The organism is Rhizobium terricola (genome assembly GCF_012927355.1).
Lineage (GTDB): Bacteria > Pseudomonadota > Alphaproteobacteria > Rhizobiales > Rhizobiaceae > Allorhizobium > Allorhizobium terricola.
Genome location: NZ_JABBGK010000001.1, coordinates 454,257 through 862,550, shown reverse-complemented (window position 1 = coordinate 862,550; position 408,294 = coordinate 454,257). Strand labels below are relative to the sequence as shown.

Sequence of the window (408,294 nt, the reverse complement as noted above, 5' to 3'; positions counted from 1 at the left end):
GGCGGATGACCGCTTCGTCGAGGTTACGAAGATCACCTCGCTTGACGTTCTTGACGGCGTCGACTTCGAAACACGATTCCGCCTCGAAGAGTGCGGGATATTCGACGTCCAGAACCTGGCCACTTACAACCCTATCCTCCTGCATGTCGAAACACCTTACGGTATCTATCAATGCATCGACTGGATTGGGCAGGCGCAACTGTGCCATATCGTCGGGCTGGAGCGTTTCATGCTGCTGCGCGAGATCAACATCCGAACGATCTTCGATCTTGAGCGGGCGATCGACAGCATCTACTCACCACCGCAATTCGATGACATCTATATCAGCATCCTGATGGCGCCGACGGACAACCTCCGTCGGATCGCCGATGCGGGAAAGACACAATTTCTGATGCGGGACAAGCAAGGCAGCCGGCAGGTATCGGTGGACGAGTACTGCAAGTGGGCAAGGGAACTCATAAGCACCAATCCGGAACTCCTCTCGGACGCTGCCGAGCACCTGATGTGTTGGATCACGGACGATCTTCACGTCAGGCGGTTGCGGAGGCTATGGACGGACATTTCCGACAGCCTTGAACCGGGTTCCAACTACTTCGAAGATTCGAGGCGCCACCCACGCAATGCAGCGCTTTATGGAAACAGACGGCAGAACACACCCGCCACCGGGCTTGTTGCGGGAGACGGTATCTAGCCCCACGAATCAACCAAACTCTCGGCATCTTCGACCACAGGTTTCGCATGCCAGCCTTTTCCTAATCACCACAATGCTCTAATCCTGCCGTCTCGAACGCACATGGCAGGAGACATAAGGCATGGCAAAGGTCGCATTCATCGGTTTGGGCGTCATGGGTTACCCGATGGCCGGGCATCTGAAGACGAAGGGCGGGCACGACGTGACCGTTTACAATCGCACCGCCGCCAAGGCCGAGAAATGGGTTGGCCAGTTCGGCGGCAAGGCCGCCCCGACGCCGACCCAAGCCGCTGCCGATGCGGATTTCGTCTTCACCTGCGTCGGTAACGACGATGACCTGCGCTCCGTCACGATCGGCGAAAACGGCGTGCTTTCGGGCATGAAGCCGGGCGCGATCCTGATCGACAACACCACTGCCTCGGCAGAAGTCGCCCGTGAACTTGCCGAAGCTGCGGCTGCGCGGGGTCTCGGCTTCATCGACGCGCCGGTCTCCGGCGGCCAGGCCGGCGCGGAAAACGGCGTGCTCACCGTGATGTGCGGCGGCGACCCGGCGACCTTCGACCGGGCGAAACCGGTGATCGACGCCTTCGCCCGCATGGTCGGCCTGATGGGTCCGGTCGGCGCCGGCCAGCTCACCAAGATGATCAACCAGATCTGCATCGCAGGCCTGGTCCAGGGCCTCGCCGAGGGGATTCATTTTGGCAAGAAAGCCGGCTTGGACATTGAAAAGGTTGTGGAAGTCATCTCCAAGGGGGCAGCCGGCTCCTGGCAGATGGAAAACCGCCACAAGACGATGAACGAGAGCCGCTACGAATTCGGCTTTGCCGTCGACTGGATGCGCAAGGATCTCGACATCGTGCTGACAGAAGCCCGCCGCAACGGTGCAAGCCTGCCGGTGACCGCCCTTGTCGACCAATTCTACGGCGAGGTCCAGAAGCTCGGCGGCAATCGCTGGGATACGTCCTCGCTCCTGGCGCGTCTGGAAAAATGACCTTTACGCCCGCCTCCTCTGTCGAAGAGATTGTTGCCTTCCTGCGCACCCAGCGCAACGAGGCCAACATCGCCGGCATGGGCCGATATGGCATCGTCACCGACACGGCGATCGGCATCGGCAATCCGGTGCTGCAGAAGCTGGCGAAGGAAGCGGGCGTCGACCACCGGCGCGCCAAGGCGCTCTGGGACACCGGGATCCGCGAGGCCCGGATGCTCGCCATCTGGACCTTCGATCCCAGGGCACTGACGAGGGACGAAGTAAGGCGCCTCGCCGACGACTTCAATTCCTGGGAGATCGTCGATACCGCGGCCGACCTGCTGACGGACACGGAATTCTGGCAGGAGCTCATTGCGGAGTTTGCCGCCGATGAACGGGAATTCGTCCGGCGCACCGCCTTTGCGATGATTGCCGGCGCCTCCGTCCATCGCAAGAAGGAACCGGATGCGACCCTCATTGCCTACCTGCCGCTGATCGAAACCCATGCGACCGATCCGCGCAACTTTGTCCGCAAGGCCGTCAACTGGGCCTTGCGCAACATCGGCAAGCGCAACAGGACGTGTCACGCCCCGGCCCTCGCGCTCGCCGAGAAACTGGCGGGAAGTACCGACAAGACGGCGCGCTGGATCGGCAAGGACGCCGTCCGCGAACTGACCAGCGAAAAGATCCTCAAGCGCCTGAAGCCCTGAGGATCGCTGACGCTCAGTCTTCCTGAGACTTCTGGTTGTCGAGGAGCATGTAGTCGAGCGGAAGCTCGGTCGTGTACTTGATCTGCTCCATGGCGAAGGCCGAGGAGACGTCGCGGATCTCGATCTTGGCGATCATCCGCTTGTAGAAGGCGTCATAGGCCTGAATGTCCGGTACGACGACGCGCAGCAGATAATCGACGTCGCCACTCATGCGGTAGAATTCGACGACTTCCGGGAATTCCGCCACCACTTCGGAAAACCGCTTCAGCCACTCGATCGAATGGCTCGACGTGCGGATCGAAACGAAGACGGTGACCTTGGTGTTGACTTTGACCGGATCGAGCAGCGCCACCCGGCGGCGGATCACGCCGTCCTCCTCCATCTTCTGGATACGGCGCCAGCACGGCGTGGTCGAAAGCCCGACCTTCTTGGCAAGGTCGGCCACGGCAAGCGTGGAGTCTTCCTGAAGAATGCGGAGTATTTTTCGGTCGAGTCGATCCATGCCACTGCCTTTCGAATATTTTTCCACATATAAAGCAGAATAACTTAAAGCAAAGAAAATCGTTTCAGGCGCAGAGCGTTTTCACCTCCTTTTTCAGGATCGGCAGAACCTCCGCCTCGAACCAGGGATTGCGTTTCAGCCAGCCCGTGTTGCGCCAGCTCGGATGTGGAAGCGGCAGCACCTTGGGCCCCTCCACATTGGCCTGCCAGTAGTCACGCCAATGCTCGACCGTCTCGGTCATCGTCCGGCGCCGGCGGCTTCCGAGGTGCCAGGCCTGCGCATACTGGCCAATCGCCAATACGAGCTCCACCTGCGGCATGGCCGCCATCACCGTCGTGCGCCACTCGGGCGCGCATTCCCGCCGGGGCGGAAGGTCGTGGCCATTTGCGTCATAGCCGGGAAAACAGAAACCCATGGGCACGATGGCAAAGCGGTTTCGATCATAGAAGGTTTCCCGATCGACCCCGAGCCACTGGCGCAGCCTGTCGCCGGAGGCATCGTTGAATGGCAGCCCCGTCTGATGAACCTTGAGCCCTGGCGCCTGGCCGGCGATCAGGATGCGGGCGCGGGTGGAAATGATGGCGACCGGACGCGGCTCGTGGGGAAGACGTCTCTCCTCTCCGCCAGCCGGACAGTCCCGACAGATTCGGCAGGCGCCGATCGCCCGCCTGAGGTCGTCCAGCTCATCGTCCGGCCTTTCATCCGTGTCGTTCGCCCGAGGCATCACGCTTCCCGTGCGCCCGGATCACAGTGCCGCGCTCGGCCGGGCCTGGACGTCCCTGAACCAGCGCCAAACATGGGCAAACTCCTCCGGACAGGTGATCCGCGCCGGCTTCATGAACTCGAAGGCGATCATCGCGGTGATGTCGGCGATCGTGTAGCGCGGCCCGGCGACGAAGGCCCGACCCGCCAGTTCCTGATCGAGGAATTTCAGGAACTCCAGCGCCTTCGGCTTGTTCGCCTCGCCCCAGGCCGGCACCTGCGGCACCTCCCATTCGGCCATCGCCGGATGAAGGTGGCGAAAGGCCGCCGCGACCGGCGCGAAGAAGTGAAGCTCGGCGCGCCGGTTCCACATCTCGACGATCGCCTTGTCGGTCGCATCGATTCCAAACAGCGACGGCTCGGGCTGGATCTCCTCGAAATAGCGGCAGATCGCCACCGACTCGCAGATCACGGTGCCGTCATCGAGTTCGAGGACCGGCAATCGCTGCAACGGGTTCTTCGCGGCGATCTCCGCCGACTTGTGCCCGAGTTTCCCCATGTCCACCGGCACGGTTTCGACCGTGATCCCCTTTTCCTTGAGGAACACCGTCACCCGGCGCGGATTGGGCGCGCGTCCACCATCATAAAGCTTCATGAAACCTCCCTCGTTTCCCTCAGTTGATACCAAGCCAGCGACGGAGCAAAGCGAAAAGACCTGAGGCATGTTCGGTTTCCTCCATTCCGGCGCGATGAATACGCCGCCAGTCCGACGGGCGGTCGAAGGGTCCGGACCAGATGCCGAGCCCTTCCTCGCGCGCCGCCGCCTCCTCGCCACCATAATCGCCATAGGCGACGGCAAGACCCTCGCGGACCATCGCCCTGTTGACGTCGAGACCATCGGCGACGCAACGCACCAGTTGCCGTCCATATCGGTCAACGCCGCCGCCGCTGCAGGAAAACGAAGGCTCGGAGACGAAGGCAGCCAGTCGCGCCCGAGCAGAAGAACCGCAAGGATCGACAGCAGGTTCCACGCCGCAGGTCTGAGCGATCTCCGGCGCATCGATCCCCTCGAGACGGAAGCGCTGGTTCCCCTGCGCCAGCGTATCGCCGTCCACCGCGACGAACCGCCCCGTCAGGCGAATGCGGTTGTCCTGGTCGAGCTTGGAGGCGATGACAAGGGCAAGAAGAACTGCGGACACAGCGACCACGCCGTCGCGCAGAAGACGGAGACTACGATTCACAATTTGGCCCATTTTGAAAATGAAAGCTTTGCGATCATGGCAAACAAAACCTTGTTCGGGAGTATCTTCTTAACAAATGGTCGCTAGTCTCGTCTGATCAGCGGCAAGCGATCTTCCGGGACATGAGTAACGGCGTAACCACCTCGACAGACAAGAACATCGTCGACCTTTCCCGCGGCCATCGCAACAAGGCCGTGGCGAAAGCCGTTCGCACGACGCGTGAACGCCTGCAGTCGAATCAGTCCGGTTCCCTGCTTTTCGAAAGCGAAATACTCGGCATGCATCTCGGTGCCACGCTGCAGGGCGCCGCGGTGATGCCGATCATCATCCTCATGGTCAGCGGATTCGGCGCCTACATCAATCCCGACCCGACACTGCTACTGTGGACACTTGCCACACTCACCATCCACGCGCTGAACATCATCCTGGTCAAACGCGCGTCGCGGGCGGACCTTGTCGCGGCAAACCTCATCAGATGGCGCCGGCTTTTGTTGATCGGACAGGTCAGCATGGGCGCCTGCTGGGCGTTCTTCTCCCTGCAATCCTGCAATCCCTGCGGCGACACCTTCGTGTTCTACAAGGGCGCGGTACTGCTGATCGTGCTTTCGGTCACCGCCATGTCGAACATGCTGCTGCGCCAGGCGGTGCTCTTCGGCTTCCTGCCGACGGTCGGCGCCCTGCTCTTTACTGCGATATCCAGCCGCCACATACTCGACATCGGCGTCACCGCGCTCTTCACGACCGCCTTGGTCTTCTTCATCTACATCACCAGCCGGCTGCACCAGGCCAATCTCAAGCTGCTCTCCTTCCAGAGCGAGAAGGATGACCTGATCGCCGAGCTCGAGGTTGCAAAATCCCTGTCGGACGAAGCCCGTCGCCGCGCGGAAGAGGCCAATCTGGCGAAATCCCGCTTCCTTGCCTCGATGTCGCACGAGCTGCGTACGCCACTGAACGCCATTCTCGGCTTCTCCGAAGTGATGGCGACCGAGGTGCTCGGACCTCTCAACAATCCGCTCTACAAAGAATATTCCGGAGACATCCACCGCTCCGGCCAGCACCTGCTCGACCTCATCAACGAGATCCTCGACCTCTCCCGCATCGAGGCCGGCAAGTACGAGCTGAACGAGGAAGTCGTTTCGCTTCTCGATCTCGCCGAGGATTGCATCGGCATGGTCCAGCTGCGCGCCAAGGCGAAGAACATCTCGATATCCGAACAGTTCGAAGCAAACCTGCCTTCCGTCTGGGCCGACGAAAAGGCCATGCGCCAGGTCATCCTCAACCTGCTTTCCAACGCCGTGAAGTTCACGCCCCAGGGCGGCGAAGTGGCCGTCAAGGTCGGCTGGACGGCGGGCGGCGGCCAGTACGTCTCGATCCGCGACAACGGTCCGGGCATTCCCGAAAACGAAATCCCGGTGGTTCTTTCCGCCTTCGGCCAGGGCTCCATCGCCATCAAGAGCGCCGAACAGGGCACCGGCCTTGGCCTGCCGATCGTCCAGGCGATCCTGGCCAAGCACGGCGGCGAGTTCAAGCTGAAGTCCAAGCTGCGCGAAGGCACCGAAGTGATCGCCATCCTGCCGGCGCGCCGCGTTCTCGAAAGCCTGCCCGCGGTCACGGAAACCCACGCCGTCGAGCCGCGCAAGCGCCAGTTTGCCTGACCTCGGCGCCGCGTCGCCTTTTCTTTCGTGCGTCTGTCATCGAACCCGCATATCGTCGGCGAAAATCGACGGATTCGGGATCATCGTCATGACAAAGCATCTGGGCGCCCTGCTCATCTCCACCTCGCTCGTCGCCACACCGGCGATGGCAGCCGGTGCCGCGACCGAACTCACCGTGATGAGCTACAACATCTGGGGCGGCGGCGTGAACGAGGAGAAGGACGTCTCGGAGACGGCAGAGGTGATCCGCAAGGCCGGCGCCGACATTATCGGCATCCAGGAAACCAAGCCGGAGCCCGACGTCTGCGACGCGGACGACTGCGTGCCGACCGGTCCGAGCGTGGCGAAGGATCTCGCCAAGGCGCTCGGCTTCTTCTACTACGAGCAGGAAAAGACCAATCCAGCGCTCTGGGCCAATGCCATCCTCAGCCGTTATCCGATCGGCAAGCCGACGGCGAACGACCTGGGCGTCGAGATCGACGTCAAGGGCCGCAAGGTCTTCGCCTTCAACGTCCACCTGACCGACTTCCCCTACCAGCCCTACCAGCTGCTCGGCATAGACTACGGCCCCGCCCCCTTCCTGAAGACGGCGGATGAGGCCGTCCAGGCTGCGGCAAAGGCCCGCGGTCCGGCGCTCGACCTGCTGATGAAGGATGTGAAGCAGGCGGAGAATGCCGATGCCGTCTTTCTGTTCGGCGACTTCAACGAGCCGTCCTGGCGCGACTGGACCGAAGCCGCGGTCAAGGCCGGACGTCAGCCGATGGCGGTGAAATATCCCTCCGCCCTGCGGATCGAGCAGGAAGCGGGCATGACAGACCTCCTGCGCGCCGCCTATCCGGACCCGGTCGCAAAGCCGGCCTTCACCTGGACCCCGACATCGGAACCGACGGCCAAGGACGACCATCACGACCGTATCGACTACGTCTTCGGCCGGGCAACGAAGCTTGAGACGCTCAGCGTCTCGATCGTCGGCGAAAAGGCGCCGGAAGCCGATATCGTCGTGACGCCCTGGCCTTCCGACCACCGGGCCGTCACGGCCCGCGTGCGTTTCTGACGGCTCAGAAGAAGACCACGGAGCCGGCGTAAAGCCCGTTTGCCACCAGCAGGCAGAAGACCGCGAAGGAACCGAGGTCCTTCGCGTTGCGGCCGACGGTGGAAATCTCCGGCGAGATGCGGTCGACCAGCTCTTCTATGGCGGTGTTGAGTGCCTCGACACAGAACAGCACCAGCATCAGCACGACAAATCCGAGATACTCGGCGAGGCTCGCCCCGACGAAGGCGAACAGCGCCAGCCCTGCGGCGAGCGCCAGCAGTTCGTGACGGAAGGCGGATTCGCCGATCAGTCGCCGGAAGCCCTGGAAGGAATAGCGGCCGGCCGCGAAGAAATGGGCGACACCCGTCTTCTTCTCGATCACGGAAGCCGCCTCCTGGACCGTCTTTTCGCGCGGATGATCAGTCATCGGTCTTGTTGCTAACCCCGGCGCTTTCGAAGGTCGCCATGCCGGAATGGCAGGCGGCGGCGGCCTTGACGATGCCAGCGGCAAGGGCGGCACCCGTGCCTTCGCCGAGCCGCATGCCAAGTGCCAGAAGCGGCGTCTTGCCGAGCCGCTCGATCGCCCGCAGGTGGCCGGGCTCCCCGGAGACATGGCCGATCAGGCAGTGGTCGAGCGCCGACGGATTGGCGGCCTTCAGGATCGCGGCGGCGGACGTTGCCACATAGCCGTCGATCAGCACCGGGATCTTCTGCATCCGGCAGGCGAGGATCGCGCCGGCCATCGCCGCGATTTCGCGGCCGCCGAGGCGGCGCAGCACTTCCAGCGGATCGTCGAGATGGTCCTTGTGGAACTCGACGGCCGTCTTCACGGCATTGATCTTGCGCTGGAGGACGTCGCCTTCCGAGCCGGTGCCGGGCCCGACCCACTCCTCGGCCGTGCCGCCATAGAGCGCCAGGTTGATGGCCGCCGCGATCGTCGTGTTGCCGATGCCCATCTCGCCGATGCAGAGCAGGTCCGTGCCGCCGGCAATCGCTTCCATGCCGAACGCCATCGTCGCGGCGCAGTCGCGCTCCGAAAGGGCGGCCTCGCAGGTGATGTCGCCGGTCGGATAGTCGAGCGCGAGGTCGAAGATCTTCAGGCCGAGGTCGTAGGTCGCACAGATCTGGTTGATCGCAGCACCGCCGGCGGCGAAGTTGTCGACCATCTGCCGCGTCACCGACGACGGAAAGGGCGTGATGCCGTGCTTGGTCACGCCGTGATTGCCGGCGAAGATCGCGACCAGCGGACGCGTCACGGCCGGCGGCCGGCCGGTCCAGGCGGCTAGCCACATGGCGATCTCTTCGAGGCGGCCGAGCGCGCCCGGCGGCTTGGTCAGCTGCTGGTCGCGCGCACGCGCCGCCACCAGCGCCGCGGAATCCGGACCGGGCAGGTCGCGCAACAGGGCGCGGAAATCATCGAATGGCAGGCCGGTCACGGTCATGAGCAAGGCTTCCTTGTAATCTGCGTCGAAATCGGGCTTTGATGGCTCCTCTAATACTGACCGCGCCCGACCGCAACAACCCAAAAAGCGGTGCGGCCCGTCGTCTTTGAACCGGCCGCCTTTGAACCGGTCGTCTTTGAAATGGAGTGACTGATCCGATGGATTGGCGCGAATACCTGAACGATACCGCGCGCGCCGTATCGTTCCTCAGCCGCATTGCGGTTCCTGCCCGCTTTTTCGAAGGCCATGACGGCAGCCTCTCCCGCGGTGTCCGGGCCTTCCCACTTGCCGGCGCGCTCGTGGCGCTGCCGGCGGCAGCGACCCTTTGCCTCATGCTCCTCCTAGACGCGAGCCCTCCTCTGGCGGCTTTCGCCGCGCTTGCGGTCCAGGCCGTCGTCACCGGTGCACTGCATGAGGATGGCCTCTCCGATGCCGCCGACGGCCTCGGTGGTGGTCGCAACAAGGACCATATGCTCGAGATCATGAAGGACAGCCGGATCGGCTCGTTTGGCGCGGCGGCCCTGATCCTCGGTTACGGCCTGAGGGCCGCGGCGATCGCCGAGGTTGCCGGCAACCTCCCCCCAATCGAGGCAGCACTCTGCCTTCCGGCGATCGCGGCCCTCAGCCGCGCCCTGATGATCTGGCACTGGTCGGCTCTTCCGCCGGCCCGCAGCGGCGGCGTCGCCGCTTCGGCCGGCGTTCCGCTGCGCGCCTCGCTGCATGTGGCGCTGGTTTCGGGGATCGCGATCACGGCGGCCCTCGTCGCCCCCTCGGCGTCGCTCTTCGCCTTCTTCATCGTCGTGCTCGCCGCCGCCCTTTCCTGTGCCGCCTTCACCGCCCACGTCCGCCGCAAACTGGAGGGCCATACCGGCGACACGATCGGCGCAACGCAACAGGTGGTGGAGATCGTCGCGCTTGCCGCCCTTGCCATGGCGTCGTGACCAACCGATATAGAAGGCAGTCAACAAGGTTCGCCTGATGGAATCGCCCTGCATCCTCGTCTGCTCGATCGACATGAAGACCGGTTACTGTTTCGGCTGCGGCCGTACGCGCGACGAAATCGGCGCCTGGACAACCTATACCGATCAGGAACGGCGCAGCATCATGCAGAGCCTGCCGGAGCGGCTCGAAACCGTTGAACGCAAGCCCCGTCGGGAAACCCGCCGTACCCGCATGGCGCGGGAGCGCGAGACCGGCTGATGCGCCTCCTCATCGTCCTTGCGATCCTGGGCTTCGGCCTCGCGGTTCTGGTGGTCAACCACGACACCGGGCGCAGCTTCGGCATGGCGAACGACGAATTCGGCAGCCTGGTGAGCCTCCTGCCCTTTGCCGCCATGCTGGCCGTGGGTCTCATTGCCTCGCGCCGCTCGCTCGGCCAGAGCGCCCGTCAGCTTGCCGTCTGGCTGCTCATCATCCTCGCCCTCGTCACCGGCTACCTCTATCGCTTCGAGATGCAGTCGATCGGCGATCGGCTGCTGGCCGGCTTGGTCCCCGGCCGCGCCGTCGTCGTGACGACATCGGAAGGCACGGCGGAGGTCATCCTCCACAAGGCGCTCGGCGGCCACTTCGAGACCACCGTCGACATCGATGCGGTGCCGGTTTCCGTGCTGATCGATACCGGCGCGAGTTCGGTCGCGCTGAGCTATCGGGACGCGATGCGGATCGGCATCGATCCGGCCGGCCTTGCCTTTACGCAAACCATCATGACAGCCAACGGCCGTGCCATGGCGGCCCCCGTCCGGTTGAAGCAGATCGCCCTCGGGCCGATCCTGCGCGAAGACGTTCAGGCTGCCGTCATCGAGGACGGCAAGCTCGACCAGAGCCTGCTTGGCATGAGCTTCCTGTCGACCCTCGGTTCGTTGCAGATGCAGAGCGACGAGCTCAGGCTCAGGGACTGAGACCGAACCCGCTCAAGGGCGCAGCTTGTAACCCGTGCGGAAGACGAAGGTGAGAAAGCCGAGGCAGATCGCCAGGAACAGCCCGATCATGCCGAGGCTGATCAGCGGATGCACGTCCGACACCTCGAAGAAGCTCCAGCGGAAGCCGCTAACCAGATAGAGAACCGGATTGAAATGGCTGACCGTCTGCCAGAACGGCGGCAGCACGCTCACCGAATAGAAGGTCCCGCCGAGGAAGGTGAGCGGCGGGACGACCAGCATCGGCACCATGCTGAGCTGCTCGAAGTTCTTCGCCCATATACCGATGATGAACCCTGCCATGCTGAAGGTGATCGAGGTCAGCAGCATGAAGAAGAACATCATCAACGGATGGTCGATCCGCAGGTCGACGAAGAAGGCGGCCGTCGCCAGGATGATCAGGCCGATCATCATGCCCTTGGTCGCCGCCGCCCCGACATAGCCGATCAGGATTTCTGCCATCGCGACCGGCGCCGACAGGATCTCGTAGATCGTGCCGGTGAATTTCGGGAAATAGATGCCGCTCGATCCGTTCGAGATGCACTGGGTGATGAGCGTCAGCATGATCAGGCCGGGCGTGATGAAGCCGCCGTAGCTCACGCCCTCAATCTCCTGCATGCGCGGCCCGACGGCCGCCCCGAAGACGATGAAATAGAGCGCGGTCGACATGACCGGAGAGATGACGCTCTGCAGCAGCGTGCGGCGGGTCCGCGCCATCTCGTAGTAGTAGATCGCCTTGATCGCTTCGAAATTCATCTGCCTTCTCCGATCAGTGAAACGAAGATGTCCTCAAGCGAGGTCTGGCGCGTCGATATGTCGGCAAAGCCGATGCCTGCCGCCTCGATCGCCGCCAGGAGCCGCGGAATGCCGCCGTGGTTGCTCTCCTCGTCATAGTCATAGATCAGCTGCTCGCCGCTCTCGCTGAGCGTCAGCGCCCACGGAGCCAGAGATTCCGGCACGGACTGCAACCGCTCCCGCAACTCGATGATCAGTTGCTTGCCGCCGAGCTTGCGCATCAGCGCATCCTTCTCCTCGACGAGCATCAGCCTGCCCCGGTCGATGATGCCGATGCGATCGGCGATCTCCTGCGCTTCCTCGATATAGTGGGTGGTCAGGATGACGGTCACGCCCCCTGCCCTCAGCCGCTCGACGAGCTGCCACATGTCCTTGCGCAGCGCGACGTCGACGCCCGCCGTCGGCTCGTCGAGGAACAGGATCCGCGGTTCGTGCGACAGCGCCTTGGCGATCAGCACCCGCCGCTTCATGCCGCCCGACAGCTCCCGCAGCGCATTGTTGCGCTTGTCGAACAGCGTCAGTTCTCTCAGCACGCTTTCGATATAGCCGGGCGCCGGCTTCTTGCCGTTCAGGCCACGCGAAAAGCTGACCGTGTTGACGACCGTCTCGAACATGTCGGTCGTCAGTTCCTGGGGGACCAGACCGATCATCCCGCGGGTCTTGCGGAAATCGCGGACGACGTCGTGACCATCCACGGTCACAGTCCCCTCGCTCGGATTGGCGATGCCGCAAATGATCGAGATCAGCGTCGTCTTGCCGGCGCCGTTCGGCCCGAGCAGCGCGATGATCTCACCCTCTTCGATGTCGAGGGAAACGTTGTCGAGCGCCTTGAAGCCGTTTGCATAGGTCTTCGAAAGGCCGCGTACGGAAATGATGGGGGCCATGGCCGGGAAACTCCGGATGGAAGGAGGTTGCCAAGCCAATATAGGAAGCGGCCAGCCATTTGCCAGCCGCAAGCCTCACAAGATCATGGCCGCAACGACGGGCCGACGTGCGTCGTCAGCTGGCGGCCGCCGCGAGCGTCAGAAGCGTGTTGTCGGAATAGACCCGGTTGCGGCCATAGCGCTTGGCCAGATAGAGGAACTGGTCGGCGGCGTTCAGGTAGTTGCTGAAATTCTCGATCCCGCCGACCTCGGCCACGCCGATCGACGCGGTGACCGTGAGATCGGTGTCGTCGAGGGCCACATGCAGCTCTGCAATGCTCTGGCGGACCTGCTCGCAAAACCGGCTCGCCGCCTCGCTGTCCAGCCCCGCCAGCAGGATCCCGAACTCCTCGCCGCCCAGGCGGGCAAGCAGGTGATCGGTGTCCTCGATCATATGCGAGAGCCGGGTCGCCACCGCCTTGAGCACGCGGTCGCCGATCTCGTGGCCATAGGTATCGTTGAGCTTCTTGAAATGGTCGATGTCGAGCATCGCCATGCTGCAGGCCTCGCCATGCTCAAGGCAGCTCGCCACCCGCGCCGGCCCTTCGTCGAAGAAGTGGCGACGATTGCGCAGGCCCGTCAGATAGTCGCTGAAGGCCGCAAGGCGCAGCTGCCGGAGCTGCGTCAGCGTCTCGATGTTGTGGCCGATGCGGCATTGCAGTTCCTCGACCACGAAGGGTCGATAGACGAAGTCGTTCGCCCCCGCCTTGAGGAAGCTCGCAGACAACAGCCGGTCGGCCGAAGACGAAATGCCGATGATGCGCAGCTTGTCCGACGTGTGCTCGCGACGTATGCGCCGCGTGAGTTCGTAGCCGTCCATGTCGGGCATGTGGTAGTCAGTGATCACCAGATCGATCCCCGGGTGTTTCACCAGCATGTCGAGCGCCTCGCTGCCGGTCGTCGCCTCGAAGACCTGGAACTGCTGCACCTGCAGCATGTCGACCAGCATCTTGCGCGCCGAGGTCACGTCGTCGACGAGGAGAACCCGCACATGACGATTGGCGAGGATCCGGTCGACGGTCTGGACCACCATGTCGACGGCACGCTCGTTATTCTTGATCACATAGTCCGCGACGCCCCTTTCGACGACGCGTTCACGCATCCGGCGATTGAAGTCGGCGGTGAAGACCACGGCCGGGATTCCCAGGGCAGCCACCTCGTCGAGCACCTGGCCATCGGGCGAGTCCGGCAGGTTCAGGTCGACGACCGCGATATCGAAGGGCTGATCGGCACGCGCCACGGCCTCGCGGAACGCCCTGGTCGACGCGCAGTGGGTCGCACGAAGCCCATGTTCCTTTTCGAAGCGGTGGCAGAGCAGCGATGAGAACGTTCGGGAATCTTCGATCACCAGCACATGCGCCCGCTTGCGAGACGACGGGTTTTCCATCGGTTGCGGTTCACTCAGCACTGACATGGCAATTGCCTTCGGATGTTAAAGAGAATTTGAAAAAGTCTGGGCGAAAAAAAGCGACCGGAAGCAGGCTCCCGGTCGGCATTGCGTGTATTCGTCGGATGCCGCCGGCTACTTTCGCGGCTTCGCCGCCTTGATCTGCACGAGGGTGTCCAGGTTCTGGTTCACACGGCAGTAGAATTCCTCGTCGATGAACGGACGCAGCATGAAGTCGTTGCCGCCGACCTTGAGGAACCGCGCCGACAGCAGACGGTTCGTCGACGACGAGACCCCGATGATGCGCAGCTCGTGGGAACCGCGCGCGCCGCGGATGCGTCGCGTCAGTTCGAAGCCGTCGATGTCGGGCATGTTGTAGTCCGTGACCACCAGGCCGATGTCCGCATTCGCCTTGAGGATCTCCAGAGCCTTGGCGCCGCTGTCGGCCGTGCTGACCCGGAAATTGTAGCGCTTGAGACGACTGGACAGCAGAGCGCGCGCCGTCGGGCTATCGTCAACGATAAGCACGTGGTGCTGATGATTGGTGAGGAACCGGTAAACCGATTCCGCGAGCATCTCCACGGCGAAGATGTTGTCCTTCAGGATGTAGTCGACGATGTCCTTGGCGAGCAGCTTTTCACGGGTCTCGTCCTGGAAGGTCCCGGTGAAGACGACGGTCGGGATGTTCAGGTCGACCAGGTATTCCAACGCCTCGCCGTTTTCGGCGCCCGGGAGGTTGATATTGGAGATTGCCAGCGTCACCGGCTCGTCGGAAAGTTCGTTTGCCGCCTGCAAGTCTTCGAAGGTCCGGCAGATTTCGACATCGATCTTGAACAGCTCCTTCATGCGGGTACTGATCATCGATGTGAAGACGTTCGAATCCTCTGCAACAATAATACGAACATCGGGAAATGTTTCCCCGGAATACTGCATCCCGGAAACGCCTAAAAATGCCATGACACGCCCTTAACCTGAGATAACTATTAGCATTTTAATCAAGATGACTTGCAGATCCGTTAATTGGCAGCGGGCGGATCGAAGCATGCAGATGTTAATCGCCACTGAAGGCCGAGCAGTCATATCTGCCCCTTTTTGACAGATGCTTCTTCTGTGGCGCGATACCTGCGAAAAATCTGTCTACCAAGCAGAACCCGCCCTTTGCCGCACGGCAAAAAAGCAAAAGCGCCCGGCCAAACCGAGCGCTTCACGAAAAGCAGGAAGGGTAGACTGCCGCTTACTTGATCGTCGCGACGCCGTCCTTGATCTCGACGGTTTCACCACCCTCGAGCCCGATGCGGTCGCCGTTGGGGAGCGTCACGAAGCAGCCCGAAGGGCATATCGTCTCCGATGCGCCGGCGTCGAGCGCCACTTCCATGCGGTTGCCGTCTTCGACCACCACCAGCACGACCGCCGAGGATCCGCCGTTGGAAACGGATGCTGCCAGGGCGCCGGTCGCGGCACCGAGAACCAGGATTGTCGCTGCCAGAAGCTTCTTCATGTGAATGCGGCGCCGATTGCGCCGTCCTCTTGTTGCGCCCTCCCCGTCGACCTGTTCCGGTCGATCGGCTCAAGCATGCCCCTCTTCTAATATGCCCCTGCTGAACCGGGGCTGAACATGTCGTTCATGGCAGGATCTTGTCATCATCCGGCTCGTCGCGCAAATCCGCCTTGTGCGTTCGCCCGCGCTCTGCGTCCTTCCCCCCAAAGATCCGTCGCGCATCTTCGTCGAGGTGGAGATGCACCTCCTGGTGCGGATAGGGCATCTGGATGCCTTCCGAACGGAACCGCTCGAGGATCGTCACGCGCAGGTCGTTCTTGACGGGCAGGCCGCCCAACACGTCGCCGATGAAGCCGCGAAGCTCGAAATCCAGGGAGGACACGCCGAAGCCGTTGAACATCACCACCGGCTCCGGATTGCGTAGCAGGCCAGGATGCGCAAGCGCGATCTCCATCAGGAGCTCCATCACCCGGCGCGGGTCGCTGTCATAGGACACGCTGACCGGAACCTCGATGCGGCCGAGCTTGTTGCGGTGGGTCCAGTTGCCGACCGGGGCATTGATGAGCTCGGAGTTCGGCACGATGATCGACTGACGCTGGAAGGTCTCGATCTCGGTCGCGCGAACCGAAATCCGCCGCACGAAGCCCTCGGTCGTGCCGGTCGCCACCCAGTCGCCGACCTTGAAGGGCCGCTCGGCGAGTAGGATCAGGCCGGAGACGAAGTTCGACACGATGTTCTGCAGGCCGAAACCGATGCCGAGCGAAAGGGCACCGGCAACCAGCGCAAGGCTGGACAGGTCGATCCCCGCCGCCGAGATGCCGATCAGGCCCGCGATGCCCGTTCCGAGATAGCCGATACCGGTCTTGACCGAGTTGCGCACGCCGGCATCCACCTGCGAGCGGGCCATGACATTGCCGTCCAGCCACTTCTGGAACCAGCGCGTCACCACCAGTCCCAGGCTGAACAGCAGGATGCCGCCGAGGATGCCGAAAATCGAGATCCGGATGCTGCCGATATTGATCTCGGTGAAGATGTTGATCAGCCAGAGCTCGAGATCGCGCGGCTGGAATCCCCAGGAAATCAGGATCAGCGGAATGCCGATGACGAGCGCGAAGGCATAGATGAAGAGGCCCGCCGCCATGCCGGACTGGTCGAGCGCCACCGGGGTGAGGTTGAACCGCTTTTCCAGCAGCTTGCCGACCAGCGTCTCGCCGAAACGGTTGGGCGCAGAGATCGCCTTGCCGGACAGGATGCCGATATACATCGTCGCGACCACGGCGCCGGTCAGGATGATCTGCGTCGCAAGGAACCGCGCCAGGCCGACATAGCCGATGGCGCTGAGCAGGATAAGCCCGACACCCGTCAGCCGGAGCAGGATGGCAAACGCCTTCGGCCAGGCCTTGCCGCGCTCCGTCGGATCGCCGCCAGCACTCAGGACCGGATGAAGGAAGGACACGACGAAGATCGTCAGGCCGACGACCACCGAGGAAACGAAGCTCTTCATCACCGTGAGCACGACGGGCGAACTCAGCGTCTCGCTGACCGCCCCGAGCACATAATCAAGCCCGTTCACCACCGCCATGGTCATGACGGCGAAGTTGAGGTCGCGCGCGCCCTTGTTCGACAGCCGCACCAGCCGCCAGCTCGGCGCCTTCGGCGCCAGAACGGCCCGCGCCAGCATCGACACGAAGAAGACGAGACCGGCAAAGCCGAACAGGGCGGAGGCGATCGGCGCAATATCGGGGCGCAACACGTTGAACGTGTCGAGGAAGAAGAAACTCGTGATGAGGAAGGCGCCAAGGGCGAGCGCCGGCAGGATGGTCGACCAGAAGGCGACGGAAAAGCGGCTCATATAGGCCGGATCGCGATTGGCCGGATCGCGCCGGATGAGCGAACCGAACAGCCGGTATTCGGCGTAAAGCAGGACCAGCGCCATCGCCAGCGACAACATCACTGCCGTGCCGAGCGGAACGCGCTTGAACTTCCAGATGAAGGAGAACCAGCTGCCGAGCGTGCGCTGGAACTTCTCGACCTCCGCGGAAAGCGAATCGAACGCATCGTCGATGACGTCGCCGGAAATCTCGGTGTGTTCGAACAGTTGTTCGGTGAACAGCTGCCGCCGGAGGCCGGTGATATCGTCGGACAGGTCGGAGGCACGGATCGAGAGGTCTTCCGCCTGCCCCGTCAGCGTATTGATCTCGAGCCGCGTCGCATTGAGGCGCGCCCGCTCCTCCGCAATTGCCGGCGCCTCCTCGGGCTGCCCTTCCGCGGGCTTCTCGCCGAGCTGCGAAAGCCGGGTCTTCACGTCGTTGAAGCGCGGCCTGAGGTCGACGGAAATCTTCAGGAGATCCCGGATCAACTGGTCGGTCTTGACCTTGATGTCGATCAACGCCGCATCGTCGGACTTCCGGTCCTCTACCCCCTTCTGGAGCTGCTCGAATCGCTTCTGCGCGTCGGCGATATCCTGGGAGGCCTTTTCGACCACCTCATCGCGCGGTGGCGCCACTTCCTGGGCCTGTGCGAAGGCCGTCACGCCCCCGGTCACGGCAGGCGAAAATGCCAGAAGCGAAAGGACGATAGAGGCGAAGAATCGGCGGGTGCGAAGCAAGATCTGTCCCTGCAATGTTTGAAATCGCGCGGACAATAGTGGCTGTTCTGGTCAAAAGAAAGAACGGCGGAGCGACCCGACCGGTCAAAACACATCGGCCGCATCCCGCGGGACACGGCCGAACCATTCTCAAGGCAAAGGCGAACTCAGGCGTTGGCCAGTTTCGACCGCAGCGCCTCGAAGCGCGCCAGCTGGTCGGACAGAAGCGCCTTTTCGGCATCGCGCCGAACGAAGACCTTGAACATCGCCCGGCCGTCAGCGTTCATGAACCAGACGGAACAGGACCGGCGTCCGTGAAAACCCCGGTCGACGAAGGCGATCTGCGTGCAGCGTTCCTTTCGTATGTGACCGCCGATTGGGCTGTCGCCGTGGATGTTGAACCATCCATGACCTTCGCTACCCGACGGCAGCGCGCCTTCGACCTCGAGCACGATGTCCTCCGTGTGGACGATCATCAGAATGTCGCCCCAGGACGACATGTCGTCCCAGATCGGCAGGAACTGGTCGGCCGGCACGACAACCGCAGCCCCCTCCGGCAGGATCGAAAGGATCTCCGCCGGCGTCACATCCGCCTTGGCCGCGATCGCCTCGACGACGCCATCCGGCTTTTCGGCCAGCGCCGCGCGTGCCCGCTCGATCCGCTCGCTGCTGTTTGCCACAAGAGTGTCCGTCACCACACGTTCCTCAGGCTGCTTCGTCGACGCGCTTGCCGTCGCGATCTTCGTGGATGATGACCTCGAAGCCCTCGAAATGCGGTCCCGAGAGATACTTGACCGTCGACTGGCCCGCGCGGGCATGGGCGGCGCGGAACTGTTCAGACTTGGTCCAGGCCTCGAAATGCTCCTTGGTCTCCCAGACCGCATGCGATGCGTAGAGCTGGTGATCTTCTGCCTTGGGGCCCTTCAGCATGTGGAATTCCACATAGCCCGGCACCTCGGCGAGACGGCCCTGGCGGTTGGCCCACATCGCCTCGAAGGCTTCTTCATGACCCGGCAGGACACGAAATCGGTTCATCGCAATAAACATCGGAAATTCCTCTTCTTTCGATTGGCGGACCGGACCACCGACCTGTCCCGGCACCCTTGCGTCCCATCGACAGCCCCTTGATGGACGGCACGACGTGTTGCCTTCGTAATTAAACTTGTGCATTATAGTCAAGTTAATTGTCGCTCTGACGGGTGGCAGGACATCCGGAATTCTGCCGGCCGCGAATTGCACGCGCGCCGGCGTCTTCAATTTGAACAACAGGATAATCGACGCATGGATCTTCTGAGATCGCTGGGCACAACCGCCCGCCATTTTGCCGCCCCGCTGCTGATCGCCGCCCTGACCGGCGGCGCAGCATTCGCCCAGTCTCCGGCAACGGATGCCAAACGGATCGTTTCCGTCGGCGGCACGGTCACCGAAGTCCTCTACGCGCTCGGCCAGGACCCGCGCATCGCTGCCGTCGACACCACCTCCGTCTTTCCGGCGGCAACGGCAAACAAGCCGAATGTCGGCTATATCCGGCAACTGTCCGCCGAGGGTGTGCTGTCGCAGAAACCTGACCTCATCATTGCCGAAGCAGGCGCCGGCCCCGCCGATGCGCTCGCTATCTTGAAAGCCAGCGGCGTTCCCTTCGTGACGATTCCGACACCACCTCAGGCCGAAGCCGTGCCTGACAAGATTCGCGCTGTGGGTGCCGCCGTCGGTAAGGCGGAGGAAGCCGAAACGCTCGCCCGCGCGGTCGACGGGGAACTCGCTGCCGTAAAGGCCAGGATCGCGGCCCTCACGGTCCCGAAGAAGCGCGTGCTTTTCGCCCTTTCGCTCGCCAATGGCCGCGTCATGGCCGCGGGTGCGGATACCTCCGCCGACGCCATCATCCGCCTGGCCGGCGGCGTCAACGCCGCCGCATCGGTATCCGGCTACAAGCCACTGAGCGACGAAGCCGTCATCGCCGCCGCTCCCGAGGTGGTCCTCGTGATGAACGGCGGTGCCATGCACATGACCGCCGAACAGGCCTTCGCGCTGCCCGCTCTGCAGGCGAGCCCCGCCGGCAAGGCCAAGGCCTTCATCGCCATGGACGGCCTCTACCTGCTGGGGCTCGGCCCGCGCACGGCCAGGGCCGCCCTCGACCTTGCGGCCCAGCTTTATCCGGATGCCGTCAAGCCATGAACACGGTCGCCTTGCTCCTGGGGCGCGGTTCGGTAGCCGGGGATCGTTCGGGCCTCGGCTTTGCCGTCCTCCTGCTGCTCTCTCTCCTGCTGGCCGCAGCCGCCCTTGTTTCGCTGATCAGCGGCCCGACCGGCGTCGGGCTTGGTGACCTCGTCGCCTATCTTCGCGGCAACGGCGCGAGCCTTGCGGCTCAGGATCTGGTCATCCTCGAGGCTGTCCGACTGCCGCGCACCGCGCTTGGCCTTCTGGTCGGCGCCGGGCTCGGCGTCTCCGGCGCAATGATGCAGGGATTGTTCCGCAATCCGCTTGCCGACCCCGGTATCGTCGGCGTTACCTCGGGCGCCGCCTTCGCCGCCGTCTGCGCGATCGTGCTCGGTGGTACGGTCCTTGCCCCCGTCGCGGCGCTCTTCGGCAACCAGTTCCTGCCGGTCATGGCCTTTGCCGGCGGCCTGCTCAACACCCTGCTGCTCTATGCCATCGCCACGCGCAACGGCCAGACCTCGACGACGGCCCTCATCCTCTCGGGGATCGCCATCGGGGCGATGAGCGCGGCAGCGACCGGCCTGCTGATCTTCATCGCCGACGACCGCGCCCTGCGCGACATCACCTTCTGGTCGCTCGGCTCGCTCGGCGGTGCGACCTACGAGAAGACCCTGGCGATCCTCCCGTTCATCCTCGCCGTCACGCTCATCATTCCCTTCGTCGCGCGCGGCCTCGATGCCCTCGTCCTCGGCGATGCCGCCGCCTTTCACATGGGCATCCCGGTCCAGCGGCTGAAACGCATGACCATCGTCGCCGTAGCCGCCGCCTGCGGCGCGACGGTCGCGGTCGCCGGCTCGATCTCCTTCGTCGGCATCGTCGTCCCGCACCTGCTTCGTCTCGCGATCGGCCCCTCGCATCGCTTCCTGCTGCCGGCTTCCGCGCTCGGCGGCGCCGCACTGCTGCTCCTCGCCGACAGCATCGCCCGCACGGTTGCCGCCCCCGCCGAACTGCCGATCGGCATCATCACCGCCATCCTCGGCGCGCCCGTCTTCCTGATGCTGCTGATCGGCCGCAACGGTCGTGCCGCGATGGAGGGTCTCTGATGATTACCGCAAGCCAGGTCACCGTGATCCGGGGCGGCCGCCCCCTGATCTCCGAGATAGACATAAGCCTGCGGCCCGGCCGCTTCACCGTCATCATAGGACCGAACGGCGCCGGCAAGTCGACGCTTCTGAAGGTCCTGTCGGGGGAGATTGTTCCTGATGATGGAGAGGTGAGCTGCCATGGCAAGCCGCTCCGGCAGTTGTCGGCGCTCCAGCTTGCAGCCGATCGGGCAGTGCTTCCGCAGTCGACCGCCCTTTCCTTTCCGTTCACCGCGCTCGAGGTCGTGCGCATGGGCGCGATCGCCCATGGCAGCCTCGATCCGACACGCGCCGCACGCCAGGCCCTTGTCCGGGTCGGCCTCGAAGGCTTCGAGGCGCGGCCCTACAGCGCGCTCTCCGGCGGAGAGCAGCAGCGTGTCCAGTTCGCCCGCGCGCTCGCCCAGGTTCCGGTTGCGGTGGATCAGGGACGTGCCCGCGCGCTGTTCCTCGACGAGCCCACATCGAGCCTCGACATCGGCCACCAGATCGGCGTGCTGGAGATCGCCCGCGAGTTTTCAAGGCGCGGTGGGGCGGTTCTGGCGATCCTGCACGACCTCAACCTGGCCGCCGAATTTGCTGATCATCTGGTGGTGATGGACCGCGGCCGCATCGTCTCGGCGGGAAGCCCGGCCGCGACGATCAACGACGAGGTGATCGGCGAAGTCTACGGCATTCGCGGCGCCGTCGGTCGCCTGCCGGCGGCGCACGTTCCTTACGTCCTGCCGCAGGCGCGGCTCTCGAGCGAGGCGAAAGCCGGCTAACGAGTTTATCCACAGGTTTCCACAGCCTGTGGACGGCTCACAGGGCGAAAAAACAGGAACACCGGGGGAACATTCGTCCAAAGTCGATGGAACAAAAGAAAAACATACGACAGGATTGCACCAATCTGGTGCTCCTGCCTGCATTTCACCGCGCAAATCTTGCTCAATTGTGCGTTTGATAGGCAATTCCGAGAAATAATGACGGGCCGCCCAGCCGGCTGGCCGGGCGACCCGTGCAGAACGTGACCCGATTGCTCGTGGCCCGCTTATTCGTGGCCCACTTATTCGTGGATCGTGTAGGAACCCATTTCGCAGAGGTTCTGGGTGTCTTCCGTCGTGTCGAGGTTGGAACCTTCTTCAAACTCGAAGCGCATGTCGTATTCGCACTGGGTGCGACCGTCGGCGATCGTCAGCTTCACGGATTCGCCCGGCTGCAGGACGTGTTCGCCGAAGACATCGTCTTCCCAGTCATCGACGCCGACCGGCGAGGTGAAGAAACGCGTCAGGACGGAACCCGTGCCGTTGGTGAGCGTGAAGACCAGGTCTTCGGCCTGCGCGGCAGTGGTGAAGAATGTGGCGGCCAGAAGGCCGGCGGCGGAAAGAATATGTTTCATCGAAATGCTGAGCTCCCTCACCCGATATTGGGCGGTTGCTTGATATCCGGCAGACCCGCGCGATGACAATATCGCCAGTGCGAAATTTCGCACGCGTGCCACAAAACGCCCACAACCGCAAACTGTCGGAGTTCGAATACCGGAGATGAGTGAAAGACAAGCAAAGAAGCGCCGCATCACTTGCCACGCTACATCAACATATTGCCGTATGAGATTGAAATGGTGGGTGATGTAGGGCTCGAACCTACGACCCGCTGATTAAGAGTCAGCTGCTCTACCAACTGAGCTAATCACCCGTTACAGCGCCGTCTGGCGGTGTGACCGGGCGTATAAACAGGAACTCGGAGGTTGTCCAGCGCCGCGGCCAAAAAACTTTGCTTCATTTTCAAAAAAAATTCGCGAAAGCCAAAAAATCGTTTGTTTTCAAAGGTCCAGAATTCCGGAGGCGACGCGCACCGCCTGGCCGCCAATTCTTGCCCTGCTGATCTCCCCATCCTTGGCGTCGACATGCAGGTGAATATAGGACGGACGCCCCATCTCGACGCCCTGCTCCACCATCATCGGATGATGCCCGTCCGGCAGTCCGTCGAAATGATGGACCGCGCCGGAAAGCGCCGCGACCGCCGATCCCGTCGCCGGATCCTCGGTAATGCCCATGTCGGGCGAAAACATCCGCGCATGGAACTTCGCGGAATGATGCACGCCGCCGCGGCAGTAGACATAGGCGGACGTCAGGCTGCCCTCGCAGAGCGGCGCCGTCCGCTCCCAGAGCTGCGGATCGAAATCGATGCTCTCGACTGCATTCAGATTGTGAAGTGGCACGATGAGAAACGGAACGCCGGCGCCCCAGACGGAGGGCACGTGATTCTCGAAACCGATGTCGGTGACCTTCAGCGAAAGCGCGTCGGCAATCCCCTGCCTGTCGAGAGCGTAATCATAGCGCACCGACTTTTTCGGCAGATCGAACTCGGCAAAGCCCGCCTCCCCGTCGCGCAGCCGGACGGCACAGCGGACCGGCCCGACATTTTCCTCGAGCACCGAGACGAGATCGAGCCCGCCGCTTTCGGTGCCGTAGGTCCGTTCCGCAAGCGCGACCGCGGTGCCGACCGTCGGATGGCCCGCGAACGGCAGCTCACGCGCCGGGGTGAAGATGCGGATCCTGGCCGAATGGGCCGGATTGGACGCACCTTGCACGAAAACCGTCTCCGACAGATTGATCTCCGCGGCGATTGCCTGCATCGCCTCGCTGGTCAGCCCTTCGCCGTCGAAGATCACCGCCAGGGGATTGCCGGCAAGCTTGCGCTCGGTGAATACGTCGTAGATCGAGTAGTTTCGCGCCAAAGATCCCTCCGCCGGCATGTGGCTTTCGGCCGCAGACTGCCCGACCTTAAGCAATCGCGCAAGCAAGCGATATCAGTCGGCGTCCGCGAAGAACCACTCCAGCAGCGGCAGCATGGGACGACCGTAAGGATGGGCCGACGGATCGGCAGAGCGGATGGCGACCGCCCCCGCGATCTCCTTTTCCTCGTCGACCGCCATGTGCGCGCGAATGCGGGCGAGCAGCGCATCCGCATCGAGATCGAAGTGGAAACGCCGCGCGACCGTCAGACGACCGCCGTCATAGCTGGCAAACAGTCGCCCATCGGCCCGGGCCTCACCGAGATCGAGACCGGTTTCTTCGCGGACCTCGCGCATCATGTTGCCGGCGAGATCGCAATAGCCGTCGACGACGTCGTTCTGGTCGAGCGATCCGGCCGCGCAATAGACCTGGCCGGGATTGGCGGTATGCGCGCCCATCTTCACGGCGATCAGCGCTCCGTCCGCCGAGACGATGACGGGATATCCGAAGACATGGAAACCACCGACCCTGCGGTTCTGCTTGCGCCACCACATGAAGGTCGAGAACGGCATCATGAAGCCTTCCCCCTCGACGACGCCGTCACGGAAGGCCAGCCTGTGCTGGAACACCATGCGCCCGTCGAAGAGTGCTGGATTGGCGGCGATCTCCGCTTCCCAGTTGGCTGCAGCTTTCGCACGGTGCTCGACATGCAGTGGATGGTCTCCCTCCAGCACCCGCAGCCTCACCGCGTCGACAGGAAACATGCGGCGCTCGACGGTCAGGCCTTCGGGTCGGGGATCGGAAAACTCGGACATCAAAGCTCCAGCGTCATGACCACGGGGCAATGGTCCGAGGCTTTCGGCCGGTCCCAACCGATCCGCGGATAGCTCTCCACCGCCTGCCCCGGCGGAAATGGGGTGCGGAACGGCTGGCCGTTCCTGACGATTTCCGGTGCCCGACCCGCATTGCGCCTGGCGAGGGCCGGAGAAAGCCACACATAGTCCAGCTGGCAGAGATGCTGCTCTTCCGGGCCGCGTGAGTGATAGAGCGTCCAGCGGTCGAGCGGATCGCGGCGGCGCATGACATTCTCCGCAAAGCCGTCGGCCGAGAAGACGTCGAGGGCGCTTGGAAGCCCGTCGCGATGGACGAAGGAATAGCCATCCCGCCGATCGCCGATCACGTCGACACGTTCCTGATAGTCGTTCAGGTCGCCGCAGATGGCGAAATTCTTGTCCGCCGTCTGCCCCTTGCCGAAACGCGCCTCGATGATGTGGCGCACCGCCTTCGTCTCCGCTTCGCGCACCGGCATCGTGAAGCTGCGGCCATCGATCCCGTCGCGACCGTTGGTCATCGACTTGAGATGCAGGACATAGAGCGTTAGGGGACGCCCGCCGATCTTCAGGTCCAGTTCGAGGCAGTCGCGCTTGAAGATTTTGTCATCCGGCTTGTTCGTCGTAGAAAGCGCCGGCGTGAAGAGGTCGAGGTCGCGATAGGTGAGCGCCGCATGGCTCTTGATGTCGACGATCTCGATCTTCTCGCCGTCCCGGGTTTCGTCGCGCATCATCACGCCGACGTCGATCCCGCGGCTGTCATTGCCCTCGACCAGGTATTTGTGACGATAGCCGGCCCCGACCATGCGGAAGAGATAACCGTATTCGAAGGCCTTGAGCGCCTCCATGTTGTCGATTTCCTGCAGGCACAGGATGTCTGCCGCTGCATCGGCGATCGCCAGCGCCGAAAGCTGGCGGGTGTCGTCGGTCGAGGAAACGATCCGGGCGGCTTCGAGCCGCTGGTAGTCCTGCTCGTTGCGCACGTCGAACAGCTGCATCACCCGGTCCTGCCGCAACTGGTTGCGGTAGCCGGTGAAATCGAACCGGGTCATCAGGTTCTCGATATTGAAGGTTCCAAGCCTAAGCGCCATGATTCTCTTCCTTGGTTCGTCGCCCCCCGAGACTAGCGACGCCACACCTCACGTCAAAGTCCGGCGAAAAGCGGAGCCTGCCCGACACCCAAAAATCGTCCTTCCCTAATGCTCGGTCGCCAGCCTATGGTCGCCGCAGAAACAGCATGACGGGGAACAACATATCCATGCGCCGCAGACCTTCCATTCTTGCCTCCATCGCCATCGTCCTTGCCACGCTTGCTCCGGCCGCCGCCTCGGCCGACAGCTTCGGCGCAATCGCCTACTCCCCGGCCACCGGCGCGACCGGCTGGGCACATTCCTTCCCCAACCGCAGCGGCGCCGAACGCATGGCGCTCGGCGGCTGCTCGAAAAGCGCCCGCGACTGCCGCGTCGCCATCTGGTTCAAGAATGCCTGCGGCGCCGTTGCGCGTGGTTCGGACGGCTGGGGCTCCGGTTGGGGCAATGACCGCCGCCGGGCGGAACTCGAGGCGATCGGATCCTGCAACCAGTACACCGGCGGCTGCCGCGTCATTCGCTGGCAGTGCTCCGGCGCCCGATAGGCTGCATCAAAGCCGCCAGCCGGCCGTGATCGTGATCGAAAGGGTGTCGCCGGGCGAACAGGGTGCCCGGCTATATGCACGCAGTATCTGGCCGTCGGCAATTGCCAGCCGGAGCGCATAGCGTTCTCCCTCGTAGAGCACACCCTCGACCTTTGCCGCGATCCCCTCGCCGCCGAGCACGACGTCCTGGGGCCTGACCAGCACGTCCATTCTCGGTTCGGCCCCGGATGGGGTGGGAGAGCCGGCGAGCATCGCCCGCAAGTCGTCCCACCCGAGCACACGGTCCGGGCTCTCCTTGGCCGGCAGCGACAATATCGCCCCCTGCCCGATCAGCCCGCCAACCAGCCGCCCCTCGGGTCGCGCATAGATTTCGGCCGGCGGCGCCACCTGCAGCAGCCGCCCCTCCGACATCACCGCGACGTCGGTGGCGAGCGCCATCGCCTCTGCCTGGTCATGGGTCACGTAGATCATCGTCGCCCCCGACCGCTGGTGGAATTCGCGGAACGTCTCTTCCATCTCCTGCCGGAGATGCCGGTCGAGATTGGCGAGCGGCTCGTCGAGCAGCACGACGTCCGGCGAGGTCACCAGGCAGCGCGCCAGGGCGACGCGCTGGCGCTGGCCACCGGAAAGATCCGCGGGGCGCCGCTCCGCATAGCTCTCCAGCCGCACCGCCTTGAGCGCCTCGACCACCTTTTCCCGGTAGCGCTCAACGGTGATCCCGCGGACCTTCAGCGGATAGCCGACATTGTCGGCAACCGACATGTGCGGCCACAGCGCATAGGACTGGAACACCATCGCCATGTTGCGGCGCTCGGGCGGCACCACGCGTTCCGCATCGGCCAGCACCCGCTCGCCGAGCAGGATGGAGCCGTCGCTCGGCGTTTCGAAGCCGGCCACCATGCGCAGCACCGTCGTCTTGCCGCAGCCGGACGGGCCGAGCAGGGCGAGAAAGCCCCCTTCGCGGATCGTCAGCGACACGTCGCTGACCGCCGGCCGTCCGGTCCCGTAATCCTTGGAGAGCTTGTGAAGGATCAGTTTCGCCACGGGACCACCCCTTTCGGCAGGCGCGCCGCCATCAGTTCGAGCAGCAGCATCAGGACCACCACCATCACCACCACCAGCACCGAGAGCGCCGAGGCGAGATCGTAGGAACCGCTGTCGTCGAGATTGTAGATCGCAACGCCGAGCGTCTGCGTGCCCGCCGACCAGAGCAGGGCCGACACCGTCAGTTCGTTGCAGGAGATGAGGAAGACCAGGATCATCGCCGCCCCGGCCGCCGGCGCGATCAGTGGCACGATGATGTCGAACAGCCGCCGGTAAAAGCCCGCGCCGGAAAGCCGTGCCGCCTCCTCGAGCGCCGGGTCGAGCTGGCGAAGCGCACTGACGATCGGTTTCAGCCCGACGGCGAAGAAGCTCGACAGATAGGCGACGAGGATGATCCAGATCGTCCCGTAGATCGTCACCCCGAGCAACGGGATGGGCGCGGCAAACACCAGCACGAAGGCGACCGAGATCACGATCCCCGGCAGGGCGTAAGGGATCTCGATCATCGCCGAGAGCCAGGCGGCGACGCGGCGCGATCCGCGGGTCAGCGCATAGCCGGTCAACACGCCGATCATGAGCAGGCCGATCGCCGTCGTCCCGGCAAGGAAGATCGAATTGCCGAAGGCCGTGCGCGTCGCCGTCTGGCGGAACAGCACTTCCTCGTAGGCCGAAAACGAAGCCGTCTTCAACGAGAGCACCACCCCGTAGGCCGGCACCAGCGAGGCCGATACGAGCGCGACGAAGGGGGCGATCAGCATGACGAAGAGAAGCGCCCACAGAAGAAGTTCGAGCGGCGCCCGAAGCCGTCCGAGCCGGAAGGTCGCGGCCGCCCCGGATAGACCGATGACCCGGTAGTCCCGGCCCCTCAGCGCCAGTTCCTGGATCTGCAGCCCGGCGACCGCCATCACGCCGATCATCGCCGATAGAACCGCGATGTCGCCGAAGGTACCGCCGCCGAAGCTCGCCAACCGCGAATAGATCAGCGTCGGCAGCGTGTAGATCTGCGCCGGCAGGCCGAGGATGGCCGGAATGCCGAAATTGCCGACGCCGGACACGAAGGCGATGGCCGCACCGGCGATGATGCCCGGCAGCGACAGAGGCAGGATGATGTCCTTCAGCACCCGCCACGGCGAGGCACCGGCGAGTTTCGCCGCCTCGATGCCGTCACGCGGCAGCGAAAGCAGGCCGGCGCGCAGCGACAGGTAGACCAGCGGGGAATGCTGGACGCCGTAAAGCAGTGCGATGCCGCCGATCGAATAGAGCGGCTGGGCGCTGCCGATCGGCGGTGCGAGCCCAAGCGCCTTGAGCAAGGGGCTCGACGGTCCCGACATCCCGACCCAGGCGAGCGCCTGGACCTGCGGCGGGATCATCGTCGGCAGCATGAAGAGGAAGCTCAGAACCCATTTGCCCCGGACATCGGCGAGCGTCAAGGCGAGCGCGAACAGGCCGCCGATCGCGACGGCGACGATCATGCCGAGGAACGAGGTGGTGAGCGTGTTATAGGCCGCCGTCCAGACCGCGGGCTCGCCGAGCAGAGCGAGCGCCCTTCCCGACAGCACGGAGGAGAAGCCGGCCACAAGCAGGCGCAGCAGCGGCAGCACGCAGAGGCAGGCGACGGTGACGACGATAAAGGGAAACAGCCAGCGGGGCTGGCTGTTTCCTTTCGCAGAGTGATAGGCCATGAACCGGTCGATCAGTTCGTGCCGAAAATGCCCGAGAAGGTCTTCAGATCGTCTTCGGTCGCCTTGAGCGCGGCAGCGGCGTCGATCGGCAGGACCTTGATGGTGTCGCGAGCCGGGAAGCCTTCCGGAACCGGCATGCCGTTGCGGGCCGGAATGTAGCCGAGCTTGAGGAAGCCTTCCTGACCCTTTTCCGACAGCACGTAGTCGACGAACTTCTTCGCGGCTTCGGCATTCTTCGAGGTCGACAAGATGGCGACCGGCTCGGTGACGGCCGAAACGCCCTCGGTCGGGAAGACGAACTCGACCGGCGCACCCTTGGCCTTCTCGCGGATCGGCATGTAGTCGACGACCACGCCATAGGCCTTTTCGCCCGAAGCGACCGACTTCAGCACGGCACCGTTGCCGCCGGCGGCAACAGCGCCATTGGCCTGCAGGGCCTTGTAGTAGTCCCAGCCGAGGCTCGGCACGCCGGCCAGCGTCTGGGCGTGGATGAGGGCGGCACCCGAGGTCAGCGGGCTCGGCATGGCGACGAGGCCTTTGGCTTCCGGCTTGGCAAGATCGGCCCAGCTGGTCGGCTTCATCGCCGCCGCCGTGTTGTACATGATGCCGGTGGTGATCAGCTTCGTCGAATAATAGGCGCCGTCGGCGTCATAGAGGCTGGCATCGTAGTTTGCCGCTTCCGGCGACCTGTAGGCCATCAGCTGGCCGGCTTCCTTCATCCGCTGAAGGGTGACCGTGTCGGCGATGAGAAGCAGGTCGGCGGCCGGATTGCCGGCCTCGATCTCGGCCATCAGCTTGGCCATGATCTTCGGCGTACCGTCGCGCACCCAGTCGACCTTGATGTCGGGGTTGGCGGCCATGAAGCCGTCGACGGTCGCCTGCGCGTCCTCGTTCGGCTGGCTGGTGTAGAGCACCAGGTTCGCGGCGTCGGCCGAGGTCACCATCAGGCCGACGGCCACGAGTGCGGAAAAGGCGGAAATCAGGTTTTTCATGAGTAAAGTCCTCGTCTTTCAAATGAGGACCGATCCATAACCACATGCCGTTGACAGTCATGTGACAGCAGGGCGCCGCAACTTCGGGATGGAAAAGGCGGCCGACCGCTCACGCCTGTGTTGCGCAGCCACGGAAAAACGACTGGAAATGCTGACTTTTATGGGACGCCCCCGCATTTGGTTCCGCAAGATTCATTGAAAATCCACGGATTTCCTGCAAATGCGAGTTCACATCATTTTCAAAGACGAAGCGAAGAGCATCAAGATGAAGACAACCGAAAATTGGCGCGCCCGGCTGCGCTACGAGTTCGACAAGAGCATGGCGGGCGGCGCGGTTGCCCTGATCGGCTGGCTGGCGCTGATCTCGCTCGTGGTCATCTCGCTTGCCGGTGCCTTCCTGGCGATCACCGGCATCGCACCGGAGGGCGGCGAACCGGTGAGCTTCATCGAAGGCACATGGGAATCCCTGATGCGCACCTTCGACGCCGGCACCATGGGCGGCGACCAGGGCTGGGGCTTCCGCCTCGTCGCGCTGGTGGTCACGCTCGCCGGCATCTTCGTCTTCTCCGCCTTGATCGGTGTCATCAGTTCGGGCCTGGAAAACAAGCTCGATGAACTGCGCAAGGGCCGCTCGCGTGTCCTCGAATCCGATCACACCATCATCCTCAACTGGTCGGCATCGATCTTCGATGTGATCTCCGAACTGGTGATCGCCAACCAGAGCCGCAAGCGTCCGCGCATCGTCATCATGGCGAACAAGGACAAGGTGGAGATGGAAGACGAGATCGCCACCAAGGTCGCGAACCTCAAGAACACCAAGATCATCTGCCGCAGCGGCGACCCGACGGACCTCTACGACCTCAACATCGTCAATCCGCACTCCTCGCGGTCGATCATCGTGCTTTCGCCCGAAGACGAGGACCCGGATTCGCAGGTGATCAAGTCGGTTCTGGCGCTGGTCAACGACCCCAACCGTCGCCCGCAACCCTACATGATCGCCGCCGAGATCCGCGACACGCAGAACACCGAAGTTGCCCGCATCGTCGGCGGCAAGGAAATGCAGCTGATCCTGGCAGACGACCTGATCTCCCGCATCGTCGTCCACACCAGCCGTCAGTCCGGTCTGTCGGCCGTCTATTCCGAACTGCTCGATTTCGACGGCTGCGAGATCTATACGCTGGAACAGCCGGCCCTCGAGGGCAAGCCGTTTGCCGCCGGTGTCATGGCCTACGAGAACTGCACGCTGATCGGTCTCTGCGACCGCGCCGGCAAGGTTCATCTCAACCCGCCGCCGAACCGCATCATCGAACAGGGCGAACGCGCCGTCATCATCGCCGAGGACGACGACTCGATCAAACCGTGGGCGGGCGACACGCAACTTACCAAGGAAGCAATCCTGCCGCCGACCAAGCGCACGCTCGGTGCGGAGCGCACCCTCATCCTCGGCTGGAACCGCCGCGGAACGATCATTGCCACCGAACTCGCACGCTATGTTGCACCCGGATCGCTGCTGACCATCGCGGCGAGCACGCCGGAATTCGAGGACGAGATTGCCGGTCTCGTCCTTCCGAACGGCAACATGACCGTCAAGCACCACGTCATCGACACGTCGAGCCGTGCGGCGCTCGATGCACTCAACATCCCCGCCTACGACCACGTGCTCGTGCTCGGCTACAGCGACCACATGACCATGCAGTCGGCCGACACCCGCACGCTGATCACGCTGCTCCATCTGCGGCGCATCGCCGAGGGTGCGGGCCTGCACATCAACGTGGTCAGCGAGATGACCGACGTCCGCAACCGCGAACTGGCCGAAGTGACCCGCGCCGACGACTTCGTGGTCAGCAACAAGCTTGTGAGCTTGATGCTCGCCCAGGCGTCCGAAAACGAGTTCATGGCCCAGATCTTCGACGAACTGCTCGACGAGGAAGGTTCAGAAATCTACATGCGCCCGGTCAGCGACTATGTCTCGATCGACCGGCCGGTGAACTTCTTCACCATCGCGCTTGCCGCCCTCCGTCGCGGAGAGATCGCCATCGGCTATCGCCGCCAGCGCCAGGACGACGCGGACGACCGCAATCTCGGCGGCGTCACCGTCAACCCGTCGCGTTCCGACATGCTGACCTACAGCGAGAAGGACATGGTCATCGTTCTGGCGCAGGAATGAGATGCTGATCTGAAGGACGTCCCTGGAATCCAGACAGAAAGGCCCGCCTAGACGCGGGCCTTTCTCGTTTCTGACGCCCGGCCTTGCTACCCGGCCCCTCGATGACTAGATTGGGGTCGATCTCGTCTCTCACAGGATGTGTGCCGCCATGGATTTCCTCCCGAACGCAAAGCCCGCCCGCATTTGCCTCCGGAGACCCGATATCCATGTCCGCCACCATCACGCTTTCCCATCTCGCCTGGTCCACGCCTGACGGGCGCGCCCTCCTTTCCGACTGCAATCTCAGCTTCACCGCCGAACGCGCCGGCCTCGTCGGTCGCAACGGTGTGGGCAAGACCACGCTCCTGAGGCTGATTGCACAGGACCTCGTCCCTCACACCGGAACCGTCGCCGTCGGCGGTACCGTCGGTTGGCTCAGGCAATCGCTCGCGGTCGGCCCTGAAGAAACCGTGGCCGACCTTTTTCGCGCCCGGGAAGCCCTCGACCTCCTTCGACGTGCCGATGCCGGGAACGCCACCGCCGACGAACTGGCCGGAGCAGACTGGACACTCGAAACCCGCATCGAAACGGCCCTCGGCGGAATGGGGCTCGATGCCGAACCTCGGACACCGCTTACCGCGCTGTCCGGCGGTCAGCAGACCCGCGCCGCCCTCGCCGCCCTCGTATTCGATGAGCCCGACTTCATCCTCCTCGACGAGCCGACCAACAATCTCGACGGCGAAGGGCGCAAGCGGGTGATCGACCTTCTCGCGAGCTGGCCCAAAGGCGCCATCGTCGTCAGCCATGACCGTGATCTGCTCGACACGATGGACGCGATCATCGAACTGACGTCGCTCGGCGTGACACGCTACGGGGGCAACTGGAGCCTCTACCGCGAGAGAAAGGCCCTCGAGCTCGCCGCATCGAGAAAGGACCTCGACGAGGCGGAGCGGCGGCTCGACGACCTCGCCCGCAGCGCCCGGCAGACGGCGGAACGCAAGGCCCGCAAGGATCGCGTCGGAAGGAAAAAGGCGCTGAAGGGGGATATGCCCCGCATCCTGGCCGGCGGCCTGAAGATGCGCAGCGAGGCAACAAGCGGCAACAACGCCCGGCTGGCGGAAGACCGGCAATCCGAGGCTCGGATCGCCGCCGACGCGGCCCGCGCCCGCATCGAAGTGCTCGCGCCGCTGTCGGTGACGCTCGCATCGACCGGCCTCCCCGCCGGCCGCACCGTTCTCGAGGTCTCCGAGATAAGCGCCGGCTACGCGGCCGATGCCCCGATCCTGAAGAACCTCTCCTTCTCCGTCACCGGCCCCGAACGCATCGCGATCTGCGGACCGAACGGCGTGGGCAAGACAACGCTTCTCGGCCTGATCACCGGCCGGCTGGCGCCGTTGTCCGGCCATGTGAGCGTCAGGGTCGGCTTCGCCATGCTCGACCAGCAGGTCGGGCTGCTAGATACCTCGGCGTCGATCCTCGCCAACTTCCGACGCCTCAACCCGGGCGCCGACGACAACACCTGCCGGGCGGCTTTGGCGCGCTTCATGTTCCGGGCCGACGCCGCCCTACAAACGGTCTCGGATCTCTCGGGCGGTCAGCGCCTGCGCGCCGGCCTCGCCTGCGTCGTCGGCGGAATGTCGCCGCCGCCACTGCTGATCCTCGACGAACCGACGAACCACCTCGACATCGACTCGATCGAAGCTGTCGAGGCGGGGCTGCGGGCCTATGACGGCGCGTTGTTGGTGGTGAGCCACGACACGGCCTTCCTGCAGGCGATCGGCATCACGCGGCACCTGAACCTGCCGTTCGAAGGCGATCCGGCCTCTTAAGTCATAGGCAGGACCGCCGCTCCCCGCAGGCCGTCCCCGGCGGCTCGATAACCGCCGGTGATGGGTGTCCGGCGCGCCATGCCCTGTTCAGGCCGCCGCCATCGCACCTACCCCGCCGACCAGCCGGCCGAGGCGCTTGATGCCTTCGTCGATCATCTGCTCGTTGGCGCAGGAGAACGACAGTCTCAGCGTATTGGCGCCCGAGCGGTCGGCGAAGAAGGCCTGGCCCGGCACGAAAGCGACCTTCTCGGTTTCGACCGAACGGGCGAGAAGCTCGGCGCCGTCGATCCCCTCCGGTAGCGTCACCCAGATGAACATGCCGCCCTCCGGCCGCGTCCAGACGGTGCCGGCGGGCATGTAGCGTTCGAGGGCCGCAAGCATGGCGTTCCGCCGCGCACTGTAGGCCTTGCGGATCTTCGCCACCTGCGCATCGAAATGACGCTCGGCGACATGGGCGATGGCGATCTGGTTGATCGACGACGAATGCAGGTCCGCCGCCTGCTTCATCAGCACCAGCTTGCGGATGACCGGCGTCGCGGCGACGACGAAGCCGACCCTCAGCCCCGGCGCGAGCGTCTTCGAAAAACTCCCGCAATAGATCGTCCGCGTCTCCTCGATCGAGCCCTTCTCGGCGATTTCGAGCGCCAGAATCGGCGGCACCGGCTCGCCGTCGTAACGCAGCGACTGGTAGGCGGCATCCTCGATGATCGCGATGTCGAGCTCCTCGGCCAGCTTGAGCAGCCGCTCGCGCCCTGCCCGGTCGACCGTCTCGCCGGTCGGATTGGCGAAATCCGCCGACAGATAGGCGAATTTCACCGCGCCGCCGAGCTTCTCGGCCGCCGTCCGGTAGCTCTCGGGCGTCCGGTTGCCCAGCGTCAGCTGATCATAGTTCGGCTCGTAGGCGTTGAATGCCTGCAAGGCGCCGAGATAGGTCGGCCAGTTGACCAGCGCCGTGTCGCGCGGTGACAGGAAGAGCTTGCCCAGATAGTCGAGCGCCTGCTGCGATCCGGAGGTGATGAAGATGTTGTCCGCGCTGCACGGCACGCCGATCTTGGCCATCTCGCACTGCAGCCATTCGCGCAGCGGCTTGTAGCCTTCGCTCACCGAATATTGCAGCGCCGCCTTGCCCTGCTCGCCTCCGAAGATGTCGGCATAGGCCGCCTTGAATTCCTCGTCGGGAAAGAGCGCCGGGTCCGGAATGCCGCCGGCGAACGAAATGATGTCCGGACGGTCGAGCAGCTTCAGCAGCTCGCGGATTTCGGAAGCCCGCATCCGGCTCGAACGCGTGGCGAAGATATGGTCCCAATTCAGCATCGGCATTTCCTCGAATGGTCTTTTTGGATGCGTGAAGCTGACCACAGGGCACTCGATATGTCAACATTACTGACCTATCGTGACGCGCAACAAATTCCATGACGAGAAACCCATCCGCGCAAGATCAGTTCAAAAGGAAGCAACAAAACGAATACTTCGGTCGCATGTGTCAAAAATGGTCAGATTTCACCTGTGATTTTCTGACGCACACCCTTAAATCGGAGGAATTTGTTTAGAAATGCGCAATAAACAAAGGGCAACACAAGAGACCAATGACGCGATCTTATGTCAGCACCGCAAAATCCATTTCTGCAATCCCTGATTGGCCGCGAATACGGCGCCGATCACTATTGCTGGTCTGTGCTCGATGATCTTTTCGAGATTTGGCCGCATGTCATGGCCGCCGTGGCTATACTGCTGACGATCTTCAACACCTATCTCATGGGTCCGCCGGCCTATCTCGCCGGCTCCGTCCTCGCCCTCGCACTCCAGCTCCTGTCGCGCTACGTCCTTTATCGCGCCTATGTCCGTCGCGGTCCGAACGCCTCGCTCGACCGTTGGCTTTCGATCTTCTGGGTGGCGGCGGCAAGCTCAGGCTTCCTGTGGGGCCTGTGCCTCAGCCTGCTGCTCGTCGACGCGTCGCCCGAGGCGCGCGTGACGATCCTGACCGTTGGCTGCGTCATGATCCAGTCGGCCAGCTCACGCGCCTACATGGCGCCGCTGCCGGCGCTCTCCCAGTCCGGTCTAATGCTGTCGATGCTGCTCGGCATGACGGTCGCCCAGGGCGACTACCTGATGGTGCCGATCGCCGTAATGTTCGTGCTCTTCCAGCTCGCCTATCTCCGCCGCCTGATCGGCCTGCGTCTCGGCCAGATGGAAGCCGACATGGAACGCACCCAGCTTCTTGGGCAGCTCGAAAAGACCAATACCGAGCTTCGCAACGCCAACGAACGTCTCGCCCGTCACGCCCTGACGGACGGCCTGACCGGCCTGCCGAACCGCCGCCATCTCGACCGCAGCTTCGCCGAGCTTCTCGCCAACGCCAACGGGAGCGGCCAGCCCTTCTCGATCGTGCTGATCGACGTCGATCACTTCAAACGCTTCAACGACACTTACGGCCATCTCGCCGGCGACGCCTGCCTGACGGCGGTCGGCAAGGCGATGATCGAAAGCGGTGTGCGCGCGACAGACGTCATTGCCCGCTACGGCGGCGAGGAATTCGCCCTGCTGCTGCCGAACACCGATGCCCGCACGGCGAGACTGGTCGCCGAGCGCATGCGCATCCTCATCGGCACGATCAATCTTTCGCATCTGCCTGGCAAGCCCGCTGCGATTACCGCGAGCCTCGGCATCGCCAGCAAGAAACACGACGAGGTCGCGACGGAGCAAGGCCTGCTGTCGCTGGCCGACGCTGCCCTCTACGCCGCCAAGGCCGAGGGCCGCGACCGCGTCCGCCATGCAGACGATGTAGACCTCAAGGACCGCGCTGGCCGTCGCCGCGCCTGAACGGACGCGAGGCGCCAGCACCGCATCAGGGCGTCGAAACGGTCGCGCGTTGGGACTGGTGCCGGCAAATGCCATTCTGCTAGTGTTCCGCAGATCTCGTGAACGCCAGGGCCCCGCCATGCACAAGCTGCTCCTCTGCGGCCTCCTCCTTCTCACTTCCGGCGGCCCGTCGCTTGCCGGCTGCTTCGACGTTAGCAAGGGCGAGCCCGAACGCCTGACGGGGCTTCTCACCCACCGTATCTTTGCCGGCGCTCCGAACTTCGAGGACGTCCAGAAGGGCGATACGCCCGAACCGGGTTATGTCCTGACCCTCGACGAAGACATCTGCCTGACCGGGGACGCCGACTTCGCCGATCCCTCCTATCGCTTTGACGAAGTGCAGCTTGTCGAGACGGAAGAGACCTCCAGGGACATGCAGGCGCTGCGCGATGAACGCGTGACCGTCAGCCTGCGCGATCCGACGCCCGCCATGACCGGCCACCACCACCGGCCCCTCGTCGCCTGGGTGACCGCGATCGAGCCAGACGATGAGACTGCGGATCCGACGGCCGGCTACGGCACCGCTCAAACCGTGGTCGAGGCCTTCTACCGTGCGCTGGAAACCGGTGACGGCAAGCTCGCCGCCGGATTTGTCATCCCGGAAAAGACGCGGACCGGCCCCTTCTCTCCCGAAGCGCTTCGCCGGTTCTACGGAAGCCTCCCCGAACCGCTGCGCCTGCAGTCTGTGAAGGCGCTTGGGGCCGATCGGTTCGCCGTGCGTTACACCTTCACCAGCACCGCCGGTCGATGCGACGGCCGGGCGACGGTTAGAACGACCGAACGCGACGGCCGCAACTTCATCCAGTCGATCCGGGCCGAAAGCGGCTGCTAGGGAATAACGGGCCGAGGCGGAAAATTCGGTCGCCTGCCTGGCGGTCCGCTCGATGTCACGTCTCGTTGCCACGTCCGGTGAACAGGCGTCACGGGATCGGCACCTTCGCTCGGGGCCGAGTGGATCCCTGCCCTGCGCGGCTTACGAAGGTGTGGGGGTCACTCCGACCTTGCGCTGAGGACGCCCGCCAGCAGCGTCCTTGCCGCCCACAGCGTGACCTCTTCGGCCTCGGCGTCGTCCAGCGAGCAGACGTCCTTCAGCACCACGAGGGTTTCGATGCCGGTCATCAGCGAAAGCCCGTAGACCAGCCGCTGGAAATCGGCCGCCGGTATCTCGGCACGCAGCGGATCGAGCGCCTCGGAAAGCCAGCCGAGACGGCGGGCGCCGCGTTTCACCTGGCTTCGGCCGGTCACCGTGCCGGCCAGGAAGGCCCGAAACGTCGTCTCGTTGTCCCGGAGCATGGCGAAGACACGGCCGACAAGGGCCTGCAGCCGTTGATCGACCGGCATGGGCGTGGTGTCGGGACCGGCATCTTCCAGACGGATGCTATTGGCCACCGCATCCAGCACCGCCTCGCGGATCATCTCGTCGGGTGTCGAGAAGTATCGATAGGCGGTGGCACGCGAGATACCGGCATGGTCGGCAACCTCGGCCACCGATGGCGACCCGCCTTTTTCGGTCAGTTCGCGGGCTGCACGCAGCAGCTCCGCCCGCGTTCTCCTCTTCTGGTTGATTCGCTCGAAACTTTTCTCTTGACTGCTCATACGCACCTCATTATGAGACAACAATCTCATTACGAGCTAAGTGTATCAAACACTCAAGGAGAAGCAACATGAATGAAGGAGCATCGACAGCCGGGGCGAACCACGCCGATCAACCCCGGACCCTGCATTTTCTCGGCAGCCTCCTGACTTTCCGGGCGCGTGCCGCCGAAACCGCCGGCAGCTTTACGATCGTCGAGTGCCTGACCGCATCGGGCGCCGGCGCTCCGCCGCACCGCCAGGACGACGCCGAGGCCTTCCTGGTCACCGAAGGGCAATTCGATTTCCTGCTCGGGGACACCTGGCGCCGCTGCCAACCCGGCGAATTTGCCTATGTCGAACCCGGTCAGGTGCATGCCTTCCGCAATCCGGCAGAAACACCCTCGAAGATGCTGATCATCAACCTGCCGGGCGGGTTCCACGAAAACTTCTTCCTGGCGATTGGCGAGCCGGTCGCGTCCGGAACGACCGTTTTCCCGCCTATGGGTCAGCCCGATGTGGCGCTGTTGACCGAGACCGCACGCCGCTACGGCATCGAGATGCTGCCGCCCGCCGGCCACTGATCGCCCGCTGGCATGACCCGCAGTGAAAACCGCCGCGGGTCCCTTCCGAGCGGATTCGCTTCGCCCCGCAGACGACGCTCTCGTCCAGAGGACCGTTATGCGAATTCAGACAGGTATTTAGGAAATCGCCTAACGTTTAAATACGAACCAGGAAAGTTAGACCCATGCGCGGAATGGCATATTTCTGTTTTCTATCGGCCACCATCTATGCGCTCGCCGGAATGGCGATGGGCATCTTCATGGCCGCATCGCACGACCACTCGCTGTTGACGGTCCACGCCCATCTCAACTTGGTCGGCTGGGTATCGATGGCGATCTATGGTCTCTTTTACCATGGCGTGCCGACCGTCGCTGCAACGCGGCTGGCCAGGACCCACGTTGCTGTCGCCACGACCGGCCTTTGGATCTTCATCCCCGGCATTGCCTTGGCCGTCCTCGACATCACCGAGGGCCCGGCGATCCTCGGTTCGCTGCTCACCATCCTCGGAATGCTGCTGTTTACCGTCCGCGTCGCCACGGCGAGACTGAAGCCCGCCTGACGCGACCATCCACCGCCGGCAACAAGAAATCCCCGGCCTTTGGGCCGGGGATTTCTTTTCGTATTGCCATGTCGCTCGACAGCCTGCCGGGCGAGCCTTGCCCCCGGAGTTCTTCCCGATCCCCCGCGTCGCCGCAGGCACGCATCAAGAAGATGCCTGGATCGGCAAGCCATGACCTTAGTTGCGAGCCTTGTCGACCGGCTTGTTCTTGCCGATCCCGTGACGCCGAAGGCGCACAGACCCGGATGACCGGGATCGGCAAGCCGCAATTAGTTGCGAGCCTTGTCGACCAGCTTGTTCTTACCGATCCAGGGCATCATGGCGCGGAGCTTCGTGCCGACTTCCTCGATCTGGTGGCTGTCGTTCATGCGGCGGATACCCTTGAAGCGGGCCGCACCGGCGCGGTATTCCTGCATCCAGTCCGAGGTGAACTTGCCGGTCTGGATGTCGTGCAGGACGCGCTTCATCTCGGCCTTGGTCTCGGCGGTGATGATGCGCGGGCCGGTGACGTATTCGCCCCATTCTGCAGTGTTCGAGATCGAGTAGTTCATGTTGGCGATACCGCCTTCATAGATCAGGTCGACGATCAGTTTCACTTCGTGCAGGCATTCGAAATAGGCCATTTCCGGAGCGTAACCGGCTTCGGTCAGGGTTTCGAAACCGGCGCGGATCAGTTCGACCAGGCCGCCGCAGAGAACGACCTGCTCGCCGAACAGGTCGGTTTCGCATTCTTCGCGGAAGTTGGTCTCGATGATGCCCGAACGGCCGCCACCGACGCCGCAGGCGTAGGAGAGCGCGAGTTCCAGCGCGTTGCCCGAAGCGTTCTGGTGAACGGCAACGAGGCAGGGAACGCCGCCGCCCTTCTGGTATTCGCCGCGAACGGTGTGGCCCGGGCCCTTCGGCGCGATCATGACGACGTCGAGGGTCGCCTTCGGCTCGATCAGGCCGAAGTGAACGTTGAGGCCGTGGGCGAACGCAATCGCTGCGCCGTCACGGATGTTGCCGGCGATATCGGCCTTGTAGATGTCGGCCTGCAGTTCGTCCGGGGTGGCCATCATGATGAGGTCGCCCCACTTGGCGGCGTCGGCAACCGTCATGACCTTGAAGCCGTCGGCTTCGGCCTTCTTGATGGTCGGCGAACCGGCCTTCAGCGCGATCGCGACGTTCTGCGCGCCCGAATCCTTGAGGTTGAGCGCATGGGCGCGGCCCTGGGAGCCGTAGCCGACGATGACGACGTTCTTGGACTTGATGAGATTGAGATCGGCATCACGATCGTAATAGACGCGCATTGTATGTTCCTTCCCTATGCTTGTCGGTTGTGGTGAATGTCGTTTGCCGGCGAGCCGGAACGGGTCGTCCCGTCGCGGCCGGCCAGAACTTTTTCCGTGCCGTGGAGGATCAGGAAGGCGTTGACCGCCTTCTCCGCCCGGGCAGAGAAACTCTTCGTCTGCGGCTTGTCGCCGAGCAGCATGCGCACATGCATGTCCGAGACGATCAGGCCGTAGAGGGTCCGATAGGCGTCCTCGCCATCGGAAAAACGCAGCAGTCCGTCGCGCTGGCCGGCATCGAGCAGGGCACGCGCACGACGATCGATCTGCCGGCGGCCGCGCTCCAGAAGCAGCGTGCCGAGCTTCGAGCCGTCGCGATTGGTCTGGCCGATCGCCAGCCGGTTGAGCGCCAGCGACACATCGCCGGCCAGGACCTCCAGCAGGTCATGGGCGAAAACTTCGAGATGTTCGGTGAGGCTCGGCGCGGTGAGCCGCTCGCCCGCCCGTTCGACGGTGCGCACCTTGCTCGCCTGGTAGGAGATCATCGCCGACAGCAGGCCGTCGCGATCGCCGAACCACTTGTAGAGACTTTCCTTGGAGCAATTGGCCGCGCGCGCAAGGCCCGCCGTCGTCAACGCCTTGTCACCGCCCTCGACGAGAAGCCTCAGGGCTTCGGCGAGTACGGCGCTCTGGCGCGGCGTGAATTCGGCGGTGGCGGTTTCGGTCTGCACGATTGACATCTCTCAAGTACCGTACGGTACGGTTCTGTTTAATGGTCGAACCTCGTCGCGTCAAGCGGTTTTCACCGGTTTCGATGACAGACCGTTCACCCCCCCCCGAACCCGCATCACGTTTTATTGAAAGTAGTGATTCATAACTTTTTTCGGCGTCGGATACACGCAGATGAATACTTCATATCACATTGAATTATATAGTTTTTTGTAGCGCGTAATGGCTCGAGACAAGATTGCAAGTGGTCGAACCATACAGTTCGATTGCGCGCAATTAGCTCTTGCATTCTCATTCGAAAGGGACCAAATACAGATCATCGAACCGCACAGTTCGATTGCAGACAACTGAAAATGCTGAAGGACTTTTGAAATGAAGATCGCCGTCATTGCAGCGATGGCAACCCTCGCAGCTGCCCCCGCCGCTTTCGCTCTCCAGCCGATTCCGGGCTCTATTACCTACAACGGCCATCAGGCCAAGCTCGAAAAGGCGCCCGTCGGCTCGAACTTCTTCCACACTTTCTACGGCCCGAACGGCGAGGAAGTGCGTGAAGTCTACCAGGTCAAATCGGACCGAACCGTAGAGCTAGTGTCGCGGGTATCCGTCGACAAGTAGCCGCCGCATACCCAGCAGGATGAATTCACCCTGCAAACACAACCCTAAGATGAATTGATGCGCACCCAGCCATCATAGAACGCAAGAAAATCCAGGAGACATACCATGAAGACCATCATCGCAACCACCGCAGTCGTCGCCGCCCTCGCCTCGTCCGCCTTCGCTGGCGAGCCGACCAATGGCCCCGACACCCGCAGCCAGTCGTCCTACGGCTACGTCGACAACACGACCGTCGGCTCGATTTCGGCCAACGGCTCGCACAAGTACGACGGCAAGAACCTCAATGCCATCTACGGCTTCGACAACGACCGTAGCGTCAACGTCGGCACGCGTTCCAGCCAGGAATAACCTGATCACACCGGCGGGCAGGCGCTGCCTGCCCTGCCCCCAACCTGATTGAAAAGGATACACCATCATGAAGACCATCATCGCAGCAACCGCCGTCGTCGCCGCTCTCGCTTCGTCCGCCTTCGCAGGCGAGCCGACCAACGGCCCCGATCTCCGCGCCCAGTCCTCCTACGGCTACGTCGACAACACCATCGTCGGCTCCATCTCGGCCAACGGTGCACGCAGCTACGACGGCAAGAACCTCAACGCCATCTACGGCTTCGACGGCGACCACGGCGTCTCGGTCGGCACGCGTTCCAGCCAGGAATAACCTGATCACACCTGCGGGCAGGCATAACCTGCCCCGCACCCCAACTGGATTATAAAGGACAACACATCATGAAGACCATCATTGCAGCAACCGCCGTCCTCGCATCGCTCGCCGGCGCCTCGTCCGCCTTCGCGATCCAGCCGATCCCGGGCTCGATCACCTATGGCGGCCATCAGGCCCAGCTCGAAAAGTCCCCGGTCGGCTCCAACTTCTTCCACACCTTCTACGGTCCGAACGGTGAGGAAGTGCGCGAGATCTACAAGGTCAACGCCGATCACACGGTTGAACTTGTTTCGCGTGCCGTCGCGACCGACAAGTAATCGGTTACGATCTCTGCCAAAGGCCCCGAAGCGCAAGCTCCGGGGCTTTAATTTTGCGCAACGGGCCGTTGTGCCACTTTTGGCGTTTGGCCGCCGCGCGGTTCGGCGTTATGCATGGGCGACAAACGCCTATGGGGATCAACCACATGCAGCCGCTCCGCCTTGCCATCGCCCTCAGCCTCTCGCTTCTGGTCGCCCCGCAGCTTTCCTTCGCCAAGGAAAACCGCTGCGGCTGGATCCAGAATCCGACCCCCGGCAACTACTGGCTGGACGACAGCGAAGGCATGTGGGTCCTGATGACCCAAGGCTCCGACGAGGAGCCGCTCGGCATGGAGAACTTCCCCGACATCTCGACCGGCGACTATGTCGCCTCGAACGGCAATTACGGCTACACCTGCGGCTGCATCCAGGCCGAAACCGAGCGCAATGCCGACCCGCAGGACAGCGCCGCCGGCCGCATCACCGCCATCTACGGCGTCAAGCTCCTGCCGCTCAAGAAGTGCCTGGCCGACGGGTCCCTTCCCAAGCCCGAGTAGACCTCAGACCGCATAGTCGACCGGCACCGCTTGCCCGGACTTCAGCGTCTCCATCGAGATGAAGGCCGAGACGTCGAACAGTTCGATCCGTTTCACCAGGCGGCGGTAGACGACGTCGTAATGCTCGACGCGCGGCAGAACGATCTTCAGCAGGTAGTCGTAGGAACCGGTCAACCGATGTGCCTCGACGATCTCGGGCAGATCGCTGATCGCTCGACGGAAGCTCTCGATCCATTCGTCGGAGTGATGCGCCGTCTTGACGAGGGCGAAGACCGTGGTGGGCACACCGACCCGCTCCCGGTCCAGCACGACGATCCGCCGTTCGATATATCCGGCCTCTTCCAGCCGCTGGATACGCCGCGAGCAGGCGGAAGCCGACAGCGCCACGTTTTCCGCCAGCACGGCGACCGGCACCGACGCGTCGCGTTGCAGCGCATCCAGAATCTTCCGATCGCGATCATCCAGCATTTCAGCCCCACTTAAAATAACTCTGACGCGCCATGGATGCACAATTTATCATTTTTGCGCAATTCGGCAGCGCGATTGTTGGGGCGAATTCCGAAAAACGCCGACCGATTGTCCGGTGGCTCGGCCATAATCCTCGCATTCGCAAGGGGAACAGAGATGAAGACAATCGGCCTGATCGGCGGCATGAGCTTTGAAAGCACCGCAGTCTATTATCGCATGATCAATGAGATGGTCCGTTCGGAACTCGGCGGCATCGCCTCGGCGGAAGTGCTGCTGCATTCGGTGAATTTCGCCGAGATCGTCGATCTGCAGAAGGCCGGCCGCTGGGATCTGGCGGAAAAGCGCCTCGCCGATTGCGCCCTCGGCCTGCAGAGGTCCGGCGCCGACTGCATCCTGATCTGCACCAATACCATGCACCTCGTCGCCGATGGCGTGGCCGCTCCCCTGTCGATCCCGCTTCTCAACATCATCGACGAAACGGCAGCCGCGATCAAAGGTGCCGGTTTCCGTCGTCCCCTGCTGCTCGCCACCCGCTACACGATGGAACACGGCTTCTACACCGACCGCATGCGCGCCCTCGGCCTCGAACCGCTGGTCCCGGATGCCGATGACCGCACCATCGTCCACGACGTCATCTTCGACGAACTCTGCGCCGGCAAGGTCACCGAAACCGCCCGGGCCGCATACCTCGCCATCATCGACAAGGCCAGAGCGGCCGGCGCCGATTGCGTGATCCTTGGCTGCACCGAAATCTGCCTTCTCCTCGACCCCGATGCGCTGGCCCTGCCCGGTTTTGATTCCACCGCGATCCATGCTCGCGCCGCCGTCGATTTCGCGCTGAAAGCCGAGCCGATGCGGATTGCAGTATAGTTGACTTAGTCAACTATATAATTGCGGAAAGCCACTTCTCGTGCTAGGAACGGACCAATCAGGAGGTCCGTCCATGCTCGAAACCGTCGATCTTCCAACCATCGAAGCCATGCGCGCCTTCAACCGGTTCTACACCGACCGGATCGGTGTGCTGGACCGCGCCTACCTGAAGGGTGATTACACGCTGACCGAGGCCCGCGTCGTCTACGAGGTCGGCGCCCGCGGAAAGGTCGCCGCCGTCGACCTCGTCCGCGACCTCCATCTCGATCCGGCCTATCTCAGCCGCATCCTCCGGAAATTCCGCGAACGGGGCCTCGTCGAGGTCGAACCCGATCCGTCCGATCGGCGCAGCCAGCGGCTCGCCCTGACTGCCGCCGGACGGACTGAATTCGAAGCCCTGGGCGAGCTTTCCCGCGACCAGTTGCGCGACATGGTCGCCGCGCTCGGGCCGGCGGAGCGCGCAAGCCTGGTCGAAGCGATGGCGACGATCACCCGGCTGATCAGCCCCTCCTCCGCCAATGCGACGCCACTCCTCAGGCCGCATCGCCCCGGCGATCTCGGCTGGATCATCCAGTCCCAGACGGAGTTCTATGCCAATGTGCTCGGCTGGACTGGCAAGTTCGAAGCCCTGGTCAGCGATGTCGCGGCCCGTTTCCTGGAAAACTTCGACGCCCGGCGCGATCACTGCTGGATCGCCGAACGCCACGGCGTCCGCATCGGCTCGGTGCTGGTCATGGATGGCGGCGATGGCGTCGCCAAGCTGCGCATGCTTTACGTCGATGAAGCCGCCCGGGGCCTTGGCCTCGGCAGGCTCCTGGTCGAGCAGTGCATCCGCTTCGCCCGCAATGCCGGCTATCGCCAGCTGACGCTGTGGACCAACGACGTCCTCGACGCCGCCCGCCACATCTACGTCTCCGCCGGCTTTCGCCTCGTCGCGGAGGAACGGCACAGGATGTTCGGACCGGAGCTGAACGGCCAGACCTGGACGCTGGATCTCTGAGCGTGAAACCTCAGCCGTTGCGTTCGTCGAAGCTCCGGCGGGCCTCCTTCACGGCGATGTAATTCGCCTCGGCCCAGTCGAGCAGTCCGCACAGTGCCTTGAACAGCGACTGGCCGAGATCGGTCAGCCGATATTCCACGCTCGGCGGTTTGGTCGGAAACACCGTCCTGAGCACATAGCCGTCGCGTTCCAGATCGCGCAGCGTCTGCGTCAGCATGCGCTGCGAAATATCCGGCACGAGCCGGCGCAACTCCCCGAAACGATAGGGCTTTTCCGAAAGCGCCAGGAGGATCAGCGTGGACCATTTTCCGCCGATATGGTCGATGACCGTGCGCACCGGGCAGTTTTCCAGCGACGGTCCGTCACCCCCATAGGCGGAGATCTTGGCGACAAATCCGGTGATGGCGACGGTCATGGCAGTTCCCGATTGATAAGGTAGGCACCAAAAACTGCCTTCTTTACAGCGCTGCGTCAATTCCCATTTTAGCGCTACTCTCATTTTGAGAGCACGTATTTATTCGGCGGCACCTCCCGCCCCATCGCTGAAGGGAAGTAACATGAGCAAGATCCTCGTCACCGGCGCTTCCGGCCATCTCGGCCGCCTCGTCATCCAGAGCCTTCTGGAGGACCAGAAGGTCAGCCCCTCCGACATCGTCGCCGCCAGCCGCGATACCGCCAAGCTTGCCGACCTCGCAGCGAAAGGCGTCGAAACCCGCCGCGCCGATTTTGACGATGCCTCTAGCCTCGCCAGCGCGTTTGCCGGCATCGACCGGCTGCTGATCATCTCCACTGACGCCCTCGACCGCCCGGGACGCCGCCTCGAACAGCACAGCGTGGCTGTTGCCGCCGCCAAGGCCACCGGTGTCGGCCGCATCTTCTACACCTCGCTGCCGAAGGTCGAGACGAGCCTCGTCAGCTTCGCACCCGATCACGCCGGAACCGAGCAGGCGATCAAGGACAGCGGCATCCCCTACACCTTCTTCCGCAACGGCTGGTACATGGAGAACCTGTTCATGAGCGTGCCGCAGGCGCTTGGCTCCGGCCACTGGTACTCGTCGGCGGCAGACGGTCGCAACGCCTATGTCGCCCGCGCTGACATCGCCGCAGCAATCGCCGGCGGTCTCGTGAAGCAGGAAGCCGGAAACGCCGTCTACACGCTGACCGGGACCGTCGCGTTGACGACCGAGGAAATCGCCGCCCTCGTCAGCCAGGTCTCCGGAAAGCCCCTCTCCGTGGTGCATCTCAACGACGAACAGCTCGCCGGCGGCATGAAGGGCGCAGGCGTGCCGGAATTCCTGATCCCGATGCTGATCTCCTTCGAAGCCAATGCGCGCGCCGGCGGCTTCGATGCGGTCACCGATGACGTGAAATCCCTTTCGGGCAAGACACCGCGTGACCTGAAGAGCTTCCTCGAAGCCAACAAGGCCGCCCTCGGCTGAGATATAAGCGAAGATCGTCCGGCGCGGCTCGCGGCGCCGGACGTCCGTCAGACCGCCTGCCCGCAGGCCCGGCGGAAGCGGCGCACCGTCTCGGCCATGCCGAATTCCAGCGCATCGGCCGTCAGGCCGTGCCCGATAGACACTTCCGCAAGGTTCGGGATGCGCTTCATCAATGCCGGCAGATTGGCGACCGTCAGGTCATGGCCGGCATTGACCGCGAGCCCGACCGCAAAGGCGGCATCCGCCGTCCGTCCGAGCCGGTCGATCTCCACCTTGGCCCGTTCCGGATCGTCGTAGCAGCCGCCATAGGGACCGGTATAGAGCTCGACCCGGTCGGCGCCCGTCTCGCGCGCCGCGTGCATCGCCTCCGCATTGCCGTCACCGTCGGCAAACAGCGAGACCCGCATGCCCTTGGCCTTCAGTCGCGAAACCACGTCGGTGAGAAAAGACCGGTTGCCGGCAAAATCCCAGCCGTGGTCCGACGTCGCCTGGGTCGGATCGTCGGGCACCAGCGTCACCTGTTCAGGCTCGGCCGCCTCGCACAGTTGCAGAAACTCCTCGGTCGGATAGCCCTCAATGTTGAACTCGGCCTGCGGAAACGAATCGTCGATCAACGCTCTGAGCACCGGCAGGTCGGTAAAGCGGATATGCCGCTGGTCCGGGCGCGGATGAACCGTAAGGCCGCTGGCACCCGCTTCGAGCGCGATCCGACCGAACTGCGCGACGTCCGGCCAGGGAAGTTCGCGACGATTGCGCAGCATGGCGATGGCATTGAGATTGACGGAAAGCTTGGCGGGCATCGACGGTCTTCCATGGGTGGGCAACAGGTCAGACCCTTCATTTAGGCGATCGCCGCCGCGAAGGCCAACGAGAATCGCGCATGATCCCATTGACGTCCTTGATGGATCGGCCGCGATGCCGTCCGCTGGCAATCGCCCTCCTGAAATTGAGGGGATTGCTACAGATCTTGTGTGACTTTCACAACTTTTCGTTTGTGAGATCCGTCACGCTCGCTAGAGTGCGCCATCCGAACCGATGCGCCGCCAGATCCGCGCTGCCGATGAACGGCCGGGCCGACTGGCCGGCCGGCCTCCCGCACTGGTCGCAGCAGAGCCGAATGGAGTTGCAATGTCCGACGTCAGGCGCATTGAAGGCGACAGGGTCAGGCTGGCGCTCGCGCGCATCCTCGAAAGCCAGACCTTCGCGCGGTCCGAGCGGCTGCGCGCCTTTCTGAAGTTCGTCGTGGAGATGGAACAGCTCGGGCTCGCGAGCCAGCTCAAGGGCTACACGATCGGCGTCGATGTCTTCAGCCGAGATGGCAGCTTCGATCCGGGCGTCGATCCGCTGGTCAGGGTTCAGGCAGGCAAGCTCCGCCGCCTCATCAACATGTATTACGCAGACGAAGGCCGCAACGAGACACTGCGCATCCGCATCCCGCTCGGAAGCTATGTACCCGTCTATGAGACCGTTTCCGCCGTCCGGCGCCCGGCCGATTCGGCCGGTGCGGCGCGGACGTGGACGAAGCCGGCCGCGCTTGCCGAACCGATCCATCTCGAATTCGACACGCAGTCGGCTCCCGAACTGGCAACGTCGGGCGCTTACGGACCGGACAAGGATTTGAACGGCCTGCCGCGCATCCAGATCGAACGCGCGGGCGAAGGCGACTGGCGCGCCAGGATCTTCGAAAATGCCATCCGGCTTGCGTTCGAACAGCTGCCCGGCTTCACGATCGCCCCCGCTCAATCGAAGGGCCGCGGCTCCAATCCGCACCTTGATTTCCATCTGACCGTCGATGCCGGCAACACCGGCCGGCCGCTTGGCGCAACGCTCATGCATGCGGCGACAGGACAGCTCGTCTTTCACCGCACCCGTCCGGCGGGAACCGAGGGAAGCCGCCACATCGCGGGGTTTGCGCATCAGTTCATTGCCGAAACCATGACCCTGAATGGAGAGGTCTACGCATTCTGCCGTTGCCGAGGTTTGTCGTCCGTCCTGATGGACTGCCTGGAAGCGACCTACCTGTACAAGCTGGAAAACTCGCATGACGCGTATCTCGAAGCGAGCCGGCATCAGCAGCGGCTTGCCCACCCCCGCAGGCTACCGGTCTTCATCACCGACCTGTCGGACCTTCTCGCCCTGACAACACGGGCTTTCTGATCGAAAACCTTAGACCAACGGTGATTTGCCAAACGCGGATAAGACGACTAGTCTGGCTCCAAGAATAAGCACAAGCGCAACTTCAAATGGCGCATGCAGCAAGAAGGGACGAGGCAGGAGCCGCAAAGGGGATGGCTTCAGGCTTCGAGGGGACGACAGCACAGGGCCACAAGGAAGGGACCGACAGACTCGCAGACCTGAAGACACGCTGGACAAGGGGAGGTCATGGCGGACGGATCGAAATATCTGCAGAGCGACGGCAATCCGGTCGACGGCATGCATGCCGCGGCCTTGTACCTGCCCGACATTCCCCTGCCCCGCGACCTGCCGGACGAGCCCATCGCGATCGCCGAAATGGCAGATCTCTTCGGCGTCACCCACCGCACCCTGCATTTCTATGAGGAGAAGGGCCTGATCGCGGCGAGACGCATCGGCCTGATGCGCGTCTACACCCATGCCGACATCACCCGAATGGCGCTTGTGAACGCCTGCCGCGAGATCGGCATGCCGGTCGCGGTGATCCAGGAGCTGATGGAAACGCTGAAATCGGCACTCTCGCCCCAGGAGGCCGAAGACATCTTCGAGACGGCCCTGCTGGCGCGGCGCCGCGAACTGACAGCCGGCCTATCCACCATCCATCGTCAATTGCAGCAGATCACCACGCTGCTCGCGCATGACATGCAGGACGATGACGCCGACGGCCGTGCAAGCCCGCGCCATCGAACCAATCTGACGAGCGACGAAAAAAGATGCCTGGAACTGATGGCAGAGGGCTACACGCCCCTGCGTCTCGCCCGCGCCCTGTCGATGACCAGTACGGAAGTCGCCGATCTCGAGGCCGACATTATCGGCAAGCTCGAGGCTCATAACCGCTTCCAGGCGGTGGCCAAGGCGGTGTTGCTCGGGATCGTGGCGTCGTGACGTTCCGGCAACTTGAACTCTGTCAAAGATGACGGAGATTTAACGGGACTTTGCCCGGTTGCGGATCTAGCTGTGGGACGAACGCAACAAGCAAAGATAGTCCTCCCGATGCCTTCCTTCCTCTCCCGCTATGCCACCCCCTTCACCACGGGTCTTTTTCTCGTTTCACTGATCTCCGGTATTGCCCTCTTCTTCCATGTCGGCACGGCCGCATTCCGCGAAATGCACGAATGGCTGAGCCTGGTCCTCGTGTTGCCCTTCGTGCTGCATGTCTGGAAGAACTGGCGTCCGTTCCTGATGTATTTCAAGCGTCTGCCGATGGCGATCGCCCTTGCGGTGTCTCTGGTCGCCGGCCTCGTCTTCGCCTGGCCTGCCCTGACCGGCGCCGGCGCCGGCGGAAACCCGCAAATGGCAATGATCTCGCTTGTGACGCACGCAACGCCCGCAACCGCCGCGCCACTCTTCGGGCAAACGGAAGAAGTGTTCATCGCCGCGTTGAAGGAAAAAGGTCTGACCGCCGCAGAGCCGGGCAAGTCGCTGGTCGACATTGCGACCGCCTCCGGCAAAGGTGAGCGTGACGTCGTCATGGCACTGATCACCCTGAAGCCGTAAGCCGCCTCGGAGCAACGGACGCTCACCGCACGATGGTGAGCGTCTCCGCCGCGCGGGTCACCGCCGTATAAAGCCACCGTTCGCGGGTGTCGCGAAACGCCCAGCTCTCGTCGAACAGCACGACGTCGTTCCACTGCGAACCTTGGGCCTTGTGCACGGTGAGTGCATAGCCGTAGTCGAATTCGTCGTAACGCTTGCGCGTCGACCACGGGATTTCCGTCTCGACATCCTCGAAGGCAGCCTTCAGCAGCTTGATCTTGGCCGCGCCGCGATCCATGTCGTCGTCTTCCGGCTTGATCAAGAGGTTGATCCCCGGCTTCACCGTCTCGCGCGACGAGGTCATCACCTGCCAGAGCGAGCCGTTGAGCAGCCCCTTCACCTGATCGTTCCGGAGGCACACCAGTTTGTCGCCGGCCTGCGGGTAGTCGACCGTGAAGCCCTTCAGTTCCCTGAGGCGCTTGTTGTAGCGCCGGCGCGTCTTGTTGGTCCCGACCAGCACTTGGTCCGCTCCCAGAACCAGATCCTGCGTCACCTCGTTCTTGGAGATCACCTTGGCGGTTCCGTAATCGCCATACATGATCTCCTTGCCCTCACGCACATGCATGGCGAGCTGGATGATCGGGTTGTCGCGCGCCTGCCGGTGGATGTCCGTCAGCAGGTAGTCCGGTTCCTGGTCGGTGAAGAAACCGCCGCCCGACACCGGCGGCAGCTGCCCCGGATCGCCGAGCACGAGGATCGGCGTCCCGAAGCTCATCAGGTCACGGCCGAGCTGTTCGTCGACCATAGAGCATTCGTCGATGACGATCAGCGCCGCCTTGGCCACCGGGCTTTGCCGGTTAATGGAAAACATCGGGGCGATCGAGGTCTTGCCGGTCTCCTCGTCCTCGACGGCTTCCTCGCCACGCGGCCGATAGATCAGCGAATGAATGGTCTTGGCGTTGGATGCGCCGCGTGAGCGCAAGACCTGCGCCGCCTTGCCGGTGAAGGCGGCAAACAGCACGTCGCCGTCGACATGCTCGGCAAAATGCTTCGCAAGCGTCGTCTTGCCCGTTCCGGCGTAACCGAACAGGCGAAAAACCGGCTGCTTGCCCTCCTTCAGCCATGTCGAAACGGCCTTCAGGGCTTCGTCCTGCTGGGGTGCGAATTGCATGCATCGGTGCTTGGCAGGATTCCCGCGCCTTGGCAAGGCGACGGCCGGATCTTGGGCGGGGAGAAATTTTCCGCGATGCAGGGAATAAACCGGCACCCTTCGGTGTCTAAGCTGCAGGCAGGATCGAGACGATGCCTGCCGCAACCCGGAGGAATATTCCCATGAGAACCCGCCTCGTCCTTTCGTCCGCCCTGGTAGCGCTCGCCGCTCTTGCCGGCACCGCCTTTGCCGCCCCGGTCAAGACCGTCGACAGCGCCAAGGGCAAGGTCATCGCCGCCGACAACGGCATGACCCTCTATACCTTCAAGAACGACAAGAAGGGCATGTCGAACTGCTACGACGCCTGCGCCCAGAACTGGCCGCCCTTCATCGCCACTTCCGGTGCCAAGGCGGACGGTGCATATTCGCTGGTGGACCGCAAGGACGGATCCAAGCAATGGGCTCTGAACGGCATGCCGCTCTACTTCTGGATCAACGACAAGAAGATGGGCGACGCGACCGGCGACGGCGTGAAAGGTGTCTGGCATGCCGCAAGGCCCTGAGGACAAGGACCGCATGTCGGGCGCATCTGCGCCCGGCGGCGGCCCGTTCGAACGGGACATGCTCTCGCTGCTTCCGGCCCTGAGGCGCTATTCGCTCAGCCTTACCCGCTCGCGAGCCGAAAGCGACGACCTGCTCCAGGATTGCGTGGAAACCGCGCTTGCCCGCCAGGCGAGCTGGCGCGGCGTCAATCTGAAGGCCTGGATCTACACGATCATGACCAATCTTCACCGCAACCGCGCCGGCCGGCAGCGGCGCCATCCCGTCGTCGATCTGGACGAGGCGGCCGACATCCCGTCATCGGCGCCCTCGGACGACCCGCTCGAACGCGACCGCCTGCGCGCCGCCCTCGACGGCCTGCCCGACGAGCACCGCGCCGTGCTGATGCTGGTCGTCGTCGAAGGCTATGCCTATCAGGAGGTCGCCGACATGCTCGGCGTGCCGATCGGCACCGTCATGTCGCGCCTTTCCCGCGCTCGCGGGCGCCTGCGCGACGTGCTCGCCGAAAAGAACATCGTTGCCCTGCGGAGACCGAAATGACCGAGACCATGAAGACCGTCGACGAGAACGACCTGCACGCCTATGCCGACGACCGGCTGGACGCGGCACGCCGCGCCGAGGTCGAGGCCTGGCTCGCCGCGCATCCGGAAGACAGGGCTCGCGTCGCCGACTGGCAGGCCCAGAATGCCGCCATCCGCTCGCTTTTTCCCGGCGACGAGACCGTAAGCGAAGCCGATTTGGCACTCCTCTCCGGCGCCCGCCGTCCGGCACGGCCGCGCCGTTTCCTCGCCGGCCCGCTTGCCCGCACCGCCGCCGCCATCCTTCTCTTCGTCGGCGGGATCGGCGTTGGCCGGTTCGCCCCTCCGCTCCTCGATACGGACCGGGCACAACTCACCGAAGCGACGCTTTCCGACCAGTCGCATTCGGCCTTCCTCATCTACGCGAGCGACATCCGTCACCCGGTCGAGGTCGGCGCCGACCAGCAGGATCATCTTGCCACATGGCTCGGCAAGCGCCTCGATCACCCGATGCGCATTCCGGATCTGTCGAACCTCGGCATGAAACTCGTCGGCGGCCGCCTGGTCCCCGTCAGCGGCCGGCCGGGCGCCCTGCTGATGTACGAGGATACCGCCGGGGAAAGGATAACGGTGCTGGTCGGCCGCAACGACGAGAACCGCGAAACCAGTTTCCGCTATGCGAGCGATGACGGGCTGGAGACCTTCTACTGGATCGACGGAGCGGTCGGTTACGCAGTCACCGGGGAAATCTCGCGCGACCGGATGCAGCAGGTCGCCGATGAGTGCTATCGTCAGTTCGATATGTGACCGGCCGATACCGGACCCGCGACGGAGAACAGACGATGACCCTCAGGCTCTATTACCATCCGCTCGCGTCCTTCTGCTGGAAGGTCCTGATCGCGCTTTACGAAAACGCCATCCCCTTCGAGCCCGTGCTCGTCGACCTCGGCGACGAGACGTCCCGGGAAGACTTCCGCAAGGTCTGGCCGCCGATGAAGTTTCCGGTCCTCGTCGACACCGAGCGAAACGCCACCATCGCCGAATCGGCCGCCGTCATCGACTATCTGGAAGCCTTTGCCGGTCCTGTCGCCCCGCTCGTTCCGAAGGATCCCGATCTCGCCTGGCAGTCCCGCATGTGGGACCGGCTGTTCGACGACATGCTCCAGCTCCCCATGCAGAAGATCGTGCTCGACGTCTTCCGCCCCGCCGACGGCCATGACGCGATCGGCGTCGTCCAGGCCCGCACCGACATCGCCGCCGCCTATGCCTTCATGGAAACGCGCCTGCCGCCCGACGGCTGGGCCGTGGGCAAGGCCTTCGGGCTGGCCGACTGCGCTGCCGCACCCGCACTCTTCTACGCCGACACCGTCTGCCCGCTCGACGACACCACACCGAAGCTAAAGGACTATCTCGGCCGCCTCAAGGAGAGGCCGTCCTTTGCCCGGGTGCTCCGCGAGGCGGAGCCCTATTTCAAGATGTTCCCGCTTGATCCCAAACCGCGGATCTGAGCGTCAGCGCAGCGGGTCGTTATCGAGCACGATCGGGCTGCCATGCGGCGTCGCCTCGGCGGCCCGCTTCCAGCTTTCCTGCAGGGCAAGCACCGTTTCCGGATCGGCGAGCCCCTTGACCGCGAGCAGCGTGGTGAGCGCCGCGACCCAGCCGTCGAAATAGTCGGAACCGTCTTCGGCGCGCTCCGGCTTGTGCAGCTCGCCCGAAAGCGTTTCCGCCCATTCGCTCCAGCTGAACAGCCCGCGTTCATGCAGGTGCACCGTCATCGCGAAGGCCTGGGCCTGCCAGGGCTCACCGAACACCGGATCGCCCTCGGCCGACTTCGGCAGCCCGGGCGAAGCGGCCAGCGGCGAGGAAACCTCACACGCGCTCAAGATAACTCTCCCAGGCGTCGATCGACACGGTCAGCGTCGGATCGGCGCCCTCGCCCCAGATCTCGGCCGCGTCGAAGACCACCGTATAGACCCATTGGGGATTTTCGCCCCGCCCATGGGCGTTGTCGTCGGGAAAGACGAAGCTGCCCTGCACCGCCTCGACCACGCCCCGCTTGGCGCGGGCGTAACGCGGCAGCCGCGTATGGGTCTCGGGGTGGAAGTTCTTCGTTCTCACCACGTCTCCCGCGGCAAACATCGGCTCGGTGTGGAGCGGTCGGTCGCAGGGTCCGCCGCGCGCCAGCACGCCCGCCACCATGTCCGCCTTCAGCACCCGCTTCGGCTCCGCACTCGGATGCATGGGGCGACCGGTTTCCATCTCCTCGCGGGTGGCAAACCGGTGCCGTTCCAGAAGCGTCTCGAGTGCCCGGATCCAGATCTCGTAATAGCTTGCCGACAGATACTGCGCCGGCGGAATGTTTTCCCGCGCGTGGCGGCTCTCGTCGATGTTCCAGGCCCCGAAGGCACCGCAGGAGAGCGTCAGCCCGAGCGCTCGCTTTTCCCATTCGGCATGAAACAGCGGCTCGTCGATTTCGGGCGCCACCGGCCCGAACCCCATCTGTCCGCCGAGGTCGTGCGGCCCGTTCACTGGCCGTCCCCCACGGCAAGCGCCAGCCCCGTGCCGATCATCGAATCGCGCGTGACGAGTGCCGCAAGGGCAGCCTCGTCCCAGCCCTCGGTGCCGGCAGGCCGTTCCGGAACCACGAGATAACGCAGTTCGGCCGTCGAATCCCACACCCGGATCTGCGTTTCCGGGCTCAGCGTCACGCCGAATTCGGAAAGCACCGCCCGCGGATTGATGACCGCACGCGAACGATAGGCGGGTGCCTTGTACCAGACGGGCGGCAGCCCGAGCACGGACCACGGATAGCAGGAGCACAGCGTGCAGACGACCATGTTGTGGGTGCCGGGCGTGTTGAACACCGCCCGCATGTGCTCGCCCTGCCGGCCGGTATAGCCGAGGCTCTCGATCGCCGCCGTCGCATCGACGCGCAGCCATTCGGCGAAGGCGGGATTGGTCCAGGCCTTCGCCACGACATGCGCGCCGTTTCTCGGCCCAACCTTGGTCTCGTAGGTCTCGACGATCGCGTCGATCGCCGCCGGGTCGATCAGGCCCTTTTCCGTCAAAAGGGTTTCGAGCGCGCGGACCCGGGCCTGCATGTCGGAATAGTGGTTGTCGTGATGGTGCTCATGGTCATGGCTGTGGTCATGCTCATGGTCATGACGGCCGTGGTCATGGTGATCGTGGCGATGCTCGGGCAATTCACTCTTCCTCGTCGTTGCCGCATAGTCTTATGCACGCCCCGCCGCTTAGCAATAGTGGAGAATTGACCTATTTCAGCATTGGCCACAGGCTGGCGACGAGCAGCACAGCCATCGTGATGTTGAACCATTTCAGCCGCACCGGCACGGACAGCCAGTCGCGCAGCACGGAGCCGAAGCCGGCCCAGGTCGACACGCTCGGCAGGTTGACCGCGGCAAACACCAGCCCGACGACCACGACGCTCCACAGGTAATGCGTCGGATCGACATAGACCGCCATGGCCGTCACCGCCATCACCCAGGCCTTGGGATTGACCCACTGAAAGGCGGCCGCGCCGAGGAAGGTCATCGGCCGTCCGCTGGTCTTGCCTTCGCCGAGCGTCCGGGACGATCCGATCTTCCAGGCGATGTAGAGAAGATAGAGCCCGCCGGCGATCTTCAGTGTCGTGTAGATGACCGGCACGGTCGCCAGCAGCGCGCCGAGCCCGAGCCCGACGCCGATCAGCAGCGACAGGAAACCGACGCCGATGCCGAACATGTGCGGGATGGTCCGGCGGAAGCCGAAATTCACCCCGGATGCGAACAGCATCATGTTGTTGGGTCCAGGCGTGATCGAGGTCGCAAACGCGAAGGTCACGAGGGCGGAAAGGGTCGCGGTGTCCAAAAGCCTCACTCCAGAAATTCGGCGCCAACATAGGGGCGACGCCGCGCTTCGGCCACCGGAGTTTTGTCACCATGGCAATCGTCAAAGGATTGAAACCTAAGGCGGCTCGGCTAAGCTTGGAAACCAGCACCGACAAGGAGCCATGATGCACGATCCGATACCGACCGTCACCCTGCCGAACGGCATCGCCGTCCCCGCGCTCGGCCTTGGAACCTGGCAGATGGGCGAAACCCGGGCCCGCGCCAACGAGGAGATCGACAGCATAAGGCTCGGCCTCGATCTCGGCATGACGCTGGTCGACACGGCGGAAATGTATGCGGAAGGCGGAGCGGAACTGATCGTCGGCAAGGCGCTCGAAGACCGCCGCGACGAGGTCTTCCTCGTCAGCAAGGTCTATCCGTGGAATGCCAGCCGCACCGGAACGATCGCCGCCTGCGAGGCCAGCCTCAAGCGGCTCGGCACGGATCGTCTCGATCTCTACCTTCTCCACTGGCGTGGCGACCATCCGCTCGCCGACACCGTCGCCGCCTTCGAGGAGCTGCGCGCCGCCGGCAAGATCGGCGCCTGGGGCGTCTCCAATTTCGACACGGCCGACATGGAGGAGCTCTTCGCCCTGCCCGGCGGCGAAAACTGCGCGGCCAACCAGGTGCTCTACAACCTCTCGCGCCGGGGCGTCGAATACGACCTTCTCCCCTGGTGCCAGTCGCATGGCGTCGCCCTCATGGCCTATTCCCCGATCGAACAGGGTCGCCTCGTCCACCATCCCGAGCTGATCCGCATCGCCAAGGCCTATCAGGCGACCCCCGCCCAGGTCGCGCTCGCCTTCCTCCTCGAACGCGACGGCGTCATCGCCATCCCCAAATCGGCGAACCTCAGGCGCGTCCGCGAAAACCGCGACGCCGCGGACCTCGAGATTTCCGAGGAGGATTGGGCAACCCTCGACGCCACCTTCCCGCCGCCGGACCACAAGGTCCCCCTTGAAATGATCTGAGCCGCGGCGACGACCGCTTCGCCACCAGGGACAGGCGTTCCCAGCACAGGATAAAAGACGACATGACCATTCTGGTTCTCGGGGCCACGGGCTTCATCGGGCAGGTCGTCGCCCAGACCTTGAGCGACGAGGGCCACGCCGTCACCGGTCTTGGACGAGACATTGACCGCGCGAGCGCCCGCATGCCCGCCGTCGCATGGACAAGCCGCGATCTCGCACGTCTGCGCACCGTCGCCGACTGGCAGCCGCTGCTCGACGGCGTGACCGCCGTCGTCAACTGCGCCGGCGCATTGCAGGACGGCCTGCGCGACGATCTCGCCGCCGTCCAGCGCGACGCGATGCTGGCGCTGCAGGCCGCGTGCGTTGCGCAGGCCACCCCACCCATGATCGTCCAGATCTCCGCGCCGGAAAACCTCGCCGCCGCCGGAACCCGCTTCATCGCCACGAAGCTCGAGGCCGATGCCGCCCTTTCGCGCTCCGGCCTGCCGCATGTGATCCTGCGCCCGACGGTGGTCGTCGGGCGCAACGCCTATGGCGGCACGGCCCTGTTGCGCGCGATCGCCTCGATGCCCCTCGTCCTGCCGCTCGTCGATGCCGACAGCCCCTTGAACGCGGTTCATGTGTCGGACCTCGCCGCCGCGGTGTCGGATGCGATCGCCGGACGCATCCCGAGCGGCAGCGATCTCGTCGTCGCCGGCAGGCCGACACGCCGGCTGGAGGAAATGGCCCGCTTCTACCGCGAATGGCTCGGGCTTCGGCCGGCGCCGGTGCTTCGCCTTCCGGCCGTTGCGGCACGCCCGCTGTCCGCCATCGCGGACCTTGCCGGCCGTCTCGGCTGGCGCTCGCCGCTGCGGTCGACGGCAACCGTCATCAGCGGCTTCGGCGTCTCCCCGGCGGATGGCAGGCAAACGCTCTGGACACCGGATCCCCTGCCCCGGCTGCGCCGCGAACCGGCCGCCGCGCAGGATCTGTGGTTCTCCCGTCTCTATCTCCTGAAGCCCCTGGTGATCGTCACTTTGGCAGCCTTCTGGATCGCATCCGGTGCCATCCCGCTCCTGAACCCCATGCCGGCCGCCGGCATGTTCGGCGAAGATGTGCCGCCCGTGCTCGCGCTCACCGTCACCCTGTTCACCTCCGTGCTGGACATCGCGCTCGGGCTGGCCGTCCTCGTCCAGCCCTATGCCCGCCGCGCCATGCTTGCGATGCTCGCGGTCTCGGTGGCCTATCTGGTCGGCGGTACCGTCATCCAGCCCGGTCTGTGGCTCGATCCCCTGGGGCCCCTGGTCAAGATCTTCCCGTCGCTCCTGCTGACGCTCTGTGCGCTCGCCATCCTGGAGGACCGCTGACATGCTGGACGACCTGCTGCGGCTCGCCCATGTGATCGGCGCGGCGGTGCTGTTCGGCACCGGCGCCGGCATCGCCTTCTTCATGGTCCTGGCCGACCGGACCCGTGACCCGCGGCTGATCGCCCATGTCGCCGGCACGGTAGTCATCGCCGACACGCTCTTCACCGCGACCGCGGCCGTTCTCCAGCCGTTGACCGGCGCCTGGCTGGCCCACCGGATCGGCTGGCCACTGACGACCGGCTGGATCGCCCTCTCGCTCGTCCTCTATGGCGTGGTCGGCCTCTTCTGGCTGCCGGTCGTGTGGATACAGATCCAGCTGCGCAACCTCGCCCGCAATGCCGCGGATGCGAATCTTCCGCTGCCGCCGCGCTATCACCGGCTCTATAGCATCTGGTTCGCCTTCGGTTTTCCCGCGTTCCTGTCGATGATCGGCATCCTGTATTTGATGTTGATCCGTCCCGATCCCGTCTTCTAGCCCGTTGACAGAAAAGCGCTTCGCAGCCATTTAGGCAAAACCCTAATTACCTTTTTAAACGGATGAGGAATTAGGGAGATAGCTAATTAGAGAGTTTGCGCATCGCGCCCGATGCGGCAATCGGACCAGGACGTTAAAAGTGAAGAAAAGCCGCCAGCCCAAGGCCCCGCGGATCGATATGACGCGCGCGACACAGCAGGTCTTTCATGCCCTGGCGGCCCCACCCCGCCGCGAGATCCTCAAGCATCTTGCCGCATCGGGCCTGACCGCCGGCGAGATTTCGTCGCGCTTCGACATGGCCAAACCCTCCATCTCGCAGCATCTGACCATTCTCGAAACCGCCGGCCTGATCAGCCGCGAGAAGCGCGGCCAGTTCGTCCACTATGCCCTCGTCCGGCAGACGCTCGCGGATGTGCTGACCGGCTTCATGGGTGACGTCGGCGCCCTGCCCCCTGCCCCCGAACTGGCGCCCGCCCCGGACGATGCCTCTTCAGAACCAGCGAAACCCACGCGCAAAGCAAAAGCCGCAACGACTGCCGACCCCGACGAAGCACCCGAGGAAAAGCCGCTGCCGACCCAGATGTCGATGTTCTGACAAAACTGGACCGGTCGCCGGGACCGACCCCGGTCCCGCAAACGAAAACGGGCGGCCCCATGAGCCGCCCGTTTGTTTTTCACACCATCGGTGATGGTATCACATGCCCTGCGAACCGCGGTTCATCGCGGCGATACCGGTGCGGCAGATCTCGTTGAGGCCGAGCGGCTTCAGGATCGCCACGAACTGGTCGATCTTCGACGACTTGCCGGTGATCTCGAAGATGAAGTGCTCGACGGTCGCGTCGACCACCTTGGCCTGGAAGGCGTCGGCAAGGCGAAGCGTCTCGGCCCGCGTCTCGCCCGACGATACCACTTTGATGAGAGCGACTTCCCGCTCGATCGGACGCTCCTGGCCGAGATCGCGGGCCCGCACCGTGAGATCGACCACCCGGTGGACCGGAATGATCCGCTCGAGCTGCGCCTTGATCTGTTCGAGCACGCTCGGCGTGCCGCGCGTGACGATGGTGATGCGCGACAGATGCGCCTCGTGCTCGGTTTCCGAGACGGTGAGGCTTTCGATGTTGTAGCCGCGCCCGGAAAACAGGCCGATGACGCGGGCTAGGACACCCGGTTCGTTGTCGACGAGGACCGATAGCGTGTGGCTTTCGACGGCAGCGGTTTCCTTCGCGATGAAATAGGCGGAACCGGTGGGCTGCTGATGTGCGTTCATGTGTCTCTTCCTGTTCCTGTCATCAAACCAGCTGGCGGCCCTTGGCGTCGATGGCGGTTGCGACCGCCTCGTCCGTGGCCTCGTCCGGCAGCAGCATTTCGTTGTGCGCCTTGCCCGACGGGATCATCGGGAAGCAGTTGGCCAGATTGGCGACGCGGCAGTCGAAGATCACCGGCTTCTTGACGTTGATCATCTCCATGATGGCATCGTCGAGATCGTCCGGCTTTTCGCAACGCAGGCCGACGGCACCATAGGCATCCGCCAGCTTGACGAAGTCCGGCAGCGCCTCGGTGTAGGAATGCGACAGCCGGTTGCCGTGCAGCAGCTGCTGCCACTGGCGCACCATCCCCATGTACTGGTTGTTGAGGATGAAGATTTTGACCGGCGCATTGTACTGCACCGCGCAGGACATTTCCTGGATGCACATCTGGATCGAGGCGTCGCCGGCGATGTCGATGACGAGGCTTTCCGGATGGGCGATCTGCACGCCGATCGCCGCCGGGAAGCCGTAGCCCATGGTGCCGAGGCCGCCCGAGGTCATCCAGCGGTTCGGCTGTTCGAAACCGAAATACTGTGCCGCCCACATCTGGTGCTGGCCGACTTCCGTGGTGATGTAGGTGTCGCGGCCCTGCGTCAGCGCCGACAGGCGCTCGATCGCATATTGCGGCATGATGACGTCCTTCGACGGCGTGTAGCCGAAGGAGTTGCGCGCGCGCCACCTGGTGATGCTTTCCTTCCACTCGGCGGTCTGGCCGGCCTCGGGCTTGTTGGGCTGTGCCCGCCACAGGCGGACCATGTCTTCCAGCACGTGACCGACGTCGCCGGTGATCGGAATGTCGACGCGGACGTTCTTGTTGATCGACGACGGATCGATGTCGATATGGATCTTCTTCGAGTTCGGCGAAAACGCGTTGAGGCGGCCGGTGATGCGGTCGTCGAAGCGCGCGCCGATGCAGACCATGACGTCGCAGTCATGCATCGCCATGTTGGCCTCGTAGGAACCGTGCATGCCCAGCATGCCGAGCCAGTTCTTGCCGGATGCCGGATAGGCGCCGAGGCCCATCAGCGTGGAGGTGATCGGGAAATCGGTGAGCTCGACCAGCTCGCGCAGCAGCTTGGAGGCTTCCAGCCCCGAATTGACCACGCCGCCACCCGAATAGATGATCGGACGGCGGGCATTCGCCATCAGCTCGACGGCGGCCCGGATCGCGTTGATGTCGCCCTGGACCTTCGGCTGGTAGCTCTTCTGGATCGCGTGGTTTTCCGGCGGGGTATAGGTGCCGGTGGCAAACTGGACATCCTTCGGCACGTCGACCAGAACGGGACCCGGGCGACCGGACTGGGCGATACGGAAGGCTTCATGGATGGTACGGGCGAGATCGTTGACGTCCTTGACCAGCCAGTTGTGCTTGGTGCAGGGCCGCGTGATGCCGACCGTGTCGCATTCCTGGAAGGCATCCGAACCGATCAGCGGGGTCGGGACCTGGCCGGAAATGCAGACGAGCGGAATGGAGTCCATAAGCGCATCCTGCAGCGGGGTCACCGCATTGGTGGCGCCGGGGCCGGAGGTGACGAGGACGACGCCGACCTTGCCGGTCGAGCGGGCATAGCCTTCGGCGGCGTGGCCGGCGCCCTGCTCATGGCGGACGAGGATGTGCTGGATTTCTTCCTGCTGGAAGATTTCGTCATAGATCGGCAGGACCGCACCGCCGGGATAGCCGAAAATGTGCTCGACCCCGTTGTCCTTCAACGCCTTCAGGACGATCTCGGCGCCCGTCATCTGATTGTCTTTGCCCGTCATGCTGTTTTCCATCTGCCTTTTGGATCGTGTTCAGGCTGCTCGCCCGGTTTTGGCCATAAAAAAAGGCTCCTTTGAGGAGCCTGTCATCTAGCGCATGGGTGGCTATCGCCGGATGGTTACACCATCCTGCCCATGCGCTTTCCCACCACAATAAGAACGATCGAATTTTTCATGGGGAGAATTGATAGACACAAATAAGGCAGGCGTCAACGCGCTCCTGTCCAAAAAACGGGCGATCTGCCCCGCCCGGATCAACAAGCGTCGCAAAATTCACGTCGCGGCTATACCTCCTGTTAAAACCTGCCCGGTTAAACTGTCGCAGACACAAGGAGTGTGTTTTGGCCGAACATGATCTTCAGCCCACCGTCAGCGCGGGCGAACAGGAACGCCGCGACCGGATGGCCGCGGGCAATCGCTTCCTCGGACGCGTCGTTGCCTGCAATGGCGCACGCGCCACGATTGCGGCTATCGCTGAAGGCGGTGGCACGGATCTGACCGAACTCTGGTCGGTCGGCCGGCTGATTTCGATCAGCGTCGGCGAAAACCGCGTCGTCGCGCTTGCCTACTCCATGCAGACCGGTTCGAAAAACTGGGGCGAACACGAGGACAACCGCATCCTCATCGAGGTCGAGCTGCTCGGCGAGGTCCACAAGGATCTCGACGGCTCGGAACGCTTCTCGACCGGCATCTCGCGCTATCCCTATCTCGGCGCCATCGCCCACCGCATCCGGGCGGCCGACCTGCTGCGCATCTATGACATCCGCAAGGGCGACACCGCGGTCATCGGCAAGCTGACGCAGGACGAGTCGATCGACGCGACCATCCACGTTCCCTCGATGCTGTCCAAGCATTTCGCCGTGGTCGGCTCGACCGGCGTCGGCAAGTCGACCGCCGTTTCGCTGCTGCTGCGCAAGGCGATCGAAAGCGACCCGAACCTCCGCGTCCTGATCCTCGACCCGCACAACGAATTCGCTGCCGCCTTCCCCGAGCACGCCGTCGTCATCGACACCGACACGCTCGACCTGCCCTTCTGGCTGATGCGGCTAGAGGAATTCGCCGAGGTGCTATTCCGCGGGCGTCCGCCGATCGCGGACGAACTCGACATCCTGCGCGACCTGATGCCGGAGGCCAAGCGCGCCTTCCGCGGCAACGAAAGCGCGCTGATGCGCCGCTCCGGCGACAAGAGCTCGATCACCGCCGATACCCCGGTGCCCTATCGCATGGCCGATCTTCTGGCGCTCATCGACGAACGCATCGGCCGCCTCGAGGGGCGCGGCGAAAAGCCGATCCTGCGGGCGCTGAAGATGCGCATCCTGTCGGCGATCAACGACCCGCGCTACCACTTCATGTTCTCCAACAACACGATCAGCGACACGATCATGGAGACGATCGCCCATATCTTCCGCATTCCGGGAGAAGATCGCCCCATCTCGACCTTCCAGCTGGCCGGCATCCCGTCGGAAGTGGTGAACTCGGTCGCCTCGGTTCTCTGCCGCATGGCCTTCGAACTGGCGCTGTGGTCGAACGGCGCAATCCACATGCTGGTCGTCTGCGAGGAAGCGCACCGCTACGTTCCCTCCGACCCCAATCTCGGCTTCTTCCCGACCCGCCAGGCGATCGCCCGCATCGCCAAGGAAGGCCGTAAATACGGGGTCTCGCTCGGCATCATCACCCAGCGTCCGGGCGAACTCGACCAGACCATCCTGTCGCAGTGCTCGACGCTGTTCGCCATGCGGCTCGCCAACGACCGCGACCAGGAAATCATCCGTTCCGCCATCCCGGATTCGTCGATCTCCACCACAAGCTTCATCTCCTCGATCGGCAACGGCGAGGCGATCGCATTCGGCGAGGCAATCGCCGTCCCGATGCGCATGCGCTTCGCCCGCGTCGAGGCCCACCAGCTCCCGAAGGCCAACAGCGCGGCGGTCAAGGCTTCCGAGGAAAGTCCGGACACGGTCGACCTGCGTACCATCGTCAATCGCATGCGCGCCATTGCCGGTCCCGACATCTCGGCCTTCCAGCAAAGCTTCGAGAACGCGCAGCGCATGGACGGCAACGACCCGCACGACGAGTTTCCCGACGACGGGACCGGCGACGATGAGGCCTATTTCGAAGCCGACGCGACGCCGCCCGCAGTCCACAACGCCATCGAAGCCGATCGACGCCAGCCGGCCGAACCGTGGCGCACGACGCCACCGCCCGCGCGCCAGCCGCTCGATCCGGAACCCTCAGCCCCGACCGCCCGTCAGTCCTTCACCCAGGACCTCACGCCGCCGATCGAACCCTATCGCCCGGACATGCTGCCGCGCTCGTCAGGTCTTCCGGAAGACCCCCGCTACGGCCGCCGTTTCGGCGATCGCACCGAAACCCCGCCGACCTCTTACGAACCGCGCCCTCAGCCACAGCCGAGCTTCGCCGGCCAGGACCAGCCAGGTTCGATCCGTCGCGAACCGGGCTCGTCGCTCCGCGAGAGCATCCTGAGAAAGCCACTGTCGAGCCTCTACCGGAAGGACTGAGGGCGGCAGCTAGCCGATCCGCTCCCAGCTTTCGTCCATCTGGTTGCGAAACCAGGTCATCTGCCGCTTGGCATATTGCCGGGTCGCCGCCGATGCCTGCTCGATCACCGCCTCGGGCGTCATCTCGCCCTTGAGCATCGCCGCAATCTGCGACACCCCGATCGCCTTCATCGCCGGCATGTCCGGGGCAAGCTTGAGCGCCAGCAGGGCCTCGACCTCCGCGACCGCCCCTTCGTCGAACATCGTCTCGAAACGCCGGTTGATCCGCGCATGAAGAAGCGCCCGGTCGGGCAGCACGACGATCTTGCGTGCCCGATGCGGATCGACGATCACCGGCCCGCCGCGCCCCTGGAATGCGGAAATCGACCGCCCGGTCGCCTCCAACACCTCCAGCGCACGAACGATGCGTTGCCCGTCCTGCGGGCCGAGTCGTTCGGCCATGGCAGGATCGCGCGCTTCCAATTCCCGATAAAGCCCTTCCGGCCCTTCGGCGGTCAGCCGGTCCCGGAGCCGCTGGCGGATTTCGGCCGGCACGGCCGGCATGTCGTCGAGGCCGCCGGTCAGCGCCTTGAAATAGAGGCCCGTCCCGCCGACGACGACCGGCATCACGCCGCGCCGCTTCATGTCGGCGATCACGTCGTCGGCCTGCCGCAGCCAGTCACCGGTCGAATAGGCGGTTCCCGCCGGCACATGTCCGTAGAGGTGATGCGGCACGCCCTCCATCTCCTCCGCCGACGGGCGTGCGGTCAGGACCCTCAGCGTGTCGTAGACCTGCATGCTGTCGGCATTGACCACCTCGCCGCCGTGGCGCCGTGCAAGCTCGAGCGCCAGAGCGGACTTGCCGCTGGCGGTCGGCCCGGTTATCAGGATCGCGTCGATCTCGTTTCCAGGATTTTCCATCATGGCCTTCGTTGCCACGCTTCTCGCCAATCCGTCAAATCCGATCCTCCGCCCGGCGCTTGCCGAGCGCGCCACCGAGACCCTCGGCGCTTCCGGCCTCTACTGGCTGGCCGATGGGATCGCCTGCGACATCGCCTTGCGGGATGGAACTGACGCAGCGGAAGCCGATGCGGTGCTGCGCGCCCTCGTCGCCGGGGAAAAGATTGACGTCGCCGTGCAGGACGCCGACAGCCGGCGAAAGAAATTCCTCATCGCCGACATGGATTCGACCATGATCGGCCAGGAATGCATCGACGAACTGGCCGCCGAAGTCGGCCTCAAGGACAAGGTGTCCGAAATCACCGCCCGGGCGATGAACGGCGAGATCGCCTTCGAGCCTGCCCTGCGCGAACGCGTCGCCCTTTTGAAAGGCCTGCCGATCAGCGTCGTCGGCGAGGTGATCGCCAAGCGCATCACGCTGACCTCCGGCGGTCCGGAACTGATCGCCACGATGAAGGCGAAAGGCCACTACACGGCCCTGGTATCCGGCGGCTTCACCGTCTTCACTGCCCCGATCGCCGCCCGTCTCGGCTTCCACGAGAATCGCGCCAACATCCTCCTCGAAAAGAACGGCCTTCTCACCGGCGAGGTCGCCGAACCCATCCTCGGCAAGCAGGCCAAGGTGGATGCGCTGGTCGACATCACCGCCCGGCTCGGCATCGACGTCGATGACGTCATCGCCGTGGGCGACGGCGCCAACGACCTCGGCATGCTGGAGCTCGCCGGTTCAGGCGTGGCGCTTCACGCGAAACCATCCGTTGCCGCCCAGGCCCGGATCCGCATCGACCATTCCGACCTGACCGCCCTTCTCTACCTCCAGGGCTATCGCAAGACGGACTTCGTCACTCCCTGAAAAGGCACCGGGCGCCATGGTCACGATCCTCGAAACGCCCCGGCTGACCTTGCGCAACTGGCGCGACGACGATCGCGATCTCTTCCGCGAGATCAACCGCGATGCGAAGGTGATGGAGTTCTTTCCGTTCCGCCGCTCCCATGAGGAAGCGGATCTGCTGCTCGACAAGGTCCGCCGCATGATCGACGAGACCGGCCTCGGTTTCTACGCGCTGGAATTGAAGGAGACGGCCGAACCCATCGGCTTCTGCGGCCTCTCCCTTGCCGGGCTGGCCCCGCTGTTTCCGCCGGATACGGTGGAGATCGGCTGGCGCCTTGCGACGCGCTTCTGGGGCAAGGGCTACGTGACCGAGGCGGCTACCGCCCTCCTCGCCCACGGCTTCAAGATCTTCCAGCTCGACGAGATCGTCGCCTTTGCGGTCGAGGGAAACAGACGATCGATCGCGGTGATGGAGCGGATCGGCATGCACCGCGAACCGGACGGTGATTTCGACCACCCTCGCGTGCCCGACAGCCATCCCCACCTCAAGCGCCATGTACTCTACCGCATCGCTGCGGAAGTGCGTCAGCGCTGAATGAACAGCAACCGCATCCAGATCGTCGCGCGGTTGCAATCCACGACAGTTACGTCGCGGATTTTCCGTGAAAATTCCGCATCTTGTTGGTTCATGCAACAAAAGCCGATCTTCGGATTCATTGGCCCTTAAGTTCCTTCGACTATTCTAATACGCATGAAAACCAGTCTCTCCCGGCCCTTTGACATGCTTCGTTCCGCGGGCGTCGCCTTCCTACGCCTCGGCGAGGCGGGACAGACGGAGTTCGAGGCGGGACGAATTCGCGCCGTGCGGCTCGCAGCCGTTCTGCGCAACACCCCCTGGATGATGGCCGCAAACCTCGCCAATGCGGCGGTTGCAATCGTCGCCCTCGTCGACAATCCGATGCATGTCTGGGTTCTCGTCTGGGCCGCCATGGTCACGGCAATCGCTCTCCTGACCGGCCTCCGCTGGTGGCAGAACAGGGATCGCCCGGAACGCGAGACAGCCTCCCTACGCGGTACCCGCCGCGCCGTGGTCTTCGCCGTCGTCACCAGCGGATTATGGGCCTGCCTGTCCGCGCTCTTCTACTATTATGCGACCGAACACCAGCGCCTCGTAATCATCGCCATCACGGTCGGCATGACCGGCGGCGGCGGGTTTGCGCTCGCGACGGTTCCTCCCGCGGCCATCGCCTTCAGCGCCATCATGGGCATCGGCTCGGCCTTCGCCATTGCCGAGGCAGGCGAGTTGATCGGGATGAATCTCTTCGCCCTTTACGTCGTCTACGCCGCCATCATCATCCGCTCGTCCTTCGCACTCTGCGACAGCCTGACGATCCGTGTCCGCGCCCAGTTGGCCGCCGACGAACAGCGCGACGTGATCGGCCTGCTGCTCAACGACTTCGAGGAAAATGCCGCGGACTGGCTATGGGGCCTCGACCGCAACCTCCTGCTCCGGCGCGCGTCGCCACGCTTCTTCGAAGAGGTCGCAACGGGCGAAGATAAGGTCTATGGCCGTCCTCTCTGGGAAGTCATGCCCTTCATGGACAACGGCCGCCGCTTCCTCACAGATGTCCACGGATCCGATGAACTGCGCCGGATATTGCATGATCACGCACCTTTCCGCGATTTCGAGATCTGCGTGGTGCGCGACGGCGAGCTCGGCGTGTGGTCACTGAGTGCCAAGCCGGTCTTCGACGGCAATGGTGCGTTCGTCGGCTTCCGCGGCGTCGGCCGCGACGTGACCCAGGCGCGCGAGGCGCGCGGTCGCATCGAATACATGGCGCGTCACGACAGCCTGACGGACGTCGGCAACCGGGTCCTGCTCAACGAGGATCTCGGCCGCGCCCTTTCCCGTCTGGAGCGTTTCAACGAGGGCTTTGCCGTCCTCCTGCTCGATCTCGATCGCTTCAAGCAAGTCAACGACACCCATGGTCACGGCGCCGGCGATGAGTTGCTGCGCGAGGTGGCCACGACCTTGAAGGCACTCTGCGGCGAAGGCGACACAATCGCCCGCCTCGGCGGCGACGAGTTCGCCATCATCCGGGCCGTCAGGGATGATCCTCGCGCCGCAGCCGAACTCGCCGACCGCGTCGTCAACGCTCTTTCCCAACCCTTCGTTCTCGCCTCGGGCACCGCGCGCATCGGCGTCAGCGTCGGCATCGCCTGCGCCCCGATCGACGGCCGGAACGCCGACACGCTCATTCGTCATGCCGACCTTGCGCTCTACCGGGCGAAGGGCGACGGGCGCAACCGTTACCGGTTCTTCGATACCTCGCTGGATGCGGCCGCCCGCCGTCGCAACGCGCTTGAGCAGGAACTGCGCGCCGCCGTTGCCGCCGACGCCCTTTCGCTTCACTTCCAGCCTCTGGTCGACAGCCGCTCCGGCGAGATCGTCTGCGCCGAGGCCTTGCTCCGCTGGAACCATCCCTCGCTGGGGTCCGTCAGCCCGGCCGAGTTCATCCCGATTGCCGAGGATATCGGTCTGATCGGCAGGATCGGCACCTGGGTCATCCGCAAGGGCTGCGAGACCGCCACTGCCTGGCCAGAGACCGTACGGCTCGCCGTCAACCTGTCGCCGCGCCAGTTCGGCACGCCGGGCCTCTTCACGATGATCGAATCCACCTTGCGCGAATGCGGATTGCCGCCGCGCCGGCTCGAACTCGAAGTCACCGAATCCCTGCTGCTCAACTCGGACAGCGCAGTCGAATCCACCCTCGCCGCCATCAAGGGGCTAGGCGTGCGCATCGCACTCGATGATTTCGGCACCGGTTACTCGTCGCTGAGCTACCTGCGACGCTACCGTTTCGACAAGCTCAAGATCGACCAGTCCTTCATCTCGGACATCGAGACCAATGCCGACAGCAGGGCAATCGTCGATGCCGTCATCCGGCTCGGCCGCGATCTCGGCGTCTCCCTGGCGGCGGAGGGAGTTGAAACCTCGGGTCAATATGAACTGCTGCGCCGCCTCGGCTGCGGAGAAATCCAGGGTTACCTTGTCGGCAAGCCCATGCCGGCTGCAGAACTGGAACGGCTGATGGATTCCCACCAGGCATGGGACGACGACCGCATCACCGCCTGATCGGCACGCATCCTATTCGAGGGGGATCGCCACGTGGCGCAGGTTGCCCTCGGCATCGGCGATCATCACATGCGCGCTGCGGCGCCCCTGGCTTTTCAGTGACGCGATGGTCTCACCGACATCTTCCGGCGCTTCCATGAACTCCTGCGCCACCTCGACGATCACCTGACCGGGCTTCAGGCCCTTCTCCGCCGCCGCCGACCCCGGCTTCACCGAGGTGATCACCACGCCCTCGACGCTCTCGGCAATCGAATAGGTCTTGCGGGCGGCATCATCGAGCACGCCGATGCCCAGACCAACCGCTTCGACGGCCCGAACCCCTTCCTGCGGATCGACCGGCGACTGCTGCTCGCCACCGTCATCCTCGGGAACCGCTTCCTCGCCGTCCTCGGGCGGCAGTACGTCGCTGCCCTCGCTTGCCGCGACCTCGGCAGCCTTGTCGTCCTCGAGCCGGCCGAGCTTGACCTTGACCGTCTCTTCCTTGCCGTCGCGCAGGATCTTGACCTCGACCTCCGAGCCGACCGCGCTCTCGGCGACCACGCGCATCAGATCGCGAGTCTCGTGGACCGCCTTGCCGTCGAAGGTGACGATGACGTCGCCGACCTTGATCGGCCCGTTCTCAACGGGACCGCCCTTGACGATGCCGCTCACCAGCGCCCCGCGCGCCTTGCCGATCTTGAGCCCGCCGGCCACCTCGTCGGTCACCGGCTGGATGCGCACGCCGAGCCAGCCCCGGCGCGTCTCGCCGAACTCGATCAGCTGCTTGATGACGTTTTCGGCGAGTTCCGTCGGCACGGAGAAACCGATGCCGATCGAGCCGCCGCTCGGCGAGATGATGGCCGTGTTGATGCCGATCACCTCACCCTTCATGTTGAACAGCGGACCGCCGGAATTGCCCTTGTTGATCGCGGCATCGGTCTGGATGAAATTGTCGTACGGGCCGGCATTGATGTTGCGGCCGCTCGCCGAGATGATGCCGACGGTCACCGAACCGCCAAGACCGAACGGGTTGCCGATCGCCATGACCCAGTCGCCGATGCGCATCTTGCGGGAATCGCCGAATTTCACCGCCGTGAGCGGCGCCGGCGGCTCGACCTTGAGCACCGAAAGGTCGGTCTTGGGATCCGTGCCGATCAGCTTCGCCTTCAGCTTCGAGCCGTCCGGAAAGATCGCCTCGATGTCGTCGGCATTCTCGATCACGTGATTGTTGGTGACGATGAAACCCTTCGGGTCGATGACGAAGCCCGAACCCAGCGAGTTGACCTTGTTGTTGCCGCCGTCGTCGCCGCGGTTCTTGAAGAAGTCTTCGAACAGCTCCTGGAAGGGCGATCCCTCCGGCACCTTCGGCACCGGCCCTTCGCCTTCTTCCTTGACGCTCTGCGAGGTGGAAATGTTGACCACGGCGCCGAGCAGGCCCTGCGCGAGATCGGCGACCGATTCGGGTCCCTGCGCCAGAGCGGGCACCGGCTGCGCCAGTGTTCCGAATGCCAGGGCCGTGCCGATCAGAAGCGCTGGAAGGAGCCTGCGGGACTGGGCGGTGGTCAGGGTCATGCGGTCTTCCTCTCGCGAACAGGCATGCTTTTTCGCCGAAGCATAAGGCGGAATGATGAAAGCGGAAATCAATTTCGCAGGAGCAGCAAGCCGGAAATCAGCCGCGCACCAGCCAGAACAGCCCGACGCCGAAGGTAACCGCGACGAGCCCCACAAGACGCAGCTGTTCCGGCGGAATGCCGGGCAGAAGCCGCGCCATCTGGACAAGAAAACGAGGGGCCAGTGCATAGACCAGCCCCTCGATGATCAGGAAGACGGCAAAACCTGCGAGCAGATCCGCCATGTCGCGCGTCAGTTCCCGGTTGCCGGAGCAACCGGTGCGGTGGCCGGCGGTGCGCCTTCGGCGTTCTTGAAGAAGCGGAAGAATTCCGAGTCCGGCGAGAGAACCATGGTGGTCCCCTTCTCGCTCAGCGCGCCCGTATAGGCCCGCATGGAGCGGTAGAACTCGAAGAAGGCTTCGTCCCGGGCAAAGGCCTCGCCGAAGATGCGGTTGCGTTCGGCGTCGCCCTGACCGCGCAGGATTTCCGAATCGCGCTGCGCTTCCGCCTGCAGCTCGACGACCTGGCGGTCGGCGATCGCCCGGCGGCGCTGGCCTTCTTCGTTACCGCGTGCGCGGATCAGTTCGGCTTCTGCCAGACGCTCGGCCTTCATGCGGTCGAAGGTCTGCTGCGAGACTTCCTGCGTCAGGTCGGTCCGGCGGATGCGGACGTCCGAGATGGTGATGCCGAGCGATTCCGCGTCGGTGCGCAGATCGTCGCGGACCTCCTGCATCATCGAAGCGCGGGCATCCGAAAGCGCGGCCTCGAAGCCACGCAGACCGTAGACCCGGCGCAGCGATGCATCGAGACGGGTGGTGAGACGCGCTTCCGCGGAATCCCGGTCACCCGAAACGGTCTCGCGGAACTTGCGGGCGTCGGTGATGCGGTAGACCACGAAGGCGTCGACCTCGTAGAACTTGCCGCCCGAGACCTGGACGCGGATGTTGTCGAGGTCGAAGCGAAGCGCCTGGTCCTCGACATACTGGACGCGGTCTGCATCGGCAAAGGCGAACGGCAGCTTGAAGTAGAGGCCGGGTTCGGTGTGGACCGCCTGGATCTGGCCGAAGCGCACGACGATCGCCTGCTGGCGCTCGTTGACGACGAAGATCGAGGAGTAGATCAGCAGCAGCAGCGCGGCAAAGCCGATCAGGGAAGCAGCGAGACGGTTCGACATGGTCAGTTGCCTCCCTGCTGGGTCTGGCCCATGCGGCCGATCTCATTCAGCGGGAGATAGGGCACGACGCCCTGCTTCTCGTCGATGATGACCTTGTTCGAATTCTTCAGGACCTGCTCCATGGTTTCGAGATAGAGGCGCTTGCGGGTCACGTCCGGCGCCTTGCTGTACTGGTCGTAGATGCTGATGAAGCGCTGCGCCTCACCTTCGGCCTCCTTGACGACACGATCCTTGTAGGCGGCTGCCTCTTCGCGGATCTGCGCCGCCTGGCCTCGAGCCTGACCGAGCTGCTGGTTGGCGTATTTGTTGGCTTCCTCGACGAAACGGTCCTCGTCCTGCTCGGCGCGCTGGACCTCGTCGAAGGCGTCGGCCACTTCGCGCGGCGGTGCGGCATCCTCGATGGCGACCGCATTGATCGAGATGCCGGCGCCGTATGCGTCCATGGTGCCCTGGATGATACCCTTCACGTCCGCCGCGATCTGCTGGCGGGCGTCACGGAAGATGTCCTGGGCAGGACGGCGGCCGACCACTTCGCGCATGGCGCTTTCGGCGACCTGCTGCAGGGTGAGCTGCGGCGACTCGATGTTGAACAGGAAGGCCTTCGGGTCGCTGACCGTGAAGAGCACCGAGAACTGCACATTGACGATGTTCTGGTCGCCCGAAAGCATCAGGCCGGCGCTCGACGACGACGACGCCTTGGCGCCGACATTCTGCTGCTGTTCCGTCACCTTGACGATCTCGACGGTTTCGAGCGGCCACAGGTGGAAATGCAGGCCCGGCAGCGAGACCTCGTCCTTCGGCTTGCCGAAGCGCAGCTCGACGCCGCGTTCGTCCGGTTGGACGGTGTAGATGGCCTGGATGGCCCAGAAGCCGACGAGCACGATCGCAAGCAGCGCGATCACGCCGCCGTTGAAGCCGCCGGGAACGATGTTCTTCAGCCGGTCCTGTCCGCGACGGATCAGGTCCTCGAGATCGGGGGGCGTGTTGCCGCCACCGCCGCCGCGCGGCCGGTTCGGCCCCTGCCCCCAGGGGCCCTGATTATTTCCACCGCCGCCGCCGCCCCATGGGCCGCCGCCGTTCTGATTGCTCCAGGGCATTCATACCTCTTTGACTGTTGTCTCTCCCGATCCGTTTGCAATGCCGGCAAGGGCCCTGCCCGGACGTCTGATCCGTTATAGGTATCGGCAGAAGGGCTTTCAACGGAAAGCACTTAACTTCTTCGAGAGTTCTGGGAAATAATACGTTATGTCGCGGCGCGGCGGCGATAGATCGCGTAGCGGGTCGGATAATTGTCCTTCTCGCCGGCGGGGACCGCCGTCTCCTCGACCTTTTCGAACACCGCCGGGTCGATTTCCGGAAAAACCGTGTCACCCTCGGGCTCTGCCTCGACATGCGTGACGTAGAGCGTGTCGGCGAAGGCCATCGCCTGACGGTAGATCTCGCCGCCGCCGGCGACGCAGACTTCGCCGACATTGAGCTCTCTGGCGATCGCTCTGGCGCGCTCGAGACCCGCCTCGAGGCTGTCGACCACTTCGACGCCCTCGGCCTCGATCTTTGCACTGCGACTGACGATCACATGCGGCCGTCCCGGCAGGGGCTTGCCGCCGACCGACTCGAAGGTCTTGCGGCCCATGACGAGCGGCTTGCCGAGCGTCAGCGCCTTGAACCGCTTGAGATCGGTGGAGAGCTTCCACGGCATGTCGCCGTCCCGGCCGATGACCCGGTTCGCCGCCATGGCGACGACGATGACGATTTTCGGATCGGCCATGCCTGCTCTTCCCCCTGCCCCGTCGCCTCAGACCGCGATCGGCGCCTTGATGCTCGCATCCGCCTCGTAGCCTTCGAGGCTAAAGTCCTCGAAAGTAAAGGCGAACAGGTCCTTGACCTCGGGATTGAGCCGCATCACCGGAAGCACCTTCGGGCTGCGCGACAGCTGCAGCTCGGCCTGCTCGAAGTGGTTGGCATAGAGATGCGCGTCGCCCAGCGTGTGGATAAAGTCGCCGGGCTTCAACCCCGTCACCTGCGCCACCATCAGCGTCAGCAGGGCATAGGAGGCGATGTTGAACGGCACGCCAAGGAAGATGTCGGCCGAACGTTGGTAGAGCTGGCACGACAGCCGGCCGTCCGCCACGTAGAACTGGAACAGGCAGTGGCAGGGCGGCAGCGCCATCTCGTCGACTTCCGCCGGGTTCCAGGCGGATACGATGTGGCGGCGCGAATTCGGGTTCTTGGTGATGCTCTCGATGAGCTTGGCGATCTGGTCGATATGGCCGCCCTTGCCGTCCGGCCAGGACCGCCATTGCGCACCGTAGACCGGCCCGAGATCGCCGTTCTCGTCTGCCCATTCGTCCCAGATGGTCACGCCGTTCTGCTTGAGATAGGCGATGTTGGTCTCGCCCTTCAGGAACCACAACAGCTCGTGGATGATCGACTTGAGATGCAGCTTCTTGGTCGTGGTGACCGGAAACCCTTGCGAAAGGTCGAAGCGCATCTGGTAGCCGAAGATCGAGCGCGTCCCCGTCCCGGTGCGATCGCCCCGGTCCGAGCCCGTCTCCATCACGTGACGCAAGAGGTCGAGATATTGCTTCATGAAGGTGCCGCCGATTCCTGTTCGGCGGCAATGTAGCGTCCCGGGACGGCAGAACCAAGCCGCCCGGGTGGTTTTCCAAGGTGGCGTCAGAGGTCGCCGAGCTTGCCGAGCTCCTTGGCCACGAGATAATAGAAGGTCACGCGCGACTTGCTCTTGTCAGCCTTCATCGCGGCGCAGACCGCATCGACGGCCTTGTCGGCCGCCTCGCCGGTCACGCCGAGCTTCTTGCCGCACCATTTTTCCTTGACGCGGTCGAGTTCCGCCGGATCTGAGGCAGAAACCAGGGAGGAATCCCGGTTGCGAAGGGCGATGCCCAGGTGACGCACGATCTTGTTGACCACCGCCTCGTCGGCGCCGGCATCGTAAAGCTTCACATCTGCGAGATAGTCCGTCATGGCCTGTCCTTTCGCTCGGTTACGGGCGTCTCATGCGCGCCCGCTTGATAAGCAGAATGTGAGAGGCCGCCGGGACCGTCAAGCGGCAGGGATCACGCGGAAAGACCTGCGGGCGAGAAAATACCGTCGCCAATTGCCTTTTCGCAAGGGACCGGAGAAGAAAGTGGGATGCCGGACCGTCCGGCGTCCGGCCCGAACGCGGAAGACAGTCGAAATGGCCTCCAGATGGATGATGTCGGCGTTCGTGATGACGCTGCTGATGATGGCGCTTCCCGAAGCCCGCGCGCAATCGCCCGCCCCGGCCCATCTCCTCGGGACTTGGCGCCAGGCCGGAGACGGCCAGGAGACCGCCTGCCGCGTGGAACTCGAAGGCGTCTCCCGCGCCGGCCTCTTCGCCGCACGGGCGGCAAGGTGCCACGGCCCTCTGGCGACCGTGCGCGGTTGGGCGCCCGACCGCAATGGCTTCGTGCTGTTCGACGGCGCCGGCCGACCGGTCGTCAGCCTCACACCCGCCCGCGGCCTGATGGCGGGCCGGCTGGCGGACGGCTCTCTCCTCGTCATGCGGCGGTCGGATTTGGGCAAGAACGGAGCGACGAAATCTCTTCGATGACGGAACGATGACACCCCTTTTCATCGCGATACGAAACACCTATATGTCTCTTGCCGGTCTTCGGGTCGGCTATGGCAATAAATGGTCGGTGTAATAAACCTATTGGACCCGGGGGCGGTACCCGGCGCCTCCACCAAAAACCGGTCGGTCTCGGAAGGCCGGCTTTTGATGGGGGCGAAATAGGATCGACAAGGGCGTAAAGATCGTACTTTTGCTCGGCATGATACCGCCGTTATCGGGTCACAAGTGTAGTTGCAAACGACAACAACGCTAAGGGTTATGCTCTCGCTGCCTAATGGCGGTGCGGGAAATCCGAACCAAGTCCTCTAGGTTAGCCCCTTGAGGCGGGGTCCGAAGGCACCTGGCAACAGAAGCCTTCACCTTCCCTCCTTTGCCTACCCACCTATCTGAAAATCATGTAATATGCCGGTCATGACTCGTGGCCGGGGGGCTTTCCCCGTGTCGGTCGCCATGGCATATAGCCGCGGCAAGACATGAAGCAAGAGAAAGACAGGATCATATGGGGCAGGACCATATTCGCTACGACATTCTGGCTCAGGACGCGCTGCGCGGTGTTATCCGCAAGGTTTTGACCGAAGTCGCTGCCACCGGTCGTCTTCCGGGTGAACACCACTTCTTCATCACCTTCCTGACCGGCGCGCCGGGCGTGCGCATCTCGCAGCACCTCAAGGCCAAGTATGCCGAGCAGATGACCATCGTCATCCAGCACCAGTTCTGGGACCTCAAGATCACCGACAGCCAGTTCGAGATCGGCCTTTCCTTCTCCGACACCCCGGAAAAGCTGGTCATCCCGTTCAACGCCATCCGCGGCTTCTACGATCCGTCCGTCAATTTCGAGCTGGAATTCGACGTTCCGCTGGCGGACGAGGACGAGGAAGGTGCCGAGATCACCGCCTACCCGGTTTCGGCCGTCGAGCGCGGCGAGGAACAGACAGAAGCCAAGGCCGGCGACGAGGAAAAGAAGCCGGGCTCGGTGGTTTCGCTCGACGCATTCCGCAAGAAGCACTGATCCCGGACTTTTCGCGCGCCGCCATCGGCGCGCCTCCGGGTATCGGGGGAGACAGGCATCGAGGACAAGGCCATGAGCGCAGACGTCGTCAATCTCCGCCAGTTCCGCAAGTCGAAGGCCCGCTCGGAAAAGGAAAAGCAGGCCGATCAGAATCGCATCACCTTCGGCCGCACCAAGGCGGAGAAGGAATTGACGCGCGCACTCAACGAAAAGGCTGAGAAGTCGCTCGACCAGGGACGCCTCGACAAGCCCGAGGGCGAATGACCGGACGGGCAAAAGCGATTCCCGATCAAGGATCTGCAGGCGTTTTCGGAATCAGTTTGGCAGGAACCCGGTTCGCTTCTTGAAAGCGGAGCTTCACGATGATCCGAAAGCATTCGATCACGCTGCATGGCCACCGCACCAGCTTCTCGCTGGAGGAGCCCTTCTGGCAGGAACTGACCGTCATCGCAGCGGCCCGCACGATGCCGCTCGCCGCCCTCGTCACCGAAGTCGACGAAGCACGCGATCCCCGCACCAACCTCTCTTCCGCCATTCGCCTTTACGTCCTGGCGCACCTCAAGGCAGCCGCCAAAAGCTGACCCGAAACATGACGGACGCAATCAATTATTAACGGATTAGGCAGTACGCTACAGATGCCGGACGATAATTGTTTCGATGTCCATCTTTTAATTGAGGCGATGTAGCGCGTAACTGCCCTTCGAAACGCGCGCCTTGGCACGAAAAGCTCTTTTTATAGGGATCCTGTTATGGTCAGCGCAGTTTCATCCACCTCTTCCACGACTTCGATCGACACGTCTTCGAGCGGGTCAAGCATTGCCGCTCTCAAGTCTTCCGTCGCCAAGCTCGAAAAGCAGATCTCCACCAAGGAAGAATCGCTCTCCAGCGCCGAAACCGCCGACGAGAAGAGTGAAATCTCCGAGGAATTGACCTCGCTTCGCGCCGAACTCGCCAAGGCCCAGGCCGCTCTTACCGAGGCCCAGGCCGCAGAAAAGGCATCCGGAAAGTCCGAGACGCCGGAAGAGGGTGCGGCCGCCCTGTTGTCCGGCGAAAGCGAAACCATCGGCACCGGCAAGTTCGACGAGGAAACACCCTTCGGCGAGCGCTACGCCTACGTCTGATCGCCGGATCGTCTTCTTGATGCCAGGGGCGGCCGGAAACGGCCGCTTTTCTTATGCGCGTTCGGCAGACCCGTCTCAGTTGACGCCCGGCACGCCTTCGAACGTCAACGGCGGCAGGGCCTCGCCGCGCGTCACACCTTCGGACGGCGAGACGGGAAGAAGTGGCGTCGCCGGGATGCTGTCGGTGGTGGTGGCCCGTTCCTCGGGCGTCTCGGGCGCCGGCTGCCCAGCATCCTCGGCGGCTCTCGCCCGCGCCGCCGCCTCTGCCTCGGCCTTCCGCCGGGCCTCCTCTTCCGCCGCGCGGCGCAAGGCTTCCGCCCTCAGCCGTTCTTCTTCGGCGCGCGCCGCCCTCTCCTGTGCCGCAGCAATGGCCCGCTGCTCGGCATTGAACCGGTAGAGCGCCGCCTCCCGCCTGAGCCGCTGCTTTTCCAGAACGTTGGACTGCAGGGTCTCGACGCGCCGGCGCTCCCGTTCGAAGGCCCGGAGCGAAAGGAAATTGGTGAGATCGCCGACATCGAGCCTGCGCTCGGGCGCGCCGACATCGCCGGACAGCAGGATGCGCATGGCCGGATCGGCTCCGGCCAGTGCCTCGTCGCCCGCCTTGAAACCGACGCGGATCTCGCCATCGGTCGCGCGCTTGCCGAGATCGACACGCAGCGCACCGTCGAGCTTGGCGGCGTCATTGGCCGCCGAAACATTGGTTGCGCGGAGCAGTCCGTCGGTGATGTTGAACGGCAGCTCCACATTGGTGAACGTGCTCGGCGCTTCGGCCAGCAGGGTTTCGACGAGTTCCTCGACGCGGGCGCCGGTGATCTCGCCCTTGATCTCGTCCGCCTTGGCGATCAGCCGCGGCAGGAGCCCGGTGTCGAACTGGTTGACCGCAAGCGCCCCGATCTTGATCGTGCCGGAACCGTTGGTGCCCTTGAGAAGCTCCGCAACGCTCGCCCCGCTGGCCTCTGCCACCAGGTCCGCGTCGAAGGCGCCCGAGAGCGCCGGCAGTCGCGCGGTGTCGCCGAGCTGCTTGGCTGTCGTTGCCAGATCCGCCTGACGCAACGCGAGCCGGCCCTGATAGAACCCGTTGCCGTCAGTGTTGGCAAACATCAGGCGCCCGCTCATCTGTCCGCCCAGCCACTTGCCAGCCATGTCCTCGAAGGTCAGCTGCCCGCCCGCGCCGTTCAGCCGCGTCGTGAAGTCGGCAATCGAGCCGAGCGCACCCGGCGAGAAACTGCGCACGGTAAGCGCCACGTCGAGATCGAAGTCACTGCCGCGTTTCGGCAACGGCGAAGCGGACAACGAACCCGTCGCCGGATCGCTGACAGGCCCAAGAACGTTCTCGGCGAGCCAGGCAAGTTCGGCATGATCCATCGACAGCTGGCCGCCGAACTTCGGCACCACACCCGTCCAGGTCAGCGAGAGCGCACCCGCCATGTGGTTTCCGGCAGCCTCCGCGTCGATCCCCGAGAGATCCGCCTTGCCGTCGCCGACCGTGAGGTCGCCCGAAAGCTTGGCGGGAAGACCGGTGCCGCCCTGAGGCAGAACGATCCCGGTCATCACCAGATAAGGCTCGAGATCCGCGCTTTCGAGCTTGATCGCGCCACTGCCCTTGGGGAAGGTCCCAGCCGCAAGGTCGATCTTGCCGCGCGCCGAAAAGGACGTCTGGCCGGCCGCGAAATTGACGACGGTATCCGCCGGCGCCGCACCGGCGGTATTCACGCTGAGCTGGATGCGTCCCGGCTCGCCGCTGCCGATCGGCAGCGGATCGAGGCCCGCCTGGCCGAGCAGGATCTGCGAATCCGGATTTTCCAGTGTCGCCGAAAGCGTCATCTTTGCGTCGTCGCGCTTGGCGAGATTGCTGATGCCGTAGTCGAGACTGACCCGGCTGCCGTTCGCCGTGCCGGCGACCTTGGCTGCCATGCCGCCGCCCGCCGCCTCGCCGAAGACAAGGCTGGTGGTGAGGTTGCTGTCGCGATACCAGGAGGCGCTGTTGACGAAACGCGCGATCAGCGGATGCTTCGGCAAACGCTCGGCGAGCATGGCGAGGAAGGGTACCGGATCGGTCGCCGACAGCGCCACCTGCGCCTTGCCGGAGAGCGCCGGCAGTGCTCCCTTGACGGTGCCGCTCGCCTTGAGCGCCGTACCCGCGAGGTTCGCCACGTTCAGCCGGTCGACGACGAACCCGCCCTCGTCGAAGGTGAAGATGGTCTCGACCCCGCGCGCCTCCATGCCGTAACCGGTCAGCTTCTCGACCTTGAGCCGCGTCGCAATGCGCTGGGCAAGCATCGCCTGTGCGGTATCCTCGCCGGCCACCAGCCCGGCAATCGCGCGCGCCGCGTCGAGGTCGATCTCGTTGCCGGAAAGATCGATCGACAGCGCCGCAGCCTTTTCATCGATCTGCTGGCGCTCGAGGCGCCCGTTGAGCTGCGCCGGGCCGATCGCCATTTCCAGCTTCTCGAACCGCTGGATCTGCCGGGTCAGGTTGACGGAAGCGGAAAAGCCCATCGACTTCAGCTGGCGGATCGCCGGATCGACACTGCCTGAAATCCATGTGGAGAGCCCCGACGGCTGCGTCGAGGCGACCAGCAGGTCGCCGCTGAAGGACGGCGCTTCGGTCAGCACCAGACGTCCCTTCGCCTCGACCTGCGTGCGGCCCGGCAACACGACGACCGCGCGATCGACCTTCCAGGCGCCGCCATCGGGACGAACGTCGAGCGTAATATCGCGCAGCACGGTGTCGCCGGCCACCACCGCGGGGAGCCTCAGTGTCGCGAGCCCTGGTACGTTGGGGATCGGGATCTCGGCCGCCATCGCGATCAGCAGGTCGAGCCGCTGGCGCACCGACCCGGCCGCATTGCGCCCGGTCTTGCCCTGCTGGGTGTTGTTGGCGAGCCGGTTGACGTCGACCTGCTGGCCTTCGGCGGTCAGCAGGAATTCCGGATTGGCGCCGGTGTCCAGCTTGGCCTCGCCAGTCACCACGTAAGGGTCGGCAACCTCGCCGAGTTCGAACCGGTAGGACTTCACCCCGATCCGCTCGTTGGTCAGCTGGAACTCACCCTTGGCGCGCGGCGGCGGCGTCTTGGCGGCCTCGCCCTTCGCCGGCTTGGGGCTCTTCCACAGCGCGCTGAAATGGCCGTCATAGCTCGGCCGGCCGTCCTTGAGTGCAAGTGTACCGTCGAGTTCCACCTCGAACGGGCGCTTTTCCGGCAGCAGCCGCAGCCTCAGCGGAATGCCCTTGCGCCCGTCTTCCGGCTGCAGGCTGTTGAGGCCGAAACGTCCGGCCTCCCCGTCGAGCACCGCGCGGCCGTCGACGGCCCAGGGTCCGGCCAGCGACCGCGCCGACATGTCGGCGTCGAGGCCGGTGATCTTGCGCTCCCGGCCGGTCTGCTCGTCGATGAACTCGATCTCGCCGCCGATCACGCTGACCTTTTCCAGCACGACGGTGCGCGCCGGGATCTCGGCGCTGCTGCCGCGCAGCCAGTCGAGCGTCCCGTCCTTGAGCAGCCGGATCCGCGCCCTCGGCTCCTCCAGCCGCATGTCGAAGATGCGCGCCTCGCCGGAAAGGAAGGGAGCAAGCTCGACATCCATCGAGAAGCGGGCGACCCTGACCAGCGGCTGGCCGTCCTTGTCGGTGCCGACGGTGACGTCATGCAGGGTGACGGAGGGGAACGGCAGGAGCCGCGCATTGACCGCGCCCTGCACGGTCACCTTCTTGCCGAGGATACGGCTCGCCTGACTTTCGAAATCCTTGCGGAAGTCGGTCCAGTCGACGAAAAGCGGCGCCAGCAGCGCCCCGAACAGCGCTACGACGATGAGCCCGCCGAGGAAAACCAGTATGCGTCCGAGCACGTCCTGCGACTCCGTTCACTTCCGCCGCAAAGGTAATGCAATTCCCGGCGGGGGCAAGCCGCCGGTTGAGCGGTTCACAGGCGGAAGATCTTGCCGGGGTTGAAGATATTGTCCGGATCGAGGCTTTTTTTGATCGACCGCATCACCGGCAGCGCAGATCCCAGTTCCTGCTCGAGATAGCTCATCTTGCCCTGCCCCACCCCGTGCTCCCCGGTGCAGGTCCCTTCCATGGCGAGAGCCCGGGCATTGAGCCGCGCCATGAAGGCCTCGGTGCGGGCGATCTCGGCGGGGTCCTTGTCGTTGAAGAGAAGCAGGACGTGGAAATTGCCGTCGCCGGCATGGCCGACGATCGTCGCCAGGATACCGCTGTCGCGGATGTCTGCCTGTGTTTCGGCCACGCATTCGGCAAGCCGCGAGATCGGCACGCAGACGTCGGTCGACAGGCCGTTCAGCTCGGGTGCCAACGCCCGGCCGGCCCAATAGGCATTGTGGCGCGCCTTCCACAGCTGCGCCCGCTCCTCGGCATTGGCGGTATACTGGAATTCGTCCGCGCCGAATTCGGCGGCGATCTCCTTGAACTGCTCGGCCTGCAGCGCCACCGTCTCCTCGGTGCCGTGAAATTCGACGAACAGCGTCGGCTTTTCCGCATAGGAGAGCTGCGAATAGGCGTTGACCGCCTTCATCTGCATCTCGTCGAGCAGTTCGATGCGCGCCACCGGAATGCCGAGCTGGATGGTCATGATGACCGCGTCGCAGGCCGCCTTGAGGCTCGGAAAGGCGCAGACGCCGCTGCCGATCTTCGCCGGGATACCCTGCAGCCGCAGCGTCACCGAGGTGATGATGCCGAGCGTGCCCTCCGCACCGACGAACAGTCGGGTGAGATCGTAGCCGGCCGACGACTTGCGCGCCCGCTGCGCCGTGCGGATCTCCTCGCCGTCCGCCGTCACCACCGTCAGCGCCAGCACATTGTCCTTCATCGTCCCGTAGCGCACCGCATTGGTGCCGGACGCCCGCGTCGAGGCCATGCCGCCGATCGAGGCATTGGCGCCGGGATCGATCGGGAAGAACAGGCCGGTGTCGCGCAGATAGGTGTTGAGGTCCTCGCGGGTGACGCCCGGCTCCACCGTGCAGTCGAGGTCCTCGGCATTGACCGAGATCACCTTGTTCATCCGGCTGAAATCGAGCGAGATGCCGCCGGACGGCGCGTTGACATGGCCCTCCAGCGACGAGCCGGTGCCGAACGGGATCATCGGCACCCTGTGCGCCGCGCAGACCTTGACCACCGCCTTCACGTCCTCCGCCGTCTCGACGAAGACCACGCCGTCCGGCAGTTGCGCCGGAAGATACGAGGTCGTGTGGCTATGCTGCTCGCGGAAGGACTGGCCGGTCTGGAAACGTTCGCCGAATCTCTGCTTGAGGATGCCGACAACGGCCGCGATCCCCTCTTCGTTGCGGGTACCCGCAACCACATCCTTCAAGGCCATTCAACCAGTCTCCATGCAGTCCAAAATGCAGTCCAAAATGCCGTGCGAAATCGCGTCCCGGCTGACGGCCGGCCCGCTTCGGGTGGAAGCTATGAGATATGGTTCGGGCTTTGTCCAGTACGAGACCTGACATGGCAACGGGCACCCCCGCCCCTCAGTCGGCCTTCAGCGTTTCGGCCAGGAACGTCGTCAGCCGGCGCCAGTGCCGCTCGGCCCCGGCCTCGTCGTAAACGCTGTGATCCGGCACGCACCAGCCATGTGCCATGCCGACATAATTCTCCAGAACGAAGTCGACCTCCGCCTTGCGGAAGGCCTCGACGAAGCGGGCCGACTGCTCCGGCGGGAAAGATCCGTCCTGCCCCGCCGTGCCGACATACACCTTTGCCTTGATCGACCCGGCTTTCAGATGCGGGCTGTCCGGCTGGTCGCTTGCGAGATTGCCGCCGTGAAAGCTCGCCGCCGCGACAATCCGGTCGCTATAGGCCGCCGCCGCATTGAGCGCGCGGGCACCGCCCATGCAGTAGCCGACCACGCCGATCGATCGCCTGACGCCGATCTCGTCCAGCGTGGCGATGAAGGCGGCCCCGTCCTTCGCGGTCATTGCCTGCGTCGTCCCGGTCATCATCGCCCGCAACTGCTTGGCGGAGGCATCGACCTTGAAGGCGGTGGGCGCATCGAAGGGGCCATAGGGGGCAAAGCGATAGAAGAGGTCGGGCAGCAACACGGCATAGCCCTCCGCGGCGAGCCGCGCGGCCATGCCCTCGAGCGCCGGCCGCGGCCCGAAGGCATCCATGTAGAGGATGACGCCGGGAAGCTTGTCCTTCGCCCCGGCCTGCGGGGTGAAAAGGCCGGCTTCGGCGGAACCGTCCGGCATCTCGATCCTGATGTCGCGCCTTGTCGTGGTCATCGTCCGCCTCCCTGCCTCGCCCCTTCGGGAACAAGCCATTATTCGCCCGCTTCGATGGCCGCCGCAACCTCCATTTCCTTCTGCAGCCGCGCCTCTTCGTCCGCATGCGGCTTGGCGAAGCGCGCCAGCCCCAGATAGGCGAGCGGCGTCACATAAAGCGTCACCACGGTCGCAAAGCCGAGGCCGCCGACGATCACCCAGCCGAGCGCGATGCGGGCCTCCGCACCGGCACCATGCGCCAGCACCAGCGGCACGCCGCCGAGAATGGTGGCGATCATCGTCATCATCACCGGCCGAAGACGCAGGTTCGCGGCATTCTCGATCGCCTCGCGCACGCCCTGACCGCGATCGCGCAATTGGTTGGCGAACTCGACGATCAGGATGCCGTTCTTCGCCATGATCCCGACCAGCATGACCAGCCCGATCTGGCTGTAGACGTTGAGGCTGGTGCCGGTCAACAGCAGCGCGAAGACCGCGCAGGCAAGGCCGAGCGGCACGGTCGCCATGATGATGATCGACGACAGCACGCTTTCGAACTGGGCCGCCAGCACGAGGAAGATGATCACGATCGCAAAACCGAAGGTCGACCCCATGCCGCTGCTGTTCTCGTTGAGCGTCGCGGCCTCGGCAAGCGGCAGCAGCCGGGCGCCGGCCGGCAGATGCGGGCCGGCGATCGCGTTCGCCTTTTCCAGCGCCGAACCGAGCGAAAGCCCCGGCCCGAGCCCGGCCGTGATCTGCACCGCGGCGAGCTGCTGTTCGCGGCCGAGCGACGGCGCGACCGCCTTTTCTTCGAGCCGCGCGATCACCGACATCGGCACGGTCTTGCCGTCGGTTGTCTTGAGGAAGGTGTTTTCGAGATCGGTCGGGTCATCGATCGGCCGGGTGGTCGAGGTGAGTTTGACCGGATAGGCCTCGCCGTCGACAAAGACGTCGCCGATCGAGCGCCCGTCGAGCAGCGACTGGAGCGCCTGGGCAAGACCGGTGATGTCGATCCCGAGATCGGCTGCCCGCTCGCGGTCGATCGAGACCCCGAGCTGCGCCTGGCTGATGTCGTTCGACAGCCGCGGATTGTCGAAGCTGCCGTCGGCTTCAAGATCGGCCACGACCTTGATCGCGGCTTCCGTCAGCTGCTCGTGGCTTGCCCCGACGAGCGCGAACTGCAGGCCGCTGCCGCCGCCGCGGATACGCAGGCTGTTCGGCTGCATGGCAGTCGCGTTGACGCCGGGGATGCCCTGCGTGATGCGGCTGACGTCCTGCACGATCTGGTCCTGGCTGCGTTCCCGTTCGCCCCAGGGGGCGAGCGTCAGGACCATGAAGCCGCTGTTCTTGTTGCTGCCGAAGCCGGAGATCGAGAACAGGTTTGCCACCTCGCCGCTGTCGCGCAGCGGCTGCATGGCCTCCTCGATCCGGCGCATCTGGTCCTGCATGTAGTCGAGGCTGACCCCCTGGGGCGCCGAGACGCGCACCATGACCGCCGAACGGTCCTCGCGCGGCGTCAGCTCGTTGGTGATCAGCGAGAAGGCGGCAAGTGCGATCAGCGAGAAGGCGACGGCAATCGAAACCACCACCAGCGGTGCATTGAGGCAGGCGCTGAGCGAGCGGCGATAGAAGGCGGCGAAGGCGTCGCCGAACCGCGCCAGCGGCCCGCTGTGGTGCTCGATCGCGTGCGCGGTCAGCATCCGCGAGGCGAGCATCGGGCAGAGGGTCAGCGCAACGATCGACGACAGCGTCACCGAAAAGGCGAGCACGAAGCCGAATTCGCGGAACAGGCCGCCCACCTGCCCGGGCAGGAAGGAAAGCGGGATGAAGACCGCGGCAAGCGTCGCCGTCGTGGCGATGACGGCGAAGAACACCTCGCGGGTGCCGAGCACGGCAGCGGCCCGCGGCCCGAGCCCTTGGCCCCGCCGGCGCACGATGTTTTCGAGAACCACGATCGCATCGTCGACCACGAGGCCGGTCGCCAGAACGATGGCGAGCAGCGTCAGGATGTTGATGGAGAACCCGACCAGGTAGACCGCCGCCAGCGTGCCGATCAGCGACACCGGCATGGTCACTGCCGGAATGATGGTGGCGCGCCAGTCGCGCAGGAAGAGATAGATGATGCCGATGACGATCACCGCGGCGAGCGCCAGCGCATTCACCACCTCGTCGATCGAACCGCGGATGAACACCGCGTCGTCGCTGGTGATGCGGATTTCTGTCCCCTCCGGCAGTTCGGCCTGCAGCCGCTCGACCATCGCCTTGACGCCGTTCGAAATGCTCAGCGTGTTCGATTGCGCCTGCCGGATGATGCCGAGGCCGATGCCGGCCTTGCCGTTCGAGCGCAGTGCGGTGCTGGAAAGGTCCGGCCCGAAGGTCACGGTTGCCACGTCGCCGAGCCGCACGTTCGGCCCGATGATCAGCCGGGTAAAGTCTTCCGGCGTCTTGAGGTCGGCGGTCGCCCGGACCACGATGTCCTGCGTCGAGCTGGTGATCGAACCGGCCGGCACGTCGAACGCGATGTTGGACAGCGCGGAGGCCAGCGATGCGACCGTCAGCCCGCGGCTCGCCAGCGCCGACTGGTCGACGTCGACCCGGAAGATCTTGTCCTGGTCGCCATAGAGCTCGATGTCCGCCACCCCGTCGACGGAGGCGAGGCGGTCGGAGATCTCGTTATCGACCAAGAGCGTCAGGTCTTCGAGATTCATCCGGTCGGAGGTGACCGCGAGCCGCATGATCGGGTCGCTGTCGGAATCGGCTTTCACGATGCGCGGTTCGTCGGCATCGTCCGGCAGGCTGTTCGAGACGCGCGAGATCGCATCGCGCACGTCGCTCGCCGCGACGTTGAGGTCCGTCGCATCGGAGAATTCGAGCGTCACCCGGCTGTTGCCGAAGGAAGAGGTCGAGGACATTGATTTGAGCCCGGCGACACGCGCCACGGCCCCCTCGATCACGGTCGTCAGCTGCTGGTCGATCGTCTGCGGCGCGGCACCGTCGAAGGTGGTCCTCACCGTGATCACCGGCCGGTCGACGTCCGGCAGTTCGCGCACTTCGACGCCGTAGAAGGCGGCAAGTCCGGCGACCACCATCAGCGCATTGGTCACGGCCGCGAAGATCGGCCGGCGGATGAAGAGAGCCGTGAAGCCAGTCTGCCCGTCGGGGGCGGCCTTCGCCACGTCCTTTTCGTCGGCGAGCACCTCGCCCTCTTGCTCTGAAATTCCGCTCATCGGCTTGCCACCGGTTTTTCGCCGTCGGCGGGCTTGGCACCCGCCTCGTCGCCCACCACCTGGACCGGTCGCCCTGCCCTGACACGCTGCACGCCTTCGGTGACCACGCGGTCGCCCTCGGCGAGATCGGCCTCGACCAGCACCGCGTCCGGATTGCGCTGGATGATGCGGACCGGAACCTTTTCCGCCTTGCCGCCGGCAACCCGCCACACGAACGAGCCGTTGCTGTCCCACTGCACGGACAGCGGATCGACCGCCGGATGGCGCTCGCCCTCGAAGGCCATCGTCACGTTGAACGCCATGCCGGCGCGCAGGTCGTCGTTCTCGTTGGCGATCCGGGCACGGATGCGCAGCGTACGGCTCGCCTCGTCGATGCGGTTGTCGACCGCCTCGACATTGCCGGAATAGAGCTTTCCGGGCCGGGCGACGGCGGTTGCCGTCAGCGGCTGGCCCACCTCGATGATCGGGGCAAAACGCTCGGGCACCCAGAAATCCACCAGCAGTTCGGAGCGGTCGTCGACGGTCGCGATCGCCGTCGCCGTGGTGACGTTGTCGCCCGGATTGACCGTGACGATACCGGCGATCCCGTCGATCGGGGATACGATGTCGCGCCGTTTCAGTTCGAGCTCGGCCGAGGACAGCGCCAGCTTGGCGCCCTCGAGCACGATCGCCGCATCGAAGGCGTCGATCCGCGAGGCGGCCGATTTCAGGTTCTCGTAGAGCTGGTTCTTCTCTTCGGCACTCTTCAGCGCGACCTGCGCCTGGTCGCGAGCGATCCGCTGTTCCTCGTTCTCCAGCCGGGCGATCACCTGGCCCTTGGTGATCCGGTCGCCGGAGCGGATAGCGATCTGCGACAGCGTGCCGGAAACCTGCGGCATGATCGTCACCGACTGGATCGCGTCACCGGTGCCGAGCGCCGAAAGCCGGTCGTTGACCGTGCCGGTCACAACCGGCTGCACCACCACCAGCGCCTGGACGGCGCCGCGACGATTGCCGCCCTGTCCCTGCCCTTGCGTCTGGCCTTGCCCCTGCGCTTGCCCCGGCGGCTGGCTTCCGCCCTGCCCGTTCGTGGCGGTGGCGGCGCCTTCCGGCTTGGCGGGCGAGACGAGCGCCACGATGCCCTCCGGAACGCCGATCCGGCGCAGCACGCCGTCCGCCCCCGGCACCAGCCAGGTCCAGAGAAAGACACCGGCGACGAGGGCCGCCAGGCTGAGGGTCAACTGCTTCCAGAATGCCATGAAAAACTCCGGTAGGGCCGCGACGGCCGCGTCAGGGAGGAAACGCGGCCTTCAAACGGCTTCGGACAAAATCTCTGTCGTTATCGCGGGCAATATTTCGCCGCAGGGCACAAACGGCAAGGCGGAAAGAACAACATTACGAAAATGTCATCCCGCACCGCTTTTCGCCGCCGTTCCTCCCTTTGGCGGACCGCAGCACTTCCGCTGTCCCGTCCCGTGCGCCCCGCAAGCTTCCTGCGGATAGCGCCCGTGTCGGAATGAAAGGAGAACATCTTGACTCGCCTTTCGGACTCGAATCACTACATTGAGCCGCATGAGTAACGGTTTCGACGACATTCCCTTCTTCGACGACGAAGAGCCCGCCCCCCGCAAGCCGGCTGAGCGCGCCGCAAGGGGCAATGCTGCGTCATCCGCCCCGGCGCCCGGTGGCCTCGGCATCGCCGCGCGCGCCATGGCCGCCCGCGACCAGGCCCGCGTGCCCGACTATCTCTCCGGCCTCAACCCGGAACAGCGCGAAGCCGTCGAAACGCTGGACGGCCCGGTGCTGGTGCTCGCCGGCGCCGGCACCGGCAAGACCCGCGTTCTCACCACCCGCATCGCCCATATTCTCGCGACCGGCCGCGCCTTCCCCAGCCAGATCCTCGCCGTCACCTTCACCAACAAGGCCGCCCGCGAGATGAAGGAGCGCATCGGCTTGCTCGTCGGCGGCGCCGTCGAGGGCATGCCCTGGCTCGGCACCTTTCACTCGATCGGCGTGAAGATCCTGCGCCGCCATGCCGAAATGGTAGGCCTGCGCTCCGATTTCACCATTCTCGACACCGACGACGTCATCCGCCTCATCAAGCAGTTGATCCAGGCCGAGGGCATCGACGACAAGCGCTGGCCGGCCAAGCAGTTCGCCGCGATGATCGACGGCTGGAAGAACAAGGGCCTCGATCCCTCGCAGATCCCGGAAGGCGACGCCCGGGCCTTTGCCAACGGCAAGGGCCGCGAACTCTACGCCGCCTACCAGAACCGCCTGAAATCGCTCAACGCCTGCGACTTCGGCGACCTGCTGCTGCACCCGATCCGCATGTTCCGCGCCAATCCGGACATCCTGAAGGACTATCACCAGCGGTTCAAATACATCCTCGTCGACGAATACCAGGATACCAACACCGCGCAATACATGTGGCTGCGGCTCTTGGCACAGCGGTCGGGCCGCATGCCGATCTCCCCCCTTGAGGGGGAGATGCCCGGCAGGGCAGAGGGGGGTATCCCCTCGAATGCCGGCGCAAGTGCACCCCCCTCTGTCGGCTCCGCCGACATCTCCCCCTCAAGGGGGGAGATCAACGGCCTCGTCAACATCTGCTGCGTCGGCGACGACGACCAGTCGATCTATGGCTGGCGCGGCGCCGAGGTGGACAACATCCTGCGCTTCGAAAAGGACTTTCCCGGCGCCAAGGTCATCAAGCTCGAACGCAACTATCGCTCGACCGAACACATTCTCGGCGCCGCCGGCCATCTGATCGCCCATAACGAGGGCCGCCTCGGCAAGACGCTGTTCACCGACCGGGTCAATCCCGACGACGAGAAGGTGGTGGTCCATGCCGCCTGGGACAGTGAAGAGGAAGCCCGCGCCGTCGGCGAGGAGATCGAGCGGCTGCAGCGCGGCGATGCCGACGGCAAGAAGCATGCGCTGAACGACATGGCGATCCTGGTGCGCGCCTCCTTCCAGATGCGCGAATTCGAAGACCGCTTTGTCACGCTTGGCCTCAATTACCGCGTCATCGGCGGCCCGCGCTTCTACGAGCGCCTCGAAATCCGCGATGCCATGGCTTACTTCCGCCTCGTCTGCCAGCCGGCCGACGACCTCGCCTTCGAGCGCATCGTCAACACGCCGAAGCGGGGCCTTGGCGACACGACGATCCGCGCGCTGCACGACTATGCCCGCGCCCGCGACATCCCCATGCTCGCCGCGGCGAGCGACCTCATCGAGACCGACGAGATCAAGCCGAAGGCCCGCAAGGCGCTGTTCGACGTGATTCAATACTTCAGGCGATGGTCGGAACTGCTTGAAACGACTCCGCATATCGAGCTCGCCGAACAGATCCTCGAGGAATCCGGCTACACCGACATGTGGAAGAACGACAAGTCGGCCGAAGCGCCCGGACGGCTGGAAAACCTCAAGGAACTCATCCGCTCGATGGAGGCCTTCGAATCGATGCGCGGCTTCCTCGAACACGTCTCGCTGGTCATGGATGCCGAACAGAATGCCGACATGGACGCCGTGTCGATCATGACGCTGCATTCGGCCAAGGGCCTGGAATTCGAAACCGTCTTCCTGCCCGGCTGGGAGGAAGGCCTCTTCCCCCACCAGCGCGCGCTGGACGAGGGCGGCCGCTCGGGGCTGGAGGAGGAACGCCGCCTCGCCTATGTCGGCATCACCCGCGCGAAACGCCGCTGCCACATCTGGTTCGTCTCCAACCGCCGCATCCATGGGCTCTGGCAGTCGACGATGCCGTCACGCTTCCTCGACGAACTGCCGATCACCCATGTGGAGGTCGCCGAAAGCGAACAGTCCTATGGCGGCTACGGTCGCGGCGGCTATGGACAGTCCCGTTTCGACAAGGCCGATCCCTTCGCCAATTCCTACGAAACCCCCGGCTGGAAACGCGCCCAGGCCAACAAGTCGGACGCCACCCGCGACAACTGGGGCACTCGCTCCGGCCACGCGGTCGAACGCATCGGCTACGGCGAAAGCGGCCCGCGTGGAAAGACCATCGACGGGGAACTGGTCGCCAGGTCGACAAGCCAGGAACCCTCGCGTTTCTCGGTCGGCGACCGCGTCTTCCACATCAAGTTCGGCAACGGCAACATTTCCGCGATCGAAGGCAACAAACTCACCATCACCTTCGACCGCGCCGGCGAAAAGCGCGTGCTCGACGGGTTTGTCGAGAAGGTGTGAGCGGCGGCTTCCCAATCTCCCCCCTTGAGGGGGAGATGTCACGAAGTGACAGAGGGGGGTGTCTCGCGCCACCTCACCCTGTCCGCCGCCGTCGGGAGCTGACCGCGTTAAGCAGATGATTGCTGCCGCCGAGCGGAGGATCACCCCCCTCTGCCCTGCCGGGCATCTCCCCCCTCAAGGGGGGGAGATCGATCATAACCAACCTTGCTTGCTCTTCGCGGAACACAACCGGACTGGATGAGGGCGACCTCAACGTATCCGCGCCAATCTCCCCCCTTGAGGGGGAGATGTCACGAAGTGACAGAGGGGGGTGTCAGGCCGCAGCACCAAAGCGCGTGAAGCGGGGAGCCGATCATTGTTCAACAGGCAATCGGAACAATCGAACGCGGAATCACCCCCCTCTGCCCTGCCGGGCATCTCCCCCTCAAGGGGGGAGATCGATCATAACCAACCTCGCTCGCTCTTCGCGGAACACAACTGGACTGGATAAAGACGGGTGCAACGTGTCCGCACCAATCTCCCCCCTTGAGGGGGAGATGTCACGAAGTGACAGAGGGGGTGTCTCCGCAGCCTCGACGACCGAAAAAGCGGGCAAATCCCCTAGAATTTTCCGATTATCCCGGGACAAAAGCTTTGCCACACTGGGCGCAACCGTCCGGAGCCTAGCCATGCCGCACCACGCAGTCCCGCAGACCAACAGACGCCATGCGCGACAAATGCGAAAGACGATGACGGATGCCGAATTGAAATTCTGGAATGCTGTGCGGGCGCACCGGCTGATGGGATTGAGTTTTCGTCGCCAGTTGCCGATCGACGGCTACATCGTCGATTTCGCCTGCCCGGAGTACAAGCTGGTGATAGAGATCGACGGAAGCACGCATGGCCATGGCCAGCAGATCACCCGCGACGTGCTGCGCGACGAAAGGCTGTCGCGGTTGGGCTGGCATGTCATCCGCGTAACCAACGAGGAGGCGACCCGTCACCTCGATGACGTATGCACCCACATCTTGCGGGCAATCGAACGGGCAAACTCTGATTGATCAGAACGGTCGCTGCCGAAAGCGGCGGGCGACCACGCCCCTCACCCCAGCGCTTCTTCCCCGCGATGCAGCCACATCAGTTCCATCTGCACGGCAGCCTGGAAATCCATGATTTCGGCCCGCATCTCCTCTTCGGGGCAGCCGAGCGCCAGGAGTTCGTTGCCGAGCGCACGGCATGTGGTACGCCAGTAATCGACGGCGGCCGGGCCATGGCATTGATCGAGCTCGACGGCGGAGCGGCGAACGAGGTCGCGGCGGCTGGCGAGCGGAAAAAAGGCGATGGAAGGGGCAGCCTGGCCGGTCATGGCGTCATTCTTCATGCGAAACATCCTCACGTTACAAAACGTGTTTAGAATCAACATGGTTAACGTTTGGTTTCGCCCGCCGGCGATGCGGCCGGACCGGCCGAAATAAACCCTCCGGACGAAGCATCCGGAGGGTTTTTCCTGTCCCGTGGCGGAGCGTTACTCCGCCAGCGTATAGGCGATCACATAGTCGCCGGGCTTGGTGCCGACCGAACCATGGCCGCCGGCGACCATGACCACATACTGCCTGTCGCCGAGGCTGTAGGTCATCGGGGTGGCCTGCCCGCCGGCCGGCAGCCGGGCCTTCCAGAGCTCCCGGCCGGTGGTGAGGTCATAGGCACGAAGATAGTCGTCGACCGCAGCGCCGAGGAAGGCGACGCCCCCCTTGGTGATCGTCGGCCCGCCGATGCCGGGCACGCCGACCTTGAACGGCAGCGGAAGCGGCGTCATGTCCATCACGGTGCCGTTGCGGTGCTTGTAGGCGATCTCGCCGGTCCTGAGGTCGGCACCTGCGACATAGCCCCACGGCGGCGCCTGGCAGGGAATGCCGAGCGGCGACAGGAACGGCCCCATATAAACGCCGTAGGCCGCCCCGTCATTGCGGTTGAGCCCCTGCTCGGATCCCTTTTCCGACTGCTCCTTCGGCGGGACCTGGTCGCGCGGGACGAGCCGCGAGGTGAAGGCGAGATAGGTCGGCATGCCGAACATCACCTGCCGTTCCGGATCGACCGCGACCGAACCCCAGTTGAAGGTGCCGAAATTGCCGGGATAGACCAGCGTGCCTTCCAGCGACGGCGGGGTGTACTGACCGTCATATTTCAGCTTGTGAAAGGCGATGCGGCACATCATCTGGTCGATCAGCGTCACACCCCACATGTTCTTTTCCTCCAGCCGGTCGGGCCGGAAGGTCAGATCCGAGATCGGCTGGGTGGGCGCGGTAAAATCGTCCTCGATCGCGCCACCCGGCGCGGCGATCTCCTTGACCGGCACGATCGGCTGGCCGGTGCGCCGGTCGAGAACATAGATGTCGCCCTGCTTGGTCGGGCCGACCAGCGCCGGCACGGTCGAACCGTCCTTGGTGATGTCGAGCAGCACCGGCTGGGCCGGCACGTCCATGTCCCACAGGTCGTGATGCACCGTCTGGCGCACCCAGCGATCGGCACCGGTATTGATGTCGAGCGCCACGATGGAGGAGGAATATTTCTCGACGTTTTCGCTGCGGCCGATGCCGATCTGGTCCGGCACCTGGTTGCCGAGCGGCACGTAGACGAGGCCGAGCTGTTCGTCGACGGAGAACACCGACCAGCTGTTCGGCGAGTTTGCCGTATAGGTCTGCCCGGCGGCGATCGGCGCCGTCTGGCCCGGATTGCCGCTGTCCCAGTTCCAGATCAGCGCTCCGGTCTTGACGTCGAAGGCCCGGATGACGCCGGACTGTTCCTGGGTGGAATAGTTGTCGTTGACCGCCCCGCCGATGATGATCTTGCCGCCAGCGACGACCGGCGGCGAGGTCGAGTAATAGTAGCCGGCCGGATTGTAGGGCATGCCCTGCTCGAGATGCAGTACGCCCTTGTCGGCAAAACTCTCGCAGACCGCGCCGGTCGCCGCATCGAGCGCGATCAGCCGGGCATCCGAGGTCGGCAGGTAGACGCGCGCGGCGCAGGTCGCACCCGCGGTTGCCTGCGGATCGGCGTAATAGGTCACGCCGCGGCAGGTCTGGTGCTGCCGGTCGGGGTTCAGCCCGACATTCGGGTCATATTTCCATTTCTCCCTGCCGGTCTCGGCGTCGATGGCAATCGCCCAGTTGTGCGGGGTGCAGACATAGAGCGTGTCGCCGATCTTGAGCGGAGTCACCTGATAGGTCGTCTCGCTCACGTCTCCGGGCTGCTTGACGTCGCCGGTCTGGTAGGTCCAGGCAACCTTGAGCGTGTCGACATTCTCCGGGGTGATCTGGTCGAGTGGCGAATAGCGCTGGCCGAACGGGGTCCGGCCATACTGATGCCACTCGCCGTCGGGCACCTGCCCACCATAGGCCGGCGCCGAGACCACCTTGTCCTCGGGCAGCGAGCCCGCCTTGTCGAGCGGATCGACGGACAGCGAATAGCCGGCCACGGCGATCGCCGCGAGCACCGGCAGGCCGACGGGCAACACGCTTGCCGGCTTTTCGGCTCTCGCCGGCGTCTCGGGGCGCCCAAGGCCCCGGCGCACGGCGGGCAGCATCAGCCACAGGCCGAGCACCACGATCAGCCCTCCCCGGCTGCCGAGCTGCCACCAGTCGAAGCCCACTTCGCTATAGGCCCAGGCAAGACTGACAAGAATGAGCAGCCCGTGGAGCCATAAGGCCTCCACCCGGCGAAGGAGTACCAGCAGCGCCGTCAGGATCAGTGAAATGCCGGCTGCGAGGAAATAGGGGCTGCCCGACAGGGCGATCAGTTGCGCGCCACCTATGGCGAGCACCAGCCCGATCGCCCCGAAAACGAGGGCCGTGAGCAAATTTATCATGTTCGGAATCCATTCGATGTGAAGGGCGGGAGCCCGGCCGTCGACGGCGGCCGGTAGTCCGGCAAACGTCCGAAAAATGGATTTGTTCCGCTGGCGGCAGGCCTTGAAGCGGTCGTCAACCGCCTCGCCGCCCATCGGTGCAGACCTGAGCCCCCCTGACGCCCGGCCAGCAACCCGCCCCCTCATGCTGAGGTGCTTCGCCGAAGGCGAAGCCTCGAAGCATCACGGCCCCACCGGAGAATGGATGGGGAAGACGAATGTCGAAAACCGAGCAAAATCAGCGCTCGCCCTGTTTTTCATCCCCGCCCCTGCAAACAGCGTCACACTTGCCTCGTCCCGCCATCGGTTACACCGGTTGCGTTGCCGGCGAGGCGGGACCGGTGCCCTGGCGTCGCGGTCGAAACGCGGATCGTTCCCCGGGGGCCGGGCATGAAAAGTCTCCATCTCACCGGATGGGTGGGACGTGCCTGTGGGGCACACATGATTGGACCGGCGACTGGCGGGGATCTCCCCGGCTTTCGTGGCGTCGCGGGATAAAAATGACAAAGAACCGCGAGCGCAACCCTGGAAAAGGTGCCGTCATCCGCGCAGAGAGACGAAGTTTGCCCGGCAAAAGACACCGAACGGGACACGATCGGGTGTCATGTATTTTGAATTTGTCGCGGCACGCGATCGTGTCCCGGCCGAACACCTCCCGAAAAGGGAGAGGACAGTAAGATTTGGCACACCACGGGGCGAAACCGCTCGCGTGAAGGCGAAGCCGTATCAAGCCCCTTGATCCGGTTCTCTCGCCTTGCCATCTTGCAGCGCACACCGACGATGAGGACGCGACCATGACCCGAGCCTTGCTGCTGATCGACATTCAGAACGGCTTCTGCCCGGGCGGCAACCTGCCCGTCGCCCACGGCGATGCGGTGGTGCCTGTCGCCAACGCGCTGATCGAAAGCGGCGGTTATGATCTGGTGGTCGCCTCGCAGGACTGGCATCCCGCCGACCACGGAAGCTTCGCATCGCAGCATCCTGGCAAGCAGCCCTTCGAAATGGGTGAACTTTCCGGCAAGCCGCAGGTGATGTGGCCCGATCACTGCGTGCAGGGCACGGTCGATGCGGCCTTCCATCCGGAACTGCTGACCGCCGGCTTTGCCTATGTCCAGCGCAAGGGCGAAAACCCGGCCGTCGACAGCTATTCGGCCTTCCGCGACAACGACCGCACGGCACTGACCGGCCTCGCCGCCTATCTGAAGGAGGCGCATGTCACCGAACTCGACCTGATGGGCCTCGCGACCGACTATTGCGTCAAGTTTTCGGCGCTCGATGCGGTCGAGATGCTGCCGGGGGTGACCGTGCGCTTCATCGAGGACGGCTCGCGCGGCATCGATCCGTACGGCGTCAGGGCGGCGATCGCCGAAATGAAATCCGCCGGCGTCGCCGTGATCTCCAGCAGGGATGTGCTCGGCGGCTGATCCGCCGCGGGCCGGAGGCATCCTCCCGCACCGCGCACACCCCCTCCTCTGGCCAATTGATTTCCCGTCCCATCCACGCTAGGGGACCGGCGCGCCATAAGGTATTGCGGAGGACCGATATGGAGACCGTCACCACCATCGCCGAGCTGCGGGAGAAGCTCGGCCCCTTGCGCCGGGCCGGCCGATCGATCGGTTTCGTGCCGACCATGGGTTACCTGCACGAGGGCCACCTGACGCTGGTCGCCCGCGCCAAGGCCGAAAACGCGGTGAGCGTCGTCTCCATCTTCGTCAATCCGCTGCAGTTCGGCGCCAACGAGGACCTTGCCCGCTACCCCCGCGACCTCGCCCGTGATCAGGCCCTTCTCGAAGCGGCCGGCGTCGATTTCCTCTTCGCGCCCTCGGTCGCCGACATGTATCCGCGTCCGATGGAAACCGTCGTCGACGTGCCGAAACTCGGTTCCGAGCTCGAGGGTGCCGCCCGTCCGGGGCATTTCGCCGGCGTCGCCACCGTGGTCACCAAGCTCTTCAACATCGTCCAGCCGGACGCCGCCTATTTCGGCGAGAAGGACTACCAGCAGGTGACGATCATCCGCCGCATGGTCGAGGATCTCGCCCAGCCGGTGCGCGTCGTCCCGGTCCCGACGGTGCGCGAGGCCGACGGTCTCGCCTGTTCCTCGCGCAATGTCTACCTGACCCCGGCCGAACGCGCCGCCGCCGTGATCGTGCCGAACGCGCTTGACGAGGCCGCAAGGCTGATCCGCACCGGCGTCACGTCGATATCGGACCTCGAAGCCCGGATCACGGCCTTCCTCCGCCGCGAGCCGCTGGCCGAGCCGGAGGTCGTGGCGCTCCGTCATCCCGATACGCTCGAGGCGATCGAAACCGTTTCCGGCCCGGTCCTGCTGCTCCTCTTCGTGCGCTTCGGCCGGACCCGGCTCCTCGACAATCGCGTCATCGACATCTCTTCCGAAACCGGCATGGAGGCCGCCTGACCATGAGCACCCCGCCCCGCCAGAAACGCCTCACCCCGGCCGACATCACCGCCCTGAAGGGCGAGCGCCCGGTCGTCTCGCTGACCGCCTACACGACGCCGATGGCACGCCTTCTCGACGCCCATTGCGACCTGCTGCTCGTCGGCGACAGCCTCGGCATGGTGCTCTACGGCATGGACACCACGGTCGGCGTCACTGTCGAGATGATGATCGCCCACGGCCAGGCCGTCATGCGGGGCGTGAGCCGCGCCTGCGTCATCGTCGACCTGCCCTTCGGCTCCTACCAGGAATCCAAGGAACAGGCCTTCCGCACCGCGGCCCGGATCATGAAGGAAACCGGCTGCGACGGCGTCAAGCTGGAGGGTGGCGAGGAGATGGCAGAGACCATCGCCTTCCTCGTCTCGCGCGGCGTGCCGGTCTTCGGCCATGTCGGCCTGATGCCGCAACAGGTCAATACCTCGGGCGGCTATCGCTCCAAGGGTCACAGCGACAAGGAAGCCGAGAAGATCCGCCGCGACGCCCGGGCCGTCGATGCGGCCGGCGCCTTTGCCATGGTGATCGAGGGAACGGTCGAACCGCTCGCCCGCGAGATCACCGGCACGGTTGCCGCCGCCACCATCGGCATCGGCGCCTCGCCCGCCTGCGACGGCCAGATCCTCGTGTCGGACGACATGCTCGGCCTGTTCAACGACTTCAAGCCGCGCTTCGTCAAGCACTTCGCCGAACTCGCCGCGGTGATCTCCGGCGCCGCAGGCGACTATGCCGCGGAAGTCCGCGCCCGCACCTTCCCCGGGCCGGAACACACCTTCCAGGTCCGCCCCAAGCGCTGATTGCTCCGGCCGTTTCTGCCGTTGAATGTCCCCGCCGGCCAAACCTGCGGCATAATCCCTGTGCTCGGATGAGGTTCGGGATGAAACGGTTCGCCATTCCCTCTTCCCCCCTCGGGAGAAAAGGCCCGAAAGGCAGATGAGGGGGCCGTTGCACGCCGGACATGGAGCAGGTGTCATGTCTGACCGGCAAACTGTATAGACAACGGCTCAGACAGCAATCGAAGGGACCCGCCATGCCGGAAATCGTCAGGATCGCCAATGACCGCCTCTTGGTCGAGGTTTCCGCCCTCGGCGCGGAAATGCAGTCGCTTGCCTCGTCGGACGGCCGCTCGTGGCTGTGGAACGGCGATGCGGCCTGGTGGTCCGGTCGCTCGCCGATCCTCTTTCCGATCGTCGGCAAGGCGCCCGGCGACAGGCTTACGGTCGACGGCCGGCAGGTCGAGATGGCCCAGCACGGCTTTGCCCGCCGCGCGACGTTTTCGCTCGTCGAACAGGGCGCGGCACGCTGCTCCCACCGGCTTGCGGCAACGGACGCGACGCGCGCGGTCTACCCGTTCGAATTTGCCCTGACGCTGACCCATGCGCTCGACGGCGACACGCTCACCATCGCAGCCGAGGTCGAGAACCGGGACGACAGGCCGATGCCCTTCGGCATCGGCTTCCATCCGGCCTTCCGGTGGCCGCTGCCGGGTGCCGACGGCAAGCCGCATGTCGTCGCGCTCGACAATGACGCCGAGCCCCGGCTTGCCAGGCTTGCAAACGGGCTTCTCGGCCCCGAGCGCCTGCCCTCGCCCTTCTCGGGCGGTCGCCTCACGGTCTCGCCCGAACTCTTCGCACAGGACGCCATGATCTTTCCCGAAGGCGCCGGCACCGGTTTGACCTACGGCGTCGACGGCGGCGAGAAGCTCCGTTTCCGTTTCGACAACCTGCCGAACCTTGCGCTCTGGACCAAGCCCGGCGCGCCCTTCCTCTGCATCGAGCCCTGGCATGGCACGGCGGCGGAAATCGGCGCATCGAACGATCTGGCCGCGCGCCCCTTCACCACGACGCTCGCACCCGGCGAGACGTCCCGTTTCGCGTTTGCGGTCGAGATTCCTGCCTGAGTCCGGCTTCAGCGCTCGACCGGCCGCTCCAGCTGGTAGATCGCGTCGTTGATCGCGTCGAACTGCTTGGCGACGACGGCCTGCGCGTCGGTGAGGCCGCGATTGTAGAAGTGCGGACCGATCTGTCGGGCAAAGAAAGCCAGCAGTTCCTCGGCCTCGAACCGGCCGAGTTCCAGATCATGTTCCGCCGCGACGTGCTTCTGGACGGATGAGACCAGGAACGCCAGTTGTTCGGGAGAAAATTCCGGGCTGGCCATCGCCGCCGCTCCTTTCGTTCAAGAAATCCCCGCCCTCTTCGGCGAGGTTATGATGATGATCAACAGGGTGCGATCAAGCATCACGCTAATTGGTTTGTCTATCAGGGCCGTTTGCGGCAGTGAGGGCCGAACCACAACAGAGACGGACTGATGAACAGCGAATTTACCGATGGCCTGCGCGGCAGCACGCCGATCCTGGTATCGACCATCCCCTTTGCCGCCCTTTTCGGGGCGATTGCCGTCAGCAACGGCCAGACCGTCGCCGAGGCCACGCTGATGAGCGCCACCCTGTTTGCCGGTGCAAGCCAGCTCGTCGGCATCGAGCTCTTCGGCCATTCGGTACCGCTCTGGCTCGTGGTGATGTCGATCTTCGCCGTCAACTTCCGCCACGTCCTCTATTCTGCGGCAATCACGCCCTTCATCCAGCACTTTTCGCCGCTGCAGAAGGCGCTTTCCTTCTTCCTTTTGACCGATCCGCAATTCGCCCAGACGCTGGTGCGCGGCGAGACCGGGCAGAAGGTGAGTTTCGCCTGGTACATGGGATTTGCCACGACGATCTACATCGGATGGGTCGGTATCAGCGCGATCGGCGCCGGCTTCGGCAGCCTGATCGGCGACCCCAAGGCGCTCGGCTTCGACGTGTTGCTGCCGATCTATTTCATGGGTCTGGTCTTCGGCTTCCGCAAGCGCGCCAACTTCCTCGGCGTCGTCTTTGTCAGCGCGGTCGTCTCGGTGATCGCCCAGCAACTGGTCGGCTCGCCCTGGCATGTCAGCATCGGCGCGCTGGCCGGCGTCATCCTCGCCGCCCTGCTTCCGCCGGCCAAACCGTCCGGATCCTCAGTCGTTGCCGGGGAGACAAAGGCATGAGCGAGCTCTTCACGCCCCACATGACGCTGCTGATCCTCGCCGGGGCCGCGGCAACCTATCTGACCCGGATCGGCGGCTACCTGCTGATCAGCCGGATGAAGACCGTGTCGCCGCGCCTCGACGCTGCCCTCAACGCCGTTCCCGCCGCCGTTCTCACCACCCTCGTCGCACCCGCCTTCTTCTCCGGCGGGCCCGACGTCAAGGTCGCGATGGCGCTTTCGCTGCTGATCGGCCTGCGTTTCAGCGCGATCCCGATGCTCGTCGGCGGCTGGGTCGCCGTGATGCTCATGCGCCAGCTGATCGGCTGAACGGCTCGGTCGCCCGCGCAAGCCAGGCCTTCGCCTTCTCGTCATGCATCAGCGGCATCAGCTCGTCGCGGGTGCGGCCATGATAGTCGTCGAGCCAGCGCAGTTCCTCGCGGGTCAGGAGTTCGGTGACCACCAGATACTTGTCGATCGGCACATAGGTCAGCGTCTCGAAACCCAGCATCGGCATGTCGCCGCCCTCGATCGCTTCGGCCTCGCGGACATAGACGAGGTTCTCGATGCGGATGCCGAAGGCGCCGGGGCGATAATAGCCCGGCTCGTTCGACAGGATCATGCCGGGCAGCAGTTCCTGCGTGGCGAGCCGCGAAATACGCTGGGGTCCCTCATGGACGGAAAGATAGGAGCCGACCCCATGGCCTGTCCCGTGTGCGTAGTCTGCGCCGGCCTTCCACAGCGCCACGCGCGCCAGCGGATCAAGGTCGCAGCCGCGGGTGCCCTTCGGGAAGCGCGCCATGCTGATCGCGATCATGCCCTTCAGGACCAGCGTGAAGAACCGCTTGTGCTCGTCGGAAACCGCCCCGATCGCCACCGAGCGCGTGATGTCGGTGGTGCCGTTGACATATTGCGCCCCGGAATCGATCAGGAAGATCTCGCCGGAATTGAGCGGCCGGTCGGTTGTGGTCGTGGCGCGATAGTGGATGACCGCCCCGTGTTCGCCGGCACCGGCGATGGTGTCGAAGGAGATGTCCTTCAGCGGGTTCTGCATGCGCTCGCCGACCCGCATCCGCGCCGCCTCGAGCGCCTTGGCCGCTTCGATCTCGGTGATCGTTCCCGGATGCTGGTCATCGAGCCAGGAGAGGAACTCGACGACTGCGACCCCGTCCTGCAGATGCGCCACAGCCGAGCCGTTGAGCTCGACGCTGTTCTTCACGGCACGGGGGATCTTGGCCGGGTCGGCGCCGTTGACCACGGTGCCGCCGTGACCACGGATGAGTTCGACGAGGGCAAAGGGGGCGAGTTCCGGGTCGACCAGAACACGCTTCTGCTCGACCGCGAGCTTCTCCAGATGCGCGACCAGCAGGCGCGGATCGATCTGCCTGCAGAGCTGGCCGAGATAGGCCTCGGCCTCGATGCCGGTCTTGCGCTTGTCGAGGAAGAGCTCGGCCGAACCGTCGGCCCGGATGATCGCGCGCGCCAGCGGATGCGGCGTGTGCGGCACGTCGGCGCCGCGGATGTTGAAGATCCAGGCGATCGACGAGGGATCGGTGATCAGCGCGGCGTCGGTCTTCGCCTCGGCGAGGTCGGCCGCGATTCGGGCGATCTTGTCCTTGGCCAGCACGCCGGAATAGGCGATCGACTGGATCGAAACCGCACCAAGCGGCTCCTCCGGGCGGTCGCTCCACAGCGCATCGAGCGGGTTCGACGGCAGAATGACCAGGGTGCCGTCGAGATCGGTCAATGCCTTTTCGAGGCGCGTGACTTCCTGACCGGTGTGCAGCCATGGATCGATGCCGAGGCGGAAACCCCGGTGGACGTTCCTGGCGATCCACTTGTGCGGCGGCTCGTTGACCAGATCGCCCGCGGTGAAGACCGCCGGATCGACCTGCTCGGCAAGCTGCGTCACGTAACGCCCGTCAACGAAGACAACGGCCTTGTCCGCAGTGACCAGCGCCATGCCGGCGGACCCGGTGAAACCGGTCAGCCACGACAACCGCTCGGCAGACGCCGGGACGTACTCGCCCTGGTATTCGTCGGCGCGCGGCACGAGGAAACCGTCGATGCCGAGCGCGGCGAACCGGGCCCTCAGCGCCTCGACCCGCTCGCGGCCGAACTCAGGAGTGGAAGTGACGTCGAAGGACTGGAACATGGGCGCGCTTTCGAAGCTGGAATCTCACGGACGCCGTTATAGCAAGTCTGTCGAAGGGCGCACCAACTCAAACGCTACGGGCCCTCCTTCGCACTGCACCATTTAAGCGGCACAGCGCCCAAATTTTGCGCACATCAGCAGGAAAACAGGAAGGAAATCGCCAAGCCTTGCATTATGCGCATAACACCCATGTAGCACCCCCTCTGCCTCAAAGCGTTTGCGGCCCCTATATTCGAACCATCGAACGGCCCATTTCGGACCGGACAAGGAACAAGACGATGGCAAACTCCTTCTTTCGCACCGCCTATCAGAACCTGATCGCCGCCCGCGAACGTCAGGCAAGCCGCTATGTCAACGGCGCGCTTCTGAGCCTTGACGACAAGACCCTCGCAACCCTCGGCACCACGCGTGACGAACTGCGCAGCAAGGGTGCCCGCACGAGCATCTTCTGATCCGTCAAACGACGATCGGAAGGGGCCAAGCACCCGATCCGTTACGCCTGCTCGACGCTCTCCTCCCAAAGCTCGCAGGCTCCCGATCAGGCAACTGATCCGAAAAAGGCGGCATCTCGCGATGCCGCCTTTTTCGTTGTCTGGATTTTCCGGGCGTTATGCGCTCAATGCAATTGTGCGACGCATCATTGCATCGATCTTTTTTGCCCTGCTTCAGCCGTGCCGCAGGTGGATGGTGACCCAGCCGTTTCGCCAGATGGTCTTCACATGGCCGAGCCCGGCACCGTTATAGGCCGCGATGACCTTCCAGCGCTGACTGGCCAGAATGCCCGACAGAATGACCGAACCGCCGGGCTGCAGATGAGCGACCAGCTGCGGCGCCATCTTCATCAGCGGCCGCGCCAGGATGTTGGCGATGATCAGATCGAAGGGGCCGAATTCGGAGAAGGCCGTCGAATGGAAGCCGGGCGCCGTGCGGAACTCGATCCCGTCGATGATGCCGTTGTCCCGCGCATTGTTTTCCGCGACCCGGGTCGCGACCGGATCTATGTCGGTGGCGAGGACCGGAATGCGCTTCAGCTTGCGCACGGCGATGGCGAGAACGCCGCTGCCGGTGCCGAGGTCGAGCGCCCTCGTGACCGGACGGGAGCGGACCACATCGCCGATCATTTCCAGGCATCCGGCCGTCGTCCCGTGATGGCCGGTGCCGAAGGCCTGTCCAGCCTCGATCTCGATGGCGAGGTCGTTGACGCGGACCTTGTCGCGATCGTGTGAACCATGGACGATGAAGCGTCCTGCCCTGACCGGCTTCAGCCCCTCGAGCGACTTGGCGATCCAGTCGACGTCGGGGATCACTTCCCTCTCGATCGGCAGGTCGGGATAAGGCTCGGCCAGAAGCTCTTCGAGACGACCGCGAACCTCGTCCTCCTCGTTCGTCATCAGATAGACCGAAGCCTCCCAGACGTCGTTCTTCTCGTCGATCTCGGTGGTGGCGATCGCAAAGTCCTCTTCGCCGAAGCAGATCGTCATCAGATCGAGAACGTCCGACGCCTTCGCTTCGGTGGTCGTCACATAGAGGCGGATTTCACTCACGGTCGGTCATCCTGTCGAAATGGAAAAGCCGGGCAAGGCCTCTGCGGCCGCCCTTTCGCAAGAGCCTGCGGTACAATGGCGCGGCCCGGAAGGCAACAGCCTCCGGCGCCGCCGGGGGCGTGATCACCCCTTCATCAGGTTCTCGAGCTTCTTGACGGCGACATCCGGGTTCTCGCCATAGGAGATCGTGCCGACGAAACGACCTTCCGCATCGAGCAGGAAGATCGAAGCCGTGTGGTCCATCGTGTAATCGCCGTTCGGATCCTTCTCGTCGAGCGGGATCTTCTTGGCATACACACGGAAGCCCTTGACCACCTCGCCCACCTTCTGCGGATCGCCGGCGATGCCGATCACGCGGTCGGTGACGTTGGAGATATAGGCGCCGAGCAGCTCGGGCGTGTCGCGCTCCGGATCCACGGTGACGAAGTAGGCCTGAAGTTTCGACTTGTCCGGATCGACCTGGGTCAGCCAGCCATTGAGCTCGAACAGCGTGGTCGGGCAGACTTCGGGGCAATGCGTGAAGCCGAAGAACAGCGCCGTCGGCTTGCCACGGAAGGCCTTTTCCGTGATCGGCTTGCCGTTCTGGTCGACAAGCTCAAACGGCACGCCGAACGGTGCTTCCGCCATCTTGTCCTTGCTGTCCGTCACGGCAAACGTCAGCCAGCCCAGCACACCGGCAAGCACAATCACCGCCGCCCAAAGAATAATCCGCAAGGTCTTCATCAGTCGTCAAATCCTCATCGCGTGCCGGCGAGACGAAGCCGCCTGGCGCTCAGTCGAGAGCCGTTAGGCCGTTCCGCGAGAAAGTGCAAATCAACAGCCTGTCATCCGCCAGAAGCGCGCGGATTTGTCTCAGCCGCCCGCCCCTCAGAGACAGGAGGAAAGCCCGTTCTCGGCAAAGGTCAGAACGATGTCCGAGGCAAAGCGCAGCCAACCGGCAAAAACGAGACCGGACAAGAGAACGCCTGCCGCGACGAAGCCCGCGACAAGAAGATGGTTCGTTGATTTTCCGGCGATCTGTTCCATGGCCTCTTTATAATAGCGCCCGCGCTTCAGCGGAAGGGAGAAGTTTTTCAGATACCCTCAAGAAATTTGATGAATTTCAATGATTCTTCTGCGAGCTTGGAAGCATTGTGAGTGAGTGACCGGCAGTCTTGGGAGGGACGAATGGGAGAGCAGACAGTTCAAGGAGCCCCGCAGGCCAAGTTGCGGATCAATCCGCTCGGCATGAACGACGTCACCGCCGCGCTGAAGGAAGGGCTTGCAGACTTCCGGCGCTTTCCCGCCTTCGGTCTGTTCTTCGGAGGCATCTATGCGCTGGGCGGCCTCTTCATTTTGGTGGCGCTCAGCCTCTACCACCAGCCCTGGATGATCATTCCTGTCGCGATCGGCTTTCCGCTCATCGGCCCCTTCGTCGCGGTCGGCCTCTATGAGGTGAGCCGTCGCCACGAACGCGGCGATCCGATCACGTGGCGCAGCGTCCTGACCGAGGTGTTCCGCCAGCGGGAACGCCAGTTGTCCTGGATGGCCTTCGCCGTCCTCTTCATCTTCTGGATCTGGATCTACCAGGTACGCCTGTTGCTGGCGCTGTTCCTCGGCTTCAAGATCCCCGCGACGCTCGCCGCCTTCGTGACCGTCGTAACGACCACCCCGCAGGGCATGCTCTTCCTCGTCGTCGGAACAATCGTCGGCGCAGTGATCGCGACGATCCTCTTTTCGCTGACTGTCATATCGATGCCACTGCTGCTCGACCACGATCTCGATTTCGTTACGGCGATGCTCACCAGCATCCGGACGGTGAGCGAAAACATGCTGCCGATGCTCACCTTCGGGGTCATTGTCGCCGTGATCGCCATTCTCGCCCTGATCCCGGGTTTCCTCGGGCTGTTCGTCGCCCTGCCCATTCTCGGCCACGCGACGTGGCACCTCTATCGCCGCGCCATTGCCGTTGCCTGATCGCACGGGGAACCGAAGGCCGCTCGGCGCTGATCCCGCCGCCCGGCCTTCCCCGTGGAAATCGACTCTGTTAGCCATATTATCCGTTGCTTAACCACTGTTTGCGATCATTTACACGCGAGATGACCCCATTGGTCAGCCGGACATAACGTCCGCCGGGACGCATTAACTCTTTCCTCGGGCCTCTGCATGCACACTGGAAGCGTCGACGCATCGCGTCGGCCGCACTGCTGGGCCATCGGGGAGGCGCATGCTACATTTCATATCGGGCAGCAAACTGTCGGTACGCCAGCGTCTCATGACGCTTGGTGCGGCGACCATGTTCGGCATCGGCTCCATGCTTGCGGTCGGCTGGTACGAGAACGTCCAGGTGGATGCGGCCCTCAAGCGCACCCTGGTCCTGCAGCAGGACGTCGAGCAACTCAATGAAATGCGGCTTGCCAATTCACGGCTGGTGCTGGCCGCCATGGACAGCATCATCGACCGGACCGAAGGCAGTATCCAGCCGGAGCGCGTCGAGGTCATCACGGCGGCCGCCAAGATCCTGACCGACGGGGCGAGCGTGCTCAAGGGGATCGCAAGCGATTCCGGCAATGCGGCCCTGGTTGGAAGCTACGACGCCGACCTCGCGGAGACGCTGAAGGCGATCCAAGTCGATCTCAAGGCCCTCATCGAGACGGGCGCGGCAGACGCGGACTATGCGCGGATCGACGACATCATCGACGGTGCCGGCGAACGGCTGTCGGGCATGCTCGACCAATCCTCGGCGCTCGCCGGCAACATGCTGGAAGAGCGCGTCCAGGAAGCAACGGCCCGCACACGGCAGTCGCTCTACATCCAGCTCGCCCTCGGCATACTCGCCTTTGCGACCGTTCTGCTTCTCCAGTCGATCCATGGCAATGCCATCGTCAACGGCATTCGTGCCGTCCGCACCGCCATGCAACGGATCGTCGACGGCAACTATGACGCCGGAACCGATGCCGTCGAACGCAGCGACGAGATCGGCGACATGGCCCGCTCGGTCGAGATCTTCCGCAACGCGGCGATCGAAAAGCAGAACCTCGAAGCCTCCACCAGTGCCGCAACGCGCCGCAACGAACAGGAACGCGAAGAGCGCGCCGCTGCCATCGCCGCCGACAGTGCCGCCGTCAAGCACGCCGTCGACCAGCTTGCCCTCGGCCTCAACCGCCTGTCCGACGGCGATCTATCGGTTTCGATCGCAGAACCCTTCCACGGCGACCTCGACCGCCTGCGCGTCGATTTCAACCAGACGACGGCGAACCTGAACCAGGTGATGCGCGAGATTACCCAGAACAGCAGCTCGATCCGCGCCAATGGCCTGCAGATGCGCTCGGCCGCCGACGACCTCGCCCGCCGCACCGAACAGCAGGCCGCTTCCCTCGAGGAAACCTCCGCCGCACTCGACGAGATCACCGCCACGGTCCGCAACGCCACCGAGCGCGCCGAAGAGGCGAGCCACATGGTCGACAGCGCCAAGGTCTATGCCGAAAAGTCCGGTTCCGTGGTCAACAATGCGATGGCCGCGATGGAACGCATCGAGGACGCCACCGGCGAGATCGGCAAGATCATCAACGTGGTCGACGAGATCGCCTTCCAGACCAACCTGCTGGCGCTGAACGCTGGCGTCGAGGCCGCCCGCGCCGGTGATGCCGGCAAGGGTTTTGCCGTCGTCGCGCAGGAAGTGCGTGCACTCGCCGGCCGCGCCGCCGAAGCCGCCCGCGACATCAAGACCCTGGTCGGCCGCTCGAGCGACGAAGTGAAGACCGGCGTCGAGCTGGTCACCGCCGCCGGCGAGGCGCTGCAGCGCATCGGCGACGACGTCCTGCACATCAACGAACACGTCAAGGCGATCTTCACCTCTGCCCGCGAACAGTCGGTCGGTCTCAGCGAGATCAATTCGGCCGTCGGTCAGATGGACCAGGTCACCCAGCAGAACGCCGCCATGGTCGAGCAGACCAACGCGGCAAGCCATACCCTGGCCACCGATGCGGAGAACCTCTCCCGCCTGGTCGGCCAGTTCAAGATGACCGGGGGTGACTTCGCCCCCCGTCAGCCGCAGGTGGCGACCGCCGCCTCGCTGCCAAAACCGTCCCCCGCGAAGACGCTCATCGACAAGGTCGCGGGGACCTTCAACCGCAATGTTGCCGCCCGTGGCGCAAGCCAGGGCGCGGCAGCCGAAAACTGGGAAGAGTTTTAAGACATGTCCAACGCAATCAAGCAGTCCGGCGCATACCTCGAAATCGTGTCGTTCCATCTGGGCGACCAGGAATTCTGCATCGACATCATGGCGATCCGCGAAATCCGCGGCTGGGCCCCGGTGACCCCGATGCCGCATACGCCGCCCTACGTGCTCGGCCTCATCAACCTGCGCGGCGCGGTGATCCCGGTCATCGACATGGCCTGCCGTCTCGGCATGAAGATGACCGAACCGTCGGAGCGTGCCGCCATCATCGTCACCGACATCGCCGGCAAGCTGGTCGGCCTGCTGGTCGAACAGGTTTCCGACATGATGACCATCAAGGGCGAAGACCTGCAGCCGGCCCCGGAAATCATTCCGGAAGCCCAGCGCGCCTTCTGCCGCGGCATCGTCGCCCTGGAGAAGTCGATGGTCTGCTTCCTGAACCTCGACACCGTCATCGCCGACGAGCTCGCTCAGGCCGCCTGACGCTTCATACGAGCGGTACTCTTCCCTGTGACCGAAGCCCCGGCAAGCCGGGGTTTCGGATCGCGTGGTCGTGCCTGGCCAATATTCGTCGCCTCGCCGTCGCCGCACCACGGACACAGATACGCCTTCATTAAATAATTGTAATAATTATATTTTTTTCGAAAATCAGGAACCGTTTCGACTTCCCTGCGTTTTGCCTGGGCTCGTCAAGAGTGCTCATCAAGAGTGATTGAGCAGCCCCAAAACGAACAGGAGAAGACCATGAACAACGCGATCAGGATTGCCCTCGCCTCCGTCCTTGCGCTCGGCACCGTCTCCGGCGGCGTCGCGATGGCGCAGTCTGCCGTCGTTGCAGAAGACAATGTCACCGTCGTCCGCATCGACAGCCTCGACAACGGCAAAGACCGGGATGAATTCACCCGGCTCTCCAATCTCGCGACCGACCAGGCAGCCATGAGCGAGGCGCAGACGGCAGTGTCGGCCGATCCGATGCTGGTCGCGGCCCTTGAGGCCCAGAACGTTCAGTTGACCAATGTGGTTCACGTTCAGACCGCGGCCAACGGCGGCAAGGTCGTCTATGTGCGCTAAGCTCGCGCAACCCCGAAACGCATTGCGCTCCGGCCTCGCAAGAGACCGGAGCGCAACTGGTATTGGACTGCGGGGCCGAGCCCCTCTTGACAGGACATCGACAGGTTCGGACGAATTTGGGGTGAAAGCCGCTCGAAGCCTGATGTCTGGGTCAATGTGCCAAATTTGAAAGCCGTGCGAAAGTGACCCCTCGCACATTCCGCGTCACAAAACCGTGTCGAGCCTGACCAAAATTGGGTGTTTCCCTATTCACCAAAGGCGAGGCGCAAAACGCCTCTGCAAAATCCCGTCACTTCTTAGGGGATCAAGGTTTGCCCTCGGTCCAGGTAACCGGCTGGTTGAACAGCGGAACGGTCGAGATCGCCATCTTCGCCGAACCATCGACCACCTGGCGGGAATGGATCAGATAGATCAGCGTGTCATTGGCCTTGTCGTAGATGCGGTTGACGACGAGCTGCTTCCAGATCAGCGACATGCCCTCGCGGAACACTTCCTCGCCTTCCTTGGAGAGATCGATGTCGCCGATCTCGATCGGGCCGGTCTGGCGGCAGGCGATCGAGTTGTTGGACGGATCCTCGAACCAGTTGCCCTTCGACAGACGATCGATGATCGACCGGTCGAAATAGGTGACGTGGCAGGTGATCCCCTTGATCTTCGGATCGGTGACCGCCTCGACGATGATGTCGTTGCCGACCCAGTCGACCCCAACCTCCCCCACCACCTCGGCACGGGCCGGCAGGACGAGAGCCGAAAGGGCGACGGCGGCGGTGATCAGCGTGGCACGAAACGACATGGCGAAATCTCCAAAGGACGACTGCACTAGAAATAAGCGCGGCCCGCGACCTTACAAGGCCGGGACGTTTCTGCGGATACGCCGGATCGAACAGGCGTCGTAACCGCCGCGATAGAGACGGCCCGGGGTCAGCCCGATTCGCGCCGGCAGGTCGGCAATGTCATCCACTCCGGCGTCCCGCGCCATGGCGATCGTCGCAAGCGCGCAGACCCGGGCGTCGTCGGCCGCATTGTGGTGCATGAAGGAAATGCCGAGATGGGCGGCCAGGCTGTTCAGCCGATGGGAGCCGAGATCGGGCCACAGGCGCTGCGCCATCTTCACGCTGCACAGATAGGAAAGCTCCGGATAGGGCTGGCGGTAGTTGTCGAGGGCGGAGCGCCAGACGGAAAAGTCGAAGGCCGCGTTGTGGGCGATCATCGTCGCACCGGCAAACTCGTCGGCGAATTCGTCCATCACCTCCGGAAATTCGGGCGCGTCCTCGACATGCTCCGGGCGGATGCCATGGATCTGGATGTTGAACGGCGAAAAGCGCATGGTCTGCGGCCGGATCAGCCGCTCCTCGACGCGGACGACTTCGCCGCCCTCGATCCAGGCGAGACCGACCGAGCAGGCGCTGCCGCGCTCTTCGCTGGCGGTTTCGAAATCGATGGCGATGGTGCGTCCGGAACGCTGATATCCGCTAGACATGAACTGCCAATAAGCTTCCAGGCAGATTCGGGCAATGCTGGGACGGATGAATGCCGAAGATTGCGGGCTTCCATTGCGAGATAGACAATCCGGACGCACCGGGAACGCCGCTCGTCCTCCTGCACGGCAGCGGCCAGGACGAAACAGCGTTGAAGGACCTCGGCGGGCACGTCTCGGCTGAAGCACCGACCGTGCGACTACGCGGCTCCATCGCCTGGGAAGGTGGATTTGCCTTCTTCCGCCGCAAGCCGGATCGCAGCCTCGATCTCGCCAACCTGAAACACCAGGTCGACAAACTGGCAGTCTTGCTCGAAAACCTCGGCAGCCTGTTTACCGGACGGCTTCCGGTGCTGGTGGGCTATTCCAACGGAGCCATCGCCGCGGCCGCGCTCGTGCGCCACAGACCTGAATTGACGGCGGGCGCGATCCTGCTGCGTTCGCTGTCGCCCGACCCGTCATCGGCCTTTCCTCCCTTGCCGAATTATCCGGTCCTGATCCTGACAGGGGCCAAGGACAACCGCCGGGCGCCCGGCGATGGCGCGGTTCTGGCGGCGCAGTTTCATCAGGCAGGCGCGACCGTAGAGCATCACGTTCTGCCCTGCGGCCACGAATGGCAGGCGAACGGCGCCGAATTCGCCATCATAGCCGCGTGGCTGCAACACCGGCCGCCGAAACGGGCTGCGGCCGAAACATCCCGGACCTGACCGCCGGATCGCCGGTCGCGCAATCCCCTGATCCGCCCCGCCTTCACCATATGCCGCCTTTTCGGCCGCGCCCCCTGTACTTTCGGAGCTTTCGAGGATAGGAACGGCGCCAACATACCCGCAATCGGCGGGGGCGGCGCCTGAGCCCGCATCACCATCACATTCGAAAGACTGATCCATGACAGAATTTGACGGCATCGCAGCGCCGATCGCCGAGGCATTGTCCAAGCGCGGCTATACCACGCTGACTCCGGTCCAGCAGGCCATGCTCGACCCGGACCTCGCAGGCGCCGACGCCCTGGTGTCCGCCCAGACCGGTTCCGGCAAGACGGTCGCCTTTGGCCTGGCGATCGCGCCGACGCTGCTTTCCGGCGAAGACCGGTTCGGTCCGGCCGAAGCACCACTTGCCCTCGCCATTGCCCCGACCCGCGAACTCGCCCTGCAGGTCAAGCGCGAACTGGAATGGCTCTATGCGGAAACCGGCGCCACCATCGCCTCCTGCGTCGGCGGCATGGACATGCGCAACGAGCGGCGCGCGCTTGAGCGCGGTGCCCATATCGTCGTCGGCACGCCGGGCCGCCTGCGCGACCACATCACCCGCCGTTCGCTTGACCTCTCGAACCTCGCTGCGGTCGTTCTCGACGAGGCCGACGAAATGCTCGACCTCGGCTTCCGCGAGGATCTCGAATTCATTCTCGAGGCTGCCCCCGACGAGCGGCGCACGCTGATGTTTTCGGCCACCGTGCCGAAGTCGATCGCCGAACTGGCCCGCAACTACCAGCGCAACGCCCGTCGCATCGCCACCGCTTCCGAGCAGAAGCAGCATGTCGACATCGAATACCGCGCGCTGATGGTCGCACCCGCCGACCGCGAGAACGCGATCATCAACGTGCTGCGCTACTACGAGGCGCGCAATACGATTGTCTTCTGTTCGACCCGCGCGGCGGTCAACCATCTGACCGCACGCTTCAACAATCGCGGCTTCTCCGTCGTCGCCCTGTCGGGCGAACTCAGCCAGAACGAACGGACGCACGCCCTGCAGGCCATGCGCGACGGTCGTGCCCGCGTCTGCATCGCGACCGACGTTGCAGCCCGCGGTATCGACCTTCCGGGCCTCGAGCTCGTCGTCCATGCCGACCTGCCGACCAATTCGGAAACGCTGCTGCACCGTTCGGGTCGCACCGGCCGCGCCGGCAACAAGGGCGTTTCGGCGCTCATCGTGCCGATGAGCGCGCGGCGCAAGGCCGAACGCCTGCTCGCGGGCGCCAATGTCCAGCCGACCTGGGCGCTGCCGCCCTCGGCCGACGAGGTTCTCGCCCGTGACGACGAGCGCCTGCTCGCCGACCCGGCTCTCTCGGAAGCCATCAACGAGGACGAAGCCCCCTTCATCGCGACCCTGCTCGCCACCCATGGTGCGGAACAGGTCGCGGCCGCCTTCCTGCGTCTGCAGCGCGGCAACCGCTCGGCGCCGGAAGACCTGATGCCCATCCGGCTCGATGCGGCGCGCAAGCAGCGTGAGCCCGCCTATGCCGATCCCTCCTCGCCGGTCACCAAACCGCGCCAGGATTTCGGCCCGAGCGTCTGGTTCTCGCTCTCCGTCGGTCGCCGGCAGAATGCCGAGCCGCGCTGGCTGATCCCGATGCTCTGCCGCAACGGCAACATCACCAAGAACGAGATCGGCGCCATCAAGATGCAGCCGGAGGAAACCTTCGTCGAGATCGCCGCCAGCAATCTCGACCAGTTCCTCGGCGCCCTTGGCCCCAACAGCCAGCTCGAACGCGGCATCACCGTCAGCCGGCTCGACGGTCAGCCGGACTTTTCCGCTCCGCCGAAGGAACGCGCCGCCCGGCCGCCGCGCGACGATGCGGAGCGCAAGCCGTTCGGCGAGAAGAAGGCGTTTGGCGAAAAGAAATCCTATGGCGACAAGAAGCCTTACGGGGACAAGAAGGCCTACGGCGAAAAGAAGCCTTACGCCGACAAGGCGCCGTATGGTGACAAGAAGCCGTATGCCGAAAAGCGCCCCTATGCCGACGACCTGAAACGGGCCGATGCCGAGGTCTGGGGCGATGCGCCGGCAAAGCCCGCGGACGGCAATCGCGACTTCGACAAGCCGTTCAAGAAGAAGCCGAAGGCCGCCGGCGCGGACAATGCCAGAAGCTGGGACAAGCCCGCGAAGCAGGAATGGACCGGCAAGCCGAAGGGCGAGAAGTCGGGATATGGCGCCAAGGGTGACAGGCCCGGCGACAAGTCCGGTGACAGGCCCGCCTATGCCGGCAAGCCAAAAGGCAAGTTCGATGATCGCGGCCCGTCGACGGGTCCGAAGAAGAAGAGCTTCAAGCCCAAGGGCTGACGGACACCCCGTTCCCATAAAAGGCCGGCCCGCGATCTGCGGGCCGGCCTTTTTGCTTTAGGACCCGCAAACGGGCCATCCGGCACCGGCCGATCACCCCCGATGGAACAATTGCCCCTGAACCGCGTTGTCGAGCCGCGATTGGGGAGTGCGGTTTCATGACATGGACGGCAGAGGGCAAGGAGCCCGACTTGCGGCAGACGGAAGCGGCGAGCACCTTCCTCACCGGGATCGGCCGCGGCATCGCCGGCGCGTTGCTGTTTGCCCTGCCCATGCTGATGACCATGGAGATGTGGGAACTCGGCTTCTACATCGCGCGGGAAAAGCTGCTGCTCCTGATGCTCCTGAACCTCCCCTTGCTCGTCATGCTGTCGCATCGCATCGGCTTCGAGGAAACCTTCGGCTGGCGCGAGGACCTTCGCGACGCGATCGTCGCCTACGGCATCGGCATCACCGCCAGTGCGGCAATCCTGTTTCTCTTCAGGATTCTGGTGCCAGACATGCCGGCGAACGAGATGATCGGCAAGATCGCCATCCAGTCCGTGCCGGCCAGCATCGGCGCGATGCTCGGCCGCAGCCAGCTAACCCGCGAGGAAGACGGCGACTGTGAAAGCCCGGATCCGCGGGAACTGAAGACGTCTTATGGCGGAGAACTGTTCCTGATGGCCGTCGGCGCCCTGTTCCTCTCGCTCAACGTTGCCCCGACCGAGGAGATGATCCTGCTCTCCTACAAGATGACCGCCGGCCACGCGCTGGCGACCGTCTTCGTGTCGATCCTCGTGATGCACGGCTTCGTCTATGCGGTGTCCTTCGAGGGCGGTCATGAATTGTCGCCGCAGACGCCGTGGTGGCATGCGCTGATCCGCTTCACCCTGCCCGGCTACCTAATCGCCCTGTTGATCGCGCTGTTCTCGCTGTGGATCTTCGAACGGCTGGGTGGTGCGGCCCTCACCCCGACGCTCTTCGGCGTCATCGTCCTGGCCTTCCCCGCCGCCGTCGGCGCCGCCGCGGCACGGCTGATCCTCTGAGGTGAACGCATGACTCAATCCTCGCACGGCAGGCATACCGAAGCGGCCGAGCCGCACTGGTCCGAATGGCTGATCGGCCTGCTCTCCGCGGCCCTGATCGTTCTCCTCATCGGCTGGCTGGGCTGGAAGGCCGCAAGCGAGGTCACCGAACCGCCGGAGCTCGCGATCAAGGCCACCACCATGGAGCCGGCCGGCAATGCCTTTCGCGTCACGTTCGACATCGAGAACGGCGCCAACACCACCGCATCCTCGGTGACCGTCCGCGGCGAACTGCTGCGTGACGGAGACGTGGTCGAAACGGGCGAAATCACCTTCGACTATGTGCCGGCGGAATCGACCGCAAGCGGCGCGATCATCTTCGTCAACGATCCGTCCGCCGCCGAGGTCCGGCTACGCGCCATCGGCTGGACCGATCCGTGACGCTTGAGCCGGACCCGGTCGGGATCAGGCCGCCCGGCCGGCGGCGAACCGGAGACGGTCGAGCATGCGGGCAATGCCGTCGGCAAGGCTGATCGACGGCTGCAGACCGTGGGCCGCCTGAAGTGCGGTGTCACCGCAGCGGAAGAACACCCCTTCCGGCTTGTCGGAAAGGCCGGCAATCCTCGGCTCCCAGCCGATCTGGCGGGCGACTTCCCCGGCCAGCGCGATGAAGGAGGTGGCGTTCCCGGTCGACAGATTGAGGCTCTCACCCGCCGGCAGGCGATCGACCGTGCGCCAGACGAAATCGACGCAGTCGTCGATATGGATGAAGTCGCGGCACTGGCGGCCAGAACCCCAGACGACGACCTCGTCGCGGCCGACCTCCGCCATCAGCCGCTTGCAGATCGCCGGAAAGGGATAGGCGAGATCCTGGTCCTCGCCATAGCCGCTGAACGGCCGATAGGCGACGGCCCGGCCGCCATAACGCTCGACATAGAGCTTCATCAGGAACTCGCCGGTGAGCTTCGCCCAGCCGTAGCTGAGATCGGGAACGCCGAGCCCGTCCTCGAAGGAGATCATGTCCTCCGAAAGCATCCGGTGGCCGACGGGGCCTTGCAGCGCGATCGGATAGGCGGCGCTCGAACTGAAGAACACCACCGTTCCCGGCCGTGTCTCGGCCGCCCATTTCCACATCAGCGCATCGACGGCCAGATCCTCCGCGACGCAGAGCGCCTGCGTCTCCAGCATGACGCGGCCGCCGACCATTGCCGCGAGGTGGTAGACATAGTCGAACCGCTCGCCGGAACGGGCGAAATAGTCGCGGCAGTCGGAGGCGACGAAGGTGAAATTCCCCTGGGGCGGCACGGGCCACCGGTCGGGCGGCAGGGCGCCCGTTCCCTCGACGAGGCTGTCGATGCAGACGACGTCCAGACCCTCGGCCAAAAGCCGGGCGCAGACGTGGCGACCCACGAAGCCGGCACCGCCGGTCACCAATGCCCTTGCCATGCTTCGCCTCCCCGGTTTGCGTCCTGGCGCCTGTCTGGGTGCATGTCCGGCAAAGATGTCGTCGCCTTCTATGCTCTCTCTGTTCTCACGCAATTCCGGACGCAAAACCGCTTCACACTTTTGCTGGAATTGCTCTAGTGCAGCGACGCGCCGGTGTGCCCCCTGTAGATGTCGAGAATGCGCTGCCGCCACTCGTCGTTCGACGGCGCGATCCGCTTGCCGTATTCGTAGGCGCCTTCGCTGAGGTGGCGGACGAGGTCATCATTGTCCATCAGCGCGATCTTCTCCGCGAGCGAATCCGCATTGCCGCTCTCGAAGACCAGTCCGGCATCGTTGCGCGCCACCTCCTCGGCGATCAGCGCATTGCTGCTGACGATCACCGGGATACCGCTCATCACCGCTTCGGCGGCGACCAGCCCATAGGGCTCCGGCATGCGCGACGGCATGACGAAGAAACGGGATTCCGACGCCAGACGGTCCACCTCGCTGTCGTCGAGCCAGCCCGGCACATGGCAGTGCGGAAGTGCGCTCTGCATCTCCTTGAGCAGCGGTCCCCGCCCGATCAGCGTTGCCGGGCGGCCGGTCTTGTTGAGCGCTTCCGCCAGCGTACGGACCCCCTTCTCCCAGGTCATCCGGCCGAGGAACAGCATGCGGTCGTTGCGCCAGGCCTTCGCCGGGCCGCGGGTCAGCGGCTTGCAGGGCGAGCGCAGGGTGAGGAAATGCCGGAGCGCCCCGCCGCTCAGATAGGGCTCCATGTTCTCATGCGCGAGGATCACCTCGACCCGGCTCCAGAATTCGTCGCCCGCCGATTGCTGGGTCAGCATCCGGCCGACGCGCCAGAGCTTGTGCAGGTAGTTGCGCTTGTCGCAGTTGCTGGTGAGGCAGCCGAGCGACATCGGCCGGTGGCCGCACACCTCGCCCGAGCGGAAATTGAGATAACCGCCGTTCGGGCAGGTCAGGAAGAAGTCGTGAGCGGTGACGATGACGCGCGCGCCGTGCCGCGAAAGAGCGTGAAAAATGGAAGGAGAGAGGATCTGCGACCAGCCGTGCACGTGAACGACCGTCTCCTCGTCGCTCGCGGCCAGCAGATTGTCGAGCGCGGCATAGGCACGGCGATTGTAGTTGCGCTCCACGACGTCGCCCGCCTGCACCCCGTCGCGCAGCGGCCGCTCGCAGAGCGCCTCGACCTTGGCCTGCGGAAAGTTCCTGCGAACCTCCTCCCCGTCGTCGCCGACGAGCACGGTACAGTCCATTCCCGCGGCCGTCGCCGCATCGATGCACTGCATCGCCACCTTGGTCGCCCCACCGAGCACAACAGACACATCGTTGATCACTAAAAGCCGCATGTGCCGTCGTCCGGTGAATGGGAGAACCAACGACGGAGGCGCATCGACCGCTCTCGAAGCCGGCCGCAAGTCCCCCGTTGTCACATCAAATTCACTGTCATTTTGAGGGTTAGATCAACCTGTCCTTTTGCACTATTCGGCACGACTTTCCGGCCAGTTTTCCACCAGACCGGGGGCGGGCGACAGGCGCCTCAACCGCTGATCAGCGCCAGCCAGTCGTCCTCGCTGAGCACCGCGACGCCAAGCTCCTGGGCCTTGGCAAGCTTGGAGGTGTTGGACGAGCGTCGCTCAGGACAATGTGCCCGCCTTTCGCGGGCGACCGCCTTTCGCACCGTTCGCGCGGCTGGCCGCAACCTTGGCCGGACTGCGCGACTGGCCGCCGCGCCGCTGGGCGTCCATGAAGACCTTCGAGCCGAATATGCCGGCCATCAGGCCGCTGATCGTGAAATCCACGTCGAGGGTCTCCCAGTGCAGCCCCGTCTCGCCGAGCAGCTCGACCTCCGACAACTGGGATACGGTGGCCGTCTCCAGTCCTTCCAGCGATCGCGCCGGAAAAAGAAAGGCCGCTCCGTTGGCGAACTCGACGACGACCCGCTCCGAGCCGGGATCGAACCGGACGGCCACGGGAACCGGACGTTCGGTCCGCTCTTCGTTCCACCGTTGCTTGGCTTCGGCCAATTCCTGATCCGTCACCTCAGCCATGATACCGTCTCCATGTTTCGAGAAAGAGCGCCTGGTTTTCGTGGATCACGTCAACCGCACGCCGTACATCCCGGTCCGAAAGCCCGCCCTGCGTGATGACCTTCAACGACATGATGTCGATGCGCGCTTCGCCATCGCCGTAGACATGCGCGTGCGGCGGCTCGTGGTCAGCCGTATAGATCACGAAACGGAGGCCGTGCGCTCGAAGGACGGTGACCATGGCAAAGAATAACCCAACGGCTTGGGTTGTTCAAGAATGTCCGCGGGCGCGCTCAACCGCCGATCAGCGCCAGCCAGTCGTCCTCGCTGAGCACCGTGACGCCGAGTTCCTGCGCCTTGGCAAGCTTGGACCCGGCATCGGCCCCGGCGACGACGTAATCGGTCTTCTTCGAGACCGAGCCTGCGACCTTGGCGCCGAGGCTTTCGGCCCGGGCCTTCGCCTCGTCGCGGGTGAATTTTTCCAGCGATCCGGTGAAGACGACCGTCTTGCCGGCGACCGGACTGCCGGTCGCGGCGGGCACCTCTGCATCAAGCGGCGTCACCTCCTCCAGCAGCTTCTCGACGACCGCAAGGTTGCGCGGCTCCTTGAAGAATTCGACGATCGAGGTGGCGACCACCTCGCCGATGCCTTCGACGGCGTTGAGGTCGTTCCATGCCTCGCCGTGCAAGGGGCCGGCCGCCTTCATCGCCTCGGCGAAGGCCTGGTACGAACCGTAGGAGCGCGCCAGCAGCTTGGCCGTGGTTTCCCCGACGTGCCGGATGCCGAGCGCGAAGATCAGCCGGTTGAGCGCGATCTCGCGGCGGGCATCGATGGCGTCGAACAGCTTGCGCACGCTGACACGGCCAAAACCCTCGATGTTTTCCAGCTTGGTGAACGGCGAGGCTTCCTGACGCCGCTTGAGGGTGAAGATGTCGGGCGCCGTGCGGATGCGGATCGCCTCGTCCTCGCTGTCGAAGAAGAAGTCGACCTGCTTGGTGCCGAGCCCCTCGATGTCGAAGGCATTGCGCGAGACGAAATGCTTGATGTGCTCCTTGGCCTGCGCCGAGCAGACGAAGCCGCCGGTGCAGCGCGTCACCGAATCGAGCTTGCCGGTCTTCTCGTTCTTCTCCCGCACCGCATGGCTGCCGCAGACCGGGCATTTCGTCGGGAAGACATATTTCTCCGCACCCTCGGGACGCTTCTCCAGCACCACGTCGAGCACCTGCGGGATGACGTCGCCGGCCCGTTGCAAGATCACGGTGTCGCCGACCCGGATGTCGTGGCCCTCCGGGCGGATGCGCTCGCCGGAATTGCCGATGCCCTCGATGTAGTCGGCATTGTGCAGCGTGGCATTGGTCACCACGACGCCACCGACGGTGATCGGCTCCAGCCGCGCGACCGGTGTCAGCGCACCGGTACGGCCAACCTGGATGTCGATCGCCTCGACGGTGGTGAAGGCCTGTTCGGCCGGGAACTTGTGCGCCGTCGCCCAGCGGGGCGAGCGCGAGCGGAAGCCGAGACGCTCCTGCAGGTCGAGCCGGTCGACCTTGTAGACGACCCCGTCGATGTCATAGTCGAGGTCGGCGCGCATCAGGCCGATCTCGCGATAGTGGTCGAGCACGTCCGCCGTCGAGGTCAGGCGCTTCATCAGCGGATTGACCGGGAAACCCCAGTCGCGGAATGCCTCCACCATGCCCATCTGCGTATCGGCCGGCATTTCCGACATCTCGCCCCAGGCATAGGCGAAGAATTTGAGGTTGCGGCTCGCCGTCACCTTGGGATCGAGCTGGCGCAGCGACCCCGACGCGGTGTTGCGCGGATTGACATAGGTCGGCTTGCCCTCGGCTTCCATCTGGGCATTGAGCGCCATGAAGGCGCTCTTCGACATGTAGACCTCGCCGCGCACCTCGACGACAGCCGGCGCACCGGCCGGAAGCGTGCGCGGGATTTCTTTGATAGTGAGGATGTTGGCGGTGACGTTTTCACCCGTCGTCCCATCGCCGCGCGTCGCGGCGCTGACGAGCCGCCCGTTCTCGTAGCGGATCGACATCGACAGCCCGTCGATCTTCGGTTCGGCGGTAAAGGCGATGGAATTGTCCGGCATCAAGCCGAGGAAGCGATAGACCGAGGCGACGAAGTCGGCGACGTCCTCGTCGGAAAAGGTGTTGTCGAGCGACAGCATCGGCCGGGCATGGACGACCTGGGCAAACGTGCCGGACGGTGCGGCTCCGACCCGCTGCGACGGGCTGTCGGCGCGGATGAGGCCGGGGAAGCGGGCCTCGATCGCATCGTTGCGCTGCTTCAGCGCATCATAGTCGGCATCCGAGATCTCCGGCCGGTCCTTGCCGTGATAGAGCGTGTCGTGGCGGGCGATCTCGCGTGCCAGCCGTTCGAGCTCGGCTCTCGCCTGCTCCTCGGTCAGATCCTCGACTGCAATCATGCTCTCTGCCATCGCCCTACTCCGCATTCGACTCGTCGGTCTTAGCCGAAATTGACGCGGCGCAAAACCCGGACCGGGGACCGGTTCAGTCGAGACTGCGGGCGCCGAGATCGACGCGGGCGATCAGCGGCAGGTGGTCGGAGGCCTTGCGCGCCAGCGGCGTGTCATGGACCGCCATTTCGGCGATCAGGTCGGAGCGGTTCGCCATGATCCGGTCCAGCGAAAGAACCGGCATCCGGGCCGGAAAACTCGGGATCGGCGGCGGCAGCGGGCCGAACACCGATTCGAGCCGGGTGAGCGCCGAGCCGGGTCCGAGACGCCATTCGTTGAAATCGCCCATGAGAAGCGTCGGGCGCTCCTCGCGCCGGCCGATGATATCGAGGATCATGTCGGCCTGCTGGCGCCGCGCCCAGCGCAGGAGGCCGAGATGGGCCGCGATCACCCGGAGCCCCTCGCGCGATTCCAGGTCGATTTCGGCAACCAGCGCGCCGCGCGGCTCAAGCCCCGGCAGCGCCACCTGGTGCACGTCGCGCACGATGCCCTCGCGGAACAAGAGCACATTGCCGCGCCAGCCATGCGACTTCGGCTTGGAGGCGACCGGCACCGGCACCGGCATCAGCCCGGTCTCGAGCCTGAGCCGTGGAAGGTCGAGCAGGCCGGATCGTTCACCGAACCGCTGGTCGGCTTCCTGCAGGGCAATCACGTCGGGGCCGATCTCGCGGATCACCTCGATGATCCGTTCGGGATCGAAACGCCCGTCCGTGCCGACGCACTTGTGCACGTTGTAGGACGCCACCAGCATCGAGCCATGCCCGTCTAGCCGGATCGGCCTTTTCTCTATGGCACGGTTGGCCCTGTTCTTGAACGAGGCGAGAACCGCCGAGGCGAGGTTACCGTTGGTCTTCGTCATTTCACTTCCATGCGGACGTCGCGAATGCCTTGACGATTCGAAGCATACGCCCGTGCCCGCCGTGTTTCATCGACCGAGATCAAGGATCTGCTGCATCGCAACAGATATCTTTCACAAATAGGGCGAACCGAGCCAGAGGACACGGTCGAACAGACGCAAAACGAAGGGGCGCCGCCGAAGTTCCTCGAGCGTGACCGCCGAGGCGCCCTCAAGGGCTGCGTCGATCCGCCTGTCGATGATCGAGACGAAAGCGGGATCGAACACCTCGATGTCGATCTCGAAATTCAGCCGCAGCGACCGGGAATCGAGATTGGACGAGCCGACGAAGGCCCATTGGCCATCGACGGTAATGAGCTTCGAATGGTCGAACACGCCGGGCGCCCGAAAGATCCGGCTGCCGTCCTTGATGATCTGGTCGAACTGCGCCGTCATGGCATGGCTGACGATCGCGAGATTGTTCTCCGCCGGTGTGACGATGTCGACGGCGACGCCGCGCCGTGCAGCGGTCGCCAGCGCGCCGAGCAGGATGTTGTCGGGCAGGAAGTAGGGCGACATGATGCGGATCGAACTCTCCGCAACGGAAAACGCCCCCATCAGCATCTTGTGGTTCGTCTCGAGATTGGTATCCGGGCCCGAGACGACGGTGCGCACGAAGCTCGGCGCGCCGGGTTCCGACGCGATCGGCGCCAGGCTCCAGGCCGCCCCGTTCAGCACCTCTCCCGTCTCGAAATGCCAGTCCTCGGCCGCCACCGCGAAGATGTCGGCGACCGCCGGGCCGCTCACCCGGAAATGGGTGTCGCGCGCCGCCGCCTCGCCCTCGAAGGCCGAGCGGATGTTCATTCCGCCGACAAAGGCCGTGCCGCCGTCGACCACGAGGATCTTGCGGTGGGTGCGGAGGTTTGCGTAAGGGAGCCTCAGCCCCATGATGACCTTGCCATTGAAGGCGACGACCTTCACGCCGCCGTCCGCGAGATAGCCCATGATGCTCGGAACGCTGTAGCGCGCGCCGACGGCATCGATCAGCACCCGAACGGCGACCCCTCTCTGGTGGGCTGCGATCAGCCGGTCGGCAACGCGCTGGCCCGCCGGGTCGCGATCGAAGATGTAGGTTTCCAGAATGATGCTGCGCTCGGCCGCGTCGATCGCCTCGCAGAAGGCGGCATAGGTCTCTGCTCCGGAGGACAGCATGTCGAGCCGGTTTCCCGAAGAGAGCGCATGCTTGGCCACGCGGTCGCCGAGCGTCTTCAGCCCCGCCATGCGGCGCCCGAAGCGCATTTCGATCTCGTCACGCGACACACCGAAATGGGAGAGCGTACGCCAGAGCTCGTCGAGCCTGAGCGCACGCCGCGAGATCATCGAGGCGCGGCGGATGCGGTTGATCCCGACGACCGCATAGATCAGGGCACCGACCAGCGGCGACAGCACGATGATGCCGACCCAGCCGACCGCAGAGCGCACCTCGCGCTTCGTCATCGCCGCATGAACGGCGGCAATCGCGCCCAGCGTGACCGACAGGACGGCAAGGATGACGGGCCAGTAGGCGGTCAGGGTTTCGTACATCGCGCACCGAGGGAAACAGGTTTCGGAAGGGAAAGCAATTGCCGGCCTCGATGAACGCGACCGCCGGCCAAAAGGTCCCCGGCCTCAGTTTTCTCCGGCGAGAAGCCGGGCTGCCGCGGCGCGCGCCTCGTCGGTGATCGACGCACCGGCGAGCATGCGGGCGATCTCCTCGCGCCGGTGTTCGGGCTCCATGGTCGCGACCCGGGTGGCGATCTTCTCGCCGCCCTCGCCGCTCGGCCCCTTCGAGATCAGGAGATGGGTCGCAGCGCGCGCGGCGACCTGCGGCGCGTGGGTGACGGACAGCACCTGCACCTTGGCAGACAGACGCTTCAGCCGCTGGCCGATCGCATCGGCAACCGCACCGCCGACGCCCGTGTCGATCTCGTCGAAGACCAGCGTCGGCGCAGAACCGCGGTCGGCCAGGGCCACCTTGAGCGCCAGCAGGAAGCGGGAAAGCTCGCCCCCGGAGGCAACCTTCATGATCGGCCCCGGACGCGTGCCCGGATTGGTCTGCACGTGGAATTCGACGGTGTCGATGCCTTCGGCCGTCGCAGCAGAGGGATCGGCAGCCACCTCGACCATGAAGCGTGCCCGCTCCAGCTTGAGTGCCGGCAGTTCCGCCATGACCGCCTCGGAAAGCGCGGAGGCCGCATTCTGCCGCTTGGCCGAAAGCGCAAGGGCGAGATGATCGTAATGGGCCTTGGCCTCGACGACAGCCGCCTCCAGCGCGCCGAGCTTTTCCTCGCCGGCATCGAGCTCGGCGAGATCGGCGATCATCTTCTCGGCCAGCGCCGGAAGGCCGGTGACCGGCACCGCATATTTGCGGCCGGCGGCACGAAGCGCAAAGAGGCGTTCCTCGACACGTTCGAGCTCGTTCGGATCGAACTCCGTGCGGCGAAGCGCGTTCTCCACTTCCATCTGGGCGTTGGAGAGATTGTCGAGCGCTGTATCGAGCAGCTGCACGGTGTCTTCGAGCAGGCCGGGCGCCTCGTGGCTCTTCCGCTCCAGCCGACGCACCAGCGAGGCGATCAGCGGCACCGGCGAGGCGTTGCCGTTGAGGAACTCGGACGCCTCGGCGATGTCGCCGGCGATGCGCTCGGACTTCTGCATGACGGCGCGGCGCTCGGCCAGTTCGTCCTCTTCGCCGTCGCGCGGGCTGAGCCGTTCCAGCTCCTCGACCGAGGCCCTCAGATAATCGGCCTCGCGGGCGGCGGCCTCGACGCGGGCGCGATGGGCCTTGAGCACGCGGTCCGCCTCGCGCCAGCGGCGATAGCGCTCGCCGAGCGTGACGGCCTCGTCGGAAAGGCCGGCAAAGGCATCGAGCAGCATGCGATGGGCGTCGGTATCGACGAGCGCCCGGTCGTCGTGCTGGCCGTGGATTTCGACCAGCATCTGCCCCGCCTGGCGCATCAGCTGCACCGAGACCGGCTGGTCGTTGATATAGGCGCGGGTGCGCCCGTCGGAAGACTGGATGCGACGGAAGATAAGATCGCCGTCGTCATCGACGCCGTTGCCGCGCAGCAGGGTCCGGGCGGCATGGTCCATGCCGACGTCGAACACGGCCGTCACCTGCCCCTTGTCCTCGCCATGGCGCACCAGCGAACCGTCGCCCCGCCCCCCGAGGGCGAGCGACAGGCTGTCGAGCAGGATGGATTTGCCCGCGCCGGTCTCGCCGGTCAGCACCGAGAGACCCGCCTCGAAGGCAAGATCCAGCCGCTCGATCAAGACGATATCGCGGATCGACAGCTGGACCAGCATGGGACACTCATCTCATGACCAGGAAAGAAGGGTCAGCCACCAAGAAGAAGCGACTTGCCGGCCCTTGCGATCCACGAACCCGGGTTTTCACGCGGCTGGAGGCCGCCCGTCTGCAGAAGCTTGTAGGAATCTGCATACCACTGGCTGTCGGGATAATTGTGACCGAGCACCGCAGCGGCCGTCTGCGCTTCCTGGGCGACGCCCATCGCGTAATAGGCCTCGACCAGGCGCGCGAGCGCTTCTTCGATCTGGTTGGTGTTCGGATACTTCTCGATCACGACGCGGAAGCGCGACACGGCGGCAAGGTATTCCTTGCGCTCGAGATAGTAACGACCGACCTGCATCTCCTTGCCGGCGAGCTGGTCGCGGGCGAAGCGGATCTTGGCCTGGGCGTCCTCGACGTATTCGGAGTCCGGATAGTTGTCGACGACCTTCTGCATCGCGTCGATCGTCTGCAGCGAGCTCTTCTGGTCCTGCGTCACGTTGACGATCTGCTTCCAGTGGGAAAGACCGACGAGATACTGCACATAGGCAGAATCATCCGAACGCGGATAGAGGTTCATGTAGCGGTTGCCGGTGGCGATCGCATCGGTATAGCGCGCCATGCGGTACTTCACGAAGGTGCTCATCACGAGCGCCTTGCGCGACGATTCGGAGAACGGGTGCTGGCGGTCGACGGCGTCGAACTTGCGCGACGCCTCGACCATGTTGCCCGCCTTGATGTTGGCGAGGCCCTGGTTGTAGAGGACGTCCGGCGGATCGGTTTCGACGCCGAGCTTGGTAATATCGATATCGGGATCGGACTGGCAGGCCGCAAGCAGCGCACCGGACACCGTCATCATCACACATATACTGGCAATACGCGCGGCTTTATTCACAACGACCGACCCTAGATGACTCATTCAACAGTTCCCGATAGCAGCGCCGCTTGAAAAACAGTCGCTTTCAACACGCGTTTCTAGCCATAAAAGCGGCAGGAGAGCAACGCAATGATCGTGATTTAACGCATTTTTGTGGCAAGCCGGAAGGAAAAGCCTGAAATGGTCGATCGCCCGGTCGACCAGCGCCCGTCACCTCCGAAAGGCCCGGAGATCAAAAAAAGTGCCGGGAATCGCTTCCCGGCACCAGTCTGGAGGTAATTGGACCGATCAGGCCGACCAGGGCGCGAATTCCGGGACGTTGACCGCAACGAACTCGCGTGCCCTCGCCTTCAGGCTGCGGGCCGGCGCCTCGACGACTTCATAGGCATCCCGGTTTTCGAGAAGCGCCTTCAAGGCGTTTGCGTTGAGCTTGTGCCCGCCGCGATAGGAACGGTAGCAACCGATGAACTGGGCACCGGCAAGCGCCAGGTCGCCGACCGCATCGAGCGTCTTGTGGCGGACGAACTCGTCCTTCTCGTAGCGCAGGCCCTCGACATTGATGACGGTGTGATCGTCGGAAATGACGACCGAATTCTCGAGCGAGGAGCCGAGCGCGAAACCGGCGGCCCAGAGGCGCTCGACGTCGCGCATGAAGCCGAAGGTGCGGGCCCGCGAAAGCTCGGTCTTGAAGCTTTCGGCGGTCAGGTCGCCGGCCCAGGACTGGCGACCGATCAGCGGGGTTTCGAAATCGATCTCAACCTCGAAGCGGGTGCCGTCATACGGGCGGAACTCGGCCCAGGAGGCACCGGCCTCGATGCGCACCGGCTTGGTGACGCGGATGTAGCGGCGCTTGACGCCGAGATTGGTGATGCCGACCTGTTCGATCGCATCGATGAAGGCTTCCGAACTGCCGTCCATGATCGGCATTTCGGCGCCATCCACCTCGATCACCAGATTGTCCAGGCCGAGCGCATAGACCGCCGCCATCACATGCTCGATGGTCGCAATCGAACGGGCCGGCGTGAAACCGAGAACCGTGCAGAGATCGGTGTTGCCGACCTGCGAGGAAACCGCCTTGAACTCCGTCGAGCTGCCATCCTCGTGCATGCGGACGAAGACGATGCCCGTGCCCGCTTCCGCCGGCTGCAGGTTGATCGTGACCGGACGGCCGGAATGGACGCCGATGCCCGTGATGCTAAGCGGTGCTGCGATGGTGGTCTGAAAACCCAGCAATGCGATTGCCATGAAATGCGCCTTTTCGGATGCGGTTCTTCCGATACCCTGGGGCATCAAGGCTCGAACCGCCTTTGTCTCTGCTGAAGGGGACCGGACGCGACGCATCCGAACCCAATTCCGATTCCATACATACGGACCGGCCGGGGACATTCCAAATCACTGTTTCTTTCGCATTGTAACGAAACCACCGCGTTGAAAATGCACGCGAAACGAAGCTTGTGCGAGACTTGCCGAAACGCAAAGAGCCCGGGCTTTTCAGGCCCGGGCTCTTGATCACAGAAAGCCTACGATCAGTTGGACTGGCGGCGAAGGAAGGCCGGGATTTCCAGCTGGTCGTCCTCGTGACTCGAACGCGACGGGGGCGTGGCGCGACCCTGGTCGTCAAGCTGGCCGCGACGCGGCGCATAGAGGCTGGCTTCCGGCGAAAGAGCGCGACGCTGCGGGGCGGCCGGAGCCGGTGCAGAGGCGTTCATATCGGCGGCGGGTTCTTCTTCCTGATGGCGGCCAAGCGAGTTGGTGATCCGCTTCAGGAGACCCATCGGACCGCGTTCATCCTGGGCAGCCGGGGCTGCAGCATGAGCGCGGTGGTCCATCTCGGCGCGCAGAACCGGCGGGAAGTCTTCCACCTTCGGCATGCGGACCGGCTCGACGGTCTGGCGAACGGCCGGGGCGACCGGTTCATGACGAACCGGAGCCGGAGCGACCGGTGCCTGCATGGCCGGTGCCGGGCGGCTCATGACCGGCGCCGGAGCGGCGACCGGCTCGACCGGCATGCGGACGGCTGGCTGTGCTTCGGCAACCGCCGGAGTTGCAAACAGCTTGCTCTGCGGGCGGAATTCCGGCTCGGCGACCGGCTGTGCGGTAGCAACAGCCTGACGAGCGATGGCGATTTCGAGTTCACGTTCCATTTCGGCTTCCGCCGAACGGATGGTTTCTGCCACCGGATCGATGGACTTGGGTGCCTGCGCCATTGCAGGCTGAACTGCGGCCGGAGCCGAAGCAACGGCCGCCGAAGGACGGATAAGGGGCTTTGCAGCCGGAGCTGCGTCGAAGCCACGGCCGGCAACCATGCCGGCGGCACGGTCGATGCCGGTCGCGACGACCGACACGCGGATGAGGCCTTCCAGCGCTTCGTCGAAGGTCGCGCCGAGGATGATGTTTGCATCCGGATCGACTTCTTCGCGAATGCGGGTTGCCGCTTCGTCGACTTCGAAGAGCGTCATGTCGCGACCACCGGTGATCGAGATCAGGAGGCCCTGTGCACCCTTCATCGAGGTCTCGTCGAGCAGCGGGTTGGCAATTGCGGCCTCTGCGGCCTGCATTGCGCGGCCCTGGCCCGAAGCCTCGCCGGTACCCATCATCGCACGGCCCATCTCGCGCATCACCGAACGGACGTCGGCGAAGTCGAGGTTGATCAGGCCTTCCTTGACCATCAGGTCGGTGATGCAGGCAACGCCCGAGTAGAGAACCTGGTCGGCCATGGCAAAGGCGTCCGCGAAGGTCGTCTTGTCGTTGGCGATACGGAAGAGGTTCTGGTTCGGGATGACGATCAGCGTGTCGACCGACTTCTGCAGTTCCTCGATGCCGGCCTCAGCGAGACGCATGCGGCGCTGACCTTCGAAGTGGAACGGCTTGGTGACGACGCCGACGGTCAGGATGCCCTTGTTGCGGGCGGCCTGAGCCACGACCGGAGCAGCACCGGTACCCGTGCCGCCGCCCATGCCGGCGGTGACGAAGCACATGTGCGTGCCGTTCAGGTGATCGATGATCTCGTCGATGCATTCTTCCGCCGCAGCGCGGCCGACTTCCGGCTGGGAACCGGCGCCGAGACCCTCGGTGACGTTGACCCCGAGCTGGATGATTCGCTCTGCCTTGGTCATGGTCAGCGCCTGGGCGTCCGTGTTGGCGACGACGAAGTCGACGCCCTGGAGACCTGCGGTGATCATGTTGTTGACGGCGTTACCGCCGCCGCCCCCGACGCCGAACACGGTGATCCGAGGCTTCAGCTCGGTGATATCTGGCTTCTGCAGCTTGATGGTCATTGTCAGTCTTCCTTCTTTTCTCCGGCCGCATCGCCACGCCGGCCATTTTCATTTCAACTCTTCGCTCCCGACCGCTCTTCATTGAGGGACGGGACTGAACTCAAAAACTTTCCTTCAGCCATTGACCCATGCGGGCAAAACGGCTGTTTCCGTTGCCGAAGGGGGAAAACAGACCACCCTGGCCGGCATGCGTTTCCTGATCGGCAACCTGCGGATAAATCATCAATCCGACTGCGGTCGAAAATGCGGGACCCTTGGCCGCGGCGGGAAGGCCGGCGACCCCCATCGGGCGCCCGATTCGCACGTTACGGGCCAGAACGCGGCGAGCCGCTTCGGGCATACCGGTCAGCTGGCTGGCGCCGCCCGTGAGGACGACTCGCTTGCCGACGACGGGCGAGAAACCCGACTTCTGAATCCGATCGCGCAACAGTTCAAGAGTCTCCTCGATCCGGGCGCGAATAATTCTCGTCAGCAGCGCCTTCGGCACCTGCACCGGCTGATCCCGGTCGTCCTCGCCGATCGGCGGAACGGCGACGATGTCGCGCTCGTCGGCACCGTTTGCGAGGGCCGATCCGTGAACGACCTTCAGGCGCTCGGCATCCTCGATGCGGGTCGACAGGCCGCGGGCCAGGTCGGTCGTCACATGATGGCCGCCGATGCTGATGGCGTCGGTGTGGATGAGCTTGCCCTCGGCGAAGACAGAGATGGTGGTCATGCCGCCGCCCATGTCGATCGCGGCGCAGCCGAGTTCGACCTCGTCGTCGACCAGGGCGGCAAGCCCGCTCGCATAAGGCGTCGCGACGACGCCCTCGACGGTCAGGTGCGCCCGGTTGATGCAGAGTTCGAGATTGCGAAGTGCGGCGCGCTCTGCGGTCACCACGTGCATGTCGACGCCGAGAACGTCGCCATACATGCCGAGCGGGTCGCGGATGCCGCGTTCGCCGTCGAGCGAGAAACCGGTCGGCAGCGAGTGCAGTACGGCGCGCTCGTTGCCCTGGGACTGCTGGCCGGCGGCGACGAGGACCTTCTTGAGATCGCCCGATTCGACTTCCTGACCACCGAGATCAATCGTCGCGGTATAGACGTCGGAACCGATGCGACCTGCGGAAACATTGACGATCAGGCTCTCGACGGTGAGACCCGCCATGCGCTCGGCCGCATCGACGGCGAGACGGACAACACTCTCGACCGCATCGAGATCGGCGATCACGCCGGACTTGATGCCGCGCGAACGCTGATGGCCGATGCCAATCACTTCGACATTGTGAGTGCGGCCCGGAAGCACGGAGCTTTCCTTGCGCGGCGTCAGGCGGCCGATCATGCAGACGACCTTGGTCGAACCGATGTCGAGCACGGAGACGACGTGGCTGCGCTTCGAAGACAGCGGCTTCATGCGCGGCAGACCGAAGTGGGAGCTACCAAACAGGCTCATATGTTCTGCCCCACCTTCTTGAGCATCTTGCGGCGCTCCTCGACAGCCGCCATCCGGCGCTCCTGGGCTTCCGGCGTCAGCTGGATCGTGGTGCGGTCGGGAAGACGCAGGTCGACGGCAGCGATATCGCGCGAGAGAACCTGCTGCTCGGCATCGAGGCGCGAAAGCTGCGCCAGCGCCTGACCGACATTGTCTTCCGGCAGTTTGACGATGACGCCGTTGTCGAGGTGGATATCCCAGCGACGACCCGCCACGCGGACGAAAGCCTTCACGCGGGAGGCAATTCCCGGAAACTTCTCGAACTCACCCTCGACGGCGGCGGCGGCAGTTTCCGCATCGCGCCCGACGAACAGGGGAAGGCTGGCAAACTTGTTGTCGCGCAGCGGAGCAATCACGCTGCCCGAACGCTCGATGAGCGACAGCTCGGTGCCGTGCTGCCAGATGCCGTAGGCCTCACGCTCACGCAGGACCACTTCGACGGTACGCGGATAGACCTTACGAACCTCGGCCGATTCGACCCAGGGAAGCTCAGCCAGAGCCTGACGGGCAGCAACGATGTCGAGACCGAGCAGACTGCTCGATCCATCGAGGCCGAGCAGCTGAAGGATATCGATTTCCGACGTGTGCTGATTGCCGGAGACGCGGACATCCTCGATCGCGAAACCCGCACCCGTGGTCAGCGACTGCATGACTGCCTGACCATGACCGCCGGCGACGATGCCGTAGAGAACGACGGCCGAGCAGTAACCGGCAAGCGAAACCTTGCCCGTATGCGCCGGAATGGCGATACGGCCCGAGCAGAGACTGACGACGAACCGCACGACGCGGCGCATCGGACGGGGAAGAACACGTCCCTCCCCGACAGACATGGCGGCAGCGTCGATGCGCCCACCCATATCCGCTGATCTCTCGCCGTTCACCGCAAACAAGACGCGTCCTCCACCATCCACCGGACAAATTCACCAAAACCAAGACCGATGTGAGCGGCCATTTCGGGCACCAGCGAGGTCGGGGTCATGCCGGGCTGGGTATTGATTTCCAGCCAGATGAGCTCGCCGTCTTCGGAGAAGCGATCGTCGTAACGGAAGTCCGAACGACTCACTCCGCGACAACCGATCGCTTGATGCGCCTTAAGGGCCAATGATTGTATTTTTTGGTAAATTTTCGGTGAAATTTCCGCAGGAAGTACGTGCCGGGAACCACCGGCGACATATTTGGAATCATAGTCGTAGAAGCTGTGCCCCTGAGGAACGATCTCGGTCACGCCGAGCACCGTGTCGCCCATGACGCCGCAGGTCAGCTCGCGACCGGCCACGTAGTGCTCGACCATCACGCGATCGCCATAGCGCCATTCGCTGGACGTCAGGGACTGCGGCGGATGCGCCATGTCTTCCCGCACGATGACCACGCCGAAGCTCGACCCTTCGCGAACCGGCTTGACGACGTAAGGCGGCGCGATCGGATGCTCGTTGCCGATGTCGAAACGCGAAAGGACGCGCGCTTCCGCAACCGGAATTCCGGCATTCGCGGCAACGATCTTCGCCTGCCCCTTGTCCATGGCGAGCGCCGAAGCGAGCACGCCGGAGTGCGTATAGGGGATCTGAAGATACTCCAGAACGCCCTGAATGGTGCCGTCTTCGCCGAACGGGCCGTGCAGCGCATTGAAGGCGACGTCCGGCCGCAGCTCCGACAGCACCTGACCGACATTGCGATCCACGTCGACACGCGTGACCCGGTAGCCCACACCTTCCAGGGCTTCGGCACAAGCATTGCCCGAAGAGAGGCTGACCGGCCGCTCGGACGAAAGACCACCCATCAGTACGGCCACATGCTTGTCACTCATCAACGTCCCCAAAAATCACCAGATCAAACACCGGACGTTTCGGGCAGCGAGTTCACATTCGGCCGATCCCGTCCTTTCCTTAAGTTAAACGACATTAAGGTTAATGAAGTGTTTACTTTCGTTAACCGGACCGTCCCGGCAGACGAAAAACCGGTGCTTTTCGCGCGGCTAAATCAGCTCTAACGAATTGAAAAAGTGAAGACTTCGCGCGCAGTTCGCGGAACGTTGCTCAGGCGCGGCGCAGCGCCGGGATCGCGTCGTTCAGCGCCTGGGGAAAGGAGAGCGCACCCGGAGAAAGCGAGTCGATGTCACGATAGCGCACGATTCGATTGCGCCCGCTCGCCTTGGCCACATAGAGCGCCCGATCGGCTTCGGAGAAGATCTCGCCGAACGCCCGTCCGGCGACCACATCGGCGATGCCACCCGAAATGGTGACCCGTACCTGCCGTTCTCCTGCGGGAACCTTGAGAGCCATGATGCTCTCGCGAACATGCTCGACGCGCAACAGGAGATCGCACGGCGGCTCCTCGGAGAGCACGGCGAACTCCTCGCCGCCGATGCGGGCGCAGATCTCGCCGCGTGAGAAGCTGCGGCGCATCACGTCCGCCACGGCGACGATGACGTCATCCCCGGCAGAATGGCCGAAGGTATCGTTCACCGCCTTGAAGCGGTCGATGTCGAAGAGCACGAGCGAGGCTTCGCCTCCACTCGCCTCGAAGGCGGACTGAAATGCGCGGCGATTGAGCAGGCCGGACAGCATGTCGGTCCGGCTGATGCGCTCGAACTCGGCCCGCGAGACGCCGAGATCGTAGATCGCAAAGCCGACGACGCTGTAGGCGATGACGGCGACGATGAAGGAGACGGGCGGCGTAAGCACCGTGGCGATCACCAGGGCCGGAAAGAGGGCGTAGGGCAACAGGTCGAGCGCGACGAGCGCAAAATGGGCGCAGATGTTCATCGCATAGGCCAGCATGGCGATCTTTGCCGCCATCCAGATCGAACGCGACACCACGGCCCGCCGGCTCGCGAACTCGCCGAGCGAAAGCTGTCCGACGATCCAGTTTCTGGTCGCATTACCCATGAAGCCACTCCTTGTCCCGGCGCAGGATAAGCATGGCCGCTTAACATTTCGTCGACCGGCCGTTCGAATCTGCAAACGGCCGACATCTGTCCTTTCCCCGCAATCCTCCCTAGGATCACGTCATGGATGCGGGAGGCAGGCAGGCGTGATCACGAGACGACAGATTTTGGGTGCCGGCGCCTTTGCCGCTCTGGGCATTGCGGGCGAAGCGAGCCATCCGGCAAGCGCCGCCGGCAAGCGAACCGACGTGACCTTCCTCGTCATCAACGACGTGCATGCCTGCCGGATCGGCGACGCGCTGAGCCCCGGTTGCGCGACCGAGGGAAAGACCGATGCCAGCCTGCTGAAACACGTCGCCGCACTCAACAACGTGCATACGCTCCGCTGGCCGACCGAGATCGACGGCCGGCAGACGGGGCTCACCGGCGGTGGCGAGCCGATCACCAGCCCACGCGGTGTCGTCGCCTGCGGCGACATCACCGACGATGGCGGCGGGCAGACAGCGCTGCTCCGCGAAGGCGCCCAGCTCAGGCAGTTCGCCCAACGCTACGAGGAGGGCCCCGGTCCTGGACGAGTGAGGTATCCCGTCTATGTCGGCCTCGGCAATCATGACCTCGACCAGGACGGCAAACCGCCGGAGGTCAACTGGTATCGCGACGAACTGCGCGATTATGTGCGGATGAACCACAAGCCCAGCGTCTTCTTCAGGCCGCCCTACCCCGCCGACAACTATGACGAGGCCTCCGACAGCTATTCCTGGAACTGGGAGACGCTTCATCTCGTGCAGTTGCAGCGCTTTGCCGGAGACACAACAAAGGGAGCGGCGAGCGGCCTGCCCTGGCTGAAACACGATCTTGAGACCTATGCCGCCGACGGGCGCCCGGTCGTACTTTTTCAGCATTACGGCTGGGACGCATTCTCACGCGAACGGTGGGATCCGGCAAACCGGCAGTTCGATGACGCGGGCAGCGGCGCGCCCCATTGGTGGAGCGACGCGGAGCGGCAGGCCTTCAGGGACGTGATCGCCGGCCATAACGTCGTAGCGCTTTTCCACGGCCACGAGCACGACACGCCGATGATCTACCAGGCGGACGGCCTCGACATCGTCAAACCGACGGCCGCCTACAAGGGCGGCTTCGGCATCGTCCGGATCACCGACCGGTTCATGGACGTCGTGCTGGCCGAGGCGTCGGACGACAAGGGCGGCATCAGGTTTCTCGCCGCCCACGCCAAGCCGTTGGGCTGAACCCTCAGGCGACGATCACTCGACCGTCGTTCCGAGGAAAGGCTTGACCTCGCGGCCGGGCATGAAGATGCCGAGGCGCTTGATCTCCCATTCCAGCTTGATGCCGGAATTCTCGAACACGCGCTGGCGCACCGTCTCGCCGAGGTATTCGAGGTCATAGGCCGTCGCATGGCCGATATTGATCATGAAGTTGCAGTGCAGCGACGACATCTGCGCACCACCGATCATCAGGCCGCGGCATCCCGCCTCGTCGATCAGTTCCCAGGCCGAGTGGCCTTCCGGGTTCTTGAAGGTCGAGCCGCCGGTCTTTTCCTTGACCGGCTGCACCGTCTCGCGGTGATGGCGCACCGCATCCATGTCGGCGCGGATCTTGGCCTTCTCTTCGGGGTAGCCCTCGAAGAGAGCACTGGTGAAGATCATCCCCTCGGGCGCGTTCGAATGGCGGTAGCTGTAGCCCATGTCGGCCTTGGACAGCACATGGCGGTTGCCCTTGCGGTCGACCGCCTCGACCTCGACCAGCCGCTCCGACGTGTCGCCGCCATTGGCGCCCGCATTCATGAAGACCGCGCCGCCGATCGAGCCGGGGATGCCGTAGTAGAAGTGGAAGCCGCCGATGTTGTGGTCCATCGCCATCGCGGCGATGTGCTTGTCGGGGCAGATCGTTCCCGCACGGATGCGGTTCTCGCCGTCCAGCTCGACCTGGCCGAAACCCTTGGCCGACAGGCGGATCACCACGCCGGGAATGCCGCCGTCGCGGACCAGCAGATTGGAGCCGACGCCGACCACGGTCAGCGGCACGCTTTCCGGCAGAAGCTTGAGGAAGGCGACGAGATCGTCGGTGTCGTGCGGCTGGAACATCAGCTCAGCAAGACCACCCGCCTGGAACCACGTCACGCGGTCCATCGGCGCGTCCGGCGTCAGCCGCCCCCGCAACTCGTTGACACCGGGCCCCAGAGAGGCCAGCAGCTTTTCCCCATCAACCTGTTTCATCAAGACTTTCCCGAAAAAGCTTCCAGTTCGCGCGGCAGGGCTGCCGCCCACTGGGTAATGTTACCTGCACCCAACAGAATCACGAAATCACCCGGCTGCGCAATGCCCGAGACGATCGAGGCGAGCTGGTCGGGCGATGCCAGATAGCGGGCGTCGCGGTGGCCGCCGGAGCGGATGCGCTCGACCAGTGCTTCCGAATTCGCACCCTCGATCGGATCCTCGCCCGCCGCGTAGACCGGCGCCAGCATCAGCGTGTCGGCATCGTTGAAGCAGTTGGCGAAATCCTCGAAAAGGCTCGCCAGGCGCGAATAGCGGTGCGGCTGGTGGACCGCGATGATGCGGCCCTTGCAGGCCTCGCGTGCCGCCTTCAGCACGGCCTTGATCTCGACCGGATGATGGCCGTAGTCGTCGAACACCTGAACACCGTTCCAGGTTCCGGTGAGCGTGAAGCGGCGCTTGACGCCGCCGAAGGACGACAGGCCCTTGCGGATCGCCTCCTCGGAGATCTCCAGCCGGTTCGCCACCGCGATCGCGGCGCAGGCATTCGCCACGTTGTGGCGGCCCGGCATCGGCAGCCGGAGATCCTTGAAGCTGAACACCCGGCCGGTCCGGCGGCGGCGGATCTCGACGTCGAAGATCGAATGGGTGCCCTCGAGGCGGACGTTCGAATAGCGCACGTCGGCCTGCGGGTTCTCGCCATAGGTGATGACCTTGCGGTCCTCGATCCGGCTGACCAGCGCCTGCACTTCCGGATGGTCGAGGCACATAACGCCGAAGCCGTAGAAGGGCACGTTCTCGACGAACTGGCGGAAGGCGGCCCGAACGGCGTCGAAATTGCCGTAGTGGTCAAGATGCTCGGGGTCGATATTGGTGACGATCGCCACCTCGGCCGGCAGCTTCAGGAAGGTGCCGTCCGATTCGTCGGCCTCGACCACCATCCACTCGCCTTCACCCATGCGGGCATTGGTCCCGTAGGCGTTGATGATGCCGCCATTGATGACCGTCGGGTCGAGATTGCCGGCTTCGAGCAGCGCCGCCACCATCGAGGTCGTCGTCGTCTTGCCGTGCGTGCCGCCGATGGCGATCGCATTGCGGAAGCGCATCAGCTCGGCGAGCATCTCGGCGCGGCGCACGATCGGCAACAGCTTCTCGCGGGCGGCAACCAGCTCGGGATTGTCCTTCTTGATGGCTGTCGACACGACCACGACTTCCGCGTCACCGAGGTTTTCGGCCTTGTGGCCGACAAACACCTCGATGCCCTTGGCGCGCAGCCGCTGGACGTTGGCACCGTCGGCCTGGTCCGAACCCTGGACCCGATGGCCGAGATTGTGCAGCACCTCGGCGATACCGCTCATCCCGATCCCACCGATCCCGATGAAATGGACCAGCCCGATCGACTTCGGCATTTTCATTGATTGGCTCCCTTCACGTGAGCAATGTCCTTGCCCGCGGCAATAGACTCAACGAGGTCCGCGAGCAAGCGCGTTGCATCCGGCTTGCCGGCCGTGCGCGCCGCCTCCGCTTCCCTTGCGAGCCGTTCCGGTTCCTCCATGGCGTGGGCGAGCAGCTTAGCGAGCCGCTCCGGCGAAAGCTCGGACTGTGCGATGACGCTCGCGCCGCCGGCCGCTGCCAGCGCCGCGGCATTGGCGGCCTGGTCGTGATCAAGCGCATAGGGATAGGGAACGAGGATGGACGGACGGCCGATCACCGAGAGCTCCGACACGGTCGAGGCGCCGGACCGGCAGATGACCAGATGGGCGGCGGCGATGCGGGCCGCCATGTCGGTGAAGAAGGGCGAAACCTCGGCCGGGACGGCAAGCTTCTGATAGCAGGATTTGACCCGCTCCAAGTCTTCCGGACGCGCCTGCTGCGTGACCGTCAGGCGCCGGCGCAGCCCTTCGTCGAGCAGGCTGATCGCATTCGGCAGCGCGGACGAAAAGAACTGTGCGCCCTGGCTGCCGCCGAAAATGACGAGGCGGAACGGATGACTGGGCTCAGACGGCGAATAGGGCACCGACGACGCGGCGATCACCGCGGGACGCACCGGATTGCCGGTGACCACGGTCTTGGCCGAAAACGTGCCGCCTTCCGGAAGGAAGCCGCCGGCAATCGCCTTGACGCGGGAGGCGAGCGCCTTGTTGGCACGCCCCATCACCGCATTCTGTTCGTGAAGAAGCGTCGGCACGCCGAGCCCGGCTGCGGCCAGAACGGGCGGCACGGTCGGATAACCGCCGAAGCCGATCACGGCCTTCGGTTTCAGGCTGCGCACCAGCTGCTTTGCCTGGCGAAACCCCTTCCACAGCGCCCAAAGCGCCCGGGCGAGCGCCACCGGGTTTTTCGAGCCGATCGTGGCTGAGGCAACGGTGTGGATCGCCTCGGCCGGGAACATGCCGGCATAGCGCTCCGCCCGGCTGTCGGTGACGAGATGGACCGAATAACCGCGTTCGGCCAAGAGGTGGCCGAGTGCTTCCGCCGGAAACAGGTGGCCGCCGGTACCGCCGGCGGCAAGCAGGATGATGCCTTTGCTCATGATGGCTTACTCCGCCGGAACGCCGTGGGCGGCGCGAAACAGTCTGCGCTCCTGCGCGCGTTTCTCCGGGCGACGACGCGTCAGCGCCAGAATGAATCCCGCCGTCACGCAGATCGCGATCATCGACGAACCGCCGTAGGAGATCAGCGGCAGGGTCATGCCCTTCGCCGGCAGCAGTTCGAGATTGACGCCGATGTTGATCATCGACTGCACGCCGATCTGCAGGACGAGGCCAGCGACGGCGAAACGGTTGAAGTCGTTGCGTTCCCGGAAGGCGTGATTGAGACCGCGCAGCACGAGAAACGCGAAGATCGCGACCAGCACCATGCAGAAGATGATGCCGAATTCCTCGGCGGCGACCGAGAAGATGAAGTCGGTGTGGCTGTCGGGAATGATCCGCTTGACGACGCCCTCACCCGGTCCCTGACCGAACCAGTCCCCGCGGATGATCGCCTGACGCGCGGTGTCGACCTGGAAGGTGTCGCCTTCGCCGGTCAGGAATCGGTCGATACGGCCCGCCACGTGCGGCAGCGTCACATAGGCGCCGAACACGCCGGCAATGCCGATACCGCCGAGCACCGTGATCCACAGCCAGGGCATGCCGGCCATGAAGAACATGCCGCCCCAGACGACGGAGGTGAGGATGGTCTGCCCGAGGTCGGGCTGCGCGATCAGCAGGGAGGCGACGATGCCGAACAGGATGATGGCGAAGAGATTGCCCGGGATTTCCGGCTGGCGCGCATGCTCGGCGAACAGCCAGGCGCAGATGACCACGAAGGCGGGCTTCATGAATTCGGACGGCTGGATGGAGATCCCCGCGAGCGTGATCCAGCGCCGCGCGCCCTTCACTTCGATGCCGAAGAACAGCGCCGCGATCATCATCAGCAGCGAAACGGCAAGGATGACCATCGCGGTGCGCCGAACCTGGCGCGGCGACAGGAAGGACAGGCCGATCATCACGCCGAGCGCCGGCAGCATGAAGGCCGCATGACGCTTGACGAAGTGGAAGCTGTCGAGGTTGAGCCGTTCGGCGACCGCGGGCGATGCCGCGAAGGAGAGCATGAAACCGATCCCCATCAGGAGGATGAAGGTGATCATGAACAGGCGATCGATCGTCCAGAACCAGTCGGCGACCGGGCCTCTCTCCACGCGGCTTACCATGTCATTTGCCTCCTGTTGGCACGTCGACCAGCATCGTCACCCCATCAAGGTCCGCAACGTGGCCGACGAAGGCGTCACCGCGCACCTCGAAGTTCTTGTACTGGTCGAAGCTTGCGCAAGCCGGTGATAGCATCACGGCAACCGGACTATTCTCAGTCGCGGCATCTGTCGCCGCATGGATGACCGCCTGAGCGAGCGTACCGGAGATTTCGTAAGGCACCGCATTGCCGAGCGTCGCGGCAAAGGCGGACGCGGCCTCGCCGATCAGGTAGGCCTTTGCAATGCGCGGAAAGAGCGGCCCGAGGCTGGAGATGCCGCCTTCCTTCGGAAGCCCGCCGGCGATCCAGTAGATCCGGTCGTAGCTCGACAGCGCAGGCGCAGCCGCCTCCGCATTGGTCGCCTTGCTGTCGTTGACGAAGACGACATTGCCGCGGCGGCCGACCGGCTGCATGCGGTGCTTCAGGCCGGCAAACGAGGCAAGCCCCGCCCTCACCTCGTCGGGCGTCACGCCGACCGCGAGGCATGCCGCGATGGCCGCAGCTGCATTCTGGGCGTTGTGGCTGCCGCGCAGCGTCTGGATGCCGTTCAGATCGGCAAGCACCGATGTCGCGCCGCCATGGGCCTCGATGATCCTGTGTCCGTCGTTATAGAACCCATCGGCCAGCGGCTGGCGCTTGGAAATGCGCACGACCCTGGTCCCGGCCCGCTCGACGCGGTCGGCGATCAATTCACAATAGCTGTCGTCCATGCCGACCACGGCCGTGCCGCTTCCGGCGACCAGCCGTTCCTTGACGTCCGCATAGTGCTGGATGGTCCCATGGCGGTCGAGATGATCGGGCGTCACGTTCAGCAGGATGCCCGCCGTCGGGTTGAGCGTCGGCGCAAGATCGATCTGGTAGGACGAGCACTCGACCACGAAGAAGCGGCAGTCCTTCGGCGGATCGAGCGTCAGCACGGCGCGGCCGATATTGCCGCCGAGCTGCGTGTCGCGGCCCGAGGAGGCAAGGATATGGGCGATCAGCGCCGTCGTCGTCGACTTGCCGTTGGTACCGGTGATCGCGATGAACGGGCAGTTGGGCGCAGCCGCCCGGCGCTCGCGCACGAAGATCTCGACGTCGCCGATCACCTCGACGCCCTCGGCCCGCGCAAGGTCGACGGACCAGTGCGGCTTCGGATGGGTCAGCGGCACGCCCGGCGAGAGGACAAGCGTCGAAACGCTCTTCCAGTCGATCGCGCGGAGGTCGGCCGTGGTGATGCCTTCGGCACTCGCCTTGGCGACGCTGTCGGGATTGTCGTCCCAGGCGAACACCTCCGCGCCGCCCGCAACCAGCGAACGGACCGTGGCAAGGCCTGACCCGCCCAATCCGAAAAGAGCGACCTTCTTTGCCTTGAAGGTGGTGGCCGGGATCATCTCGCCCTCACCGCAGCTTGAGCGTCGAAAGGCCGAGCATGGCGAGACCGACGGCGATGATCCAGAAGCGGATCACCACCTGGCTCTCGGTCCAACCGAGCTTTTCGAAATGGTGATGGATCGGCGCCATCAGGAAGACGCGCCGGCCGGTCATCTTGAAGTAGCCGACCTGGATGATGACGGAAAGCGTTTCCATCACGAACAGGCCGCCGATGATCGCCATGACGATCTCGTGCTTGGTGGCGACAGCAACCGAGCCGATCAGGCCGCCGAGCGCGAGCGAGCCGGTGTCGCCCATGAAGATCGCCGCCGGCGGCGCGTTGAACCACAGGAAGCCGAGGCCGGCGCCGATCACAGCCCCGAGGACGACGGCGAGCTCGCCGGTTCCGGGCACGAAGTTGATCTGCAGATAGTTCGAGAACACGGCGTTACCGGCCAGGTAGGCGATGATGCCGAACGAGGCGGCCGCGATCATCACCGGCACGATGGCGAGACCGTCGAGGCCGTCGGTCAGGTTGACCGCATTGCCGGCCGAGACGATGACGAAACCGCCGAACACGACGAAGAACAGGCCGAGGTCGATGCTGAAGTCCTTGAGGAACGGAAAGGCGATCGACGAGCCGAAGGTGGAGCCCTGCGGACCGGACGTCAGCGCCGTGTGCATCATGAAATAGACGGCGATGCCGGCGATCACGAATTCGATGCCGAGGCGCGCCTTGCCGGAAAAGCCCTTCTCCGTCTGCTTCGTCACCTTGAGGTAGTCGTCATAGAAGCCGATCGCGCCAAAACCGAGGGTGACGAGCAACGTCGAGACCACGTAGACGCTGGAAAGGTCGGCCCAGAGCAGCGACGACACGACGATGCCGGCGAGGATCATCAGCCCGCCCATGGTCGGCGTACCGGCTTTCTTGAAATGGGTCTGCGGGCCGTCGGCGCGGATCGGCTGGCCCTTGCCCTGGCGTACGCGCAGCGATGTGATCATCGCCGGCCCGAACAGGAAGACGACCAGTGCCGAGGTCAGCAGCGCGGCCCCCGTGCGGAACGTGATGTAACGGAAGAGGTTGAAGAATTGAAAGTGGTCCGCCAGTTCCACAAGCCAGATCAGCATGGGAGCCCTTTCCAAAAGCCCGATTTAGTTGTGGCGCCCCGTGTCAGGGAATGCCGGATACTTGTCAAGAAGAGCTGACACGATCTTGCCGAAACCGAGCCCGAGAGACGATTTGACCATCACGACATCGCCCGCAGCCACCGAATCTGCCGCAAATTCGGCCAGTTCCGCGGTGGTCGGGCGGTATTCGACCTGCACGCTGTCGGGCAGGGAATCACGCAGTGCCGCCATTTCGGGACCGGCGAGCCAGACATGTTCGATGCCGGCGGCAAGCAGCGGGCCGGAAAGTTCGGCATGGACGCTCGGCGAGAATTCGCCCATTTCCAGCATGTCGCCGAGCACCGCGATCCGGCGCCCCGTCCCTTCCGGCTGGGCGGCGGCAAGGACCGCGATCGCGGCACGCATGGAAGCCGGATTGGCGTTGTAGCTTTCGTCGATCAGCGTGAAGCTGCCGCCCGAGATCGCCAGGCGATGACGCGCACCGCGACCCTTGACGGCCGAAAGCGTCGCCAATGCCTCGATCGCCGCATCGAGGTCGGCGCCGACGAGCGAGACAGCCGCAAGCACGGCCATGGCATTTTCGGCGATGTGCCGGCCGGGCGCCCCGACGACCACTTCGCGGATGTCGTCATCACGGCAGAACCACACGGTCGACAGCTCTGCGGCACCGTCGAACTCGGCCAGCCGGAACTCGGCCTTGGCATGCTGCCCGAAGCTGTGGATGTTCTCGATCCCCGCGGCAAGCGCGGCCTGCTCGAGGAATTCGTACTGGCCGTTGTCGCGGTTGAGGATGACGTCGCCGCCCGGCACGATCCCTTCGAAGATTTCCGCCTTGGCCGCGGCGATTTCTTCTAGGTTCTTGAAATTGCCGAGATGGGCCGGCGCGATCGTGGTGATGATCGCCACGTCCGGACGCACCATGCGCGACAGCGGGCCGATCTCGCCCGGATGGTTCATGCCGATCTCGAAGACGCCGTAGCGCGTGTCGACCGGCATGCGGGCAAGCGTCAGGGGCACGCCCCAGTGATTGTTGAACGAGGCGACGGCGGCATGCACCTTGCCGGACGGCGACAGCGCCAGCCGCAGCATCTCCTTCGTCGTGGTCTTGCCGACCGAACCTGTGACGGCAACGATAGTGGCCGAGCTGCGCTCGCGTGCGGCGATCCCGAGTTTCTCCAGCGCGCCGAGCACATCGTCGACGACGATCATCGGCACGGTGAGACGCCCGAGGGCGGGCAGCTTGGCTTCGGACACCACCAGCAGCGACGCGCCGTTGGCGATCGCCAGGCTCGCAAAGTCGTGGCCATCGACCCGATCACCCTTGATCGCGAAGAAGGCTTCGCCCTGCGTGATCGTCCGGCTGTCGATGGATATGCCTGTGATGCCCTCGGGCAGCGCCCCGAAGGGGCGGCCCGACATGGCTTCGATCATCTCCCGCGACGTCCAAAGAAAGGTCAATGTGCAAACTCCTCCAATGCCTTGCGCAATTCGGCATGATCCGAGAACGGCAGCGTCACCTCGCCGACCGTCTGGCCCTCCTCATGCCCCTTGCCTGCAACGATCAGCGTGTCGCCGGCGGCGAGCATCGCCACACCGGCGCGGATCGCCTGCGCCCGGTCGCCGATCTCGATGCCCTTCGGCGCCGCCGCCATGATTTCCGAGCGGATCACCGCCGGCACCTCCGAGCGAGGATTGTCGTCGGTGACGATGACGATATCGGCGAGCCGGCAGGCGATCTCGCCCATGATCGGGCGCTTGCCCTTGTCGCGGTCGCCGCCGCAACCGAACACCGTGATCACGCGGCCGGTGGTAAACGGCCGGACCGATGTCAGCACGTTTTCAAGCGCATCCGGCTTGTGGGCGTAGTCGACATAGGCGAGCGCGCCGTCCCTGGTCTGGCCGACCAGTTCGAGACGGCCGGACGCGCCGACCAGTTTTTCGAGCGCCTTCATCGCAACGGCGGCCGGAACACCGGTCGCGATTGCAAGACCGGCGGCGACCAGCGCATTGGCGACCTGGAAATCGCCGGCGAGCGGAATATGCACCTCGTAGATCTCGCCGTCGTGATGGACCTCGGCGACCTGCTTGTGGCGGAAATGCTCGACCCGTTTGAGCGCGAGGAACGTTCCCTGCCGACCTACCGTCAGGACCTCGTGACCGGACTCGGTGGCGACGCGGATCGCCTCGGCCGACCAGGCATCGTCGGCGAAGATGACGGCCGGGGACCCCTTGGGCAGAAGCGTATCGAAGAGCCGCATCTTGGCGGCCATGTAGTCTTCGACCGTCGGATGATAATCCATGTGATCACGGCCGAGATTGGTGAAGGCGGCGGCTGAAAGCTTCACGCCGTCGAGGCGGCTCTGGTCGAGTCCGTGGCTGGAGGCTTCCATAGCCGCATGGGTCACGCCCTCGTCGGCAAGCTCGGCAAGCAGCGCATGAAGGGCGATCGGATCCGGCGTGGTCAGCGACCCGTAGTCGTTGCGCGTCGGCGACACGACGCCGGTGGTACCGATCTGCGCTGCCAAGAGGCCGGCATGCGCCCAGATCTGCCGTGTGAAGGAGGCAACCGATGTCTTGCCGGCGGTGCCGGTCACGGCAACCATCGTCGCGGGCTGGCGGCCGTGGAAATTGGCGGAGGCAAGTGCAAGGAAGCGGCGCGGATTGTCGACGACGATCACCGGTACGGACGCCTCGACCGAATGGCTGGCCACCACCACTGCGGCGCCGCGACCGACGGCGTCGGCAACGAAGGCGGCACCGTCGGCCTTGGAGCCGGACAGGGCGACGAACATCATGCCGGGCACGATCTTGCGGCTGTCGGCGGAAAGACCGGAGATCTCGATGGCGCCGACCGTCTCCCCGGCCCTGCCCACCTGCTCCTGAAACTCAACGCCCGCCAGATCCCGCACCAACATCGTTCATTCGTCCACTGCTGGGAGGCGACTACGGCGAATCGCCTCCTGAATTGAGGTTTGCTTTAATAAGAGACGAGCAAGGCAGAACCGTCTTCCCCGAATTTCGGTTCTACACCGAGAATTGCGGCGCTTCTGCGGATGACGTCGCCGGCCATCGGAGCGGCCGAGGTACCGGCAAGTGCCGCACCGTTGCCCTTGTCCGTCTTCGGCTCGTCGATGACGGTCAGGACGACATAGCGGGGATTGTCGATCGGGAACGCGGCAAGAAAGGCGTTGAAGTTCTTGTCGCCGACATAGCGGCCGTTGACCACCTTGTCGGCCGTACCGGTCTTGCCGCCGACGTTGAAGCCGTCGACACGTGCGTTCCTGCCGGAGCCCTTCACCCCGTTCACCAGGAAGAGATAGCGCATGTCCTTGCTGGTCGACGGCTGGATGACCTGGGTCGCGACCTGATCCGCCTCTTCCTGCGTCCGCGGCAGGAATGTCGGGGGCACGAGCTTGCCGCCATTGACCAGCGCGACGCCCGCGACCGCGGTCTGCAGCGGCGTGGTGGAGACGCCGTGGCCGAAAGAGATGGTGATGGAGCTGATCTTCTTCCATTCGCGCGGCTGGCTGGGCATGGCGACCTCAGGCAGTTCCGTCTTCATGCGCGTCGTCAGGCCGAGCTTCGCCAGAAACGCCTTGTGCGCTTCCGTTCCCACCATGTCGGCGATCTTCGCGGTGCCGATGTTGGAGGAGTACTGGAAGATTTCCGGCACAGTCAGCACCCGGTGCTTGCCGTGGAAGTCCTGGATGGTGAAGCCGCCGATACGGATGGGATAGCGCGCATCGACCGTATCGTTGAGCGTCACCTTGCCCTCGTCGAGCCCCATGGCCAGCGTGAAGGACTTGAAGGTCGAACCCATTTCGAACGTGCCGTTCGACATGCGGTTGAGCCAGCCTTCCTGGGCGCTGGCGGCCGGATTGTTCGGATCGAAATCCGGCATCGACACCATGGCGAGAACTTCGCCGGTATGGGTGTCGAGGACCACGCCACCGGCACCCAGCGCCTCGAACTTCGTGATCGCCTCGGAAACCACGTCGTGAAGAATGTTCTGCACGCGGAGATCGATCGACAGCTTGACCGGTTCGAGCGGCCCGTCGCTCGTCATACCGAGGTCGCGGAGATCGGCCAGCCCCTGGTTGTCGATATACTTCTCCATCCCGCTCATGCCGTGGTTGTCGATATTGACGTAACCGACGATATGCGACGCGGTCGAGCCGCCCGGATAGAAGCGTCGCTTCTCCGGACGGAAGCCGATGCCCGGGATGCCGAGTGCCAGGATCTGGCTCTGCTGCTTCGGCGTCAGCTGGCGGCGCAGCCACTGGAAATGCGACTGCGGATTGGAAAGCTTCTTGTAGGTGCCCTTGATGTCGAGATCGGTCAGCACCGTCGCGAGCTTCTCGACCGCTTCATCCGGATCGACGATCTTGTGAGGCTCGGCAAACAGGGACACGGTACGGATGTCGGTCGCCAGTACCTCGCCGTTGCGGTCGAGGATATCCGGACGCGACGCCATCAGACGGTCGGCGGGCAGGATGCTCGACGTCACCTCCGGCTGGGCATAGCCGTACTGGACGAGACGACCGCCGATGACGGCATAGACGGCGGTGAAGCCGGCGATCATCAGGCCGACACGCCGGCGCGCCATTTCGGTCTTGCGCTTGCCGGTCCCCTTGAACGCTACGCCGTTCATGGTCGTTCCGCCGCGCTGCACGTCGGTCGAAAAATGCGCCCGGCTCTTCAACAACATGATTCGTGAGAGAAACGTCATCAGGGTTTCACCGATCCGGTTGTGATGAGATCCGAAACCGGATCCTTCGACTTTTCACCTTCGGCCACTTCGGGCTTCGGCACCTGGTCCTTGGGCATGGGCAGTTCGACCGGGCGCGCCAGCTGTTCCGGCGCCGTCGGCTCGAGCTTCAGCTCCGCCGCATAGACCTTGGTGAGCCGCTCCAGGCGGTTCGGCTGGGTGAGCAGCGCCCAGTCCGCCCTGAGCAGCTCGATCGTGTCCTTCTCAAGCTTGATCTCGGCCTCGATACGGCGAACCTCTTCCAGCTTGTTGTCGGTGTGATGCTTGATCTGGTAGGTGACGGCCGCCGCCGCCGCCATGGCACCGATCATGATGATGTCGATGGTTCTCAGCATCGGTCAGACTCCGATCTTCTCAAGGCTGGCGAGATCCGGAAGGTCGAAGATCGACATATCGGCCTTTTCCGCCGGCGCATCCGTGCGCAGCCCGGCTCTGAGCTTGGCGGAGCGGGCGCGCGGATTGACCTCCGCCTCGGCTTCGCTTGCCGCAACCATGCCCTTGCCGATCGGCTCGAAGGTTGCCGGGCGCGTCACCGCCATCGGCAGGTGGCGCGAGCCCGAAGCCTTGCCGGAGCGCTCGGAGAAGAACTTCTTGACGATGCGGTCTTCCAGCGAATGGAAGGTGACCACGACCAGCCGCCCGCCCGGCTTCAGCGCACGCTCGGCGGCAAAGAGCGCCTGGGCGAGCTCGCCGAGTTCGTCGTTGACGAAGATGCGAAGCGCCTGAAAGACGCGGGTCGCCGGATGGATCTTGTCCTTGGCCTTGCGCGGGGTGACGACTTCGATGAGGCCGGCAAGATCGCGCGTCGTGCGGAACGGTTCCTTGGCGCGCTGCTTCTCGATTGCCCGCGCGATGCGGCCCGCCTGCTTTTCCTCACCGAGAAAGCCGAAGATGCGGATCAGGTCACCGACCTTGGCGCGATTGACCACATCGGCCGCCGATACGCCTGAAGCCGACATGCGCATGTCGAGCGGGCCGTTCCTCTGGAAGGAAAAGCCGCGATCGGCCTCGTCGATCTGCATCGACGAGACGCCGATGTCGAGCACGACACCGTCCAGGCCACCTTCAGGGGCAAAATCGGCCAGATGCGAAAACTGCGTATGATGAAGCTTGAGCCGACCACCGCTCGCATCAACGAGCGCCTGACCGGCAGCAATCGCCGTCGGATCACGGTCGAGCGCGATCACCTCGGCGCCGGCGCCAAGAATGGCGGACGTATAGCCGCCCGCACCAAAGGTGCCGTCCAGGATCACCTTGCCGGACCGGGGCTCCAAAGCCTCGACCACCTCGGACAGGAGGACCGGAATGTGACGAACCGGTCCGCCATCGGCTTCAGTTGAACCTCCGCCTGGATTCGCCGCCATTCCGTTTCCCCGTCTTATGAAGGTTGCAGTCCTCGCAGCCTGCGCCCTTCCCTCGCCGCCGCCTGCGCCTCGTGAAAGGCCTGCGGCTGCCAAAGCTGAAAATGATCCGAACGCCCGACGAAGCAGACCTCCGTCGAAATCCCGGTGAAGTCCCGAATGAAATCCGTGACCATCAGACGCCCTTCGGCGTCGAGTTTCATGAAGACGCCCCCACCATGAACCAGCAGCGACATCTCGTTCCCGTCGATCGCGAAAGGATCTCCGGCTGAAATCTGCCTCTCGTAGCGCTCCAAGAGATCGGGCCCGCCGATGGTGATCGCCGGAAACACGAAGTCCTGAATGCAGTAGAGCTCCTGAATATCCCGCTGCGCAAGCACGGAACGAAAGGCCGCCGGCACGGAAACCCGCCCCTTCGCATCGATCCTGTTTGTCGCATTGGACAGGAAGCGGTTCACGCCAACCAACCGCGCCCCTTTCTGACGGAGAGCGGAAACCCCGCCCCCGGAAACTGGAAATCAACCGAACCGCAGCACCCTCGAAAAGCTCCGGAACCGTCGCATGTTTCGCTGCGACCGATCCGCTTCCGACTGTGATTTCCGGAGCCTCGATCGGCCCCTCAACGGTACGATTATGGGATAACATGGGACTACATGGGCGTCAATGGGACAGAGGCTTCTGCACACCCCTTCGGGATTCAAATATTGATAAGCGGTTAAGCTTAACAAATGGTTAGAAACGCCTGTCTCAGCAGCGCTTTTTCACCCTGTAGCTTGACCGAGGCTGGACTCCCGGAAACAGAATTTCACGCAGTTTTTCAGCATGTTGGATTCGTCGGCTGAATCGCGCCGATCAGCTCTCGTCGAAGGTCGGGGAAAATCGCCAGTTGGCCTGTAAGCCGGGTTCTGTATGGCTCCGGTTTCCCGGAACGTGGCAGCCATTCATCTGGGACAGCGTTTGCACGCTGCCTCACGCAACCCACCCGGATGACTGGCCCGGAAACAGGCTGTGGCACCGCTTGCGCGACACCCGCGTCATCCCTATTCGGTCTTGCTCCCGGTGGGGTTTACCGTGCCGTCCCTGTTGCCAGCGACGCGGTGGGCTCTTACCCCACCCTTTCACCCTTACCCTGCATGCAGGGCGGTTTGCTTTCTGTGGCACTTTCCCTGAGGTCGCCCCCGCCGGACGTTATCCGGCACCGTGTCTCCGTGGAGCCCGGACTTTCCTCACCCTACCGCCTTTCGGCATTGGTAGAGCGCGGCTGCCCGGCCAACTGGCACCGCGTCCTTAAACGAGCGGATCGGCGAAAGCCACCAAAAACGACCACCCGACCGGACGTCGTCCCCGGATGGTGAACAGTCAGCGGAAGGAAGGGGCAAAAACCGCCCCATAGGTCTCGTCCAGGATCCGCCCCTCGATCAGCAATTCCGCACCGAGCCGACCGATTTCGTCGGAACTCTTCGCCGCCGCGCCACAGCCACCGGTCAGAACCGAAATGCAATTACTGACCGCGCCGATCGCCGGATAGTTGCCCGGCGTGAACGAGGTGACGCAGGCGGCCATCGTGGGAGCCGTGCCGGCGAGGTCCGGGACCAGTCCTTCGACGATCCGCCACAGATGGTCGCGGGTGCTGACCCGGCCGCCGCTGCGGAACCATGAACGGACCTCCGGCTCGCTCGGCAGCAGCAGGTCGTCGGGGTCGCCGCCGATCTTCAGGTAGGTCTTGCCGTCGGGATAGCGGACCGGCGGAAGCAGGTAGATGTGATCCGCCGGATCGTCGGGCTGATGGATGAGCGACGGCATTCCGCCGAAGCGGCCGAGATCGGCGTCGGGGATCTCGAAGAAGGCGACGGTGCGGGCATAAACCTTCAGATCAACCGGCCGCGGCAAGAGATTCTCCGCAATGGAAAAACCGCCCGCGGCAACCAGCACCTTGTCCGCCCTGAACTCGCGACCCTCGGCCGTCGTGACGACGGCACCGCCCGACGCCTCGCGAACGGTGACCGCGGTCTCCGGGATGAGCATCGCACCCACCTTCTTCGCCAGGATCGACTGCGCCTCGACCAGCCGGCGCGGATTGACATAGCCCGCATCGGCTGCCTCGAAGACGCCTTCGCAGGTCGTGCCGAAGCTGAAATACGGGAACCGTGCCGCCAGACCATCCGCGGCGAGGATCTCGGTCCGTGCCCCGACCCGCTCGGCCGCCGCGCAGATGTTCGCCACGTAAGGATCGCGCCCGCCCCGCTCGGGCCCGACCATCAGGCAGCCCGCCTCGTGGAAAAACTCGACGCCACTCTCTGCGGCGATCTGCGGATAACGCGCGATCGAGCGCTTCGCCAGCAGCGCCCAGACCGGATCGGGATCTATCGTCCGGGTGATCCGCGCCTCGTCATAATGGCTGGCGAAAACGCCCTCGTGGCCGGCCGGATCCTTCGGCTCGTCCGGGCCGATCAGGGCCACGCCGTCGGTGACCGCGGCCAGATGGCGCGCCGCCGCAGCACCCATCATGCCGCGGCCGATGATGATGTATCTGAAAGTCTCGGCCATGCCGTTTTCCCCGTCGAAGCGCTCGGCAATAGCGATTCCCGATCAAGGCCTTGCCGGCAAGTGCGGAATCAGGACGAGAGGTACTGCGGCGCCAGTTCCGCGGCGAAATCGCCGTCCGACAGGCCGCCGTCCACCAGCAGGCGCGCACCCAGTCGCCCGAGTTCGTCCGAACACTTCGCCGCGACGAAGTTGCCGCCGGTCAGCACCGCAACATTGGGAGAGCGGGTGAAGCCGACATAGGGATAGGTGGTCCGGGTGAAGGAGGCGATGCAGGCCCCGCTGGTGGTCGGAACGCCGTCAAGGTCCGGCATCAGCGACACTGCGATCCGCTGAAGCTTGGCGGCCTCGTCGAGGTCGCCGTCGGAGCGGAACCAGTCGCCGATCGCACCGAGCGCGTCGAAGGCTGCCTTCTCGCTATCGCCGCCGATCTTGAGATAGGTCTTGCCGTCCGGATAACGCACCGGCGGCAGGATGTAGACGAGATCCTCGTCACGCTCGGCAAAGACCACCGTCGACGGCATCGCCGAAAAAATCGCCTGGCGGGCCGCGTCGAGTTCGAAGAAGACGATCGTGCGCGCCGTCGCCCGCATGTCGACGGGCGCGGGCAGGAGCGAGCAGATATTGGTGAAGCCGCCGGCGGCGACGAGGACCCGCGCGGCCGTGTGGCAACGCCCCTCGGCGGTCCGGACTTCGACCCGCCCGTCAGCCTCCATGACGGAGACGGCCGTCTCGGCAATGATCGCAGCACCCTGACGCTCGGCCATCAACGCCTGCGCCTTCACCAGCGCACGCGGGTTGACGTGGCCGGCATTGCGCTTTTCGTAGTAGCCGTAGTGGTCCTTGGGGAAACGCATATGCGGAAACCGGGCCGGCAGTGCCTCCGGTGCGATCACTTCGACGTCGAGGCCCCGCCTGTCCGAGACCGCGACGGCGCGCGCCATGTAACCTTCGGCGCCCGGGCGTAGCGTGGAAAACAGGCAGCCGGCCTCGGTGAAGAAGGAGATGCCGCTTTCGCCTTCGAGTGCCGCATAGCGTTCGATCGAACGCGATGCGAGCTGGCTCCAGACCATGTTGTCGTCAAAGGTCCGGGTAATCCGCGCCTCGTCGTAATGGCTTGCGAAGACACCCTGGTGGGCGACCCTGTCTGCCGGCTCGTCGGGTCCGATCAGCCCGACCCGCTTGCCCTCGAGCGTGAGGTGGCGGGCCGCCGCCGCCCCCATCATGCCTCGACCGATGACGATATACTCAAAATCCGCTGCCATGCCTGCCCTCGATTCTCGGGCGTCTGGATATCATGGCAACCGGGCGCTTGCACGCGGCCCGGTGTCGCGCCCCCCGCCGGGAGACCCGTCAGGAGGCGATCAGCGCCAGGACCTTGCCGCAATAGCGCTTGGAAACCGGGTTCATGCGCTTGGCACCATGGCCGGCATTGTATTTGAGGATCGTCGAGCAGGTCTGTCCGTCGCCGAGTTCGTGGGCAGCCGCCAGATACTTCATGCCGTAGCGGATATTCGTTTCGGGATCGTAGAGGCCCTTGGCCGAACCGGAATAGCCCATCATCCGTGCCGTCGCCGGCTTGATCTGCATCAGGCCGATCTCACCGGCGCTGCCGCGGGCCTTCGGGTTGAAGTTGCTCTCAACGCGCACCACCGCATGGGCGAGAGCGACCGGAACACCGTAGGTACTCGCGTATTTGGAGATCAGGCCCGAATAGGGGCTCTTGGAGAAGGACGGAGCCGGGAAACCCGCATCGCGCTTCACGGTCTTCAGGGGCACCTTGAAGCTGGATTCGCCGTCGCCGGCAAGAGCCGAGACCGACGTGGACAAAAGCATAGCGAGGCATGCCGCAGCAGCAACAGTTCTTCTCATCATGTGAAAGGTAAGTCTCCGAACCAGAGGGGCTGGCGGTCGTCCTTCCTGTCGGACGCAAATCTTCCTCGTTCGCCTTGCCGCTAAGGCAAGGCGCCGCACAGGCCCTCATCGTTGATATTCGCGATCGCGTTCCGCAAAAGTGGTGAGCCCGCGTCGCCGTTCAGCCCGTCCTTTAGAACGACGAAATGGGGAATTCGTGTGGCGGTGCAACAAATTGGCCGTTCGCGCGTTCAAGGCGGCGTCAAAAACGCAGCGCCTGGCGACGACATTTCAGGCGTAGCGCGGCAGCGAAGACAGCAGTCTGTGCAGGGTCTCGATCGTCGACATGTCCGCGATCCCGTCGACCCGTTCGGGCCGGAAATGGCGCTGGAAAGCGGCGACCGCGCCTTCCGTCTTGTCGGAATATTCGCCGGAAATTTCAACATCGTAGCCGTAGAGCGACAACATCGATTGCAGAGCCTCGACCGGCTGGCCGTGATCGCCCTTCTGGAAAAAGCGCCCGCCCGAGACCGGCACCGGCTCGACCCAGTGTCCGACGCCCGCGGCATGAAGATGTCCCCAGGGGAAATTTTCACCCGGATCGACCTTGCGAACCGGCGCCACATCGGAGTGCGCCAGGACCCGTTCAGGGGCGATTCCGAGCCTGCGGCCGCAATCGAGACACAATTCGATGACGGCGGCGATCTGCGCGTCCGGAAAGTCCGGCAAGCCCGCCGGATGCCCGGCATTGGCGATCTCGATGCCGATCGAACGCGAATTGATGTCGGTTTCGCCGGCCCAGAAGCTGCGGCCCGCATGCCAGGCTCGACGCGTCTCCGGCACCATCTGCACCACGCGTCCATCCTCGTGAACGAAATAGTGGCTCGATACCTGGCTCTCGGGATTGCACAGCCACGACAGCGCACCGTCATGCTCGGGCATGCCGGTATAATGCAGGATGATCATGTCCGGACGAATGCCGCCCGCACGTTCGCCGTGGTTGGGGGAAGGCATCACGATGGCGCCGGGAAAATCGGCGATGAACGAAGTCATGCGGCGCGGCGTTCTTTCTCGATCGCCGAATAGGCGGCATTCAGCTTGGCCATGCGGTGATGCGCCACGGCATGGAATTCCGTCGGCACGCCGCGGGCATGCAGCCGGTCCGGATGATGCTCCGCCGCCAGCGCCCGATACCGCTTGCGGATCGTCGCGAAATCGTCGGAACGCTTGACCCCGAGCACGCCGTAGGGATCGCCGTCGAGCTGGACATGCCGCTCGACGATCATCTCGAACCGCTCCTCGCTCATGCCGAAGATCTCGGCGATGCGCGACAGGAAGGCCATTTCCTTCTCGTGGATCAGGCCGTCGGCGGTCGCGATGTGAAACAGCGCGTCGACGATGTCCTCGAGGACCGGGCAGAAGTTGTCACAGGTCCGGCACATGTTGGCGAGCTTCTCGGCATAGGCCTCGTAGCCGGCGACGTCCTGGCGCGCCAGATTGTAGAGCCGCGCGACGTTCTTCGCCTCTTCCTCGGGAAAATCGAAAATGCTGCGGAAGGCGTCGACCTCTGCCGTCGTGACAATGCCGTCGGCCTTGGCCATCTTCGCCGACAGCGCAATGATGGCGACGGAGAAGGAAACGCGCCGGCGCGTCTCCGGATCGCCTTCGAAGACGGTCCGCACCGCCTCGACCATGCCCGACAGCACGCTGCCCGCCGCATCGCCGATGGCGCCCAGCAGCCGGTCCCACAACGATGCTATTTGTTCGCAGGCGAAATCGAAGATCATGAGCGAGATTGACCAAAAAACGCCGGAAAAAGCAAGAGAAGCAGGGACTGCGGCACATTAAACTTTATTCACGTTCGATTGCGAAAAGCTGAACCGCAGGCCGGTATCTCAGGGATTGATTGGACTATTCGCAACCGTCATGCGACCACGCCCGCGTCCTTTTGAAGCGGAGCATCAATGAAATCGGCAATCCCCTCGCCCGCGCTTGGCCTCGTCCTTGGCGCAATCGGCGTTACCATCTTCGGGTTGACCCTGCCGATGACGAGGATCGCCTTGCACGGCTTTTCGCCGCTCTTCATCACCTTCGGCCGCGCCGTGATCGCCTCGACCGCCGCCGCGATCGTTCTCTATTCACTCGGCAAGCGCTGGCCGAGAGGCGCACTTCCGACGCTCTTCCTTGCCGGGCTGTGCCTGGTCTTCGGCTTCCCGATCTTTTCGTCGATCGCCATGCAGAGCCTGCCGGCCGCCCATGGCGGCGTCGTGCTCGGTCTCCTGCCGCTCCTGACCTCGATCTTCGCCGTCATCGTCGACGGCGAGCGGCCGAGCCCGCTGTTCTGGCTCTGCGGCATTGCCGGCGCCGCACTCGTGGTCGCCTTCTCGGCCCGCCAGAGCGGCTTTCACCTCGAGGTCGGCGACCTGTGGCTGCTGGCCTCCGCCGTTTCGGCCTCGCTCGGCTACGTGCTATCGGCCCGGCTCGCCCGGCGACTTTCGGGCTGGGAAGTCATTTCCTGGGCGCTGGTCGTCATGCTGCCGCTGTCGCTCGCCGGGGCGCTCGCCACCTTCTCGACCGGCGTCACCTCACCTGATGCAGCCGCGATCGGCGCACTCCTCTACCATGGCCTGCTGTCGATGTTCGGCGGCTTCATCTTCTGGAATGCAGGCCTTGCCATCGGCGGGATTTCGCGCGTCGCGCAGGTCCAGTTGATGCAGACTTTCGTCACCCTGCTGTTTTCCACAATCCTGCTCGGCGAGCACATCGGCATTGAAACGATTATATTCGCGATTGCCGTCGCATTCGTCGTCTGGCTGGGCCGAAAGGCCCGTATTTCCTGAACTTTTCGCTTTACAGGCCCCTTGGACTGTCGCATCCATTCGCGCGGAAAACGTCAAGTCAACGGCACCCAGAGCGGTCGCCGAAGGAGGATCGATGGCCAAACAGAAAGTTGCAATGCTGACCGCCGGCGGGCTCGCGCCCTGCCTCTCCTCCGCCGTCGGCGGACTGATCGAGCGCTACACGGACATCGCGCCCGAGGTGGAGATCATCGCCTACAAGTCCGGCTATCGCGGCCTTCTCATGGACTACAAGATCGAGATCACCAAGGAGATGCGCGAGAAGGCCCATGTCCTGCATCGCTATGGTGGCTCGCCGATCGGCAACAGCCGCGTCAAGCTGACCAACGTCGCCGACTGCGTCAAGCGGGGCCTGGTGAAGGAAGGCGAGACCCCGCTCAGGGTCGCAGCCGAGCGCCTGGCGGCCGACGGCGTCACCATCCTCCATACCATAGGCGGCGACGACACCAACACGACGGCAGCCGACCTTGCAGCCTATCTCGGCGCCAACGGCTACGACCTGACCGTGGTCGGCCTGCCGAAGACCGTCGACAACGACGTCGTACCGATCCGGCAGTCGCTCGGCGCCTGGACGGCGGCCGAAGTCGGCGCCCGCTTCTTCGACCACGTTTCCAATGAACAGAGCGCGGCGCCCCGCAGCCTCGTCATCCATGAGGTGATGGGCCGTCACTGCGGCTGGCTGACCGCCGCCACCGCGCACGCCTACATCAATCGTACCCGCAACAACGAGTATATCGAGGGTATGATGATGAACACCGAGCTGAAGAACATCGACGGCCTCTATCTGCCCGAGACGCACTTCAACATGGAAGAGGAAGCCGCGCGCCTGCGCGAGACCATGGACCGCACCGGCTTCGTCACGCTGTTCGTTTCGGAAGGTGCCTGCCTCGACGAGATCGTCGCGGATCGCGAAGCCGCCGGCGAGGAAATCAAGCGCGACGCCTTCGGTCACGTGAAGATCGACACCATCAATGTCGGCAACTGGTTCCAGAAGCATTTCGCCAAGCTGCTCGATGCCGAGCGCTCGATGGTTCAGAAGTCCGGCTACTATGCCCGCTCGGCCCCGGCCAACTACGAGGACCTGCGCCTGATCCAGAGCATGGTGGACCTCGCCGTCGACAGCGCCCTCAACAAGGTGTCGGGCGTGACCGGCCATGACGAGGATCAGGGCGGCAAGCTTCGGACCATCGAATTCCCCCGCATCAAGGGCGGAAAGGCCTTCGACCTCAACACGCCGTGGTTCAAGGACGTGATGGATCACCTGGGCCAGAAATTCCATCCGGCTCATTGACGGATCGGGCGAAAGCTGGCTTGCTCGTCGAATGGAGGAGTGAGACTCATGTCATTCGAACATTGGCTGGCTTTCGCCGCCGCCTCGGCTGTCCTTCTGGCAATACCGGGCCCGACCGTCCTGCTGGTCGTGTCCTATGCTCTCGGTCATGGCCGCCGCACCGCGCTCGCGACGGTCAGCGGCGTGGTGCTCGGCGACATCGTCGCGATGACGGCATCGATTCTCGGTCTCGGCGCGCTGCTCGCGGCTTCGGCAGGCGCCTTCACCACCCTCAAGCTGATCGGCGCCGCCTATTTGGTCCTCCTCGGCATCCGCCTTTGGCGGGCGCCGGTCGGTGAAGGACCGTTCGCCGACAATGACAACCTGCCGGAAGAGAAGCCGTTGCGAATCATGGGTCACGCCTTCGCTGTGACGGCGCTCAATCCCAAGAGCATCGTCTTTTTCGTCGCATTCCTGCCGCAATTCATGTCGCCGAAGCTGCCCCTCCTCGAACAGGTGGTGATCTTCGAGGGGACGTTCGTGGCGCTCTCGGCCTGCCTCAGCCTCTGCTATGTCTTCGCCGCCGATCGCGCGCGGCGCTTCATTCGCAAGCGTTCCGTCCGCCGTGTCGTCAATCGCAGCGGTGGCACGCTATTGATCGCCGCCGGCGCAGTAACGGCCGGTTACCGCAAGATCGCGGCTTGAACCAAGGTAAGCTTGCCGCAATTTAGCCTATCCATTATGACAACAGGACATTAACGGCGACAGGCAACAGCTTCCGCCGACGGGGATATTATTTGGGATGTCGGCATGATCGTCAAAAGAGACCGGAGACTTGAGCTGGGCCTCGCCTCCATTCTGCTCGCCGGCCTGAGTGCCTGCACCAGCGGCATGGAAGATGCGGCCAAGCAGGAGCTCAAGGCCAATCCGGTCGCAGGCACGCCCGCAGCCCAGATGCAGCAGCAACAGCAGGCGGCCGCCGCTGCCGCGAACGCCACGCTTCCGGCACCGGTGGATCCCAATGTCCCGACCGAGCCGGCTCCGATCGTTCCGGGCACTGCGACACCCGCTCCGATCCCGACCTTCAAGATCGTGGCACTCGGCACGGCCGCGACCACTCCGACTGCGATGGCCATGGCAGCGGGCGAGGAAAAGGTGGCGATGCAGACTGCGGCCATGCCCGCCTCCCCGGATGCCGTGACCTCGCTGCCGATGTCGACCGACACCGCCGACCCGGCCATCCTGCCGCCGGAAGTAACCGTCGCCCAGACCATCGTGCCGACAGCCAAGCCTGCGGGCGCGGCCCTTGCCTATGCGGCCCCTTCGGCCACGACCTCTCTTGCGGCCCTCGACAACCAGTTTGATGTGTCGGCGCCTGCTGCCGTGCAGACGCTCGAACTCGAGGCGGACAAGCCGGAAACGACGGGCCCCACCGTCATCAATGCGCTGATCAAGAAATATGCGGCAATCTATCAGATGCCGGAAGCGCTGATCCACCGCGTCGTCAAGCGCGAGAGCACCTACAAGCCGTCTGCCTACAACAACGGTCATTACGGCCTCATGCAGATCAAGTATTCGACCGCCAAGTCGATGGGCTACGAAGGCCCGGCCTCCGGTCTCTTCGACGCGGAAACCAACCTCAAATACGCGATCAAGTACCTGAAGGGCGCATGGCTCGTTGCCGACAACAGCCATGACCAGGCCGTCAACCTCTATGCGCGCGGCTACTACTACGACGCCAAGCGCAAGGGCATGCTGCACGTCCTGCAGCCCTGAGCACGCAGCATCAGTTCTGCAGGGCTTCGGAGACCGACTTCACCAGCCTTTGCGGGCGATAGTTCAGCTTTGACGGCGTAAGCCCGAGCCGGACGACGACCAGCCGTTCCGAAGGAACGATGGCGATAAACTGGCCGTCATGCCCCTGCAGCCAAAAGGTTTCCGGCTTCAGGCCAAATCTCTCGTCAGCCTCGTCTCCCGGTCCGACATTCCAGGCCTGGATCTCCGTATAGAGACCGCCTGAGACCGAGGTCGGCCGCCGCATCGCCGCGACGAAGTCCTCCGGCAACAGGCGCGTGCCGTTCCACATCCCGCCATCGGCCAAAAGAAGGCCGAAGCGCGCCCAGTCCCGCGCCGTCGCGTAGAGATAGGAACTGCCGACGAAGGTCCCGGCCGCGTCGGCTTCCAGCACCGCACTCGACATGCCGAGCGGTCCGAACAGTGCGGCCCGCGGATAGCCGAGCGCCGTCGCGCGGTCGCCGAGCCGGTCCATCCAGATACGGGCGAGAAGCACGCTCGATCCGGACGAATAGGAGAACTGTTTTCCGATCTCGTGGATGACAGGTTGGGCCGCGGCGAAGGCTGCCATGTCAGGTTCGAGGTAAAGCATGCGCGTGACGTCGGCGACGTCGCCATAGTCTTCGTTGAAGGCGAGCCCGCTTTCCATCGCCATCAGATCCCGAAGCCTGATCGCCTTGTGCGCCGAATCGGTCCAGCCCGCGAAAAGTGCCTGGTCATCGAGCCCGATGCGGCCCTCCTGCACGAGGCGACCGATCACAGCCGCATTGACCGTCTTCGCCATCGACCAGCCAAGCAGTGGGGTCGAGATGTCGAAGCCGTCGCCATAGACCTCACCAACGATCCGGCCGTCCTTGACCACGACGATCGCGCGCATCCCGGGGCCGCCGAGCGCCGGATCGGAAAGCACGGCGTGAAGCCGGCGGTCGCCGACATCAACCCCCTCGCCTTCCGGCCAGGTCCGGGTGGCATTGGCCGGCAGCGTTGCGGCCGCGGCCGGCTCCGAGATGGCGAGCGCCTTCTCCACGTCGCCGTCCGGAACGCTCGCGCAACCGAGGCCGTCGCGGTAGACCGCGGTTCCTGCGGCAAAAGCGCCAAGCATGCGGGCCGTGACGATCCTGCGTTCCGGATCGACGTCCACATTCACCAGCTTGAGCAGCGGGTGGCCGGGCGCCTGGACGTCCTGGGCCAACACCGCCTCCGCATCGCGCCCGGCGATGAAGACGTTGGAGCAGACGATCTTGGCGGCATAACCCGTGCCGACCCGCAGCAGTTCCGGAGGGGCCGCGGTCAGCCACAGAAACACGCCGGCGACAGCCATCACCAGCAGCATCACGAACCCGCGAACCAATTTGACGAACAGCCGCATCCAAGCCTCCCCCGGTTGTCCTGCCCGCCCATGCAATCAGGATTTTCGACAGCCCGGAAGCCCATGAAAGGGCGCACTCGACGCTTTCACACGTTTTTTTAGCTGGCGACGGCGAGGAGCTGATGATCCGGAAGCAGCATCTCGCTGACCTTCGCCGGACTGACGGGCCGTGAAATCAGAAAGCCCTGCGCCTCCGATATGCCGAGCTTGCGGACGAAGTCGAGCTGGCCTTCCGTCTCGATTCCCTCGATGGTCGTGCCGATCTGGAAGGTTTCCGACAGCCGGTGGATCAGGTCGATCAGCCGGGCGTCACGGTTGCTTTCCAGCATTTCCCGCGCAAACGACCGGTCGATCTTGAGCTGGTCCAGCGGAAACAGCCTGAGATTGTTGATCGACGAAAAGCCCGTGCCGAAATCGTCGAGCGCGACCCTGACCCCGAAGGCGCGCAGTTCTTCGAGGCTGCGGCAGACGAGATTGATGTCGATGGAGAACACCGCCTCCGTCACCTCGATCGTCAGCCGGCCGGGCGCCAGCCCCGTTCGCATAAGGCAGGACTTCACGTGGTCGACGAAACCGCGATCCTTGAACTGGTCGCCCGAAACGTTGACACCGACGCCCGTCGGCGACGGCCAGCGCGCCGCTTCCCGGCAAGCATGCTCGACCACCCATTCCCCGATGGAATGGATCATCCCGGTCCTTTCCGCGATCGGAATGAAGACCTCGGGCGAGATCGTGCCGCGCACCGGATGACGCCAGCGGAGCAGCGCCTCGAAGGAGCGAAGCCGGCCGCTTTCGACGCCGATGATCGGCTGGTATTCGAGGTAGAACTCGTCGTCTCGGAGCGCGCGCGCCAGATCCCGTTCGATCTCGCTTTGGACCAGCGCGGCCTCAGCCAGACTCTCGTCGTAGAAGCAATGGCTTGCCCCGAACACTTCCTTGGCCCGGTAGAGCGCAAGCCGGGCGCGCAGCAGGACGTCGGAAAGCGCCCGGTCCTCCGGCGCGACCAGAGTAACCCCGATGCTCACGCCGCTCACAACCCGACCCCTGGCGAGTTCGTAGGGTGCTGCAGCCGCAGCCTCCAGATCGCGGCAGAGCGCGGCGACACCGGCGTGATCCAGGCTTGTCCCAACCAGCAGCACGAATTCGTCACCGCCAAGCCTGTAGAGTTTTCCGCGCACCCCCGCCGTCGTCGCGACGCGTGCGGCAAGGGTCTTGAGCAGCTCGTCTCCGGCCGCCTGCCCCATGGTGTCGTTGACGAACTTGAAGCGGTCGAGATCGAGGACGAGCAGCGCACGGCGGGCAGAACCCGAGAAATCGTCCTCCAAGGCAATCCGGTTGCCGAGCCCGGTCAGTCCGTCGCGCCGCGCGGCCATCTGCAGCGCCCGACGCCCCTCCTCCAGTTCACGGATCTGCCGCTGCAGGCGGGCATGATGTCGCTCGATCCGAAGCGCGAACAGGCCGGCCGCCAGCGGCAGCGCCAGCATGGTCAGGCCGAAAGGATCAAGGAGGAGGTCGGTGAAGATTGACGCCGGCTCGGGCGAGCGGGCGGCGGATAGAATGTATGTCATCGGCGCCAGCGCACCGAAAGCCGAGCCGGCGAAAACATATCGCCCGATGGAGCCCGACAGCAACGTACTTAACATCATGTTAATCGTCCCCGTAAACTTCTAAGAGAATTAGGGCGAAACCGATTAACGTTCGGTTATCGCAAGCTCACAGGCCGCGTCATCAAACTGTAGCAGTGCCCGGCTAAATCCCGGCAACGCTCAACGGATGACGGACAAAGATGACCGACCTTGCACCCGATGCCGGCTTTCGCAGGAACCGCAAACTCAAGGACGCGCTGCTCCAGCACAAGCCGTTGACCCGGGACGGTCTCTCCGAGCGCCTGTTCGAACTTCTCTTCTCCGGCCTCGTCTATGCCCAGATCTGGGAAGACCCGGAAGTCGACATGCAGGCGATGGAACTCGCTGAAGGCCATTCGATCGTTACCATCGGTTCCGGCGGCTGCAACGCGCTGGCCTACCTGTCCCGCCACCCCTCGCGCATCGACGTCGTCGACCTCAATCCGAACCACGTGGCGCTGAACCGGCTGAAGCTCGCCGCCTTCCGCCATTTGCCGGATCACGCGACCGTCGTCCGTCATTTTGCCGCCGACAACAGCCGGACGAACAGCCGCAACTTCGACCGCTACATTGCACCTTATCTCGATGCGCAGACGCGCGCCTACTGGACGCATCGCGGGCTCACCGGCAAGCGCCGCATCGCCGCCTTCAACCGGAACTTCTGCCGTACCGGCCTGCTCGGCCGTTTCATCGGCGCCGGCCACGCGATCGCCCGCCTGCATGGCGTGCGCCTCGACGAGATTACTCAAGCCCGGACGCTGCGCGAGCAGCGCCAGTTCTTCGACGATCGCATCGCCCCGCTGTTCGAAAAGCCGCTGATCCGCTGGATGACCAGCCGCAAGAGCTCGCTCTTCGGCCTCGGCATTCCGCCGCAGCAGTATGACGAACTGGCGAGCCTCTCCGAAGGCGGCACGATTGCCCCGGTGCTGCGCCACCGCCTGGAAAAGCTCGCCTGCCATTTTCCGCTGAAGGAAAACTACTTCGCCTGGCAGGCCTTTGCGCGCCGTTATCCCGAGGCCCATGAAGGAACGCTGCCGACCTATCTCAAGGCCGAGAACTACGCGGCGATCCGCGCCAATGCCGAGCGCGTCACGGTCCACCACGCAAACCTCACCGAGCTCCTGGCTGGCAAGCCGGCGCTCAGCGTCGACCGTTTCGTGCTGCTCGATGCGCAGGACTGGATGAACGACGGCCAGCTCAACGAGTTGTGGAGTGAGATCACCCGCACCGCCACGCCCGGCGCCCGCGTGATCTTCCGCACCGCAGCCGAGAAGAGCGTGATCGAAGGTCGCCTGCCCGAGGCGCTTGCAGGCCAGTGGGTCTATCACGCCGAGCGCTCGGCCGAACTGAACAAGCTCGACCGCTCGGCCATCTATGGCGGCTTCCACATCTACGAGAAGACGGCCTGATGGACGCCGAGGCGAGCGGACAGGTGGGCCGGCAGGCGGTCGACGCGGGACATGCGGAGCGCATGGACAGCATGTACCGCTACCAGCGGCACATCTACGACCTGACCCGCAAATACTACCTGTTCGGGCGCGACCGCATGATCGGCAGGCTCGACGTGCCGCGTGACGGCACGCTCCTGGAAGTCGGCTGCGGCACCGGCCGCAACCTGCTGCTCGCGCATCACATCTACCCGACCGCCCGCCTCTACGGCCTGGACATTTCCGCCGAAATGCTGATCTCGGCACGCGAGAATTTTCGCGGCAAGCCGGTCAAGCCTGAGCTTGTGGTCGCCGATGCCACCGCCTTCACGGCGGATGCCTTCGGTGTCCAGGGCTTCGACCGGATCATGATCTCCTACGCCCTGTCGATGATCCCGCAATGGGAGAAGGCTGTCGAGGCCGCGGTCGCAGCCTTGAAGCCCGGCGGTTCGCTCCATGTCGTCGATTTTGGCCAGCAGGAAGAGCTTCCCGGCTGGTTCCGGCGCCTGCTCCAATCCTGGCTCGCCCGCTTCCACGTCACGCCGCGCGCGACGCTTCGCGAAGCCCTTGAGGCTCAAGCGAATGCCATCAATGCACGCCTCGAATTCGAGGCGATCGGGCGCGGCTATGCCTGGCATGCGATAATTCGCACCTGAATCCCACCGGCACAGTTGAAAATAACCGATATTTAAGGATGATGGAGGCAAAAGGAGGTTTGCGCCTCTTTTGTACTTGCGTGTTGCGCACCGTCACAGGGGCATAGTGTCGACTTCGATCTGATGGATTACCCATGCGGTGGCTTCTCCTTGCGCTCCTGCCGATAACGCTGTCCTTCAGCGGCTGCACCTCGGCCAGCTATGACCTGATGGAGACCGCCTCCATTTCGCAGCCGCGCTTCCAGGATACCGATCCGCAGGATTTCGGCGCCAACAACCCGAATCGCCACAAGGTGCACGGCATCGACGTGTCCAAGTGGAACGGTGACGTCGACTGGTACAAGGTGCGGAAATCGGGCGTCTCCTTCGCCTTCATCAAGGCGACCGAGGGCAAGGACATCGTCGATCCTCGCTTCGATGAATACTGGCGCCGCGCGGCCGCGGCCGGTATCCCGCACGCGCCCTATCACTTCTACTATTTCTGCTCGACCGCCGACGAACAGGCCGACTGGTTCATCCGCAACGTGCCGAAGGCATCCATGCATCTGCCGCCGGTCCTCGACGTCGAATGGAACCACACCTCGAAGACCTGCACCTACCGCCCGAGTGCGATGACGGTACAGGCCGAGATGAAGCGCTTCATGGACCGCATCGAGGCCTATTACGGCAAGCGACCGATCATCTACACCTCCGTCGATTTCCACCGCGACAATCTCGCGGGCGCCTTCCAGGACTATCACTTCTGGGTCCGCGCCGTGGCCCAGCATCCGGGCGAGATCTATCCGGATCGCCGCTGGGCCTTCTGGCAATACACCTCGACCGGCGTCATTCCGGGCATCAAGGGCGAAACCGACATCAACGTCTTCGCCGGCACGGAGAAGAACTGGAAGAACTGGGTGGCCGCGGTCTCCAGGAAGTGACGCCAGCGTCCGGCGCGGCGTGCTCCCGCATCTTGCGGACACCGGCGACAAATTTCGCGATCCGATCTCGCTTTGGCCAAAAAGTCGGCCGATATCACTCCTCTCACGTATCGTTCCCGGCATCGCCCGCCGGGGACGGTTTTCGTCAAGCCATTCACGATGCCGACGCATCCGGCGCCTATGCCTGAGACGCCCGGATGCAGCACAAGAACCGCAAGGAAGACCCAATGAAATCCGTCTCGCGCCTCGCCATAGCCTTCACCTGCCTGCTGTCTGCCACCTCACTCGCCTCCGCGGCCGAATGCGGCGGCGATTTCAATGCCTTTCTCGAGGGCGTGAAGGCCGAGGCGGTTGCTGCCGGGGCTCCGGCGGACGCCGCTGATGCGGCGCTGGCCGGCGCCCAGATCGACCAGAAGGTTCTCTCCCGCGACCGTTCGCAGGGCGTCTTCAAGCAGACTTTCCTCGAATTCTCCCAGCGCACCGTGAGCCAGGCACGCCTCGACATCGGCCGCCAGAAGATGAAGCAGCTTGCCGACGTTTTTGCCCGTGCCGAACAGGAATTCGGCGTGCCGGCCGGGGTGATCACCGCCTTCTGGGCGATGGAGACCGATTTCGGCGCCGTCCAGGGCGACTTCAACACGCGCAATGCGCTCGTCACACTCGCCCATGACTGCCGCCGTCCGGAACTCTTCCGGCCGCAGCTCCTGAACCTCATCACCATGGTCCAGCACGGGGACCTCGATCCGGCGACCAACACCGGCGCCTGGGCCGGCGAGATCGGCCAGGTCCAGATGCTGCCGAAGGACATCGTCGCCTTCGGCGTCGACGGCGACGGCGACGGCCATGTCAACGTCAAGAAGAGCTCGCCCGACGCCATCCTGACCGCCGCCAAGTTCATTGCCCATCTCGGCTTCCGCAAGGGCGAACCGTGGATCCAGGAAGTCACCGTTCCCGACAACCTGCCCTGGGAAAAGACCGGCTTCGACAGCGGCATGAAGGCCGGCGACTGGTTTGCACTCGGCGTCAAGCCGCGCGACGGCAATACCGCAAATGCCGGGCTCGAGGGCGAGCTTCTGCTGCCGCAGGGCCGCAAGGGACCGGCCTTCATGGCTTACCCGAACTTCAACATCTATCTCGAATGGAACCAGTCCTTCATCTACACGACGTCGGCCGCCTATTTCGCCACCCGCCTGTCGGGCGCCGAGCCCTACCTGAAGGGTAATCCGGAACCGGGAATCAGCGACGTCGAGATGAAGGCGCTGCAGACCAAGCTCCAGTCCAAGGGCTACGACGTCGGCAAGATCGACGGCATTCTCGGCGGCGGAACCCGCATGGCCATTCAGAAGGAACAGCAGCGTCTCGGCATGCCGGCCGACGGCTGGCCGACCCCGGCCTTCGTCGCCGCGTTCTGATCGGGCTAGCGAAGGCGGCACCCGCGTGCCGCCTTCTTCCGTCGGTGTGCCCCAAACGGCGGACGGCAAGTTTCGGGTGGCACGAAAGGCAACGAAGGCTTAAGCCTCGGACCTGCCAGCCACGGAGTGCCCGATGTCGACCACCACGTCTCCCCGCCTCTCCCTGAAGACCTGGTCGCTCCTGGCCCTGCTCGGCCTGATCTGGGGTGGCTCCTTCTTCTTCGGCCGCATTGCCGTCCCCCATGTGCCGCCCGTGACGCTTGCTTTCCTCAGGCTGTCGATCGCCGCACTCGCGCTTCATCTCTACCTGCGCGGCAATCTCGGTCTCTACGCGGCCCTCAAAGCCCGTTGGCCGGCCTTCCTGGTGCTTGGCCTGATCAACAACGCCATCCCCCACACATTGATCTTTCTCGGGCAGACCGAGATCGGCGCAGGCCTCGCCTCGATCCTCAATGCCACCACGCCGATCTGGACGGTGCTGATCGCCAACCGTCTGACCGCGGACGAGAAGCTCACGCCCGCCAAGCTGGCCGGCACCTTGACTGGCCTCGCCGGCACGGCGGTCATGATCGGCCCGAGCGCGTTGCAGGCCAGCGGTGCGCCGCTATGGGCGATGATGCTGCCGATTCTGGCGGCGATCTCCTATGGCTTCGCCGCCACCTACGGCAAGCGCTTCCGCGACCTGCCCTCACCGGTCACGGCCACCGGCCAGCTGACCGCCTCGTCGCTCATCATGCTGCCCGCAGCGCTGTTTTTCGATCACGCCTGGCAGGTTCCCTTCCCGCCGCTCACCGCGGTCGCGGCCATTCTGGGTCTCGCGCTGATCTCGACCGCATTCGCCTATATTCTGTTCTTCCGCATCATGGCGCTTGCCGGCGCCACCAACACGTCACTGGTCACGCTGCTCGTGCCGCCGAGCGCGATCCTGCTCGGCGTGCTCTTCCTCGGCGAGAGCCTGCAGCTCACGGATATCGCCGGAATGGCGCTGATTGGAACCGGCCTCGTCATCCTCGACGGACGGCTTTTCACCCGGCAAAAGGCCGTCGCTTGAGGCACCGGACATGACCCAAACCGCTGCAGGGAGCAACGGCGACCTACCCCTGCAACTCACTTTTGTTAATCAACATTAATATCCGCTGATATTCGGCAAGCGGTTGATTTTTCTACATTCGCATAACGGTGCGACAACTTATCCACTGCCCGGCGCTGCATTGCAGCACATTAATCGCTTTCCTTGCGACACAAAACCGACATATTATCTAACGGTCAACACAAGGAGGCAGACATGGGACTTACGAACTCTCTCAATGTCCTGATCGTCGGTGCGGCGTTTGTGTTTATTGCAACGATGCTGTTCATCTGAACAAGATGAGTTGAACAAGAGGCCATAAGGAACCGTAAGTGGTCAGGCCCAAGCCAGTTGAGCTTTCCAGTTTTAATGAAAGAGGCGCATGATCCGGTCCGGACATGCGCCTCTTTCGTTGTCCGGGCCGAAGCTCTGCCTCAGGCAGCAGCCCCCTTGGAACTGATCGCGTTCGGCTGGAGGCCGAGATTGGCAAGCGTGGCGATCGTCAGTGCCGAACGGTTCATCGAATAGATGTGGAAGTCCGAGATGCCGCGACGGACAAGATCCTCGATCTGTTCGGCCGCCACCTCCGCCGCCACCGCGGCACGCGCCCGCGGCTGGTCGTCGAGACCGGCAAAACGCTCGTCGAGGAAGGACGGAATGCTCGCACCGCACATCGAGGCAAAGCGCTTGAGCTGCGTGAGGTTCTGGATCGGCATGATGCCCGGAACGATCGGAATGGAGATCCCGGCCGCCCGCACCCGCTCCAGATAGCGCTCGTAAACGTCGTTGTCGAAGAAGAACTGGGTGAGAGCCCGGCAGGCGCCGTTGTCCACCTTGCGCTTCAGCATGTCGATGTCGGCGGCATCGTCCGGGCTTTCCGGGTGCTTCTCTGGGTAAGCGGATACCGAGATTTCGAAATCGCCCAGTTCGCGCAGCCCCGCGACCAGTTCGGCCGCATTGGCATAGCCGCCGGGATGGGGCTCGTAGCGATTGCCGATCCCCCCTTGCGGATCGCCCCGAAGGGCGACGAAATGCCGGACGCCGACGGCGCGGAACTCCTCGACAACCCGGTGAACCTCTTCCTTGGTCGCGCCGACGCAGGTCAGATGCGCAGCCGTGCGCAACGGTGTCTCGGCGATCAGCCGCCGGACCGTCGAAAGGGTCGGTTCGCGGGTCGTGCCACCGGCCCCATAGGTCACCGAAACAAAATCCGGGCTCCAGGGCAGCAGGTCTTCGACGGTCTTCCAGAGCTGGTCCGACATATCCTCGGACTTCGGCGGGAAGAATTCGAAGGAGTAGCGCAGTCGTTCGCCACGCGCTTCTTTCCGATTGTCGATGGCCATTCAGATGCTCCCAGTCACGAGCGCCGGAGCGCGGTCTTCCGAAGCGGCCGGCGCGGATTGAAGGCGCGCCAGCCAGATGGTCACGGTCAGCCCCTGGCTCGCCGAGCCGCCGGGCGGAAGGTCGACGGTCCGCTCGACCGTCAGGCCGTATTTCGCCAGCCACTCCTCCATCGTCTGATGGGAGAAGCCGAGGCGAAGGTGGGCATGCTCGTCCCTGAGGAACTCGAGCGAATGCGGAGCAAGATCGACGATCGCCAGTCGCCCGCCGGGCTTCAGCATGCGGGCAGCCTCGGCCAAAGCCAGTTCCGGATGGACCAGGAAGTGCAGCACCTGATGGATGATGACGATGTCATATTCATTGCCGTCGAGCGGCAGGTTCAGGATGTCACCGTGGCGGACGGATGCCTTCAGCACGCCGGCCTTGTCGAGATTGGCGCGGGCGACGGAGAGCATGTCGCGGCTCGCGTCGATGCCGGTCGCGCGGCGATAGCTGTTCTGCAGCAGTTGCAGGATGCGGCCCGTGCCGGTGCCGAGATCGAGAAGCGTCTCGACCTGTTCCGGCCCGATCAGCTCGATGAGCTTGGCCTCGACCGCCGCGTCATCGACATGGAGGCGCCGGAGCTCGTCCCAGCCGGAGGCGTTGCGCTTGAAATATTCCTGGGCACGCTCGGCCCGTGCGCGCTTGACCGCGGCAAGGCGCTCGCCGTCGCGCAGCAGCACGGCGTCGTTGTCGCAGGTGGCCGACAGAAGCGTGCGGGCGAGCCCTGCCGCGTCGCCGTCCTGCTTCAGCCGGAAATAGGCCCAGGCACCTTCCTGGTAGCGATCGACCATTCCGGCTTCGGTGAGCAGCTTCAGATGGCGCGAGATCCGCGGCTGTGACTGGCCGAGGATGTCGGTCAGGTCGGTGACCGTCAGGTCGCCGGCCGAAAGAAGGGCAAGCAGGCGAAGACGCGTCGGCTCGCCCGCGGCCTTCAGCAGCTCAACGAGGGCATCGACGCCGAATTTCATGTTTGTCGTCATTTCGAACCCAATCAAGATATAAAGATATCTTTATGTCGGTTCGAATTCTTGTGCAAGTGCAATTTGGCCGGCGTTGCGGAAAACCTTCGCCGACGGAGCCGCATGCAGAACGGCGGGGTGGCGAGCCGGGTCACAAAAGACCCCGGCCGAAGCCGGGGTTCTGGAAGTCCTTCGCCTTAGCGCGTCAGGCGCTTGTAGGCCTGGCTGCCCGGGTTCAGCGCATCGGGACCGAGGCGGCGGACCTTGTCCTGCTCATAGTCTTCGAAGTTGCCTTCGAACCATTCGACATGGCCGTCGCCTTCGAAGGCGAGAATATGCGTCGCCAGGCGGTCGAGGAACATGCGATCGTGGCTGATGATGATGGCGCAGCCGGCAAAGGCTTCCAGTGCGCTTTCAAGTGCACCCAGCGTTTCGGTATCAAGGTCGTTGGTCGGTTCGTCGAGCAGCAGGACGTTGCCGCCGGCCTTCAGCATCTTGGCGAGGTGAACGCGGTTGCGCTGACCACCCGAGAGATTGCCGACCTTCTGCTGCTGGTCGCCACCCTTGAAGTTGAAGGCGCCGCAATAAGCACGGGAGTTCATGTCGAACTTGCCGAGCTTGATGACTTCGGCGCCGCCGGAGATTTCTTCCCAAACGGTCTTGTTGCCGTCGAGCGCGTCGCGGCTCTGGTCGACATAGCCGAGATGCACGGTGTCACCGATGCGGATCGTGCCAGCATCCGGCTTTTCCTGGCCGGTGATCATCTTGAACAGCGTCGACTTGCCGGCGCCGTTCGGGCCGATGACGCCTACGATGCCGCCCGGCGGCAGCTTGATCGACAGGTCCTTGATCAGCGTGCGGCCTTCGAAGCCCTTGGTGATGCCTTCCAACTCGATGACCACGTTGCCGAGGCGCTCGGAGACCGGGATGATGATCTGCGCGTCGCCGGGCCGGATGTTCTCGGCGGCATCCACCAGCTGTTCGTAGGCCTTGATACGAGCCTTCGACTTGGCCTGACGAGCCTTCGGGCTGGAGGCGATCCATTCCTGTTCGCGCGACAGGGCCTTCTGGCGACCGGCTTCTTCGCGGCTTTCCTGCTGCATGCGCTTGGCCTTGGCGGCGAGGTATGCGGAATAGTTGCCTTCGTAGGGGATGCCGCGGCCACGGTCGAGCTCGAGGATCCAGCCGGTGACGTTGTCGAGGAAGTAGCGGTCGTGGGTGATCATCATCACGGCGCCGGGATAGTCGCGCAGGTGCTTTTCCAGCCAGGCGATCGTCTCGGCGTCCAGGTGGTTGGTCGGTTCGTCAAGCAGCAGCAGGTCCGGCTGCGAGAGCAGCAGGCGGCAGAGCGCGATACGGCGGCGTTCACCACCCGAAAGCACGGTGACGTCAGCATCCTTCGGCGGGCAGCGCAGCGCTTCCATCGCCATCTCGACCTGCTGTTCGAGGTCCCAGAGGTTCTGGCTGTCGATGATGTCCTGGAGCTTGGCGCCTTCATCGGCGGTCTCGTCGGAATAGTTCATCATCAGTTCGTTGTAACGGTCGAGCACGGCCTGCTTGTCGGCCACGCCTTCCATGACGTTTTCGAATGCGGTCTTGGTAGGATCGAGATGCGGCTCCTGCTCAAGGTAGCCAACGGTCGCACCTTCGGCGAGCCAAGCCTCGCCGGTGTATTCCTTGTCCTGCCCGGCAATGATGCGCAGAACGGTCGACTTACCCGCGCCGTTCGGACCGAGAATACCGATCTTGGCATCCGGGTAGAAGGACAGGTTGACGTTCTCAAGGATCTTCTTGGCGCCGTAGGACTTGTTCAGTCCCGACATGTGATAGATGAACTGGCGTGCCATCGTTGAATTGCTCCGCGGGCGTGAAGGGAATTTGCCCGCTATGTAGAAGAAAGCGGCGACAGGGGCAATGCGGCCTACCGGTTTTTGTGAGGTGGCCCCCTCCGACGGGGCGTGACAGCGTTATTCGACGGTCGCGTGATCGATGGCGAACAGGCGGAACGCCGAACGCCCTTCGCCGACCGGTCTCAGGCCCGGCCAGCCCCCACCACCCGCAAGCGCCCGGAAGAGCGGCGCCGCCTCGCCTGCACCCGGCAGAACACGGGCACAGACGGCGACATGGTCGAAGGGAGATAGGGCATTGCGCCTGATCTCGCCGTCGCCGCTGGTGAGCGCCTCGTAGGTGCGGCGCAGCCCCGGCGACGCCCGGTGAAACAGGATGCCCGAAACCGAAATCCCGGGCTGCATACGCTCGGCAATCGCGATCCCGAGCCCCGGCGGCGCCAGAATCCGGGCGGAAGCGAGCCCTTCGAGCGCGGAAAGATCCGCCCCCTCGCAACGGTCATTGTTCATGAAGTCGACGACGTCAGGCCCGTCCGCAGGCCGGGACGCACCCTGCATCACGGCAACCGCAGCGGGGGCAATCGCCAGCAAGACACCGGCCAGCAGGGCTCGTCGCCCCTTCCCCCCGATGCCCCAAAGCCTCCCCGCCTCGACGGCAGCGGCCGGCAGGAACAAGGTCCCGAGCGCCACCGCGATCGGCGCATAGCGGAACATCGACAGCGCTAGGACAAGCGCAGGGAGCGCGAGGCCATAGGCGACCCAGGCGGCCCGCCCCTCACCACTCGCTCGACGCACGAGGCGAAGCCCGGCAAGCCCGAGCACCGCCGCAAGCGCGGTGAGCCGCAAGACCTCGAGCGGATGCCCGGCCTTTGTCAGGGCGACGATACCGCCCTCCTGCAGGACACGCTCGAACCAGAAATGCGCGGAGACCGGGTCGATCATCTGGTACGGCCCGCCGAGGCACGCCCCGAAGAGATACGGAAGGCTCGCAACGGCCGGCAGTGAGAGGCCCACGACCGCGCCGAGACGCAAGCCCGGGCCGACCCGGGCCGGCAGGAAGAGGATCACGGATGCGGCCAGGAGCGGCAGGACCGTCAGGATGAAGGCGAACGGTGCCGAGAAGCTGTCGCAGGCGGTATCGAGAAGCCCTTTCACGCCGACGAAGGTGCCACCGAGCACGACGGTCGCCGCAGCGCAGGCGATAAGGAAGGAAAGCGTGAAATCCCTCGCCGGCCGACCACGGACGCACCAATCGAGCACGACCGCCGCACAGCCGATCGCCACGAGCGGCAGGCTCTCGAGCCCGATCACTACGGAAGCGGCGGCTGCAAGCCCGGCGAGCCCGCCTCCGAGCCGGTCGGCCCTGACGGCCCCGTAGGTGAAAAAGGCCAGGGCGAGGATCTGCGCATTGTGGTGATCGATCCGTCCAGGCACGAATTCGAGGACCGCCGGTGCGGCAAGGATCAGGATGAGCGGGAGATGCACCACGCGCAGAGGACCAAGGCCCTCCCGCGCCAGGCGATGCAGAATGGCGGCGGCCAGTCCGCAGAACACGGCGAAGAGCATGGGCGGCCAGACCGCGAAGGCAAGCCGAACGGCCTCTGCCGGCCCAGTGAACAGCTCGCCGAGCCGCGCGAGAATGACATAGGGAAGATCCACAAGCCGCGACCAGGGCGAAACATAGGGGTCCGGCATCTGGATCCCGGCAAGCGTGCGGTCGAACCAGCGGCCGTCCTGCAACAACTGCCGGACCTCGATACCCCGCAGGGCATCGTCCACGTCGATCTTCTCGAACCGGCCGTCAAGACCGTCGAGCGCCATCTGGAGAAAGCCGACCAAAAGCAGGACGATCAGCGGCAATCCGCGGGAAAGCCCGAGACCTTTGCGATTGCCGACTTGCAAAACCATCAAGGCCCCCGTTCTATGCCCCTGAAGAGGCAGGGTCGAACAGGAAACTAGCCTCGGGCGGCTTAACGCCGCATAAATGGGGAAGACCACGGCCGGCGGTGGGTGTCCGCACGGGCGTGGCAAAGGGGGAAATCATGTTTGCCGAGACCAGACGATTTTCGAGCCCGAGCGGCGCCTTGATCGCCTATCATCACCAGCGGGCGGAAGGAAATGCCCGCGGCATCCTGCTCGTCTGTCATGGCCTGATCGAACACTCCAAGCGCTACCGCGGCTTTGCCCGGGCGATGGCCGAGCGGGGCTTTCACGTCTTCGCCCACGACCATCGGGGCCACGGCGAGACGCTTGCGGCAGACGCACCGATCGGCCGCTTTTCCGAGCGCCGGGGCGACGTCAAGACGGTCCGCGACGTCAAGGCGATGCGCGACATGACGGTCGAGGAATATCCCGGCCTGCCGGTCCTGCTGTTCGGCCACTCCATGGGCGGGCTCGTCGCCCTCAACACCGCGATCAGCCATCCCGAGGCCTTCCAGGCCGTCGCGGTGTGGAACTCCAACTTCAACCCGGGGCTGACCGGCCGCCTCGCCCAGGCGGTCCTCTCGATCGAACGGATGCTGAAGGGCTCCGACGTGCCGAGCGCCATTCTGCCCCGCGCCACCTTCGACGCCTGGGGCCGCAGCATTCCGGGACACCGGACCCCGTTCGACTGGCTGTCACGCGACCCCGAGGAGGTGGATCGCTACGCTGCCGATCCGCTGTGCCGTTTTCCGGCGAGCGTCTCGATGTGGAGCGACGTGCTGGCGCTCGCCTTCCGGGGCAGCCGGTCCGCGCTGCTCGACGATCTTCCCCGCTCGTTGCCCATACATCTCGTTGGCGGCGGCAAGGATCCTGCCACCCGCGGCGGCCGCGATGTGCTCTGGCTGTCCTATCATCTGAAACGCCTCGCCTTCGGCAATGTCACGACCGTGATCTACGACGACATGCGCCACGAGACGCTGAACGAGATCGACCGCGAAAAGGCGATCGGCGACTTCTCCGGCTGGTGCGACAAGGTCTTTCCTGCCGCCTGATGCGTGCCTCGCCCGCCTGCCGGTTCGGCCCGGCATGCGGGCTGGACATTCGCTTGGCGATGCCGAAACGGAATGATCCCATGAGAGAAATTCAAGTGTCTCCGAGGGGATAGCCCGCTATACAAAGACCATGAATCCATCCTCCGCGAGCCCCGCCACGACTGAGCCCAAGACCCGGATCCTGAACGGCCTCGGCCTGATGGTGATCGCGATGCTCGTCGCTCCCTTCATCGACGTGTTTTCGAAGCTCGCCACATCGAGCGCTTCGCCGACCCTGATCACCACGGGACGCTTCCTGTTCCAGGCGATCTTCATGCTGCCTTTCGTGATCATGAACGGCACATGGCGGGAGTTCTCCTGGAAGCTGAGCGGCTATCACGCCATCCGCGCCGGCATCATCACGGTCTCGATGATCTGCTTCGTCGCAACGCTTGCCGTCATGCAGGTTGCCGATGCTGTCGCCATCTTCTTCGTCGAGCCGATCATACTGACGGTTCTGGCCAGCGTCTTCCTCAAGGAGACGATCGGCTGGCGTCGCTACACGGCCTGCGCCGTCGGCTTCCTCGGCGCGATGATCGTCATCCGCCCGAGCTTCGAAATGGTCGGCCCCATCGCCGTGCTCCCGGTGGTCACCGCCTTCTGCATCGCCGTCTTCGCGCTGATGACACGCGCGCTCTCGCAGCGGGAAAACCCCTGGGCCATGCAGTTCCAGATGTCGCTCTGGGGTTTGCCGATCTGCGGCCTGCTGCTCGCCGTCGGCAGTGTCAGCGGCATCGATTTCCTCGAACCGTCCTTGCCAAGCGCAATGACGCTGACCTGGATCGCCTGCGTCGGCCTCGCCGCAGCCCTTTCCGGCATCCTCGCCGTCTACGCCTACCGGGTGGCGCCCGCCTCGGTGCTCGCACCGCTGCAATATCTCGAGATCGTCTCCGCGACGCTGTTCGGCTGGCTGGTGTTCGGCGACTTCCCCGATCCGATCAAATGGCTGGGCATCGCCATCATCATCGGCTCGGGCCTCTACATCGTCTGGCGGGAGCGCCGCTTCTCCTCCAAGCCGGTTTCCGACAGCGAGCCGATCGCCCCATGACAGGATCACCCATGACAGAAAAGCCGAAGAAAAAGCCGCCGCTTGCCGGAATCCGCGTGATTGAGCTTGCCCGCGTTCTGGCAGGACCCTGGGCCGGCCAGATGCTCGCCGACCTCGGCGCCGACGTCATCAAGGTGGAAAACCCGGAAGGCGGCGACGACACCCGCGCCTGGGGACCGCCCTTCGTCGAAGGCAAGGACGGCGAAAACCTGTCGGCCGCCTATTACCACTCGACCAACCGCAACAAGCGCTCGATCGCCCTCGACTTCCGCTCCGGCGAAGGCCAGGAAATCGTCAGAAGGCTGGTCGCCACCGCCGACGTGGTCATCGAGAACTTCAAGCTCGGGGGCCTGAAGAAATACGGCCTCGACTACGAGAGCCTGAAGGCGATCAATCCGAAGCTCGTCTATTGCTCGATCACCGGCTTCGGCCAGAACGGTCCTTACGCCGAGTTCGCCGGCTACGACTACATCGTCCAGGGCATGTCGGGCTTCATGTCGATCACCGGCGAGCCGGACGGCCAGCCGATGAAGGCCGGCGTCGCGATCGCCGACATCTTCACCGGCATCTATGCGGTCACCGCCATCCAGGCCGCGCTGATCCATGCGATGAAGACCGGTGAAGGCCAGCTGGTCGACATGGCGCTGCTCGACGTGATGTCCGGCGTGCTCGCCAACCAGAACATGAACTACCTGATCTCCGGCAAGGCGCCAGTCCGCCTCGGCAATGCCCATCCGAACATCAGCCCCTACGAGGTCGTTCCGACGGCGGATGGCCACCTGATCCTCGCGGTCGGCAACGACGGCCAGTTCAAGCGCCTCTGCACCATTCTCGGCATCGATCCCGTCGCCGAGGACGAACGCTTCGCCACCAACAAGGCGCGCGTCGCCAACAAGGTCGAAGTCCGCCGGATCGTGATCGCGGAAACGCAGAAATGGGCCAAGCGCGACCTCCTGACCGCCTGCGAGACGAATTCCGTGCCGGCCGGACCGATCAATTCGATCGCCGAAATGTTCGACGATCCGCAGGTCAAGGCACGCGAACTGCGCATCGAACTCGAAGATGCCGACGGCACCGTCATTCCGGGCGTACGCACCCCGATCGTGCTGTCGGAGACCCCGCTGCGCTACGAGCGCCCCAGCCCGCGGGTCGGCGAACACCAACAAGAAATCCTCGCCGAACTGGCAGAGATCGAAAGGGAGAGAAACCAATGAAGAAGACTGGCGGGGAACTGATCGTCGAAGCCCTGAAGGCCAACGGCGTGGAACGCGTCTCCTGCGTGCCGGGGGAAAGCTATCTCGCGGTCCTCGATGCGCTGCGCGACAGCGGCATCGAAACTCTCGTCTGCCGACAGGAAGGCGGCGCCGCGATGATGGCAGACGCCTGGGGCCGGCTGACCGGCAAGCCCGGCATCTGCATGGTGACCCGCGGCCCGGGTGCGACCAACGCCACCGCCGGCCTGCACATCGCCAGGCAGGATTCGATCCCGATGATCCTCTTCATCGGTCAGGTCGGGCGCGACATGCGTGAGCGCGAGGCTTTTCAGGAAGTGGAGTATCGCCGCGCCTTCACCGAGTTCGCCAAGTGGGTCGGTGAGATCGACGACGCGCGCCGCATCCCCGAATTCGTCACCCGTGCCTTCGCCATTGCCACCTCCGGCCGCCCCGGCCCGGTCGTGCTGTCGCTGCCGGAAGACATGCTGGTCGACGAGGTCGAGGCGCCGGCCGCCAAGCCCGCCATGGCGGTCGAAGCCCATCCGGGCCCGTCGCAGATCGAGAAACTCGGTGAAATGCTGAGCGCCGCCAAGCGCCCCATCGCCATCCTCGGCGGCACGCGCTGGACGAAGGAGGCAGTTGCCGATTTCCAGGACTTCGCCAACTGCTGGAAGCTGCCGATCGGCTGCTCCTTCCGCCGGCAGATGCTGTTCGACCACCTGAACCCGTCCTACGCAGGCGACGTCGGCATCGGCATCAACCCGGCTCTCTCGAGAGAGATCAAGGACGCCGACCTCGTGCTGCTGATCGGCGGCCGTTTCTCCGAGATGCCGTCCTCGAGCTATACGCTGCTCGACGTCCCCTACCCGTCGCAGACGCTCGTGCACGTCTTCCCGGACCCGTCCGAACTCGGCCGCGTCTATCGCCCGGATCTCGCCATCTGCGCCGCGCCGGTCGAGTTCACCTCGGCGCTGAAGACGCTTGCGGCACCGAAGGATCCGGCCTGGGCGACCCGCACGGAGGCCATGCACGCCGCCTATCTCGCCTGGTCGACGCCGCCGACCCAGGGACCCGGACCAGTCCGCATGGGTCCGATCATGGATTGGATCGAAGCCAATACCGCCAAGGACACCATCTTCACCAACGGCGCCGGCAACTACGCCACCTGGGTGCACCGCTTCCATCGCTTCCGTGACTTCGCAACCCAGGCCGCTCCGACCTCCGGCTCGATGGGTTACGGCCTGCCGGCCGCAGTGGCGGCCAAGGCGCTGCATCCGGACCGTGAAGTCATCTGCTTTGCCGGTGACGGTTGCTTCATGATGCACGGCCAGGAATTCGCCACCGCGATCCGCTACGACCTGCCGATCATCGTCTGCCTGGTGAACAACGGTATCTACGGTACGATCCGCATGCATCAGGAGCGCGAATATCCCGGCCGCGTCAGCGCCACCGACCTCACCAACCCCGACTTCGCCGCCTTCGCCCGCGCCTATGGCGGTCATGGCGAAACGGTCGAGACGACGGAAGACTTCGCCGGCGCCTTCGAGCGCGCCCGCGCTTCCGGCAAGCCGTCGATCATCGAGATCAAGCTCGATCCGGAGGCGATCACGCCGATGAAGACGCTGACTCAGATTCGCGAGAAGACCTAGGTCTTCCGCGACATCTGCCGGGCCAGGTCGGCAAAGGCGCGCAGGGCCGGCGGCAGATGCCGATGGCCCGAATAATAGAGGCACAGTCCCGGAAATGGCGGCGTCCATTCCTCCAGCACCGTGACCAGACGGCCGGCCGCAAGGTCGGCCGCAACGTTTCGTTCGGTCATATAGGCAAGCCCCGCACCACCAACGGCGGCCTCGCGCATCAACTGCATGTCCTGCAGCGTCAGCGGACCCTCGACATCGACTCGGATCTCTTCCCCATGGCGCTCGAACTCCCAGCGATAGATCGTCCCGCTCGGCAGGCGCAGCCGCAAGCAGGCATGCCGTGTCAGATCGGCTGGAACCAGCGGTTTGCCGTGTCGTTCGATATACTGCGGTGATCCGACGACGACGAAACGCTCGTGCTCGGTCAGGGGAATGGCGATCATGTCCTGCGGCACCGTATCGATCAGCCGGATGCCGATGTCGAAGCCCTCGGCGACGATGTCGACCATGCGTCCTTCACTGACGATATCGACATCGACATCCCGATAACGCCGGAGGAATTCGAGAACGATCGGCATCAGCAGGCCCCGTGCTGCACCCTCCGACGTATTGATGCGCAACCGCCCCGCCGGCGTGGCGCGCGACTGCGTGGCCGCCTCCATCGCCGCTTCGATCTCCTTCAGCGCCGGCCCCACCTTGCCGAGAAACTGCTCGCCGGCTTGCGTCAGCGAGACGCTGCGCGTGGTGCGGTTGAACAGCTTGACGCCCATGCGGGTCTCGATCGCCGCAACCGCGTGGCTGAGCGCGGAAGCCGACAAGCCAAGCTCCGCAGCCGCCGCCCGGAAGCTCCGCGCCGCGGCCACGGCCGCGACCGCATGCAGTTCAACCAGTCCCGACTTCTTCATTGTCTCAAATCCTGCATCATATCATACACAAATATGCCGGTTATCAGAACAATGCCAGCGGCATATCTGAGGGTTCGTCACTGAACCAAATGAACGAGGCACATCATGACCAAGACGGTCTTCATCACCGGCGCATCCTCCGGCATCGGCAAAGCATCGGCCAAGCTCTTTCAGGAGAAGGGCTGGAACGTGGTTGCAACCATGCGCACTCCAGAGAAGGAATCCGAACTCAACCTACTCGACGGTGTTCTGGTGGCGCGCCTTGACGTCCAGGACCCGCAGAGCATCGAGACCACCGTCGAAGCCGCGATCGCGCGGTTCGGCCGCATCGACGTGCTGGTCAACAATGCCGGTTATGGCCTCTACGGCGTGTTCGAAGCGGTACCGCGAGAGAGCATCCAGCAGCAGTTCGACGTCAATGTATTTGGCGTCATGGATGTCACACGCGCCCTGCTCCCGCACTTCCGTGCCACCAGGGCCGGCACCATCATCAATGTGAGCTCAGGCGCTGGCCACTTCACATTGCCGATGATCTCGCTTTACTGCGCCAGCAAGTTCGCGCTGGAGGGCTTTACGGAAGCGCTTTCCTATGAGCTGCTGGCTCTACAGATCGGGGTGAAGCTGGTTGTCCCGCATGGCGGCGTTGCCGAGACAAGCTTTCAGCTGCGCTCAGCCGCGGATTTCGCCCAAGAGAATATGCCAACTGATTACCGCCCGTTCCTCGACCGCTCCACCGCGGCCTTCGCCAGAATGGGCGGCGCGTTGACCATGACGTCCCGGGATGTGGCCAACGTGGTGCATGAAGCGGCGACCGATGGAACCAGCCGGTTGCGCTACTTCGTCGGCGACGACGCACGCGGCTTCGTTCAGGCGCGCAGCGAAATGGCCGACCAGAACTATGTCGACTTCATGCGTTCGCACTTCGCCTGAATCCAACAAAAAAGCCGGCGCATCAACAAGATGCACCGGCTTTCGGAATCGGATTGGCAGACTTCAGATCGCCGCAGTGACGATGAACTCGACCTTGTAGTCCGGGGTCGCCAGCGCGGCTTCGCTGGTGGCGCGAGCCGGCGGATTCTTCGGGTCGATCCAGGCTTCCCAGACGGCGTTCATTTCGCCGAAGGTCGACATGTCGGAGAGGTAGATGATCGTCTGCAGGATCTTCGACTTGTCCGAGCCGGCGAGAGCCAGCAGGCGCTCGACTTCAGCCAGAGCCGACTTCGACTGTTCGGTGACGGAAACGCCGTCGCCGACCTGGCCCGCGAGATAGACGGTGTTGCCGTGAACGACAGCGCCGCTCATGCGGGCGCCCGGCTCGATACGCTTGATGGTCATGGAAAATACTCCTGTTTCATGGAAAGGCGAAATGTCGATGGCGGCGAGCGGAGCGCTCAGCCGCGAAGATGCAGGCTCTTCTGGTAGGTCGCGGTCGAACGCGCACCGGAACGGCAGTAGCCGAGCATCGGCCGCTCGAAATCGTCGAGCGCGTCCACCATGCCGGTCACGGCCTCGGGCGTCACGCCCATCGGGCCGACCGGCACATGGGCGATCTTGAGGCCGAGTTCCTCGGCACGCGCGGCGATTTCGGCAAAAGTCGGCTGACCGGCCTCTTCACCGTCGGGACGGTGGCAGACGATGGACTTGAAGCCGAGCGCCTTGATGGTGTCGAGATCGGCAACCTGGATCTGGCCGCTTACGGAATAGTCGTCGTCGATCTGCGAGATGTTCATGGGTCGCTCCCTGCTTTCGAGGGCCAAACATCTACGATGCGTGCAGTCGGGCGTCAATGACCGGAAAGCGCCTTCCCCTTCGGGGAACAGATCAGACGAAGGCGAAGGCCAGCGCGTATTCCCGGCTCTCGCCCGGCGCCAGATCGACGAGTTCGCCCCGCTCGGCAAGCTTGGCGCGTGGCTCCCAGCGATGGGAAACCGGCTCGATGCCGAGCACGTGGGCAGGCGCCGCCTGATTGCGCCAGATCTGCAGGAAGGGAAGCGTATCGGTGCGGAAACGGACCTTCAGCGTCTTGCCACCGATCGCGGCGATCGGACCGAGCCGCGCTTCGGCCCAGCCGCCCTGGCCGGCCGGAACGCAGAAGACCCCGCCGTCGCCCTCACCGAAGGCCCAGGGCATGCCGCCGCCCTCGAACATCGCCCCTTCGAGCCGCATGCCGTCGTCGAAATGCCGGGCGCCAAGGTTCATGTGATACATCAGCATCGCCGGGAACGGCGTCGCGCCGGTATTGGTAACCGTATCGGAGAGAAGCGTCTCGCCGGTCCCCCCGTCGATCCGCCAGCGCCGATCGAGCCGCGCCGCGCCGCCGTCGGCGAGACGGACATCGACAGTCGCCCGGCATTCGATCGCCTCGCCGCTGCTGCTGAAGGCGATGTCGCGTGCAGGATGGGACGAGAACGAGCCGTGAAGCGGATAGCGGCCCGCCTTGCCGTCGCCGATCGGCTCGGGATGGCGGATGTGATCCGGGCCGCAGGTGAAGAGAAAGCCCTCGAGCGAATGGTCGATTCGCGGATCGCCGTCATCGGGGATGGCCCGTCCGGGCGCGAGGTCGATGCCGCCGACAATGCAGGCGCCGATATCCATGACGGAACTCTCGTCGAGCGTGAGCGCCGGCCCCTTCCCCGCGGAAAACTCCATCATCTGCCCGGCTTCCCCTCGCTATCAATCCCGCTCCGGCGGGACGCGTGCCGCCATCAGCGTCTCGACGCCGGACAATCCGTCGTCGAGTGCCTTGAGGTATGGCAAATCGAGCGTGCCATCAAGCCATGTCTGGTAGTCGCCGGCGCGCGCCTTGAGGATCGCGTAATGCTCCGCGCCGGACCGGGTCAGGGAGAGTTGTTCGAAGCGCCGGTCATGGCTGTCGCGGCTGCGCTCCAGCCAGCGCCGCTCCTCGAGCGCCTTCACCGCCCGGCTGATCTTCGTCTTCGTCAGGCCGGAGTGTCCGGAAATCGCCTTCGCCGTGGAATGGACCTTTTCGCCGAGCGACCACAGCACCTGCCACTCCGCCCAGGAAATTTCGTCGCCGTCGCCGCTGAAACGCATGAAATGAGCGCTCAGCCTCTCGGCGGCGCGGTTCAGCCGATACGGCAAAAAATCGTCAATCTCAAATCGATGTCCCATCGTCCCCCCTCAGACGATCCGGCGGAAAATCGCCCACCGGTCTGCTCCCCATGAAAATTGTGCAGCGCCTCGCTCCCCAGAGACGGCCTTAAGACAATATTCACCATGAATTCACCTTTTCCACATTAGTGTCAAATTTATCGCGTTTCTCGCGTGGACCAAAAAGGGGATTCGGGCCGTGGTCGATATGTTGAGAGCTGGATTGATTGTCGCGTCGCTTGCTGCATTGCAGGCCGGCGTGTCGACACCTGCCCTTGCCCAGAGCTACGGGAATCGCGGAGGCTCCACGCTTCTCGTCACCCCCGACGGCGACCTGCTCGACTACACGCCCGAGCAAGGCGAAGTCGTCATCAGCCGCGACCAGATGGGCCGGCGCGTTCTCATCGACCGCTACGGCAACGTCGTGGCGATCGAAGTCCCTGCAGAGACCTACTTCCCCCGCCAGCGCGAAGCACGCGCGCCGGCCTATGACGACTACGGCGCGCCCGCCCCGGGCTGGGAGGACGACGGCATTGTGACAGGCGCCATCCCTTCGCCCGACGCGATCGATCGCCAGCCGCTCGACGAACCCCTGCCCGACATGCCGACCGGCGGCCCCGACCTCGCTCCGCCGACCGACCAGGCGCCGATGCGCACGGTCACGCCGGACATCCCGGTGAAGAGCAACCTGTCGCAGCTCGAAATCACCGCACTGCAGGTCTTCCTCGACCGCGAAGGTGTTTCGCCGGGCGTGATCGACGGCAAGATGGGCCAGAACGTCAACAAGGCGCTCGTCGCCTGGCAGCAGATGACCGGCGAAACCATCGACCCGAACAATGCAGAGGATATCCTCGAGCGCCTTCGCCTGTCCGGCGGGCTTGCGATCACCTCCTATACCATCACGCCCGGTGATGCCGCCGGTCCGTACGTTGCCGAGATCCCGGAAGACTACAGCCAGAAGGCCTTGCTGCCGTCGCTGGCCTACACCTCGACCACCGAAATGCTGGCCGAGAAATTCCACATGGACGAAGCCTATCTGCGCCAGCTCAACCCAGGCGTCGACTTCACCATCCCGGGCACCATCATCAAGGTGGTTGAACCCGGCCAGACCAAGACCGGCTCGGTTGCCCGCATCATCGCCAACAAGGGACTGAAGCAGGTCTTCGCCTACGCCGAGGATGGCTCGCTGATCGCTGCCTACCCCGCCAGTATCGGCTCCGCCGACACGCCGTCGCCGTCGGGCACGGTGACCGTCGAGCGCGTCGCCCTTAATCCGGGCTACACCTACAATCCGAAGATCAACTTCCAGCAGGGCGCCAACGACAAGGTGCTCAGCATCCCGCCCGGCCCGAACGGTCCTGTCGGTACCGTCTGGATGGCGCTTTCCAGGCCGACCTACGGCATCCACGGCACTCCGGAGCCGTCGAAGATCGGCCGCACCCAGAGCCATGGCTGCATCCGCCTGACCAACTGGGACGCCACCGAACTCGCCAAGATGGTCAAGCCGGGCGTCACCGTCGAGTTCATCGACTGACGCGACCGCGTCAGGGCGCCGCGTAGCGCACGTTTGTCATCTCCAAACACGAAAGAGCCGCCGGATCTCGATCCGGCGGCTCTTTCGTTTCGCTGCTTGGGAGGAACGGGAGGATCAGGCAGCGTTACGAACGATGCGCAGGAACCGGCGCGGCTCCTGGCTACGAATGACCTTGACCGGCAAGAGGCGCATGACTTCGCCGGCAAAGGCCTGGGCATTTTCGCGGGCGCGGTCGAGATTGCTGACCTTCGCCGCGTCCATGGTGTAGAGGGTGCCGCCACAGTCGAAGATCTCGCGGAAGGCGGTGCGCTCGACGATCGGCGTGTCGATGACATTGACGCCGCGAGCCGCAAGCAGCCCCTTGATCGTGAGGAGCGCGCGGGTCGTCACCATCGAGGTGACGCGGGTCAGCACGACCGAGTGGGCGATCTTCAGCTTGCCGGTATCTTCCATCAGCTTGATGAGGTCGAGAATCTGCGCACCGCCGCGCGCGTCCATCGCACAGCCCTGGACCGGGATCATGACATGATCGGAAAGCCCGATGGCAGTCGTGACGATGGCGTCGCGGGCGCCGGCAAGGTCGATGATCGTGTAGTCGGCGGAACGGGAGAGTTCGCGGATATGGCCCTGCAGCGAAGCAACGGAGACTTCCGAGATCACTTCGATGTTGTGCTGCGGACCGGAAATGTCGTGCCACTGGGAAATCCAGCGCTGCGGATCGGCATCGAGGATGGCGACGCGATAGCCCTGGTGGGCAAGTTCGGTCGCAAGCAGGAGAGCGGCAGTGGTCTTGCCGGCACCGCCTTTGGCATTGGCAAATGAGATGACTGGCATGCAATTTCCTCGAAGGGTAGAACCGAGCCGATCATCGCTCTCGCAGGCACCCCTTGCTCATGGTGTCAGTAAATGCAGTATTACTAATCATGGTTAACAAACCGGAAAGACAGCGAGGCAACCGCCTCCCTAAAATTTGGTAGGCGAGCCGCGCATCCCGCTGACACCAAAAGAGAAAAGGCCCGCGGCGAAAATCACCGCGGGCCTTGACGTTTGTTAACTCTACACCGGCTTCCGACGTCGGCGGACTACTTCCGGACCGGCGCGCATGACCCGACATTTGCCGGCTTGACACGCCCGGCCTTGAGGTCTTCGAGCCTCGGAATGGTCGGATCAGGCCCCCCGATCGCAGCTTCGAACGTGGCGCGATCAACCGCTATCATCCGACCCGATGAGGTAAAACTCACCATGCCGTCACGACCGCGATAGGCTGCAGAGACCCGCATACGGCAAAAGAACTTCTTGTCGCCTTTAGAGAGCACCCAGCCGAGCCCTCCCGAACGCCCCTGCCCCAGAGGACCGACCGCGTAACCCTGACCGGCGAGCTTGGAAAAACTCTCGGCATTCGCGGCTGCCGGAAGCACCACGGCGCCAAGAAGCACGGCAGCAATACTGAGGAAATGAAATCGCATGTGAAATACCTTTCGAATCGACCTGAAATACAATCTCTGCGTATATCGCCCAGACAATACACGCAAAATACAAAAAGGCCCGGAACATTCCGGGCCTTTCCGATTCGCATTGAAGACTGGACGCCTCAGAAGCAGTCGTAGAACAGCTTCTTGGTGTTTTCCAGCGTGAGCTCGACCGGGTTGCCGCCGGCGGTCGGATCAACGATGGCCATGGCGGCCATTTCGTCGATTCGGTCCGACTTGACGCCGAAGGCCGTGAGGTTTTCCGGAACGCCGAGTTCGGTGCGCAGTTCGAGCACATAGTTGTAGAAGCCGTCGAAGCCGCCGGAAATCCCGAGATAGGCGGCCGCACGGGCGATCTTGTCCTCGATCGCCGGACGGTTGAAGCGAAGCACCGCCGGCATGACGACGGCATTGGTCATGCCGTGGTGGGTGTTGTAGATCGCGCCGATCGGGTGCGACAGCGAATGGATCGCGCCGAGACCCTTCTGGAAGGCGACGGCGCCCATGGCAGCAGCCGACATCATGTTGGCACGGGCCTCGATGTCGGTTCCGTCCTTGTAGGCGCGCGGCAGGAATTCCTTGACCAGACGCATGCCTTCGAGCGCGATGCCCTGGCTCATCGGATGGTAGAAGGGCGATGAATAGGCTTCCAGGCAATGGGCAAACGCATCCATGCCGGTACCCGCTGTGATCGACTTCGGCATGCCGACGGTCAGTTCCGGATCGCAGATGACGACGCCCGGCAGGAACTTCGGATGGTAGATGATCTTTTTGACGTGGGTCTGCGAATTGGTGATGACCGATGCGCGTCCCACCTCCGAGCCGGTGCCGGCCGTGGTCGGCACGGCGACGATCGGCGCGATGCCCTCGACGCTGGCACGGGTCCACCAGTCGCCGATGTCTTCGAAATCCCAGACCGGACGAGTCTGGCCGACCATGAAGGCGACGCACTTGGCAAGGTCGAGGCCCGAGCCGCCGCCGAAGGCGACGACGCCGTCATGGCCGCCGTCACGGAACGCCTTAATGCCGGCTTCGAGGTTGACGTCGTTGGGGTTCGGATCGACGTCGGCGAAGAGCGCGCGGCCAAGGCCGGCTTCGGCAAGCACGTCGAGCGCCGTCTGGGTGATCTGCATCGGAGCCAGGCCGCGATCGGTGATCAGCAGCGGCTTCTTCATGCCGAGCGACTTGCAGGCGTCGGCCAGTTCCTTGATGCGACCGCGTCCCATCTTGACGGCGGTGGGATAGCTCCAGTTTGCGACGATATTCATTTCGTGACCTTCTTGAGGTGGTAGGATTTCGGGCGGGTGAGGTTCTGGAAGCCGATGACCGAGAGCGAGCCGCCCTTGCCGGTTTCCTTGACGCCGGTCCAGCAGAGCGCCGGGTCGAGATAGTCCGCACGGTTCATGAAGACCGTACCAGTCTCGATTTCACGGCCGATGCGGCCGGCGCGCTCGGGATCCTGCGTCCAGAGCGATGCGGTGAGGCCATACTGGCTGTCGTTCATCAGGGCGAGCGCTTCGTCATCGGTCTTGACCTTCATGATGCCGACGGCCGGACCGAAGGTCTCGTCCTTCATGAAGGACATCGAGTGATCGACGTTGGTCAGGATCTGCGGCATGAGGTAAGCGTGGCCGTCATCCTGCGGGAAGAGCTTCGGATCGACATGGGTCTTGGCGCCCTTGGCGACGGCAGCGGCGATCTGTTCGCGCACATGCGCGGCGAAGCGGCGATGGGCCATGGGGCCGAGCGTCGTTTCCGGATCGAGCGGGTTGCCGAGCTTGTAGTTGGACACCCATGCGACGGACTTCTCGACGAAGCTGTCGTAGAGGCTCTCATGCACGTAGATGCGCTCGATGCCGCAGCAGCACTGTCCGGAATTGTAGGTGGCGCCGTCCATCAGCGTGTCGACGGCAGCATCCAGATCGGCGTCTTCCATGACATAGGCCGGATCCTTGCCGCCGAGTTCGAGGCCGAGACCGGCAAACGTGCCGGCAGCGGCGCGCTCGATCGAACGGCCGCCCTCGACGGAACCGGTGAAGTTGATGAAGTTGAACTTGCCGGTGGCGATCAGCGCCGAGGTGGTGGCGTGGTCGAGGAAGACGTTGACGAAGACGTCATCCGGAACGCCGGCCTCGACGAAGGCGCGCACCATGCGCTCGCCAACCAGCAGGGTCTGCGTGGCATGCTTGATGACGACCGTGTTGCCGGCCATCAGCGCCGGGGCGACCGTGTTGATCGCCGTCATGTAAGGATAGTTCCACGGCGCGATGACGAACACGACGCCCTGGGCCTCGCGCTCGATACGGCGTTCGAAGGCGGCACTTTCCTCGATGACGAGCGGCTTCAGTGCGTCGGCTGCGATCGAGGCGACATAGTTGGAACGCTCGTTGAAGCCCTTGTATTCACCGCCGTAGCGGACCGGGCGGCCCATCATGTGGGCGAGTTCGGGCACGACTTCGTCCGACATCTCGTTGAGGCGGGCGACGCCCTTGAGGACGAGCTGGACGCGCTCTTCGAGCGGACGGCGGGCCCAGGCCTTCTGGGCCTTGCGGGCGCGCGCCACCGCCTCGCTGGCGGCTTCGAGCGACATCGCGGGACGCTCGGCGTAGACCGACTGGTCGATCGGCGAAATGCATTTGATCATGGTCATTCTCAGTTGCTCCTTGAAAGCCTTGCTTGCCAGTAGCGCGAAGCGGGGCGCGGCACCATCTGCCAAGATGGCGCAACCGCCCCAGCCCGACCGGACGACGCCTCGGCGCGGTCCGGCCCTTGCTGGCACGAACGCCCTCCCCGGTCGAACCGCGAAGGGCCTTGAATCTCTCTTACCGTCAATCGCATGACAGGAATATCACCCGAAAGGGATAGACCGCCGGAAGGCCAGACGCCGCCAGCGATCATGCCTCAGGCGCGTTCGAAACCGCGGGCCACCTCCCAATCGGTGATCTTGCGGTCATACTCTTCCTGCTCCCACTCGGCCGCACGCACATAGTGGTCGACGACATCGTCGCCGAGGGCGGAGCGCAGCATGGCCGAACCGGTCAACGCCTCGGTGGCGGCTCGGAGCGTGCGCGGGATCTCCCGCACGTCCTGCGCACCATAGGCGTCACCGGTGAAGGCAGGCTCCAGCGCCATCTTCTTCTCGATCCCGTCGATGCCGGCCGCGATCAGGGCTGCCATGGCGAGATAGGGATTGAGGTCGGAACCGCCGACGCGGCATTCGACGCGGATGCCCTTGGTGCCCTCGCCGCACAGACGGTAGCCGGCGGTGCGGTTGTCCTTCGACCAGATCGCCTTGGTCGGGGCGAAGGTGCCGGCCATGAAGCGCTTGTAGGAATTGATGTAGGGCGCCAGGAAATAGGTGATCTCGCTCGCATGCGCGAGCAGGCCCGCCATGTAGTGCTTCATCGTTTCCGACATGCCGTACTTGTCCTTCGGATCGAAGAACAGCGGCGTCTTGCCGTCGGCGGACCACAGTGACTGGTGGATATGCGACGAGGAGCCGGCGGCGTTGTAGTGCCACTTGGCGAGGAAGGTGATCGCCTTGCCGCGCGTCCAGGCGATCTCCTTGCAGGCGTTCTTGATGATCACGTGCCGGTCGGCCATGGTCAGCGCATCGGCGTAGCGGACGTTGATTTCCTCCTGGCCGGCCGATGCCTCGCCCTTGGAGTTCTCGACCGGAATGCCGGCGCCCTGCAGTCCCTTGCGGATCGCCCGCATCACGTCTTCTTCCTTGGTGGTCTGGAAGATGTGATAGTCCTCGTTGTAGCCGCTGACGAGCTGCAGGTCGCGATAGCCCGAGGCGCGCGCGTCGTCATAGGTCTGGTCGAAGAGGAAAAATTCGAGTTCGGTCGCCATGAAGGCCTTGAGACCCATGGCCTCGAGCCGGGCGACCTGCTTCTTCAGGATCGCGCGCGGCGAATGCGGTACGTCCGCATGGGTATGGTGATCCTGCACGTCGCAGAGAACCAGCGCCGTGCCTTCCAGCCAGGGGACCCGCCGCAGCGTCGAAAGATCGGGCTTCATGGTGTAGTCGCCATAGCCCTTTTCCCAGCTCGTCGCCTTGTAGCCGGAGACGGTTTCCATCTCCATGTCGGTGGCCAGCAGGTAATTGCAGCTGTGCGTCTCTTCATAGGCGCTCTCGACGAAATACTCCGCCTGGAAGCGCTTGCCCATGAGCCGCCCCTGCATGTCGACCTGGCAGGCCAGAACGGTATCGATGCGCCCCTCGGCGACATCCTTTTTCAGTTCGTCGAATGTGTACGTCATTTGAGTAAGCCCGCTGATTATGGTTGTTTCAGGCGCGCCGGCCTGTTTTCCCTTTGTTTTTTGATGCCCCGGCCGACTGACGGCCGGGGATAGTCTCACGGCTCTCGAGGCTTACACCTCGCCGACAGCCTTCTCGGCCGCCGCAATCTCGGCCTGGCGCTTGGCCACTTCCGCACCGATCGGCGGGCCTTTGAAGCGCTTGTTTTCGAAAACGAGCCAGACGATCGCGGTCAGCACGAAGAAGCCGAGCGTGATGTAGAGCGCCCAGTCGTTCGGCGGCTGGATGCCGATGACGAAAATCACCGCCATGGACACAAGCGACAGTATGGCGACGATCTTGAAGCGTGCTGCCCCCAGATCCCAGGGACCCATGGCATGCCATTTCGGCGTGCCGTGAGCAAAAAGCCCCAGACCGATCGGCAGGGCAAAGGACAGGAACAGGAAGATGACCGTGCACGAGACGACGATCGCATAGGCGGACGCCTCACCGATGGTGACCTCCGACGTGCCCCAGACGAACAGCACCGAGAGCACGGCAGCGGTCCAGATGGCGGCGACCGGTGTACGGAATTTCGGGCTGACCTTGGCCAGCGCGCTGGAGCCCGGCAGGCCTTTGTCGCGCGAAAAGGCAAAAATCATGCGCGATGCCGAGGTGACCGTCGCCAGACCGCACAGGAATTGCGAGATGAAGATCGCGAGATAGAGCACGAACTTTACCGTCGGGTTGACCTGGCTGTCCATCGCCCAGAAGAACACGTTCCAGCCCTGCTTGGCGGCGTCGTCCATGTTCGGGATCATCAGAACGAAGGAGCACAGCATAATGTAACCGAAGACCGATGCCCAAAGAACCGAGGACACCATTCCACGCGGCACGGAATGCTGGGCGCGCACGGTCTCTTCAGAGGTATGGGCCGAGGCATCGTAGCCGGTGATCGTATAGACCGGCAGCAGCAGACCGAGCGCGAAGACCCAGCCGCTCGACACCGACGGCCAGACATTGCCGCCGGCTTCACCCGAATAGTTGCTGAGCGTGAAAAGCCGTGCGAACTCGTAGGACGGCGCCGATACCAGGCAAACGACTGTCAGACCGATGGCGGCCGCCAGGATGAGATAGCCCGACATGTCCGTGAGCTTTGCCGTCAGACCGATACCGACATGATTGATCAGAGCCATCAGACCGGTGATCGCACCGACGAAAAGAACACGCACCATAAGCGTGTCTTCCATGCCGAAATAGGCACCGAATGCGCCGAAGAAGAAGTAGTAGGTGCCGACATTGATGGCGCCCAGAACGGTGATCAGGCCGAGCAGGTTGAGCCAGGCCGACAGCCAGCCGGTGAAGCGGTTGCCGAGGATCGAACCCCAGTGATAGAGCCCACCGGCCGTCGGATAGGCCGACGAGATCTGCGCCAGCGCCAGCGCAAAGAAACCGGACATCAGGCAGCCGAGCGGCCAGCCTAGCCCGATCGCGATACCGCCTGCGCCGGACGTCGCCTGTGCGAGCGAGTTGATACCGCCGGACATGATGCATATGATGGAAAATGAAATCGCGAAATTCGAGAACGAGCTCATGCTACGTTCGAGTTCCTGGGCATAGCCCATGGAGTGCAGGATATGCACGTCGTGTTTTTTGTCTGCTTCGGTATAATCTGACATGACGTCCCCCAATTAACCGATCGTCCGCGGGATTGCGGACAATTTCGTGTGCAGCGCTGCCGACAGAACCGGCAGCCGTTACGCAGATCAACTGATCCCCGGGGTCTTTTTTTCTTTTCCTAGCGGTGGGCGATCGCCTTCACGATCAACTCCGCCAGATAGTCGGCCATGACCCCTTGGCCGACCTCATCTCGTATCAGGTCGTTTCTGACCTCGATCATGACATTCAACAACCCGTGCGGCAGGGCATGCAGCCGCAGGCTATGCGTTACGCCGTCTTCCGGCCCATAGGGCTCGTTGCGCCCGACATTGTACGAGCCTGCCTTGGCCGCATCGAGCATGCCGTCCGCGAGCCGGCTGTCGCTGTCGTGCAGGATGCCGATTTCGACCTCCCGCTTCCGGCCCATATAGACCGGCGTGAAGCTGTGGACCGTGACCAGAACGGTTTCCTGGCCCCGCGCCATGCGCGCGGCCAGAAGGTCCGAAATGCGGTCGTGAAAGGGAATGTAGAGGGCCGCGGTGCGGGCATAGCGCTCCGCCGGCGACAGGCCGCAATTGCCCGGGATCTCGTAGATCTCGCTCTTTTCCGGCATCGCCCCCGGCGCTTCCGGCGGGCGGTTGCAATCGTAGACGAGGCGGGAAAACCGCTGGTGGACGAGTGGGCCGTCGAGTTTGGCGGAAAGCCGCTTGGCAACCGCCAGTGCGCCCGGATCCCATGCGATGTGGCTGACCAGAGCATCATCGTCGAGGCCGAGATTTCCGGCACGCTCCGGCATGCGGCGGGACGCGTGCTCGCAGACGAAGAGGCAGGCCCCTGCCCCGTCGGCATTCTCAACGGCGACGGCTTCGCCGTCTGCCTCTGTCAGGATGTCCGTCCTCAAGAGCATGCGGTATTTTCCCCCGCGCCTTCCGGCTTATTTTCTTGACGAAGAGAATTCTTCACGATTGCGACAGTGTCAACCATGCCTTGAAAATTTCTCTTCAATTTTCGCGTTGACAGGATTGTGACAGCCAAGTTTAACTTTGTGACAGGCCGGCAGAAGATCGGCCCAAGGGGAAAACAGACGTTGAAACAGGCGCCGAAAACAGTGTCGGACGTAATCCGCACCCATTTCGATGGGTTGACGCGCGCTGAGCGTCAGCTCGCGGAAAGCCTGCTCGACAACTATCCGGTATCCGGCCTCGGCTCGATCACCACGGTCGCCGACAATGCCGGCGTCTCGACGCCGACCGTCGCCCGCATGGTCCAGAAGCTCGGCTACAAGGGCTACCCGGAATTCCAGGCGCATCTGCATCAGGAGCTCGAGGCGACGCTGTCCGGCCCGATCGCCAAGCACGACCGCTGGGCATCGAACGCACCGGGCACCCATATCCTCAACCGCTTCGCAGAAGCGGTGATGAACAACATGCGGCAGACCCTGAGCGGGCTGGACACCGTCTCTTTCGACGATGCCGCCCGCCTGCTCTCCGACCGCCGCCGCAATGTCTATTTCGTCGGCGGGCGCATCACCGGGGCGCTTGCCGAATACTTTTTCACCCACATGCAGGTCATCCGCCCCAAGACGGCGTTGATGACGGCGAACACCAGTTCGTGGCCGCAAAACGTGCTCAACATGAGCGAGGGTGACGTTCTGGTGATCTTCGACATCCGCCGCTACGAGGCGGACATGGAGACGCTCGCCGCGGTCGCGAAAGCGAGCGGCGTCGAGATCATCCTGTTCACCGACCCGTGGAGTTCGCCGGTCGCCAAGCATGCAAGACACTGTTTCAAGGTCGATATCGAGGCACCCTCCGCATGGGATTCCTCGGTCGTCACGCTGTTCGTCGTCGAAGCCCTGATCGAAGCCGTCCAAAGCTCGGCCTGGGATGAGACCCGAGAGCGCATGAATACGCTCGAAGGTCTGTTCGAAAAGGCGCGGCTGTTTCGCAAGCCGCGCTGAATGCCATCGCATCGGGAGGTAAGAAGGAAAAGAGAACAGAAAAAGGGACGTGCTTGACGCCTGAAAGGCACTGAGCAGGAACCGTCACATAACTATCATGCAAGCTGAATATCAGTCCCGCATCGCTGCAAAACCAACAAGGAGAACTTCAGTGATTACGAATTTCCGCCGCATGCTCTCGCTGTCGACCGCAATGGTCGTCGCGTCCACCTCGCTCGCATTCGCCGAGCCGAGCGCCGAACTGGTCGAAGCCGCCAAGAAGGAAGGCATGCTGACCACGATCGCTCTGCCCCACGACTGGTGCGGCTACGGCGCCGTGATCGACGGCTTCAAGAAGAAGTACCCGGAAATCAGCGTCAACGAACTGAACCCGGATGCCGGCTCGGCTGACGAAGTCGAAGCCGTCAAGGCCAACAAGGACAACAAGGGCCCGCAGGCTCCGGACGTTGTCGACGTCGGTCTGGCCTTCGGTCCGCAGATGAAGGCCGAAGGCCTCCTGATGCCGTACAAGGTCTCGACCTGGGACGAAATTCCGGAAAACGTCAAGGACGCCGAAGGCTACTGGTACGGCGACTACTACGGCGTCATGTCGATGATCGTGAACAAGGATCTCGTCAAGGAAACCCCGAAGGACTGGGCTGACCTCCTGAAGGCTGACTATGCCGGCCAGGTTGCTCTCGCCGGTGACCCGCGCGCTTCGAACCAGGCCATCCTCGGCGTTCTCGCCGCCGGCCTCGCTTCCGGTGCCAAGGCTGGCAAGGAAGCCGGCGAAGCCGGTCTGAAGTACTTCGCCGAACTCAACAAGGCTGGCAACTTCGTTCCGGTCATCGGCAAGTCCGGCACGCTGGCTCAGGGCTCGACCCCGATCGTCGTCGCCTGGGACTACAACGCCCTGTCCTGGAAGGACACGCTGGCCGGCAACCCGCCGGTTGACGTCATCGTTCCGGAATCTGGCGTTCTCGCAGGTGTCTACGTTCAGGGTATCTCGGCCTACGCCCCGCACCCGAACGCTGCCAAGCTCTGGATGGAATATCTCTATTCCGACGAAGGCCAGACCGCATGGCTCGCCGGCTACTGCCACCCGGCCCGCTTCAACGCCATGTCCAAGGCCGGCAAGATCCCGCAGGCCCTGCTCGACAAGCTGCCGCCGGCCGCTGCCTATGAAAAGGCCTACTTCCCGACGCTCGAGGAAGTCGATGCCAACAAGGCTGCCGTCACCGGCGGTTGGGACAGCGTCGTCGGCGCCAACGTACAGTAATTAAAATGCTGTGAAATGCCGCCCCGGTCTTGAGGCCGGGGCGGCTTTTCTCTTCAATGGGATCCGCGCACCAAAGCGTGGACGAGGGGACAAACTGGATGGCGTCTGACAGCACCACCACCGCACAGACCGCAGGCCTCGCGAAACGGCTGCCGCTCCACTGGATCGGCGTGGCCCCCTTCGCGGCCTTCACACTTCTTTTCCTGATCCTGCCGACGATGAAGATCGTGCTGGGCGCGTTTCAGAACGCCGACGGCGCCTTCACGCTCGAAAACATCGGGGGCCTGTTCACGCCTTCGATCCTCGCGGCCTACTGGATCTCGATCAAGATCAGCCTCGCCTCGGCCCTGCTCGGCTGCCTGATCGGCTTCGCCATGGCGACCGCCGTGATCCTCGGCGGACTGCCGCAATGGATCCGCGGGCCGCTCCTGACCTTTTCGGGTGTCGCCTCGAATTTCGCCGGCGTGCCGCTGGCCTTCGCCTTTCTCGCGACGCTCGGCCCGATGGGTCTGGTCACCGTCTTTCTGCGCAGCAATTTCGGCTTCGACCTGCGCGCCCATCTCGGCTTCAACCTGCTTTCCTTCTGGGGACTGACGGTCACCTATCTGTTCTTCCAGATCCCGCTGATGATTCTCATCATCACCCCGGCCATCGACGGCCTGAAGCGCGAATGGAAGGAAGCCGCCTCGATCCTCGGGGCAACCAACGTGCAATACTGGCGCATGGTCGCCTTCCCGATCCTGCTGCCTTCGCTGCTCGGCACCATGGCGCTGCTGTTCGCCAATGCCTTCGGCGCCGTCGCCACCGCGATCGCGCTGACGGGATCGTCGCTGAACATCGTGCCGATCCTGCTCTTCGCCCAGATCCGCGGCGACGTGCTCGGCAATCCGCATCTCGGCTACGCCCTTGCCTTCGGCATGATCGTCGTGACCGGTGTTGCCAATGCCCTTTACATTTGGCTGCGCGCCCGCAGTGAAAGGTGGCTGCGATGAAAAAGATCTGGGCCTGGGGAGCGCTGGCGTTCGGCCTCCTCTACTTCTTCCTGCCGCTGATCGGCATGACCAACTTCTCGCTGAAGATGCGGCGCGGCGAATATTCCTTCGACGCCTATGCCAAGGTTCTCGGCGATGCGCAGTTCCAGCAGACCTTCAGCTATTCGGTCACGATGGCGCTGGTGACGATCGTCTTCGGCATCGTGCTCGTCGTGCCGACCGCCTACTGGGTGCGGCTGCGCATGCCCGGCCTGCGCCCCTATATCGAATTCGTGACGCTTCTGCCGCTGGTCATCCCGGCGATCGTCATCGTCTTCGGCTATATCCGCCTCTACAACACCTCGAGCTGGCTGCCACTGACCGGCACGCTGACCGGCACCAACCTGCTCCTGATGTTCGGCTATGCGACACTCGCCCTGCCCTACATGTATCGTGCCGTCGACACGGGCCTGTCCTCGATCGACGTGCGCACGCTGACGGAAGCCGCCCAGAGCCTCGGCGCCGGCTGGGCGCGCATCCTGTTCCGCATCATCCTGCCCAACGTGCTGATCGCGGTTCTCTCCGGCGCCTTCCTGACCTTCGCCATCGTCATCGGTGAGTTCACCATGGCGGCGCTGCTCAACCGTCCGGCCTTCGGCCCTTACATGCAGTTGCTCGGTGCCAACCGTGCCTACGAACCGGCAGCACTCGCCGTCATCGCCTTCGGCATCACCTGGGGATGCCTCGGCCTGATCCAGTTGGTCTCCCGTTTCCAGAAAACAACTCAACGCCCGGCCTGAGGACGACAGCAATGACATTCCTGACCCTGACCAACATCCAGAAGTCCTTCGGGCCGGTCAAAGTCGTCCACGACTTCAACATGGCGATCAACAAGGGCGAGTTCATCTCGTTCCTCGGACCGTCCGGCTGCGGCAAGACCACCATCCTGCGCATGGTCGCCGGCTTCGAGACACCGAGCGGCGGCACCATCGTCATCAATGACCGTGACCAGTCTAGCCTGAAGCCCAACCAGCGCAACATCGGCATGGTGTTCCAGGCCTATGCGCTCTTCCCCAACATGAACGTCTTCGACAATGTCGCCTTCGGCCTGAAGATCGCCGGTATCGGCAAGGCCGAAATCGAGAAGCGGGTGAAGGAGATGCTGGCACTGATCCATCTCGAACACCTGGGCGACCGCTATCCCTACCAGCTGTCGGGTGGCCAGCAGCAGCGGGTGGCGCTCGCCCGCGCATTGGCGCCGAAGCCGCAGGTGCTCCTGCTCGACGAGCCGCTCTCGGCACTCGACGCCAAGATCCGCGTCTCGCTGCGCGAGGAAATCCGCCAGATCCAGCAACAGCTCGGCATCACCACCGTCTTCGTCACCCACGACCAGGAAGAAGCGCTGTCGATCTCCGACCGGGTCGTCGTCATGAATGCCGGGCGCGCCGACCAGATCGGCACGCCCTTCGAGATCTACAACAAGCCGGCGACGCGCTTCGTCGCCTCCTTCGTCGGCACGCTGAACCTGATCGAGGCCAAGGTCGTCGATCCGGCAGCGAATTCAGTGGCGATCGGCGACCTCGTCGTGCGCCTGAAGGACAAGGTCGAGGCTGCCGCCGGCAGCACGGTTCAGCTTGCCATGCGTCCGGAAGCAGGCTCGCTGAACGGGAGCGCGAAGGGCGATACGACGCTGAGCGGTCCGGTCGTTTCCAGCCACTTCCTCGGCTCGGTCATCCGGACGCGCATGAACGTCGCCGGCAATATCGTTTCCTTCGACATGTTCAACGACCCGAGCATCACACCTCCGGCCGTCGGCGAAACCGTCAATTTGCGGATCGACGCGGACGATCTTCTGGTCCTTCAGGCCTGAGACAAACCCAGCATTTCCGGGTTCTTGATCATCGGGGGGGCGCCTTTAGCGGTCCCCCTTTTCTTTGAATTTTGCCCCGGCAGGAACTGCTCCGAAACGATCCATTTTCTTTACCAAGTCGTGGGAGCATCCGGCCGGAAACAACAGTCGGGAATGACGGAATGGGGACCCGCGACAGAGACGATCTGCTGATGACACCGCGGCGGTTCATGGACGAGTTCATGCGGCTGAAACGGGGCTCGGTCACCCGGCGGCATTTTCTCGGCGTGACCGGCCTCGGTCTTGCTTCCGCCGTGATGGGCGGCACTGGCGGACCGTGGAACCGGCCGGTCTTCGCCTCGGAACTCGGCGGCCAGGTCTCCGTCAACAGCTGGCCCAATTACCACGACCCGGCCACCTTCGAGGAATTCACCCGGCTGACAGGTGTCGAGGTACTGCTGACCGTCACCGGCTCGAACGAGGAAGTCCTGACCCGTCTGCAGACGGGCAGCGCCGCATGGGACCTGATCGTCCCGACGAACTACGCCATTTCGACCTATGCGGCCCGCGGCCTGATCGAGCCGATCGATCTTTCCCGGCTGCCGAACTATGATCGAAAGACCCAGAACCCGCGCTTCATCTCCGCCGCCGAGATCGATGGCAAGACTTTTGCCGTACCGAAGAACTGGGGCACCACCGGCATGGCGACCCATACCGACGAGCTGGACGTCATGCCGACCAGCTGGCGGGAGTTCTTCGACCTCGCCATGACCGATGCCAGCGGCCGGACCATCGTCCACGACTATCAGCTGACGACGATCGGCAACGCCCTGGTATCGCTCGGCCATTCCTTCAACTCGGTCGACCCGGCCGAGCTCGCCCGGGCCGAAGTGCTCCTCCTCGAGGTCAAGCCGCATCTTTTCGCCATCGACAGCGATTACCAGCCGGCCATGCGCGCCGGCGACGCGTGGCTCACCATGAGCTGGACGGTGGACGGCCTGCAACTGAACCGCGACATTCCCGACATCGAGTTCACCCTCGGCTCCGACGGCGGCGAGATCTGGACCGACTATTATGCGATCCCCGCCAGCGCGCCCAACAAGCCGGCAGCCTATGCGCTGCTCGACTTCCTCATGCGACCGGAGATCGCACTCCGCGAACACCTGGCGACCGGTGCCGCAACGACAGACGGCCGCGTCATGACGCAACTGCCGCACGAAATCATCGCAAACCGAATCATCTATCCGGACGAAGTGGCACTCAGCCCGCTGGAATTCGGCGCCGCGGTGACCCTGACCGATCCCGGCCGCGCCGAACTGATGGCGCGCTTCAAGGCGGCCTGACGTCATAGATACCTCCGCCTGAACAACGAAAAATTCCAGGACCCGAAAGCCATGGCCCCGCGCATCTCCGTCATCGACAGCATCTCCGATCCCGGCAAGCCAGGGCGTGCCAACGAGGACCGACTGGGCCACAACGGTTCGGCCGCCTTCGTCATCGACGGCGCGACCGGCCTCGGCGACCGGCAGTTCATGGAGGGCTACGGCTCCGACGCGGCCTGGATCGCGGAATTCGCGGCCATCCACTTTGCCGAAAGGCTGAACCGCAGCGCCGACCCGAAGGCCGTGCTCAGAAAGGTTTCCGAGGAGGCCCGCGACGCCTTCATGGCCGCGGCCGGCGACCAACCCCGCTACGCCTGGCCGCTCTGCAGCCTGACTGCCCTTCAGACGACCGACACCGGTTTCCGCTGGTTCGGTCTCGGCGACAGCTGCCTTTATCTGCTGCACGACGACGGACGCTCCGACTTCGTCATCCCGATCCCCGGCGCCTACGAATGGGAGCAACATCAGGCAGCACAACACATCGCCCGCGTCGGCGGGATCGGTGCCGCAAACATCGCGACTAGCGATCCGACGACCCTTGCAAATCTTCGCGAAGGTCGCGCCCGCCAGAACACACCTGACGGCACGACCTGGACCTTCGGCATCGTCCCGGAAGCCGCCGATCACCTCGCCATGATCGACGTGCCTCTCCACGGCGGCGGAGCGACCGCCCTCCTCTGCTCCGACGGCCTCGCCGACCTCGTCGCCCTCTACAAGCTCTACGACCCGGCCACGCTGATCCAGCGTGCCGCGACATCGGGGCTGAAATCCCTGGTCGCCGAACTCCGCCACATGGAGCGGGAGATTGACCCGGACGGCCTGAAATACCCGCGCTACAAGCAGAGCGACGACACGACGGCGATCCTGCTCCGGCTGGAAACTTGAAGGTAATTAGGAATCCGCCTCAATAACTTATCGGCGAATTCGGAATCGGATTGCGAACACACTCATGCAGAGGATGAGCACCTTGTTTGGCCCCTCATCCGCCCTTCGGGCACCTTCTCCCCGCAAGCGGGGAGAAGGCAGAACCCGCCAGCGCCATCAGTCCCCGCTTAGCCAAGCGGGGAGAAGGACGCGGAGGTCGGCGGCTTGCCCCCTTCTCCCCGTTTACGGGGAGAAGGTCCCGGCAGGGGGATGAGGGGCCATTGCGTCAGTCAACCCGCTACTCCACAGCCTTCGGCACATAGTTCAAGACCGGCCCCAGCCAGCGCTCCACCTCGCGCACCCCCATGCCCTTGCGCGCCGCATAGTCCTCCACCTGGTCCCGCTCGACCTTGGCGACGCCGAAATAATAGCTTTCCGGATGGCCAATATAGAGGCCCGACACGGACGAGCCAGGCCACATCGCCATGCCCTCGGTCAGCTTCACACCGGTCGCCCGTTCCGCGTCGAGAAGCCTAAACAGCGTCGTCTTTTCGGTATGGTCGGGCTGGGCGGGATAGCCGGGTGCGGGGCGGATGCCGCCATAGGCCTCGCCGACCAGTTCCTCGGGCATGAAGGCCTCGTCGGGCGCATAGCCCCAGAATTCGCGCCGCACACGCTCATGCATGCGCTCGGCGAAGGCTTCCGCAAAGCGGTCGGCCAGCGCCTTGACCAGGATGGACGAATAGTCGTCGTTCGCCCGCTCGAAGCGCTCGGCAATGGCGATTTCCTCGAAACCGGCCGTGACCACAAAGCCGCCGACATAGTCCGCGACCCCGCTCTCCTTCGGCGCGACGAAGTCGCTGAGCGCCACATTGGGCCGCCCGTCGCGCTTCGACAATTGCTGGCGGAGCGTGAAGAAGGTGGCAAGCTCTTCGGCGCGCGTCTGGTCCTTGAAAAGCCGGATGTCGTCGCCGACCGCATTGGCCGGCCAGAAGCCGATCACCGCCCGCGGCCGGAACCATTTTTCGGAAATGATCTTCTCGAGCATCGCCTGGGCATCGGCAAAAAGCTGCCGCGCCGCCTCGCCCTGCTTCTCATCCTCCAGAATGGCCGGATAGCGCCCCTTCAGCTCCCAGGTCTGGAAGAACGGCGTCCAATCGATATAGCCGGCAAGCTCGCCAAGGTCGTAGTCCTCGAAGACCTTAGTCCCGGTGAAGCTCGGCGCCACCGGCCGGTAGGCCGACCAGTCGAGCCGGACCGCATTCTCCCGGGCGCGCGATAAAGGCAGGCGCTGCTTTTCGGCTTCCGCCCGGGCATGCGCCTCCGCGACCTTCAGATACTCGGCCCGCACACCGTCGGCATAGGCCCTTCGGCCGTCCGGCGACAGTAGCGCGGACACGACACCGACGGCGCGGCTCGCATCGGTCACGTAGACCGCCTGCCCCGCCTTGTATTGCGGAGCGACCTTGACCGCCGTGTGCACCCGGCTCGTCGTCGCTCCGCCGATCAGGAGCGGAACGGAAAAACCCTGCCGCTCCATCTCCGAGGCGACATGCACCATCTCGTCGAGGGACGGCGTGATGAGACCGGAAAGGCCGATGACGTCGACCTTCTCCTGTTTCGCCACCTCGAGAATCTTCGTCGCCGGGACCATGACGCCGAGGTCGATGATCTCGTAATTGTTGCAGGCGAGCACGACGCCGACGATGTTCTTGCCGATGTCGTGCACGTCACCCTTGACGGTCGCCATCAGCACCTTGCCGGCCGACTGCCGCTCGCCGCCGTCGCCGTTCGCCCTCTTTTCCTCTTCCATGTACGGCAGAAGCACCGCCACGGCCTGCTTCATAACGCGGGCGGACTTCACCACCTGCGGCAGGAACATCTTGCCGGCGCCGAAGAGATCGCCGACGACGTTCATCCCGGCCATCAGCGGGCCTTCGATGACATGAAGCGGCCGCTCGGCTTGTCTGCGCGCCTCCTCCGTGTCGTTCTCGATGAATTCCGTGATGCCGTTGACCAGCGCATGTTCCAGCCGCTTCTCGACCGGCCATTCGCGCCAGGCGAGATCCTGTCCCCTCGCCTGCTTCTCGCCGGTGCCGCGATAGCGTTCGGCGATCTCCAGGAGACGCTCTGTGGCGTCCGTCCGGCGGTTGAGAACGACATCCTCGCAGGCCTCGCGCAGATCCGGATCGATGCTTTCATAGACGGCGAGCTGGCCGGCATTGACGATGCCCATGTCCATGCCGGCCTGGATGGCGTGATAGAGGAAGATCGCATGCATCGCCTCGCGCACCGGCTCGTTGCCGCGGAACGAGAAGGAAAGGTTCGACACACCGCCGGAGATATGCACCAGCGGCATCCTCTCGCGGATCGTCCGCGTCGCCTCGATGAAATCGACGCCGTAATTGTCGTGCTCCTCGATACCGGTCGCCACCGCGAAGATGTTGGGATCGAAAATGATGTCTTCCGGCGGGAAGCCGACCTGCTCGGTGAGGATCCGGTAGGCGCGTTCGCAGATCTCCACCTTACGCCGATAGGTGTCTGCCTGCCCCGTCTCGTCGAAGGCCATGACGACGACCGCCGCACCGTAGTTGCGGATGAGCCGACCCTGAGCGACAAAATTCTCCTCGCCCTCCTTGAGCGAGATGGAATTCACCACCGCCTTGCCCTGCACGCATTTCAGCCCTGCCTCGATGATCGGGAACTTGGAACTGTCGATCATCACCGGAACGCGGGCGATGTCCGGCTCGGCAGCGATCAGGTTCAAGAACTCGACCATCGCCTTTTCCGAATCGATCAGGCCCTCGTCCATGTTGATGTCGATGATCTGCGCACCGTTCTCGACCTGGTCGCGCGCAACCACCAGAGCCGCCGAATAGTCGCCCGCGGTGATCAGCTTGCGGAACTTGGCCGAGCCGGTGACGTTGGTGCGCTCGCCGACATTGACGAAGGGAATGTCCTTGGTGAGTACGAAAGGTTCGAGGCCGGACAGCGACATGAACGGCCGATGCTCGGCCGGCTTGCGCGGCGACTTTCCGGCGACGGCATCGGCGATCGCCCGGATATGCTCGGGCGTCGAACCGCAGCAGCCGCCGACGACATTGACCAGCTCCTCCTCGACGAAGCCGGAGATCTGCCGGGCCATGTCCTCAGGAGTTTCGTCATACTGGCCGAAGGCGTTCGGCAGACCGGCATTGGGATAGGCGCAAATGAACGTGTCGGCGACGCTCGACAGTTCCTGCAGATGCGGCCGCATGGCATCGGCGCCAAGTGCGCAGTTGAGGCCGATGGTGAAGGGATTGGCGTGCCGCACGGAATACCAGAAGGCCGAGGGCGTCTGGCCCGACAGCGTACGGCCGGAGAGATCGGTGATCGTGCCGGAAATCATCACCGGCAGACGCATGCCCTTCGCCAGGAAGCGTTCCTCGCAGGCGAAGATCGCGGCCTTGGCGTTCAGCGTGTCGAAGATCGTCTCGATCAGGATGATGTCGGCGCCGCCGTCGATCAACCCGTCGATCTGCTCGCCATAGGCGATCCTGAGATCGTCGAACGACACCGCCCGGAAGCCGGGATTGTTCACGTCGGGCGAGATCGACGCCGTGCGGTTGGTCGGTCCGATGGCGCCGGCCACGAAACGCCGCCGCCCGTCCTCACGCTCTGCCCTTGCCGCCGCGCGCCGGGCGACGATCGCCCCCTCGCGGTTGAGGTCATAGACCGCCTCCTCCATCTGATAATCCGCCTGGGCGATGCGGGTCGAGGAGAAGGTGTTGGTTTCGATGATGTCGGCGCCGGCCATCGCATAGCGGAAATGGATCTCCTCGATCGCGTTCGGCTGGCTGAGGATGAGAAGGTCGTTGTTGCCCTGCTGATAGCAGGCACAACCGAGAAACCGCGAGCCACGGAACGCGTCTTCGTCGAGGCCAAGGCCCTGGATCTGTGTTCCCATCGCGCCATCGAGGATCAGGATGCGCTCGCTGGCCGCCCGGCGCAGCGCCTCGAGCACCTCCGCCCCGTCCCGGTGAGAGCTCCCGAGATCAAACAATCGGTCGAGCATGGCGGATCCTTTCCTGACAAATCACAACAAACCCGAATTCACATAAAGACATCTTTATGTCAACATGCCTTTATGTCGATCAAAACGACCCCTTGCGAACAGCGTGCAGCGGTGGAGGAAGCGGCATGCCGCGGTGACAAGCCGCAGCTTTCCCGCTATGTTTTTTTCAAACGATTAGATAACAAACGGGAGGAAGATCATGACGGACGCCACGTCAGCGGCCCTGGCAGAACAATGGGCTACCCGCCCCTATCACCGCAAATGGCTGCTGGACCAGGCGAACGGCCTGTTCGACTTCTTCCAGTACCGCAGCATCAATCCGAAGGGCGGCTTCTACGACCTCACCCGCGACGGAAAACCGCTTACCACCAACAACCCGGTCCGCGGCATCCACGCCAGCGCCCGGATGGTGCATTGTTTCGCGATCGCTGATCTGCTCGGCCGGCCGGGTGCCGCAGACCTCGTCGACCACGGCATGCAGTTTCTCTGGAACCGGCACCGCGACCAGGCAAATGGCGGCTATTTCTGGCAGGTTGATGACACCGTTGCGGCCGACGACAGCAAGCAGGGTTACGGGCACGCCTTCGTCCTGCTGGCGGCCTCTTCCGCAAAGACCGTGGGCCATCCGCTCGCCGACCGCATGCTGGCCGACATCACGGAAGTGCTGGAGACGCGCTTCTGGGAGGAGCGCCACGGCGCCATCGCCGAAGAGTTTTCCGCCGACTGGCAGCCGGTTCCGGGCTATCGCGGACAGAACTCCAACATGCACCTGACCGAGGCGCTGATGGCCGCCTTCGAGGCGACCGGCGAACGCCACTATCTCGACAAGGCGACGAGCATTGCCGATCTCCTGATCCGCCGCCGCGCCGGCGAACAGGGATACCGGGTGCCCGAACATTTCGACGAGGGCTGGACGCTCGACCGGATCTATTACCACCCCAACGAAATGTTCCGCCCGGCCGGCACCACCCCCGGCCATTGGCTGGAATGGGCCCGTCTAATCCTCCAGCTCTGGGCACTGGGCGGCCGGACGCACGACTGGATGCCCGAGGCCGCCCGCGGTCTGTTCTTCCAGTCGATGTCGCTCGGCTGGGACAGGGAAAAGGGCGGCTTCTTCTACACGCTCGACTGGGAAAACGTGCCCGACAAGAAGATGAAGCTGTGGTGGCCGCTCTGCGAAGGGGCAGCCGCCGCCCACTTCCTCAACCAGCACCTGGAGAGCGACTTCCACGAGGAAAGCTATCGCCGGATCTGGAGCTTCATCGCCAATCACAGCCTCGACCACACCCATGGCGGCTGGCACGAGGAACTGACCGAGGACCTGCGCCCCGCCAACACGCTCTTCCCCGGCAAGGGCGACATCTATCATGCCCTGCAGGCCTGCCTGATCCCGCTCTACCCGGCAACGGGTAGCCTGACCCGGGTCATTCCGGCTGCGGGCGGCGCCCTCTGACAGGCATCATTGCGAGGCTCTCGCAGAGCCATGCCGGCCGGTCAGACCACCCGAGGCTCGGGGACCGGCCGCCGCACCGCGTGCCAATACATTTCGATATGCGAAAATAACAACATAAAAACATAAGGTTGCCAAACGCCTCGATTCCCTCCCGAAATCTGGTGGTTACCGGATTTGTGACACATTTTATGTTGACTCTTTTAGTCACCTTTCGGTAAGTCGCTCCCCGCGGCCGACATCGGATCAGGGTCCGGCCGCATGATTTCCTGGGGGCCATACCATCATGACAGCACAGCTTGCCAACCGCCGACGGGTGCCGAACCGCATCGCGCGCCTTCTCGCCGCATCCGCCCTTTCCTCGCTCCTCGCCCTGCCGGTATTCGCCCAGCAGGCAACGACCACGGACCAGGGCTCGACCGTGCTGGAGGCCATCACGCTCAAGGTTCTCAAGCTTTGGGCCACCCTCGGTGGGGAAGCGGAGGCGGACACGGGCACGACGGTTTTGAAAGGCGACGCGGTAAGGGCGCTCTCCGTCGGCTCCGATGCCAACTCGGCCCTGAGGAACAACGCCAACGTCCAGTACCAGAACGCCGGCGACAACGATGCCGGTTCCGACAGCCAGGATCTCGTCAACACCAAGCCTCAGCTGCTTTCGATCTCGGGCGGCAAGGTCTACGAAAACAACTTCATGCTGGACGGGATCGGCATCAACACCGTGACCGGAACGGAGGAGCCCTTTGGCAACAGCGGATACGGCTCCGATCTCGAAGGCTACGAGCAGACGCCCAACATCAACAAGATCTACGGCCTTCATCCCCAGACGGTCTTCGTGCCGGCCGATTTCATCGAGGAAGCCACCGTCGTCGACAGCAATGCTTCCGCGCGATACGGCGAGTTCCTCGGCGGCGTGGTCGACTACAAGCTGACGACACCGTCCACCGAGAAGGCCAGCGGATCGGTCACTTTCGGCCTGACGGCCGACGAACTGACGACCTACGAACTCGGGACGATCGACGGCACGAACCCACAGGATCTGCCAAAGCCCGGATACCTCAAATACAAGTCCGCGTTCCAATACAACCTGCCCGTGAACGACAGCTGGAGCCTTGTCGGTCAGTACAGCCGCACAGACGCAAAGAGCAGCAAGACGAAGGATGAAAGATACTATTTCGAAAAGGCGGATGACGTCTCGTACAACGAGTTTTACCGTCTCGCCAGCAAGCTTGAAACGGACTACGGCACGTTCACCCTGGATGGAAACTACAACAACTACAGCCAGAAGTGGGACGCATATTATTACGATGACCTGGTGATCGACCAGAAAACCCAGGGTCTTTCCACCCGCCTGCGTTGGGAAACCGATGTCGCGGGGATTGCTGTCGACAGCATCAACCTCAAGAACGTGAAGCTGGATAGCAGCCTTTTCTACAGCCAGTCGGACACCATCAACGACGGCGGCGAAAATGAAACCTATTACACGGCGATCGTCGCGAGGTCTTCGATATCGGTGACCAATCCTGCCAGCTGGTTCTACAGCACCGACCCGGACGTTCTTTCCTGGTGCCAGGTTCCGACGCTGACCTCATGGGGGACGGCAGAGTATTGCCGGTCCGGTGGTTACGGATACAAGGAGACTGGACAGGAGGAGCGCGGCTTCAAGAGTGACATGACCGGTGACCTTCTCGCCGGCACCTTCGGCGCAGGTGTCGAGTACCGGGAGACCGATGCCTATCGTCGCGCCGAGGAATACACGCTGAACTCGGTCACCCGCTACAACACGACGGCGATCCCCTATGTCTGCGCTGACGGTGACGAGTCTTGCTCGGCCCAGCAATACGCCCGAACCAAGACGGTGACACCAACCTACGACAATCAGGCTGAAGTCGCGCATCTCGGCGCCTATAGTGAAGTCGATCAGACCTGGGATTGGCTCAACATCCGCGCCGGTCTGCGGATGGATTACGAAGATTTCTTCGACAATCTGAACATTGCGCCGCGCACCGTCGCAACCATTTCACCGCTGGACTGGCTGTCGGTCTCGGCCGGCTACAACCGTTACTACTCCGCCGACAGCCTTTCCTATGCGCTGCGGGACGGCCAGCCTTTGGCGCGCGCCTATTCCCGCACGCACAACGCCACGACCGGCGTGGTTGGCGACTGGACCGCCTTGGGAACTCAGCGCTACTACGCCTTCAGCGGCGCGGACGTGGATACACCCTACAAGGACGAATTCACCGGCTCTCTGAAAGCCCAGGACCCATGGATCGAGGGTGAGTTCCGACTGCGGTATCTGCAGAGATATGGGCGCGACGAGTTTATTGCCGGGGACGGTGGGACATCGACGAACGTGACGCTCACCAACGGCGGCGAAAGCGAGTATCGCTCCCTGACCGCAGAGTATGAAAAGGGCTGGGAGATTGGCCACGACAACCTCGACAGCGTTGCCCTGTTGGGCAGCCTCACCTGGTCGAAGCAGAAGACCACTACAGTCAGCCCATACTACAGCGATGACGTGAACTGGGTCTGGTACAACGACACATCCTACTCCCCGGCAGAATTCGACCGCGTGCTTGGAAACCTCGACATCCCCCTGCGCAGCAGGATCGATGTCAGCGCCAAATGGTTCGACGAACGTCTGACGACAGCCGTCACGGCAAACATCAACTTCCCCTTCGACGGGTTGCGCTCCACCGACACGGAATGCACCGCCAGCGCATCGGCCACCGCCACATGCTCGGTACCGGCCGGTTCCGAAGCGATCGGCAAGACCCACGACATATACGAGGAGTTCCGCTACGGCACGACGGTGACCGTCGACCTCAAGGCCAGCTACCAGCTCGCGAAGACGGAAAACACCTCATTCGACGTCGAATTGAGCGTCTATAACCTCTTCAATGAAACCGGCGACCGCCGTGCCAGCTACGACAATCCGTGGATCGTCGGCCGCACCGTCTGGCTCGGCGCAAAGGCGACCTTCTGATGCCCCGCCTCCCCGACGTCCTCAAAACCCGCCCGGCAAAAATCGCGGGCTTCGCCCTCCTCGGCGCGCTCCTCATCTGGCAGGCCGAGGCCTTCGTCGACCGGCAGTACAAGGCGGCCGTCGTATCCGTCTTTCCGGCCGATCCGGATGCTTCGGCGCTCGCCGCACTCAAGGAGCGCTATGCGGGCGACCGTTCCGACTGGCCGAAACCGGTGGTCCATGCAAACGCGGTGGTGAAGGAGATGGAAGCCCTGCCGCTGCCGGCAAAACCCGAAGGCACGCAATTGCTGAAGGTGGAACTGGGCCGGCAGCTGTTCGAGGATCCGGCTCTCTCCGCCTCGGGCCAGATCGCCTGCCAGAGTTGCCACAACCGCGAACTCGGCTGGGGTGACGGCCTGCGCACCGCGTTCGGCCATGGGCGCCAGAAGGGCAAGCGCAACACACCCGCGCTGTTCAACGCGGCCTGGCGGCCCGAACTCTTCTGGGACGGCCGCGCGGAAACGCTCGCGCAACAGGCCGTGATGCCGATGACCGATCCCAAGGAGATGGCCGTCGAGGACCTCGACCAGGTGGTCGGCCGCATGGCCGGCGACACAGTCTACCGCAATCGCTTCCGCGACGCGTTCGGCGACGAAGCGATCAGTCTCGAGCGGGTCACCGAGGCGCTCGCCGCCTTCCAGTCGACGCTCGAGGAACGCACAGTCTTCGACCGCTTCCTCGCCGGCAACAGCGCAGCCTTGAGCGACGAACAGGTCTGGGGCCTTCACCTCTTCCGCACCAAGGCCGGCTGCATGAACTGTCACAGCGGCCCCCTGCTGACGGACGACAAGTACCACAATCTCGGCCTCTCGCTGCTCGGCCGCCCGCTGGCAGACACCGGCCGCTATGCCATCTCGCAGGATATGGAAGACGTCGGCCGGTTCCGCACGCCGAGCCTGCGCCATGTGCGGGAAACCCGTCCCTACATGCACAACGGGCTCATCCGCGAACTGCCTCTCGTTGTCCGCTTCTACGAGGTCGGGGCCGGCAAGACGCAGCCGCGCTCGGAGGAGGAAGCGGCAGATCCGCTGATGGCCCATGCCGGCAAGACGTCGGAGCTCATCACGCCGTTCACGTTGACGGCACGCGAACGCCAGGCACTCGTGTCTTTCCTCGAAGCGCTCTGACCCTGTTCGAACCCCCGATCGGTCGCCGGATCATTGCTTCGGCGGCCGCCCGTCGGATCGAAAGCTCGCCGAAAAGGCGGTGCCGCCGGCCGTCTTGCCCTTGCAGCGAACCGTGACGGGTCCCCGGTCGGGATCGCCGAAAGCGCAGGACCCGCCGGCCGCCGAAACGGTCGGCTCGGCGTTCGCCACGCCTGTGTTGAAGATCACCCGGTCGAGCACGTAACTGCTGCGATCGCCGCCCTCTCCCTTGCCCTTGCCGGAAAAGGTCAGGATCTGGTTGTCGGCAAGCATGAAATAGAAACCGGTGCGGCCGTCGGAATAGCTGAGGATGCCGAGCTTCGCCCCGCAGCCGCCGGTGAAATCCCGCTCTCCGACGCTGACCCTCAGGCACTTGCCCGACAGGGCTTTGAATCCTATGAGCGCCGGCCTCTCGCCGGCCTGCCCCGGTGCCGCCACGCCAAGCAGAAAGGCAAGACCCGCCACCGCAACCAACATCCGTCTCATCCGCATCTCCGTCTATTCCGGCGCCAGACTGTCGGCTTGCAGGCAAAACTTCAAGAACCCGATCCGCGCTCCGCTCACTCGGTTCTCGCCTCGACCAGGGTGCCCTCGCTCACCGTATCGCTCGGATGCAGGATCAGTGCATCCCCCACGGACAGCCCGTTCATGAGTTCCGCGGTCTCGTCGTTCATATGTCCGATCTCGACCCGCATTTGCCGCGCCCGCCCGTCGCGAATGGCAAAAAGCGCCCATTCCCGGCCATTGCGGAAAAGCGCGCTGATCGGCACCTGAAGCACGTCTTCGCCCTGCCACAGCATCATCCGCGCATAGACCCGGAAGCCGTGCCCCAACCGCGCATCCTTGTCCTCCAGATCCAGCACGAGATTGACGCGCTGCTCCTCGATGCCGAGCGCGGACACCTTGGTGAAGCCGGCCGGATCAATGCGGCGCACCCGCGCGGGCAGCACCCGGTCCCCACCCCAGTCGAATACCTCCGCCTTCGATCCCGGCGCGATCCGCACGGCATCCGAAGACAGAAGGTCGACGGCCACCTCGATGTCGGCCGGATCGCCGATCTCGGCGATCCTGGTGCCGATCGCGACCGGCTGTTCGCTGCGGGCAAGCACAGAGAGGACGACGCCGTCGACCGGCGCTGTCAGATAGACGCAGCAGTCGCCGCTCTGGCGGGCGGCCTTGTCGCTCGGCTGGATCAGCCGCGCATCGGCGCTGGCAAGCTCCGCCTTGCGCAGTTCGATCGCCGCCCTGGCAGATGCGAGCTGCGCGTCGAGCACCTCCACATCGGTGCGCGCTTTCTGCAATGCGCTTTCCGCCAGGAACGCGGTCGTTGCCAGACGCTCCGCTCTCTGCAGGTTGTCGCGGGCGAGCGCGATGTCCGACTGCAGCCGCTTCAGGTCGATCTCCGCCATCGCAACGGCAGCGCGTGCCGCATCGCGCGCGGCGACCAGCTCGGCCTGGCTGCGGCTGTCGATCAGGGGTGGATCGAGCGGATGGATCGCGGCGACCACGGTGACGTTCGCCTTGACCCGGTCGCCCTCCTCCAGAACCGTGCGGGCAAGATGCCCGGCAATCGGCGAGGAGACGGCATAAACGTCGCGCACCCGGGTCACCCCTTCCTGCGAAACCGTCACCCGCATCGGTCCGCGCGAGACGGTCCCCACATCGACGGGCTGCGGCTTTTCCCGGAGCGCATAGGCAAAGCCGCCGACCAGCACGCCCGCCGCCGCCAGCAAAGTTGCCCGTTTCACCCATTTCCCCTGCATGAGGTCTACTCCCTTGATTTCAGCACGGCGACGAGGTCCAGCCGGTCGATCCGCCGCCTGACGATCAGCGCGGACATGAGCGAGGCACCGAGGACGACGAGGCTCGAAATGGCCAAAGTCGATGAATTGATGACGAATGGAATGCGGAACAGATCGCTCGATATCCCGTCGATGACGAGCCTGGAAAAACCGATGCCGAGCAGAAGCCCGAGCGGCTGCGCGGCGAACACCACGACTGCGAGCTCAGTCATCAGGACGTTCGACACTTCGGCAGGCGTGAAGCCCAACACGCGAAGGCTGGCGAGTTCGCGCGCCCTCTCCGAGAGCTGGATGCGCGCCGAATTGTAGACGAGCCCGAAGGCGACGATGACCGCAAGCGTCGTATAGACCACCTGGATCATCGCGATATTCTGCTCGATGGTCGCACGAAATCGGTCGCGCGACAGCCCGATCAGCATGGCAAAGGCGATCGCCGGGGTCTTCTTGATCTCGGCATAGAGCGCCTCCTTCTGCAGCATGTCGAGCGACACGCGTGCGCCGGAAATGCGCCGACCGTCGCCGACCAGCCGATTGAGCGCGTCGATGTGCATGTAGGCATCGATGCCGACCAGGCTCTGGCTGATCCCGGTGACCGGCACGACGATCCGGCGGTGATCCTTTTCGACGAGCTCTACCTCGACCGTGTCGCCCACCCGGACACCGAGGGTGTCCGCAACCCGTCCGATCAGCAAGAGACCGTTCGGCGGCGGCGGCATCGGCCGCATGTCCGCATCCATGATCCGCCCGAGATCGGTCTTTTCCTCGACCCCGAAAATGGTCAGGTCCTTGCTGCGATGCCCGGCATGCAGCGTGACCGTCAGCGCCCGGAATGGCTCGGCCCGCAAGACGCCCGGGAACTGCCGGACGGAATCGAGCGCCGCCATCGGCCGCTCGCGGTCGAAATAGAGGCTCGCGTCCTGCCGCTCCATGCGGAAGAAGATCTCCTCGACCATGTAGTGCACGGAATCGGCGGAGAACATCGAGACCACCAGCAGCGCCACCGAAAAGGCGATGCCCACCGACGTCAGCAGTGATCGGACCGGCGCACGGATGATCTGCCGGAAGGCCATGATGGTGAGCTGCGACACGAAGACGGAACCGCGCGCCCGACCGAACAGTGCACGGAAACGTAGCGGTGCCGGCGGCAGCATGGCGACTGCGGCCGGCAGCGCGACAACCGACCAGATCGCCCGGATGGCACCGACGAAGGCCGCCGCGACGCAGATGCCCGCCGAGATCGCATAGAGGTCGAAGCTCTCGCGAAAGATCAGGAAGGGAAAGGAGAAGAACCGGGCATAGAGCTGCGTCATCTCCCTGCCCGTCCAGTTGCCCGCAACAAAGCCGATCGCCACGCCGATCAGCGCGATCACCACGGTCAGCTTGATATAGTGGAGCGCCACCTCCGTCTCGCTGAAGCCGAGCGCCTTGAGCAGACCGATCTGTTCGCGCTCCAGCGTGATCAGCCGCGTCAGGATCATGTTGACCAGGAAGGCGGCGACGAACAGGAAGATCGGCGGAATGATCGCCGCCATGGATCTGAGTTCGTCGAGCTCGTTGTCGAGGAAGGTGTGCGAGATCTGGTCCTTGCGCAGATAGGCCCCCCGCCCGCCATAGGGGTCGAGGAGCCCGTCGAGCGCGGTCTTGACGCTCTCCGGCTGACTTCCCCGGAGCGTCATCAGCACCGCGTTGTTGAAGCTGTCGCCCATGTCGAAGATGCCTTCCAGCGCATCCCGCGACATGTAGAACACGCCGAAACGGCGCGGATCCGGCACCATGTCGCCCGGACCGATCGTGTAGATGTATTCCGGCGACAGAACGATACCGGTGACCGTCAGCACCTGCTTGCGCCCGTTCATGACCGCCGAGAACCGGCTGCCCTCGGTCAGGCGATGCGCCTTGGCGAAGCTTTCGAGCACGGCCGCTTCCTGCGGTCGTCCGGGCTCCGGCAGGCGACCGCTGCGGATGTAGAGGCGGTTGACGGAGGGTTGGCCCTCGTCCGGCAGCGAGACCGCGACACCCGTCGCCGGCTCGGCCATGCCCTGCATGTCGAGCAGCACATATTCGACGATCCTCAGTTCCAATCCGCCGACCCCTTCGATCGCGGCGATCCTGTCGCGCAGATGAAGCGGCGCGCGATTGGCCTCGACGAAGAGATTGGCGAAGCGATAGCGGTCGTAGAAGACGCTGCGGGTTTCCTCGAGCGAGCGATAGGAACCGATCGCGATGATGATCGTCATGACGCCGCAGGCCATCACCAGCGCCACCGCCAGCACCTGTGCCCAGAGCCGGATGACGTCGCGATAGAGTTTGCGGTCGAGCATCGACATGGCTACCAGCTCACCGCGGAAGGAGACAGACGCACGGTGTTCGTCGAGGCCTCCTCGATCCGCCCGTCGCGGAAGGAAAACACCCGATGGGCAATCTGCCGGATCGCCGCATTGTGGGTGATGACCGCCATCGTCGTGTTGAATTCGGCATTCACCCGGCAAAGCACATCGAGCACAAGCACGCCCGTCTTCGAATCGAGTGCCCCGGTCGGCTCGTCGCAGAGAAGCACGTCGGGACGCTTGACGATGGCGCGAGCGATCGCCACCCGCTGCTGCTCGCCCCCCGACAGCTGCGCGGGAAAATGGTCCATGCGCTCCTTGAGCCCCACCATTTCGAGCGCCTCGGCCGGATCCATCGGGTTCCTGGCGATCTCGGTCACCAGCGCCACGTTCTCGTAAGCCGTCAGGCTCGGGATCAGGTTGTAAAACTGGAAGACGAAGCCGACATGGTCGCGACGGAACTTGGTCAGCTGACGTTCGCTGTATCCCGTCAGTTCATGGTCGGCGAAACGCACCGTTCCGGACGTCGCCCGGTCGAGCCCGCCCATGATGTTGAGAAGCGTCGACTTGCCGCTGCCCGACGGCCCGAGAAGAACCGCCATTTCGCCCTGCTGCAGGTCGAGATCGACACCGCGCAGCGCCCAAACCTCGACGTCACCCGTCTGGTATGTCTTCGTCACGCCATCGATCTTGAACAACGGTTCGGTCATGGTTCATTCCGTAGGATCGAAGCAACGATAGATTGCCGCACGCATCCGGGCCTTGACCGTTGTCAAACGTCCGACCAGGCAGAAGACCGCGAAACCCGATCAGCCGTTCAGGCGACCGGCGTCGATCTACCGTTCAAGTCTGCCGTCGATCCGGAACGACAGCCCCTCCGGCTCGAACGACATTCGGGCGACTCCGTAGAAAATGTCGGCGACGACCCGTTCCGTGAGCCGCGAACCAAAACCGCGCCGCGTCGGCGCGACAACGGGCGGACCACCCGCCTCCACCCAGGAAAAGGCAAGGCGTCCTTCAGCGTCCAGCGACCACGCGACAGCGACGCGGCCTTCAGGCGTCGAGAGTGCCCCATATTTCATGGCATTGGTGCCCAGCTCATGAATGGCGAGAGACAGGCCGAGGGCCTGCTGTGCGGTCAGCAGCACTGCCGGACCTTCGACGCGAAAACGATCGGTCCGGTCGCTGAGCGGCACCAGCGCAGCGCGGACCACCTCCTCCAGCCCGGCCGGCCTTCCGCTGACCGAGGTCAGCATGTCCTGGGCCTTGGCAAGGGCACCGATGCGCGCCGATACGGACGCGAGCGCGTCTGCGGGAGAGGCGGCACCGCGCAGGCTCTGCGAAACGATGGACTGGGTCATCGCCAGCGTGTTCTTCATCCGGTGCACGAGTTCCCGGTTGAGGAGGCGCAGCTGGCCTTCGAGATGCTCCTTCTCGCGCAGGTGCTCCTGGGCGGTGGCATAGGCCGCCTCCAGCGCCTTGCGGTCGGCAACGGCCTGCGTGGTTTCGGTGACGATATTGAGCAGACCGTGCACCCGGCCGTCATCGCCGAAGATCGGACTGTAGGAAAAGGTCCAGTAGGTCTGCTCCGGATATCCGTTCCGGTGCATGACGAGCGGCAGGTCTTCTGCCCAGGTCGGCTCGCCCGAAAGAGCGCTGCGCACATAGGGCAGAACATGATCCCACACATCCGCCCACACCTCGCGGAATGGCCGGCCGAGCGCATTTGCCAGCCTCTGCCCGAGCATCGGAACATAGGCGTCGTTATAGAACTTCACGAGATCGGGGCCCCACCAGAAGCACATGGGCTGGCGGGAATTCAGCACGAGCCGGACGGTGGTTTTAAGCGAGATCGGCCAGTCTTCGATCGGCCCGATCCCCGCCGCCCGCCAATCGAACGCCCGGATGGCGTCCGCCGCATCCCCACCGCCGGCAAGAAAATCCTCGGACGCGGCCTCTTGCCCCGGCACAGGCCAGGCTTCATTCGCATCCCGATAAGCCATACCGCCGCGCTCCACATCTTGTCCGCGAATTATTTCAGATCGCGACAGAGGTGGCAATCGGCGCTACATTGCCCATCGGCGGGAACTTTGCCCCGCCTCCAAGCCTTTGTCGGATCTCAACCTTTTCCCGGAGGGACCATGAAGCCTTACCTCGCAGCCGCCATCCTCTTCGCAGCCCCCGTCCTGACGTCGTCCGTCGCCCTTGCCCAATCTCCAGACATCGCCCGAACCTGCGAGGCCGTCGCCCGCAATTTCGAGATGGTGAAAGCGGTGAAGGTCGGCATCGTCCAGTCCTTTCCCGAACTCAAGCCACCGGGTGCCCGCCTCACCTACTCGACCCGGCTCGACGCCAAGGACGAGGATATCGGCGACATGATCGAATGCCAGTTCAAGGAAGCGACAGCCCCGTTGACGCTCGTCCGCTTCTGCCTCGGCACCACCTGCTATTCGGCCGACGAAAAGAACCCCGAACACCGCCGCCGCTTCGAGGAGGCGCAGTCGCTTCTCGCCAGGGAACCCTGACGTGGCCTGATGCCGGCGGACTGGCCCGGTGGCCACCGTTCACTCGAGCAGAGACGACTTGCAGAACGACCATGATGCGACTATGTCGATATATACAGTCACACTGTATATATCGACAACACCAAGGTGAAGGATTGATCATGTCGGCCGATAACAAAGAGGTGGTTCGCCGCTTCAATATCGAGGTCATTCAAAATGGGCGCGAGGCGGATTTTCACGCCTTGATGGCTCCGGATTTTGTCAATCATGCCGCCCCCCAGGGAATGCCGAACGGTCCGGACAGCATGTGGCACACCTTCCAGAATGTCCTTCGCCCCGCTCTGTCGAACCTGGTGGTAACGATCCACGATCAGATCGCCGAGGGGGACAAGGTCACGACCCGAAAAACGATACGCGGAGTTCATACCGGCACCCTGCTGGGCGTTCCGGCGACGGGACGGGACGTTGCGATCAGCGTGATCGATATCGTGCGCGTTCAAGACGGCAGATATGCCGAGCATTGGGGCTTGAACACCCTGACGAATGTGCTCGCGTCCCTGTCGAGGGCTTGATCCGGCGCGCTAACACAGCCGTTCGATGATCCGAATTGCCGCACCAAGCGTTCGTCTGTCCTCTTCGGACAGGCGCTCCTCGATCAGACTGGCAATTTGCGATGTTCGGGCGTCGCGGCCCCGGGACAGTTCCGCCCGCCCGTGATCGGTAATGGAAAGAAGCTGGCTGCGCCCGTCTGCCGGATTGGCCATCTTGCTGATCAGGCCTTCAGCCTCCAGCTGACCGGCCACCAGCCGCATGCTCTGATGCCTGACGTTGCGGCGCTCTGCCAGTTCGGCGACGGTCAATGGCCCTGACCGATCGAGAAGCGACAGCGTCTCCGACTGCGATGTTGTCGGTGTATTTGCCTGCGTTCTCACGCCGCGAACGAATCTGCCCAGCGTGGCGCGGAGATCTTCCGCAAGCGCGAGCGCACGGACCTGTTCTTCGACGCTGACCTCTTCGCTCGCCATTTTTCCTTTTCCGCCCTCGAACGAATGCAATGAACCGTAGATAGACCGAGAAGAACGAGAAAAGAAATGGTGGGCCCGGAGGGTCAAAACTTTCGCAACGTTTCCAATGTGCTACCCGAGCGGTTAGCCAGCACATTTCGCGATCTGTTCCGACCCGTTGGCTAACCGTCACCATTCTTCCATTCGACGCCAGATGGGGACGTCTTCCTAAGCCTTGTCCCCGGCGCTCCGCAGCTTGACACCGGCGGATGCCCTGTCATCTTACCATTCTCACGCGTGCGAGATAGCTCGCCGAGCGCGCAAGGACGGAGGAGTGTCAATCACTTGCCTGGCGAAACAGTGGAACGAAGCGGCATTTCGCTTGAGGCACGCTATGCAACCGCAAAGGAAATGTACTTCGCGGTCGCGGAGAGACAGTACGCCTACGGAAAATGGTTGCTGGCTTCTTTGCTGACGGTGCATGCCGGTTCTCTCCTCGCAATCTCGCAAGCGGGTGATGCGGCCAAGCGACTTTACCAGGCCTGTGGCCCGCTGCTTATCTACGGCGTGGCAATCACACTGATCGCCGGTGGTCTCGCTTGGATCAACTTCTCTGTAGTGGCCAGGGCATACGCGACATCGATGGTCGAACTAGCAAAGGGTCGTGATCCGAGGCCGACGAAGCTGCAACGGCTACTCGTAGGCGCGACGTTCTGGATCACTCCATTGGTTGCAACTGTATCGCTCGTTCTGTTTATCGCCGCCGCGATCAAAGCGACCGCGATTTTGTGAATTGACATGCGCGGGTTGTCAGCCCCCCGGTCTGCAGCAAGAAAACAAAAAGACCGTTTAGACCGCCGCTGAGAGTTGCTGGTTCTTGCCGGTTGTTTGAGAAAAATGGGAAAGCTTCATGATCCCCGAAGGCAGTAAGACACCAGATCATTCCGGCAAGCGCATCCGTGCCAGCGAGAGCGCCGTTTCGGCCGTTCTGAGGGCCATGACGGCCAACGGGATCGCCGTCGGCAAGATCTGCATTACCGGTGGTCAGGTCGAAATCATCGCGGCCGGCGTTGAGGAAGCGACCCAGCCGAAGAAGAGTGGAGGCCCCAAGGATTGGTGAGGGCCTTGAGCCGTTGACGAAGAAGCCCACTTTTACCAAGGCTGAGCTTCTCCGCCTGGCGAGCATCGCCAAGGAACAGGGCGTCGCGATCTCACTCGAGCGAGACGGCACCAAAATCGCCATCGCCCCTTGCCCGGTGGCGCCAGCCCTTGAGCCGCCGCGGGATGAAGTGGCAGGGCCAGTTCTCGACCATCCAGCACCGCCGATCGATTCGGGCTTCGACCACCGCGAACGGGCGGCCATGGAGCAGCTTGTCGCCGCCGGGGTGGGTATTCCTGTCCGCGTCGACACGATGCACTGCGTTGGGCCCTTTACATGCCAGAGGCTGGCTGGACGGGGATATGTAGAGATCCTGGTCAACGAAACCGGGCGCTCGTCAGGCGAGCGCGTCGCGCTGACCGGGAAGGGCCTGCAGGACTGGAAGGCGCTGGGGGGATACTACGAGCGCTATCCAGCTCTGTAACGTCTAAGGCGGCTGCAGGCGCGAAGCGCCACCGCTGTCAGACCACCGTCGATTGACTCCTACGTGCCCCGTGGCATGCTGAGGGTCACAACTATGGCTGGTGGGGAGTGAGATGGAAGTTTTAGTGATTGCTGTGATTATTGGACTGTTTCCCGCGGCGATCGCCCGGTCGAAAGGCAGGTCCTTTGTCGCATGGTGGGTATACGGGGCGTTGCTTTTCATCGTCGCATTGCCACACGCACTGATTATGAAATCCGACGCTCGCGCGATCGAAGCCTCCGCGTTGGCGAACGGAATGAAAAAGTGCCCTCACTGTGCGGAGTTGATCAAATCGGAAGCGAAGATCTGCCGCTATTGTCACAATCCGCTTTGAAAGACCGGCCGCCGGGTGCACAGGGCATCCGGTCGCAAAGGGCGGACAGGAGGCAGGTAGCTCCGGTCAGGCGCTGACAATAGATTAGAACAGGAAAGCGTTCTGCTGCTGGAGCACTTCGTCGCGCAACTCTTTCTCGGCGACGAGGTAGAGGTTCACCGCTTCTAGCAGATCCTTCGCATCAAGCGGTCCCGTTATTGTATCAGATGCGTGCTTCAGATCGACCGTCGCCGATCGGTATCGCTCAATGATCTCAGGATCGGCCTTCATCCGTCTCTGCAGGTCCTCGGCGGCGCTGACAGCAGTCAAAAGCCGCGTCTGAATACTGGCTACATCCTCGTCTGACTTTGACTTTTGGCCGCGGGCGATGTCAGCAAACCGGATTAGGGACTCCTGCAAAGTCGTAGCGGCGGCATCAAATCGTTCGTAGTTTTGGCCCAGCCCGTCTTTGTAGGAAGTCCTATAATCCATGTACTGACTTGCAAACCAGCCGATTAGGCCACTCGCAACGACAAGGATGCCGTTCCGAAGCCAGTCGGGGAGTTTTGCAAATTGCACGAACATCAGTTTCCGATACCCACCGTAGTTGTTATCCCGGTTTTGGCGGCAGCCGCCCTTGCCACCTCGCAAGCTTCCGTCCACCGATCGAAACCCAACAATTTAAGCTGTGTGACTACTTGAGCGCTTACTTCGACGGTGCACTGGTCACCGGCAGGAGCCTGTGAATTTCCGAACACCAATGTACCAGCTTCGGCCGCAGCAAACGCATCTGGTCCAACAGTGACCGCCAGCGCCAGCATGACGGCAATAACAATAGGGGTCACCACCGCGGATTTCAATGAAAGACCACCGGGAGAGTTAACATTGGTGTAAAGGTCGGGTGCGGCTCCCGTTGTGGCAAACGCGCCATCTTTGAGCGAAAGCAGGTCCTTTGAACCGACTCCCACCAACTCGGTATTCTTCGATACGAAATTAAAAAACGCCTGGATGCGGAAGTCGTCGGTTGTCTGAAATTTTTCCGAAGTGATTTCGAACCGTGCTCCATATTCCCCCGGCATCGAGTAGGACCCATAGGAGCGACGAAAGATACTCGGCCAAGCCTCACGAGCCAAGAGAAATAGGGGCGATGGCTTCTGGAGCGCATCAAGGGTTTGCGCCGGGAGCTTCGCCTTCTCCACGACGCCACGCCAAGCAACGTTGCGGCCCAAGAGGGGCGCTTCTGTATAGAGCGCCGGGTAGACCGGCTTGAGCTGATTCGGGGGGCCGGTTAGCTCACCAATGTGGGCTAGACCGCGAAAATTGGCAGGGGGGACAATGACGAGATCGCCCGCCTTCATGTGGGAAAAGTACGCCCTGGCCACGCGAAGAAACTGTGAAATCGAACGACTTGTAGGCGTGTTGACGTAGTCTTCGAGAGCGGCCGCAGGAGGCTCTATGTCTCTTTCGCCTCGCAGGGCATACCGGCGTATCTCAACCGAACGCTTTACGCGTTCAACCAAATCATGAACCTCTGACAGCTCGCCGAACTCCGGAAGATCAAGGCCAGGCAAGTCAGGCCCGACAAAATTGCGGTCAATGAAAATCTCGAAGAACTTATAGTTGGGTCCCGGCCGCGCCACATAGACACGTGTATCCGGTGAAATTTCTCGTGTATGTATGTCAACGCGTATCATATCGCCCCTCTTTGAAACATTTTGAACAACATATTCGCGTAAAAGGCGAGTGGGGCCTGGTTAAAAATCTCAAGACCACCCATCAGCGCACAGAAAATAAGTCCAATTTGAAGGATATTCCCGCGATCATCGGCAAGTGTCGTATACGGCGAGGCTAAGGGGAGGTCACGCACGACGAATTACTCGCTGAGTCGGACCGGGCAGACCGAGGCGTTGGAGCTTGAGGCGGCGTGGAAGCGCTATTTGGCCGCGGCGCGGGAGGCGAGAACCAGGTGTCCCGCGGCATGCAAGTCTGTAATTTGCGGCCTTCCGGCCGGCATCATTCGATCGCACCTCTTGGTGGACGTGGCCATGGACAACAGCCGCGAATTGGACCAGCACCCGCAGGCCGGGCTCTGCTAGGACAAGATTATAAGGGCGCTAGCGCACTGTCCGTGCCAGGCCCGATCGGAGACCTCAAGCTCTAGGCGCAGGGCGGTGCCAGCGCTGGTCGAAGCCTGACCTGGTCATCAGCCTGAGGGGGACGGAAACCCGGTCGAGGGCTTTGCGGATCTCGTCAAACATGATGTCCCGCTGCTTTCCCTTGCGGCCTTCCCATGTCCAGCGGTCGAAATAGACCACGTCCTCGAGGAGTGACAGAAGATCCGCCGGCATCCCGCCGGCGCTTTCAGGTCCACGCATGACACTGAGGAAGCGAATGCACTCCATCTTGTACTCTCCGGGCTGGAGCCCTGTTGAGCTGCCGCCGCCAGCGCCCTCGAAGCTCGCCGCGCGGAGCCCGCAGATCTCCGAGCCTTCGAGGAGGTTTCGAAAGCGGAGCCCGGCAGAGAGCCGTCGATAGGCGGAGCCGTGGGCGTCGTTCCTGGTCTGCAGCAGGCCCTTCGTATAGAGGAATTCAAGCGGCGCTGCGTTCGTGTCCACGGGGAAGGCCTGATCGATCCCGATCCGGGTAATGTGGGCCGGTCGGCCCTCTCGACCCGGCTCGCCGCCGATCTCGCGCTCCTTCTTGCCTGGGCGCTGCTTCCATTCGGCCCAGCCGTAGGCTTTAGCCATCGCTGCGTAGAATTCGCCGCGGCGACGCTCCAACGTCGGCTCGCGGCCATAGAACGCGACGAGTGGCAGCACGCGGCTGGCGAGGCCCCTCTTCTCCTGCCGTGCCGCCTGCAGGCGGGCTTTGAGTGTGGACATGCCCAATCTCCTCCACCGACCTCAGAGGACCTCGAACGGGACGCGATCAAGGATGCCGCCGTCCAGCGAGATGCCATCGTCGAACCTGATCGCCTCAAGCTCGCTGAGCTTGGCTCTCCGGTCGGCGATGGTCATTGAGGAGCGGCCAGAGTATTCGCTGCGACCGATGATGCCGCCGACCTGGCTTCGCTTCAGATTCAGCACCTTGCTGATGGTGGTGTAGCTATAGCCGATCAGCCAGAGAACGCAGGCGATGTATTGCGTCCGCTCTTTGTGTCTCTTGCGAATGGCCATTGTTACCTCCGGTTCTCCCGTAGGGAAACAGTCCGGGCAAGAAATGAGAACTGGAAGCCTTCGGCAGCGTTCCGCCATTGGCCGGTGATCCGCTGTGCTTCGGCCGGGCACGCGAAGTCACCACCGGTCCTTAGTCCAAGTTCATCAAGCATCCAAAAGTGCGGCAACGGCAGCCGAAACGACCGGTACCGTAACGCGAAGATGACCGGACAAGAGACAATGGATAGGGTCGGCTTCAGTGAACTCATCGGCATGGGCCGTTGGATCGCCCCATGCTCCGCGCACGTTGATAAATCCCACCCCCTCGCTTGATGCAACGTTCGGCAACATACTGTCGAGCGCAGTCAGATTGCTAAATGGGGATGTTCTTGCAGCCGGCATGACCTGAGAAAACGTGGCAAGGTAGATCACCGAAGCGGGGGCCTTTGCTCGCACTGCCGCGATCATGGCGCGGTAGTTGCTCTCCGCTTGCGAAATCGTCAACTGCACAGGATTCGCGTCGTTGATGAAGCCGATTATCGTCATGTCTGGTCGAACATCGGCAATCGGTCCAATGTTGGCAAGTCCCCATCCCGAAGCCTGCCCCTCTCTTCCCGTTGTGATAGTCCGCACCCGCACGCTACGGCCGATCTGCAGCTTCTTCTCCATGATGAACGGCCAGTTGCGCGACGAGCGATCCACGGTCAAGCTATCCCCGTGAATACCTACTGTAAAAACAGGCCTACTCATACGAATTCATCCCGAAGATCACGCCAACCTTGCAGGTAGACATGCATCTTATTGTTGGCGGACGCTGGATAGCTGCCGGTGTAAACCTGTCCGGCCGCACTGGTCCATTCGGCAATGCGACCTGCATAGGTATTTCCCGCGTTGCGCCAACCCAGACCATACTGGCCCAGATTGGCGTCATTGACCGGTGCGCCCGTATCAGGATCGCGCACAATTCCGTAGAATCCCGCGTCGGTTCCGCCACCATTGAAAAGCACGATTTGAACATGCGCTTCGATCTTGATCCCGAGCGGAACGGGCAACGTCAACAAAGACAAAACGTCAAGCGCCCTGGTCAGCGCAACCACAAGGGGTTGCGCAAGCTGAAAGCTTCCGTCCTGTCTCCATTGGCCGGCTCGAATGTTGCCGCTGCCATCAGTCATGAAGGTGCTTATGCGTCGGCGCTTGGTATATCCGCTCGGCATGGTCGGCGCAGTGGGAGAGGTTGATGCGAGAAAGTCACGCGCTCCAGTCGTCGGGTTCCAAATCAGATGGACATGGTAGACCTTCGATGCTTGGACGGCTGCATCCATCATGCCGTTGCCGCTTCCAATCGAAAAAAGACCCGTTGTCTTGGTCCAGCCCGAGTTGTGGACAATATCAAGAGTGCGATCGACGGCACGTGCCTTGCCGCTTGAGATATCAATAGCGCTATTTGGCGCACCTGCATTGTTGGAAAGCAGCAAACCGTTGATCGGCATGCCAGCCGGAGAACTCAGCACCCCGGACGACAGCTTGATTTCGGTCACCGAGCCGTCCGCGACCGTCGCGTAAGGGATCGTCTGCCACGAGCTGCTATCCCAGTATTTCCAGGCCGACGATGTCGTGTTGAAATAGATGGTGCCTGCGATCTTTGTCAGACCACTGCCGGTCAGGTAACTGTCACAGGCAGCATCCGACGCGAAATTGCCCACGACGCGGGCGAGCATCGTCGAAAGCGCTGCTTCGGAAGCCGCCTGCACCGCGGGTGAAGCAAAGTCCGAAAGCAGCCTGAATTGGGTGCCCGATTCCGCCACTTCGGCGATGAATGGCAAGCCAGCGACAAGCGCACCAACTGGTGGGTTGTTGCCCGCTGCAGTCTTTATTGCATGGGTCGTCACGCCACCATCGAAGGAAACCGTCACGCTGGAGCTTGTGTTCGTGACGGGCGCGATGCCGAAGAAGAGCACGGCCGCGTCAGTCACTGGAGCAAATGGCGTCGCCGTAAAGCGCCAGGCATTGGCCGTGCTTCCGACCGAGGGTGCAAGGCGCACAACCTGCCATCCTGGCAGAAAATCTGAGATTTTGACCAGTGCATGGCTGGCTATCTTGTAAAGGCCATTGTTTGTTCCGGTCGGATCCGCATAAACCGCCACTACGGCGCCATCGCCAAGGAATGCGGCCTCAGCGGCCGCCTCCGCCCGCGTTGCAAACCATCGGCCAATGGCTACGGCAGATTCCAGCCAGGTTCCCCACGCTCGGATTCGGGATTTTTCGGGCTGTTCAGGGGAGCCGGAGGGGCCGTCAGCCCAGATCGTGTTTGCACGCTCCACCATGTTTCCTCTCAAAAAACTGCAAATGACCCTGTCGGAACATAGGCTTAATCAAAAGCCCTGCCGCTTCTGGCGACGGGTGGGCACGCGCCTGCCTTAGGCGCGTGATCAGCCCTTGGAACTGCGGTATCGCTTGGCCTGCTGCTCCAGAAAATGAATGAAGGCATCGGCAGCCTCGTCGGCAGAGCTTCCACCGGTGTCATCCCGGGTTTGCTCCGCGATCGTCGTCATCACATTGTGAGCGTCATCGCCGGAGATGATCCCCTTGGACACTAGGAGGTCGACCAGCACCTTGGTCGAGTTGAGCGCGACGTAAGCCGCCGCGAAAGAAGCGCCCAGAGGCGAGAGATGCGGCGGGATCGACTGCGTCATGATGGTCCTCTCGGAGAGATATGACCGAAGAAGACCATGGACTCAGTTGGTTGTTGATTGGAAGCGTCCGGCAGCGTTTGCTCGTTTTTTCTGAGGAAAACTCTGCTGGGGGCTGGAAAGCCAAGAAAAACAGGCCACAGAATTGAAAAACAAAACGCTAACACGCTAAGCGAGTTGAAGTGGCAAATCCCGACAAGTTCTCGGACAAAATTCAATCATGGATTCAAGACGATCCGTCATTTGCTCGGAAGACTGTCCGATGGTTCAAGGGCTATATCCACAATCGAGTTCCAAAGCGCTTCCGTTTCTATGGACTGCTCCATTGGTCGGCGAAGACGGGGATGGCCTCTTCGGCCCCGGCCGTAGCCTGGGTCTACGGAACGATTTCCGGTGTTCTTGCCACAGCCGTCGGCGCCGCCATTTTCGTCGGGCACAGCACTGTGTCGTTCTTGGACAACCTGTCGAAAGACAAGGCAACCAGCGCTGGCGACAACGAGAGCGACATCGTGATCCGGTTCGGCGATCTCTTGGCGGCGCACAAAGTGGAACTCACCTTGGGCGACAGAGAAAGGGATGACGCGATACGCGCATGCTTGGGAATTCTGGAGATCTTCTCTCGCCAAATCACCAAGTCGCAGAGTGGTGACATATCGGTTTCGTTGCTGCTTTACTCTGGTAACAGCCGGACCAAAATGAAGGTTCGGCATCGCAATCCTGGTAACTTGCGGCCGGTGAACCGCGAAGTGGATGCCGACAAGCTGTTGGGCCATTATGCCTGCATCAGTGGAGGGCTGCCCCGCGTGGTCCACGACACGAAGGAATTCGGGAAAGTCGTCTCCAGCCCCACGCAATCGAAGGTGGAGTATAGATCAATCTTCTTTTACCCACTTGTCATCGAGGCCGATCAGGAGAAACTGGTCCGGGGCTTTGTTTCGATAGATTGCAGGCGCCCATACGCCTTCTATGGGAACAGGTCGAGTGCTATAGTAGTTACATGTGAACCAATACTGAACCACATCGGGGAACTCGTTCAGGAGGCTAGAGATGGTCGCAGCCGTCAAAGAGCAATCAAGTCCGCCAAGTGACACCGGTTCGAAGCACTCTCAGCGCCTCGAGGAGTTGAGGACGGAAGCGGCCGAAATTCGCCGTCTGCACGATCAGGGAAAGCTAACCCCTGACGAGGCGGCATCCCGTTTGCATGCACTGAAGCAACGGTACCGAAGTTTTCTTGACCGGTTCCTGTAGTCGCGAAACGCTTCAGGTCGGTCGAACCCTGAGAAAGATGGCTGGCATTGCGAGGCATGCGGTCAGGGCTTGTCCATTCACTGTCAGTCGACCGGTGCATGGACCAAACCGTCGTTAGTGAGTGGGGTGACGCGCGATCGAAGGTCGCCTGCTGCCCGGGCGTCCGAAGAAACGGGGAGATCGCCGGACTCGAATACCCCAACGAACCGGCTGCCAGAACGGCGAAGTTTCTCACCACAGGCCAGCAAGACGAACTCATTGACGCTCACGCCGGCACAGCTGGCTGCCGCGAATAGCGCGGCTCGGAAACTTGAAGTCACCCGACCGCCGTTCAGCATGAGATTGACGGTGGGGTCTTTTGGTCGGGGCTTAACGACGTTCATTGAGCAGGCCTCGGAGGTGCTGTGGGCGATGGCCCAGCAGACCACGGATCGGCTTCTCGCAGGATTGGAAGCGGTTGGAAGCCTTCGGCGGTCAGATTGGAAGGCCCAAATGGTCGAAATATCGACGTACCCGGTCATGGTCGCGTCTCCCATGACGCAACAGATCCAAGGCAACCAGATCACCGTGGCGGAGCATTTCCAGGGCGGGCGCTGATATTTCCAGGGGCGCGCCCGGGCAGGCCTGCACGCCGATACCGAACTCATGGCACCAATTTCGGATTGTCTTCTCGCTCCGGCCGGTGAGGTGGACCGCGCTCTTCAGATTGATTACCTCATCCCGACGCATGAGGATCGGCGCTAGGCCGATGTCATTTTCGGCGGAATCCGAGGGCCGCGCGACCGACAAAAATGCGATGTTGGGCATTCAACAGCCCCTCAGGAAAGGGGGGGCGTCTATTTTGCTCGTTGCGCGAACGAAGGCCCGGACTGGTATAGACCCATGAGGTGGGAGAGATTTACCCTCCCATACCCCCTTGCCCTTCACCTCGGGCGGCCGCCGGTGCTTGGTCATCAGCCGCGCTCTTCGAGCTTGTCGGCACCGGCCAGCAAGGACCGCGCCTCACTCTCCAGGAATGCGGCTCGGGCAGTCGCCTCGTCGACCTGCTTTTGCAGTTGCGTGGCGCGTGCCCGCTCCTGGCGTGCCTCACTGAACTTGACCTTGCTGGCATGCTCCAGGTGTTCGATTGCGGTTTTCATCGGGCGGCCACCTCGGGTTTTTCCGCGGTGTCGACGAGCGACGACAGTTTGCCCTTGAAGAAGTCGATTCCAACCAGCAATTGCTCCGCCTCGAAGGAGAGGGCGTCAGCACGGGCGGCCTCGTCGGCCGCGGCCTTCACTGCAGCATCGGCACGGGCTCTGGCGAGGCGCTCCTGATGGAGACGTTTGGCTCTCAATTTTTCAATATGCTTTACGCATGCCTGGATGTCTTCGTGGCTCATTGTGCGGATCTCCTTGCGTAGCCGTTGATGAAGTTGGCAAAGGCGCCGTCGCCGGCGAAGAACTCGTAGGTTTCCCACGCACCAGGCTGTCGCGCATAGGAGTTTTCGGCGAAAGACAGGTCGACGATCGGCATCGCGCGCCGCTTGTTGACGCGGCGCTGGCCGCGCGATGCGGACCGGCTCGATGCGCGGGCGTAAGCGACGAAGTCTTTGATGAGAGCAGCGTCCTCGTCGAGCTTCTTGGAAGCCATATCGCAGAGATCGTCGACGGCGTTGCTGAGGGCGGTGCTAGCCCCACGCAGTGCGAGCGCGCCGCTATCAACGCAGTGCTGCAGGGTGCCGGTCTCGTCGAGATCGACGACAGAGACACAGGTGTTTCTGATGGCAGGACGGTGAACGAGGCTGATCTCGCCGAGGTCGGCCTTGCGGATCAGGTTGAACTCGACGCCGTCTGCGCGAACCTTCTCATGCTTACCGATGGTGATCCCGATGCTCATCGAGCGGCGATGGCCGCTTCGGACCGCGTCCAGTACTGAGTTCGGGGGGGCTTCCAGGCGGAAGGCCAGGCCGTCTTCGCAGTCGTAGAGGGTGAGTCCACTCATAGTGGAGCCGACGCGGCGGGCGCCGTCGTGATCGCGCAGGAAATGGATCTCCTGACCGCTCCTGATCGAAGAGGAAAAACAGCCGGGCATGAGCGCGCAAATGCCATTTTCGTCGATATAGGCCTTGCGGTAGCGGGTAGCAAAGCCCTGGATTGCGAGGCGTTTGGTCATCGGCGAAGGTGCTCCGGAATGGCGGACTTGGGGAGCATGCCGTAGTTCGCCGCCTCATGCAGCCAGTCGGCGATCTTCGACTGATTGCCCTCCGGGGCACCAAGCCAGTTGGCGTGGAGCGGGCGGAACCGGCTGACCCATGAGATATCCTGGGCGGTCAGCTCGTAGGCGAAGGCGCGATAGGCCAGGTCTGCCTGGTTGACCGCGATGAAGGCCGCAGCGAGGTCGGCAACCAAGCGCCGAACCTCGGACTCGACCTGATCGCAGATCGCGGCCGATGCCGCTCCCCGCTCGGCCTGGATCATGGCTTCGACGATCTCGACCGCTTGCTTGGTGTCCTCGAGATCCTGGAAGATCTCCGCAAGGTCGCGCTGCGCATTCACTGGCGGGGCTGATCCGAGGTTGGCCAGGGCCGCGGCTCGCTCAGCGCGCTCGGATGCCTTGATCGGTTTGAAGTTCCGGATTTCGGCCTGTAGTTCGCGCTGACGCGCCTCGAGCGCGGTCTTCCGATCGAGCAGCCCCTGGTATGTGGCCGAGACATCGGTGAGCTTGGGGATAGCCGGCGGTGTCGGTGTCTGGGAGTGGTTGAGCTTGAGCAGCATTGGCGGACCCGTTTTTGATTCGCGGTCAGTCTGCCGATCTCAGCCGTCCACTTAAACAAATGCGTGGACGGTTTTTTGGATCTTGTTCCATTTTCTTCGAAGGCGCTCGATGACTTTCTTGCGCTTCCCTACGGGAATTTTCCCGTCTGCCCGCACGACCGTCTTTGCCGCCGCGTGAAAACATCCGGCCTTTCCGTCGGCGAGCAGGGCAGCGATATCCGCAAGCTTGGAGTCGTCGTTGATGGGACGCGGGCCGCTCCGCTGGCGCATTCCGGCTCTCGCCATGCGCCGAAGCTCCGGACTGTCATAAAGGTCCGCGAGTTCATGGAGCTCGCAAACCTTTTCGACGATCACCTGGGACAGCGGCGGCAGGTAGGCCGGCGCGCGCGCAGACGCGCCGGAGCCGTCCGGATCGTCGTCACCGTCGGTCATGCGGCACCGGACGGGCCGAGCTGGGTGTCGTCGAGGAGACCGAGACGGTCCATGACACGCAGGCGCTCAATCTCGCGGTCTATGATCAGATCGAATGCGACGGCTTCGGCCGCTGCGGTGATTTCGTCGACACCGCCCTCGACGAGCATCCGGATCAACTCGTTTCGCACTCGGACGCGGTAGGAGGCCAGCCTCCTGGGCTCATCCTCAAGGCGATAGGCGGTGGCGGCGTATTTCCGCGCCTTGCCGATACGCCTTGCCTGAGGAAAGGGCATCACGACGCAGGATCTGGGCTTCCAGGTGAAGAGGGGCAGATCGGGATTGCGCATCATCATCTCCTCAAAAGGGGCATTCAGCGAGTGATTGCAGGAAGCGGAGCCGGGCGTTGTCGTCGGGAAGGCGTAGAAGATGCCGCTGTTCGCGTTCCTCGAGGTTTCGATAGACACCCAGAAGATCCTCATCGAGGCTGTCACAGAACGCCTCGCCAGGGCGCGCTTCATGCGCGCCACTGGCATCGGGAAACCCACGGTCGATTTCGGAACGGTCCAGATGCCAATTGGGGTCATAGTTCGACGCGTCGTATGACTCGTCCCCTATAACAAACCCACACTGCCCTATATTCTCCTCTCCGCCTTCAGGCGGAGAGATGGGTTCATTGACGGGTTCTATAGGGCGTTTTTGCCCCCTATTTCGGGACGAAATCACACCCTTTTCGGCTGATTTAGGGGGCAATTTTGACCCGTAAATAGGGTGCGTTTCAGCCCCCTTTTCTGGCCACATCAGGAGGTAGTAGGTCGATCGCCTATCGCGCTCGACGGCCCTGGTATCGCGCCTGATAAAACCGAGTTGTTCCATCCGTCTGAGTGCGCGCTTCACGACGTCGATTTTCACTTCCAGCTCGCTTGCTATGGTCGACTGCCGTGGGAAAATGCCCAGCGATTTGGGCCCGGCGCACTCGTCGACAAAGTAAAATGCAATGCGGTAAGCTGTGGCCGGCAACCCGGGTGTCTTGTTTATCAAGTTCATCCAGCGATATCGTTCGTCCGTCCGAATGTTGACCTGCCGCACGTTCGACGGGTCGCTCATTGGCGGATCCGTTCGACCAGGCTGAGTTTCAACTCTTCGTCTGTTGCTCGCGATCACGAGTGAATTCCTTGATCTACCCGTGATGCTTCACGGCTGTGAGAATGAGGTGTCCGAGAATTTCCACGGGTTTTCCCGTTCTTTTCCGCGGATTTTCCGCAATCTTGGGCCCCAGCAGTTTTGCGTGGGTCCTGAACGGCGCCGGCGAATTCCGCCGCCGGCGCGCTGTTATGAGCGCTGGTCACAGTTCCTCCGCAATGTCGTCGATGACGTGAAGGAGCCGCTCGGCCTGGACGATGGCGAACTGGAGGCGGTTCGCCGCGGCGTATTCGACCATGTAGAAGCGGCCGTCCTCGGTCGCTACCGGCGCTCCGGAGAAACAGGTTTCGAGGACAGTCTCGGCGATGCCGGAGGCCATGACGGCCTCGGAAATGGCATCCTTCAACCGCGCGACTGCGACGGAACTCTCACCATTCACCGCCCTGCAGCCGGCAACACGCACCGGCGGCGCGGGTTCATCGGGGATCAGCAGCAGATCCTGCAGGTTGGACGGTTGACGGCAGTCGGCGGGATAGACAATCGCGCGGTGACCACCACCCCGCCAGCGCATCAGCTCGACACTCATCTCCGCCATGAGCGCTTTCAACCGGCACGGACGCTCTGCACCATCGTCGGCAGGACCGACTGCTGCAGGTCGACCGGCATCGATGAGCGCGCCGATGGCCGCGTTCAAGAGATCGGTGTTTTCACACGCGGCCTCAGCGAGGTTGTCCCTCAGGTAGCCGGCCTTCAGCTCAGCATCCGCCGGCGTGTCCGCCCGGGCCGCACAGAGGGCGACAAGCGTCTGCTCGACGTTCTTCAGTGCTGCATTGACCTCCTCTTGGCCGGCGAGGCCGCGTCCCCGTAGCTGGAACCGCCGATAGTGCTCGGTGACGGCATTGATGTGGTCGGCGACGAGCTGCTCGACGCGCGCGGTTGCCGAGGCGGCAGGCGCCGTGATATTGGTGGTGGTGTTCATGCGATTTTCCTCTCAGGAGATACGATTGAACCATGGTCCGGAGCGATTGCCGTCGCTGCCGGGCCTTTCTGTTTCCGCGGGCGAGCGCCGCCCGCGACGAGCTTCAATTTCACGTGCTGTTCGGCAGCCGCCCGGTGGGCGGCCCGGGCTCGGATAATGCCGATCGCGAGGTCGAGCACCGCGCGGAACTCAGCGGGCTCGCCGTGCCGCTCGATCGGCAGGTCGCCATAGATCAAGGCCGCCGCGTTGAGCATCCGAATCACAACCTTCTCGGTAACTGTCTGGAGCGTCATGATGTCCTCCGCGCGAGGAGCTGGTCGATGCGGTTCACGCCGTCGTCGGGCAGATCGCTGAAGGCGGCATCGAGGGCGACACGGTCCCAGACTGTGCGACCATCGATGCGCTTTGGTTTGGGCATCCGACGGGCTGCGACGAGCTCGTCAAATTTCGTCGTGCCGACGCCGACATAGCGGGCGGCCTCCTCGCGGCAGAGGCCTCGAGGCGCGTAAGCGATGCCGTCATGCCCGCGTGCCATTACTCTCTCCTTCCGTCGTGCTGGCGACTGCCTTCTCCAGGCACACGATGATTTCAGAGTTGAGGGAGCGGCGGTTAGCTGCCGCTTGGCGACGAATTTGGCTGCTGAGGCTTTCCGGCAGCCTGACTGCAACGGGTGTGCCCAACTTCTCATGGTTCATGCTCGGCTCCTATAGATTAATGGCTGGTAGCCACCATTGATTAACCATGGCTACTAGCCGCTATTGTGTCAATCTATATTTTGTGGCTAGTAGCCATTATGACAGAGAAAAAAGTTATCCAACCTCAAGACAAATATGTCCTGCGCCTGCCGGACGGCTTGCGCGCTCGCATCAAGGCCGCGGCGGAAGCGAGTGGTCGTTCCATGAACTCTGAGATTATTCGACTGCTCGAAGACGCTTTCGGTGAAGTGGGATACGACGAGACGTTGGAACGCTACTCGGTGGAACTGCAGCATCTTTTCCGTGGTGCTGAGACCTCGTCAGTAGAAAAGCGCCTCTCCAGCATTGAGGCCAAGCTCGACCAACTCCTCGCCCTCGAGGAACACTACCACGCCCAGAGCGAGAGTTCCGCAGCCAGAGGGCAAGCAATCCGGAAACAGCGTTCCGATTCCACGATGGATCACGAGGACGGTGAATGACTGAGGAGCGCCGCCCGTATCTATCGAGCTTCCAGGATCGGCACGGCCGCACGCGCTGGCGCTATAGGCGCGCCGGCAAGACAATCTCCATTGCCGGAGAGCCGGGTGAGCCCGGTTTCGAGGAAGCCTATCAGGCGGCGATCGAAGGCCGTCAGGCGCGAAAGGCGTCCGTCGTCGCCCATCCCGGCGCCACGGTTCCGAAATCGTTCCGTGACGCGTGGAAGCGCGTTCTGCGCACACCGGAGTGGATCCGGCACGACGACGCGACGAAGGCGAAGAATGTCCGGCTTGCAGAAGAGTTCCTGAAGCTGCCGATTGTGGCCGACGATCCGGCCGTTTGGGGAGAGATGCTCGTCGAGGATCTCAAGCGCCGGCATATGAAGGAAATTCTCGCCCACTTCTCGAGCACTCCGCACAAAGCAAAACATCTGCTGGTGGCGATCCGGAAGATGCTGCACGTCGCGCTCGATGAAGAGTGGATCGAGATCGATCCGACCTACAAACTCTCCTACCGGCCGGAGTACAAGGGCTGGCGCGCCTGGACGGAAGCCGAGCGTGAAGCTTTCGAAGCCCGGTGGGCGATCGGCACCACGCCGAGGACGTGCTATGCGCTCGCCCTGTGGCTGGGCAACCGTCGTTCCGACGTGGCGAAGGTCACGTGGGACATGTTCGACTTCCGGCGGAACGTCGTCACCATCGAGCAGACGAAGGGCGGCAAGCGCCTGGTGCTGCCCATCACGCCCATGCTTCGAGCCACGCTTGAGACCATGCCCCGCCGAGGCGATACCGTCCTGGTGACTGCCTACGGCAAACCGTTCTCGGAGAAGTCGCTGACCGGCCGCATGGCCGACTGGACCGAAAGCGCCGGCCTGCCCTGTGGTCTCACCCTCCATGGCCTCAGGAAGACGCTCGGCAAGCTTCTGGCGGAAGGTGGCGCGAGCACTCGGCAGTTGATGGACACGCTCGGGCACGACGATATCGAGCATGCCGAGCTTTACAGCCGGGAAGCATCGCAGGCGATTCTGGCGAGGGACGCCATGAGCAAGGTGACGCGCCTAGTGCAGGGCAAGAAGAAGCGTGGCTAACCGGCTGGCTAACCCCTTAGGCTAACCGATATTTAAGACATTGTTATTTATGGATTTTTGGTGGGCCCGGAGGGACTCGAACCCCCAACCAAGCGGTTATGAGCCGCCGGCTCTAACCATTGAGCTACAGGCCCGCCCGGCGCATTGCCGTTCGGGGCGGGCAATGGTCCCCGCACCGGTGCGGACCGCTCTAGCCCAAATCGCCGGCAGCGACAAGCCTCTGCCGCAATGGCTTCACAATCACCGGTCATCAAGGCATGTGTAAGGGACGCCAATCTAGGAAAAACACATGCGCCACCTGAAGACCCCGAGGCTCGTCCTCGCTGCCGCCCTCCTTTCCGCCGCCGCCCTGCCGCTGCCGGCCCTCTCCGCCGAGCAGGAAAAGCGCGAGGCAACCATCATCGTTTCGGGCGAAGGCGAAGTCGCAATCGCCCCCGACATGGCGATCCTGTCCTTGAGCGTCGTGCGCGAGGCGGAAACCGCCGAGGCGGCCCTGAAGGCCAACAGCGCCGCCATGGCCGATGTCATCGCCGACCTTCGGAAGAAGTCGATCGCCGAGCGCGACATCCAGACCTCGAACTTCTCGGTCGATCCACTCTACCGCCAGGACAAGACCGGCGACGGCAATTACGAGGCGCCGGAGATCGTCGGCTACCGGGTCACCAACGGCCTGACCCTCAAGGTCCGCGACCTTGACCAACTCGGCACCCTGATCGATGCCGCCGTCAAGCTCGGCGTCAACGAGGGCGGCAACATCGTCTTCACCAACGACAAGCCGGACGCCGCCGTCGCCGAGGCCCGCAAGGCCGCGGTCAAGGAAGCGATCGACAAGGCGAAACTGCTCACCGAAAGCGCCGGCGTCAAACTCGGTCGCGTCGTGGAGATCAGCGAGAACTTCGCCCGCCCGATGGCCCAGCCGATGTATCGCACGACCATGGCCAAGGAGATGTCGGACGCGGCACCGCCGATCGCCGGCGGCGAAAACACCTATACGGTGACAGTCAACATCACCTACGCCATCGATCAGTGAAGGAATATCGCCGGCGGACCCGAAGGGCCGCCGGCGATATTCCCTGCGGGGAGACGCGAAAAAGGGGCGCCGGATGGCGCCCCTTTTCTTTTGTCGTCGCGATTACACGCTGCCGATCAGTAGCGGATGACCGGGCAGCCACGCACATTGGCAAACACCATGCGGTCGAAGCCGCCGTGACGGAAGCCCCCGACGACCACGCGCCGCGGCGTCACATCCTGCACATGGGCGCGGCGAAGGCCGTTCCAGCGGGCCTTTTCGACGGCATGGCCCGGCGCGCAGAATTCGGGGCGGTGATGGCGGCGGCCATGACCCCATTCGCGGTCGCCATGGCGATAGTCCCTGTCATAGCCGGGGCCGGGACCGCCGCCGATATAGACGCCCCAGCCGAAGTCGCCACCGGCATTGGCGGTGGACATGCCGCCGACGGCGGCGGCGACGGTGACGAGGGCTGCGAGGCCAAGCTTCTTGAACAATGCGGTCATGGATCTTCTCCTCTAGGATGGTTCGGCATTCGCCGGGAACACTTCCCGCTGTCCTCAGCGATTGGGAGGAGAATGCATCGGCCGGCCTGAATGGGATCAGAACCGGCCATTCACCGATCATTCATGGAGACTGCCGCGTTCCGGCGGCGAAAAGGCCTGTCAGCCGGCAAGATGCAGCACGACCTCGCGACGATGCGGCCGGTCCCGGTGCTCGAACAGATAGATCCCTTGCCATGTCCCGAGCATCAGGCGCCCGTCGGCGACCGGAATGCCGATCGAGACCTGCATGAGGGCCGCCTTGATATGGGCCGGCATGTCGTCCGGGCCTTCTTCGCGATGGGTGATCCAGCCCATCTGCGCATCACTCGCCGGCGGCACCAGGCGGCGGAGGAAGGTATCGAGATCGCGCCGAACGGACGGATCGGCATTTTCCTGGACGAGCAACGAACAGGAGGTGTGCCGCACGAAGACAGTAAGCAACCCCTCGCGGGACTGCCCCTCTTCGACAAATGCCGCCGCCTCCTGCGTGAATTCGTAGATACCCTGCCCCCGGGTCTCGATCGTCAATCGTCGCAGCACGTGCACCTCCCCCGCGGGATTGGGCCGGTCAGCCTGAGCGGAACGGCCTTGAACTTGACAATATTCAAGCAATTCGCGCACGAGCACAACCGTGAAGAAGGCCCTCGGACATCCCACGACCATGGGTAAAAGAAAACCCGTAGAAAAGTGACCCACGTCACCAAACGAGCGAGCCGATATTCTATTCGCCCAAAGAACTAGTTTAACCCGATAGAAAGAAGAGCATGTTTCCTATGTATATATATTGCAGAACATTGGACAGGCCGTTTCATGAAAACCATTTTGGAAAGACTTCAGGAAACCGACAGGTTGAGCGAACTCGACGCCTACAGTGTTTTTGGAACGCCGAGTGAAGACGACTACGATCACATCGTCCGCCTTACCGCAGAACTTTTTGAAGCACCGATTGCCCTGATCAACCTGGTTGGCGGCACCGAGGTATGGGTCAAGGCCCGGGTCGGCATCGATGTCCAGACCGTGCCTTGCGAACTGGCTTTCTGCAGCCACACGGTCCTCGGCACCGAGCCGCTGGTGGTGACAGACCTCAGCACCGACGAGCGCTTTTCCTCCAACCCGCTGGTCACCGGCGAGGCGGGCTTCCGGTTCTATGCTGGCGCTCCCCTCACCTCGCCCAAGGGCCACGGCATCGGCACGCTCTGCATCCTCGACACTGCGAGCCGCCCCGCACTGAGCGAAAAGCAGGAACGCCGGCTGAAGGATCTCGCCCAGCTCGTCATGGACAAGCTCGATCAGCGGCGCCTTTCGCGGCTCGAGGTCATTGCCTCGAAGCTGATGTCGGCGACCTCCGACGCGGTCATCGTCACCGATCAGTCCGGCAATATCGCAGTGTGGAACCCGGCGGCCCAGTCGGTGTTCGGCTTCACCGACGAGGAGATGATCGGCCGGCCGATCAACGAGATCATCGGCGGCATCGTCACCGACCCCGAACACTATGCCGCCGGTGGCGACGGCCTGCCCCGGGATCACCGCGTCGAACTGACGGCCAGCCACAAGCGCGGCCACGACATCATCGTCGAAGTGTCGGCAACCGCCTGGCAGGACGAACGCCTGCGGCTGTCCGGCCTCGGCGTCATTGTCCGCGACGTGACCCGCCAGCGCATGGCCGACCGTCGCATCGCCTTTCTCGCCCATCATGACGAGCTGACGGGGCTCGCCAACCGCAACAGCCTGCTCGACCAGATGGAAACGCTGCTGAAGCGCGAGACCATGGAGAAGGAAGGTCTCGCCGTCATCTGCATCGATCTCGATCGCTTCAAGCTGACCAACGAGACCCTCGGCCACAGGGTGGGCGACGGCCTGCTGCGGCAGACCGGTGAACGTTTGCGCGCGATTGCCGGAGCCGACGACCTCGTCGCGCGCCTCGGCGGAGACGAATTCGCCATCGTCCGCCGCGGCGGACACAACGAGCTCACCCTTGCTCTCTTTGCCGAGACCATCCTCGCGGCCATTGCGGAGACGTTCGAGGTCGAGGGACATCTCATTTCGACCAGCGCCAGCCTCGGCATCGCCCGCTTCCCCCGGGACGGGCGGGATTGCGACACGCTGCTCAATCACGCCGATCTTGCGACCTACCGCACAAAGCTCGAGGGCCGCAGCGGCTACCACTTCTTCGAACCGGACATGGACGGGCAGACGCTCGCCAAGCGCGGCCTCGAGCGTGACCTGCGCGGTGCGCTGAAGCGCGGCGAGCTGGAGATCCATTATCAGCCGCAATACGACATCAAGACCGGTCGGGCAATCGGAGCCGAAGCGCTGCTCCGCTGGAACCACCCGGTCCACGGCTATGTGAGCCCGGCCGATTTCATACCGATCGCCGAGACGACGGGGCTGATGATCGCCATCGGCAGCTGGGCCATGCACAAGGCCTGCCGCGATTTCGCCGCCGCGGCACCCGGTCTTCGGCTGGCGGTGAACCTCTCGCCGGCGCAGTTCCGGCGCGCCGACATCGTGACCCTGGTCCGCGACGCGCTCGACCGATCAGGCCTGCCGGGCAACTGCCTGGAGATCGAGATCACCGAATCGCTGCTGATGGAGAAGGATGCGGGCACCCTTGACGCACTGAAGGCGCTGAAGGCTCTCGGCGTCGGCATCGCACTCGACGACTTCGGCACCGGCTATTCCTCACTGAGCTACCTGCACAGCTTCCCCTTCGACACGATCAAGATCGATCGCAGCTTTGTCCGGGAGGCCGATACCAACCCCGATTGCGCGGCCATCCTGCAGGCGATCGCAGCGCTTGCCGCCGCACTCCACCTGACGACCATCGCCGAGGGTATCGAGACCGAGGCACAGTTCGCTCATGTGAAGGCACTCGGTTATGACTGCGGCCAGGGCTTCCTCCTGGCACGACCGGCTCCTATCGACGAACTCTCGTTCCGGGATTTCGCCACCCGATCGGCCAGCTGAATCCCGTCTCGTCTGCCCGAACCCGGGGAATAGTGGACGGACCGTCTTTGCCGGACCGGCGGGAGGCGATAGTCTGCCCGCCGAAGGATGAGGAGACCCCCATGAGCCACGACAGAGACCTGCTCGAAACCCTGGCCGGCCAGGAGGCCGCCCTGACATTCAAGGCGTTTGACGAGACCGTTGCCTTCGCGATCGGCGAACGGCTGACCCGGCTTGCACGTTCCGGCGAATGCCCGGTCGTCATCAACATCCGCACGCCCGACCGGGTGCTCTTCCATGCCGCCTTGCCGGGCTCGTCGCCCGACAACGACCACTGGGCGCGGCGCAAGAGCAATGTCACGCTGCGCTTCCACAAGTCCTCGATGCGCGTCGGCGAAAACTACCGGCTGAAGGGCCGCGAGATCTGCGCCGAACTCGGCATGGATCCGCTCGACTACGCCAGCCACGGCGGCAGCTTTCCGGTGCGGGTTGACGGCACCGGCGTGGTGGCCGCGATTACGGTGTCGGGCCTCGCCTCCGAGGACGATCACGCCATGATCGTCAAGGTGCTGGAGGACTATCTCGGCGGCGACTGAGATCGCCGCCTCCGCGCGTCCGGTCAGAGCGGAGTGGAGAGGTAGAGGCTGAGCCGGGTGAACCGGCCGTTTTCATGTTCGAAGACGAGCACGCAGGGCAGCGAGAAATCCTTTCCCTCTCCGGCGGCTCCCCCGTCCCGCCCTTCGATCGTGGCGTCGACCGCTCCCCGCGACCCCGACGTCTCGGTCATCACCACACCATTGGCGAACGTGATGCCGTGACGCAGCAGGAAGGCCGACAAGGTATCCCGCAGCGAGGACACGCCGATCACGCGCTGGCCGTCCGGCATGTCGAGCGCCGCATCGTCATCGAAAAGCGCCTCCAGGGCATCGAAGTCCCGCTGGTTGAGCACGTCGATCACCCGTGAGATCTGAACCTCTATCGCCATCCGTCTTCTCCCTGTCTCATTGCCTTATCTCAAGCACTTAGAGCGGCCCGCTTCATCCGGCAATGGCGGCGCGCGCCCTTCGTCACGCCTCCCCGATCGGCAGCAGGACCTGACGTGCAGCCTCCAGGACCGCCCGATTGAGCGAACCGAGCGCGGCGGCGACCGAGCGGCTCCAGTGCCAGTGGAGCGGAACGTCGTAAGGAGCATCAGGGAGAAGCGGCACGAGCCTGCCGTCCGCGATCGCACCCGCGGCCAGATGTTCCGGATTGAGGCCCCAGCCGATGCCGGCAAGAGCCGCATCGACGAAGGCTTGCGAGGAGGGCAGCCAGTGGGTCGGCGGCACGATCCCGTCGCCGACATAGGCAGCACTCCAGCGCGCCTGAAGCGTATCCTTGGCATTGAAGGTGAGCGCCGGCGCAAGCGAGAGTGCCTGCGCCGTGACGCCATCGGGGAACCAGCGGCGCATGAAGGCGGGGCTCGCGGTCGCGATGTAGCGCAGGCGGCCGAGCGGCCGTCCGTCGCACCCCTGCACGGGCTGGGCTGACCCGCTCACCGCGGCGCGAACCTCTCCGCGGCGCAGCCATTCCGCGCTGTGCTCCTGGTCGTCGAGCACGAGGTCGAAAAGCCGGTCTGGGACCGCCGCCATAGCCGGAATGAACCAGGTCGCAAGGCTGTCCGCATTGACGGCGATGCGGATCGTCGGATTGGCGCCCCTTCCCGCCGTCGGCGCGAGATCGTCTCCGAGGGACCGTTCGAGGAGGGCCACTTCCTCGGCGTGGCGCGCAAGCCGCTGCCCCGTCTCCGTCGCGGTGCAAGGCTGGCCTCGCACCACGAGAACCGAACCGACCCGTTCTTCCAGAAGCCTGATCCGTTGAGAGATCGCCGATGGCGTCACGCCGATGGCGCGGGCCGCCTGTTCGAAACTGCCCGTGCGCAGAACCGCGACGAGAGCTTCCAGATGGGCATAGTCGAACACGAATTAGAACTCCTTATGCAGATAAAGAATTTTTAGATTTTCTAATCTCATGCCACCAGCTAGTCAAACGGCGACCGGACCAGGAGACGTCATGCCCATCGCCGCCCCACCATTCACCGCAGCCATTGCCGGCTTTCTGCTCGGCCTCAGCCTGATCGTCGCGATCGGCGCCCAGAACGCCTTCGTCCTGCGCCAGGGACTGCGTCGGCGGCACGTCTTCGCCATCGCACTCACCTGCGCGGTCTCCGACGCCCTGCTGATCGCAGCCGGCGTCGGCGGCCTCGGCCGGGCGATCGGCAACCTGCCCTGGCTGATGCCGATCCTGCGTTATGGCGGCGCGGCCTTCCTATTCTATTATGGTTTCAGGGCACTCCGCGCGGCGATCCGCGGCGGCGAGACGCTGACCACCCACGGCGAGGCGGAGGAAAGCCTCGCGACGGCCCTCGTCACCTGCCTGGCGCTGACATGGCTCAATCCGCACGTCTATCTCGACACCGTCGTCCTTCTCGGCTCCATCTCGACCCAGTATCCCGGCCAAGGCCTCGCCTTCGGCACCGGAGCGGCCACCGCATCCTTCCTCTTCTTCTTCTCGCTCGCCTATGGTGCCCGTCTGCTGCGCCCGCTCTTTGCCCGCCCCGCATCCTGGCGCATCCTCGACGCCCTCATCGCCCTGGTAATGGCTTCGATTGCCACCAATCTCGTGTGGATCGGCTGACGAACAACCACATCCGCCATGGCGTCGGGCACCCGTCAGTGCAATTCTGGCCGCCCGCCCCAGCCGGATGCCGCCGATGTTTCTCACCAATCACGACATGGTCGATCTGATCGACTTCCGCCACGACCTTCACCGGCATCCGGAAATCTCCGGCGAGGAGGAAGAGACGGCCCGCCGTGTCGTCGCTTTCCTCGCGCAGCTGAAGCCGCAGAAGGTGTTGACCGGGCTGGGCGGCCATGGCGTCGCCGCCGTCTTCGAAGGCGCAGAACCCGGACCGACGCTGCTCTTCCGCTCCGAACTGGACGCCCTGCCGATCGAGGAGAAGACGGGCGCGCCCTATGCCTCGACGGTCGCCGGCAAGGGCCATCTTTGCGGCCATGACGGACACTCCACCACCCTCCTCGCCCTCGGGCTCGGCCTGTCGCGCCAGCCGCCTGAGCGCGGCCGCGTCGTCCTGCTTTTCCAGCCGTCCGAGGAAAACGGCGCCGGTGCTGCCGCGGTGATCGCCGATCCTCGTTTCGGCGAGATCACGCCGGATCTCGCCTTCTCGCTCCACAACCTGCCCGGCCTGCCGCTGGGACACGTCGCGCTGAAGGAAGGCCCCGTCAACTGCGCCTCGCGCGGCATGCGCCTGCACCTCACCGGCAAGACCGCCCACGCCTCGCTTCCGGAAACCGGGATTTCGCCGATGTCGGCCATTGCAAGGCTGATGCCGGCGCTGACCGCCCTCTCCCGCAGCGCCCCACCCGCGCTTGATTTCCGACTGGCGACCGTCACCCATGCCTGGCTCGGCGAGGAAGCCTTCGGCATTGCCCCCGGCGACGGCGAGATCTGGGTGACGCTGCGCACGCTCGTCGACGATCACATGGCCGCCCTGTGCGCGGAAGCCGAGAATCTCGCCCGTGCGGCGGCCGCCGAGACCAATCTCGGGCTTGCGATCGGCTATGAGGACATATTCCTGCATTGCGAGAACGCCCCGGAAGCGGTCGATCACCTGGTTCGTGCGCTCGATGCCGAAGGGGCCGTCCACGATGCCGGCACGCTCCCGATGCGCGGCTCGGAAGATTTCGGCCGTTTCCGCGCGATCGCCCCATCGGCGATGTTCTTCCTCGGCTCGGGCGAAAGCCACCCGGCCCTGCACAATCCCGACTATGATTTCCCCGACGAGCTGATCGCCGTCGGCGCCCGGATTTTCATGCGCGTGACGCGCGACATTCTCGGATAGGCCGTCAGGCTCGGATAGGCTGTCAGGATCAGAATTCGGGAAAACCGCGGCGCTTCCATTCGCTTTTCGGCACCGGCCTGCCAACCTCGAAGGCGAAGTTGACAACGCGCGTGACATCCTGGTCGAGCTCGCAGCGGAACCGCAATTCGTACCATTGGCCGTCGGCGCGGAACGCGGCCCGTTGGACGTCGAGCACGGTGCCCTGCTTGAGCTGGAACGACGGCAGGAGTTCGAGCCCGTAGGGCCGCGCCGAATGGCGCAACTGTTCCCTGAGCTCCGTCACGCAAAGCTGGTCGGCGCGCTCCGGACGCGGGATGTCGGCCATCGCCGTCATCGCGGCCTGGTCGCCGGAGAGGTTTTCCGAATAGAGGGTCTTCACCTCCTTCAGCGGGCTCTGCGCCTTGGCGTCGGTCGGTTTCGCCGCCGAAGCTTGGGCAGCCGCGGCAGCCGGCTTTTGCGCCGGCGTCGCTTCGGTCAGCGCGATCGACGTTTCGGCCGGCTTGTCCTTGAGGGCGACGCCGTCTCCGGCCGGACCATTCGCCCCGGTATCGACTTCAGGCAGCGCGATGTCGTCCGGCAGCGGCTGGCCCTCCGGCGCCTTCGTCTCGGCAGTCTCCGGTGCCTCGGTCTTCGCCGCCTCGGTCGTCACGGGCGGGTTGTCGGCCTCAGTCGGCGTCTCGACCGGCGCTTCCGCCGCCTCGCGCGCAGCGTCGCCGCTTCTGTCCTCGCGCGGACCGCTGTTCTTGTCGCCGAATTCGAAGACCGGACTCATGCCGGGCAAGGGCTGCGTCTTCGCCTGCTCCTCGGCGGGCGGCTGCTCCGGTGGACGCTCCTGCGGCGTGGGAACCTTTTCCGGCGGTAGCGGTAGCGGTAGCGGTGGCGGCGGCGGCGGAGGTGGCTCGGCCTTCGCCTCCTCCGCCGGCTTTTCCTCCGGCGGCGGCTCGGGCGGCTTTTCCTCGGGCGGCGGAACGATCTCCACCGCGACGCTCTCTTCCGGTTCCGGCTGTTCGATCGTTTCCGGCAGATTCACGAAGAAGGCGGCAAAGACGACGAGGTGCAGCAGCAGCGAAACCGCAAGCCCCTTGTTCAGCCTCTTCCAGATTTTCGTGAAAATGTCTCGCATGCGGATGAACGGAACCCCGTGACGTCCCGGCTCATGTGGCGCCAAAAGGAGGCCGCATCAAGGGCGAAAACCGATAAACCCGTGCGGCCCCCTCTTTTGTTTCAAGAGCAAAAAGCAGCTGAATAACGACAATTCCCGGAGCATACACCTTCCATTGGCAAGAACAATGTGAGAACGTTCATCGAGTCGATCGAGGACGGTGAACAAGCCAGTCCAGTCATATGCCTTGGAAAAAGAGAATGAAGACAGTCGGACTTTTTGCGGGCATTGGAGGTTTGGAAGCTGGTCTTCAATCGTCCGGCTTGGAGACAAGCCTTCTCTGCGAGATTTGGGGGCCCGCAAAGACCGTTCTCAACGCAAGATTTCCCGACACCGACCTTCATGACGATGTGGAAACGCTGGCATCCCTCCCGGCCGATGCAGAAGTGTTGGTCGCGGGTTTCCCCTGCCAAGACCTCAGCCAAGCAGGACGCACGGCTGGAATCTCGGGCAAACGATCAGGCCTAGTGGGACATGTCTTCCGGCTGCTGGATCGCGACAGAAAAAAGTGGGTCGTTCTTGAAAACGTGCCCTTCATGTTGCAGCTCGACTCGGGCTCCGCCATGCGCACGCTCGTAGAGGAATTTGAAGTACGAGGCTATCGCTGGGCCTATCGGATCGTAAATTCACTTTCGTTTCTGCCCCAACGACGCGAGAGAGTGATCTTTGTTGCAACAAACACAGATACGGATCCCGCCGATATTCTCTTGTCCGATGATGCCGCGCCGGACCTGGGTGTAGAACCGCTCTCGGCAGCGGCTCACGGATTTTATTGGACCGAAGGGATTCGTGGACTTGGCTGGGCTGAGAATGCAATTCCAACGCTGAAGAATGGTTCGACCGTCGGAATCGCCTCCCCTCCCGCAATTCTGCTTCCCAATGGTGCTGTCGTCACGCCGGAGATCCGAGATGCGGAGCGCCTGCAAGGCTTCGATGTGGATTGGACACTGCCGGCCGAGGGCGCAGGCAAGGCATCGCTGCGTTGGTCCTTGGTGGGCAATGCTGTGACGGTTCCGGTGGCAAAGTGGCTCGGCGCCTCGTTGCTCCGACCAGGTCAATATGAGACGGACAGAGACCGATCTTTCGAAGAACTCCGACGGTGGCCTAGAGCTGCCCGGTCTGATGGAAAGAAGCGTCACTGCGTGGACATCGGTTCTTACCCCGTGTGGCAAGAGCGAGAGCCTCTGCATGCGTTTCTCCAATTCCCTGGAAAACCGCTCTCTGCGAGAGCAACGAGAGGCTTTCTATCGCGTGCTGCGCGTGCCAAACTCAGGTTCGCGCCGGGTTTCCTTGATCTTCTCCGAACCCATCTCAGTCATATGGAAACGAAATCGGACACGAATGCGCCCGCTTTCGCAGTTGCGGCTGAATGAGTGTGTAACACGACCGATCGGAAGAGCGCTCAGATGCGGGCAATCCGTCGCGAGGGAACCTCCGCGGAGCTTGTCGTGGGAAGACTTCTGTATGGTCTGGGTCAGCGGTACCGCAAAAACGTGAAGAGCTTGCCTGGCTCACCGGACTTCGCCAACAAATCGCGCAAATGGGCAATATTCGTCAACGGTTGCTTCTGGCATAGACATACCGCCTGCACGCGAGCGACCATTCCGAAGTCCAACCAACAATTCTGGCTCGAGAAGTTCGCGAAGAACCGCAAAAGGGACGCGACCGCAGTCCTGTCGATACGCAGATTGGGATTCTGTGCAATCATCGTGTGGGAGTGCGAGACCGCCGACCAAGAACGTCTCAAGAGACGGCTAGTCGATGTCTTTGAAACGCGTGGCATAGATATGCGCTAAACGCTCGATCATAGCCTCATAATTGAATATATCGCCTGCTTGCGGTGCTGGTTCGCCGGTCACGACTTTGATGGCGGAGCCATCGTTCTTACAGTCGACGACGACAATGGCGAACGCGTCATATCCCACCTCTCCCGGACGACTACGCTTGGGCAACTGACGCAACTTATCGACGGTTATCTGAGCGCTTTTTGGTTGTGCGTGACTGCTCGGCCGGAGGTCGATGTTCGCGCCCTTGTTGCGATCTGGACTCAGATATTCGGTCGACATGTTCACCATCGCAAATCCCGCTGCGATCGCCTGATCGTTCGAGCCGTGCACGGTGGCATGCGACGAGTTCAATTCGTCATACAGACGAGGAAGAGCCTTTTGATGAGCAGTCATGCAGGCCTTCGCCTCGAGCGCCATCAGCACACTCCCGACGGGCGCTCTGCTGAGCAAAGGAAGACTTTCTAGCTGGCCTGCCTCAACTTCATCGAGCAAGATCCCTAAATCGGCCGTCATGGAATTCAGCGACAGCGGCTTGTTCTTCTTCTCCTCCCGACCTGCCGTGCAAAGTACCAGATCAAGATTCTTTTTGCGATCATGGACGAAGTCTCGCATCTCATGATTGATGCCAAAGAATACGGAACCGTTCTCGACATGTCGACGCAACAGGGGACATGTCGTCATCAAGTCGAAAATGATCCCCCAGCAGGCAACCTTCGAATGATGGTCACTTCGCGAATGATATTGCCAGCTTCGACCGAATTCATCGATTCGTGATGGGATGGACAGAGTGCGTGCGAGAATTGCGGGGCCAAACATCATCAGACTACCGAACGAATCGAAGATCTTCGAAGTCTATAGCGAAGTCTCGAAAACACACCAAAAAATAGAGGCGGCCCTTTTGGGGCCGCCTTCATATTTCCCGACCGGACCAAAGCCTCAGCTGTCCAGGAAGCTCCGCAGCTTGCGCGAGCGGCTCGGGTGCTTCAGCTTGCGCAGCGCCTTTGCTTCGATCTGGCGGATACGTTCGCGGGTGACCGAGAACTGCTGGCCGACTTCTTCGAGCGTGTGGTCGGTGTTCATGCCGATGCCGAAGCGCATGCGTAGCACGCGCTCTTCGCGCGGCGTCAGCGAGGCGAGAACGCGGGTCGTCGTCTCGCGCAGGTTCGCCTGGATGGCGGCGTCGATCGGCAGAAGCGCGTTCTTGTCCTCGATGAAATCGCCGAGATGCGAATCTTCTTCGTCGCCTACCGGGGTTTCGAGCGAGATCGGCTCCTTGGCGATCTTCAGGACCTTGCGGACCTTTTCGAGCGGCATCGCGAGCTTCTCGGCCAGTTCTTCCGGCGTCGGCTCGCGGCCGATCTCGTGCAGCATCTGGCGCGAGGTACGGACGATCTTGTTGATCGTCTCGATCATGTGCACCGGAATACGGATCGTGCGGGCCTGGTCGGCGATCGAACGGGTGATCGCCTGCCTGATCCACCAGGTCGCATAGGTCGAGAACTTGTAGCCGCGGCGATACTCGAACTTGTCGACCGCCTTCATCAGGCCGATATTGCCTTCCTGGATGAGGTCGAGGAACTGCAGGCCGCGGTTGGTGTACTTCTTGGCGATCGAGATGACGAGACGCAGGTTCGCCTCGACCATTTCCTTCTTGGCGATGCGCGCTTCGCGCTCGCCCTTCTGCACCATGTGGACGATCCGGCGGAATTCCGAGATCGAAATGCCGGTCTCGGTCGCCAGATTCTGGATCTCGCCGCGGATGTCGCGGATCGTCTGGTTCTCCTCGCGGGCAAAGTCCTTCCAGCCACGGGCCGAAAGGTTGCCGATCGACTTCATCCAGTTCGGGTCGAGTTCTGCGCCCTGATACTGCTCGAGGAACGAATCACGCTTCACGCCGTAGGATTCGGCCAGACGCAGCAGGCGGCCTTCGTTCTGAACGAGGCGCTTGTTGATGTCGTAGAGCTGCTCGACGAGGCTGTCGATGCGGTTCTGGTTGAGCGAAAGCGACTTGACCGCGGTGATCAGCTGGTCCTTGAGCTCCTTATAGCGGCGCTCCTGGCCCGAAGACAGCGTGCCGGTGCAGGCAAGGCGGGCTTCCACCTGCTGGTCCTGCAGCTTTCTGAGCTTCTTGTAGGTGTCGGCGATCGTGTCGAGGGTTTCCATGACCTGCGGCCGGAGTTCGGCTTCCATGGCCGCGAGCGACAGGTTGGATTCGTCCTCGTCTTCTTCCTCTTCCTCCGGCGGAGCACCGTCGCCGCCGACATCGGTGATGTCGTCGTCGCCGGACGGAGCCGGACGGCGCTTGGCGCGTTCCTTTTCCTTCTCTTCCGCCGCTTTGCGGTCGGCCTCGATCTTTTCCGGGCTCTGGAACTGCGGTGCAGCCTTCGCCTCGGGGCCGGAATAGGTGGTTTCGAGATCGATGATCTCGCGCAGCAGCGTGGTGCCTTCGTTGAGTTCGTCACGCCAGATGATCAGCGCCTGGAAGGTCAGCGGGCTCTCGCAGAGGCCGGAGATCATCGTCTCGCGGCCGGCCTCGATACGCTTGGCAATGGCGATTTCGCCTTCGCGCGACAGAAGCTCGACCGAACCCATTTCGCGCAGGTACATGCGCACCGGGTCGTCCGTGCGGTCGGTCGGTTCCTTCTTCTTGGCGGTCGCAAGCTGCGTGCCGGAGGAAGGCGCAAGTTCGCCGCCTTCGCTGTCGCCGTCGCTGTCGTCGTCGCTGTCCTCGGCCGGAGCCGCTTCCTCGGCATCCTCGTCCTCGATGACGTTGATGCCCATGTCGGAGAGCATGGCCATGGTGTCTTCGATCTGCTCGGAGGTCACTTCCTCCGACGGCAGAACCGAATTCAGCTCATCCATGGTGACGTAGCCGCGCTTCTTGGCGGCCTTGATCATCTTTTTGACCGCGTCATCCGAAAGGTCGAGAAGCGGACCGTCGGATGCGCCATCGCGTTCGCTGTCTGCTTCTTCGTTTTCTTTGACTTTGGATGCCATTTAATTCGTCGCTTTCCTGACGTCTGATCTTGTCCGCACGATGCGAAGCGGAGAGCGGCCCCAAGGGCCCCTGCCCGCTATGATGTCAATGACCTAACGGAATGGTGCTTAATTCCCGATTAACCAAGGGCCGCATCGCCGCCGCGCAAAACCCTCGTCTTTCAGAATGACCGGTCATGGTATTAGAGTTTCGCCTGAACGCACTTCACCCTTGTGTGTCTGTACTGGTGATTCCCACAATTTTCCCTGGCGTCAAGCTCTTCCGGCACGATTGCCCGGGAAAATGGGAAAATTCTTAACGCGGATGCCTGTCTGGCCGCTGTTGGCAAATGTAGGAGCGCAACCGCCGGAAACAAGGGGCAATCGCCCACGAGAGCAACCGCCGGCCGACAGGACGCTTTCAGCCGGTGACCGCTTCTGCGACAACGGCAGGCTCGCCCCCCAGCTTTCGCCCGGTCAGGAACCAGACCCGCATCGACCCCTTGCCCTTCACCTCGATCTCGCCACGCAGTTCGAAGTCGAAACGGTCCTCCAGAGCATGCTTCAGGCAATCCGCCACCTGGATGCGACCGGCGACGCCGTGTGATTCCATCCGGGCTGCCGTATTCACCGTGTCGCCCCACACGTCGTAGAGGATCTTGTTGATGCCGATGACGCCCGCCACCACCGGCCCGCTGTCGAGACCGATGCGCACTTCGACGGTCTCCCCGCATTCCTCCGAAATCTTCCGACAGCTGTCGAGGATGTCGAGCGCCATCGCCGCCACGGCCTCCGCATGATCTCTGCGCGGCTCCGGCAGCCCGCCCGCCACCATGTAGGCGTCACCGATGGTCTTGATCTTCTCCAGGCCATGCGCCACCGCCAACTCGTCGAACCGGTGGAACACGCGGCTGAGGAAGGTGACCACCTCGCCGGGCGTCCATTTCGCGGCCCGCGGGGTGAAGTTGACGATATCGGCGAAGAGGATGGTCGCCGCCTCGATGTGATCGGCAAGCAGAACGCTGTCGCGATGCTTGAGGCGGGTGGCGACCGCACGCGGCAGGATGTTTTCCAGCAGCTTTTCCGAGAAGCGGTATTCCCGCTCCAGCGCGACCTCAGCCTGCGTCGCCTCCTGGAAGGCGAAGTAGACAGTCGTGAAGATCAGCAGGAAGACGAAGGGCACGGTAAGATAGAAGAGGATATCGAGGAAGGCCGGATCGACATGGAGAAACCAGGCCGGACCGGTGAAAAGCAGTTCGGTGGTCATGAAGGCACAGAGCGCGACCACGGCCACCAGCGCCGACAAAAGCAGGCGGTCCGAGCCGAAGATCAGCATCGAGGCCGCCGCCCCCGGCAGGAAATAGAAATGCAGTCCGGACTCCCGTCCGAAGAAGAAGCAATAGCCGAGGCCGAAGGTCAGCCATTCGAAGCAGAAGAACACGGCCGCGACCTGTGGACCGAACCGGTGCAGGGCCGGAGTGAGGGCATAGACGATGATCTGCGGCGAAAACGCGATGATCGCCGGCCACAGGGCCTCTTTGTCGTAAAGCGCGTAAAGCAGGATGTACGGCACGGTCATCAGGCTGACCATGATCGAAATGACGTTCGTCACGGCAAGTCGCCGGCGAATATGCGGCGGATAGCCCGAAGTCCCGATTCTCGCCACCCACCAGAGGAACGGCGGCAGACGCCACGGCGATCTCGCCTGGCGGTCGCGCTTCGGCAAAATTTCGATATCCTGCGACGACACGGCTGGTTCCGATGAGCGGTTGGCCTTGCTGAATGGAACATTCGGTGGCCGGCGGCAATCGAAATATTTCGATGAACGCTACGAGCTGTGACCTGTGGCAGCTCCCTTGACGCGCCCCGACATGACGCCGAAGCCGTCGATGATCGCTTCCTGGTTCTCCATCCGCGTGATCTCGAGCTGCACCTGATGAAGCGCGCCGATCAGCTGGCCGATGCGTTCGGCGTCGTCGCTTTCAGTCGCCTCCGCGACCTCCCGCTCGAGCTCGATCCGCTGGCGGCGAAGCGCCTTCGAGCGCTTGTGCAGCGACAGGGCCTGGCGATAGCCTTCGCGCGCATCCTCGGCCGCGGCGATCTCGGTTGCCGTCCAAAGCCGCGCATTGCGGATCTGCTGGTCGAGCGCCTTGATCACGCCGCCATGGCCCTGCTCCTCGAGACGCTGGAGCAGGATCTCGCGGGAAAGCCCGGCCCCGGCGCCGGCGGCGGCGGTCAGAAGCGACGACCAAAGCTTCTGCAGGTCGCGATGCTCGTAGTCGATCGCGGCGATCTCGTCATACTCGTCCTGCAGCAGCTGCGGATGATTGACGACCGTCAGCGCCAGAACGCTTTCGCGCAGCGCCGGCTGGTCCTGGTGACCTTTGACGAGTCCGGAGCGTGCAAGGCGGTCCGAAATCGCACCGCCGCCTCCGGCGGACGGACCGGGCGCGCGCCCGCCGAACCGCCCCTGGCCGGACTGCCCGCCGCGGCCACCGCGGTTGCCGGGCTCGAAGCCGCCGCGGCGTTCGCCGCGACCGCCCTGACTGGGCTGGAAGAAGGCATTCAACCGGTCGCGGACATCCTGCTGGTAGTGCCGGCGCACGTTTTCGTCGGCGATCACGGTGACCACCTGCTTCATCCGCGCCTCGAGTTCGGCGCGCTTCTCCGGCGTGTCGAACGTGCCACCGCCGAGCTCGCGCAGCCACACCATTTCGGCAAGCGGTCGCGCCTCGGACAGCACCTTGTCGAACGGCGCGCGGCCGTCCTGTTTGACGAGGTCGTCCGGATCCTTGCCGTCGGGCAGCATGGCGAAGCGCACCGAACGCCCTGGTTTCAAATGCGGCAGGGCAAGGTCGACCGCCCGGAAGGCGGCGCGCTGACCGGCGCCGTCGCCGTCGAAGCAGAGCACCGGAACGGGCGTGAGCTTCCACATCAGGTCGAGCTGGTTTTCCGTCAACGCCGTGCCGAGCGGTGCGACCGCGTTCTCGACGCCCGCCTGGTGGAGCGCGATCACGTCCATGTAGCCCTCGACGGCAATGATGGTGTCCGCACCTCCGGCGCCCTGGAGCGCGCGCCGCGCCCGGGAAAAGTTGTAGAGCACGCTGCCCTTGTGGAAGAGCTCCGTCTCGTTGGAGTTCAGATACTTGGCCATCGCGTCGGGCGACATAGCGCGCCCGCCGAAGGCGATCACCTTGTCGCGCGACGAAAGAATTGGAAACATGATGCGATCGCGGAAGCGGTCGTAGGAGACGGGGATGTCCGGCCCGTGCACGACGAGGCCGCAGGCCTCGATCTGCTCCTTGGGCACGCCCTTGCCCGCCAGATGTTCCTTGAGCGCATTTCGGCTCTCCGGCGCATATCCGAGACGAAAGGTCTCGATCGTTCGTCCGGTCAGCCCGCGCTCGCGCAGATAGGCCCGCGCCCGCGCACCGTTTGCCGTCTGCAACTGGTCCTGGAAGAACTGCGTCGCCAGTTCCATGACGTCCTGCAGCGTGGTGCGTTCCCGCTCCCGCCGTTCGGCCTGAACGTCCGGCTGCGGCATCGAAACGCCGGCCATGTCGGCAATCTGCTGCACGGCCTCGGGAAAACTCAGGCCCTCGAGATCCGTCAGGAATCGGAAGTGATCGCCGGACACCCCGCAGCCGAAGCAATGGTAGCGCCCCTTGCGATCCTCGCAGTGGAAGCTCGGGCTTTTCTCGCCATGAAAGGGGCAGCAGGCCCAATAGTCGCCCCGCGACGCATTGGTCTTCTTGCGGTCCCACGACACGCGTCGACCGATCACCGCCGAAATCGGCACGCGATCGCGTATCTCGTCGAGAAAGTCGTTGGAAAAGCGCATGTCGGTCCCTGGATTGTCATTTTCATATAGGCAGGCCCGGATCGAAGCGCCACGGATTTCATCGCAAGCACCCGCTATTCACAGCCCGCATCTATGCGGTGCTGCGCCATTTCATCACCGAGCAGAAGCGCTCGAAGGGCTGAAACGCAAAACTCCGCCCGAAGGCGGAGTTTCGACAGTTGATCGGTCTGCGACCGGCCTAGCGAGCCTACTTCAGCAGATCCTTCACCAAGCCGGAGGCCTTGGCGAAGTCGATCTGGCCCGGATAACGCTCCTTGAGCGTATTCATGCACTTGCCCATGTCGCGCAAGCCTTGGGCGCCGGTCTCATTGATCACCGAGGCACATAGCTCGCGCACCTTCTCCTCGGAAAGCTGTTCCGGCATGAAGCTCTTGATGATGACGATTTCCTCGCGCTCCTGCTCGGCAAGCTCCGGCCGGCCGTTGTCGGCATAGATCTTCGCCGACTCCTCGCGCTGCTTGATCATCTTCATCAGGATCTGCATGATTTCGTCGTCGCTGACCGGATCCTTGCCCAGGCCGCGATTGGCGATGTCGCGATCCTTGATCGCAGCCTGGATGAGGCGCACGGTCGAGGTGCGACGGACATCCTTTGCCTTGAGGGATTCCTTCAGAACGTCGGCAAACCTGTCGCGCATCATGTCTCTTTCTCCTCGGAAAAGCCGTTTTCGGGCTCGGTCAATTGTGGCTTTTCCTTGTCATTTCGGGCGAACTAATAACGAGCTCCTGAGTTCCGCGCAAATCAATTAGGCAACCCATTGAAATACATGGAGCTAAATTCCGCGCTTTCCACAGTGGCGAATTGACCTGCGAGATCGATCCGTCTATTTTCCGGCACCTGCACGAAAATTGTCATCAGGGGAAAAGCGCGCAACCTCGCGCGGCCTCGAACTGCGACATAAATGGCCCTACGGCCCCGATCCTTCAAGGGCTCGGCGGCTTACGGCCAAAGAAGGAACGAACATGACCGCGACAGCCCCCTGGACCACCCGCAAGCCGACCGCCCTCCTCGTTCTCGCCGACGGCACGGTAATCGAAGGCCACGGCATCGGCGCGACCGGCAAGGTTCAGGCGGAGGTCTGCTTCAACACCGCACTGACCGGCTACGAGGAAATCCTCACCGACCCCTCCTATCTCGGCCAGATCGTCACCTTCACCTTCCCGCATATCGGCAATGTCGGCACCAACGAGGAAGACATCGAAGACCTGACGCCTGCGGCCCGCCACGGCGCGGTCGGCGTGATCTTCAAGGCGGACATCACCGACCCGTCGAACTATCGCGCCGTGAAGCATCTCGACGCGTGGCTGAAGGCACGCGGCATCATCGGCCTCTGCGGCATCGACACCCGCGCGCTCACCGCCTGGATCCGCGAGCATGGCGCGCCGAACGCCGTCATCGCCCACGACCCGAACGGCGTCTTCGACGTCGATCAGCTGAAGGCAGAAGCCAAGGCCTGGAGCGGCCTCGTCGGCCTCGACCTCGCCAAGGTCGCCTCCTCCGGCCAGTCGTCCCTGTGGGACGAAAAGCCGTGGGTCTGGAACGAAGGCTATTCGACGCTCGGCCCGGCCGACGCGAAGTACCATGTCGTCTGCGTCGATTTCGGCGTGAAGCGCAACATCCTGCGCCTGTTTGCCGGCCTCGACTGCAAGGTGACGGTGGTTCCGGCCAGCACCAGTGCCGAGGACATCCTGGCGCTTTCGCCGGATGGCATTTTCCTGTCGAACGGCCCTGGCGATCCGGCCGCAACCGGTGAATATGCCGTTCCGGTGATCAAGGACCTGATCAAGTCGGACAAGCCGCTGTTCGGCATCTGCCTCGGCCATCAGATGCTCGGTCTCGCGCTCGGCGCGACGACGGAGAAGATGCATCAGGGCCACCACGGCGCCAACCACCCGGTCAAGGACTTCACCACCGGCAAGGTCGAGATCGTCTCCATGAACCACGGCTTCGCGGTCGCCTCGAAGTCGCTGCCGGAAGGTGTTGAGGAGACTCACATTTCGCTGTTCGACGGCACCAATTGCGGTCTGCGCCTCGCCGGCAAGCCGGTCTTCTCGGTCCAGCACCACCCGGAAGCCTCGCCCGGCCCGCAGGACAGCCACTATCTCTTCCGCCGCTTCATCAACATGGTGCGCGAGAACAAGGGTGAGCCGGCGCTGGCAGAGCGCTGATCCGACTCGTACTTCAGGACTTTAAGAACGGCCCGGTCAAACCCGGGCCGTTCGCATTTCGAAGCGGATCCGATGGAAGAACCGCAGGCACAGCATGGCCGCTGCGGCAATCAGTCCGATGAGGAAACCGAGCCAGATGCCGATACCGCCGAAACCGAGCGGAAAGGCGAGCAGCCAGGCCAGCAGGAAGCCGATCGGCCAATAGGCGATCAGCGCCAGAACCATCGGAATGCGTGCATCCTTGAGCCCGCGCAGCAGGCCCGAGGCAATCGCCTGCAGGCCGTCGACCAGTTGGAAGATGCCGGCGATGACCACCAGCGGACCGGCGAAGGCGAGCACCGCCTCGGCATCCGGTGTGTGGGGGTTGATGAAGGCGCTGCTCAGCGTGATCGGCATGAAATAGAAGAGCAGCCCGCCGGTCATCGCGATCAGGCTGGCGATCGCAAGCACCGAGATCGCCGCGCGCATCAGATCCGCGTAATGACCGCGGCCATGGGCCAGGCCGATCCGGACCGTCGCGGCCTGTGAAAGCCCGAGCGGAAACATGAAGGCGATCGAGGCGAGTTGCAACGCGATCCCGTGGGCGGCAAGCTCGATCGTGCCGATCTTGCCCATCAGCAGGGATGCCGCCGCAAACAGGCTCACCTCGGCGAGAACCGTGATTCCGATCGGCAAGCCGAGATGCACGACCTCCCACAACGCGTGCCAGTCCGGCCGCCAGAAACGCACGAACAGCTCGTACCGGCGCGTCTCCTCCCGCGTCTGGATATAGGCCACCATGAACAGGAAGCTCGCCCATTGAACCATCACGGCGACGATCGCGGCACCGGTCATGCCGAGCGCCGGAAACCCGAAGTGACCGAGAACCAACGCATAGGCCAGCACGCCGTTCATCACCAGTACGACCAGCGTTACATAGAGAATGATCCCGGCGCGACCGGTCGCGCTGACCAGAGCGCGCAGCACCGCAAAGAGCAGCGCGGGCAACAGGCCGAACTGGACGATCTGCACATAGTTTGCCGCGAGCCTTGCCACTTCCGGCTTCTGGCCGAGAGCCAGCAGGATCGTCTCGGCATTGTAGAACAGCGGCGCCGTCAGCAGCGTATAGGCGATCGAGACCCAGATCCCCATGCGGATAGAGCGGCGCACCGACACCGCATCCTGACGGCCGTAGGCCTGCGCGACCATCGGCACCACGGCGATCGAAAAACCCGATCCGAAGATGAAGATGGTGAAGAAGAACTGGCCGGCCAGCACCATGGCTGCGAGCGCCTGCGCGCCGAGCTGCCCGACGATCACCACATCCGTCGTGTGGATGCCCAGCTGTGCGAGCTGGGCGCCGATCAGCGGAATCCCGAGCGCGAGCGTGGCGCGGATATGCGAAGCCCAGCTTGCGGCCACCTGCCCTGCCCGATCGTGAGATGCATAAGTAGACATGACGACTATCCGAGACGAAAAAAGCCGCTTCCAGGGAAGACTGGCAAGCGGCGTGCAACCCTGCATAGGAGAATCGTCCGGTGGTCGCAAGGCGGGATCAGCATCAAGAAATAAATATCGTCAAAGCTTCACATTAATTGATGCGCACGCGTTTTATCTTCCCCGGACCGGTCCTGCCGGACAAAATCCACGAAGGCCCTGAGCGGTGCCGGCATCAACCGGCGGCTCGGATAATAGAGAAATGGCCCCGAAAACTCCTGGGTCCAGTCGGCAAGCACCGGCACCAGAGTGCCGCGGTCGAGATCGTCCTTCAGGAAGTCCTCGAATGTGAAGATGATGCCGAGCCCGCTGCGGGCGGCGGCAAGCTCCAGATCGATGGATTCCGCCACGAGACGCGGCGTCGGATGAACTGTGACGGTCTCGCCATCACGCTCGAAGCTCCAGGTGAGGACACGGCCGCTCGAGAAACGATGCAGCACGGCGTCATGGTCCATCAGATCGCGCGGATGGGCGGGAACACCCTTCCGCGCAACATAGGACGGCGCCGCCGCGCCGACATAACGCTGGCGCCGCGGCCCGATCGGGATGGCGATCATGTCCTGATGCAACGCCTCCTCGTAGCGCACGCCGGCATCGTGTCCCTCGGCGAGCACATCGACGAAGGCATCGTTCACCGACACCTCCATGGTGATTTCCGGATAGGCGGCCAGGAACCGGCCCGCGATATCGGGCAGGATGCAGCGGGCGACGATGCCCGGAACGTTGAGGCGCAACCGCCCGACCGGCCGGTCGCGCAGATTGTTGATCGCGTCGATCGCCGTCTCGATCTCAGCAAGGCTCGGCCGCAACCGTTCGAGGAGCCGTTCACCGGCATCGGTCAGCGTGACGCTCCGGGTCGTGCGGTTGAACAGACGGACGCCGAGATGGGTCTCGAGACGGCGCATCGCCTCACTGAGCGAGGAGGCGGAAACCCCACGCAGTTTCCCGGCGGCACGAAAGCTGCGCAGCCGCGCAATCGTCGCAAAGGCGTCGAGGTCGGAAAGTGGCAAGGTCGACATTGTTCGAAAATCCAAACAGCTCGTTTCGTTTAAGGCGGATTATCGCACAAACGCTGACGTCCTAGATAGTCCCCCGAGGCGAGTGGCTCGCCGCAATGTCTGAAAGGAGACGACAATGCAGACTGTGAAGCTCGGAAAGACCGGCCCCTCCGTTTCCCGTTTCGGCCTCGGCTGCATGGGCATGTCCGGCATGTACGGCGAGAGCGACCGCGCGGAGGGTATCGCCACGATCCACGCAGCGCTCGACGCGGGCGTGACGCTGCTCGACACCGGCGATTTCTACGGCATGGGACATAATGAAATGCTGATCGCCGAAGCCCTGAAAGGACGCCGCCGCGAAGACGTCCAGCTGAGCGTGAAGTTCGGCGCCCAGCGCGACCCCTCGGCCGGCTGGATCGGCTTCGATGCCCGGCCCGCCGCCGTGAAGACGGCGCTTGCCTATTCGCTGCAGCGGCTTGGCACCGATTACATCGACATCTACCGGCCCGCCCGCCTTGATCCCAACGTGCCCATCGAGGAGACGATCGGCGCGATCGTCGACATGGTGAAGGCCGGCTATGTCCGCCATATCGGGCTGTCCGAAGTCGGGCCGGAGACGATTCGCCGGGCCGCGGCGGTCCACCCGATCGTCGATCTGCAGATCGAATATTCCCTCGTTTCGCGCGGGATCGAGGAAAAGATCCTGCCCGTCACCCGCGAACTCGGCATCGGCATCACCGCCTATGGCGTCCTCTCCCGTGGCCTCATCTCCGGCCACTGGCAGAGCGGCAAGGCCGGCGCCGGCGACTTCCGCGGCCATGCGCCCCGCTTCCAGGGAGACAACGAGGCCCGCAACCTTGCCCTTGCAGCCGCCCTCGGCAGGGTCGCAAGCGCCAGAGGCTTGACGACGGCACAAGCTGCGATCGCCTGGGTCGCGGCCCAGGGCGAGGATATCGTACCGGTGATCGGTGCACGCCGCCGCGACCGGCTGGCGGAATCGCTTAAAGCCATGGAAGCCAAGCTCTCCGCCGAAGACCTCGCCGAGATCGAGGCGGCAGTGCCAAAGGGAGCGGCGGCCGGTACGCGTTACGCCGAGGCCCAGATGGCCCACCTCGACAGTGAAAAGTGACGCGGATACGCAAAAGGCCCGGCGCATTGCCCGGGCCTTTCCAATTCTACCGAGGATGAACCCAGAGGGCCGGGCCGCTCAGATTGCCCCGGAAAAAGTATCGCAGGATGAGAACTTTCCACTGTCGAAGCCACGCTTGAACCACTTGGCGCGCTGCGCCGACGTACCGTGGTTGAAGCTGTCGGGCACCACATAGCCCTGACTGCGCTTCTGCAGCGTGTCGTCGCCGATCTGGTGCGCTGCGTTCAGCGCTTCTTCTAGGTCGCCGGCTTCCAGAAGCCCCTTCTGCTCGGTGTACTTGCCCCAGATGCCGGCAAAGCAGTCGGCCTGCAGCTCGACGCGAACCGACATCTGGTTGGCCTCGGCCTCGCTCATCGACTGGCGCATCTGGTTGAACTTGGGCAGCACGCCGGTCAGGTTCTGAACGTGGTGGCCGACCTCGTGCGCGATCACATAGGCTTCGGCGAAATCGCCCGACGCTCCGAACTGCTGGTCCAGCTGCTGGAAGAAGTCGGTGTCGAGATAGACCTTGCGGTCACCCGGGCAATAGAACGGTCCGCTCGCCGAACTCGCCATGCCGCAGGCGGAACTGACCTGACCGGAGAAGAGCACGAGCGTCGGCTCCTCGTAGGTCTCGCCTTCCGCCTGGAAGATGCCGTTCCAGGTGTCCTCCGTCTCGGCGAGCACGGTCCGCACGAAGGCGGTCATCTCGTCGGCAGCGGGCGACGACGGGCGCGTGCCTGTCGATTGCTCGTAGCCCGACTGCTGCTGCATCTGGCCTTCGCCGAGCAGCTGGAGCATGTCGATGCCCATCATCTTCAGCACGAAGTAGACGACGACGAGAAAGATGATCGTCCCGATGCTCAGCCCGCCGCCACGACGACCGCTGCCCATCGGGATCTGGATGCCGGAACGTCCGAACGGGTTGCGGCCCATGCCGCCCGGCCCTGCCGATGTCCCGCGACGGTCCTCGATGTTGTCCGACTGACGCCGACCCTTCCATTCCATGATGCACTTCCTCTCCGTCGCGTATGTTCGCCCGTCAACACCTTATAAGGCAAAGCGTTCCCGTCGGCCACGCAAATAAGGAAAGGCTGAAGGCCGTCAACTCGATGCGTAACTGTAGGCACCGCCCCGGGCAAGGGCACGCTGATAGGCGGGCCGGGCGCGAATGGCGTTCAGAAAGCGCCGGATCCCGGCATCAGAGCCGGCTTCCCCCGCCTGCGCTCCCGACAGTGCCGCCTCGACGGGAAAGCTCATGGCGATGTCAGCGGCGGAAAATGCCGGCCCGGCAAAATACCCGCCGGAGGCAAGCGTCGTCTCCCACAATGCCACATGATCCTTGAGCTGTGGGTCGATGAAGCGTTTTGCCGCAGCAGCAGAAATGAGGCTCGCGAAAGGCCTGATGAGAAACGGCACCTGGCCGGGCAGCTTGGAAAACACCACCTTCATCACCAGCAGGGGCATGGCCGATCCTTCTGCGTAGTGAAGGAAGTATGTATATCTCCGCCGTGCCTCGGTGCCGGCCTCCGGCCGCAGGAAGTCCCCGCCATAGGTATCGAGAAGATATTCGATGATCGCGCCACTCTCGGCGATCACCGTGTCATCGTCGACGATAACCGGTGACTTGCCGAGCGGATGGATCGCCTTGAGGCTTTTTGGGGCGCGCATGTCCGCTCCCCGGCGGTATTCCACCACCTCGTAGGAAAGGCCGAGCTCCTCCAGAAGCCAAAGGATGCGATGGGCGCGGGAATTTTCGAGATAATGAACGACGATCATGCGGCAAATCCGGATTGGCAAGGAACGACCCGTCCGATTGGCGAGCCGCTTGCCGATACGCATGACGCCTGCTTCAGGTTCACCGCCTCAGGAAATAACGGGACGTTTCTGCCTCCACGGCCTTGCCTGCTCCAGTTCCCCCGCGAGGTTGAACAGGATCTCCTCGTCGGCAAACCGCCCGACGAAATGCATGCCGATCGGCAGCCCCTCCGGCGACCAGCCGAGCGGCACCGACATCGCCGGCTGCCCGGTGACGTTGAAGACTGGCGTCCACGGGATGAACTCGAAGGTTTGCGCCGCGAGCTGGTCGGCGATGCCGAGTTTCTTCAGGAGCGAGCCACCGCGGATACGCCCCATGAAGCGGATCAACGTCTTTTCAATCGGCTTCGGCTGAAGGGCCCCGATCTTCACGGGCAGGCTGGAGAGCACCGGGGTCATCAGCACGTCATGCGCCTCGAAGAAGCCGAGGATCGCACGGGCCGAGAGCTTCAGGTAACGAAGCGCGGCGGCGAGTTCGGCCGCCGAGAAGGCCTGACCCAACAGTCCGAGACCGAAGGACGAGGCATCGAAGTCCTCCGGCCGCACCTTGTGGCCGGTGACCTGCGCCGTATAGTCGATGTCGGCCCGCAATTCGGCGGCCAGAACTGTCAGGAAGGCAAGAGCGAACCTCTCGCGCTCGACGGCAGGTGCCGCCTCGACCACCTCATGGCCGAGGTCGGTGAGCAGTCGGACGCTGTCGGCAAAGGCCTGCCGTACCTCGGGCGCGACGGTCTTGCCGAGCATGGGCTCACAGGAAACGGCAATCCTCAACCGGCGCGGAGCCCGCCCGGACGCTTCGAGCCAGGATCCGGAGAAGACCGGCAGCGGATGCGGATTGCCGATATCCGGGCCATGGGTCGCATCGAGGATGGCCGCGGAATCGCGAACGGAGCGGGTCAGCACATGCTCGCCGGCGAATCCGGACCACGCCTCGCCGATGAACGGCCCGACCGGAGTGCGGCCACGCGTCGGCTTCATGCCGAACAGGCCGCAGGCCGAGGCGGGAATGCGGATCGAGCCCCCGCCGTCTCCTCCAGAGGCGAGCGGCACCATGCCGGAGGCGACCGCGGCCGCCGAGCCACCGGACGATCCGCCCGGTGTCAGGCTCAGGTCCCACGGATTGCGGGTCGGGCCGAACGCATCCGGTTCCGTATAGGGCGTCAGACCGAATTCCGGCGTATTGGTCTTGCCAACGACGATGAGCCCGGCCCGCTTCCAGCGCTTCACCAGTTCGCTGTCGCCCTTGGCCGGGATATTGGCCCACAGCCGGTTGCCCTGCGACGTCGGAACACCGTCGACCTGGGACAGCAGGTCCTTGAGCAGAAAAGGCACGCCGGCAAACGGCCCCTCCCCGAGCGGTTCCGCAGCGGCGCGCCGCGCGTCGTCGAACATCGGCCGGATCACGGCGTTGAGTTGCGGGTTGAGCCTTTCGATTGCGGCGATGGCCGTTTCCACCAGTTCGGCTGCACTGACTTCGCCACGGCGCACAAAGTCGGCCAGTCCAAGTCCATCCTGCTCAAAATAGGAAGAATACATCGCAATTCCTTGTCCAGGGATTTGAATATTCAATCATCACGGCGCACATCTCGCCAAAACGCGAAGTAATACTGTCTCGCGGCACATTGGAACACCGCATTTAAACACCTGCTTAACCACCCAAAGGATAAGATTCCCGCGTATTGCATACCACGCCGCCGCTGCGTGGTCGCGTCCGCATTCGGCGGATGCGGGCGTTTCCCGGGAGGAGGACACATGCTTTTCAAATCGGCCACCGGCCGCAATATCTTTTCGACGGTTGCGCTTGGCGTCGTGACCACGATCGGCGTGGCAGCAACGCTGGCCACGATTTCCTATGAGAACATTCGCACCGCCAGCCTCAACGAGATGCGCGCGGCAGCCACGGAGGCGGCGGCAGAGATCGAAGCCAGCCTCGGCGACGGCCATCAGATGGTCGAGGGCGTGAAGATGTCGATCGTGTCGCTCCGCCAGTCGGGCTCGGCGACGCGCGAAAACGTCATCGCCCTGATGAACACCACGCTTGCGGGTTACCCCAGTGCGATTGGCCTTTCGACCGGCTGGGAACCGAATACTTTTGACGGCAAGGACGCCGAATACGTGGGCAAGCCGACCCATGACGGAACAGGCCGCTTCGTTCCTTATTCTTTCCGCGCAGGTGACGAGATCAAGAACGAGGTCCTCGTCGACTACGACAAGCCCGGGGCCGGCGATTACTATCAGATCCCCGTCAAGACCGGCAAACCGGTCCTGATGGAACCCTATGTCTATCCGGTCAACGGCAAGGACGTGCTGATGACCACCCTTTCGGTGCCGGTGAAGGAAGGCGACAAGACCGTCGCCTATGTCGGCGCCGATATCGACCTCGACAAGTCCGCCGCCGACCTCGCCGCCAAACATCCCCTCGGCACCGGATACATCGCCCTCCTGTCGTCGGCCAATGCCTTTGTCAGCCATCCCGACAAGGCCGTCATGGGCAAGGCTCTGAAGGACAGCGGTGTCGACGCGAGCGCCTGGGAGGCCGCGCTGAAGGCGCCCGGCACCGCGCAGACGATCATCGAGCCGAACGGCGAGGAAAACCTTGCCGTCGCGATCCCGATCGAACCCTTCGAAGGCGCCGTCTGGAATGTCGTGGTCTCCGTACCGCGCGCCACCGTCTTCGCCGCCGTCAGCCAGGTCGTGTGGAACTCGGCCGTGGTCATCGGCTTTGCCACGCTTCTGCTGGTGCTCGCCGGCTGGCTGCTCGCCCGCCGCTTCATCGGCCGTATCAGCCGGGTCATCGGCCAGACGACACAGATTGCCAACGGCAGTCTCGACGTCGAACTGACGGATCGCGAGAAGACCGACGAACTCGGCGATCTCTCCCGTTCGCTTCAGGTGCTTCTCGAAAGCAACCGCCGCAAGGTCGAGCTCGAGCATGAAGCCGAAGCCCATCGCGTACACGAAGAGCACGAACGGACCGAGCGTTCCAAGGGCCACGCCGCCCGCGAGGAGGAAATCCGCTTCGTGGTCTCCGAACTGGGCGCCGGTCTCGCGCGCCTCTCCGACGGCGACATGACGGTTCGCCTCGAGCGCCCGTTCAGCGCTGCACTCGACTCGATCCGTTCGAACTTCAACGAATCGATCGAGAAGCTCCAGGCCGCAATGCTCTCCTTCCGCGAGAACGCTTCGACCATCGAGAACGGCTCGAACGAGATCCGCTCCGCCGCCGACGACCTGGCGCGCCGGACCGAGCAGCAGGCGGCATCCGTCGAGGAAACCGCGGCTGCCCTTGCGGAGATCACCCGTTCCGTCAAGGAATCGACCCAGCGCGCCGAGGAAGCCGGGGTGCAGGTCAGCCGAACGAAGGAAGGCGCCGAGCGCTCGGGCGAGGTCGTCCGCACCGCGGTCGACGCGATGAGCGCCATCGAACAGTCGTCGCAATCGATCTCCAACATCATCGGCGTCATCGACGAGATCGCCTTCCAGACCAACCTGCTGGCTCTCAACGCCGGGGTCGAGGCTGCCCGTGCCGGTGAAGCCGGCAAGGGCTTTGCCGTCGTCGCCCAGGAGGTCCGTGAGCTTGCCCAGCGCTCTGCCAATGCGGCGAAGGAGATCAAGGCCCTGATCACCGCCTCAGGGGACCAGGTCAAGCACGGCGTCCAGCTTGTCGGCCAGACCGGCGACGCCCTGCAGTCGATCGTCGCGGAGGTAAAGCTGATCAACACCAACGTGCAGGCGATCGTGCTGGCCGCCCGCGATCAGTCGACGGGCCTCAGCGAGATCAACTCCGCGGTCAACGTCATGGACCAGGGAACCCAGAAGAACGCCGCGATGGTCGAGGAGACAAATGCCGCCTCGCACACCCTGGTGTCGGAAGTCTCCGCGCTGTCGGCCCGCCTCGCCCAGTTCAACCTCGGCCACGGCCATGCCGCCGCCGCGCGCCCCACACTCTCGGCGGTCGCATCGGCTCCGTCTCGCCCGGCAGTGGCGGTGGTGGCCAAGGCAGCTCCTGTCGCCTCGCCTGCCCGTGCACTCGGCACCCGCCTTGCGGCGGCGATCGGCGCGAAGCCGGCCCCTGCGACCAGCGATTGGGAAGAGTTCTGATCGGAACCGACGCTCCGCGTCATACATTGGAATGGCGGGCCTCGTGTCCGCCATTTCTTGTTTCCGGTGGAATCGGAAGCCCCTCGCGCAACGGCGTTCGTGACTTCGCTCACATGCTCCCCAACTTTCCTGCGAAGCGCTCATTTATGGGGTTCCGCTCCGCAGAAGATTTCCCTATAAGCCGCTTCTAGCCTGAAATTACGCCATAACCTGCGCCCCGACCGGAGCTACAAGCCCCGAGCCGGCTTTTCGCGCAGGCCGAAGAACGGATAGAACCATGCCGAAGCGCCAAGATATCAAGTCCATCCTCATCATCGGCGCTGGGCCGATCGTCATCGGCCAGGCATGCGAGTTCGACTATTCCGGCACCCAGGCATGCAAGGCGCTGAAGGAAGAAGGCTACCGGGTCATCCTGGTCAACTCCAACCCGGCGACCATTATGACCGATCCGGGCCTTGCCGACGCGACCTATGTCGAGCCGATCACCCCGGAAGTCGTCGCCAAGATCATCGCCAAGGAACGCCCGGACGCGTTGCTCCCGACCATGGGTGGCCAGACGGCGCTCAACACGGCCCTTTCCCTGAAACGCATGGGCGTGCTCGACCGTTACAATGTCGAGATGATCGGCGCAAAGCCCGCCGCCATCGACAAGGCCGAGGATCGCGCCCTCTTCCGCGAGGCCATGGCCAAGATCGGCCTCGAGACGCCGAAGTCGATGCTCGCCAACGCCACCGACATCAAGGAAGCCGACCGCAAGACCCACGAGGCCGCCCGCGCCGAACTCAAGGCAAGGCTCTCGGGCGCCGATCTCGACAAGGCGCTGGACACGCTGGAAAACCAGTGGAACCTCGGCGAGAGCGACCGCAAGCAGCGCTATATGAGCCATGCCATGGCGATTGCCGCCCAGGCGCTCGACGTCGTCGGCCTGCCGGCCATCATCCGTCCGTCCTTCACCATGGGCGGTACCGGCGGCGGCATCGCCTACAACCGCTCCGAGTTCTTCGAGATCATCGGCTCCGGTCTCGACGCTTCCCCGACCACCGAAGTGCTGATCGAGGAATCGGTGCTCGGCTGGAAGGAATATGAAATGGAAGTCGTCCGCGACAAGGCGGACAACTGCATCATCATCTGCTCGATCGAGAACATCGATCCGATGGGCGTGCACACCGGCGATAGTATCACCGTCGCCCCGGCACTGACGCTCACCGACAAGGAATACCAGATGATGCGCAACGCCTCGATCGCGGTGCTGCGCGAGATCGGGGTGGAAACCGGTGGCTCGAACGTGCAGTTCGCCGTCAACCCGAAGGATGGTCGTCTCGTCGTCATCGAAATGAACCCGCGCGTCTCGCGCTCGTCGGCGCTGGCATCCAAGGCGACCGGCTTCCCGATCGCCAAGGTCGCCGCCAAGCTCGCCATCGGCTACACGCTCGACGAACTGGAAAACGACATCACCGGCGGCGCGACGCCCGCCTCGTTCGAACCGTCGATCGACTACGTGGTCACCAAGATCCCGCGTTTCGCCTTCGAGAAATTCCCGGGCGCCGAGCCGACGCTGACCACCGCGATGAAGTCGGTCGGTGAAGTCATGGCGATCGGCCGCACCTTCGCCGAATCGCTGCAGAAGGCGCTGCGCGGCCTCGAGACCGGCCTCACCGGCCTCGACGAGATTGAGATCCCCGGCCTTGGCCAGGGCGACGACAAGAACGCCATCCGCGCCGCGATCGGCACGCCGACCCCGGATCGCCTGCGCATGGTTGCCCAGGCGCTGCGCCTCGGCATGTCGCCCGAGGAAGTGCACGAAGGCTGCAAGATCGACCCGTGGTTCATCGCCCAGTTCAAGGCGATCACCGACATGGAAGCCCGCGTCCGCGAGCACGGTCTGCCGGCCGATGCCGAGAACCTGCGCATGCTGAAAGCCATGGGCTTCTCCGACGCGCGCCTCGCCTCCATCACCGGCAAGCGCCCGAAGGAAGTCGCCGAGCTGCGCAACAGCCTCCAGGTCCGCCCGGTCTTCAAGCGCATCGACACCTGCGCCGCCGAGTTCGCCTCGCCGACCGCCTACATGTATTCGACCTATGAGACGCCCTTCGTCGGCGCCGCACGCTCGGAAGCGCAAGTTTCCGACCGCAAGAAGGTCGTCATCCTCGGCGGCGGCCCGAACCGCATCGGCCAGGGCATCGAGTTCGACTACTGCTGCTGCCACGCCGCCTTCGCGCTGAAGGATGCCGGCTTCGAAGCCATCATGATCAACTGCAACCCGGAAACCGTCTCGACCGACTACGACACTTCCGATCGCCTCTATTTCGAGCCGCTGACGGCCGAGGACGTGATCGAGATCATGCGCGCAGAGCAGGAAAAGGGCGAACTGGTCGGCGTCATCGTCCAGTTCGGCGGCCAGACCCCGCTGAAGCTCGCCGAGGCGCTCGAAAAGAACGGCATCCCGATCCTCGGCACAGCACCGGACATGATCGACCTTGCCGAAGACCGCGACCGCTTCCAGAAGCTCCTGATGAAGCTCGACCTCACCCAGCCGAACAACGGCATCGCCTATTCGGTCGAGCAGGCCCGCCTCGTCGCCACCGAGATCGGCTTCCCGTTGGTCGTTCGCCCGTCCTACGTGCTCGGCGGCCGCGCCATGCAGATCATCCACAATGAGAGCATGCTGCAGTCCTACCTGCTCGACACCGTTCCGGGCCTCGTCCCGGAAGACATCAAGCAGCGCTACCCGAACGACAAGACCGGCCAGATCAACACGCTGCTGGGCAAGAACCCGCTTCTGTTCGACAGCTACCTGACCAACGCCGTGGAAGTCGACGTCGACGCGCTCTGCGACGGCGAGAACGTCTTCGTTTCCGGCATCATGGAACACATCGAGGAAGCCGGCATTCACTCGGGCGACTCGGCCTGCTCGCTGCCCTCCCGCTCGTTCTCGCCGGAGCTGCTGGACGAACTGGAGCGCCAGACCAAGGCCATGGCCAAGGCACTGAACGTCGGCGGCCTGATGAACGTGCAGTATGCCATCAAGGACGGCACGATCTACGTGCTCGAAGTCAACCCGCGTGCCTCGCGTACCGTACCCTTCGTCGCCAAGACGATCGGCGCGCCGATCGCCAAGATCGCCGCGCGCATCATGACGGGCGAGAAGCTCGACGCCGCGATTGCCGCCTATGGCGCCAAGCCGGACCCGCGCAACCTGAAGCACATTGCCGTCAAGGAAGCCGTCTTCCCGTTCGCCCGCTTCCCCGGCGTCGACACCCTGCTCGGGCCGGAAATGCGCTCGACCGGCGAGGTCATCGGCCTCGACACCGACTTCGCGCTCGCCTTCGCCAAGAGCCAGCTCGGCGCCGGCGTCGAACTGCCGCGCGGCGGAACGGTGTTCGTCTCCGTCCGCGACGAGGACAAGGTCCGTGTCCTGCCGGCGATCAAGATCCTTGCCGAGATCGGCTTCAAGGTCATGGCGACCGGCGGCACCCAGCGTTTCCTCGCCGAACAGGGCATCGACGCGATCAAGATCAACAAGGTGCTCGAAGGCCGCCCGCATATCGAGGACGCGATCCGCAACCGTCAGGTCCAGCTGGTCGTCAACACGACCGACGGCAACAAGGCGATCTCGGATTCGAAATCGCTGCGCCGCGCAGCCCTGATGCAGAAGGTGCCCTACTACACGACCATGGCCGGTGCGCTTGCCGCTGCCGAAGCGATCCGGGCACTGAAGAGTGGCCAGCTCGAGGTCCGGCCGCTGCAGAGCTACTTCTGATCGTCGGCTTGACGGACTGAATTCGGAACCGGCCAATGACGCGCTCGTTGGCCGGTTCTTTGTTATCCACGATTGCAGCGACACAGGCGAAACCGCACGGAACGATCTCGGCATGAGCGACCAGGAAACCGTCGAAATCAGCAACAGCCGCCTCTTCGAGGCAACCGTCGAAACGCTCTACGACGCCTTCGCGGATCCCGGCAAACTCGCCCTGTGGTGGGGACCACACGGCTTCACCAACACGATCCACGCTTTCGACCTGCAACCCGGCGGAACCTGGCTGATCACCATGCAGGCCTCCGACGGCACGGATTTTCTCAACCGCTCGACATTCCAGACTGTCGAACCGCTGCGCCGTATCGTCTTCCGCCATCACGAACCGCTGCACGTCTACACGCTTGAGATGACCTTCTCCGCCGAGGGAAGCGGCAGTCGCCTCGACTGGTGCATGCGCATGGAGCGGAACGACGAGACCCTCTTCCTCGAAAAATTCATCGCCGCCGCCAATGAGCAGAACTTCGAGCGGCTGGAAACGGTCCTTCGCCAGGGCTGAAGCCATACCGCCACGGCTGGTGCGAGGAGGTTAGAATCCACCCCTCTTCCTTTCTGCAATTTTAACGCGATCGCGCAATAAGCGGTCTCAACTGCCCAACCAGTGGTCTGTGGGCAAAGAAGGTGGAACACTTTTCCAGGGCAAGAGGGATTTCGGACCGGTGATGGAGCATGTTTCTCTTCGACGTTTCCCGATGATGGTGACGTTCGCCTGGGCTGCCCTGTTCTGCATCGTTCTCGCTATTTCGATAGATCTGGCCGAGGGCCATCTGATCTACACGCTCGACGATCCCTACATCCATCTGGCGGTCGCGCGAAACATCCTGCTCGGCGGTTACGGCGTCAACGCCACCGAATTCTCCTCGCCCTCGTCCTCCATCCTCTGGCCTTGGCTCCTGGCGGTATCCGAATGGCTTGGGCTCGGCATGGCGGGCCCGCTGGTGATCAATGTCGCCGCCGCCATGGCAACGGTCTTCCTCTCGGTGCGCTTTCTCGTCAAGAACGGCATCGTCACCGGAGCCGGCTACCTCGGCATGGCCGTTTGCGGACTTCTCCTCATCCTGTTGACGAGCAGCATCGCCCTCCCGTTGACCGGCATGGAACACTCGCCGCATGTCCTTGCCGTAGTCGCAACCATCGATGGCCTCGTCGATGCAGCGGAGGAACGAACCATCCCCTGGTACCTGACCCCGGCCATTGTCCTGATGCCCCTTCTGCGCTTCGAAGGCGCAGCTCTTTCCGGCCTTTCCATCATCGCACTTTGGTACTTCGGCAAGCGCCTCATTGCCGTTCGGGCGTCACTCGCGATCCTTGCCGGTGTCGCCGCCTATGCAGCCTTTGTCCTTCTTCGCGACCTGCCGTTCTTCCCGAGTTCGGTCCTGCTGAAATCAAGCGCGGCCTCGACTGCTTCGGGCGACGTGCAGCCGCTCCGCGCGATCCTTCTGGAGATCAAGGCGAACCTTCGGCTGCGGGCAGGTTTTTGCCTGGTCCTGTCGGCGATGCTGCTCAGCCTCGCGGCCTACGTCTTCCGCGACAGCAACCGGCGCATTGCCGTCGTCTATGCCGTGGCGGTGGCGGCAATTGGCGCCCACCTGCTGGTCGGCAAGATCGGCTGGTTCTTCCGCTATGAAGTCTACGCGGTCGCCCTGGCCGGCCTGCTCCTGCTCGATGCCTGGCGCCGCCTGCGCGGAACCAGCACACTGAGGAAGGCCGGCTCGGTCCTCCTGTTCCTTCTGCTTTCGACCATGTCGTTCAACTACGCCGTCGCGGCCGTGCGAACGCCGCTCGCGGCAAGGAACATCTACGAACAGCAGTTCCAGATGCGCCGCTTCGCGCAGCAGTTCCACGGCGGACCGGTGGCAGTGAACGATCTCGGTCTCGTCAGCTACGGCAACGACGCCTACGTCCTCGACCTCTGGGGCCTCGGCTCCGAACCCGTCCGCCAGCTGAGGGCCGCGAAGAGCTTCGACACCACGGCCATGTCACGCCTGACGCGGGACAACGGGGTCGGGCTTGCGATGATCTATGACAAATGGTTCAGGGAAATTCCTGCCGACTGGACGCGGGTCGCAACGCTGCGCACGGTCGACAATTATACCGCGGCAGAGGACACGGTCACCTTCTACATCATGCCGGAGGCCGATCGCGCGGCGGTCGAACAGGCACTGTCTCGCTTCGCCGCGACAGTGCCAGCCCGCGTCGAATTCAGGCTCATCCCGCAGGCGCTCTAGCGTCGCACCCGAACGGACGCCCGGACAGTCGGAAAAGCACCTCTGTCGAAATGTCTGGATATTGCGCGAACCATTCTGCTATAGTCTGCCAATCGTTGATTTGAACTGGTTCCGTGGCTTCGCTTCGGGACCTGTTTTCTTTTATGTCCAGCGCCAAGCGGGCATGAATGCGAAGGAAGAGGAAATGGTTGAAAAGGTACCGATGACGCAGAACGGCTTCAACAAGCTGCAGGAGGAACTGCGTTGGCGCCAGCAGGAAGAGCGGCCGCGCATCATCGAGGCGATTGCCGAAGCCCGCGCCCATGGCGACCTTTCCGAAAACGCCGAATACCACGCCGCCAAGGAAGCCCAGAGCCACAACGAAGGCCGAATCAGCGAACTGGAAGACCTGACCGCCCGCGCCGAGGTCATCGACCTGTCGAAGATGTCCGGTTCGACCATCAAGTTTGGCGCGACCGTCAAGCTGGTCGACGAGGACACCGAAGAGGAAAAGACCTACCAGATCGTCGGCGACCAGGAAGCCGACGTGAAGGCCGGCCGCATCTCGATCTCGTCGCCGATCGCCCGCGCCCTGATCGGCAAAGAAGTCGGCGACAACATCGAAGTCGTCGCCCCCGGCGGCTCGAAGGCCTACGAGATCCTCGCGATCCACTGGGGCTGATACCCAACCGGAAGGCCTTCCCTTGCTCTCGCTTGCCGATATCACGGTGATCGCGCCGCATTTCAAGCGGCGCCTTTCCGGCGTGACCTCGACCGTGATCCAGCTGATCCCGCAGCAGCGGCAGATGGGGCGCGGTATCGTGACGCTCGGCCCGGGCCTTCCCGCAGGACTTCCGAAGATGCACTGGCGCCAGCTGCCGGGCCTCTGGCGCCGGCCGTCGGGCGCGCCCGTGCGCGTCTGGCACGCCCGGCGCAACAACGAGATGCTGTTCGGCATCCTGCTGCGCGACGTGTTGCGCATGCCGCTGAAGCTGCTCTTTACCTCCGCTGCCCAGCGGCATCACACGGGCTACACCCGCTGGCTGATCTCCAGGATGGATGCCGTCGTCGCGACGAGCGCCCGTTCCGGTTCCTTCCTCAAGGTGCCGCACACCGTCATCCGCCACGGGATCGACACGACGCTGTTCCAACCGGCAGCAGGACCGTCCGACACGATCGCGGCAACCGGTCTGCCCGGACGTCACCTCGTCGGCTGCTTCGGCCGCGTCCGCCACCAGAAGGGCACCGATCTCTTCGTCCGCGCCATGATCGAACTCCTGCCACGTCATCCGGACTGGACCGCCGTGATCAGCGGACGGGTGACGGCCGAGCACCAGGGGTTCGCAGACGGCCTCAAGGCAGACATCGCGGCTGCCGGCCTTTACTCGCGCATCGTCTTTCTCGGCGAGGTCGACGACATCAAGCCGTGGTACCGCCGCCTCAGCCTCTATGTAGCCCCCTCGCGCAACGAAGGCTTCGGCCTTACCCCGCTAGAAGCCATGGCCTCCGGCACGCCGGTCGTGGCCAGCGATGCCGGTGCCTATGCCGAGATGATAGTCGAGGACGAGACGGGCAAGGTCGTGCCGGCCGGCAACTATGAGCGGCTGCGCGACGCGATCGGCGACTGCATGGACAATCCCGAGCGGACGGCGAACTGGGGCAAGACATCGCGCACGCATGTGCTTTCGTCCTTCGGTCTCGAACGCGAAGCCTCCGCGCTCGAGGCGATCTATGACGGGCTGCTCGCGAAAGGCTGAGGCATCCGATGGACAAGGTTGAATTCATCTATTCTCAGCGCAATGTCCTGAAGCCGCTGCAGAGGGTTCTTGGCGAGCGGATGGATTGCGCGCCGTTCAAGCTGATGGCGGGCCTGAAGGAACTGCTGCGCCGCAAGGGGCCTGCCGGCCTCATCAAGCTGTTCAGCGCCACGGCAACCGATATCCCCCTTCGCGACAGCATCGAACACAATCTCCTGCGCCGCCAGATCCGCTTCCCCGCGGTATTCGGCAACCCGATCGCCGCCATGACATACCGTGCGCTGATGACGCTCCGCGCCCGGCTATCGGCGATCCTGATTGAGGCGCGGCTCGAAGAGCATCCCGACGCCACGGTTCTCGTCTTCAACGGTTTCATGATCCCGGCATCCTTGCTTGCCGCGGGTGCACGCCAGCGGGGACGATCCATGCTCGTCATGGAAAACGGCTTCTTCCCAAACACCTCCCAATGTGATCGCAAGGGCATCAACTTCGGAAGCACCCTGCCTCGCGAAGCGGCCTTCTATCTCTGGGCCGCCGACCGCATCGGCGGCGAACTGCCGCAGAGCCTTACCCGGCGCGACACGAAGCAGAAGGGAGAGGAGGCGACCGCCCTGCCCGGCCGCTACATCTTCGTGCCCTTCCAGGTCCCGAGCGACATGCAGATCCTCGAACACTCTCCGTGGATCCGCGACATGCGGCATTTCTACGAGGTCCTGTTCGAACTGGCGGAACGATATCCGGAGCGCGAATTCGTCATCAAGGAACATCCGAGCTTCCCGCTGACGATCCGTGACAAGGTGAAGGCCCATCCGCGCATCCACTTTGCCAATCACAACGAAACCCGCAAGCTGATCGAGAACGCCGAAGCCGTCGTCACCATCAACTCGACGGTCGGCATGGAAAGCCTGGTCCTGGCGAAGAAGGTCATCGTCCTCGGCGAAGCCCCCTACGGCATCGCCGACCTCGTGCTCCTTGCTCCATCCATGCCGCAACTCGGCCGGGCGCTCGAGGCTCTCGACGACTGGAATCCCGACGAACGCCTGCGCGGGCTCTTTCTCCGCTACGTCTACAACGTCTTTCTGATCCCTGGAAAGCTGGAGGAGATCGATCCGGACATGATGGAAAAGGTGAGGATGCGGGCGTACGGGACGGATCTGCATTCCCGTCTCATCGAAGAATTCGCCGCCTCGAGCCGCTAGGGAACAGTAGGGGGCGACCGCCCCCTGAGCGGAAACGGCAGTGCCCGCGTCCCGATCAGATCTCGACCAGCCCGACCTTCTTGACCTGACGGATCGTCAGCATGGTGCGCACGGTGTGGACATGCTCGTTGGCGGTCAGGACCTCAATCACGAAATCCTGGAAGCGCGTCAGGTTTTCTGCAACGCAATGCAGCAGAAAGTCGCTGTCGCCGTTGACCATCCAGGCCTGCCTCACCATCGGCCAGCCCTCGGTCGCCGCGGCGAACGCCTTGAGATTGGCTTCGGACTGGTGCTTGAGCCCGATCATGCAGAATGCCACCAGGTCGAAGCCCAGCTTCGGCGCGTTCAGCATCGCATGGTAGCCCTCGATGATGCCCGCCTCTTCCAGCTTGCGCACGCGCCTCAGGCAGGGCGGCGCGGAAATGCCGACCCGCTCGGACAGCTCGACATTGGTCATACGACCGTCGCGCTGCAATTCTCGAAGGATTTTGAGATCGATGGCGTCCAGCTCGGCTCTCAACACGCTCAGACCTTTCGTGGCGGATGTTCCAGACTTCTAGCTGAATCGCCGGATTTGGCAATAATCTGTCCGCGGCGAGCATAAAAATTACCGTGCGACGGATTGCCTTGTTGGTATTGCAATGCTGACCTTGAATAAATGCATGGACCAATCATAAATGAGGCTACAAAGAAGCGGCGCGCGATCTTATATCGCCCCCTCCCTTGCCCGCTTTGAAAGGAACCACCATGACCGCCCGCCACACCAAGGTGCTGATCATCGGGTCCGGCCCCGCCGGATATACTGCCGCGATCTATGCCGCCCGCGCGATGCTGAAACCTGTTCTGATCGCCGGCATGGAACAGGGCGGCCAGCTGATGATCACCACGGACGTGGAGAACTATCCGGGTTTCGCCGATCCGATCCAGGGCCCGTGGCTGATGGAGCAGATGCTCAACCAGGCGACCCATGTCGGCGCCGAGATCGTCAACGACCTGGTGACAGAAGTCGACCTGTCGCGTCGTCCCTTCACCGCCCGGACCGATTCCGGCCAGGTCTGGACCGCCGACACGCTGATCATCGCTACCGGTGCGAAGGCCAAGTGGCTCGGCATCGAGAGCGAACAGCATTTCCAGGGCTTCGGCGTATCGGCCTGCGCGACCTGTGACGGATTCTTCTATCGCAACAAGGACGTCATCGTCGTCGGCGGCGGCAACTCGGCCGTCGAGGAGGCCCTTTACCTCTCGCATATCGCGAAGTCGGTGACGGTCGTTCATCGCCGCGACAGCTTCCGTTCGGAGAAGATCCTGCAGGAACGCCTGTTCGCCAAGGAAAACATCAAGGTGATGTGGAACACCGAGGTTGCCGAGATCACCGGTGCACCGGCAAAGCCGCCGATGCCGCCGTCGGTTTCCGGCGTCAAGCTGCGCGACACCCAGAACGGTGCCATCACCGAGATGCCGATCGACGGCGTTTTCGTTGCGATCGGCCACGCGCCGGCGGTCGAACTGTTCAAGGGCAAGCTGAAGCTCAAGCCGAACGGCTATCTGTGGACCGCGCCCGATTCGACCGCGACGGACGTCGAGGGCGTCTATGCCGCCGGCGACGTCACCGACGACGTCTACCGACAGGCCATCACCGCGGCCGGCATGGGCTGCATGGCAGCGCTCGAGGCCGAGCGCTTCCTGTCTGCCGCACCGGTCCGGGCCGAAGCCGCGGAGTAACGACATGAGAGGGGGCGGCATGCCGTTGGATTGGGACAAGTTGCGCATTTTCCATGCGGCCGCCGAAGCCGGGTCTTTTACCCACGCGGCCGACAAGTTGCATCTGTCCCAATCGGCGATCAGCCGCCAGGTCAGCGCGCTGGAACAGGATATCGGCGTCAAGCTGTTCCACCGCCACGCGCGTGGCCTGATCCTGACCGAGCAGGGCGAACTGCTCTACCGCACCGCCCATGACGTGCTTCTGAAGCTCGAAACGGTCAAGATGCAGCTCACCGAGACGACGGAGAAGCCGAGCGGAAAGCTGCGCGTCACGACGACCGTCGGCCTCGGCCAGGGCTGGCTCACCGACAAGGTGCAGGAATTTCTGCAGCTCTATCCGGACATGTCGATCCAGCTGATCCTCGATAACGAGGAGCTCGACGTTAACATGCGCCATGCCGACTGCGCCATCCGCCTCCGCCAGCCCCAGCAGTCGGACCTCATCCAGCGCAAGCTGTTCACCGTGCACATGCACGTCTATGCCGCCCCCTCCTACATCAACCGCTATGGCGAGCCGCAGTCGATCGAGGATCTCGACAACCACCGGATCATCACCTTCGGCGAACCCGCGCCGGGTTACCTTCTCGACGTCAACTGGCTGGAAGTCGCCGGTCGCACCTCCGACAATCCGCGTGTTCCCCATCTGCAGATCAACAGTCTGACCTCGATCAAGCGCGCCTGCCTGCTCGGAATTGGCATTGCCATGCTGCCCGATTACATCGTCGGCCGCGATCCGGGGCTCCTGCAGCTGGTGACCAGCGCCGACGTCCCCTCGTTCGACACCTATTTCTGCTATCCGGACGAGATGAAAAACGCCGCCAAATTGAAAGCTTTCCGCGATTTTATTGTCGCCAAGGCGCGAAACTGGAACTTTTAGTTCGAAAAGCAGGGCAAATCGTTAAGGCCTGCGGTCACTGCATGTCTGACATGCATAAAAAAGCATTGTTCACTGCACAAAAAACCACCATATCGCACACAGCTGATGCACATGGTGGCTTTTTCCTCCCAGTTCCACCGCAGCAGCTGTTCCCCTCTGGAGGTTTTTGACCTTCACAATTCAAAGGGCCCTGGAGCAATCCGGCGGCCCTCTTTTTTTGCTTTGCATCAATTCCGACGATGAACGGTCGGCCTGAAACTCCGCCGAAAAAAGTTCAGCATGGTGTATCAAAAATGAACACTTTTCGGTTTCCCTTAACGATGCGGCGAGTTGACGTTCGCCGTTACGGCCATATGTGAAACGGGAAATGCCGTTTTGGACAATTGCAGATGAATCTCGACGAAACCCTCAAAGCGCTTGCGCACCCTGCCCGGATCGAAATGCTCGTATGGCTCAAGGATCCGGCCCAGCACTTTGACCACCAGCCGCAACCTCTGGAAATGGGCGTGAGCGCCGGGCAGTTCGAACGCTGCGGACTTTCCCAGTCGACAGTCTCGGCCCACCTCGCGACGCTTCAACGCGCCGGCCTCATCTCATCGACCCGGGTCGGCCAGTGGGTTCTCTATCGCCGCAACGAAGATGTGATCGGCGCCTTTCTCAACGCCTTGAACAAGGTGCTCTGAGACCCCAGATGCAGTCTCCCGGCGCGCTCCTCCCACTTGGCGCCGGAAAGGAGATTTGCAATGACCAGCCTCTTCGATCCGATCTCCCTCGGACAGATTACCCTTGCCAATCGCATCGCCATGGCGCCGCTCACCCGCAACCGGTCGCCGGGCGCAGTCCCCAACGACCTCAACGTCACCTATTACGAACAGCGTGCCACGGCAGGCCTGCTGATCTCGGAAGGCACGCCGATCTCTCAGCAGGGCCAGGGCTATGCCCAGGTGCCCGGTCTCTATCTTCCGGAATCGATCGAAGGCTGGAAGCGCGTGACCTCGGCCGTTCATCACGCCGGCGGCAAGATCGCCGTCCAGCTCTGGCATGTCGGACGCGTGTCCCACACCTCGCTCCAGCCGAACGGCGCCCAGCCCGTCGCCCCTTCGGCGATCCGCGCCAAGTCCAAAACCTTCATCATCAACGATGACGGCACCGGGGCATTCGCCGACACGTCGGAACCGCGCGCGCTCGCAATCGAGGAGATCCCCGGGATTCTCGAGGACTATCGCCGCGCCGCCCGCGCCGCCATCGATGCCGGCTTCGACGCCGTTGAGATTCATGCCGCCAACGGCTATCTGATCGACCAGTTCCTGCGCTCGAGCGCCAATGCCCGCACCGACGCCTATGGCGGCTCCATCGAGAACCGCACCCGCTTCGCCGTCGAGGTGGTGGATACCATCGTCAAGGAGATCGGCGCCGGGCGCACCGGCATCCGCATCTCGCCGGTCACCCCCGCCAACGACATTTCCGACCCGGATCCCCAGCCGCTCTTCAATCTACTGGTGGAGAAGCTTGCGGCCTACGATCTCGCCTTCATCCACGTGATCGAGGGTGCGACCGGCGGACCGCGCGACAACCTCCCCTTCGACTGGGCCGGCCTGAAAGCCGCTTACCATGCTGCCGGTGGCAAGGCCGCATGGATGGTCAACAACGGCTACGACCGCGAGATGGCGATCGAGGCGGTCGCCAGCGGCCGTGCCGACATCGTCTCCTTCGGCAAGCCGTTCATCTCGAATCCAGACCTCGTCCGCCGGCTGAAGGAAAATGCGCCTCTCAACGAGGCGGACCGTGCGACCTTCTATGGCGGCGGTGCCGAGGGTTACACGAACTACCCGAAAATGGCATGAGCCGAACCGAGGCGCATTGAGACATTGGAAAGCCCGCCGGAAACGGCGGGGCTTCTTGCCGTCAGGCACCCTTCTACGCGGCGCTCGCGGAACGCAAACGAGGCGAACTGGCGGCCTTACGTTTCTCCGCCCCCTCCAGGCAGCCCAGGCTTTCGAGCGTCACGCGGATCGCCTCGTCGATCGGCGTCCTCGGCTCTGCGCCGAGGAATCCGACGAGCCGCGCATTGTCCATCCGGATCGTCTCACGCCACAGATAGCGCATCTCCAGCAGTTCTCGAAACAGCGCTACGAAGGGCGAAGCAAGACGTACCAGCCACCACGGAAAGGCCTTGAGCTTCAGGTCAGGCTTGCCGCTCACCCGCCGGATCGCTTCGGCCATCTGGCCGCCGTCCTGGTCGAAGAAGCCGTCCATGTGGAAGCGGGCGAACATCGGCAAACGGTCCGCCTGCGCAATCAGCTGGACCATTGTCTCCGCCACGTCCGGCAGGTAGGCCCATTGATGTCCGACGCCCTTGGCTCCCGGATTGCCGATCGACGACAGAGGCTTGCCGGGCTTCACGATGCCCTGGGCAAACCAATTGTTGCCGGCGCCCGGGCCGAAGAAGTCCCCGGCCCGAACGATCAGCACCGGCACACCTTCGCCTGCCGCCGCCTCCAGACGCCGCTCCAGCTGGACGCGGATCTTTCCCTTCCGCGTCACCGGGTTCTGCGGGCTATCCTCGTCAAGGACAGGGAAGGCATCCGGGCCGAAATTGTAGACGGTGCCGGGCATGACGATCCTGGCACCCGACGCCTTGGCGGCGGCGATCGTATTGTCGATCATCGGCAGAACCAGTTCGGCCCAGTTACGATAGCCCGGCGGGTTGACCCCGTGGACGATCAACTGGACGCCTTGCGCCGCATCGATCACGTCGGCGCGGTTCATGGCGTCGCCCTGCACCCAGCGATATTGCGGTAGCTTGGCCTGCATCACGTCCGCGCGGCGGTGCAGCGCCCGCACCTCGTATCCGCGCCCGGCAAGCTTTTCCGCCACAGCGCCGCCGATACCGCCAGTTGCGCCGAGCACGAGTGCCACGGGCCTTTCGTGGATTTCTTCCGTCTGCATCACTTTGATCGCTCCATCAGGTTTCGATGGCGAGATTGTCGGCGATTGTGTTGCTATACGAAATTGCCGAAATTTTTCTTCCTGCTATACATATTTACATGAACATGGAAATGAACTGGGACTACTATCGGACCTTTCTCGCCGTCTTGCGCGAGGGTTCGCTTTCGGCTGCCGCCCGCAGCCTTGGCCTCACCCAGCCGACGGTCGGCCGGCATGTCGATGCGCTTGAGGAGGCGAGCGGCGAGCCGCTTTTCCTGCGCACGCCGAAGGGTCTCCTGCCCACCGAGATCGCCTTGCAAATGAGGCCGCACGCCGAGGCGATGGCGGCGACCGCAGCCGCGCTCGAGCGCGCAGCCTCCGGCAGTGTCGATCGCATTTCCGGCACGGTCCGCATCAGCGCAAGCGAGGTGATCGGCATCGAGGTCCTGCCGCCGATCCTCGCCGATCTGCAAGAGCGATATCCCGACCTGGTGATCGAACTCTCGCCCTCCGACGCTGTGGAGGATCTGCTCAACCAGGCGGCCGATATCGCCATCCGCATGGTCGAGCCGGCGCAGGATGCACTGATCTCACAGCGCGTCGGCCGCATCCCGCTCGGCTTCTACGCCCACTTCAGCTATCTCGAGAGGCATGGAGCTCCGCAACACCTCCAGGATCTTGCCGGCCATCGCCTTATCGGCTTCGACCGGCAGCTCGCCTACGTGCGCGCCATCCTCGCCACCAGGCCCGACCTTGCGGATATACGCTTCGCCTTCCGTAGCGACAGCAATCTTGCCCAGTTCGCCGCCATTCGCGCCGGCGGCGGCATCGGCATGTGCCAGGACGGCCTTGCGCGGCGCCATCCCGAACTCGTCGCCGTCCTGCCCGGAGCCCTGGCGCTGTCGCTCGACACTTATGTCGTGATGCACGAGAGCCTGAGGACGGCACCGCGTTGTCGTGCGACCTTCGACGCGCTGGTGGCCGGCTTGCGCGACTACATGATGCGATAAGGAGCAATCGATGAACGAACGGACACGCGCGGAACGCGACGCCTCTGAAGGAAGCGGCAACCGCCCCACCGGCGGCTTTGCGCCTCTGGTGCCGGAACTCGACGTCTCCAGCATCGAGGCGAGCCTCGCCTTCTGGTGCGGCGCCCTGGGCTTTCGCATCGCCTATCAACGACGGGAAGCAAGGTTCGCCTATCTCGAGAGGCAGGGTGCGCAGGTCATGCTGTGTGAAATCAACGGCAACTGGCAGACGGCCCCGCTTCAGCAGCCGTTCGGACGTGGCGTCAACTTCCAGATCGCCACGGACAATCTTGATCCAATTCTTGAAGCACTTCACAAACTGGATTGGCCACTCTTCGAAGAGCCCGCCGAAAGCTGGTATCGCGTTGGCGACACCGAGGAGACCGGTTCGCGGGAATTCCTTGTCCAGGATCCTGACGGCTACCTGATCCGGTTTTCCCAGTCGATCGGCAGCCGCATCGTATCCTAGGCCGGTCGGTCGCCCGCTTCATAGTGATCGACGATCTCGACCTCGGGCCGGTCGCCGCCGTCACTGTACTCGTAGTGCCATTTGCCCTTTTCGTCCTGATAGCTGATCTTGACGGGCTCGTCGCCGACCTGCTGCTCCTGCATCACGATCCGTGCTGCCTCCAGGGCCTCGTCGTGGCTGGCGAAGCTTTCGGAATAGACGTTGCCGAGCCTGTAGGCCCATCCCCCGTCGTGGGGAACGATCTCGTAGGCAACCTTGATCATGATGTCCTCCTTTCATCAGTACGCGCGAAGTATCGCACCAAGTCCCCAAAACCGCAAACACGATCGGTCCGGGAACTGTTCCGGGCCCTTGCCCGTTTGGCCGCCTTCGGACTAAGAATTCCACGAGGCAGCCAGGGGAACGTCAGTGTTCAAAGAAGAAAAGATCCTTTTGTTTCCGATTCTTCTGGCAATCGGCGGATTCAGTTTCGAACATCAGATCCTGGAGATGGGTGCGACGGTTTCACTCATCGCCGCGGCCGTCCTGATCGCCGCGATCCTTGCCGCCTCGCTCCGCGTCGCCCATCATGCCGAAGTGCTCGCCGTGAAGGTCGGTGACCCCTACGGTACGATGATCCTCACCTTGTCCGCCGTCGCGGTCGAGGTCCTGATCCTGGCGATCATGATGAGCGACGCGAGCTCGTCTCCCACCCTGGCGCGCGACACGATCTACGCTGCGGTGATGCTGGACATCAACGGCATCCTCGGGCTCGCCGCCCTGCTCGGGGGACTGAAGCACGGCGAGCAGCCCTACAACGACGATTCGGGAAAGACTTATGGCGTGATGATCCTGACCGCCATGGGCATATCGATGGTCGTGCCCGAGTTCGTGCCGCGCGACCGCTGGCAGTTCTATTCCGTCTTCACCATCGGCGCGATGATCGCCCTTTATGGCCTGTTCCTGCGCATGCAGGTCGGCACCCACAGCTACTTCTTCAGCTACAGCTATCCGCGCGGCAAACGCCAGGACGCCGAGGAACCCGGTCACGCCGAGGCGACGGAACCGGCAGCCCGCTCGATCGGCGTCATTCTCTTCGGCGTCGTGCTGATCGGCATCCTTGCCGAGTTCATGTCGAGCTTCATCAATGTAGGCCTCAAGGACACCAGCGCGCCGATCGCCCTCACCGCCATCCTCGTCGCCGCGATCTCCGCCGGACCCGAGATCCTGACGGCGTTGCGCGCCGCGCTTGCCAACCGCATGCAGGCAACCGTCAATATTGCCATGGGCGCCTCGCTCTCCACCGTCATCCTCACGGTCCCCGCCATGGAGGCGATCGCGCTCTATACCGGCCAGCCCTTCGTCATGGCGATGACGCCGGTCCAGACGGTCATGGTTGCCATCACGCTGATCGCGGCTGCCATCAATCTCAACGACGGCGAGACGAATGCCATCGAGGGCATGACCCATTTCATTCTCTTCGCCACCTTCATCATGCTGTCGCTGATCGGCCTCTGAGACCTCCGGTCGCCTTCGGCCACGGAACCTTTTCCACCTTCGCTCCATTCCCCGGGTGCCGATCCACATCTTGTCGGGTGCATCGCCGCATTCTCAACAAGATGACGGACCAGACATCCTCCCGGTCACCGGGGGGCAAACTCGGGAGCCGAATCTTGAAGAGATTGGACGTTATCGATGGCATGCGGGGCTATTTCCTCGTCTTCATGCTGATCAATCACCTGGTCTTCGCCGGCGGCCTCTGGCTCGTCCAGATCAACCACCGCAATCTGGCCTTCGTCGAGGATGCGCAGGGCTTCGTGTTTCTCTCCGGCCTGCTCACCGGCATGGTCTATGCCCGCAAGATGCTGAAGGACGGCTATGCGGTCGCGCGTGACCGGATCTGGTCTCGGGTGTTCGAGCTCTATCGCTACGCCATGGGCATAGTCCTGGTGATCCTCGCCCTGCAGCTCGTCCTGCCCGGCGCATCCGCCATCTGGACGAACTGGCTCGGCGGCACGCGGCTCGACGATCCGCTGCGCCTGGCGGCGATTGCCGGCTTCCTGTTCCAGCCGACCTTCATGGACATCCTTCCGCAATACATCGTCTACATGTTCTTCGCCCCGGCCATCATCTGGCTCTGCCTGCAGGGTCGCTGGACGACCGTCGCGATTGTCTCGGCCCTGTTGTGGATGGCAGCCCAGCTCGGCCTCCAGCGCGCCCTCACCTACCCGGTGAGCGACTGGCTCGCCGGGGCCTCGGACAAGGAGGGTGTCCGCGCCTCTTTCAACCTGCTCGGCTGGCAGGTGGTTTTCTATGCAGGCCTGATCGCCGGCACGCTGACCTCGATGAAGAAGATCGAGTGGACCCGCGTCTTCGATCCCCAGAAGGATTTTCTCGCCAAGGCGGCCCTCGCCGTCTGCGTCTTCTTCCTGCCGCTCCGCATCATGACCGCGCACCAGCTGATGCCGGGCATCGTGCTGGAGAAATTCGGCCTGATGGAAGTGCGCGCCGATTTCGGCCCGGTCTATCTCTTGAACTTTGCCGCCGTCGCCTATGGCCTCGCCTGGCTCCTGATTGCCGGCCCCCGCCACGAAAACCGGACGATCCGCCGGATCGCCGGCGGTCTGACGAACCTGTTCTCGCTGGGCTTCCTCCAGCTTCTCGGTCGCCATTCGCTGCAGATCTATGTCTGGCACGTGCTGATCGTCTACGCGGTCTTCTATCTCGACGGCCGCTTCGGGGAGTTTTCGCAGGCGACCAAGACGGTGATTGCCTTCGGCTCGCTGGCGCTGTTGAGCCTTCCGGCGCTCTGGCGCGAACGCAACCGCACCGCGACGCCGCCAAAGGCAGCAGCTGCCAAGCTGCCGCCGGTCATGAAGCCTGCGGCCACCTGATCGACCGATCGAATCCTGAAACGAAAAGGGCGGGACCGCGAGGCCCCGCCCTTTCTTGTACCGCGGTGATGCGGCGATTGCTTACTTGCAGGCCGCGCAGAAGCGCTGGATGCGCTTGCAGGCTTCTTCGAGCAGCTCTTCCGAGGTCGCATAGGAGATGCGGAAGTTCGGGCCGAGACCGAAGGCCGAACCGTGAACGACGGCAACGCCTTCGGTTTCCAGAAGCTCGGTGACGAAGTCCTCGTCCGTCTCGATCACCTTGCCCGAGGGCGCGGTCTTGCCGATCAGGCCGGCACAGGACGGGTAGACGTAGAAGGCACCTTCCGGTGATGGGCAGGAAATGCCCTTGGCCTGGTTCAGCATCGAAACGACGAGGTCGCGACGGCCTTCGAAGATCTTCTTGTTGGCCGGAATGAAGTCCTGCGGACCGTTGAGGGCCTCGACGGCTGCCCACTGCGCGATCGAGCAGGCGCCCGAGGTCTGCTGGCCCTGCACCATGTCCATGGCCTTGATCAGCTCGATCGGGCCGGCCGCGTAACCGATGCGCCAGCCGGTCATGGCATAGGCCTTGGAGACGCCGTTCATCGTCAGGGTGCGATCATAGAGCTTCGGCTCGACCTCGACCGGGGTCGCGAACTTGAAGTCGCCATAGGTCAGGTGCTCATACATGTCGTCCGTCAGGATCCAGACATTCGGATACTTGACCAGAACGTCGGTGAGAGCCTTCAGTTCGGCATGGCTGTAGGCGGCACCCGACGGGTTGGACGGCGAGTTGAAGATGAACCACTTGGCCTTCGGCGTGATCGCCTTTTCCAGGTCGGCGGCGGTCAGCTTGAAGTTGTTGTCCTGCGTGGTCGCGACGAAGACCGGCGTGCCGCCGCACAGCGCCACCATTTCCGGATAGGAAACCCAGTAGGGGGTCGGGATCACGACTTCATCGCCCGGATTGAGCGTCGCCATGAAGGCGTTGAAAAGAATCTGCTTTCCGCCGGTGCCGACGATCGTCTGCTCGGGCTTGTAGTCGAGGCCGTTCTCGCGCTTGAACTTCTCGGCAATCGCCTTGCGCAGTTCCGGAATGCCCGAAACCGGCGTGTACTTCGTCTCGCCGCGGTTGATCGCGTCGATGGCGGCCTTCTTGATGTTGTCCGGCGTATCGAAATCAGGCTCGCCGGCGCCGAGGCCGATCACGTCACGGCCCTTGGCCTTCAGCTCGCGGGCTTTCTGCGAAACTGCGATGGTTGCGGAGGGCTTTACACGGGAAAGAGCGTCGGCGATGAATGCCATTGTGATTGTCCTGAAGCTGTTGATCGGCGGAACCTCGATCGGCCAAGGCCCCAGGTTCAAGTTCTATGGCGAAATCGCCTCCCCGTTTCAAGCGGAAAGCGCGGCACCGCAACAATCGCGATCATTTCATCTTTTAAGGTTTTCTTAATTCCGGGGTAATTGTTGCGCGCTAAACTCGATCGCAACGCCCATGATGGGCAATCGAGACGCGAACCGATGACCACGAACAGCATCTACTCCCAGCTCGTGAAGCACGAAGGCGCCTGGTCGACGGCCTATGGCCCATTTGTGCTGCGTTCCGCCCTCCAGCCGATCTTCCGCCGGCTGCCCGAGGGACACTACGATATTCACTGCTTCCAGGGCCTGGTTCGTGCCGAACGCAATGGCGAAGCCTATCCGCCCTCACAGTTCTTCCCGCTCGTCGAACCGCAGGACCTGCCCGGCATCGACAGCCTGCTGCGCAGCATCCACATCCTGAACGTCGGCCTGCTCGGCCGCGACCGTGCCTCGGTGCTCGTCAGCTTCCAGCCGATGCTCTACACCGGCGCCCCGGAACTTCGCCACGAACTCGACCGCATGCGCCTCGCCGCCCACGAAGCCGGCATCACGCCCGACCGCATCATCTGCGACATCTCGGCGGCCAACGGCAATGTGAAGATCACCGCCCGCGCGATCGAGCAGTTGCGCTTCGCCGGCCTGCGCGTCTCGATGTCCAATTACGAGGCGAGCGAACACGACATCCAGGACATCCTGGCACTCCGGCCGGACTTTGTCCGATTCGACGGCGACTGGGTTCGCGACTATCTGCACAACTCGGCCGGCTTCGCGCTGCTGCGCGTCATCGTCCGTCAATTGCAGGAAGAAGGCATCGAACCGATCTTCGAACGGCTGGAGGACACCTGGCAGGTCGACCTTTGCGCCGAGCTCGGCGTGACCCTGCTGCAGGGCTATGCGCTCGCCCGCCCGCAGATCGCCCCGACCGCGTTTAACGACGAATTCCCGGAAATGCTGTTGCCGCCGGCCGCGCCCTTCACCCCGCAGGCGGAGACGGCGCCGGTCTATCAGCCGCCGATCATGGCCCGCGCGGAACCGGCGCTGCGCCCGGTTCGCGTCTTCGGCAAACGACGCTGAAGCGCCATTCCGGAACAACCGGCAGCGCGAATACCCGAAAAGACTTCGATTTTCACAATAACGCCACGATAAATACAGTGTGGCGCCGCAATTCGGTCCCCGAGAAGTCTACAAGCAGGCTTCTTCTTCTCGCATTGAACTATTTTATTGCGAGGGGTATCCGATGTTTCTGGAAGACGAGAATGCCGCAACGCTGAAGTGCCTGCACCGGGTCGCCCGACATGGCCTGGTGGCACTGGCAGCCATCATCGCCTGTGTCGCCATGCTGATCGGCCTTGCCGTCACGGCCCATGCCGAGACGCCGCCACCGCAGGACGTCAAGTCACCCGCCCTTGTCCGACCCAACGACATGAACATGGGCGGACTGCTGTTCCCGGCCAAGGAACCCGGCTTCTTCGTCGAGGCGCCGCGCCTCAAGACGGACGTCGCGATCGAGGTGTCCGGCCCGGTTGCCCGCGTAAAGGTCACCCAGCGCTTCCTCAACCCGTCCAAGGGTTGGGTGGAGGGCACCTACGTCTTCCCGCTTCCGGAGAACTCGGCCGTCGACGAGCTGCGCATGCAGATCGGCGACCGCTTCATCGAAGGCAAGATCAAGCCGCGCCAGGAAGCCCGCCAGATCTACGAGCAGGCCAAGGAAGAGGGCAAGAAGGCCGCCCTGCTCGAGCAGCAGCGCCCGAACATCTTCACCAACGAGGTCGCCAATATCGGTCCGGGCGAAACCATCGTCGTCCAGATCGAATACCAGCAGACCATTCGCCAGTCCGGCGGCGAATACTCCCTGCGCTTCCCCATGGTGGTCGCACCCCGCTACAATCCGATGCCGATCGTCGAGACGGTCGAGTTCAACGGCAATGCCGGCTTCGCCGTGCCGCAGGACCCGGTCGAAAACCGCGAGAAGATCGAGGCGCCCGTGCTCGACCCGCGGGAAAATGCCAAGATCAATCCGGTCGCCCTGACCGTCGATCTCAAGGCGGGCTTTCCGCTCGGCGAGGTGAAGTCCGCCTTCCACGAAGTTGCGATCACCGAAGACGGTGCCGAACACCGCAGGATCGCATTGAAGACCGAAAGCGTGCCCGCCGATCGCGATTTCGAACTCACCTGGAAAGCCATGCCCGGCAAGCAGCCGAGCGCCGGCCTGTTCCGCCAGGTGGTCGACGGCAAGACCTACCTTCTCGCCTTCGTCACTCCGCCCCAGGCCCAGTCCGAGGCGCCGGCCGCGAACCGCGAAGCCGTCTTCGTCATCGACAATTCCGGCTCCATGTCCGGCCCGTCGATGGAGCAGGCCAAGGAAAGCCTTGCCCTCGCCCTATCGAAGCTCAAGAGCACCGATCGCTTCAACGTCATCCGCTTCGACGACACCATGACCGACTTTTTTGGCGGCCTTGTTCCGGCAAGCCCCGACAACCGCGAGAAGGCGATCGCCTATGTACGCGGACTGACCGCCGACGGCGGCACGGAAATGCTGCCGGCCCTCGAGCAGGCCCTGCGCAACCAGGGTCCGCGCGCTGCCGATAGCCTGCGCCAGGTGATATTCCTGACCGACGGCGCCATCGGCAACGAACAGCAGCTGTTCGAGGAGATCACCGCGAACCGCGGTGATGCCCGCGTCTTCACCGTCGGCATCGGTTCCGCCCCGAACTCCTTCCTGATGACCCGCGCCGCCGAACTCGGCCGCGGCACCTTCACCCATATCGGCTCGGAGACGCAGGTCGCCGAACGCATGGGCGAACTGTTCGGCAAGCTGGAGAACCCGGTGATGACCGACATTGCCGCGATCTTCGACGGAGCCGGCGCCCAGGACATCACGCCCGATCCGGTTCCCGACCTTTATGCCGGCGAGCCGGTCGTTCTGACAGCCGAACTCGCCGGTACGCACCCGACCGGAAAACTCCAGATCGTCGGCAAGACCGGAGCGCAGCCCTGGCGAGTCGAGATGGACATCGCCAATGCCGCCGAAAGCGCAGGCATCTCAAAACTCTGGGCCCGCCGCAAGATCGACGACATCGAGGCGACCGGCTACAACAGCGCCGATCCCGCCGCGACCGACAAGGCGATCGAGAAGGTCGCACTCGCCCATCACCTCGTGTCCCGCATGACCAGCCTCGTCGCGGTCGACGTGACGCCGTCGCGCCCGAAGGACCAGCCGCTCGACCAGACCAGGCTGCCGCTCAACCTGCCCGCCGGCTGGGACTTCGACAAGGTCTTCGGCGAGGCGCAGCCCCAGCCTGTCGGCTCCCCCGCCGGCGATCGCGCGATGAGCCCGACGGTATTGCCGGAAGCTGCAGCCGCCGTCGAAAGCGAGATGGCTGCCGCCCCCACGCCGGCCGTCGCCCAGCTTCTGGCCAAGAAGGCGGCTCCGCAGGTCGCCCTGCCCCAGACCGCAACGCTGGCCGAGCAGCGCATCCTGCTCGGGCTGATGATGCTGTGCTTCGCCGCGATGGCGGCGGGCGGGCTCGCCCTCTGGCGCCGCAGCCTGAAGGACCTCATGAACGCCGCGGGGACACGTCGTGGCTGAGGATCGAAGGATCGACGTGCGCCGACCGCTCTGGAAGCGGCTCGGCCCGATGGAAAAGGCAATCGCCGCCGGTATCGCGGCGATTGCGGCCGGCGGTTTCTTTCTGATCGCCGACGGCCTCTACATCAAGGCGAAGGCCGAACTCTCGCAGGTGCTGCTCGAGCGGAGCTTCGCCGCGGAACTGGCGGGGGCGGAGAATGTCCGCCCCTGGCCCTGGGCCGACTTCGTCACCGAGGCCGAAATCAGCGCACCGAGGCTGAAGCGCTCGGCCGTGGTCCTGTCCGGCGCCAGCGGCGAGACGCTGGCCTTCGGCCCGGCCCTGCTCTCCGGCACGCCGCGCCCGGGTGAAGAGGGCACGGCCGTGATCGCCGCACACCGCGACACCCATTTCGCCTGGCTGAAGGACGTCAAGGCCGGAGACCGCATCGAGGTCCTGAGGCGCGACGGCAAGCGACTGACCTTCATCGCCGGCAACGCCCGCATCGCCCGGTGGGACGAAAGCGGCATCGATCCGCACGCCTTCGGTCACAACCTGGCACTTTCCACCTGCTGGCCCTTCGACGCAAAGGAACGCGGCCCTCTCCGTTATATCGTGGAGGCAAGCCTCGTTCCGGACAGTGAGGTTGCAGCGGGCACGCTTGGTTCGACCCGCATCAACTGACGCCCGATAACGTCTTCGGCATTGCCGGAGACGCGCCCTTGTCATTCCGGACCGCGCTCCCAAATAGTCCGGAGATAGCAAGGGAGGCATGACATGGAGAGTTCGACCGGCAGGCAAGACAGAAGGCGTCTCGGCATCCCGGTGCTGGGGCTCCTCGCGCTTGCCCTTGCCGCACCGCAGGCAGGGGCAGCCGATCGTGTCCCCTCCAAGAAGGTCGAACTGGAAGTTGCCCCCGTTGCCAGTGGCCTCGAGCATCCCTGGTCCGTCGAGGTCCTGCCCGACGGCGCCTATATCGTCACCGAGCGTCCGGGTCGCCTGCGGATCATCCGCGACGGCAAGGTCGGCGAGCCGGTGACCGGCCTGCCGGAGCTCTTCGTCGGTGGGCAGGGCGGCCTGCTCGACGTCGCCCTGTCGCCGGGCTTTGCCAAGGACCGCCGGTTCTATTTCACCGCCTCTGTCCCCGGAGAGGGAGGACAGGGCACGGCCCTCTTCGCCGCCAGGCTTTCGTCCGACGAAAGCAAACTCGAAGACGTCACCCGCCTGTTCGCCATGAACCGCTTCACCGGCACCGGTCAGCATTTCGGTTCGCGCATCGCCATCGCCGGCGATGGCAGCCTGTTTTTCGGCATCGGAGAACGCGGCGAGATGGAACGCGCCCAGGATCCCAAGGACCATGCCGGTTCGATCCTGCATGTGACACCGGAGGGAAAGCCCGCAGCCGGCAATCCCTTTGCCGATGGTACCCGCGGCGCACCGGAAATCTGGTCGATCGGCCATCGTAACCCGCAAGGCATCGTGATCGACAGCGCAGACGGCACGCTCTACACGGTCGAGCACGGTGCACGCGGCGGCGACGAGATCAACGCGCCCAAGGCTGGCGCCAACTATGGCTGGCCGACCATATCCTATGGCAAGCATTACAGCGGTGCGGAAATCGGCGTCGGCCAGTCCGCCGAAGGCTTCGAACAGCCGCTCCATTACTGGGACCCGTCGATCGCACCCGGCGCCATCGATGTCTATCACGGCGCCATGTTCCCCGAATGGGAGGGCGATTTCCTCGTCGCGGCGCTGAAATATGAACTTCTCGCGCGGATCGACCGGGACGAGGCTGGCGCGATCACCGGCGAAGAACGGCTTTTCGACGGCGCCTATGGCCGCCTGCGCGACGTCAAGGTCGCACCCGACGGCTCGGTCCTGCTCCTCACCGACGAGGAAGACGGCGCCCTTCTCCGCATCACGCGCGCCACCGCCGCCCCCTGACGCCGCGGAGCGTACCGTCGCCGCTCCTCCCCGGCTTGTCGCCGATGATGCGACCTGATACCGCTCCCTCCTCTTTTCGACCGTTGGGGGGAACCGACAGACCATGAGCCGCATCCAGGCCAATCTCCTGCTGCTCCTCGCGGCCGCGATCTGGGGCGGCGGCTTCGTCGCACAATCGGAAGCGATGGAATGGATCGGCCCGAACTGGTTCAACGCCCTTAGATTCGCGCTCGCGATGGTCGCCGTCGTTCCCTTTGCGCTCCGCGAGAGCCGGAAGGCCGCACGCGCCCTCACCATCCGCGACTACGCATGGTTCGTGCTCGTCGGTGCCTCGCTGCTGCTCGGCCAGACCATGCAGCAGATCGGCATCCAGTCGACGACGGTGACCAATGCCAGCTTCCTGACCGGCCTCTACGTCGTCCTCGTCCCGGTCATCGCCGTCGTGGTGCTGCGCCGCCGCCCGCACTGGATCATCTGGCCGACGGCATTCCTGACGGTCTTCGGCATCCTGCTGCTGAACGGCGGTTCGCTCTCCGCGCTAAGCAAAGGCGATGTCCTCATCATCGTCTGTGCTGTCTTCCTCGCGGTCCAGATCACCGTCACCCCGATCGCGGTCCGGGCCAGCGGGCGTCCTCTCGCCCTTGCGGCCGTGCAGTTTGCCGTCTGCGCCGGGGGCGCAGGTCTGGCCGCAGTCGCCCTGGAGCCGATCAGCGCCACCGCAGTTAGCGCCGCACTGCCGGAAATTCTCTATGCCGGCCTCTTCTCCTCCGGCGTCGCCTTCGTCCTGCAGATCATCGGCCAGCGCTACACGACCGCGCCGCAGGCGGCGATCTTCCTGTCCTCCGAGGCGCTTTTCGGTGCGCTTTTCGGCGCGGTCCTGCTCGCCGAGACGCTGCCGGCCATCGGCTATGTCGGCTGCGGCCTGATATTTTCGGCCATGCTGCTCGTCGAAGTGGTACCGGAACTGACCAGGCGGCGGGTCGCGACCGCCTGAGAGTGTATTTCCGAAATATCGAAAATACGCCAACTTTTCCTAAAGGGGGAAGGCTGCGACCAAAAAACTATATCGCTGGCGATGCAAGTTTCATCTGAAAAAGCAAAATATTTCGCAACCGGCACTTTTACCGGTCATTTGCGCCATTCTCGAAGCGGCGCAGCTGGCGGCCCTTAGAAAACTTTCGCTTGCCAATTCTTAATAAACCTAGCAATCTTCGCGCGTTCGGGCAATTTGCGAGCACGGGAAGACCTTATAATACAGCGCACCGGAGACGCTAGAAGTTCCGGGCAGCTCAGCGGGAACATTGGCAAGTACATCGCTTGTAGAACGTTGACCTGCGGCAACTGGGACCCTTTCCTCAAAAGTCGAAATGCCTGTCGAGCACCCGGGAACGGGTAACATTGCAATGCTGCCCCGCCGACACTGGGCAGAGAGAAAAGGACCTGACGCATGGCCGAGACTGGCACTGTAAAATTCTTCAATACCGACAAGGGCTTTGGCTTCATCAAGCCCGACAATGGCGGCGCTGACATCTTCGTACACATCTCTGCCGTCCAGGCTTCCGGACTGCAGGGCCTCTCTGAAAACCAGAAGGTTAGCTACGACACGGAACCGGATCGTCGCGGCAAGGGCCCGAAGGCCGTCAACCTGCAGATCGCCGGCTGATCTTCGCAATTTGCTTCGGCATACGCATTGCGGCCCGGCAGATATGCCGGGTTTTTTCGTTCAGCTTCGGTTCAGCCTGTGGCCCATATCCTGCCGCTATTGATCGTTAACAAACGTCAAAGACAATTGCAGGTCACAGGAAGGCAGAGCCATGATGAACTTCGCGAAATATTCCCTGCTCGCGGCAGCGCTCGTAGCAGCACCGCTCGGTGCGTCGACGCAGGCCCAGGCAGGTGACTACTATCGCCGTCACCACAACGACGATGCCCTCGCAGCAGGTGCGATCGGCCTCGCGGCCGGCCTCGTTACCGGCGCCGTGATCGCCAGCCAGCCCCGCACCGTCTATGTGGAACCGGAACCCGAGCCGATGTATGTCGAGCCGGAGCCCGTCTATGTCGACGAATATCCGCCGGCACCGCGCCAGGTCTACCGCTCCGTCGGCGTCGAGCCGTGGACTGCCGAATGGTATGACTACTGCGCCGCCCGCTACCGGAGCTTCAATGCCCGCAACGGCACCTATGTCGGTTATGACGGCCGCGCACATTTCTGCACCGCAGGCTGAACCAGACCCAGTTCAACGATCCCGGAAAATGCGCCGCAAGCCGGCGCATTTTTCGTTTGTGTCCCGCTATGGTGGAATCAGAGACCGCGCAGGAAGGGGTTGTTGCGGCGCTCCTCGCCGATCCGCCCGCCCGGTCCGTGCCCGCAGATGAAGCCGACGTCGTCGCCGAGCGGCAGGACCTTGTCCCGGATCGAATCGAGCAGTGTCTGGTGGTCGCCGCCGGGCAGGTCCGTTCGACCGATCGAACCGTTGAACAGCACGTCGCCGACATGGGCGAAGTTCTGCGCACGGTTGAAGTAGATCACATGACCGGGTGCGTGGCCGGGGCAATGCAGCACCTCGAAGGCATGCTCGCCGAAGGACACCGTGTCCCCCTCCTCCAGCCAGCGATCCGGCATGGCATTGCGAACCTTCATCGGCACGTTGAACATCTTCGCCTGCTGTTCCAGGCCCTGCAATAGCGGCAGGTCGTCCTTGTGCGGGCCGACGATTTCAAGGCCCAGGGCCTCCTTGAGTTCTTCGGCACCCCCGGCATGGTCGAGATGTCCATGCGTGAGCCAGATTTCCTTCAGGGTGATGCCGTTTTCCTTGAGCGTCTGCAGGATCACTTCGACATCGCCACCCGGATCGACGATCACGCCTTCGCGGGTTTCGGTGTCGAACAGGATCGTGCAATTCTGCTGGAAGGGGGTCACCGGAATGATCCCGGCCTGCAACTGTCCCATGGAAGCTTTCCTCGTTTTCACGTGATCTGCGCATACCATGTCCCGATCCAAACTCAAATCGCGGTAGAACCCGCGCGAAACTGTGCGATCCCGGTAATTTCGTTGGAGTTTTTCCCCGTCTGCGCTTAGTTTTGCCGCAAAACGGGCGCCGGTTCGAAAGCCGTGTCGCGCCCAGGGTTCAGGATTTGCGGCAGCCTTGGCCGCGGCAGGCCGAGATGGCCGCCGCGGCATGGCGCCGAAGGGACGAGGAATTTGCACGTGGCTCGACAGTCGGCGGGTAAGGCTGCCAGGAAAGACATGCCGGAAATGCCGGTCGTCGACGACAAGACCATCGATTTCGAAACGATCGAACTGCTGTTCTTCGCCTATCGCGATTTCGTTTCGGACCCCGATGCGATCCTTGCCAAGATCGGTTACGGCCGTGCCCATCACCGCGTGGTCTATTTCGTCAGCCGGCGCCCAGGCATGACGGTCGCCGATCTTCTCAACATCCTGCAGATCACCAAGCAGAGCCTGGCGCGCGTTCTCAAGGAACTGATCGATTCCGGCTATATCCGCCAGATGGCCGGCCCCGCCGATCGCCGCCAGCGCCGCCTCTATCCCACACTGGCCGGGCGCGAACTGGCGCTGGCTCTGTCCGAGCCCCAGTCCCGGCGCATCGAAAGAGCGCTCGACGGCTTCACGCCGGAAATGCGCGAGGGGGTCCGCAGGTTTCTCGAAGGTATGAGCCGCCCCGATCCGAGTGCGGCCGCCGAACAGGTCGGAGGCGACTGAGATGGCGAGGAAGATCTTCATCCCCGACGACGCACCCCACCTTCTCGTCGTCGATGACGACACCCGCATCCGCGACCTGCTTCACCGCTACCTGACCGAACAGGGTTTTCGCGTGACCGTCGCCGCGGACGCGGCCGAGGCCCGGCGCAAGCTCGAGGGCCTGCATTTCGACCTTCTCGTGCTCGACGTGATGATGCCGGGCGAATCCGGCCTGTCGCTGACGCGGAGCCTTGCAGCCGATAAGGCGATCCCCGTCATCCTGCTGACGGCCCGGTCCGAAGCGGAATCGCGCATTGCCGGTCTCGAAGCCGGTGCCGATGACTATCTCGCCAAGCCCTTCGATCCCCGCGAACTGGTGCTGCGGATCAACAACATCCTGAAGCGCAACCTGAACACCGATCAGCCGAAGATCGAGCAGGTCATGTTCGGGCCGTATAGCTTCTCCATACTGCGCAAGGAACTGAAGCGCGGGCCGGAGGTCATCAAGCTCACCGACCGCGAACAGGAGATCATGATGCTGTTCGCGACGCGGGCGGGCGAAACCATTCCGCGGCACGAACTGATCGGTAACGACACCGAGGTCGGCGAGCGGACCATCGACGTGCAGATCAACCGTCTGCGCCGCAAGATCGAGGACGATCCGGCCAATCCAGTGTGGCTTCAGACGGTCCGCGGCATCGGCTACCGCCTGAGCATGGACTGACCCGCCGGCACGGAAGGGAAGCGAGCGACGATGACGCTGTTCGACAGCATACGCAGGGACCAGGATCGCTCCTTCGCGGGCCTCCGCAGCCTGCCGCGCTGGATCCGGCATCGGCTGCCGACCGGCCTCTACGCCCGCTCGCTGCTCATCATCATCCTCCCCATGCTGATCCTCCAGACGGTTCTCGCCTCGGTATTCATGGAGCGGCACTGGCAGATGGTGACGCAACGTATGTCGGGCGCAGTCACGCGCGACATTGCCGCCATCATCGCATTGATCGAGGCCTATCCCGGAGAGAAGGACCTCCAGAACGTCGTGCGCATCGCCCGCGAAAAGCTGAACATGACGATCTCGATGGACCCGGGCGGCGAACTTCCCGCAGCAAGGCCCAAACCCTTCTTCTCCATCCTCGACCAGATCCTCAGCGACCAGATCGAGGCCCAGATCGGCAAACCCTTCTGGATCGACACCGTCGGCGATTCCCGGCTGGTCGAAATCCGCATCGCCCTTGGTGAGGGCGTGCTGCGCATCTACGCCCAGCGCAATTCGGCCTACGCCTCGAATACCCATATCTTCCTGTTGTGGATGGTGGGCACCTCTCTCGTCCTGATCGTCATCTCGATCCTCTTCCTGCGCGGCCAGATCCGACCGATCCTGTCGCTCGCCCGGGCGGCAGAGAGCTTCGGCAAGGGCCAGAAGCCGCCAGAGGATTTCAGCCCGCGCGGGGCCGACGAAGTCCGACGCGCCGGTCTTGCCTTCATCCTGATGCGCGAGCGCATCGAACGGCAGATGGAACAGCGCACCGCCATGCTGACCGGCGTCAGCCATGACCTGCGCACCATCCTGACCCGTTTCAAGCTGCAGCTGGCGCTCGCCGGCGACATCCCGGATCTTGAAGTGCTGAACCAGGACGTCGATGACATGCAGAGCATGCTCGAGGGCTACATGGCCTTTGCCCGTGGCGAGGCGGAAGAAGATCTCGGCAAGCTCAGGCTTGGCGAACTCTTCGACAAGCTCAAGGCCGATTTCGACCTGCATGGCAAATCGCTCACCTACAGCATCGAGGGTGACGAGGAGATCGCGGTGCGGCCGAACGCCTTCACCCGCCTCGTCACCAACCTCGCCTCCAACAGCCGCCGCTATGCCGACCGGCTGGAGATCGAGGCGAAGCACAGTGCCAAGTGGCTGACCATCGTTCTCGACGATGACGGCCCGGGCATCCCGCCCGATTACCGCGACGACGTCTTCAAGCCGTTCTTCCGCCTGGACGAGGCGCGCAACCTTGATGCCTCCGGCACCGGCCTCGGCCTGGCGATCGCCCGCGACATCGCCCGCAGCCACGGCGGCAATGTCACCCTGAGCGACAGCCCGCTCGGCGGACTGCGGGCCACCATCCGCGTCCCCGCCTGACCACGAACGACGGGAAAGGTTACAGATGTCCACCGACTGGAACGCGCTTTCCTGGCTCAATCCGCCGCCGCTCAGCGAGAGCACGACGGACGGCCTGCGCCTTGTCACCGGCAGCGAAACCGATTTCTGGCAGCAGACCTATTACGGCTTCCACCGCGACAACGGTCATTTCCTGCACAGATCCCGCGCCGGCGACTTCACCGCCGAGACCCGCTTTTCCGGCCGCTATGAGACGCTCTACGACCAAGCCGGCCTGATGATACGGCGCGACGCGCGAAACTGGATGAAGTGCGGCATCGAATACACCGACGGGCGGTGCCACCTCAGCACGGTCGTGACGGTAGAGGGCCGTTCCGACTGGTCAGCCTTCGCCCTGCCGGCGCCGATCTCGACCCTGGACCTGAAGGCAAGCCGGCTCGGCGATGCGCTCTTCGTGCAATATCGCACGGAGCCGGCCCTGCCCTGGCAAATGGCCCGCCTCGCCGGCTTCCCGGCGGAGTTCGATCATCTGGATGTCGGCGTGATGGCCTGCTCCCCGCAGCGCGCCGGCTTCGAGGCGGTGTTCCATCATTTCACGCTGGGCGATCCGGAAAGCCGCGACATCCACTGACGCCGCGGCGAAGCGGTCACATCATCTTCCGGCCGTTCGGAACGGCCTGCTCGACGGCAGCGAGCACGATGGCACCCTCGGCATCGGCAAAGCCGAGTGTCAGAACCTCTGACCGGAAGGGACCGATCTGGCGCGGCGGAAAATTGACCACGCCGAGCACCTGCCGGCCGACGAGGCTCTCCGGGCTATAGTGCACCGTGATCTGCGCCGAAGATTTCTTCACGCCGATATCCGGCCCGAAGTCGATCTTGATCTTGATGGCCGGCTTGCGGGCCTCGGGAAAAGGCTCGGCCTCGATCACCGTGCCGACCCGGATGTCCACCTTCTCGAAATCCGCATAGCTGATTTCTGGCTGAAGCGCGTCCTGCCCGCTCATCCGGCCAGTTCCTCGGCGCGCACACGAGCCGCCTCGATCGCCTTGTCGAACAGCGGCTGCATTCCGTCATCCGCCATCAGCACCGAAAGTGCCGCAGCCGTCGTACCGGCCGGCGATGTCACGTTCTGGCGAAGCCTGGAGGCAGCGTCGGGGGACTGGTGAAGCAATTCACCAGCCCCCGCGACAGTTTCCCGTGCGAGGCGCATGGCCAGGTCCGCCTGCAGGCCCGCTTTACGGCCCGCCTCAGCCATGCACTCCACGAGATAGAAAACATATGCCGGCCCACTTCCAGAGACGGCCGTCACAGCATTGATCTGGTCTTCGCTGTCCAGCCATTCGACCGGTCCCGAAACCTTGAGAAGACGATGGACGATATCGCGCTGATCGGCATTGACCGCCGGGTTGGCGAAGGCCCCGGTCACGCCGCGGCCGATCATCGCCGGCGTGTTCGGCATGGCGCGCACCATGGCTGCCTTGCCGAGATGGGTCTCCATGAAGGAAAGCGTCTTGCCGGCGGCAACGGAGACCACGACGGTATCGGGCCCGACGAGCGGCTTCAGCGGCGGCAGAACGGCTTCCATCACCTGCGGCTTGACCGCGAGGAACAAGATGCCGGCCTTCAGGTCGGCCGGGACCTCCTTCGAATAGGTTGCTCCCGCCTCGTTGATCTGCGCCATCATCGATGCCGAGGGACCCGGATCGATCACGGTCACCGACGATCCAGGCACGCCGCTCTTCAACCAACCGGAGAGCATGGCACCGCCCATGTTCCCCGCTCCGACGAGCACCACATGCCCCATCGTCGTACTGCTCATGCTCAAGCTTCTCCGGCCGTTTCGAAAAGGACGGCGTCCATTGCGCTCTTGGCGTCCATCCCCGACCAAACCACGAATTGGAAGGCCTGGAAATAGGCTTCGCAGGCATCGACCGCGCTCGAAAGCAGAACCTCGACCTGACGGTTGGTCGGTTCGGCCCCGCCGGCAAGCAGCAGGGACTGCCGGAAGATCACCACGTCCTCGTTGCGCCACAGGTCGAAATGCCCCATCAGCACCTGGCCGTTGATGAACGAAAGCAGCCGAATGACTTCGTTGACGCGGCTTTCCGGGATCTTCAGGTCGAAAGCCGATGCAAGATGCAGCGCTTCGAACTCTTCCATCCACGAGAAGGACACCTGGTAGTCCGCCCAGCGGCCCTCGACCGTCATGGCGAGTTCGTCTTCGCCGGAACGTTCGAACGACCAGTCATTGTTCGAGGCCACGAATTCGATCATGTCGACCGGGTTGGACTGTCGTTCGAATTCCAATTGCATCAGGCTCATGCGGCACCTTCTTGACCGGGATGAATGCGATATTCGAGTGGAGACACCGAAAAACACAGACAAATTTACCGGGAACAACACTGGGAATGATTCCCTTTGGACCCCAGGGTACAACACTCACCCTGCCCGAAACTTGCGTAGGTCCGTTTCGAATCATCATTTAAAATCAGTGTATAATGGCGAAGACCAAGTACCAGCCCCCGGCCCGCGTTTTGGCCGACACGTCTGTGGACAGCAGTTGCGGCAGCACCTGTGCACAAGCTCATAAGCGACTCTGCCGATTGGCTTTTTTCGCGTGGCCGGCATGTGGAAAAATAACATGTATGAACGGCGGCCAAGTCCCAGCCACCGTCATCGGCACCGACGAAAATGGCCCGATACGGAACACCGCACCGGGCCATCAAAAATCCGTGGATTCGCGACCGCGAACCTTGGCAGGCGGATCGGCGGATCCGCCGCATCGGTTCAGGCGGACTTGCCCTTGGCTGCGAGCTTCGCTTCGAGCGCCTCGATGCGCTTCAGCAGCGCGTCGTTCTCGTCGCGGGCCTTGATCGCCATTTCGCGCACGGCTTCGAACTCTTCGCGCTTCACGACGTCCATGCTGTTCAGCCAGCGTTCCGCCTGCGAATGGAAGGCCGTTTCCATTTCCTTGCGCACGCCCTGAGCCGCGCCGGCCGCATCGGTCATCAGCTTGGCAAATTCGTCCATTATACGGTTCGGGCCCGTCGACATGGCTTTGACTCCTCTTGCGTTCGATCCCTGGACGGCGTCCTCGGTGCTGGAATTTGAGGTAGGCATTCGGCCCGGTCGTTGCAAGCGATTTTCACGCGGCATCTTTTCGCACGCGGCAGCGCGCGAGACGATTCCATCTTGACCGTGCCTTTTCGGAACGCCATTTTCCGGCTGCATCAAAGAAAGAGCAACCTTGCCGACTGCCGCCGAATTCCTTTCCATCCTGACGTTTCCGGCGATCGATCCGGTGGCCGTTTCCATCGGCCCCCTGGCGATTCACTGGTATGGCCTCGCCTATGTCGCCGGCATCATGCTGGGCTGGTTCATCGCCCGCCGCATGCTGCTGAAACCGGGCCTCTGGCCGAACGACACCCCGCCCTGCACCGCCGCCCATCTCGATGACTTCCTTCTCTGGGTGGCGCTCGGCATCGTGCTCGGCGGCCGCATCGGCTACATCCTGTTCTACGATTTCGCCTCCGTCGCCGCGAACCCGCTGCGCGCGATCGAGATCTGGAACGGCGGCATGTCCTTCCATGGCGGTTTCCTCGGCGCCACGCTGGCAATGGTCTTCTTCGCCCGCCGTCATGCGATCCCGCTGTGGAGCCTGTTCGACATCGTCGCGAGCGTCGCCCCGCTCGGTCTCCTGTTCGGGCGCATCGCCAACTTCATCAATGGTGAACTCTGGGGCCGCCCCTCGGATGTGCCGTGGGCCATGGCATTCCCGACCGGGGGTCCCTTTCCGCGCCATCCGAGCCAGCTCTATGAAGCCCTGCTCGAAGGCCTGGTGATCTTCGTCGTGCTGCAGATCGTCGGCCGGGTCTTCCGCGGTTTCCGCTCCCCGGGCCTGGTCACGGGCTGCTTCGTCAGCCTCTATGCCCTGGCGCGCATCACGGTCGAATTTTTCCGCGAACCCGATCCGCAGCTCGGCTACCTGGCCGGCGGCTGGCTGACCATGGGAATGGTCCTGTCATTGCCGATGCTGGCCGTCGGCCTGTGGGCGCTGGTGCGGGCACGCCGCGCCGCCGCGCAGCCCACCGGACGAGAATGAGGAGGCGCCCGCGATGACGACTGCCCTCGCCCGCAAGATCAAGTCCCTGATCCTCACCAACGGTCCGATCAGCGTGACGGATTTCTTCGCCCTGTGCCTCGCCGATCCAGAACACGGGTACTACAAGACACGCAATCCCTTCGGCCGCGCCGGCGACTTCGTCACCGCGCCGGAGATCAGCCAGTTGTTCGGCGAGATGATCGGCGTCTTCATGGTCGTCGCCTGGCAGCGCCATGGCGAGCCGAAGAACGTGCGGCTGGTCGAGATCGGCCCCGGCCGCGGCACGATGATGGCCGACATGCTGCGCGTCGTCGCCCGCATTGCACCGGCCCTTTACGAAACGGCCAGCCTTCATCTGGTCGAGACCAGCGCCTTCCTGCAGAACGTCCAGCGCGAGACGTTGTCCGCCCATGGCGACAAGATCCATTGGCACGAGAGCTTCGACGAAGTGCCGGAGGGTTTCACGCTGATCGCCGCGAACGAACTGTTCGACGCGATCCCGATCCGCCAGTTCATCCGCACCGCGACCGGTTTCCGTGAGCGCATGGTCGGCCTCGACTCCGATGGCGAACTCTGCTTTGCGGCCGGCGTCGCCACCCTCGACCCCGCCCTCCTGCCCCAGCGTCAGGAACTGCCGCCGGAAGGAACGATCTTCGAGGTATCTCCCGCCCGCCAGTCCGTGCTGGTGACGCTCTGCCAACGCCTGCTCAAATGCGGCGGCAGTGCACTGGTAATCGATTACGGCCACATGGTCACAGGCTACGGCGACACGCTGCAGGCCGTGCTCGCCCACCAGTTCGATCCGCCACTTGCCCATCCCGGCATGGCCGACCTGACGAGCCATGTCGACTTCGAGAACCTCGCCCGCACCGCCATGGCGACCGGGGTGCAGGTCAATGGCTGCATGCATCAGGGCGATTTCCTCGTCGGCCTCGGCATCGAGGACCGTGCCGCCTCGCTCGGTCGCGGCAAGGACGATAAGACGCAGGCCGACATCATTCAGGCGGTCGAGCGCCTCGCCGGCGCCGGAGAGGGCCGCATGGGCGAGCTCTTCAAGGTCATGGCATTCTCGAGCCCCACCGTGGCGCTCCCGCCGTTCAAGGCGCCCAATTGACAGCCCCGGCGGCGATGCGCCAACATCGCCGCGGCTGAAATCGCGGAAGAATTCGTTTTTCCAGAGTGTTTTCAATTCTGACACGGTCGACTCGACCGGCGGCCCGCCGCTTCGGAGGCAGCGAATGCAAGATCATCCCACGCCCGAACCAATCACGAGCCCGCTTCTGGCCAATGCCACCGGCGACGGCATCCGTCATGGTTTCTTCACCCGCAAAGGCGGCGTCTCCGAAGGCATCTACCGGGGCCTGAACGTCGGGCTCGGTTCGAACGACGACAGGGACAGCGTGCATGAGAACCGTCGCCGCGTCAGCGGCTGGTTCGGCCTTGGCCCGGAGAAGCTGGCCACGGTTCACCAGGTCCATTCCCCGGACGTCGTGGTGGTCGATGCCACCTATGACGGCAACCGCCCGACCGCAGACGCGCTCGTCACCGCCACGCCCGGCGTCATTCTCGGCGTGCTGTCGGCCGATTGCGGTCCGGTGCTGTTCGCCGATGCGGAAGCAGGCATTATCGGCGCCGCCCATGCCGGTTGGAAAGGCGCGCTCGGCGGCGTGCTGGAAAACACCATTCTCGCCATGCAGTCGCTCGGTGCCCGCCGCGAAGCGATCACCGCCACCCTCGGTCCCTCCATCAGCGGCGCCAACTACGAGGTCGGCCCCGAATTCGTCGAACGCTTCCTCAAGGAGAACCCCGATTTCGAACGGTTCTTCTCGCCCTCGGCCAAGACCGGGCACGCCATGTTCGACCTGCAGGGCCTGACGGTGAAACGGCTCCTCGACGCGGGCGTGCGGGCCGACAGCCTCGGCATCTGCACCTATGCCGATCCGGCCACCTTCTTCTCCTATCGCCGCACCACCCATGCCGGCGAACCCGACTACGGACGACAGATTTCCGCGATAGCCATTATGGAGGACTGACATGGCGCTGCATTTTGATGCCAGCGAATACGCCACGCGTCTCGAGCGGCTGACCGCCCGGATGGCGGAGGAAAAGCTCGACGCCATGCTGCTCTTCGCCCAGGAGAGCATGTACTGGCTGACCGGCTACGATACCTTCGGCTACTGCTTCTTCCAGACGCTGATCGTCAAGGCCGACGGCTCGATGACGCTTCTGACCCGCTCGGCGGACCTGCGCCAGGCCAAGCACACCTCCAACATCGAGAACATCGTTATCTGGGTCGACCGGGTGAACGCCGATCCGACGATGGACCTGCGCAACCTGCTGAGCGAGATGGACCTGCTCGGCGCGAAGATCGGCATCGAATACGACACGCACGGCATGACCGGCCGCGTCGCCCGGCTGCTGGACAACCAGCTTACCAATTTCTGCGAGATCATCGACGCATCCTACCTCGTCAGCGAACTGCGCCTGGTGAAGAGCCCGGCGGAAATCGCCTATGTCGAGCGGGCGGCGGCCCTCGCCGACGACGCGCTCGATGCGGCCCTGCCGCTGATCCGTGCCGGCGGCGACGAGGCCGCGATCCTCGCGGCCATGCAAGGCGCAATCCTGGCCGGCGGCGGCGATTATCCGGCCAACGAGTTCATCATCGGCTCGGGCTCTGACGCCCTTTTGTGCCGCTATAAGGCTGGCCGCCGCACGCTCTCGGACAAGGACCAGCTGACCCTCGAATGGGCCGGCGCCAGCGCGCATTATCATGCAGCCATGATGCGCACCATCATCGTCGGCGAGCCGTCCACCCGCCACCGCGAGCTCTACGCCGCCTGCCACGAGACGATCAAGGCGATCGAAACCGTGCTCCGGCCCGGCAACACCTTCGGCGACGTCTTCGAGACCCATGCCCGCATCATGGACGAGCGCGGATTGGCCCGTCATCGCCTGAACGCCTGCGGCTACTCGCTCGGCGCCCGCTTCTCGCCCTCCTGGATGGAGCACCAGATGTTCCACACCGGAAACGCGCAGCCGATCCTGCCCGACATGTCCCTCTTCGTGCACATGATCATCATGGACAGCGAACGGGATACGGCGATGACGCTCGGTCACACCTATCTGACGACCGCCGAGGCCCCCCGCCCCCTCTCCCGCCACCCGCTCGAACTGCTGGCCCGCTAGGTCGACCGTGTTTTTCCCCGGGCAGGTGTCCGTCCTCAATGCCCGGGGCTCTAAGGAATTGATAGGATTTTAAGGTTATCCTCATCAAATCCACGGGAGGTGGCACGAGGACGGCAGGACGATGAGACTAACCCGAACTGCGACGGCTGGCCTGCTCGCGACGGCCGTGTTGACTGCCTGCAACACGCCCGAGACCAGCATGGTGCCGCCGATGGAAATCGGTGACGGCGGCCAGGCCGTGAGCGACAACGACCTGTCGCTGGCCCGCGGTCCCCAGGCGAGCTATGCCCAGTCCTCCCCGGTCCAGAGCGCACCCCTCGGCGAGCAGGGCTACTATCCCTCCGCACCTCAGAATACCCTCGAAGCCCAGGCCGCCGCACTCGAAAGCGGCCAGAACCCGGTCGCATCGGCTCCGCTCGATGGCGCGCTCGTCGGCGGCGCGCCACCGTCTTCGCTCGCAGCAGAGCAGCCGCGGATGACGGCGCAGGCCCCGGCCCAGACCGAGGAAACACTTGGTGTGCAACCGGCACCGACAGCACAGACGGCCGAAACCCGGCAGGTCGCGGCACTGCCGCCTGCCGCATCAGGCACGCTCCGCTTCCTGCCGATCATCGGCGCACCGGTCCAGTCGATCACGCCGCTGTCGCGCCAGCTCGGCGCAGAGGCCCGCGCCAAGGGCCTGACGATCAAGGGCTCGGGCGATCCCTCAAGCGAACACATTCTCAAGGGCTACCTCTCCGCCTTCGGCGACGGCAGCGCGATCACCGTCGTCTATGTCTGGGACGTTCTCGACGCCACCGGCAACCGCCTGCACCGCATCCAGGGCGAGGAAAAGGTCCCCTCCGCCGCCAGCGATCCGTGGGCCGGCGTACCGGCCTCGCTCATGCAGCAGATCGGCACGAAAACGATTGCGGAATACATGAGCTGGCGCCAGGCCCACGGCGCCTGATCCACCGCGTTTACATTCTTTTCGCGAAAAAGGTCAGCATTCTCGCCAAACCTCTTGCATTCGAGGGGAAGGGCGCTAAAAAGCGCCCATCTCAGCATGACAACAGGCGGACCAACATGAAGGTTTTCGCAGGTAATTCGAACCGGCAGCTCGCCGAGGCAATCTGCAATTATCTCAACGTACCACTCGGAAAAGCCAGCGTCAGGCGGTTCGCAGACCAGGAAATCTTCGTAGAAATCCAGGAAAATGTACGCGGCGAGGACGTCTTCGTCGTCCAGTCGACGGCCTTCCCGGCCAACGATCACCTGATGGAACTGTTGATCATGATCGACGCCTTCCGTCGCTCGTCGGCCCGGCGCATCACGGCAGTTCTTCCCTACTTCGGCTATGCCCGACAGGACCGCAAGCCCGGCCCGCGCACCCCGATCTCGGCCAAACTGGTGGCAAACCTGATCACCGAGGCCGGCGCCGACCGCGTTCTCACCCTCGACCTGCATGCAGGCCAGATCCAGGGCTTCTTCGACATCCCGACCGACAACCTCTACGCCGTGCCGCTTCTCGCCCGCGACGTCAAGGAACGCTACGACACCAAGAACGTCATGGTCGTTTCGCCGGACGTCGGCGGCGTGGTTCGCGCCCGCTCGCTCGCCAAGCGTCTCGACTGTCTGCTGGCGATCGTCGACAAGCGCCGTGACCGTCCGGGTGAATCCGAAGTCATGAACGTCATCGGCGACGTCACCGGCAAGGACTGCATCCTGATCGACGACATCGTCGATTCCGGGGGCACGCTCTGCAACGCGGCCGAAGCGCTTCTGAAGCACGGCGCGACCAGCGTGACGGCCTATATCACGCACGGCGTGCTGTCGGGCGGCGCAGTGACCCGCGTCACCTCGTCCAAGCTGCGCGAACTCGTGATCACCGACTCCATTCAGCCGACCACGGCTGTGCAGTCGGCGCACAACATCCGCGTGCTGACCACCGCGAACCTGCTCGGCGAAGCGATCAACCGCACCAGCGCGGAAGAATCCGTTTCGAGCCTGTTCGACTAAGACAATTCGGCGGGCGGCCTGGTCGCCCGTTGCCCGCCTTGTGGCGGAACGTGTTGGGAGGCGCGGCGGCTTTCCCCGACATCCTTGGCCGGGCCTGCGCACGGCTCCATGAGAAGCTTTGGCAATGCTGCTACCACGGCGACGTCGGGGTGTAGTATCGCCTCCCCAACCCTTCAGGCAGCCGCGCGCCCCATGTCCCTGACCGTCGACACGCTTCTCACCAATCCCGACCTTCACGAGGCAATCCGCGATCAGTCGCGGGCCCTGCTGTATATCCACGACACGGCCCCGCGTCTCGCCGCGGTATTCGGCACTCACCAGCGCTGGCTGCTCGGTCATCTCGGCATGTCGATCTACTTTTCGGGGCTGGCTCGGAATGAGGCAGAACCCTGCATAGTGATGGCCAGCTTCTACGAGCTGGCCACGCGCCACCGCATCTCCAGCGCCAACACCGCGGACGCCTTCGTCAAGGAAATGCTGGTCTACGGCATCGTCGAGCCGATCGTCACCAAGGACAAGCGTAGCCGCCCCATCAGGCCAGCACAGAAGACAATCATCGCCGTCGGAGAGTGGATGAAGATCCACCTGCGGACACTCGACCGCCTCGACCAGGGGCGCCGGCTGGAAACCTACGAAGCAGATCCTACGCTCCTGGCCCGCCTGCATCCCGCTATCACCGAAATATTCCTCAACGCGCCGGAAATCCGCACCCCTCCGGAAACCTTCACGCTCTTCACTTGGCTGAACAATGGCGGCATCGTCATGGACTGGTTGCTCGCCGGCATCGAGCCCGCCGATCCCTCCGTCGAGCGCGTCCCGACACAGGTGAAGTCCGTGCCGCAGATGGCCGAATACTTCCGCCTGTCGCGGACCCATCTGACCCGCAAGCTGCGTGAGGCCGAGGCCATCGGCAGCATCGGCTGGGAAGGGCCGCGCGGCCGTTCGGTGATGTGGGTATCGAAGGAATTCCGCAGGGAATATGCCTGCGCGCAGTCGGCCAAGCTCGCCATCATCGATGCGGCCTGCGAGGCGCTCGGCCTGCGCTGAACCCGATTGCTCAACGGCCTGGCAACGGGCAGGCCTCGCCGCCGGCAAACAGCCGTGAACGCGTGAGGAAGCGGCGCTCCCGTCCGTTGTCGAGCGAGAACATGCCCCCTCGCCCCGGCACGACGTCGATGATCAGCTGGGTATGCTTCCACACGTCGAACTGCGAACCGCTGATGTAGAACGGCACACCGCCGATCTCGCCGAGTTTGACGTCGGTCTCGCCGACCCGGTACTCGCTCGCCGGATAGCACATCGGCGAGGAACCGTCGCAGCAGCCGCCGGACTGGTGGAACAGGATGTCGGGATGGTCGGCCCGGATTTCATCCAGGAATTCAAGCGCTGCCGGCGTGGCGGTGACGCGCGGTTCCAATGACTGGCTTTCGTCCTTCATGTTTCCCTCCATCCAAATGACGATCCCTCCCCCCGCACGAAGCAGGGAGAGGGCGGGGAAGAAACGAAGCGGGGGCATCGCTCTTCCCTGTGGAGAGGCCAGGATCAGAAGAAACCGAGCGCCTTCGGGCTGTAGGAAACCAGCATGTTCTTGGTCTGCTGGTAGTGGTCGAGCATCATCTTGTGGGTTTCGCGACCGATGCCGGACTGCTTGTAACCACCGAAGGCGGCGTGCGCCGGATAGGCATGGTAGCAGTTGGTCCACACGCGCCCGGCCTGGATGTTGCGGCCGAAGTGGTAGCAGGTGTTCGCATCGCGGCTCCACACGCCGGCACCGAGGCCGTAGAGCGTGTCATTGGCGATCTCGAGCGCTTCTGCCTCGTCCTTGAACGTGGTCACCGACACGACCGGCCCAAAGATTTCCTCCTGGAAGATGCGCATCTTGTTGTGGCCGCGGAAGACGGTCGGCTTGACGTAGAAACCGCCCGAAAGCTCGCCCGGAAGTTCGTTGCGATAGCCGCCGGTCAGCACTTCCGCGCCTTCCTGCTTGCCGATGTCGATGTAGGACAGGATCTTCTCGAGCTGTTCCGAGGACGCCTGTGCACCGATCATCGTCGACATGGCGAGCGGGTCGCCCTGGATGACGGCTTCGACGCGCTTGATCGCCTTTTCCATGAAGCGGTCATAGATCTTCTCGTGCACGAGCGCACGGCTCGGGCAAGTGCAGACCTCGCCCTGGTTGAGCGCGAACATCGCAAAACCTTCGAGCGCCTTGTCGAGATAGTCGTCGTCTTCGCGCATGACGTCTTCGAAGAAGATGTTCGGCGACTTGCCACCGAGCTCAAGCGTGACCGGGATCAGGTTCTGGCTGGCATACTGCATGATCAGGCGGCCGGTCGAGGTTTCGCCGGTAAACGCGATCTTGGCGATCCGTGGGCTGGTGGCGAGCGGCTTGCCGGCTTCGAGGCCGAAACCGTTGACGATGTTGAGGACGCCTGCCGGCAGGAGATCGCCGATCAGGTCGGCCAGCACCAGGATCGATGCCGGGGTCTGCTCGGCCGGCTTCAGCACCACGCAGTTGCCGGCAGCAAGGGCCGGAGCCACCTTCCAGGCGGCCATCAGGATCGGGAAGTTCCACGGAATGATCTGGCCGACGACGCCCAGCGGCTCATGGAAGTGATAAGCGACGGTGTCGTGGTCGACTTCGCCGATCGTGCCTTCCTGAGAACGGACGCAAGCGGCGAAATAACGGAAGTGGTCGATTGCCAGCGGAATGTCGGCCGCCATGGTTTCGCGCAGCGGCTTGCCGTTGTCCCAGGTCTCGGCGCGCGCCAGAAGCTCGAGATTGGCTTCCATGCGGTCGGCGATCTTGTTGAGAATGTTGGCGCGCTCGGTGGTCGAGGTGCGGCCCCACTTGTCCTTGGCGGCATGGGCGGCATCGAGGGCGAGGTTGATGTCGTGTTCGTCGGAACGGGCGACGTCGCAGAGCTTTCCGCCGGTGACCGGCGTGGTGTTTTCGAAGTAGCGGCCATTGACCGGATCGCGCCATTCGCCACCGATGAAGTTGCCGTATTTCAGCCTGAACGGCGAACTCGCGATCGCCTGCACTTGAATGTTCATGATGTCATCCTCCCTGGTGAAGGTCCCTCCAACGGACCGGTGAGAGAATGATTGCGGGCTTTCGGCCTGGGCGATAGACACCCGTTCTCATACCGCAGCGCACACTGTTTCAGTTATGCGACATATAAAAAAGCGCGGCCTATTGCAGGGAAAAGCGCTTCATCTTGCGGTGGAGGGTCGCGCGGCTGATGCCGAGGAACTGGGCCGCCTGCGAGACATTGCCATTGGTGCGCGAGAGCGCGCGGCGCAGGGCGGCGCGTTCCGCGTCATCCAGATCCGACCCCGGCTCTCCCCTTCCCTCGCGCAGCGCGTCGGCAGCAGGGAGGCCCTGCGCGATGCGCTGGTCGTCGAGCTTCAGGGCGGCGCGGGCCGCCCTGGTGGCGCCGAGGATGAGATCGTCGTAGTCGACGGCAATGAGCGCCGCGGTTGCGGCGCTGGCGGTCGGCACCATGATGATGCGTGCGCTGGGAAAGGCCTGGCGGAACAAGGTCGCCTCGACGCGCGCGGCGACGTCCCGCACCGCCTGGGAAAGGATCGTCAGCGTCATATCGTTCACGTCGTTGCGGCAGGTCGAGATGTCGAGCGCCGCCGTCACCCGGCCCAGATGGTCGCGGATCGGTGCCGTGGCACAGGAAAGCTCGATATTGGAGCTAAGGAAATGCTGGTCGCGGTGGATGATGACGGTCCGCTCGTCGGCAAGGGCAGTGCCGATGCCGTTGGTACCGACGCTCGCCTCGCTCCACACATTCTGTTGCCACAGGCCCAGCGCGCGGAACTCCGCATCGTCGCCTGCAGCACCCCGCCGGTCCAGCACCACCCCGTCGCGGTCGGAAAGCACGATGCAGCAACCGGAACGGCCGACGGTCTGGTAGAGACGGTCCACCTCGTCAGAACATGCCATGACGACGTGCTCCATGCGCTCGCGGGCCGAGCGAAACATGGATTCGTCGGCAATCACGGGCTTGCGGCCTTCCTCGGGCGCAAGCTGGTGGACATTGAGGCAGCGCCGCCACGACGCCGCAATCGGCGAACTCGCGGCCGCGGAATTCTGAGACGCGGTCGCATAGACCAAGTCCGAATGGCTGGATTGCTGACGCATCTGCTCCTCCCAAAGCGATCATGCATGCGAAGGAGAAATCTTTCAATCACGATTATCTAAGACAACCGGCCAGCCACATCCATCACGCCATATGTCGCACTTCTGCGACACATCGTCTGCAGCAACGTCCCCGCCTCAGGCCGCTCTCATCTCCGGTGGCCCGGAACCTTCGCTTTCGCCCACCGGAACCGTCGCGGTCACCGGCCGCGGCCCGCGAACGAGCGCGTCAACCTCTGCCCTCGCCAGCGGCTTGCCATAGTAGAAGCCCTGCACCCCTTCGCACCCGGCATCGAGCAGGAAGTCGAGCTGTTCGGCATTCTCCACGCCCTCCGCGAGCACCGGAATGTCGAGGCTCGCCGCAAGGATCAGCGTGGAATGCACGATGGCGGCGGACTGGCGGCTGGTCACCACCTCGTCGATGAAGGCACGGTCGATCTTGATCTTGTCGAAGGGGAAGAGCTGCAGGGTCGAGAGCGAAGAGTAACCGGTCCCATAGTCGTCCATCGCGATCTTAACCCCGAGCGCCTTCAACTGTCGGATGATCTGAAGCGCATGCTGCTGGTCGGCGACGATGCCGGATTCGGTAATTTCAAGCTCCAGCCGTTGCGGCGGCAGGCCGGTCCGCTCGAGGATCTCTCCAACCAGTCCCGGAAGATTATCCTTGGCAAGCTGCTGCGGCGCAACGTTCACGGCAAGCCGGAGCGGTCGCGTCCAGCTCGCGGCCTCCCGGCAGGCCTCCTCGATCACCCACGCACCGAGCTTCAGGATGAAGCCGGTCTTCTCCGCAATCGGGATGAACTCGCTCGGCGGGACCCTGCCACGGCTCGGATGGTTCCAGCGCAACAGCGCCTCGAAACCGATGATCTCGCCGGACTTCACGTTGTTCTGCTGCTGATAGACCAGTTCGAACTCACCGCGCTCCAGGCCGCTGCGCATCTCCATCGCAAGCGCATTGCGCTCGCGAGCCTGGCGGTCCATCGACATGTCGTAGAAGCAGATCTCGTTCGTTCCGGTCGCCTTGGCGCGATACATCGCGACGTCCGCCTGGGCGAGCAGGTCGTCGAGCGTCTCGCCGTTGTCGGGATAGACCGAAATGCCGAAGCTCGATCCGACGCTGACGGTGACGCCCTTCCAGACGATCGGCTGGGTGATCTCGCGAATGAGGCGCTGGGCGAGCTGCATCGCATCGCCGCGATTGAAGTAGCGTGTGGAGACCGCGACGAATTCGTCGCCGCCGGTACGCGCCAGGAATTCACCGTCTCGTAGCTTGGCCGACAATCGCTGCGCAACCGTGCGGAGCACATGGTCGCCGGCGGCATGCCCGTGGACGTCGTTGATCTCCTTGAACCGGTCGAGGTCGAAGGTGAGGATCGCCAGCTTCGCGACCTGGCCGTCGGGGCGGACCAGCAACTGGGTGACATGTTCGAGGAAGCCGGTGCGGTTCGGCAAGCCGGTGAGCGCATCGTGAAGCGAAAGATGCCGATAGCGCGCCAGGCTCGCCTGCGTGGCCTGCATGTCGATGACATAGGTGGTCGCGCCGAGTGTCAGGATGACGACGGTGATCGCCACCACCACGACGGTCATGATCCCTTCGTTCAGGATGTGGGAAGGCAGCGCAGCGCCCGGATCGGCAACGACGGTGACCGCGGTCATGCCGGTGAAATGCGTCGCCGCGATCGCCAGGATGAAACCCGCCGCGCCACCGTAGCGGCAGAACCGCGTCACCGGCCGGGCGACCCTGTTCGTGGCCACCGCACCGAAGAAGGCGGCGAGCACCAGCGAGACCGCCACATAGGTCTGGTCCCACTCCAGATGCCCCTGAACCTGATAGGCCGACATGCCGAGATAGTGCATCAGCGCTATGCCGAGACCGACCAACGCCCCGCCGGTCTCGATCAGCGGACCGCGAGCCGTAAATCCCGCGATCGCGAAACCCGCCGCCGTCACGAACACGGCGCTTGCCAGCGAAACCAGCGTCACCGTCGGTTCGAAGCCGACCGCGACTCCGGTTTCATAACCCATCATCGCGACAAAATGCGTGGTCCAGATCGAGCAGCCGCCAATCACGCTGGTCAAAGCCAGCCAGCTCAACCGCGCAACGCCGCGATTGCTTCGCACCCGGCCGAACAATCGCATGGTCAGCAGGGAGCCGAAGACACAGATCGCGACGGCAGAAACGAGAAAGACCGGATCGTGATCGATCGCGATACAGGTAAGGATGTTCAGCATTGGCTCCGGCCGGCGTATATTAAGGAGTTCCCATATAACGAACATCAATTTCAAAAGGCTTGCGGCGAATGGTTACCACTTTGCCTCTCGCGCAATCCTGACCAGGAATGGTATGGGCGTCGGCCTGTACCACAACGGGGTCCGGGGCGGATGTACGGAATATTGCCGGCAAAGCTTGCCTTTCCGGCCCTTCTGTTCTATAGCGCGCCCGTCCGTGTAGACACCCTTGGAGGCAACGCGGATGGGGTTCCCCAAAAGAACCTCCGGTTTCGACGGGCGCCAAGACTGCGCCGACGAGACTCTCCAAACAACCTCGAAAGGAAAAGCCATGAGCCACGCTTCTTACGAGCTCAAGGCCGAGGCGCGCGAACGGGTAGGTAAGGGGTCCTCCCGTGAACTTCGCCGCAACGGTTTGATTCCCGCTGTCATCTACGGTGACAAGCAGGCCCCCATTGCCATCTCGATCGACACCAACGAAGTGACGAAGCGTATCCACGCTGGCGGTTTCATGACCACCGTCGCCGTGATCAACGTCAACGGCGAGAAGATCAACGTCCTCCCGAAGGACTACCAGCTTGATCCGGTCCGTGACTTCACCATGCACGTCGACTTCCTGCGCGTTTCCGCTGACAGCAAGGTCACCGTCGAAGTTCCGGTTCACTTCATCAACGAAGACAAGTCGGCCATCAAGATCGGTGGCGTTCTGAACGTCGTTCGTCACGAAGTCGAGCTGCACTGCCCGGCCAACGACATTCCGGAATTCATCACCGTCGACCTCGCCGGCCACAAGATCGGCGACAGCCTGCACATCTCGCATGTCAAGCTGCCGGCTGGTGTTACCCCGGTTATCGCCGACCGCGACTTCACGATCGCCACGATCGTTGCTCCGGCTGGCGGCGTAACTGAAACGGCCGAAGAAGCCTGATCGAATTCGACTGGATCACAGTCGATTGAGGATCCCGCCTCCCCGGAGGCGGGATTTTTCGTTTGCAGCAAGGGCGCCTACCACAGCGCGAAAACTTTCCGCCTGCGCTTTAGCCAGATTTAATAAATATGTGACAGCCTTGATCCTCGATTTGTTGGGCGTCGGGGAGCTTAGAGACTTGGCAGGTATCACGGGCCGTCAGAAAATTGATGGAGCCTTGGCGGCATGACTCGGTCGATCGAAAGCCGATTCCTGGCCATTGTCGCGATCATCGTCTTCATTCTGGTGGTGCCGCTCTTTGCCTTGTTCCTGACACTGTCGTCCGAACGCGCGGCCAAGGAACTGCAGGACCATGTCGAGATCCTGCTTGCCGCCAATTCTCAGGCCCTTGCCAAGCCGATGTGGGACTTCGACCGCGAAAGCGTCGAGCAGATTGCCGCCACCATCGTCTCTGCGAATGCCGTCAGCAAGGTCCAGGTGCGCGACGCCTCCGGCGGCATCAATGTTTCCATGCCGCCGCTGCCGAACTGGCCGAAGAACGGCGTCCAGTCGATGTCGCGCGAGATCTTCTACGAAGGCCTCGACGGCCCGAAGTCGGTCGGCACGATCACCATTTATTACGGCCGCTTCGACGCCTTCTCATCGCTGCGCCATGCCGAACTGATCCTCATCGGCATCTTCATCGTCGCCGTTCTCGGCGTGGTCGCCGGCGCGATCTTCGGCAACCGTATCATGATCATCCAGCCGCTGATGAAGCTGACCGCCGCCATCGAGGCGACCCGCCAGCTCGGTTCGCGGCATCATGTGGACTGGAATTCCAACGACGAAATCGGCAGGCTGGCGAAGAGCTTCAACGCCATGCAGATCCAGCTGGAGCAGGAAGAGCGCGAGCTGAAGCTTGCCCACCGCCGCACCACCGACATCTACAACCTCACGCCCGCAATGCTGTTCTCGCTCGACGAGCACGACTGCATCACCGGCGTCAGCGACTACTGGCTGCTCGCGACGGGTTACGAACGCGACCGAGTGCTCGGCCGCCGCTTCGCCGACCTTCTCGACGAGGAGGCACGTACGGCCTATCTCGAGCGCAAGCACCGCCGCAGCCACGGCCGGTCCGTGGTCGAAAGCACCACCAAGTTCGTCTGCGCCGACGGCAGCCTGATGGATGTGCTCATCATGGAGGCGAGCAAGCAGGGCGCTGGCGGCGAAAATGCGCTGTCTCTCAGCGTCATGACCGATGTCACGGCGCTCAAGCAGTCCGAAGCCCGCAACCATCGCCAGGCCATCACCGACCACTTGACCGGCCTGATGAACCGCCAGGGTTTCGAGAATGCGCTCGACGCCGAGATCCGCAAGACCGATGCGGCCGGCGGGGAACTTGCCTGCATTTTCATCGACCTCGACCGCTTCAAGTGGATCAACGACAATCTCGGCCATCAGGCCGGCGATACCGTGCTGCGCCTGCTGGTCGACCTCATCGAACCGCTGCTGCCCCCCGACGCCATCGCCGCCCGCCTCGGCGGCGACGAATTCGCCATCCTGCTGCGCTCGCCGAACGTCGAGCACGACGCCCTCGAGCTCAGCCACCGTTTGTGCGGCATCTTCGACGAGGCACTTCAGGTGAACGGCGCAACCGTTCGCCTTAGCGCCAGCGTTGGCGTCGCGCTCTATCCTCGCCATGCGAGCAATGCCGCCGAATTGCTCCAGAAGTCGGACATGGCGATGTACAGCAAGAAGCGGGACGGCAAGAACGGCGCGGTGCTCTACGATCCGCTGATCCAGGACACCACCCGCCAGCGCGCCGAAATCGAGCGTGACATCGAGGCTGCGCTTGCCGACGACTGGTTCGACGCCTATTTCCAGCCGATCGTCGATCTCGCCAGCGAAAGGGTTGTCGGCTACGAGGCGCTGATGCGCCTCGAGCATCCGGAAAAGGGCACGATCCCGCCAAGCGATATCATCACGGTCGCCGAAGAGACCGGCGCGATTATCCGCATCGGCAACTGCATGCTGGACAAGGCGCTCGCCAACCTGGTCCGCGTCTCGAAGGCGACAGGCGACAACGAAGCCTATCTGGCAATCAACTTCTCACCCCTGCAGTTCGAGCCGACACTGCCGATCCGGCTTGCCGCGCTCACCACGCGCTACGGCATTGCGCCGCATCGCCTCGTCATCGAGATCACCGAGGCGACGCTGCTGCACGACAACCCGCAGATCCGCACCATTCTCGACGAATTCAACCGCTTCGGCTGCCGGATCGCCCTCGATGATTTCGGCACCGGCTATTCCTCGCTCAGCTACCTCAACCGCTTCCCGGTCGACATCGTCAAGATCGACCAGTCGTTCGTCCGCTCGCTCACCGGCGGCGAACCCGAACTGCGCCACAAGAGCCGCATGCTGGTGGAAGGCATCACCGCAATCTCCCACAAGATGGAATGCACGGTGGTCGCCGAGGGCATCGAGACGGCGGAGCAGCGCGACATCCTCGAACAGTTCGGCGTCGACAAGGGCCAGGGCTATCTCTTTGCCCGACCCCAGCCTGTCGCACGCCTCATCGAAGCAGCAGGTGAACAGGATCGCGAGAGCTCGGTCGCCTGAACCCCAAGTCAGCATCAGGAAGGAAAGTGCATATGAGAGTCATCGCATTTCTCCTGTCGATCGGGCTGGCCAGCGCCGCCACCGCCGCCGACACCACCATCCATTTCACCACCGAAGACTATCCACCCTACAATTTTCGTGAAGGTGGCGCCTATCACGGCGTCGGCTATGACCAGGTCGTCGCGCTGATGAAGTCCGTCAAGGCTGACTACACGGTCGAGATGATGCCTTGGGCGCGGGCGCTTTCGCTGGCAGAGAGCGAGACGATGTATTGCGTCTTCACGACCGCTCACATCGCCGAGCGCGACAAGCGGTTCAAATGGGTAGAGCCGCTCGCCATCGACCGCAACGTGATGATCGCCAACAAGGCGTCGGGCCTCAAGCCGCACACCGTCGAGGAAGCCCGCCAATACGTGGTCGGCACCCAGCGCAACGACTACACGCAGGACCTCCTGGAGCGGAACGGTTTCCCCAAGATCGACCTCGCGGCCGACCTGAAGCTCACCTTCAAGAAGCTGATGAGCGGCCGCATCGACCTCATGCCGATCTCGGAGAAGTACTACGAGGATCTGCGGGCCGAAGGCAATGCGATCGAGGCGCTGTTCGTGCTTTCGGAACAGAAGTTCTCGGTTGCCTGCAACAGCAACTTCCCCGATGCGCTGCTGGCCGAAATGCAGGCCGGCCTCGACAAGCTGATCGCCGACGGAACCCAGCGCGAAATCTTCGTCAAATACGGCATGCCGCTCGGTCAGTGAGGCTTCCGTCGTCCGGGCGGGTTGACAACGCGCCCGTTTCGCTGTGCTGAGAGGGTCACGCGTAGAAATCGACGGACACGGGCTCATGATCATCATAGCGGGACTCGGCAATCCCGGGGCGAAGTACCAGGACAACCGCCATAACATCGGCTTCATGGCGGTCGATGCCATCCATCGGCGCCATTCCTTCTCGCCCTGGTCGAAGAAGTTCAAGGCGGAGATCGCCGAGGGCGAGATCGCCGGCGAGAAGGTGCTGCTGATGAAGCCGCAGACCTTCATGAACCTGTCCGGCGATTCGGTCGGTGAGGCCATGCGCTTCTACAAGCTCGGCCCGGCCGACATCGTCGCCGTGCACGACGAACTCGATCTGCCGCCGGGCAAGGTTCGCCTCAAGACCGGCGGCGGGCACGGCGGCCACAACGGCCTGAAATCCCTCGACGCCCATTGCGGCAAGGATTATCGCCGCCTGCGCCTCGGCATCGGCCATCCGGGCGACAAGGACCGGGTGCACGCCCATGTGCTCGGCGATTTCGCCAAGGTCGACCGGACCTGGCTCGACCCGCTGCTCGACGCCATCGCCGACAATGCCGACATGCTGGTCAAGGGCGATGACGGGAAGCTGATGAACAAGCTGGCTCTTGCGACCGGCGGCAAGGAAGAACCGGAAAAGCCGGCTCCGAAGAAGGCCGGTGACGCGCCCCAGAAGACAGGCCAGTCGCACATCCGTCAGGCCCGCAACTCCGCACAGCCGAAGAAGCTGCCCGAGACGGGTCCGATGGCCGAGATGCTCAAGAGAATGTTCGGCCCGAAATCCGACTGAGACACCTAAATCCGACGAGAACCCGGCTTCGGCAGGCGCGAGCCGCCGCTCGGCCGGCACCAACAGAATGAACCGAAAGCAGGAGCCCATCATGGCGACCCAAGACATCACCACCGACCTCGCCACCCTGCGCGACTACTGGCGTTACGCGATCTCGCGCTTCAACGCCGCCGGACTGAGCTACGGCCACGGCACGACCAATGCCGTCGATGACGCCGCGTTCCTCGTGCTCGACAGCCTCGACCTGCCGATCGACACGCTCGACCCCTTCCTCGACGCCAGGCTCCTGCCCGAAGAACGTCGCCTTCTCGCCGAACGCATCGAGGCCCGCATCACGACCCGCAAGCCGTCGGCCTACCTGACCGGGCGCTCCTACATCCAGGGCATGCGCTTCTTCGTCGACGAACGGGTGATCGTTCCCCGCTCCCATATCGGCGAGATCCTGTTCAACGAATATGCCAGCGAGCTCGATTCGACCTTCCTGCCCGATCCCTATGCCGTGGAAAGCGTCGTCGACATCTGCACCGGTTCGGGATGCCTCGCCATTCTCGCGACCCGCTTCTTCCCCATGGCAAGCGTCGATGCCGTCGACCTGTCGGCGGATGCGCTTGCCGTCGCGGAAAAGAACGTGGAGGCCTATGGCCTCAAGGATCAGCTGACCCTGCACCAGGGCGACCTGTTTGCCCCCCTCGCCGGCCGCAAGTTCGACGTCATCATCACCAATCCGCCCTATGTCGACCACGAGGCGCTCGACGCCTTCCCCGCCGAATACCGCGCCGAACCGGTGATGGCCCATGACGGCGGCGAGGACGGCCTCGACCTCGTCCGCACGCTCCTTGCCGAAGCCCCCAAACATCTCAATCCCGGCGGCGGCATGCTCTGCGAAATCGGCCGCGGCCGCGACATCCTCGAGGCCGAGTTCCCGGATCTCGACTTCCTCTGGGTCGAGACCACCGAGGAAGCCGACGCGGTCTTCTGGATCAGCGCCGAGGCGCTGGGCGTGAAGGCGAAGAAGGGCAAGTGAGGCCACGAAGGGGAGCGATCCGATGGCGGAGGAAATCTCGGTCCGCGCTTTAAAGCAGGACGATCTTACCGGCCTGCTGTCGCTCTATCGCCAGCTCGTCGCGAACGATCTACCCCTTTCTCCGGTCTTGGCCGAGACACAATTCGCTGAAATACTCCGCCGTGACGGGATGACGGTGTTCGGCGGTTTCGCCGGCACCGTTCTCGCCAGCACCTGCACGCTGATCGTTGTGCCAAACCTGACGCGCGGCGGCATGTCCTATGCCTTCATCGAGAATGTGGTCACTGACGCCGGGCACCGGCGCACGGGACTTGGGCGTCGAACCGTCCAGGCTGCCATTGACGCCGCGCTCGCGGCCGACTGCTACGCCGTACGCCTGATGACCGGCGCAAAGCAGCCCGGCACTCTCGACTTCTACCGGAGCTGCGGCTTCGACATGACGAAACACGGGCTGGAAGTGCGCCGGATCCCGCCCCGCTAGGCAAGGCACACCGAACGATGCGGAACAACGAAGGGCGCTTCTGCATTGAAATGCCCTGGAGGTCCCTGATGCAACTTGCCCTTTCGCCCTTGCCCCTGCCCCGCCCCTTGAGCCGCAGGCTCGATGGACTGGTCCTCAAGCTCTCCCAGCCGCAGGGCATGACCTTCGACTTCGCCACGCCGACGGGGGAAGAAGCTCTGGCGCCCGCCGATTCGATCTCGTGGCAGGTATTCAAGAATCCCGTGACCGTCTTCATCGGTGGGATCACCGCCGTGCTGCTCGCGCTCGCCGAGCCGCATGTGCGCGATGGCGTCTGGCAGCACAGCAGCTTCCGGACAGATGCCCTGACCCGCATGCAGCGCACCGGGCTTGCCGCGATGGTCACCGTCTACGGCGCCCGCAGCAAGGCCGAAGCGATGATCGCCGGCGTCAACCGCCGGCATGGCACGGTGGCGGGCACGACCAGCGACGGACGAAGCTACAGGGCAGATGATCCGATCCTGCTCGACTGGGTCCAGGCGACCGCGGCCTTCGGTTTCATGGAGGCCTATCACCGCTACGCACGGCCTCTCTCCGACGCAGCCCGCAACCGTTTCCTTGCAGAGGGAAAGCCCGCCGCCCTGCTCTACGGCGCGACCAACGCGCCTAGCTCGGTCGCGGAAATGAACATGCTGTTCGAGGTGATGCGGGCGCGGCTGGTGAGATCGGACGTGGTTTTCGAGTTTCTCGACATCGTCGGCAAGGTCCAGGTCCTGCCACGCCTGTTCCGTCCCTTCCAGACGCTGCTCATCAAGGCCGCCGTGGAACTGCTTCCGGGCTGGGTGCGTGACCGGCTCGGCCTGCAACACGCCTTTCAGCTGACGCCGGCACAGCGCGCCATGGTCAGGGGAGCCGCCTTTGCGGCCGAGCGCATCCTGTTGCCGTCCTCGGCGCCGGTTCAGGCCTGCAGGCGCCTCGGGCTGCCCGACGCCTATCTCTACCGCCGCCGCCCTGACGCGTGACGGCTCATTCTTCCGGCTCCGCGGTGAACATCAGCGGAAAGCCCGCCTCCTTGCCGAGATCGGTCGCCTCCTTCGCCTTGGTTTCGGCGATGTCGCGGGTGCAGACCACCACGACGGCCGTGCCGAACTTGTGGGCGGTCATCATCACCCGGTAGCCGGTCTCCTCGCTCATCCGGAAGACGGCTTTGAGCACCATCGTCACGAACTCCCGCGGCGTATAGTCGTCGTTGAGCAGCAGCACCTTGTAGAGCCGGGGCCGTTCCGGCTTCGGCTTGGTCACTGTCTTCGGCTTGAGAGCGGTATCGCTGTCCGTCATCGGAAACCTCGTCCGTCGATGACCCGGGCCGGCAGTCGCGAAGACCGGCCTTTCGTCATGATAAACCCGGACCCTTCGTCCGTCGACCGGGTCCGGAACCGGCCGGTCTCCGCCGAAGACCTTGACCGCATGGCTCCTTTATCCCATACGCGTGGTCAACGAAAATTCCAAGCTGAGCAGGTATCAGAGCCATGGGCTTCAAATGCGGTATCGTCGGTCTGCCGAATGTCGGCAAGTCCACACTCTTCAACGCGCTGACCAAGACGGCGGCGGCCCAGGCCGCCAACTATCCGTTCTGCACGATCGAGCCGAACACCGGTGAAGTGGCGGTTCCCGATCCGCGCATGAAGAAGCTCGCCGACATCGCCGGCTCGAAGGAAATCATCCCGACCCGCATCTCCTTCGTCGACATCGCCGGCCTGGTGCGCGGCGCGTCCAAGGGCGAAGGCCTCGGCAACAAGTTCCTCGCCAACATCCGCGAAGTCGATGCCGTCGTGCATGTGCTGCGCTGCTTCGAGGACGACGACATCACCCATGTCGAAGGCAAGATCAATCCGGTCGGCGACGCCGACACGATCGAGACCGAGCTGATGCTCGCAGACCTCGAAAGCCTCGAGCGCCGCGTCGAGCAGACCCGCAAGCGCGCCACCGGCAAGGACAAGGATGCAACCGCCCAGCTGCCGGTCATGGAAGCCGTCATCAAGCTCCTGAACGAAGGCAAGCCGGCCCGCGTCCTCCTGAAGACGCTGGCGCCCGAAGAGATCGAAATCCTCAAGGGTCTGAACCTCCTGACCTCGCATCCGGTGCTCTACGTCTGCAACGTCGCCGAGGCCGACGCCGCGACCGGCAACAAGCATACCGAAGCGGTGGCAAAAATGGCCGCCGAACAGGGCGCCGAATGCGTCATCATCTCGGCCGCGATCGAGGCGGAAGTCGCCCAGCTGCCGGAAGAGGAAGCCGCCGAGTTCCTCTCAGCCCTTGGCCTCGACGAAGCCGGCCTCGACCGGCTGATCCGCGCCGGCTACCACCTGCTCGACCTCATCACCTACTTCACCGTCGGGCCGAAGGAATGCCGCGCCTGGACGATCGTCCGCGGCACCAAGGCGCCTGCCGCCGCCGGCGTCATCCACACCGACTTCGAACGCGGCTTCATCCGCGCCTTCACCATCTCCTACGACGACTACATCGCCTACAAGGGCGAAGTCGGCGCCAAGGAAGCTGGCAAGGGCCGTGACGAAGGCAAGGAATACGTCGTCCACGACGGCGACGTCATCCACTTCCGTTTCAACACCTGATACCGGCCGGGCCGGACATCGGACACGAACAGCGACTGCCGCCCTTCACCGAAGAGGCGGCAGTTTTTCTTTGAGCGGCTGCGGAAGTCCCGACACGACAATCCGCCGGAACCACGGCCAGCCGACGCCGATGGTCAGCACCACCAGCCCGACGATCAGCAGCGTCACGAAGATGTAGACGTCAAGCTTCATGTCGGCCGTCTCGAAGAGCTTGTAGATCGCGAAACCGAGCGACAGCAGGCCCGACGTCACGAACGCCCGCCGGTCGATCACCAGGCCGACACCCATGAACAGCGTCACGATCACCACCACCATGAAGGCCTCGCCGTTACCTGCGCTTTCCGGGAAGGCACCGAGATCGCTGATACCGTCCATGAAGACGAATGAAAGCATGGCATAGAGAAGCGCCGGTGCCGCCCCAAGATGCAGCCAGAACGCCACATCCGAACTGCGCGTCCGCCGCGCGGGATCCTTGAGATCGAAACTGAGTGCGAGGGCGAACAGTGCAAGCGCCGCCGCCAGAAGGATCACCGAGGTCGTCGTCCGATGGTTGACGACGAAGTTCACATCCCCTGTCGCCATCTGGATCAGATAGAAGATCAGGATGAGGCCGAGCGAGCAGGCCGACACGAAGAACAGCGCCAGCGACAGCGGAACGCGGTAGCGCCAATGGAATGCCGCGAGAAGCACCGGGAAAGGCAGCACGTAGAACAAGGCATAACCGATCGGACTGAAACCCTCGCTGTCGACGTCGAGGACGAAGGCCGTGACGACCGCAATCCACTGGACGAAGGCGATGGTGAGCGCGACCGCAGGTAGCGCGAGACGCTGGCGGCGCACCAGTACCTCGGCGAGGATGACGATGGCCGGCAGCGCCGCATAGAAGGTGCCGACGCCCCAGATGCCGGCGAGCACGATGACAATGCCGATCGTGATGAGCACGTCGTGGAAGCCGCGCACGAAACGCGGGGTCTCGGTGTCGCCGACGGGCTCGCGAATGCCATCGGCAGCCGCCGATCGGCCGCGATCGATGTAGGCCAGCAGTTTCTCCGCCTGTGCCTCGGTGATGATACCCTCCCGGCTGGCACCGGAAAGAAGCCCCTTCAAATCGGAATCCACGAAACATGCCCTCGTCAGCCATCAATGGACGATTGATACTCGGCGGGACCCGACCCGGCCAGAGGTCCGGGACGAAATAGCCTCAGGGCAACGGGGAATCCGTTCGTCCAACAGAAAAGACCCGCCGGTTGGTCGCCGGCGGGCCGTGTCAGGCATGCTCTGAAGCGGTAGTCAGACCTTCTTCATCGGGCAGGTCGAGATGCCGAGGATCGAGTAGAGCGGGCAGGTCGAGAACACACCGGTCAAGAGCGGCACGATGCCGATCAACGTGAAGTAGCGCCACGGCGCACCCGGATAGATGAAGAACAGTGACAGCACGATGAGACCGACGACGATGCGCAGGATGCGATCGACGGATCCGACATTCTTGGCGAACATGACTTTTCCTTTCGGGTGAAAACGGTTGCGATGCCAAAACATAACAAATGGCCCGTCGCGTTCAGTGACTTAGTCACCGGCCGTAAGAATTAGTCTGCGCTCGCCATGCGCTGCAGTTCGCTCCGCTCCAGCACATGCACCTGGCCGCGCTCGTTGGCGATCACCCCCTTGGACGCGAGTGCCTCAAGCCGTCGCGACACCACCTCGCGGGCCGATCCGATCATCACCGCCAGCTCCTGATGCGTCGCTTCGACCACATTGCCTGCCCCTGCCCGATCAAGCAGCGCGCGGGCAAGCCTCTGCTCGACCTTGACGAAGGCCACTTGCTCCAGCACGAACATCAGGTCGCCGAGACGCGCGGCAAAGGCGCGGAAGACGAAGGCACGGAAACTCGCGGACCGCGCGATCAGCGTTTCGAACATCGCTGGCGGCACCATGACCGCCACCAGGTCCGTCTCGGCGATCGCCTCGCCGGTGTAGAGCGCACCACCCAGAACGCCGAGCGTGGTCTGCACGCAGGTCTCTCCCGGGGTGACGGCATAGAGCAGCAGTTCGCGCCCGCCCCGCCCGCTGAGATAGACGCCGATCCTGCCGGAAATCAGGATGACGAAGGCCTGCGCCTCGTCGCCCGGCCGGAACAGAGTGGTCCGATCGGGCACGTGCTGCGGCTTCAGCCCTTCGAGAGCCGCCCGCGCCTCTGCATCGAGGATCGACAGGAAAGGTGTGTGATCGATCCACCCGCCCATGGCTCCTCCTTGTATTTGCCGTTGTCGGGCGCCATTCTGCACGGAAACGCCCACAAGGAAATGCTGCATGCCATTGCCAGGACTCTATTTTGAGGATTTCACGGTCGGAAGGGTTTTCGAACTCGGACCGAAAACCACGACCCCTGAAGAAATCATTGAATTTGCGAGAGAATTCGACCCGCAGCCGATGCATTTGTCGGAAGCCGCAGGCAAGGCCAGCATCCTCGGCGGCCTCTCGGCGTCGGGCTGGCACACCAGCGCGATGTTCATGCGCATGATGATCGATTCCTATCTGCTCGATGCCCATTCGGAAGGCGCACCGGGGATCGACACCATGGAATGGAAGAAGCCCGTGCTCGCGGGCGACACGCTGACCGGAAGCTCCACCGTCACCGCCGCGCGGCCGATGCGCTCGCGGCCCCATATCGGCATCGTCACCTTCGAACACCGGCTGGAGAACCAGCGCGGCGAAACCGTGATGCGCTCGGTCAATTCGGTGATGTTTCGCCTGCGTCCGCAGGAGAATGCCGCGTGAAGATGATCGAACTCTATCCGGCCGGCCACAGGGTCGAGACCGGCACGCGCACGTTTACGGCCGACGACATCATCCGCTTTGCCGAAAAATTCGACCCGCAACCGTTCCATACCGATCCGGAGGCGGCAAAGGCCTACGTCTTCGGCGCGCTCTGCGCCTCCGGCTGGCACACCTGCGCCGGTTGGATGCGTTGCTTCATCGACTTCTGGGGCAAGAAGGTGAAACGCCTTGCCGCGGAAAATATCATGCCGCCGAAGCTCGGCCCCTCGCCCGGTTTCGAACAGTTGCAGTGGCTGAAGCCTGTCTATGCAGGTGATACCATCACCTACAGCCTGACCAGCGTCGAAAGCCGTCCGCTCGCCTCGCGGCCCGGCCTCATCCTGAACACCGGGATCGGCGAAGGCGTGAACCAGGATGGCGAGACGGTTCTGCGCTTCAGGACCAAGATCCTCGAATTCGAATAGGAGACGCACCCGTGAGCATCTATGATTTCCACGCCGTCGACATCGACGGGAAAGACCGTGCTCTCTCGGAGTTCGCCGGCAAGGTGGTGCTCGTCGTCAACACGGCGAGCGCCTGCGGTTATACGCCCCAATATACCGGCCTCCAGCACCTGCAGGAGACCTTCGCACCAGACCTCGTGGTGCTCGGCTTCCCCTGCAACCAGTTCGGCGGCCAGGAACCCGGCAGTGAGGACGAGATCAAGGCCTTCTGCGACATCAACTTCAAGGTCGGCTTTCCGCTGTTCTCCAAGGTCGAGGTCAACGGATCGGGCGCCCATCCGCTGTTCAAGTACCTGACCCACGAGGTGCCCGGCATTCTCGGCACCGAGTCGATCAAGTGGAACTTCACCAAGTTCCTCATCGGCCGGGACGGTCAGCCGATCGCCCGGTACGCCCCCGGCACCAAACCGGAAGACATCGCCGGCGACATCCGCAAGGCGATCGCAGGCTGACATGACAATGGCGCGCGACGGTTTCCGCATGCTGCCGACCCGCTATGCGGGCCTGCATGCCGTCGCCGCCACCAGCAGCCACAGCTTCCCGCGCCACACCCATGACGAATTCGGCATCGGTGTCATCACCGCGGGCGGCCAGCTCTCCGCATCCGGCCGGGGCCAGGTCACGGCCGGTGCGGGAGACCTCATCACGGTCAATCCGGGCGAGGTGCATGACGGCCTGCCGATCCGCGGCGAAGCGCGAAGCTGGTCCATGCTGTACCTCGACCCAAACCTGCTTGTCGCCATTCAAGGCGGCCTCGGCGAGGAAAACGGGACGTTCGAATTCGCGCAGCCGGTGCTGAGCGGCCGTCCGGACACCGCGGGCTTCCTCTCCACCTTCGAACGCGCGACGACCCGGGATGAGACGGCCCGCGACATGGCGATCGAACAGGCCCTCCTCCGCCTATTCGCGCCGCTCGCAAGCGGGAAGGACAGGAGACCGGTCCATGGCCCCTCTCCCGGCCTTGGCCGCGCCCGCGCGCTGATCGACGACGATCCCTCCCGCGACACCTCGCTGGCGGATCTCGCGAGGGAAACCGGCCTCAGCCGGTTCCAGACGCTTCGCGCCTTCCGCGCCCTCACCGGACTGACGCCCCACGCCTATCTGCTGCAGCGGCGGGTTGCCGATGCCCGTCGCCGCATCGCGGCCGGAGCCTCGCTCGCCCTTGCCGCCGCAGAAAGCGGCTTTGCCGACCAGAGCCACATGACCCGCGAGTTCCGCCGGCGCTACGGCGTGACACCGGCCGCCTACAGAGCGGCTTGCCTGTCCTGCAATTCCATTCAAGACGCCTGAGCCGGCCCGGCGCTAACTTCCGCCGGTCATCAACAACCGGACAGGCCCATGCTCACCGAATTCATCATCACATCGCTGATCGTCATCGCAACGCCGGGAACCGGGGCGCTCTACACCATCGCCACCGGACTGGCCAACGGCCGCGCCGCCGCAATGGTCGCCGCTTTCGGCTGCACGCTCGGTATCCTGCCCCATATGGCAGCCGCGATGGCCGGGCTGGCTGCCGTGCTCGCGACCAATGAGACCGCCTTCAACATCCTCAAATTCGCCGGTGCGCTCTACCTGATCTGGATGGCCATCAGCATATGGCGCGACAGGTCGCTTCTGGCCCCGTCCGGCGAAGCGCAAAGACGCGGCAGCTTGGAAACCATCCGGCACGCGATCCTGATCAACCTGCTCAATCCGAAACTGTCGATCTTCTTTCTGGCGCTGCTGCCGCAATTCGTCCATCCGGACGATCCCGGCGCCCTGCCCGCAATGGCGGGCTACGGCCTCGCCTTCATGGCTATGACCTTTGCGGTCTTCGCCCTCTACGGGATCTTTGCCGCCATGACTCGTGATCGGGTACTCTCCAGTGCCCGTCTCACCAACCTCATTAGGCGCGTGTTCGCGGCCGGCTTTCTGGCGCTTGGTATCCGCCTTGCCCTTGCCGGCAGATGAAGGCGGGGCGCGTAAAGGGGAAAGACATCACGGAACAGTCCGCGCTCTCCTGTGTTCTCCCTGTGCGTCGAACAGAGGAGAACAAGATGCACAAGGACAAAAGACAGGAAGAACAGGCCGTAAAGGGCGATCTCGATCATCGCATCATCGTGGCCGGGCCGGAGACCCGCGCCCGGGAGAGCGGCAAGAAGGATCCGCAACCGTCAAAGACCGTCGTCAGGAACGGTGGCGAAAACACCCAATCCGGCAAATAGGCCGGTGATCGGACCTGGATAATCTCGCACTATCTGCGGCAACCATCGAACAGGGCCGCCGACTCGCACCGGCGACCCACAGAACCATCAGTGTCCGGAGAATTCGACGAGGGTGCGGACCTCGACGCCAAGGGCCTCGAGCTTCTGGCGCCCGCCGAGGTCCGGCAGGTCGATGACGAAACAGGCCGACACGACGTTCGCGCCGATCTTGCGGAGCAGTTGCACCGCGCCGACCGCCGTGCCGCCGGTGGCGATCAGGTCGTCGCACAGGATCACCTTCTCGCCCGGCTCGACGGCATCGATATGCATCTCCATCTCGTCGACGCCGTATTCCAGGCTGTAGGCGATGCTGACGGTCTCGTGCGGCAGCTTGCCCTTCTTGCGGATCGGCACGAAGCCGGCAGAGAGCTGGTGCGCGAGCGCACCTCCCAGAATGAAGCCACGCGCCTCCATGCCGGCGACCTTGCCGACCTTCAGACCTGCATAGGGCTGCACCAGTTCATCGACGGCGCGGCGGAAGGCCCGCGGATTGCCGAGCAGCGTCGTGATATCTCGGAAGATGATGCCCGGCTTCGGATAGTCGGGAATGGAGCGGATCGAGGATGCGAGCTCCAGCGCAAAGTTACTCATGTTCAGTCCACAATCGATTGGTAAGGGAGGAATTGGCCGACACTATCAAGTCCGGCAAATCGAGACCAACAAAAAAAGGCGACCCGTGGGCCGCCTTCTTTCGTCTGGATGCATCGATCCGCGAAGGATCAATGCTCCTTGTTGGCGTAGACCGACTTCTTCGTCAGGTAGACGAGCGCGGTGAAGATCGCCAGGAACACCATGACCATGAAGCCGGTGCGCTTGCGCTCTTCGAGGTGCGGCTCGGCAGCCCACATCAGGAAGGCCGAAACGTCCTTGGCATACTGGTCCAGCGTCTGCGGCGTGCCGTCGTCATAGGTGACCTGATCGTCGGCGATCGGCGGTGCCATGGCGAGAGCGGCGGCACCGGCGAAGTACGGGTTGAAGTGCGTACCTTCGGCGACGGTGACGCCTTCCGGCGGCTCCTGGTAACCGGTCAGCAGCGAGTAGATATAGTCCGGGCCGCCTTCCTGGTACTGCGTGAAAATGTCGAAGACGAAGGTCGGGAAACCACGCTCGACACCGCGGGCCTTGGCCAGCAGCGACATGTCCGGCGGAGCAGCGCCGCCATTGGCAGCGGCAGCGGCCTCGGCATTGGCGAACGGTGCCGGGAAGTGATCGGACGGAACGGCCTTGCGGGTGAACATTTCACCATCGGCGTTCGGACCGTCCTGAACTTCGTATTCGGCCGCGAAAGCCTTCACCTGCTCTTCGGAGTAACCGAGGTCTTCCAGCGTGCGGAAGGCAACCAGGTTCATCGAGTGACAGGCCGAGCAGACTTCCTTGAAGACCTTCAGGCCGCGCTGCAGCTGGCCCTTGTCGTACTTGCCGAACGGGCCGGCAAACGACCATTCGACATTGTGCGGCTTGAAGATCGGATAGTGGCTGGCAGCAGCGGCATGCTCGACGGCGGCAGCGAGGTCATGACCCTCTTCCGCAGCTGCGGAAGAGGCACCGAGACCCGCCATGGCAGCGATCAGCGCGATGCTTGTAACAAGCTTTTTCATAGTGTTGATCCCTCTCTCGCGCACTCAGGCCTGGGTTGCGGCAGACTTGCCGCTCTTTTCGAGAACCGCCTCGGTGATCGAGTTCGGAATGCGGCGCGGGGTTTCGAAGAGACCCAGCAGCGGCATGATCACCAGGAAGAAGCCGAAGTAATAGGCCGTGCCGATCTGCGACAGGATGACGTAGAGGCCTTCTGCCGGGCGCGAGCCGAGCCAGCCGAGCATGACGGCGTTGGCGACGAAGACCCAGAAGAACAGCTTGAACCACGGACGGTAGACCGCCGAACGGACCTTCGAGGTGTCGAGCCAGGGCAGGAAGAACAGGATGATGATCGAGCCGAACATCACCAGAACGCCGCCGAGCTTCGAGTCGATCGGGCCGACGTTGAAGGTGATCGCGCGGAGCATCGCGTAGAACGGCAGGTAGTACCATTCCGGAACGATATGGGCCGGCGTCTTCAGCGGGTTGGCCATCGTGTAGTTGTCGGGGTGGCCGAGGAAGTTCGGCATGTAGAAGATGAACCAGGCGAAGACGATCAGGAAGACCGATACGCCGAAGGCATCCTTGAGCGTTGCGTAAGGCGTGAACGGAACGGTGTCCGTCTTCGACTTCACTTCGACGCCGGTCGGGTTGGTCTGGCCGGTGACGTGCAGGGCCCAGACGTGCAGGATGACGACGCCTGCGATCATGAAGGGCAGCAGGTAGTGAAGCGCGAAGAAGCGGTTCAGCGTCGGCTGGTCAACGGCGAAGCCGCCGAGCAGGAACTGCTGGATCCATTCGCCGACCAACGGGAAGGCGGTGAAGAAGCCGGTGATAACGGTTGCGCCCCAGAAGGACATCTGACCCCAGGGCAGAACGTAGCCCATGAAGCCGGTCGCCATCATCAGCAGGTAGATGACCACGCCGAGGATCCAGAGGATTTCGCGCGGCGCCTTGTACGAGCCGTAGTAGAGGCCACGGGCAATGTGCAGATAGACGGCGATGAAGAAGAACGACGCACCGTTGGCGTGCATGTAGCGCAGCAGCCAGCCGTGGTTCACGTCGCGCATGATCTTCTCGACCGAAACGAAGGCGACGGTGGTGTCGGCCGCATAGTGCATGGCAAGCACGACGCCCGACAGGATCTGAACGATCAGCATGACCGACAGCATGGCGCCGAAGGTGTAGGCGTAGTTCAGGTTGCGGGGAACCGGATAGGCAACGAAGCTGTCATAGATCATGCGCGGCAGCGGCAGCCGCGCGTCGATCCACTTCTCAAGGCCGGTCGACGGCTGGTAACTGGAATGACCACTCATATTCTCTTATCCCCTCAACCGATCTTGATCACAGAATCGGAAACGAATGCAAATGTCGGAACGGGCAGGTTCTGCGGCGCCGGACCTTTGCGAATGCGGCCCGCGGTGTCGTAGTGCGAACCGTGGCAGGGACAGAACCAGCCACCGAAGTCGCCAGCCTGGCCGAGCGGCACACAGCCGAGATGGGTGCAGACGCCGATCATGACGAGCCAGTTTTCCTTACCTTCGCCGGCCGAGCGAGCGAGGTCGGTCGCTTCGGCAGTGGCATCGCCGTTGGCGTTGCGGGCAACCGGGTCCTTGAGGTCAGCGATCGCGACCGCCTTGGCTTCTTCCACTTCCTTTTCGGTACGGTTGCGGATGAAGACCGGCTTGCCGCGCCACTTGACGGTGAGCGACATGCCCGGCTCGACTGCAGCGACGTCGACTTCGATCGCGCCGAGAGCCAGCGTCGAGGCGTCAGGGCGCATCTGGTCGATGAACGGCCAGGCAACCGCAGCTGCACCGACGACACCGGCCATGCCGGTCGCCAGGTAAAGGAAATCGCGGCGAGTAGGCTCGCCCAAGGTTTCGCTATTCATCTCGTGCTCGCTCACGGTCAAACCATCCTCTTCGCGAATTCTGCGACACACCGCATTTCAAGGCGACGAGGATTGCATGCGCGGACACGATTGCGCCACAGATTCCCCGCCAATTTGGCGCGTTCTAAGCTTGATATTGAATTATGTCCAGTCTTCACAGGGGGATGAGGGCACAATGTCGCGGATTTATTCACGCCTCTTCGCCTGATTTTGCAGTGCCCTGCGGACTTGTTGCAACGCAAGTATAATTGCGGCATGGTCCCGCCTTCCGGGCACCGCCCCGCCCCATGGAATCGCGTTTGCATGAGAGACAGGCTTTCCCTCGTATTTTGCGTCCTGTTGTCTCTCGGACTGGCGATCGTCAGCCTCCGATACGTCACGGACTTCTGGCTGCTGTCCTTCTTCTTCAGCCTCCAGCCGCATATCGGCGTCGCCGCCGTGCTCGGCGCCCTCTTCTGCCTCGTGCTCCGGCGCAATGTCTTCGGCTGGCTGCTGCTGAGCCTCGCGCTGTTCCTGTGCGGGCATGCCATCTGGATGCAGCGAGAATTCCTGCCTCCGGCGACCGTCGCCCCCTCCGGCAGCGCATCCTTCCGGATGCTGAGCTTCAACATTCTCGGCGACAATTTCGCCAATGTCAGCCGCATCGTCGAGATGCTGAACGGTTCGGATGCGGATGTCGCCTTCGTCCTCGAGGCGGCTCCCCTCGAGCACCACCTGGAGGAGCTGTCGGCGGCCTTTCCCTACCGCATGGGCTGCGGCGCGCTCGTCGATGGCTGCGACCTGATGATCCTCTCGAAGCACCCCTTCGAACAACCGGAATTCATGAGCCTCAGCGACCTGCGCTCCGACCGCTTTGCCATGGCGGGCATCCGCATCGGCGGCGAGCGCGTACAGCTCGCGGCGATCCACGTGACCAAGCCCTATTTCGACGACTATCACACCGAGGAACTGCGCCGCGCCGGCATCGAACTGCGCAAACGGGGCGGTCCGACGATCATCGCCGGTGACTTCAACTCCGACACCATCGCGCCCGACATGCAGCGTTTCCTGCGGCGCAATGCGCTGTGGGCCACCGGCACCGAACCTGCCACCTGGCCGGTCGAGGCCGGCGTCTTCGGCATTCCGATCGACCACATCTATACGTCGGCGGACATCGTGCCGGTATCGCTGACACGCATTGCCGACAGCTACGGCTCGAACCACTACGGCCTGATCGCGGACCTCGCAGTCGGCCCCTGAGCGTCGACCGGTCGCGCCGTCCCTATTCCGCCGCCTTGTCGTCGCTGTCCTCGTGTACGGCGAGGAAACCGCCCGACTGACGGGCCCAGAGCTCGGCATAGAGCCCGCCCCTCTCGACGAGTTCGGCATGGGTGCCTTCCTCGATGATCCGGCCCTTGTCCATCACCACGAGGCGGTCGAGGGCGGCGATCGTCGAAAGGCGGTGGGCGATCGCCAGCACCGTCTTGCCCTGCATCAGCCGGTCGAGGTTCGACTGGATCGCCGCCTCGACTTCCGAATCGAGCGCCGAGGTCGCTTCGTCGAGGACGAGGATCGGGGCATCCTTCAGCATGACGCGGGCGATCGCGATGCGCTGGCGCTGTCCGCCGGACAGCTTGACGCCACGCTCCCCGACATGGGCGTCATACCCCTTGCGCCCGCGCTGGTCCTCGAGGCGCTCGATGAAGTCGAGCGCCTCGGCCCGGTCGGCGGCCTTGTCGAGCATATCTTCAGTCGCGTCTTCCCGGCCGAACACGATGTTGTCGCGGATCGAGCGATGCAGGAGGGCGGTGTCCTGGGTCACCATGCCGATCTGCGACCGGAGGCTTTCCTGCGTGACCTTCGATATGTCCTGCCCGTCGATCAGGATCCGTCCGCCCTCGACGTCGTAGAAGCGCAGGAGAAGGTTGACGAGCGTCGACTTGCCGGCGCCGGACCGCCCGACGATGCCCACCTTCTCGCCCGGCCGGATCGTCAGCGTCAGGTGGTCGATCGCTCCCCTCTTGCGCCCGTAGTGGAACGACACGTCCTCGAAACGGATTTCAGGGCTGGACACCTTGAGCGCGCTCGCGCCCGGCTCGTCGACGAGGCCGATCGGCTTGGAGATCAGCTCGGCCGAGTTCTGGATCGTTCCGATATTGCGCATGATGCCGTTGAGCTGGGTCATCATGCGGCCGAGCAGCATGTTGAGGCGCAGCACCAGGCCGAGCGTGAAGGCGACGCCCCCTGCCGTGATCGCGCCGGCGAACCACAGATCGACCGAAAGCACCGCGATCATCAGGATCATCACGCCCGACAGGATCGCGAGCGACGCCCTGACACCGGTCAGCAGACGCGCGAACGGCATCAGCGTCGCCTGGAACCGGTCGAAACCGGCCCGGATGTAGTGGTCGTTCTGCTTTTCGCGGCCAAACAGCTTGAGCGTCTGGATGTTCGAATACGAATCGACCAGCCGTCCGTTCAGCATGGAGGCGGCTTCCGCCGTTTCCCGGGCGTGATAACGGATGCGCGGCACGAAGATCCGGGCCAGGATGAGGAAGATGACGATCCATGACGCGATGATCGCCGCAAGCCGCCAGTCGAGCTGCGCCACGAGCGCCATCGTCGAGACGGTGTAGATCACCATGAACCAGACGACCTGCAGCAGCGAGGTCAGGAGATCCCCGGTCGACTGGCCGGCCGACCAGACCTTGGTGACGATGCGTCCGGAAAAGTCGTTCTGGAAGAAGGTGAGCGACTGGCGCGCCACATGCGCATGCGCCTGCCAGCGCACCAGGTTGAAGAAGTTGAGGACGATCACCTGTTCCTCGACGAGCGCGCCGATCGTGACCACCAGGAAGCGCCCGGCGAAGACGATCAACGCCATCACCAGCAGTTCGTAACCGTGGGCGGCGATCAGACCATCCCAGCCGCCCTCCTTCGGCACGGTGTCGAGCAGGTCGACGAGCCGGCCGACGAACCAAAACAGCCCGGCCTCCAGCATGGCGACGGCACCGCCGAAGGCCGCCATCATCAGGAACGGCACCTTGGCCTGGCGAACATAGAACCACACGAAGGCCCAGGTTCCGGCCGGCGGACGAAGGTCGTCCGTCCGCGAATAGGGATCGATCCAGTTTTCGAAAAGGCGGGCGACGGAACGAAAGATCATGCCACCGGATATAGGCGGATTCTGCCGCACGGCAAAGCGAATGCCGAGCGCTCGACATTACATTTGCGTCATGCTTCCGGGTGGCAGGCGCGGTCTATTGCTTGGAGAAGCGCGTGAGATAGATGCCGAAGAGAATGAGCGCGACGCCGGCCGGCTGGCCGAGGTGAAAGACCGCCGTGCCCCGCAGGTAGTCGATCGCAAGCCCCGCGATCATCTGGCTGCCGATGATCAGCAGCGCCGATCGCGCCGCCCCGACGCGCGGAAAGACGTAGGATGAAATGGCGACGAACACAGCCCCGACCATGCCGCCGGTAAAGGCCCAGACCGGCACCTGCCCAAGAAGCGCCAGCCCTTCCCGCTCGAAGAAGACGACGAACACGCTAAGCAGGAGGAAGCCGATGAAGTGGTTCCAGAACGAGGCCCGGAACGCGCCGCGGTCCATCGTCAGCCGGCCGTTGATCGACCGGCTCATGCCGACGGCGGCACCACCGGCCAGGGCGATGAGCACAGATCCGAGCATTATCACGCCCCTCCCGAATAGATGATCAGCGCACTGCCCGCGACGACGCAGAGCGCTGCCGCGATGTCGAAACGGTTGAGCGCCCGCTTCGGCGTGCCGAAAAGACCTCCGAGATCGGACAGGAGGCCGAACAGGATCTGCCCGACCAGAAGCAGCGACAAACCGCCGGCAAGCGCGAGTTCTGAATTGACGGCAATCGACGACAGCGCGACCGCGAAGGCGCCGGGCGCGCCGCCCAGATAGGACCACAGAGGCGGACGCCCGCCCGCCGGCCCGGCGATCGAGCCGCGACCGAAGAGCATCAGGTTGAGGCGCAGCAGGAAGAAGGCGGCGACGGCGCCGACCCCATGCACCACCCAGGATGCGACGAAGGGCGTCGAATAGCCCGCCAGCCCGCTGTTGATGGTGATCATGATCGCCAGCAGGCAACCGGCGAGCGCCGCCCAGATCCAATCGAGATAGTGTCGCATGAAGCCTCGCTCAGCCGGTGTCCGTCCGGTCGGACGGCGAAGGCGCTGCATAGCCCCGCAGCGATGACGCGGCAATCGATTTGTCCGCGACACCCCTTCAGGTTTTCTACACCCCCTCACCGGACGGATGGCCGCCGAGGCATTTCCGGCTGAGCAAACGAAAAATGGGGCCGCGCGGCCCCATTCCCCTGTTCTCACGAATACGTTGGACCGGATCAGAACTCCGACCAGCCCTCGTTCGCCACGGCGGCATTGCCGTTGAAGGCGTTGACCAGCTTGCGCCCGAGCGCGCGGGCCGGAGAAACGGCCGGACGCGAAGCCGCGCTCGCGGCACGGACCGGCGGCTGGTAGGCCTGGGCAGCCCCTTCGCCAAGCTTGAACTGCGCGAGAAGTTCGGTGAGGGCCGCGGCCTGCTGGGCAAGGCCGTGGCTCGCCGCCGTCGACTGCTCGACCATGGCGGCATTTTGCTGCGTGCCCTGGTCCATCGTGTTGACCGCGGTGTTGATCTCCATGAGGCCGGTCGACTGCTCGCGTGCCGAGGTGACGATCGCGCCGACATTGCGGTTGATCTCCTGCACTTCGGCGACGATCTTCTCCAGCGCCTTGCCGGTCTCGTCGACGAGCGACACGCCGTTGCGGACCTGTTCGCCCGACGTCGTGATCAGCGCCTTGATCTCCTTCGCCGCGTTTGCCGAACGCTGGGCGAGTTCGCGAACCTCCTGGGCGACGACGGCAAAACCCTTGCCGGCTTCACCGGCGCGAGCGGCTTCGACGCCGGCATTGAGCGCCAAGAGGTTGGTCTGGAACGCGATGTCGTCGATCACGCCGATGATGTTCGAGATCTCGCCGGAGGACTTTTCGATCTCCTGCATGGCGGAAACGGCCCGGCGCACGATCTCGCCGGAGGTCTCGGCCCCTTCCCGGGTCCGGGCGACGAGTTGGCCCGCTTCCTCGGCGCGAACGGAGGAATCCTTGACCGCCGTCGTCACCTGCTCGAGCGCTGCCGCCGTCTCCTCGACGGAAGCGGCCTGCTGTTCGGTGCGTTTCGACAGATCGTCCGCAGCCGAAAGCATCTCACGGGCACCGGCATCGATCGCGCGGGCGTTGTCGCCGACCGCGCGCATGGCGTCCTGCAGCTTGGAGACCGAATGGTTGAAATTGACGCGGAGCCCGTCGAGGTGACCGGCAAAGGCCGCGTCGATCTTGACTGCGAGATCGCCATCGGAGAGGCGCGCAAGCCCGCCTGCCAGCTGGTCGACGGCAAACTGGACCTCGGCCGCCTCGCGTGCCTTCTGCTCTTCGCGCGCAATCCGTTCCTGTTCGGTGAGGCTGCGGTTCTGCTCGGCCTGCCGTTCGAGATTGGCGCGCTCGATGGCATTGTGGCGGAACACGGCGACGGCTGCCGCCATCTCGCCGATTTCGTCCTTGCGGCCGTCGAAGGGGATTTCGGCCGAGGTGTCGCCGGCCGCCAGATTGTTCATCGCGTGGGTGATGTCGGTGATCGGACGGGCGACACGGAAGAAGCTCAGGAGCGCTGCGGCCGCCGCAACCAGCGCGGCAAGAAGCACGGAACCGATCGTCGCATAGATGGAAAAGAGCGAGACCGAGTCGGCATGCGCCATCGCCGCGTCCGTCGTGCTCCGGTTGAGTTCGACGATGTCGTTCATCCGCGCCGAGGCAGTCTTGGCGACGTCCGTCATCTTGCCGGTGAACAAGGCCTTGGCGCCGGCGATGTCCGCGGCAGCCTTGTGTTCGAGCAGTTCCGCACCGAGCTTGTCGTAATCGTCCAGCGCTGCCTTCAACCGGTCGAACAGCTCGACCGCCTGGGTGCGTGTGCCGTTGCCGGCGATCATGGCGCCGAAAGCGTCGAACGCTTCGCCGCGGGCGGCAACCGCACGGTTGAGCCCCTCGGTAAGCCTTGCCAGTTCGTCGGCATCGGCGGCGCTGAGAATGATCGCATAATTGCGGCGGACTTCGGCGAACTGGGCGTTCATTTTCGCCACCGCCAGGGTGCGCGGCATGCGTTCGTGGCCGATGACATCGACCTGCTGCTTGACGTCGGAGATGAACTTGATGGCCATCACGCCCTGCACGATGCCGAGCGTCACGACGACCGCAAACAGCAGCGGCAACATGACTTTGATTTTGATGTTGGACATAACATTTGTTCCGGGAAGGAGAATCGGCATCCCAACGAACACGGGCAGAAATGCCCTCGGAAGATCATCTTCCAAAAATTAGGTCGGGTACTAATTAAGCTAAATTGGAACAAGTGAACGAAACCTTGCCCACTGTGTCGTTTTGACACGTTGATTCTTACGGGCAAGCTTTCGCAGTTGCGAAGGCCGGGACTTGATGCAGTCCCGGCCAACGCTGCTTCAGCATTAAACGAAAGTCTTATTCTGCTGCTTCTTCAGTGGGTTGTTCGATCTGATCGGCCAGGAAACCGCCCGATTGGCGGTTCCAGAGGTCGGCATAAACGCCGCCCTTGGCGACCAGTTCGCCATGCGTCCCGGTCTCGATGATCCGCCCCTTGTCGAGGACGACGAGCCGGTCCATCTGGGTCAGCGTCGACAACCGGTGCGCGATCGCGATCACCGTCTTGCCTTCCATCAGGGAGAACAGGCTTTCCTGGATCGCCGCCTCGACTTCCGAGTCGAGCGCCGACGTCGCCTCGTCGAGGATCAGGATCGGCGCGTTCTTGAGGAACACGCGGGCGATCGCGATCCGCTGCCGCTGGCCGCCGGAAAGCTTGACGCCGCGTTCGCCGACCTGCGCGTCGAGACCGGAGCGCCCCTGCATGTCGGCGAGCCCTTCGATGAAGTCCCAGGCATTCGCCCGCTTCGCCGCCTCGATCACCTCCGCATCGCTCGCCTCCGGCCGGCCATAGGCGATGTTGTCGCGGATCGAGCGGTGCAGGAGCGAGGTGTCCTGCGTCACCACGCCGATCGAATGGCGCAGGCTGTCCTGCGTGACCGCCGAAATGTCCTGGCCATCGATCGAGATGCGACCGGTTTCCAGGTCGTAGAAGCGCAGCAGAAGGTTCATCAGCGTCGTCTTGCCGGCGCCTGAGCGCCCCACCAGGCCGACCTTTTCTCCCGCCTTGATGGTTAGCGAGAAGTCTTCGATCACACCCTTCGACTTGCCGTAGTGGAAGCGCACGCGATCGTAGACGATCTCGCCGTTTTCCACCTTCAGCGCCTTGGATGCCTCGGCATCGACGATGTCGTGCGGCTTGGTCATCATGCCCATGCCGTCATAGACGGTACCGATCTGCTCGAAGAGGGCCGCGACCTCCCACATGATCCAGTGGGACATGCCGCTGATGCGCATCGCAAGGCCGATGGCGACGGCGATCGCGCCGACCGAGATGGAACCGCCGAGCCAGAAGGCGATGCTGAGGCCTGCGATGGCAAAAAGCGCAACCGCATTGTTCACGTCGACGGCGATGTTGAGCAGCGTGAACTGCCGCATCTGCCGGCGGACGGAATCGAGGAAGGTGTCCATGCCCTCGCGCGCATAGACCTCCTCACGGCCGGAATGGGAAAACAGCTTCACCGTCGCGATGTTGGTGTAGCTGTCGACGACGCGGCCGGTCATCAGCGAGCGTGCGTCCGCCTGCTCGCTGGACAGTTTGCGCAGCCTCGGCAGGAAACTCGCGAGGATCGTGATGTAGAGCAAGATCCACAGGACGAGCGGCACGGCAAGCCGCCAGTCGACGGATGCCACCAGCGTCACCATGGAGATGAAGAAGGTGACGGCATAGACGAAGACGTCGATAAGCTTCATTGCCGTTTCGCGCACGGCAAGCGAGGTCTGCATGACCTTGGTGGCCACGCGTCCGGCAAACTCGTTGGCAAAGAAGGTCATCGAATGGCGCAGCAGGAAGCGGTGCATCTGCCAGCGGGCGATCATCGGGAAACTGCCGGCCAGCACCTGGTGCATGACCACGCTGTGCACGACGCCGACCACCGGCAGGCCAATCAGCACCAGCGCGCCCATCCAGACCAGCCGTCCCCCCTCCGTCGCGAGGAAGGTGGTCGGGTCGGTCTTGGACAGCCAGTCGACGATATTGCCGAGAAACTGGTAGAGCACCACCTCGCCGACCGCGATCAGGCCCGAGCACAGGCCGAGCAGCAGCAGCCATGGCGCGGCGGACCGGGTATAATGCCAGCAGAACGCGACAAGCCCCTTCGGCGGCAGTGCCGGGTCTTCGGCCGGAAAGGGATTGAGGCGGCTTTCGAACCACGAAAACATGGAAAGACTCCGGATAAAACGTGACCCGCTCCAAATGCTGGAACCGCGACGCGGATCCCGGCGGGCGAAAGATCAGATCTAAGGCCGCAATCCGGCCGCAGGGCGATTCAAGAAAGTCAGTTTGGGAAGAGAGGCGAAGTCGCCTTCACGCAGCCTGCAGAAAATGCGGGACCGGAAGGCGCGTCATACCGTTTGATGTCATCGAAGCCTCCCTTGTTGCGTGTTGAAGATGTTCGTCTTCTAGACCGACATTTCTGCCTTGAAAAGCGTCAAACCGGCAAATTTCCGTGATCGAACGCCTCTGTTGCCCGAAGACAACAACGCCCGGGATGGTTTCCACCCCTTGAGCCGGGCCGCCACCCCGCGCTAGGAAGGGCGATGACCGCGCTTCGCATCGCCCTTTACCAGCCCGACATTCCCGGTAATACCGGCACGATCCTCAGGCTCGCCGCCTGCCTTGGCCTCGGCGTCGACATCATCGAACCGGCCGGCTTCGACATTTCCGACCGCAACCTCAAGCGCGCTGGCATGGACTATCTCGCAAGCGTAACGCTACAGCGCCACGTCAATTTCGAGCGCTTCGAGGAATGGCGGGCAGAATCCGGCCGGAGACTGATCCTGGCCTCGACCCGGGCGGCCACGCGCTACACCGAATTCGCCTACCGCCCCGACGACATCCTGCTTTTCGGTCGAGAAAGCGCCGGAGTGCCGGACCATGTCCACGATCGCGCCGATGCCCGCGTCCTCATCCCGATGGTCGAGGGCCAGCGCTCCATCAATGTTGCGATGTCGGCGGCAATGATCGCCGGCGAGGCCCTGCGGCAGACCACCTGACGGGACAGACGGCCGACGGTCTTTCTCTCCTGTGGCGGCCCTCCATCACCTGAACGTCGTCAAACCGGGCTACAGTGCAGCGGTCCGCCGCCTACACCTGTTGGTTACATCTGCAACTGCGGCATGATGCCCCCGGCCTCTCTCCGCATTTGCTAATTCTACCGACGGATGCTATGTTGCAACGCAGCAAAAACCGGGAGACGATCGATGTTCGAGACCGCATTCGCCCTGAGTTTGACCCAGTTTGCCAGGACGCTCAGCTTCCCCGAGAGGCTTCAGCACCGTCCCGCGCGCAATGCCGCACTCGAGCCGTGGCGCCTGCGCAATACGGGTCTCGATGCCCTCTTTTATGACGTGCGGGCCCTGACCGCCGAAGAAACCTTCTACGTCAGCGACGCGCTGGCCTCGGAAGGCCTGATCATGATCGTCCCGCCGAGCGGCGGCCCGATGCTGACGCTGTGCGACAGTGTCGACGAATACAAGCTGCGCGGCGGCCGCGACGTGCATGCCATGGCGGTCGCCGGCGTCGGCGGTTCGGCGATCGGTGCCGCCGCCTTCGCCCGAAACGTCGCCGACGCGATCGGCGCGCCCGTCGCCGCCGTCGTGTCCGGCTACGGCCTTGGCGACATCATCAACGAGACCATGGGCGGTTCCTTCTTCTTCGGCTGGCTCGGCCACATGCGCAACGACCTCGAGGTGATCGACGACGTCGTCGGCCGCCCGCGCCTCGGCGCCTACGAGGACCGCCACAAGCTGGCGCTGAAGCCCCATCCGAGCTGCCTCGACACCGACACGGTCGAGACCCTGCTCGCCGACCCGGATTTCTCCTTCACCCTGCTCGCCGGCCATTCCCGCGGCAATCGCGTTCTGTCCGAGGCTCTCTATTCGATCAAGGAAGAGGCGCCGAAGCGCATACGTGCCTTGGCACCCGACCTGAAGATTGTCACCTTCGGCGGTCGCATCACCATGCCGCCGGATTGCCGCGACGTGGTGGATGTCATCGGCGAGCTCGACTGGTTCGGCGAAATGAACTCCCGGCCGCAGATCGAAAGCGATATCCGCGTGCCGCTGGCCGGTCACTCGACCAACACCGACTTTGCCGCATCGCTCCAGGTCACCCGCATCATCAAGGAGATCCTGGCCCGGGGCGCAACCGCCGCCGAACCGTCTTCGCCCGCAGCCGTCCCGGCGCCGGTGGAAGCCGTGGTGACTACCCTCCCCGTCCCAGCCCCCACAGACGTCAGCGAGGAATTGACGGAACCGGCCGCAGCCGCGCCGCTGCCCGAAGTTGCCAGCACGCCCGAGCTTGCGGCATCACCCGAGCCGGAAGCTCCGGTGGCCGAAGCTGAGGCAACAATCCCGGAAGTCGTGCCGGAAGAGGCGGGCGTCCTCGCCGCCGCCCCGGTGGCAACTTCAGCACCCGTGGAAACCGCAGAAGTGCCGCCGCCGAGCGAAATCCTCGCCCCCAGCGCGCCGATCCGCCCCGCGCCGAAGAAGTCGGGCATCGCACCGCGCGGACCGTCCCGACCGAAAGGCTCCGGCCGTCGCTGACCGCGACGGCCCTGCGGGGGGTGATCGCTTGAAAGCAGGAGTTGTGGCGATTTAGTCAGCCGTCGGCAGCCGGCGCATGGTGAACTCGATCCGGTCGCCATCGAGCTGGCGCCAGCTTTCCACTTCCGTCCAGTAGGCGGCCTTCGGAAAACTGTCGAACCACTCGCGCGCCTTGGCACGCGCTTCGTCCCGTGTGAGGCAGAAGGTTTCTCGAACAAAATGCGCACCGTCGCGCGCGCCCTTCGCCTGACGCTGCTGGGCGATCCGTCTCTTGAGGCCGTCCAGCGGCGGCGGACCCGGTATCTTCGTCATGAAACACCTCGATGCCCTCAAAATAGGGGCGCAGCCGCGGATTTGCGAGTCGAATCTGGGGGACGGCCCTGCCCTTCGTCTGGTTGAGGCGGGATCGACCTGCTAATTGCAGAATTTGAAAGAGGCGCCGAGTCGCCGTCCATGGGCTTAAGCCCCGGGGGAAGGATGCAAAGACCTGATCTGCCGAAAGGCCTGCCGTTTGACATCGAGGACAAGAAGCTGGCCGCCCGCGCCTGGTTCGAGGGCCTGCGCGACACCATCTGTGCCTCCTTCGAAGCGCTGGAAGACGAGCTGACCGGCCCGCTGGCCGACCAGAAGCCCGGCCGCTTCGTCGGCAAGGACTGGCTTCGCGACGGCGGAGCCGGCGGCGGCGGGCGGATGTCGATGATGGAAGGCCGCGTCTTCGAGAAGGTCGGCGTCCATACCTCGACGGTCCACGGCGAATTTTCGCCCGAATTCCGCAAGACCATGCCCGGCGCGGAAGAAGATCCCCGCTTCTGGGCTTCCGGCATTTCGCTGATCGCTCATCCGGTCAATCCGAACGTGCCGACCGTGCACATGAACACCCGCATGGTCGTAACCACCAGCCAATGGTTCGGCGGCGGTGCAGACCTCACCCCGATGCTCGATCGCCGGCGCACGCAGGACGATCCCGACACCCGCCTGTTCCACCGCGCGATGGAGATCACCTGCGGTCGTCACGCCGCCGTCGCGGATTATCCGAGATTCAAGGCCTGGTGCGACGAATACTTCTTCCTGCCGCACCGCAACGAGCCTCGCGGCATCGGCGGCATCTTCTTCGACTGGCTGCATTCTCCGGAAGAGATTGGCGGCTGGAATGCCGACTTCGCGCTTGTTCAGGATGTCGGCCGCGCCTTCAACCTCGTCTATCCGAAGATCGTGCGGTCGAACTTCAACCTGCCCTGGACCGAGGAAGACCGGGACGAACAGCTCGTGCGGCGCGGCCGTTATGTCGAGTTCAACCTGCTCTACGACCGCGGCACGATCTTCGGCCTGAAGACGGGCGGAAACGTCGAGTCCATTCTCTCCTCCTTGCCGCCGGTGGTGCGCTGGCCCTGACGGCGTTCCCGTCCCGCGAACCGCGCATCGATATCCACAGCCAGAAGCGTCACCTGGGCGGCAAATCGCCCCAAAGCGTCGCAGCCCAGGTGCGACATCAAATTGCATTTGGAATGTGGTTTTGCCGTGTTATCGTCTCGTCCGTTACGAATGGAGGAGATTGCGATGGCATACCCGAGCAGCATTCCACCCCACACTCCCGCTTCGACCGAGCGCGTTCTCAACACCCCCGAATTCATTGACCGTCTGGCAGAGGAACTGAGGGCATCGAGCGACGTCGACCTGCCCCACAGCTATTTCGTCGAACAGGTCCGGCTCGGCCTTGCCGGTCACGACCTGACAGATCTGGCTGCGGCCAACGACATCGAAGGCCTTTCCCGCAAATTGCCGCCGCAAGCCAACGGTACGGTCTTCCGTGCCTGGGCCATGCCCGAGTAACGCAATCCGCATCGCCTAAAAGCAGCATCAAGGACCGGCCTCAAGGCCGGTCCCGAACGCTCCTGAGTTTGGCTGTTTTCGGCTTTCGTGATAGTCTCGCTGGCGCTGTAACAAGTCGAAGAGGAGAACGACATGAAACAGTTCGAATGTGGTTCACTGGTCCCCGGCTGCTCTTGGCACACGCGGGCCGAGGAGGAAGCCGAAGTCGTCCGCCGTGCCGTCGAGCACATGCGCACAGCCCACGGCGAAACGGTCATCCGCGAAAACATGGTCGACAACATCAAGGCCCGGATCACCGAACAGGCAAACGCCGCCTGATATTCGGCGGCGCTCCGGCACGACCGAAGACCGCCGCTTTGCGGGAACATCAAACGAATTGCTCATTCGGCGCAAGGACTTGTAGCGACCGGATGAATCAGTTTCGCAAGCACTTGAATCAGTTTCTGACGAGATCCTGGAGCCGGGCGAGGAGCTTCGCCCGGTCGAAGGAAAAGTTCGAGTTGACCCATTCCTGTTCGAGCGCCTTGAGCGTCTCGCCGACGGCGGGACCCGGCTCGACGCCGCCCGCCAGCACGTCCGCCCCGCTCAGCGGGAAGACCGGGCGTTCAAACCGTTCGGCCCGCTGAAGCAGCACCGACAGCCGGCCCGCCTTCGCCATGGCCTTCGGGTCGGCCTCGGCCGCCGCTCGCGCATAGGCCAGATCGATCTTCAGCGCGGCAACGATGCCCTCCTTGCCGCTTCGATAGAGCTCGCGGTCGAAGGCGATGTCGGAGCCGTCCGGATTGGCCTTCGGGGCCTTCGCATAGCGATCGAGATAGGCAGCCTCCGCATTCGACATACGCAGCCGTTGCGCGAGCGCCGCCAGCCGCTCGGCATCCTTCGGCACGATCGACGCCAGCCTGAGCAGCGGTTCAGGCCGCCAGCCGAGCGCCTGCTCGGCCGCCACCAGCGTCGGGATCGCGTCGATGCCCCATTTTTCGGTTTCCGGCAGGATCGCGGAGAGCACGCCCGACTGACGCATCCACAGAAGCGCCCGGCCGGGATCGCGTGCCGAGAGCAGCTTCTTGGTTTCCGCCCAGACCCGCTCGGCCGACAGCGTCGAGAGCTTGGAAACCGCCCGCGCACAGGCCTTCAGGCCTGCCGCATCCGGTCGGCCGCCGCCGTAGTGGGCGAAGAAGCGGAAGAAGCGCAGGACGCGCAGATAATCCTCGGCGATCCGCATTTCGGCGTCGCCGATGAAGCGAACGGTCTTCGTCTCGATGTCGGGCAGACCGTCGACGAGGTCGATCACCTGCCCGTCCGCGCCGGCATAGAGTGCGTTGATCGTCAGGTCGCGCCGCTCGGCATCCTCCTGCCAGTCCTGCCCGAAGGCCACCTTGGCGCGCCGCCCGTCGGTTTCGACGTCGCGGCGAAGCGTCGTCACCTCATAGCCCTTGCCGTCGATCACCAGCGTCACCGTGCCGTGGTCGATACCGGTCGGCACGGCCTTGATGCCGGCAGCCTTTGCCCGTTCGACGACCGCTTCGGGCTCGAGCGTCGTCGCGAGGTCGATGTCGCCGACCGGCAGCCCCATCAGGCTGTTGCGCACCGCGCCTCCAACCACCCGCACCTCTCCGCCGTCGGCGTTGAGCAGCGCGAAGAGCCGCTGCAGCCCCGGTTCGCGGAACCAGCTCTCGTTCGACAGGTCGGTCATGCATAGAGCCTTTCATAAAGCGTCCGGATGATCCCGGCGGTAATGCCCCAGATATAGCGTTCGCCATAGGGCATCACGTAGAAATGCCGGACGATCCCCTGCCAGGTGCGGCTGTCGCGCTGGTGGTTCTCCGGGTTCATCAGGAAGGAGAGCGGCACCTCGAACACCGCATCGACCTCTTCCGGGTTGGGCGTGATGGTGAAGCCGCGCCGCACCACCGAGAGCACCGGGACGATGCGGAAACCCGTCCCCGCCAGATATTGCGGCAGCCGGCCGACGGTTTCGACGAAATCCGGATGAAGGCCGATCTCCTCCTGCGCCTCGCGGAGTGCGGCAACCTCGGGCGAAGGATCGCCCTCGTCGATCCCGCCGCCGGGAAAGGCGACCTGGCCGGAATGCTTCCGGAGCTTCGCGGTGCGCTGGGTGAGGATCACCTTGGCCCCGTCCGGATCGTCCACCACCGGGACCAGCACGGCGGCGTCCTTCAGCTTCAGCCCCTCGACCTCGACGAGGCTTTCCGGATTCAGCACATGGTCGCCATGGTCGCGCCAGGCATGTTCGATCGGCGCGCCGATCTGGTTCAGCGCCCGGTGGCGGAAATCCGCGGCTGAGAAATCGGTGAAATTCATTGCGACAGCCGGTCCAGCTCGGCCGCCGGCATGACCGGGAAGAGCGCGCCGCCGGAGCGCACGGCGAACATCTCGGTTCCATCGATATCGACCGTCTCGCCGAGTTCCACGAGATCATACATCACGGCGCGCGTCACCAGCGCCTCCAGCCGCCCGCGAACATGCAGGTACGGTTTCAGCTCGTGGTTCTCTCCGTGGATCACGAAACGCAGCGCATGCTCCGCTCCCGCCTCGACGAGATCGCCGACATTGGTGCGGAAGGTGAGGACCTGTTCGCCGTCCCGCGCCGTGACACTCATCTCCACGGCGAGAAAGGGAGCGTCCTCGACGCGGATTCCGACTTTCTCCACAGGTGTGACGAGGTAGGTCTTGCCGTCGGCATCCTTGCGCAGCACCGTCGAGAACAGCCGGACCAGCGGCGCACGCCCGATCGGCGTGCCCATGTAGAACCACGTGCCGTCGGCGCGGATTTCCATGTCCAGATCCCCGCAGAACGGGGGTTCCCAGCGATCGACGGGCGGCAGCGTCGGCTTGCCGCCGGCCGTCTGGGCCGCCGCGCGCGAAATCATCGCCGCCAGTCCGGCCGCATCCGTCGTCGCCTTCAGCGTCTCGCCTGCCATCTTTGCGTCCCGGTTGGTCCCTATTCGGTATCGTGTCACGAGATAGTCATTTGAAACGCGCTTGTCAGCCGCCCTTTGGGGAATAAGTTAGTCCTGAGTGCCGTGGTCGGAAAGAGCTTCCGATTCGGCAGCGATGGCCAAACCAGATGGAGAAGACCATGGGCATGATGCCGACCCCGGATGCCGCGCTCGACGAAAAGGCGATCGTCGAGGCCGCCGAAAAGGCCCTGGCCGACATCGCCGCCGTCAGGCAGGCCGTTTCGCGCGTCATCTTCGGCCAGGAAAAGGTCGTCGAGAACACTCTTCTCGCCATCCTGTCCGGCGGCCATGCGCTGCTGGTCGGCGTGCCGGGCCTCGCCAAGACCAAGCTCGTTACCACGCTCGGCACCGTGCTCGGTCTCGATGCCAACCGCATCCAGTTCACGCCCGACCTGATGCCCTCCGACATTCTCGGCACCGAGGTCATGGACCAGGACGAAAGCGGCCGGCGTTCCTTCCGCTTCGTCAAGGGCCCCGTCTTCGCCCAGCTTCTGATGGCCGACGAAATCAACCGCGCCAGCCCGCGCACGCAGTCGGCGCTCTTGCAGTCGATGCAGGAATACCACGTGACGATCGCCGGCCGGCCCTATGACCTTCCGGCCCCCTTCCACGTGCTGGCGACCCAGAATCCGCTAGAACAGGAAGGCACCTATCCGCTGCCGGAAGCCCAGCTCGACCGCTTCCTGCTGCAGGTCGACGTCGGTTATCCCGAGCTCGCCGCCGAACGACAGATCCTGCTCGAGACCACCGGTGTCAGCGAACAGAAGGCCGTGAGCGTCGTCGATGCGGCCCGCCTCCTGGAGATCCAGAAGCTCATCCGCCAGATGCCGGTTTCCGACAGCGTGGTCGACGCCATCCTCTCCCTCGTCCGCTCCGCCCGTCCCGGCCACGGCAACGCCGACACCGACAAGTCGGTCGCCTGGGGTCCGGGTCCCCGCGCCGGTCAGGCGCTGATGCTCTGCGCCCGCGCCCGCGCCCTCTATGAAGGCCGCCTTGCCCCCTCGCTCGACGACGTGCATGCGCTCGCCGAACCCGTGCTCGAACACCGCATGGCGCTCACCTTCGCCGCCCGCGCCGAAGGCATGTCGGTGCGCGACGTGATCGCCAACCTCGTCAGGCAGGCGCGCGGCTGATGACCGGAAAGGCGATGCATCCGTGGCAAGCATAGGCCAGATCGTCGAACAGACCTCCGCCAGCGACGCGCTCACGCGCGCCCGCCAGCGTGCGGTGCTGGTGCCCGACTGCATGGTCGAGGCCCGCCGCATCGCCAACACGGTGATCGCCGGCTGGCATGGACGCCGCAAGCGCGGCATCGGCGAGAATTTCTGGCAGTTCCGCCCCTATGCCGAGGGTGAAAGTTTCGCCCGCATCGACTGGCGTCGTTCGGCCCGCGACGACCACACCTATATCCGCGACCGCGAATGGGAAGCCGCCCACACCGTCTGGCTCTGGGCCGACATGTCCCCGTCGATGATGTACAAGTCGACGCTCGGAATGGTGTCGAAGGAAAGCCGTGCGCTGGTGCTGATGCTGGCGCTCGCCGAAATCCTGGCGCGATCCGGCGAACGCATCGGCTGCCCGGGCGTGATGGAGCCGGTGGCTGCCCGCAACGCCGCCGAACGGCTGGCCACCGCGATCATGCATGCGCCGCTGTCCGACGGGCTGCCGGACACCACCATGATCCGCGGCACGAGCGACATCGTGCTGATCGGCGACTTCCTCGATGACGCCGACCGCATCATGGAGAAGATCGCGCCACTCGCCCGCCGGGGCCTGCGCGGCCATGTCGTCGAGATCGCCGACCCCGCGGAAGAGACCTTTCCCTATGCCGGACGCACCGAGTTCACCGATCCGGAAACCGGTGAAAAGCTTGTCTCCGGCCGCGCCGAGGGACTGCGCGACGACTACCGCCGCGCCTATCTCGCCCGTCGCGAAAACCTCGGCGAACAACTGCGCCGTCTCGGCTGGAGCTTCGTCCACCACGGCACGGACCGGCTCGCCTCCGAGGCGCTGGTTGCGGTCCACATGTATCTCTCCGGCACGCCGCCGCTCGTGAGCCGGAGCATGCCGGCATGAACGCGCTCCCGATCGCCTTCGCCGCCCCCGCCGTTCTGATCGCCCTGGCCGCGCTGCCGCTGATCTGGTGGCTGCTGAAGCTCACCCCGCCCAGGCCGAAGAGCGAAGTCTTCCCGCCGCTACGCATCCTGGCCGGCGTGTTGAAGCGCGACGAGACGCCGTCGAAGAGCCCGTGGTGGCTGACCCTGCTGCGCATGCTTTTGGCCGCGCTGGTGATCTTCGCCCTCGCCGATCCGGTTCTCAACCCGCGCAATGCCTCGCTTTCCGCCGATGGCCCGCTGGTGCTGGTCGTCGACAACGGCTGGGCCACCGTCTCCGACTGGGACCGACGGGTGGCGACCGCCGAGGCGCTGATCGGTGACGCGAGCGATCGCGACCTGCCGGTGTCGATCGTCTTCACCGCCGATGCCGCCCACGACGCAGTGCCGGCCGGCGCGGCCCAGGCGCTCGAACGCCTGCATGCGGCCCGGCCGAAACCGCTGCGTCCGGATCGTGCCCGGGCCATAGAGGCGACCTCCGCCGCCCTCGGCGGAACCCGTCCCGGCACGCTCGTCTATCTCTCCGATGGCATTGCCGCCGACGACAAGGAACGGCTGCTGTCCGACCTTGCAGCCCTTTCGCCGGCCCAACTCCGGCTGATCGAGGGAGACAAGACCGCCGCGACCGCCATCACGGCGGCGGCCAACGGCGCTGACGCCTTGACCGTCACGGTCTCGCGACTGGATGGCGACGAGGCCCGCAGCCTTATCGTCGACGCCCAGGACCGGCAGGGCCGCGTCATCGCCTCCGGCACCGTGAATTTCCCCGCCGGCAAGACCCTGGCGACCGGCGAGGTCGCCGCTCCCTTCGAGCTGCGCAACGACTTCGCGCGGCTCTCGATTGCCGGCCTAGCCAGCGCCGGTTCCACCCACCTGCTCGACGACGGTTTCCGCCGCCGCCGCGTGGCCTTGCTTTCCGGCGATGTCGGCGATGCCTTCCAGCCGCTGCTCTCGCCGCTCTACTACATCGAGCGGGCGATCGCCCCTTACGCCGACCTCTTGAAGCCGGGCGTGCCCGATCTCGCCGTCTCGATCCCCGAGATCCTCGCGCAAAAACCGTCCGCCATCGTCATGGCCGATATCGGCCGCCTTCCGGCCGACGTCTACGAGCCGCTGCAGCGCTGGATCAACCAGGGCGGAACGCTGATCCGCTTTGCCGGCCCGCGCCTCGCCGCAGCTCCCGTCAACGATCCGCTGGTGCCCGTGATCCTGCGCCAGGGCGAACGCGAACTGGGCGGCGCGCTCTCCTGGGCAGAACCGCAGCCGCTCGCCGACTTCCCCAAGTTCGGCCCCTTCGCCGGCATGGCCCGCCCCGAAGGCGTGCTGATCAAGCGCCAGGTCCTGGCCGAGCCGACACCCGATCTCGCCGAACGCACCTGGGCGAGCCTCGCCGACGGAACCCCGCTCGTGACCGTCAAGGAAAACGGCGCGGGCCGCGTCGTGCTCTTCCATGTCAGCGCCGAGGCGACGTGGTCGGACCTGCCGATCTCGGGCGAATTCGTCGAGATGCTGCGCCGGATCGTCCAGCTTTCCCGCGTCGGCACGGCCGCATCCTCGCCGGATGCCTCAGCCCGCGCGACGCTTGCCCCCTTCCGGCTGCTCGACGAACGCGGCGCCCTGATTGCCGATCCGGGCAATGCGCGGCCGCTCGACATCGGTCCGGCAAGGCCCTCGGCTGCCACCTTCGAAAATCCGCCCGGCCTCTATGGCACCGAGGACGGGTTTGCCGCGCTCAACCTGCTGCCGGCCGGCGCGGAGCTCAAACCCCTCAACACCGAGGCCTCGATGGCGATTGCCCGTGAACCGCTCGTCGGTACCGCCGCCACCCCGCTCAAACCGGCGCTCCTGAGCCTTGCCTTCCTGTTGCTCGTCGTCGACAGCCTCGTCGTGCTCTTCATGGGCGGCGCCTTCGCGCGGCTGCCGCGCCGGACCGCCGCGGCCGTCGTTCTCGCCCTGGCGCCCCTCAGCCTCGGCTTTCCCGCCGACCGCGCCGTGGCCGACGACGCAAAGCCCGGTGACGAGGTGATCTTCGAACGCCTCGACAACACCCATCTCGCCTATGTCGTGACCGGCGAGGACGAGGTCGACCGCCTCTCCGAAAACGGCCTGCGCGGCCTCACCGATTTCCTCACCTACCGCACCACGCTGGAACCCGCGCCGCCGGTCGGGCTCGACATCACCAAGGACGAACTGTCCTTCTACCCGATCATCTTCTGGCCGATCTCGGCGACCGCGCCGATGCCGTCAGCCGCCGCGATCAGCCGCATCGACGCCTATATGCGCGCCGGCGGCACCGTCCTGTTCGACACCCGCGACCAGTTCTCGGCGCTTGGTGACACCGACGGGCCGAGCGCCAACGGCGAGCGCCTGCAGGCGATTCTTGCCAATATCGACATTCCGCCGCTGGAGCCGGTGCCTGCCGACCACGTGCTGACCCGCTCCTTCTATCTGCTGAGCAATTTCCCCGGCCGCTATACCGGAAGCCCGCTCTGGGTCGAGGCCCGCCAGGAAGCCAAGACCACCAACAGCGGTGTCGTTTCTTCCGGCGACGGGGTTTCGCCGATCCTGATCACCGGCAACGACATGCTCGGCGCCTGGGCGGTCGATGGCAATGGCGCGCCCCTGATGCCGACCGTGCCACCGGACGAGATGCAGCGGGAAATGTCCTTCCGCTCCGGCGTCAACATCATGATGTACATGCTGACCGGCAACTATAAGGCCGACCAGGTGCATGTGCCGGCCCTGCTCGAACGGTTGGGGCAGTGACATGACGCTCGAATTCGCCCCCTTCGTCCCGTGGTTCGTGCTTCTCGGCCTGGCACTCGTCGCGCTGATCCTGGCGACCGCGGGCTTTGCCCGCCGCATCCGGGGCACTGCGGTCCGCCTCGCCGCCTCGGCGGCCGTGCTCGCAGCGCTTGCCAATCCCCTGCTGATGCAGGAAGACCGCGAGCCGCTCTCCACCGTCGTGCCGGTGGTCGTCGACCGCAGCCAGAGCCAGGAAACGCCGGAGCGCGTGGCGATGACCGATGCCGCGCTTGCCGGGCTGAAGGATCGGCTTTCGCGTTTCGGTCGCATCGAGCCGCGCATCGTCGAGGTGAAGGATCCGGCGACCTCCGACGCCCCCTCCACCCGCCTTTTCGAAGCGCTCGCCTCGGCCGTCGCCGACGTCCCGCCCGCCCGGATCGGCGGCGCGATCTTCCTGACCGACGGCCAGGTCCACGACATTCCGCAGGGTGCTGCAGCCCTCGGCTTCGACGCCCCCGTCCATTCCCTGATCACCGGTCGGGCCGACGAGTTCGACCGGCGGATCGAGGTGCTGCGCGCGCCCCGCTTCGGGATCGCCGACGAGGAACAGGAACTGGCGCTCCGTGTCTTCGACGACGGCCGTCGCACCGACACGCCGGCAACCGTCACCGTGCGCATGAACGGCGAGGAGATTGCGACTCTGAACGCCGTCCCGGGTGCCGAGACGCCGTTCAGCTTCAAGGTTCCGCGCGGCGGCGCCAATGTGCTGGAGTTCGAGGTCGCCGCGACGCCCGGCGAAGTGACCGAGGTCAACAACAAGGCGATCCACCTGATCGAGGGCATCCGCGAGAACCTGCGCGTCCTGCTCGTCTCCGGCGAGCCCCATGCCGGCGAACGCGCCTGGCGCAACCTGTTGAAGTCGGACGCCGCCGTCGACCTCGTGCATTTCACCATTCTCAGGCCACCGGAAAAGCAGGACGGCACGCCGATCAACGAACTGTCGCTGATCGCCTTCCCGACCCGCGAGCTCTTCGTCGAGAAGATCAACGATTTCGACCTGATCATCTTCGACCGCTACCAGCACCGCGGCGTGCTGCCGATCCTCTATTACGACTACATCGCCGAATACGTGAAGAAAGGCGGCGCGCTGCTGATCGCCGCCGGCCCCGAACATGCGAGCGAGGATTCGATCGCGATCACGCCGCTCTCCGCCGTCCTGCCGGCCGCGCCGACAGGCGAGGTGCACCAGGCGGCCTTCTATCCGCGCCTGTCCGACCAGGGCAAGCGCCACCCCGTCACCCGCGGCCTCGACGGCTCGACCGACGAGCCGCCGCATTGGGGTCGCTGGTTCCGCAGCGTCGACGTCGACCCGCCGCGCGGCGAGACCGTGATGACCGCCGCCGACGGCCGCCCGCTTCTGGTCCTCGACCGCGCCGAGGAAGGCCGCGTCGCCATGCTGCTCTCCGATCAGGGCTGGCTCTGGGCCCGCGGCTTCGAAGGCGGCGGCCCGCATGTCTCGCTCTATCGCCGCATCGCCCACTGGCTGATGAAGGAACCGGAACTCGAGGAAGAGGCCTTGAAGGCCCGCGCCTCCGGCCGCACGCTTGAGGTGACCCGCCAGACCATCGGCGGCGATCCGGGTGCCGCCACCGTGCGCTATCCCTCAGGCAAGACCGAGCCACTGCCGCTCGCCGAAACCGCCCCCGGCCTCTATCGCGCCGAAAAGCGCATGGACGAGACCGGGCTCTTCACCATCTCCAATGGCGAGTTTTCCACGCTCGTCCATGTCGGCGCGGTCGATGCGCCGGAATTCAAGGCCATGGTCTCGACGCTCGACACGCTGAAACCGCTTGCCGCGGAGACGAAGGGACACCTCGCCCGCCTCGACGACGGCAATGGCGGCATCCGCCTGCCCGACATCCTGCCCGTGCGCGGCGCCGTCCGCCTCGCCGACGACAGCCGGCTCCTCGTCCGCCTGACCGACGAAACCGTACTGAAGGGCGTCAACACCCTGCCGCTGTTTGCCGGCTTCGCCGGGCTTGCCGTGCTGCTACTCGCAATATCGGCCACGTGGTGGCGCGAGGGACGTTAGGGAACCCGCCCCCTCCCAGCCGGGGGCCGACAGATTTCCGACGGTTTTTGCCGTTGCTCCGTGTCAGCCTGACTTTGGCGGCAATACCGACCGGAAGTCGCCTTCGAGCAGGTGCTGGAAGGGACGCGGCTGCAGTTTGCCCGGATTGGCATACGGATTTCCGAAGGCGAAGATGAAGAAGAGAATCACGCCGGAATAGGCGCCGAAGAGGCTGAACAGAACGAGATGCGTTCGCGATGGCCGGTAGACGTAGAAGGCAGCGGAGACGATCACGAGGCCTATGAGGGCCGGAGCCCAGAAGAGCCAGAAGAAGTGGTTCAAGGACGGCGCCTCGCGCAATTGCCTGTATTTCGCGATCGCCGAAACCCTGTCCTTCAACCGCGCGCTGAGATAGCGCTCCCGTTCAGAGACCGGCGTGAGATCCAGGATGGTGTCATATACCGCCTCCCACTCCTGCCATGCTTTAGGCGAAAGCCCCTCATGCCGCGCCAGACGTCCCCACTCGTCATCGACGACGACCGCGACATATCTCGCAAGGCCCTGCTGAACCTCGAGCGTGACCGGCCCACCATAGCGCCGAACGTCGTTGAAGACATCCGAGATCGCCACGGCCTCGTCGATCAGATTGGATCGGACCGCCTTGTAGTCGTCGAGTTCCTGGGCATAGACGAGGCCGAGGATCAGGCTGTGCAGCGTCGCCACCCGCACGGCAACGTTCCCGGCGACCTCCAGCGTACGATCCGCTTCGCCGCCCGGATGAAGCAGCTTTCGCGCCACGAAGTAACTTGCGAGGACGATGCCGATGGTCACGACAACGAAGCCGATGCCGCTGGCCGCCGAAGTGAAATAGTCGATCAGTGTTTCCATGGCGGCAACATGATCGAAAGCTGATGAACGTTCAATGCGCGGGGTGAAATCCTTGCGGTCGTTATAGGGCCGATAGCGCGGCTCCTGGCCATACCGTGGCCCGAAGGAAGCGAAGCCACGCGTCGTCATCTGCACGAAACATACAAGAGAATACAACCCTGGTTTGCGCTCGATCCAAGTCGAGTGCTAATCTCTCTTGGCTTTTGGGGCCGCAAATTCGTGGACTCTTCCCTTGCTCCCCTCGGACACAGTCACGAATTGAAGCAGAGCCGAAAATATTCGTCTTTAAACGAAATCAATTCTATGTTAGAAGTTCGCCACTACCTGAATCAAGATGGCCGAAATCTCTTCGTTGAATGGCTTCGCGACCTCCGCGATCCGTTGGCGAAGACCGCTATCGTCAGGCGCCTCAATCGTCTGGAGCAAGGAAATTTCGGGGATTTCAAAGCGGTGCGGCGGGGTGTCTGCGAGCTGCGTGTCGACGTGGGCCCCGGTTACCGGATTTACTATGCGAGATCAGGCGACACCGTGGTGCTGCTTCTATGCGCTGGAACAAAGCGGACGCAAGAGGCGGACATCGACCGCGCCTGCACATACTGGTTGGATTGGTTGGGCCGGAAGGATTGAAGGAACATCAGATGAAGGATCAATCCCATGACGACGCCATGGCGACCCTTTTCCGTGAGGACCCCGAGCTCGCCGCTGCCACGCTCGATGCAATCCTCGCCGATGGAGACCAGGGCGAGCTTTTGGTGACCCTTCGCCAGATGGCAAAGGCCTTCGGCGGCGTCTCGGCCGTGGCGAAGTCTGCGGATCTGAACCCGACCCAGCTTTACCGCACGCTCTCCGAAAAGGGTAACCCGGAGCTCCGCAGCCTGAACGCCCTTCTGCGCAGTATGGGCCTTCGCCTTTCCGTCCAGCCGCTGGACAAGACTCCAACGCTGGCCGACAATTCCCGCCCATGATCGACTCCCTCCCCCTCTCCGACACCGTCCCCGATGACGCCCGCGATGTGATCCGCAAGGGCATCCTCGACTACAATACCGACATGCTCGGCCCGACCGACCGCAAGAACCTCTTCATCCCCCTGACGGACGAGGACGGGAAGGTCGATGGCGGGCTGATCGGTTACACGGGCCGTGGCTGGCTCTATACGGAAATGCTGTTCGTGCCCGAGCGCCTGCGGGGGACGGGCACCGCCGGGCGACTGTTGCAGGCGGCGGAGGACGAGGCGAAGCTGCGCGGCTGCGTCGGCGCCTATATCGACACGATCAATCCCGCCGCCCGCCGCGCCTATCAGCGGCAGGGCTACGAGATCTGCGGCGCGATCGACAAATTCACCGGCGACTACGCGATCACCTGGCTCAAGAAGCTTTTCTGAGCGCTTCCGCCTCTGCGACATCGTCCCGCCAGGCGATCACGCCGTTGAGACGTTCGTGCACGTCCGCGCCGAGCGGCACGACCAGAACCCGGGCGGGATCGACCGGGCCGGGGAACTCCAGCGCCTTCCAGGCCACCTTCTCGAAGCCGAGCGGCATGTAATAGGGCGGATCGCCGATCAGGATGACGGCTTCGGAGCCGGCCCGCCGGGCGGCGTCGATGGCAATCCTCACCAGCTCGCGGCCAATGCCCCGGTTCTTGTGCGACGGCCGGACCGCCAGCGGTCCGAGCAGATGGCCCTTGACCGAACCGGCGATCACCGGGGTCATGCGGACGGAAGCGATCGTCTCGCCGTCATCGGCGCAGATGAAGGAGAGGTGCCGGTCATGCGGCCCCTGCTCGCGGATCCGCGCAGCGGCACGGGTGAACCGGCCGGGGCCGAAAGCTTCTTCGTTGATATGCTCGATGACCGCGTCGTGCGACGCATCCTCGGTGAGGTAGACAAGGTCGTGATTTTTCATGGAATGACCGAACCGGAAGACAGACGTAGATATGGGTTCTCGATGACGCCGAAAGGGCGTTCGGGAAGCATCAGCGTCGTCGCAGGGTCCGTGGTGCGGTCATGAAAAAGGGTTATCCTTGTTGAGCGGGATTCCGGATAGCAGCATTTTTTCGGCCCGTCCAATGGAAAAACGCACTGTTCAATCATTCGCATCTCCCAATCTGGGCCGCGAGGCGTATGTGATTAGGCAGAAAATGAACACCAACTGGGAGAATGCCGATGGGCATGCTCGTTGAAGGCGTCTGGCACGACGTCTGGTATGACACGAAATCGACCGCCGGCCATTTCAAGCGTTCGCAGGCGCAGTTCCGCAACTGGGTGACCGCCGACGGCGCCGCCGGACCGACCGGCCGCAGAGGCTTCAGGGCCGAGGCGGGCCGCTATCATCTCTACGTTTCGCTGGCCTGTCCCTGGGCCCATCGCACGCTGATCTTCCGTAAGCTGAAGGGCCTCGAGGACCTGATCTCGCTGTCGATCGTCGATCCGCTGATGGTGGAAAACGGCTGGGAGTTCCACGACCGCGACGGCGCCACCGTCGATCATCTGTTCGGCTCGGACTACCTCTACCAGATCTACCTGAAGGCCGATCCGGCCTATTCCGGCCGCGTCACGGTACCGGTGCTTTGGGACAAGCAGGCGGGTACGATCGTCTCGAACGAATCCGCCGACATCATCCGGATGTTCAACAGCACCTTCGACGGCCTGACCGGTTCCACCCTCGACCTGTCGCCGCTCACGCTGCGCGAGGAAATCGACGCCCTCAATGCCCGCGTCTACGACCGGGTCAACAACGGCGTATACAAGGCCGGTTTTGCCACGACCCAGGAAGCCTATGAAAGTGCGGTCTATCCGCTCTTCGCCATGCTCGACGAACTGGAAGAGCGGCTGTCCGGCCAGCGCTACCTGTTCGGCGACGCGATGACCGAGGCCGACTGGCGGCTGTTCACCACGCTCATCCGTTTCGACCCGGTCTATGTCGGCCATTTCAAGTGCAACATCCGCCGCATCGCAGACTATCCGACCCTTTCGGCCTATGTGCGCGACCTCTACCAGACGCCGGGCGTGGCCGGAACGGTCGACTTCCACCACATCAAGCATCACTACTATCGCAGCCACAAGACGATCAATCCGACCGGCATCGTACCCGTCGGGCCAGAGCTCGATCTCGACCGGCCGCACGGACGGGAAGGTCTATCAGCGCAGGCGGACGTCACCAGATATCGGCAGGCGTAACCGTCCCGCTCAGTTCGAGAAGCCGTCGCCGCGTGGCGGCGGTCACCTCGTCCGGCAGATCGGCGGGATCGAAGAAGCCGCATTCGACGATCTCGCGATCGGCAAGGCGCGGCGCCGTCTGCACGACCTGAGCCTTGTAGAAGAGCACATGGTCGCGCTGGCTGATGCGACTGTTGAAATAGACATGGAAGAGTTCGGGCCGGGCGGTCAGCATCAGGTTCCCCTCCTCGCGCAACTCCTTTTCGAGCGCCTGAAGCGCGGTTTCGCGCCGCTCCACCCCGCCGCCCGGCATGTACCAGCCCGGAACATAGGAATGGCGCACGAGGAAGACCTTGCCCTCCTCGTTGAAACAGGCGGCCCGCACGCCGAGCGTCATGCCACGCGACACGGCAAAATAGCCGTGCAGAAGCCGGACCAGCAGGCTGCGTCCACCCGTCAGCCTCTCATCCCTGTCGCTCGACTGGCTCATTCTTCTTGCTCCTGTCGCACCGCGCCTTTAAGACAAGCGCCATGTTCAAGCTCGCGCATATATCCGACGTCCATCTGGGCCCATTGCCGAATCTGACGTTCCGCGAACTCGCCTCCAAACGCATCACCGGATATGTGAACTGGCACCGCAACCGGCGCAAGCACCTTTTCGCCAACGCGCTGGACCTCGTCATCGAAGGCATCCGCGAACAGGCGCCCGACCATCTCGCCATCACCGGCGACCTCGTCAACCTCGCCTCCGGCATCGAGATCCGGCTTGCCGCCGAATGGCTGCGCCGCACGGGCGCGCCCCTCGACACCTCCGTCGTGCCCGGCAATCACGACGCCTATGTGCCCGGTGCCCACGACAAGGCGGTGCAGGCCTGGTACGACTATCTGCGCGGCGACGACGATCCGCTGATCTGGAAGGAAGGCTACAAGCTCTTTCCCTATATTCGTCGGCGCGGCCCGGTGGCGATGATCGGCTGTTCCACCTCGATCGCCACGCCTCCTTTTTCGGCAACGGGCTATTTCAGTGCGCGCCAGGCGCGCGAGACCGTCGAGTTGCTGAAGGCAGCCGGCGAGGAAGGCCTGTTCCGCGTCGTGATGATCCACCACCCGCCGATCCGGGGTGCCGCGGCGTCCCACAAGCGCATGATCGGCATTCGCCGTTTCGCGGCCGCGATCTCGATGGGCGGCGCCGAGCTCGTCTTGCACGGCCACACCCACCTCAACACACTCTACTGGCTCGACAGCCACGGCAAACGGGTCCCCGTCGTTGGCATATCTTCGGCCTCGCAAGGCCCGGGCGCCCATAAACCGGCTGCGGGTTTCAATCTCTTCTCGATCAGCGGCAAGCCGGGCGAGTGGCAGATGAAGTGGGACCGTTACGGCCTGTTCGACGCCGTGACCAAGCTGCGCCACGAACATCACCAGATGCTGATCGGCTAGCCGCCAGGCCCATTTCGCGACCGGTGATAGGCGACGATCGCCCTCAGATTGTCGGAAAACACCGCGATCGCCGCCTGCGCCTCGCAGAGCCCAAAGCCCTTCCACCCCATCCGTTTGACCACGACCGGCTTGCAGATCCGGAAGAACACCGACTGGCCGAGCAGCGAAAACACCGTCAGCTCCAGCCCGGCGACGTTGTCCGGCCGGCCGACGGCTATGGCGAACAGCTGGCAGAAGCGGTCATGCAGGGGTTGCGCCATGCGGTCATAGAGCAGCCCGTCGACCTCGCCCGGCATCACCAGTTCCCGCGTCATGAAATTGGAGATCTGGTCGGCGTCGGGCCGGGTCGAACCGATGCGGATCAGGGTGCCGATCATGCCCTCGAGAAGGTTCAACGCTTCGTCGGGCTTGAGATGGGGTGGCAGGGGCTGGCTGAAACCGGGTCCCAGCGCCTCGACGATGACCTCGATCACATATTCGACGCAGGCATTGCGCAGGCCCGGTTTGCCACCGAAGTGATAGGCAATGCTGCCGATATTGGCGGCCGCATGGTCGGCGATCTGGCGGGTCGAGACCGCGTCATAGCCATGGTTGCCGAAGAGCTCGAGCGCGGCAGAGACCAGCGACGCCCGCGTCGCCGCAGCACCCGATACCTGCCTGGCCATGAAACCACCCTCCCGAACCCTGATCAGTCGATTGATTAAAAGCACGCCCGAGGAAATTCAACTAGCCTTTTCGAGGGTTTGCCCCCACCGCCGGGTTAGCGTGAGACCCGCCGGACACCCCGCCGGCAAGCCTTGAAAATCTTGATCCAAGTCAATGCCGCGTGGTCATTCGAAGCGCCTAATGTTCGTCGAGATGCAGTTCGCAGGCGGAACGTCGGTGCGAGCGGCTTCGTTTTGCCGGCCCTTGTCTTCTGTGACGAGCGCCGGACAGGACCAACAGATATCAGGACAATGCGAGAGGAGAACCATGGCGCACCAGGACGCAGAAAAGAACGCAACCCCGATCGACGGAAATGTCGTCACTGCCCTCCCCCCGGCCGTGGAATCCGGCCTTGCCGAGGAACGCAGCGCGGCCGCCCAGGAAGCCGAGCTGTCCGCCATGACGGAGATCGCTTTGGGAGCCGGCGGCGACGGTGAAATCAAGGCCGGGATCGAGGCGATCATAGACGGCGCCTCCCCGGACGACGCGAGCCGCCTGCGCAAGCAGCTCGGCCTGCCCAAGCCGTCGGGCCACCCCCGCATCAGCAGCGACGAGCTCGCCGATGATTGGCGGGACGGCGGCTATCCGTTCAAGTACAAGATGCTTCGGCGCGACTACGAACACGAGAAGTTCGTTCTCCAGACCGAATTGCTCAAGCTTCAGTCCTGGGTGAAGGAAGCGAACCAGCGCATCATCATCCTGTTCGAGGGACGCGATGCGGCCGGCAAGGGCGGCGCCATCAAGCGTTTCATGGAACATCTCAATCCCCGTGGCGCCCGTGTCGTCGCGCTCGAAAAGCCGAGTGAAGTCGAGCGCGGCCAGTGGTATTTCCAGCGCTATGTCGAACACCTGCCGACGCGGGGCGAGATCGTGCTCTTCGATCGCAGCTGGTACAACCGCGCCGGCGTCGAACGGGTCATGGGTTTCTGCTCCGACGAGGAGTACCGGGAATTCCTGCGACAGGCGCCTGAGTTCGAGCGCAATCTCGTGCGCAGCGGCATCCATCTCATCAAGTTCTGGTTCTCGGTGAGCCAGGACGAACAGCGCCGCCGTTTCAAGGAGCGCAAGGTACACCCGCTCAAGCAATGGAAGCTCTCGCCCGTCGACCTCGCGTCGCTCGACAAGTGGGACGACTATACGCGGGCCAAGGAAGCCATGTTCTTCCACACCGATACGGCGGATTCGCCCTGGCTGGTCATCAAATCGGACGACAAGAAGCGGGCCCGGCTGAACGCCATGCGCTACGTGCTCCACTCCCTGCCCTATACCGGCAAGGATCCCGAGCGGATCGGAAGGGTCGACAGCCTCCTGGTCGGTCGAGCCAACACCATCCACGAACGCGGCGAATACGTCTTCGGAACGAACTGAAGATTCTGCCATGAAGAAGGCCGGCGGATGCATGACGCACCCGCCGGCCGAAGCATTTTGAATGCCTTTGGCGACCCTTGGTCCAGCCGTCTAGGCCGTCATTTCGCGGAGCAGGCTCGCGACCGCCTCGGGGCATTCGTCCACCAGCATGTGGCCGGCATTGGCGATCCGGGTCAGTGCCATGTTGGCCGGAAGCCGGTCTGCCTGTCCCGCCGGCAACACGCAGTCCTCCATCCCCCAGACGACGCGGATCGGCATGGTCAGGTTGGCCAGCGCCTTGAGCGGCAGTTCGCCCTGCAGCCGCTCGCCGGTCGAAGCGACATAGGTGATCGCATCGAAGATCCTGTCGAGCGCATCGCGCGATCCCGGCATCTGCCGAAGCCGCAGCATCTCCTCGACCATCTCCTCCGGCAGCCTGGCATTGAACCCGCTCATGACCTCGAGCGCCCGGACAAGGTCGATATGCGTCTCCGCCCGGGCATAATGGGCAAGCACCCGGTGGTTGATCGCCGATCCGATACCCCCGGGGGCAAGCAGCGTTGCGCTGAGAACCCGCCTTGGATCCTTGAGTGCAAGAAGCGCGGCCGTCGCGCCGCCGAGCGAATGGCCGGCGACGTGGAAGGCCGTGACCCCACGCAGGTCGAGATCGTTGCGGATCGCCTTCGCCATCTTGCTGGCGCTGCCGATACCGTCGGCATCGAGCGAACCCGCATGCCCCGGCATGTCATAGGCGATGACCGGGCGGCCGGCGCCCAGCCCCGCCATGACCTTCTGCCAAATGAAGGCCCCGCCGCCGAAGCCGTGCAGGAGCACGAGCGGTGGTGTCTTTCTCACATCTCCGATCGCGACCGCGTGGAGCGCCATGGTTCAGGCCTTCTTCGCGCGGTCTTCGAGCACCCGGTTCGCGGCGGAGACGATCGCCTCCAGCGAAGCCGAGACGATGTTGCTGTTGATCCCGGCGCCGAACAGCTTGCCACCCTTGTGCTCGACCTCGACATAGGCGATCGCCGACGCGTTCGAACCGTGCTGCAGCGAATGCTCGGAGTAGTCGGCGACCGACAGCTCGGTGCCGAGATAGGTCGACAACGCGTTGATGAAGCCGTCGATCGGGCCGGTGCCCTTGCCCTCGATACGCTTGAGTTCGCCGCCATCGGTGATCTCGGCCGCCACGATCCGCACGCCCTTCTGGTCCGAGCCGGCCGGATAGGTGTGGTGATCGACGAACTTCAGCCGTGCGCCGGGCTGGGTCACGTAGCGCTCGATGAAGCGCTCATAGATGCGCTTCGACGGCAGCTCCACGCCTTCCTCGTCGGTGATCCGCTGGATGTCCTCGCGGAACTCGACCTGCAGGTTGCGCGGCAGGTTGATGCCGTAATCCTCCTGCAGGATGTAGGCAATGCCGCCCTTGCCCGACTGCGAGTTGATGCGGATGATCGCCTCGTAGGTCCGGCCGACGTCCTGCGGATCGATCGGCAGGTACGGCACTTCCCAAACCGGGGAATTCGCCTTGCGGATCGCCTTCATACCCTTGTTGATCGCGTCCTGGTGCGAGCCGGAAAACGCCGTGTACACCAGTTCGCCGACGTAAGGATGGCGCTCCGGAATGGTCATCTCGTTGGAATATTCGTAGACCGCCTTGATCCGCTCGATGTCGGAGCAATCCAGTTCCGGATCAACGCCTTGCGTGAACATGTTGAGGGCCAGCGTGACGATGTCGACATTGCCGGTGCGCTCGCCGTTGCCGAACAACGTACCCTCGACGCGGTCGGCGCCGGCCATCAGGCCGAGCTCGGTCGCGGCGATGCCGGTACCGCGGTCGTTGTGCGGATGCAAGGAGACGATGACGTTCTCACGGTTGTTGATGTTGCGGCACATCCATTCGATCTGGTCGGCATAGATGTTCGGCGTCGCCATCTCGACCGTCGACGGCAGGTTGAGGATCAGCTTGTTGTCCGGCGTCGGCTTGATGATGTCGATGACCGCGTTGGAAATCTCCAGCGCCACCTCCAGCTCCGTACCGGTGAAGCTTTCCGGCGAATACTCGAAGCGGAAACCGCCGCCGGCCTTGGCCGCCATGTCGGTGATCATCTTGGCCGCATCGACGGCGATCTGCTTGATGCCCGGTACATCCTTGCCGAACACGACGCGGCGCTGCAATTCACTGGTGGAATTGTAGAAATGGATGATCGGACGGTGTGCGCCTTCCAGTGCCTCGAAGGTACGGGTGATCAGCTCAGGCCGGCACTGGACCAGAACCTGCAGCGACACGTCGGCGGGCACGCCGCCCTCCTCCACGCACCAGCGCGCGAAGTCGAAATCGGTCTGCGAAGCGGACGGGAAACCGATCTCGATTTCCTTGAAGCCCATGTCGAGCAGCAGCTGAAACATGCGGGCCTTGCGGTCGTGGCCCATCGGATTGACCAGCGACTGGTTGCCGTCGCGCAGGTCGACCGAACACCAGATCGGCGCCTTGGTGATGGTCTTCGACGGCCAGGTGCGGTCCTTGATGTCGATTTGCGGATAGGGGCGATACTTCATCGCCGCCTCGGGCATGCCCACAATGCCGGTTCCGGATTTCATGCTCATGTCGTTCATCTCTTCCTCTTCCGCACCTGCCCGGCTCTTAGCGCATCAATGGCGCCATGGCGACGGCAAATGCTGGCCTTCGGTCGGCCAAATAGTATCAGTCTACGGGATTTGCTTCGAGGAGCTGAGCCATGCGGCTATCCGGCCGCCGGGCGCTCCTCAAAGGACCCGGCAACCGCGGATAAGGCTAAGAAGAAGCGAGTTTGGCACCGACGCGACAACACCGGCCGCCGGGCGGGCGGTCTTCAGGGTCGCAGCAATGGTCGAGCCGAAACGTGTCATGATGGCAAACAGATAACGCGCGACGACCGATCGCGCAAGTCCGTTATTCGGCGGCGGACTTCGGAGACTGTTTGAGGCGTTCGCGAATCCATAGGGATACCAGCTTATGCCGCGAGGTGTTCAAACGAACGGCCTCCGCGTCGAGCGCAGACAGCTCCTCTTTCTGCAATTCGAGCTCGACCAGTTCGTGCTCCCAATTGATACGCCGCGCATTGGCCCAATCGAAATATTCGCTGACGTCTTCCCCGTTGTCGAATTTTTCGTCGAGCTCAGCCGCTGTTATGGTCTTCATAATACTGACTCTCCGCCTTCCTGGCCCTGCGAACGGAAATGATCCGGATCTTGTTATGCCGGAGCGTGAAGTATCCCATCCAGAATTTGCCTTTGATGAGACCGACAATACCATATCGGACCTCGTCCTGCGAGCGGGCGTCGACAGTCAACCCGTTTCCCGCACGCCACAATTCCTGCGCCGCCACGAAATCGATTCCGTGTTTCGCTCTGTTCGCCTCGCTCTTGGCCGGATCGAATTCGAACTCCATGCCCGATCAAAGCACGGAGACGCGCAAAAATCGAGAGCTCACCCCCTGCGTGAGAGCCGCAACAATCCAAGCATCAATCCGCCGGCGACCAGCCCCCAGAAGGCGCCGGAAATTCCGGCGAAGGAGACGCCGGAGGCCGTGATCAGGAAGGTGACGGCGGCGGCCTCACGCGTCTCGGGCTCCTTGAAGGCGGCGACGGCCGAGCCGGAAAAGGCGCCGATCAGCGCAAGTCCCGCCACGGCCTGGATGAGGATCGGCGGCGCGAGCGACACGAAGGCGGTGACGGCGCCTGCGGCAAGACCGAGGATGACATAGCCGACGCCGGCGATGATCGCCGCCCAATAGCGCTTGTTGCGGTCGGGATGGGCGTCCTCGCCCGCGCACATCGCCGCCGTAATCGCCGCAAGGTTGACGGCATGGCCGCCGAACGGCGCCGACAGGAGCGAAAAGACACCCGTCACGGCAAACAGCGGGCCGGGATTGGGATCGTAATGGTTGACCTTCAGGACCGCGATGCCGGGAATGTTCTGCGATGCCATGGTGACGATGAAGAGCGGCAGCGCGATCGACACAAGCGCCGGCAGCGTGAAGGTCGGCGCGACCAGTTCCATCGGCGGCGCGAGCGACGCGGCCCAGCTTGCCATTGCCCCGTCCGGCAGTTTGACGCCGAACACCATCACGATCACGAAGGCGGCAAGCGCCGCCGGAACCGCATAGAGCCGCTTGAACGCCAGCACCGCCGCCCAGGCGACGAGGATCGGCAGGCCAAGCTTCGGATCGAAGGCGATCGCCTTGAACGGGGCGAAACACAGGCCGAGGATCACGCCCGACAGCATGGCATTGGCGAGCGGCGCCGGGATGGCCGCGACCGCCCTACCGAGCGGCTTGAAGAGACCGGCGATCACGATCAGCACGGCGCAGACGAGAAAGGCGCCGACGGCCGCGGCAAAGCCGCCCTCCACCGTGCCGGCCGTCGCCAGCAGCGCCGCGCCGGGCGTCGACCAGGCGATCGACACCGGCAATTTCGTCCAGGCACTCAGCACGATGGCACACAGCCCCATCGACACCGACAGCGCCATAAGGCCCGAGGCTGCCTCATAATCGGTCGCCCCGACCCCCTTCAAGCCTTGCAGCACGACGGCGAAGGAACTGGCGAAGCCGACGAAGGCGGTGAGCACGCCCATGAAAAGGCTTTGAGCGGAAAGGTCTTTGAACATCGCAGGACTCGGCAATCGATGAATGGGAAGCGGCACCTTCAACAGGCCGCGTAAGTTTGGCAAGGCCGTCCGGGCCCGGTCGGGTACGCCAGGCTAGGCCGGCAGCTTCCCCATGCTCGATTTCCGCAATCCGGCAATCATCAACCCATAGATACATCCGGCGATCAGAATGAAGGCGGCGATCTGATAGGGTTCGACCCTGTCGCCGAGGAAGATCGCCGACAGGACCATGGTCAACGCCGGCCAGGGCGTCGTGATCGAGCTTGCGAGCGACACGTCGATATGGCGGATGGCGTAGAACCAGACGATCAGCTCAAGGTAATAGACGAGCCCCATCGCCATACCGAAGAGCAGAAAATCGCCGCGCACGAGACCGGCGGCAAACTGCTGCGGGTCGACGATTGCGACTACGCCGCCGAGGAAGACGGTCGAGACGGCGACGCGCAGCAGCGTTACCTCGGCCGGCGTCACGGGCGTGCGGCCCAGCTCTTCCCGGATGATCACGTGGGCGACGCTCCACAGGAACGGGACGCCGAGTGCAAGCAGAAACCACGGAGAGAAACCGTCGATCCGCCAGGTGCCGCCTGTCCCCAGATAATAGAGTGCGACCATCAGGACAGCCGTAAGCAACAGCTCGACCATGGACTTTCGCCGCTTGAGGAAGAGGCTTTCCCACAGGATGGCAAAGACCGGGTAGGCCTGCATGGCAATCGCCGCACTGACCGCACCCGCCCTTTCGATGCCGAAGACGTAGAGGAAGGTCGAGAGCCCGAACATCGCCCCGGTGACCACCACCACGGCCAGCGCCCGGCGTCGGGACGCCGTGCCGGCCTCGACCGAAAGCAGCCGCGATGTCCCGTTTCGCCTTTCATGCGCGACGAGGGGAATGGCAAAGACGGTCTCCCAGACAGAGAGCCAGAAGGCGAAACCGAGGGCAGAGAAATCCGCCGGCCGGCTGTTCGACAGGACCGGCATGATGCCGAGAATGGCGAGGCAGACGATGGCAAGGCCAATGCCGGTTCCGGTCTTGGGTGCCGCCATACGTGTGAGCGCCTTCAAAAGAGATAGATCAATGAGGGAGAAATTATACACACATACAACAACAGCAAGATCAGAATTGCCACCGTGACAAGATCACGGCGCGGGAGGCCGGCGAAGTGGGCTTCAGGCGCTGGAGCACGACGGCCAACGAACGCGCAAAGCCGACAGACACCCCCCGCAGGCAGCCACGACACGCCTTCGCAGAGGCCGCCGCAAGGCGTATAGTCGCGCATTCGGACCCGAAAGCGAGGGACGGCCAATGACAGGTGACGTGAAGACGATCTTGATCACCGGCGCGACAGGGGGCATCGGCCGAGCGGTCTGCAGGCGGCTGGCGGCGGGCGGACAGCGACTGATCCTCGCCGCGCGGAACCAGGAGCGGCTGGACGCCCTCGCCCGGGAACTCGCAAACCATCACCCCCGGCACATCCCGCTCGCGGTCGACATGACGGACGAAAGCTCGATCGCCCGGTTCGGCGGAGCGCTGGACGCGCAGGGCATCGTCCTGGACGGCCTCGTGCTGATGCCGCCGCAGGCCCACAGCACCAACGATGCCTTGCCTGAGAGTGCCGCCTGGCGGACGCTTTTCCAGGACTGCTTCATCGGCCCGCTCGAACTTCTGAAGACGGCCGTCGCCCGCATGAGACCGGACCCCGAGGCCGGCCGGCGTGCCAAGATCGTCATCATTTCCGGCATTTCGTCGGCCCAGGTGCTCGGCCACTACGCGACGTCGAACGTCCTGCGCTGCGCCTGGGTCGGCGAAGCAAAGACCCTCGCCTTCGCGCTCGGCGCCCGCGGCATCCATGTCAACACGCTGTCGCTCGGCGGAACGCTCTCCCCCTGGTACCGCGAGGGGATCGAGAAACGCGCCGCGGCAGCCGGCATCTCCTACGAGCAGCGCCTCGCCGAGGAGACCGCCAACGTGCCGCTCGGCAAGTACGGCGAACCCTCCGAGGTTGCCGTCGCGGTCGAGGGGCTGCTTTCCGCCTTTTCCGACCACATGACGGGCCTCAACATCATGCATGACGGAGGCTTCACCCGCTCCTACTGAGCCACGAAAAAACCCGCCGGAAAGCCGGCGGGTTTTCGAAATTCGTCCAGAGATACAGGGTCTCAGATGTCCGACTGGCTCGTCACGATCTTGGAGACCAGGCCGTAGTCCTTGGCCTCTTCGGCCGACAGCCAGTAGTCGCGGTCGATGTCCTTGGCGATCTTGTCTTCCGACTGGCCGGTGGCCTTCGAGAAGATCTTGATCAGGCGCTGGTTCATCTTGATGATTTCGCGGGCCTGGATCTCGATGTCGGATGCCATGCCGCGGGTGCCGCCCGACGGTTGGTGCAGCAGGAAGCGCGTGTTCGGCAGGCAGATCCGGCGTTCCTTCGGCACCGACACATAGATCAGCGCGCCGGCGGAGGCGACCCAGCCCGTGCCGATGATCCAGACCTTCGGCTTGATGAACTTGATCATGTCGTGGATGGAATCGCCCGATTCCACATGGCCACCCGGCGAGTTGACGTAGACGCGGATGTCTTCGTCGGATGCCGCGGCAAGCGCCACGAGCTGGGTGCAGACCTTCTGCGCCAGTTCCTGGGTGATCCCACCATAGATGAAGATCGAACGCGACTTGAAAAGGTTCGCTTCCGTTTCCTTGCCGAGCGGCAGTTCCTTGCTCTTGTCGTCTTCGTCTTCGTTCATCCGGATGGTCTCCACTTCGATTCGGTCTCCCGCACATAGTGCGACTCATGTCCTAAAACAATGCGGGGGAAAGGGGAAGGCTCCGAACCGGTGAACAGGGGGTTAGCGCGGCGGAGCTCAGCGCGGCTACCGGGAGATCCGCGTCGACAGGATGATCGACGACAAGGTTCGCTCCACGCCCGCCAGTTCGCCAATGCGGTCGATCAGTCGGTCGAGTTCGGCGATCGAGGGGGCGGCAATGATGGCGATCAGGTCGTAAGGGCCGTTGACCGAATGCAGTGCCGTCACCTCGCGGATCGCCGCAAGCTCGCCCGTCACCGCCGAAAGCGACTTCGGAGCGATGGTGATCAGCACATGGGCGCGAATCAGGTCGCGCAGATAACTGTCCGACAGGCGGACGCCGTAACCGGCGATCACCCCTTCCCGCTCCAGCCGCTCGAGCCGCGCCTGTACCGTCGTGCGCGACAGCGACAGCCGCCGCGCCAGCGTGGCGACGGGCATGCGGGCGTTCTCGCCCAGCAGGGAAATCAGTTCGCGGTCCTTGTCGCTCAATTGCATTGTGATCAATCCGTTCGGCAATTTGCCCAATATCATAGATCATTTTGAACATAACGCCACTTGGAATCGTCCATCCCCGTCGGCATCCTGAACAAATCTGACAAATTTCAAGAGGGGATATTTCCATGAAGGACATCGTCATCATCGGCGCCGGCAAGATCGGCAGCGCCATCGCGCTCATGCTTGCAGACAGCGGCTCCTACAAGATCACGGTGGCCGATCGCTCGGAGAGCCAGCTCGCCGCCGTCGAGCACCATCCGGCCATATCGACGGCCGCGGTCGACATCGGCAATGCCAATGCCCTCGATGCAGTCCTCGCCGGCAAGTTCGCCGTCCTCTCGGCCGCGCCCTTCCACCTGACCGGCGCGATCGCCGAATCGGCTGCCCGCACCGGCACCCACTATCTCGACCTCACCGAAGACGTTGCCACCACCCGCAAGGTCGAAGCCCTGGCGAAGAATGCCCACGCCGCCTTCATCCCCCAGTGCGGCCTCGCTCCCGGCTTCATCTCGATCGTCGCCAACGACCTCTCCACCCGCTTCGACACGCTCGACAGCGTGCGCATGCGCGTCGGCGCGCTGCCGCAATATCCGTCGAACGCGCTCAACTACAATCTGACCTGGAGCACCGACGGTCTCATCAACGAGTATATCGAGCCCTGCGAGGCCATCGTAGAAGGCAAGCTGATCAACGTCCCGGCCATGGAAGAGCGCGAGGAATTCTCGCTCGACGGCGTCACCTACGAGGCCTTCAACACCTCCGGCGGCCTCGGCACACTCGCCAAGACGCTTGAAGGCAAGGTGCGCACCATGAACTACCGGACCATTCGCTATCCGGGCCACCAGGCGATCGTGAAGGCCCTCCTCAACGACCTCAACCTCAAGAACCGCCGCGATGTCCTGAAGGACCTGTTCGAAAACGCCCTTCCCGCCACCATGCAGGACGTCGTTGTCGTCTTCGTCACGGTCTGCGGCACCAAGGACGGTCGCTTCCTGCAGGAGACCTATGCCAACAAGGTCTATGCCGGCGTGGTCGGCGGCCGCCTGATGAGCGCTATCCAGATCACCACGGCAGCCGGCATCTGCACGGTTCTCGACCTGCTCGCCGACGGCAAGCTGCCGGCCAGGGGCTTCGTCCGCCAGGAGGAAGTGCGCCTGTCCGATTTCCTCGCCAACCGCTTCGGCCGCGTCTACGATCCGGAAGTCGCGCGCCTCGCCAAGGTCGGCTGACCAAAGGCTTCCACAGGTGATTCACGAAAATGTGTTCCGCGCGCAGATGAGGCGCGGAACACTGGGCAACGGCACAAAGTGCGAGCGACATACCCCTTAAGTTGCCGCATAATCATAAGCTTGACACTCGATGTTCAACAAAATCCGGTGCTCGTCCTATCCGCCCGCGGCATCTCGAAACGCCGCTCACCCCTGGAAAACAGGCCTTCTTACGGGCGAGAAAGTCCGGCGGCATGTTTCGGCCCCACTGCGTTAAAGAAACAGTGATAGACCTGCAGTAGAGACTGTTTCGCCGGAACGAACAGAGAGGTCGCAGGATTTGCCGGGGGGCTCCACAGACAGCAAGCGCATCGTGATCCTGTCGTCACATGCCTATCTGCCGACTGCCCGCAAGGCCAGCGTACACTTCGTTGCCGAGAACTGGGCGGCCATGGGCCACCGGATCCACTTCGCGACCGTCGGATATAGTTGGCTCAGTGCTTTCAAGCGGTCGCACCGTTTCCACGCGCTTCGCAAACAACAGAACAACCGCTTCACCCGTTACCGGGAAAACCTCCACGCCGGCTGCTACCTTCCGCTGATCCACGGGTTCAGCAGTTCCAACGCGCTGCTCAGGGAGCTCGGCCACCAGTTGATGCGGCGCTACGGCCGCCACTTGCCCGGCTTTGTCGTGGAGAGGATCAGGGAGGCCGACCTCGTGGTGATCGAGAGCGGCACGCCGCTCGCCTTCGTCGAGCTGGTCCGCCGCGTCAACCCGTCGGCCCGCATGCTATATTTTTGCCGCGACCTTTTGTCGAGCGTCGGCGCCTCGGACGTCCTGCGCAACATCGAGCGGCGTCATGTCGGTACCTTCGATGCGATCTGCGTGCCGTCGCGCCGGCTGGGAACGCTGCTGCCGCCCGGTGGCAAGGTGGTCTATGTGCCACAGGGCGTCGACGGAACCGCCTTCGACGCAGCTGACGTCTCGCCTTATCCCGCCGGAAGCCGCAACGCCGTCGTCGCCGGCGACATGCTCTTCGACCAGAGCGTGATCCTCGCGCTCTCCCAGGCAGCCACCGAGGTGACGTTCCATCTCTTCGGCGTTCGCTGGAATGGTGCCGCACCCGGCAACGTCCGCCTGCACGGCGAACAGGGTTTTGAGGTGCTGGCCCCCTATATCCGTCACGCCGATTTCGGCATCGCCCCCTACTGCTATTCCGACGGCAATGCCTATCTCGCGGAATCGAGCCTCAAGCTCCTGCAATACAGCTATTGCGGCCTGCCGATCATCCAGCCCGACACGATTGCCACCAGCCGCGGTAACGAAGTCTATTACCGAGCATCGGGAGAAAGTGACTGGAGGGGCGTCGTCGAACGCGCCCTTGCGGTCCGCCACCCGTTCGGCGGCAGCGAGGAAATTCCCAGCTGGCGCACGGTCGCCGAACGGACCCTCGTCAGCGTTTTCCCCTGACCACCGTCAGCGGTGGGTGATCAGCCGAACCGTCGAAAGCAGTAGCCGTTCCGCGAGCCCCGGCAGCCGCTCCGAAAGCGCTTCAGCGCCAGGCAGAATGTCATCGGCAGGCAGCGCTCTCAGAAGTCGTAGCGCCACTCCGTAGCACAGGGCACCGACAACGACGGCCGGTGCGATCCCGACAGGCGAGGCAATCACCGCGATCACCGCATAGGCCGACATCCCGCAGACGAGCGCCGCGACGACCACGCGGCTGAGCGCTGATACCATCGCGGAGAGCCTGTGATGCCGCCACGCGGCGATGAGAAGGACGAAGAGGCTCGCGGTCTCGGTGAAAAAGCGCGACCACGCCGCACCCCCGACTCCTGCTAGCGCAACCGCCGCACACAGCATGACCACCGTGAAGGCCCCCAGCCCCAGCGTGATACGCATCAGCAATCGGCCCTCGCCGATCGCCGCAAGGTAGGCCCAGGGCACGACCGCCAGCCCCGTACTTGCAGAGGCGGCGAGCAGGACCATCGCCGGCAGGCGCGCCTCGTAAAACGCCTCCCCGAAGACCAGCGGCAGGAGCTCCGGCATCAGCGCCGCCCCGCCAAAGGCGACCGGCAGAACCAGAACCGAGAACACGATCAGCGGCTGCCACGGCGCATTCGCCTTGTCTCCGGAAACCTCCTTCTGCGGCTCACCCTCCGATGCCCGCGAAAAGGCCACGACCAGCGGCGAGGAAAGCTGCATGGCCAGTTGCTCGACCAGCCCGGCAAAGACGATCGCAACGGCAAAAAGACCCATGTCCGCGCTGGTGAGGAATATGCCCAGCACCAGATATTCGATACGCGTCAGGGCGACGATGTTGACGAGGTCGCTGATCCACATGTCGCGGCCATAGGCCCGCATCTCCGGCGTCAGGGCAGCCGTGGACCGCGCGGCCCGTCGATCGACCAGCCGCGGCAGTTGCAAGACCTGCGGCAGGTAGCGCATCGCAACGGCGACGACCGCCCCGGTCACACCGAAAGACACGGCGCCGATCACCACCAGCGGCAGCTGAAGGAGACTGCCGATCGCCGAATTGACGGCGGGCGTGACGAAATCGCCCCGCCCCCGCGCTGCCGCGATTGAAAAGGCCGAGAACGCATAGAACATGAAGAGCACGGCCCCGGCGAAGCCAAGGCCGGTATCGAGCGGCGAGCCGAGCAAAGCAGCGTGCGGAAACCAGAGCGCGATACCGGCCACCACCACGAAGGCGACGAGCGGCAGTGTGAGGAAATGGCGGTAGGCGGCCCCGATCAGCAGCCGCTTCTCCTCTTCGCCCGAAAGCGCCGACGCGTAGCGCAGGACCGTCTGCGGCACGCCGCGATCGGTCAAGGCCGACAGCGACATCGCCGCCCAGAGCGCAAAGGCGACCAGACCGGAGCCCGACGGACCGAGGATGCGCGCCACCAGCACGGTCACTACGAGCCCGGCCGCCATCGAAACGACGGTCGAGGCGGCATTGAGAAGGGAGTGACGCACGGTGCTGGGCATGCGGGAAATTTAGAGGGCAAAAGGTAACTTCACCTTAAACGCATTGGGGCATCTTCGGCGCAAACGGAAAGGACTGACGCAAACGTGACGGAAAGCGCACAGCGAGAAAGCTTCATCATCCCCGGCAGCCTGAAAAGCCCGCTGGTCACCCGGCTGCGCAATCTGCTGTGGCGTATCCTGTCGCCGCTTCCCGACCGGCCCTACCTGACGCTCAAGTATCGGGTCATCAAGGGCGAATGGCCGAACCTTTCCGAACCGAAGACCTTCAGCGAGAAGGTTCAGGCCCGCAAGCTTTTCGACCGCAACCCGCTCTATGCGACACTGGTCGACAAGTTCGAGGCAAAACACCATATCGCCGAGCGTGTCGGCGACGACCATGTCCTGCCCGCCGTCTGGGTCGGCACGGATCTGAAGTCCGTCGACTGGGACGCCATTGCTTATCCCGTCGTGGTGAAGCCGACCCATGCCAGCGGCCTCGGCCGCTTTCTCTATTCCCGCGCCGATGCCGACCGGCTGCTCGCAGACGATCCCGGTCCGGCCTGGCTCGCGGTCGATCACGCCCGCTACAACCGCGAATGGGCCTACAGTCAGGTCCCGCCGCGGATCGTCATCGAGAAGATGCTGCTGATCGACGGCGCGGTGCCGTGGGACTATCGTCTCTTCACCTTCGACGGGGTCGTCTCCCACATCATGATCGACATCCGCGAGGGTGAAAAAGGCTACTCCGCCACCTATTCCGCCGACTGGCAGAAGCTACCCTTCTACGACCCGGACTATTACCCGCTCTATCCCGGCGACGTGCCGCGCCCGGCCAGCCTCGAACGCATGGTGGCGCTTGCCGAGGCGCTCGGTCGCGACCTGGATTTCGCCCGCATCGATCTCTATGCCGGCGGCGGTGAGATCTATGTCGGCGAGATCACGCTTTATCCCGGCGGCGGCTTCGAACGCTTCGATCCCCCCGAATACGACCAGATCGTCGGCGACAAATGGCGCCAGCGTTTCTACAAGCGTTGATCGACCAACCGTTCCTGAACCGGCAGACATGTTCAAGTCACAGACAGCGCCAGCAAGACGACGAACCCGCCGTCTTGCCGACACGCCATCTTACCGTTGCATAGGGGCATTGCTGCCCGATCGCACCCTCACTTCACGGTGAAGTTCACGTTTTCCGCCGGCTTGCCGTCGACTGAGATCTGCACCTGATAGCTACCGACCGGGAAACCGTTGTTCGGCTTGCTGAGCGACGCATCGAGCTGATTGTCGATTGCGCCGACGTCGAACGTCGCCTCGTCAATCTTGTAGTTGGCGGGCGCAACGCCGGCCGTATCCAACGCCACCCAGGCAACCGTGATCTTCGAGCCCGAGGAAACCTCGTCCGTGATATCGGCGGAGATGAAGATCTGGGCCGTGTCCGCGGCAAAGCTGTCCTTGGTTTCCTCCGCATCCTGTTCCGAGGAAAGAACGATGTTTTCGAACCCGCCGGCCCAGGCCGAAGTACCGCCTGTTGCGGCAGCCAGTGCCAGGACGAGGGCAAAAATGGGTTTCTTGATCGATTGCATGGTCACGCCTTCTGTTTGTGGGATTGCCAATGTGGTGATCATTGGCGCTTGCGAAAGGTCAATTTGGCCAGGAAAGGCAGGGAACCCCGTGCTATTTTTGGGGGAACGGGTCGTCGAAGGCGGAACCGGATGATGAATAGGCGCGCGGCCTCTTCCTGAGGTTGACGCACAAGGCAATGCGCAAACCTGTTGTTGCAACTTGACTTTTTTCGCCGTCAGGTCCCGCAGAAAGTCCGCTCCACCCGCTCGTCCGGTTTGGGCGGCGTCTGGTAGTCGGAGAATTCCGCGATTTCGGCATAGGGTTTCTCGAGCGCCGCGTTGAGCCGGTCGAACAAGGAAAAGTCGCCGTAGGTGGCGGCCTGGATGGCCTCCTCGATGCGGTGGTTGCGCGGGATGAGCGCCGGGTTCACCGCCTCCATCGCCGCCTGCCGTTCCGCCGCCGTGCGCGCGTCCGAACCGAACCGTGTGCGCCAGCGCGCCAGCCAGTCGGAAACGCCCCATTGTTCCTTGAAATGACGGAGGAAGTTCGCCTCGTCCGCGCCGCCCGCAAGCTTGCCGAGTGCCCTGAACGTCAGCGTGAAATCCGCTTCACCGTCATGCATCGACTGCAGCAGGCTGTTCACCAGATCGAGATCGCCTTCGCGGGCGTCCGCAAGACCGAGCTTTGCCCGGAAAAGCGCGAGCCAGCGTTCCTGGAACAGCTCGCCGAATACCACAAGCGCGGCATTGGCGGTCTCGACGCTCTCCTCCTCCCGCGCCGACACGAGCGGCAGCAGCGTCTCGGCGAAACGGGCGAGATTCCATTGGGCGATCCCGGGCTGGTTGGCATAGGCATAGCGCCCCCGCTGGTCGATCGAGGAGAAGACCTTGCGCGGGTCATATTCGTCTAGAAAGGCGCACGGGCCGAAATCGATCGTCTCGCCCGACACCGCCATGTTGTCGGTGTTCATCACCCCATGGATGAAGCCGACCGAGAGCCAGCGAGCGACGAGATCGGCCTGGCGCGCGGCGACCGCCCGGAGCAGCGCGAGATAGGGCTGTTCGGCCCCCTTGAGCTCGGGATAGTGCCGCTCGATGACGTGGTCGGCCAGCGCCCGGATGCCCTCGGCATCGCCGCGTGCGGCGAAGAACTGGAAGGTGCCGATGCGGATATGGCTCGCCGCCACCCGAGTGAGAACGGCGCCGGGAAGTGCGGTCTCGCGATAGACCTGCTCGCCGGTCAGCACGGCCGCAAGCGCCCGCGTGGTCGGAATTCCAAGCGCCGCCATCGCTTCCGAGACGATGTATTCGCGAAGCACCGGGCCGAGCGCGGCCCGGCCGTCACCATTGCGCGAGAACGGCGTGGCGCCGGCACCCTTGAGCTGGATGTCCCGGCGCTCGCCGTTCCTGTCGACCACCTCGCCGATCAGCATCGCCCGCCCGTCGCCGAGCTGCGGCACGAAGTTTCCAAACTGGTGCCCGGCATAGGCCATCGCGATCGCCGCTGCCCCCTCCGGCAGGCTGTTTCCGGAGAAGATTGCCGCAAGCCCGTCATCGTCCGTACCGCTGAAATCGAGGTTCAAGGCCTCGGCGAGCGCGGTGTTGAACCGGATAAGCTTCGGCGCCTTCGCTCCGGTCGGCGTGACCGGTCGGTAAAACCGCTCGGGCAGTTTCTGATAGCTGTTGTCGAAGGCAAACATGGCTCGACGCTCCCGGTTGTCGGCCGCTTGGCGATAAGCGGATATCTCATGACCAAATATGGGGCATGTGCCGCGCCGAGCAAGGAAAATTGACGAAGGACAGGATCGCCGGGGACGATGCCGGCCAAATATGGGTGTATCGCCGACTTCGCCTTGCGGAGCGCGCGAGCACGCTTCTAACGTGCCGCGCGAAACCGCGGAGCACACGGTCCGGGCGCCAGTCGGCTGCCTTCGGTCCGGTCGAGGCTCAAGGCCTACGGGGTTGAACGAAACATCGCAGCGTCACGCTGTTCTTGAGGGGTAGAACCGAGATGAAAATTCGCCTTGCCGCCCTGGCGGCCGTCGCCGTCGTGCTCGCCGGTTGCACGACCACCGAAGAAGCCAACACGGTCATCCAGTCACGCTGGGTCGGACAGCCGGTCGAACTCTTCTTCAGCCAGTACGGCCCGCCGATCTCGCAGTTCCAGATGGCCAGCGGCAATGTCATCTACAGCTGGCGCGGCGGCGACACGACCCGCTACATCGCCCCGACCTATACGAGCCCGACCCCGGCGCAGACCACGACCCGCACCGAGACGAAGGAAACCAAGCCGGGCGTCACCGTCACCAAGACGACGACCTACGGCACGTACCAGCCTCAGCCGCAGATGATCTCGCCGCCGCGCTACGAGGACCTGTTCTGCGAGCTGCAGATCACCGCCGATCCGCGCCAGACGATCGTCGCCATCCGCGCGACGAACGACACGGACGGCGAAGGCCTGAGCTTCTCGCGCTGCGCCGAGGTTCTGAACGCCCATCCGCAGAAATAGTCCTGCCCATGCCTGATTTCTTCCTTCCGCATGCCGGTGCGGAGGGAAGAATTGCCACGACCTCTCCCAAGGCACGAGGTCCGACCGTGTCGCATGTGTCCCTTGCCGTGACGCGGACACGTTAGTCAGCGGCCCCGGCAAAAGGCCATAGTCCGGGCAATACGAGTTTTGCCGTGGACAGCGACATTCGCCTTACGATAGTTCTTTCCATCCGATATAGAGAGGGCCGGCGCGACTGATTTCCAGGCGCCGTGTCGACCAAAGAGAGGGACAAATATGCTCAAGAGACTTTCCATGACGGCTGCCATCTTCGCCGCAGCCACCGCCCCTGCCTTCGCCCACCTCAATCCCGAGGAACACGGCTCGCTGATGGCAGGCGTCTCCCATCCGCTGTTCGGGGCAGACCACATCCTGGCCATGGTCGCCGTAGGCCTCTGGGCCTCGCAGATCGGCGGCCGCGCCCTTCTTGCCGTTCCGGCCGCCTTCGTCGCCACCATGGCGCTCGGCTTCGCGCTCGCGGTAGGCGGAGTCGGCCTGCCCTTCGTAGAGCCGGCCATTCTCGCCTCGGTCATCGGCCTTGGCCTTCTGGTCGCCGCCGCGGTCCGCCTCCCGGTCGCAGCCTCCGCCGCCGTGGTCGGCCTCTTCGCCCTCTTCCACGGCCACGCCCACGGCGGCGAGCTCGGCTCGGCCGGCGCGCTTCAGTTCGGCCTCGGCTTCGTGCTGTCGACCGCGCTGCTGCACGCTGCCGGCGTCGGCCTCGGCGTCGCTCTGTCGCGCCTCGGCCCGCAGGTTACCCGCCTTCTCGGCGTGGCGACCGTCTTCGGTGGCGCAGCAATCGCTTTCGGCTGATCCGCCGGAAGACAACATCATCCAACGACGATCGGCGGGTCTCGCGACCCGCCGATTTCTTTTTGCCGGATGGAAGAGCAGTCTAAACGATGGAGAGACGCGGCAACCGCCGGTCAGGCCGGCCGGCCAGGAGGCGGTCGACCTCCTCGCCCGACAGCGGTTCGGAGTAGAGGAAGCCCTGCAGCTCGTCGCAGCCGACGCGCTTGAGGAACTCCATCTGCGCTTCGGTCTCCACGCCTTCGGCCGTGGTCTTCAGCCCCTTGGCGCGCGCAAGCTCGACGATCGCCTGAATGATCGCCTCGTCACCGCGATCGGCCCCCAACCCCTCGACGAAGGACTTGTCGATCTTGATATGGTCCACCTCGGTCTCGTGCAGGCGGCCGAACGTCGAGAACCCGGTGCCGAAGTCATCGAGCGCGATCCCGATCCCGGCGGCCCTAAGTGCGCGGAAGTTGGTCGAGCACTCCTCGCACTCCTCCATCCAGGCGGTCTCGGTCACCTCCAGCTCGAGCCGGTTCGGCAGGAGCCCGGTGCGTGAAAGAATGCCCATCACGTCAACGGCAAAACCCGGGTCGCGCAATTGCACCGGAGAAACATTCACGGCAACCGTCTCGAAGGGCCAGCGGGCTGCATCGCGGCAGGCCTGCTCCAGGACGTAGCGGCCAAGTTCGCGGATCAGGCCTGCCTCCTCCGCGATCGGCACGAAGTAGACGGGTGAGATCATCCCCCGCGTCGGATGTTGCCAGCGTGCCAGCGCCTCGACACTGCCCATCTCCCCGCTCTCCGCGAGGTATTTCGGCTGGTAGAAGACCTTGAACTGGCTGAGGTCGGAAAGCGCCTTGCGCAGGTCGCGTTCGATTTCCGCCCGCTCGCGCACCAGCGCATCCATGTGCGGTCCGAAGATCGAGTAGCAGCCGCGGCCGCTCGCCTTGGCGCTGTAGAGCGCGACGTCGGCCTTGCGGGTGAGCTCGGTGCGCTCCCGGCCGTGCTGCGGCGCGATGGCGACGCCGACAGAAATGCCGACGAAGGCCGTCTGACCATCGATGTCGAAGGGCGCCTGGATCGCCTCAACGATGGCCGTGGCGAGACGTTCCACGTCGGCAAAGTCGTCATAGGGGATCAGCACGTTGAACTCGTCGCCGCCGATGCGGCAGAGCGCCGAATGGGGCGGCAAAAGCGCCTTGATGCGCTCGCCGACGCCGCAGATTACCCGGTCGCCGGCCTGGTGGCCAAGCGTGTCATTGATCGGCTTGAAGCGATCGAGGTCGAGATAGAGCACCGCGATCTGGTTGGCTTGTCCACCGGCGTCCGCGAGCCGGCGATCGAGGATCGCTTCGAACGCCGCGCGGTTGAGCAGGCCCGTCAGCGGATCATGTGTCGCGAGATGGCGGATCTTCGCTTCCTGGTCGCGATTGGCCTTGATGCGGCGGGAGAGCATGACGATGAGGATGGAGACCGCGCCGATCGCAATCGCCAGGATCAGAAGCAGCGCCGGCGTGATCGAAACGAGGAAGTCCAGCCCGGGACGGTAAGGCTCCCAGACGAGATATCCGATCACCCCGCCGCCGCTTGCCAGCAGCGGCAACCCGACGCTTCGGCCTTCATCGCGGAAGACCGGCGCGAAGTGCATGCTGTCGAAATCATACTTGCTCTGCAGCTCCTTCAGGAACTGGCCGTCCAGATAGCGGATCGCGACGTGCACGTACTCCTGTCCCGCGACCTGCTCGATCTCCCCGCTGTCGCTGACGATCGGCTTCAGGCTGATGACCGCCGGTCGCCCGTTGAGGATGCGGAAATCGGCAACGCCGAACGTCTGCAACCCCTCCTCGACCGCGACGTCGCTGCGCCGTAGGCCGTCGCGCAGGGCACCCAGCATCGGCGTGATCGTCAGACGGATCTGCGCATACTCCGTTATCGGTGCCTGATGGTGGCGCGAATAGGCATAGACCGGCTCATTGCCCGGCGACAGGACATAGGCCGCGTCGTGGCGGAAATAGGTGGACATCCATTCGCCGAGATTGGCGTTCGTCCATTCCTCCGCTTCAACCCCGGGAAGTTCGCGCGCATTGCTGATCGCATCGTCCCAGACGGTCACGCTCTCCTGATCATGGGCGATCTGGTAGCGGAAGCGGCCGATGACATGGCGCGCCATGTCCTTCTGGCGGGCAGACGCCACTTCGTCGATGTTCCAGGTCGACCAGACGAGGAAACCGAAGGTCCCCGCCGTCAGCACCAGAAGGCCGAGAAATGCGGCCACGACCACCTTCAGGATGAGAAAGTCGGTCGATCGGCGAAAGGCATGTAGCGCCATGTTTCGTAAGCCTCTGTTCAAGTGCTTAAGCAATGTCACAGAGGCATTAACGCTGCGCTTCGCCTTAAGGTTTAAGTTTTACTAATGAAGGATATTCATCTGCATCCGTCGCTTGTTCCGCGCCTTCCGAAGGCGAGGCCAAGGCATTGTTTGGAAAGCGTTTCCCGACGTGAACCTTCCATCCCTCAGCCCGGAGCCTTTCAAGGGCCGCCGGCCAACAAAAAGCGGAATCATTTCCTCAGTATCGCATGCCAAACCGCTGATGCGACTCGCCTTTCGGCATCCGCCTCGGTGTCGCGGGATGCAGCCGTTCAGCCCCGCCCGCGATAGGTCGCCACGCCCTGTTCCGGAAGCCAGACGCCCGCCGGCGGCTCGCCCGTCTGCCAGAAGACGTCGATTGGAATACCACCGCGCGGATACCAGTAGGCGCCGATTCTCAGCCACTTCGGCTCGAGGAGCTCGATGATGCGCTTGGCGATGTAGATCGAGCAGTCCTCGTGGAAGGCGCCGTGATTGCGGAACGAGAACAGGAAGAGCTTCAACGACTTCGATTCCACCAGCCAATCGCCGGGGATGTAGTCGATGACGATATGGGCGAAGTCCGGCTGGCCGGTCATCGGGCAGAGCGAGGTGAATTCCGGCGCGGTGAAGCGCACCACATAGTCCGTCCCGGCATTGCCGTTCGGCACGCGCTCGAGCACGGCGGTCTCCGGGCTGGTCGGCGCCTCGACGGCATGCCCCAGCTGCGAAAGTCCCGATACGTCGGTCTTGCTCATCGTTCTATCCCTTCACCGTGACGGCCACGCCATGGGCCTTTTCGCTTTCCGGCTCGACATGAATGGTCACGCGCGCGCCGGGCAGCGCACCCTTCACCGCGGCTTCGAGCCGATCGCAGATCTCGTGCGCCTTGCCCACCGGCATGTCGGTCGGGACCACCAGGTCGAAGGCGACGAAGGTGACCGCGCCGGCCCGGCGGGTGCGCAGGTAATGCACGTTGATCGAGCCCGCGAGGTTGGCGCCGATCGCCGCCTTGATCGCTGCGTCCTCCGCCGGTTCGACCGCCTTGTCCATCAGCCCGTCGACCGAGTGCGAAATCACCTTCCAGCCCTGGAAGATGATGTTGAGCGCCACCAGGATGGCGAGCACCGGATCGAGGATCGCATAACCCGTGATGAGCGCCAGGACGAGGCCGACCAGCACGCCGCCCGAGGTCACGACGTCCGACATGATGTGCTGGCCGTCGGCCGAAAGCGCCGGTGAACGATGGGACTTGCCGACCCGGATGAGCGTGATCGCCCAGGCGGCGTTGATCGCGCCCGCTGCCGCATTGATGGCAAGGCCGAGCACCGGCGCATCCGGCATCTTCGGCGCGAAGAGACCGTGATAGGCCTCGTTGACGATCAACAGCGCGGCAACGACGATCAGCACGCCTTCGAGAACGGCCGACAGGTATTCGGCCTTGTGATGCCCGTAGGGATGGTCCTGGTCGGCCGGTTTCTGAGCATAGCGGATGACGAAATAGGCGACGAAAGCCGCGATCACGTTGACCGTCGATTCCAGTCCGTCCGACAGCAGGGCGACTGATCCCGTTACCCACCAGGCCACGAGCTTGAGCCCCATAACCCCGAACGAGAGCGGGATGCCCCAGAAGGCCAGCCGCGCGACGATGCCGTTGCCATGTTCCGACATTTAGACATTCCTTGCAGATGCGAACGAATTGCAGAAATTCGAGCCCGAAAACGCGAAACCGCCGGCGCTCTCACAAGCGCCCGGCGGTTTCCTTCGGCCGGTATATGGACGACAACGCGCCCTTTGTCAAAGCAAGCGAACGCCCGAAACCACCCTGTCCACCGGTCGGGTCAGCGCGGCGTTTCGACCTCGATCGATGCCCGGAAAAGCCCCACGAGAAAGGCGACGCGCTGCTCGGCGATCTCGGGCGTCAGCGAGACATGCACGACCAGATCGACGCCGAGCGCGATCATCGTCTCGGCCATCAGCGCCGCGTCATGGGGCTTCAGCCGGCCGCGCGCCGTCCAGTCGAGCAGGTCCCTTTCGAGATCCTTCTGGATGTCGGTCTTGCGATCGGCAAGATAGAAGATCCGCCGGAAGATGGTCTGGTTGCGGGCAATCAGCAGCGCGTTTTCCGGATCCTCGAGTGCGACCTTCGCCGCAAGTTCGAAGGGTGCTCCGATAAAGGCTTCGACCGTCGTCGCCTCGCGCCGGCTGGTGCGCAGCTTCTCGGCCAGTGGCTCCATGATCTCCGCGACCAGCGCCTCGAAAACCGCCTCCTTGTCGTGGAAGTAGTTGTAGAACGAGCCCGGCGCCAGTCCGCTGCCGCGTACGATGTCTCTGACCGTCGCGGCCCCGTAGCCGAGCTGCGACAGCACGGTCCGCGCCGACGCCAGAAGGGCGTCGCGGTTGGCCTTCTTGTTCTGGTCCCGCTTCGATTCGTTCACCCGGACGTTCTCCCACAAAGCCCCTGCCTCGTGAAGCGAAAGCTAATTCACACTCTGTCTTTCGCAAAAATTGACACCTGTGTCATTTTTTAATTTGACACAGGCGTCATTTTTGTCGAACGTCAATCGCAAGGGCACTTTGGGAGGAGGAACCCCATGACTGCAAAGCGTGTCGCCGTGATCGGCGCCGGACCGGCCGGTATCGCGGCCATCAAGAATTTTACCGATCTCGGCTTCGATGTCGTCGGCTTCGACCGCTGCCAGGGCGTCGGCGGCAACTGGCGCTTCGACGATCCGACGGGCCATTCGAGCGTGTTCGAGACGACCCACATCATCAGTTCGAAATACACCTCATCCTACGAGGACTTCCCGCTTCCCGCCGATGCGGCCGACTATCCGTCGCATCGCGTGCTGGCGCGCTATTTCCAGGACTACGCAAGGAATTTCGGCGTCACCGACCGGATCCGCTTCGAAACGGAAGTGGTCAAGTGCGAGCCCGCCCCCGGCGATCGCTGGTCGGTCACCTGGCGCAAGACCGGGGATGACGGGGCAACGACCGAGGTCTTCGACGCGCTCTGCGTCTGCAACGGCCACCACCACACGCCGCGCATGCCGGAGTATCCCGGAACCTTCACCGGCAAGATGATGCATTCCCACGAATACAAGCGCGCCGCCCCCTTCGCCGACCAGCGCGTGCTGGTCATCGGCGGCGGCAATTCGGCCTGTGATGTGGCGGTCGAAACGTCGCGCGTCTCGGCAAAGACCGCGATCAGCTGGCGCCGTGGCTACTACCTCATTCCGAAGTTCATGCTCGGCCAGCCGGTCGACAAGCTGTTCTACCGCTTCACCTGGCTGCCCAAGCGGCTGCAGCTGATGGGCCTGGAATTCCTGCTCAACCTGCTCCAGGGAAAGAATCGCGATATCGGCCTGCCGGACCCCGATCACCGCATCATGGCGACCCATCCGACGCTGAATTCGGATCTCTATCTCGCCATCCGCCACGGCAAGGTCCAGCCGAAGCGCGACATCCAGCGCCTCGACGGCAAGCGCGTGCATTTCGTCGACGGCACCTCGGAAGAGTTCGACGTGATCGTCGCCTGCACCGGCTACCAGATCACCCATCCCTTCCTCGACAAGGCCGTAATCGACCTGTCGAAGGCCCCGGTGAGACTCTACCAGAAGATGCTGCCGGAAAAGCTCAAGAACATCTACTTCATCGGCCTGTTCCAACCGCTCGGCTGCATATGGCCCGGCGCAGAACTGCAGGCCAAGCTTGCGGCGCGCCACCTCGCCGGCCTCTGGCAGCCCAGCGCTCCGTTGTCGCAGCTCATCAACCATGAGCTCGCCCACCCGGATGTCGATCAGGTCAATTCGCCCCGCCACACCGTGACCGTCAACGACATGGCGTTCCGCAAGCGGCTGAAGGCGGATCTCGCCCGCGCAAGGCCGGTTCCGGCACGCCTCGGCCTCGCGGCCACCCGGGTCGAAGCGGCAGAATGAACGGCATCCGCAGCGAGACGCTTCGCGGTCCCGCCGGCTCCCTCGCCATCCGTCGCATGGATGCCGAGGGGAAGCGGCGGGGCACCCTGCTCTTCGTTCACGGCGCCTGGTCGTCCACCTGGTACTGGGAACCCCACTTCATGCCGTTCTTCGCCGCCTCGGGGTTCGACGTGGTGGCGCTCGACCTCAGGGGCCACGGCAGGAGCGACGGAAAGATCCGCTGGGCGACGATCGACGGCTATGTGGCAGATGCCGCGGCCGTCGCCGCGACGCTCGAAGATCCGGTCGTCGTCGGCCATTCCATGGGCGGCCTCGTCGCCCAGCATCTTGCGGCGCGCCGTCCGGTCGCCGGCCTTGCGCTCCTCGCCTCCGTCCCGCCCTGGGGCGCCTGGTCGGCGCTGTGGCGCGTCGTCCGCGAAGACCCGGCAAAACTTCTGGCCTGCACCCTCGCCTTCGACCTGAAGCCGATCGTCGCCGACGCCGGCCTCGCAAGGCGGATTCTTTATTCCCGCTCTCCGGCGGACAAGGATATGGACGCGTTCCTGCGGCACCTCGGATCGGAGTCTTACCTCGCCTTCCTGGGCATGCTGTTCCGCCATCCGCCACGGCTGCCCGCCGGACTTCCGCGCTTGGTGCTCGGCGCCGAACGTGACAGGCTCTTCCCGGAAAAGACCGTTCGCGCCACTGCCCGCCGTCTCGGCGTCGAGCCGCAGATCGTGGCTGAAGCCTCACACATGCTGACGGTCGAACACCGCTGGCAGGATGCGGCGGACGCCCTGCTCCACTGGCTGGAACGGGAGGTGCCGGCGGCTCGCCCCGGATCTTCCGCCGGCCACCGATGACACAAACTGGATGAGGAGTGAGTGACATGCGCAGGAAATCGATACTCATCACCGGAGCCGGCTCCGGCATCGGGCTTGAAACCGCCCTGCTTTTTGCCGGCAAGGGCTGGCTCGTCGGCGCCGCGGACATCGATGCCGCAAGCGTCGAGCGGCTTGCCGCCCGCGCACCGGCCGGCTCGATCGTGCCGCTCGTCGGCGACGTCACCGACCGCGCCGCCGCGACCCGCATGACCGACACATTCCTGGAGCATACCCTCGGCTATCTCGACGTCGCTTTTCTCTCGGCGGGCATCCTGCGCATGGGTCCCTTCGTCGAGATCACCCCGGAGGACCACGCCCTGATCAACAGGGTCAACATCGACGGCATCCTGACCATGATCGGCGCCACGTTCGAAGCGCTGAAGAAGACGCCGGATGCCCATCTGATCAGCATGAGTTCGGCCTCGGCCGAATATGGCGTGCCGGAGCTTGCCGTCTATGCCGCCTCAAAGGCCTTCGTCCGCAGCCTGACCGAGGGCCTGGCGATCGAATTTGCCCAGCACGGCATCACGGTCAGCGCCATCACGGTCGCCTATGTCGCGACGCCAATGGTCCACGACGCCAAGGTCAAGTCGCGCTCGCTGCAGAAGCTCGGCGTCAAGATCACCCCCGACCGCGTCGCAAGGACGGTCTGGCGCGCCGCCCACGGCCGCAAGCTGATGTGGCGCATCGGCCTCGACGCCAAGGTCCTCAACCTGGTCGTCCGCCTCTTCGGCGACCATTTCAGCATCATCGCCAGGCGGCTGGGCGGGTATTGATCGCGGCCGGATGGGCGAAAGGATCCGCAGGGTAACGATCGGCCACGCAGCTCAAAAAAAGAAGCCCGCCAAGAGGCGGGCTTCCAATCGTTCGGCTATCAGGCCGCCTTTTCCTTCGCCCGCCGTGCGAGATGCGCGACCACGTTCTCGATCATCCGCATGCCGGCGTCCTGGCCGAGCGTCATGATCGATTCCGGGTGGAACTGAACGGCAGCGACCGGCTCCTTGGTGTGCTCGATGCCCATGATCGTGCCGTCCTCGCTCTCCGCCGTGATCATGAAGTCGCGGTGAAGCGTCGAGGGATCGGCGAAGATCGAGTGGTAGCGGCCGACCGTCACTTCCTTGCCGAGGCCGGAGAAGACGATGCCCGGTTCGAGCACGCGGATGCGCGACGGCTTGCCGTGCATCGGCACCGCAAGCTGGCGAAGCTCGCCGCCATAGGCTTCTGCCAGCGCCTGCAGCCCGAGGCAGACGCCGAAGATCGGCAGGTTACGCGCCCGCGCCTTCTTGATCGTGGCCTTGCAGTCGAAGTCCGACGGCGAGCCGGGTCCGGGCGACAGCACCACCAGATCGGGCTTCATCGTGTCGAACACTTCTTCCGGCACCGGCGTGCGCACCGTCGAGACGGTAGCTCCGGTCTGGCGGAAGTAGTTGGCGAGCGTGTGGACAAAGGAGTCCTCGTGGTCGACCAGCAGGATTTTCACCCCCTGCCCCACCGCGGCGACCCCGCGCTTGGCCTTGCTGTCATTGCCGGTCTTGGCGTCGCGAATGGCTGCGATCATGGCGGATGCCTTCAGTTCGGTTTCGGCCTCTTCCTCTTCGGGGATCGAGTCATTGAGCAGCGTCGCGCCGGCGCGCACCTCGGCAATGCCGTCCTTGATGCGCACGGTGCGGAGCGTCAGGCCCGTGTTCATGTCGCCGTTGAAGCCGACCATGCCGATCGCCCCGCCATACCAGGCGCGCGGGCTCTTCTCGTGCGCCTCGATGAAGCGCATCGCCCAGAGTTTTGGCGCACCGGTCACGGTGACCGCCCAAGCGTGGGAGAGGAAGCCGTCAAAGGCGTCCATGCCGTCGCGTAAGCGTCCCTCGATGTGGTCTACCGTGTGGATGAGCCGCGAATACATTTCGATCTGGCGGCGGCCAATGACCTTGACCGAGCCCGGCTCGCAGACGCGCGACTTGTCGTTGCGGTCGACGTCCGAGCACATCGTCAGCTCGCTCTCGTCCTTCTTGGAATTGAGCAGCTTGAGGATCTGTTCGCTATCGGCGATCGGGTCGTCGCCGCGCTTGATCGTGCCCGAGATCGGGCAGGTCTCGATGCGGCGGCCGGACACGCGCACGAACATTTCCGGCGAGGCGCCGACCAGATATTCCTGCTGCCCCAGATTGATGAAGAAGGAATAGGGCGACGGGTTGATTTCCTTCAGCCGCTTGGAGATCTGCGACGGCTTGCTGTCACAGCGCTCCATGAATTTCTGCCCCGGCACCACCTCGAACAGGTCGCCGCGGCGGAAACTCTCCTTGGCCTTGACGACCAGCTCGGCATACTCGCCCGGACGGTGATCGCCGCGCGGCGGGATGGCATCGGTATGCTTGAAGGGTTCCGGCGCGATCTCGCCCGACTTGCCTTCGGTCGAAAGCCCGCCCTTGGAAAAGTCGTAACGATCGATCCAGGCCTTGGCCGAATAGTGGTCGACGACCAGGATCTCGTCCGGCAGGAAGAGCACCATGTCACGCTGATCCTCGGGGCGTGCGAGCGACAGCTTGATCGCATCGAACTGGAAGGCGAGATCGTAACCGAAGGCGCCGAACAGGCCGATCGAGGAATCCGCCTCCGAGTGGAAGAGGTCGGTGACGGCCCTCAGCACCGTGAACACGGTCGGGATCTTCGAGCGCTCTTCCTCGGTGAACACCCGGTCCGGCTCGTTGACGACGAGATCGAGGCGGGTGGCGGTCGAAGCCCCGAGCGTCAGGTCGGCAACGGTCTTCAGCTTCTCGGCAATGATGGAGAGCAGCACCTCGCCGCGCTCGTTATAGGCCTCTATCCACACCTTGCGACCGAAGGAGGAAATGCCGAGCGGCGGATCGATGATCGCCGTGTCCCAGCGCGTGTAGCGGCCCGGATATTCGTAATTGGACGAAAAGACCGCGCCGCGGCGCTCGTCGAGCCGGTCGACATAGCCGTTGATGGCGTCGGCGTAAGGGGTGGGCCGCCGCTGCCGGGTGACGGTGATGCCCCCGCGCGTCTCGTAGGTCTCGCCACCATCGTCCCGAATGATCGTCGCCATGCTTCCGTTTCTCCGTTCTTCAAGGCCCTTGTCCGAGGCGCCTGAATACAAAAAAGCCGCCTCAGGATTTTCCGGGCGGCTTTGGGGTCAATCGTCTCAAGACATGACTGGTCAAGGCCGCGTTAGCGTGCCCACCACCAAGCAAAGGTCTTCGAAACGATCATCATGGCTGTTTTGATAACCCGAGGTTCCGGCATGCGCAAGCGGGTTTTGTGCCGACACTCACGGCTCGCCCCCGAAAAATCGCAGGGCCGAACACACGGTTATTAAGCATTATCTAACAAACCTATGACGAATATGACCTGACGGCGCTCACCCTGCGAGAGTTTGAGCGGTACAGCGGGGGATACGATCATGAGACTCACACTTTCGCGCGGCTTGCTCGCCTTCGGCCTTTTCGTCGCCACCGCCTTCCTGAGCGCTCTGGCGATCATGGGCTGGACATTGCAGACGGTGCGCATCGAGGGTCCGGCCTATACCCAGATCATCCATGGGAAGGATCTCGTGGCCGATATTCTGCCACCACCGATGTTCCTGGTGGAAGCCTATCTCCTGGAGAGTGAAACGGCCTTCGACAGCAAACTCGGAAAGGAGAATGCCGTCGAGATCGAGAAACTGCGCGCTCAGTACAGCGAAAGGATGAAGGTCTGGCACGAGACGGATCTGCCGAAGGACATTCGTGCCCTGATCGATGACGGGGTCGCCCCCGCCAGCGACGCCTTCTGGAAGACCATCGACGAGGCCTATCTGCCTGCCCTTTCCTCCGGCGATGCGGCAAGGACGACGCAGGCCATCACCGAACTGCGCCAGCATTTCCAGGCGCAGAAGAGCGCGGTCCAGCAGCTCGTGGGCGCCGCCACGACATTTCTCTCGGCGAGCGAAGGACATGCCCGCGATCTGACGAGGTTCTATGCCGGCCTGGCCATTGCCGCCGGGGCGGCAGCCTTGCTTTCGCTGGTAGGGGGCCTTCTTGTCTTCCGTCGGCTCGCCATCACGCCGCTCGAAGGCCTTTCCGATTACATGCAGACCCTGGCGAGCGGCAGTCTGGAGACAGAAGTGCCCTTCGTCGGCAGAAACGACGAGGTTGGCGACATGGCGCGTTCCGTCGCCGTCTTCCGCCAGGCCGGGATCGACAAGATCGCGATCGAGAATGACAATCGCCGGCAGCAGCAGCATATAGAACGCGAGCGCGCAGAGCGCCTGAACGAACAGGAAAACCAGGCGCGCAACCTCCAGAAGGTGGTCGACGAACTCGGCGCCGGACTGGATCGCCTGTCGAAATTCAACATTCGCTACACGCTGGACGACCCGTTCCAGCCGGAATTCGAACAACTCCGCCATGACTTCAACAAATCGCTCGGCGTGTTCCAGGACACGATGAGCCTCGTCCTCGAAAAATCCAATGAGATCGACGACAGCTCGAATGCCCTGCAGCAGGCAGCCGACCAAATGGCCAAACGCACGGAGAAGCAGGCGGCGACCCTCGAGGAAACGGCCGCCGCACTCGAAGAGGTCTCCGGCACGGTCAAGACATCCTCTTCACGCCTGGCCGGAACCCGTGACCTCACGCGGGAAGCCAAGAGCAACGTCGAGAAATCCGCCTATGTCGTCTCTGACGCAATCGAGGCCATGCAGAGGATTGAGGCGGCATCAGCCAGCATCGGCAACATTACCGGCGTGATCGACCAGATCGCCTTTCAGACGAATCTTCTTGCCCTCAATGCCGGCGTCGAGGCTGCGCGTGCCGGAGAGGCAGGCAAGGGGTTTGCCGTGGTCGCCCAGGAAGTGCGTGAACTGGCGCAGCGTTCGGCAAGCGCAGCCAAGGAAATCAGCGCCCTGATCGCCCAGTCGACCCGCGAGGTTTCGGCAGGGGTCGCGCTTGTCAACGATACTGGCTCCGCCCTGCGCGCGATCGAGGCGAGCATCAACACCATCAATCAGGACATCGAGGCCGTGACCTATGCCGCCCAGGAACAGGCCACCGGACTGTCGGAGATCACCAGCGCCGTCAACGAAATGGACCAATTGACACAGCAGAATGCCGCAATGGTGGAAGAGACCTCGGCGGCAACCCATGCCCTGGCCGACGAGGTCACGGAGCTTGTCAGGCTCGTCGGCCAGTTCGTCTTCAATCGCCGTCACAAGGTGCGCGACAGCGGCGAGGACAACCGCATGACAGAGGCGAAGCGCGGCGATGCCCCTCCGTCACGACTGCGCACCGGCTGAGTGCGAGCCACGCAGGTCGAAAAGCAAGATGGCGAACCAAACACCCCCTTCGTTCGTTCCGTACCCGTTGGAACGGGAACGGATGAATGCATCGACCACTCACGCTCGCCGCAAGCCTCCTGGTCCTCACGGGGGCAAGCCTGCCCGAAATCGGACCGCTGCCGCCGCCCGCGCCGACAAAGGCGGCAAGCCAATCAGCCGACCGATCAGCCGGACAAACGAAGCCACCCGATAAACCGCCTATCCCCGAGCCAAAACCGGAGACCCGTGATCCAAGCGCCCCGGATGACACAGAAGCCCGGCCCTCGGCCGGGAAATCCGGAACGCCACCAAGACCGCGACATCCGGCAAAGGATCGTGACCTTGGCGGGTCGACACGTGCCGGGACCGACCCCTCCGGCGGGCTGGAGGACCCGCCACCGGAAATTGAGGACCCGACGGCCCATCTCGGCTGCATCGCCGATCTCGGTGCGATGGGCACACGGTTCGAGGAACTGCCGCGGATCGATGACGAGAAAGGTTGCGGCATCGACAGACCCATCCGCGTGACACGGCTGCTCGCAGGCGTCGAGATCGAGCCCGAGGCCACCATGCGATGCGAGACGGCCCTTGAGCTTGCCCGCCTGACGCGCGACGTGATTTTGCCCGCCGCCCGCATCGCGTTCCCGGAAAAGGGCGATCTCACCGCCATCAACCAGGCCTCGGCCTATGTCTGCCGCAACCGCAACAGCGCCGAGACCGGCAAGATCTCGGAGCACGCCCGCGGCAGTGCCGTCGACGTCGCGTCGCTGCAATTCGGCAAGGAGACCGTGCCGATGGTGATTGCCAAAGCGGAAGACAGTACGCTTGCAGCCGCCTTCCAGCGCAGCCTCAACGCCGCCGCCTGCCTCTATTTCTCGACCGTCCTTTCCCCCGGCAGCGACGAGGCCCACAAGGACCATCTTCATCTCGACGTGCTTGAACGCCGGGACGGCTACCGCTACTGCCGCTGACAGACGAAGAAGGGCGGCGCATCGCTGCGCCGCCCTGTCCTGTTGCGGTCCGAAGCCGATCAGAACTTCTGGATGAGCGAGATCTTGAACGTGCGTCCCGCTTCCGAATAGTAGTCCAGCGACTGCACGGTGTTCGAATTGCTCGGCACCGTATTCGGATTGACGTCCTTGTTGGCCACCGCGTTCCAATACTTCTTGTCGAACAGGTTGTAGACGCCAGCCTGGATGCGCAGCCCCTTGACCTGTTCCGGCTCCCACCACGCGGTGAGGTCGACGATGCCGTAGCCGGGCGCGTCGAAGGTGTTGGCCTTGTTGTCGTCACGCATGCCGGCCGAGGCGATCAGGCTGAGATCCGTACCCCAGGTCTCCTGCTGGTAACCTACACCGACCACGCCCTTGAACGGCGCGACCGACCGTACGTAGTCGCCGGTTTCCATGTCCTCGCCATAGGCATAGGCGAGCGCGCCGTGCAGAACGAGACCGTTGTCGAATTCCTTCTGTGCGTTGAATTCGACACCCGAGATCTGCACCTTGTCGATGTTGACGTTCGTTTGCACGAAGGCCGGGTACGTCGGATCGCCGTAGGTCGTCTGGGTATCGATGAAGTTCTTGTAGCGGTTGTGGAAAGCCGCGACGCGGCCGGTGAAGTCGCCGGTGTCGAAGTTGGCGCCGATCTCGAAGCCGTTCGCCGTCTCAGGCTTCAGGTCGGGATTGCCGAGCACCGCATAGCCGGAGGCCGGGTTGGCGAAGTCGAGATAGAGTTCGTTGACGGTCGGGGCACGATAGGACATCGACCACTGGGCAAACAGTTCGACGGCCGGCGTTAGCTCGTACGTCGCGAGAAGCTTCGGCGAGAAGCGATTTCCTTCGCTGCTATCCGGCAGGCCGGTGACGGCATAGCCCGGATTTGCCATGTAAGCGTCGGTGAGCTTGGGCTCGTAGCTGTACCAGTCGAAGCGGATCCCCGGCGTCAGGGCGAAACCGCTGTCGCCGAACGAGATCTTGTCGTCGACATAGATGCCGAGGCGCTTGCCGTCGACGTCGGGCATGTCGGACTGGTTGGAATGCAGGCTGCCGCAACCCGCCGTCACCGTGCCGAGCACGCAGGCATCAAGGCCCGTCAGGTACTGAGAAGCGCCGAACACGGAGAAGTCGCCACCGACGGTAACCTCGTGACGAAGCGTCCCGGTCTCGAAGCTGCCGGTCATGGAACCGGTGACGCCGACCGCGTTATCCTCGACCTCGTTGTCGCGATACCACGGACCACTGAAGGTCCCGACACGGGCGCCCTCCGCGCCGGCATTCTTGACCAGCCGCTGCCAGTAGACCGAGAACTGGGCGGAATCGATGACCGAAGCCTCGTCGGGGGACAGGAAGCTGTAGTCGAGCGAGACGCGGTCACGGGCGGTGTCGTCGAAGCCGTCGTAGTTGCCGACGGCATAGACGCGGCTCGACCCCGTCGTGGCGCCCTGCAGCGTCTTCAGGTCGTTCTCAAAATTGCGGCGGTACCGCTCGGCGGTAAAGCCGATCGTGTGCCCACCCTCCAGCTCGTGGCGCGCCTTGAGGAGCACGTTCGACTGGTCGTAGTCGCCGGGATTGGCTTCCGTCCGGGTCGGCCCGATCGTGTCGACGTCGCCCTGGTTCTGGACCTCGTGGCCCTTCTTGTAGGCGCCCTGGAAGAGCACGGAGCTGTTGCCGACCCGCTTGGCGACCGCAGCCGCGCCGCCGAAGCTGTTGTCCTCGCTGTCATAGGTGAGCTTGGCCATGCCACCCCAGTCGCGGCCTTCCGCGATCAGGTCGTCTGGTTCCAGCGTCCGCAGCACGATGCCGCCGGCGAGCGCACCGGATCCGAGGCGGCTGGAATCGGCGCCGCGCAAGACGTCGAGGGCGGAGATCGACGAGAAGTCGAAGCTGTCGCTGCCGCCATTGGCGTTCGTCGTCGTCGAGGGACCGCCGCTGCGCGCATCATTCGAAAGGTAGGGGATCGGAATGCCGTCGATCGTCGTGACGACGCGCGGGCCGCCGAGGCCGCGAATCGTCACCCCGCCCTGGCTCTTCAGGAAGTCGACACCGGGTTCCAGCGAACGCCCGAGATCCTGGAAGCTGTCGACCTGCTTTTCCTGCAGGTCCTCGGCCGTGGTCTGCGACACCAGCGGGCTGTCGGAGACGACCGTCTTCTGCACCCGCTTGCCCTTGAGGACGATGGGTGCGAGCTCGGTATCGCCCGTGGCGGCCTGGCTGGTGGCGGTGGCGCTCTGCGCAAAGGCGCTCCACGACGGAGAGCAGGCGACGAGTGCCGAGCATGCGAGCAACAGGGGTCTGAAATGGCGGGAGGCCATGCAATATTTCCTTTCGACGGCCGCACGAAACCGTTGCCACGCGCAGAAGCTCGCGGCGGGAGGCCGTATCCAAATGTGTCAAAACCGAGGCGAAGGGCGTTTGGTGCCCTCTTATTGCCCTCTATAAAACATGATTAAAGGAGTCAACATAATAAACATGATTTTTATAATCATGTATTCGAGAGAGCCGATCACGATTGCGCGAAAGACACAGTCAGGCATGCGGTCGGCGCCTTGGCACCGTCCGCCGCTGACGGGAAAGCCTGGCCAGTAATCAGAACAAGCCTTCGATGAAGCCGTGGTCGTTGAGGAAGATCCGCTCGGCCGAGGGCGAACTCGGCAGGCCCGGCATCGTCATGATGTCCCCGGTGATCGCCACGACGAAGCCCGCGCCGGCCGAAAGCCGGACCTCCCTCACATGCACAACATGACCCTCCGGCGCGCCGCGCAGCGCCGGGTCGGTGGAGAAGGAATATTGCGTCTTCGCGATGCAGACCGGCAGGTGGCCATAGCCCTGCGCCTCCCAGGAGGCGAGCTGGTCGCGCACGCTCTTCGCCGCGGTGACTTCCGCCGCGTGATAGATCTTCGACGCGACGGTCTCGACCTTCTCGAAGAGCGACAGGCTGTCGGGATAGAGGGGCCGGAAGGCCCCCTGGCCTGAGTCCGCAAGTTCGGCGGCCCGCTGCGCCAGCGCCTCGATCCCGGCTGAACCGTCCGCCCAGTGCCGGCAGACGATCGCGTCGGCCCCGAGCCGCGACACATATTCCCTGACGGCCGCAAGCTCCGCCTCGGTGTCGGAGGTGAAGTGGTTGATCGCCACGATGACCGGCACGCCGAAGCGGCGTACATTGGCCACGTGTCGCCCGAGATTGGCGCAGCCGCGTGTCAGCGCCTCGACATTCTCCTGGCCGAGTTCTTCCTTCTTCACCCCGCCATTCATCTTGAGCGCCCGCACCGTGGCGACGACCACCGCCGCTGCGGGTTCGAGGCCTGCCTTGCGGCACTTGATGTCGAAGAATTTCTCCGCCCCGAGGTCGGCACCGAAACCGGCTTCCGTGACCACGTAATCCGCAAGCTTGAGTGCCGTGCGCGTCGCGATCACCGAATTGCAGCCATGGGCGATATTCGCGAAGGGGCCGCCATGCACGAAGGCCGGATTGTTTTCGAGCGTTTGCACGAGGTTCGGCTGCATCGCGTCCTTCAGGAGCACGGTCATCGCCCCGTCGGCCTTGATGTCGCGGGCGAAGACCGGGCTCTTGTCGCGCCGGTAACCGATGATGATGTCACCCAGCCGCCGCTCGAGGTCGGCGAGATCGGACGCGAGACAGAGGATCGCCATGACTTCAGAGGCAACCGTGATGTCGAAGCCGCATTCGCGCGGAAAGCCGTTCGACACCCCGCCCAGCGAGCCGATCATCTGGCGCAACGCCCGGTCGTTCATGTCCATTGCCCGGCGCCAGGTGATGCGGCGCACGTCGATGTCGAGTGCATTGCCCCAGTAGATGTGGTTGTCCACCATGGCGGTAAGCAGGTTGTGGGCCGAGGTGATCGCATGGAAATCGCCGGTGAAATGGAGGTTGATGTCCTCCATCGGCACCACCTGCGCATAGCCGCCGCCCGCAGCACCACCCTTGACGCCGAAGCAGGGCCCGAGCGACGGCTCGCGGATGCAGACCATCGCCTTGCGGCCGATCCGGTTCAGCCCGTCGACCAGCCCGACCGTCGTGGTCGTCTTGCCCTCGCCGGCCGGCGTCGGATTGATCGCGGTGACGAGGATCAGCTTGCCGTCGGGCCGCCCTTCCAGCGAACGGATGAACTCGGCCGAAACCTTCGCCTTGTCGTGGCCATAGGGCACCAGCTGTTCAGCGGGAATGCCGAGCCGCGCGCCGATCTCCTGGATCGGCTTCTTGGTTGCCCCTCTTGCGATCTCGATATCGGACAATGCCATTTCGATAGTCCCTCCCCGTCGCTCTTTTTTCCGAGCATCCCCGCGCCTCGAAAGGATGGCAAGGTGGCCAACTGGTTATTTTTGGCACACCGCAAATCCGCTCGTGGGACATGGCGACGCAGCCATTGTGCATAGGTTGAAATATGAGATGATAATGCAATCCAGAGGAGAAGGGAGAAGCAAGATGAATTTTGTAGTCTGCTGCGACGGCACCTGGAACACCCCCGACATGGTGGAGCAGGGCGTCCCCACGCCAACGAATGTCTGGAAGTTCTACAACGCGGTCGCCCCGGAGGAAGCAAACGGCACGCGCCAGGAACGCTACTACCATCCGGGTGTCGGCACCGACGGCACCTGGTGGGACAAGCTCGTCGGCGGCGGCACCGGCCGCGGCCTCGATCGCAACATCATGAGCGCCTATCGCTGGTTGGCCGGCCTCTACAAGCCCGGCGACCGCATCTTCCTCATCGGCTTCAGCCGCGGCGCCTACACGGTGCGCAGCCTCGGCGGCATGATCTCGAAATGCGGCCTGCTCGACCTGTCGGCTGCCGTTGACGACGACAAGCTCTGGCAGTCGATCGAGGAGGTGTTTGCCGCCTACCGCGCCGAGGAACCGAGCCCGATCAAGGCATCGAAGGCCCGCCCCTTCCACAACACGGCGGCCGGAGAACTCCCGACCAAAAAGACGCCCATCCATTTCATCGGCGTCTGGGACACCGTCGGCTCGCTCGGCATCCCCGACGACATGGCCTTCCTCAACCTGATCGACGACCCGGACGGCCACCGCTTCCACAATACGGCGCTGAGCGACATCGTCGCCAATGCCCGCCATGCGGTCGCCATCGACGAGCAGCGCCAGAACTTCCTTCCGACGCTCTGGGACCCGAAGCCCGGCGCCGACTTGAAGCAGCTGTGGTTCCCCGGGGTCCACGGCGATGTCGGCGGCGGCTATGCCCAGACGGGATTGTCGGACGGAGCGCTGAAATGGATGATCGAGGAGGCGCAAGCCGCGGGCCTCGCCATCCGCGGAAAGGCGCTGTCACAGCTCGCCCCCAATCCCAACGACGTCCTGCACGATTCCGTCACCGGTCTGTTCAAGGCATTGAAGACGAGACCCCGCGCCGTGCCTTTGATCACCACCCGGCCGCGGTCGGCGGACATCCACGCCTCCGCGCTCGATCGCCACCAGGATCCGCCGCTCGACGCCGGCGACTACTGGACGCTGAAGCCACTGCCGGCGACCGTCGACATCTTCGCGCGCCAGCACTGGAACGCCACCGGGATCTTTCTGGAAAAGGGCAAGACCTACAAGCTCACCGCCGCCGGCCAATGGATGGACGCCTCGATCAAGTGTGGCCCCGGCGGCACCGCCGACGGCAAGTTCGAACCCGCCGAGATCGTCCAGGTCGCCTCCTCGCTTTTCGGCAAGCTCGAAAACCTCACCAAGACCATCCTGAAGAACGAGCAGGTCGACTTCTGGTGGACCAAGCGCGAGGAGGACGAGGACTGGTTCTGCCTGATCGGCCTGATCGCCAACAACGAGCCGCCGCCGAAGAAGAGCAGCAGGAGCCGCGCGGTCGAACGCCTGCCGCACGAAGTCTTCCGCATCGGTGAAGAGGTGACGTCAAGCCGAAGGCCAGTGGTTATCTTTACTGCTTCGCCAACGATGCCTGGCACGCCTATGAAAACAATCGCGGCAGCGTCCGGCTGACGGTCGCCTGATCACGACGGGCCGCGCGCCGGGCAAGACCTGGAGATCGGTCGGCACCGCATGAGGTGCCGGAAGCGAACGGCAAAGCCCGGCAAACGGGCTTGCCGAGCGGCGAGCCCCCGCTTATGTCTGGCCCCGATCGTCGAATTGCCTCTGGAGCCCTCGAATGAAATCCCTCGAATTGCTGGTTGAACGGATCATCCTGTCGAGCCGCTGGATCCTCGTCGCCTTCTATCTCGGCCTCGTCGCGGCTCTTGCGGTCTACGCCGTCTCCTTCGGCTACAAGTTCCTGAAGGTCGCTGGCAACGTGTTCAATTACGGCGAAGCGGAGATGATCCTCGCCATGCTCGGCCTGATCGACGCCGCGCTCGTCGCCAGCCTCATCGTCATGGTGATGATCTCCGGCTACGAGAACTTCGTCAGCCGTTTCGACGAAGCCGACGACGAGGTCTCCTTCCTCGGCAAGCTCGACGCCGGCAGCCTCAAGATCAAGGTCGCCTCCTCGATCGTCGCCATCTCCTCGATCCACCTGCTCCAGGTCTTCCTGAACGTGAACCAGTTCACCGACGGCAAGATCATGTGGCTGACGCTGATGCACCTCGCCTTCGTCGTCTCTGCCGTCATGCTCGGCTTCCTCGAGAAACTGATGGCCAAGCCCAAGACGGCCGACAAGCCCGAACGCGAGATCTGACCCGGCACAAAGCCCGCCTTGGCAACCGTTCAAATCGTTGTCTCGGGGTGTATGCTGCGTGACTATCGCTGAAAATTCTTGATCTGGTAGTTTGCAATGAAAGAACTGGACAGGCTTGACCGCAAGATCCTCCGCACGCTGCAGCAGGAGGGGCGCCTCAGCAACATCGAACTCGCCGAACGTGTCAGCCTGTCACCCACGGCGACGGCCGAGCGGGTCCGACGTCTGACCCGTGACGGCTTCATCACCGGCTACATGGCGATTTTGTCGCCGGAGAAGCTCGGTCGCAACCTTCTGGTCTTCATCGAGGTCAAACTCGACCGCACCACCCCCGACGTCTTCGACGCTTTTGCCGATGCCGTCAAACGCTCCGACGACGTTATGGAGTGCCACATGGTGGCGGGCGGTTTCGATTATCTGGTGAAGGCACGCGTCGCTGGAATGGAGGCCTACCGCCAGTTCCTTTCCGAGGTTATACTGCCGTTGCCGGGCGTACGCGAAACCCATACCTATGCGGTGATGGAGGAAGTGAAGACCGGAGCTGCCCTGCCGGTTTGATCACGCATGAGTTGTCGAACCACGTTTTATTTACCACGCTGCGTGCATTTTTTCGAATTCGAGTGAATTTTGGTCGTTCGACCAGTAAAAAAGTTCTGGCTTTTAAGTCCGACTGATATATTTGTTAACAATAACATACCAACAGCTGTCAACTTTCGAAATTTCAATGATAATCGCGGAACGTCAATCGCTGCTGAGCGAAGAACTAGCGAGCAGCCAGACACGCGCCCAGCTCATGGCGATCATGGCGAGGGTCGCCCGGGAATTCGGACTGGACCATGTCACGATCATGGTCGCTCCGAACCCGAATGACATTCTGATTTCCCCGCTCGTTCTGGAAAGCACCCTTCCCGCGCAATTCGCCCGCGAGTTCGACAAGAACCACTTTCTCCGCAACTGCCCCATTCTTCCGCGCTTCAGCAATTCGATCCTGCCGCAGACCTGGCGCCTCGATGCCGAAGGCGAGCCGGACAATTTCGAATGCCCGGCCAAGATGAACGAGTTGCTGCGCCGCCACAATTTGCTGATGGGCATGATCTTCCCGATGAACTCGGTGGATTCCGGCCGCTATTTCATGCGCTACGACGGTGCGCGTGCACCGCTTCATCAGTCGGAAATGAACGAACTCGGCATGATCTCGCTGCACGGCTTTGACATGTTCGACCGGATGCGGAGAGCCGAGAGCGTCGCGCCCAACGTCCTGTCCGCCCGCGAACTCGAAGTGCTGCGCTGGACCGCCCAGGGCAAGACATCGGTGGAAATCGGCCAGATCCTCGCGCTGTCCGACCACACCGTGAACGCCTATATGACGAATGCCATCAAAAAGCTGGATTGCGTAAATCGAACACAGTTGGTAGCGAAGGCAATTCGTCTGAAGCTAATCAACTAGGTCCTGAAGCGGCATCGGTTCGTCCATCCGCGCGCCAGGGCGGAAAGAGACACCACATTGCCCCTCCGCTTCGACCAGCTGGATCACAAGGAATTCCAGGACTGCACCTCGGTCGGAATGACCGAACACGAGGTGGTCGAACTGGCCCAGTCCTTCCGGCTCTACGGTTTCTGGCGGATCGATCTCGACAGCGGTCTGTTCTATGCCACTCCGGATGTCTTTCGCATCTTCGACATGGAGAGCACTGACGGCCGGGTCAACATGGTCGAGTTCCGCTCCCGCATCCATCCGGAAGATCTGCCGATGCTGATGGAGAGCTTCGAGCGGGCCTGTTCTCAGAAGCAGAGCTATCACAACATCTACCGCGTCAAGCGCGGTGTCGACTGTTGGAAATTCGCCCGCACCGTCGGCAAGTTCCGCGCCAGACCCGGCACCTCCGGCGAACTCGTCGGCGTCACCTACGAGTTCTTCGAGCGGCTACGCACCGCAGCCTTTTCCGACGAAGAGGAATAAGCCCAGATCGGCCCGCCTGAGCGGGCCGACGAGAGCGCGATGGCTCAGCGGTCGAGCACCGACCGCAGTTCCACCATGTTGGAGCGGACGCGCAGGATGTAGAAACCCATCGTCGCAAGATGGGTCGGCATGATCCAGCCATCTTCCGAACCGTTCGAGATGATCGCCGGCTGGATGCGCAGGGAGCCCTGCAGCTGCTTCTCCATCTCTGCCCAGACGGCAGTCAGGTTGCGCTCGCGGATCACGTCGACGAAGTCGGCGCGCACGGCCTGCAGCAGCGCATACTGGGCATAGAGTTGCCCGTAGGCGAACCAGAAGCGGTCGTCGGCACGCGTGTCGAACCAGCCGGCGTTGAATTCTTCCGAACGGCGACGAAGGATGTCCGACGTATTGCCGAGATCGCTCGCCAGGCGGTCGAGTAGCTGCACGAGGTTGTCGGCGCGCGCGTCGAAGACGGCCGCGCAGGTTTCGAGCGACGAATTGAACTTGCGCCAGCTTTCGACCGCCGACCGATAATAGCTCGGGGTCGGCGTCTTGATGCCGATCGGATTGGTGCCGAAATACCAGGTCCCCTCGTCGAACTGGATGTTGCCGCGTGCATCCTGGAGGTCATTGTTCATGCCCGAGGTGCCGCGCACGCGGCCGAGATTGTCGGCAAGCTCGATCGCCACGCGCCGCGCCACCTGGTTGACGCCGCGCTGGAACGAGGCCTTGTTGTCGAAGAACGGCGTGTGATCCCAGTCGACCCCGAACAGACCTATCTTGTAGAGCAGCGTCGAAGACACCCAGGCATTCTGGTTGACATTCGCATCCGTCAGATCGGCGACGACAGTGACGATCGCCGAATTCTGACACACGCCCGGCTTGGCGCTGTCCTGCTGGCCCGCGGCCACCTTGCGGTCGTTGAACTTGTAGGGCTGGGCGAATTCGGTATTGAAGCCGTACCAGAATTGCGTGCGCCAGAAGAACTGGCCGTAGAGCGCGATCAGCACAAGGACCAGGAGGAGGATCGGTCCCTTGATCAGCCAGTTGCGCCGCTGGTACCAGCCATGCGCGGCCAGGAACGGCCACAGCACGGCGGCCACGGCCAGCCCGACACCCCGGCCGATCGCCGCAAAGATGCGCTGGAAGAACGCGATGATCGGATCAAGCATTGTCGTCTTCTCCTATGCCGTAGAGGCGTTTGCGGAAACCCGCCTTGTCCTGCAGATAGGTCTGCGACAGGCGCGATACAACGAATTCCCGGAACCCATCGCTAAACCCTTCGTAGGCATCATAAAAGCCCTGCTTGTCGAAAATGAAACGCGACACGAAGTCGAAGGGCGTCATCTGCGAGATCAGCCGGTTCGTCAGCCACTGGTCGGGATGGTCGGGCCGGGCGCGGATGAGGAGGAACCGGAGCGCCGGCGCGACCTCGGCGATGCGCAGGCTGCCGGTGGCGGCAATCGCGCGGGTCATCTCCTGAAGGAAGGGATAGGTCCCGTCCTTTGCCACGCTCTCCGCATTGCGATGCAGGAAAGTCTGCAGCCACACCGCGTCGACCTTGGAAAAATCCATGGTCGGGTCGCTCCCATAGGCAAGCCCGATGGCCGCCATTTCGGCGCGCAGGGCATAAAGCCCGGAGTCTGCGACCCAGCTCGCCCGCGGCAGCTCGATCCGCCCGGTCTTGGCGAGGAAGTCGAAGATCTGAGCGGGGTCCTTGATCGAGACGTAGCTGACCTGCCACGGCCGGGACCTGCGGAAGCCCGGCGCCGACGGATCGCAGATCACCGTGGTCGCCTTGTCGTCGACGAACACATAGGTTCCGCCGAAATGGTTGGCCCAGAAGGCATCGTGGCGGAAGACCAGCTTGTCCGGTACCAGCACGTTCTGCCGGATGTCGCCGGTGAGCTTGGCGAGTTCCACCATCCGGTTCAACAAAGCATCGTCGCGCCAGGCGTTCGGCTCGCTCTGAAGCCGGTCGGCAAGCTGCCGGAGCTCCCCCGCCTTGCCCAAGAGATCCTCCGCCGAGAGCACCCGGAACTGCACCTCGTTGATCGACAGCAGATCCTCGAGGCTCTCCACCGTCGCGACCGAATCCTCGATCTCCCCGTAGAGCGCGTCCTTGATCGTCACCGCGTTGATCGCCCGCGCATTGGCGGTGAAAAACTCGTGCATCAGACCGGCAGTGTTGGAAAAGCTGGTGTGTACGACCGGAAGGCTCTCCTGCTCGGGCGTCAGGATGACGAAGCGCCGGTTGACCCGGTTCGGGTCGAGATAGTCCTTGTCGCCGAGCTCTGCCGCGATCTGCGGCGAAAAGCCGGTCATGTCGATGTCGAATTCGGTGAGCGCCGTGGCTTTGAGCCCGAACCCGGACAGCGCCTTGTTGTAGCGCGCCACGAGATGCGGCTCGGTGACGGCGAGCAGCCGGCCATAGATCAGTTCAGCTTCGAGGAGACGGTTCATGCCGACCACCTGCCCTCGCGCTTCATTGCCTCGATCTCGCCGATCGCCCGCTCGCGCTGCCGCTCACGACGGATGATCTCGTTCACCGCCGCCTCGTCCGACTTGTCGGCATAGCGGAACTCGCTGTCGGCATAACGGTTCACCTCCTGGAGGATCATCTCCATGGTGACCGGCCCGCGAAGCTCGGAAATCATCGCCTTCTTCTCGTCGTAGCTCTTGTGCATGAACACCTCGGGCGCAGCGAACCAGTCGTCCGGCAGCTCGACGTCCATCGCCCGCATCTTGACCGCGTCGGTGATGTTCTTGATCGCCCGGCCCGTGAAGCGCGGCTCGGCGAGCTTGATCTCGTGCAGGTAGCCGCCGATGTCGGCGATCGTCTCGATCTTGCCGTTTGCCTTCTCGTAGCGCTCCCAGACGGCGACCAGTCCGTCTTCCTCGGGCCGGTTGTGCTTGTCGTAGGAAACCCCGACGGCCCGCTTGATCTCCTGGTTGGCAAAAAGCTGATGCTCGCCGAGCGGGATCGAATGGTTCTTGCCGATCAGCAGCGCGAAGATGTCGATATAGTCTTCCTCGCTCTGCGGTCCGTCGATCAGCCAGCGCGCCCCGGCCCGTTGCCGCAGCGCATCGTCGACATTCTCCGGATAGTTGGAAAACATGCCGAAGGTGGCGTTGCCCCTGACCACCGTCGAGGCGCCGGCAAAGCTCTCCATCAGTACCGCCGTCACCTCGTGCTGACCGGCGGATGCCCGATCGTCCGAACGCTTGGCCGCCACCTGGTCGACGTCGTCGATCGTGCCGAAGCCGATCACTCGCGGATTGATGACGTTGTTGATGAAGGCCTTGGCGTTCTGCCCAGACTTGCCCTGATAGGACGAGATCTGGTCGACGCCAAAATTCTCGTAGTGGAAGGCGTAGCCGGCGACCTGGCAGTAGTCGTTGAGCAGGCCGGCGATCATCTGGATGAGGATCGTCTTGCCCGTTCCCGGCATGCCGTCGCCGATGAAGGTGAAAAGGAAACCACCGAGTTCGACGAACGGATTCATCTGCCGGTCGAAGTCGTAGGCCATCATCATCTTGGCCAGTTTCATCGCCTGGAACTTGGCGATGTGGTTGCCAATGATCTCTTCGGGTTTCTTGAAGGTCATCACCAGCGGCTTGCGCCGCTGGCCGGGTGCGACATCGAAACCGTCCAGCGTGAAATCGTCCTGGTCGATGCGGATATGGTTCGCCTCGAAGGCGGAAAGCCCGGTAAAGCGGGCCTTGCGCGCCACCAGACCGTCGATCGAACCCCGCGCGAAGGCACGGCAACGCGCCGTCAGCGCGGCATCGTCCGCGGCCCCCTTCAGAACCGCGTCGAGCCCCGCGATCATGCTTTTCAGCGCATCCTGCGGCGTGTCGAACAGGAAGTCGGGCTCTGCCGTGTCCTCGGCCGGCTCGCCCTCCCCGGGCAGGGTCGACAGCAGGTAGGCAGAGAGAGAAAAGGCAGCGACATAGGCGGAAGCCGATAGCAGCGCCTTGAAGCGCGTCGCCTCCTCGCCCTGCAGCGGCGCCGAGATGTTGCGCGCCTGGAGCTGTTCGAGATCCGTCTGCCGAGCAAAGACCTCGCCGATCGCCAGCGCCACCTGGACGCCGCGCCGCACCCGGTAGAGAACGGTGTGCTGGGCAGGCGTCATCAGCGGATCGCCGCTGCCGGTCGACTGCACGGTCTTCGAAAGCTCGACCTCACGCGTGCGCCGGACGCCGCCGGTCGAGACCGTCGGCACGAAGCGCCGCCCGGTGCCGGCCAGTGCCGTGCCGCCCGCCCCCTCGCCCGGATCGAGCGCCACGAAGCGCGTCACCAGACCCTGCGCCACGGCCAGGTGCTTGGCGATCTCGTCCTCGCGAATGGTCGTCAGGCCTGCATTCAATCCGTTGCTCATGACCTCAAACCTCGCTCACGACCTGATTGCCGGAAATGACGTGGACCTTGTAGTCGCCGAAGATCGCATTGGCCTCACCCGAGGCGTAGAGCGCCTGGTAGGCGTCGTGCGGCACAAGCGCATGCTTCTCGTAGGCCGACACCCCCATCCGCGCCGCCTCCAGGTCGTTGGTGTCGATGTGGAATTCCTGGGTCGCCGGCGTCGAGGAGAAGAAGCCCTTGGTCGCCGGGCGCTCCGCCTTGGAGAAGACCTCCTGCATCGTCCAGGTCAGAAGCCAGGCATTTTCCGGCTTTCGCACCCGCGACAGGATCTCGTTGATCTTCGCATTGTTCTCGGTGATGCCCGCCGAATAGAACGGCCCGAGCACGATTCGCCGGAGCTGCTTCGGATGCAGCGTCGGAAAATCCTTGTCCATGTTCGTCGCGATCGTCGCCGGGGTCAGCGAATAGGCGCCGTTCTTGCCGGCGAAATCGTCGAACTTCGCGGCAAGCTGCGGATTGAGCAGCCCACCCACCGGCAGCGGAATGTCGAGGTCCGGGTTGATCTTTCCGTCCTTGCCGACGAGGAGCTCGACGATGTTCTCCGAACTGTCCTCGATACCGGCGACATAGATCATCGGCAGGGTATTGGTTCCGTCGAACACCGCCCAGGTGACGACGCAATACGGCCGGCCCGATTTCTCGCTGACGCTGACGCGAACCGTTTCCGGCAGGACGAAGGGCGAGAAGATGTCGCCCTTGCCGATCTGTTCGAGATAGATCCGCTCGGCCATCTGCGACTGCAGCGCCGACGGAAAGGACTTCGTCCTGAGGATGAAATCCGCCATCTCCGCGCGGATCGCCTGGGCGTCCGGAAGGGCTGCGAGCCGCTGGCCGGCGTTCAACCGGTCGTTCTCCAGTTCGAGCACGTTCTGGAACACCGGAAAGCCGCTCTCTGCGCGCGAGATGCGGAATTGCTCGGTAAACCCGATGCGGTTCTCCCAGCAGGCAAAGGAATTCTTCAGCCTCTGGATATAGGGCAACAGCAGTTGCCCGGCGAAGCCGCTGCCCGGCAGCGCCAGGTCCGGGTTGGAAAGATAAGTCTCAAGTCCCCCGAGCGCTGCCCCGATCGACTTGAAATATTGGGCAACGGGGCCACCCTTCTCATCGAGCATCGTCTGGCTTCTTCCCCTTGGTCTTCACCGGCCCGCTTTCGCGCGCTCACTTCGTTCCGATGAACGGCACCGCCGAACCCGGGATCATTGTCGTCGGCAGCTGTCCGTTCCACCGCTCCGCCGCCGTGAGCTCGATCAGCGAAGGATTGTCGCGAAGTGCGGCACCCTTCGCCCGGATCGCATCGGCCTCCGCGTCCCCGGCCAGCCGGGTTGCTGCGGCCTGTGCTTCGGCCTGGGCACGCACGGCGTCCGCCTGGGCATTGGCCTGCGTGACCGTGATCTGCGCCTGGACCTTCTCGCGTTCGGCATTCTGGCGCAGCTTCTGCACCTCGACCTCCGCCAGCATGCGGTTTTCGATCGACTGCTCGTAGGCGTCGGAGAAATCGATGTTTTCGATCTGCACGCTGTCGATCAGCACCGGCCCCTTGACGGAATCGCGAATGGCGGCCTCGGTCTCGGCATTGAGCCGCACCCGCTCCTGGATCGCGGTCACCGCATTGAACTGGCCGAACACGTTCTTCGCCTGCTCGAACACCCGCCGGTCGATCAACCGCTCGACCAGCCCCTCTTCGCTGCCGTAATCGGCATAGATCCGCTCGACCTCGGCGGCAGGCAGCCGGTAGTTGACCGAAAGCGTGATCACCGCCGCCTGCTGGTCACGCGAATAGGCCGGCACCGAATCGTAGATCTGCGCACGGCTCTGCACGCTGATCTTCACCACACGGTCGAGGAACGGGATCTTGAAACCGAGCCCCGGCTCGGCCGTACCGACCACCGCCCCGGTCCGGAGAATGACCCCGCGCTCGCCCTGATCCACGGTGTAAAAGGATTTCAGGCCGAACATGGCGAGAACAACGATGACGGCCGCGACCAGCAGCAGCCGGCCGAGCCGGCCGCCGGCTCCCGATGCACCGTCTCCGCCCGTTGCGGCGTTCAAGATGAATTTGGACATTCATTCCCCCGATGAAAGACGTAAGGCCGCGGCGCCCGCAGGACCGTCAGCGAAGGCTCGGCACTCCGGCCGGCCGGGTACGGCAAGTTGCCGTTTCCGGCCGGAAGAAACCGCGCCGTGGCGTCAGGGCTTCACGTAATTGGCGGAGTTGTGCTTGTCGAGCACCGTCTGGAAACGCCGCGCGAAGGCCTCGTCGGCCAGCTTCTTGCGGCGCTGGATGTCCTGCGTCGCCAGCATGTTCTTCTCGTGCAGCTCGAGCAGGTCGCCGATATGCTTCTGCGCGGCGGCACCGACGCCGGCCATCGTTTCCTCCGCCGCGGTATCGACCTGGCTGCCGAGCGTGTTGATCTTGTGCGCCACGTCCTGCTGCGCCGCCGTCTTCAGCGAGTCTTCGAGCGCCTTGTAGAGCACGATGCGCTGCTCGGTATCGATGGTGAGCTTGTTGATGAGCGTGTTCTGCGCGGCGATCTGGTTGTTGAGCGAATCGACGAAGGTTTGGAACATCGAGGTATAGCGCTCGAGCGTCTGGCTCTCGGCCAGCAGCTCCTGCTCCTTGGCCTGCGCCTGATTGTATTCGGTCGCCAGCTTCGAGCGCTCGCCTTCAAGCTCGGTGCGGGCCGACTGGTCGGTCGAGGCGGCAATCTTGTTTTCCAGGTCGAGCAGCATCGGGTTCAGCTCCTCGATGCGCTTCTGCGTGGTCTCGAGGCCGGCAATCGTCATCTTGCGGCGCTCGATCACCTGGATCAGGCTCGCCTCGGAGGTCTTGTAGCGCTGGTCGAGCACCGAGCGCTGGTCCTTCAGGATGCCGACGATGCTGTCGGACTTGGAGAGAAGTTCCTGCAGGTTGCCGGCCAGCGACATGTTGCGCACGCGGTCGGTGCGCAGGCGCTGCGCCTTCTGCTTGGAGAAGATGCCGATGAACTTTTCATAGCCGGTATAGCTCTTCATGCTCTCGAATTCGGAGCCGAACACGTTGGTCGCATCCTCGAGCCCGATGATCAGGTCGGCGATGTTCGCCTCCATCACCTTCTGCTGCTTGATGACGTCCTCGATCCGGGCGTTCTCGATGTCGAAGTTCACGTCGCCGAGTTTGGTGTCAGCCTTGGCGAACTGGTCGAGCACCCCGCCGGACTGGTCCAGCTTGCTTTTCATGTCGTTGACGATCGTGCGGGTCTTCTCGATTTCGCTGTCGAAGGACTGAAGCGAGGCCATGCGGTCTTCTCCCTGTGCTGTCGCGGGTCACCGATCGCCGTCGATCGGTCAGGTCGCCGCGACCTTATAACAAATGAACAAATTTAGAACCGGCGAGAGGCGCGCCGGGAAGAAAAATACAGACCTGATATGGAGGATCGCCACGCCCCTGCAAGATGGCGCAAATAAAAAACGGGCAGCGACGCACCTTGCGCCGCTGCCCGTCAAGAACAGCTCATAAGGAAGATCGATCAGTTGCCGCCGGCAGCCGGGTCCTTCAGGTAGGCAATGATATTCGCAATATCTTCCGGCTTCTTGAGGCCGGCAAACGCCATCTTGGTACCCGGAACCAGATCCTTCGGCTTCGGCAGGTAGGCGGCCAGTTCTTCCTCGCTCCAGACCTTGCCTTCGCCGAACTTGGTCATGGCCGGCGAATACTTGTAGTCGGCAACCGAAGCGACCGGACGACCGACGATGCCCTGCAGGGTCGGACCGACCTTGTTCTTGGCTTCCGTCGCCGTGTGGCAGGCCATGCATTGCTTGAACACCTTGGCACCGGCCACCGGATCGCCGTCGGCGAAGGCAACGCCGGCCGGGATCATCATCGAGGCGGCAAGGATCAGACAGTGAAGTTTCATGAACGCTCCTTTGGAATTCGTCGCGCGCCGCGCGTGCGGCCCGTCAATTGGACAGAATAGACCATTCTCGCGTCCTTTGCCACGGGGCGACTTGCCGCGCCATTGACATCTGTCAAGCGACTTCAACGATATCAGGGACTTCCTTACCCCAACCTCGACTTAAGGATCGGTTCGCAGAAAGATTTGACGAGTCGCAAACAGGGAGGGGAATGAGGCGCAAATGCAACGGGCAGGGTTGAATTTGTCCGTTATAGATTGTTGACTGGGAACTCAAAAAAAAGGGAGCCTCCAATGAACGCATCTGTATTTTACCGCATTATCCTTTCCTCGGCGGTTTCGGCCGTCGCCCTCGCAGCCGCTCCGGCCATGGCAGCCGAGCCCGAAAGCTGCTCCACCGTACGCTTCTCCGACGTCGGCTGGACCGACATCACCGCCACCACCGCGACGGCTTCCGTCATCCTCAAGGGCATGGGCTACGAGCCGGTCGTGACCGTTCTGTCGGTTCCGGTCACCTACCAGTCCCTGAAGAACAAGGACATCGACGTCTTCCTCGGCAACTGGATGCCGGCCCAGGAAAAGGACGTTAAGCCCTACCTCGACGAAAAGTCGGTCGATTCG

393 protein-coding genes, 2 tRNA genes, 2 other RNA genes and 1 pseudogene (1 of these 398 cut by a window edge) are annotated in these 408,294 nt (G+C 63.7%); 188 read left to right on the top strand and 210 right to left on the bottom strand.

All coding sequences use genetic code 11. From position 1 onward, the window contains the following. The 3 genes and pseudogenes from HHL25_RS04045 to HHL25_RS04035 form a co-directional block, all read left to right on the top strand. A pseudogene (locus HHL25_RS04045) lies at nucleotides 1-691 on the top strand (hypothetical protein); the annotation flags it as partial. 121 nt (nucleotides 692-812) lie between these two features. Then, nucleotides 813-1,682: an NAD(P)-dependent oxidoreductase gene (locus HHL25_RS04040; RefSeq protein WP_169587512.1), complete on the top strand. Its 870-nt coding sequence runs from the start codon at nucleotides 813-815 to the stop codon at nucleotides 1,680-1,682. After that, on the top strand, nucleotides 1,679-2,371 hold the full coding sequence (locus HHL25_RS04035; RefSeq protein ID WP_169587510.1) for a DNA alkylation repair protein: 693 nt from the start codon (nucleotides 1,679-1,681) through the stop codon (nucleotides 2,369-2,371). Before HHL25_RS04040 ends, HHL25_RS04035 begins: the two co-directional genes overlap by 4 nt. A gap of 13 nt (nucleotides 2,372-2,384) precedes the next feature. Here HHL25_RS04035 and HHL25_RS04030 read toward each other — a convergent pair whose 3' ends face one another. The 4 genes from HHL25_RS04030 to HHL25_RS04015 all read right to left on the bottom strand — a co-directional run bounded on the left by HHL25_RS04030 (nucleotide 2,385) and on the right by HHL25_RS04015 (nucleotide 4,774). Beyond that, on the bottom strand, nucleotides 2,385-2,873 hold the full coding sequence (locus tag HHL25_RS04030; protein ID WP_169587508.1) for an Lrp/AsnC family transcriptional regulator: 489 nt from the start codon (nucleotides 2,871-2,873) through the stop codon (nucleotides 2,385-2,387). 64 nt (nucleotides 2,874-2,937) lie between these two features. Beyond that, the gene (locus HHL25_RS04025; protein WP_169587506.1) at nucleotides 2,938-3,597 is read right to left on the bottom strand and encodes a uracil-DNA glycosylase family protein; all 660 of its coding nucleotides are present in this window, start codon (nucleotides 3,595-3,597) and stop codon (nucleotides 2,938-2,940) included. A 21-nt stretch (nucleotides 3,598-3,618) separates the two neighbouring features. After that, a complete protein-coding gene (locus HHL25_RS04020) occupies nucleotides 3,619-4,230 on the bottom strand; it encodes a glutathione S-transferase family protein (protein WP_169587504.1) in 612 nt (203 codons plus the stop codon). 19 nt (nucleotides 4,231-4,249) lie between these two features. Further along, on the bottom strand, nucleotides 4,250-4,774 hold the full coding sequence (locus tag HHL25_RS04015) for a thermonuclease family protein (protein ID WP_315853021.1): 525 nt from the start codon (nucleotides 4,772-4,774) through the stop codon (nucleotides 4,250-4,252). A 164-nt stretch (nucleotides 4,775-4,938) separates the two neighbouring features. Here HHL25_RS04015 and HHL25_RS04010 point away from each other — a divergent pair, with 164 nt between their 5' ends. Both HHL25_RS04010 and HHL25_RS04005 read left to right on the top strand, forming a co-directional pair. Continuing rightward, a complete protein-coding gene (locus tag HHL25_RS04010; RefSeq protein WP_169587500.1) occupies nucleotides 4,939-6,471 on the top strand; it encodes a sensor histidine kinase in 1,533 nt (510 codons plus the stop codon). Nucleotides 6,472-6,559: 88 nt separating this feature from the next. Continuing rightward, nucleotides 6,560-7,525, top strand: coding sequence for an endonuclease/exonuclease/phosphatase family protein (locus HHL25_RS04005; RefSeq protein WP_169587498.1), 966 nt, complete (start codon nucleotides 6,560-6,562; stop codon nucleotides 7,523-7,525). Between the two features lie 4 nt (nucleotides 7,526-7,529). On the opposite strand, the gene HHL25_RS04000 is transcribed toward HHL25_RS04005, so the two are convergent. Both HHL25_RS04000 and cobT read right to left on the bottom strand, forming a co-directional pair. Next, nucleotides 7,530-7,931 (bottom strand): diacylglycerol kinase, encoded by a 402-nt coding sequence (locus tag HHL25_RS04000; protein ID WP_169587497.1) that lies wholly within the window; start codon nucleotides 7,929-7,931, stop codon nucleotides 7,530-7,532. Next, a complete protein-coding gene (gene cobT, locus HHL25_RS03995; RefSeq protein WP_169587495.1) occupies nucleotides 7,924-8,946 on the bottom strand; it encodes a nicotinate-nucleotide--dimethylbenzimidazole phosphoribosyltransferase in 1,023 nt (340 codons plus the stop codon). The genes HHL25_RS04000 and cobT overlap by 8 nt, the downstream gene beginning before the upstream one ends. Before the next feature lie 158 nt (nucleotides 8,947-9,104). Here cobT and HHL25_RS03990 point away from each other — a divergent pair, with 158 nt between their 5' ends. The 3 genes from HHL25_RS03990 to HHL25_RS03980 are packed head-to-tail and all read left to right on the top strand — an operon-like array spanning nucleotide 9,105 to nucleotide 10,844. Further along, on the top strand, nucleotides 9,105-9,887 hold the full coding sequence (locus tag HHL25_RS03990) for an adenosylcobinamide-GDP ribazoletransferase (protein ID WP_169587493.1): 783 nt from the start codon (nucleotides 9,105-9,107) through the stop codon (nucleotides 9,885-9,887). A gap of 37 nt (nucleotides 9,888-9,924) precedes the next feature. Further along, nucleotides 9,925-10,146: a DUF1289 domain-containing protein gene (locus HHL25_RS03985; RefSeq protein WP_169587491.1), complete on the top strand. Its 222-nt coding sequence runs from the start codon at nucleotides 9,925-9,927 to the stop codon at nucleotides 10,144-10,146. Then, nucleotides 10,143-10,844 carry a TIGR02281 family clan AA aspartic protease gene (locus tag HHL25_RS03980; protein ID WP_169589549.1) on the top strand — a complete coding sequence of 234 codons (702 nt, stop codon included), beginning with the start codon at nucleotides 10,143-10,145 and terminating at the stop codon, nucleotides 10,842-10,844. The genes HHL25_RS03985 and HHL25_RS03980 overlap by 4 nt, the downstream gene beginning before the upstream one ends. Nucleotides 10,845-10,856: 12 nt before the next feature. Here the strand turns inward: HHL25_RS03980 and HHL25_RS03975 are convergent, their stop codons facing one another. The 8 genes from HHL25_RS03975 to HHL25_RS03940 all read right to left on the bottom strand — a co-directional run bounded on the left by HHL25_RS03975 (nucleotide 10,857) and on the right by HHL25_RS03940 (nucleotide 19,099). Next, entirely contained in the window at nucleotides 10,857-11,618 is a 762-nt protein-coding gene (locus tag HHL25_RS03975) for an ABC transporter permease (RefSeq protein WP_169587489.1), read from the bottom strand. Beyond that, a complete protein-coding gene (locus HHL25_RS03970; protein ID WP_169587487.1) occupies nucleotides 11,615-12,541 on the bottom strand; it encodes an ABC transporter ATP-binding protein in 927 nt (308 codons plus the stop codon). Before HHL25_RS03970 ends, HHL25_RS03975 begins: the two co-directional genes overlap by 4 nt. A gap of 115 nt (nucleotides 12,542-12,656) precedes the next feature. Further along, nucleotides 12,657-13,994, bottom strand: coding sequence for a diguanylate cyclase (locus HHL25_RS03965; RefSeq protein ID WP_169587485.1), 1,338 nt, complete (start codon nucleotides 13,992-13,994; stop codon nucleotides 12,657-12,659). Nucleotides 13,995-14,102: 108 nt separating this feature from the next. Further along, nucleotides 14,103-14,924, bottom strand: a complete 822-nt coding sequence (locus HHL25_RS03960) for a response regulator (RefSeq protein ID WP_169587483.1) — start codon at nucleotides 14,922-14,924, stop codon at nucleotides 14,103-14,105. A 277-nt stretch (nucleotides 14,925-15,201) separates the two neighbouring features. Next, the gene (locus tag HHL25_RS03955) at nucleotides 15,202-15,465 is read right to left on the bottom strand and encodes a hypothetical protein (protein ID WP_169587481.1); all 264 of its coding nucleotides are present in this window, start codon (nucleotides 15,463-15,465) and stop codon (nucleotides 15,202-15,204) included. A gap of 124 nt (nucleotides 15,466-15,589) precedes the next feature. Continuing rightward, a complete protein-coding gene (locus tag HHL25_RS03950) occupies nucleotides 15,590-18,073 on the bottom strand; it encodes a mechanosensitive ion channel family protein (RefSeq protein WP_169587479.1) in 2,484 nt (827 codons plus the stop codon). A gap of 146 nt (nucleotides 18,074-18,219) precedes the next feature. Beyond that, nucleotides 18,220-18,747 carry a heme utilization cystosolic carrier protein HutX gene (hutX, locus tag HHL25_RS03945; RefSeq protein ID WP_315853020.1) on the bottom strand — a complete coding sequence of 176 codons (528 nt, stop codon included), beginning with the start codon at nucleotides 18,745-18,747 and terminating at the stop codon, nucleotides 18,220-18,222. Nucleotides 18,748-18,757: 10 nt separating this feature from the next. After that, nucleotides 18,758-19,099 carry an antibiotic biosynthesis monooxygenase family protein gene (locus HHL25_RS03940; protein ID WP_169587475.1) on the bottom strand — a complete coding sequence of 114 codons (342 nt, stop codon included), beginning with the start codon at nucleotides 19,097-19,099 and terminating at the stop codon, nucleotides 18,758-18,760. A 234-nt stretch (nucleotides 19,100-19,333) separates the two neighbouring features. Between HHL25_RS03940 and HHL25_RS03935 the strand changes: the two genes are divergently transcribed. Genes HHL25_RS03935 through HHL25_RS03925 form a run of 3 tightly spaced genes read left to right on the top strand, consistent with a single transcriptional unit; the run spans nucleotide 19,334 to nucleotide 22,112 of the window. Further along, nucleotides 19,334-20,227: a heme/hemin ABC transporter substrate-binding protein gene (locus HHL25_RS03935; RefSeq protein ID WP_169587474.1), complete on the top strand. Its 894-nt coding sequence runs from the start codon at nucleotides 19,334-19,336 to the stop codon at nucleotides 20,225-20,227. Continuing rightward, nucleotides 20,224-21,312: a FecCD family ABC transporter permease gene (locus HHL25_RS03930; RefSeq protein WP_169587472.1), complete on the top strand. Its 1,089-nt coding sequence runs from the start codon at nucleotides 20,224-20,226 to the stop codon at nucleotides 21,310-21,312. The genes HHL25_RS03935 and HHL25_RS03930 overlap by 4 nt, the downstream gene beginning before the upstream one ends. Next, the gene (locus HHL25_RS03925) at nucleotides 21,312-22,112 is read left to right on the top strand and encodes a heme ABC transporter ATP-binding protein (protein ID WP_169587470.1); all 801 of its coding nucleotides are present in this window, start codon (nucleotides 21,312-21,314) and stop codon (nucleotides 22,110-22,112) included. Before HHL25_RS03930 ends, HHL25_RS03925 begins: the two co-directional genes overlap by 1 nt. Nucleotides 22,113-22,393: 281 nt before the next feature. On the opposite strand, the gene HHL25_RS03920 is transcribed toward HHL25_RS03925, so the two are convergent. The 5 genes from HHL25_RS03920 to HHL25_RS03900 form a co-directional block, all read right to left on the bottom strand. Further along, complete coding sequence (locus HHL25_RS03920) at nucleotides 22,394-22,726, bottom strand: hypothetical protein (RefSeq protein WP_169587468.1); 333 nt, start codon at nucleotides 22,724-22,726, stop codon at nucleotides 22,394-22,396. A gap of 220 nt (nucleotides 22,727-22,946) precedes the next feature. Next, nucleotides 22,947-23,022, bottom strand: a tRNA-Lys gene (locus tag HHL25_RS03915). 127 nt (nucleotides 23,023-23,149) lie between these two features. Further along, complete coding sequence (locus tag HHL25_RS03910; RefSeq protein WP_169587466.1) at nucleotides 23,150-24,067, bottom strand: PhzF family phenazine biosynthesis protein; 918 nt, start codon at nucleotides 24,065-24,067, stop codon at nucleotides 23,150-23,152. Between the two features lie 72 nt (nucleotides 24,068-24,139). Beyond that, on the bottom strand, nucleotides 24,140-24,880 hold the full coding sequence (locus HHL25_RS03905; RefSeq protein WP_169587464.1) for an NUDIX hydrolase: 741 nt from the start codon (nucleotides 24,878-24,880) through the stop codon (nucleotides 24,140-24,142). Further along, nucleotides 24,880-25,986: an endonuclease/exonuclease/phosphatase family protein gene (locus HHL25_RS03900; RefSeq protein WP_169587462.1), complete on the bottom strand. Its 1,107-nt coding sequence runs from the start codon at nucleotides 25,984-25,986 to the stop codon at nucleotides 24,880-24,882. Before HHL25_RS03900 ends, HHL25_RS03905 begins: the two co-directional genes overlap by 1 nt. A gap of 167 nt (nucleotides 25,987-26,153) precedes the next feature. On the opposite strand from HHL25_RS03900, the gene HHL25_RS03895 reads away from it, so the two are divergent. Beyond that, on the top strand, nucleotides 26,154-26,528 hold the full coding sequence (locus HHL25_RS03895; RefSeq protein ID WP_169587460.1) for a DUF4189 domain-containing protein: 375 nt from the start codon (nucleotides 26,154-26,156) through the stop codon (nucleotides 26,526-26,528). A gap of 6 nt (nucleotides 26,529-26,534) precedes the next feature. On the opposite strand, the gene HHL25_RS03890 is transcribed toward HHL25_RS03895, so the two are convergent. From HHL25_RS03890 to HHL25_RS03880, 3 genes are read right to left on the bottom strand one after another with little or no spacing between them, the layout of a single operon-like run. Beyond that, nucleotides 26,535-27,572 (bottom strand): ABC transporter ATP-binding protein, encoded by a 1,038-nt coding sequence (locus tag HHL25_RS03890; RefSeq protein WP_169587458.1) that lies wholly within the window; start codon nucleotides 27,570-27,572, stop codon nucleotides 26,535-26,537. Beyond that, on the bottom strand, nucleotides 27,560-29,254 hold the full coding sequence (locus HHL25_RS03885; protein ID WP_169587456.1) for an ABC transporter permease: 1,695 nt from the start codon (nucleotides 29,252-29,254) through the stop codon (nucleotides 27,560-27,562). The genes HHL25_RS03890 and HHL25_RS03885 overlap by 13 nt, the downstream gene beginning before the upstream one ends. 11 nt (nucleotides 29,255-29,265) lie before the next feature. Beyond that, the gene (locus tag HHL25_RS03880; protein WP_169587454.1) at nucleotides 29,266-30,246 is read right to left on the bottom strand and encodes an ABC transporter substrate-binding protein; all 981 of its coding nucleotides are present in this window, start codon (nucleotides 30,244-30,246) and stop codon (nucleotides 29,266-29,268) included. Nucleotides 30,247-30,511: 265 nt separating this feature from the next. On the opposite strand from HHL25_RS03880, the gene HHL25_RS03875 reads away from it, so the two are divergent. Together HHL25_RS03875 and HHL25_RS03870 are read left to right on the top strand one after the other, a co-directional pair. Continuing rightward, the gene (locus HHL25_RS03875; RefSeq protein WP_169587452.1) at nucleotides 30,512-32,413 is read left to right on the top strand and encodes a CASTOR/POLLUX-related putative ion channel; all 1,902 of its coding nucleotides are present in this window, start codon (nucleotides 30,512-30,514) and stop codon (nucleotides 32,411-32,413) included. A gap of 206 nt (nucleotides 32,414-32,619) precedes the next feature. Further along, complete coding sequence (locus tag HHL25_RS03870; protein ID WP_169587451.1) at nucleotides 32,620-34,221, top strand: ABC-F family ATP-binding cassette domain-containing protein; 1,602 nt, start codon at nucleotides 32,620-32,622, stop codon at nucleotides 34,219-34,221. Between the two features lie 87 nt (nucleotides 34,222-34,308). Here the strand turns inward: HHL25_RS03870 and HHL25_RS03865 are convergent, their stop codons facing one another. After that, nucleotides 34,309-35,535, bottom strand: a complete 1,227-nt coding sequence (locus tag HHL25_RS03865; RefSeq protein WP_169587449.1) for an aminotransferase-like domain-containing protein — start codon at nucleotides 35,533-35,535, stop codon at nucleotides 34,309-34,311. Between the two features lie 285 nt (nucleotides 35,536-35,820). Here HHL25_RS03865 and HHL25_RS03860 point away from each other — a divergent pair, with 285 nt between their 5' ends. Both HHL25_RS03860 and HHL25_RS03855 read left to right on the top strand, forming a co-directional pair. Next, on the top strand, nucleotides 35,821-37,041 hold the full coding sequence (locus HHL25_RS03860) for a GGDEF domain-containing protein (RefSeq protein ID WP_169587447.1): 1,221 nt from the start codon (nucleotides 35,821-35,823) through the stop codon (nucleotides 37,039-37,041). A 118-nt stretch (nucleotides 37,042-37,159) separates the two neighbouring features. Continuing rightward, nucleotides 37,160-37,912 carry a hypothetical protein gene (locus HHL25_RS03855; RefSeq protein WP_169587445.1) on the top strand — a complete coding sequence of 251 codons (753 nt, stop codon included), beginning with the start codon at nucleotides 37,160-37,162 and terminating at the stop codon, nucleotides 37,910-37,912. A gap of 158 nt (nucleotides 37,913-38,070) precedes the next feature. On the opposite strand, the gene HHL25_RS03850 is transcribed toward HHL25_RS03855, so the two are convergent. Continuing rightward, nucleotides 38,071-38,676 (bottom strand): TetR/AcrR family transcriptional regulator, encoded by a 606-nt coding sequence (locus HHL25_RS03850; protein ID WP_169587443.1) that lies wholly within the window; start codon nucleotides 38,674-38,676, stop codon nucleotides 38,071-38,073. A 68-nt stretch (nucleotides 38,677-38,744) separates the two neighbouring features. On the opposite strand from HHL25_RS03850, the gene HHL25_RS03845 reads away from it, so the two are divergent. Together HHL25_RS03845 and HHL25_RS03840 are read left to right on the top strand one after the other, a co-directional pair. Further along, nucleotides 38,745-39,236 (top strand): cupin domain-containing protein, encoded by a 492-nt coding sequence (locus HHL25_RS03845; protein WP_169587441.1) that lies wholly within the window; start codon nucleotides 38,745-38,747, stop codon nucleotides 39,234-39,236. 164 nt (nucleotides 39,237-39,400) lie between these two features. Next, nucleotides 39,401-39,775, top strand: coding sequence for a hypothetical protein (locus tag HHL25_RS03840; RefSeq protein ID WP_169587439.1), 375 nt, complete (start codon nucleotides 39,401-39,403; stop codon nucleotides 39,773-39,775). A 269-nt stretch (nucleotides 39,776-40,044) separates the two neighbouring features. Here the strand turns inward: HHL25_RS03840 and ilvC are convergent, their stop codons facing one another. After that, nucleotides 40,045-41,064 carry a ketol-acid reductoisomerase gene (ilvC, locus tag HHL25_RS03835; protein WP_169587437.1) on the bottom strand — a complete coding sequence of 340 codons (1,020 nt, stop codon included), beginning with the start codon at nucleotides 41,062-41,064 and terminating at the stop codon, nucleotides 40,045-40,047. A 14-nt stretch (nucleotides 41,065-41,078) separates the two neighbouring features. Next, complete coding sequence (locus HHL25_RS03830; protein ID WP_315853019.1) at nucleotides 41,079-41,774, bottom strand: TetR/AcrR family transcriptional regulator; 696 nt, start codon at nucleotides 41,772-41,774, stop codon at nucleotides 41,079-41,081. A 370-nt stretch (nucleotides 41,775-42,144) separates the two neighbouring features. On the opposite strand from HHL25_RS03830, the gene HHL25_RS03825 reads away from it, so the two are divergent. The 5 genes from HHL25_RS03825 to HHL25_RS03805 all read left to right on the top strand — a co-directional run bounded on the left by HHL25_RS03825 (nucleotide 42,145) and on the right by HHL25_RS03805 (nucleotide 43,901). Beyond that, nucleotides 42,145-42,387 (top strand): hypothetical protein, encoded by a 243-nt coding sequence (locus HHL25_RS03825; protein WP_169587433.1) that lies wholly within the window; start codon nucleotides 42,145-42,147, stop codon nucleotides 42,385-42,387. Nucleotides 42,388-42,492: 105 nt separating this feature from the next. Continuing rightward, the gene (locus tag HHL25_RS03820; RefSeq protein ID WP_169587431.1) at nucleotides 42,493-42,735 is read left to right on the top strand and encodes a hypothetical protein; all 243 of its coding nucleotides are present in this window, start codon (nucleotides 42,493-42,495) and stop codon (nucleotides 42,733-42,735) included. Nucleotides 42,736-42,802: 67 nt separating this feature from the next. Further along, entirely contained in the window at nucleotides 42,803-43,045 is a 243-nt protein-coding gene (locus tag HHL25_RS03815; protein ID WP_169587429.1) for a hypothetical protein, read from the top strand. 68 nt (nucleotides 43,046-43,113) lie between these two features. Beyond that, nucleotides 43,114-43,365, top strand: coding sequence for a hypothetical protein (locus HHL25_RS03810; RefSeq protein ID WP_169587427.1), 252 nt, complete (start codon nucleotides 43,114-43,116; stop codon nucleotides 43,363-43,365). A 146-nt stretch (nucleotides 43,366-43,511) separates the two neighbouring features. Then, nucleotides 43,512-43,901 carry a DUF4087 domain-containing protein gene (locus HHL25_RS03805; protein WP_169587425.1) on the top strand — a complete coding sequence of 130 codons (390 nt, stop codon included), beginning with the start codon at nucleotides 43,512-43,514 and terminating at the stop codon, nucleotides 43,899-43,901. 3 nt (nucleotides 43,902-43,904) lie between these two features. On the opposite strand, the gene HHL25_RS03800 is transcribed toward HHL25_RS03805, so the two are convergent. Then, on the bottom strand, nucleotides 43,905-44,369 hold the full coding sequence (locus HHL25_RS03800; protein WP_169587423.1) for an Lrp/AsnC family transcriptional regulator: 465 nt from the start codon (nucleotides 44,367-44,369) through the stop codon (nucleotides 43,905-43,907). 156 nt (nucleotides 44,370-44,525) lie between these two features. Between HHL25_RS03800 and HHL25_RS03795 the strand changes: the two genes are divergently transcribed. Then, nucleotides 44,526-45,239, top strand: coding sequence for an aspartate/glutamate racemase family protein (locus HHL25_RS03795; protein ID WP_169587421.1), 714 nt, complete (start codon nucleotides 44,526-44,528; stop codon nucleotides 45,237-45,239). A gap of 73 nt (nucleotides 45,240-45,312) precedes the next feature. Then, complete coding sequence (locus tag HHL25_RS03790; RefSeq protein ID WP_169587419.1) at nucleotides 45,313-46,239, top strand: bifunctional helix-turn-helix transcriptional regulator/GNAT family N-acetyltransferase; 927 nt, start codon at nucleotides 45,313-45,315, stop codon at nucleotides 46,237-46,239. Between the two features lie 10 nt (nucleotides 46,240-46,249). On the opposite strand, the gene HHL25_RS03785 is transcribed toward HHL25_RS03790, so the two are convergent. Then, on the bottom strand, nucleotides 46,250-46,654 hold the full coding sequence (locus tag HHL25_RS03785; RefSeq protein ID WP_169587417.1) for a winged helix-turn-helix transcriptional regulator: 405 nt from the start codon (nucleotides 46,652-46,654) through the stop codon (nucleotides 46,250-46,252). Between the two features lie 142 nt (nucleotides 46,655-46,796). On the opposite strand from HHL25_RS03785, the gene HHL25_RS03780 reads away from it, so the two are divergent. Further along, the gene (locus HHL25_RS03780; protein ID WP_169587415.1) at nucleotides 46,797-47,678 is read left to right on the top strand and encodes an SDR family oxidoreductase; all 882 of its coding nucleotides are present in this window, start codon (nucleotides 46,797-46,799) and stop codon (nucleotides 47,676-47,678) included. 47 nt (nucleotides 47,679-47,725) lie between these two features. Here the strand turns inward: HHL25_RS03780 and HHL25_RS03775 are convergent, their stop codons facing one another. Next, complete coding sequence (locus tag HHL25_RS03775) at nucleotides 47,726-48,478, bottom strand: pyridoxine 5'-phosphate synthase (protein ID WP_169587410.1); 753 nt, start codon at nucleotides 48,476-48,478, stop codon at nucleotides 47,726-47,728. Between the two features lie 328 nt (nucleotides 48,479-48,806). On the opposite strand from HHL25_RS03775, the gene HHL25_RS03770 reads away from it, so the two are divergent. The 3 genes from HHL25_RS03770 to HHL25_RS03760 all read left to right on the top strand — a co-directional run bounded on the left by HHL25_RS03770 (nucleotide 48,807) and on the right by HHL25_RS03760 (nucleotide 51,368). Beyond that, nucleotides 48,807-49,835: a hypothetical protein gene (locus HHL25_RS03770; RefSeq protein ID WP_169587408.1), complete on the top strand. Its 1,029-nt coding sequence runs from the start codon at nucleotides 48,807-48,809 to the stop codon at nucleotides 49,833-49,835. A 225-nt stretch (nucleotides 49,836-50,060) separates the two neighbouring features. Beyond that, a complete protein-coding gene (locus HHL25_RS03765; RefSeq protein WP_169587406.1) occupies nucleotides 50,061-50,756 on the top strand; it encodes a MerR family transcriptional regulator in 696 nt (231 codons plus the stop codon). Nucleotides 50,757-50,864: 108 nt separating this feature from the next. Continuing rightward, nucleotides 50,865-51,368, top strand: coding sequence for a DUF4405 domain-containing protein (locus tag HHL25_RS03760; RefSeq protein ID WP_169587405.1), 504 nt, complete (start codon nucleotides 50,865-50,867; stop codon nucleotides 51,366-51,368). A 22-nt stretch (nucleotides 51,369-51,390) separates the two neighbouring features. Here the strand turns inward: HHL25_RS03760 and HHL25_RS03755 are convergent, their stop codons facing one another. After that, nucleotides 51,391-52,518 (bottom strand): ATP-dependent DNA helicase, encoded by a 1,128-nt coding sequence (locus HHL25_RS03755; protein ID WP_169587403.1) that lies wholly within the window; start codon nucleotides 52,516-52,518, stop codon nucleotides 51,391-51,393. A 161-nt stretch (nucleotides 52,519-52,679) separates the two neighbouring features. Here HHL25_RS03755 and HHL25_RS03750 point away from each other — a divergent pair, with 161 nt between their 5' ends. Genes HHL25_RS03750 through HHL25_RS03735 form a run of 4 tightly spaced genes read left to right on the top strand, consistent with a single transcriptional unit; the run spans nucleotide 52,680 to nucleotide 55,084 of the window. Then, complete coding sequence (locus HHL25_RS03750; RefSeq protein WP_169587401.1) at nucleotides 52,680-53,060, top strand: COG4315 family predicted lipoprotein; 381 nt, start codon at nucleotides 52,680-52,682, stop codon at nucleotides 53,058-53,060. Further along, nucleotides 53,044-53,598, top strand: a complete 555-nt coding sequence (locus tag HHL25_RS03745) for an RNA polymerase sigma factor (protein ID WP_169587399.1) — start codon at nucleotides 53,044-53,046, stop codon at nucleotides 53,596-53,598. The genes HHL25_RS03750 and HHL25_RS03745 overlap by 17 nt, the downstream gene beginning before the upstream one ends. Next, on the top strand, nucleotides 53,595-54,383 hold the full coding sequence (locus HHL25_RS03740; RefSeq protein ID WP_169587398.1) for an anti-sigma factor family protein: 789 nt from the start codon (nucleotides 53,595-53,597) through the stop codon (nucleotides 54,381-54,383). The genes HHL25_RS03745 and HHL25_RS03740 overlap by 4 nt, the downstream gene beginning before the upstream one ends. 35 nt (nucleotides 54,384-54,418) lie before the next feature. After that, entirely contained in the window at nucleotides 54,419-55,084 is a 666-nt protein-coding gene (locus tag HHL25_RS03735) for a glutathione S-transferase family protein (RefSeq protein ID WP_169587396.1), read from the top strand. A gap of 3 nt (nucleotides 55,085-55,087) precedes the next feature. On the opposite strand, the gene HHL25_RS03730 is transcribed toward HHL25_RS03735, so the two are convergent. The 4 genes from HHL25_RS03730 to HHL25_RS03715 form a co-directional block, all read right to left on the bottom strand. Then, nucleotides 55,088-55,459, bottom strand: a complete 372-nt coding sequence (locus HHL25_RS03730) for a nitrile hydratase accessory protein (RefSeq protein WP_169587394.1) — start codon at nucleotides 55,457-55,459, stop codon at nucleotides 55,088-55,090. Continuing rightward, on the bottom strand, nucleotides 55,446-56,105 hold the full coding sequence (gene nthB / locus HHL25_RS03725) for a nitrile hydratase subunit beta (RefSeq protein ID WP_169587392.1): 660 nt from the start codon (nucleotides 56,103-56,105) through the stop codon (nucleotides 55,446-55,448). The genes HHL25_RS03730 and nthB overlap by 14 nt, the downstream gene beginning before the upstream one ends. Next, nucleotides 56,102-56,779 carry a nitrile hydratase subunit alpha gene (nthA, locus tag HHL25_RS03720; protein ID WP_246701679.1) on the bottom strand — a complete coding sequence of 226 codons (678 nt, stop codon included), beginning with the start codon at nucleotides 56,777-56,779 and terminating at the stop codon, nucleotides 56,102-56,104. The genes nthB and nthA overlap by 4 nt, the downstream gene beginning before the upstream one ends. Before the next feature lie 70 nt (nucleotides 56,780-56,849). Then, on the bottom strand, nucleotides 56,850-57,443 hold the full coding sequence (locus tag HHL25_RS03715; RefSeq protein ID WP_169587390.1) for a LysE family translocator: 594 nt from the start codon (nucleotides 57,441-57,443) through the stop codon (nucleotides 56,850-56,852). A 145-nt stretch (nucleotides 57,444-57,588) separates the two neighbouring features. Here HHL25_RS03715 and HHL25_RS03710 point away from each other — a divergent pair, with 145 nt between their 5' ends. The 4 genes from HHL25_RS03710 to HHL25_RS23675 all read left to right on the top strand — a co-directional run bounded on the left by HHL25_RS03710 (nucleotide 57,589) and on the right by HHL25_RS23675 (nucleotide 60,850). After that, complete coding sequence (locus HHL25_RS03710; protein WP_169587389.1) at nucleotides 57,589-58,434, top strand: aldo/keto reductase; 846 nt, start codon at nucleotides 57,589-57,591, stop codon at nucleotides 58,432-58,434. A gap of 62 nt (nucleotides 58,435-58,496) precedes the next feature. After that, entirely contained in the window at nucleotides 58,497-59,780 is a 1,284-nt protein-coding gene (locus HHL25_RS03705; RefSeq protein WP_169587386.1) for an SDR family oxidoreductase, read from the top strand. A gap of 1 nt (nucleotide 59,781) precedes the next feature. Further along, a complete protein-coding gene (locus tag HHL25_RS03700; protein ID WP_169587384.1) occupies nucleotides 59,782-60,255 on the top strand; it encodes a DUF2269 family protein in 474 nt (157 codons plus the stop codon). Between the two features lie 139 nt (nucleotides 60,256-60,394). Then, nucleotides 60,395-60,850 (top strand): metalloregulator ArsR/SmtB family transcription factor, encoded by a 456-nt coding sequence (locus tag HHL25_RS23675; protein ID WP_315853018.1) that lies wholly within the window; start codon nucleotides 60,395-60,397, stop codon nucleotides 60,848-60,850. Nucleotides 60,851-60,949: 99 nt separating this feature from the next. On the opposite strand, the gene ilvN is transcribed toward HHL25_RS23675, so the two are convergent. Together ilvN and HHL25_RS03685 are read right to left on the bottom strand one after the other, a co-directional pair. Further along, the gene (ilvN, locus tag HHL25_RS03690) at nucleotides 60,950-61,522 is read right to left on the bottom strand and encodes an acetolactate synthase small subunit (RefSeq protein WP_169587382.1); all 573 of its coding nucleotides are present in this window, start codon (nucleotides 61,520-61,522) and stop codon (nucleotides 60,950-60,952) included. Nucleotides 61,523-61,544: 22 nt separating this feature from the next. Continuing rightward, nucleotides 61,545-63,323, bottom strand: a complete 1,779-nt coding sequence (locus tag HHL25_RS03685) for an acetolactate synthase 3 large subunit (RefSeq protein ID WP_169587380.1) — start codon at nucleotides 63,321-63,323, stop codon at nucleotides 61,545-61,547. Between the two features lie 398 nt (nucleotides 63,324-63,721). On the opposite strand from HHL25_RS03685, the gene HHL25_RS03680 reads away from it, so the two are divergent. Then, entirely contained in the window at nucleotides 63,722-65,839 is a 2,118-nt protein-coding gene (locus tag HHL25_RS03680) for an ATP-binding protein (protein WP_205927775.1), read from the top strand. Between the two features lie 9 nt (nucleotides 65,840-65,848). Here HHL25_RS03680 and miaA read toward each other — a convergent pair whose 3' ends face one another. Further along, nucleotides 65,849-66,739: a tRNA (adenosine(37)-N6)-dimethylallyltransferase MiaA gene (miaA, locus tag HHL25_RS03675; protein ID WP_169587376.1), complete on the bottom strand. Its 891-nt coding sequence runs from the start codon at nucleotides 66,737-66,739 to the stop codon at nucleotides 65,849-65,851. A gap of 1 nt (nucleotide 66,740) precedes the next feature. Between miaA and serB the strand changes: the two genes are divergently transcribed. The 3 genes from serB to HHL25_RS03660 all read left to right on the top strand — a co-directional run bounded on the left by serB (nucleotide 66,741) and on the right by HHL25_RS03660 (nucleotide 70,746). Further along, on the top strand, nucleotides 66,741-67,631 hold the full coding sequence (serB, locus tag HHL25_RS03670; RefSeq protein WP_169587374.1) for a phosphoserine phosphatase SerB: 891 nt from the start codon (nucleotides 66,741-66,743) through the stop codon (nucleotides 67,629-67,631). A 16-nt stretch (nucleotides 67,632-67,647) separates the two neighbouring features. After that, nucleotides 67,648-68,205 carry a GNAT family N-acetyltransferase gene (locus tag HHL25_RS03665; RefSeq protein WP_169587372.1) on the top strand — a complete coding sequence of 186 codons (558 nt, stop codon included), beginning with the start codon at nucleotides 67,648-67,650 and terminating at the stop codon, nucleotides 68,203-68,205. Nucleotides 68,206-68,391: 186 nt separating this feature from the next. After that, complete coding sequence (locus tag HHL25_RS03660) at nucleotides 68,392-70,746, top strand: putative bifunctional diguanylate cyclase/phosphodiesterase (RefSeq protein WP_246701678.1); 2,355 nt, start codon at nucleotides 68,392-68,394, stop codon at nucleotides 70,744-70,746. A 12-nt stretch (nucleotides 70,747-70,758) separates the two neighbouring features. Here the strand turns inward: HHL25_RS03660 and HHL25_RS03655 are convergent, their stop codons facing one another. From HHL25_RS03655 to HHL25_RS03625, 7 genes are all read right to left on the bottom strand, one after another. After that, complete coding sequence (locus tag HHL25_RS03655) at nucleotides 70,759-72,297, bottom strand: Do family serine endopeptidase (protein ID WP_169587368.1); 1,539 nt, start codon at nucleotides 72,295-72,297, stop codon at nucleotides 70,759-70,761. Between the two features lie 97 nt (nucleotides 72,298-72,394). Further along, the gene (locus tag HHL25_RS03650) at nucleotides 72,395-72,580 is read right to left on the bottom strand and encodes a DUF2065 domain-containing protein (RefSeq protein ID WP_169587366.1); all 186 of its coding nucleotides are present in this window, start codon (nucleotides 72,578-72,580) and stop codon (nucleotides 72,395-72,397) included. 8 nt (nucleotides 72,581-72,588) lie between these two features. Next, nucleotides 72,589-73,509 carry a protease modulator HflC gene (gene hflC / locus HHL25_RS03645; RefSeq protein WP_169587364.1) on the bottom strand — a complete coding sequence of 307 codons (921 nt, stop codon included), beginning with the start codon at nucleotides 73,507-73,509 and terminating at the stop codon, nucleotides 72,589-72,591. A gap of 2 nt (nucleotides 73,510-73,511) precedes the next feature. Further along, nucleotides 73,512-74,606 (bottom strand): FtsH protease activity modulator HflK, encoded by a 1,095-nt coding sequence (gene hflK, locus HHL25_RS03640; RefSeq protein WP_169587362.1) that lies wholly within the window; start codon nucleotides 74,604-74,606, stop codon nucleotides 73,512-73,514. A gap of 146 nt (nucleotides 74,607-74,752) precedes the next feature. Continuing rightward, nucleotides 74,753-75,277, bottom strand: coding sequence for a dihydrofolate reductase (locus tag HHL25_RS03635; RefSeq protein WP_169587360.1), 525 nt, complete (start codon nucleotides 75,275-75,277; stop codon nucleotides 74,753-74,755). A gap of 27 nt (nucleotides 75,278-75,304) precedes the next feature. Continuing rightward, nucleotides 75,305-76,099, bottom strand: coding sequence for a thymidylate synthase (locus tag HHL25_RS03630; RefSeq protein WP_169587357.1), 795 nt, complete (start codon nucleotides 76,097-76,099; stop codon nucleotides 75,305-75,307). An 86-nt stretch (nucleotides 76,100-76,185) separates the two neighbouring features. Then, nucleotides 76,186-76,494, bottom strand: coding sequence for a DUF2853 family protein (locus HHL25_RS03625; protein ID WP_169587355.1), 309 nt, complete (start codon nucleotides 76,492-76,494; stop codon nucleotides 76,186-76,188). Between the two features lie 214 nt (nucleotides 76,495-76,708). On the opposite strand from HHL25_RS03625, the gene HHL25_RS03620 reads away from it, so the two are divergent. The 6 genes from HHL25_RS03620 to HHL25_RS03595 all read left to right on the top strand — a co-directional run bounded on the left by HHL25_RS03620 (nucleotide 76,709) and on the right by HHL25_RS03595 (nucleotide 79,255). After that, complete coding sequence (locus HHL25_RS03620; RefSeq protein WP_169587353.1) at nucleotides 76,709-77,104, top strand: AprI/Inh family metalloprotease inhibitor; 396 nt, start codon at nucleotides 76,709-76,711, stop codon at nucleotides 77,102-77,104. Between the two features lie 13 nt (nucleotides 77,105-77,117). Beyond that, nucleotides 77,118-77,486, top strand: a transfer-messenger RNA (tmRNA) gene (gene ssrA, locus HHL25_RS03615). Between the two features lie 138 nt (nucleotides 77,487-77,624). Then, entirely contained in the window at nucleotides 77,625-78,134 is a 510-nt protein-coding gene (locus HHL25_RS03610; protein ID WP_169587351.1) for an SspB family protein, read from the top strand. A gap of 72 nt (nucleotides 78,135-78,206) precedes the next feature. Further along, nucleotides 78,207-78,398: a DUF4169 family protein gene (locus HHL25_RS03605; protein WP_169587349.1), complete on the top strand. Its 192-nt coding sequence runs from the start codon at nucleotides 78,207-78,209 to the stop codon at nucleotides 78,396-78,398. 98 nt (nucleotides 78,399-78,496) lie between these two features. Next, the gene (locus tag HHL25_RS03600) at nucleotides 78,497-78,715 is read left to right on the top strand and encodes a ribbon-helix-helix domain-containing protein (protein WP_169587347.1); all 219 of its coding nucleotides are present in this window, start codon (nucleotides 78,497-78,499) and stop codon (nucleotides 78,713-78,715) included. A gap of 168 nt (nucleotides 78,716-78,883) precedes the next feature. Beyond that, nucleotides 78,884-79,255 (top strand): FlxA-like family protein, encoded by a 372-nt coding sequence (locus HHL25_RS03595; RefSeq protein ID WP_169587345.1) that lies wholly within the window; start codon nucleotides 78,884-78,886, stop codon nucleotides 79,253-79,255. A 75-nt stretch (nucleotides 79,256-79,330) separates the two neighbouring features. Here HHL25_RS03595 and HHL25_RS03590 read toward each other — a convergent pair whose 3' ends face one another. From HHL25_RS03590 to HHL25_RS03570, 5 genes are all read right to left on the bottom strand, one after another. Beyond that, a complete protein-coding gene (locus HHL25_RS03590; RefSeq protein ID WP_169587343.1) occupies nucleotides 79,331-83,098 on the bottom strand; it encodes an AsmA family protein in 3,768 nt (1,255 codons plus the stop codon). Nucleotides 83,099-83,172: 74 nt separating this feature from the next. Continuing rightward, on the bottom strand, nucleotides 83,173-84,582 hold the full coding sequence (locus tag HHL25_RS03585) for an FAD-binding oxidoreductase (protein ID WP_169587341.1): 1,410 nt from the start codon (nucleotides 84,580-84,582) through the stop codon (nucleotides 83,173-83,175). Between the two features lie 154 nt (nucleotides 84,583-84,736). Then, nucleotides 84,737-85,489 (bottom strand): dienelactone hydrolase family protein, encoded by a 753-nt coding sequence (locus HHL25_RS03580; protein WP_169587340.1) that lies wholly within the window; start codon nucleotides 85,487-85,489, stop codon nucleotides 84,737-84,739. Nucleotides 85,490-85,527: 38 nt separating this feature from the next. Further along, the gene (locus HHL25_RS03575; protein WP_390624507.1) at nucleotides 85,528-88,644 is read right to left on the bottom strand and encodes an efflux RND transporter permease subunit; all 3,117 of its coding nucleotides are present in this window, start codon (nucleotides 88,642-88,644) and stop codon (nucleotides 85,528-85,530) included. A gap of 47 nt (nucleotides 88,645-88,691) precedes the next feature. Next, entirely contained in the window at nucleotides 88,692-89,933 is a 1,242-nt protein-coding gene (locus HHL25_RS03570; RefSeq protein ID WP_169587336.1) for an efflux RND transporter periplasmic adaptor subunit, read from the bottom strand. 313 nt (nucleotides 89,934-90,246) lie between these two features. Between HHL25_RS03570 and HHL25_RS03565 the strand changes: the two genes are divergently transcribed. Then, nucleotides 90,247-92,880 carry an ATP-dependent helicase gene (locus tag HHL25_RS03565; RefSeq protein ID WP_169589543.1) on the top strand — a complete coding sequence of 878 codons (2,634 nt, stop codon included), beginning with the start codon at nucleotides 90,247-90,249 and terminating at the stop codon, nucleotides 92,878-92,880. 668 nt (nucleotides 92,881-93,548) lie between these two features. Then, nucleotides 93,549-93,920, top strand: coding sequence for an endonuclease domain-containing protein (locus tag HHL25_RS03560; RefSeq protein ID WP_169587334.1), 372 nt, complete (start codon nucleotides 93,549-93,551; stop codon nucleotides 93,918-93,920). 41 nt (nucleotides 93,921-93,961) lie between these two features. On the opposite strand, the gene HHL25_RS03555 is transcribed toward HHL25_RS03560, so the two are convergent. Then, on the bottom strand, nucleotides 93,962-94,240 hold the full coding sequence (locus HHL25_RS03555) for a DUF6074 family protein (RefSeq protein ID WP_169587332.1): 279 nt from the start codon (nucleotides 94,238-94,240) through the stop codon (nucleotides 93,962-93,964). Nucleotides 94,241-94,384: 144 nt separating this feature from the next. Continuing rightward, nucleotides 94,385-96,724, bottom strand: a complete 2,340-nt coding sequence (locus tag HHL25_RS03550) for a glucose/quinate/shikimate family membrane-bound PQQ-dependent dehydrogenase (RefSeq protein WP_169587330.1) — start codon at nucleotides 96,722-96,724, stop codon at nucleotides 94,385-94,387. Between the two features lie 833 nt (nucleotides 96,725-97,557). Between HHL25_RS03550 and pncA the strand changes: the two genes are divergently transcribed. The 4 genes from pncA (at nucleotide 97,558) to HHL25_RS03530 (ending at nucleotide 101,112) form a co-directional block, all read left to right on the top strand. Then, the gene (gene pncA / locus HHL25_RS03545; RefSeq protein ID WP_169587328.1) at nucleotides 97,558-98,187 is read left to right on the top strand and encodes a bifunctional nicotinamidase/pyrazinamidase; all 630 of its coding nucleotides are present in this window, start codon (nucleotides 97,558-97,560) and stop codon (nucleotides 98,185-98,187) included. A gap of 119 nt (nucleotides 98,188-98,306) precedes the next feature. Then, a complete protein-coding gene (gene panC, locus HHL25_RS03540; protein ID WP_169587326.1) occupies nucleotides 98,307-99,179 on the top strand; it encodes a pantoate--beta-alanine ligase in 873 nt (290 codons plus the stop codon). A 2-nt stretch (nucleotides 99,180-99,181) separates the two neighbouring features. Next, nucleotides 99,182-100,009 carry a 3-methyl-2-oxobutanoate hydroxymethyltransferase gene (gene panB / locus HHL25_RS03535; protein ID WP_169587324.1) on the top strand — a complete coding sequence of 276 codons (828 nt, stop codon included), beginning with the start codon at nucleotides 99,182-99,184 and terminating at the stop codon, nucleotides 100,007-100,009. 233 nt (nucleotides 100,010-100,242) lie between these two features. Next, complete coding sequence (locus HHL25_RS03530; protein WP_169587322.1) at nucleotides 100,243-101,112, top strand: aldose 1-epimerase family protein; 870 nt, start codon at nucleotides 100,243-100,245, stop codon at nucleotides 101,110-101,112. An 8-nt stretch (nucleotides 101,113-101,120) separates the two neighbouring features. Here HHL25_RS03530 and HHL25_RS03525 read toward each other — a convergent pair whose 3' ends face one another. Further along, a complete protein-coding gene (locus tag HHL25_RS03525; protein ID WP_169587320.1) occupies nucleotides 101,121-101,369 on the bottom strand; it encodes a DUF2164 domain-containing protein in 249 nt (82 codons plus the stop codon). Nucleotides 101,370-101,516: 147 nt separating this feature from the next. On the opposite strand from HHL25_RS03525, the gene HHL25_RS03520 reads away from it, so the two are divergent. Continuing rightward, nucleotides 101,517-102,236, top strand: coding sequence for an AzlC family ABC transporter permease (locus tag HHL25_RS03520; RefSeq protein ID WP_169589541.1), 720 nt, complete (start codon nucleotides 101,517-101,519; stop codon nucleotides 102,234-102,236). Continuing rightward, nucleotides 102,233-102,544, top strand: a complete 312-nt coding sequence (locus tag HHL25_RS03515) for an AzlD family protein (RefSeq protein ID WP_169587318.1) — start codon at nucleotides 102,233-102,235, stop codon at nucleotides 102,542-102,544. The genes HHL25_RS03520 and HHL25_RS03515 overlap by 4 nt, the downstream gene beginning before the upstream one ends. Here HHL25_RS03515 and HHL25_RS03510 read toward each other — a convergent pair. After that, the gene (locus HHL25_RS03510) at nucleotides 102,522-104,369 is read right to left on the bottom strand and encodes an aminopeptidase P family protein (RefSeq protein WP_169587316.1); all 1,848 of its coding nucleotides are present in this window, start codon (nucleotides 104,367-104,369) and stop codon (nucleotides 102,522-102,524) included. The two genes, HHL25_RS03515 and HHL25_RS03510, sit on opposite strands and share 23 nt — an antisense overlap. Nucleotides 104,370-104,647: 278 nt before the next feature. On the opposite strand from HHL25_RS03510, the gene HHL25_RS03505 reads away from it, so the two are divergent. Further along, nucleotides 104,648-104,821: a hypothetical protein gene (locus HHL25_RS03505; RefSeq protein ID WP_169587314.1), complete on the top strand. Its 174-nt coding sequence runs from the start codon at nucleotides 104,648-104,650 to the stop codon at nucleotides 104,819-104,821. A 213-nt stretch (nucleotides 104,822-105,034) separates the two neighbouring features. Here the strand turns inward: HHL25_RS03505 and HHL25_RS03500 are convergent, their stop codons facing one another. From HHL25_RS03500 to HHL25_RS03490, 3 genes are all read right to left on the bottom strand, one after another. After that, on the bottom strand, nucleotides 105,035-105,913 hold the full coding sequence (locus tag HHL25_RS03500) for a 50S ribosomal protein L11 methyltransferase (RefSeq protein ID WP_169587312.1): 879 nt from the start codon (nucleotides 105,911-105,913) through the stop codon (nucleotides 105,035-105,037). Between the two features lie 123 nt (nucleotides 105,914-106,036). Beyond that, nucleotides 106,037-106,636: an SCO family protein gene (locus HHL25_RS03495; RefSeq protein ID WP_169587310.1), complete on the bottom strand. Its 600-nt coding sequence runs from the start codon at nucleotides 106,634-106,636 to the stop codon at nucleotides 106,037-106,039. Nucleotides 106,637-106,780: 144 nt separating this feature from the next. Then, nucleotides 106,781-106,939: a hypothetical protein gene (locus HHL25_RS03490; protein WP_169587309.1), complete on the bottom strand. Its 159-nt coding sequence runs from the start codon at nucleotides 106,937-106,939 to the stop codon at nucleotides 106,781-106,783. Between the two features lie 141 nt (nucleotides 106,940-107,080). Here HHL25_RS03490 and HHL25_RS03485 point away from each other — a divergent pair, with 141 nt between their 5' ends. From HHL25_RS03485 to HHL25_RS03470, 4 genes are all read left to right on the top strand, one after another. Continuing rightward, on the top strand, nucleotides 107,081-107,869 hold the full coding sequence (locus tag HHL25_RS03485) for a DUF2189 domain-containing protein (protein ID WP_169587307.1): 789 nt from the start codon (nucleotides 107,081-107,083) through the stop codon (nucleotides 107,867-107,869). A gap of 250 nt (nucleotides 107,870-108,119) precedes the next feature. Continuing rightward, nucleotides 108,120-110,087 (top strand): methyl-accepting chemotaxis protein, encoded by a 1,968-nt coding sequence (locus HHL25_RS03480; protein ID WP_169587305.1) that lies wholly within the window; start codon nucleotides 108,120-108,122, stop codon nucleotides 110,085-110,087. Nucleotides 110,088-110,090: 3 nt separating this feature from the next. Further along, a complete protein-coding gene (locus HHL25_RS03475; RefSeq protein WP_169587303.1) occupies nucleotides 110,091-110,555 on the top strand; it encodes a chemotaxis protein CheW in 465 nt (154 codons plus the stop codon). Between the two features lie 261 nt (nucleotides 110,556-110,816). Next, the gene (locus HHL25_RS03470) at nucleotides 110,817-111,143 is read left to right on the top strand and encodes a hypothetical protein (protein WP_169587302.1); all 327 of its coding nucleotides are present in this window, start codon (nucleotides 110,817-110,819) and stop codon (nucleotides 111,141-111,143) included. 304 nt (nucleotides 111,144-111,447) lie between these two features. Here HHL25_RS03470 and HHL25_RS03465 read toward each other — a convergent pair whose 3' ends face one another. After that, complete coding sequence (locus tag HHL25_RS03465) at nucleotides 111,448-111,936, bottom strand: CreA family protein (RefSeq protein WP_169587300.1); 489 nt, start codon at nucleotides 111,934-111,936, stop codon at nucleotides 111,448-111,450. Nucleotides 111,937-111,987: 51 nt separating this feature from the next. Further along, on the bottom strand, nucleotides 111,988-112,623 hold the full coding sequence (locus tag HHL25_RS03460; RefSeq protein WP_169587298.1) for a 3'-5' exonuclease: 636 nt from the start codon (nucleotides 112,621-112,623) through the stop codon (nucleotides 111,988-111,990). Nucleotides 112,624-112,673: 50 nt separating this feature from the next. Between HHL25_RS03460 and HHL25_RS03455 the strand changes: the two genes are divergently transcribed. The 4 genes from HHL25_RS03455 to HHL25_RS03440 all read left to right on the top strand — a co-directional run bounded on the left by HHL25_RS03455 (nucleotide 112,674) and on the right by HHL25_RS03440 (nucleotide 117,125). Then, complete coding sequence (locus HHL25_RS03455; RefSeq protein WP_169587296.1) at nucleotides 112,674-113,327, top strand: alpha/beta hydrolase; 654 nt, start codon at nucleotides 112,674-112,676, stop codon at nucleotides 113,325-113,327. A 178-nt stretch (nucleotides 113,328-113,505) separates the two neighbouring features. Continuing rightward, nucleotides 113,506-115,677: a DEAD/DEAH box helicase gene (locus HHL25_RS03450; protein ID WP_169587294.1), complete on the top strand. Its 2,172-nt coding sequence runs from the start codon at nucleotides 113,506-113,508 to the stop codon at nucleotides 115,675-115,677. A 158-nt stretch (nucleotides 115,678-115,835) separates the two neighbouring features. Continuing rightward, on the top strand, nucleotides 115,836-116,705 hold the full coding sequence (locus tag HHL25_RS03445; protein WP_169587292.1) for a TIGR02587 family membrane protein: 870 nt from the start codon (nucleotides 115,836-115,838) through the stop codon (nucleotides 116,703-116,705). Between the two features lie 9 nt (nucleotides 116,706-116,714). Further along, nucleotides 116,715-117,125 (top strand): hypothetical protein, encoded by a 411-nt coding sequence (locus HHL25_RS03440; protein WP_169587290.1) that lies wholly within the window; start codon nucleotides 116,715-116,717, stop codon nucleotides 117,123-117,125. A 24-nt stretch (nucleotides 117,126-117,149) separates the two neighbouring features. Here HHL25_RS03440 and HHL25_RS03435 read toward each other — a convergent pair whose 3' ends face one another. From HHL25_RS03435 to HHL25_RS03365, 15 genes are all read right to left on the bottom strand, one after another. Then, the gene (locus tag HHL25_RS03435) at nucleotides 117,150-118,130 is read right to left on the bottom strand and encodes an NAD-dependent epimerase/dehydratase family protein (RefSeq protein ID WP_169587288.1); all 981 of its coding nucleotides are present in this window, start codon (nucleotides 118,128-118,130) and stop codon (nucleotides 117,150-117,152) included. A gap of 134 nt (nucleotides 118,131-118,264) precedes the next feature. Continuing rightward, entirely contained in the window at nucleotides 118,265-119,476 is a 1,212-nt protein-coding gene (locus HHL25_RS03430; protein WP_169587286.1) for a glycosyltransferase family 4 protein, read from the bottom strand. A gap of 288 nt (nucleotides 119,477-119,764) precedes the next feature. Next, complete coding sequence (locus tag HHL25_RS03425) at nucleotides 119,765-120,178, bottom strand: DUF2442 domain-containing protein (RefSeq protein ID WP_169587283.1); 414 nt, start codon at nucleotides 120,176-120,178, stop codon at nucleotides 119,765-119,767. After that, nucleotides 120,171-120,398 carry a DUF4160 domain-containing protein gene (locus HHL25_RS03420; RefSeq protein WP_169587281.1) on the bottom strand — a complete coding sequence of 76 codons (228 nt, stop codon included), beginning with the start codon at nucleotides 120,396-120,398 and terminating at the stop codon, nucleotides 120,171-120,173. Before HHL25_RS03420 ends, HHL25_RS03425 begins: the two co-directional genes overlap by 8 nt. A 52-nt stretch (nucleotides 120,399-120,450) precedes the next feature. Then, complete coding sequence (gene ligA, locus HHL25_RS03415; protein ID WP_169587280.1) at nucleotides 120,451-122,610, bottom strand: NAD-dependent DNA ligase LigA; 2,160 nt, start codon at nucleotides 122,608-122,610, stop codon at nucleotides 120,451-120,453. A 73-nt stretch (nucleotides 122,611-122,683) separates the two neighbouring features. Continuing rightward, the gene (locus HHL25_RS03410) at nucleotides 122,684-123,508 is read right to left on the bottom strand and encodes an endonuclease/exonuclease/phosphatase family protein (RefSeq protein ID WP_169587278.1); all 825 of its coding nucleotides are present in this window, start codon (nucleotides 123,506-123,508) and stop codon (nucleotides 122,684-122,686) included. 111 nt (nucleotides 123,509-123,619) lie between these two features. Beyond that, nucleotides 123,620-125,068: a phospholipase D-like domain-containing protein gene (locus tag HHL25_RS03405; RefSeq protein WP_169587276.1), complete on the bottom strand. Its 1,449-nt coding sequence runs from the start codon at nucleotides 125,066-125,068 to the stop codon at nucleotides 123,620-123,622. An 84-nt stretch (nucleotides 125,069-125,152) separates the two neighbouring features. Continuing rightward, complete coding sequence (gene recN, locus HHL25_RS03400) at nucleotides 125,153-126,826, bottom strand: DNA repair protein RecN (RefSeq protein ID WP_169587274.1); 1,674 nt, start codon at nucleotides 126,824-126,826, stop codon at nucleotides 125,153-125,155. Between the two features lie 32 nt (nucleotides 126,827-126,858). Then, nucleotides 126,859-127,668, bottom strand: coding sequence for an outer membrane protein assembly factor BamD (locus HHL25_RS03395; RefSeq protein WP_390624491.1), 810 nt, complete (start codon nucleotides 127,666-127,668; stop codon nucleotides 126,859-126,861). 306 nt (nucleotides 127,669-127,974) lie between these two features. Next, complete coding sequence (gene lpxC, locus HHL25_RS03390; protein ID WP_169587271.1) at nucleotides 127,975-128,931, bottom strand: UDP-3-O-acyl-N-acetylglucosamine deacetylase; 957 nt, start codon at nucleotides 128,929-128,931, stop codon at nucleotides 127,975-127,977. A 281-nt stretch (nucleotides 128,932-129,212) separates the two neighbouring features. Continuing rightward, nucleotides 129,213-130,964, bottom strand: coding sequence for a cell division protein FtsZ (ftsZ, locus tag HHL25_RS03385; protein WP_169587269.1), 1,752 nt, complete (start codon nucleotides 130,962-130,964; stop codon nucleotides 129,213-129,215). A gap of 100 nt (nucleotides 130,965-131,064) precedes the next feature. After that, nucleotides 131,065-132,396: a cell division protein FtsA gene (gene ftsA, locus HHL25_RS03380; protein ID WP_169587267.1), complete on the bottom strand. Its 1,332-nt coding sequence runs from the start codon at nucleotides 132,394-132,396 to the stop codon at nucleotides 131,065-131,067. Next, complete coding sequence (locus HHL25_RS03375) at nucleotides 132,393-133,292, bottom strand: cell division protein FtsQ/DivIB (protein ID WP_169587265.1); 900 nt, start codon at nucleotides 133,290-133,292, stop codon at nucleotides 132,393-132,395. The genes ftsA and HHL25_RS03375 overlap by 4 nt, the downstream gene beginning before the upstream one ends. A gap of 20 nt (nucleotides 133,293-133,312) precedes the next feature. After that, nucleotides 133,313-134,239 carry a D-alanine--D-alanine ligase gene (locus HHL25_RS03370; protein ID WP_169587263.1) on the bottom strand — a complete coding sequence of 309 codons (927 nt, stop codon included), beginning with the start codon at nucleotides 134,237-134,239 and terminating at the stop codon, nucleotides 133,313-133,315. A 229-nt stretch (nucleotides 134,240-134,468) separates the two neighbouring features. Then, nucleotides 134,469-135,320 (bottom strand): GGDEF domain-containing protein, encoded by an 852-nt coding sequence (locus HHL25_RS03365; protein ID WP_169587261.1) that lies wholly within the window; start codon nucleotides 135,318-135,320, stop codon nucleotides 134,469-134,471. Nucleotides 135,321-135,465: 145 nt separating this feature from the next. Between HHL25_RS03365 and HHL25_RS03360 the strand changes: the two genes are divergently transcribed. Then, nucleotides 135,466-136,566, top strand: coding sequence for a metallophosphoesterase (locus tag HHL25_RS03360; protein ID WP_315853017.1), 1,101 nt, complete (start codon nucleotides 135,466-135,468; stop codon nucleotides 136,564-136,566). 15 nt (nucleotides 136,567-136,581) lie between these two features. On the opposite strand, the gene murB is transcribed toward HHL25_RS03360, so the two are convergent. The 18 genes from murB to HHL25_RS03270 form a co-directional block, all read right to left on the bottom strand. Beyond that, on the bottom strand, nucleotides 136,582-137,556 hold the full coding sequence (gene murB / locus HHL25_RS03355; protein WP_169587257.1) for a UDP-N-acetylmuramate dehydrogenase: 975 nt from the start codon (nucleotides 137,554-137,556) through the stop codon (nucleotides 136,582-136,584). Next, a complete protein-coding gene (gene murC, locus HHL25_RS03350; protein ID WP_169587255.1) occupies nucleotides 137,556-138,968 on the bottom strand; it encodes a UDP-N-acetylmuramate--L-alanine ligase in 1,413 nt (470 codons plus the stop codon). The genes murB and murC overlap by 1 nt, the downstream gene beginning before the upstream one ends. Then, nucleotides 138,965-140,086 (bottom strand): undecaprenyldiphospho-muramoylpentapeptide beta-N-acetylglucosaminyltransferase, encoded by a 1,122-nt coding sequence (gene murG, locus HHL25_RS03345; RefSeq protein WP_169587253.1) that lies wholly within the window; start codon nucleotides 140,084-140,086, stop codon nucleotides 138,965-138,967. Before murG ends, murC begins: the two co-directional genes overlap by 4 nt. Nucleotides 140,087-140,092: 6 nt before the next feature. Further along, a complete protein-coding gene (gene ftsW, locus HHL25_RS03340; protein ID WP_169587251.1) occupies nucleotides 140,093-141,247 on the bottom strand; it encodes a putative lipid II flippase FtsW in 1,155 nt (384 codons plus the stop codon). Between the two features lies 1 nt (nucleotide 141,248). Then, nucleotides 141,249-142,658, bottom strand: coding sequence for a UDP-N-acetylmuramoyl-L-alanine--D-glutamate ligase (gene murD, locus HHL25_RS03335; protein WP_169587249.1), 1,410 nt, complete (start codon nucleotides 142,656-142,658; stop codon nucleotides 141,249-141,251). 7 nt (nucleotides 142,659-142,665) lie between these two features. After that, complete coding sequence (mraY, locus tag HHL25_RS03330) at nucleotides 142,666-143,766, bottom strand: phospho-N-acetylmuramoyl-pentapeptide-transferase (protein WP_169587247.1); 1,101 nt, start codon at nucleotides 143,764-143,766, stop codon at nucleotides 142,666-142,668. Nucleotides 143,767-143,790: 24 nt separating this feature from the next. Next, a complete protein-coding gene (locus tag HHL25_RS03325) occupies nucleotides 143,791-145,224 on the bottom strand; it encodes a UDP-N-acetylmuramoylalanyl-D-glutamyl-2,6-diaminopimelate--D-alanyl-D-alanine ligase (protein ID WP_169587245.1) in 1,434 nt (477 codons plus the stop codon). Then, on the bottom strand, nucleotides 145,221-146,681 hold the full coding sequence (locus HHL25_RS03320) for a UDP-N-acetylmuramoyl-L-alanyl-D-glutamate--2,6-diaminopimelate ligase (protein ID WP_169587243.1): 1,461 nt from the start codon (nucleotides 146,679-146,681) through the stop codon (nucleotides 145,221-145,223). The genes HHL25_RS03325 and HHL25_RS03320 overlap by 4 nt, the downstream gene beginning before the upstream one ends. Before the next feature lie 62 nt (nucleotides 146,682-146,743). After that, nucleotides 146,744-148,495 carry a peptidoglycan D,D-transpeptidase FtsI family protein gene (locus HHL25_RS03315; protein WP_169587241.1) on the bottom strand — a complete coding sequence of 584 codons (1,752 nt, stop codon included), beginning with the start codon at nucleotides 148,493-148,495 and terminating at the stop codon, nucleotides 146,744-146,746. Further along, a complete protein-coding gene (gene ftsL / locus HHL25_RS03310; RefSeq protein WP_169587239.1) occupies nucleotides 148,495-148,869 on the bottom strand; it encodes a cell division protein FtsL in 375 nt (124 codons plus the stop codon). The genes HHL25_RS03315 and ftsL overlap by 1 nt, the downstream gene beginning before the upstream one ends. Nucleotides 148,870-148,872: 3 nt before the next feature. Next, on the bottom strand, nucleotides 148,873-149,898 hold the full coding sequence (rsmH, locus tag HHL25_RS03305) for a 16S rRNA (cytosine(1402)-N(4))-methyltransferase RsmH (protein ID WP_169587237.1): 1,026 nt from the start codon (nucleotides 149,896-149,898) through the stop codon (nucleotides 148,873-148,875). Nucleotides 149,899-149,912: 14 nt separating this feature from the next. Further along, the gene (gene mraZ, locus HHL25_RS03300; protein WP_169587235.1) at nucleotides 149,913-150,353 is read right to left on the bottom strand and encodes a division/cell wall cluster transcriptional repressor MraZ; all 441 of its coding nucleotides are present in this window, start codon (nucleotides 150,351-150,353) and stop codon (nucleotides 149,913-149,915) included. Between the two features lie 420 nt (nucleotides 150,354-150,773). Further along, nucleotides 150,774-151,172: RNase P RNA component class A (rnpB, locus tag HHL25_RS03295), an RNA gene on the bottom strand. Nucleotides 151,173-151,254: 82 nt separating this feature from the next. Beyond that, nucleotides 151,255-152,442 carry an FAD-dependent oxidoreductase gene (locus tag HHL25_RS03290; RefSeq protein ID WP_169587233.1) on the bottom strand — a complete coding sequence of 396 codons (1,188 nt, stop codon included), beginning with the start codon at nucleotides 152,440-152,442 and terminating at the stop codon, nucleotides 151,255-151,257. Nucleotides 152,443-152,510: 68 nt separating this feature from the next. Then, nucleotides 152,511-153,704, bottom strand: a complete 1,194-nt coding sequence (locus tag HHL25_RS03285; RefSeq protein WP_169587231.1) for an NAD(P)/FAD-dependent oxidoreductase — start codon at nucleotides 153,702-153,704, stop codon at nucleotides 152,511-152,513. An 88-nt stretch (nucleotides 153,705-153,792) separates the two neighbouring features. Then, complete coding sequence (locus HHL25_RS03280; protein WP_390624490.1) at nucleotides 153,793-154,275, bottom strand: lytic transglycosylase domain-containing protein; 483 nt, start codon at nucleotides 154,273-154,275, stop codon at nucleotides 153,793-153,795. 309 nt (nucleotides 154,276-154,584) lie between these two features. Continuing rightward, nucleotides 154,585-155,346, bottom strand: coding sequence for an N-acetylmuramoyl-L-alanine amidase (locus HHL25_RS03275; RefSeq protein WP_169587228.1), 762 nt, complete (start codon nucleotides 155,344-155,346; stop codon nucleotides 154,585-154,587). Further along, nucleotides 155,343-156,080: a J domain-containing protein gene (locus HHL25_RS03270; RefSeq protein WP_169587225.1), complete on the bottom strand. Its 738-nt coding sequence runs from the start codon at nucleotides 156,078-156,080 to the stop codon at nucleotides 155,343-155,345. Before HHL25_RS03270 ends, HHL25_RS03275 begins: the two co-directional genes overlap by 4 nt. 177 nt (nucleotides 156,081-156,257) lie before the next feature. Here HHL25_RS03270 and HHL25_RS03265 point away from each other — a divergent pair, with 177 nt between their 5' ends. The 4 genes from HHL25_RS03265 to HHL25_RS03250 all read left to right on the top strand — a co-directional run bounded on the left by HHL25_RS03265 (nucleotide 156,258) and on the right by HHL25_RS03250 (nucleotide 160,197). Then, nucleotides 156,258-157,133: a DMT family transporter gene (locus HHL25_RS03265; protein WP_169587223.1), complete on the top strand. Its 876-nt coding sequence runs from the start codon at nucleotides 156,258-156,260 to the stop codon at nucleotides 157,131-157,133. A 94-nt stretch (nucleotides 157,134-157,227) separates the two neighbouring features. After that, nucleotides 157,228-158,442, top strand: coding sequence for a pyrophosphate--fructose-6-phosphate 1-phosphotransferase (locus HHL25_RS03260; RefSeq protein ID WP_169587221.1), 1,215 nt, complete (start codon nucleotides 157,228-157,230; stop codon nucleotides 158,440-158,442). A gap of 48 nt (nucleotides 158,443-158,490) precedes the next feature. Then, entirely contained in the window at nucleotides 158,491-159,126 is a 636-nt protein-coding gene (locus HHL25_RS03255) for a LysE family translocator (protein ID WP_169587220.1), read from the top strand. Nucleotides 159,127-159,231: 105 nt separating this feature from the next. After that, complete coding sequence (locus tag HHL25_RS03250; protein ID WP_169587218.1) at nucleotides 159,232-160,197, top strand: lytic transglycosylase domain-containing protein; 966 nt, start codon at nucleotides 159,232-159,234, stop codon at nucleotides 160,195-160,197. A gap of 10 nt (nucleotides 160,198-160,207) precedes the next feature. Here the strand turns inward: HHL25_RS03250 and HHL25_RS03245 are convergent, their stop codons facing one another. Together HHL25_RS03245 and HHL25_RS03240 are read right to left on the bottom strand one after the other, a co-directional pair. After that, complete coding sequence (locus HHL25_RS03245; protein ID WP_169587215.1) at nucleotides 160,208-161,584, bottom strand: serine hydrolase domain-containing protein; 1,377 nt, start codon at nucleotides 161,582-161,584, stop codon at nucleotides 160,208-160,210. A gap of 98 nt (nucleotides 161,585-161,682) precedes the next feature. Next, entirely contained in the window at nucleotides 161,683-163,230 is a 1,548-nt protein-coding gene (locus HHL25_RS03240; protein WP_169587213.1) for a putative bifunctional diguanylate cyclase/phosphodiesterase, read from the bottom strand. 140 nt (nucleotides 163,231-163,370) lie between these two features. On the opposite strand from HHL25_RS03240, the gene HHL25_RS03235 reads away from it, so the two are divergent. From HHL25_RS03235 to HHL25_RS03215, 5 genes are all read left to right on the top strand, one after another. After that, nucleotides 163,371-164,618, top strand: coding sequence for a DUF3419 family protein (locus tag HHL25_RS03235; RefSeq protein ID WP_169587212.1), 1,248 nt, complete (start codon nucleotides 163,371-163,373; stop codon nucleotides 164,616-164,618). Next, nucleotides 164,618-165,292: a class I SAM-dependent methyltransferase gene (locus tag HHL25_RS03230; protein ID WP_169587210.1), complete on the top strand. Its 675-nt coding sequence runs from the start codon at nucleotides 164,618-164,620 to the stop codon at nucleotides 165,290-165,292. Before HHL25_RS03235 ends, HHL25_RS03230 begins: the two co-directional genes overlap by 1 nt. A 134-nt stretch (nucleotides 165,293-165,426) precedes the next feature. Continuing rightward, nucleotides 165,427-166,212 carry a glycoside hydrolase family 25 protein gene (locus tag HHL25_RS03225; RefSeq protein ID WP_169587208.1) on the top strand — a complete coding sequence of 262 codons (786 nt, stop codon included), beginning with the start codon at nucleotides 165,427-165,429 and terminating at the stop codon, nucleotides 166,210-166,212. A gap of 227 nt (nucleotides 166,213-166,439) precedes the next feature. Then, nucleotides 166,440-167,624, top strand: coding sequence for a lytic murein transglycosylase (locus HHL25_RS03220; protein ID WP_246701677.1), 1,185 nt, complete (start codon nucleotides 166,440-166,442; stop codon nucleotides 167,622-167,624). Nucleotides 167,625-167,757: 133 nt separating this feature from the next. Continuing rightward, the gene (locus tag HHL25_RS03215; RefSeq protein ID WP_169587204.1) at nucleotides 167,758-168,675 is read left to right on the top strand and encodes a DMT family transporter; all 918 of its coding nucleotides are present in this window, start codon (nucleotides 167,758-167,760) and stop codon (nucleotides 168,673-168,675) included. A gap of 452 nt (nucleotides 168,676-169,127) precedes the next feature. On the opposite strand, the gene metF is transcribed toward HHL25_RS03215, so the two are convergent. The 4 genes from metF to HHL25_RS03195 all read right to left on the bottom strand — a co-directional run bounded on the left by metF (nucleotide 169,128) and on the right by HHL25_RS03195 (nucleotide 174,790). Beyond that, complete coding sequence (metF, locus tag HHL25_RS03210) at nucleotides 169,128-170,036, bottom strand: methylenetetrahydrofolate reductase [NAD(P)H] (RefSeq protein ID WP_169587202.1); 909 nt, start codon at nucleotides 170,034-170,036, stop codon at nucleotides 169,128-169,130. Beyond that, the gene (locus HHL25_RS03205) at nucleotides 170,037-171,044 is read right to left on the bottom strand and encodes an ArsR/SmtB family transcription factor (RefSeq protein WP_169587200.1); all 1,008 of its coding nucleotides are present in this window, start codon (nucleotides 171,042-171,044) and stop codon (nucleotides 170,037-170,039) included. Between the two features lie 188 nt (nucleotides 171,045-171,232). Beyond that, nucleotides 171,233-172,882, bottom strand: a complete 1,650-nt coding sequence (gene ettA, locus HHL25_RS03200) for an energy-dependent translational throttle protein EttA (RefSeq protein ID WP_169587197.1) — start codon at nucleotides 172,880-172,882, stop codon at nucleotides 171,233-171,235. 120 nt (nucleotides 172,883-173,002) lie between these two features. Then, on the bottom strand, nucleotides 173,003-174,790 hold the full coding sequence (locus HHL25_RS03195) for a hypothetical protein (protein ID WP_169587195.1): 1,788 nt from the start codon (nucleotides 174,788-174,790) through the stop codon (nucleotides 173,003-173,005). A gap of 134 nt (nucleotides 174,791-174,924) precedes the next feature. On the opposite strand from HHL25_RS03195, the gene HHL25_RS03190 reads away from it, so the two are divergent. The 4 genes from HHL25_RS03190 to HHL25_RS03175 all read left to right on the top strand — a co-directional run bounded on the left by HHL25_RS03190 (nucleotide 174,925) and on the right by HHL25_RS03175 (nucleotide 179,807). Further along, a complete protein-coding gene (locus HHL25_RS03190) occupies nucleotides 174,925-175,857 on the top strand; it encodes an alpha/beta fold hydrolase (protein ID WP_169587194.1) in 933 nt (310 codons plus the stop codon). Nucleotides 175,858-175,987: 130 nt separating this feature from the next. Beyond that, a complete protein-coding gene (locus tag HHL25_RS03185; RefSeq protein WP_169587192.1) occupies nucleotides 175,988-176,944 on the top strand; it encodes a DMT family transporter in 957 nt (318 codons plus the stop codon). Nucleotides 176,945-176,955: 11 nt separating this feature from the next. Then, nucleotides 176,956-178,158: a CaiB/BaiF CoA transferase family protein gene (locus tag HHL25_RS03180; protein WP_169587190.1), complete on the top strand. Its 1,203-nt coding sequence runs from the start codon at nucleotides 176,956-176,958 to the stop codon at nucleotides 178,156-178,158. Further along, nucleotides 178,155-179,807 carry a thiamine pyrophosphate-binding protein gene (locus HHL25_RS03175; RefSeq protein ID WP_169587188.1) on the top strand — a complete coding sequence of 551 codons (1,653 nt, stop codon included), beginning with the start codon at nucleotides 178,155-178,157 and terminating at the stop codon, nucleotides 179,805-179,807. The genes HHL25_RS03180 and HHL25_RS03175 overlap by 4 nt, the downstream gene beginning before the upstream one ends. Here HHL25_RS03175 and HHL25_RS03170 read toward each other — a convergent pair. Further along, nucleotides 179,804-180,703: a LysR family transcriptional regulator gene (locus HHL25_RS03170; RefSeq protein WP_169587186.1), complete on the bottom strand. Its 900-nt coding sequence runs from the start codon at nucleotides 180,701-180,703 to the stop codon at nucleotides 179,804-179,806. The two genes, HHL25_RS03175 and HHL25_RS03170, sit on opposite strands and share 4 nt — an antisense overlap. A 105-nt stretch (nucleotides 180,704-180,808) precedes the next feature. Here HHL25_RS03170 and HHL25_RS03165 point away from each other — a divergent pair, with 105 nt between their 5' ends. Beyond that, nucleotides 180,809-181,633 (top strand): SDR family oxidoreductase, encoded by an 825-nt coding sequence (locus tag HHL25_RS03165; RefSeq protein ID WP_169587184.1) that lies wholly within the window; start codon nucleotides 180,809-180,811, stop codon nucleotides 181,631-181,633. 63 nt (nucleotides 181,634-181,696) lie between these two features. Here HHL25_RS03165 and HHL25_RS03160 read toward each other — a convergent pair whose 3' ends face one another. From HHL25_RS03160 to HHL25_RS03145, 4 genes are all read right to left on the bottom strand, one after another. Next, complete coding sequence (locus HHL25_RS03160; protein WP_169587182.1) at nucleotides 181,697-182,038, bottom strand: RidA family protein; 342 nt, start codon at nucleotides 182,036-182,038, stop codon at nucleotides 181,697-181,699. Between the two features lie 56 nt (nucleotides 182,039-182,094). After that, nucleotides 182,095-182,433 (bottom strand): TIGR01244 family sulfur transferase, encoded by a 339-nt coding sequence (locus HHL25_RS03155; protein WP_169587180.1) that lies wholly within the window; start codon nucleotides 182,431-182,433, stop codon nucleotides 182,095-182,097. A 91-nt stretch (nucleotides 182,434-182,524) separates the two neighbouring features. Continuing rightward, nucleotides 182,525-183,355 carry an aldose 1-epimerase family protein gene (locus HHL25_RS03150; RefSeq protein ID WP_169587179.1) on the bottom strand — a complete coding sequence of 277 codons (831 nt, stop codon included), beginning with the start codon at nucleotides 183,353-183,355 and terminating at the stop codon, nucleotides 182,525-182,527. 21 nt (nucleotides 183,356-183,376) lie between these two features. Next, the gene (locus HHL25_RS03145) at nucleotides 183,377-183,757 is read right to left on the bottom strand and encodes a MarR family winged helix-turn-helix transcriptional regulator (RefSeq protein ID WP_246701676.1); all 381 of its coding nucleotides are present in this window, start codon (nucleotides 183,755-183,757) and stop codon (nucleotides 183,377-183,379) included. A 265-nt stretch (nucleotides 183,758-184,022) separates the two neighbouring features. Here HHL25_RS03145 and HHL25_RS03140 point away from each other — a divergent pair, with 265 nt between their 5' ends. Then, a complete protein-coding gene (locus tag HHL25_RS03140) occupies nucleotides 184,023-185,348 on the top strand; it encodes a L,D-transpeptidase family protein (RefSeq protein ID WP_169589538.1) in 1,326 nt (441 codons plus the stop codon). A gap of 114 nt (nucleotides 185,349-185,462) precedes the next feature. Here HHL25_RS03140 and HHL25_RS03135 read toward each other — a convergent pair whose 3' ends face one another. The 7 genes from HHL25_RS03135 to HHL25_RS03105 all read right to left on the bottom strand — a co-directional run bounded on the left by HHL25_RS03135 (nucleotide 185,463) and on the right by HHL25_RS03105 (nucleotide 193,626). Further along, on the bottom strand, nucleotides 185,463-186,182 hold the full coding sequence (locus HHL25_RS03135; protein WP_169587175.1) for a ParA family protein: 720 nt from the start codon (nucleotides 186,180-186,182) through the stop codon (nucleotides 185,463-185,465). A gap of 248 nt (nucleotides 186,183-186,430) precedes the next feature. Beyond that, nucleotides 186,431-186,814: a hypothetical protein gene (locus HHL25_RS03130; protein ID WP_169587173.1), complete on the bottom strand. Its 384-nt coding sequence runs from the start codon at nucleotides 186,812-186,814 to the stop codon at nucleotides 186,431-186,433. Nucleotides 186,815-186,939: 125 nt separating this feature from the next. Then, nucleotides 186,940-188,085 (bottom strand): iron-containing alcohol dehydrogenase, encoded by a 1,146-nt coding sequence (locus tag HHL25_RS03125; protein WP_169587171.1) that lies wholly within the window; start codon nucleotides 188,083-188,085, stop codon nucleotides 186,940-186,942. Beyond that, nucleotides 188,082-189,467, bottom strand: coding sequence for an aldehyde dehydrogenase family protein (locus HHL25_RS03120; protein ID WP_169587169.1), 1,386 nt, complete (start codon nucleotides 189,465-189,467; stop codon nucleotides 188,082-188,084). The genes HHL25_RS03125 and HHL25_RS03120 overlap by 4 nt, the downstream gene beginning before the upstream one ends. 251 nt (nucleotides 189,468-189,718) lie before the next feature. Further along, nucleotides 189,719-191,083, bottom strand: coding sequence for a glutamine synthetase family protein (locus HHL25_RS03115; RefSeq protein WP_169587167.1), 1,365 nt, complete (start codon nucleotides 191,081-191,083; stop codon nucleotides 189,719-189,721). A 111-nt stretch (nucleotides 191,084-191,194) separates the two neighbouring features. Further along, nucleotides 191,195-192,739: an amino acid permease gene (locus HHL25_RS03110; RefSeq protein WP_169587165.1), complete on the bottom strand. Its 1,545-nt coding sequence runs from the start codon at nucleotides 192,737-192,739 to the stop codon at nucleotides 191,195-191,197. A 119-nt stretch (nucleotides 192,740-192,858) separates the two neighbouring features. After that, the gene (locus HHL25_RS03105; protein ID WP_169587163.1) at nucleotides 192,859-193,626 is read right to left on the bottom strand and encodes an N-formylglutamate amidohydrolase; all 768 of its coding nucleotides are present in this window, start codon (nucleotides 193,624-193,626) and stop codon (nucleotides 192,859-192,861) included. A gap of 180 nt (nucleotides 193,627-193,806) precedes the next feature. On the opposite strand from HHL25_RS03105, the gene HHL25_RS03100 reads away from it, so the two are divergent. The 7 genes from HHL25_RS03100 to HHL25_RS03070 all read left to right on the top strand — a co-directional run bounded on the left by HHL25_RS03100 (nucleotide 193,807) and on the right by HHL25_RS03070 (nucleotide 201,024). Next, a complete protein-coding gene (locus tag HHL25_RS03100) occupies nucleotides 193,807-194,679 on the top strand; it encodes a MurR/RpiR family transcriptional regulator (protein ID WP_169587161.1) in 873 nt (290 codons plus the stop codon). A 151-nt stretch (nucleotides 194,680-194,830) separates the two neighbouring features. Beyond that, nucleotides 194,831-195,937, top strand: a complete 1,107-nt coding sequence (locus HHL25_RS03095; RefSeq protein ID WP_169587159.1) for an ABC transporter substrate-binding protein — start codon at nucleotides 194,831-194,833, stop codon at nucleotides 195,935-195,937. Nucleotides 195,938-196,035: 98 nt separating this feature from the next. After that, nucleotides 196,036-196,929, top strand: coding sequence for an ABC transporter permease (locus HHL25_RS03090; protein ID WP_169587157.1), 894 nt, complete (start codon nucleotides 196,036-196,038; stop codon nucleotides 196,927-196,929). Then, a complete protein-coding gene (locus tag HHL25_RS03085) occupies nucleotides 196,926-197,708 on the top strand; it encodes an ABC transporter permease (protein WP_169587155.1) in 783 nt (260 codons plus the stop codon). Before HHL25_RS03090 ends, HHL25_RS03085 begins: the two co-directional genes overlap by 4 nt. Before the next feature lie 11 nt (nucleotides 197,709-197,719). After that, nucleotides 197,720-198,778: an ABC transporter ATP-binding protein gene (locus HHL25_RS03080; protein WP_169587154.1), complete on the top strand. Its 1,059-nt coding sequence runs from the start codon at nucleotides 197,720-197,722 to the stop codon at nucleotides 198,776-198,778. Nucleotides 198,779-198,939: 161 nt separating this feature from the next. Further along, nucleotides 198,940-200,100, top strand: a complete 1,161-nt coding sequence (locus tag HHL25_RS03075) for an ABC transporter substrate-binding protein (RefSeq protein WP_169587152.1) — start codon at nucleotides 198,940-198,942, stop codon at nucleotides 200,098-200,100. A 51-nt stretch (nucleotides 200,101-200,151) separates the two neighbouring features. Further along, entirely contained in the window at nucleotides 200,152-201,024 is an 873-nt protein-coding gene (locus HHL25_RS03070) for a protein phosphatase 2C domain-containing protein (protein ID WP_169587150.1), read from the top strand. A 277-nt stretch (nucleotides 201,025-201,301) separates the two neighbouring features. On the opposite strand, the gene metH is transcribed toward HHL25_RS03070, so the two are convergent. Next, on the bottom strand, nucleotides 201,302-205,057 hold the full coding sequence (gene metH / locus HHL25_RS03065; RefSeq protein WP_169587148.1) for a methionine synthase: 3,756 nt from the start codon (nucleotides 205,055-205,057) through the stop codon (nucleotides 201,302-201,304). A 199-nt stretch (nucleotides 205,058-205,256) separates the two neighbouring features. Here metH and HHL25_RS03060 point away from each other — a divergent pair, with 199 nt between their 5' ends. The 3 genes from HHL25_RS03060 to HHL25_RS03050 all read left to right on the top strand — a co-directional run bounded on the left by HHL25_RS03060 (nucleotide 205,257) and on the right by HHL25_RS03050 (nucleotide 210,656). After that, nucleotides 205,257-206,510, top strand: coding sequence for an AGE family epimerase/isomerase (locus HHL25_RS03060; RefSeq protein ID WP_169587146.1), 1,254 nt, complete (start codon nucleotides 205,257-205,259; stop codon nucleotides 206,508-206,510). Nucleotides 206,511-206,793: 283 nt separating this feature from the next. Continuing rightward, entirely contained in the window at nucleotides 206,794-209,490 is a 2,697-nt protein-coding gene (locus tag HHL25_RS03055; RefSeq protein ID WP_169587144.1) for a TonB-dependent receptor plug domain-containing protein, read from the top strand. After that, on the top strand, nucleotides 209,490-210,656 hold the full coding sequence (locus tag HHL25_RS03050) for a cytochrome-c peroxidase (RefSeq protein WP_169587141.1): 1,167 nt from the start codon (nucleotides 209,490-209,492) through the stop codon (nucleotides 210,654-210,656). The genes HHL25_RS03055 and HHL25_RS03050 overlap by 1 nt, the downstream gene beginning before the upstream one ends. A gap of 30 nt (nucleotides 210,657-210,686) precedes the next feature. Here the strand turns inward: HHL25_RS03050 and HHL25_RS03045 are convergent, their stop codons facing one another. From HHL25_RS03045 to HHL25_RS03025, 5 genes are all read right to left on the bottom strand, one after another. Next, nucleotides 210,687-211,160 (bottom strand): hypothetical protein, encoded by a 474-nt coding sequence (locus tag HHL25_RS03045; RefSeq protein ID WP_169587139.1) that lies wholly within the window; start codon nucleotides 211,158-211,160, stop codon nucleotides 210,687-210,689. A 74-nt stretch (nucleotides 211,161-211,234) separates the two neighbouring features. Beyond that, nucleotides 211,235-212,422 (bottom strand): efflux RND transporter periplasmic adaptor subunit, encoded by a 1,188-nt coding sequence (locus HHL25_RS03040; RefSeq protein WP_315853016.1) that lies wholly within the window; start codon nucleotides 212,420-212,422, stop codon nucleotides 211,235-211,237. Between the two features lie 20 nt (nucleotides 212,423-212,442). After that, nucleotides 212,443-214,803: an ABC transporter permease gene (locus HHL25_RS03035; RefSeq protein ID WP_205927703.1), complete on the bottom strand. Its 2,361-nt coding sequence runs from the start codon at nucleotides 214,801-214,803 to the stop codon at nucleotides 212,443-212,445. Nucleotides 214,804-214,805: 2 nt separating this feature from the next. Then, a complete protein-coding gene (locus tag HHL25_RS03030; RefSeq protein ID WP_169587135.1) occupies nucleotides 214,806-215,513 on the bottom strand; it encodes an ABC transporter ATP-binding protein in 708 nt (235 codons plus the stop codon). A gap of 126 nt (nucleotides 215,514-215,639) precedes the next feature. Next, a complete protein-coding gene (locus HHL25_RS03025) occupies nucleotides 215,640-216,806 on the bottom strand; it encodes a sensor histidine kinase (RefSeq protein ID WP_169587133.1) in 1,167 nt (388 codons plus the stop codon). A gap of 138 nt (nucleotides 216,807-216,944) precedes the next feature. Between HHL25_RS03025 and HHL25_RS03020 the strand changes: the two genes are divergently transcribed. After that, complete coding sequence (locus HHL25_RS03020) at nucleotides 216,945-217,328, top strand: hypothetical protein (protein ID WP_169587131.1); 384 nt, start codon at nucleotides 216,945-216,947, stop codon at nucleotides 217,326-217,328. Between the two features lie 140 nt (nucleotides 217,329-217,468). Further along, nucleotides 217,469-217,879 carry an ester cyclase gene (locus tag HHL25_RS03015; protein ID WP_169587129.1) on the top strand — a complete coding sequence of 137 codons (411 nt, stop codon included), beginning with the start codon at nucleotides 217,469-217,471 and terminating at the stop codon, nucleotides 217,877-217,879. A 9-nt stretch (nucleotides 217,880-217,888) separates the two neighbouring features. Here the strand turns inward: HHL25_RS03015 and HHL25_RS03010 are convergent, their stop codons facing one another. Beyond that, nucleotides 217,889-218,332, bottom strand: coding sequence for a MarR family winged helix-turn-helix transcriptional regulator (locus HHL25_RS03010; RefSeq protein ID WP_169587127.1), 444 nt, complete (start codon nucleotides 218,330-218,332; stop codon nucleotides 217,889-217,891). Nucleotides 218,333-218,656: 324 nt separating this feature from the next. Between HHL25_RS03010 and HHL25_RS03005 the strand changes: the two genes are divergently transcribed. The 4 genes from HHL25_RS03005 (at nucleotide 218,657) to HHL25_RS02990 (ending at nucleotide 220,267) form a co-directional block, all read left to right on the top strand. Then, entirely contained in the window at nucleotides 218,657-219,103 is a 447-nt protein-coding gene (locus HHL25_RS03005; RefSeq protein ID WP_169587125.1) for a hypothetical protein, read from the top strand. Nucleotides 219,104-219,221: 118 nt separating this feature from the next. Beyond that, nucleotides 219,222-219,431, top strand: coding sequence for a hypothetical protein (locus HHL25_RS03000; protein ID WP_169587123.1), 210 nt, complete (start codon nucleotides 219,222-219,224; stop codon nucleotides 219,429-219,431). Nucleotides 219,432-219,444: 13 nt separating this feature from the next. Next, a complete protein-coding gene (locus HHL25_RS02995; protein ID WP_169587121.1) occupies nucleotides 219,445-219,894 on the top strand; it encodes a hypothetical protein in 450 nt (149 codons plus the stop codon). 112 nt (nucleotides 219,895-220,006) lie between these two features. Beyond that, nucleotides 220,007-220,267, top strand: coding sequence for a zinc ribbon domain-containing protein (locus HHL25_RS02990; RefSeq protein WP_169587119.1), 261 nt, complete (start codon nucleotides 220,007-220,009; stop codon nucleotides 220,265-220,267). An 84-nt stretch (nucleotides 220,268-220,351) separates the two neighbouring features. Here the strand turns inward: HHL25_RS02990 and HHL25_RS02985 are convergent, their stop codons facing one another. The 7 genes from HHL25_RS02985 to HHL25_RS02955 form a co-directional block, all read right to left on the bottom strand. Then, complete coding sequence (locus HHL25_RS02985) at nucleotides 220,352-220,831, bottom strand: hypothetical protein (RefSeq protein WP_169587117.1); 480 nt, start codon at nucleotides 220,829-220,831, stop codon at nucleotides 220,352-220,354. Beyond that, a complete protein-coding gene (locus HHL25_RS02980; RefSeq protein ID WP_169587115.1) occupies nucleotides 220,831-221,940 on the bottom strand; it encodes a hypothetical protein in 1,110 nt (369 codons plus the stop codon). The genes HHL25_RS02985 and HHL25_RS02980 overlap by 1 nt, the downstream gene beginning before the upstream one ends. Before the next feature lie 456 nt (nucleotides 221,941-222,396). Further along, nucleotides 222,397-223,128 carry a hypothetical protein gene (locus tag HHL25_RS02975; protein ID WP_169587113.1) on the bottom strand — a complete coding sequence of 244 codons (732 nt, stop codon included), beginning with the start codon at nucleotides 223,126-223,128 and terminating at the stop codon, nucleotides 222,397-222,399. A 21-nt stretch (nucleotides 223,129-223,149) separates the two neighbouring features. After that, the gene (locus HHL25_RS02970; protein ID WP_169587111.1) at nucleotides 223,150-223,422 is read right to left on the bottom strand and encodes a hypothetical protein; all 273 of its coding nucleotides are present in this window, start codon (nucleotides 223,420-223,422) and stop codon (nucleotides 223,150-223,152) included. A 144-nt stretch (nucleotides 223,423-223,566) separates the two neighbouring features. Then, nucleotides 223,567-224,109 carry an SGNH/GDSL hydrolase family protein gene (locus HHL25_RS02965; RefSeq protein WP_169587110.1) on the bottom strand — a complete coding sequence of 181 codons (543 nt, stop codon included), beginning with the start codon at nucleotides 224,107-224,109 and terminating at the stop codon, nucleotides 223,567-223,569. 38 nt (nucleotides 224,110-224,147) lie between these two features. Then, nucleotides 224,148-225,725, bottom strand: coding sequence for a hypothetical protein (locus tag HHL25_RS02960; protein WP_169587108.1), 1,578 nt, complete (start codon nucleotides 225,723-225,725; stop codon nucleotides 224,148-224,150). Between the two features lie 105 nt (nucleotides 225,726-225,830). Then, the gene (locus tag HHL25_RS02955; RefSeq protein WP_169587107.1) at nucleotides 225,831-226,094 is read right to left on the bottom strand and encodes a hypothetical protein; all 264 of its coding nucleotides are present in this window, start codon (nucleotides 226,092-226,094) and stop codon (nucleotides 225,831-225,833) included. 179 nt (nucleotides 226,095-226,273) lie between these two features. Between HHL25_RS02955 and HHL25_RS02950 the strand changes: the two genes are divergently transcribed. After that, entirely contained in the window at nucleotides 226,274-227,179 is a 906-nt protein-coding gene (locus HHL25_RS02950) for a hypothetical protein (protein WP_169587106.1), read from the top strand. A 634-nt stretch (nucleotides 227,180-227,813) separates the two neighbouring features. On the opposite strand, the gene HHL25_RS02945 is transcribed toward HHL25_RS02950, so the two are convergent. The 12 genes from HHL25_RS02945 to HHL25_RS02890 form a co-directional block, all read right to left on the bottom strand. Continuing rightward, nucleotides 227,814-228,146, bottom strand: coding sequence for a hypothetical protein (locus HHL25_RS02945; protein ID WP_169587105.1), 333 nt, complete (start codon nucleotides 228,144-228,146; stop codon nucleotides 227,814-227,816). 146 nt (nucleotides 228,147-228,292) lie between these two features. Further along, the gene (locus tag HHL25_RS02940) at nucleotides 228,293-228,478 is read right to left on the bottom strand and encodes a hypothetical protein (RefSeq protein WP_169587103.1); all 186 of its coding nucleotides are present in this window, start codon (nucleotides 228,476-228,478) and stop codon (nucleotides 228,293-228,295) included. Beyond that, a complete protein-coding gene (locus HHL25_RS02935) occupies nucleotides 228,475-228,720 on the bottom strand; it encodes a hypothetical protein (RefSeq protein WP_169587101.1) in 246 nt (81 codons plus the stop codon). Before HHL25_RS02935 ends, HHL25_RS02940 begins: the two co-directional genes overlap by 4 nt. Further along, the gene (locus HHL25_RS02930; protein ID WP_169587099.1) at nucleotides 228,717-229,493 is read right to left on the bottom strand and encodes an HK97 family phage prohead protease; all 777 of its coding nucleotides are present in this window, start codon (nucleotides 229,491-229,493) and stop codon (nucleotides 228,717-228,719) included. The genes HHL25_RS02935 and HHL25_RS02930 overlap by 4 nt, the downstream gene beginning before the upstream one ends. Next, nucleotides 229,490-230,095 carry a hypothetical protein gene (locus tag HHL25_RS02925; RefSeq protein WP_169587097.1) on the bottom strand — a complete coding sequence of 202 codons (606 nt, stop codon included), beginning with the start codon at nucleotides 230,093-230,095 and terminating at the stop codon, nucleotides 229,490-229,492. The genes HHL25_RS02930 and HHL25_RS02925 overlap by 4 nt, the downstream gene beginning before the upstream one ends. A gap of 51 nt (nucleotides 230,096-230,146) precedes the next feature. Beyond that, the gene (locus tag HHL25_RS02920) at nucleotides 230,147-230,527 is read right to left on the bottom strand and encodes a hypothetical protein (protein ID WP_169587095.1); all 381 of its coding nucleotides are present in this window, start codon (nucleotides 230,525-230,527) and stop codon (nucleotides 230,147-230,149) included. Beyond that, the gene (locus HHL25_RS02915) at nucleotides 230,524-230,856 is read right to left on the bottom strand and encodes a DUF6074 family protein (RefSeq protein WP_169587093.1); all 333 of its coding nucleotides are present in this window, start codon (nucleotides 230,854-230,856) and stop codon (nucleotides 230,524-230,526) included. The genes HHL25_RS02920 and HHL25_RS02915 overlap by 4 nt, the downstream gene beginning before the upstream one ends. A 10-nt stretch (nucleotides 230,857-230,866) precedes the next feature. Next, complete coding sequence (locus tag HHL25_RS02910) at nucleotides 230,867-231,613, bottom strand: hypothetical protein (RefSeq protein ID WP_169587091.1); 747 nt, start codon at nucleotides 231,611-231,613, stop codon at nucleotides 230,867-230,869. 238 nt (nucleotides 231,614-231,851) lie between these two features. Next, nucleotides 231,852-232,628: a hypothetical protein gene (locus HHL25_RS02905; protein ID WP_169587089.1), complete on the bottom strand. Its 777-nt coding sequence runs from the start codon at nucleotides 232,626-232,628 to the stop codon at nucleotides 231,852-231,854. Next, nucleotides 232,625-232,921, bottom strand: a complete 297-nt coding sequence (locus HHL25_RS02900; RefSeq protein WP_169587087.1) for a hypothetical protein — start codon at nucleotides 232,919-232,921, stop codon at nucleotides 232,625-232,627. Before HHL25_RS02900 ends, HHL25_RS02905 begins: the two co-directional genes overlap by 4 nt. Beyond that, entirely contained in the window at nucleotides 232,918-233,163 is a 246-nt protein-coding gene (locus HHL25_RS02895) for a helix-turn-helix transcriptional regulator (protein ID WP_169587085.1), read from the bottom strand. The genes HHL25_RS02900 and HHL25_RS02895 overlap by 4 nt, the downstream gene beginning before the upstream one ends. Next, nucleotides 233,147-233,323: an Arc family DNA-binding protein gene (locus HHL25_RS02890; RefSeq protein ID WP_169587084.1), complete on the bottom strand. Its 177-nt coding sequence runs from the start codon at nucleotides 233,321-233,323 to the stop codon at nucleotides 233,147-233,149. Before HHL25_RS02890 ends, HHL25_RS02895 begins: the two co-directional genes overlap by 17 nt. A 98-nt stretch (nucleotides 233,324-233,421) precedes the next feature. Here HHL25_RS02890 and HHL25_RS02885 point away from each other — a divergent pair, with 98 nt between their 5' ends. Beyond that, a complete protein-coding gene (locus HHL25_RS02885; protein ID WP_169587082.1) occupies nucleotides 233,422-233,802 on the top strand; it encodes an Arc family DNA-binding protein in 381 nt (126 codons plus the stop codon). Beyond that, on the top strand, nucleotides 233,799-234,887 hold the full coding sequence (locus HHL25_RS02880; RefSeq protein WP_169587079.1) for a tyrosine-type recombinase/integrase: 1,089 nt from the start codon (nucleotides 233,799-233,801) through the stop codon (nucleotides 234,885-234,887). Before HHL25_RS02885 ends, HHL25_RS02880 begins: the two co-directional genes overlap by 4 nt. Before the next feature lie 58 nt (nucleotides 234,888-234,945). Here the strand turns inward: HHL25_RS02880 and HHL25_RS02875 are convergent. Further along, a tRNA-Ile gene (locus tag HHL25_RS02875) sits at nucleotides 234,946-235,021 on the bottom strand. Between the two features lie 155 nt (nucleotides 235,022-235,176). Here HHL25_RS02875 and HHL25_RS02870 point away from each other — a divergent pair. Further along, nucleotides 235,177-235,917: an SIMPL domain-containing protein gene (locus tag HHL25_RS02870; RefSeq protein WP_169587077.1), complete on the top strand. Its 741-nt coding sequence runs from the start codon at nucleotides 235,177-235,179 to the stop codon at nucleotides 235,915-235,917. 116 nt (nucleotides 235,918-236,033) lie between these two features. On the opposite strand, the gene HHL25_RS02865 is transcribed toward HHL25_RS02870, so the two are convergent. Both HHL25_RS02865 and HHL25_RS02860 read right to left on the bottom strand, forming a co-directional pair. After that, entirely contained in the window at nucleotides 236,034-236,402 is a 369-nt protein-coding gene (locus HHL25_RS02865) for a hypothetical protein (protein ID WP_169587075.1), read from the bottom strand. Nucleotides 236,403-236,561: 159 nt separating this feature from the next. Next, entirely contained in the window at nucleotides 236,562-236,981 is a 420-nt protein-coding gene (locus tag HHL25_RS02860; RefSeq protein WP_315853015.1) for a secondary thiamine-phosphate synthase enzyme YjbQ, read from the bottom strand. Nucleotides 236,982-237,251: 270 nt separating this feature from the next. On the opposite strand from HHL25_RS02860, the gene HHL25_RS02855 reads away from it, so the two are divergent. Together HHL25_RS02855 and HHL25_RS02850 are read left to right on the top strand one after the other, a co-directional pair. Next, on the top strand, nucleotides 237,252-239,408 hold the full coding sequence (locus HHL25_RS02855; protein ID WP_169587073.1) for a sensor domain-containing phosphodiesterase: 2,157 nt from the start codon (nucleotides 237,252-237,254) through the stop codon (nucleotides 239,406-239,408). Between the two features lie 101 nt (nucleotides 239,409-239,509). After that, entirely contained in the window at nucleotides 239,510-239,983 is a 474-nt protein-coding gene (locus HHL25_RS02850) for a heme-degrading domain-containing protein (RefSeq protein WP_169587071.1), read from the top strand. Nucleotides 239,984-240,006: 23 nt separating this feature from the next. Here HHL25_RS02850 and HHL25_RS02845 read toward each other — a convergent pair whose 3' ends face one another. Together HHL25_RS02845 and HHL25_RS02840 are read right to left on the bottom strand one after the other, a co-directional pair. Further along, nucleotides 240,007-240,372, bottom strand: a complete 366-nt coding sequence (locus tag HHL25_RS02845; protein ID WP_169587069.1) for a nuclear transport factor 2 family protein — start codon at nucleotides 240,370-240,372, stop codon at nucleotides 240,007-240,009. 82 nt (nucleotides 240,373-240,454) lie between these two features. After that, complete coding sequence (locus HHL25_RS02840; protein WP_169587067.1) at nucleotides 240,455-241,348, bottom strand: LysR family transcriptional regulator ArgP; 894 nt, start codon at nucleotides 241,346-241,348, stop codon at nucleotides 240,455-240,457. A gap of 91 nt (nucleotides 241,349-241,439) precedes the next feature. On the opposite strand from HHL25_RS02840, the gene HHL25_RS02835 reads away from it, so the two are divergent. Beyond that, nucleotides 241,440-242,063 carry a LysE/ArgO family amino acid transporter gene (locus HHL25_RS02835; RefSeq protein WP_169587065.1) on the top strand — a complete coding sequence of 208 codons (624 nt, stop codon included), beginning with the start codon at nucleotides 241,440-241,442 and terminating at the stop codon, nucleotides 242,061-242,063. A gap of 76 nt (nucleotides 242,064-242,139) precedes the next feature. Next, nucleotides 242,140-243,288, top strand: coding sequence for an amidohydrolase (locus tag HHL25_RS02830; protein WP_169587063.1), 1,149 nt, complete (start codon nucleotides 242,140-242,142; stop codon nucleotides 243,286-243,288). Between the two features lie 28 nt (nucleotides 243,289-243,316). Here HHL25_RS02830 and HHL25_RS02825 read toward each other — a convergent pair whose 3' ends face one another. Then, a complete protein-coding gene (locus HHL25_RS02825; RefSeq protein WP_169587061.1) occupies nucleotides 243,317-244,411 on the bottom strand; it encodes a DUF930 domain-containing protein in 1,095 nt (364 codons plus the stop codon). A 239-nt stretch (nucleotides 244,412-244,650) separates the two neighbouring features. On the opposite strand from HHL25_RS02825, the gene HHL25_RS02820 reads away from it, so the two are divergent. Together HHL25_RS02820 and HHL25_RS02815 are read left to right on the top strand one after the other, a co-directional pair. After that, nucleotides 244,651-245,823 carry a DNA cytosine methyltransferase gene (locus HHL25_RS02820; protein WP_169587059.1) on the top strand — a complete coding sequence of 391 codons (1,173 nt, stop codon included), beginning with the start codon at nucleotides 244,651-244,653 and terminating at the stop codon, nucleotides 245,821-245,823. Further along, nucleotides 245,824-246,246: a very short patch repair endonuclease gene (locus HHL25_RS02815; protein ID WP_315853014.1), complete on the top strand. Its 423-nt coding sequence runs from the start codon at nucleotides 245,824-245,826 to the stop codon at nucleotides 246,244-246,246. Here the strand turns inward: HHL25_RS02815 and HHL25_RS02810 are convergent. From HHL25_RS02810 to HHL25_RS02790, 5 genes are all read right to left on the bottom strand, one after another. Then, the gene (locus HHL25_RS02810; RefSeq protein WP_169587055.1) at nucleotides 246,205-247,056 is read right to left on the bottom strand and encodes a hypothetical protein; all 852 of its coding nucleotides are present in this window, start codon (nucleotides 247,054-247,056) and stop codon (nucleotides 246,205-246,207) included. The genes HHL25_RS02815 and HHL25_RS02810 overlap by 42 nt on opposite strands. Before the next feature lie 117 nt (nucleotides 247,057-247,173). After that, complete coding sequence (gene rpoD, locus HHL25_RS02805) at nucleotides 247,174-249,234, bottom strand: RNA polymerase sigma factor RpoD (RefSeq protein WP_169587053.1); 2,061 nt, start codon at nucleotides 249,232-249,234, stop codon at nucleotides 247,174-247,176. Nucleotides 249,235-249,634: 400 nt separating this feature from the next. Further along, entirely contained in the window at nucleotides 249,635-250,963 is a 1,329-nt protein-coding gene (locus tag HHL25_RS02800; protein WP_169587051.1) for an adenylate/guanylate cyclase domain-containing protein, read from the bottom strand. 78 nt (nucleotides 250,964-251,041) lie between these two features. Beyond that, nucleotides 251,042-253,054 carry a DNA primase gene (gene dnaG / locus HHL25_RS02795; protein ID WP_169587050.1) on the bottom strand — a complete coding sequence of 671 codons (2,013 nt, stop codon included), beginning with the start codon at nucleotides 253,052-253,054 and terminating at the stop codon, nucleotides 251,042-251,044. A gap of 208 nt (nucleotides 253,055-253,262) precedes the next feature. After that, nucleotides 253,263-253,712 (bottom strand): GatB/YqeY domain-containing protein, encoded by a 450-nt coding sequence (locus tag HHL25_RS02790; RefSeq protein WP_205927770.1) that lies wholly within the window; start codon nucleotides 253,710-253,712, stop codon nucleotides 253,263-253,265. A gap of 325 nt (nucleotides 253,713-254,037) precedes the next feature. Here HHL25_RS02790 and carA point away from each other — a divergent pair, with 325 nt between their 5' ends. Beyond that, complete coding sequence (carA, locus tag HHL25_RS02785) at nucleotides 254,038-255,243, top strand: glutamine-hydrolyzing carbamoyl-phosphate synthase small subunit (protein WP_169587046.1); 1,206 nt, start codon at nucleotides 254,038-254,040, stop codon at nucleotides 255,241-255,243. Between the two features lie 36 nt (nucleotides 255,244-255,279). Here the strand turns inward: carA and HHL25_RS02780 are convergent, their stop codons facing one another. Together HHL25_RS02780 and HHL25_RS02775 are read right to left on the bottom strand one after the other, a co-directional pair. Then, nucleotides 255,280-256,680, bottom strand: coding sequence for an MATE family efflux transporter (locus tag HHL25_RS02780; RefSeq protein ID WP_169587044.1), 1,401 nt, complete (start codon nucleotides 256,678-256,680; stop codon nucleotides 255,280-255,282). Between the two features lie 128 nt (nucleotides 256,681-256,808). Continuing rightward, nucleotides 256,809-257,738, bottom strand: a complete 930-nt coding sequence (locus HHL25_RS02775; protein ID WP_169587042.1) for a LysR family transcriptional regulator — start codon at nucleotides 257,736-257,738, stop codon at nucleotides 256,809-256,811. Between the two features lie 115 nt (nucleotides 257,739-257,853). Here HHL25_RS02775 and HHL25_RS02770 point away from each other — a divergent pair, with 115 nt between their 5' ends. Further along, nucleotides 257,854-258,846 (top strand): aldo/keto reductase, encoded by a 993-nt coding sequence (locus HHL25_RS02770; protein WP_169587040.1) that lies wholly within the window; start codon nucleotides 257,854-257,856, stop codon nucleotides 258,844-258,846. A 78-nt stretch (nucleotides 258,847-258,924) separates the two neighbouring features. Here HHL25_RS02770 and ypfJ read toward each other — a convergent pair whose 3' ends face one another. The 3 genes from ypfJ to HHL25_RS02755 form a co-directional block, all read right to left on the bottom strand. Next, nucleotides 258,925-259,854, bottom strand: a complete 930-nt coding sequence (gene ypfJ / locus HHL25_RS02765; protein ID WP_169587038.1) for a KPN_02809 family neutral zinc metallopeptidase — start codon at nucleotides 259,852-259,854, stop codon at nucleotides 258,925-258,927. 96 nt (nucleotides 259,855-259,950) lie between these two features. Further along, nucleotides 259,951-260,625 carry a glutathione S-transferase family protein gene (locus HHL25_RS02760; protein WP_169587036.1) on the bottom strand — a complete coding sequence of 225 codons (675 nt, stop codon included), beginning with the start codon at nucleotides 260,623-260,625 and terminating at the stop codon, nucleotides 259,951-259,953. Between the two features lie 87 nt (nucleotides 260,626-260,712). Next, on the bottom strand, nucleotides 260,713-262,200 hold the full coding sequence (locus HHL25_RS02755) for an amidase (protein WP_169587034.1): 1,488 nt from the start codon (nucleotides 262,198-262,200) through the stop codon (nucleotides 260,713-260,715). Between the two features lie 216 nt (nucleotides 262,201-262,416). Between HHL25_RS02755 and HHL25_RS02750 the strand changes: the two genes are divergently transcribed. The 7 genes from HHL25_RS02750 to HHL25_RS02720 all read left to right on the top strand — a co-directional run bounded on the left by HHL25_RS02750 (nucleotide 262,417) and on the right by HHL25_RS02720 (nucleotide 273,742). Then, a complete protein-coding gene (locus HHL25_RS02750; protein ID WP_169587032.1) occupies nucleotides 262,417-264,765 on the top strand; it encodes a methyl-accepting chemotaxis protein in 2,349 nt (782 codons plus the stop codon). A gap of 277 nt (nucleotides 264,766-265,042) precedes the next feature. Next, nucleotides 265,043-268,525, top strand: coding sequence for a carbamoyl-phosphate synthase large subunit (gene carB, locus HHL25_RS02745; RefSeq protein ID WP_169587030.1), 3,483 nt, complete (start codon nucleotides 265,043-265,045; stop codon nucleotides 268,523-268,525). Nucleotides 268,526-268,637: 112 nt separating this feature from the next. Continuing rightward, nucleotides 268,638-269,078 carry an SRPBCC domain-containing protein gene (locus HHL25_RS02740; RefSeq protein WP_169587028.1) on the top strand — a complete coding sequence of 147 codons (441 nt, stop codon included), beginning with the start codon at nucleotides 268,638-268,640 and terminating at the stop codon, nucleotides 269,076-269,078. A 163-nt stretch (nucleotides 269,079-269,241) separates the two neighbouring features. Then, nucleotides 269,242-270,807 (top strand): hypothetical protein, encoded by a 1,566-nt coding sequence (locus tag HHL25_RS02735; protein ID WP_169587027.1) that lies wholly within the window; start codon nucleotides 269,242-269,244, stop codon nucleotides 270,805-270,807. A 184-nt stretch (nucleotides 270,808-270,991) separates the two neighbouring features. After that, nucleotides 270,992-271,468, top strand: coding sequence for a transcription elongation factor GreA (greA, locus tag HHL25_RS02730; protein WP_169587025.1), 477 nt, complete (start codon nucleotides 270,992-270,994; stop codon nucleotides 271,466-271,468). A gap of 22 nt (nucleotides 271,469-271,490) precedes the next feature. Beyond that, nucleotides 271,491-272,543, top strand: coding sequence for a glycosyltransferase family 4 protein (locus HHL25_RS02725; protein ID WP_169587023.1), 1,053 nt, complete (start codon nucleotides 271,491-271,493; stop codon nucleotides 272,541-272,543). Between the two features lie 8 nt (nucleotides 272,544-272,551). Further along, nucleotides 272,552-273,742, top strand: coding sequence for a capsular polysaccharide export protein, LipB/KpsS family (locus tag HHL25_RS02720; protein ID WP_169587021.1), 1,191 nt, complete (start codon nucleotides 272,552-272,554; stop codon nucleotides 273,740-273,742). A gap of 55 nt (nucleotides 273,743-273,797) precedes the next feature. Here HHL25_RS02720 and HHL25_RS02715 read toward each other — a convergent pair whose 3' ends face one another. Continuing rightward, nucleotides 273,798-274,265, bottom strand: coding sequence for an Lrp/AsnC family transcriptional regulator (locus tag HHL25_RS02715; RefSeq protein ID WP_169587019.1), 468 nt, complete (start codon nucleotides 274,263-274,265; stop codon nucleotides 273,798-273,800). 224 nt (nucleotides 274,266-274,489) lie between these two features. Between HHL25_RS02715 and trxB the strand changes: the two genes are divergently transcribed. The 4 genes from trxB to HHL25_RS02695 all read left to right on the top strand — a co-directional run bounded on the left by trxB (nucleotide 274,490) and on the right by HHL25_RS02695 (nucleotide 278,224). After that, nucleotides 274,490-275,464, top strand: coding sequence for a thioredoxin-disulfide reductase (trxB, locus tag HHL25_RS02710; protein ID WP_169587018.1), 975 nt, complete (start codon nucleotides 274,490-274,492; stop codon nucleotides 275,462-275,464). A gap of 19 nt (nucleotides 275,465-275,483) precedes the next feature. Continuing rightward, entirely contained in the window at nucleotides 275,484-276,380 is an 897-nt protein-coding gene (locus tag HHL25_RS02705; protein ID WP_169587016.1) for a LysR family transcriptional regulator VtlR, read from the top strand. Between the two features lie 389 nt (nucleotides 276,381-276,769). Next, complete coding sequence (locus tag HHL25_RS02700) at nucleotides 276,770-277,063, top strand: ArsR/SmtB family transcription factor (protein WP_169587014.1); 294 nt, start codon at nucleotides 276,770-276,772, stop codon at nucleotides 277,061-277,063. 60 nt (nucleotides 277,064-277,123) lie between these two features. Continuing rightward, nucleotides 277,124-278,224, top strand: coding sequence for an alkene reductase (locus HHL25_RS02695; protein ID WP_169587013.1), 1,101 nt, complete (start codon nucleotides 277,124-277,126; stop codon nucleotides 278,222-278,224). Between the two features lie 73 nt (nucleotides 278,225-278,297). Here the strand turns inward: HHL25_RS02695 and HHL25_RS02690 are convergent, their stop codons facing one another. Beyond that, nucleotides 278,298-279,329, bottom strand: coding sequence for an NAD-dependent epimerase/dehydratase family protein (locus tag HHL25_RS02690; protein WP_169587011.1), 1,032 nt, complete (start codon nucleotides 279,327-279,329; stop codon nucleotides 278,298-278,300). 98 nt (nucleotides 279,330-279,427) lie between these two features. On the opposite strand from HHL25_RS02690, the gene HHL25_RS02685 reads away from it, so the two are divergent. Together HHL25_RS02685 and HHL25_RS02680 are read left to right on the top strand one after the other, a co-directional pair. Then, complete coding sequence (locus tag HHL25_RS02685) at nucleotides 279,428-280,318, top strand: LysR family transcriptional regulator (protein WP_169587008.1); 891 nt, start codon at nucleotides 279,428-279,430, stop codon at nucleotides 280,316-280,318. A gap of 10 nt (nucleotides 280,319-280,328) precedes the next feature. Then, nucleotides 280,329-280,805: a bleomycin resistance protein gene (locus tag HHL25_RS02680; protein ID WP_169587006.1), complete on the top strand. Its 477-nt coding sequence runs from the start codon at nucleotides 280,329-280,331 to the stop codon at nucleotides 280,803-280,805. Here HHL25_RS02680 and HHL25_RS02675 read toward each other — a convergent pair. Further along, nucleotides 280,802-281,068, bottom strand: a complete 267-nt coding sequence (locus HHL25_RS02675) for a DUF2188 domain-containing protein (protein WP_169587004.1) — start codon at nucleotides 281,066-281,068, stop codon at nucleotides 280,802-280,804. The genes HHL25_RS02680 and HHL25_RS02675 overlap by 4 nt on opposite strands. A 163-nt stretch (nucleotides 281,069-281,231) precedes the next feature. On the opposite strand from HHL25_RS02675, the gene HHL25_RS02670 reads away from it, so the two are divergent. Further along, complete coding sequence (locus tag HHL25_RS02670) at nucleotides 281,232-282,302, top strand: calcium:proton antiporter (protein WP_315853047.1); 1,071 nt, start codon at nucleotides 281,232-281,234, stop codon at nucleotides 282,300-282,302. A gap of 155 nt (nucleotides 282,303-282,457) precedes the next feature. Further along, nucleotides 282,458-283,678, top strand: a complete 1,221-nt coding sequence (locus tag HHL25_RS02665; protein ID WP_169587000.1) for an OpgC family protein — start codon at nucleotides 282,458-282,460, stop codon at nucleotides 283,676-283,678. An 81-nt stretch (nucleotides 283,679-283,759) separates the two neighbouring features. Here the strand turns inward: HHL25_RS02665 and HHL25_RS02660 are convergent, their stop codons facing one another. After that, nucleotides 283,760-284,962 carry a pyridoxal phosphate-dependent aminotransferase gene (locus tag HHL25_RS02660; protein ID WP_169586998.1) on the bottom strand — a complete coding sequence of 401 codons (1,203 nt, stop codon included), beginning with the start codon at nucleotides 284,960-284,962 and terminating at the stop codon, nucleotides 283,760-283,762. Nucleotides 284,963-285,178: 216 nt separating this feature from the next. Here HHL25_RS02660 and HHL25_RS02655 point away from each other — a divergent pair, with 216 nt between their 5' ends. The 7 genes from HHL25_RS02655 (at nucleotide 285,179) to HHL25_RS02625 (ending at nucleotide 292,754) form a co-directional block, all read left to right on the top strand. Further along, nucleotides 285,179-286,093 (top strand): EAL domain-containing protein, encoded by a 915-nt coding sequence (locus HHL25_RS02655; RefSeq protein ID WP_169586997.1) that lies wholly within the window; start codon nucleotides 285,179-285,181, stop codon nucleotides 286,091-286,093. Nucleotides 286,094-286,256: 163 nt separating this feature from the next. Then, on the top strand, nucleotides 286,257-288,608 hold the full coding sequence (locus HHL25_RS02650; protein WP_169586995.1) for a marine proteobacterial sortase target protein: 2,352 nt from the start codon (nucleotides 286,257-286,259) through the stop codon (nucleotides 288,606-288,608). Between the two features lie 49 nt (nucleotides 288,609-288,657). Next, nucleotides 288,658-289,269 (top strand): class GN sortase, encoded by a 612-nt coding sequence (locus HHL25_RS02645; protein WP_169589532.1) that lies wholly within the window; start codon nucleotides 288,658-288,660, stop codon nucleotides 289,267-289,269. Nucleotides 289,270-289,362: 93 nt separating this feature from the next. Next, a complete protein-coding gene (locus HHL25_RS02640) occupies nucleotides 289,363-290,529 on the top strand; it encodes a PQQ-dependent sugar dehydrogenase (RefSeq protein ID WP_169586993.1) in 1,167 nt (388 codons plus the stop codon). A gap of 103 nt (nucleotides 290,530-290,632) precedes the next feature. Continuing rightward, on the top strand, nucleotides 290,633-291,523 hold the full coding sequence (locus HHL25_RS02635; RefSeq protein WP_169586991.1) for a DMT family transporter: 891 nt from the start codon (nucleotides 290,633-290,635) through the stop codon (nucleotides 291,521-291,523). A gap of 453 nt (nucleotides 291,524-291,976) precedes the next feature. Next, entirely contained in the window at nucleotides 291,977-292,192 is a 216-nt protein-coding gene (locus tag HHL25_RS02630; protein WP_169586990.1) for a cold-shock protein, read from the top strand. A 151-nt stretch (nucleotides 292,193-292,343) separates the two neighbouring features. Beyond that, on the top strand, nucleotides 292,344-292,754 hold the full coding sequence (locus HHL25_RS02625; protein ID WP_169586988.1) for a BA14K family protein: 411 nt from the start codon (nucleotides 292,344-292,346) through the stop codon (nucleotides 292,752-292,754). Nucleotides 292,755-292,831: 77 nt separating this feature from the next. On the opposite strand, the gene HHL25_RS02620 is transcribed toward HHL25_RS02625, so the two are convergent. Further along, nucleotides 292,832-293,479: an MBL fold metallo-hydrolase gene (locus HHL25_RS02620; protein ID WP_169586986.1), complete on the bottom strand. Its 648-nt coding sequence runs from the start codon at nucleotides 293,477-293,479 to the stop codon at nucleotides 292,832-292,834. Between the two features lie 258 nt (nucleotides 293,480-293,737). On the opposite strand from HHL25_RS02620, the gene HHL25_RS02615 reads away from it, so the two are divergent. The 4 genes from HHL25_RS02615 to HHL25_RS02600 are packed head-to-tail and all read left to right on the top strand — an operon-like array spanning nucleotide 293,738 to nucleotide 296,976. Beyond that, a complete protein-coding gene (locus tag HHL25_RS02615) occupies nucleotides 293,738-294,253 on the top strand; it encodes a MarR family winged helix-turn-helix transcriptional regulator (protein WP_169586984.1) in 516 nt (171 codons plus the stop codon). 1 nt (nucleotide 294,254) lies between these two features. Further along, the gene (locus HHL25_RS02610; protein ID WP_169586982.1) at nucleotides 294,255-294,956 is read left to right on the top strand and encodes a response regulator; all 702 of its coding nucleotides are present in this window, start codon (nucleotides 294,255-294,257) and stop codon (nucleotides 294,954-294,956) included. A gap of 30 nt (nucleotides 294,957-294,986) precedes the next feature. Beyond that, complete coding sequence (locus HHL25_RS02605) at nucleotides 294,987-296,366, top strand: ATP-binding protein (protein ID WP_169586980.1); 1,380 nt, start codon at nucleotides 294,987-294,989, stop codon at nucleotides 296,364-296,366. A gap of 25 nt (nucleotides 296,367-296,391) precedes the next feature. Next, nucleotides 296,392-296,976, top strand: coding sequence for a DUF1349 domain-containing protein (locus HHL25_RS02600; RefSeq protein ID WP_169586978.1), 585 nt, complete (start codon nucleotides 296,392-296,394; stop codon nucleotides 296,974-296,976). Nucleotides 296,977-296,992: 16 nt separating this feature from the next. On the opposite strand, the gene HHL25_RS02595 is transcribed toward HHL25_RS02600, so the two are convergent. The 4 genes from HHL25_RS02595 to HHL25_RS02580 form a co-directional block, all read right to left on the bottom strand. Further along, nucleotides 296,993-297,352 carry a tRNA-binding protein gene (locus HHL25_RS02595; protein ID WP_169586976.1) on the bottom strand — a complete coding sequence of 120 codons (360 nt, stop codon included), beginning with the start codon at nucleotides 297,350-297,352 and terminating at the stop codon, nucleotides 296,993-296,995. Further along, the gene (gene proC, locus HHL25_RS02590) at nucleotides 297,349-298,167 is read right to left on the bottom strand and encodes a pyrroline-5-carboxylate reductase (protein WP_169586975.1); all 819 of its coding nucleotides are present in this window, start codon (nucleotides 298,165-298,167) and stop codon (nucleotides 297,349-297,351) included. Before proC ends, HHL25_RS02595 begins: the two co-directional genes overlap by 4 nt. A 2-nt stretch (nucleotides 298,168-298,169) precedes the next feature. After that, nucleotides 298,170-298,670: a type III secretion system chaperone family protein gene (locus HHL25_RS02585; RefSeq protein ID WP_169586973.1), complete on the bottom strand. Its 501-nt coding sequence runs from the start codon at nucleotides 298,668-298,670 to the stop codon at nucleotides 298,170-298,172. Nucleotides 298,671-299,135: 465 nt separating this feature from the next. Beyond that, entirely contained in the window at nucleotides 299,136-299,402 is a 267-nt protein-coding gene (locus tag HHL25_RS02580) for an accessory factor UbiK family protein (RefSeq protein WP_169586971.1), read from the bottom strand. A gap of 193 nt (nucleotides 299,403-299,595) precedes the next feature. Here HHL25_RS02580 and lgt point away from each other — a divergent pair, with 193 nt between their 5' ends. The 7 genes from lgt (at nucleotide 299,596) to HHL25_RS02545 (ending at nucleotide 306,681) form a co-directional block, all read left to right on the top strand. Beyond that, a complete protein-coding gene (lgt, locus tag HHL25_RS02575; RefSeq protein WP_246701675.1) occupies nucleotides 299,596-300,450 on the top strand; it encodes a prolipoprotein diacylglyceryl transferase in 855 nt (284 codons plus the stop codon). A gap of 13 nt (nucleotides 300,451-300,463) precedes the next feature. Beyond that, complete coding sequence (locus HHL25_RS02570; protein ID WP_169586969.1) at nucleotides 300,464-301,564, top strand: class I SAM-dependent methyltransferase; 1,101 nt, start codon at nucleotides 300,464-300,466, stop codon at nucleotides 301,562-301,564. A gap of 124 nt (nucleotides 301,565-301,688) precedes the next feature. Then, nucleotides 301,689-302,483: a peptidoglycan editing factor PgeF gene (gene pgeF, locus HHL25_RS02565; RefSeq protein ID WP_169586967.1), complete on the top strand. Its 795-nt coding sequence runs from the start codon at nucleotides 301,689-301,691 to the stop codon at nucleotides 302,481-302,483. Between the two features lies 1 nt (nucleotide 302,484). Beyond that, complete coding sequence (locus tag HHL25_RS02560) at nucleotides 302,485-303,636, top strand: M24 family metallopeptidase (RefSeq protein WP_169586965.1); 1,152 nt, start codon at nucleotides 302,485-302,487, stop codon at nucleotides 303,634-303,636. Between the two features lie 121 nt (nucleotides 303,637-303,757). Beyond that, on the top strand, nucleotides 303,758-304,585 hold the full coding sequence (locus HHL25_RS02555) for a hypothetical protein (RefSeq protein WP_169586963.1): 828 nt from the start codon (nucleotides 303,758-303,760) through the stop codon (nucleotides 304,583-304,585). 116 nt (nucleotides 304,586-304,701) lie between these two features. Beyond that, complete coding sequence (locus tag HHL25_RS02550; RefSeq protein WP_169586962.1) at nucleotides 304,702-305,634, top strand: ribose-phosphate pyrophosphokinase; 933 nt, start codon at nucleotides 304,702-304,704, stop codon at nucleotides 305,632-305,634. Nucleotides 305,635-305,826: 192 nt separating this feature from the next. Next, a complete protein-coding gene (locus HHL25_RS02545) occupies nucleotides 305,827-306,681 on the top strand; it encodes a hypothetical protein (RefSeq protein WP_169586960.1) in 855 nt (284 codons plus the stop codon). A 10-nt stretch (nucleotides 306,682-306,691) separates the two neighbouring features. On the opposite strand, the gene HHL25_RS02540 is transcribed toward HHL25_RS02545, so the two are convergent. The 4 genes from HHL25_RS02540 to HHL25_RS02525 all read right to left on the bottom strand — a co-directional run bounded on the left by HHL25_RS02540 (nucleotide 306,692) and on the right by HHL25_RS02525 (nucleotide 312,019). Next, complete coding sequence (locus HHL25_RS02540) at nucleotides 306,692-307,072, bottom strand: DUF779 domain-containing protein (RefSeq protein ID WP_169586958.1); 381 nt, start codon at nucleotides 307,070-307,072, stop codon at nucleotides 306,692-306,694. A 104-nt stretch (nucleotides 307,073-307,176) separates the two neighbouring features. Next, complete coding sequence (gene adh, locus HHL25_RS02535) at nucleotides 307,177-308,691, bottom strand: aldehyde dehydrogenase (protein ID WP_169586956.1); 1,515 nt, start codon at nucleotides 308,689-308,691, stop codon at nucleotides 307,177-307,179. A gap of 139 nt (nucleotides 308,692-308,830) precedes the next feature. Beyond that, the gene (locus HHL25_RS02530; protein WP_169586954.1) at nucleotides 308,831-309,790 is read right to left on the bottom strand and encodes a helix-turn-helix domain-containing protein; all 960 of its coding nucleotides are present in this window, start codon (nucleotides 309,788-309,790) and stop codon (nucleotides 308,831-308,833) included. A 135-nt stretch (nucleotides 309,791-309,925) separates the two neighbouring features. Continuing rightward, nucleotides 309,926-312,019: a putative bifunctional diguanylate cyclase/phosphodiesterase gene (locus HHL25_RS02525; RefSeq protein WP_169586952.1), complete on the bottom strand. Its 2,094-nt coding sequence runs from the start codon at nucleotides 312,017-312,019 to the stop codon at nucleotides 309,926-309,928. A 328-nt stretch (nucleotides 312,020-312,347) separates the two neighbouring features. On the opposite strand from HHL25_RS02525, the gene HHL25_RS02520 reads away from it, so the two are divergent. From HHL25_RS02520 to HHL25_RS02490, 7 genes are all read left to right on the top strand, one after another. Beyond that, nucleotides 312,348-312,944 (top strand): 50S ribosomal protein L25/general stress protein Ctc, encoded by a 597-nt coding sequence (locus HHL25_RS02520; RefSeq protein WP_169586950.1) that lies wholly within the window; start codon nucleotides 312,348-312,350, stop codon nucleotides 312,942-312,944. A 225-nt stretch (nucleotides 312,945-313,169) separates the two neighbouring features. Then, on the top strand, nucleotides 313,170-315,542 hold the full coding sequence (locus HHL25_RS02515; protein WP_169586948.1) for an EAL domain-containing protein: 2,373 nt from the start codon (nucleotides 313,170-313,172) through the stop codon (nucleotides 315,540-315,542). 32 nt (nucleotides 315,543-315,574) lie between these two features. Then, a complete protein-coding gene (locus HHL25_RS02510) occupies nucleotides 315,575-316,297 on the top strand; it encodes a substrate-binding periplasmic protein (protein ID WP_169586946.1) in 723 nt (240 codons plus the stop codon). Nucleotides 316,298-316,382: 85 nt separating this feature from the next. Then, nucleotides 316,383-317,117 (top strand): aminoacyl-tRNA hydrolase, encoded by a 735-nt coding sequence (pth, locus tag HHL25_RS02505; RefSeq protein WP_169586944.1) that lies wholly within the window; start codon nucleotides 316,383-316,385, stop codon nucleotides 317,115-317,117. 91 nt (nucleotides 317,118-317,208) lie between these two features. Beyond that, nucleotides 317,209-318,141, top strand: a complete 933-nt coding sequence (gene prmB / locus HHL25_RS02500; RefSeq protein ID WP_169586942.1) for a 50S ribosomal protein L3 N(5)-glutamine methyltransferase — start codon at nucleotides 317,209-317,211, stop codon at nucleotides 318,139-318,141. A 22-nt stretch (nucleotides 318,142-318,163) separates the two neighbouring features. Next, nucleotides 318,164-318,622: a GNAT family N-acetyltransferase gene (locus HHL25_RS02495; protein ID WP_169586940.1), complete on the top strand. Its 459-nt coding sequence runs from the start codon at nucleotides 318,164-318,166 to the stop codon at nucleotides 318,620-318,622. A gap of 68 nt (nucleotides 318,623-318,690) precedes the next feature. Continuing rightward, on the top strand, nucleotides 318,691-319,623 hold the full coding sequence (locus tag HHL25_RS02490; RefSeq protein WP_169586938.1) for an oxygenase MpaB family protein: 933 nt from the start codon (nucleotides 318,691-318,693) through the stop codon (nucleotides 319,621-319,623). 4 nt (nucleotides 319,624-319,627) lie between these two features. Here HHL25_RS02490 and clpS read toward each other — a convergent pair whose 3' ends face one another. Next, nucleotides 319,628-319,939, bottom strand: coding sequence for an ATP-dependent Clp protease adapter ClpS (gene clpS / locus HHL25_RS02485; RefSeq protein WP_169586936.1), 312 nt, complete (start codon nucleotides 319,937-319,939; stop codon nucleotides 319,628-319,630). A 191-nt stretch (nucleotides 319,940-320,130) separates the two neighbouring features. Here clpS and ychF point away from each other — a divergent pair, with 191 nt between their 5' ends. Then, entirely contained in the window at nucleotides 320,131-321,234 is a 1,104-nt protein-coding gene (gene ychF, locus HHL25_RS02480) for a redox-regulated ATPase YchF (protein ID WP_169586934.1), read from the top strand. Between the two features lie 45 nt (nucleotides 321,235-321,279). Here the strand turns inward: ychF and HHL25_RS02475 are convergent, their stop codons facing one another. The 3 genes from HHL25_RS02475 to HHL25_RS02465 form a co-directional block, all read right to left on the bottom strand. Beyond that, on the bottom strand, nucleotides 321,280-322,353 hold the full coding sequence (locus HHL25_RS02475; protein ID WP_169586932.1) for a hypothetical protein: 1,074 nt from the start codon (nucleotides 322,351-322,353) through the stop codon (nucleotides 321,280-321,282). Nucleotides 322,354-322,524: 171 nt separating this feature from the next. After that, nucleotides 322,525-322,731, bottom strand: coding sequence for a YgaP family membrane protein (locus HHL25_RS02470; protein ID WP_169586930.1), 207 nt, complete (start codon nucleotides 322,729-322,731; stop codon nucleotides 322,525-322,527). A gap of 89 nt (nucleotides 322,732-322,820) precedes the next feature. Next, on the bottom strand, nucleotides 322,821-323,477 hold the full coding sequence (locus HHL25_RS02465) for a Crp/Fnr family transcriptional regulator (protein WP_169586928.1): 657 nt from the start codon (nucleotides 323,475-323,477) through the stop codon (nucleotides 322,821-322,823). 67 nt (nucleotides 323,478-323,544) lie between these two features. On the opposite strand from HHL25_RS02465, the gene HHL25_RS02460 reads away from it, so the two are divergent. From HHL25_RS02460 to HHL25_RS02435, 6 genes are all read left to right on the top strand, one after another. Continuing rightward, nucleotides 323,545-324,012, top strand: a complete 468-nt coding sequence (locus HHL25_RS02460; protein ID WP_169586926.1) for a MaoC family dehydratase — start codon at nucleotides 323,545-323,547, stop codon at nucleotides 324,010-324,012. Next, on the top strand, nucleotides 324,009-324,476 hold the full coding sequence (locus HHL25_RS02455; protein ID WP_169586924.1) for a MaoC family dehydratase: 468 nt from the start codon (nucleotides 324,009-324,011) through the stop codon (nucleotides 324,474-324,476). The genes HHL25_RS02460 and HHL25_RS02455 overlap by 4 nt, the downstream gene beginning before the upstream one ends. 11 nt (nucleotides 324,477-324,487) lie before the next feature. Further along, a complete protein-coding gene (locus tag HHL25_RS02450; RefSeq protein ID WP_169586922.1) occupies nucleotides 324,488-324,967 on the top strand; it encodes a glutathione peroxidase in 480 nt (159 codons plus the stop codon). Nucleotides 324,968-324,974: 7 nt separating this feature from the next. Further along, nucleotides 324,975-325,805 carry an AraC family transcriptional regulator gene (locus HHL25_RS02445; RefSeq protein WP_169589528.1) on the top strand — a complete coding sequence of 277 codons (831 nt, stop codon included), beginning with the start codon at nucleotides 324,975-324,977 and terminating at the stop codon, nucleotides 325,803-325,805. Between the two features lie 48 nt (nucleotides 325,806-325,853). Next, complete coding sequence (locus HHL25_RS02440) at nucleotides 325,854-326,465, top strand: LysE family translocator (RefSeq protein WP_169586920.1); 612 nt, start codon at nucleotides 325,854-325,856, stop codon at nucleotides 326,463-326,465. A gap of 86 nt (nucleotides 326,466-326,551) precedes the next feature. After that, nucleotides 326,552-326,719, top strand: coding sequence for a hypothetical protein (locus HHL25_RS02435; protein ID WP_169586918.1), 168 nt, complete (start codon nucleotides 326,552-326,554; stop codon nucleotides 326,717-326,719). 87 nt (nucleotides 326,720-326,806) lie between these two features. Here the strand turns inward: HHL25_RS02435 and HHL25_RS02430 are convergent, their stop codons facing one another. The 4 genes from HHL25_RS02430 to petA form a co-directional block, all read right to left on the bottom strand. After that, nucleotides 326,807-327,349, bottom strand: a complete 543-nt coding sequence (locus HHL25_RS02430) for an adenine phosphoribosyltransferase (RefSeq protein WP_169586916.1) — start codon at nucleotides 327,347-327,349, stop codon at nucleotides 326,807-326,809. 128 nt (nucleotides 327,350-327,477) lie between these two features. Beyond that, nucleotides 327,478-328,356 (bottom strand): cytochrome c1, encoded by an 879-nt coding sequence (locus HHL25_RS02425; RefSeq protein ID WP_169586913.1) that lies wholly within the window; start codon nucleotides 328,354-328,356, stop codon nucleotides 327,478-327,480. 24 nt (nucleotides 328,357-328,380) lie between these two features. After that, on the bottom strand, nucleotides 328,381-329,649 hold the full coding sequence (locus HHL25_RS02420) for a cytochrome b (protein WP_169586911.1): 1,269 nt from the start codon (nucleotides 329,647-329,649) through the stop codon (nucleotides 328,381-328,383). A gap of 14 nt (nucleotides 329,650-329,663) precedes the next feature. Further along, nucleotides 329,664-330,242 (bottom strand): ubiquinol-cytochrome c reductase iron-sulfur subunit, encoded by a 579-nt coding sequence (gene petA, locus HHL25_RS02415; protein ID WP_169586910.1) that lies wholly within the window; start codon nucleotides 330,240-330,242, stop codon nucleotides 329,664-329,666. 288 nt (nucleotides 330,243-330,530) lie between these two features. On the opposite strand from petA, the gene HHL25_RS02410 reads away from it, so the two are divergent. After that, on the top strand, nucleotides 330,531-331,466 hold the full coding sequence (locus HHL25_RS02410) for an endonuclease/exonuclease/phosphatase family protein (protein WP_169586908.1): 936 nt from the start codon (nucleotides 330,531-330,533) through the stop codon (nucleotides 331,464-331,466). Nucleotides 331,467-331,488: 22 nt separating this feature from the next. Here HHL25_RS02410 and HHL25_RS02405 read toward each other — a convergent pair whose 3' ends face one another. From HHL25_RS02405 to HHL25_RS02385, 5 genes are all read right to left on the bottom strand, one after another. Continuing rightward, entirely contained in the window at nucleotides 331,489-333,372 is a 1,884-nt protein-coding gene (locus tag HHL25_RS02405) for an ABC transporter ATP-binding protein (protein WP_169586906.1), read from the bottom strand. A gap of 94 nt (nucleotides 333,373-333,466) precedes the next feature. Beyond that, a complete protein-coding gene (locus HHL25_RS02400; RefSeq protein ID WP_169586904.1) occupies nucleotides 333,467-333,892 on the bottom strand; it encodes a DMT family transporter in 426 nt (141 codons plus the stop codon). A gap of 2 nt (nucleotides 333,893-333,894) precedes the next feature. After that, nucleotides 333,895-334,362, bottom strand: coding sequence for a DMT family transporter (locus HHL25_RS02395; RefSeq protein ID WP_169586902.1), 468 nt, complete (start codon nucleotides 334,360-334,362; stop codon nucleotides 333,895-333,897). 215 nt (nucleotides 334,363-334,577) lie between these two features. Further along, complete coding sequence (locus HHL25_RS02390) at nucleotides 334,578-336,521, bottom strand: HAMP domain-containing methyl-accepting chemotaxis protein (RefSeq protein ID WP_169586900.1); 1,944 nt, start codon at nucleotides 336,519-336,521, stop codon at nucleotides 334,578-334,580. 238 nt (nucleotides 336,522-336,759) lie between these two features. After that, on the bottom strand, nucleotides 336,760-338,619 hold the full coding sequence (locus HHL25_RS02385) for an ABC transporter ATP-binding protein (protein WP_169586898.1): 1,860 nt from the start codon (nucleotides 338,617-338,619) through the stop codon (nucleotides 336,760-336,762). Between the two features lie 378 nt (nucleotides 338,620-338,997). On the opposite strand from HHL25_RS02385, the gene HHL25_RS02380 reads away from it, so the two are divergent. Continuing rightward, the gene (locus tag HHL25_RS02380) at nucleotides 338,998-339,453 is read left to right on the top strand and encodes a tRNA (cytidine(34)-2'-O)-methyltransferase (protein WP_169586896.1); all 456 of its coding nucleotides are present in this window, start codon (nucleotides 338,998-339,000) and stop codon (nucleotides 339,451-339,453) included. A 207-nt stretch (nucleotides 339,454-339,660) separates the two neighbouring features. Further along, a complete protein-coding gene (locus tag HHL25_RS02375; protein WP_205927701.1) occupies nucleotides 339,661-341,004 on the top strand; it encodes a cell envelope biogenesis protein OmpA in 1,344 nt (447 codons plus the stop codon). A gap of 51 nt (nucleotides 341,005-341,055) precedes the next feature. Here the strand turns inward: HHL25_RS02375 and HHL25_RS02370 are convergent, their stop codons facing one another. Then, nucleotides 341,056-341,316, bottom strand: a complete 261-nt coding sequence (locus HHL25_RS02370; RefSeq protein WP_169586895.1) for a hypothetical protein — start codon at nucleotides 341,314-341,316, stop codon at nucleotides 341,056-341,058. Between the two features lie 165 nt (nucleotides 341,317-341,481). Between HHL25_RS02370 and hemF the strand changes: the two genes are divergently transcribed. From hemF to HHL25_RS02355, 3 genes are all read left to right on the top strand, one after another. Continuing rightward, nucleotides 341,482-342,396: an oxygen-dependent coproporphyrinogen oxidase gene (gene hemF, locus HHL25_RS02365; RefSeq protein WP_169586892.1), complete on the top strand. Its 915-nt coding sequence runs from the start codon at nucleotides 341,482-341,484 to the stop codon at nucleotides 342,394-342,396. A 165-nt stretch (nucleotides 342,397-342,561) separates the two neighbouring features. After that, nucleotides 342,562-342,834, top strand: a complete 273-nt coding sequence (locus HHL25_RS02360; RefSeq protein WP_169586891.1) for a hypothetical protein — start codon at nucleotides 342,562-342,564, stop codon at nucleotides 342,832-342,834. A 132-nt stretch (nucleotides 342,835-342,966) separates the two neighbouring features. After that, on the top strand, nucleotides 342,967-343,152 hold the full coding sequence (locus tag HHL25_RS02355; RefSeq protein WP_169586889.1) for a DUF1059 domain-containing protein: 186 nt from the start codon (nucleotides 342,967-342,969) through the stop codon (nucleotides 343,150-343,152). Between the two features lie 118 nt (nucleotides 343,153-343,270). Here HHL25_RS02355 and HHL25_RS02350 read toward each other — a convergent pair whose 3' ends face one another. From HHL25_RS02350 to HHL25_RS02340, 3 genes are read right to left on the bottom strand one after another with little or no spacing between them, the layout of a single operon-like run. Next, a complete protein-coding gene (locus HHL25_RS02350) occupies nucleotides 343,271-344,527 on the bottom strand; it encodes a CCA tRNA nucleotidyltransferase (protein ID WP_169586887.1) in 1,257 nt (418 codons plus the stop codon). Further along, the gene (locus HHL25_RS02345; protein WP_169586885.1) at nucleotides 344,524-345,156 is read right to left on the bottom strand and encodes a CoA pyrophosphatase; all 633 of its coding nucleotides are present in this window, start codon (nucleotides 345,154-345,156) and stop codon (nucleotides 344,524-344,526) included. Before HHL25_RS02345 ends, HHL25_RS02350 begins: the two co-directional genes overlap by 4 nt. After that, a complete protein-coding gene (locus HHL25_RS02340) occupies nucleotides 345,153-345,776 on the bottom strand; it encodes a DUF1285 domain-containing protein (RefSeq protein WP_169586883.1) in 624 nt (207 codons plus the stop codon). Before HHL25_RS02340 ends, HHL25_RS02345 begins: the two co-directional genes overlap by 4 nt. 158 nt (nucleotides 345,777-345,934) lie before the next feature. On the opposite strand from HHL25_RS02340, the gene HHL25_RS02335 reads away from it, so the two are divergent. The 4 genes from HHL25_RS02335 to HHL25_RS02320 are packed head-to-tail and all read left to right on the top strand — an operon-like array spanning nucleotide 345,935 to nucleotide 352,766. Continuing rightward, complete coding sequence (locus HHL25_RS02335) at nucleotides 345,935-346,948, top strand: AAA family ATPase (RefSeq protein ID WP_169586881.1); 1,014 nt, start codon at nucleotides 345,935-345,937, stop codon at nucleotides 346,946-346,948. Nucleotides 346,949-346,970: 22 nt separating this feature from the next. After that, nucleotides 346,971-347,891 carry a DUF58 domain-containing protein gene (locus HHL25_RS02330; RefSeq protein ID WP_169586879.1) on the top strand — a complete coding sequence of 307 codons (921 nt, stop codon included), beginning with the start codon at nucleotides 346,971-346,973 and terminating at the stop codon, nucleotides 347,889-347,891. Further along, nucleotides 347,888-350,695 carry a DUF4159 domain-containing protein gene (locus HHL25_RS02325; protein ID WP_169586877.1) on the top strand — a complete coding sequence of 936 codons (2,808 nt, stop codon included), beginning with the start codon at nucleotides 347,888-347,890 and terminating at the stop codon, nucleotides 350,693-350,695. Before HHL25_RS02330 ends, HHL25_RS02325 begins: the two co-directional genes overlap by 4 nt. 1 nt (nucleotide 350,696) lies before the next feature. Further along, complete coding sequence (locus HHL25_RS02320; RefSeq protein WP_169586875.1) at nucleotides 350,697-352,766, top strand: hypothetical protein; 2,070 nt, start codon at nucleotides 350,697-350,699, stop codon at nucleotides 352,764-352,766. Between the two features lie 63 nt (nucleotides 352,767-352,829). Here HHL25_RS02320 and HHL25_RS02315 read toward each other — a convergent pair whose 3' ends face one another. Then, on the bottom strand, nucleotides 352,830-353,762 hold the full coding sequence (locus HHL25_RS02315; RefSeq protein WP_246701674.1) for a bestrophin-like domain: 933 nt from the start codon (nucleotides 353,760-353,762) through the stop codon (nucleotides 352,830-352,832). 174 nt (nucleotides 353,763-353,936) lie between these two features. Between HHL25_RS02315 and HHL25_RS02310 the strand changes: the two genes are divergently transcribed. From HHL25_RS02310 to HHL25_RS02300, 3 genes are read left to right on the top strand one after another with little or no spacing between them, the layout of a single operon-like run. Continuing rightward, on the top strand, nucleotides 353,937-354,260 hold the full coding sequence (locus HHL25_RS02310; protein ID WP_169586873.1) for a type II toxin-antitoxin system RelE/ParE family toxin: 324 nt from the start codon (nucleotides 353,937-353,939) through the stop codon (nucleotides 354,258-354,260). 11 nt (nucleotides 354,261-354,271) lie between these two features. Continuing rightward, nucleotides 354,272-354,598 carry a helix-turn-helix domain-containing transcriptional regulator gene (locus tag HHL25_RS02305; RefSeq protein ID WP_169586871.1) on the top strand — a complete coding sequence of 109 codons (327 nt, stop codon included), beginning with the start codon at nucleotides 354,272-354,274 and terminating at the stop codon, nucleotides 354,596-354,598. Then, nucleotides 354,595-355,014 carry a GNAT family N-acetyltransferase gene (locus HHL25_RS02300; protein ID WP_169586869.1) on the top strand — a complete coding sequence of 140 codons (420 nt, stop codon included), beginning with the start codon at nucleotides 354,595-354,597 and terminating at the stop codon, nucleotides 355,012-355,014. The genes HHL25_RS02305 and HHL25_RS02300 overlap by 4 nt, the downstream gene beginning before the upstream one ends. Here HHL25_RS02300 and HHL25_RS02295 read toward each other — a convergent pair. Further along, nucleotides 354,998-355,534, bottom strand: coding sequence for a GNAT family N-acetyltransferase (locus HHL25_RS02295; protein WP_169586867.1), 537 nt, complete (start codon nucleotides 355,532-355,534; stop codon nucleotides 354,998-355,000). The two genes, HHL25_RS02300 and HHL25_RS02295, sit on opposite strands and share 17 nt — an antisense overlap. Nucleotides 355,535-355,794: 260 nt before the next feature. On the opposite strand from HHL25_RS02295, the gene HHL25_RS02290 reads away from it, so the two are divergent. After that, nucleotides 355,795-356,808: a glutathione S-transferase family protein gene (locus tag HHL25_RS02290; RefSeq protein ID WP_169586866.1), complete on the top strand. Its 1,014-nt coding sequence runs from the start codon at nucleotides 355,795-355,797 to the stop codon at nucleotides 356,806-356,808. Here the strand turns inward: HHL25_RS02290 and HHL25_RS02285 are convergent. Continuing rightward, on the bottom strand, nucleotides 356,786-357,277 hold the full coding sequence (locus tag HHL25_RS02285) for an NUDIX domain-containing protein (RefSeq protein WP_169586864.1): 492 nt from the start codon (nucleotides 357,275-357,277) through the stop codon (nucleotides 356,786-356,788). The genes HHL25_RS02290 and HHL25_RS02285 overlap by 23 nt on opposite strands. 41 nt (nucleotides 357,278-357,318) lie before the next feature. Between HHL25_RS02285 and HHL25_RS02280 the strand changes: the two genes are divergently transcribed. Next, the gene (locus tag HHL25_RS02280) at nucleotides 357,319-358,227 is read left to right on the top strand and encodes a metallophosphoesterase family protein (RefSeq protein ID WP_169586862.1); all 909 of its coding nucleotides are present in this window, start codon (nucleotides 357,319-357,321) and stop codon (nucleotides 358,225-358,227) included. Here the strand turns inward: HHL25_RS02280 and HHL25_RS02275 are convergent. Then, on the bottom strand, nucleotides 358,224-358,892 hold the full coding sequence (locus tag HHL25_RS02275; protein ID WP_169586860.1) for a CerR family C-terminal domain-containing protein: 669 nt from the start codon (nucleotides 358,890-358,892) through the stop codon (nucleotides 358,224-358,226). The genes HHL25_RS02280 and HHL25_RS02275 overlap by 4 nt on opposite strands. Before the next feature lie 307 nt (nucleotides 358,893-359,199). Between HHL25_RS02275 and ppk2 the strand changes: the two genes are divergently transcribed. Beyond that, entirely contained in the window at nucleotides 359,200-360,300 is a 1,101-nt protein-coding gene (ppk2, locus tag HHL25_RS02270; RefSeq protein ID WP_169586858.1) for a polyphosphate kinase 2, read from the top strand. A 90-nt stretch (nucleotides 360,301-360,390) separates the two neighbouring features. On the opposite strand, the gene HHL25_RS02265 is transcribed toward ppk2, so the two are convergent. The 6 genes from HHL25_RS02265 to HHL25_RS02240 all read right to left on the bottom strand — a co-directional run bounded on the left by HHL25_RS02265 (nucleotide 360,391) and on the right by HHL25_RS02240 (nucleotide 365,968). Next, on the bottom strand, nucleotides 360,391-361,164 hold the full coding sequence (locus tag HHL25_RS02265; protein ID WP_169586856.1) for an alpha/beta fold hydrolase: 774 nt from the start codon (nucleotides 361,162-361,164) through the stop codon (nucleotides 360,391-360,393). Between the two features lie 3 nt (nucleotides 361,165-361,167). After that, nucleotides 361,168-362,886 carry a 2-isopropylmalate synthase gene (gene leuA / locus HHL25_RS02260; RefSeq protein WP_169586854.1) on the bottom strand — a complete coding sequence of 573 codons (1,719 nt, stop codon included), beginning with the start codon at nucleotides 362,884-362,886 and terminating at the stop codon, nucleotides 361,168-361,170. 325 nt (nucleotides 362,887-363,211) lie between these two features. Beyond that, entirely contained in the window at nucleotides 363,212-363,460 is a 249-nt protein-coding gene (brnA, locus tag HHL25_RS02255) for a type II toxin-antitoxin system BrnA family antitoxin (RefSeq protein WP_169586852.1), read from the bottom strand. Continuing rightward, nucleotides 363,438-363,710 (bottom strand): BrnT family toxin, encoded by a 273-nt coding sequence (locus HHL25_RS02250; protein WP_169586850.1) that lies wholly within the window; start codon nucleotides 363,708-363,710, stop codon nucleotides 363,438-363,440. The genes brnA and HHL25_RS02250 overlap by 23 nt, the downstream gene beginning before the upstream one ends. A gap of 38 nt (nucleotides 363,711-363,748) precedes the next feature. Further along, the gene (locus HHL25_RS02245; RefSeq protein ID WP_169586848.1) at nucleotides 363,749-364,927 is read right to left on the bottom strand and encodes a benzoate/H(+) symporter BenE family transporter; all 1,179 of its coding nucleotides are present in this window, start codon (nucleotides 364,925-364,927) and stop codon (nucleotides 363,749-363,751) included. A 93-nt stretch (nucleotides 364,928-365,020) separates the two neighbouring features. Beyond that, nucleotides 365,021-365,968 carry a DMT family transporter gene (locus HHL25_RS02240; RefSeq protein WP_169586846.1) on the bottom strand — a complete coding sequence of 316 codons (948 nt, stop codon included), beginning with the start codon at nucleotides 365,966-365,968 and terminating at the stop codon, nucleotides 365,021-365,023. Between the two features lie 271 nt (nucleotides 365,969-366,239). On the opposite strand from HHL25_RS02240, the gene HHL25_RS02235 reads away from it, so the two are divergent. Beyond that, the gene (locus HHL25_RS02235) at nucleotides 366,240-367,019 is read left to right on the top strand and encodes an SDR family oxidoreductase (protein ID WP_315853011.1); all 780 of its coding nucleotides are present in this window, start codon (nucleotides 366,240-366,242) and stop codon (nucleotides 367,017-367,019) included. Nucleotides 367,020-367,081: 62 nt separating this feature from the next. On the opposite strand, the gene HHL25_RS02230 is transcribed toward HHL25_RS02235, so the two are convergent. Then, nucleotides 367,082-367,663: an ATP-dependent Clp protease proteolytic subunit gene (locus tag HHL25_RS02230; RefSeq protein ID WP_169586842.1), complete on the bottom strand. Its 582-nt coding sequence runs from the start codon at nucleotides 367,661-367,663 to the stop codon at nucleotides 367,082-367,084. Between the two features lie 126 nt (nucleotides 367,664-367,789). Beyond that, nucleotides 367,790-368,221, bottom strand: a complete 432-nt coding sequence (locus HHL25_RS02225) for an Lrp/AsnC family transcriptional regulator (protein WP_169586840.1) — start codon at nucleotides 368,219-368,221, stop codon at nucleotides 367,790-367,792. 125 nt (nucleotides 368,222-368,346) lie between these two features. On the opposite strand from HHL25_RS02225, the gene HHL25_RS02220 reads away from it, so the two are divergent. Further along, a complete protein-coding gene (locus HHL25_RS02220; protein ID WP_169586838.1) occupies nucleotides 368,347-369,450 on the top strand; it encodes a saccharopine dehydrogenase family protein in 1,104 nt (367 codons plus the stop codon). A gap of 352 nt (nucleotides 369,451-369,802) precedes the next feature. After that, nucleotides 369,803-370,900: a GumK N-terminal domain-containing glycosyltransferase gene (locus tag HHL25_RS02215; RefSeq protein WP_169586836.1), complete on the top strand. Its 1,098-nt coding sequence runs from the start codon at nucleotides 369,803-369,805 to the stop codon at nucleotides 370,898-370,900. 6 nt (nucleotides 370,901-370,906) lie between these two features. Here the strand turns inward: HHL25_RS02215 and HHL25_RS02210 are convergent, their stop codons facing one another. Then, nucleotides 370,907-372,421 carry a lipopolysaccharide biosynthesis protein gene (locus tag HHL25_RS02210; protein WP_169586834.1) on the bottom strand — a complete coding sequence of 505 codons (1,515 nt, stop codon included), beginning with the start codon at nucleotides 372,419-372,421 and terminating at the stop codon, nucleotides 370,907-370,909. An 84-nt stretch (nucleotides 372,422-372,505) separates the two neighbouring features. Between HHL25_RS02210 and HHL25_RS02205 the strand changes: the two genes are divergently transcribed. Next, complete coding sequence (locus tag HHL25_RS02205) at nucleotides 372,506-373,435, top strand: ATP-grasp fold amidoligase family protein (RefSeq protein WP_169586832.1); 930 nt, start codon at nucleotides 372,506-372,508, stop codon at nucleotides 373,433-373,435. Nucleotides 373,436-373,563: 128 nt separating this feature from the next. Here HHL25_RS02205 and HHL25_RS02200 read toward each other — a convergent pair whose 3' ends face one another. Beyond that, entirely contained in the window at nucleotides 373,564-373,980 is a 417-nt protein-coding gene (locus tag HHL25_RS02200; RefSeq protein ID WP_169586830.1) for a hypothetical protein, read from the bottom strand. A 215-nt stretch (nucleotides 373,981-374,195) separates the two neighbouring features. Then, the gene (locus tag HHL25_RS02195; protein ID WP_169586829.1) at nucleotides 374,196-375,659 is read right to left on the bottom strand and encodes a protein adenylyltransferase SelO; all 1,464 of its coding nucleotides are present in this window, start codon (nucleotides 375,657-375,659) and stop codon (nucleotides 374,196-374,198) included. Nucleotides 375,660-375,970: 311 nt separating this feature from the next. On the opposite strand from HHL25_RS02195, the gene HHL25_RS02190 reads away from it, so the two are divergent. Next, complete coding sequence (locus HHL25_RS02190) at nucleotides 375,971-376,468, top strand: hypothetical protein (RefSeq protein WP_169586827.1); 498 nt, start codon at nucleotides 375,971-375,973, stop codon at nucleotides 376,466-376,468. 276 nt (nucleotides 376,469-376,744) lie between these two features. Continuing rightward, on the top strand, nucleotides 376,745-377,317 hold the full coding sequence (locus HHL25_RS02185) for a HupE/UreJ family protein (RefSeq protein ID WP_169586825.1): 573 nt from the start codon (nucleotides 376,745-376,747) through the stop codon (nucleotides 377,315-377,317). Between the two features lie 82 nt (nucleotides 377,318-377,399). On the opposite strand, the gene HHL25_RS02180 is transcribed toward HHL25_RS02185, so the two are convergent. The 4 genes from HHL25_RS02180 to HHL25_RS02165 all read right to left on the bottom strand — a co-directional run bounded on the left by HHL25_RS02180 (nucleotide 377,400) and on the right by HHL25_RS02165 (nucleotide 382,084). After that, entirely contained in the window at nucleotides 377,400-379,628 is a 2,229-nt protein-coding gene (locus tag HHL25_RS02180) for a putative bifunctional diguanylate cyclase/phosphodiesterase (RefSeq protein ID WP_169586823.1), read from the bottom strand. Nucleotides 379,629-379,939: 311 nt separating this feature from the next. Continuing rightward, nucleotides 379,940-380,404 carry a preQ(1) synthase gene (gene queF / locus HHL25_RS02175; RefSeq protein WP_169586821.1) on the bottom strand — a complete coding sequence of 155 codons (465 nt, stop codon included), beginning with the start codon at nucleotides 380,402-380,404 and terminating at the stop codon, nucleotides 379,940-379,942. 4 nt (nucleotides 380,405-380,408) lie between these two features. Continuing rightward, complete coding sequence (locus tag HHL25_RS02170) at nucleotides 380,409-381,317, bottom strand: cation diffusion facilitator family transporter (protein ID WP_169586819.1); 909 nt, start codon at nucleotides 381,315-381,317, stop codon at nucleotides 380,409-380,411. Nucleotides 381,318-381,487: 170 nt separating this feature from the next. Beyond that, nucleotides 381,488-382,084, bottom strand: coding sequence for a TetR/AcrR family transcriptional regulator (locus HHL25_RS02165; RefSeq protein WP_205927700.1), 597 nt, complete (start codon nucleotides 382,082-382,084; stop codon nucleotides 381,488-381,490). Between the two features lie 156 nt (nucleotides 382,085-382,240). Between HHL25_RS02165 and HHL25_RS02160 the strand changes: the two genes are divergently transcribed. From HHL25_RS02160 to HHL25_RS02150, 3 genes are read left to right on the top strand one after another with little or no spacing between them, the layout of a single operon-like run. Next, entirely contained in the window at nucleotides 382,241-383,584 is a 1,344-nt protein-coding gene (locus HHL25_RS02160) for a flavin-containing monooxygenase (protein ID WP_169586815.1), read from the top strand. After that, complete coding sequence (locus HHL25_RS02155; protein ID WP_315853010.1) at nucleotides 383,581-384,426, top strand: alpha/beta hydrolase; 846 nt, start codon at nucleotides 383,581-383,583, stop codon at nucleotides 384,424-384,426. Before HHL25_RS02160 ends, HHL25_RS02155 begins: the two co-directional genes overlap by 4 nt. A 26-nt stretch (nucleotides 384,427-384,452) precedes the next feature. Next, nucleotides 384,453-385,223, top strand: coding sequence for an SDR family NAD(P)-dependent oxidoreductase (locus HHL25_RS02150; RefSeq protein ID WP_169586813.1), 771 nt, complete (start codon nucleotides 384,453-384,455; stop codon nucleotides 385,221-385,223). 98 nt (nucleotides 385,224-385,321) lie between these two features. On the opposite strand, the gene HHL25_RS02145 is transcribed toward HHL25_RS02150, so the two are convergent. Further along, a complete protein-coding gene (locus HHL25_RS02145) occupies nucleotides 385,322-387,511 on the bottom strand; it encodes an anthranilate synthase (RefSeq protein WP_169586811.1) in 2,190 nt (729 codons plus the stop codon). 354 nt (nucleotides 387,512-387,865) lie between these two features. Between HHL25_RS02145 and HHL25_RS02140 the strand changes: the two genes are divergently transcribed. Further along, entirely contained in the window at nucleotides 387,866-389,737 is a 1,872-nt protein-coding gene (locus HHL25_RS02140; protein ID WP_169586809.1) for a methyl-accepting chemotaxis protein, read from the top strand. Between the two features lie 86 nt (nucleotides 389,738-389,823). Continuing rightward, a complete protein-coding gene (locus HHL25_RS23605; protein ID WP_169586807.1) occupies nucleotides 389,824-390,729 on the top strand; it encodes an extensin-like domain-containing protein in 906 nt (301 codons plus the stop codon). A 59-nt stretch (nucleotides 390,730-390,788) separates the two neighbouring features. On the opposite strand, the gene HHL25_RS02130 is transcribed toward HHL25_RS23605, so the two are convergent. Both HHL25_RS02130 and HHL25_RS02125 read right to left on the bottom strand, forming a co-directional pair. Next, nucleotides 390,789-393,068: a TonB-dependent hemoglobin/transferrin/lactoferrin family receptor gene (locus HHL25_RS02130; RefSeq protein WP_169586805.1), complete on the bottom strand. Its 2,280-nt coding sequence runs from the start codon at nucleotides 393,066-393,068 to the stop codon at nucleotides 390,789-390,791. A gap of 274 nt (nucleotides 393,069-393,342) precedes the next feature. Then, nucleotides 393,343-395,016: a formate--tetrahydrofolate ligase gene (locus HHL25_RS02125; RefSeq protein WP_169586803.1), complete on the bottom strand. Its 1,674-nt coding sequence runs from the start codon at nucleotides 395,014-395,016 to the stop codon at nucleotides 393,343-393,345. 184 nt (nucleotides 395,017-395,200) lie between these two features. Between HHL25_RS02125 and HHL25_RS02120 the strand changes: the two genes are divergently transcribed. The 5 genes from HHL25_RS02120 (at nucleotide 395,201) to HHL25_RS02100 (ending at nucleotide 399,378) form a co-directional block, all read left to right on the top strand. Then, nucleotides 395,201-396,727, top strand: a complete 1,527-nt coding sequence (locus HHL25_RS02120) for a DUF2235 domain-containing protein (RefSeq protein WP_246701672.1) — start codon at nucleotides 395,201-395,203, stop codon at nucleotides 396,725-396,727. Between the two features lie 166 nt (nucleotides 396,728-396,893). Further along, complete coding sequence (locus HHL25_RS02115; RefSeq protein WP_169586801.1) at nucleotides 396,894-397,418, top strand: TIGR00645 family protein; 525 nt, start codon at nucleotides 396,894-396,896, stop codon at nucleotides 397,416-397,418. Nucleotides 397,419-397,514: 96 nt separating this feature from the next. Further along, nucleotides 397,515-397,976, top strand: a complete 462-nt coding sequence (locus HHL25_RS02110) for an Lrp/AsnC ligand binding domain-containing protein (protein WP_169586799.1) — start codon at nucleotides 397,515-397,517, stop codon at nucleotides 397,974-397,976. Nucleotides 397,977-398,142: 166 nt separating this feature from the next. Beyond that, entirely contained in the window at nucleotides 398,143-398,865 is a 723-nt protein-coding gene (locus HHL25_RS02105) for a helix-turn-helix transcriptional regulator (protein ID WP_169586797.1), read from the top strand. Between the two features lie 57 nt (nucleotides 398,866-398,922). Further along, nucleotides 398,923-399,378 carry a PAS domain-containing protein gene (locus HHL25_RS02100; protein ID WP_169586795.1) on the top strand — a complete coding sequence of 152 codons (456 nt, stop codon included), beginning with the start codon at nucleotides 398,923-398,925 and terminating at the stop codon, nucleotides 399,376-399,378. 44 nt (nucleotides 399,379-399,422) lie between these two features. Here the strand turns inward: HHL25_RS02100 and HHL25_RS02095 are convergent, their stop codons facing one another. From HHL25_RS02095 to HHL25_RS02065, 7 genes are all read right to left on the bottom strand, one after another. Then, the gene (locus HHL25_RS02095; protein ID WP_169586793.1) at nucleotides 399,423-400,532 is read right to left on the bottom strand and encodes a DUF2333 family protein; all 1,110 of its coding nucleotides are present in this window, start codon (nucleotides 400,530-400,532) and stop codon (nucleotides 399,423-399,425) included. Beyond that, a complete protein-coding gene (locus HHL25_RS02090) occupies nucleotides 400,525-401,823 on the bottom strand; it encodes a DUF6638 family protein (RefSeq protein ID WP_169586791.1) in 1,299 nt (432 codons plus the stop codon). The genes HHL25_RS02095 and HHL25_RS02090 overlap by 8 nt, the downstream gene beginning before the upstream one ends. Continuing rightward, a complete protein-coding gene (locus HHL25_RS02085) occupies nucleotides 401,820-403,742 on the bottom strand; it encodes an AAA family ATPase (RefSeq protein ID WP_169586789.1) in 1,923 nt (640 codons plus the stop codon). Before HHL25_RS02085 ends, HHL25_RS02090 begins: the two co-directional genes overlap by 4 nt. A 4-nt stretch (nucleotides 403,743-403,746) precedes the next feature. Beyond that, nucleotides 403,747-404,895, bottom strand: a complete 1,149-nt coding sequence (locus HHL25_RS02080) for a hypothetical protein (protein WP_169586787.1) — start codon at nucleotides 404,893-404,895, stop codon at nucleotides 403,747-403,749. Nucleotides 404,896-404,941: 46 nt separating this feature from the next. Beyond that, complete coding sequence (locus HHL25_RS02075) at nucleotides 404,942-405,739, bottom strand: prohibitin family protein (protein ID WP_246701734.1); 798 nt, start codon at nucleotides 405,737-405,739, stop codon at nucleotides 404,942-404,944. Between the two features lie 231 nt (nucleotides 405,740-405,970). Continuing rightward, complete coding sequence (locus HHL25_RS02070; RefSeq protein WP_169586784.1) at nucleotides 405,971-407,059, bottom strand: hypothetical protein; 1,089 nt, start codon at nucleotides 407,057-407,059, stop codon at nucleotides 405,971-405,973. Between the two features lie 230 nt (nucleotides 407,060-407,289). Continuing rightward, entirely contained in the window at nucleotides 407,290-407,676 is a 387-nt protein-coding gene (locus HHL25_RS02065) for a c-type cytochrome (protein WP_169586782.1), read from the bottom strand. Nucleotides 407,677-407,967: 291 nt separating this feature from the next. Here HHL25_RS02065 and HHL25_RS02060 point away from each other — a divergent pair, with 291 nt between their 5' ends. Beyond that, nucleotides 407,968-408,294, top strand: partial view of a choline ABC transporter substrate-binding protein gene (locus HHL25_RS02060; protein ID WP_169586780.1) — the beginning only. Its footprint extends 630 nt past the window's final position; only the first 327 of its 957 coding nucleotides appear in the window; its start codon is at nucleotides 407,968-407,970; the stop codon falls past the right edge of the window.

What these genes read in the sequence shown, in the direction of transcription:
- HHL25_RS04040 (WP_169587512.1), top strand. Translation starts at nt 813, where the DNA reads ATGGCAAAGGTCGCATTCATCGGTTTGGGCGTCATGGGTTACCCGATG.
- HHL25_RS04035 (WP_169587510.1), top strand. Translation starts at nt 1,679, where the DNA reads ATGACCTTTACGCCCGCCTCCTCTGTCGAAGAGATTGTTGCCTTCCTG.
- HHL25_RS04030 (WP_169587508.1), bottom strand. Translation starts at nt 2,873, where the DNA reads ATGGATCGACTCGACCGAAAAATACTCCGCATTCTTCAGGAAGACTCC.
- HHL25_RS04025 (WP_169587506.1), bottom strand. Translation starts at nt 3,597, where the DNA reads ATGCCTCGGGCGAACGACACGGATGAAAGGCCGGACGATGAGCTGGAC.
- HHL25_RS04020 (WP_169587504.1), bottom strand. Translation starts at nt 4,230, where the DNA reads ATGAAGCTTTATGATGGTGGACGCGCGCCCAATCCGCGCCGGGTGACG.
- HHL25_RS04010 (WP_169587500.1), top strand. Translation starts at nt 4,939, where the DNA reads ATGAGTAACGGCGTAACCACCTCGACAGACAAGAACATCGTCGACCTT.
- HHL25_RS04005 (WP_169587498.1), top strand. Translation starts at nt 6,560, where the DNA reads ATGACAAAGCATCTGGGCGCCCTGCTCATCTCCACCTCGCTCGTCGCC.
- HHL25_RS04000 (WP_169587497.1), bottom strand. Translation starts at nt 7,931, where the DNA reads ATGACTGATCATCCGCGCGAAAAGACGGTCCAGGAGGCGGCTTCCGTG.
- cobT (WP_169587495.1), bottom strand. Translation starts at nt 8,946, where the DNA reads ATGACCGTGACCGGCCTGCCATTCGATGATTTCCGCGCCCTGTTGCGC.
- HHL25_RS03990 (WP_169587493.1), top strand. Translation starts at nt 9,105, where the DNA reads ATGGATTGGCGCGAATACCTGAACGATACCGCGCGCGCCGTATCGTTC.
- HHL25_RS03985 (WP_169587491.1), top strand. Translation starts at nt 9,925, where the DNA reads ATGGAATCGCCCTGCATCCTCGTCTGCTCGATCGACATGAAGACCGGT.
- HHL25_RS03975 (WP_169587489.1), bottom strand. Translation starts at nt 11,618, where the DNA reads ATGAATTTCGAAGCGATCAAGGCGATCTACTACTACGAGATGGCGCGG.
- HHL25_RS03970 (WP_169587487.1), bottom strand. Translation starts at nt 12,541, where the DNA reads ATGGCCCCCATCATTTCCGTACGCGGCCTTTCGAAGACCTATGCAAAC.
- HHL25_RS03965 (WP_169587485.1), bottom strand. Translation starts at nt 13,994, where the DNA reads ATGTCAGTGCTGAGTGAACCGCAACCGATGGAAAACCCGTCGTCTCGC.
- HHL25_RS03960 (WP_169587483.1), bottom strand. Translation starts at nt 14,924, where the DNA reads ATGGCATTTTTAGGCGTTTCCGGGATGCAGTATTCCGGGGAAACATTT.
- HHL25_RS03955 (WP_169587481.1), bottom strand. Translation starts at nt 15,465, where the DNA reads ATGAAGAAGCTTCTGGCAGCGACAATCCTGGTTCTCGGTGCCGCGACC.
- HHL25_RS03940 (WP_169587475.1), bottom strand. Translation starts at nt 19,099, where the DNA reads ATGTTTATTGCGATGAACCGATTTCGTGTCCTGCCGGGTCATGAAGAA.
- HHL25_RS03935 (WP_169587474.1), top strand. Translation starts at nt 19,334, where the DNA reads ATGGATCTTCTGAGATCGCTGGGCACAACCGCCCGCCATTTTGCCGCC.
- HHL25_RS03930 (WP_169587472.1), top strand. Translation starts at nt 20,224, where the DNA reads ATGAACACGGTCGCCTTGCTCCTGGGGCGCGGTTCGGTAGCCGGGGAT.
- HHL25_RS03925 (WP_169587470.1), top strand. Translation starts at nt 21,312, where the DNA reads ATGATTACCGCAAGCCAGGTCACCGTGATCCGGGGCGGCCGCCCCCTG.
- HHL25_RS03920 (WP_169587468.1), bottom strand. Translation starts at nt 22,726, where the DNA reads ATGAAACATATTCTTTCCGCCGCCGGCCTTCTGGCCGCCACATTCTTC.
- HHL25_RS03905 (WP_169587464.1), bottom strand. Translation starts at nt 24,880, where the DNA reads ATGTCCGAGTTTTCCGATCCCCGACCCGAAGGCCTGACCGTCGAGCGC.
- HHL25_RS03900 (WP_169587462.1), bottom strand. Translation starts at nt 25,986, where the DNA reads ATGGCGCTTAGGCTTGGAACCTTCAATATCGAGAACCTGATGACCCGG.
- HHL25_RS03895 (WP_169587460.1), top strand. Translation starts at nt 26,154, where the DNA reads ATGCGCCGCAGACCTTCCATTCTTGCCTCCATCGCCATCGTCCTTGCC.
- HHL25_RS03885 (WP_169587456.1), bottom strand. Translation starts at nt 29,254, where the DNA reads ATGGCCTATCACTCTGCGAAAGGAAACAGCCAGCCCCGCTGGCTGTTT.
- HHL25_RS03880 (WP_169587454.1), bottom strand. Translation starts at nt 30,246, where the DNA reads ATGAAAAACCTGATTTCCGCCTTTTCCGCACTCGTGGCCGTCGGCCTG.
- HHL25_RS03875 (WP_169587452.1), top strand. Translation starts at nt 30,512, where the DNA reads ATGAAGACAACCGAAAATTGGCGCGCCCGGCTGCGCTACGAGTTCGAC.
- HHL25_RS03870 (WP_169587451.1), top strand. Translation starts at nt 32,620, where the DNA reads ATGTCCGCCACCATCACGCTTTCCCATCTCGCCTGGTCCACGCCTGAC.
- HHL25_RS03865 (WP_169587449.1), bottom strand. Translation starts at nt 35,535, where the DNA reads ATGCTGAATTGGGACCATATCTTCGCCACGCGTTCGAGCCGGATGCGG.
- HHL25_RS03860 (WP_169587447.1), top strand. Translation starts at nt 35,821, where the DNA reads ATGTCAGCACCGCAAAATCCATTTCTGCAATCCCTGATTGGCCGCGAA.
- HHL25_RS03855 (WP_169587445.1), top strand. Translation starts at nt 37,160, where the DNA reads ATGCACAAGCTGCTCCTCTGCGGCCTCCTCCTTCTCACTTCCGGCGGC.
- HHL25_RS03850 (WP_169587443.1), bottom strand. Translation starts at nt 38,676, where the DNA reads ATGAGCAGTCAAGAGAAAAGTTTCGAGCGAATCAACCAGAAGAGGAGA.
- HHL25_RS03845 (WP_169587441.1), top strand. Translation starts at nt 38,745, where the DNA reads ATGAATGAAGGAGCATCGACAGCCGGGGCGAACCACGCCGATCAACCC.
- HHL25_RS03840 (WP_169587439.1), top strand. Translation starts at nt 39,401, where the DNA reads ATGCGCGGAATGGCATATTTCTGTTTTCTATCGGCCACCATCTATGCG.
- ilvC (WP_169587437.1), bottom strand. Translation starts at nt 41,064, where the DNA reads ATGCGCGTCTATTACGATCGTGATGCCGATCTCAATCTCATCAAGTCC.
- HHL25_RS03825 (WP_169587433.1), top strand. Translation starts at nt 42,145, where the DNA reads ATGAAGATCGCCGTCATTGCAGCGATGGCAACCCTCGCAGCTGCCCCC.
- HHL25_RS03820 (WP_169587431.1), top strand. Translation starts at nt 42,493, where the DNA reads ATGAAGACCATCATCGCAACCACCGCAGTCGTCGCCGCCCTCGCCTCG.
- HHL25_RS03815 (WP_169587429.1), top strand. Translation starts at nt 42,803, where the DNA reads ATGAAGACCATCATCGCAGCAACCGCCGTCGTCGCCGCTCTCGCTTCG.
- HHL25_RS03810 (WP_169587427.1), top strand. Translation starts at nt 43,114, where the DNA reads ATGAAGACCATCATTGCAGCAACCGCCGTCCTCGCATCGCTCGCCGGC.
- HHL25_RS03805 (WP_169587425.1), top strand. Translation starts at nt 43,512, where the DNA reads ATGCAGCCGCTCCGCCTTGCCATCGCCCTCAGCCTCTCGCTTCTGGTC.
- HHL25_RS03800 (WP_169587423.1), bottom strand. Translation starts at nt 44,369, where the DNA reads ATGCTGGATGATCGCGATCGGAAGATTCTGGATGCGCTGCAACGCGAC.
- HHL25_RS03795 (WP_169587421.1), top strand. Translation starts at nt 44,526, where the DNA reads ATGAAGACAATCGGCCTGATCGGCGGCATGAGCTTTGAAAGCACCGCA.
- HHL25_RS03790 (WP_169587419.1), top strand. Translation starts at nt 45,313, where the DNA reads ATGCTCGAAACCGTCGATCTTCCAACCATCGAAGCCATGCGCGCCTTC.
- HHL25_RS03785 (WP_169587417.1), bottom strand. Translation starts at nt 46,654, where the DNA reads ATGACCGTCGCCATCACCGGATTTGTCGCCAAGATCTCCGCCTATGGG.
- HHL25_RS03780 (WP_169587415.1), top strand. Translation starts at nt 46,797, where the DNA reads ATGAGCAAGATCCTCGTCACCGGCGCTTCCGGCCATCTCGGCCGCCTC.
- HHL25_RS03775 (WP_169587410.1), bottom strand. Translation starts at nt 48,478, where the DNA reads ATGCCCGCCAAGCTTTCCGTCAATCTCAATGCCATCGCCATGCTGCGC.
- HHL25_RS03770 (WP_169587408.1), top strand. Translation starts at nt 48,807, where the DNA reads ATGTCCGACGTCAGGCGCATTGAAGGCGACAGGGTCAGGCTGGCGCTC.
- HHL25_RS03765 (WP_169587406.1), top strand. Translation starts at nt 50,061, where the DNA reads ATGGCGGACGGATCGAAATATCTGCAGAGCGACGGCAATCCGGTCGAC.
- HHL25_RS03760 (WP_169587405.1), top strand. Translation starts at nt 50,865, where the DNA reads ATGCCTTCCTTCCTCTCCCGCTATGCCACCCCCTTCACCACGGGTCTT.
- HHL25_RS03755 (WP_169587403.1), bottom strand. Translation starts at nt 52,518, where the DNA reads ATGCAATTCGCACCCCAGCAGGACGAAGCCCTGAAGGCCGTTTCGACA.
- HHL25_RS03750 (WP_169587401.1), top strand. Translation starts at nt 52,680, where the DNA reads ATGAGAACCCGCCTCGTCCTTTCGTCCGCCCTGGTAGCGCTCGCCGCT.
- HHL25_RS03745 (WP_169587399.1), top strand. Translation starts at nt 53,044, where the DNA reads ATGCCGCAAGGCCCTGAGGACAAGGACCGCATGTCGGGCGCATCTGCG.
- HHL25_RS03740 (WP_169587398.1), top strand. Translation starts at nt 53,595, where the DNA reads ATGACCGAGACCATGAAGACCGTCGACGAGAACGACCTGCACGCCTAT.
- HHL25_RS03735 (WP_169587396.1), top strand. Translation starts at nt 54,419, where the DNA reads ATGACCCTCAGGCTCTATTACCATCCGCTCGCGTCCTTCTGCTGGAAG.
- HHL25_RS03710 (WP_169587389.1), top strand. Translation starts at nt 57,589, where the DNA reads ATGCACGATCCGATACCGACCGTCACCCTGCCGAACGGCATCGCCGTC.
- HHL25_RS03705 (WP_169587386.1), top strand. Translation starts at nt 58,497, where the DNA reads ATGACCATTCTGGTTCTCGGGGCCACGGGCTTCATCGGGCAGGTCGTC.
- HHL25_RS03700 (WP_169587384.1), top strand. Translation starts at nt 59,782, where the DNA reads ATGCTGGACGACCTGCTGCGGCTCGCCCATGTGATCGGCGCGGCGGTG.
- ilvN (WP_169587382.1), bottom strand. Translation starts at nt 61,522, where the DNA reads ATGAACGCACATCAGCAGCCCACCGGTTCCGCCTATTTCATCGCGAAG.
- HHL25_RS03685 (WP_169587380.1), bottom strand. Translation starts at nt 63,323, where the DNA reads ATGACGGGCAAAGACAATCAGATGACGGGCGCCGAGATCGTCCTGAAG.
- HHL25_RS03680 (WP_205927775.1), top strand. Translation starts at nt 63,722, where the DNA reads ATGGCCGCGGGCAATCGCTTCCTCGGACGCGTCGTTGCCTGCAATGGC.
- miaA (WP_169587376.1), bottom strand. Translation starts at nt 66,739, where the DNA reads ATGGAAAATCCTGGAAACGAGATCGACGCGATCCTGATAACCGGGCCG.
- serB (WP_169587374.1), top strand. Translation starts at nt 66,741, where the DNA reads ATGGCCTTCGTTGCCACGCTTCTCGCCAATCCGTCAAATCCGATCCTC.
- HHL25_RS03665 (WP_169587372.1), top strand. Translation starts at nt 67,648, where the DNA reads ATGGTCACGATCCTCGAAACGCCCCGGCTGACCTTGCGCAACTGGCGC.
- HHL25_RS03660 (WP_246701678.1), top strand. Translation starts at nt 68,392, where the DNA reads ATGCTTCGTTCCGCGGGCGTCGCCTTCCTACGCCTCGGCGAGGCGGGA.
- HHL25_RS03655 (WP_169587368.1), bottom strand. Translation starts at nt 72,297, where the DNA reads ATGACCCTGACCACCGCCCAGTCCCGCAGGCTCCTTCCAGCGCTTCTG.
- HHL25_RS03650 (WP_169587366.1), bottom strand. Translation starts at nt 72,580, where the DNA reads ATGGCGGATCTGCTCGCAGGTTTTGCCGTCTTCCTGATCATCGAGGGG.
- hflC (WP_169587364.1), bottom strand. Translation starts at nt 73,509, where the DNA reads ATGTCGAACCGTCTCGCTGCTTCCCTGATCGGCTTTGCCGCGCTGCTG.
- hflK (WP_169587362.1), bottom strand. Translation starts at nt 74,606, where the DNA reads ATGCCCTGGAGCAATCAGAACGGCGGCGGCCCATGGGGCGGCGGCGGC.
- HHL25_RS03635 (WP_169587360.1), bottom strand. Translation starts at nt 75,277, where the DNA reads ATGGCCGATCCGAAAATCGTCATCGTCGTCGCCATGGCGGCGAACCGG.
- HHL25_RS03630 (WP_169587357.1), bottom strand. Translation starts at nt 76,099, where the DNA reads ATGAAGCAATATCTCGACCTCTTGCGTCACGTGATGGAGACGGGCTCG.
- HHL25_RS03625 (WP_169587355.1), bottom strand. Translation starts at nt 76,494, where the DNA reads ATGACGGACTATCTCGCAGATGTGAAGCTTTACGATGCCGGCGCCGAC.
- HHL25_RS03620 (WP_169587353.1), top strand. Translation starts at nt 76,709, where the DNA reads ATGGCCTCCAGATGGATGATGTCGGCGTTCGTGATGACGCTGCTGATG.
- HHL25_RS03610 (WP_169587351.1), top strand. Translation starts at nt 77,625, where the DNA reads ATGGGGCAGGACCATATTCGCTACGACATTCTGGCTCAGGACGCGCTG.
- HHL25_RS03605 (WP_169587349.1), top strand. Translation starts at nt 78,207, where the DNA reads ATGAGCGCAGACGTCGTCAATCTCCGCCAGTTCCGCAAGTCGAAGGCC.
- HHL25_RS03600 (WP_169587347.1), top strand. Translation starts at nt 78,497, where the DNA reads ATGATCCGAAAGCATTCGATCACGCTGCATGGCCACCGCACCAGCTTC.
- HHL25_RS03595 (WP_169587345.1), top strand. Translation starts at nt 78,884, where the DNA reads ATGGTCAGCGCAGTTTCATCCACCTCTTCCACGACTTCGATCGACACG.
- HHL25_RS03585 (WP_169587341.1), bottom strand. Translation starts at nt 84,582, where the DNA reads ATGGCCTTGAAGGATGTGGTTGCGGGTACCCGCAACGAAGAGGGGATC.
- HHL25_RS03580 (WP_169587340.1), bottom strand. Translation starts at nt 85,489, where the DNA reads ATGACCACGACAAGGCGCGACATCAGGATCGAGATGCCGGACGGTTCC.
- HHL25_RS03570 (WP_169587336.1), bottom strand. Translation starts at nt 89,933, where the DNA reads ATGGCATTCTGGAAGCAGTTGACCCTCAGCCTGGCGGCCCTCGTCGCC.
- HHL25_RS03565 (WP_169589543.1), top strand. Translation starts at nt 90,247, where the DNA reads ATGAGTAACGGTTTCGACGACATTCCCTTCTTCGACGACGAAGAGCCC.
- HHL25_RS03560 (WP_169587334.1), top strand. Translation starts at nt 93,549, where the DNA reads ATGCCGCACCACGCAGTCCCGCAGACCAACAGACGCCATGCGCGACAA.
- HHL25_RS03555 (WP_169587332.1), bottom strand. Translation starts at nt 94,240, where the DNA reads ATGAAGAATGACGCCATGACCGGCCAGGCTGCCCCTTCCATCGCCTTT.
- HHL25_RS03550 (WP_169587330.1), bottom strand. Translation starts at nt 96,724, where the DNA reads ATGATAAATTTGCTCACGGCCCTCGTTTTCGGGGCGATCGGGCTGGTG.
- pncA (WP_169587328.1), top strand. Translation starts at nt 97,558, where the DNA reads ATGACCCGAGCCTTGCTGCTGATCGACATTCAGAACGGCTTCTGCCCG.
- panC (WP_169587326.1), top strand. Translation starts at nt 98,307, where the DNA reads ATGGAGACCGTCACCACCATCGCCGAGCTGCGGGAGAAGCTCGGCCCC.
- panB (WP_169587324.1), top strand. Translation starts at nt 99,182, where the DNA reads ATGAGCACCCCGCCCCGCCAGAAACGCCTCACCCCGGCCGACATCACC.
- HHL25_RS03530 (WP_169587322.1), top strand. Translation starts at nt 100,243, where the DNA reads ATGCCGGAAATCGTCAGGATCGCCAATGACCGCCTCTTGGTCGAGGTT.
- HHL25_RS03525 (WP_169587320.1), bottom strand. Translation starts at nt 101,369, where the DNA reads ATGGCCAGCCCGGAATTTTCTCCCGAACAACTGGCGTTCCTGGTCTCA.
- HHL25_RS03515 (WP_169587318.1), top strand. Translation starts at nt 102,233, where the DNA reads ATGAGCGAGCTCTTCACGCCCCACATGACGCTGCTGATCCTCGCCGGG.
- HHL25_RS03510 (WP_169587316.1), bottom strand. Translation starts at nt 104,369, where the DNA reads ATGTTCCAGTCCTTCGACGTCACTTCCACTCCTGAGTTCGGCCGCGAG.
- HHL25_RS03505 (WP_169587314.1), top strand. Translation starts at nt 104,648, where the DNA reads ATGGCAAACTCCTTCTTTCGCACCGCCTATCAGAACCTGATCGCCGCC.
- HHL25_RS03495 (WP_169587310.1), bottom strand. Translation starts at nt 106,636, where the DNA reads ATGAAGACCTTGCGGATTATTCTTTGGGCGGCGGTGATTGTGCTTGCC.
- HHL25_RS03490 (WP_169587309.1), bottom strand. Translation starts at nt 106,939, where the DNA reads ATGGAACAGATCGCCGGAAAATCAACGAACCATCTTCTTGTCGCGGGC.
- HHL25_RS03485 (WP_169587307.1), top strand. Translation starts at nt 107,081, where the DNA reads ATGGGAGAGCAGACAGTTCAAGGAGCCCCGCAGGCCAAGTTGCGGATC.
- HHL25_RS03480 (WP_169587305.1), top strand. Translation starts at nt 108,120, where the DNA reads ATGCTACATTTCATATCGGGCAGCAAACTGTCGGTACGCCAGCGTCTC.
- HHL25_RS03475 (WP_169587303.1), top strand. Translation starts at nt 110,091, where the DNA reads ATGTCCAACGCAATCAAGCAGTCCGGCGCATACCTCGAAATCGTGTCG.
- HHL25_RS03470 (WP_169587302.1), top strand. Translation starts at nt 110,817, where the DNA reads ATGAACAACGCGATCAGGATTGCCCTCGCCTCCGTCCTTGCGCTCGGC.
- HHL25_RS03465 (WP_169587300.1), bottom strand. Translation starts at nt 111,936, where the DNA reads ATGTCGTTTCGTGCCACGCTGATCACCGCCGCCGTCGCCCTTTCGGCT.
- HHL25_RS03460 (WP_169587298.1), bottom strand. Translation starts at nt 112,623, where the DNA reads ATGTCTAGCGGATATCAGCGTTCCGGACGCACCATCGCCATCGATTTC.
- HHL25_RS03455 (WP_169587296.1), top strand. Translation starts at nt 112,674, where the DNA reads ATGCCGAAGATTGCGGGCTTCCATTGCGAGATAGACAATCCGGACGCA.
- HHL25_RS03450 (WP_169587294.1), top strand. Translation starts at nt 113,506, where the DNA reads ATGACAGAATTTGACGGCATCGCAGCGCCGATCGCCGAGGCATTGTCC.
- HHL25_RS03445 (WP_169587292.1), top strand. Translation starts at nt 115,836, where the DNA reads ATGACATGGACGGCAGAGGGCAAGGAGCCCGACTTGCGGCAGACGGAA.
- HHL25_RS03440 (WP_169587290.1), top strand. Translation starts at nt 116,715, where the DNA reads ATGACTCAATCCTCGCACGGCAGGCATACCGAAGCGGCCGAGCCGCAC.
- HHL25_RS03435 (WP_169587288.1), bottom strand. Translation starts at nt 118,130, where the DNA reads ATGGCAAGGGCATTGGTGACCGGCGGTGCCGGCTTCGTGGGTCGCCAC.
- HHL25_RS03430 (WP_169587286.1), bottom strand. Translation starts at nt 119,476, where the DNA reads ATGCGGCTTTTAGTGATCAACGATGTGTCTGTTGTGCTCGGTGGGGCG.
- HHL25_RS03425 (WP_169587283.1), bottom strand. Translation starts at nt 120,178, where the DNA reads ATGGCTGAGGTGACGGATCAGGAATTGGCCGAAGCCAAGCAACGGTGG.
- HHL25_RS03420 (WP_169587281.1), bottom strand. Translation starts at nt 120,398, where the DNA reads ATGGTCACCGTCCTTCGAGCGCACGGCCTCCGTTTCGTGATCTATACG.
- ligA (WP_169587280.1), bottom strand. Translation starts at nt 122,610, where the DNA reads ATGGCAGAGAGCATGATTGCAGTCGAGGATCTGACCGAGGAGCAGGCG.
- HHL25_RS03410 (WP_169587278.1), bottom strand. Translation starts at nt 123,508, where the DNA reads ATGACGAAGACCAACGGTAACCTCGCCTCGGCGGTTCTCGCCTCGTTC.
- HHL25_RS03405 (WP_169587276.1), bottom strand. Translation starts at nt 125,068, where the DNA reads ATGTACGAAACCCTGACCGCCTACTGGCCCGTCATCCTTGCCGTCCTG.
- recN (WP_169587274.1), bottom strand. Translation starts at nt 126,826, where the DNA reads ATGCTGGTCCAGCTGTCGATCCGCGATATCGTCTTGATCGAGCGGCTG.
- HHL25_RS03395 (WP_390624491.1), bottom strand. Translation starts at nt 127,668, where the DNA reads ATGATGACGGTGTCCGGTGCGCTGCTTGCGGCCTGCCAGTCCGATCCC.
- lpxC (WP_169587271.1), bottom strand. Translation starts at nt 128,931, where the DNA reads ATGGCAATCGCATTGCTGGGTTTTCAGACCACCATCGCAGCACCGCTT.
- ftsZ (WP_169587269.1), bottom strand. Translation starts at nt 130,964, where the DNA reads ATGACCATCAAGCTGCAGAAGCCAGATATCACCGAGCTGAAGCCTCGG.
- ftsA (WP_169587267.1), bottom strand. Translation starts at nt 132,396, where the DNA reads ATGAGCCTGTTTGGTAGCTCCCACTTCGGTCTGCCGCGCATGAAGCCG.
- HHL25_RS03375 (WP_169587265.1), bottom strand. Translation starts at nt 133,292, where the DNA reads ATGGGTGGGCGCATCGACGCTGCCGCCATGTCTGTCGGGGAGGGACGT.
- HHL25_RS03370 (WP_169587263.1), bottom strand. Translation starts at nt 134,239, where the DNA reads ATGAGTGACAAGCATGTGGCCGTACTGATGGGTGGTCTTTCGTCCGAG.
- HHL25_RS03365 (WP_169587261.1), bottom strand. Translation starts at nt 135,320, where the DNA reads ATGGGTAATGCGACCAGAAACTGGATCGTCGGACAGCTTTCGCTCGGC.
- murB (WP_169587257.1), bottom strand. Translation starts at nt 137,556, where the DNA reads ATGAAACAGGTTGATGGGGAAAAGCTGCTGGCCTCTCTGGGGCCCGGT.
- murC (WP_169587255.1), bottom strand. Translation starts at nt 138,968, where the DNA reads ATGAAAATGCCGAAGTCGATCGGGCTGGTCCATTTCATCGGGATCGGT.
- murG (WP_169587253.1), bottom strand. Translation starts at nt 140,086, where the DNA reads ATGAGCAAAGGCATCATCCTGCTTGCCGCCGGCGGTACCGGCGGCCAC.
- ftsW (WP_169587251.1), bottom strand. Translation starts at nt 141,247, where the DNA reads ATGGTAAGCCGCGTGGAGAGAGGCCCGGTCGCCGACTGGTTCTGGACG.
- murD (WP_169587249.1), bottom strand. Translation starts at nt 142,658, where the DNA reads ATGATCCCGGCCACCACCTTCAAGGCAAAGAAGGTCGCTCTTTTCGGA.
- mraY (WP_169587247.1), bottom strand. Translation starts at nt 143,766, where the DNA reads ATGCTGATCTGGCTTGTGGAACTGGCGGACCACTTTCAATTCTTCAAC.
- HHL25_RS03320 (WP_169587243.1), bottom strand. Translation starts at nt 146,681, where the DNA reads ATGTTGGTGCGGGATCTGGCGGGCGTTGAGTTTCAGGAGCAGGTGGGC.
- HHL25_RS03315 (WP_169587241.1), bottom strand. Translation starts at nt 148,495, where the DNA reads ATGACGTTTCTCTCACGAATCATGTTGTTGAAGAGCCGGGCGCATTTT.
- ftsL (WP_169587239.1), bottom strand. Translation starts at nt 148,869, where the DNA reads ATGCTGAGAACCATCGACATCATCATGATCGGTGCCATGGCGGCGGCG.
- rsmH (WP_169587237.1), bottom strand. Translation starts at nt 149,898, where the DNA reads ATGGCGGCGAATCCAGGCGGAGGTTCAACTGAAGCCGATGGCGGACCG.
- HHL25_RS03290 (WP_169587233.1), bottom strand. Translation starts at nt 152,442, where the DNA reads ATGGCCGAGACTTTCAGATACATCATCATCGGCCGCGGCATGATGGGT.
- HHL25_RS03285 (WP_169587231.1), bottom strand. Translation starts at nt 153,704, where the DNA reads ATGGCAGCGGATTTTGAGTATATCGTCATCGGTCGAGGCATGATGGGG.
- HHL25_RS03280 (WP_390624490.1), bottom strand. Translation starts at nt 154,275, where the DNA reads ATGCTTTTGTCCACGTCGGTCTCGGCTCTTGCCGGCGACGGCGAATCC.
- HHL25_RS03275 (WP_169587228.1), bottom strand. Translation starts at nt 155,346, where the DNA reads ATGACTTCGTTCATCGCCGATTTTCCCGGCGCCATCGTGATGCCTTCC.
- HHL25_RS03270 (WP_169587225.1), bottom strand. Translation starts at nt 156,080, where the DNA reads ATGATCTTCGATTTCGCCTGCGAACAAATAGCATCGTTGTGGGACCGG.
- HHL25_RS03265 (WP_169587223.1), top strand. Translation starts at nt 156,258, where the DNA reads ATGAAATCGGCAATCCCCTCGCCCGCGCTTGGCCTCGTCCTTGGCGCA.
- HHL25_RS03260 (WP_169587221.1), top strand. Translation starts at nt 157,228, where the DNA reads ATGGCCAAACAGAAAGTTGCAATGCTGACCGCCGGCGGGCTCGCGCCC.
- HHL25_RS03255 (WP_169587220.1), top strand. Translation starts at nt 158,491, where the DNA reads ATGTCATTCGAACATTGGCTGGCTTTCGCCGCCGCCTCGGCTGTCCTT.
- HHL25_RS03250 (WP_169587218.1), top strand. Translation starts at nt 159,232, where the DNA reads ATGATCGTCAAAAGAGACCGGAGACTTGAGCTGGGCCTCGCCTCCATT.
- HHL25_RS03245 (WP_169587215.1), bottom strand. Translation starts at nt 161,584, where the DNA reads ATGCGGCTGTTCGTCAAATTGGTTCGCGGGTTCGTGATGCTGCTGGTG.
- HHL25_RS03240 (WP_169587213.1), bottom strand. Translation starts at nt 163,230, where the DNA reads ATGATGTTAAGTACGTTGCTGTCGGGCTCCATCGGGCGATATGTTTTC.
- HHL25_RS03235 (WP_169587212.1), top strand. Translation starts at nt 163,371, where the DNA reads ATGACCGACCTTGCACCCGATGCCGGCTTTCGCAGGAACCGCAAACTC.
- HHL25_RS03230 (WP_169587210.1), top strand. Translation starts at nt 164,618, where the DNA reads ATGGACGCCGAGGCGAGCGGACAGGTGGGCCGGCAGGCGGTCGACGCG.
- HHL25_RS03225 (WP_169587208.1), top strand. Translation starts at nt 165,427, where the DNA reads ATGCGGTGGCTTCTCCTTGCGCTCCTGCCGATAACGCTGTCCTTCAGC.
- HHL25_RS03220 (WP_246701677.1), top strand. Translation starts at nt 166,440, where the DNA reads ATGAAATCCGTCTCGCGCCTCGCCATAGCCTTCACCTGCCTGCTGTCT.
- HHL25_RS03215 (WP_169587204.1), top strand. Translation starts at nt 167,758, where the DNA reads ATGTCGACCACCACGTCTCCCCGCCTCTCCCTGAAGACCTGGTCGCTC.
- metF (WP_169587202.1), bottom strand. Translation starts at nt 170,036, where the DNA reads ATGGCCATCGACAATCGGAAAGAAGCGCGTGGCGAACGACTGCGCTAC.
- HHL25_RS03205 (WP_169587200.1), bottom strand. Translation starts at nt 171,044, where the DNA reads ATGAAATTCGGCGTCGATGCCCTCGTTGAGCTGCTGAAGGCCGCGGGC.
- ettA (WP_169587197.1), bottom strand. Translation starts at nt 172,882, where the DNA reads ATGGCACGCCAGTTCATCTATCACATGTCGGGACTGAACAAGTCCTAC.
- HHL25_RS03195 (WP_169587195.1), bottom strand. Translation starts at nt 174,790, where the DNA reads ATGGTTTTGCAAGTCGGCAATCGCAAAGGTCTCGGGCTTTCCCGCGGA.
- HHL25_RS03190 (WP_169587194.1), top strand. Translation starts at nt 174,925, where the DNA reads ATGTTTGCCGAGACCAGACGATTTTCGAGCCCGAGCGGCGCCTTGATC.
- HHL25_RS03185 (WP_169587192.1), top strand. Translation starts at nt 175,988, where the DNA reads ATGAATCCATCCTCCGCGAGCCCCGCCACGACTGAGCCCAAGACCCGG.
- HHL25_RS03180 (WP_169587190.1), top strand. Translation starts at nt 176,956, where the DNA reads ATGACAGAAAAGCCGAAGAAAAAGCCGCCGCTTGCCGGAATCCGCGTG.
- HHL25_RS03175 (WP_169587188.1), top strand. Translation starts at nt 178,155, where the DNA reads ATGAAGAAGACTGGCGGGGAACTGATCGTCGAAGCCCTGAAGGCCAAC.
- HHL25_RS03170 (WP_169587186.1), bottom strand. Translation starts at nt 180,703, where the DNA reads ATGAAGAAGTCGGGACTGGTTGAACTGCATGCGGTCGCGGCCGTGGCC.
- HHL25_RS03165 (WP_169587184.1), top strand. Translation starts at nt 180,809, where the DNA reads ATGACCAAGACGGTCTTCATCACCGGCGCATCCTCCGGCATCGGCAAA.
- HHL25_RS03160 (WP_169587182.1), bottom strand. Translation starts at nt 182,038, where the DNA reads ATGACCATCAAGCGTATCGAGCCGGGCGCCCGCATGAGCGGCGCTGTC.
- HHL25_RS03155 (WP_169587180.1), bottom strand. Translation starts at nt 182,433, where the DNA reads ATGAACATCTCGCAGATCGACGACGACTATTCCGTAAGCGGCCAGATC.
- HHL25_RS03150 (WP_169587179.1), bottom strand. Translation starts at nt 183,355, where the DNA reads ATGATGGAGTTTTCCGCGGGGAAGGGGCCGGCGCTCACGCTCGACGAG.
- HHL25_RS03145 (WP_246701676.1), bottom strand. Translation starts at nt 183,757, where the DNA reads ATGCGTTTCAGCGGCGACGGCGACGAAATTTCCTGGGCGGAGTGGCAG.
- HHL25_RS03140 (WP_169589538.1), top strand. Translation starts at nt 184,023, where the DNA reads ATGTTGAGAGCTGGATTGATTGTCGCGTCGCTTGCTGCATTGCAGGCC.
- HHL25_RS03135 (WP_169587175.1), bottom strand. Translation starts at nt 186,182, where the DNA reads ATGCCAGTCATCTCATTTGCCAATGCCAAAGGCGGTGCCGGCAAGACC.
- HHL25_RS03130 (WP_169587173.1), bottom strand. Translation starts at nt 186,814, where the DNA reads ATGCGATTTCATTTCCTCAGTATTGCTGCCGTGCTTCTTGGCGCCGTG.
- HHL25_RS03125 (WP_169587171.1), bottom strand. Translation starts at nt 188,085, where the DNA reads ATGAATATCGTCGCAAACTGGAGCTATCCCACCGCCGTCAAGATGGGA.
- HHL25_RS03120 (WP_169587169.1), bottom strand. Translation starts at nt 189,467, where the DNA reads ATGACCATGATCAAATGCATTTCGCCGATCGACCAGTCGGTCTACGCC.
- HHL25_RS03115 (WP_169587167.1), bottom strand. Translation starts at nt 191,083, where the DNA reads ATGACGTACACATTCGACGAACTGAAAAAGGATGTCGCCGAGGGGCGC.
- HHL25_RS03110 (WP_169587165.1), bottom strand. Translation starts at nt 192,739, where the DNA reads ATGTCAGATTATACCGAAGCAGACAAAAAACACGACGTGCATATCCTG.
- HHL25_RS03105 (WP_169587163.1), bottom strand. Translation starts at nt 193,626, where the DNA reads ATGCTCTTGAGGACGGACATCCTGACAGAGGCAGACGGCGAAGCCGTC.
- HHL25_RS03090 (WP_169587157.1), top strand. Translation starts at nt 196,036, where the DNA reads ATGGCGTCTGACAGCACCACCACCGCACAGACCGCAGGCCTCGCGAAA.
- HHL25_RS03085 (WP_169587155.1), top strand. Translation starts at nt 196,926, where the DNA reads ATGAAAAAGATCTGGGCCTGGGGAGCGCTGGCGTTCGGCCTCCTCTAC.
- HHL25_RS03080 (WP_169587154.1), top strand. Translation starts at nt 197,720, where the DNA reads ATGACATTCCTGACCCTGACCAACATCCAGAAGTCCTTCGGGCCGGTC.
- HHL25_RS03075 (WP_169587152.1), top strand. Translation starts at nt 198,940, where the DNA reads ATGGGGACCCGCGACAGAGACGATCTGCTGATGACACCGCGGCGGTTC.
- HHL25_RS03070 (WP_169587150.1), top strand. Translation starts at nt 200,152, where the DNA reads ATGGCCCCGCGCATCTCCGTCATCGACAGCATCTCCGATCCCGGCAAG.
- metH (WP_169587148.1), bottom strand. Translation starts at nt 205,057, where the DNA reads ATGCTCGACCGATTGTTTGATCTCGGGAGCTCTCACCGGGACGGGGCG.
- HHL25_RS03060 (WP_169587146.1), top strand. Translation starts at nt 205,257, where the DNA reads ATGACGGACGCCACGTCAGCGGCCCTGGCAGAACAATGGGCTACCCGC.
- HHL25_RS03055 (WP_169587144.1), top strand. Translation starts at nt 206,794, where the DNA reads ATGACAGCACAGCTTGCCAACCGCCGACGGGTGCCGAACCGCATCGCG.
- HHL25_RS03050 (WP_169587141.1), top strand. Translation starts at nt 209,490, where the DNA reads ATGCCCCGCCTCCCCGACGTCCTCAAAACCCGCCCGGCAAAAATCGCG.
- HHL25_RS03045 (WP_169587139.1), bottom strand. Translation starts at nt 211,160, where the DNA reads ATGAGACGGATGTTGGTTGCGGTGGCGGGTCTTGCCTTTCTGCTTGGC.
- HHL25_RS03035 (WP_205927703.1), bottom strand. Translation starts at nt 214,803, where the DNA reads ATGTCGATGCTCGACCGCAAACTCTATCGCGACGTCATCCGGCTCTGG.
- HHL25_RS03030 (WP_169587135.1), bottom strand. Translation starts at nt 215,513, where the DNA reads ATGACCGAACCGTTGTTCAAGATCGATGGCGTGACGAAGACATACCAG.
- HHL25_RS03025 (WP_169587133.1), bottom strand. Translation starts at nt 216,806, where the DNA reads ATGGCTTATCGGGATGCGAATGAAGCCTGGCCTGTGCCGGGGCAAGAG.
- HHL25_RS03020 (WP_169587131.1), top strand. Translation starts at nt 216,945, where the DNA reads ATGAAGCCTTACCTCGCAGCCGCCATCCTCTTCGCAGCCCCCGTCCTG.
- HHL25_RS03015 (WP_169587129.1), top strand. Translation starts at nt 217,469, where the DNA reads ATGTCGGCCGATAACAAAGAGGTGGTTCGCCGCTTCAATATCGAGGTC.
- HHL25_RS03010 (WP_169587127.1), bottom strand. Translation starts at nt 218,332, where the DNA reads ATGGCGAGCGAAGAGGTCAGCGTCGAAGAACAGGTCCGTGCGCTCGCG.
- HHL25_RS03000 (WP_169587123.1), top strand. Translation starts at nt 219,222, where the DNA reads ATGATCCCCGAAGGCAGTAAGACACCAGATCATTCCGGCAAGCGCATC.
- HHL25_RS02990 (WP_169587119.1), top strand. Translation starts at nt 220,007, where the DNA reads ATGGAAGTTTTAGTGATTGCTGTGATTATTGGACTGTTTCCCGCGGCG.
- HHL25_RS02985 (WP_169587117.1), bottom strand. Translation starts at nt 220,831, where the DNA reads ATGTTCGTGCAATTTGCAAAACTCCCCGACTGGCTTCGGAACGGCATC.
- HHL25_RS02980 (WP_169587115.1), bottom strand. Translation starts at nt 221,940, where the DNA reads ATGATACGCGTTGACATACATACACGAGAAATTTCACCGGATACACGT.
- HHL25_RS02975 (WP_169587113.1), bottom strand. Translation starts at nt 223,128, where the DNA reads ATGTCCACACTCAAAGCCCGCCTGCAGGCGGCACGGCAGGAGAAGAGG.
- HHL25_RS02970 (WP_169587111.1), bottom strand. Translation starts at nt 223,422, where the DNA reads ATGGCCATTCGCAAGAGACACAAAGAGCGGACGCAATACATCGCCTGC.
- HHL25_RS02960 (WP_169587108.1), bottom strand. Translation starts at nt 225,725, where the DNA reads ATGGTGGAGCGTGCAAACACGATCTGGGCTGACGGCCCCTCCGGCTCC.
- HHL25_RS02955 (WP_169587107.1), bottom strand. Translation starts at nt 226,094, where the DNA reads ATGACGCAGTCGATCCCGCCGCATCTCTCGCCTCTGGGCGCTTCTTTC.
- HHL25_RS02945 (WP_169587105.1), bottom strand. Translation starts at nt 228,146, where the DNA reads ATGCCCAACATCGCATTTTTGTCGGTCGCGCGGCCCTCGGATTCCGCC.
- HHL25_RS02940 (WP_169587103.1), bottom strand. Translation starts at nt 228,478, where the DNA reads ATGAAAACCGCAATCGAACACCTGGAGCATGCCAGCAAGGTCAAGTTC.
- HHL25_RS02935 (WP_169587101.1), bottom strand. Translation starts at nt 228,720, where the DNA reads ATGAGCCACGAAGACATCCAGGCATGCGTAAAGCATATTGAAAAATTG.
- HHL25_RS02930 (WP_169587099.1), bottom strand. Translation starts at nt 229,493, where the DNA reads ATGACCAAACGCCTCGCAATCCAGGGCTTTGCTACCCGCTACCGCAAG.
- HHL25_RS02925 (WP_169587097.1), bottom strand. Translation starts at nt 230,095, where the DNA reads ATGCTGCTCAAGCTCAACCACTCCCAGACACCGACACCGCCGGCTATC.
- HHL25_RS02920 (WP_169587095.1), bottom strand. Translation starts at nt 230,527, where the DNA reads ATGACCGACGGTGACGACGATCCGGACGGCTCCGGCGCGTCTGCGCGC.
- HHL25_RS02915 (WP_169587093.1), bottom strand. Translation starts at nt 230,856, where the DNA reads ATGCGCAATCCCGATCTGCCCCTCTTCACCTGGAAGCCCAGATCCTGC.
- HHL25_RS02910 (WP_169587091.1), bottom strand. Translation starts at nt 231,613, where the DNA reads ATGAGCGACCCGTCGAACGTGCGGCAGGTCAACATTCGGACGGACGAA.
- HHL25_RS02905 (WP_169587089.1), bottom strand. Translation starts at nt 232,628, where the DNA reads ATGAACACCACCACCAATATCACGGCGCCTGCCGCCTCGGCAACCGCG.
- HHL25_RS02900 (WP_169587087.1), bottom strand. Translation starts at nt 232,921, where the DNA reads ATGACGCTCCAGACAGTTACCGAGAAGGTTGTGATTCGGATGCTCAAC.
- HHL25_RS02895 (WP_169587085.1), bottom strand. Translation starts at nt 233,163, where the DNA reads ATGGCACGCGGGCATGACGGCATCGCTTACGCGCCTCGAGGCCTCTGC.
- HHL25_RS02890 (WP_169587084.1), bottom strand. Translation starts at nt 233,323, where the DNA reads ATGAACCATGAGAAGTTGGGCACACCCGTTGCAGTCAGGCTGCCGGAA.
- HHL25_RS02885 (WP_169587082.1), top strand. Translation starts at nt 233,422, where the DNA reads ATGACAGAGAAAAAAGTTATCCAACCTCAAGACAAATATGTCCTGCGC.
- HHL25_RS02880 (WP_169587079.1), top strand. Translation starts at nt 233,799, where the DNA reads ATGACTGAGGAGCGCCGCCCGTATCTATCGAGCTTCCAGGATCGGCAC.
- HHL25_RS02870 (WP_169587077.1), top strand. Translation starts at nt 235,177, where the DNA reads ATGCGCCACCTGAAGACCCCGAGGCTCGTCCTCGCTGCCGCCCTCCTT.
- HHL25_RS02865 (WP_169587075.1), bottom strand. Translation starts at nt 236,402, where the DNA reads ATGACCGCATTGTTCAAGAAGCTTGGCCTCGCAGCCCTCGTCACCGTC.
- HHL25_RS02855 (WP_169587073.1), top strand. Translation starts at nt 237,252, where the DNA reads ATGAAAACCATTTTGGAAAGACTTCAGGAAACCGACAGGTTGAGCGAA.
- HHL25_RS02850 (WP_169587071.1), top strand. Translation starts at nt 239,510, where the DNA reads ATGAGCCACGACAGAGACCTGCTCGAAACCCTGGCCGGCCAGGAGGCC.
- HHL25_RS02845 (WP_169587069.1), bottom strand. Translation starts at nt 240,372, where the DNA reads ATGGCGATAGAGGTTCAGATCTCACGGGTGATCGACGTGCTCAACCAG.
- HHL25_RS02835 (WP_169587065.1), top strand. Translation starts at nt 241,440, where the DNA reads ATGCCCATCGCCGCCCCACCATTCACCGCAGCCATTGCCGGCTTTCTG.
- HHL25_RS02830 (WP_169587063.1), top strand. Translation starts at nt 242,140, where the DNA reads ATGTTTCTCACCAATCACGACATGGTCGATCTGATCGACTTCCGCCAC.
- HHL25_RS02825 (WP_169587061.1), bottom strand. Translation starts at nt 244,411, where the DNA reads ATGCGAGACATTTTCACGAAAATCTGGAAGAGGCTGAACAAGGGGCTT.
- HHL25_RS02820 (WP_169587059.1), top strand. Translation starts at nt 244,651, where the DNA reads ATGAAGACAGTCGGACTTTTTGCGGGCATTGGAGGTTTGGAAGCTGGT.
- HHL25_RS02810 (WP_169587055.1), bottom strand. Translation starts at nt 247,056, where the DNA reads ATGATGTTTGGCCCCGCAATTCTCGCACGCACTCTGTCCATCCCATCA.
- rpoD (WP_169587053.1), bottom strand. Translation starts at nt 249,234, where the DNA reads ATGGCATCCAAAGTCAAAGAAAACGAAGAAGCAGACAGCGAACGCGAT.
- dnaG (WP_169587050.1), bottom strand. Translation starts at nt 253,054, where the DNA reads ATGCGCTTTTCCAACGACTTTCTCGACGAGATACGCGATCGCGTGCCG.
- HHL25_RS02790 (WP_205927770.1), bottom strand. Translation starts at nt 253,712, where the DNA reads ATGCGCGACAGGTTTGCCGACGTTCTGAAGGAATCCCTCAAGGCAAAG.
- carA (WP_169587046.1), top strand. Translation starts at nt 254,038, where the DNA reads ATGACCGCGACAGCCCCCTGGACCACCCGCAAGCCGACCGCCCTCCTC.
- HHL25_RS02780 (WP_169587044.1), bottom strand. Translation starts at nt 256,680, where the DNA reads ATGTCTACTTATGCATCTCACGATCGGGCAGGGCAGGTGGCCGCAAGC.
- HHL25_RS02775 (WP_169587042.1), bottom strand. Translation starts at nt 257,738, where the DNA reads ATGTCGACCTTGCCACTTTCCGACCTCGACGCCTTTGCGACGATTGCG.
- HHL25_RS02770 (WP_169587040.1), top strand. Translation starts at nt 257,854, where the DNA reads ATGCAGACTGTGAAGCTCGGAAAGACCGGCCCCTCCGTTTCCCGTTTC.
- ypfJ (WP_169587038.1), bottom strand. Translation starts at nt 259,854, where the DNA reads ATGGAATGGAAGGGTCGGCGTCAGTCGGACAACATCGAGGACCGTCGC.
- HHL25_RS02760 (WP_169587036.1), bottom strand. Translation starts at nt 260,625, where the DNA reads ATGATCGTCGTTCATTATCTCGAAAATTCCCGCGCCCATCGCATCCTT.
- HHL25_RS02755 (WP_169587034.1), bottom strand. Translation starts at nt 262,200, where the DNA reads ATGTATTCTTCCTATTTTGAGCAGGATGGACTTGGACTGGCCGACTTT.
- HHL25_RS02750 (WP_169587032.1), top strand. Translation starts at nt 262,417, where the DNA reads ATGCTTTTCAAATCGGCCACCGGCCGCAATATCTTTTCGACGGTTGCG.
- carB (WP_169587030.1), top strand. Translation starts at nt 265,043, where the DNA reads ATGCCGAAGCGCCAAGATATCAAGTCCATCCTCATCATCGGCGCTGGG.
- HHL25_RS02740 (WP_169587028.1), top strand. Translation starts at nt 268,638, where the DNA reads ATGAGCGACCAGGAAACCGTCGAAATCAGCAACAGCCGCCTCTTCGAG.
- HHL25_RS02735 (WP_169587027.1), top strand. Translation starts at nt 269,242, where the DNA reads ATGGAGCATGTTTCTCTTCGACGTTTCCCGATGATGGTGACGTTCGCC.
- greA (WP_169587025.1), top strand. Translation starts at nt 270,992, where the DNA reads ATGGTTGAAAAGGTACCGATGACGCAGAACGGCTTCAACAAGCTGCAG.
- HHL25_RS02720 (WP_169587021.1), top strand. Translation starts at nt 272,552, where the DNA reads ATGGACAAGGTTGAATTCATCTATTCTCAGCGCAATGTCCTGAAGCCG.
- trxB (WP_169587018.1), top strand. Translation starts at nt 274,490, where the DNA reads ATGACCGCCCGCCACACCAAGGTGCTGATCATCGGGTCCGGCCCCGCC.
- HHL25_RS02705 (WP_169587016.1), top strand. Translation starts at nt 275,484, where the DNA reads ATGCCGTTGGATTGGGACAAGTTGCGCATTTTCCATGCGGCCGCCGAA.
- HHL25_RS02700 (WP_169587014.1), top strand. Translation starts at nt 276,770, where the DNA reads ATGAATCTCGACGAAACCCTCAAAGCGCTTGCGCACCCTGCCCGGATC.
- HHL25_RS02695 (WP_169587013.1), top strand. Translation starts at nt 277,124, where the DNA reads ATGACCAGCCTCTTCGATCCGATCTCCCTCGGACAGATTACCCTTGCC.
- HHL25_RS02690 (WP_169587011.1), bottom strand. Translation starts at nt 279,329, where the DNA reads ATGCAGACGGAAGAAATCCACGAAAGGCCCGTGGCACTCGTGCTCGGC.
- HHL25_RS02685 (WP_169587008.1), top strand. Translation starts at nt 279,428, where the DNA reads ATGAACATGGAAATGAACTGGGACTACTATCGGACCTTTCTCGCCGTC.
- HHL25_RS02680 (WP_169587006.1), top strand. Translation starts at nt 280,329, where the DNA reads ATGAACGAACGGACACGCGCGGAACGCGACGCCTCTGAAGGAAGCGGC.
- HHL25_RS02675 (WP_169587004.1), bottom strand. Translation starts at nt 281,068, where the DNA reads ATGATCAAGGTTGCCTACGAGATCGTTCCCCACGACGGGGGATGGGCC.
- HHL25_RS02660 (WP_169586998.1), bottom strand. Translation starts at nt 284,962, where the DNA reads ATGGCATTCATCGCCGACGCTCTTTCCCGTGTAAAGCCCTCCGCAACC.
- HHL25_RS02655 (WP_169586997.1), top strand. Translation starts at nt 285,179, where the DNA reads ATGACCACGAACAGCATCTACTCCCAGCTCGTGAAGCACGAAGGCGCC.
- HHL25_RS02650 (WP_169586995.1), top strand. Translation starts at nt 286,257, where the DNA reads ATGTTTCTGGAAGACGAGAATGCCGCAACGCTGAAGTGCCTGCACCGG.
- HHL25_RS02645 (WP_169589532.1), top strand. Translation starts at nt 288,658, where the DNA reads ATGGAAAAGGCAATCGCCGCCGGTATCGCGGCGATTGCGGCCGGCGGT.
- HHL25_RS02640 (WP_169586993.1), top strand. Translation starts at nt 289,363, where the DNA reads ATGGAGAGTTCGACCGGCAGGCAAGACAGAAGGCGTCTCGGCATCCCG.
- HHL25_RS02635 (WP_169586991.1), top strand. Translation starts at nt 290,633, where the DNA reads ATGAGCCGCATCCAGGCCAATCTCCTGCTGCTCCTCGCGGCCGCGATC.
- HHL25_RS02630 (WP_169586990.1), top strand. Translation starts at nt 291,977, where the DNA reads ATGGCCGAGACTGGCACTGTAAAATTCTTCAATACCGACAAGGGCTTT.
- HHL25_RS02625 (WP_169586988.1), top strand. Translation starts at nt 292,344, where the DNA reads ATGATGAACTTCGCGAAATATTCCCTGCTCGCGGCAGCGCTCGTAGCA.
- HHL25_RS02620 (WP_169586986.1), bottom strand. Translation starts at nt 293,479, where the DNA reads ATGGGACAGTTGCAGGCCGGGATCATTCCGGTGACCCCCTTCCAGCAG.
- HHL25_RS02610 (WP_169586982.1), top strand. Translation starts at nt 294,255, where the DNA reads ATGGCGAGGAAGATCTTCATCCCCGACGACGCACCCCACCTTCTCGTC.
- HHL25_RS02605 (WP_169586980.1), top strand. Translation starts at nt 294,987, where the DNA reads ATGACGCTGTTCGACAGCATACGCAGGGACCAGGATCGCTCCTTCGCG.
- HHL25_RS02600 (WP_169586978.1), top strand. Translation starts at nt 296,392, where the DNA reads ATGTCCACCGACTGGAACGCGCTTTCCTGGCTCAATCCGCCGCCGCTC.
- HHL25_RS02595 (WP_169586976.1), bottom strand. Translation starts at nt 297,352, where the DNA reads ATGAGCGGGCAGGACGCGCTTCAGCCAGAAATCAGCTATGCGGATTTC.
- proC (WP_169586975.1), bottom strand. Translation starts at nt 298,167, where the DNA reads ATGAGCAGTACGACGATGGGGCATGTGGTGCTCGTCGGAGCGGGGAAC.
- HHL25_RS02585 (WP_169586973.1), bottom strand. Translation starts at nt 298,670, where the DNA reads ATGAGCCTGATGCAATTGGAATTCGAACGACAGTCCAACCCGGTCGAC.
- HHL25_RS02580 (WP_169586971.1), bottom strand. Translation starts at nt 299,402, where the DNA reads ATGTCGACGGGCCCGAACCGTATAATGGACGAATTTGCCAAGCTGATG.
- HHL25_RS02570 (WP_169586969.1), top strand. Translation starts at nt 300,464, where the DNA reads ATGACGACTGCCCTCGCCCGCAAGATCAAGTCCCTGATCCTCACCAAC.
- pgeF (WP_169586967.1), top strand. Translation starts at nt 301,689, where the DNA reads ATGCAAGATCATCCCACGCCCGAACCAATCACGAGCCCGCTTCTGGCC.
- HHL25_RS02560 (WP_169586965.1), top strand. Translation starts at nt 302,485, where the DNA reads ATGGCGCTGCATTTTGATGCCAGCGAATACGCCACGCGTCTCGAGCGG.
- HHL25_RS02555 (WP_169586963.1), top strand. Translation starts at nt 303,758, where the DNA reads ATGAGACTAACCCGAACTGCGACGGCTGGCCTGCTCGCGACGGCCGTG.
- HHL25_RS02550 (WP_169586962.1), top strand. Translation starts at nt 304,702, where the DNA reads ATGAAGGTTTTCGCAGGTAATTCGAACCGGCAGCTCGCCGAGGCAATC.
- HHL25_RS02545 (WP_169586960.1), top strand. Translation starts at nt 305,827, where the DNA reads ATGTCCCTGACCGTCGACACGCTTCTCACCAATCCCGACCTTCACGAG.
- HHL25_RS02540 (WP_169586958.1), bottom strand. Translation starts at nt 307,072, where the DNA reads ATGAAGGACGAAAGCCAGTCATTGGAACCGCGCGTCACCGCCACGCCG.
- adh (WP_169586956.1), bottom strand. Translation starts at nt 308,691, where the DNA reads ATGAACATTCAAGTGCAGGCGATCGCGAGTTCGCCGTTCAGGCTGAAA.
- HHL25_RS02530 (WP_169586954.1), bottom strand. Translation starts at nt 309,790, where the DNA reads ATGCGTCAGCAATCCAGCCATTCGGACTTGGTCTATGCGACCGCGTCT.
- HHL25_RS02525 (WP_169586952.1), bottom strand. Translation starts at nt 312,019, where the DNA reads ATGCTGAACATCCTTACCTGTATCGCGATCGATCACGATCCGGTCTTT.
- HHL25_RS02520 (WP_169586950.1), top strand. Translation starts at nt 312,348, where the DNA reads ATGAGCCACGCTTCTTACGAGCTCAAGGCCGAGGCGCGCGAACGGGTA.
- HHL25_RS02515 (WP_169586948.1), top strand. Translation starts at nt 313,170, where the DNA reads ATGACTCGGTCGATCGAAAGCCGATTCCTGGCCATTGTCGCGATCATC.
- HHL25_RS02510 (WP_169586946.1), top strand. Translation starts at nt 315,575, where the DNA reads ATGAGAGTCATCGCATTTCTCCTGTCGATCGGGCTGGCCAGCGCCGCC.
- pth (WP_169586944.1), top strand. Translation starts at nt 316,383, where the DNA reads ATGATCATCATAGCGGGACTCGGCAATCCCGGGGCGAAGTACCAGGAC.
- prmB (WP_169586942.1), top strand. Translation starts at nt 317,209, where the DNA reads ATGGCGACCCAAGACATCACCACCGACCTCGCCACCCTGCGCGACTAC.
- HHL25_RS02495 (WP_169586940.1), top strand. Translation starts at nt 318,164, where the DNA reads ATGGCGGAGGAAATCTCGGTCCGCGCTTTAAAGCAGGACGATCTTACC.
- HHL25_RS02490 (WP_169586938.1), top strand. Translation starts at nt 318,691, where the DNA reads ATGCAACTTGCCCTTTCGCCCTTGCCCCTGCCCCGCCCCTTGAGCCGC.
- clpS (WP_169586936.1), bottom strand. Translation starts at nt 319,939, where the DNA reads ATGACGGACAGCGATACCGCTCTCAAGCCGAAGACAGTGACCAAGCCG.
- ychF (WP_169586934.1), top strand. Translation starts at nt 320,131, where the DNA reads ATGGGCTTCAAATGCGGTATCGTCGGTCTGCCGAATGTCGGCAAGTCC.
- HHL25_RS02470 (WP_169586930.1), bottom strand. Translation starts at nt 322,731, where the DNA reads ATGTTCGCCAAGAATGTCGGATCCGTCGATCGCATCCTGCGCATCGTC.
- HHL25_RS02465 (WP_169586928.1), bottom strand. Translation starts at nt 323,477, where the DNA reads ATGGGCGGGTGGATCGATCACACACCTTTCCTGTCGATCCTCGATGCA.
- HHL25_RS02460 (WP_169586926.1), top strand. Translation starts at nt 323,545, where the DNA reads ATGCCATTGCCAGGACTCTATTTTGAGGATTTCACGGTCGGAAGGGTT.
- HHL25_RS02445 (WP_169589528.1), top strand. Translation starts at nt 324,975, where the DNA reads ATGGCGCGCGACGGTTTCCGCATGCTGCCGACCCGCTATGCGGGCCTG.
- HHL25_RS02440 (WP_169586920.1), top strand. Translation starts at nt 325,854, where the DNA reads ATGCTCACCGAATTCATCATCACATCGCTGATCGTCATCGCAACGCCG.
- HHL25_RS02435 (WP_169586918.1), top strand. Translation starts at nt 326,552, where the DNA reads ATGCACAAGGACAAAAGACAGGAAGAACAGGCCGTAAAGGGCGATCTC.
- HHL25_RS02430 (WP_169586916.1), bottom strand. Translation starts at nt 327,349, where the DNA reads ATGAGTAACTTTGCGCTGGAGCTCGCATCCTCGATCCGCTCCATTCCC.
- HHL25_RS02425 (WP_169586913.1), bottom strand. Translation starts at nt 328,356, where the DNA reads ATGAAAAAGCTTGTTACAAGCATCGCGCTGATCGCTGCCATGGCGGGT.
- HHL25_RS02420 (WP_169586911.1), bottom strand. Translation starts at nt 329,649, where the DNA reads ATGAGTGGTCATTCCAGTTACCAGCCGTCGACCGGCCTTGAGAAGTGG.
- HHL25_RS02410 (WP_169586908.1), top strand. Translation starts at nt 330,531, where the DNA reads ATGAGAGACAGGCTTTCCCTCGTATTTTGCGTCCTGTTGTCTCTCGGA.
- HHL25_RS02405 (WP_169586906.1), bottom strand. Translation starts at nt 333,372, where the DNA reads ATGATCTTTCGTTCCGTCGCCCGCCTTTTCGAAAACTGGATCGATCCC.
- HHL25_RS02400 (WP_169586904.1), bottom strand. Translation starts at nt 333,892, where the DNA reads ATGCTCGGATCTGTGCTCATCGCCCTGGCCGGTGGTGCCGCCGTCGGC.
- HHL25_RS02395 (WP_169586902.1), bottom strand. Translation starts at nt 334,362, where the DNA reads ATGCGACACTATCTCGATTGGATCTGGGCGGCGCTCGCCGGTTGCCTG.
- HHL25_RS02390 (WP_169586900.1), bottom strand. Translation starts at nt 336,521, where the DNA reads ATGTCCAACATCAAAATCAAAGTCATGTTGCCGCTGCTGTTTGCGGTC.
- HHL25_RS02385 (WP_169586898.1), bottom strand. Translation starts at nt 338,619, where the DNA reads ATGTTTTCGTGGTTCGAAAGCCGCCTCAATCCCTTTCCGGCCGAAGAC.
- HHL25_RS02380 (WP_169586896.1), top strand. Translation starts at nt 338,998, where the DNA reads ATGACCGCGCTTCGCATCGCCCTTTACCAGCCCGACATTCCCGGTAAT.
- HHL25_RS02375 (WP_205927701.1), top strand. Translation starts at nt 339,661, where the DNA reads ATGTTCGAGACCGCATTCGCCCTGAGTTTGACCCAGTTTGCCAGGACG.
- HHL25_RS02370 (WP_169586895.1), bottom strand. Translation starts at nt 341,316, where the DNA reads ATGACGAAGATACCGGGTCCGCCGCCGCTGGACGGCCTCAAGAGACGG.
- hemF (WP_169586892.1), top strand. Translation starts at nt 341,482, where the DNA reads ATGCAAAGACCTGATCTGCCGAAAGGCCTGCCGTTTGACATCGAGGAC.
- HHL25_RS02360 (WP_169586891.1), top strand. Translation starts at nt 342,562, where the DNA reads ATGGCATACCCGAGCAGCATTCCACCCCACACTCCCGCTTCGACCGAG.
- HHL25_RS02355 (WP_169586889.1), top strand. Translation starts at nt 342,967, where the DNA reads ATGAAACAGTTCGAATGTGGTTCACTGGTCCCCGGCTGCTCTTGGCAC.
- HHL25_RS02350 (WP_169586887.1), bottom strand. Translation starts at nt 344,527, where the DNA reads ATGACCGACCTGTCGAACGAGAGCTGGTTCCGCGAACCGGGGCTGCAG.
- HHL25_RS02345 (WP_169586885.1), bottom strand. Translation starts at nt 345,156, where the DNA reads ATGAATTTCACCGATTTCTCAGCCGCGGATTTCCGCCACCGGGCGCTG.
- HHL25_RS02340 (WP_169586883.1), bottom strand. Translation starts at nt 345,776, where the DNA reads ATGGCAGGCGAGACGCTGAAGGCGACGACGGATGCGGCCGGACTGGCG.
- HHL25_RS02335 (WP_169586881.1), top strand. Translation starts at nt 345,935, where the DNA reads ATGGGCATGATGCCGACCCCGGATGCCGCGCTCGACGAAAAGGCGATC.
- HHL25_RS02325 (WP_169586877.1), top strand. Translation starts at nt 347,888, where the DNA reads ATGAACGCGCTCCCGATCGCCTTCGCCGCCCCCGCCGTTCTGATCGCC.
- HHL25_RS02320 (WP_169586875.1), top strand. Translation starts at nt 350,697, where the DNA reads ATGACGCTCGAATTCGCCCCCTTCGTCCCGTGGTTCGTGCTTCTCGGC.
- HHL25_RS02315 (WP_246701674.1), bottom strand. Translation starts at nt 353,762, where the DNA reads ATGACGACGCGTGGCTTCGCTTCCTTCGGGCCACGGTATGGCCAGGAG.
- HHL25_RS02310 (WP_169586873.1), top strand. Translation starts at nt 353,937, where the DNA reads ATGTTAGAAGTTCGCCACTACCTGAATCAAGATGGCCGAAATCTCTTC.
- HHL25_RS02305 (WP_169586871.1), top strand. Translation starts at nt 354,272, where the DNA reads ATGAAGGATCAATCCCATGACGACGCCATGGCGACCCTTTTCCGTGAG.
- HHL25_RS02300 (WP_169586869.1), top strand. Translation starts at nt 354,595, where the DNA reads ATGATCGACTCCCTCCCCCTCTCCGACACCGTCCCCGATGACGCCCGC.
- HHL25_RS02295 (WP_169586867.1), bottom strand. Translation starts at nt 355,534, where the DNA reads ATGAAAAATCACGACCTTGTCTACCTCACCGAGGATGCGTCGCACGAC.
- HHL25_RS02290 (WP_169586866.1), top strand. Translation starts at nt 355,795, where the DNA reads ATGGGCATGCTCGTTGAAGGCGTCTGGCACGACGTCTGGTATGACACG.
- HHL25_RS02285 (WP_169586864.1), bottom strand. Translation starts at nt 357,277, where the DNA reads ATGAGCCAGTCGAGCGACAGGGATGAGAGGCTGACGGGTGGACGCAGC.
- HHL25_RS02280 (WP_169586862.1), top strand. Translation starts at nt 357,319, where the DNA reads ATGTTCAAGCTCGCGCATATATCCGACGTCCATCTGGGCCCATTGCCG.
- HHL25_RS02275 (WP_169586860.1), bottom strand. Translation starts at nt 358,892, where the DNA reads ATGGCCAGGCAGGTATCGGGTGCTGCGGCGACGCGGGCGTCGCTGGTC.
- ppk2 (WP_169586858.1), top strand. Translation starts at nt 359,200, where the DNA reads ATGGCGCACCAGGACGCAGAAAAGAACGCAACCCCGATCGACGGAAAT.
- HHL25_RS02265 (WP_169586856.1), bottom strand. Translation starts at nt 361,164, where the DNA reads ATGGCGCTCCACGCGGTCGCGATCGGAGATGTGAGAAAGACACCACCG.
- leuA (WP_169586854.1), bottom strand. Translation starts at nt 362,886, where the DNA reads ATGAGCATGAAATCCGGAACCGGCATTGTGGGCATGCCCGAGGCGGCG.
- brnA (WP_169586852.1), bottom strand. Translation starts at nt 363,460, where the DNA reads ATGAAGACCATAACAGCGGCTGAGCTCGACGAAAAATTCGACAACGGG.
- HHL25_RS02250 (WP_169586850.1), bottom strand. Translation starts at nt 363,710, where the DNA reads ATGGAGTTCGAATTCGATCCGGCCAAGAGCGAGGCGAACAGAGCGAAA.
- HHL25_RS02245 (WP_169586848.1), bottom strand. Translation starts at nt 364,927, where the DNA reads ATGTTCAAAGACCTTTCCGCTCAAAGCCTTTTCATGGGCGTGCTCACC.
- HHL25_RS02240 (WP_169586846.1), bottom strand. Translation starts at nt 365,968, where the DNA reads ATGGCGGCACCCAAGACCGGAACCGGCATTGGCCTTGCCATCGTCTGC.
- HHL25_RS02230 (WP_169586842.1), bottom strand. Translation starts at nt 367,663, where the DNA reads ATGAACGAAGACGAAGACGACAAGAGCAAGGAACTGCCGCTCGGCAAG.
- HHL25_RS02225 (WP_169586840.1), bottom strand. Translation starts at nt 368,221, where the DNA reads ATGCAATTGAGCGACAAGGACCGCGAACTGATTTCCCTGCTGGGCGAG.
- HHL25_RS02220 (WP_169586838.1), top strand. Translation starts at nt 368,347, where the DNA reads ATGAAGGACATCGTCATCATCGGCGCCGGCAAGATCGGCAGCGCCATC.
- HHL25_RS02210 (WP_169586834.1), bottom strand. Translation starts at nt 372,421, where the DNA reads ATGCCCAGCACCGTGCGTCACTCCCTTCTCAATGCCGCCTCGACCGTC.
- HHL25_RS02200 (WP_169586830.1), bottom strand. Translation starts at nt 373,980, where the DNA reads ATGCAATCGATCAAGAAACCCATTTTTGCCCTCGTCCTGGCACTGGCT.
- HHL25_RS02195 (WP_169586829.1), bottom strand. Translation starts at nt 375,659, where the DNA reads ATGTTTGCCTTCGACAACAGCTATCAGAAACTGCCCGAGCGGTTTTAC.
- HHL25_RS02190 (WP_169586827.1), top strand. Translation starts at nt 375,971, where the DNA reads ATGAAAATTCGCCTTGCCGCCCTGGCGGCCGTCGCCGTCGTGCTCGCC.
- HHL25_RS02185 (WP_169586825.1), top strand. Translation starts at nt 376,745, where the DNA reads ATGCTCAAGAGACTTTCCATGACGGCTGCCATCTTCGCCGCAGCCACC.
- HHL25_RS02180 (WP_169586823.1), bottom strand. Translation starts at nt 379,628, where the DNA reads ATGGCGCTACATGCCTTTCGCCGATCGACCGACTTTCTCATCCTGAAG.
- queF (WP_169586821.1), bottom strand. Translation starts at nt 380,404, where the DNA reads ATGAGCAAGACCGACGTATCGGGACTTTCGCAGCTGGGGCATGCCGTC.
- HHL25_RS02170 (WP_169586819.1), bottom strand. Translation starts at nt 381,317, where the DNA reads ATGTCGGAACATGGCAACGGCATCGTCGCGCGGCTGGCCTTCTGGGGC.
- HHL25_RS02160 (WP_169586815.1), top strand. Translation starts at nt 382,241, where the DNA reads ATGACTGCAAAGCGTGTCGCCGTGATCGGCGCCGGACCGGCCGGTATC.
- HHL25_RS02155 (WP_315853010.1), top strand. Translation starts at nt 383,581, where the DNA reads ATGAACGGCATCCGCAGCGAGACGCTTCGCGGTCCCGCCGGCTCCCTC.
- HHL25_RS02150 (WP_169586813.1), top strand. Translation starts at nt 384,453, where the DNA reads ATGCGCAGGAAATCGATACTCATCACCGGAGCCGGCTCCGGCATCGGG.
- HHL25_RS02145 (WP_169586811.1), bottom strand. Translation starts at nt 387,511, where the DNA reads ATGGCGACGATCATTCGGGACGATGGTGGCGAGACCTACGAGACGCGC.
- HHL25_RS02140 (WP_169586809.1), top strand. Translation starts at nt 387,866, where the DNA reads ATGAGACTCACACTTTCGCGCGGCTTGCTCGCCTTCGGCCTTTTCGTC.
- HHL25_RS23605 (WP_169586807.1), top strand. Translation starts at nt 389,824, where the DNA reads ATGCATCGACCACTCACGCTCGCCGCAAGCCTCCTGGTCCTCACGGGG.
- HHL25_RS02130 (WP_169586805.1), bottom strand. Translation starts at nt 393,068, where the DNA reads ATGGCCTCCCGCCATTTCAGACCCCTGTTGCTCGCATGCTCGGCACTC.
- HHL25_RS02125 (WP_169586803.1), bottom strand. Translation starts at nt 395,016, where the DNA reads ATGGCATTGTCCGATATCGAGATCGCAAGAGGGGCAACCAAGAAGCCG.
- HHL25_RS02120 (WP_246701672.1), top strand. Translation starts at nt 395,201, where the DNA reads ATGAATTTTGTAGTCTGCTGCGACGGCACCTGGAACACCCCCGACATG.
- HHL25_RS02115 (WP_169586801.1), top strand. Translation starts at nt 396,894, where the DNA reads ATGAAATCCCTCGAATTGCTGGTTGAACGGATCATCCTGTCGAGCCGC.
- HHL25_RS02110 (WP_169586799.1), top strand. Translation starts at nt 397,515, where the DNA reads ATGAAAGAACTGGACAGGCTTGACCGCAAGATCCTCCGCACGCTGCAG.
- HHL25_RS02105 (WP_169586797.1), top strand. Translation starts at nt 398,143, where the DNA reads ATGATAATCGCGGAACGTCAATCGCTGCTGAGCGAAGAACTAGCGAGC.
- HHL25_RS02095 (WP_169586793.1), bottom strand. Translation starts at nt 400,532, where the DNA reads ATGCTTGATCCGATCATCGCGTTCTTCCAGCGCATCTTTGCGGCGATC.
- HHL25_RS02090 (WP_169586791.1), bottom strand. Translation starts at nt 401,823, where the DNA reads ATGAACCGTCTCCTCGAAGCTGAACTGATCTATGGCCGGCTGCTCGCC.
- HHL25_RS02085 (WP_169586789.1), bottom strand. Translation starts at nt 403,742, where the DNA reads ATGAGCAACGGATTGAATGCAGGCCTGACGACCATTCGCGAGGACGAG.
- HHL25_RS02080 (WP_169586787.1), bottom strand. Translation starts at nt 404,895, where the DNA reads ATGCTCGATGAGAAGGGTGGCCCCGTTGCCCAATATTTCAAGTCGATC.
- HHL25_RS02075 (WP_246701734.1), bottom strand. Translation starts at nt 405,739, where the DNA reads ATGTTCGGCCTGAAATCCTTTTACACCGTGGATCAGGGCGAGCGCGGG.
- HHL25_RS02070 (WP_169586784.1), bottom strand. Translation starts at nt 407,059, where the DNA reads ATGGCCTCGCTTCAGTCCTTCGACAGCGAAATCGAGAAGACCCGCACG.
- HHL25_RS02065 (WP_169586782.1), bottom strand. Translation starts at nt 407,676, where the DNA reads ATGAAACTTCACTGTCTGATCCTTGCCGCCTCGATGATGATCCCGGCC.